Origin of the sequence: Saccharomonospora amisosensis (genome assembly GCF_011761185.1) — a bacterium.
Lineage (GTDB): Bacteria > Actinomycetota > Actinomycetes > Mycobacteriales > Pseudonocardiaceae > Saccharomonospora_A > Saccharomonospora_A amisosensis.
The window spans coordinates 1,582,349-2,034,307 of the sequence record NZ_JAAOYM010000001.1; the positions used below are offsets into that span (position 1 = coordinate 1,582,349).

Sequence of the window (451,959 nt, forward strand, 5' to 3'; positions counted from 1 at the left end):
TGTAGGCGGTGAGGCCGATGACCAGGTACCACAGCGTGGGCAAATCGACACCGAACTGGGGTAGCACCCTGGCGGCGAAGAAGATCGCTATCACGACCGGGATACCGCGCAGCAGTTCGATCACTCCGACGATCGCCCAGCGATACCAGGCGGCGGCGGTGATCCGGCTCAGTGCCAGCAGCGTGCCGATCACCAGGGAGAACGCCATGGACAGTGCCGCGGCGAGCACCGTGTTGGCCGCGGCCTCACCGATCAGGTTCCAGACCGCGGTGAAGTTGTCGTCGGTCGGGTCGAGCCAGGGTGACCACAGCTCCGCGTCGAACTGACCCTGCTCCGCGAGTCGAAGCACGACCAGCGCCACCACAGCGAGAATCGCGATGCCGGCGACGACACTGCCGATCGCCGTGCGCCGCCTGCTGCGCGGGCCGGGTGCGTCGTAGAGGACGCTGCTCACCGGGCGATCGCCACCTTCCGCTCCAACCAGCCGAGCAGCAGTCCGCCCGGGATCGTTATCACCAGATAGCCGAGTGCCACACCCGCCAGTACCGGCAGCGCGGCCTTGCCCTGCGCGGACGACAGTTGCTGCCCGACCGCGAACAGGTCACCACCGACACCGAAGGCGCCGACGATGGCGGAGTTCTTGATCATCGCGATGATCACGCTGCCCAGTGGTGGCACGACGCTGCGCACGGCCTGCGGCATGATCACGTAGGACAGCGACTGGCCGAAGTTCAACCCGACCGCCCTGGCCGCCTCCGCCTGGCCGGGCGAGACCGAGTTGATTCCGCTTCGGACGGCCTCGCAGACGAAGGCCGAGGTGTAGAGCACGAGTCCGGTGACGCCGAACCAGAAGTACGCACCGTTGATGCCGACCTCGGGCAACCCGAACGCGCAGAAGAACAACACGATGGTCAGCGGGGTGTTGCGGAACACCGTGACCCAGGAGGTGCCCACCCAGCGCAGCGGTGCCACAGGCGACACCCGGAATCCGCCGAGGATCGTGCCGAGTACCAGCGACCCGACGAGGCCGTAGGCGCAGATCTGCAGGGTCTTCAGCAGGCCTTCCGCGTACAGCGGAAGGTTGTCGATGATGACGTCCACGTGGTCTCCCAACCCGAAGCCGGGGCGCCCGCCATCCGGCGAGCGCCCCGACGTGAGCTACTCGCCTCAGGCGCAGGTGCCCAGCTCAGGCAGTTCGGGAGTGGTTTCGGCCACCGTTCCGGCGGTTTCCTCCCATGCCTTCTTGTAGCTGCCGTCCTCGGCGGACTTGCGCAGCGTGTCGTGGATGAACTCGCAGAACTTGGTGTCGCCCTTCTTGACGCCGATGCCGTAGGGCTCCTCGGTGAAGGGCTTGCCCACCAGCTTGAACTGGTCCTTGTTCTCCGAGACCAGGCCGAGCAGGATCACGTTGTCCGTGGTGACGGCGTCGACCTGGCCGTTGCGCAGCGCGTCGGCGCACTTGGAGTACACGTCGAACAGCACGAGCTGTTCCTTGTCGACGTACTTCAGGATCTCCTCGGACGGGGTCGAGCCGGTCACCGAGCACACCTTGGCGTTGGCGGACTTCAGCGACTCCGGACCGGTGATCGCGTTGTTGTCCTTCTTGACCATAAGGTCCTGGCCGGCCTGGTAGTACGGACCGGCGAAGGTGACGCGCTTGGCCCGCTCGTCGTTGATCGTGTAGGTGGCGATGACGAAGTCCACCTTGCCCTGCTCGATGACCTCCTCACGGGTCGCCGAGGGCGTCTCCACCCAGTTGATTTTGTCGGCGGAGATGCCGAGTTCGGCCGCGATGATCTTGGCGACCTCCACGTCGAAGCCCTGCATCGAGCCGTCGAGGCCCTTGAGGCCGAACAGCGGCTGGTCGAACTTCGTGCCGACCGTCACCGTCCCGGCCTGGTTCAGCTTGGCCATGGTCGTGCCGGACTCGAACTTGGCCTCCTGGTTCACCGACGGGCTGGACTCGCCGGAGTTGTTGTCGGAGCCGCCACCGCATGCGGCGAGCGCGAGGCTAGCCGCGGCCATGACTGCGCCTGCGCGCAGGACTTTGCTCAACCGCATCTGTTGTGCATCCCTTCCAACTGCTCCACTTGTTAGTGGGTCAGGATCTTGCCAAGGAAGTCCTTGGCTCGCTCGGATTTCGGGTCGGTGAAGAAAACCTCGGGTGTGGAATCCTCCACGATCTCCCCGTCCGACATGAAGAGCACCCGGTGGGCGGCTCTGCGGGCGAAGCCCATCTCGTGGGTGACGACCAGCATGGTCATGCCCTCGTCGGCCAACGCCGTCATGGTGTCGAGAACCTCCTGGACCATCTCAGGGTCCAGCGCCGAGGTGGGCTCGTCGAACAGCATGACCTTGGGCCGCATCGCCAGCGCTCGCGCGATGGCGGCCCGCTGCTGCTGGCCTCCCGACAACTGGGCGGGGTACTTCTCGGCCTGGTTGGCGATGCCGACCCGGTCGAGCAGTTCCATGGCGGTCTCGCGGGCCTGCGCCGAGGAAACCTTGCGTACCTTCGTCGGCCCGAGTGTCACGTTCTCGAGGATGGTCTTGTGCGCGAAGAGGTTGAACTGCTGGAACACCATGCCGACGTCCGCGCGCAGCGCCGCGAGCGCCTTGCCCTCCTCCGGCAGCGGCTTGCCGTCGACGGCGATCTCACCGGAGTCGATCGGCTCGAGCCGGTTGATCGCCCGGCACAGTGTGGACTTGCCCGATCCCGACGGCCCGAGTACCACCACGACCTGGCCCTTCGGTACCTCGATCGTGATGTCCTTCAGCACGTGCAGATCGCCGAAGTGCTTGTTCACCGCCTTCGCGCTGATCATTGGTGGCGCGGTCGGCGTGGTGCTCATCTGACCTCCATCACGGCGAGCTGCTCGGCGTTCGGGGTACTGCGGCGGCAGTAACCCCGGATTTAACACCCTGGAGCCGACCGCGTGCGGCAGTTGCACCAAAACGCAACCTTTGTGACCGCTCGGCGGGCCACACCACACCCTCCTCGGGCCGTGCTGCCTGGTGTGCCCGGCGACTTTAGCCCACCCGACCCCAAAGCGGCCACGGTGAGGGCAGGCGAGCGGTTGACCTACCCTGGTAACCGATGAGCGGCGCAGGCGTTGGCAGGACCTTCGAGATTCGCACCTTCGGGTGCCAGATGAACGTGCACGACTCCGAGCGGCTGGCGGGCCAGCTGGAGAGCGCGGGGTACGTGCCCGCCGCCGACGGCGACGACCCGGACGTGATCGTGCTGAACACCTGCGCCGTTCGGGAGAACGCCGACAACAAGCTGTACGGCCATCTCGGTCACCTTCGGCCTCGCAAGAGCGCCAAGCCCGACCTGCAGATCGCGGTCGGTGGCTGCCTGGCGCAGAAGGATCGTGGGGAGATCGTGAAGCGGGCACCCTGGGTGGACGTGGTCTTCGGCACCCACAACATCGGCGCGCTGCCCGCACTGCTGGACCGTGCTCGGCACAACGCGCAAGCCCAGGTGGAGATCCTGGAGTCGCTGGAGACCTTTCCTTCCACGCTGCCCGCCCGACGGGAGTCGGCCTACTCGGGCTGGGTCTCGATCTCCGTCGGCTGTAACAACACCTGCACGTTCTGCATCGTCCCCTCGCTGCGGGGCAAGGAGCGTGACCGGCGGCCGGGTGAGGTGCTCGCCGAGGTGGAGGCGCTCGTCGCCGAGGGGGTGCTGGAGGTGACCCTGCTGGGGCAGAACGTCAACTCCTACGGCGTGGAGTTCGGCGACCGGTTCGCCTTCGGCAAGCTGTTGCGCTCCTGCGGTTCGGTGGCAGGCCTGGAGCGGGTCCGGTTCACCTCGCCACACCCGGCGGCGTTCACCGACGACGTGATCGACGCGATGGCGCAGACACCCAACGTTTGCCACCAGCTGCACATGCCGCTGCAGTCGGGCTCGGACCGGGTGCTGAAGCTGATGCGCCGCTCCTACCGGGCTTCGCGGTTTCTGTCCATCTTGGACAAGGTGCGCGCCGCGATGCCGGACGCCGCGATCACCACGGACATCATCGTGGGCTTTCCGGGCGAGACCGAGGAGGACTTCGAGGAAACGCTGGAGGTGGTCAGGCAGGCTCGCTTCTCGAGCGCGTTCACCTTCCAGTACTCCAAGCGGCCCGGCACGCCCGCGGCCGAGCTGGACGGCCAGGTGCCGAAGGAGGTCGTGCGCAGGCGCTACGACCGCCTGGTCGCGCTGCAGGAGGAGATCTCCTGGGAGGAGAACCGCAAGCTCGTCGGAAGCACGGTCGAGCTGCTGGTGGCGGCAGGCGAGGGCCGAAAGGACGCGCGGACTCACCGGATGAGCGGCAGGGCACGGGACGGCAGGCTGGTGCACTTCACTCCGACCGGTCCGGCTGTCGAGGGGAACGTGCGTCCCGGTGACGTCGTCGAGACGACAGTGACTTACGCGGCTCCGCACCACCTGGTGGCGGACGGTGAGCTGCTGTCCCACCGCAGGACGAGGGCGGGCGACAACGCCGAGGAAGGTGTGCGGCCCAAGACCGGCGGCGTGGGCCTCGGCCTTCCGTCGTTCGGGGTGCCGCGACCGGTTCAGGCCGCGCCGGAAGGATGTGGGTTGTGAACGAGTCCAGGTACGGCGACGGCAGCGGCAACGGCAACGGCACCGACGAGAACATCGACCGGCTGGCCGCCGACGTGAACGCCGCCGTCGGCAAGGCGGTCAGGACCGTGGAGTTGGGCCGCCGCGGCTTCGGCATCTCGGTGGCGGTGTTCGCGCTCATCGTCGGCCTGCTGCTGCCTTGGGTGGACGGCCACGTGGGCTGGCAGGTCCTGGCGGGGGAGGCGGGCGCGGTTCCGCGGCTGTTCGCGGCCACCGCGACGGCGTTCGGCGTACTCGCCTCCGCGCTCGCGCTGATCACGCGCCGCTGGTGGTTGACGTGGGTGTGCGCGGTCGGCGGCTGGTTCGCCGTCGTGGACGGGTTGCTCGCGATCTGGTCGCAGCAGTCGTCCTCGGCCACCGGGGCAGCGGGCGAGGGTCCTGGTGCGGGACTAATCATCGCGGCGATCGCGATGGTTGTGGTCGCGGCGCAGTGGATGCGCGTGGCCTGGTCACGCCACTGATGCCGGCTGCTGATTCCGGGTCGCCGAGTCGAGCCCGCCGCGAGTAGCAGGGGTAGACCGGCGAAGTCGAAAGATGTTATCGACATCACAGTGCCCACGAGGCATACTGGCTACGACATACAGTATGCAAAATGGGGTGGATCAATGTCGCGATCGGCTGGTACTTCCCCGGTCAAAGAGATCCGTGATTTCTACGGTCGCCGGTACCGGGTCGGCGAGACGGATCGTGAACTGCTCGGTCGGTCCAGGGCGTGGATGCTCTGGGCCGCCTGGGCCGCGATGCTGGTGGCCAGCGCGGGCCAGTACGGCTACGGAGCGCTGATGCCCGTGCTGGGCAACACCCACGGCTGGAGCCTGCAGCAGAGCGCGTGGGTGCTGGCCGTGTGGATCCTGTGCCAGAGCGGCAGCGTCTATCCGGCCGCCAGGGCGCGGGGCAGGCTGGGGCTTCCCCCCGCCGCCACGATGTTGACCGGTGCGGCGCTGTGCGCCACCGGGCTCATCACGCTCGGCGGGTCAAGCAGCGTAGTCGTGGTGCTGCTCAACCACGGCGTGCTCGGCGGCATCGGCGCGGGACTCATCTACGGCACCTGCCTCGGCGTGGTCGCCAAGTGGTACCCGGAGCGCCCGGCACGCACGGCGTTCGTCAGCGGCGCCTTCGCCTACGGCTCGATTCCGTTCGTGCTGTTGGCGGGGCGGTTCGCCGGGACCGGTTCGACGCGGACCTTCCTCTGGCTGGCGGGCGTCGCGGTGATCGTGCTGGTCGGTGCCGCTGCCATGATCCTGCGTGACCCGCCGAAGCGCTGGTGGCCCGCACACGTCGACCCGCGTGCCTGGGCGCTGGACAAGACGGTCAACCCGGGACTTCGGCGCAACCGGCCCGCGATCCGGTTCTACTCGGCCCGGGAGATCGTCCGTTGCAGGGAGTCCGGTCTGCTCTACCTGGCGGTGACGTGCGCGGCGGCGGTGATCCTGTTCGACATCGCCTACGTCTCGGTGTTCGCGACAGCGAGTGGCTGGAGTCCCGCCTTCGGTGCGGCCGCGCTGGCCGTGCTCGCGGCGGCCAGCGGAGTGACGAGGACGGCCGAGGGCTGGGCCGGTGACCGGTTCGGACGGCGCAACGTGGTGCGCGCCGCGCTCTACACGGGCGCCGCCGCCCAGGTACTGCTGCTGACCGGTGGTTCGCACGGCCTAGCCACGCTGTTCCTCGCAGGGGCGGCGGCCTCGGGTGCGGCGGCCGGCGCCTGCTACGGGTTGCTGCCCGGGCTGGTGGAGGGCCACTTCGGGGAGCGGCCGGGGCTGCCGAACTTCGGCTTGTTCTACGGGGCCAAGGCGGTCGGCGGGCTGATCGGGGTGGCGCTGGCCGGGCATGTCGTCGCTGCCGACGGCTATCAGGGCGTCTTCCTCGGTGCCGCTGTGCTCGGCCTCGCCGGTGCCGGGCTGGTGCGGGTGTTGCGCCAGCCCGGGCGGCCAAGGCTGCTGCTGCCGGGAGTCGCGCGACCGTTGCTGTCTCGCTGACTCGCTCGTGGCTCACCGATTGACGAAGTTCTGGCCGGTCGATCCGCTGGATCGACCGGCCAGAACTGTTTCGTGCTCGCTCGCACCGAGGGGGCCGGATGTTCATGGTCCGAAATGGACCATGAACAACACCGGACCGGACCGCCGCCGTGTTCAGAGTGTCTTGTAGAGCTCGCGTGCGTGTTCGGCGGTTTCGGTGGGTGTTTTGCCGACTTTGACGCCTGCGGTTTCGAGGGCTTGTTGTTTGGCGTGGGCGGTGCCTGCGGAGCCGGAGATGATGGCGCCTGCGTGGCCCATGGTTTTGCCTTCGGGGGCGGTGAAGCCTGCGACGTAGCCGACGACGGGTTTGGTGATGTGGTCGCGGATGTAGTCGGCGGCGCGTTCTTCGGCGTCGCCGCCGATTTCGCCGATCATGACGATGAGGTCGGTGTCGGGGTCGTCCTGGAAGGCTTGCAGGGCGTCGATGTGGGTGGTGCCGATGATGGGGTCGCCGCCGATGCCGATGCAGGTGGAGAACCCGATGTCGCGTAGTTCGTACATCATCTGGTAGGTGAGGGTGCCGGATTTGGACACCAGTCCGATGCGGCCGGGCCCGGTGATGTCGGCGGGGATGATGCCGGCGTTGGACTGGCCGGGGGAGATGATGCCGGGGCAGTTGGGTCCGATGATGCGGGTTTTGTTGCCGCTGGCGCAGGCGTGGGCCCACATCACGGCGGTGTCGTGCACGGGGATGCCCTCGGTGATGACCACGACCAGGCCGATCCCGGCGTCGATGGCCTCGATGACGGCGTCCTTGGCGAAGCGGGGCGGCACGAACACCACCGACACGGTCGCCCCGGTCTCGGCCATCGCCTCGGCGACCGTGCCGTACACGCTCAACTCGCTGCCGCCGATGGCGACCCGCTGCCCGGCCTTGCGGGCGTTGACCCCGCCCACGATCCGCGACCCGGCCGCCACCATCTTCGTGGCGTGCTTGGTGCCCTCCGACCCGGTCAAACCCTGCACGATGATCCGGGAATCACTGTTCAAAAAGATCGCCATGATGCCTGCTCACACCCTCGCCGCGGCCAGTCGCGCGGCCTCATCAGCCGCGGAATCCATCGTGTCCACCACCGTCACCAACGGGTGCGCCGCCTGCGCCAGAATGCGCCGCCCCTGCTCCACATTGTTGCCGTCCAACCGCACCACCAACGGCTTGGACGCCTCATCACCCAGCATCGCCAACGCCTCCACAATCCCCGACGCCACCGCATCACACGCGGTGATCCCCCCGAACACATTCACAAACACACTGGCCACATCCGGATCCCCCAACACCACATCCAAACCCGCGGCCATCACCTCCGCCGACGCACCCCCACCAATATCCAAAAAGTTCGCCGGAGCCACCCCACCATGCCGCTGCCCCGCATACGCCACCACATCCAACGTCGACATCACCAACCCCGCACCATTACCGATGATGCCCACCTGCCCATCCAACTTCACATAATTCAACCCCTTGGCCTTCGCCTTGGCCTCCAACGGATCCTCCGCGGCCACATCCACCAACCCCGCATGCTCCGGATGCCGAAACGCCGCATTGTCATCCACACTCACCTTGCCGTCCAACGCCACAATCCCATCACCGGGATCACGCACCAACGGATTGACCTCCACCAACAACGCATCCTCAGCCACAAACGTCTCCCACAACGCCACCACCACCTCCGCGGCACGCTCCACCACCGCCCCCGGAAAACCCGCCGCCACCACAATCTCGCGAGCCCGATCCACATCCACCCCCACCAACGGATCCACCGGCACCCGCACCAACGCCTCCGGACGCTCCACCGCCAACTGCTCGATCTCCACCCCACCCTCAGCCGACGCCATCGCCAAAAACGTCCGATTCGCCCGATCCACCAAAAACGAAAAGTAATACTCCTCCGCAATCTCCGACGCCTCAGCCACCAACACCCGACGCGTCACATGCCCCTTAATCTCCAACCCCAAAATCGCCCGAGCACACTCCACCGCCTCACCCGGACCCCCAGCCAACCGCACCCCACCAGCCTTACCCCGACCCCCCACCTTCACCTGAGCCTTCACCACAACACGACCACCCAACCCCTCAGCAACCCCAAACGCATCCTCCGCCACATCCACCACAGCCCCAGCCAACACCGGAACACCATGCGCAGCGAAAAGATCCCTCGCCTGATACTCATACAAATCCACGACTTCACCCCTTCCTGGTCCGGGAATGTCGGCTCTGAGAATACAGTATTCTGTATGCACGACACCAGGTTTGCCGGGTGCGCGGATCGTCAACCCGAGGGCAGCCGGGACAACTGGAGACTGGGATCTACGTCACTCCCTGTAGTGACAGGTATCACCAGGCCGGGTTCTTCTGTTCATTGTATGCTGTAGGCAGTCGACCAATTAGCCGACAACACGTGGCTGTAAGCGACATGCCATACCGGCCACGATGGCCGTCCGACTTTTGGAGTAAACCATGCCGTCGACCGAGTTGCCGCAGCAGCTGACTGCTCGCCGGATCGACCGGCCCGTGCCGCTGCGCGAGCGGGTCTATCAGGCGATGCAGGAGCTCATCATCTCCCGGCAGCTCGCACCCGGCCAGCACCTGGTGGAAAGCGAGCTCGCCGAGATGCTAGGGGTGTCACGGCAGCCCATCCGCGAGGCGCTGCAGCTGTTGAACTCCGAGGGATGGGTCGACCTGCGGCCTGGTTACGGAGCGTTCGTACACGCGCCGACCGAGGCGGAAGTGGACCAGCTGCTCGTCGTACGGGCGGCCCTGGAATCGGAATCGGCCAGGCTGGCCGCGCTGCACGCCGAACCGGAAGGGGTCGCCGCGCTGCGCAAGATCTGCGAGCAGGGCGAGACCGCCGTGAAGGCCGACGACATCGACGCGATGGTGGCGGCCAACGCCGAGCTGCATCGCCGCGTCACGGAACTGTCCGGCAACCAGGTGCTGCTGGACTTCGTGGCGCAGGTGGACCGGCGGGTGCGGTGGTACTACACGCCGATCGCGAGGCACAGGGGCAGCCAGTCCTGGCAGGAGCACGCCAGGCTGATCGACGCGATCGAGAACAAGGACGCCGAACTCGCCGCCCGCGTCATGCGCGAGCACACCGAGCGCACCCGGCAGTCCTACCTCGAGCAGCGTGAGAGCAACCCCGAGCCCGAGGTGCGGCCTGCGCAGGTGCGCTCGCGCCGACGCCGCTCGGCGCCCCGCGTCTGACGGCGGGCGCTTACCACAACGGACCAGCGGTACCGCGATCTCGCGGTGACCGGGTGATTGACGACGCCCAATGAAGGAGGTGATGAGTGATGCGTACCTGGAACAAGTTCGTGCGGGCGCTGACGCGTGAGCCGGTCGGGCTCAACGCCGACGGCCGCAGGCTGGGTCTTGGCCTGGCCACCGCGCAGGACAAGTCCCGGCAGCAGGCCACCGCGGAGGTCGAGAACTTCCTGCGGCGGCGTGCCACCGAGCACGACCACAGCACGACACTGTCCTGACTGCTGGGAAGCTGCCAACGGTGTCAGCTTCTCAGTCAGCCTGGGCCGCGGCCGTGTCCGAGGTGTCCGGCTCGTCGAGTTTCGCCTTGAGCTCGCGGGATCGATCCCTGCGGACCTTGACGAGGCTGGCGACCGTGGTGATCGCGAGGGTGCCGAGGATGACCCCGAGAGAGACCAGAATGGGAACCTCCGGCGCCCACGACACCCCGTGGTGATGCAGTGTCTCCGAAATCAGCTTCAGTCCGATGAAGCCGAGCACGACGGCCAGTCCGGTGCTGAGATACACCAGCCGGTCGAGCAGGCCACCGATCAGGAAGAACAGCTGGCGCAAACCCATCAGCGCGAACGCGTTCGCGGTGAACACCAGGTACGGCTCCTTGGTGAGGCCGAAGATCGCGGGAATGGAGTCGAGCGCGAACAGCAGGTCGGTCGTACCGATCGCGATCATCACGATCAGCATGGGTGTGACCAGCCTGCGGCCGTTGACCCGGGTGGTCATCGCGGCGCCGTCGTAGGTGTCGGTCGCGGGCAGGAACCGCTTGGCCAGCCGCAGGACGGCGTTCTCCTTGAACTCGTCGTCCTCGTCCTCGGAATGCGCCAGCAGCTTCCATGCCGTGTAGAGCAGGAACGCGCCGAAGACGTAGAACAGCCAGTCGAACCGGGCGATCGCCTCGGCACCGACGGCGATGAAGGCGCCTCGCATCAGCAGCGCGATCACGATGCCGATCAGCAGTACCTTCTGCCGGTACTCCCTGGGCACCGCGAAGCTGGTCATGATGATGACGAACACGAACAGGTTGTCAACCGAGAGCGAGTACTCGGTGATCCAGCCCGCGAAGAACTCACCACCGTACTGAGGACCTGCCACCGCGAGCACCCCGACGCCGAACAGCGCGGCGAGCGAGACGTAGCAGCAGACCCAGATCGTGCACTCGCGCAGCGACGGGTGCCGAGGATTGCGCGAGACCAGGTAGAAGTCGAAGCAGATCATCGCGGTCAGGCCGGCGATGGTTACCAGCCAGACCCATGCGGGAAGGTTCAACGTCGCCCCAATCTGAGCAGGAGTCAGCGACCCTTCGGTGGCCACTCATGCGCCGTCGCATCGAGTGGCCACCGAACGGCCACCGATGGCCGAGGGTGGCGATGGTCAGCGTTGCGTGGCTCGGCTGCGGTCGCGGTTGGCCCTCCGTGCCTCGCGGGCCTGGTAGACCTGCTTGGCGTGTTCGGCATAGGCACGGTAGACCAGCGCGGCGTCGGTGTTGTGGTCGGCCACCTTTCGCCACCAGCGCGGCGCGAGCCGCTCGTGCAGCCACAGGAAGCCGATCGCGAAACCGGCGCTCACCAGTGCCTGGTAAGCGAGGAATCCGAGCGGGTCCTCCGGCAACCTGGCGTTGCCCGTCAGCAGCAACCAGGTGAGCATCTCGTGCACCAGCCTGGCGATCGGGAACGCGATGAGCCAGTACAGCGCCATCGGCGCGAACGCCCCGATCCGGACCTTGCGGTACGCGGCGAGCAGTCCGTACCCGGCACCCAGCAGGCCGAGCGGGATACCGAGCGAGATGGTGCTCACCAGTGCCCAGCCGGCGGGCTGGCCGACGATGCCGGCCAGCCCGCCGGCGACCACGCCGGCGATGAAACCCACGACGAACCCGGGGAAGGCGAGCTCGCCGATCCGAAGCAGGCGGGTCGTGTCCATGTCAGCTCACGACCACGCCGAACCGCAGCAGGCTGTAGAACAGCATGCCGAGGTAGAACACCGCACCGAACCCGATGATGGCGTTGGTCCACCACTTGGGCCGGATCGGTTTCGGCAGCATCCTGTTGTTCACCAGCAGCAACACCACGCAGTAGGCGCCCATCGCGAAGGTGGACAGGAACGCGAGGATGTCGAGCACGCCGCTGGGACCGTCGGCAGGCCCGAACAGCAGGATGAGGATGCCGAAGATGATCACGCCCCAGAGGAACGCGGCATACAGGTGGGCCATCTTGAACTTCCGGGCACCGGGCACGAAGAAGTACGTCATGTCCGCCTGCCCGCGGGAGAACGAGTCGAACAGGCCGAGCGTGGCGTTCAACCCGATCAGCGCGATGAAGCCGAAGAACAACCCGCCGAGGATCGGCCCGCCCGCCGCGCTGAACGCATCCGACATCGCGCTCAGTGCCGCGTCGCGGTCCCCGCCCTCGATCAGGCCCTTCACGTCCGGGTTCTCCCTTGCCGCGGCCTGGGCGAGCACGGTGAACGAGATCGTCACCAGCATCGTGATGCCCCAGAAGAGCAGCAGGGCGTCGAAGGTCACCCAGCGGCGCCAGCCCTTCCACTTCTTCAGCTCGTCTGGGTCGCTGGTGTCGAACATGTACCCGTGCGCGGGGATCTTCTCCTCCTCGCCCGCGTGCCGCAGCCCGCGGATCTGGGGGATGTGCGAACCCATGCCGGCCCCGCTGTCGCGAAGGTGCAGCGTGTACCACATCTGCTGCATGCCGGAAGGACCCGCGAAGGCGATCGAGCCGACCACGATCGGGAACCACGAGCTCGACAACGCCTCGGTGGGGAAGTAGCCGAACGCGAACATCCCGGTGATCGTGCTCGCCAGGTCGTCCCAGCTGCCCACGATCGACGCGATGATCGCGGTGCCGATCACCAGAACGCCGATGAGGAACGAAAGCACGTTCTCCAGCAGGTTGTAGATGACCCGTGCCAGCGTGAAGATGACTCCGACGAGCACCAGTGCCACGCACGCCGTCACGATCCAGGGTATTCCTGTGATCTCCTCGAAAGCGGCCGCACCCGCCGAAAGGTGGCCAGGCCAGATATATACGAGTATCGCCACCGCGAAGAAGAACCACATCAGTGGTTTGAACACCCTCGCGGCGCCGGTGAAGATGCTCTCGCCGGTGGCCATGGCATACCGGGCCATCTCCAGCATGACTACGGCCTGGAGCGTGACGCCGATCAGGAACAGCCACCTGATCTCCGGGCCGAAGACCAGTACCAGCCTCGGCCACATATAGGACTCGCCCATGCCGACGCCCAGCGCGACGAGGAAGACCGTCGGGCCGAGCAGATGGATGGCTGGCGGGGCGTCGGGCAGCTTGCGAATCGGCATGGGATCGAGCCGACCGGCTCGCCACACCCGTTCATCTCCGCCCGCCTCGATACCGGTATCTCCGGTGCCGGAGGCGGGTACTTTCGAAGAATCCACCATTGGACCTCCAGTTTTTTGCGATGTGGCTGCCCCCTGCTGACTTGCGGTGTGGTCGGCTGTGGGTGTCCGGCGGGAGAGGACGTCGCCGGACACCCACAGCCCGTTACGGGGAGCCGAGCAGGCCGGCTGCCCTCGCCCACCGGTACTTCGCACCGAGCACCGCGACAGGTCGCTCGGTGGTGTACGGGTAGGCGACGATGCGGTGATCGAACAGGTAGTCGCTGGCTTTCTCGACCTCGGTGTCGCCTGCCAGCGACGCCACTACCGGCTTGTCGATGCCCTTTGCCCTCGCCTCCTCCACGACGCGTGCGGTCAGTTCGGCGAACACCATCGGCGGCGTCACGATCGTGTGCCAGTAGCCGAGGATCAGGGCGTGGATGCGCGGATCCTCCAAACCGAGCCGGATCGTCGCCTCGTAGGTCGACGGCGGCTCACCGCCGGTGATGTCGATCGGGTTCCCCGCCGCGCCGAACGGTGGAATGTAGCGGCGGAAAGCCTCGTCCAGATCCGGCGGGATGTCCATCAGTGAGAGACCCGCCTCGACGCAGGCGTCGGAGAGCAGCACACCGGAGCCACCGGCGCCGGTGATGATGACGACGTTCTCGCCCTGCGGAGTGGGCAGTAGCGGAAGGCCCCTCGCGTAGTCGAGCATCTCGTTCAGCCCGGGCGCGCGCACCACCCCCGCCTGCCGCAGGATGTCGTCGTAGACCTTGTCGTCGCCCGCAAGCGCGCCGGTGTGCGAGCTCGCCGCGCGGGCACCCAGCGCGGTGCGACCTGCCTTGAGCACGACCACCGGCTTCTTCTTGGTCATCCGCTTGGCGGTCTCGACGAACGCGCGGCCGTCCTTGAGGTCCTCCAGGTGCATCGCGACGGCCTGGGTGTTGTCGTCCTGCTCGAAGTAGGTGAGCAGGTCGTCCTCGTCGACGTCGGACTTGTTGCCGAGCCCGACGATCGCGGACACGCCCATCTTCGTGGTGCGCGCGAAGCCCAGGATCGCCATGCCGATGCCGCCGCTCTGCGAGGTGAGCGCGACACCGCCCTTGACGTCGTACGGGGTGCAGAACGTGGCGCACAGGTTGTTCGGCGTGTAGTAGTAGCCGTAGATGTTCGGGCCGAGCATGCGGATGTTGTAGCGGTGGGCGATCTCCACGATCTCGTCCTGCAGTTCGTGGTTGCCGGTCTCGGCGAACCCGGAGGGGATCATCACCGCGGCCGGGACACCCTTCTCACCGCAGTCGGTAAGCGAGCCGGGCACGAACTTCGCCGGGATGGCGAACACGGCGACGTCCACCTCACCGGGGATGTCGCCGACCGAGGCGTAGGCCTTGTGGCCGAGGATCTCCTCCGCCTTCGGGTTGATCGGGTATATCTCGCCCGCGTAGCCGCCGTTGACCAGGTTCTTCATCACCGAGTTGCCGATCTTGCCCTCCTGGTCGGAGGCACCGACGACGGCGATGGAGCGCGGGTTCATCAGCCGGTTCATCGCGCCGAGGATCTCCTCCTGCGACGGGCGGAACGGCTCGGTCACCTCGCCGGTCTCAACGAGGATGCGGATGTCGGCAGCGCAGGCCCCGTCCGCGGCGGCGAACACCGGGTTGAGGTCGAACTCGCGGATCTCCGGGAAGTCGGTGACCAGCGCGGACACCCGCTGGATCACCTCGGCCAGCGCGTCGATGTCCACCGGCTCGGCTCCGCGTGCCCCGCGCAGTACCTCGGCGGCCTTGATGCCGGTCACCATGGAGCGGGCCTCGTCGGCGTCGAGTGGGGCGAGCCGGAACGTCACGTCCTTGAGCACCTCGACCAGCACGCCGCCGAGGCCGAACGCGACGATCTTGCCGAACGTGGGATCGGTCGTGGCGCCGACGATGACCTCGTGCCCGCCGCCGACCAACTGCTGTACCTGCACGCCGGTGATGGTGGCCGAGGAGTTGTACGCCTTGGCGTTGGCGACGATCTTGTCGAAGGCCTCCCTTGCCGCGGCGGGGCCCTCGACGCCGACGATGACGCCGCCCGCCTCCGTCTTGTGCAGGATGTCCGGTGAGACGATCTTGCACACGACGGCCGCACCGATCTCCTCGGCGAGCGCGGCGGCCTCGTCGGCCGTGGTGGCGAGCCCTTCACGTGGGGTGGGAATGCCGTAGGCGTCGGCGACCCGCTTGCCCTCCGGTGCGGTCAGGGAATCCCTGCCCTGTGCCCGCACCTTGTCGAGGACCTCGCGGACGGCGGCCTTGTCCGGGGTCTGCATTCCTCAGATCACTCCATTCGCCTTGAGCTCGGCGAACCGGGTCTCGTCCAGACCCAGCTCGGTCATGTAGATCTCCTGGTTGTGCTCGCCGAGCAGTGGGGATCGCTCGACGTCGACGGCGGAGTCCGACAGCTTGATGGGGCAGCCGACCGTCTTGAACTGCCCGCGTTCGGGATGGTCCACCGGCACGACCATGTCGTTGTCGGCCAGCGAGGGGTCCTCGATGATTTCCTTTGTGGACAGTACGGGGCCGCAGGGAATGTTGTGCTCGTTGAGTTTGGCGAGCACATCCCACTTACCGTGGTTGACGGTCCACTCCTCGATGAGTTGGAACATCTTGTCGAGCTTGTCGAGCCTCGCCTCCGGGGTGGCCCACTCGGGGTCATCGGCGAGCTCCGGCCTGCCGATCAGCTGCGTGATCGGTTTCCAGCCGACCGGCTGCACGATCACGTAGATGTAGTCGTTGGGCCCGCCGGGGGCGCACTTCACGGCCCACCCGGGTTGCCCGCCCCCTGAGGCGTTGCCGGAACGGGGAACGGTGTCGCCGAACTCCTCGTTGGGGTACTCGGCCAGCGGGCCGTGGGTCAGCCGTTGCTGGTCGCGCAGCTTCACGCGGCACAGGTTCAGCACCGCGTGCTGCATCGCCACGGTGACGCGCTGCCCCCTGCCGGTGTGCTCACGCTGGTACAGGGCGGCGAGGATGCCCGCGACGGTGTGGATGCCCGTGCCCGAGTCCCCGATCTGCGCCCCGGTCGCCAACGGCGGGCCGTCCTCGAAGCCGGTGGTGCTCATCGAGCCGCCCATGGCCTGCGCGACCACCTCGTACGCCTTGTAGTGGGTGTAGGGACCCTCGCCGAAGCCCTTGATCGAGGCGTAGATCAGCCGGGGGTTGATCTCCTGCAGCCGTTGCCAGTCGAAGCCCATCCTGTCGATGGCCCCGGGGCCGAAGTTCTCGGCGAGGATGTCGAACCGTGGCAGCATCTCGGTGAAGATCCGCTTGCCCTCATCAGACTTCATGTTGAGCGTGATGCTGCGCTTGTTGCAGTTCAGCATCGTGAAGTAAAGACTGTCCACATCGGGCAGATCTCGGAGCTGCCTGCGGGTGATGTCACCGGTGGGTGCCTCGAGCTTGACCACGTCCGCACCCAGCCACGCGAGAATCTGGGTGGCTGATGGTCCGGATTGGACGTGTGTCATGTCGAGAACGCGAACACCCTCGAGTGCTTTCGCCATGGTGCAAGCCCTTTCACTTGTACATGGTCTGGTTCATCGTCCCCGGCGCGTATACCTCGGGGTCGACCCACACGTTGATCAGCGAGGGCTTGCCCGATTCGCGCGCCCGCTCCAGCGCGGGCCGGATCTGGCTCGGCTCGGTGACCTCCTCGCCGTAGCCGCCGAGCATCCGGGCGAACTCGCCGTAGCGGACGTCGCCGAGGGTGTTGCCCACCCTGCCGCGGCCCTCGCCGTACTTCTGGATCTGCCCGTAGCGGATCTGGTTCATCGACGAGTTGTTGCCCACGATTCCGATGAACGGCAGGTTGAACCGCACGAGCGTCTCGAAATCCCAGCCGGTGAGGCTGAAGGCGCCGTCACCGAACAGGGCCACGACCTCGGCGTCGGGCCGTGCGTACTTGGCCGCGAGAACGAACGGCACGCCGACGCCGAGCGTGCCGAGCGGCCCGGGGTCCATCCAGTTGCCTGGTGACTTCGGCTGCACCACCTGGCCGGAGAAGGTGACGATGTCGCCGCCGTCGCCGATGTAGATGGAGTTCGGGGTCAGGAACTCGTTGATCTCGTGCACCAGCCGGTAGGGGTCGATGGGGCTGGCCTCGGACAGTTGCCTTGGCAGCCGCTTCTCATACGACTGGGTCTCGACGGCGCGCAGCTCTTCCAGCCACGCCTTGCGGTTGGCGGCACCGCTGTCGACCCGGCCGGAGGCCGCCTGCGTCACCGCGGAGAGCACCAGCCCCGCGTCGCCGACGATGCCAAGGTCGATGTCGCGGTTCTTGCCGACGGTGCGGTAGTCGAGGTCGATCTGCACCACGGTGGCTTCGGAGGAGAGTCGCTTGCCGTAGCCCATCCGGAAGTCGAACGGGGTGCCGACGATGATGATGAGGTCGGCGTTGGAGAAGGCGTAGCGCCGTGCCAGTTGCAGGTGGTGCGGGTCCTTGGGTGGCAGGGTGCCGCGGCCGGAGCCGTTCATGAACGCGGGTACGTTGAGGGTGCGGACGAAATCGATGGCGGAGTCGGTGGCCCTGCACGTCCATACCTGGCTGCCGAGCAGCACGCAGGGCTTCTCCGAGTGCGTGATCAGGTCGGCCAGTTGCTCGATGGCATCGGGGTCGCCCGCGCTGCGGGTCGATGCGCGGTAACCGCCGGGTCGTGGGATGCGGGCCCGCTCAAGCGGCACTTTGGCGTCGAGTACGTCGCGCGGTATCTCCAGAAACGACGGCCCCGGCGCGCCGTGGTAGCACTCGCGAAACGCCATGGAAACCAGATCGGCCGCGCGCTCGGTGGCGGGGACGGTGGCCGCGAACTTGGTGATCGGGGTCATCATGTCGACGTGCGGCAGGTCTTGCAGCGAGCCCATCTTGTGCTGGCTGAGCGCGCCCTGCCCGCCGATGAGCAGCATCGGGCTCTCCGCCCGTAGCGCGTTGGCGACACCGGTGACGGCGTCGGTGGTTCCCGGTCCCGCGGTGACCACGGCGCAGCCGGGTTTGCCGGTGATCCGGGCGTAACCGTCCGCCGCGTGCGCGGCGACCTGCTCGTGGCGTACGTCGATCACGTCGATGCCCTCGTCGACGCAGCCGTCGTAGATGTCGATGATGTGACCTCCACAGAGGGTGAAGATCACGTCGACACCTTCGGCCTTGAGCGCCTTCGCGACCAAATGTCCCCCGGAGATGAGCTCAGGGTCGCCGCCCGCGGCCCGCTGCTCGTTCGGCTGGGTGGCGCTTTCCGGCTCAGTTTTGGCCATCTGCCCCATGTGCGTCGTCATCTCCTTCAAGAACTGCTGGCTACCGCATACTGCATACCATATGGAGTTATCGTGGACCTCGAACAACTCGTTGTCCAGACTCGGTCCCGGGTTCAGTCGCGCCAGTCGATCCGGGGCCAGTTCAAGGTCAACTCGTCGAGCCGCGCGGCCGCCTCGGCAGGGGTGAGGCCCCGCCCGACCGCGATACCGACGAGGTAGGCCGCTATCGGGCCGGCTTGCGCGGCGACAGTCCTTGCCGCGCACCTCGTCAGGTCGACGATGAGTTCGCGGTCGGCGGTGTCGATGTTGGTCATGTCCGCCGTGCCCGCTGAGTCGTGGCTCGCACTGACGCCATCCGCCCTATTGACTCCGCTCGCGTCAAGGCCGAGATTCGAGCACAGCGCGGAAGTCCATTCCCGCAGCTCGTTCATGTGCCGCACCTCCCGGCGTCCAACCGTTGACCCGAGCGCCACATACCGTATACTGCATACAACTCGGCTGGCAAGTCGAGTTTTTACGCAGACGAGATCCGTCTCCCCAGTTCTCCGCGGGCAACTCCTGCTTTCCCTATGCCAGATCGAGCTGACGCAAGATAAGGCCAAGAACGGAGTCGACTTTGAAGGTTGCAGTTCTCGGTGCCGGCGCCATCGGCGCATATGTCGGCGCCAGCCTCCACCGTGCCGGAGCCGAGGTCCACCTGATCGCTCGCGGCGACCACCTGCGCGCGATGCGTGAGTCCGGAGTCCGCGTGAACAGCCCACGCGGCGACTTCACCGCCCACCCGCACGCCACGGACGATCCCACCGAGGTGGGGCCCGTCGATCACGTCTTCCTCGGGCTGAAGGCCAACCAGTACGCGGGTGCCGGGCCGCTGCTCGAGCCGATGCTCGCCGATCACACCTCCGTGATCGCGGCTCAGAACGGCATCCCGTGGTGGTACTTCCACGGGATGCCTGGCCCGCACCAGGGCAAGCGCATCGAAAGTGTCGACCCCGCCGGGTCGGTCAGTGCCGTGCTGCCACCGAGGCGTGCCATCGGATGCGTCGTCTACGCGGCCACCGAGATCGAGGCTCCCGGCGTGATCAGACACCTGGAGGGCACCCGGCTGTCCATCGGTGAACCCGACGGAACCCTGTCCGGCCGCTGCCGGGAGTTCTCCGAGGCCATGATCGCGGGCGGGTTGAAGTGCCCCGTCGAGCCGGACCTGCGCAAGGACATCTGGATCAAGCTGATGGGCAACGTCGCGTTCAACCCCATCAGCGCGCTGACCAGGGCCACGATGGCAGGCATCTGCAGGCACGGCGGGACGCGGCAACTGGTGGTGGAGATGATGAAGGAGACGCTCGAGGTGGCCGCCGCGCTCGGGGTGCACCCCGACGTGTCGATCGAGCGCAGGCTCGCCGGAGCCGAGCGCACCGGCGAACACAAGACCTCCACGCTGCAGGACCTGGAGAAGGGCAAGCCGCTGGAGCTGGACGCGATCCTCACCGCCGTCGTCGAACTCGCCGACCTCGCCGGTGTGGCTGTGCCGACGCTTCGGGTGGTGAACGCGCTCGCGGACCTGCTCAACACGTCCACGACGGCGGCCCCCGCGCCCCCGGGTTCGAACCAGTCCGCGGGCGTCGCCGCCCGGACATGACTGGCGGTTGCGACGCGCTGGCCAGGGCAGTCGACGACGTGGTCGCCCCCGCGGCGCGAGAGGTCGACAAGCGAGCGAGGTTTCCCCGCGCCGGCCTGGCAGGCCTGGCCGGCGCGGGGGTCCTCGGCTGCACCGTTCCGCGTGCCCTCGGCGGCGGAGGTCGCACGCTGCGCGAGGCGGCCGACATCGTGGTCAGGGTCGCCGCCTCGTGCGCGTCGACGGCGACGGTGCTGCAGACTCACCTCACCGCGGTGGCCGTGCTGGCCGAGCACGGCCCCGCGCGGCTGCTGCGGGAGGTGGCAGGCGGAGGACACCTGCTCAGTTGTGTCATGGACCCGCTGGGCACGCTGCCAGGCGAGGCAGTCGGGCGCGGGCATGTCGTCGACCTCTACGGCCAGGCGCCGTGGGTGGTCGGGGCGGGGGAGGCCGACAGCCTCGTGTGGTCGGTGGCCGAACGGCTGTACCTGGTGCCTTCGACCGCCCCCGGCCTGTTCGTCCCCGAACGAGGCGAGCTCCTCGGCCTGCGTGGCACGTCGGCCACAGCGCTGCTCGCCGACCCCGTCACCGTGCCACGCGACAACCTGCTCACCACGCGAGCGACCGACACCGTGCACGGCATCGCGTTCCCCTGGTTCACCGTGCTCGGCGCGGCCGTGAGCCTTGGCATCATGGACAGCGCGATCGCCGCCACGGCGCGAGCGGTGAGAGGTGCGGGTCCGGCGCCCGCGGTGCTGTCGGAACTGGCGCGGATGACGGTGCGGGCGGATTCGGTCCGGGGCATGTTCCTCGAGGCGGCCTACGCCGAGCGGGACAGCGCGCGGGACAGGCAGAGACTGCTTGCCCTGCGGGCGGCCGCCACGCAAACCGCGGTCGGGGTGACCGACTCGGCCATGAAGGTGTGCCAGTCGGCCGCACCCCGCGGCATGGCGGAGGTCGAGCGTCAGTTCCGCGACGCGAGGGCCGCCTACGCCGTGCCGCCGACGCCGGACACGGCGCTGGAGCATCTCGGGTCTGTGCTTTACGGGGACTGACGCTCGCGTGTGGTCACCGGTCGGCGACAGCCCGCTCAGCGGCCTCCAGCCACTCGCGCCACTGCGCCGCCTGCTCCTCCGCCCGCTTCGCGCGGCGCTCGTCACCGGCGGCGCGGGCCTTGGCCGCCTGCGCCTCGAACTGCTCGACGCGCTCGCGGAACTGCGCCGCCCGTGCTTGCGCCTCCGGGTCGGTGCGCCGCCACCGGCTGTCCTCCGCCGCCCGCACCCGGTCCTGCACGGCCTTGAGCCGCCCGTCGAGGTCGCGGATGCGGTCCCGTGGCACCTTGCCGATCTCGTCCCAGCGTTCCTGAACCCTGCGTAGCTGCGACTTGGCCGCGTCCAGATTGGTCGAGGGGTCGATCTTCTCCGCCTCGGCGAGCAACTCCTCCTTACGTGCCGCGTTCTCGGCGAACTCGGCGTCCCGTTCGGAGAAGGCCGCGGACCTGCGCGCGAAGAAGGCGTCCTGGGCCGCGCGAAACCGCTGCCACAGCGCGTCGTCGGCCTCCTTCGGCGCGCGACCCGCGGCCTTCCACTCGGCCATCAGTTCCTTGTACCTGGCGGCGGTGGGGCCCCAGTCCGTGGAGTCGGTCATCGACTCCGCCTCGGCGATCAGTTCCTCCTTGCGCCGTTTCGCGGCGGTGCGCTGCTTGTCCAGCTCGGCGAAGTGCGAGCCACGTCGCCGGTTGAACGACTCACGTGCCTTGGAGAACCGCTTCCACAGCTCGTCGTCGGTCTTGCGGTCGACCCCCTTGACGGTCTTCCATTCGTCGAGGATCGACCGCAGCCGGTCGCCCGCGGCCTTCCACTGTGTCGACTCGGTCGCGATCCGCTCGGCCTCCTCCGCCAGCGCCTGCTTGCGGGCGACGGCCGCCGCCCTCGCCTGCTCGCGTTCCTGTTTGACCTCGGCCAGTGCCCGCTCGGCGTGACCGATGACGTATTCGATGCGCTCGCGAAGCGCCTCGATGTCGCCCACCACGGCGGCATCGGAGAGGCGCTCCCGCAGCTGCGTCGCGCTCGACATGGCCTGCTTGGGGTCGCCCGTCCCGGAGGTCAGCCGGGTCTGCAGTAGCTCCACCTCGGTGCGCAGATCGTCGAACCGGCGGGCGAAGTGCAGCAGGCCCTCCTCGGCTGGCCCGGCCTGCCACACGCCGACCGCCCGCTCACCGTCGGCCGTGCGTACGTAGACGGTGCCGTCGTCGTCGATGCGTCCCCAGCGCGACGGGTTGGCCTCCGCGACCGGCACGCCAGGTGCCTGCTGCCCGCCTGTGGTGGTGCGCACCTGGTGCGGCGCCGGGACGTCGGTGCCGTTCGGGGTGTTCTGCTCGGCCATGGCCGGCTCCTTCTCGACTGTCGGCCCGCTCGCGTCGCGGGCGCCCCACCGTGGCGGGGCCGGGTGGTGCGTGTTCGGGGTCAAGGCCGCATTCAAACAGGTCAGCGCGCTTGTGGGTACTCGGTGCCTTACTGTGCCTCACTACGTACCTCCTTCGGCGCGCCGGGTAACCTCGGAACGCGTGATCACGCGTGTCGCCGTGGTACCCCATCCTCCCCTCCTGGTGCCGGAACTGGTACCCGGAGCGGTCGAATCGACCGCGCCTGTTCGCGATGCCTGTCTGGCCGCCGCGCGCGATCTGGCGCGGCAGGCACGGACGTGGATCGCGGTCGGCGTGGCGGACAGATTCTCGACCATCGGACCCGCTTCGTGTGGCACCTTCGCCGGTTTCGGGGTCGACGTGCCGGTCGCGCTGTCCTCCGGCCGGCAAGCCTGCGCGGACACCGAGACCGAACTCCCGCTTCCCGCGCTGGTGGCGGGTTGGCTGCGGGAGCGGGCGGGCGCGGAGTCGGTGCGGGTCGAGCTGGTTCCCGTCGACGCCGCGGTGGCCGACTGCGTGGCGGCGGGGAAGGGCATCGCGGCGAGCGCCGAGGCGGCAACTGACCGTGAGGTCGGGCTGCTCGTGCTCGGCGACGGCTCCTCCCGGCATTCCTCGGCCCCACCCGGCTGGCCCGACGAGCGCGCGGCCGCCTTCGACGCGACGGTGGGCACCGCACTGGCCGCCGCCGACGTCGACGCGTTGCTCGAACTCGACCCCGCACTGGCGACCGAGTTGCAGGCGCAGGGCCGCGCCGCCTGGCAGGTGCTGGCGGGGTTCGCCAAGGCAGCCAACTGCCTGCCCGGCTGGCGGGCGCGGCTGCTCTACTCCGAAGCCCCGTTCGGGGTTGCCTACCACGTCGCGACGTGGGAGCGCGCGTGAGCGGGGCCGCCTGCCCGGTCGCCGTGGTGGGGCCCACCGCCACCGGCAAGACCGCACTCGGGGTGGAGCTCGCCCTCGCGCTCGGCGGCGAGGTCGTCAACGCCGACGCCATGCAGCTGTACCGGGGTATGGACATCGGCACCGCGAAGGCGACGCTCGAGGAACGCAGAGGCGTGCCGCATCATCTGCTCGATGTGCTGGAGGTGAGGCAGGCTGCGTCCGTGGCGGCCTACCAGCGCGACGCCCGCGCCCGCGTCGAGGAGTTGCTCGCGAGGGGCGTCGTACCCGTGCTGGTCGGCGGCTCGGGGCTGTACGTCCAGGCCGTGGTCGACGACCTACGTTTCCCCGGCACCGATCCGGCGGTGCGTGCCGAACTGGAGGAGCAGGCACGACGGTACGGCACGGCGCCGTTGTACCGGCGGCTCGCCGAGGCCGACCCCGCCGCTGCCGAGGCGATCCTGCCGTCCAACACCCGCCGCATCGTGCGGGCGCTGGAGGTTATCGAACTCACCGGACAGCCGTTCTCGGCCAACCTGCCCAGACCTGGAGCGCCCCGCTACGGCACGGTGCTGATCGGTGTCGACCGCGACGTCACCGAACTCGACGAGAGGGTGGAGCGGCGGGTGTCGCACATGTTCCGCGCCGGGTTGGTCGACGAGGTGCGGGAGTTGGAGGCCATGGGGTTGCGTGAGGGCAGGACGGCCTCGCGTGCACTCGGCTACCAGCAGGTGCTCCACGCGCTCGACACCGACGGCGATTTCGAGGAGGCCGCGGCGCGGACCGTGGTGGCGACCCGGCGGTTCGTTCGCAGGCAACGGTCCTGGTTTCGCAGGGACGACCGCATCAGATGGTTCGACGGTGCCGACCCCGCGCTGGCCGACCGCGTGCTCTCGGTGCTCGACCCGTAATCTTGTTCGCATGGGTGGAATCGAGTTCCTGAAGGGCCACGGCACGCAGAACGACTTCGTGCTGCTGCCCGACGCGGCAGGCATGTTGGACCTGACCCGCGAGCGGGTGGCGGCCCTGTGCGACCGGCAGCGTGGTATCGGCGCGGACGGTGTGCTGCGGGTCGTGCGCTGCGCCGCGCTGGGAATCGACTCCGCCGCCGAGTGGTTCATGGACTACCGCAACGCCGACGGCTCGCTCGCCGAGATGTGTGGCAACGGGGTGCGGGTGTTCGCCAGGTACCTGGTGGAGAACGGACTGGAGCGAGGGCCGGAGTTCGTGATCGGTAGCCGTGCCGGTGACCGCGCCGTGCGGGTGAATCCCGACCGCACCGTCACGGTCCACATGGGAGCGGCCAGGATCACGGGGACATCGGTCGCGATCGTGGGGGACCGGGAACTGTCCGGCGTCGCGGTGGATGTCGGCAACCCGCACCTGGTGTCCACGATGGACGACGACGTGGCCGGGCTGGAACTGCGGGACCAGCCGCGCTACGACCGCGACCTGTTCCCGGAGGGGGTGAACCTGGAGTTCGTCAACGTCGTCGGCGACAACGCGCTGCGGATGCGGGTGCACGAACGCGGTGTCGGTGAGACCAGGTCGTGCGGCACCGGCACGGTTGCCGCCGTCGCCGCGACCCTGCATCTCGCGGGTACCGACACCGGGGCATCCAGTGTGGAGGTTCCAGGCGGCACGGTGCACGTAACCGTCGATCGCGGCGACTCCACGCTGACCGGCCCCGCGGTGTTCGTCGCCAGAGGCGAACTCGACGAGTCGTGGTGGAACAGCCTGCCCTGAAGCCCCGCGAGTCCCCCGCTCACGACCGCGAGTCCCCCGCTCACGACCGCGAGTCCCCCGCTCACGACCGCGAGTTCTGCGTAGCGGTCGGCAGCTGGCCGGCCGGGATGTCCCGCAACCGCCGCAGCGGCGAGCACAGCACCCACAGCACCGCGGCCGCGAGCGCCACCGAGGTGATCCAGACGGTGGCGCGCACCCCAAGCCACTCGCCAAGCACCCCGCCGAGCAGACCGCCGAGTGGAAGCACACCCCAGACGACGAACCGCACGCTCGCGTTCATCCGGCCCAGCAGCCCGTCGGGGCAGATCGCCTGCCGGTAGCTCACCTGCGCGACGTTGTACACCACCACGCCGTATCCGAACACAGCCAGGCCGAGCGCGGCGAAGGTTACTCGCCAACCCGGCTCGGCCAGCGGAACGAGTAGGTGCGCCGGCCAGGTCAGCAGCGGCACGAGCCACACTGCCCGAGCCTGCCCGATCCAGCGCAGCCACCGGCTCGCCGTGAGCGCACCGAGCAAGCCACCCACACCCGCGACGGCGAGCACCGCGCCGACCCCCGCAGCGGGTAGTCGCAACTCGCGGCTGAGGAACAGCACCTCCACGCCGGTGAACGCGCCCGCCGCGAAGTTGCCCGATGCCGTGCACGCCGTGATGGCCCGCAGGTGCCGGTTGCCGAACACGAACCGCAGCCCCTCGGCCACCTCGGCCCGCAGCCCGATCCCGGTACGGGGACTCGGGGGCGGCTCGCTCGTCCTGATGCGCCCCAGCAGTGCCGCCGAACCCAGGTAGCTCAATCCGACGGTGGCGACGGCGTTGGCCGCGCCGAGTAGCTGGGCCAGCGCACCGGCAAGCCCCGGACCACTCACCTGGGCGACCGACTGGCTCACCTGGAGCTTGCTGTTGCCCTCCACGAGCCTGCTCCTGCCCACCAGCGACGGCAGGTAGGACTGGTAGGCGACGTCGAAGAACAGCGTGCAGACGCTCACCAGCAGCGCCACCACGATCAGTTGCGGCAGCGAGAGCAGGTCGGCCCACCACGCCAGCGGTACCGAAAGCAGCAGCACGCCGCGGACGAGGTCGGCGCGCAGCATGAGGGGCCTGCGCCGCATCCGGTCCACCCACACTCCCGCGGGCAGCCCCAGCAGCAGGAAGGCGGCGTTTTCCGAGGCGGTAAGCAGCCCCATCTGCAGCGGGGTCGCTGCCAGCGTCGTCGCGGCGAGCAGCGGCAGTGCTGTGCGCCCCACGAAAGTGCCGAACTGGCTGGCGGTGTCGCCCGCCCATAACAGGCGGAAGTCGCGGTGGAACCACAGCGAGTCACGAGGCATCGCACCAGTGTCCGGCAAGTGATTGGAAAGTGTCAATCACTTATGCTGGGGTGGTGACGACACGGCGGAGGAAGGCGACAGAAGTCGAGGCGAGCGCGCTCGCGTCCGGAATACGGCTGCGGATCATCCGGTTGACCTACTCGAAGGCGCTGACCAACAAGGAACTCGCCCAACGGCTGGACCGTGACCCCGCGACGACGCTGCACCACGTGCGCAAACTCGTCGACGCCGGGTTCCTGCGGCCGCAACCACCGCGAAGCGGCAACCGGGGAGCGCGGGAGATCCCGTACCTGTCCACCGGGCTGTCCTGGCAGTTGGACAACGCCGGCAACGAAGGTGTGCGCGAGGCGATGCTTGAGGCGTTCCTCGCCGAGGTGGCGCAGACCCCGGAGGGCGAGCTGGACCAGTCGCGCATGGTCGTGCAACTCGACGACGACGAGCGTGAGGAGTTCCGGCAGCGCGTACGGGAACTGCTGGACGAGTTCGCCGCCCGCCCCCGGCGGCAGGGAGCGCAGCGGCTGGCGGTGTACCTGGCGCTGTATCCGGGCGGCTAAAAGACTCGTTCGAATCCACGCTGGCGTGGGACGATAGGGAGACGATGACAGAACCGACACACAACAGCCTCGGCACCTTCGAAGAGTTCGACGTCCTCGACGCCCCGGACACGGTCGACACGGTCGCCGACGTCTCGACGGGCGAGCTGGAGCTGGAGGAACGCGCCTCTCTGCGGCGCGTCGCGGGCCTTTCCACCGAACTGGCCGACATCACCGAGGTCGAGTACCGCAAGCTACGCCTCGAGCGAGTCGTCCTCGTCGGTGTGTGGACCGAGGGAACCGCGGCGCAGTCGGAAGCCTCGCTCGCGGAACTGGCCAGGCTCGCCGAGACCGCGGGCTCGCAGGTGCTCGAAGGCCTCGTGCAGCGCAGGTCCAGGCCGGACCCCGCCACCTACATCGGGTCGGGCAAGGTGCGCGAACTCGCCGACGTGGTGGTCGCCACCGGAGCCGACACCGTGATCTGCGACGGCGAGCTCTCGCCCGGCCAGCTGCGGCAGTTGGAGGCGAAGCTCAAGGTCAAGGTCATCGACCGGACGGCGCTGATCCTGGACATCTTCGCCCAGCACGCCCGCTCAAGGGAGGGCAAGGCGCAGGTCGAGCTGGCGCAGTTGCAGTACCTGATCCCCCGGTTGAGGGGCTGGGGTGAGTCGCTTTCCAGGCAGGCCGGTGGGCGTGCCGGTGGGGCCAACGGCGGCGTCGGGCTGCGTGGCCCCGGTGAGACCAAGCTGGAGACCGATCGCAGGCGGATCAGCAAGCGCGTGGCCAAGCTGCGTCGCGAGATCGCCGCGATGGACACCATCCGGGCCACCAAGCGTGGGCGCAGGCTCGCCAACGAGGTCCCCGGCGTCGCGCTGGTCGGCTACACCAACGCGGGCAAGTCGAGCCTGCTCAACGCCATCACCGGCGCGGGGGTGCTGGTGGAGGACGCGCTGTTCGCGACGCTGGACCCCACCACGCGGCGTGCGATGACGCCGGACGGCAAGGCGTACACGATCACCGACACCGTCGGGTTCGTGCGACACCTGCCGCACCAGCTCGTCGACGCGTTCCGCTCCACACTCGAGGAGGCGGCCGACGCCGACGTGCTGCTGCACGTCGTGGACGGGTCGGCGCCCGCACCGGAGGAACAGGTCGGCGCGGTTCGTGAGGTGCTGGGGGAGATCGCCCGGCACCGCGGCGAGCCGCTCCCGCCCGAGTTGTTGGTGATCAACAAGGCGGACGCCGCCGACCAGGTGACGCTGACCCGGCTACGGCACCTGATGCCGGACGCCGTGGTGGTGTCGGCGAACACCGGCCAGGGAATCGACGTGCTGGTCGAGGAGATCGCCGGGCGGCTGCCGAGGCCGGAGACCGTCGTCGAGGTGGTCGTGCCCTATACCCGTGGCGAACTCGTGGCACGGGCACACGCCGACGGAGAGGTACTGGCCGAGGAGCACACACCCGAGGGAACCCGCCTGCGTGCCAGGGTGCGCCCCGACCTCGCCGCCGCGCTGGAGGACTACGTTACGGACGGTTCAGCGGTCTGACGGATACCGTAGCGGGCGTGAGTGTGCGTGGTCTCATGCTGCTGCTGGGAGCGACGGTTCTCGGGCTGGTCGCGTCCGGGTCCACTGTGGCCAGGGCGGACGAGCCGGTCACGGTGTGCGCTATTGACGACCCCCGGCTCGCCGAGTTGTCCGGCCTCGTGGCACACGAGGGCCGCTGGTACGCCGTCAACGACGGCGGCACCCGGATCGAGGTATTCGTGCTCGACCGCGAGTGCGAGGTGCGCGACGTCATCGTGAGCCCCACGGATCCCTACGACATCGAGGACCTCGCGGTCGCCCCGGACGGCACACTGTGGCTGGGCGACACCGGGGACAACCGCAAGCAACGCCGGACCGTGGCGCTGCACGCGGTGTCACCGCAGGGTGGCTCCGTGCTGTACCGGCTGACGTATCCGGACGGGCCGCACGACGCCGAGGCCTTGCTGCTGGACCGGGCGGGGACGCCGTACATCGTCACGAAGAGCAGCATGGGGCAGTCGGCCGTGTACACCCCACGTGGGGAACTGACCAGCCCGGGCCCCACACCGCTGGTTCAGGTCGGCACACTCAACTTCTCCACCACCGACACTCCGGGTGGGCCGGTCGGCACCATCGGCACGATGGCGGTCACCGGTGCCGCGTCCACGGCGGACGGCAGCGTGCTGGCCCTTCGCACCTACACCGACGCCTACCTCTATCCGGCTCCGGACGGGGATGTCGTGGCCGCTTTGCGGCGACCGCCGATCCGGATACCGCTGCCGGGGGAGCAACAGGGAGAGGCGATCGCGTTCGCGGACGACGGCACGCTGCTGTCCGCGAGCGAGGGCATCGGCAGTCCGGTGCGAGCCGTGGCCGGTGCGACGGCTCGCGTCGGCGACGTGTCCGCGTCGGTGACGCCGAACCCGCCGCCGGAGAATGGCGAGGACGGCGCGGGCGCTACAACGCGGTTCGAGGCCGAGGCCGGAGCAGACGGCGCGTCCGTCGGCTCCGAGCAGGATGGCGAGCGAGAGCAGGACGGCAAAGGCATGCAGACACTGCCGGGCATCCTGCTGGCGATGACGATCGCCGGCCTCGCCATGCTCGGTATCAGCAGGGCACGCCGCTGAACCTTCGGCTACCTCACAGCCGCCGCAACACTGCCACGACCTTGCCGAGAATCGTGGCCTCGTCGCCGGGAATGGGTTCGTATGCCTCGTTGTGCGGCATCAGCCAGACGTGTCCGTCCTTGCGCTTGAACGTCTTGACCGTTGCCTCGCTCTCGATCATCGCGGCGACGATGTCGCCGTTGTCGGCGGTCGGCTGCTGCCGAACCACCACCCAGTCGCCGTCGGTGATGGCCGCGTCGATCATCGAGTCACCCGCGACCCGGAGCAGGAAGACGTCGCCCTCGCCGACGATGTCCTTCGGCAGCGGGAAGACGTCCTCGATGGCTTCCTCCGCGAGCACCGGCCCGCCCGCGGCGATGCGGCCGACCAGTGGCACGAAGGCGGGCTTGGGCAGCCGGTCGGCGTCGACGTTCTGCTGGTCGGCGTCTGCGGCGAGCACCCCCACCGCCCTCGGACGGTTGGCGTCGCGGCGTAGGTATCCCTTGCGTTGCAGCGCGCGTAGTTGGTGTGACACCGAGGACGTGGAGGTCAACCCGACCGCCTCACCGATCTCCCTGACGCTCGGCGGGTAGCCGTACCTGTCCACCCAGGTTCTGATGACCTCCAGCACCTTCTGCTGGCGTGGGGTCAACGTGTCGTCGGGGTCCTCGATGTCGGGCAGGGCATGTACCTTGCCACCTTCCTCCTTCGTCGTGCGTGCCACCGCGTCGCCTCCCAGTCAAGGGGCGCGGCTCGCAGGCACGGCGCCCCTGTGGTGCCCCTTGTAGTGCTTGTCCACTGTCGACGCTAGCCCGCCGTGCCGGTGATTTCAAACGTCTGTTCGATCGACACGCCGACAGGTCTCGATTTTGTCGGCTCCCGGTGGTACACATTCGCACGGACGTTCGATAGAACGCGTGTTCGAGGAGGTTGCCATGTCAGTTCTGGTCGGCGGGCGGGCCCGCGAGATCTGGCACGTCCGTTGCGGCACCGCCCCGAGGGCGCGAAGGGTAGAGCCGGTGCGTCCACCCAGCAGGCCGCCACTGGTGACGGTACGCGGCCGGGTCAGGGTGCTCGGCCGTTGCGAGGTCCGACCCTCGGCTCCGCCGCGCTGGTTGTGGCTGGTGGCGCTGGCGGTCGCGGTGGCCGCCGTCGTCGCCGGACTCGGCCTCCTCGCGGGTGCGCTGACCCGGGGTGTCGTGGAGGTTGGAACGGAGAACGCACCACCGCGCACCACCGTGGTGGCCGTGGCGCCGGGCGACACGCTGACCGGTGTCGCGGCCAGGTACACCTCCGGCGGTGAACTCTCCGCGGTGGTGGAACACATCAAGCGCCTCAACGGGCTGTCCGGTGCCGAGGTGTCGGCGGGAATGCCGCTGGTGGTGCCGGTTTGGGAATGAGTGACGAACTCGCCGGGTCCGCTTGTCCCGCGTCGCCACGGCCCGGATATGTTCGCCGTCACCTCACCCGCCGCGGGGGTGCGGCTTGCGTACGCCTTCGCAGCCTCTTAAGGTCAACCCCAACATGTAGTAGTTACATGGCTGTAGTTGCTCCACAAGTTGGGGTAGAATCGTAGAAGTTATCCACAGCTCGTCGGTGGTTCACCCGCCGCGTGTCCACAAGACGATCACCAGGCACCGTGGCCTCGTGGTCCGAGCCCGGCCGGGGCGTCAGCGAACAGGGAGGTGGTCGGCGGTGCGCTGCCCGTTCTGTCGGCATGCCGATTCCCGGGTTGTCGACTCCCGTGAGGTCGACGAGGGGCAGGCGATCCGGCGTCGCCGCTCCTGCTCCGCGTGCGGCCGCCGGTTCACCACCTCGGAAACGATGGTGCTCGCCGTGGTCAAGCGGTCAGGGGTCACCGAACAGTTCAGCCGGGAAAAGGTGGTCAACGGGGTCCGGCGCGCCTGCCAGGGCCGCCCTGTCGACGACGACGCATTGCAGCAGCTCGCGCAACGTGTCGAGGAGTCGATCAGGGCCGCGGGCGTCGCGGAGATACCCAGTCACGAGGTCGGCCTCGCCATCCTCGGCCCGCTACGCGAGCTCGACGCTGTGGCCTATCTGCGATTCGCGAGTGTCTATCGCTCCTTCTCGTCGATCGAGGATTTCGAGAAGGAGATAAGGGACCTGCGGGAGGCCATCGCGGCCGCCGAGGCCCAGCCGGACCAGAGTTGAGGAAGCGCGGCGGGCGTATGCCGTCGCCGCCACTGCGATCGCGGGAGTGGGAGTCATGACAGAGACCGTGGGGTCCGACACCGGGGCGGCCGGTAAGTCGGTGAAGAAGCGCCAGTCCGGCGCGGGTACGCGTAAAGGTCTGCGCATCAAGCGTGTCTTCACCACGGAGGGGGTGCACCCCTACGACGAGGTGCGGTGGGAGAAGCGCGACGTCGTCATGACCAACTGGCGCGACGGCACGGTGAACTTCGAGCAACGCGGTGTCGAGTTTCCCGAGTTCTGGTCCGTCAACGCCACCAACATCGTTGCCAGCAAGTATTTCCGGGGTGCCGTCAACAGCCCGCAGCGCGAGCACAGCCTGCGCCAGCTCATCGACAGGGTGGTCAAGTCCTACGTCAAGGCGGGCACAGAGCACGGGTACTTCGCGGGCTCCGCCGACGCCGAGATCTTCGAGCACGAACTGACGTGGATGCTGCTGCACCAGGTGTTCAGCTTCAACTCACCGGTCTGGTTCAACGTCGGAACCTCGTCCAAGCAACAGGTGTCGGCGTGCTTCATCCTCGCCGTCGACGACACAATGGAGTCGATCCTCAACTGGTACAAGGAAGAGGGCCTGATCTTCAAGGGAGGTTCGGGCGCCGGACTGAACCTGTCGCGCATCCGCTCCTCCCGGGAGCTGCTGTCGTCCGGCGGTACGGCTTCGGGGCCGGTGTCGTTCATGCGTGGTGCGGACGCCTCGGCGGGCACGATCAAGTCGGGTGGCGCCACGCGTAGGGCCGCCAAGATGGTCGTGCTCGACGTCGACCACCCCGACGTCGAGGAGTTCATCGAGACCAAGGCCAAGGAAGAACACAAGATCCGGGTGCTGCGCGACGCGGGGTTCGACATGGACCTCGGCGGGGCTGACATCGCCTCGGTGCAGTACCAGAACGCCAACAACTCCGTCCGGGTGTCCGACGAGTTCATGCAGGCCGTGGAGACGGGCGGACAGTTCGGCCTGCGCGCGCGGATGACCGGTGAGGTGATCGACCATGTCGACGCCAAGGCGCTGTTCCGCAAGATGGCCAAGGCCGCCTGGGAATGTGCCGACCCCGGACTGCAGTACGACGACACCATCAACGACTGGCACACCTGCCCGGAATCCGGCCGGATCACCGCATCCAACCCGTGCTCGGAGTACATGCACCTTGACAACTCCAGCTGCAACCTCGCCTCGCTCAACCTGCTGAAGTTCCTCGCCGACGACGGCAGCTTCGACGCGCCGAAATTCGCCAAGGCGGTGGAGCTGGTGATCACCGCCATGGACATCTCCATCTGCTTCGCGGACTTCCCGACCGAGGCGATCGCGGAGACCACCCGCAAGTTCCGCCAACTCGGCATCGGCTACGCCAACCTCGGCGCCCTGCTGATGGCCACCGGACACGCCTACGACTCCGAGGGTGGGCGGGCACTTGCCGCCGCGATCACCTCGTTGATGACGGCCGTGTCGTACCGGCGCTCCGCCGAACTGGCGGGCGTCGTGGGCGCCTACGAGGGCTACGCCCGAAACGCCGAGGCGCATCAGCGGGTGATGCGCAAGCACGCCGCGGCGAACGAACTCATTCGCACCTACCACACCAACGACGTGAATGTGCGCGCGCTGGCGACCCAGGAGTGGCAGCGCGGGATCGAGGTCGGCACGGCCAACGGCTGGCGCAACGCGCAGGCCAGCGTGCTGGCCCCGACCGGAACCATCGGGTTCATGATGGACTGCGACACCACCGGTATCGAGCCGGACTTCTCACTGGTGAAGTTCAAGAAGCTCGTCGGTGGCGGTTCGATGCAGATCGTCAACCAGGCGGTGCCGCGCGCCCTGCGCTCGCTGGGATATCAGGAGGAGCAGGTCGAGGCCGTCGTCGACTACATCGCCGAGCACGGGCACGTCATCGACGCGCCGGGACTGCGTCCGGAGCACTACGACGTGTTCGACTGCGCGGTCGGTGAGCGGTCCATCGCGGCGATGGGTCACGTTCGGATGATGGCGGCTGTGCAGCCGTTCCTGTCCGGCGCGATCTCCAAGACGGTGAACATGCCGGAGTCGGCCACCGTCGAGGACGTCGAGGAGATCTACTTCCAGGGCTGGAAACTCGGGCTGAAGGCGCTTGCCATCTACCGGGACAACTGCAAGGTCGGCCAGCCGCTGTCCACGGGTAAGCAGGAACAGTCCGACAGCGAGCCCGAGCGGGTGGTTGAGTACCGGCCGGTCCGCAAGCGGTTGCCGAAGAAGCGGCCGAGCCAGACGGTGTCGTTCACCGTCGGGGGCGCCGAGGGATACCTGACCGCCGGTTCGTACCCCGACGACGGTTTGGGGGAGATCTTCGTCAAGCTCGGCAAACAGGGTTCCACCCTGGCCGGCGTGATGGACGCGTTCTCGATGTCGATCTCGGTCGGCCTGCAGTACGGCATTCCGCTGGAGTTCTACGTCTCCAAGTTCGCGAACCTGCGATTCGAGCCCGCGGGCATGACCGACGACCCGGACGTGCGGATGGCCACCAGCGTGCTGGACTACCTGTTCCGCAGGCTCGCGCTGGACTACCTGCCCTACGAGAAGCGTGCGCAACTAGGGATCTTCACGGCGGACGAGCGTTCGGCGCAGGTGGAGGCCGACTACGCGGGCTCGGCGGAGAACGTGGACCTGGAGGCATTGCGTAGCAGTGTGGACGCGAGCGGTTCCCGGCCGGTGGACGAACCCACCGCCACCGTGCGAGAGGAGAACAGCCGAGAGGCGCACACCACCACCGAGTTGGTCGAGCTGCAGCTCGGCAAGGCAGCGGACGCGCCGTTGTGCATGACGTGCGGGACGAAGATGCGGCCTGCCGGTTCCTGTTACGCCTGCGAGGGCTGCGGCGCGACTTCCGGCTGCAGCTGACGGCTGGCGTCGGCTGAGAGCGAACCAGCCGTTCAGGCGGGGTGCCGGTGCGGAATCGGCACCCCGCCTGTCGTGTTCGTGGGCGTGCCCGACTCCCCGGTGTGGCCAAGTCACCGGGCGCGGATCGTGTCAGTACCAGCGGGCTCGGGTCCGCGGTCTCGCCAGCCGAGTCGGTGACCCCGTACCCGGGCCAGCACGACGAAGGCGAGCGCGGTCAGCAGCAGGTACGCGGGCACAAGCAACACCGCGTCCGGCGTGTTCAGCTGTGCCGACCAGCCTGCATTACGGGCATCTCCGAGCAGCGTCATCCGATTGACCGTGAGAAACGTCAGGTGTAATGCGACGCAGGTCCACAGCGACCCGGTGGCGATCCTCGCGACGAGCAGGGTGAACCCGAACACCGCGAGCAAGATCGCGTAGGAAACCGGGTCCTCGCCGGGCGGAGCGAACGTCAGCGGCCGTACGGGCCCGCCGAGCAGGGAGTTGACCAGTGCCTGCACCGCACTCGCCGCGGCAGGGGTGAGCAGGAACAGGCCGGTGGTGGCCAGTGAGGCCGTCCACTTGCGCAACCGGGCATTGAGCGTTCGGTAACCGTAGCCACGGAAGGCGAGTTCCTCCGGCACGGCCTCCAGCAGCAATGCGACGAGCGTGTTGGCGAGCAGGAACGTCACCAGCGTCGGCCACTCGACGGCTCCCCAGTGCAACCAGCCGAGGCCGGTTCCCACGGCGAACGTCGTGGCGGCCGCGGCAACGGTGATCAGCACTCCGGACGCGAACGCGCGCACGGCATGCCGGGTGCCAAGACCCAGCCCGGCCAGTGAGCGCCGATCGACGCGGGTGCGCAGTAGCACGACCAGCGGCACAGTGATCACGAAGCAGGTGAGTGCGACCGACAGTCGCAGCGCGAAGCCGTCGATCCCGAGCCTGGTGTGCACGACATCCCCGACAGCGCCCGCCGTTCCCAGCCCGACCGCCATCGCTACCGCCGCGAATGTCGCGCGGGTGAACACGCTGACCCGGCTCGCGGTGGTAAGCCCGACATCGGTTGTCGGCATCCGAATTCGCCCCCAAATCGTTTTCGGTCAATCGTATGAAAAAGATGGTGGGAGCATAGACCCAACTGCCGCCCCAGGGAGAGCCGGTGCCCAAAGTCGTCGATCACGAGCAACGTCGCCGCGAACTCGCCCGCGCCGTGTGGCAGGTGATTCGGGAGCGCGGTGTCGAGGCGGCGTCGGTGCGGGCTGTCGCCGCCAGGGCAGGCTGGTCGCACGGGTCGGTGCAGTACTACTTCTCGACCCAGGCCGAACTGCTCAACTTCGCCATGCGCGTAATCACCGACGAGGCCGAGCAGCGCGTCGATCGAATGCGGTTGCCCGCCGACCCGATTCAGGCCGCGCTGGCTGTACTGGAACGGCTGCTCCCTCTCGACCCGGATGCCCGTACGGCGAACGAGCTGTGGGTGGCCTTCCTTTCCCGGGTTCTGGTCGATCCGGCCGCCCGCGAACTCAACACCGAAGGCAACGAACGGCTCGCCAGGCTGTTGTGGGACCAGCTGTGGCAACTCGACAACGCCGGGCTGCTGCCAGCAGGCTTCGACCTCGAGTTGGAGGCCGACAGGCTGCACGCGCTGTTCGACGGGATCGCGTTGCAGGCGGTCACCGACCCTGCTCGGATGACACCGGCGCTGGCCAGGAAGGTGATCGGGTATCACCTCGACACGTTGCTACGGCGCGGGGGAACATGATGAGTTCGATCCTGGTCACCGGCGGCACCGGAACGCTCGGCAGGCACGTGGCGCGACAGTTGCTCGACCGTGGCCACGAGGTCACGGTGGCGAGCAGAAGCCAGTCGGGCACCACCGGTCCGGCGCGGACGGTCCGCGTCGACTACGCCGGCGGGGCCGGTCTCGACGAGGCCATGGCGGGCAGCGACGCGGTCGTGCACTGTGCCAGCGACCTGCGTTGCGAGCAGCGGCTGGCCGGTTCCGTGGTCTCGGCCGCGCGCCGCGGTGGCTGTGGTCACGTCGTGTACATCTCGATCGTCGGGGTGGACGCGCTGCCCATCGGCTACTACCGCGGCAAGCTCGCCGCGGAGCGACTGCTGGCCGCCTCCGGTGTCGGCTGGACGGTGCTGCGCTCGACGCAGTTCCATGATCTGGTGGTGCGTCTGCTGTCGGCGCTGGGCCGTTCGCCGCTGCTCCCGGTGCCGGCCGGGGTGTCGGTGCAACCCGTTCACGCTCCTGAAGTGGCCTCCCGGCTGGCCGAACTCGCCTGCGGGGAGCCGGCCGGCCGCGTACGCGACATGGGCGGGCCCGAGATACGCTCGTTCGCCGACCTGGCCCGCGCCTACCTGCGGGCCACCGGACACCGCCGGGCGCTACTGCCGTTCCGGCTGCCGGGCGCGGCGTTTCGCGGCTACCGCGACGGGCTGCATCTCGCGCCTGCCGACGCTGTCGGCACGGTGACCTTCGAGCGGTTCCTCAGCGCGCGCTGAGATCGCTCAGCCGTCGCCACAGGAACTCGAAGACCAGCGCCCACTTGAACGCGAGCTGTGCGTTGTCGGCCGCGGCGCCGTGCCCACCCTCGATGTTCTCGTAGTAGTTCACGTCGTGGCCGTACTGCCGCATCCTGGCGACCATCTTCCTGGCGTGCGCTGGATGCACCCGGTCGTCCCGGGTGGACGTCACGAACAACACCGGCGGATAGCTCTGTCCATTCTCGACGTTGTGGTAAGGGGAGTAGGCGCTGAGGTATGCCCAGTCCTCGGGTTCGTCCGGGTTGCCGTACTCCGCCAGCCACGAGGCACCCGCGAGCAGCAGGTGGTAGCGCCGCATGTCGAGCAACGGAACCTGGCTGACCACGGTCCCGAACAACTCGGGATGCCGGGTGAGCATCACACCGGTCAGCAGGCCGCCGTTGCTGCCGCCCTGGATACCGAGCCTTCCGGGCGTGGTGATGCCACGGGCGACGAGGTCGGTGGCGACCGCCGCGAAATCCTCGTACACGCGCTCCCGGTTGGCCTTGACAGCCTGGGAGTGCCAGTCAGGCCCGTACTCGCCGCCGCCGCGCAGGTTCGCCACGACATACGTGCCGCCCTTGGCCAGCCAGCCCCTGCCGGTGACGCCACTGTAGGACGGGGTCAGCGAGACCTCGAAGCCGCCGTAGCCGGTGAGCAGGGTCGGGCCTTCACTCCCGTCGGCCGGTCGCACGACGAAGTACGGGACTCGAGTGCCGTCGCGTGAGGTCGCGAACAGCTGTTCGGTGCGCATCCCCTCGGAGCTGAAGAAGTCGGGCGCCCGCTTCAGGGTCTCCAGCTCGGTGTTCGCATCCCCCGACCGCTCGCCGCCGAGCACGCCTCGTACCAGCGCTGCCGGTTCGGTGAACCCGGATGTCTGTAGCAGGAACTCGTTGTCGCGGTAGGGCTCGGTGTCGACCAGCGCGACCGTCCCCACTTCGGGCACGCCCGCCAGCGGTCGGTCCCGCCAGCCGCCGGCACCTGGCGTGAGCACCCGCAACCGGGTGGTCACGTCGCTGAGCGCGCCGATGATGAGGTGATCGCGGGTCCAGGCGTGGTAGTCGAGGCAGGTGTGGGCGTCGGGCTCGAACAGCACGGTCATGGTGCGCTCGCCCGCCATGAAGTCGGCCAACCTCACCGCCAGCAATGCCCCCGGCGGGTGCTCGCTGCCACCGACGCGCCAGCTGGAGCGGGTACGCACCAGCAGCCACTCGCGGTACACCGATGTGGTGGCGTCGTCGGGCACGTCGATCCGGGTGAGTTCCTCGCCGGTACGCAGGTAGAGCTCGCTGCGGTAGAAGTCGATGCTGCGGCGCACGAGATCGCGCTCCCAGCCCGGGGTGGCGTCGCGGAACCCGTGCACGGCGACGTCTTCGGGTTTGCCCTCGAACACCAGGTTCGCCTGTGACAGCGGTGTGCCCCTGCGCCACTCCTTCACCAGGCGCGGGTAGCCCGACGTCGTGAGCGAGCCTTCGCCGAAGTCGGTGCCCACGTAGACGCGGTCCTCGTCGATCCATGCCACGGAACTCTTGGCCTCGGGCAGTTCGAAACCGCCTTCGACGAACTCGGCGCGTTCCAGGTCGAACTCGCGCACCACCGTGGCGTCCGCTCCGCCTCTTGACAACTCGACCAGGCAGCGACGCAGGCTGGGCCGCAAAACCGTGGCGCCCTGCCACACCCAGTTCTCACCCTCGGCGGCGGCGAGGGCGTCCACGTCGATGAGCACCTCCCAGCCGGGTTCGGGCTTGCGGTACTCCTCCAGCGTCGTGCGTCGCCACAGACCACGCGGGTGGTCCGCGTCCTGCCAGAAGTTGTAGAGGTGGTCGCCACGCCTTCGCACGTAGGGAATCCGGTCGTCGGCGTCGAGCACCTGCCGCAACTCTTCCCGCAGCGACTCGAACCGCCGCCCCCTGGTCAGCAGCCCCACGGTTTCCTCGTTGCGAGCCCTCACCCAGTCCAGCGCGCGTTCGGAGGTCACCTCCTCCAGCCACAGATACGGATCGTCGTCGACGGGGGTGGTCACCTCGGCCATGTCTCCCAGTCTGCCAGCTGTTCGCGCGCCGCTGTCCGGCTCCGCGCACCGCACCGGGTCGTGGCTAAGCTGTCGTGCACTGTGCGAAGGAATGACGACACCGGCCAGCCACGCAACTCACCGCTCGCGATAGTGGGTGTGCTGCTGCTTGTGCTCGGCTCGGTGGGCGTCATCGGCCTGGTCGGCAGGGCCACGCAGCCGGTGGCCGGGGTCGCGATCGCGGTCGCGCGGCCAAGTGGGGCGGTGGTGGCCGCGCCGCTCGACGCGGTACCGGCGAGTGATACGGGTGCGCTCGCCGATCCGTTGCTCGCCGGCGGGGTAAGGCTCTCGCCCGGTGCCTGCGAGCTGCCCGCGTTGGGCCGAGCCGAGGCCCGAATGCGGGCCTTCTACGGCGCGATGCTCGACTGCCTGGACAGCGGCTGGCGCCCCGCGCTACAGCAGGCGGGTGTGCGGTTCCACGCCGCGGGTCTGGACGTGTCCTCTGAGGCGAGTAGTGACTGTGGCCAGATGCCGGACGAGGAGCAGGCCACGGCGTTCTACTGCGGTGCCGACAGGATCATCTACCTGCCCCGCGACCGGCTGCTGCGCTACGTCGGTCTGTACGAGCCCGCCCACCTGGCCGTGCTCGCGCACGAGTACGGCCACCACGTGCAGAATCTCAGCGGCACTTTGGGTGCGGTGGAGGAACTACTCGCCGGTGTGCGTGCCGGTTCGCCGCGCGAACTCGAGCTGACCCGGCGGATCGAGTTGCAGGCGAACTGCTTCGCGGGGTTGTTCCTGGCGAGCGTGTCCGGCCGGGGCGGCGTCACCTCGCAGCAGGCGGAGCGGGCGGTGGACGACTTCGGCAACAGTCTCGACAGCGAGACGCACGGCACGGTGCGCAACCAACTGCGCTGGGCGCGGGCCGGGTTCGAGGGACGCACCGCGACGGCGTGCGACACCTGGAGCGCGGCGCCCGAAGCGGTTACCTGAGTCCCGTGGCGGGTGTTCGTGACTTTCCCGGCGAGGTGAGTGCCCACTAGCCTGGTGTGAGGCAGTTCACTCCGGTGGGAGGAGAGTTCATGCGGATCGCTGATTTGCTCCGGCGCAAGGGCTCGATGGTCGCCACCGTCACGCCGCGCACCGGTGTGACCGAGCTGCTGGCCAGGCTCGCCGAGCACAACGTGGGCGCGCTCGTCGTCATCGACGGAACGGGTGCCGTCGCGGGCATCGTTTCCGAGCGGGACGTGGTGCGCCGACTGCACCAGCACGGCCCCGACCTGCTGTCTCGTGAGGTCGGCGACATCATGACCACGGTCGTGGCGACGTGCTGCCCGCAGGATTCGGTGGACGAGCTCAGCGCGTTGATGACGCAACGCCGCATCCGGCACGTTCCGGTGCTGGTGGACGGCACTCTCGCGGGCATCGTCAGTATCGGTGACGTCGTGAAGTCACGCATGGACGAGTTGGAGCAGAACCAGGAGCAGCTCGAGGCCTACATCGCGGGCGGACAGTTCCACACCTGAGCGGCGTTCACACAGCCGGTTCCCTCCCGGCCGGTCGGGCACGGGGCCCGCGGAAAGAGGCACTCCCTGCGGCACGCCCCGCGGGGGCCTACTGGCTCGTGTCGGTGGTGCAGCGCTCAGCGCGTGCACTCAGGGAGTTGGTCGAGGATGTCCACGATTCGGCCGAACTGTTCGGCGTTGGGGGCGTGCGGCGCGTCCACGGTGCGCACGTCGAAGCGGTTGTGCGGGGTGAGCCGGTCGGCCTCGCTGATCATTCGGTCCTGTAGTTCGATCGGGATGATGCGGTCGCGGGTGTGCCTGATGTAGGTACGTGGAATGCGGCCCCACGTGTGTGCCCGTACCCGCGAGTTTTCGCTGCTTGCGGTCAGCGACTCGTCGGGGTGCAGGGAGGCGAGCATGGCGTGGAACTCGGCGTCGGTGGCGCCGGCCATCAGTGCCTCCTTCAGCCCGGCCAGCGCGTCCTGGTCCGCGGTTCGGTAGTTGGACCGCACGGCGCCGATCGTCGCCGGGTCGGCGACGATCACGGCCGCCAGGTTGCCCGCCAGACTGGTCGCGCCTTCCGGCGTGGCGAGGTAGTCGTCAGCGGACGCGAGGTCAACGCAGCAGAACGCGGTGTCGTAGACGATGCGATCAATGAGGTGCGGCACCGTGTTGCCGACCCGATTCAGCGTCGCGCCACCCATGCTGCCGCCGTAGAGGATGACCGGACCGAACGCGGCGACTCTGCGGACCACCTCGACCGCCGCGGCGGTGAACTGGTCGAGGCCTACGCCGGCCATCGGGGAAGGCCGCCTCGCCAGTGACTCCGGCTGCTGTGGGCATTGGTAGTCGAGGGCGAACTGTGCATCGGTAGCGCTGTGACCGGGCAGGGTGACCCCGACCGTCCGATGTCCTCGCAACGAAAGCGCGTCGATACCGCCGGGCGTGCCGCCTGCGCCGGTGACGGTCACGAACGTCGGCGGGGACTGCCCGGCTGCGCTGGCCGCCGCGCTGCTGTCGGCGGCAAGGGTAAGCCCTCCTGCTGCGGCTGCCGTCGCGGCGGCACGCAGCGCGCCGCGCCTGGGGTGGGTCGACTTCAGCTTCGACTTCAGCTTCGACATGGCCCCAAGTAGAGTGCACCGGCACCGTTGGTGCCAGCACGAGGTCCAGACCTCACCCTGACGCATGCCGCGCAGTCAGCCTGCCTCCTCGGTGAGTGCGGGGGCGAGCGCGGCGACACCGGCGGTGACGGCTGCCCTCGCCGTGGCGAAGCTGGTGCTCGGTGGTTGCAGGGTCAGCAGCACCACGTGGTACCGACCCCGCAGGCCCACGGTTCCCGTCGTGTTGAGCACGATCCCGTTGTCGACGCGCATCCAGCCCTGTTTGATCGCCCACTCGCTGTCAGGCAGGGCTGCCGGGATACCGAAGAACTGGTCGAAGCCGTCGGCTGCCACGCGGGTCGCTTCGCTGAGCGCGTTCAGTACGAACTCTCCGGCCGCCTCGGGCATGCCTGTCGAGAGGTAGTCGTAGACGGCGAGCACGTCCAGCGGCGTTGTCCTGGTCATCTCCCACTGCCGCGCGATCCTCGGCGGGGTGGTGGCCTCGAGGCCGATCAACTCGGCCGTCTCGGTGACGATCACCGGACCTCCACCCGCGGCCCACAGCGATGAGGCGACCCAGTCCGCGCTGCGGGACAGCAACGCGACAAGGTTGTCCCGGCGCTGCCCGTGCGGCAGGGCCCAGCCCGCGTCGCGCAGGCTGTCGGTCACGATCAGTAGCTTGGCCACCGACGCGGTGTAGAACTGCTCGTCGGCGTTGACCTCGGCGACGATGGACTGCGCGAGCCGGTCGTAGACGGCAAGGCCCACCTTGCTACCGGGTGCGTGCCTCGAGACCGCCGTCGAGACCGACTCGGCCAGGGCGGCGCGCTCGTCCCCACTCAGCGGCGACGGTGGGTTGTCGGGCGTTTGTGTCGTGCTGGGTGCCGAGCCGTGCGAGCTGGGCTCCGGTCGTGCCGGCGCGGTCGGTGTGACGGCGTCGTCACGGTCGGAGGCCGCCATCGGCAGTGACACGGCGGCCACCGCGGCGATGAGGACCGCCACCAGCAGCCCGACAATCACCGTGCGTCGGCTCATACCCTCATGAAATCACCCAAATGGGTCAAGGCGCGTCACCTTCTGGTAAAGCCTCTTTTCGGACCGGATACAGCTCCGTGCCGGGCTTCTCGACGGCGCCCGCCTTTCGTCGGGTACGAGCCGGTTTTCCTTGACACGACACGGTGACGATCGCAATGGTCGTACCACTTCGCTCGCTGTCCTGCTGGGGGTCGCGTGAGAGCCTCGCGCCTGCCGATGTTGTTCGTCGCCGCGATCGTCACCTCGATGGTCTCCGCCGTCGCCGTCACCCTGCCACTCGCCCCGGTGAGCGCGGGGGCACAGCGGCTACCGACCCCGGTGTTTCTCGACGGCGAGGCGCAACCCGTCTTCGCCACCGGTGACGTCGTGCGAGAGAGCCTGCGGGTCGAGGCCGAGGTGGACAGCGACCGCGACGGCGCAAACGACCAGGTCCACGTCGAGATCGCCCGGCCCCGTGAGACGCAGGACGGCCTGCGGGTCCCGGTCGTCTACCAGATCAGCCCCTACTATGCGGGCGGCAACGACATCACCAATCACGACGTCGACGTCGAGTTGTACGTCCCGGGAAAGCCCCAGCCCCGGATCACCTGGCGCTACGAGGACTACTTCCTCTCGCGAGGGTTCGCGGTCGTCTACGCCGAGTCGCTCGGCAGCGGGCTTTCCACGGGCTGCCCGACCACCGGAGGCTCGGCCGAGACGCTCGGAGCGAAAGCGGTCGTCGACTGGCTCAACGGCCGCGCGCGGGCACGCGACGCTTCCGGACGGCAGGTGGCGGCCGACTGGACTACCGGACGGACGGCCATGATGGGCGTGTCCTACAACGGCACGCTGGCGAACGCCGTCGCGAGCACCGGGGTGGAGGGGCTGGAGACGATAGTCCCGATCGCGGCGATCTCGAACTGGTACGACTACTACCGCGAGAACGGTGCCGTCGTGGCTCCCGGCGGCTACCAGGGTGAGGACGCGGACGTGTTGGCCGAGTACGTCTACACCCGAGCGGACCGGGAGGTGTGCAGGCCGGTCATCGATGAACTGGCCGCCGGGCAGGACAGGCTCACCGGCGATTACAGCGACTTCTGGGACGAGCGAAACTACCTCAACGACGTGGACAGGGTGCGCGCTTCCGTGCTCGCCGTGCACGGCCTGTCCGACTGGAACGTCACCGTGAGCCAGGTCGCCAAGTGGTACACGGAACTGAAGCGGCACGGCGTCGAGCGCAAACTCTGGCTGCACCAGTCAGGGCACACCGATCCGTACCTGCTGCGCCGCCAGGAATGGCTGTCCACACTGAACCGTTGGTTTTCCCACTACCTGTACGGCCTTGACAACGGTGTAACCGAGGAACCGAAGGTGACCATCCAGCGCGAAGACGGGTCGTGGGCCCAGGAGCGGGACTGGCCTGCCCCTTCGGTCGGTCAGGTCACCCTGCGTCCCGGCCAGGGCGGCAGCGGCCGTGGCGAGCTGGGGGTGAGCCGACCCGGCCGCCCGGTGTTCGAACGCCTCACCGACGACGCCACCAAGACCGTGGAGGAACTGGTCGACGCGCCGTCGTCGCCGAACCGGCTGTCGTACGCGACCGCGCAGGCTCGCCAACCCGTTCGACTGAGCGGGACCCCGGTCGTGGACCTGCGGATCGCTTTCGACCGTCCCGCCGCCAACGTCACCGCCGTCCTTGTGGACAGGGCACCGGACGGTACGTCGCACGTGATCACTCGCGGATGGACGGACCCGCAGAACCGATCGGACATCGGACGGACCAACCCCTCCGACCGGGTTCGCCGTATCGGGTGTCGTTCGAACTGCAGCCGCAGGACTATGTGTTGGCCGCGGGGCACGCGCTCGAGTTCGTGCTGCTGTCCAGCGATCACGACTTCACACTGCGGCCGGAGCCGGGCACCGGGCTGGCGGTCGACCTGGCGCACACGTCGGTCACCGTCGGGGTGGTCGGCGGTCCGGCGCGACTGCGGGCCGCGTTGTAGGCGGGCGTCCGTGTTCGCACCGCAGGCCGCCGGCGAAGCCGCGAAGCCTAGCCCACCGCACCGACACTCTCCAGCCACGCCATGGCCTTCTCGGCCCACTTGTTCAACCCCACCCACTCTGTCCACAGATTTCCCCCTCCGCCCCCTCACCCCGCCAACCCCCGCGCATGGTGGAACCATGACCACTCCCTCCACAGCGGGCACCGTGAAGGTGGACCTGCGCAACCCAGGACAACTACTCGCCGCGATCCCGCACCTGCTCGGGTTCCGACCGGCCGACTCCGTGCTCGTCATCGGCCACCGAGGCGGAACCGGAAACCGCATCGGCAACGTGTTGCGGGCCGATCTGCCGAACCCCGACGAGGAGGTCGCGCTCGCCGTGCGGCTGAGAACACCGTTGCTGTACGACGATTCCGTCGGCGTCACGATCGCGATCGTGGGCGGCGGGCACGACGGTGAGAAGGCCACCGGACCGCCCCGCCGGCAGCTCGTCGACGCGATCACCGACGCACTCGCGGAGGCCAACCTGTGCGTGATGCACGCGTTGTGGGTCCCCGAAATTCAGGTGCGGGCCCGCTGGCAGTGCTACGACGACTCCACCTGTACCGGAAAACTGCCCGATCCGAACTCGACTGTGATCGCCGCGGTTTCGGCGCATGCAGGCCTCATCACCTACGGCAGTCGCGAAGCGATGGAACGCCAGCTCGCCCCCGTGGACGCGGCCGCACTGGCGCGCAGATCGGCGCTCCTCGACGAGGTCGCCGACGGCTGGCCAGCCGGACCAGGGCAGGACGACTGTCCCGGGCCCGTGGACGGCGTCGAGCACGGCCGCTCGGTGGTGCGCGCCGCGCTGGCGCGGGCGCACCGGGGCGACTTCGAGTTCTCCGATCGCGAGGTGGTCGAGCTGGCGCTGGCACTGGAACACACCGAGATCCGAGACGCCTGCCTGGCCACCGCGCTGCCACCGGCCAGCCCGCGCGCGGTCACGGCTGAGCGGCTGTGGCTGGCGTTGACCCGGGAAGTGCCCGCGCCGGAACGCGCACAGGCGGCGACGCTGCTCGGCTACTCCGCGTACGTGCGCGGCGAGGGTGCGCTCGCGGGCATGGCCGTGGCCAATGCCAGGGAAGCCGATCCCGGCCATATCCTGGCGCAGTTGCTCGCACAGGCGCTCGATCACGCGCTGCCACCGGAGACCCTGGCGAGGCTCGGTGCGAGCGCCGAAACCGACGACCCGCTGTGGGAACCGGGAGGGCCCTAGCCGGGCCGATCCAGACGAGGTCGCTTATGCGCGCTTGGTCGACTGCCGTTCCTTGGCGAACCGCCACGCGTCAGCGACGATATCGACCAGTTCTGTGCGCTGCGGCTTCCAGCCCAGCTGCTCGCGCGCCTGCTCGCTGGAAGCCACGAGCACCGCGGGGTCCCCGGCACGGCGTTGTGCCACGACGGCCGGGATCGGGTGCCCGGTAACCTCCCGGCAGGCGTCGATCACCTCTCGTACCGAGAACCCGGTGCCGTTGCCCAGGTTGAAGATCTGGTGTTCACCCGGCCGCGCGTGCGCCAGCGCCAGCAGGTGCGCGTCGGCCAGGTCCGCGACGTGGATGTAGTCCCGGACCGCCGTGCCGTCGCCGGTCGGGTAGTCGTCGCCGTAGATCTGCACCTGGTCCCGCTCACCGGCGGCGACCTGCAACACCAGCGGGATCAGGTGCGTTTCGATGGTGTGGCGTTCACCGAAACGCCCGTATGCACCCGCCACGTTGAAGTACCGCAGGCTCATGGCCGCGAGCCCGTGCGCGCGGGCGTAGCTGGTGATCGCGTGGTCGATGGCCAGCTTGGTCGCGCCGTAGGTGTTCGTGGGCGCTGTCGTGGCGCTTTCCGGGATGGGACTCGACTCGGGCTCACCATAGGTGGCGGCGGTGGAGGAGAACACCAGGCGAGGCGTGCCATGGGTGCGCATCGCATCCAGTAGGCGAAGGGAGTTGAGCACGTTGCCCCGCCAGTAACTGCCAGGGTCCTGCATGGATTCCCCGACCAGCGACTTCGCGGCGAAGTGCAGGACGCCGTCGAAGCCGTCGGCGAGCAGGGTCCCCGCGACCTCCGCGGCGTCTCCCTGAACGAAACGCGCGCCGTCCGGGACGGCGTCGGCGTGGCCGGTCGACAGGTCGTCGACGACGGTGACCTCGTGTCCCGCCTCGAGCAACCGCGCCGCGCACACACTGCCGACATAGCCTGCGCCACCGGTGACGACCAGTTTCATCGGGGTGCTCGGCGTCGTGATGTCGGTGGGCATTGGCTCAAGGCCCTTTCTCGGAGGAGGTGATGGCTGCGATCGATTGCTGTGATTGTCAGAGTAGGGCGACAGTGTGCCCGCACGTCGGCCCGGTACGACCGTGGGGGTGGTCGGCTCAGTCGCGACCTGCGCCGTCCGAGGGCACGGCGGTGAAAAGGCGGGGTCTGCGTAGCCCCGCGCGCCCGAACCCTGCGGTGACGGCATGCTCCACATCGCGAAGGTCGCGGTCGCGTACCAGAGCGATCGCCGACCCGCCGAACCCGCCGCCGGTCATGCGTGCCCCCAACGCACCCGCCTGCCCTGCCAACTCCACGGCGAGGTCCAGTTCGGCGCAGGAAACCCGGTAGTCGTCACGCAAGCTGTTGTGCGAGGAGTTCAGCAGGGGACCGATCTCGTCGGCCCGCCCCGCGCGCAGTCGCGCGACGACGTCGAGCACCCTGGTGTTCTCGGTCACCACGTGCCGCACCAGCGGGCGAAGGCCTTCGGGCAGCGACCGCAGCGCGTCCGGCAACCGGTCGACGTCGACGTCGCGCAACGAGGCCAGTCCCAGCGACTCGGCGGCGCGCCGGGTATCGCGCCTGCGGTCGCCGTACTCGGACTCACCGAGAGTGTGCTTGACGCGGGTGTCGATCACGAGCACGCGAAGCCCGCTGCCGTCGGTGTCGAACGGCACGTGCTCGGTCTCGCCGGAGCGCACGTCGAGGAACAACGCGTGACCAGCCACGCAGCACATCGAAGCGGTCTGGTCGAGCACACCGGTCGGCACGCCGACGAACTCGTTCTCGGCACGCTGTGCCCACCTGGCGATCTCGGCCCGGCGGGCTCGGTCCGGATCGTCCCGGCCCGCGATACCGAGCAGCGCCAGGGCGACCGCGCACTCGAGCGCGGCCGAGGATGACAACCCGGCTCCGGTGGGGACATCCCCGGCGATGACGAGGTCGGCGCCGCCGGTGACCCCGTGCTCGCGCAGTACCCATGCGACACCGGCAAGGTATGCCGACCAACCTGAGGGGCGGCCGGGTCGAAGATCACCGACCCGTACCGGCTCCGCGCGCTGGATGCGTCCGTCGGCGCCCAGTGTGGCGAAGGTGAGCAGCTGGTCGTCGCGCGGTGCCGCGGCCGCGGCGATGCGGTTCGGCAGCGCGAACGGCAGCACGAACCCGTCGTTGTAGTCGGTGTGCTCTCCGATGAGATTCACGCGCCCGGGGGCGGACCACACACCTCGCGGCTCGCGGCCGTGCACCGACCGGAAGGCGTCCTCGGCCAGCCGTGGGGGTGGCGTCGCGCCCTGCGGCCTCGTGCTCACCGAGCCTGCGCGAGCACCGCGTGCAGCACCGACGCGGCGACCTGGGCTGAGTGCTTGTCGTCGGAGACCTCGACGGTGGTGCCCGCGCCGTTGATCCGGCCGACACTCACCGTCCGGCCCGGCACGATCCCGACCGACTTCAGCTCGGTCATCAGTTCCTCGTCGAGCTGTACGTGCTCGGCGATCCGGCGGATTTCCACCTTGCCGCCGCCCGAGCGAGCGACGTCGTCGAGCCGCACGAGGTCGGCCTCCGCGGGCGGCGCTGGTTCGCCCGCGCCGAGCTTGTCCAAGCCAGGGATCGGGTTGCCGTACGGCGAGGTCTTGGGCTGGCCGAGCAGCTTGACGAGCTTTCGCTCCACAGCTTCGCTCATCACGTGCTCCCAGCGGCACGCCTCGTTGTGCACGTGCTCCCACTCAAGGCCGATGACGTCCACGAGCAGGCGCTCGGCGAGCCGGTGCTTGCGCATGACCGCGACCGCGAGTTCCCGGCCGTGGTCGGTGAGTTGCAGGTGCCGGTCGTCGGCAACCACCACCAGACCGTCTCGCTCCATCCGTGCCACCGTCTGGCTCACGGTAGGGCCGCTCTGCTGCAAGCGCTCAGCGATGCGGGCCCGCAGCGGTACGACGCCCTCCTCCTCGAGCTCGTAGATGGTGCGCAGGTACATCTCCGTGGTATCGATGAGATCGTTCACGCCTGTCCCCTTTGCTCGCCATGCTCATGGTAGTGGCTGGGTGTGACGGTGGCCGCAGCCGATCAGGCAATGAGCAGGCGGTGAGCAGCCGCCCGGACCTGAGCGACTCGGGTGCGAGGGTCGCGCCCGCGCGGGCAGGATGGGCGTATGCAGCCCGTCATCACCACAGCCGAACTGGCCGCGTCGCTCGAAGCCGATCCTTCGCAGCGGCCCGTCCTGCTCGACGTGCGGTGGCGCCTTACCGGACCACCCGGCATCGAGTCCTATCGTTCCGGGCATCTACCGGGCGCGGTGTTCGTCGATCTGGACACCGAGCTGGCCGGCCCGCCCGGCGCGGCGGGCAGGCACCCGCTGCCCGAACCGGCCGCGCTGCAGCGCAGCCTGCGAGCGGCGGGCGTGCGCACGGCACACCCTGTCGTGGCATACGACGACGGTGATTCGTCGGTGGCCGCGCGAGCCTGGTGGCTGCTGCGGTGGGCCGGGCACGACGAGGTGGCGGTGCTCGACGGCGGCTTCGCCGCGTGGCAGGCGGAGGGCAGGCCGGTCACCACCGCGCGACCACGGCCGGAGCCGGGCGACATCGAGGTCCACCCCGGCGGCATGCCGGTCCTCGACGCCGACGCCGCCGCGGCGATCGCGGTCGACGGGGTACTGCTCGACGCGCGAGCGCCCCGGCGCTACACCGGGGAGACGGAGCCCGTGGACCCCCGGCCCGGCCACATCCCTGGCGCGCTGAACGCCCCGTCGACGTCGCACGTGGACTCCGGCGGTCGCTGGCGCGACCGTGCCGAACTCGCCGAGCACTTCGCCACGCTCGGCGTCACGGCGGGCACCCCGGTCGGCGCCTACTGTGGTTCGGGCGTCACCGCCAGTTCCGTCGTGCTCGCCCTCGAACTCGCAGGCCATGACCGGCCGGCCGCGCTGTACGCCGGATCGTGGTCGCAATGGTCGGCCGATCCCGCGCGGCCCGCTGTCACAGGGCCCCAGCCCGGCTAGGCTCGCTTCCCATGTCACGTTCGGCCGTCGTCTGGGACCCCGCACTGCTCGCCTACGACCTCGGCGGCGAGCATCCTTTCAACCCGATCCGACTCGACCTCGCCATCCGGCTCGCGACCGCGCTCGGCGTGCTCGACGATGTTCCCGTGCTGGCGCCGGAGGCCGCCGACGAGGAACAGCTGTACCGGGCGCACGCGGCCGAGTACGTGGCAGCGGTCAAGCAGGCGCCGATGGCGAGCTGGGAGGTGGGGCACGGCCTCGGCACCGAGGACAATCCGATCTTTTCCGGCATGCACGAGGCGGGCGCGCTGGTCGTCGGCTCCACGCTGCTCGGCGCGCGGCGCATCGCCGAGGGCAGGGCCGACCGGGCGGTGAACATCGCGGGCGGGCTTCACCACGCGATGTCCGACCACGCGTCCGGTTTCTGTGTGTACAACGACTGCTCGGTGGCGATCTCGTGGTTGCTGGACAACGGCTTCGACCGCATCGCGTACATCGACACCGATGTGCACCACGGAGACGGTGTGCAGGCCGCCTTCTACGGTGACCGCAGGGTGCTCACCATCTCGTTGCACCAGCACCCCTTCACGCTGTTCCCCGGCACCGGGTACTCCGGCGAGATCGGTGTGGAGGGGGCGGAGGGCTACGCCGTGAACGTCCCGCTGCCGCCCCGCACGAAGGACGCGGGTTGGCTGCGAGCCTTCAACGCCGTCGTTCCGTCACTGTTGGCCGAGTTCCGCCCGCAACTGCTCCTCACCCAGTGCGGCGTCGACTCCCACGACGAGGACCCGCTCGCCGACCTGTCGCTGACGGTGGACGGCCACCGCACGATCTATGCGACGTTGCGCGAGTTGGCCGAGACCTACGCCGACGGCAAGTGGCTGGCGGTGGGCGGGGGCGGATACCAGCTCATCAGGGTTGTGCCCAGGTCGTGGACCCACCTGCTGGCCACGGTGCTGGACCGCGACATCGATCCCGCCACGCCGCTTCCGGCATCGTGGACCGACCACGTCCGCGGGCTGGCGCCCCACGCCGAGCTACCGCTGGCGATGACCGATGGCGGTGACACCGGCTTCTCCGGCTGGGGTGACGGGCTCGACGACGCCGTGGACACCGCCATCCGCGACACCCGCAGTGCGGTGTTCCCGCTGCACGGCCTCGATCCTGATGACCCGAGAGACTGACCCGAGAAACTGAGGAGCGATGACGGCAGGCACCGAGCACACCGCTCGTGACCCGTTCGACTTTCCCCGGCATTGGGAAGCCGACGTGGTGCTCGCCGACGGCGGCACCGTGCACCTGCGTCCGATCGTGCCTTCCGACGCCGACGGGCTTGTCGCATTGCACGGGCGGTTGTCGGAACGGACCCGGTACCTGCGCTACTTCGGCGCCTACCCGCGCATCCCGCCGCGCGATCTGGAGCGGTTCTCCACGGTCGACCACCACGACCGGGTCGCGTTCGTGGCGCTGCTCGGCGACGACATCGTCGCCGTCGGCCGCTACGAGCGGCTGGACCCCGATTCGGCCGAGGTGGCCTTCGTGGTGGACGACGCCCACCAGGGTCGCGGTCTCGGCTCGATCCTGCTGGAACACCTCGCGGCGGCGGCTTCGGAGAGCGGGCTGGGCCGCTTCGTCGCCGAGGTACTCGCCGAGAACACCGCGATGATCCGGGTGTTTCGCGACGCCGGTTACCAGGTGAGCCGTGCCTTCGAGGAAGGCGTAGTGCACCTGGAGTTCGACATCGACCCCACCGAGGAATCGCTGGCCGTGGCGAGGGCAAGGGAGCAGGCCGCCGAGGCGCGCAGCGTGCACAACCTGCTGCATCCACGCTCGGTCGCGGTCATCGGCGCATCCACCGACCCCACCAAGATCGGCTACGCGGTGCTGTCCAATGTGCTGGCCGCCGACTTCGCGGGCACCGTGTACCCGGTCAACCCGGAGCACTCGTCGGTTCGGGGGGTGCGGTCCTATCCCTCCGTTGTGGATATTCCCGACCCTGTCGATCTCGCGGTCGTGGCGGTGCCTGCCGACCAGGTGGAGGCCGTGCTCGACGGTGCGCTCGCCAAGGGGGTCAAGACACTGGTCATCGTGTCGGCGGGGTTCGCCGAGGCGGGCCCCCATGGACTGCACGCCGAGCTGCGGTTGGTCGGAGAGGCCAGAGCGCACGGAATGCGCGTCGTCGGGCCGAACGCCCTCGGCGTACTCGACACCGACCCCGCCGTGCGGCTCAACGCCACCCTCGCGCCGCGCCTGCCCAAGCGAGGGCGTACCGGGTTCTTCTGCCAGTCCGGCGCGCTGGGTATCGCGATCCTCGCCGACGCGGAGGCGCGGGGCCTCGGCCTTTCGACCTTCGTTTCCGCGGGCAACCGTGCCGACGTCTCCGGCAACGACCTGCTGCAGTACTGGGAGACCGACCCGGCGACCGATCTGGTGTTGCTGTATCTGGAGTCTTTCGGCAACCCACGCAAGTTCGCGCGGCTGGCACGCAGGCTCGGCCGCAGCAAACCGATCGTGGCGGTGAAGTCGGGACGGCACGCGGTGCGGCCACAGCTGGCCGCAACCTCCACCGAGATCGACGAGTCCAGCGTGCAGGCCCTGTTCGAGCAGGCCGGGGTGGTACGGGTGGACACGCTGGCGCAACTGTTCGACACCGCACTGGTGTTCGCACACCAACCGCTGCCCGCGGGCTCTCGCGTCGGGATCGTCGGCAACTCCAGCGCCATCGGACTGCTCGCCGCCGACACGGCGCGGGCGCAGGGGCTGCGGCTGGGAGTCGATCCGGTGGATGTCGGCCCGCAGGCGGGCCCTGAGGAGTTCGCCGCCGCGGTCGGTGAGGCGCTGGACTCACCGGAGGTGGACGCGCTCGTGGTGGTGTTCGTCCCGCCGGTGGCGATTCCGGGCACGGCCTATGCGCGGGCGCTTCGCGACACCGTGGTGGCTCGGAATGGCGGCCAGGGCAAACCGATCGTGTCCACCTTCCTGGCCGCGGAGGGGGTTCCCGACGAGCTGGCCGTGCTTTCGGACGATGGGGCGCCGTCGTTTGGGTCGATTCCCTCCTATCCCAGCCCCGAACGCGCGGTGAACGCGCTCGCCAGGGTGGTGCGGTACGCGGCGTGGCGGGAACGGCCACAGGGCACGGTGGTGCGGCCCGGGGGCCTGCATCCGGAGCGAGCGGGCGGACTGGTGCGGCGGCTGCTGGGTGAGCACGACGTCGAGTTGGCCGTCGACGACGTGGTGGGGCTGCTGGACTGCTACGGCATCCAGGTTGTGCCGTTCCAGGTGGTGGCCACGGAGGCAGAGGCAGTAGTGGCGGCCGCCGAGCTGGGTTACCCGGTGACACTGAAGTCGATCGACGACACCCTGCGAGGCAGGGCCGATCTCGCCGGGGTGAGGCTCGACCTGATCTCGGAGGAGTCGGTACGCGCGGGCTACCGGGACATCCGAGAGGTTTCCGGAACCGAGCGGATGTACGTGCAGCGGATGGCACCGAAGGGTGTTTCCTGCGCGGTCGGACTGCAGGACGACCCGTCCTTCGGAACGCTCGTCTCCTTCGGGCTTTCCGGGGTGGTGAGTGCGCTGCTGGGTGACCAGGCGTTCCGCGCCGTGCCGCTCACCGATGTGGACGCGGCGACGCTCGTGCGTGAGCCGAGGACAGCGCCGCTGCTGACCGGTTACCGGGGAGACGAGCCTGCCGACCTGGACGCGTTGGAGGACCTCGTGTTGCGGGTGGCCGCGCTCGCGGAGGACAACCCGGAGGTGCGTTCGCTGGTCCTCGACCCGGTGCTGGCCTCTCCGGAAGGCGTGTTCGTGACCAACGCCCGAGTCGTTCTGGGTCACCCGCCGTCGCGGCCCGACACCGGCCCCCGCAGGCTGCGGCAGATCAACGCCCCTGACTAGCCTCCGGCCGCGGCGACCGGCCGAACGTGCCGGGTTATCACCCGTTCAGACCAGGCACGTTCAGCCGGGCCGGATCGCTCCAGCCGGGCACGGTCCGCTCGGCGAGGTGCGGCCGGGCCCACCCGGTGGTGCGAGGTTGCCACAGGTACAGCCGGGCGGGCTCCCGGGTGAGTTCACCCCGCAGGTACACCGGGACCCGCTGCTGTCGTGACAGCAACCGCGCCGCGGCGAACGGCCCGCCGTGCACGGGGGAGTAGGCCACCTCGCCGGCGTCGTTGCCCGGCTCGGTGGTCAACCGCCAGCCGGGAAGGTCGGTGCCTCCATCGGCCATGGCCGCGTGCCGGACACAGGGGAAGAAGAAGGCGACCGGCCAGTCCACCACCGCGCTGCTGCCCGGTGGCAGTAGCGAGTTCATCGGCGACAGTTCGGGGCTGCGTGGCACGCTAACCGCCAGCGGCTCGCCGCCCGCGGCGACGCTGAGTCGCATCCTGGTGGCGCCGCTGGGCGCCATGACCCGGACGTCGGCGGTGTCACCACGTCTGGTGCTCACGGGTGCGGCGACCTCGGTCTCGGTGCTCGTGCCTGGTCCGGCGAACCGCGCGGTGAGTCGTCCCTCTCGCCCGTTGGTGGTGACCACCACCGGCAGGTCGCCGTCGCGTTGGGCTTGGCTGAGCCGGAACCACCCCGTACGAAACGCCGGACCCGCTGCGTCCCCGGCCGGTTCCGCCGGTGCGGCCAGCCACCCCGGCAGCACGGCGCCGCCGACGGCGAGTTCGGGTCGGTCCGTGGCGGTCGGGCCCGCGCCCGCGGTGGGTAGCGCGCCTGCCCGCGGGTCGGCCTCCACCCGGAGCGCGTCGGCAAGCCCGCAGCTGCTGCCCTGTAGCGCGGCGAGGTTGTCGGAGGCCATGGTGTAGCTGCCGGCACGCGCGACGCCGGCCTTGCCGAAGGAGTAGAAGCTCAGCACGACCGTGGCCACCATCAGCAGGGTGGCGAGCAGCGCGGGACTCGGCAGCCTTGACGCTCCCGGAAGTGCCCGCCTGCCGCCACTTCGCCGCCACGCCGCGACGATCGCGAGTGCCACGGTGAGGGTGCCGCCCACGATGAGTGCCAGCGTGGCCAGTTCGACGCCACCGAGTTGCGGGGTGATGGTGCCCCATGTCGCGCCGTCATTGGACAGGTAGGGCCACTCGTTGCGGCCCGCGAGTACGAGCGAGCCGACGACCGTGGTGACCGCCAACCCGGCGAGCAACTCCGCGGTGTGCCAGTTCCTCGACCGTGACCAGGTGTGGCAGGCCACGACCAGTACCGCCGCGCCGATGCCCGCCAGCGCGCCGAAGTGTTGTGTCCACTTCGTCGGGGTGAACGTCATCGTCGCCAGCGCGACGGTGAAGGTGGCCGTCAGCCGGATCGCGACCGGGCGGGACAGCCCGGGGACGTGCCTTGCCCTCCGCCGCGACCGTGTCAGCATCAGGGTCCGCACCAACGTCCACACCAACCCCGCTACCCCGGCCAGCGTGAGCAGCACCGCCGCCCTGCGCGGCAGCGAGCCCTCGAAGGAGTCGAATCCGAGTAGGTTCGCGTAGCGTTCCGGTTCCTGGTACCAGGGCAGGTCACCGCCGATGAGGGTGCGGACCCGGACCGCCTCGAGAACGGTGGCCAGTCCCTGATCGGCGAACATCGGCAGCGCCGCCACCCCGAGCGCGGCGAGCGGCACCACCACCCGCGCCGTCGCGCTCAGGTCGGTGCGGGTCCTGAGCAGCCGAAACAGTGGCACCGCGGCGCAGCCGAGCGGGGCGAGCGCCATGATCCCGCCGGGCGTGACCGCCGCGGTGACCGCGGCGACCGCGACGGCCAGCGCGAGCGGTCGCACGGTCCACGTCGCGACTGCCCGTTCAACGAGGTAGAAGACGGTCAGTGTCCCCACTGCCACCCACGGCTCGGGCCGAAGCCCCAGGTTGAACGGCAGCCACCACACCAGCAGCGCCGTGGCCGCCAGCCACGGTACCCACCGTTGCCCGCCGAACCGGCCGAGCCGGGGCAGCAGCAGTCGCGACAGCAGCCACCAACTCAACAGCAGCAGCACCGTGGACGGCACCCGTAGCCACAGGGCTTCCACCGACACCTGCGACCACAGCCGGTAGGGCTCGTAGATCCAGCTGAACGGGGCTTCCGGCGCGTTCAACCAGCGGTAGGCGTTGCCGAGGAAGCCGCTGTGCTCACTGCCACGCACGATCCCGGCGATGTAGCCGTCGTCGACGGTGATGGGCCCGATGAACTGCCAGACAACGGCCAGCGCCGCCACCACACCGTCCACCGGGCGAGGACGCCACCAGCCTCGGGGCAGCGCCGCGCGGGAGCCGCCTCGGTGGGAACGGTCGAGTCTGCCAACGGCGGCGAGCATCCCACCGAGCGCCAACAGACAGACCGCGCCGAGCGCCAGCTTCGTAGTGCTCGGCGCGGTCTGGAACCGGGTGTCCGCGACCAGGTCCAGCCGCAGTCCATCCACTGTGGAGGAGTCGGTGAAGACTCCGGCCACAGCGGGACGAACGTCGGCGTCGACGCGGGCGACGGTGCTGTCGTCCCTGCGTAGTTCGGTGCCCCGGTGGTCCGAAAGCAACCGCCACGTGCACTCACCGTCCCCGGAAACGGCCGTCTCGGCGATTCGGGTGCCGTAGCTGCTCACCCGTAGCCTGCCGTCGTCCGTGACCACCCGAAGCCCGGGTAGCGGCGCGGCCGCGGGGTCTACCCGGGATGGAGTGGTGGACAGCACCACGTGCGGTCCCGGACCGGACGCGCTCGCCGCCGCCACGGCAGCGCACGAGAACGTGGCGTCCAGCGCCAGCGGCTGGTAGGGCAGCAGCGGCATGGCCGTCGCGGTGCCCGCCGCCCCCGGTTCCGGCCAGTGGTAGCGCGCTGTCTGCTGTTCCACGGGCGCGAGCGGGAACGCGAGCGCGCACAATCCCGCCAGCAGACCGAGCAGTGTCGCGAGCCGACTCCAGCGGCGTGCGCTCGCCGAACGCGGGACCGAACCGGTTTCCACCCGAACGGGCGTGGAATGCAGGGAGAGCACCGGCGCAGGCTAGTGCTTGGCCGGCGGCAATTCAGCCGAGCCACGGGCGCTCGCGACAACTCCTCTTGCCTACGAGGCAAATTCACTCGAGTTCGTTACACGCCTCTCACTCGAAAGAGTAGAGCTTGCCGGATCGCCGCTTCGCAAGTAGCAGCCGCTTCAGTGTTGTGGTCGACTTCGTTCTCGTCGGTGCCGCGCTCGCCGAACCGTTCGAGCCGACCGTTTCGAGAACGACCACCGCAGCAACGAATTACGGGGACCAAGCCGCATGCTCGAAGAGAAGGAAACCGCGCTCGCCACCACGGAGATCACGCAGATCACGGAGGGCGAGACGACGCGAGCCGACATCGTGCAGCGCACCTTCTTCGCCGGTCCCTCCGCCGAAACACCGGAGGACATGTACTGCTGTGTGGAGCGTGGGTCCGCCACCCGGGAACGGGACTTGCTCACGATCGCCGCCTACTCGGTGGTGTCGACCAATACCTACTTCGGCCGCTTCGCGGCCAGCTACTGGCAGCGCTGGACCACGGTCAACGAGGTCGTGGTGACGGCGCTGGTGCAGGGCAGCGGCACCATCTCGATCTGCGCGGGGGACGCCGAGGGTGACACCCGCATCGTGTCCACGACGCGGGTCTGCTCCGCGACCTGGGAGCTGGTGCGGCTGCGTGCCGACGTCGACAAGTTCCTCGACGGCGGAGCGTTGTGGCTGCGAGCGCAGACCAACGACGACCGGCTGGCGATCTCGCACGTTCGCTGGTCAACCCGCAGCGTGCCGTGCCGCGACCGGCGCAGCACGGTGGTGATCTGCACGCACAACCGAGCCGACTACTGCGTCGAGACACTGCGCGCGCTGTCCGCCGACGCGGAGACACTCGACCACATCGACGCGGTCTACGTCGTCGACCAGGGCGACGACCCGGTGGAGGAGCACGCCCGGTTTCCCGTTGTGAGGGGCGAACTCGGCAGCAAACTGCGGTACCTGCGGCAGGGCAACCTCGGCGGAGCGGGTGGGTTCACCAGGGGGATCTACGAGACCATCGCGGTCGAGCGGGCCCGTGAGACGCACCTGCTGTTCATGGACGACGACATCCGGTTGGAGCCGGACACGCTGATCCGGGTCACCAAGTTCGCCAACCACACCGTCGAACCGATGATCGTCGGTGGGCAGATGTTGTGCGCCTTGCATCCCGATCAGCTGTACGCCGACGCCGAGGGAATCGAGCCGAAGTCCATCAGGGCCGGGGTACCGGCTACCGAGGAACTCGTGCGAGCGAGCATGATCGGTAACAACCAGGACAGGTATGTCGACCCGACCTACAACGCGTGGTGGTGCTGCCTGGTGCCGCCCGAGGTCGTCGATTCCGTCGGGTTGCCGCTGCCGCTGTTCTTCCAGTGGGACGACGTCGAGTACGGTTTGCGTGCCCGTGCGGCAGGCCACCGCACTGTGACGCTTCCCGGCGCCGCCGTGTGGCACAGCGATTTCCACTGGCGCGCATGGGACGACTGGAGTCGCTATTTCCATTTCCGCAACGGGCTGATCGTCACCTCGTTGCACACCGACTTCGACGTACCCGCCGTCACCAGGTTCTTGTTCAAGGAACTGCTGCACTACCTGATCTCGATGCGCTACGGCCTGGCCGCCACGATGATCAAGGCGATCGAGGACTTCCTGCGGGGGCCGCAGGCGCTTTCCGACGGCGGGGTCGAGGTCGCCGCCGAGATCCGCAAGCTGCGTGCCGAGTATCCCGAGACGGTGAGCCACCCGATTCCGCAGACCTCCGGCCTGCCGTCGAGCACCATTCCGGTGATCAAGGCGGCCGGTACACCGTCGAAGCCCTACGCGGTGGCTGCCAAGCGGTTGGCGGGTCAACTGGCGAACCGGCCCAAGGCCGCCGGGTTCGTCTCCGCGGAGGACGGCAAGTGGTGGCACGTATCGCTGTTGCGCACCGCGATCGTCACCGACCCCTCGCAGGAGGGCGTGCGGGTGTACCGGCTGGACCGAGAGCTGATGCTGCGGCTGGCACGGCGGGGCATGCGCGTGTTGTGGCGGTTTCGCACCCAAGCCAGGCGGGCGCAGCGGCAGTACCGCATCGCCGCGGCCGACCTCTCCAGCTTCCAGACCTGGAGGCGGCTCTTCAAAGCCCGTTGACACCCGACCTCACCCGTTCGTCCCCATCAGGTGAAACAAGGAGCGATCGTGCTCGAACAGATCCGGCACTCTCTACGCGGGAAACTGGTCCGCGTCGTCGAGGACGCATTCGGACCACGGTACGAGGCCTCGCTGAACCACGCGGTGGACCGCGTCGTTTCCGCGATACAGGAGGCCGAGCACCGCTCGCGCCGTGACCTGGAGGTTGCCGCCGACAGCGAAGCCGTGGCCAGCAGCGCAAGATTCGCCCTGGAACAGATGCCGACCGCCCCGGTGTTCCACCATCCACAAGCGACGCTGGAACACGCGCTGGAACTCGCACCGACCTCGGGGATGGCACTCGAGTTCGGCGTCCACACCGGACATACGCTCGAGGTCATCAGCAAGGCGAGGGAGGGACAGCTCGTTTTCGGGTTCGACTCCTTCCGCGGGCTGCCACAGGACTGGCGGACGCACTTTCCCGCTGGCACCTTTCACCTGGACTCGATCCCGGACGTGCCGGGTGCCCGGCTGGTCGCGGGCTGGTTCGAGGAGACGCTGCCGGAGTTTCTCGCGCAGCATGACGAGCCGGTGGACTTCGTGCATGTCGACAGCGACCTGTACTCGTCGGCGCGCACGGTGCTCGAACACGTCGGGCCCCGGCTGTACCCGGGTAGCGTGCTGGTTTTCGACGAGTACTTCAACTACCCGGGCTGGCAGCGCCACGAGCACAAGGCGTGGCTGGAGTTCGTCGCGGCCTCCGGCGTTGGGTTCCGTTACGAGGCCTACACGGCGAACAACGAACAGGTCGTGGTCAGCATCACCGACGTGCCGGGTCAGAAGCCGGACGGGTCCAGCGCGTAGACATAGCGGGTACCGGGGTACTCGGTGAGGCTCCACAGTTGTCCTCGGGGCCCTCGGTAGGACAGGTCCTCGGGCCCGGCTGGCTGCGCACCAAAGTATTCGACCGGGCCTTCGTTCCCGGTGAACGTGTACAACGAGCCGCGGCTGCTCGAACCCGCGCTCGCCGACACGAAGAACTCGTCATCGATCGCGGTCGCGCCCTGCATGCTCTTGATGTCGACCCGGTAGGCCTCGGTGCCGTGCGTGTAGCCGTCCGGCGATTCCTTGAACTTGCGGTCGGTGTAGTCGATGGGAAAGCGGACGACCCGGGTAGCGGTGCCGTCGGCGTCGTACTCGCAGACTATGACGCTGTCCGGGGCGCTGGTGCGGTCAAGCGAGGCCGCCGAGAACCGTAGCCGCGACGCGCCACCCTCTGTGGAGGCGGTGAATCGCTGTGCCTGCGGCAACACGTAGCGGTAGTTGAACGCGTGGTACGTGCCGTCGGCCTGCCTGCCGACCTTGCTCTTGTCGCCCGTCGAGACCCGCCAGATGTGCCGGAGGTCGAAAGCGCGGAACCCGCCCCAGGTGTCGGCCACGTACAGGTAGTGGCCGTAGCCGAAGATCCCGCCCGCGTGCACGGTGACCGGGCGGAAGTCCGGGCGTCCAGCGGAGTCGGTGTGCGGCTGGACCAGCAGGACGTGCCGGTACCTGGGTGCCGCCGGGTTCTCGTAGTCCACGAAGGACATCCGAACACCCTTGTTGGTGCCGGTCCCGTTGTAGTACCAGCTGACGAACAGCGCGGTACGGCCTTCGTAGGTGCCGCTGCCGTATGCGTCGGCGGTGGAACTGATGCCCTGCGGGTACCAGTCCTTCGTGGTGTTGTCTCCCACTTCCCAGCAGAAGGCCGCCACCTGGTGGTCCGCTGCCGGGTCGCAGCCGCTCGTGGTGGCAGAACGGTTGGCGCTGTCGAGCACGGCGGGCACCGACGCGGCAGGCAATACCCCGTCCAGCGCCGAGATCACCGGATTGTACGGCCCTTCCTCCAGCCGGAAGTCGCTCGCCGTGATCACCGTCGGGTCGGCCCGCGCGGTGGATGCCACGAGCGCGGTTCCCGCGACGGTGGTGGACGCGATCAGTGCGAGCGCGAGCAGGGCGAGCCGGAGTCCTCGGCTTGGCATGCGTCCACGTTAGGATGCGGAGATGTCAGAAACAATCGACCGTTGAGCGTATCTGGTCGGCAATTGACGATCAAGTCAGCAGTGAGCCCAGTTCGCGCAGGTGGGCGGTGGCGCCGCCGAGCAGGAACTCGTTGCGCTTCGCGGCCACGAAGTAGCGGTGCACCGAATGGTCGACGTCGATACCGACTCCGCCGTGGACGTGCACCGCGGTGTGAGCGACACGGTGGCCCGCCTCCGCCGCCCAGTACTTGGCCGTGGCGACCTCCTGCTTGGCCGTGACAGTCTCCGCTGCGTTCCCGGTTTCCGTGCCCGGTGCGCTTTCGGACAGTCGCCATGCCGCCTGCCACAGCGTGAGCCGTACCGCCTCGAGGTCGATGTGCGCGTCAGCCAGCCGGTGCCGCACGGCCTGGAACGAGCCGATCGGCTTGCCGAACTGGACTCGCTCGCCCGCGTAGGCGGCGGTGAACTCCAGCGCACGCTCCAGTACGCCCAACTGCAGCGCGCACACGCCGATGGTGCCACGCAGCCGGAGCCGTTCCGCCGCTCGAGCGTCGAGCACCGCGCTCACCGGAGTGTGGTTCGCCTCGACCAGTGCGGCGTCGGCATGGTCCACCAGCCGCTGCGGCGAAACCGTCAGGCCGTCCGCGCCGGTCTCGACGAGCGCGACCAGATCACCGTCGCCGCAGCTGGCCTGGACGAGCAGCCCGTCGGCGAAGGCGGCGTAGGGCACCGCGGTTTGTGCTCCGGACAGCCGCCAGGTCGTCCCGTCGCGTTGCGCTGTGAAGCCCGTGGGCGACCCGGCGTCGGGCAGCGCGACGGCGAGCACCCGCTCGCCTCGCAGCACCGGCACCAGCCACCGCTCCAGCACCTCGCCCTGGCCGAACTCGGCGAGAGCGGAGGCCGCCATGGTGATGGTCGGCAGATAGGGGACGGGCGCGACCGCCCTGCCCAGTTCGATGAGGACGGAGCACTGTTCTAGTAGGCCGAAACCGCCGCCGCCGACCGAGGAAGGCAGCGCGGCGTCGAGGATTCCCGCCCTGGCCAGCTTCGTCCACAGTTCGGCGTCGAAACCGCCTTCGCCGTGCGGTCCGAGCGATTCGGGGGTGACGCTGTCGGTGACGATGCGCCGGGTGAGGCCCGCGAGATCGCGCTGTGCCTCGGTGAGGGAGAAGTCCATTGCGAACCCCTTGCCGGTGGTTGTGACGAGTGGGCTGGTCAGCGGCTGACGGGCAGGCCGAGGCTGGTCGCGGCGACGATGTCGCGCTGCACCTCGTTGGTGCCGCCGCCGAAGGTCAGGATGAGCGCGGAACGGTGGGCACGTTCGATCCGGCCGCGCAGTACCGCGCCCGGCGAGCCCTCACGCACCACGGCGGCGGCGCCGAGTACCTCCATGAGCAGCCGGTAGGCCTCCGTGGCCAGTTCGGTACCGAACACCTTGGTGCCGGAGGCGTCGCCGGGGGACAGCTCGCTCTCCTCGGCGGCCCACGCGATCTTGAGGTTGCGCAGCTTCAGGTACTCCGCGTGCGCGTGCACCCTCGCCAGGTGGATGCGCACCCACTCGGCGTCCAGTACCCGGCTGCCGTCGGGCTGCTCGGTCTCGCGTGCCCAGTCGGCGACCTCACGCAGGGCGGCGCGCAGCGGCGCGGCCGACGTGAGCGCCACCCGCTCGTGGTTGAGCTGGTTGGTGATCAGCGGCCAGCCCGCGTTCTCCTCCGCGATCCGCGCGGAAACCGGTATCCGCACGTCGGAGTAGTAGGTCGCGCTGGTGCCTGGGCCTGCGACGGTGTTCACCTTCGTCCAGGAGAAGCCCTCCGCGGTCGTGGGGACCACGAGGATGCTCAGTCCGTTGTGCCTGGGGGCGTCCGGGTCGGTGCGCGCGGCCAGCCACACGTAGTCGGCGTACTCGATCAGGCTGGTCCACATCTTCTGCCCGTTGATGACGTAGGAGTCACCGTCGCGCGCCGCGCGGGTACGCAGTGACGCGAGGTCGGTACCGGCTTCCGGCTCGGAGTAGCCGATCGAGAAGTGCAATTCCCCGGCTGCGATCCTGGGCAGGTAGAACGCCTTCTGTGCTTCGGTGCCGAACCGCATGATCGTGGGACCGATGGTGTTGATCGTCAGGAACGGCACGGGTACCCCGGCGACGGCGGCCTCGTCGGTGAACACGAGCTGGTCCAGCATCGAGCGGTCCTGCCCGCCGTACTCCTTCGGCCAGCCGAGCGCCAGCCAACCCGCCCGGCCGAGCTCGCGCACGATCTCCTTGTACGCCGTGCCGTCGCCGTACTCGCCGCCCGGTCCCGCAAGCGCTTCCCTGCGGGTTTCGGTCATCAGCTCGGCGAAGTACTCGCGTAGCTCCTCCCGGAGCCGCCGTTGTCCCGGTGCGTCACTGATCCGCATCTGACCCTCCCGCTCGCGCGTTGGACGTGGTGCCGGGCTTGCCGCCGGGTGCCGCCGCGATAGTGTAGAACAAGTTCTATTTCATGAGGAGGCCGATATGCGGATCGAGGTCAACAGGGACCTGTGTGAGGCCAATGAGGTGTGCGTCGGCATCGCCCCCGCCGTCTTCGAGCTCGATGACGACGAGGAGCTGCGAATCATCCAGCCGGACGTGCCCGCGGCGGAGGTTGAAAGCGTGTCGAGGGCGGTGGCTTCGTGCCCGAAGAACGCCCTCGTCGTCCGTGACTGATCTCGCTTCGGAGAGTATTGCTCGGCGGCGATAACGAGTTCTATCGTCCGGCACCATGGTGCGGGCCAGCGAGGTGGCCCGCCACGAATCTCGGACGGCGGTCGCGGTGGCCCGGCGGCATTCGGCGTGCCCGGTGACCGCGACCCCGCGTGTGGAAGGCGGTTGAGGCGGCGCATGAGCACCAGTCTTGAAGGAACCTGCGCGATCGTGACCGGAGCGGGCGCGGGCCTCGGTCGCGCGGAGGCACTGGCACTGGCCGCGAAGGGAGCGTCGGTGGTGGTCAACGACGTCTCCGCCGACGCGGGCGGCGTCGTCGACGAGATCGAGGCCGCCGGCGGCAAGGCCGTGCTGGTCACCGGGGACGTGTCGGAGCGTGCCACCGCTGATGCGCTGCTGAGCTCGGCCGTCGAACACTTCGGCGGCCCGCAGATCCTGGTCAACAACGCGGGCATCGTTCGCGACCGCATGCTGTTCTCGATGTCCGACGAGGAGTGGGACAACGTCGTACGGGTGCACCTGCGCGGGCACTTCCTGCTGTGCCGTGGCGTGGCGGCGTACTGGAGGCAACAGTCGAAGGCCGAGGGCGCGCAGGTGTACGGCCGCATCATCAACACCGCCTCGGAGGCCTTCCTCGTCGGACCGCCCGGCCAGCCCAATTACGCGGCGGCCAAGGCGGGCATCGCCGCGCTGACCGTCTCGGCGGCGCGCGGACTGGCGCGCTACGGGGTGCGGGCGAACGCCATCTGTCCCCGCGCGCGCACGGCGATGACCGAATCGGTGTTCGGTGCCGCACCCACCGAGGGCGTGGACCCGCTGTCGGTGGACCACGTCGCTCCGCTCGTGGCGTTCCTCGCCTCCCCCTCTGCCGCCGAGGTCAACGGCCAGGTGTTCGTGGTGCACGGTGGCATGGTCGCGTTGCTGAAACCGCCGGAGGTGGAGCGCCGGTTCGACACCGAGAACGCCACCTTCACCCCCGAGGAACTGGCGCGCACCGTGGGCGCCTACTTCACCGACCGCGACCCCGAGCGCATGTTCGCGGCGAACGAGATCCTGTCGCTGCCGTGACGCGCCGAGGTTCCCGCACCGCCTCAGGTGGGCGGGAACCTCGCCGGTAACCTTCCCGCGTGTCTGTCAACAACGACGAGCCCGCTACGCGAGGGGGGCCCGTTCCGGACAGCCCGGCCAAGGCGGTCGTCGTGCCGCCGCGACCGGACCTGATCGAACCGGTCCCGCTGACGACGCTGGTCGCGCGCGCCGACGCTCGCCTCATCGCCGACCAGGGTGTCGACGACGTCACTCTCACCGGTGCCACGCTGCGTGCCCAGCACGTGCTGCCGGGCGACCTGTTCGCCGCCCTTCCCGGTGCGAGGGCGCACGGCGCCGACTTCGCGGCCGCGGCGATCGCGGCGGGCGCCGCGGCCGTGCTCACCGACCCCGACGGCGCGGAACGGCCCGCGCTGCGTGACGCCGGTGTGCCGGTTGTCGTGCACACCGACCCCAGGGGCGTGCTCGGCTCGGTCGCGGCCTGGATCTACGGCGAGCCCTCTCTGCGGCTGTCGGTACTTGGCATCACCGGCACCTCCGGCAAGACCACCACGACCTACCTGGTCGAGTCGGGCCTGCGTGCCGCGGGCCTGCACACCGGGCTCATCGGTACGGTCGAGACCCGCATCGGTGGCGAACGAATGCCCAGCGCGTTCACCACCCCGGAGGCCCCGGACCTGCAGGCGTTGCTGGCCGTCATGGTTGAACGTGGGGTCACCCACGTCCCGATGGAGGTCTCCAGCCACGCGCTGGCGCTTGGCAGGGTGAACGGCACGCGGTTCACCGTCGGCGCCTTCACCAACCTCTCGCAGGACCACCTCGACTTCCACCGCGACATGGACGACTACTTCTCGGCCAAGTCGCTGCTGTTCGACGGCCGCTCCACCAGCGAGGTCGTCGTCGTCGACAGCGCGTGGGGGCAGGCACTGGTCACACCGTGGACGGTCACCGTGTCGACCGAACCCGGCACCGACGCGAGCTGGCGCGCGAGCGACATCGCGATGACCGACACCGGCGAGCAGTCCTTCGTCCTGTGCGGCCCGGACGGCCGCACGGCCACCGCGACCCTGCCGCTGCCCGGCGAGTTCAACGTGGCCAACGCGGTGCTCGCCGCCGCGATCCTTGACACCGTGGGCGTCTCGCTTGACGACATCGTGGCAGGACTGGCCACGGTGGAGGTTCCTGGCCGGATGGAGCGGGTGTATCTCGGGCAGCCGTTCACCGCGGTGGTCGACTACGCGCACAAACCGGCCGCTGTCACCCAGGCGCTGCAGGCGCTGCGCGCCCGCACCCGGGGACGCATCATCACCGTGTTGGGCTGCGGAGGTGACCGCGACACGGCCAAACGGCCGATGATGGGAGAGGCGGCGGTCCGAGGCAGTGACCTGGTGATCGTCACCGACGACAACCCGCGCAGCGAGGAACCGGCCGCGATCCGGGACGCGATGCTCGCGGGCGCGCGCACAGTCAGCCCGGCACAGGGCGGGGAGGTGCTCGAGATCGCCGACCGGCGGGAGGCCATCGCCGCCGCGGTCGCGCGCGCGGGCGAGGGCGACGTGGTGCTCGTCGCGGGCAAGGGACACGAGACAGGCCAGGAGATCGGGGGTGTCGTGCACCCGTTCTCCGACCGGGACGAGCTGGAGGCGGCCATCCGAGACAGACTCGAGGTGGGTGTGTGATCGCGCTGACCCTCGCCGAGATCGCCGAGATCGTCGGCGGCAGGCTGCACCGTACCGACGGCGGCGAGCGGGTCACCGGCTCGGTGGAGTTCGACTCGCGCAGGCTCACCCCTGGCGGGCTGTTCGTCGCGCTGCCCGGTGAACGGGTGGACGGTCACGACTTCGCCGCGAAGGCCGTTGCCTGCGGCGCTGCTGGCGTGCTGGCGGCCAGGGAGGTGGACGCCGCGGCCGTGATCGTGCCGCCGCTGCCACCGGGACAGGCGCACGAGCGCTCCGTGGCACTGGTGGCCGACAGCGACGGTTCGGGGGCCGCCGTGCTCGCGGCGCTGGCCAAGCTGGCGCGACACGTGGTCGACACCCTGTCACGCGACGGCCTGACCGTCGTCGGCGTCACCGGATCGTCGGGCAAGACGTCCACGAAGGACCTCATCGCACAGGTGCTCGAACCGCTCGGACCCACCGTCGCGCCACCGGGGTCGTTCAACAACGAACTCGGTCACCCGTGGACGGCGTTGCGCGCCGACACCGACACCCGGCACCTGGTACTTGAACTGTCCGCCCGCGGCCCCGGCCACATCGCCGAGCTGGCGGCGGTGGCACCGCCCCGCATCGGCGTCGTGCTCAACGTCGGTAGCGCCCACGTCGGCGAGTTCGGCTCGCGGGAGGGCATCGCCCGCACCAAGGGCGAACTCGTCGAGGCACTTCCGCAACACGGGATGGCGGTGCTGAACCTGGACGACCCGCTGGTCGCGGCCATGGCCGAGCGCACGAAGGCGCGGATCGTCGGCGTCGGTGAGAGCGAGGCGGCGACCGTGCGCGCCGAGGACGTTCGCCTCGACGAGCACGCCCGCGCCTCGTTCCGGCTGGTGGCGCCGCAGGGCGAGGCCGACGTGACACTGTCACTGGTTGGCGAGCACCACGTCGGCAACGCGCTCGCCGCCGCGGCCGTCGCGCTTGAGCTGGGTTCCCCGGTCGCCGACGTCGCCGCACACCTGTCCGGCGCGCAGCGGCGCTCGCAGCGCCGAATGGAGGTCAGCACCCGCGCCGACGGGCTGACCGTGCTCAACGACTCCTACAACGCCAATCCCGAGTCCATGCGTGCCGCGTTGAAGACGCTCGCCTCGATGACGTCGGGAGCGGCACGGAGACGATCATGGGCGGTCCTCGGTGTGATGGGCGAACTGGGTGCCGATAGCGTGTCCGCGCACGACGAGATCGGTCGGCTCGCCGTCCGGCTCAACATCAGCAGGCTTGTCGTGGTCGGTGAGCAGGCAGCCGCCATGCACCACGGAGCGAGCCACGAGGGTTCTTGGGGAGAGGAGTCGGTCCTGGTGCCCGACACCGACGCCGCTATCGCGTTGCTGCGCGAGCAGTTGCGGCCCGACGACGTCGTCCTGGTCAAGGCCTCCAAGGTCGCCGAGCTGTGGCGAGTGGCCGACGCGCTGCTCGGGGAGGGCACGGCGTGATCAGCATCATGATCGCGGCCTCCGTGGGGCTGCTCGTCTCGATCCTGCTCACCCCGTACCTGATCCGGTTCTTCTCCAGGCAGGGTTTCGGCCAGGAGATCAGGGAGGAGGGGCCTGAGGGGCACAGGTCCAAGCGCGGCACCCCAACCATGGGCGGTGTCGCGATCATCGTCGCGATGGTGCTGGCCTACTTCACCGCTCACTTCGCCGACTGGCTGCGCGACTCGACCAACGACGGCCCGACGGCCTCCGGGCTGCTCGTGCTGTTCCTGGCCGTCGGGCTGGGCATCGTCGGGTTCCTCGACGACTTCATCAAGATCCGCAAGCAGCGCAACCTCGGGCTCAACAAGACCGCGAAGCTCGTCGGCCAGTTGCTGGTCGCCGTGGCCTTCGCGGTGCTGGCGCTGCAGTTCGCCGACGCCAACGGGCTGACCCCGGCCTCACAGAACCTGTCCTACGTGCGCGATCTCGCGCTCATCTTCTTCCCGGTCCCGGTGTTCATCCTGTTCACCTACCTGTTGATCTCGGCGTGGTCGAACGCGGTGAACTTCACCGACGGCCTCGACGGGCTCGCCGGCGGAGCGGGCGCGATGGTGCTGGCGACCTACGTGGTCATCTCCTTCTGGCAGGCGCGGCTGAGCTGCGTTGAGGCCTACCAGCCCGCCTGCTACAACGTGCGCGACCCGCTCGACCTCGCCGTGGTGGCGGCCGCGGCCACCGGTGCCTGCGTCGGGTTCCTGTGGTGGAACGCCGCACCCGCGAAGATCTTCATGGGCGACACCGGTTCGCTGGCGCTGGGCGGGCTCGTCGCGGGACTGTCCATGACCACCCGCACCGAGCTGCTCGCCATCGTGATCGGTGGCCTCTTCGTCGTCGAGATGATCTCGGTGGTGCTGCAGATCGCGGTGTTTCGCACGACGCGGCGCAGGCTGTTCCGCATGGCACCGTTCCACCATCACTTCGAGTTGGCGGGGTGGGCCGAGACCACGGTGATCATCCGGTTCTGGCTGCTGGCCGCGATCTGCTGCATGTTCGGGATCGGTCTGTTCTACAGCGAGCAACTCGGACTCGGGGGCGGGTGAGCCGCGCCATGGACCTCGCCGGGACGCCCATCCTCGTCGCCGGTGCCGGGGTGACCGGCAGGTCGGTAGCCCGCGCGCTCGCCGAGGCAGGCGCCGACGTCACGGTGACCGACGGCGACGCGGCCCGGCTGGCCGAGCTCGACGGCATCGGCGTCACCCTCGCCGAGGGACTCACCTCGCCGCCCGAAGGCACCCGGCTCGTGGTGACCAGCCCCGGCTGGCGACCGGCAGCTCCGTTGCTCACGGCGGCCGCGGCCGAGGGCATCGAGGTGATCGGCGACGTGGAGCTGGCCTGGCGCGTAGGGCAGGGGCTTTCGCGCCCACCCACCTGGCTGACCGTGACCGGCACCAACGGCAAGACCACGACCGTCGGCATGCTGGAGGCCATGCTGCTCGAGGCGGGTGCCAACGCGGTGGCGTGCGGCAACGTCGGCTTCGCCGTGCTCGACGCCGTGCTCGCCGGACACGAGGTGCTGGCCGTGGAGCTGTCCAGTTTCCAGCTGCACTGGTCGGCCACGCTGGCGCCGCTGGCGTCGGTGGTGCTCAACGTCGCCGAGGACCACATCGACTGGCACGGCTCGCTTGCCGAGTACGCCGCGGCCAAGGGAAAGATCCATCGCCGTTCCGGCACGGTCGTGCACAACCTCGCCGACCCGTGGTCGCGCAGGCTCGCCGACGAGTACGCCCCCGAGTCCGCGAGCCGGGTCGGGTTCGGCCAGGGCGCACCCCGGGCAGGGGAGCTCGGCGTGGTGGAGGGCCTGCTCGTCGACCGCGCCTTCGGCACCGATGCCGAGCACGCTGCGCAGGAGCTGGCACACCTCGCCGACGTGCGTCCCGCTGGTCCGCACAACGTGGCCAACGCGTTGGCGGCGGCCGCGCTCGCCCGCGCCTACGGTGTCGAGCCTGCCGCGGTGGGGCGCGGGCTGCGGCGGTTCCGGCCCGGCGCGCACCGGGCCGTCGAGGTGGCCGAGCTCGACGGTGTGCGCTACGTCGACGACTCCAAGGCCACCAACCCGCACGCGGCGGCGGGATCGCTGCTCGCGCACCCGCATGTGGTGTGGATCGCGGGTGGTCAGCTCAAGGGCGCGTCGGTGGACGAACTCGTCGGCACCGTGGCGGGCCGGCTTCGTGGCGTGGTCCTCATGGGGGTCGATTCCGAGGTGATCGCCGCCGCCCTGGCGCGACACGCCCCGGATGTCCCGGTGCGGCGGGTCGGTTCGGGTGACGATGAGCCCATGGCCGTCGCGGTGAACGAGGCCCGTGCCCTGGCGCTTCCCGGCGATACCGTGCTGCTCGCACCCGCCGCCGCGTCGCTGGACATGTTCCGTGACTACGCCGAGCGCGGGGACGCGTTCGCGGCGGCGGTGCGAACGCTGAGCAGGCAGACACCGCGGGTGGCGGGCAGGAGTGACCGCTGAGGCGCCCGCACAGCGAAGGGGCGGACAGGTGACGTCGGTGAGCGGGGGCGCGGCGACCCGGCGCGGCACGCCCGCGCACCGGCGGGGAAGGTGGCGTAGGCGGTGACGGGCGTCGACGCGCGTGAAGGGGGGCGCCGTTCACCCCGGCGCACGCGGCAGCGCGCCGAGCGGGGGTTCGCGGCGGTGCGCACCGCGCTCACCGCATGGCTTTCCCGGCCGCTCGCCGACTTCCACCTGATCCTGGCCATCTGCGGGACGCTCGGCGTGATCGGCGTCGTGATGGTGCTCTCGGCGTCGTCGGTGACGTCCTACAGCCCCGACAGCGATGGCAGCGTTTACGCGCTGTTCCAGAAGCACCTGATGTTCGTAGGGCTCGGTGGGGTGGCGTTCTGGCTGGGCGTGCGGGTGCCGCTTCGGCGTATCCGCGGTCTTTCCTCGACAGCCATGGTGCTGTGCCTGGCGCTGCTGGCGCTGGTGCTGACCCCGCTGGGTACCAACCTCAACGGCTCGCAGGGCTGGTTCCTGCTCGGGCCGCTCTCGCTGCAGCCGGTCGAGGTGGCCAAGGTGGCGCTGGCGCTGTGGGGTGCGCACATCCTCGTGGTCAAGTACGACCTGCTGCACCAGTGGCGGCACCTGCTGGTGCCGGTGGTACCCGCGGCCCTGCTGATGTTCGCGCTCGTCATGGCGCAGCCCGACCTCGGCGGCACGATCACCCTTGGCGTGGTGCTCATCGCGCTGCTGTGGTTCGCCGGCGCGCCCAAACGGCTGTTCGCCGTGGTGTTGCTCGGTGCCGTCGGCGGCGCCGTCGCGCTGGCGCTGGTGGCCGAGTACCGCTTCGACCGCATCATGTCGTTTCTCAACCCCGACGCCGATCCGCTGGGCAAGGGCCTGCAGGCGAACCAGGCGCTCTACGCACTCGCCGACGGCGGTCTCTTCGGCAAGGGGCTCGGGCAGGGCCAGTCGAAGTGGATGTACCTGCCCAACGTGCAGCACGACTTCATTTTCGCGCTGATCGGCGAGGAACTGGGTTTCCTCGGTTGCCTTGTGGTGATCAGCCTGTTCGGCCTGCTTGCCTATGTCGGGCTGCGGATCGCTATGCGAAACCTGGACCCGTGGATCCGCATCGTGGCGAGCACGCTCACCACGTGGCTGGTCGCGCAGGCCGCGGTCAACATCGGCTACGTCGTCGGCCTGCTCCCGGTCACCGGCGTGACCCTGCCGATGATCTCCTACGGAGGCACCTCGCTCATCGTGACGATGCTGCTGTTCGGCATACTCGCCAACTGCGCGCGGCACGAGCCGGAAGCGGTGGTGGCGTTGCGGACGCAGGGGCCGGGTAAGTTCGGACGCCTGATGCGGCTGCCCGCGCCTGACCCGTACCGGCCGCCGCCCAAACGCCGAAGCCCTGGCCGCGGCGCCAGGAGCGGGCGCCCAGCCGGGCGCGGCGCGCGCTCGGCGGCACCCGACCGCAGGCGAGCGGGCCGGGAGTACGGTCGACGGGGTACGCCGCGCGGTGGCACGAGGACGAAGGCGCCGACGCGGAGGGGTCGCAGATGATGAGCCTGACGAGCCGCTGGGATGGACGGACGTGACCGAGGAGAAGTCGGGCGACGCGACGGCGTCGCGGGAAGCAGCAGGCACCGCGGCCGGGCACACGCGCGGTAGCGGGCCGACCGTCGTGGTGGCGGGCGGCGGGACGGCCGGGCACATCGAGCCCGCACTCGCGCTCGCCGACGCGGTGAAGCGGTTGCGGCCCGACGCGAACGTGGTCGCGCTAGGCACGCCACGCGGTCTGGAGAACCAGTTGATACCCGCGCGCGGCTACGAGCTGGAACTGGTGCCGCCGGTGCCGCTGCCGCGCAAGCCCACGATGGAGTTGCTGCGGCTCCCGCTGAAGGTGCGCGACTCGGTCAAGCGCACCAGGGAGGTGCTCGACCGCGTGGGAGCTGACGTCGTCGTCGGCTTCGGCGGCTACGTCGCGCTGCCCGCCTACCTCGCGGCCAGGGGGCGGGTACCGATCGTGGTGCACGAGGCCAACAAGCACGCCGGACTGGCGAACAAGGTGGGCGCCCGGTTCGCGGCGAAGGTCGCTGTGGGGGTGAGGGGAACCCCGCTGCCGGGCGCGGAGGTGGTCGGGATACCGCTGCGCCGCGCCATCACCACCCTCGACCGGGCGGCATTGCGAGCACGCGCCAGGAAGCACTTCGGGCTTGACCCGCAGGCGCCGGTGTTGCTGGTCTTCGGCGGCTCGCAGGGGGCGCGCTCGCTGAACGCAGCCGTGTCCGGCGCGGCACACGAACTCGCCGACGCCGGTGTCGGCGTGCTGCATGCCCACGGCCCCAAGAACACGCTCGCGGTGCGGGAGTTCGAGGGCAGACCCGCCTACGTGCCCGTGCCGTATCTGGAGCGCATGGACCTCGCCTACGCCGCCGCGGACCTCGTGCTGTGCCGCTCCGGAGCGATGACCGTGGCCGAGGTGTCCGCCGTGGGGCTGCCGGCAGTGTTCGTGCCGCTGCCGCACGGCAACGGCGAGCAGGAGCTCAACGCTCGCCCCGCCGTCGAGGCGGGCGCGGCGCTGCTGGTCGAGGACGCGCAGCTCAGCCCGGCGAAGGTGGCCGAGCTTGTGGTACCGCTGGTTACCGACGCCGAACGGCTGGGCAAGATGAGCGCGGCCGCCGTGGGGCTCGGCCATCGCGAGGCCGACGAGGTGCTGGCCAGGATGGTGCTCGAGCAGGCAGGCTCGCACGCGAACGCGGGGGGAAACGAGGCCGGGGGACCATGACACGACTGACACCGGGAACACCAGGAACACCACAGACACCAAAGACACCACAGACACCGGGAACGGCGGCGCGGACCGACCTGCCGCGGCTTCCCGATCCGCTGCGGCGAGCGCACCTGATCGGCATCGGCGGTGCGGGCATGAGCGGCATCGCGCGCATTCTGCTGGCGCGCGGCGCGCAGGTTTCCGGCTCCGACGCCAAGGACTCGCGGGCGTTCCTGACTCTGCGCGCGCAGGGCGCCAGGATCGAGGTGGGTCAGCGGGCGGACAATCTCGACGCGTTCGAGGGCGGTCCCACCGCCGTGGTCGTCTCCACGGCCATCAAGGAGACCAACCCAGAGCTGCTGGCGGCCAGGGAGCGTGGCATCACGGTGCTGCACAGGGCGCAGGCACTCGCCGAGCTCATGCGCGGTCACCGGGTGGCCTGTATCGCGGGAACCCACGGCAAGACGTCGACCACGTCGATGCTGACGGTGGCGCTGCAGCACTGCAGGCTCGACCCGTCCTTCGCCATCGGCGGCGACCTCAACGAGTCCGGCGCCAACGCCCACCACGGTGAGGGTGGCCTGTTCGTCGCGGAGGCCGACGAGAGCGACGGGTCGTTCCTGGCGTACGAGCCTTCGGTGGCCGTCGTGACCAACATCGAGCCCGATCACCTTGACCACCACGGCACCGAGGCAGCGTATGTGGCCGTGTTCGGCGAGTTCGTGAGCCGAATCGAACCACACGGCGCGCTCGTGGTCTGCGCCGACGACCCGGCGGCGGCGGCTCTGGCGGCACGCGCGGAGGCGGACGGGTTGCGCGTGCTGCGCTACGGCCGCGAGGCAGGCGGCGAGCAGGACGCCCGCGTGCTGGAGTACACGCCCGGCGAGGACGGCGGCAAGGTCCGCGTCGCGCTGCGAGGCGAGGAGCTGGAGATGGCGGTCGCGGTGCCGGGCGAGCACATGGCGTTCAATGCGGTCGCCGCTCTGCTCGCGGGTATCGAACTGGGTGCGCCGACCGACGGGCTGATCGAGGGGCTCGCCGCCTTCGGTGGGGTGCGCAGGAGGTTCGAGTTCAAGGGCCGCGCAGCCGACGTTCGGGTCTACGACGACTACGCGCATCACCCCACGGAGGTGGCGGCGCAGCTGAGGGCGGTGCGGCAGGCCGCCGGACTCGGCAGGGTCGTCGTGGTGTTCCAGCCGCACCTGTACTCGCGGACGGCGGCCTTCGCCTCGGAGTTCGCCGAGGCGCTCGGTCTCGCCGACGAAGTCGTGCTGGTGGACGTCTACGGCGCGAGGGAGGAGCCGGTGCCAGGGGTTACCGGTGAACTCATCGCCGAACGGATCACCGGCACGGCCGTGCACTACGAGCCCGCCTTCGACCGGGCCGCGGCGCTGGTCGCCGACCTGGTGAAACCGGGAGACCTGTTGTTGACCATGGGCGCGGGCGACATCACCCAGCTCGGCCCCGAGATCCTCGCCGAACTCGACCGGCGCGCGGGCTGAGGAGCGGCACACCGTGGCCACGACCGGGCGACGCTCGCCGGGGCAGCGGCGACGGCGGACGGTGCCCTCACGCGACGCCGGTGCACGAAGCAACGCGAACGCCGGCGATACTGGATATGAAGAGGCGTCGGCGCGGGCCGAGCCGACCACACGAGCGCGACGTGCCGGATCGAGCCGACGTTCCCGGTCGGGCAAGCCCGGCCGGAGTGGTTCGAACCCCGGAGATCGGCTTTCCCGGCAACTGGTTCGGCAACGCCGGCAGGTGCTCGCGCTGAGCGTGCTCACCGTGCTCACCATCGGCTACCTGCTGTACTTCACCGAACTGGCTGGGGTGCGCTCTGTGGAGGTGGTCGGCGCGAGCCAGGTTCCCTCGGAGCGTATTCGCGAGCTCGCGGCCGTCCCCGCAGGCCAACCCATGTTGCGGGTGGACACCGACGAGATCGCCATGCGGGTCGGAGCGCTGCCCTCGGTGGCGTCGGTGGAGGTCTCGCGGTCCTGGCCCTCGACGATCAAGATAGCCGTCACCGAGCGAAGGCCGATCGGGTTCTATGACACCGGCCGCAAGCTGTACCTGGTAGACCGTGATGGCTTCGTCTACAAGGAGATCGGCGAGCCGGTGGCGGGGCTGCCGAAGCTGGAGCTGTCGAAGGTCGGGCCCCACGACGCCGCCACCCGCTCCGTCGCCTCGGTGTTGGCCGACCTGCCGCCGCAACTGCGCGAGCAGGTCCGTGTCGGCAGGGCCGAAACGCCCGGCAGCATCGAGCTGGCCCTCGCCGACGGCCGGATCGTGCGCTGGGGAGATGCCGAGCAGACCCAGCGCAAGGCGAAGGTGCTCGCCGTGTTGCTGACCAGAGAGGGCGAGGTGTACGACGTGTCCAGCCCCGAACTGCCCACGGTGTCGTGAAGGCGGCGGCCAGACATCCTGAAGACCGGGGCCCGCGTCGTGGCGATCGAGCACCGCGACACACATGTGGCGAATGACGTTCGCGACACTCGGCGTGGCTGCTGGATTCGTGGCCGCGCGATGCCTACCGTCCTGCAGCAACGTTGGTAGTTGACATAACTCTAACCCTCAACTTGAGGTCGAGGTTATCCGGGTGCTTCCGGTGAAGGTGCCGCCCGAGACGTCGACATCCAGCGCGAGGCAAGAACAGCACCACCACGATCAGGAAGGCGAGTCCGATGACGCCCCCGCACAATTACCTCGCGGTGATCAAGGTCGTCGGTATCGGCGGCGGCGGCGTGAACGCCGTGAACCGCATGATCGAGGTCGGCCTGAAGGGTGTCGAGTTCATCGCGGTGAACACCGACGCCCAAGCCCTGCTGATGTCCGACGCCGACGTGAAGCTCGACATCGGCAGGGAACTCACCCGAGGTCTCGGCGCGGGTGCCTCCCCCGAGGTGGGGCAGAAGGCCGCCGAGGACCACCGGGAGGAGATCGAGGAGGTCCTCAAGGGCGCCGACATGGTCTTCGTGACCGCTGGAGAGGGTGGCGGCACCGGCACCGGTGGCGCGCCCGTCGTCGGGCAGATCGCCCGCAAGCTGGGCGCGCTGACGATAGGTGTGGTCACCCGGCCGTTCTCCTTCGAGGGCAAGCGCAGGGCACGGCAGGCCGAGGACGGCATCCAGGCGTTGCGCAACGAATGCGACACGCTGATCGTGATCCCCAACGACCGACTGCTGCAGCTCGGCGACATCGGTGTCTCGCTGATGGACGCCTTCCGCTCCGCGGACGAGGTGCTGCTCTCCGGTGTGCAGGGCATCACCGATCTGATCACCACTCCCGGCCTGATCAACCTCGACTTCGCCGACGTGAAGAGCGTCATGTCGGGAGCGGGCAGCGCGCTGATGGGCATCGGCTCCGCTCGCGGTGAGGGCCGCGCCGTGCAGGCCGCGGAGAAGGCCATCAACTCACCGCTGCTGGAAGCCTCGATGGACGGTGCGCACGGCGCCCTGCTGTCGATCGCGGGCGGCTCCGACCTGGGCCTGTTCGAGATCAACGAAGCGGCATCGCTGGTGCAGGAGTCCGCGCACCCCGAGGCGAACATCATCTTCGGCACCATCATCGACGACTCCCTCGGCGACGAGGTTCGCGTGACGGTCATCGCGGCCGGCTTCGACGCCGGTGCGCCCACGCACAAGAAGCTCGATCCTGGCACCTTCGGCAGCCGTGGCTCCACCACCGCCACCGCCGAAGCGGGCCAGGTCGGTGGCACGCAGTCCGCGTCGGCGGGGCAGTACCGGGTCGGCGCCACGGCAGGTGATGCGGACCCGGGTGCGCCGACCTCACCGATGCCCCGCACACAACACACCGGAACAGGTGGCGCGCCGCAGTCCGGGTCGCTGCCGCCCCAGCAGGGCACGAGCGGTCGCGGCTACCAGCAACCCTCGACGCAGCGTGGGCAGGGCAGCCTGCCGGGCAGGGCGTTCCCGGTGAGCGACGACCCCTCCGACGACGACGTGGACGTCCCACCCTTCATGCGCCGCTGAACCGGCCGAGTCCAGCCGAGAGCCAGGGAGGGCCCTCGGCGTGGTACTAGTGGGTCAGCACGATGAAGGGGTTCTCGGTTGCGCATCAGGCGGATCGTCACGACCAGGGAAGGCGGCGTCTCCAAGCCGCCGTTCGACTCGTTCAACCTCGGCGACCACGTCGGTGACGATCCCGGCGCCGTCGCCGCGAACCGGCGACGCCTCGCAGCCGAACTCGGGCTGTCCCAGCGGAATCTCGCCTGGATGGAGCAGGTCCACGGCCGCAAGGCGACGATCGTCGACGGTAGCGAGCAGGCCCCGGCCGAGGCGACCGACGCGCTCGTGACCGACCGTCCTGGCGTCGCCTTGGTAGCGCTGGTCGCCGACTGCGTGCCGGTGCTGCTCGGTGACCCGGTGGCCGGTGTGGTGGCCGCCGTGCACGCGGGCAGGGTGGGCGCCAGGGTCGGGGTGGTCCCGTCGGCGATCGAGGCGATGCGTTCGGTCGGCGCAGAGCCGCACCGGATGGAGGCGCTGCTCGGCCCCGCCGTCTGCGGTGCGTGCTACGAAGTGCCACAGGAAATGGTCGACGACGTGGAGGCGCACCTGCCCGGTAGCGCCTGCCGCAGCCGTAGCGGGACACCCGCACTTGACCTGCGTGCCGGCCTGTGGCGGCAGCTCGCCGACCTCGGGGTCGGCAGGATCGGCGTTGACCCGAGGTGCACTGTCGAGGACCCGACCCTGTTCAGCCACCGCAGGCAGCAGCCGACGGGCAGGCTGGCCGCGATCACGTGGTTCGAGGAGTGACGGTGCGGCGCGAGGCTGAACTCGCCGATGCGCTGGCCGCCGTCCGTGACCGCATCGCCAGGGCCTGCGCGGCGGCGAACCGGTCACCCGATGAGGTGCGATTGCTGGCCGTCACCAAGACCTTTCCCGCGTCCGACGCCGCGCTGCTCGCCGACCTCGGCGTCACCGACCTCGCAGAGAACCGCGACCAGGAGGCGGCCGCGAAGGCGCGTGAGGTGGCGCGGCTGCGCCCCGGCGCCGCGATCCGCTGGCACATGGTCGGGCGGTTGCAGCGCAACAAGGCTCGCTCCGTCGCGCGGTGGGCCCAGGAGGTGCAGTCGGTGGACTCACCGCGCCTGGTGGACGCGCTCGCGCGCGCGGTGAGGGCGGCACTGGACGCAGGCGAGGCGGACCAGCCCCTCGATGTGTTGCTCCAAGCCAGCCTTGACGACGATCCTGCGCGCGGTGGATGCCCGCTCGAAGAGCTTGATGAGCTCGCCGACCGCGTCACCCACAACAGTGAGATTCTGCACTTGCGCGGTCTCATGGCCGTCGCGCCGCTCGGCGCCGATCCGGCGCCCGCGTTCGAGCGGCTCGCGCATGCCGCTGAGCGTCTCCGTACCGACCACCCACAGGCCACGGAGCTGTCCGCGGGAATGAGCGCGGATCTCGAGGCCGCGATCGCGCATGGCTCGACCTGTGTGCGTGTCGGAACCGCGCTGCTCGGGCGTCGCGGTCTAGCCTCGCCGTAGAAAGGTTCACCACGAGGACTTTCGTCGGTGAGACCGAGCGTCAACGGTGGGGACCGCTATCGCGGAGGGCGAGGGAGTGGCATGAGCGCGCTGCAGAAGCTGAAGGCCTACTTCGGAATGGTCCCTGCCGACTACGACTACGACTACGACTACGACGACCGGCGCGGCTACTCCGACGACGACTACGACGGCTACGGCGAGCGGCCCTACAAGGAGACGCCGCCACGCAGGCCACGCCCGCGCTACCACGTCATGGACGAGTTCGACGACCCGGAGCCGCCGCCCGCGCGCACCCGTCGCCGGGTGGAGGCCTCCGAACCGCCCGTGCACGGCTCGCTGGCGGTCGATCGTCAGCCCGATCCGGTGGCCAGGCTGCGGCCGGCAGCCGAGCCCGCCCGGCAACCGGCGCGCGACCCGCTGAGCCGCATCATCACGCTGCACCCGACCAGCTACGTCGAGGCGCGGGAGATCGGCGAGGCCTACCGGGACGGCACCCCGGTGATCATCAATCTGACGGAGATGGCGAACGCCGACGCCAAGCGGCTCGTCGACTTCGCAGCGGGCCTGGCCTTCGCGCTGCGCGGATCGATGGACAAGGTCACCAACAAGGTGTTCTTGCTCTCACCCCCCGACGTGGATGTGACCGCGGAGGACCGCAGACGCATCGCCGAGGGCGGCTTGTTCCTACGGCACTGATCCCCCGTCCGGACGTGTGGCAGAGTGGAGCTGTGGAAGCGGTCCGCTTGATCCTGTATTGGCTGCTCTTCGCCTTCTGGCTGCTGCTGATGGCGCGCATCGTGGTGGAGCTCGTCAGAGCGTTCGCCCGCGACTGGCGTCCGGCGGGTGGAGTTGCGGTGACGCTCGAGACCATCTACACAGTGACCGACCCACCCGTTCGACTCGTCCGTCGGATTATTCCGATCATGCGGATCGGCGGCGTCGGGCTGGACCTATCGATTATGGTGCTGCTGTTGGTTGTGTTCATACTGATGCAACTGGCGTATCCCGGGTAACGGGGAATCGGGGATACGTCCGGCAGGCCATGGAGTGCGTGAGGTGATCTGATGTCGTTGACCCCTGCTGACGTGCATAACGTCGCGTTCAGCAAGCCTCCAATCGGCAAGCGGGGCTATAACGAGGACGAGGTGGACGCCTTCCTCGACCTGGTGGAGACCGAGCTTGCGCGGTTGATAGAGGACAATAACGAGCTGCGGCAGCAGGTCGAACAGCTCGATGCCGAGTTGGAATCGACTCGTAGCGAGCTGGAGTCCGCCAAGGCCGCGGGCGGTGCGCAGCAGCACATCCCTCGCGACGAGACGCCGTCGCGCAGGCTGGCGCCCGTGCCCCCGCCGACCTCGGCCATGGAGCAGACCCAGACCCACGGGTTCATGGGCGACAGTGGCGAGCCCAACGTGCAGGCCGCGAAGGTGCTGGGCCTGGCACAGGAGATGGCCGACCGGCTCACCGCCGAGGCCAAGACCGAGTCGGACAGCATGCTGGCCGAGGCGAGGACCAAGTCCGAGCAGTTGCTCTCCGATGCCAGGTCGAAGGCCGACTCCATGGTCAACGAGGCGCGCACCCGCGCGGAGACCATGCTCAACGACGCACGCACCAGGGCCGAGACGCTGGAGCGGCAGGCGCGCGAAAAGGCGACCAACATGGATCGCGAGGCGCAGCGCAAGTACACCGAGACGATGAACAACCTGAACACCGAGAAGAGCGCGCTCAACAAGAAGATCGAGGAGCTGCGCACGATCGAGCGCGAGTACCGCACCCGCCTGCGTGGGTTCCTCGAGTCACAGCTGCGCGAACTCGACGACAGGGGTTCCGCCGCGCCTGCCTCCGCCTCCTCCGGCTCCGGCCAGTCGAGCACGAGCGGCGGGAGCAGCACTGGCCAGGGCTACTCGTTCGGCCCCAGGGCCGAGGCAGGCTGAGGTCGGGCGCAGGCTGAGGCCGGTTGAGCCCTGTGTCCTCGGGTGGGCCGGTTGTCCGGTTGGTGTCACGCATCGATACGGTTCCGACACTCGCTGGAGGGTCGGAGCCGTTCCTGCTCGGTTTCGTGTTGTAATTCACCGTGCTCTACATCGTCCTCATCCTGGTACTGGCCGCGCTCGGCCTGGTGGTCACGGCACTCGTGACGGCCAACTCCCTCTGGGCGTGGATCTCGATCGGGTTGTCCGTGTTGGCGGGTGCGTTGCTGGTCTTCGACTGGTGGCGCAGGAGGTCGGCGGCAGGCACCAAACCAGGCTCGTCGGAGGCCACCGAAGCCGACGGTGAAGGCGGCGGCGAGCCCACCGCCTCGGAGACGGGTAGGGCGGAACCGGCCGCCGAATCGGCGGTGGCGTCGGGCCAGAACTCCGCGACCGATCCGAGCGCCACAACGACCGGCACGGCGCGGGCCCCACGCGCGGGCGCCGTGGAGGAGCGCGACGGCGATCCCGCCGAGGAGGAGACCGACGCCGCCGACCTGCTGGTGGTCTCCGAGCTGGACGCCGAGGTACTCGTCGTGGACGAACACCCGCGCTACCACCTCTCCGGATGCGACTGGTTGGAGGCAAGGGCCACCATCCCGATCGCCGTCAAGGAGGCCCGCGAGTTGGGCTTCACCCCGTGCGCGCTGTGCGGGCCGGACGCCACGCTCGCGTCCCGGCGCCGAGGCAAGCGCACCTTTCGCAAGTAGGACGGGTCCGGTCACGAACGGTTGCCCGCTACCCGTTAATCTGGACAGCACAAGGCGATGATCCGGCCATCACCGGGGAGCCTCCGGAAGAACGGGTGGAAACCTCAGTAGAACCGGACGGGAGCGGCCCGTCACAGCCGTCGAACGAGAGGTCCGCGCCTTGGGTGTGGGCAAGCGGGGTGGTACCGCGGAACGCGCGCGGAAGAGGCGCCGTGTCGTCCCCGTGTGGGCTCGCGCACGTGAGCCCGTGCGAGACAGCCGAACCGCGAGGAGCACACCGGATGTACCCCAAGGCTTCCTTCGGCGCGCAGCCCGCCGACCAGGTGCCCGCCCAGCCTTCGTTCCCGGCACTTGAGAAGGACGTGCTCGCCTACTGGGAGACCGACGGGACCTTCGCCGCCACCGTGGAGGCCCGCGAGCCGGGCACCAACGGAAGCAACGAGTACGTCTTCTACGACGGCCCACCCTTCGCCAACGGCCTGCCGCACTACGGGCACCTGCTGACCGGTTACGTCAAGGACATCGTGCCCCGCTACCAGACCATGCGCGGCAGGCGGGTCGAGCGTCGCTTCGGCTGGGACACCCATGGGCTTCCCGCCGAACTGGAGGCCGAGCGCCAGCTGGGGATCACCGACAAGTCGCAGATCGACGACATGGGTATCGCCGAGTTCAACCAGGCGTGCCGCGAATCGGTGCTGCGCTACACCGGCGAGTGGCGGGAGTACGTCACCCGGCAGGCCCGCTGGGTCGACTTCGACCACGACTACAAGACGCTCGACGTCACCTACATGGAGTCGGTGATCTGGGCGTTCAAGCAGCTGTGGGACAAGGGTCTGGTCTATGAGGGCTACCGGGTGCTGCCGTACTGCTGGCGCGACGAGACTCCGCTGTCCAACCACGAACTACGCATGGACGAGGACGTCTACGCGAGCAGGCAGGACCCCGCTGTCACCATCGGTTACCGCGTCGAGGGCAACGACAACGAACTCGACGGCGCCTACCTGCTGATCTGGACGACGACGCCGTGGACGGTGCCGTCGAACCTCGCCACCGCCGTGCACCCCGACGTCGACTACGTGCTGGTGGAGCGGGAGGGCTCACCGGGCGAACGGTTCCTGCTCGCTCAGGCCCGCCTGGCCGCCTACGCCAAGGAACTCGGCGAGCAACCCCGCGTGTTGCGCGACTACAAGGGAACCGACCTGCTCGGCACCCGGTACGCCCCGCCGTTCCCGTACTTCGTGGGCCACGAGAACGCCCACCGGGTCCTCGCCGCCGACTACGTCACCACCGACGACGGCACCGGCATCGTCCACATCGCGCCCGCCTACGGTGAGGAGGACAAGGCCGTCACCGACGCGGCAGGCATCACCCCGGTTACGCCGGTGGACTCCAAGGGCCGGTTCGACGCGCAGGTGCCCGACTACCAGGGCCAGAACGTCTTCGAAGCCAACGCCAACATCATCAGGGATCTGAAGAACGGCACCGGCTCGGCCGCGCGGCAGGGTGCGGTTCTGCTGCGTCACGAGACCTACGAGCACTCCTACCCGCACTGTTGGCGTTGCCGGAACCCGCTCATCTACCGGGCGGTGTCGTCGTGGTTCGTGGCGGTGACCGAGTTCAAGGACCGCATGGTCGAGCTGAACCAGCAGATCACCTGGTATCCCGAGCACGTCAAGGACGGCCAGTTCGGCAGGTGGTTGGAGAACGCGAGGGACTGGTCGATCTCGCGCAACCGCTACTGGGGCACGCCGATCCCGGTGTGGGTCAGCGACGACCCGAACTATCCGCGCGTCGACGTGTACGGGTCGCTGGACGAGTTGGAGCGCGACTTCGGGGTGCGGCCCACCGACCTGCACCGTCCGCACATCGACGAACTCACCCGACCCAACCCCGACGACCCGACGGGGAACTCGACCATGCGTCGCGTGCCCGACGTGCTGGACGTGTGGTTCGACTCCGGTTCGATGCCGTTCGCCCAGGTGCACTACCCGTTCTCCAACGCCGACTGGTTCGAGCACCACTACCCGGGTGACTTCATCGTCGAGTACATCGGTCAGACCCGCGGCTGGTTCTACACGCTGCACGTGCTGGCGACCGCGCTGTTCGACCGCCCGGCGTTTCGCACCTGCGTCTCACACGGCATCGTGCTTGGCTCCGACGGTCAGAAGATGTCGAAGTCGCTGCGCAACTACCCCGACGTCACGGAGGTGTTCGACCGTGACGGTTCCGACGCGATGCGCTGGTATCTCATGGCCAGCCCCATCCTGCGCGGTGGCAACCTGATCGTCACGGAGAAGGGCATCAGGGACGCGGTACGGCAAGCCGTACTCCCGTTGTGGAACTCTTACTACTTCCTGGCCCTTTACGCACGGGCGGAGGGCGTGGAGGGCCGGATACGCACCGACTCGGCGCACGTACTCGACCGCTACATCCTCGCCAAGACCCACGAGCTGGTCACCGATGTTGGAGCGGCCCTCGACAGCTACGACATCGCGGAGAGCTGCGCGCTGGTTCGCAACTTCCTCGAAGTGCTCACCAACTGGTACGTGCGCCGCTCGCGCGACCGGTTCTGGCAGGGTGAGCGGGACGCCATCGACACGCTGCACACGGTGCTGGAGGTCGTGTGCCGGACGGCGGCGCCGCTGCTGCCACTCACCACGGAAGCCGTGTGGCGCGGACTGACCGGAGGGCGTTCGGTGCACCTGACCGACTGGCCGCTGGTCGACGAGTTGCCCGCGGACGCCGCGCTCGTGACGGCCATGGACCGGGTGCGGCAGGTGTGCTCCTCGGCGCTGTCGCTGCGCAAGGCCAACAAGCTGCGGGTGCGCTTGCCGCTGGCCAAGCTGTTGGTGGCGGCCGAGGACGCGGAGACACTGCGTCCGTTCACCGACATCATCCGCGACGAGGTGAACGTCAAGTCGGTGGAGCTGACCACCGACGTCGCCGCACACGGGGGGTTCGAGGTCGCGGTGAACGCCAGGGCTGCCGGTCCCCGGCTCGGCAAGGACGTGCAGCGCGTGATCAAGGCCGTCAAGGCAGGCGAGTGGACAACGAGCGCGGAGGGCGCCGTCGTGGCCGCCGGTGTCGAGCTGCTGGAGGGCGAGTACGAGCGCAGGCTCGTGGCCAAGGACCACGGCGCGGCCGCCGAGTTGTCCGGCGGTTCGGGGCTCGTGCTGCTCGAAACCGAGGTGACAGCCGAGCTCGCGCGGGAGGGCCTTGCGCGTGACATGGTGCGGGTGGTGCAGCAGGCACGCAGGGATGCCTCGCTCGACATCGCCGATCGCATCGTGCTCACAGTGGACGCCCCTGACGACGTCGCCGAGGCCGTGCGCGCCCACGAGGCGTTCGTCGCGGGCGAGACCCTCGCCTCGGACGTCTCGTACGCCCCGGTCACGGACGGGTTCTCCGGCGCTGTCGGCGACGGCGTCAAGGTCACCGTCGCCGTGGCGAAACTGTAACGCCTGGCACCTCGGACACGGTTACCGCGTATGGACAGTCTGCGGTTCGCGGTGCGGGTCAAGCCCGGCGCCAAGCGGGACGCCGTCGGCGGCGTGTGGGACGGCGCACTCGGCGAGGCGCTCGTGGTGTCGGTGCGGGCTCGCGCCGTCGACGGGGCGGCCAACGATGCCTTGTGCCGGGTGCTCGCGGCCGTCCTCGCCGTGCGTCCCCGCGACGTGGTCGTGGTGAAGGGGCAGCGTTCGAGGGACAAGGTGGTCGAGGTGCGTGGCGCGCCGGAGGGGTCGCAAGCCCGGGTCGACACGCTCAGACACTCTATTGTGGATAGCTGAACGAGGCTGAGGCACGGGAGGTGACATGGGCGACCTGCCCGTGATCCTCGGTTCCGGCGCGCTCGTACTACTCGCCTCCGTCGTCGCGGTTCGGCTTTCGATCCGGCTGGGCCTGCCGTCGCTGCTGCTGTACCTCGGCATCGGCGTCCTCATCGGAGAGGCCGGTTTCGGCATCGAGTTCGACAACCCGGCGCTGACCCAGAGTCTCGGCCTGGCGGCACTGGTGATGATCCTCACCGAAGGTGGGATCACCACCCGGTGGTCCGATATCAAACCAGTGCTGGGGCCAGGAATCGCACTGTCCACAGTAGCTGTGGGGATCACCATAGGCGTCACCGGAGCGGCCCTGCATCTGCTGTTTCAACTGGAGTGGCGGACGGCGCTGCTGTGGGGTGCCGTGCTCGCCTCCACCGACGCGGCCGCGGTGTTCTCCGTGTTGCGCACAGCGGGCATCGGTAAGCGACTGTCCGGAATCCTCGAACTGGAGTCCGGCCTCAACGACGCACCCACCTACATCGCGGTGGTGCTGTTGGCCACCGGCAGCACCGTCGACTGGACAGTGCCGCTGCGGGTGCTCTACCAGCTACTGGCCGGAGCGCTGATCGGGCTGGCACTCGGCTGGCTCGGCGCGTGGGCGTTGCGCAGAGCCGCGCTGCCCGCCACGGGGCTCTATCCGCTGGCGGCCGTGGCGGTGTGCGTGGCAGCCTTCTCCTCCGCGCAGCTCGCGCTGGCTTCGGGTCTGCTCGCCACCTACGTCGCGGGCGTCGTGCTCGGCAACGCCCGGCTGCCACACCGTTCCGACACGCTTTCGTTCGCCGAAGGGCTGGGCTGGCTGGCCCAGATCGGCCTGTTCGTGCTGCTCGGGTTGTTCGCCTCACCCACCCGGCTGCTCGACGCCGTGGTGCCGGGCCTTGTCGCGGGAGCGCTGGTGCTGCTCGTGGCCAGGCCGGTTTCGGTGGTGCTTTCGGTGGCGGCGTTCCGAGTGCCCTGGCGGGAGCAGGTGTTCTTGTCGTGGGCCGGGCTGCGCGGTGCCGTGCCCATCGTGCTGGCCACCATTCCGCTGGCGGAGGGGATCGCGGGCGCGCAGCGGCTCGTCGACGCCGTTTTCGTGCTGGTGATCGTGTTCACCCTCGTGCAGGGCGCGTTGCTGACCCCGCTGGCGAAGCTGCTGCGGGTCGCCAAACCCTCCGAACCCAGGGAGATCGAGGTTGACGCCGCGCCGCTGGACGAACTGGAAGCGGTGCTGCTGCAGGTTCGCATCCAGCAGGGCTCGCGGCTGCACGGCGTGTACCTGGCCGAGTTGCGGTTGCCCACCGGTGCCGGGGTGAGCCTGGTGGTGCGAAGGGGCGCCGGATTCACCCCGCAGGACACCACCAGGTTGCAGGAGGGAGACCAACTGCTGGTGGTCACCACCGAACAGGCAAGGGCGGCCACCGAACGCAGGCTGCGGGCGGTCTCCCGTGCGGGCCCTATCGCGAAGTGGCGAGGCGAGTCGGGAGACTGACCCACCGCCAGGTGCTGCCTGCGGGGCCGGTGGCGCAGCAGTGGACAATGGAGCGGTGAGCACAGAGCAGCAGCCGGAACCCACTGCCGCGGCCGAACAGTCGCAGTCCGACCCGCCGAAACGGCGCGTCGTGCTGCTGGCCGTGGTGGCCGTGCTCGCCTACGCCGTCGACCTGATCACCAAGATCGTCGCGACGGCGACGCTGGAGGGTGAGCTGCCCGTTCGCATCCTCGGCGGCGCGGTCTACCTGCAACTCGTGCGCAATCCCTACGCAGCGTTCGGCATGGATTTCGGGGGCACCTGGATTCTCGCGGTCGTCGCCATCGCGGTTGCGGTGGCGATCATCTGGTTCGCCAGGCGACTGCGCTCGCCGGGCTGGGCAGTCGGGCTCGGTCTGATCCTTGCGGGTGCACTGGGCAACCTCACCGACCGCGTGTTCCGCGCGCCCGCGCTGTTGCAGGGGCACGTGGTCGACTTCATCTCCGTGTTCGCGCCCAACGGCGAACTCTTCCCGGTGTTCAACGCGGCGGACTCGGCCATTACCGTCGGTGCGGCCATTGTCGTGCTGCTCGCGGTGCTCGGCAGGGACTACGACGGCACGCGGGTGCGTAAGGCGCGGCACCCGGAGGAGCGTTCGTGAGCACACGGATGCTGCCCATACCGGAGGGGCTCGACGGTATGCGGGTGGACGCCGGGTTGGCCAGGCTGCTCGGGTTGTCCCGCACCGTGGTCGCCGACCTGGCCGAGTCGGGTGAGGTGCTGCTCGACGGCCGACCCGCCGCGAAGTCCGATCGGCTTGCCGCGGGTGGGTTGCTGGAGGTCCGGCTGCCGGAGCCGGAGCAGCCGGTGCGGGTGGTCGCCGAGCCCGTCGAAGGCATGCGTGTGCTCTACGACGACGAGGACATCGTGGTGGTGGACAAGCCTGTCGGGGTCGCGGTGCATCCCAGCCCCGGCTGGACCGGCCCGACAGTGGTGGGCGGGCTGGCCGCCGCGGGACTGCGTATCTCCACGTCGGGCGCCGCAGAGCGGCAGGGCGTCGTGCACCGCCTGGACGCGGGCACCACGGGCGTGATGGTGGTGGCCAAGAGCGAGCACGCCTACACGGTGCTGAAACGGGCGTTCAAGGAACGCACGGTGCTCAAGGGCTACCACGCGCTGGTGCAGGGGCATCCGGACCCGACCAAGGGCACCATCGACGCGCCCATCGACCGGCACCCGCGCCACGACTACAAGTTTGCCGTCGTGGCGGGTGGTAGGCCGTCGGTGACGCATTACGAGGTGATCGAGGCGTTCCGGGCAGCTTCGCTGGTGGACATCAAGTTGGAAACCGGGCGGACCCACCAGATCCGCGTGCATTTCGCGGCGCTGCGGCACCCGTGTGTCGGCGACCTGACCTACGGCGCCGACCCGGTGCTGGCCCGCAAGCTGGGGCTGACCCGGCAGTGGCTGCACGCCCGCACGCTGGGTTTCGCGCACCCCGCCGACGGCCGGTGGGTGGAGTTCACCAGCGAGTATCCCGCCGACCTCGCGGCCGCGCTCGACAAGTTGCGGGCGCAGACCTGACGCTAGGCCTCGATCGACCAGGTCAGCGAGCGTTCGTCGGGTTCGGGTCGGGGACTCCACCGCACCGACGTGATACGCAGACCCTCCGGCACCACGTACACGGTGTGGCCGCCGCTGGTCTCGCCGGGCCCTACGCCGATCTTGTGCGGCGGGCGCGACGTCAGCGACACCGGTGCCTTGGTGATCGCCTTGCCGTCCGCGGTGATCAGTTCGAGGTAGTTGTCCGGCAGCGACGCGAACGCGATCTTTCCCTCGTTGGTCACCTCGGTATGCACGACGATCGCCCGCTCGCCCTGCTCGAGCCGGTAGCCCGCGGCGCCGAACAGGAAGTCGGCGGGGTCTTGCACCTCCAACAGCTGGATCGCGAGTTGCTCACCTTCGAGACCCTGGGTGTGCAGCAGCTCGCCCGCGCGGCCGGCGCGAGTGGGTGGTGTCCCGCCGGGCGGGGCCGGTCGCTGGTCGCCGCGTGCCCACAGCGCACTCTGCGGTGGCCCCCATGTGCTCATGGCCGGATCCGGTGGCTGTGGGGACTGCTGCTGTGGGGACTGCTGCTGTGAGGGCTGCTGCTGTGGGAACTGCTGTTGCTGTGGCGGTGGGTGCTGTGGCGGCTGTGGGTGTGCCGGTTGCCCGGCCGGGTGGCCAGCGGAGACCCCAGGAGGTGCGTAAGGACCGCTCGGTGCCCCGTGCACCGGGTAGGCGCCACTGGGCATTCCTCGCACTTGGTAGGCGCCACTCGGTGTGCCGTGGACCGGATAGGCCCCGCTGTGGGTGCCATGGACCTGCCTGGGCTGGGCGTGGCTACCGGGGGCGGGCGAACTCGCCAGCGCCGCACGCAGCCCGTTGGGATCGCTTTCGACCCCAACCAGCAGCGGAAGCCCGGTAGCGGAGAGGTTCACCAGCCGGTAGGCGACTTCCCTGGGATCCATGCCCAGCCTCGCCGCGAGTTCGTGCACCGCGGCCTTGCCCACCTCGGCGAGCGCGGCGAGCAGGCGTGCGTCGACGGGATCAGTCACGGCCACGGCTCGAAGCGTAGTCGGACAGTAGGCTGTCGCCATGACCGCAGTCACCGCGTTGGCCGACGAGTTCATCGAGTTCTTGTTCGACGTCGATCCGCTGTGGCCTTCGGTGCTCGGTATGCGGCCCGCACGTACCGGCCTGGGTGACGTGAGCGAGGAAGCCGAGCGGGAACAGCGTGCCACGCTGGAGCGGTTCCTGGAGCGCGCGCGGGCGGTCGACCCGCGAGGGCAGCAGGAGCGCACCACGGTGGATGTGCTCGTGAGCCATGCGAAGGCGCGCCTCGACGAGATCGACACGCGACTCGTCGAGTTCACCGTCAGCGACCTCTTCATCGCCCCCGCGGCAGGCCTGCTCACCATGCTGCCCATGATCGGGATCAGCGACTCCGAACAGGGCAGGGCCCACCTTGAGCGGCTGGCCGCGATTCCGGAGTACCTCGACCGGATCGCCGACCGGCATCGGGCCGGAGTGGCGGCGGGGCGGTTGCCCGTCGAGCACCTCGTGCGGGCCGCGAGCGCCCATCTCGGCCGTTACCTCGCCGAACCGGCCGACGACCCGCTGCTGCGTCAACAACCGCCTGACGAGGAGTTCGCTCAGCGGCGCGCAGAGCTACTGCGCGAGGTGGTGCGTCCCGCCTTCGCGCGCTACCGCGACGTGCTCGACAACGAGATCGTGCAACACGGCAGGCCGCAGGAGCGGCCGGGGATGTGTCACCTGCCGGACGGCGATCGCGGCTACGCCGCGCTGGTTCGCGTCCATACCACCACGCAGCGCTCCCCGGAGGAGTTGCACGCCACCGGGCTGGAACTCATCGAGGCACTGGCGCAGGAGTACGCCGAGATCGGTGAACGGGTGTTCGGCACAAGTGAGCTGTCCGAGGTCTTCACCCGGCTGCGCACCGATCGCGCCCTGCGGTGGAACAGCGCGGAGGAGTTGCTGGAGACGGCGCGCTCGGCGATCGCGCGCGCCGAACAAGCCGCGCCACGTTGGTTCGGGCACATCCCGCCGCAACCGTGTGTCGTCGAGCCCGTCCCCGCCGCCGAGGCGCCCGGCGCGCCTGCCGCCTACTACCTGTGGCCGTCGGCGGACGGGTCGCGACCGGGGACCTACTTCGCGAACACCCACGAGGTCACGCAGCGGTTCCGGCACACGGCCGAGGTGACCGCCTTCCACGAGGCCGTGCCGGGCCACCATCTCCAGCTCAGCACCGCGCTGGGGCTGGCGGACCTGCCGTTGCTGCGCAGGGTCGGCAACTTCAACGCCTACGCCGAGGGCTGGGGGCTGTACTCCGAACGCCTTGCGCAGGAGATGGGCCTGTACTCCGACGACGTGGCGCTGCTCGGGATGCTGAGCATGGACTCGATGCGGGCGGGCAGGCTCGTGGTGGACACCGGACTGCACGCCAAAGGCTGGAGTCGACAGCAGGCCATCGACTTCCTCGACCGCAACACCCCCATGCCCAGTGTCGAGATCGTCGCGGAGGTGGACCGCTATATCGGCTACCCAGGGCAGGCCCTTTCCTACATGGTGGGCAGGTTGGAGATCCAACGGCTTCGGGCCGAAGCGGAGCGGGCGCTGGAGGAGCGGTTCGACATCCGCGCGTTCCACGACCTGGTGCTGGGTGGCGGCGCGTTGCCGCTGTCGGTGCTGGCCGACGTGGTGAGCGCCTGGGTCGGGGCTACCGCGCCGCGGTGAGCCGGGCCGACACCAGGATCGCCTCCGTGCTTCGGGCGCCTGGCCCCGCGTAGCCGGTCGCGGTGAGTAGTCGCAGGTCGGGGTGTTCGGTGTGGGCGCTTGCCCTCGCGAGTGCGGATTCGGTGGGCAGCCGCTCGACGCCGTAGACGGTGAAAACGGCGGTGCTGCCGTCTGCTCGTCCCACCGCGACCTCGTCGCCGGGGCGAAGTTCCACGAGCCGGAGAAACGCGGCGCGCTCGTAGGCGAAACGCACATGCCCGGTCAGCACGGACGCCCCCCGCTCTCCGGGTTCTGGTTTCCTCGAGCCAGCCGACGGCACCGGCGTGGCCGGGCACCTCGGTGACGCCGGAAGGGGTGCGGCCGAGTTCGATCACCGAGTCGGTGTCGAGTTCGATGGCGGGGATGCGCAGCCGCACCGGGGCCCCGGGCGGGAGCGGATCGTGTGCCGGTGGCGGTACTGCCGATGCCAGTGTCTCGGTGCCTGTGCCCGCTGCCCCGGAGCCGGGCTCGATGTCGGAAGGTTCGCCCATCGCGCCGGACCGTGCGAGTGTGACACCGGTGAGCACCGCAGCGAGGGTGATCGCGACTGCTGCCGCGGCCGCGCTGAGTCTTCCCACGTCGTCGGCGCGTCTGCCCGCGGTCATCGCCACCGGCCACCGCCCGGGTGGCACGTGGCGCGATCGGACGCCATGGCTTCCCCCTCCGAAACGGTCCCTCGATGCCTTCAGATCGCCTTCACCCGACCGTGCCGTTACCTCGAACCGGCTGACAAGGTTAAATGTCACCCAATTGGGTTATCCAGTCGTTATCGGGCACGGTCGACTGGGTATGGCCATTTCCGACCGATGCGAAAGGTACGAGGCGGTGAACGAAGCGGCGACGACTGGGGTTCTCGACGTGGGCTGCTTCAGTGCCCGCCTTACCGTGGTGCAGCATGGGGACACGCGACTGCGACCGGTACTGAGTCACAAGACCCGGCTACACCTCGACCGGGCTCTTGACCTGGCGGGACGCCTGCGCCCCGAAGGCATCGAGGCGATCGTCGCAGCCGTGCGTACGGCCAACCGGGTCGCCGCACGCCACGGCGTATCCGACATCTTCCCACTGGCCACCTCCTCGGTGCGCGACGCGCGCAACGCCGACGAAGTGGTCGAACGAGTGCACTCCGAGACCGGAACCCGCCTGGGATTCCTCAGCGGCACGCGGGAGGCGCAGCTTTCCTACGTGGCGGCCCGGCGCTGGTTCGGAGCGTCGGCCGGGCCGCTGGCCGTGGTCGACATCGGGGGAGGAACCGTCGAACTCGCCGCGGGACACGGCAGCGATGCCCAGTTCGCGCTGTCGCTCGGGTTGGGAGCTCGCGAGGTCACCAGGGCCTGGTTCGGCGCCGACACCGCGTCAGCGGCTGCGGTCGCACGACTGCGGGCACACGCGCTCAAGCGTGTCCGTGACGCGCTGGACGGCACCGAACACCAGTTGCGCGGCTACCGGACCGTCGGCAGCTCCAAGGTGCTGCGCCAGCTCGCGCGGCTGGCGGGTACGGCTCGCCGCGGCAGTCCCGAAGGCGAGTTGTGTGTCGAGGATCTCCGCGAATGGATTCCACGGTTGGCCGCCATGCCCGCCACCCGCCGCAGCGAGTTGCCGGGAATCTCGCGGCCGCGGGCCCGGCAGGCGCTCGCAGGCGCTGTTGTCGCAGAGGCGCTGCTCACGGTGTTCGGCGGTCGCGCCACGATCTGTCCCTGGTCGACAACTCAGGGACTGTTGCTGACCATGGTCGAGCAGCGCCAGCCCGAGCAACCCGGGCGAAGCCAATCCGTCGCGTGAGGCGGGCATGCCGGAGCTTCCCGATGTTGAGGGTTTCGGCCGCGTGCTCGCCGAGCACGCGTTGAGCGCCCCAGTTCGTGATGTCGAGGTGCTCGACGAGCAGGTGCTGCGCGATGTCCAGCCGCGACGGCTGCGCGACAGCGTGCGCGGGCACCGCTTCGGCAGGCCGTGGCGGCATGGCAAGTGGCTCGTCGTTCCCGTCCGTGACGAACAACCCTCGCTGTTGTTGCACTTCGGCATGACTGGGTCACTCGAGTGGGCACAGCCGCAGCAGCCCCGTCATCGCCACGACCGTGTGGTGTTCACCTTCCCGGACGGCGAACTGCGCTACCGCGACATGCGCAAGCTGACCGGCATGCGGCTGGCACGCGATGACACCGAGCGCAGGGCCGCACTGGCGGACCTTGGCCCTGACGCGGCGCAGGTGTCGCGAGCCGAACTCGCCGACGCGCTGAGCGGGGTGCGACGCAGGCTCAAACCGGCGCTTGTCGACCAATCCGTCGTCGCCGGACTGGGCAACCTGCTCGTGGACGAAATCCTGTGGCGGGCAAAGCTCAACCCGCGCAGGTCCACCGCGACCCTACGGCCCGCTGATGTGGCGCGGCTGCACGAGCGGATGACGACCGTGTTGAAGCAGTCGGTGCGGGAAGGCCGCGTGCCGCCACATCCTTCGTGGCTGACCGGCAGCAGGGACGAGCCCTCGGGTAGTTGCCCGCGGTGCGGCGCACCGTTGCGGCATGCCCGCATCGACGGCAGAAGCACGGTCTGGTGCCCCAACTGCCAGCCGGAATGAAGAGCAAACCACCACAATGTGGCGTGGAGGCCGGATATGCCAGCTGAGAGCGTGAATCCCCGAGAGCCCGATCCGGGCGGCCCGCCGGACTTTCCCCACCCCGGCGACCGCGATCTCGGATTCGACACCGACGAGGTACCCGAACCACCGAACAAGGACGAGGTGAGGCCCGACGACGATGTGAACCCCGAGGCAGGCACCGTCGAACCCCCGGACTGACCGCGGCGGCACTCGCCGAGACGCCCCCTCTTAGGCAGTGGTGTGTCGCAACGGGGTGGGTGGTGTCAGCGCCGTGCACGTCCCCTGCGGCGGGTGGGCCCGCGACCCGCAGGCTGGGCCGGCCGTTCCATCGGTTCCAGCTCCGGCAGCGGCAGCGTGGTCGGCTCCTCGCACACCGTCACGGGATTCCCGTAGTGCTTGATCGTGAACGGCTTACCACTCAGCAGCCGGTAGGTCGTCAGCTCGGGACGGATCTCCACGACGAAGCGGGAGTCGCGAAAGCACATCCGGAAGGCGATGCGGTCCAGTGCGGCGGGCAGTCGGGGTTGGAACGCCAGTTCACCGTCGTGGTCGCGCATCCCGCCGAACCCGGCGACCGTCGCCAGCCACGAGCCCGCCAGCGCCGCGATGTGCAGCCCGTTGCGGACGTTGTTGTGTAGATCGGCCAGGTCGGTTAGCGCGGCCTCGGCCAGGTAGTCGTAGGCGAGGTCGAGATGTCCGCATTCCGCCGCCAGCACGGCCTGCGTTCCCGCCGACAGCGATGAGTCACGCACGGTCAACCGCTCGTAGTAGCTGAAGTTGCGCTTCTTCTGTTCCAACGAGAACACGTCACCGCGCAGGTGCATGGCCAGCACGAGATCCGCCTGCTTGACCACCTGCTTGCGGTACAGGTCGAAGTACGGGTAGTGCAGCAGCAGCGGGTAATTGCGTGCGGGCGTGGCTGCGAAGTCCCACTTGGCGTGCTCGGTGAACCGCTCCGACTGCGGATGTACCTCCAGCATCTGGTCGTACGGAACGCGCATCTTGCGCGCGGCTTCACGCCAGCCGGCTGTCTCGATGTGGTCCACCCCGAACAACTCGGCGATGTCGGGATGCCGATCGCAGGAGTCGGCTGCCGCGCGCAGATTCCGTTGCGCCATCAGGTTCGTGTACACGTTGTTGTCGACGACGGCCGTGTACTCGTCCGGTCCCGTCACTCCGTCGATTCGGAAGCCGCCGTGCGGGTCGTGGTGCCCGAGCGAGATCCACAGGCGGGCCGTTTCCAGCAGCAGTTCAGTGCCGTACTGGCGCTCGAACTCGGTGTCATTGGTGGCGTTGAGGTACCGCACGAGTGCGTCGGCGATGTCGGCGTTGACGTGGAACGCGGCCGTACCCGCAGGCCAGTACGCCGAGCACTCCGCGCCGTCGATGGTTCGCCACGGGAACGCCGCGCCCCTGCGGCCGAGCTGGCGAGCCCTGTCCCTGGCCTTGTCCAGGGTGGAATGTCGCCAGCGCAGCGCGTCTCTGGCCGTGTCCGGCAGCGTGTAGGTGAGCACCTGGAGGACGAAACTCTCGGTGTCCCAGAAGGCATGCCCGTCGTAACCGGGACCGGTGAGGCCCTTGCTGGGGATCGCGCGACTTTCGCCGCGCGCCCCGGCCTGCAACACGTGGAACAGCGCGAACCGGATGGCCTGCTGCAACCCGGGATCACCGTCGAGTTCGATGTCAGCGGTGTCCCAGAACCGGTCCAGGAACTCCCGCTGCTCGGCGAGCATGCCGTCCCAGCCGGTCTGCAGCGCGCCGGCCAGCGCCGCGTCCACCTGGGCACGAAGCGCCGGGATGGAGCGCTGTGCCGACCAGCCGTACGCCAGGTACTTGGTGATCCGCAGCTTTCCGTTCGTGGGGACGTCGACGGCGATGGTCAGCCGTGCCAGGTTCTCCTCCACCTCGATGTCGGTGCGCAGGCCGTCGGTTGTCTCGATCTGGTGGTCCATCGCGGCGGCCATTCGCAACCCGGAACGCTTCGTGCGATGCACCAGCACCGCCCGGTAGTCCTCGGCCTTCGCGTACTCGCCCGCCAACGGTGACTCTAGCGCGGCGGCCACCCTCGGGTCCGCGGCGTCGGACTCGATCGGCTCGTTGGTGAGCATGTCCGATTGCGCGACCAACTGCACGTCTCCGTCGAGCGGCTCCACCTCGTATCTGATCGCGGCCACGGCCCGCTGGGTGAACGACACCAGCCGCTCTGTGCGCACTCGCACGCGTCGTCCTGTCGGTGAAGTCCAGTCCGTTTCGCGTCGTAGCGTGCCCGACCGGAAGTCCAGCACCCGATGGTGTGCGGTGGCGTGGCCGTAACGCATGTCCAGCGGCTCGTCCTCCACCAGCAATCGGATGATCTTGCCGTCGCTGACGTTCACGACGGTCTGCCCGGCCTCCGGGTAGCCGTACCCGGCTTCGGCGTAGGGCAGTTCGTGCTCCTCGTAGAAGCCGTTCAGGTAGGTGCCGGGAAGGCCGCGCGGTTCCGCCTCCTCCAACGTCCCCCGCATACCGATGTGTCCGTTGGACAGCGCGAAGGTCGACTCGGTCCGCTGGAGCTGCTCGACGGACAACCCCTGCCAGCGCAGCTCCCACGGTGCACACACATAGCCGCGCTCCACCTCGGTCAAGCGGGCACCTCCAGCAGTTCGGCGAGGTCGTCCACCACAATGTCGGCGCCGTCAGCGCGTAGCGCCTTGGCTTGGTCGGCGCGGTTGACACCGACCACGTAGCCGAACCCGCCGACCTTGCCCGCCCGCACACCTGCCCGTGCGTCCTCGAACACGGCGGCGTGTGCGGGCTCCACACCCAGCAGTTCGGCGCATGCCAGGAACGAATCCGGCGCGGGTTTGCCGCGTAGCTCCTGCTCCTTGATGGTGACACCATCAACGCGAGCCCGCACGAACCGGCTCAGTTTCGCCGCGTCGAGTACCGCGGCCGCGTTCGCCGACGACGTGACGACTCCGATGGCCACACCCGCGTCGTTGGCGGCCTCCAGATAGCGCACAGATCCCGGAAAGGGAGCGACGCCGTCGTCCCGCATCACCGCGAGGACACGTTGGTTCTTCCGGTTGCCGATGCCGTGCACTGTCGCAGCGTCGACCGAGTCATCCGGCCTGCCTTCCGGTAGCTCGATCCCGCGTGACGCCAGGAACGTCCGAACCCCGTCCAGCCGGGGCCTGCCGTCCACGTAGTTCGCATAGTCACGTTCGGTGAACGGATCATACGTTTCGTCATCGCGCTCCCTCAGAAACGTGTCGAAGGTGTCCTTCCACGCGCGCATGTGCAGCTCCGCGGTACTGGTCAGCACACCGTCGAGGTCGAAGAGGCAGGCGGTGATCGTGTCCGGCAACCCGATCATGCCTTTCACGCTAGTAGCGGTATCGGGGCACCGCCAGGTAGGAAAACTATATAGTTGAACAGATGATGAGGTAATACTCCGTGACGTCTGGAGGGTCGATGACCACCCTCGCGATGCATGCCAGCGACGGCCTGCTCAACGCGCCCGCGTCGTTGTTGTTCGGCGCCGTGGCCGTGCTCGGTCTCGCGGTCGCGACCGCAGGCGCGAGGCGGGACCTCGACGATCGGGTCGCCCCCATGGCCGGCCTCGTCGCGGCCTTCGTCTTCGCGACGCAGATGATCAACTTTCCGGTGCTTCCTGGTGTGAGCGGTCACCTGCTCGGTGGCGCGCTGGCGGCGATTCTCGTCGGTCCTTGGGTCGGCGCGCTGACGGTCAGCGTCGTCGTTGTGCTGCAGGCTCTGCTCTTCGCCGACGGCGGGTTGACCGCGCTCGGTGCCAACCTCACCAACATGGCGCTGCTTGCCACGATCGCGGGCTATCTGGTCGCGCTGGCTTCGCGCAGGCTGGTGCTGCGCTCGCGGTCCTGGCTGGTGGCCACGGCCTTTGTGGCGGCGATCGTCAGCACCGTGGCGGCTGCGGGCGGGTTCGTCATGGAATACGCCATCGGTGGGCAGGGTGCGGTGTCGATGACCGGATTCGCCACGGCGTTGCTCGGCGTGCACCTGCTCATCGGAATTGGTGAAGGCGTCATCACCGCGTTGACCGTAGGCGCGGTCGCGGCCGTGCGGCCCGACCTGGTGTACGCGTTCCGTACCCGCACCGCAGGGGCGGAGGTGGCCGCGTGAGGCCTGTCAGCAGGCGCGCCAGCATATGGTTCTTCGCCGGCTTTGCGGTGGTGGCATTGGTGCTCGCCGGGATCGCGTCGTATTTCGCCGATACCGACCCCGACGGCCTGGAGTCGGTTACCCAGCAGGGCTGCACACAGGTCGGTGACCGCCTCGAAGGCTCATGCCCGGCACAAGACGCCGCCGGTCACGCGCTCGCCGACTCGCCGCTGGCTGACTACACCGTCGGCGGTGATTCCGGGCTGGTCGGTGTCGCGGGTGTCGCAGGCGTGCTACTGACCCTTGCGGTAGCCAGTGCGTTGTTCTGGCTGCTTCGCCGCGGGCGCCGCCGTGGCGCCGCCGACGGGAAGCGAGGCCGGTGGTGACCTCTACCGCGTTGCACCGGCCAGGAACCTCGCCCGTGCACCGGCTGCCCGCACAGGTGAAGGTGGTGGCCGCCTTCACGGCAGTGCTGGCCGTCGTCGCGACGCCACGGGAAGCGTTCTGGGTCTTCGGTGCCGACCTGGCTGTATTGGTCGGGGTATGGGCGGTGGCCGGTGTGCCGGTGGGCTGGTTCGCACGCAGAGCGCTGATCGAGGTGCCGTTCGTCCTGCTCGCCGTTGTGCTTCCTTTCACGGGAAGCGGCCCGCGGACCGAGTTGCTCGGGCTGTCGGTTTCGGTGGATGGCGCCCTCGCGGGCTGGAACATACTGGCAAAGGGCACACTCGGGGTACTGGTATCACTCACCCTGGCCGCAACTACCCACCCCCACGACATCGTCGTGGGAATGCAGCGCCTACGTATGCCTCAGGTGGTGACCACCATCGCCAGCCTGATGTTGCGCTACATCGACGTCATCGTGGCTGAGGCGCGGAGAATGCACACCGCCCGCGTCTGTCGTGGTCACGACCCGCGGTTTCTGTGGCAGGTGGGCGCCGTGGCACGCGGCATCGGAGTGTTGTTCCTGCGTAGCTACGAGCGCGGCGAACGGGTCCATCTGGCGATGCTGGCTCGAGGCTGGACCGGTGCCATGCCTGCGCCCACTGCCACACCGGCAGGGACCGCCGGCTGGTTCACCGGGCTGAGCCCCGCTCTCCTCGTTGCCGTCTTGGCTGGGGTGGGACTGTGGACAACATGACGCCCGCTCTCGCCGTCAAGGACCTGGAATACCGCTATCCGGATGGCCACCGCGCATTGGCAGGTGTGAACTTGCGTGTCGAGGCGGGCGAGCGCGTTGCCGTACTCGGCCCGAACGGAGCAGGCAAGACGACCCTGGTCCTCCATCTGAACGGTGTACTTACCGGGAACCGCGGGCACGTGGAGGTGGCCGGGCTGCCCGTCGTGAAGCGCACCCTGAAGGAGATCCGTCGCCGCGTCGGCGTGGTGTTCCAGGATCCCGACGACCAGTTGTTCATGCAGACCGTTGCCGACGATGTAGCTTTCGGGCCACGCAACTTCGGCGTCGTGGAACCGGAGCTTTCCGGGCGTGTGCGTGCCGCGCTTGAATCGGTCGGTATGGCGGAGCAGGCTGGTCGCTCGCCGATGCACCTATCGGTTGGTCAACGCCGACGCGTCGCGCTTGCCACAGTGCTGGCAAGTGACCCGGACATCCTCGTACTCGACGAGCCGTCGGCCAATCTCGAACCGGTCGCGCGAAAGGAACTGGCCGAACTACTCATCACGCTGGGCCGCACGACACTCATGGTCACCCATGATCTGGCCTACGCCCTGCAGTTGTGCCCCCGGAGCGTGCTCATCGACAATGGCGCGGTGGTCGCCGACGGGCCCACCCGTGAATTGCTGGCCGACCGAGACCTACTCGCCGCCCATCGGCTCGAGTTGCCGTGGGGGTTCCGCCTGGACTGACCGAACGGAGCCGGGTGGTTCGGTCCCCCACACCAGGTCGGTAACGATGCGCACTGCCTCTGTCACCGCCTCGGCGACAGCAGGGCTCAGCCCGATGCCCACTGTCTTCGCCGGTTCACACCCGACGACGACCACCCGGCCGGCGTCGCTGCCGAGAAGATGCAGCAGCCTGATCGCAGCCTTCGGCTGGATACCGTGCGCGTCGAGCAGTGCGGGAAGCGCAGAGGACTGCTCATCCACCTCAGCCTCGATGACACAGAGCTGCCCCGGACTGCCGCCGCGCGGTGTCGCGTCGAGCAAGATCGTGGTGTCGTATCCACCTAGCATGTCGCAGTCCAGGCGGCCGCAACCGAGGCCGTGGTCGGCAAGCTGTACCCAACTCGGCAACGCAACGCCCGCGAGGCGCTGGACCACTTCCACGCCGAAGCCGTCGTCACCGAGCAGTACGTTGCCGACGCCAGCGACCAGAACTCGTGGCCTCATACCTCCCACGGTAAGACCGCTGCTGGTGGCGCACAACGCGCGACTCCCAAACTGTCATCTCGCTGTTCGCCGCTGGCGTCGCAACCGTGTCCGGCACCACGCCTGCGACCTACTTTACGGGTGAGTGCGGTCGGACGTGATGGATGAGTTCGTGCATCGTGTCGTCGGCCAGCCTGTAGTACACGACACGCCCTCTGCGGTGTGCGGTCACCAACCCGTGCGCGCGCAGCAACCGCAAAGCCTGCGACACCGCGGTGTCGGACATCCCGGCGGCCACGGCCAGGTCCGATACGCAGATCTCGCGTGCATAGTGAATGCAGACCAGCAGAGCCAGCCGGGAAGGATCGGCGATAACGGAGAACCGGTCAGCCCATTCGTGCACGGTCTCCCGGTCGCCGAGCCCCTTCAGGGCCGCTTCTACACGCTGGGGATCGATCAGGCGTCGTTGCGGGTCGGTGGACACACCGCCATGATCCCATCGGTCCATCCCATAGGCTCCACACCGGTCCGGTGACGGCTCGACGGGCCAGACGTCGCGCACCCCATCGACACTGGTCGGCCGCTTCCGGCCCGACTCCTGCCCAGCCGGGAGATCGAGCTGCCGGCGGGGAATCCGCCTAGGGTTGGCATGGCCATTGTCCCGCCGAATCGTATCTACGCTTTCCTCGAGCCTCGAGGAAACGGGCCCGGGCCTGACGTAGATCAACAATAGGGTCCGGATAGTCGAGTCGTGCGCGTTCACGGTCTCGGAGCTCCCATGGCATGTGCACCGCTGCACCGGGGACATCGGCGAGTTCGGGTACGTAACGCCTCACGTAGTCGCCATCCGGGTCATAACGTCGTGCTTGCAGCAGCGGGTTCAATACCCGGTTGGGTCTGCTGTCGGTGCCTGTACCAGCTACCCACTGCCAGTTGAGTTGATTGTTGGCCATATCCGCGTCCACGAGTAGGTCACGGAAATGCCGAGCTCCCCACCGCCAGTCCAGGTACAGCGTCTTCGTCAGGAAGCTCGCCACGATCAGCCGCGCACGGTTGTGCATCCATCCCTCCACGGACAGCTGGCGCATTCCCGCGTCGACGATCGGGAAACCCGTGCGCCCGTCGCGCCATGCCGCCATCTCGCGGTCGCAGGTGCGCCAGTGGCCACCGCGCGGGCGATAATCCTGGCTTGTCGCGCTGGGCCGAGCCGCGAGAACTTGATGGAAGAAGTCGCGCCAGGCCAATTGGCGGACGAACGCGTGTGCCCCCGCGGAGCTCCGTCCTGTTCGAGCAACCAGTTCCGTCGCGGACAACGAGCCGAAGTGTAGATGCGGGGACAAACGAGATGTCGCATCGTCGGCAACGGAGTCGTAGACGCGGTGATACACGCGCAGGGGACCGCTCAGCCAGGCATCCAGCTTCGCCCGCGCCGCCTGTTCACCGCCCGGAGGCAGGTTTGAAGAGGGCTGCCCTGTGCAGATCTCACTCGCCGAGGGAACGGTGCCAGGCTCGATGCGTGGCATTCGTAGGCGAGGTGGAGTGGAGGCCAGTGAGCGCATCGGCGCCTCGGACCACCGCCGGAAGTAAGGGGTGAACATCGCATAGTGATCGCGGGCGGCAGGAACCAGCAAGCCAGGGCTGACCACGTTGATCACTCCATCGTGGATCACCAAGGTTCGACCGTTGTCTCGGAGGCTGTTGCGCAGTGCGGTTTCCCTGCCTTTCGCGTAACTACTGACATCAGAGGAGATGTGCACCTCTTTTGCGGCATGCTCCTCGGCGAGTTGGGCGACTACTTCGGGGACATGGCCTCGCCGGATGACCAACCGGGCACCGAGCTCACGTAATCGGGCGTCCAGGTCGCGAAGGCAGTCGGCGAGAAAGCAGGCTCTATTAGGGCGGTTATAGTCGCTGCGGAGGATTGACTCATCCAACACGAAGAGCGGTATGACGCGCTGCGCCGATCTTGCGGCCGCACACAACATCGGATTGTCATGGACCCGCAGGTCACGGGTGAAGAGGCGATCGAAACACCCATGGCTCACAGCCCGGCCAGCAAATCGGTCTCGGTGACTCCAGGCCCCTGCCCTTCCCGGATGAACCACTCCGTACCGAAGGCGAATGCGAAAGCCTCGTCAGGCAGCGTCAGGAAGAAGGACTGCTCACCGATCTGGCTGGCGTGTGCACGCATCGCCTGCCGTTTCAATGCAAGGTAGGGCGTCACGTCAACAGCCGTCGTGATGACGGACTCGGGCTTCCCGAATTCCCGGTTCGGCTCCGGCACCTCGATGCCCGACGTAGCGGAACCCTCGGCGAACAAGCGCATGCCGCGCATCAGGTGATCTCGATTGATGGTGTTCTGGTAGACGCGCGGCGTGCCGGCCAGTGCCCCGGCTCGCAGACCGACGCGATGGACCTGGATATGGTCCGGATGCCCGTATCCACCGTTGTCGTCATAACAGGTCAGGGCGTCAGCCTGCTCCTCACGCAAAATAGCGGCGAGTCGCTCAGCTGCTGCCTCTACGGATGCGGTCCAGAACGAACCCGGCTCGTCGTTGTTCGGCTCGCCCATCATTCCCGAGTCGACATAGTCGAGGAACTCAACACGATCGGCTCCGAGGATTTCCGCTGATGCGTACGTTTCGGCAACACGTCGTTGTGACAGGGGTTCCCCTTCCAAGAGCAACCCGTCCGGAACCTCGCCATGCTCGCCGCGAGTCGCGACGACCAGGACAACACGATGCCCCTGTTCATGGGCCTTGCGCATGGTTCCGCCGCAGCCGATGCATTCGTCGTCCGGATGGGCGTGGAAGGTTACGAGAGTCGCCATGGCCACGAGAGTACGGGAGGAGGACCTCGGGCGAGGGCTTCGGTGACATGAACGGCCCGTTCGCGACATCGATTTTCGAAGTTCACTGGAGTTCGGTGACGGAAGTGGACTAGCTTCGCTGCCATGCATGAAACCACCCAGAACCCCAAGCGCGACTCAGTCGCTGACCTCGGCTTGAGTGTTGTTCGCGAGATTCGAGGAATCGAGCGAGAAATTGCACGATTACAGGCCGTTCAATGCCAGAAGATCGTTGCGTTCGCGGCTCGACGAGATAGTGCTTCCGAAGCGGCCACGGAGCTTTCGTTAGTGCTTTCCATTGGCGAATCGGAGGCGCGAAAGAGAGTCGAACTCGCAAATGCCTTGGCCAGCCGGTTGCCGAATACCCACCGAGCCATGGCGAAGGGGAAGATCGATGTCCACAAGGCTTCGAAGATCGCCGTACCCACTGCCTGCCTTTCGGATGAACAGGCGCGCGAGGTCGACACCGTCATGTCCACACGGCTGGCCGACAAGACCGCCACACAATTGCGTCGTGCCACCAGCTACGTCGTACACAAGATCGATCCGGCTGGTGCGGCGGCCCGTGCCATGCTCAGGCGAGGTGACCGAAAAGTGGTGTTGAGCCACCGAGATGACGGAATGTCCCGACTCCTGATTGATCTACCGGCCGAAGTGGCAACTGCCGCTTACGCGCGCGCCGATCGAATGGCCCGGCAGTTGCGGGGCAAGCGTGAACCTCGGACATTGAGCCAGTTGCGTGCGGATGTGCTGGCTGACGTGCTGCTGGGTCGTGATTCCGGTGGGACCGGAAGTCCGAGAGCGGAGATATTCGTCTATGTAGACCTGCGGACTCTTGCCGGTCTGAACAATGACCCAGCGCAGCTTGCCGGGCACGGCGCCATTCCTGCTTGGGTGGCACGTGAGCTAGCCTCCAACCCGTCAAGTGTCTGGCGGAGAGTAGTCACGGACTCGCTGACCGGAACGCCGGTCGAGGTCGGGACGAAACGCTACCGCCCGCCGAAGGTGACTGACGAGTTTGTTCGGATACGGGACCGGGAATGCCGATTTCCTGGTTGCCACAGGCCCAGCCAGTTCGGCGACTCGGACCAGGCGACGGAGTGGAACCAGAGTGGAGAGACTAACGCCGAGAATCTTGTTGGGTACTGTCGACGTCACCACAGGCTTCGCCAGTCACCTGGGTGGCTCTATCGGCTGAACCGGGAGACACAACACCTCACGGTCCAGACCCCGTCGGGGGCAACGTTCAGCGGCCGGCCTGAACCTCTGCACGAACCCGAACCGGCGTAGGCTGTCCTCAGACTCCAGAGGCATTCTCAGCGAGTTGCGGGCTTGAGTGGGTCATGTCCGATCGACATGAGTCGGTGCCGCCACTGTGCTTGCCCAGGCGTCGGTTCCAGATCCCCTCGACGTTCCTCGTGTACGCGGTCGACTACTCGGCGCATCACATCGACATCGTCGCTACGCATGTCGGTCTTACGCTTGCCGAGTATCTCCAACACACGTCGCCCCAGACCCGACTTGGCTCACGTTCAAGATCATCTAGTGTTTGTGGGGCTGTGACCTGGTGGTTTGTGTGGTTGTGTGGTTGGATTTGCGCACTGATTTGGGGTCGTAGGGTGGGTGGGTGGCGTATGTGCGCACGGTGAAGACGGCCTCGGGTGCGAGGGCGGTGCAGATCGTGCACTCCTCGCGGCGTGGGTCGCGTGATATCGAGCATGTCGGGTCGGCGCATGATGATGCTGAGCTGGAACGGTTGAGGGCGGTGGCGCGGCAGCGGATGCTCGCGGGACAAGGCGAACTCGGTCTGGGCCTCGATGCGGGCGGGGCCGGTGGGCCGTTGCCGATCAGGTCGTCGCGGATGGGGCATCTTTGGGATGCCATGGCGCATGTCTATGGCGTGCTCGGGTTCGACACCGCAGCCGGCGGCGACGAGGTGTTCCGGTGTCTGGTGCTGGCGCGGATCATCGAGGCGACCAGCAAGCTCGACGCACTGCGGGTCCTGGACGAGGCTGGGATTGAGCCGCCCTCGTATGCGACGGTGAAACGGCACCTGCCCGCGTATGCCAAGGACTCGTGGCGGGAGCGCCTGTCGGCAGCATGCGCGGCGCAGGCTGATCTGGGGCCGGCGAGTTTGGTGCTGTACGACGTGTCGACGTTGTACTTCGAAACCGACACCGCTGACGGGTTTCGTGAGCCTGGTTTTTCCAAGGAGCGGCGGTTGGAGCCGCAGATCACCCTCGGTCTGCTCACCGACGCGACGGGGTTTCCGTTGATGGTCAACGCTTTCGAGGGCAACATCGCCGAGACCACCACGATGCTGCCGGTGATCGAGTCCTTCAGGGCCGCGCACCCGCTCAAGGACGTGACTGTGGTGGCCGACGCGGGCATGATCTCCGCGGCCAACCAGAAGGCGATCGAGGCAGCGGGATTGTCGTTCATCCTCGGCATGCGCATCCCCGACGTGCCCTACGTGGTCGCCGAGTGGCGCCGGCAGCATCCCGACACCGACATCCCCGACGGGCACATCTTCACCCAGCCGTGGCCTGCCGGGCACACCGACAACCGGCGTGACCAGGTCATGTACTACCAGTACAAAGCCGACCGGGCCCGACGTACCCTGCGCGGCATCGATGAGCAGGTCGCCAAAGCTGAGAAAGCGGTCAAGGGCGAGGTGGCGGTCAAACGCAACCGGTTCGTGCAGCTCTCCGGCGCCACCAAGACCGTCAACCGCACCCTGGAGGCCAAAGCGCGGGCGCTGGCTGGGATCAAGGGCTATGTCACCAACCTCGACGACCCAACACCCGAGTTCGTCATCGGGGCCTACCACCGGCTGTTCCAGATCGAGAAGTCGTTCCGAATGTCCAAACACGACCTCCAATCCAGGCCGATCTACCACCACAAAAAGGAATCCATCGAAGCGCACCTCACCATCGTGTTCGCCGCGCTGGCCGTCAGCCGTTGGCTCGAAGACCACACCGGCTGGTCGATCAAGAAGTTCGTCCAGACCGCCCGGCGCTACCGCACCATCGAAATCCAAGCCGGCGAACACACCATCACCGCCGCCGACCCCATACCCGACGACCTCCACCGCGTGCTCGACGCCATCCACCGCAACGAAAGTGCGCACTAACTTGAGCCAAGTCGGGTCTTACGCTTGCCGAGTATCTCCAACACACGTCGCCCCAGAGGTGGGCCGGCTTGGTCAGGCAGCGGCTCGTCTTCCATGGTCGAGGACTGTGTGCGCAACCATTCGCTCAGCTCACGAGAAGTCATGTTTACGACCGGTGAAACTCGTTCCAGAGATCCTCGGTTTCCTGATCCACAGCGCTTCCTCCTCGGTGGACTTTTCACAACGAGCACCTGGTCAGCCTGGCGTGGTTTCGCCGCCTAGCGCCGCGATAACCTCCCCCGTGTAGTAGGAGGAGAGTTGGTTGGCGGCCAGAAAGACGAACGATGGAGCCAGTTCATCAGGTTCCGCTGCTCGCTGCATGGGAACTTGTTGCCCAAACTTCTCGACGTGCTCCTCCCGTAGTGTTGCCGGGATGAGCGGTGTCCACACAGGTCCTGGAGCCACGCAGTTGATGCGGATGCCTCGAGGTGCCAGCGACTGGGCCATTGCATACGTCCATGCGTGCACAGCGCCTTTGGTAGCGGAATAGTCGATGAGCTTCTTGTTTCCACGCAGACCGTTCACCGACCCGGTGTTGACGATGGCACTGCCCTCAGGCATGTGTCTAATCGCCGCCGCGGTGACGCGGAAATAGGAGTGTATGTTGACATCAAAGGTGTGGATCCATTGTTCGTCGGTCAATTCGTCGAACGAGCCGAGCTCCTGCTGCGTCGCGACGTTGTTCACCAGTAGGTCAAGGCCGTCGAATTCGCGAACAGTATCATCGACTACCTTGCGACAATGCTCGAGACTCGCCAGGTCTCCGGCGATCAGTACACATCTGCGCCCTTGCTCCTTCACAAGCTTCGCAGTGTGTTCGGCATCGGAGTGCTCGCTTAGGTATGCGATCGATACGTCGGCTCCCTCCTTGGCAAATGCGACGGCGACGGCACGGCCGATACCTGAGTCGCCACCGGTGATAAGCGCGCGCTTGTCGCGAAGCAGGTCCCGGCCGACGTAGTCTCGCATTTCGTCGCGCGGCCGCGGCGCCATCTCTTCCGTACGGCCGGGAGGCTGCTGTGTTTGTGGCGGTTGGTTCACAGGTGGGCTCCTTGCTGCGTCATATGCTCTGCAGGAACTTGTCGACAGTGATCGGCAGGTCTCGAACCCGGACGCCGGTCGCGTGGTGGGCCGCGTTTGCGATGGCAGCGGCAGTCCCCACGATGCCGATCTCGCCAATGCCCTTTGTTCCCATGGGATTCACGTAGGGATCGTGCTCGTCGAGCCAGTACGCTTCGACGGATCCCACGTCCGCGTACCCGCTCACGTGGTACTCGGCGAGGTCGTGGTTCACAGTGAAGCCGAAACGGTCGTCCAGGATGCTTTGCTCGTGCAGCGCCATGGAGAGCCCCATGGTCATGCCCCCGATGAACTGGGAGCGCGCAGTGCGGGGGTTAACGATCCGACCTGCGGCGAACACACCGAGTAGACGTGGTACCCGAACCTCGCCGGTATCGATGTTCACGTGAACCTCGGCGAACTGAGCGCCAAACGCATGCATGGCGAACTGATCCACGAACGGGTTTACCGAACTCTCTGCCGTCAGTTCGTCCTGTGGATCGGGATCTGGACCGTACTTCTTACGAAACGAGCGCGCTGCCTCGACGACGGCGGTACCCCAATTGGTGGTGCCTGACGACCCGCCTGCGACCGAAGCGGTAGGAAGGTCGGTGTCCCCGATGCGCACATCCACGTCTTCCAGTGCAACTCCCAAGGCGTCGGCAGCGATCTGCGTGAGGACGGTCCATGCTCCGGTGCCGATGTCGACCGCGCCGATGGATACCTCATACCGGCCGGTGTCGAGTATGCGGACTCTGGCGGTGGAACCGGCCTGAAAATGCACCGGGTAGGTTGAGCTGGCAACACCGGTGCCAACCCACCAGCCATTCTTCATCGTCGAGCCTGGGGTGGCCACGCGGTTGTCCCAGCCGAACCGCCTGGCGCCTTCACGCAGGCAGCCGACTAGGTTGCGAGTCGAGAAAGGCAGACCGGTCTCCGGGTCGACTTCCGGCTCGTTCCGGACGCGTAACTCTATCGGGTCCACGCCACATGCTTCGGCGAGTTCGTCCATCGCGACCTCGGGCGCGAACATGCCGGGACATTCGCCTGGAGCGCGCATCCAAGAAGGAACAGGCAGGTCCAGAGCGGCCAGCCGGTGCGTGGTCCGCCGGTTCGGCGCCGCGTACATGTTGCGAGTCGGGACGCCGGTCTGCTCGGCGAACTCTTTGATCCGCGACGTCAACTCGACCACGTCATTGCTGATCCCCAGCAGTCTCCCGTCTTGGTCAGCGCACAACCGGACCTGCTGCATTGTCGGTGTGCGATAGCCAACGAGAGTGAACATCTGTTGCCGAGTCAGGGCGAGCTTCACTGGCCGCCCGGCTGTGCGCTTGGCGGCGAGTACCGTGAGGATGATGTGCGCGTGCGCGGTGCCCTTCGAACCGAACCCGCCTCCCACGTAGCGAGCGATGACGCGGATTCGCTGCTCCTCCAGGCCTAGAACGGACCGTAGGACCTGCCGCATCGCGTGAACGCCTTGGGTGGGGTCGTAAACGGTCAGCCCGTCGTTGTCCCACCACGCCACCGTGGCGTGTGGCTCCATGGGGTTGTTGTAGTACATGGCGGTGGTGTAGGTGGCGTCGACAGTTCGTGGCGCGGCCGCGAACGCGGCGTCGATGTCGCCGGTTTCGGTGTCGGTCTCATAGGTGGGGTTCACCACCTCCGGCTTGTACAGCTCATGTTCCGTCGAGAACGTGACGTCGTGGGCTTCACGTTCGTAGGACACGCGGACCAGGTCGGCGGCCTGGCTGGCGGCCTCCGGGGTGTCGGCGACAACGGCACTGATCAGTTGACCGCGGAAGGAGACCCTGTCGGATTGCAGGATCTCTAGCTCCGCGTCGTGTCCCGTCTCCAACCGGGGTGCGTTGAAGGGGGTGAGGACGGTGATGACGCCGTCGATGGCAGTGGCGGCGCGGGCGTCGATATCAGTGACGCACCCACGAGCGATTGTGGCCTGCACGGGATGCAGGTACCCGGGTTGCTGCACCGGGTTCTCGTAAGCGTACGGCGCACACCCGGTGACCTTCATGACCGCATCGACCCGCTCGTGGTCGGCTCCGATGGAGTGAGGTTGGAGCAGGTCCGTCACGGTGCATCGTCTCCCGACAGTTCCCGTAGCGTCGCCACCAGCATGTTGCGGGCCATCGGCAGCTTGAACTCGTTACCGGGCAGCGGCTGGGCATCCGCCAACTCTGCTTCCGCTGAAGCGCGGAACTCATCGTCAGTGGCGGGCCTTCCCAACAAGGCCTGCTCGGCGAGCCGGGCTCGCCACGGCTTGTGTGCGAGCCCGCCGAAGGCGATCCGGGCACCTCGCACGATCCCGTCCGTTACGTCCAGCGCGGCGGCGACCGACACGAGTGCGAACGCAAAGGATGCCCGGTCACGCGCTTTTCGATACCTGGATCGCGTGGCGAAGGGTAGCGGCGGCAGCTCGACTGCGGTGATGAGCTCGCCGTGACGCAGCACCGTGTCCCACTCGGGGTGTTCACCGGGGAGGCGGTGCAGTTCGGTGGCGGGTATCGCACGCCCGCCGTCCGGTCCTTGGACGTGCACGAGGGCATCGAGCGCGGCCAGGGCCACCGCCATGTCGGACGGATGTACGGCTACGCAGTGTTTCGACGCGCCGAGGACGGCGTGGTAGCGCGTATGGCCTTCCAATGCTGAACAGCCCTGCCCTGGCTCACGCTTGTTACACGGTGTGGTGGTGTCCTGGAAGTACACGCATCGGGTTCGTTGCAGCAGGTTCCCACCCGTGGTCGCCAGGTTTCGTAACTGGCCGGAGGCTCCCGCCAACAGTGCCTGGGTAAGCACGGGGTAGCGTTCGCGCACAGCCGAGTCGGCTGCGAGATCACTGTTGCGGACTGCGGCACCGACTCGGAGGCCGCCATCCGGCAGGCATTCGATGCGATCCAGCGGGAGTCGTGTGACATCGACGAGCAACTCGGGTGCCGCGATGCCCAGCTTCATGTGGTCGACCAGGTTCGTTCCTCCGCCGAGGAACGCCGCGCGACTGTTGCCGGTGACCGTCGCCACGGCAGTATGCTCGTCCTCGGCCTGCTTGTACTCGAACGGAATCACGACCAGCGCTCCTGGCGAGGTTCCGCTGCCGAGGGGAACGCGGCGAGTCGCCTGCCCGTAGCGACTTCGCTGATCGCGGCGACGATGTTGACACAAGCACCGCAGCGGCAGAGGTTGCCGCTCATTCGCTCGCGTATCTCGGCGGTATCGAGCGGCGGAGCGGACGTGACCTCGGCTGTCACGGCGCTCGGCCAGCCTTGCCGTGCCTCGTCGAGCATGCCGACGGCCGAGCAGATCTGTCCCGGCGTGCAGTAGCCGCACTGGAAGGCGTCGTGGTCGATGAAAGCCCGGTGGAGTGGGTGTAGGTCACCGTCCTGCGCGAGCCCCGCACTGGTGGTGATGTCGGCTTCGTCGTGTGCCACGGCGAAGGCGAGACAGGTCGTCGCTCGCCTACCGTTGAGCAACACGGTGCACGAACCGCATTGACCGTGGTCGCAGCCCTTCTTCGCGCTGGTCACGCCGAGGTTGTCACGGAGGGCGTCGAGCAGTGTCACGCGGTTGTCCACGGTGAGCGCGTATCGCTGTCCGTCCACCGTCAAGGTGATGTCGGATTTCATGTCACCCCACGCCAGACATCGGGGAGTTCGACGGCAGCGGCTTACCCGGGTGGCGCTGCTGCCAAACGGGGCTACTCGGTGAGCCGGGCACGCAAGAACTCCAGCGTCCTGGCGAGCAAGCGGGAGACGTGCATTTGCGAAATGCCCACCTTCTCCGCGATCTGAGTTTGTGTCATGTTTCCGAAGAATCGCAGGATCAGCACGCGCCGTTCGCGCTCGGGCAGGCTTGCCAGCAGCGGCTGGAGCGATTCGTGGTACTCGACATTCTCCAGTTCCGCGTCTTCCTCGCCGACGGTCTCGGCGAGCGGCAGCGTTCCCTCATCGTCATAGGCGGCATCCATGGATACCGACTGGTAGGCGTTGCCGGCGAGCAACCCGTCCCAGACGTCTTCGTTGGCAAGTCCCAGTTCAGCGGCGAGTTCACTCGGGGTTGGCGCCCTGCCGAGCCGTTGCGCGAGCTTGCCGCTGGCTTGGCTGAGCGAAAGGTGAAGTTCCTTCAATCGCCGGGGGACGCGCACGGCCCAGCTCGAGTCTCGGAAATGGCGACGGACCTCGCCCATGATGGTCGGAACCGCGAACGCGACGAACTCGGTGCCTCGATCGGTATCGAACCGGTCGATCGCGTTGAGTAGTCCCAGTCGGGCGACCTGCACCAGATCATCACGCGGTTCGCCGCGGCCGATGAAACGCCGTGCGATGTGTTCGGCCAGCGGCAGACAACGTGTGATGATTTCCTCGCGCACGGCAGCCCGCCTCGGGTCGTTGGGCGCGAGTTCGGCGAGGTGGTCGAACAGTGCCGCGACATCCTCGTAGCCGGCAGGATGCTCGCGCCCCTCCGTGCGGGGTTGCTCGTGGGGCGTCACGGCAGCGGGGCTACCCCATGCCCGCGTTCGTCACACCCTTGCCTGCCAGGAGCGTTGCGTCGTCAGGGAGTTGTAAGGCGATGGAATATCGGGTCCCGAACGGGTCGGTACGCCAGCGGATCTTGGCCCTGTCCTCCCGGTGCGGACGGCCATTACTCCGGTTTCGGCTCCCGACAGCTGTCTCACTCTTCCGAGTGTTTCGTCAAGTTTGGTGTCACACATTCAGGTCGGCAGTACGACTCCAAGGCGTGACTTCGGTGCGGTTTGGGTCAAATGCGAACAGAATTCGCCGTTGCTGTAGCGGCGTAGCTCGAAGGTTGGGCCGATCGCGCTTTCTCCGTCACACAACGGGAATCGATGCGCAGGCCCACCCGCAGTCTCGGGCTCGGATTCTTCGATCGAAGACTGCTCGAACCCCGCACATACTGTCTACATTGGACGTGTGTGACGTCGTTTGTTGGTGGCTTTTCACCCGAACGTTGTGCTTGCGGCACAGGGATAACGGCGCGTACGGTCGGATCCGGTGGTTGAGAAACCAGCCGCGCCGAGAATCCGCAAGGCCGGAAGGCGGCGACGAAGTGGAACACCTCACGAAGCCGGAAATCGGCATACGGCTCGAACAGCTACGGTCAGGGCTCGTGGTTATTCACGTGTCCGGAGAAGTAGACATCGTGGCCGCGCCTACGTTGCGTCACTGTATCGACGAGCAACTGGGCAAGGTCCGCTCGCTGGTGCTGGACCTCACGGGGACCAGTTTCTTCGGGGCGGCCGGGCTGTCCGTGCTTGTGCACACCGCGGACCGAGCCCGCCAACACGAGGTGAGTTGGGCGTTGATCTGCCCGCACGCCGTTCTGCGGCCACTCACGGTCACCGGCCTGAGCGAAGGCCTGCCCGTCTGTGTGGACCTGCCGGAGGCGATCGCGGCGGTGACGACGGAACAGGCCGCGCTGTCCGGCTCCTGAGCTGTAGACGCGCGCTGAATCGATCTAGTCTCAGGTGTCAGTTGGTTGCCGCACGCGGTGGAGGCTGGCCGCGTTACTGAAGGCGTGGCTGGGGGCTGTGCCTGCTACGGGACGCGCGGCCACGGTTTCCACCGCGCGGAAGGGATCGCCGTCGGCCGCGGCATGACGGCCGGGGCGAGCCGCCGCACCGCTTTGGCCCAGCTCATCAGCTGATCCCCAGTCTTCCCGCAGGCTTGCGGCGCGAGCGCGTTTTCCGGCAGAAGGAAACGGTGCTGCGACAGGCAGCCGCCGCGGGTAGATCTCTTCCGTGTGAACGCAGCCGGTTTCGCACGCGACGCCGAACACGGCGAAGTGCGGGCGTCCGTTCGGCGCCGGTACGGCGGTGCGTGCGTGCGCCCGGTCATCGAAGGTTGGCGGGCGGCTTTCCCAGATGCGCGCGAACCGGAAACGAGCGATCCCGGTTCGCGGTGCGGTGGTGGCTTCCGGTGCGCGGCGTGTTCCGGTGGCGGGCATACGGCCACGTCACGGGGGCCGTTCCGGCAGCTCAGGATCAGCCGATCCGGTCACCGGCCGCTACCGGTCGCGGGAGGCCAAACGACCATGACTGCTCGCGGGCGACGACATCCGTGGCGTGCTCATTTCAGGGAGATCCGATGGTGAACACGATTCTCGACCCGACCGGCGGCACCACACGCACCGCGCAGGAGGCTGTGCTCGCCTCACCCCGCGTCGCGCTACGCGGTGCGACCGTGGGCCTGTTGGAGAACACCAAGCAGAACGCGGCCCTCTTCCTCGACGAGTTGGGCAACCTGCTGTCCGAGCGGCACGGTGTCGCGAACTTCGTGCGGCGCACGAAGTCGGCCTTCGCGCTTCCCATCCCCGACGAGGAGTTGGAGGAACTGGCCGGGCTCTGCGACGTGCTCATCACGGGTGTGGGCGACTGCGGTTCGTGCAGCGCGTCCGCTGTCGCCGACGGCATCGCGTTCGAGCGGCACGGCATCCCGGCCGCCGTCGTGTGCAGCGACGCGTTCGCCGTCACCGCCGACGCGATGGCCGAACTCAAGGGTGCCAGCGGGTATCGCTACACCACCACGGCTCACCCCGTTGCCGTACTCACCGCCGACGAGGTTCGCAAGCGCGCGGAGGAGGCGCTGCCGGACGTCGTCGCCATTCTCACCGGAGAGGCCTTGTGAATCCCGACCCCGATGTGGCACAGGAAGCCATCGAGTACTGCTACGACAAGGGCTGGTCGGACGGGCTGCCCGTGGTGCCCGTCTCCCAGCCCCTTCTCGACGCGTTTCTCGCCACGACCGCTCGTGCGCCGGAACAGGTGATCGGGCGCAGCGAGCAGTTCGATCGGGAGGTCACCGTCGAGCTCGCGGCGATCAACGCCGCGATGGCGGGTTGCCGACCCGAGTACTTCCCGGTCGTGCTTGCCGCGTGGGAGGCGCTCACGCGCGACCGCGCGGCGAGCGGCGGTGGCTGGCAGAGCACAAGCGGCCCCGCGCCGATGATCGTGGTCAACGGCCCGATTCGCTCCGAACTCGGGTTCAACAGCGGGGGAGGCGTGTTCGGGCCGGGCTTTCGCCCGAACGCGACCGTCGCGAGGGCTATCGGGTTGATCGTGCGCAACTGCTACGGGATCCAGCCCGGCGTGCTCGAACAGGCGACGCAGGGGCTCCCGGGCAGGTGGTCGATCTGCCTCGCAGAGAACGAGGAGGAAAGCCCGTGGGAACCGTTGGCGGTCACAGCCGGGCTGCCGGCTGACACGAGCGCGGTCTCGGCGATGCTGCTGCGCACCTGCGAGTTCGTGGACAACCGTCACACGCAAGATCCCGAGCAGATCCTGTGGGACTTCGCCGACACGATCTCGCGGACCGGCTCGCTGATCTTCGCGGACACCTCGGCAGGCGTGGTGTTCGGGCCCGAACACGCCCAGCTGCTGGCGAAGGCGGGCTACAGCAGGACAGACGTCCAGGACTGGTTCGTCGAGCACTGCGGGCGCAGCAGAGCGGACCTGCGGCGGGCGGGCAAAAACGGGACCGGCGACAACGGTGTCCGGCACGCGGACGACTCGGCTGAGGACGATGCGGTGTTCGACCGGATCCTGCCGTCGCGGCGGCAGGTGCCCGTACTGGTCGCAGGCTCGCGTAACGCGGCGATGTCGATGGTGGTGCGGGTGTTCGGGGTGTGGTCCGGCGAGGCGATTGTCGTGGAAAGGCAGCGGTGATGATTGACCCGAGTGGGCTGAAGGCCATGCAGGACATGCTTGCGACCGACGGGTACCGGCTGGAGGCGACCGAGCACGGCGACCGGGTGGATGTGCGAATCTCGGTGGCCGACCCGCAGGCGTGCGCCGACTGCCTCGCACCTGAGCCCGTGCTGCGGGGAATCCTGCACAAGCAGCTCAAGGTTCCCGAGTCCGCGATCGACCTGGTCTACCCGGAGCACGAGGGATGACCGGCATCGACGCGGACCTGCTGACCGATCCACATTCCGATGCCGGTCCGCTGTGGATGCGAGACCGAACCGCCATCGTGACGGGCGGTGGGCTGTCCGGGCAGGCGGGAGGTGTCGGCTACGCGACCGGTCTCGTACTGGCCCGCCACGGCGCCCGCGTGGCCGTCGTGGACCGTGACCCGGAGGCGGCCAAACGCACCGTTTCGGCGATCGAGGACGCCGGTGGTGAGGGGCTGGTGGTCGAGGCCGACCTGACACGCGATGAAGACTGTGAACGAGCGGTCGCGGCGGTCGTCGAGGCGTTCGGCGAGGTGGACACGTTGGTCAACAACGCGGCCGTCGGCGACCGCGCCGGCCTTTTCGATGTGTCGCCGCGGCGTTGGGACGAGTTGATGGACCTCAACCTGAAAACAGCCTGGTTGATGACCAGGCACGTGGTGCCCGCGATGTCGGGCGGCGCGATCGTCAACGTGTCCTCGGCCGCGGTGACCTCGCCGGGGCCGGGCAGCGTGTACGGCGTGGGCAAGGCGGGCGTGGAGTACTTCACCCATGGCGCGGCCTCGACGCTCGGGCCGAGCGGTATTCGCGTCAACTGCGTGCGGGTGGGCGCGATCTGGACGTCGATGGCAGCCAGGGACATGCCGCCGGAGGCGCGCGAGATGCGCAGAAAGGGTGTGGCTTTGCAGACGGAGGGAACGAGCTGGGACATCGCCTACGCGGTGTTGTTCCTCGCCAGCGACCGTGCGAGGTGGGTGTCGGGCAGCATTCTCGACGTCAACGGTGGTGGGCCGCACCGGGCGGGTATGCCGAGCCGGTCCGCAGAGGCGGCCCGCTCGTGACCGGCAGGGTGGCGTTGGTGACTGGGTGCGGCAAGCGGAACGGCATGGGGCAGGCGATCGCACGCATGCTCGCGGGCCAGGGGGTGGCGGTGGTTGTCGCCGACCGGTTGCCCGCCGGGGTGCCGAACCTGCGGCAGGAGCTGATGGGAACCGATTCGGGTGACTGGCGCGGGGTGGACAGCCTGGTGGAACTCATCGGGCGGGAAGGTGGTGTCGCGTCCAGCGTGGTCGGCGACATCGGTGAGGAAGCCGACGCCTCCCGGATGGTCGGCGAGGCCGTCGAGCGACACGGCAGGCTCGACATCCTCGTCAACAACGCCGCCGCGCCGCAGGGCAAGGACCGCGACGACATCGAGGAGATCCCCATCGAGGTATGGGATCAGGTGCTGCGGATCAATCTGCGTGGCACGTACCTGATGTCGCGGTTCGCCGTACCCCACATGCGGCGGCAGCGATGGGGCCGGATCGTGAACATCTCCTCGATGGCGGGCATGGTTGCCGCTCCCCGCTCGACCGCGTATTCGGCGTCCAAGGCAGGCGTGATCGGGTTCACCAGGGCGTTGGCGATGGACGTGGCCGCATGGGGCGTGACCGTGAACGCGGTGTGCCCCGGTCTGGTGGGCACGAGCAGGGCTATTCTCAACCCGGACCCGGACCTGGACGAACAGGCGGAGCTGGACAAGCGCGGACGCGCCATCCCGGTTGGCCGCGCGGGCAGGCCGGAGGATATCGCGGCGGCGGTGCGGTACCTGGCTTCGGAGGATGCCGGCTATGTGACCGGGCAGACCCTTTCGCTGGACGGTGGGGGTATGCAGCCGTTCCCGCTGCCCAGACCCGCGTAGCGGATGGCAGATCCGGTGACCGTGATCCGCGCGGAGTCGGCGCACCACTCGCGGGCGGGAGCGGGGGACTCGCGATGGTGAGCGGGCCCGCGCACTTGGCGAACCTGGACCTGAACCTGCTCGTGATGTTGCGCGAGCTGATCCGTGAGCGCAACGTGACGCGCGCGGCGGAGCGGGTCGGCGTCACCCAGCCCGCCGCCAGCGCCGCGCTGTCGCGCCTTCGCAGGCACTTCGGCGACGAGTTGCTGGTGCGTGGCAAGGGTGGCTACACGCTCTCACCGCTGGCAGCGCAACTCGCCGAGCAGGTGGAGATCGTGTGCTCCAAGGCGGAACGGCTGTTCGCCACCGGCACCCATTTCGATCCGCTCAGCTCGCAGCGGGAATTCACCCTGCTGGTCGCCGACTACACGATCGCGGTGATGGGCACCGAACTCGTGCGCCTGGTCGCCCGGGAGGCACCTGGCGTGCGGCTGCACCTGCGGATGGCGCGGGAGTCGCTGGCCTCCGACGTCGCCGACACGATCCATCTCATCGATGGCATGGTGGCCCCGCCCGCGAGCCGTTTCCGGCTGTCCGGCCTGAGGTCGGTGGAACTGTTCCGTGACCGGTGGGTGTGCGTGGTGTCGGAGGGCAACAGGCTGCTGCGCGCGAACAGGCCGACGCTGGAGCAGCTGGCCTCCTTGCCGTGGGTGGCGCCGTTCCACGACAGTGACGGCTACCCGCCTGCCGCGCCGCTGAGCAGGCAGTTGACCCTGTTCGGCATCCGGCCACACGTCGCGGTGCGGGTGGAGAGTTATCAGGCGGTGCCATCCCTTGTGGCGGGCACCGACCGGGTGGCGCTGATCCAGGAGCGGCTCGCCGCGACCGTGGCGCCACGACTGGGCCTTCGGATTCTGGAGTGTCCCGGTGATCCCGAGCCCATCGTCGAGAAACTGTGGTGGCACAGCAACTACGAGGCCGACCCTGCTCACCGGTGGCTGCGGGACACCGTGTCGCGGGCGGCCGAGCGGCTGCCCGCACCATAACCCGCGTTGATACCACGCAGCCGAAAGCTTTATTTCCGTGCCCGGCGGCTGCTTGCCTAGTGTCGACAGGATGAGACTCACCGACGACGAGCGGGCGATGCTGGGCGGCGCGGAAGGGCCCGCCGTCGCGGCGGCGATGGATCTGCTCGTGCGCTACGGCGAGGCGCTGGACGCCGATCGGCTGTGCGACGTCCGCAACGTCGCGGGGACGATGACCCAGCCCTCTCCCGCGAAGGCCAGGCTGGTGGCCGAGGGAGGCTGGGACAAGGCGTTCGCGGTGATCAACCTCGACTGCGACGACGACATCGAGATACCGCCGATGCGAGTACCGACCTGTCAGCTGCAGCAGGGCTTTGGCGAGGACTCGGTGGGGGTCGCACCGTACCCGAAGACCTTTGTGGAGTTGCAGGGCGACGCCGAGTCGTTCTACGGCCGCAGAGGGGTCAACATCCTGGCGACCTGCACGCCGTACCAGGTGGGCAACCTGCCGGTGCGCGGGGAGCACGTCGCATGGATGGAGTCCTCGGCGGTCGTCTACGCCAACTCGGTGTTCGGCGCGCGCACCAACTGCGAAGGCACCGCCTCCACCGGTGCGGCCTCGCTGACCGGCAAGGTTCCGTGCTGGGGCAACCACCTCGACCACAACCGGTACGGCAGCCATCTTGTCGACGTGCGGTTGCCGGTGCGGGACTTCCTTGACTGGGGCATGCTGGGCTACTTCGTCGGGGACCTCGTCCAGGAGGAACGCCCAGTGGTGGTCGGGGACATCGGTGTGCCCGAGCTGGCAGATCTGAAGCACTTCGGCGCCGCCGCGGCGTCGTCGGGCGGTGTCGAGCTGTTCCACCTCCCCGGCATCACACCGGAGGCGCCCACGACCGAGGCGGCGTTCGGTTCCCGGCCGGTACCGGAGGCCGTCGGCTACGGCCATCGCGAACGCCGCCACGTGTACGAGGCGCTGAACTCCCAGGGCGACAGCGCCGACGTGGATTTCGTGCTGCTCGGCTGCCCGCACGCTTCGATCGATCAGGTGCGCGCGGTGGCGAGAGCGCTCGAGGGCCGCAGGCTGCACTCGGCGACCCAGCTGTGGATCATGGTTCCGAGGGCGTTGCGGGCGATCGCCGACCGAAGCGGCTACACCGAGGTCATCGAGCGGGCGGGCGGCCGCGTCCTCACCGATTCCTGTCCGGCGATGTCCAGGTCGGCACCACCGGGAACGAGGGTGTTCGCCACCGACTCCGCGAAGCAGGCGCACTACCTGCCCGCCATCCTTGGTATCGAGGCGTGGTTCGGCACGTTGGAGGACTGCGTCGAGGCGGCTTTCACCGGGCGCTGGGCTGGTGAGCTGCGATGACGCTCGTGTTGCATGGCAGAAGAGTTGTCGGGGGCGTGGTCGAAGGCGAGGCGCTGGTCTCCCACGAGACCATCTCCGGCTGGGGCGGCATCGACCCGGCCAAGGGCACGATCATCGAGCGAAGGCACGAACTGCACGGCGTGTGCTTCACCGGCAAGATCCTGGTGTTCCCCGGCGCGAAGGGCTCTTCCGGTTGGTCGGGGTTCTTCCAGACGACGCGGCTGCTCGGCACCGCGCCGGTCGGCATGATCTTCACGGTCACCACGACGAAGGCCGCCCTGGGTGCGGTCGTCACCCGGGTGCCAACGGTCACCGACCTGGACCGCGACCCGGTCGAGGCCATCAACACCGGTGACTGGGTACGCATCGACGCCGACAACGGCATCGTCGAGATCAAGCGAGCTGCCGAACCGGTCGACTCAGCGGGCCAGCCGTGAGCGGTAGGTGCGCATCTTGTGCCGGGCGCCGCAGATGTCCATGCTGCACCAGACGCTGTTGCGGGCGGGGGAGCGGTCGTAGAACACCCAGCGGCAGTCGGGATTTCGGCAGGTCTTGAGGCGCTCGAGCTCGCCGGTGAGGCCCGCCGCGAACACCAGCGCCAGCAGCGAACCCAGGTAGGTGTCGAGGGCGCCCGCGCGCTTGGCTGGCAGCACCGGTTCCCCGTCGGGCGCCCATCGCGGGCCTGCGAGCATGGTCTTGGCGAGCCGGTTCAGTTCGGCGACGCGGTCCTCGCCGCCGAGATGGTCGCGGATCGTCTCCCGCAGGCCGACGACCTGCTCGTGTTCCTTGCGGCTGAGCTCGCCCACTTCGATGCCTTGTGCTCGCAACCACTCGCCAGCACTCGCCGGCGTGATCAACGCGTCCTCGGTGGACAGAAGGCGCGCGGAGTTGCAGAACCGTTCCAGTGCACGCAGCTCCCCCGGCGCATCGGTCCTTGAGAAAGACATATTCACTACGTTACCGATTGATATCTTTAGGTGGTAACGGGGAGGGGTGCTGTGCACGACGACTGGACATTGTCGCGGACACACGAAACGCCCTCGGGGTGTGGTCCGGTGGGACCGTGTCGGCGCGGGACCACCCGTGGTTCTGCTGCACGGCACCTTCTCGTCGTTCGCCTGGCGCGACTTGCTGCGAGCACTGTCCCACCGGTACCAGGTGTATGTCTGGGACATGCCCGGATACGGCCGGCCGCAGCAGCAGGCGGCGCAGGATGTGTGGTGGCGCGGCACACGGACACCTTTGAGGAGCTGCCGTCCGACCTGCAGGCCGCGCTAGTGCGCGAGTACGTGAGCACGGTCAGCTCCCACGGAACACCGACGGTGCTGGACGCGCTGGCGCGGCCGTGGCTTGGCAGCGAGGGGCAGGCCGCCTGCTACCGGTAGATCGCTCAGGCCGACCAGCGGCACACCGAGGAGATCGAGCCGCAGCTGCCCCCGGGCTGAACCTCCCGGTGCTGGTGCGCTGGGCAGCGAGGACACGCTCCTGCCCGCGCAGCGTGGCCGCGAACTCGCCGCGCGCATCCCCGGTGCCGTTCCGCGCCCGCTGCGGGGCGCGGGCCACCTCGTGCAGTACGGCGCGCCGGCCCAGCTCGCCGTTGCGGCTGACGTGCGCTGCCGGGCTCAGGTCGCCGGTGCCGACTCCGATGCCACCCGGCGAGCCCACCGCAGGTCGATCTTGCCGCTGGGGCTGCGCTGGATCGAAGGTACGAACACCACCTCGCGTGGGCGCTTGTAGCCCGCCAGCGTCGCCCCCACATGGTCCATCAGTTCCTGATCGGTCACCTCGGCCCCCGGCAGGCGTTCCACCACGGCCACGATGCGGTGACCCCAGCGCGGGTCCGGGACACCGAGCACGTTGACGTCGGCCACCGCGGGATGGTCCGCGAGTACCTGCTCGACCTCCTCGGCGAACACCTTCTCGCCACCAGTGTTGATCACTCGGCTGTCCCGGCCGAGGAGCACGAGGGAGCCGTCGGCGTCGAGTGTGGCGAGGTCGCCCGCGACGACGTAGCGCTGCCCCTTGACCATCCGGAACGTTTGCGCCGTCTTCTCCGGGTCGTCGAGGTAGCGGGTGGTCTCGGGAGTGGGTGCCGCCAGGTGACCGACCTGGCCGGAGCCGGGCACGATGTCGTCGCCGTTGTCGTCGAGTACCCGCGTGCCTGGAAGCAGCTCGAAGCGCGCCGTCACCGTCTGCTTTTGCCGGGTGGTCACCGAGCGCGCGAACGGCCCACCCTCCGACGCGGCCAGCAGGTCCTCCATCCGGGCGTCGCAGTGGGCGAGCAGCCGCCGCTTCACCTCGGCGCTCCACAGCACTCCGACGCTCACGACGCGCTCCAGGCTGCTGAGGTCGTAGGGCCGCCCGCGCTCGGCCGCCCGGTCGAGCGCGTCGGCCAGCGGTACCGCGAATACGTCTCCGACGATGCACAGGTGACCCACCCGATGCGCCTGGACCTGCTCGGCCAGCTCGTCCGGGTCGTAGTTGCGTGAAGGCAGGTACACCACCGTGCCGCCGGTCAGCATGGTGCCGAAACTCATGTACATCCCGGTGCCGTGCATCAGCGGCGGCGCGACGAGCGTGCGCAGGCTCCGGCCGTCCCGCAGCAGGTCGCGCACCGTGGCCCGTACCCCGTCGAGATCGCCGGGCGTAGGTACCCCCACCACGGCGTAGCCGTTGTTGGCCGCCACGCCTATCAGCCACCGTTGATCGCAGGCAACGCCCTTCGGGCTGCCTGTGGTGCCACCGGTGAACATCAGCCAGCCGTCGTCGCCGGAGCGTTCGGTGCGCGGCATCGGGGGGTTGTCGGCGATGGCGCGCTCGTAGTCGTCGGCCTGGAGCTGGCCCTCCTGCTGCCCCAGCCGCAGCAGCGAGGTCAGCTTCGGCAGGTCGTCCCGCACGGCGGCGACGATGTCGGTGAGCGCGGCGTCGAACACGATCGCCACCGCCGAGGCGTCGGTGAGCAGTTCCTGCAGCTCGCGTTCGCGGTAGCGATAGTTCACGTTCACCGGCAGCGCGCGCAGCTTCAGCAGTGCGAACACCGTCTCCAGGTACTCGGGTCCGTTGAACAGGGCGATTGCGACGCGGTCACCCTGGCCGACCCCGTGGTCGGCCAGCCAACTGGCCAACCTGCTCGCCCGCTCGTCCAGCTCCCGCCAACCGCGCCGGGTGTCACCGTGCACAACCACTGGCCGATCACCGGCCTCGTCGGCCACTACTTCCAGCAGGGTCGCGAGGTTGGTGTCCATCGGGTGCGCTCCTCGTGGCGTCGATGTGGTGGAGGTCGGTCGAGGTGGGTAGAGGCTGGTCGCGGCAGGCCAAGGCAGGCCAAGGCAGGCCGAGGGCAGACCGAGGGCACAGCCTCGCGGGTCGAGTCTCGCCGTGCCAGGGTGCGCGGGCAACAGCGTTACCGTCAGCCGGAAGCCGGGCGCCGCAGCGCGCGGCTCAGTTTCGAAGGCCAGCGTGCCGGTCGCGCGCCGAAGCGGCGCAGTGCGCCGGAGAACGTCCGCAACAGCTCGTCGCCGCTCGTTTCGGCCAGCTCCACCTCCAGCTCCCGCCAGGAGTCGGGGCCGGGCGGGTCACCGCCGCCCTCCGAGGTGACGTGATCGTCCATCAGGGTCGCTACGACGTGGTCGTCGGCGTCGAGCAGGGCGTAGGAGTACCGGGTGGTGCGGATCCGGACGACGGGGACGAGGTCGGCGCCCCGGCCGTGCTCGCGTACCCGGTCGGCGAGGTTTCGCGGCAGGGCGTCACCGGTGTCCCCCAGCGGTTCGGCGAGCTCCTCGCGGTGGCCGCTCGCGTGGGGCAGCTTCAGGTGCCACCCCGCGTCGGCGCCACCGGTACGTCGGCGCAGCGTGATGCCCGCGCCAAGCAGCCGGTGGTCGTGGGTGTCGAAGTAGGTGGCCTCCAGTACCGATCTGACCGGGTCGGCCTGCCTGGCTACCGGACCGATCCCGTCCAGGCGGGGGACCGGGCGATCCAACTCCAGCTCGAACTTGATCTCCCGCTCGATCATCGCGCCTCTCCTCCGCGCCGCATGTCCCCCTGCGCGCCAGGGTAGGGCAACGGGCGCGCCGCCAGCGCGCGACGACGGCCCGGGCGCGGACCCGGCGGGTCGCCTACTCGGGACCTGCCTGCTTCTGCTTCGTGCCCGCTGTGGCGACGGGGCTCGGTGGCCGTGCGGTGATGAGCACGTTGATCCACCTGTTGTCCGGGTCGACATCGATCAGCAGCGCCTTGGCCATCAGCGTCAGGGGGATCGCCAACAGTGCGCCGAGCGGACCGATGACCCACGCCCAGAACACCAGTGCCAGAAACGACAGTGTCACGCTGATGCCGACAGCATCGCCGACGATCTTGGGCTGGACGACCGACTCGACCACGAAGTTGATCCCGATGTAGAGCACGATAACCAGCAGCATCGGGCCCGGCCCGCCTTCCAGCAGTGCCAGTAGCGCTGGCGGCAGCAATCCGATCACGAACCCGATGTTGGGAATGTAGTTGGTGATGAAGGCCAGCAGGCCCCACACGAACGCCAGCGGGATGCCGAGCACCAGCAGCACCACGACGTCCAGCGCGGCCACCACGAAGCCGAACACCGTCGTCACCCACAGGAAGCGGCGGGTGCCCGAGGCGAACGATGCCAGCGCGGTGACGACGTCCGGCCGCTCGGCCGCCACCGCGCCGAGCCTGCCGTGGAACTGCACCGCGTCCATCCCCATGAACAGCACGACGAGCACGATCAGCAGCAGGTCCGACGCGATACCGGCCAGCTGCCCCAGCACGTCCTGCAGCACACCGACGACGCTGCCGACGTCGAGTTGGCGTAGCGCGTCCTCCACCTGCGCCTGCCCGACGCCGAGCTGCTCCAGCAGCCCGGTCGCCTGCCGCAGCAGCGTGTCGAACTGGCCGCTGTAGTCAGGAAGGCGCGTGGCCAGCTCGGCCACGGCCAGTGCCAGCGAACCGGCGAGTACGGCGAGCACAAGGAAGGCCGCGACGATCCCGGCGATGGTGGCCAGCAGTACCGGCGCTCCACGCCGTCGCAGCCACGCGGCCAGCGGGCTCACCGCGATCGTGAGGATCAGCGCGAGCAGCACGGGCCCCAGCAGGTCACCCATGGCGCGCAGGCCCGCCACGACGACGACGAGCGCGGCCATCCCGACCAACACCACGAGCCCCCGTGGCAGCGGGAGCCGTGGCCTCGCGACGTTCACAGCAAACCGCTGGGATCCGCCGGAACGTCCACCGCGTGTTCGCGCAGCGCCTCCAGCGGTACCACCTCGGTCGCCCGCTCGTGCGTGGCGGCGAGCACGACGGGTGGCGCCACGCCCGCCTCGTACGCCTCCAGCCAGCGGGAGGCACACACGCACCAGCGGTCACCGGGGCGCAGTCCCGCGAAGCCGTACTCCGGCCTCGCGGTGACCAGATCGTTGCCGGTCGTCTGCTGGTGAGCGAGGAACTCGGCCGACACGACCGCGCACACGGTGTGGTTACCGAGGTCCTCCGGCCCGGTGTTGCAGCAGCCATCGCGGTAGAAACCGGTCAGGGGGTCGGTGCCGCACGGGTCGAGCCTCCCGCCGAGTACGTTGCGATCGGATGTCATGTGCCCAGCGTGGCACGGGCCGGGCCGTTCCGGCAGTGGAGTCGCGACGACACGTCAACGTCGAGCCGCCCTGCCGGTTTCGCCCGCCGTCTCGTTCGGCGCGCCGCCGGTCGGCGGGTGGGGCAACTGGTCAAGGTGAGGTCGCAACGTGGCGGGGCCGAGGTCGGGACGACCTCCCACGCGCTCCACGGTGGCGCCCGCCGCCGCCACCGCGAGCCGTGCCGCTTCGGCCAGCTCCCCGCCGCTGGTCAGTGTCGCCGTGAGGCCGGCGACCAGCGCGTCGCCCCCGCCGGTGGTGTCGCCGGTGCCCGCACCGCTTCGCCGGGTGTGTGGCAGGAAGAGTTCCCGTTCCGCGTCGACGAACACGTTGCCCGAGCCTGCCACCTCCAGCACCACGAGTTCCGGTCCCCGCTCGCGGATGGCGTGCGCGCCGAGTATCGCGTCACGAACGGTAGCGATGGACCGCCCTGCGAGCAGTTCACCCTCCCGCGCGTCGGCTCTGAGCACGTCCGCGGCGGCGAGCAGCGGTTCCCGCGAATACTCGTCGCCGCTGGGTGCTCCGTCGAGTACCACCCGGGTGCCGCCGGCACGCGCCAGCCTCGCCGCTTCCAGCGCCACGTCCGCGGGCTGCCGCAGCTGCACCACCAGTGACTCGGCCGCGGCGATGGCGGCGCCCGCCGCGACGACGTCGGGGCCGGTCACCAGCGTGGCTTCCGGGATGTGTTCGAGGTAGTGCCAGTGGCCCCGCGAGTCGACGACATTGACGATGAGCGCCGTCTCGGTGCCTTCCCGCCGTACCACGCTGGCGGTGTCGACGCCGTCGAGCCCTGCCTGTTCCATCAGGTCGGTGCCGACCCGGTCCGCGCCCACCACGCCGACGAGCGTGACGGACATCCCCAGCTGTGCCAGTCCGACCGCCTGGTTGGCGCCCTTGCCGCCGAGCAGCTCGTACCGTCGCCGTACCGCCGCCTGTTCGCCCGCGCCGGGCACGTCGGCGACCGTCAGCACGAGATCTCGGGCCACCTGGCCCACCACCACCACATCGACCGGCATGGCCCTAGCGATACCCGGCACCGCGGGCGGTCAACCACGGCCGGTTTCCGCCGAACACCCGACGGCCACACCGGTGCTGCTCTACGGTGTGTCTGGTGAGCGGACTGCTGATCGTGACCGGTGGGAGCAGGGGTATCGGAGCGGCGACGGCGCTGCTGGCGGCCGAGCGCGGCTGGGACGTGTGCGTGAACTACCACCGAGACCGTGATGCCGCCGAGGGCGTTGTCGCGGCCTGCCGTCAGCGTGGGGCCTCCGCCGATGCGGTCAGGGCCGACGTGCGTGTGGAAGCCGATGTCGTGGCGTTGTTCGACACCGCGGTTCAGCGGCTGGGGCCGTTGCGTGGTCTGGTCAACAACGCGGGAATCGTGGCGCCGAAGGCTTCCGTCGCCGACATCGACGCGGAACGCCTGCGGCGGGTGTTCGAGGTCGATGTGGTGGGGGCATTCCTGTGCGCGCGGGAGGCAGCGCGAAGGATGGGCGAGGGCGGGGCCGTGGTGAACGTGTCATCGCGGGCGGCCGTGCTCGGCTCGCCCGGCGAGTACGTCGACTACGCGGCGGCCAAGGCCGCGGTGGACACGCTGACCATCGGCCTGGCCAAGGAGGTCGCCGGGTCCGGTATCCGCGTGAACGCGGTGCGGCCGGGCCTGATCGAGACCGACATACACGCCAGCGGGGGAGAGCCCGACCGGGTCAGGCGGCTGGCGCCGACGGTGCCGATGGGCCGCGGCGGCACCGCGGAGGAGGTCGCGGAGGCGATCCTGTGGCTGCTGTCCCCGGCCGCCTCCTACGTCACCGGGTCCTTTGTGGACGTCTCGGGCGGTCGCTGACGCGGCGCTGCTGGCTCGCTCATGAGACCACCTGGTCCTCACCACTGGCGTGGTGGCCTCGCAACAGCGCGGCGACCAGCGCGGCCGCCGCGAGCGCCAGCACCGCAACGCCCCACAGCGCGGCGGTGTAGCCGCGCAGGCCGAACCCCAGGTGGACCGCCGCCAGTGAGGAGAACACCGCCAGCCACAGCCCGCTGCCGAGCTGGGAGGCGGTCCCGATCAAACCGGACGCCAGCCCTGCCTCGGTCTCGGGAAGCTTCGAGGTGGCAAGCATGATCAACGTCACCATCGCGCAGCTGCAGCCGAGGAAGATCGTCGCGGTGGCTGGCAGCACGCCCGTGACGTAGCCGGTGTCGCGGCCTGTCGAGGTGAGCAGCATCGACCCGGCGGCGACCAGCATGGTCGCTCCCATCAGTACCGTGCGCGGGCTCAGCCGTGGCAACAACCGGTTGGCGACCAGCGAGCCCATCGCGACGGTCAGCGAGGCGGGCAGCAGCGCGAGCGCCGTCTGCAGCGCCGAGTAGTGCAGTATCCGCTGGAAGTACAGCGTCATCAGATAGAACACCGTCACCGGTGCGCCCGCCAGCAGGAACATCGTCGCGTTCGCGGCGGTGAGGGTGCGCAGCCGGAACACGCTCAGCCGCACCAGCGGCGCGCGGCGGTGGCGCTGGATGGTCACGAACGTGCTCAGCAGCGCCACGGCGGCCAGCCCGGAGGCGACGGTCAGTGAATTGGTCCAGCCACGCTGGCCGCCGTGAAGCACGAAGTAGACCAATGCCACTACCCCCGTGGTCACCGTGACCGCACCGGGCAGATCGAAGCCCTGGGTTCCCGCGAGGCGGGACTCGGGCACCGTTCGGGCGGCGAGCACGACGACGCCCGCGGCGATGGTTCCGTTGACGAGAAACAGCACCGGCCAGGACAGCAGCGCGGTGAGCACGCCGCCGAGGAGCAGCCCGAATGCGGCCGAACCCGCGTTGATCGCGCTCCAGATGGCCAACGCCCTGCGCCGCCCAGGCCCCTCCGGGAAGGTGGTGGTCAGGATGGACAGCGCCGTCGAGCTGAGCAGCGCCGCACCGAGTCCCTGTGCCGCGCGAAAGACCAGCAGCAGCAGTTTGGTCGTGGCCAGCCCGCACAGCAACGATGCGGCGGCGAACAGTGTGAGCCCGGTACAGAAGACCCGCCTGCGGCCGAACAGATCGGCGCCCCTGCCACCGATCAGCAGGAAGCCGCCGAAGGTGAGGGTGTAGGCGTTCACCACCCACGACAGCCCTCCTGGGCCGAAGCCGAGGTCCTCCTGGATCGTCGGGAGCGCGACGAACAGATTCATCACGCTCACCATCACGACGAACTGGGCGAGGCAGACGGTGAACAGCACCAGCCTCGGCCGAGCCGCCGTCAGTCCGGGATGACCGGGATGACCGGTACAGTCGTGACGGCCGGGTTGGGTGGGTTCGCTTGGATCGGTGGGGACGGGGCGATCCATCAGCGGCAGGCCGGGCGGTGAGCGCAGGCCGATCTGTGATCCCGCACGTGGTGAGGCGCGGTTACGGGCACGGGCAAAGCGATCCCCCTGTTCACTTCGGTCCCGCTCGGTACTCGCGGCTCCGAGCGCGCGGCACGTGGACGACATTGGTGTGCACCGCGCGACGGGGGCTACCCCGATTACCGAGATTCCATGCACGCGGGTTCGCTCACGCCGGGCCGCGTGGCTTTCCGCCAGGGGGCCGTGAAGGCTGCCGGCCACGTTGCGGCCGTCGGCAGGCCAACGCGAGCGCTCGTCGCTCGTCGCGCCCGGGATGGCGCCGACGTTTCCACGCACGTCCGCCACGACCACCCGCGTGGGCTGGCGCGGTCGGTCGCGACGATCTTCGGTCAGCGGACCTGGCGAACCCCTGGTCGAAATGCGTGCTGTGAGAGCAGGAACGGAGGGGGCGAGCTCGCGCTTTTTTCCGGTCCGATTCGGCGCGATCTCACTTCGGTTCGGACACGAACGTTCCCTTCGACTTCAACGTGGTGACCAGGCCGCGTTCCCGCAGAATCTGAGTTGCCTTGCGAATGGTGTCGAGCGCGACTCCGTACTCCTCCGACAGCGCCCGCTCGCCCGGCAACCTGCTGCCCGGACGCCACTCGCCGCGCTCGATGAACCCCGCCAGGTGGTCCGCCAGCAGCACGTATTCGTAGCCCGTCTTGTTGTCCGGGTTGTACTTCTTGCGTTCAGGACCGTTCATGAGGTGCAAAGATAGAACTGTCCTGTGCTGTGCCTGGCCCTGGACCGCGGTGTAGCGCGCTGTTATTCTCGTCATCCCCTGGGTGGGCGGCCGCCGAGGGGGCCTGGTGTGGCGCGCGGCGACAGCGACGACGGTAGTGACGGTGGCGGCCCGCCGGGCGCGGTGGCTCAGCCCAGTTCGGCGGGGCCGCGCTGCTCCGGCACGGGGTCGGCGCTGACCTGCCTGCTGACCTCCTTCAACCGCGCCGCGATGCGTTCGACGTCACCGGGGCCCAACCGCGTCGACGGCGCGCCGATGCCCAAAGCGGCGGGCAGCCGGGTGCCTGGCAGAGCGGCGGCAACACACCGCGCGCCGCATTCGTTCTCCTCGTCGTCGACGGCGTACCCGCTGGCGCGTACCCGTGCCAGCTCATCGAGGAAGGCCTCGACGGAGGTGATGGTCCGGTCGGTGAGCGCCCCCATGCCGGTACGGCCGAGCAACTCGCGTACCCGGGTGTCGCTGAGCCGGGACGCGACAGCCTTGCCGAGGGCGGTGGAATGCAGCGGATCTCGCTCTCCGCGCGCGCTCGCCAGCCGTATCCGGTTTCGGCTGTGCACGATGTCGACGTAGATCACGCGATCGCCGTCGAGGATTCCCAGGTGAGTACTCTCGTCGAACTCGTCGCGCAGCCGTTCCAGCCAGGGGCGCGCCCGCTCGCGCAGCACCTCGAGATGCCGTGACTGCATACCGACGAATCCGAGGCCGAGTCGGTACAGGCCGGTGTCCTCGGTACGTTCGACGTAGCGGTGTGCCTCAAGCGTCCACAGATAGCGAAAGGCTGACGATTTCGGCAGTTCGGTCGCCTGACCGACCTCGATCAGGGACACGCCGTCGATGGATTCCTGTAACAGGTTGAGAATCGAACAAACGCGTTCGACGGCGCGAACGGTGTAATCCGGTTCGTCGCCCGAGTCGCCCTCGACGGTGTCACTCCTGCCCAGTTCCCGTCGCCGTGGCACCGTTGACATCCCTTCGATTCCGGATCGTGAGTTTCAGAATCCTAGCCCTCCGGTGGTTTGTGAGCAGGGGGCCAGAAATGCGAGCGGAGCGGAGTTCGGAGTGAGTATCGACACCTCGTCGCGAGGTATGTCCACAGTGGTCCAGTGTTCGATGGTGTAACGAAGTCGGCGTGGCAACGATAGGCATCGTACGGCGCGCTGTGTCGGGCTATTCGAGGATAGGTATGCAATTTGCGAATTGCAGCATACACCCGTTTGGTGGTGTCGATGCTCGGCTCGGTGCACGAGGCTAGGGCGCATGCAGCTGAATGGGAGGAGCGGAGGCCGCTGGGTCCGGCAAGAGTCACGGGCGTGACCGTCTCGGGGCCCGGCTCTCCCCAGTGCCGCGGAGACAATGACCAGGTATTTCGAAAACTATCTAGACGGCCACTTCGATGACCGCCTCGGCGATCAACTCGGCGATCTCGATCCCACCGAGGGCGGTGGCCGTGGCGGTGCCGCGCGCCCGGCGATCCCGGCACCCAACGCGGTGATCACGGGGCACCGGCAACCCGTGCTGAGGCAGCAGCAGGAGCCGGGGCGGCGCCAGCAGCCGGAGCGGCGTCCAGGAGAGGAACCTGTCTGGGAACTGGTCCGGCGGGTCCGCAAGCAGCGGGGGCTGACGCAGTACCAGCTCGCGGACCTGCTCGCCGAGCTGTCGCGCAACGCGAGCGTGAGCCGTGACGAGGTCGCTCGCTGGGAGCGCGGCAAGCGGGTGCCGGGGCCGTACTGGAGGCGCTGGCTCAGCGCGGCACTGGGCGTACCTGTCGACGAACTCGCCGCCGCCGTCCGTTGTGGACGGCGTATCCGCTGACTGTGCACGGGGTGCGCTCGCCTGGGTACACACGCCGGACCGCGGTGTAGCGCGCTAGTCAACTAGCCTGCTACAGTGTGCACGGCTGCTGTTGCAGGACCGTTCATCCGCCCGACAGGTAGCCACCGGCGGCGCGACCCAGCCCCTTTCTCGCCGAGTCGCGCCGCCGAGCCAGCCAGAACGAACGCGAGGGGATCGGTTCGACGAGGGGGTACTACTGCGATACCGAGGCGAGTTCGCGAGCGGTGCGTTCCAGCATCGTCCGCGTTAGCTCCGGTGTGACCGCGTGCCGCAGCAGGGCGGCCCACCGGGAGCGATAGCGATCGACCTTCTGTTCCGTGCGGAAGTGGATCCAGTCGGCCGCGGTCTTGACGAACACCGCGCCGGGATCGCGCTCGAGTTCGGGAGAAAGGTCCAACAGTGCGAAGTTGCCCTCGGCGGCGAACCCGGCGCCGGCGGGCACCACCTGGACAGTGACATGGGGGAGTTCGGTGAGATCGAGTAGCGCGACCAACTGCTCGCGCAGCACGTCCCCGCCGCCGACAGCCCGGTACAGCACCGGTTCGTCGAGCAGCACGTGCAGCGTCGGTGGCTCGTCCTGGTGCAGCACCGCCTGCCGTCCCGGCCGCAGTCTGCGGTGCAACTCGCCGAGCAGTGGCTCGGCCACCTCGTCGAGCGCGTCCGCGTATCGCGAGGTCTGGACCAGGTCGGGAACGGTCTGCGGGGCGTAGAGGTGGATGTGCTCCGCCGACGACTCGAAGTTCACGAGCAACTCGAGCTGGTGCAGCTCCGAGGGTCGCTGCGACTTCTTCACCCGCGGCAGCATTCCCTTCCACCACAGGGGTTTGCGCTTGGCGCGCTCGATCACCCGCCAGTACGGGTCGATGAGCTGGCTGTGCCCGAGCTGGGCGAGCACGATCTCGATGTAATCCTTGTTCGCCAGCCGCGTCGAGGACTCGAAGTGCCGGATGCCGGACGCATTGCGGCCGAGCGCCCCGGCGAGCTCACGGGGCGTGAGACCGCGTTCCTTGCGGAGTGCGGCGATCCGTGTGGCGAACCAGTCGGCCGTCACGACGGGCGTCGGAGCGACCACGACCTGGGCGTCCCTCCCGGGTTTGGTGTCACAGAACCGTTCGAAGGTCACTCTATCGCCGGGGCGGGGGTGCTCGCGCCCGGCTCGCCGGTGAGTTCTTTCGCCAGTTCCTCGACAAAGGCCACCGAGTCGTGCCCGGGTAGCGCCTCCTTCCACAGTCGCGCCCAGCTCGCCTGGAAGGTCGTCAGGTGCTCCGCGCTTTCGTAATGGATGCGGTCCACGGGGGTGCTGACGTATACCACGTCGTGCAGGTCCTCGATGACGTCGTTGGGCAGCACCAGTTCGGTGAAGCCGCCGGTTGTGGCGGCGGCCGCCCCGCAGGATTGGGTCAGCACCCGAAGCTCGACGTTGGGCCTGCCAGCCAGCTGTGCCAGCTGGTCGAGTTGAGCATGCAGCACTGCGGCGCCACCCACCCGCCTGCGCAGTGCGGCCTCGTCGACGAGCCAGCGGAGCCGTGGCGGGTCGGTTCGGTCCAGCACGGCCTGCCGTCCCCGCAGCAGCCGCAGCCACACCTCGATGTCGTGCTCGCTCGCGGCAGGCTGCCGTGCCCTCAGTACCGCCTCGGCGTAGGCCTGGGTCTGGGCGAGTTCGGGCACGCACTGGGTGTCGTAGGCGAGGATGTGCACTGCGGAGGACTCGAAGCCGACGAACAGCGCCAGCCAGTGGGGTGGGAAACCGTCAGGGAACTCGCCGTCCCACCAGTTCGGCGAGCGGCTCTCGACCCGGTCGCGCAGCCCGCGGTAGTAGGCAGCCCGTTCACTGTGCCCGTAGGCCTCCAGCATGATGTCGATACTGCGGTGACTGGGCAGGTACCGGCCCATCTCGTAGTGCCCGATGGTCGCCCTGCTCTTGCCGATGCGCCTGGCGATCTCGCTCTGGTTCGGATTCGGGCTCGTCTCTCGCAGCTTCTTCAGGCCCTGGGTGAAAGCCCACTCCGCGACAACATGACTCACCTCGACCAAGGGCGTCACCTTTCACTCCGGATGAGCGGCCACGCGTCACCCGAACAGGCCACACCAATGATGTAGCGCGCTAGGTTGTAGCGCGCTACATTGGTCGTGGCTACGTACGGTTGGACGCCTGTCACGTTAGCCCCCGGTGACGCCGGTCGTGGCAACACCCTCGCACCGCGACGGCGTCGCCGGTCCAACCATCCGACGTCGACTGTGGGGAGAGCTATGTCCGGACGGACCCGGTGGCGACCGGGGCACCGCGTCGTCACGAGCGGCGGGAGGTGCGGGTCGTGGCGGTGAGCGGTTCGAGTGACTGGACACCGTTGGCCTGCGCCGTGTCGGACACCCGGGAGCGGGCGGGCCGCTACGCGGCGAGTGACCGCCGCGCCGAGGCGGAGGCCGCTCGGAGGGAGGCGGGGTACGTGGAGGCATGGGAGGCCCGGCGCAACGGCCGGTTCGTGCGACTGTGGGTCGTCAAGGTGCAGGTCGAGGTGGCGGCACTGGACTGGACCGACGCTCGCTGGCGGCTGTGCGGCTACCTTCGCCGCCCCTACCATCGCGTCGGCGACGCGCCGGTGCTGTATGCACTGGGCAGGCCGACGTTACGGGAGGGGTGTGTCGCCGGGGCGGATGTCGATTACCCGTTCGAGGCCTTGGATCACCGGCACGACCGCGCGCCTTTCGGTGCGTTCGAGCGCGTTCACGTCGACCAGTACGTGCGGGCGTTGCGGGCGGCGAGGGCGCGGGTGCTCACCCCGCCGGACCGACCGGACTGGCCGGAGTGCGCACCTCCTGGTGAAGGTGACTGGCCCGCCAGGTCGCCGGTGTCCAGCCAGGTGCGGTTGGGGCTGTGGCGTTCCTGTCATCAGGTGCTGTTGCTCGCCGGTCCCGGCGAGGCCGAGTCCAGGGCGCGCGAGCTGGCCGCCACGATCGTCAGCCATGCCGGCTGCCCACTGGGTGCCGTGGTCGGGTTGGAACCGGACGACGGCCATGCGGCCCCCGACGGGCGTTGGATCCACCCGGCGTGCACGCTGGGGCCCGCGAGGGTGGCGGCGTTGTGGGACGACTACGACCTCGCCGAGCGTGACGTCGGCGAAGCCGCCGCACTCGCTGACGTCTACGCGCACGCGGCCGAGCGCGTGCGGATGAGCTTCGAGCGCGACGCGCGGCGCCACTCCGTCAACTGGAATGCGGTGGAATGCAAACCTATGCAACGGCAATGACATGACGTATGCTCAAACGTGAGCCGAACCGGCGCGTGTTTCATGTTCTGCCGTGGCTCGCCCGGGCATCTCTGACCCTCCCCAAGGTGCCCGGCTGCATGGGCGCCCCGGTGCTGAACCCCCAGCGGCACCGGGGCGCTTGCCGTCCGGGCGGCCTAGCGCCCTGCATCGTTCAGGCGAAGTCTGACTGAACAGTTACCGACGGGTAGTGACATGGTGTACCGCTTGGTGCAAGGTGCGCTGTCGTGAAGTCGGTGACTCGAAGAGATGTACTGCGCGCCGGTGGCGCGCTCGCCGCGGTGACAGGCGCCGGGGTGCTGGGTGGTCAGGCGTACGCGGCGCAGGGCGGGCGGGAAGGAGCTCTTCCGTTCGCGCACGGTGTGGCGTCGGGAGACCCACTGCCGGACGGTGTGCTGCTGTGGACGAGGGTGACCCCGACACCCGAGTCCGTCCCCGGTTCCGGGGTGGGCCCGGACGTGACGGTGTCCTGGGAGATGGCGCTTGACGAGCGGTTCACGGAGATCGTCGCCGGCGGCGCGGCTCGAACCGGACCGGGCAGGGACCACACCGTCAAGATCGACGTCGCCGGGCTGCACCCGGCGACGTCCTACTGGTACCGCTTCCGGTACGGCTCGGCCGTCTCCACGGTGGGCCGCACCCGAACGGCACCCGCCGACGGCAGCGCGGTGGACCGGCTGCGGCTCGGCGTGGTGTCGTGCGCCAACTGGCAGGCCGGGTACTTCGCCGCGTACCGGCATCTGGCACAGCGCGACGACCTGGACCTGGTTGTCCACCTCGGCGACTACCTCTACGAGTACGGACCGGGCGACGATGCCGCAGCCGACGCCGTGCTTCGCCCGCACGACCCACCGCTTGAGATCATCACGCTCGAGCACTACCGCCGCAGGCACGCCCAGTACAAGACCGATCCGGACCTGCAGGCGCTGCACGCCCGGGTGCCGTTCGCGGTGACCTGGGACGACCACGAATCCGCCAACAACGCCTGGTCCGGTGGAGCCGAGAACCACACCGAGCAGGAAGAGGGCACGTGGGCCAGCCGCCGCGCCGCCTCACAGCAGGCATACGCGGAATGGATGCCGGTGCGCTACGAGCCTGGCGGCAGGCTGTACCGCAGGCTGACGTTCGGCACGCTGGCCGAACTGTCCATGTTGGATCTTCGAAGCTATCGCAGCGAGCAGCCCGCGCATCCGTTCGATCCCGGTATCGCCGACCCGGACCGCACGATCACCGGTGCGGAGCAGCTCGACTGGCTGACCTCCGGGCTCGCGACGGCGCGGGTGCAGTGGAAGCTTGTCGGAAACTCGGTGATGATCTCGCCGGTGCGGTTCCCCTCAACTCTGTCCACAGAGGAGCTTCGCGCGCTCTCGCGGCTCACCGGGCCGGTGACGGGCGTACCGATCAATGTGGACCAGTGGGACGGCTACACGGCTGACCGGCTGGAACTGTTCGCCGCGCTGCGAGACAACGGTGTGCGGGACACGGTGTTCCTCACCGGCGACATCCACACCTGCTGGGCAGCGGAGTTGCCCTCGGACCCACTCACCTACCCACTGAACCGGGCCTCGGTGGGAACCGAGCTTGTCTGCACGTCGGTGACCAGCGACAACATCGACGACATCCTCGGCGTCCCGCCAAGGACCGCGTCGCTGGCCCTTGAGGCCGCCATCCGGGTGGCCAACCCGCACATCAAGCACGTCGAGCTGGACTCGCACGGCTATTCCGTGGTCGAGGTGACGCCCGGCGCGGTGCGGATGGACTCGTTCGTCCTCACCGACAGAAAGGACCCCGGCAGCGGAGTGCGGCGGGCCGCGTCGTTTCGGGTGGACGCCGGAACGCAGCATGTCGTACGGGTGTGGGAGGACAGGTGACCGCGGGATCGACGAGCGGCACGAACCCGCTCAGCAGGCGCCGTTTCCTCACCGTGGCCGCGGGTACCTCGGCGGCCGTGGTGCTGTCCACCGCCGCGGCCAGGGCCGCCCGCCCGCCCCTCGGCCCGAGGGTGTACGTGCTCGTGGTCGACGGGCTGCGCCCCGACGAGGTCGACCCGGTGCTGACTCCCAACCTGCGTGCGCTGCGCGACTCGGGCACCCACTTCACCGCCGCCCGTTCGCTGCCGGTGATGGAGACCATCCCCAACCACGTCATGATGATGACCGGGTTGCGTCCCGACCGTTCCGGTGTGCCCGCCAACTCCGTCTACGATCGCACGCTCGGCGCGGTCCGCACCCTGGATCGGGCGAGTGACCTGCGCGCGCCGACACTGCTGGATCGGCTGGCCGCGCAGGGTCGGGTAACCGGCAGCGTGCTCAGCAAGGAGTACCTGTACGGCATCTTCGGTGAGCGGGCCAGCGTGCGATGGGAACCGTCCCCGGTGGTGCCGGTCAGCGGGCACGCGCCGGACGTGGCGACGACCGACGCGCTGATCGCCACGGTGGAGGAGTCGGACCCGGACCTGGTGTTCGCCAACTTCGGCGACGTCGACCGGGTCGGCCACGTCGATCTCACCGGCACGACGCTGCGGGCGGCGCGCACGGCCGCGTTGTGGTCCACCGACCTGCTGATCGGCCGGTTCGTGGACCACTTGCGACGGTCCGGGCGCTGGGAGTCCGCTGTGCTCGTCGTGCTCGCCGACCACTCGATGGACTGGTCGCTGCCGCACCGGGTGGTGTCGCTCGCGCCGAGGCTGGAGGCCGACCCGTTGCTGGCGGGCAGGGTGGCGATCGCGCAGAACGGTGGCGCCGATCTGCTGACCTTCACCGGACCCGCCGAACAGCGTGCCGACGCCGTGGCACGGATGCGGGAGGTGGCGCTGGCCACCGACGGGGTGCTGTCGGCACACGAACCCGCCCGGTTGCGGCTGGGGCCAGAAGCGGGCGACCTGGTGGTGTACTGCCGCGCGGGTTGGCGGTTCACCGACCCGCGGGTGTGGTCGAACCCGATTCCCGGCAACCACGGGCACCCGGCGACGGAGCCGATTCCCTTCTTCGTCGCGGGTGGACACCCCGCCGTGCGTGCGGGCAACGCCTCCTCGGCTGGTGTCCGGACAGTCGATGTGGCACCCACGGTGGGTGCGCTGTTCGGCCTTGCCGAGCCCGAGGGTGGCTACGACGGAACGGCACGGCTGGAGGCTTTCGAGTCCGCCGCGCTCGCCGGTCGCTGATCGGCAGGGCCGGGCCGGGGCGGAGGACCGCTCCGGCCCGGACCCGCTGCCCGCGACGTCACCGGGACGGGGTAGCTCGTGCGGCTCCACTTGTGCACCCATCAGGACGGTCGCATGCTTGGTCGCATCGAGATCGGCTCGGTGTGAAGGGCGGCCCGGTGACTGCGACCCCAACCCTGATCGGGTCGGTTCGGCGTGCGCTGCACCTGCTCGACGCCGTGGGTGCCAGCGAGCGGCCGGTCACCGCGAAGAACCTCGCCCGCGTGCTCGACCTTCCGCTGCCGACGACCTACCACCTGCTGCGCACCCTGGTTCACGAGGGTTACCTGCTCAAGCTGCACGACGGGTACGTGCTCGGCGACCGGGTGGACGCGCTCGGCAAGCGCAGTCCCGTTCAGACGGCGCTGGCCAGGACCCGTCCCGCGCTGGCGGCGCTGCGTGACGAGTTACGCAGCGCCACCTACCTGTCGCTGTACCAGGACGGCGAGATCGAACTGGTCGACGTGGCGGACGGCCCCCGGATGCAGCGCGTGGACCTGTGGGTGGGTGTGCACGAGGCAGGACACGCCACCGCCTTCGGCAAGTGCATCTTGTCCTGTCTGGACACCGCGGCCCGCGCCGACTACCTGTCCCGGCACCGGCTCGTCGACCTGACTCCGCACACGGTCACCGACCGCAGGGCGCTGGAGCAGCGGCTGAGTCTCGGCTCGGAGATCAGCGGCGAACGGGAGGAGTACCTGCTCGGCACGGCGTGTGTCGCGGTACCGGTACGCGCGCCTGGGGTGCTCGGCGCGGTGGCGATCTCGATGCCCGCCCGCCGCTACACGTCGGCGATCAGCGGCGCGGCGGCCATGCGCCGGGCGGCGAACCGCCTGTCGAGAGCACTCGCGATCGCGCCGAACCAGGCGGCGCTCACCGGCCCAGAAGCTTGCTGAGCGGGGCACCCCGACTCGTTATCACCATCTGAAATCCGCGCCGTTGCCGTCCGCTCGCACCGGGCGGACAGTGAGTATCCCGACGTCAGGGAGGTTTCATGGAACCACAGGTCAGAGCCGATCTGTACGACATGATGGTGCTCATCCGCACCTTCGAGGAAGCGATCCTGCGGGAGTACCACGCTGACAAGAAGCCGGTGTTCGACATCGGCGCGGGCGCGATCCCCGGCGAGATGCATCTGTCGGCCGGGCAGGAGCCGGTCGCCGCGGGCGTGTGCGCCCATCTCACCGGCGACGACGCGGTGACCGCGACCCACCGGCCGCACCACTTCGCCATCGCCCACGGCGTCGACCTGCGCCGCATGACCGCCGAGATCTTCGGCCGCGTCGACGGCCTCGGCAAGGGGCGAGGCGGGCACATGCACCTGTTCGACCCGAACGTGCACTTCTCGTGCTCGGGGATCATCGCGGAGGGCTACCCGCCCGCGGTGGGGCAGGCGCTGGCCTTCCAGCGCAAGAGCACCGACCGGATCGCCGTCGCGGTGACCGGTGAGGGCGCCGCCAACCAGGGTGGTTTCCATGAGGCGTTGAACCTGGCGTCGCTGTGGAAGCTGCCGGTGGTGTTCGTGATCGAGGACAACGACTGGGGCATCTCGGTGCCCCGCAGCGCCTCGACGTGCGTCACCTCCAACGCCGTGCGCGCGGCGGGCTACGACATGCCGGGGGAACGCGTCGAGGACAACTCGGTCGAGGCGGTGCACGAGGCCGCGGGCAAGGCGATCGCCCGGGCGAGGGCAGGGGAGGGGCCCAGCCTGCTCGAGGTGCACACCCTGCGGCTGTGGGGTCACTTCGAGGGTGACGCGCAGGCCTACCGCACCGATCTGGAAGGCGTGCCCGGCCGTGACCCCATCCCGACCTTCGAGGCGAGCCTGCGCGCCGACGGTCTGCTCGACGACGACGGTATGAGGGCGGCGCGGGAACGCGCTCAGCAGCGCGTGGAGGACGCCATCGCGTTCGCCAAGAACAGCCCGCAACCGGAGCCGGCATCGGCACTCGAGTACGTGTTCGCGTGAGGGCAGGGAGCAGCAAATGACCGTTACCGAGGCGCCTTCGCGCCGCAAGCTCAGCACAGCCAAGGCGATGGTCGAGGGCATCGCACAGGAGATGGAGCGCGACCCCAGCGTCTTCCTGCTCGGGGAGGACGTGGGCTCCTACGGTGGCATCTTCAGCTCCACGACCGGCTTGTTGGACCGCTTCGGGCCGCAGCGGGTGATGGACACGCCGATCTCGGAGACCGGGTTCATCGGTGCCGCCATCGGCGCGGCCGTGGAGGGCATGCGGCCCATCGCCGAACTGATGTTCGCGGACTTCTTCGGCGTCTGCATGGACCAGATCTACAACCACATGGCCAAGATCCACTTCGAGTCCGGTGGCAACGTCAAGGTGCCGATGGTTATCACCACGGCGGTCGGTGGCGGCTACTCCGACGGCGCGCAGCACTCGCAGTGCCTGTGGGGCACGTTCGCGCACCTGCCTGGGATGAAGGTCGTGGTTCCGAGCACGCCCGCTGACGCCAAGGGCCTGATGATCTCGGCGATCCGCGACGACAACCCGGTGGTGTACATGTTCCACAAGGGGGTCATGGGGCTGCCGTGGATGGCGAAGAACCCCCGTTCGGTGGCGCCGGTGCCGGAGGAGGAGTACGAGGTACCTATCGGCAAGGCGAGTGTGGTGCGGCAGGGTCGCGACGTCAGCATCGTCACGCTGTCGCTGTCGGTACACCACGCGCTCGACGTGGCCGACGAACTCGCCGGTGACGGGATCGAGTGTGAGGTCGTGGACCTGCGCAGCCTCGTGCCGATGGACACCGACACGATCCTCGAGTCGGTGGCTCGCACCGGGCGGCTGGTCGTCGTCGACGAGGACTACCTGTCGTTCGGGTTGTCCGGCGAGGTGGTGGCAAGGGTCGCCGAGCGTGACCCGTCGGTGCTGAAGGCGCCGCCCGCGCGGGTAGCGGTTCCGGACGTGCCCATTCCGTACGCACGCTCGTTGGAATACGCTGTGCTGCCCACGCATGCCCGAATTCGGGCGGCTGTCGAAGAAATGGTCGGCGCATGACCGATGTGGTTTTTCCGCAGGTTTCCACGGAGGATCCGAATGCGGAGGGGGCTGTGGCGACATGGTTCGTCGCCGACGGTGAATCCGTTTCCGAGGGGGAGCTGATCGCCGAGGTGGCGGTGGACAAAGTTGATATGGAGATCCCCGCGCCGTCCTCTGGGGTGCTGCGGCTGGTGGTGCAGGAGGGCGATGTGGTCCGGCAGGGCGCTGTGATTGCAAAGATCGAGTAACAGTCTCCGATCCGCGCGCGAGCACCGCCGGTGTGCAACAGTGCACCGGCGGTGTTCGACTGTGCAATTGTTGTCCTATGCGCAACATGTTGCTGGATACGCTACGAACTCAAGTGGCCGACGAGATGTCAGGCTGGCGGACTAAGGGAACCGGCGAATAGCGACCCAGAGTAGAGTTTTGCCAGCAGCACTGCGCCAAACGGGTGACCTTGTTGTCTGGCACACAATCGCTTGGTGTTGCTGTCAAGAGGCCAACGACTTTTGGGCCGAAACAGCGCGACGACCACGCAGTATGTCTGTCCCGGGAGTCGGTCGGCGGTGTGCGCGTTGCGCCCAGCGGTACGGATGGTGCCCACGCAAGTTATACGTGGGGTGAAACCGCACGTCACGCAATTGACCCATTGATACTTTCCTGCCGGGATCAATAGATTGAGTGACGGCGGTATGCGGAGATCATCAACGCGGATGCACCGCAATCCCGCCGAGTCGGGGTGAGGGATCGAGTCCGTCGGACTCGGGCACCAGGCTGCGCTCGACGCATGTTGCAGGCCGCAATTACACCGACCGCGAATGAGTCAGTCGCGGGCCTGCCTTTTCGCGCGCCCTTTTCCGGCTTGCCAAAAGGCGCGCGCCGACAGCGAGGAGGAATGCCGACCGTGTGAAAGCGGATTCGTCGAGAATCGTCGAAAAGGAGCTGTGTGTCCGGCCGAACGTGGAAGGAAGCGCAATGAATGATTCGAGGTCCGGCCCAACAGAGGTGACATCGGCCGGCACCGTGGACAACGACCAGGCTGAGATCACGGCCCATCCCGCGCAGGCGTTCGGCTCGGACCCGCTGACTGTGCGGGACACCGACCACTACACGAACGAGTACGTCAAGGGCTTCGTCGAGAAGTGGGACGACCTGATCGACTGGAAGAAGCGCTACGAGAGTGAGGGCAGCTTCTTCGTCGACCTGCTCAAGTCGCGCGGCGTGAAGTCCGTGCTCGACGTCGCGACCGGCACCGGGTTCCACTCGGTTCGCCTGATCGAGGAAGGCTTCGACACCGTCAGTGTCGACGGCAGCGCCGAGATGCTGGCCAAGGCCTTCGAGAACGGCCTCAACTACGGCGGCCACATCCTGCGCGTCGTGCACGCCGACTGGCGATGGCTCAACCGTGACGTTCACGGCGAGTTCGACGCCGTGGTGTGCCTTGGCAACTCCTTCACCCACCTGTTCTCCGAACGGGACAGGCGCAAGGCGCTGGCAGAGTTCTACGCGGTGCTCAAGCACGACGGGATCCTGATCCTGGATCAGCGCAACTACGACTCGATCCTGGACAACGGGTTCTCCAGCAAGCACACCTACTACTACTGCGGTGAGGAGGTCACCGCGGAGCCGGAGTACGTCGACGACGGCCTCGCGAGGTTCCGGTACCGGTTCCCCGACGACTCGCAGTACCACCTGAACATGTTCCCGCTTCGCAAGGACTACGTGCGCAGGCTGCTGCGCGAGGTCGGGTTCCAGCGGGTGGAGACCTACGGCGACTTCCAGGAGACGTTCACCGCCGAGGACCCGGACTTCCTCATCCACGTCGCGGAGAAGAGTTACGTGAAATCCGGTGAAGAGTCAGCCAACTACTCCGCGGTCGTCAACGTAGCGCGCGACTACTACAACTCCGACGACGCGGACAACTTCTACTACACCATCTGGGGTGGCGAGGACATCCACGTCGGCCTCTACCAGACCCCCGACGAGCCCATCGCGCCCGCCAGCGTTCGCACGGTCGAGCGGATGGCGAGCAAGCTCGCGCTGAGCGCATCCGACCGCGTGCTCGACATCGGCGCGGGCTACGGCGGAGCCGCCCGCTACCTGGCCAAAACCTATGGCTGCAGGGTCACCTGCCTCAACCTCAGCGAGGTGGAGAACGAGCGCAACCGCGCCTACAACGCCGAGCAGGGACTCGCCGACCTCATCGACGTGGTCGACGGCTCTTTCGAGGACCTGCCCTTCGAGGACAACGAGTTCGACGTCGTGTGGTCGCAGGACGCCATGCTGCACAGCGGCGACCGGGTCCGGGTGTTGCAGGAGGTCACCAGGGTCCTCAAGCCAAGGGGCCAGTTCGTCTTCACCGACCCGATGGCCGCCGACAACTGCGACAAGGCCGCGCTGCGGCCGATCCTCGAGCGGCTGCATCTCGACAGCATGGGCTCGCCGGGCTTCTACGAGCGGGAGCTGCACCGGCTCGGGATGAGCTCGATCGAGTTCGAGGATCACACTCCCCAACTGGCGACCCACTATGGTCGGGTGCTTGAGGAGACACAGCGGCGCCACGGCGAGCTCTCCGGCAGCGTGAGTAGCGAGTACCTGACGCGGATGAAGACGGGGCTGAAGAACTGGGTCGAGGGAGGCCGCGCGGGCAACCTCGCGTGGGGCATCTTCCACGTCCGTGCCTGAGTTCGAAATTTCCTCGCCGACAACAGACAAGGATGCATTGTGACTGCTAATCGAAGGCTGTTCACCAGCGAGTCCGTGACTGAGGGTCACCCGGACAAGATGTGCGACGCGATCAGCGACACGATCCTGGACGCGATGCTGGCCGCCGACCCGCGCAGCCGCGTCGCCGTGGAGTCGCTGATCACCACCGGCCAGGTACACGTCGCCGGTGAGGTCACCACCGACGCCTACGTTGACGTACCCAGCCTGGTTCGCGAGACCGTGCTGGAGATCGGCTACGACTCCTCGGCGAAGGGCTTCGACGGCGCGTCGTGCGGCGTGAACGTGGCGATCGGGTCGCAGTCGCCCGACATCGCGCAGGGTGTGGACACCGCCTACGAGACGCGGTTGGAGAACGCTCTGGACGACCTGGACAAGCAGGGCGCCGGTGACCAGGGGTTGATGTTCGGTTACGCGTGTTCGGACACGCCGGAGTTGATGCCGTTGCCGATCGCGTTGGCGCACCGGTTGTCGCGGCGGTTGACCGAGGTGCGCAAGAACGGGACGGTGCCGTACCTGCGTCCGGACGGTAAGACGCAGGTGACGATCGAGTACGCGGGTGAGCAGCCGGTGCGGTTGGACACGGTGGTGATCTCCAGCCAGCACGCCGAGGGCATCGACCTCGACAAGATGCTCGCTGTCGACCTCACCAAGCACGTCATCACCCCGGAGATCGAGTCGCTCGGCCTCGACGCCGCCGAGCCGAGGGTGCTCATCAACCCCACCGGCCGGTTCGTGGTCGGCGGGCCGATGGGTGACGCTGGGCTGACCGGCCGCAAGATCATTGTGGACACCTATGGGGGGATGGCGCGGCACGGTGGTGGCGCGTTCTCCGGTAAGGACCCCTCGAAGGTGGACCGTTCGGCGGCGTACGCGATGCGGTGGGTGGCCAAGAACATCGTCGCCGCGGGACTGGCCGACCGCGCCGAGATCCAGGTGGCCTACGCGATCGGCAAGGCGGCTCCGGTGGGTCTGTTCGTGGAGACCTTCGGCACCGAGAAGGTCGCGCCTGAGAAGATCCAGAAGGCCATCGACGAGGTGTTCGACCTGCGGCCCGCCGCGATCATCAGGGACCTGGACCTGTTGCGGCCGATCTACGCGCAGACCGCCGCCTACGGGCACTTCGGGCGCGGCGACCTTGACCTGCCCTGGGAGCGCACCGACCGGGCGCCCGCGCTCAAGGACGCCGCCAAGGCGTAGCGTCGCCACGACGCCCGAACCAAGCGGGCGGGTCCGTCGGCGGCCGGTTCACCCTGCCGTATCACCCTGCCGCCGGCGGACCCACCGTCACGCGCACTCACGCGCGATCCCGGCGTCTTCGCGGGCCGCGAGCCACCCGCTGGGTAGGCTGCGGCCACCGGAGAAGCCCCACAGCCACAACAGGAGGAGTGTGCCCGAATGCGCATAGCGGTGACCGGCTCCATCGCGACCGACCACCTGATGTCCTTCTCCGGCAAGTTCAGCGAGCAGTTCGTCGCCGACCAGCTGGAGAATGTGTCGTTGTCGTTCCTGGTGGAAGACCTGGAGATCCGGCGGGGCGGGGTGGCGGCCAACATCTCGTTCGCGCTCGGCCGAATGGGTCTGTCTCCCATCCTGGTCGGCGCCGTCGGCCACGACTTCGACGACTACCGATCCTGGCTGGAGCGCCACGGTGTGGACACCAAGTCCGTGCATGTCTCAGCCGACAAGCACACCGCCCGCTTCCTGTGCACCACCGACCAGGCGCAGAACCAGATCGCCTCGTTCTACGCGGGAGCGATGAGCGAGGCCAGGGAGATCGAACTGCAGGCCGTGGCCGACCGGGTCGGCTCGCTCGACCTCGTGGTCGTGGCGCCGAACGACCCTGCCGCCATGCTGCGCCACACCGAGGAGTGCAGGCAGCGCGGCATCCCGTTCGCCGCCGACATCTCCCAGCAGTTGGCGATCATGCCTGGCGAGGACGTCAAGCAGCTCGTCGAGGGCGCGACCTACCTGTTCACCAACGAGTACGAGAGCTCACTGCTGCTCAAGCACACCGGCTGGTCCACCGACGAGGTGCTGGACCGCGTCGGTACCTGGGTGATGACGCACGGTGGCCGGGGCGTGCGCATCGAGGGCCGTGGTCATGACCCGGTGTCGATCAACGCAGTTCCCGACATCGAGCCGGTCGAGCCGACCGGCGTCGGCGACGCCTTCCGCGCCGGGTTCCTGTGGGGAATCAGTCGTAAGATGTCGATGGAAAGGGCTGCCCAGGTGGGTTGCGTACTGGCGAGCATCGTTCTCGAGACGGTAGGGCCGCAGGAGTATCCGCTGGACCGTGCGGACTTCTCCAACCGCGCGGCCAGGGCGTACGGCAACGACGCCGCGGCCGAGATCGAGTCGAAGTTGCGGGTGTGAGTATGGAGAGCCGCTTTCTCGCCGAACTGCAGCGGCGAGTCCTCGTCGCCGACGGCGGGATGGGGACCGCGCTGCAGGAGCACGACCTGACGCTGGACGACTTCGCCCAGCTCGAAGGCTGCAACGAGATCCTCAACGAGACCCGGCCGGACGTGGTGGCCTCGGTGTACCGGGGTTTCCTCGAGGCGGGCTCGGACGCCATCGAGACCAACACCTTCGGGACGAACCTCGCGAACTTCGCGGAATACGACATCGTCGAGCGCATCAGGGAGCTGGCGGAGAAGGGAACGTCGCTGGCCCGGCAGTGCGCCGACGAGTACTCCACTCCGCAGCGTCCCAGGTTCGTGCTCGGCTCCATCGGGCCGGGCACGAAACTGCCGACGCTGGGGCACATCACCTTCGCCGAGCTTCGTGACGCCTATGTGGACAACGCGCTCGGCCTGCTCGACGGCGGCGCCGACGCGGTGCTCGTCGAGACCTCGCAGGACCTGCTGCAGACCAAGGCCGCGATCATCGGCGCCAAGCGGGCGATGGAGCGGGCTGGCCGCACCGTGCCGATCATCGCCCAGGTGACGGTGGAGCAGACGGGCACCATGCTCGTCGGCTCGGAGATCGCCGCCGCGCTCACCGCGCTCGAACCGCTCGGCATCGACCTCATCGGGATGAACTGCGCCACCGGTCCCGCCGAGATGAGTGAGCACCTGCGCGTGCTCTCCGACCACGCGCGGGTGCCGATCTCGGTGATGCCCAACGCGGGCCTGCCCGAGTTGGGACCCAACGGCGCGGTGTACCCGCTGCGGCCGGAGGAGCTCGCCGAGGCATTGGCGGGCTTCGTCACCGAGTTCGGCGCCAGGCTCGTCGGCGGCTGCTGCGGCACCACAGCCGAGCACGTGCGCGCGGTTCGCGAGGCGGTCGCCGATCTGTCACCAAGGGAGCGGACACCGGAGATCGTGCCCTCGGTGTCGTCGGTGTACCAGTCGGTGCCGTTTCGGCAGGACGCCTCCATCCTCAACGTCGGCGAGCGCACCAACGCCAACGGCTCCAAGGCGTTCCGCGAGGCGATGCTGGAGCAGCGCTGGGACGACTGCGTGGAGATCGCCAAGTCGCAGACCCGCGAGGGTGCGCACATGCTCGACCTGTGCGTCGACTACGTGGGCCGAGACGGCACGGCCGATATGTCCGAACTGGCCTCCCGGCTGGCCACCGCTTCAACGCTGCCGATCATGGTGGACTCCACCGAGGCCGAGGTGGTGCGGGCCGGGCTGGAGCGGTTCGGCGGCCGGTGCGCCATCAACTCGGTGAACTACGAGGACGGCACGGAACCGGGCGGGCGCTACGACGAGGTGATGCGGCTTGCCGTTGAGCACGGTGCCGCCGTCGTAATCACCTGCATCGACGAGGAGGGCCAGGCCCGCACGGCGGAGTGGAAGCTGCGCGTCGCCGAGCGCGCTATCGAGGATCTCACCACCAACTGGGGTCTGGACAAATCGTCGATCATCATCGACGCCCTGGTCTTCCCGATCACCACAGGCCAGGAGGAAGTCCGCAAGGATGCCCTCGAGACCATCAACGCGATCCGCGAGCTGAAGCGCCGCCACCCGGATGTGCAGACCACGCTCGGGCTTTCCAACGTCTCCTTCGGACTGAACCCGGCGGCGCGGCAGGTGCTGAACTCGGTGTTCCTCAACGAGTGCCGGGAGGCCGGGCTGGACTCGGCGATCGTGAACTCGTCGAAGATCCTGCCGATGAACAAGATTGACGACGAGCCGAAGCAGGTCGCGCTCGATCTGGTCTACGACCGCCGCGCGCAGGACTACGACCCGCTGCAGAAGCTGATGTCGCTGTTCGAGGGCAAGACCGCGTCCTCGACACGCGCCTCGCGAGCCGAGGAGCTGGCGAAGCTGCCGCTGCTGGAGCGGCTGGAGAAGCGCATCATCGAGGGTGAGTTGAACGGCCTCGAGGACGACCTCGAAGCGGCGATGCGGGAGAAGGACCCGCTCGCCATCATCAACGAGAACCTGCTCGCGGGCATGAAGGTCGTCGGCGAGTTGTTCGGTTCGGGCCAGATGCAGCTGCCGTTCGTGCTGCAGTCGGCCGAGGTGATGAAGACCGCGGTGGCCTACCTCGAGCCGTACATGGAGAAGGACGACTCCGGCGGCAAGGGCAAGCTGCTGCTGGCCACCGTCAAGGGCGACGTGCACGACATCGGCAAGAACCTGGTGGACATCATCGTGTCCAACAACGGCTACGACGTCGTCAACATCGGCATCAAGCAGCCGATCAACGCCATCCTCGATGCCGCCGACGAGCACAAGGTGGACGCCATCGGGATGTCCGGGCTGCTGGTGAAGTCCACGGTCATCATGAAGGACAACCTCAAGGAGATGAACGCGCGCGGTGTCGCGGACAAGTACCCGGTGCTGCTCGGCGGCGCGGCGCTGACGCGAACCTACGTCGAGAACGACCTGGACGAGGTCTACGACGGCGACGTGCGCTATGCCAAGGACGCCTTCGAGGGCCTTCGGCTGATGGACCACGTGATGGCGGTCAAGCGCGGCGAGGCCGTAGAGGAGGACGCCGAGGAGAAGGCCCGCAGGCAGGAACGCAAGGAGCGCAGGCAGCGGTCGCTGCGCATCGCAGAGAAGCGCAAGGCCGAACAGGGCGAGGAGGCTTCCACAGACGACACCACGCGGTCCGATGTGGACGCCGATGTTCCGGTGCCGACACCGCCGTTCTGGGGTTCCAAGGTGATCAAGGGCGTCGCCACGGCCGACTACCTGGCACTGCTGGACGAGCGTGCCACGTTCTTCGGCCAGTGGGGCCTTCGCGGGGCCAAGAAGGGTGAGGGCCCCTCCTACGAGGAACTCGTCGAGACCGAGGGCAGGCCCCGGTTGCGCGCGTGGATGGACGAGCTGTCCACGGCGGGAATCCTGCGGCACGCCGCGATCGTGTACGGCTACTTCCCCTGCTACTCCGAGGGCAACGACCTGGTTGTGCTGGAGAAGGACGAGCCGGACGCGCTTGAGCGGCTGCGGTTCACCTTCCCGAGGCAGCGCAGGGATCGGCGGCTGTGCCTCGCCGACTTCTTCCGGCCGAAGGAGAAGGCCGAGCAGACCGGGCAGGTCGACGTGCTGCCGCTGCAGCTGGTGACCATGGGGCAGCCGATAGCCGACTACGCCAACGAGTTGTTCGCCAAGGACGCCTACCGCGACTACCTGGAGATCCACGGCCTCGGGGTGCAGCTCACCGAGGCGCTCGCGGAGTACTGGCACCGGCGGGTGCGTCAGGAACTGCTGTTTGCGTCCGGCTCGGCGGTAGCCGAGGAGGACCCCGAGGACGTGCGGGAGTTCTTCAAGCTGGGCTACCGGGGCGCCCGGTTCTCGCTCGGCTACGGCGCCTGCCCGGACCTGGAGGACCGCGCGAAGATCGTGGAACTGCTCGAACCGGGCCGCATCGGGGTGGAGCTGAGTGAGGAGTTCCAGCTGCATCCGGAGCAGTCGACCGACGCGATCGTCGCGCACCATCCCGAGGCCAAGTACTTCAACACCTGAGAATGTGGCGCGAGTCCACGACGAGGAAAGGAAATCATGAGCGCGAAGTTGCAGAAGGTGGACGGTCTCGAGTTCGCCGTCGCCGACCTGAAGCTGGCCGAGGCCGGCCGGCACCAGATCCGGCTGGCCGAGCACGAGATGCCGGGCCTGATGGCGACTCGCAGGGAATTCGCGGCTGCCAAGCCGTTGCAGGGAGCCAGGATCGCGGGCTCGCTGCACATGACCGTGCAGACGGCCGTACTGATCGAGACGCTGGTCGAGCTCGGTGCCGAGGTCAGGTGGGTCTCGTGCAACATCTTCTCCACGCAGGACGAGGCGGCGGCCGCGGTCGTCGTCGGCCCTGACGGCACGCCGGAGCACCCCAAGGGGGTCTCGGTGTTCGCCTGGAAGGGCGAGACGCTGGACGAGTACTGGTGGTGCACCGACCAGCTCTTCCAGTTCGGCGACCAGGGCCCGAACATGATCCTCGACGACGGTGGCGACGCGACGCTGCTGGTGCACAAGGGCGTGGAGTTCGAGACCGCGGGCGCGGTGCCAGAGCCGAGTGAGGACGACCCGGAGGAATACAAGATCGTCCTCGCCACGCTGCGCAAGAGTCTCGCCGCCGACGCCAAGCGGTTCACCCGGATCGCCAAGGACATCAAGGGCGTCACCGAGGAGACCACCACCGGCGTGCACCGGCTGTACGAGTTCGCCAAGACCGGCGAGCTGCTGTTCCCGGCGATCAACGTCAACGATTCCGTCACCAAGTCGAAGTTCGATAACAAGTACGGCTGCCGTCACTCCCTTGTGGACGGGATCAACCGGGCGACCGACACACTCATCGGCGGCAAGGTGGCCGTGGTGTGCGGCTACGGTGACGTCGGCAAGGGCTCCGCGGAGTCTCTGCGCGGCCAGGGAGCGCGTGTGGTGGTCACCGAGATCGACCCGATCTGCGCGTTGCAGGCCGCGATGGACGGCTACCAGGTGACGGCGCTGGAGGACGTGGTGGAGACCGCGGACATCTTCGTCACCACCACCGGCAACTTCAACATCATCACCGCCGAGCACATGGCGCGGATGAAGCACCAGGCCATCGTCGGCAACATCGGGCACTTCGACAACGAGATCGACATGGCGGGCCTGGAGAAGACCCCGGGCATCAAGCGGGTGGAGATCAAGCCGCAGGTCGACGAGTACGTCTTCCCCGACGGCCACTCGATCATCGTGCTCAGCCAGGGCAGGCTGCTTAACCTGGGCAACGCGACCGGCCACCCGAGCTTCGTGATGTCCAACAGCTTCACCAACCAGGTGCTGGCGCAGATCGAGCTGTTCACCAAGCCGGGCGAGTACGACAAGCAGGTCTACGTGCTGCCGAAGAAACTGGACGAGAAGGTGGCCAGGCTGCACCTGGACGCGCTCGGCGTGAAGCTGACCAAGCTGACCAAGGAGCAGGCGGCCTACATCGGCGTCGACGTCGAGGGCCCTTACAAGCCCGACCACTACCGCTACTGAGCGAACCGGTGTTCCCGGGGCCGCCCAACGGCGGCCCCGGGAACACCGCCGCACACTGCCAGAGACGGACGAGACAACGGGGGTTCTTACAGGTGCGCAGGGTCGTCGACCGGCTGAACAGCGCCGCATGCCCGACGTTTTCCGTGGAGTTCTTCCCGCCCAGGGACGAGCCGGACGAGGCGATCTTGTGGCGCTCGATCCGCGAGCTGGAGCCACTGGATCCCGCATACATGTCCATCACCTACGGCGCGGGTGGCTCAAGCAGAGAGGGCACCATCCGCAACATCGCGCGGGTCGCGACCGACACCACCTTGGTGCCGATGGCGCACCTGACCGCGGTGAACCACTCGGTGTCGGAGTTGCGTAACGTCATCGGGCACTTCGCCGCCGTTGGCGTGCACAACATCCTCGCGCTGCGCGGTGACCCGCCCGGCGACGTCATGGGCGAGTGGATACCGCACCCCCAGGGCCTCAACTACGCCGAGGAACTGGTGCGGCTCATTCGTGAGCTGGGCGACTTCTGCGTCGGGGTGTCGGCGTTTCCCTACGGGCACCCCCGCTCCGCCGATCTGGAGACCGACACCCACTACCTGGTGCGCAAGCTGCGCGCGGGCGCCGACTTCGCCATCGCGCAGCTGTTCTTCGAGGCGGAGGACTTCCTGCGGCTGCGTGACCGCGTGTCGGCAGCGGGCTGTGATGCGCTGATGCTGCCCGGCATCATGCCGCTGACCACACCGAGGACCCTGCACAAGACCATCGAGCTTTCCGGCGCCACGCCGCCGCGCTGGCTGCTGGAGCGGCTGGAGCCGCTTTCCGACGACCCGAAGGCCTTCCGCGCCGAAGGGCTGAACGTGATCACCGAACTGTGCGAGCGGTTGCTCGCCGAGGGTGTGCCTGAGCTGCACTTCTACACCTTCAACCGGTCCAAGGCCACCCGTGAGCTGGTGGATCGGCTCGGCCTGCGCTCGCCGGAACCGCAACTCGCCCTCGCGGGGCGTCCCTGAGCAGGTGGTGACCGTTCAACGGTGAGCGGTCACCACCGTCTTTCGTGCGCAGGCCGAGCATCAGTGCTCGTGGACGATGACGCCGCGGATGTTCTTGCCGTCCACCAGATCCGTGAACCCCTGGTTGACCTGCTCCAGGGTGTACTTGGTGGTGACCAGTTCGTCCAGCTTCAGTTGACCCGCCTGGTACAGGTCGAGCGCCTTGCCGATGTCGTACTGCGGGTTCGACGAGCCGAACAGCGCACCCTTGATCGTTTTCTCGAACAGCGTGAGCAGGCTGCCCGAGACCTGCACCGTGATCTTCTCGGGGTTCGCCAGCCCGGTGATCACCACGACGCCGCCCTTGCCGACCGCGTCGAACGCCGCCGCCACCACGGACTCGTCCACCACACCGACGGTCACCAGCGCCTGGTCGGCCAGTTGGCCCCTGGTGAGGTCCACGATCGCGGCCTGCGCCTCCTCCGCCGTGGCGAAGGCATGGGTGGCGCCGAACTTCATGGCGGTGTCGCGCTTGAACGCGATCGGATCGACGACGACGACGTTCTTGGCACCCGCGTGCGCGGCGCCCTGCACGGAGTTGATCCCGATGCCGCCGATGCCGTAGATCACCACGGTGTCACCGGGCCGGACCCCTCCCGCGTTGATGGCCGTGCCCCAGCCGGTGGGCACCCCGCAGCCGACGAGCACCGCCACGTCCAGCGGCAGGCTCTCGTCCACCTTGACCACCGAGGCCTGGTTGACCGTGCCGTACTGGGAGAAGGTGCCGAGCATGCACATGGCGCCGTAGTCGACTCCGCCGGAGTGCAGCCGGAAGGTCCCGTCCGGCATGCAGCCCTCGCTGATCGTGGCGCCGAGGTCGCACAGGTTCTGCCTGCCGGTGGAGCAGTACCGGCAGTGGCCGCAACTGGGGATGAAGCTGCACACCACGTGGTCGCCCGGCTTGACCTTGGTGACGCCCGCGCCGACCTCCTCGATGATGCCCGCGCCCTCGTGGCCGCCGACGATGGGGAACCGGGGCGGGATGTCACCCTCGGACATGTGCAGGTCGGAGTGGCACAGCCCGGCCGCGACGAAACGGATCAGGACCTCGTCGGTCTTCGGCCCTTCCAGGTCCAGTTCCATGATCTCGAACGGGCGGTGGAAGCCAGTGAGAACGGCTGCCTTCGTCTTCACCGTGACCCTCCTTCGGGGATGACTGCACGCCAGTGGCCCTGAGCGCCGGAACCCGACCCTGGCAGCCGGTCACGATGAGAGCAAGAAGGTATCCGCCTCACGGAAGTGCGCTTTCCAGCCGCGCGCGAGACGTTCTCGCATGGAAGGAAGCGTTCCGATGCTGGCGGGTGTGGCGCCGTGCCGGTTGGCTGTGTTGGCATGACCGCCGGACTGCTCTTCGCCGCGACCCTGCTCGCCACCCTGACCTGCGGGCTCGTCGCGGGCGTCTGCTTCGCGTTCTCCTCGTTCGTGCTGCGCGCGCTGGCTCGGCTGCCTGCGGCACGGGGGATCGCGGCGATGCAGTCGGTGAACCGGGCGGTGCTCAACCCGCTGTTTCTCGGGGTGTTCGTCGGCGCGGCGCTGCTCAGCCTCGCGCTCGCGGTGGTGGCGGTGTTGCGGTGGGATCAGGACGGCTCGGTGTGGCCGCTGGCGGGTGGCGTGCTCTACGTGTTCGGCACCTTCGTGCTGACCGGGGTCGTGCACGTGCCACGCAACGAGGCGCTGCTGCGGGTCGGCGCCGAGAGTGAGGAAGGCGCTCGGCTGTGGGCGCGGTTCGTGCCGGTGTGGGGTGCGGCCAACCACGTCCGCACGCTGGCCGCCCTCGCCGCCTCGGCGTGCTTCGCGGTCTCGCTGGCCTCCGTGTGACCGTGTGACCGTGTGGTGGTGTTACGACGTTCAGTGCCGATTCGGCGCGGCGTGGACTAGTTCGGCGATGCCGTCCTCGACACCACGAGCCAACGCGTCGGCGTCGGGCACACTGCGCGCGTCTGTCGTCACCCCGATCGACAGCGTGTCACCGTAACTGAGCACGGCGATACCGGTGCGTAGCCGCAGCCCGATGGGAACGTAGGGCAGCAGCCGCACGATCCGGTCGTCGCCGAACAGCCGAAGCTGTTGCCTCGGGCCGGGTACGTTCGTGACCACGGTGACGATGTTGCGTTGCGGCAGCCGCGCGGCCGCGCGCACGGCCCACGACAGCGGCGGGAACGGGCCCTGCCGGGCGAACCCGAGCAACGACGAGCTCACCTGCGCTTCCTGGCTGTGCTTCAGCCCGGCCAGCCGCTCGTGCACGACGCTCAGCCGCTCGATCGGGTCGGCGATGTCCACCGGCAACAACGGCAGCAGCCACGACAACTGGTTGCCAGGGCCTCGGGGTTGTCTCGCGCCGCGCGCCGAGACCGGCACGAGTGCACGCAGCAGGTGTGGGTGGATCCGTTCGCCCCTGCGCAGCAGCAACTCGCGGAACGCGCCGGTCACCGCGGCGAGCACCACGTCGTTGACCGTGACCCCGTGGTGCCGCGCCACGGTGGTCACGTCGCGAAGCGGCGCCTGCGCGACGCGATACCTACGTTCCCGCCCGATCGGTCCGCTCAGCGACGAGGGTGCTACCGGCACGAGGACACGGGCCAGCGTCCCCAGCCCGCGGGCCGTCGCCGCCGCCCCCTTCGCGGCCCTGCCGGGGTGACGCAGCGCCTCGGCGCAGCGTCGCGCCTGGTGCAGCGGCGCCGTGGTGAGATCGCCGAGCGCGGTAACGGCACGCCGCAGCGCACCGGGGCCGGGCGGCGGCGCGGGTCCGGCGGGTGGCTCTGCTGGTTCCGGCGGCTCAGCTCGTCGCGGTGGTTGCGGTGGTTGCGGCGGTTCGGCGGTGAGAACCGCCGCGAGCAACGCGAAACCGGCCAGCGCGTCGGCGATGCTGTGGTGTGCCCTGACCAACAACGCCCACCGTCCGCCCGCGAGGCCCTCGACGAGCCAGCACTGCCACAGCGGGCGATCGTGATCGAGCCGGTCCGACATCACCATCCCGACCAGGTCCGCCAGTTGCGAGTCGTCGCCGGGAACGGGCAGCGCCGCGCGCTTGACGTGGTAGTCGAAGTCCACCTCGGTGTCCTCCCACCACGGTCTGCCGAGGTCGAACGGCACCCTGCGGACGCGTTGCCGGTGCCTGCTCACAGCGGCCAGCCGGGGCCGAAGCGACTCGACGAACCGCTCCCGCGCCGGCGGCGAGCCCTCCACAACGGCCACCGCAGCGACCTCCAGGGTGGCGTTGCGGTCGGCGATCTCCGCGTCCAGGAAGGCCGCATCCAGCGGGCTCAGCCGCCGACGGCCCTGCTCGACGGCCTGTTCGACGGTGTCCGAGCTACTCATCCGGCGGCTCCGGCTTGGAACAGCACCCTGCGCGCCAGCGAGACGGCGTGGTCGGCGAACCGTTCGTAGTAGCGCCCCAGCAGTGTCAGCTCCAGCACCGCCTCGACATCCAGACCGTGGTCAGCGCACAGCAGATCCCGGTACAGCGAGGAGACCAGCCGGTCCATCTCGTCGTCGTCGCGGTCGAGTTCGTAGGCCGCCTCGGTGTCGTGCCGCGCCATCGCGGCGCGCACCTTCGCCATCAGCCGCTGCGCCGTCTCTCCCATGGCCGCGACGGTCGGCAGCACCACCGGGGGCAGCGCGGGCCGCGGCGCCATTCGAGGTACCAGTTCCGCGACGTGCCTTGCCATCGCCCCCATGCGGGCCAGGTCCGCGCTCATCCGCAGGCCCGCCACGATCGTGCGCAGGTCACCGGCGACCGGCCGCAGTTCGGCCAGCATCTCCACCGCTTCCTCGTCGAGCCGGTGGTGCAGCGCCACGATCGTCCCCTCCTCGGCGACCACCGTCCGCGCCAACTCCGCGTCACCCGCGACGACCGCCGTGGTCGCCCGGTTCATCGCGCCCTCGGCCAGCCGTGCCAGATCGGCCAGCCGGTTCGTGAAGGCCGCGAGTTCGGCGCCGTGGGAGTCGTAGGACTCGCGCATGCCCGCACGGTAGGAGCGGGGAGTGGGCCGTTCACAGGGCCCAACGTCGCACGGCGACGGGACGTGGGGCCCTGCCCGTGCCCGCGCGGGCTGCGCAGGGTGGGGGCCATGACGGTGTGTGTGGGCCGAGGGGGACGGCGCGGTAGTGGGGGCCGCGGGAGGCGAGGGTGAGGATTGTCGCCGCCGTGGGCGGCAACGCGTTGCTGCGCAGGGGACAGCGCGCCGACGACGCCGTGCAGCGGCGGAACCTGCACGGCGCGGTGGCGGCGCTCGCCGACGCCGTGGGCGGTGAGGAACTGGTGGTCGTGCACGGCAACGGTCCGCAGGTGGGGTTGCTGGCGCGGGAGAGCGCGGCGGACCCGGCGCTGCGGCGACCGTATCCGCTGGACTCGCTCGTCGCCGAGACGCAGGGCATGATCGGGTACTGGCTCGCCGCCGAGTTGGGCGCGGCGCTGCCGGACCGCGAGGTGGCCGCGCTGGTGACTCGCGTAGTGGTGCGGCGGTCGGACCCGGCCTTCGCGCTGCCGACGAAGTTCATCGGCCCCGGCTACTCGCTCGCCGACAGCCGGGCGCTGGAACAGCAGCGCGGGTGGAGGTTCCTTCGCGACGGGCGGCGCTGGCGCAGGGTGGTCGCCTCGCCCGATCCCGTGCGGATCGTCGAGCAGTCGATCGTGGAGCGGCTGCTCGAGTCGGGCGCGGTGGTGGTCGCGGCGGGCGGCGGCGGGATACCGGTGGTCGGGGACCCCGGCTCAGAACCGGGTGCGGTGGAGGCGGTTGTCGACAAGGATCTCTCCGCGGCGCTGCTCGCGCGCGAACTGAAGGCGGACGCGCTGCTGCTGCTCACCGACGTGGCCGCGGTGCAGCGCGGGTTCGGCACGCGACAGGCGGAACCGGTCGCGGAGGCGACGGTCGCGGAACTGGTCGCACTCGGGTTGCCGGAGGGCTCGATGGCACCGAAGGTCGAGGCCGCTCGCCGGTTTCTCGCCTCGGGCGGCGCGGTGGCGGCTATCGGAGCGCTGGAGCAGGCGGGCGAGGTGCTGGCGGGTACGGCGGGCACGCGGGTGCGGATGTGATCCTGCCTAACCCCGCCGACGGCACGAACCGCTCAGCGCTGGACAACCCGGCTGCCGGTGAGGCGCGCGATGAGGACGCGGATTCCGTGGTCGAAGGTGTGCCCTCGCGGCAGCGTCGCGCGAGCGAGAACACGATCCTCGTGCCGAAGCGGGCAGGCGAGTCCGACGCCGGTGATGGTGCAGCCCGCCTCGTCGGGGAACTCCACGGTCACGGGTTTGTCGTGGGCAAGTCGTTCCAGTCGCGGGTCGGTGCCGGTGGGCACGATGATGTCCCCGCCAGTGCTCACCACGCACAGCAACGCCAGCGGTGGTGCGCCGGTGATCGTCACCACGACCATGCGGCCGCACCGCGGCCGCGTGATGACGCCGAGACACTGCTGATGGCTCAGGGGCTGCTCGCTCAGTGTCGGCGAATCCATGCTCGCTCCAACGTTTCCACTGCGACCTACGGAAGCGGCGGGCGTTCCTATGTCGATGGTCGGCGAAGGTGTCCGCGCGTCCGCCCGGAGTTGCGGGGATTCCCTTGCTGCGCCGGGTGAAACAATGGGACTAGGGTTGAGCCGGGGCCGACGGCGTGCGAGGTGCAGATGACGATCCCGAAGGGCGCAGGCGGGCCGAGCCCGCCGGGACCCGGATTTAGGCCGGCATTGTGGGGATACGACCGCGAACATGTCGATCACTACGTGCGCGGGATGCTCGAGGAACTGCGGCTGGTGGCGTCCGACCGGGACGCGGCGGCCGACTGCGTGCAGCGACTGGCCGAGCGGTTGGAGGCGCTGCGCTCGGAGAACGACAAGCTTCGCGAACGGCTCGGCAGAGTCTGCCGGGAACCGGTTGAGACCGACGGGCTTTCGGAGCGGATGCTGCACCTGGTGGAGCTCGCCCACGAGGAGGCCGCCGACATCATCGCGGGCGCCGAGGCCGAGGCGGAACGAAAACGAGCGCTGCAACGCAGGCGGGCGCGCCGGTTGCGGGCACGGTACCGGCGGTTGCTCACCGAGCTTCAGCAGCGCCGGATCGAGCAGGAGGCCGAGCATCACGAGCTGATGCGAAGGGTGCAGTCGCAGGCGGAGGCCGCGGCGGAGCAGGCGCAGCGGCAGCGGCGGGAACTGGACGAGCGCGCCACCCGCAGGCGACAGGAACTGGAGCGGGACTTCGCCGCCGCGCTCGCCGCACGCAGGGACGAGGCCAACAAGGCCATCGCGGAGAAGGAGGCCGCGGCGAGAGCGCATGCGCAACGGTTGATCGAGCAGGCCACGCGGCGGGCGGAGCGGATCGTCGCCGAGGCGACGGACCGGGTGCACGCGCTGGAGGGGATGCGCCGACGGCTCGCGAACGAGTTGAACGGCGCCCGTGCCGCCCTTGCCGATGCGCTGCCGCTGACCGAAGCGCTGCCGGAGGAGGACGTGGCCGACGAGGAGGGGTCAGCGACGTTGCCCTCGCCACGTACCCGAGGGCCTGCGGTGTCCAGCGCCCCTTGACGGGAGGTATCTTCGGCCACTGACCGTGGCGCGGAGGAGGTCGAGCCGATGGCACAGCCATGCGTGCTGCTCAAGTACGGGGAACTGATGTTGAAGGGCCGCAACCGGGGCCGCTTCGAGCAGTACCTCCTCGACGGGGTGCGGCAGGTCGTCTGCGGCGAGACCGACAGCGCCGACAGCGCCGACAGTGCCGAGAGCGCACAGAGCGCAGGCAGTGCTGATAGCGCCGCCGACCACGCCGACGTCGCCACCGCGTCGCCTCGCGGTTCGCGCGTGCGGATCTCCCGGCGCGACGGCGTACTCGTGCTCGCGGGCGGGCTGCCGTTGCCGGAACTGGTGGAGCGCGCGCGGCGGGTTTTCGGCGTCAGTGTCGTGCAACCCGCGCTGCGGGCGGGTAAGACCCCGCAGGACGCGGCGGACGCGGCGCTGCAGGCGCTGGCCGAGCGGTTCGGCACACCCGAGCGGAGTGTGCCGCGCCGGTTCGCGGTGAAGGCGCGGCGCAGGAACAAAGGCTTTCCCATGGGCTCGGAGGAACTCGCCGCCTACATGGGGCAGCGGGTGTGCCAGCAGTGGGGGTGGCCGGTCGATCTGAGCGACCCCGAGGTGCGGATCTCGGTGGAGGTGGATCGGCGCGAGGTGTTCGTCTCGCTCGAGCGGCACCGAGGCCAGGGTGGGCTGCCGGTCGGTGCCAGCGGGCGCGCGCTGGTGCTGCTCTCCGGCGGGTTCGACTCCCCGGTCGCGGCGTTTCGCGCGATGCGGCGCGGGCTGCGCTGCGACTTCGTGCACTTCACCGGCGCGCCCTACACCGACCCTTCCTCGGCCTACAAGGCCTACGCGCTGGTCAGGCAACTGGATCGGTATCAGGGTGGTTCGCGGCTGCACGTGGTGCCGATCGGCAACGCGCAGCGCGCCATCGCCACGGCGGGTGCGGCGCAGTTACAGGTGGTGGCCCAGCGCAGACTCATGGTGCGCACCGCGGACGTGCTCGCCGCCGAGTTGGGCGCGCAGGCGCTGGTGACGGGTGACAGCCTGGGGCAGGTGTCCAGCCAGACGCTGAGCAACCTGGCCACGGTGGAAGCCGCGGCTCAGTTGCCGTTGCTGCGGCCGCTGCTGGCGTGGGACAAGGACGAGATCATCGCGGAGGCGCGGCGGATCGGCACCGCGGACATCTCCAAGCTGCCCGACGAGGACTGCTGCAGCCTGCTCGCGCCACCCAGGGTGGCGACCAGAAGCACGGCCGAACAGCTGGCCGGTGTGGAACGCAGGCTGGACCTCGACGAGCTGGTTCCGAAGCTGCTGGCCGATGCTCAGGTGCTGGCCCCTGCGGGCTCGTAGCAGACGCGGCTTCGCGCGTAGTGGCCGGGGGGCACACTGATGAGCCGGGTGAAATGTCGGGTCAGGTGCGGCTGGTCGCAGAAGCCGGACAACGTGGCGGCTTCGGCGGGGGAGTGGCCCGCGAGCAGGTGCCGCCTCGCGAGGTCCACCCTGCGGCCGGTCAGGTAGCCGTGTGGCGGGATGCCGTATTCGCGCCCGAACGCCCGCACCAGATGCGCCCGGCTCGCGTGCAGCCGTGCGGCGGCCTCGTACAGGGTGATGCCCTGCGTGACGTGGGCCTCGAGTAGTTCCCGCAGCCGTACCGCCAGCCTGGGGTCCCTGCCCGTGTTCGCCCCGGTGCTCGTCCTGGTGTTCGCCATTGCGTTTCCGCCCGGATTCGGGCGCGGCGGGGAGGCGGTGTCCGCCTGCCGCAGGTGCCCGCGCAGCCGCTCGATGACCAGCGCCAGCCTGCTCTCCGCCTCAAGGTCCTCGGTGCGCGTCGCGAGCGCTTGGTGAACCTGGTGCACCCGGTGCCGAAGTAGCGGATCGGCCAGTACCGGCCGGTCCACGGCGGCGCCGATCAACCGGTCGGAGTCCTCGCCGAACACGTCGCGTTCGAGGTAGAGCACACGTTTGCGAAACCCGCCCCGCCGTGCCGACCGGCCGTCGTGCGCGACGTCGGGAGGTAGGAGGGTCACCACCGGCCTGCACGCGCCGTGCTCGCGGCGGTGCAGGTCGTAGGCCACAACTCCGGCGTCGACGACGAGCAGCGTCCATGCGTCGTGGGTGTGCGGTGGATAGGTGTGCCGGGGAAAGCTGGCGTGGAAGACTTCCCGCACACCTCGCACGGACGGCCGCCATGCGATGACGGTGCCGGTGGCGACCCGGTCGTGAGCACCCATGCGACGAACGTACAAGACGCACCCGTGGCCGAAACGGCAGATTCGGCGGATGGCAAGCATGGTGACCGAACCCATTCCCGACCGGCCCGACACCAAGATCGCGGTGCTGCTGCGCGACGACCTGTTGACCTGGCAGCGGCTCAACGTGTGCGCGTTCGTCGTCAGTGGACTCGCGACGAGCCGACCACACCTGGTCGGTGAGCCGTACCTGGACGCCGACGGCAACGAGTACCTGCCGATGTTCCGGCAGCCGGTGCTGGTGTTCGAGGGTTCGAAGGAAACCCTCTCGGCCGCGCACGGTCGCGCGCTCTCCAGGGGGTTGCGCCTGTCGGTCTTCACCGCGGACCTGTTCGCCACCGGCAACGACACCGACAACAGGGCCGCGGTGCGGGCGGTGCCCGCCGCCACGCTCGACCTGGTGGGATTGGCGGTGCACGGGCCGAGGAACGCGGTGGACAAGGTCTGTAAAGGCACGCGGATGCACCCCTAGTGTGGGTGCATGGTTGAGCACAGGGTGGTGCTGGTGCGGCAGTGGGACCAGCAACTGGGCGGTTCCGGATGCTGCGGGCGGCTGGACGGGGAGGCGGTGCGAGAACTGCACGGCCACGCCGAGGAGCCCTACGCCCACTGCCGGACGGACATGGAGGCTGTCGGTGCCGTCTACCTAGCGTTGCGGTCCCGGTTCCGCGCCGACGAGGTGGAGCTGACGGTTGTCGACCCGCGCAACACGGCATGGGTGCTGCCCGCCGTGTGGCGCGACGCTCGCCGCAGGGGCTTGCGGTGGCGCGAGGCGTTGCGGCAGCTCAACGCGGCCACCAAGGCGTGCGCCGTGGTCTGTGACGGGCTGGTGCTGGACTGCGGCACGGAACCGGGGCGCGTGGTGGCGGCGGTGGAGGCCGACCTGGCCGGCCGCCGCTGAGGCACCGGCGCGGTCACCGCGCCGTCACGGTGGTTGACCACCCACCTCGTTGCGGAGGAACTTCGTTTCAGGTGCCACGACAACGCCCGGGTGGGGGCGGCGAACCCTTCGCCGCCCCCACCCGGATGCTCAGTCGCGGGGATCGCCGAGCAGCACGGGCAGGCTGCCCGCGGAGTTGGAGAAGAACGACGGAACCGGGCGCAGTTCCTCGGCAGCCACAGCGAGCCGGATGTCGGGGTAGCGGGCGAACAGTTCCGGCAGCGCGATCTGCGCCTCCATCCGCGCCAGGTGCGCGCCAAGGCACAGGTGCGGGCCGCCGCCGAAGGCCAGGTGCTTGGTGGGCTTGCGCGTGATGTCGAACCGGTCGGCGTCGCTGCCGTGCTGTGCCGGGTCCCTGCCGGCGCCGCTGTAGGGGGCGAGAATGGCCTCGCCCGCCGGGATCGTGACCCCGGCGATGGTGATGTCCTCCCTGGGGTAGCGGGCCGGGAAGTTGCCGATCGGTGCGTCCCAGCGCAATGTCTCCTCAACCACCGCCGCCCAGGTGTCGGCTCCTCCTGAGCGGGCGATCGCCAGCTGGTCGGGGTGGGTGAGCAGTGCCCGCACGCCGTTGACGATCAAGCTCAGCGTCGTTTCGTGGCCCGCCGTCAGCAGCAGCCACAGCGTGTCGACGAGTTCCTCGTCGGTCAGCGACTCGGCGTCCTGCTCCTGCGTCGCGATCAGCGCGCTGGTCAGGTCGTCGCCGGGCTCGTCGCGATGCAGTTGCACGAGCTGGTTGAGCATCTCGTGGCGGTCGCGCTGGGTGCGGACCACTTCCTCCGGGGTGGTGTCGGTGCGGAAGATGCTGTCCACCAGCTCGCGCAGCCGGGGCCGCCACTCCCACGGCACTCCCACCAGCTCGCAGATCACCTGCATCGGCACGGGGTAGGCGTAGAACTGCCGGATGTCCACCGAACCGTCCGCCGCCGCGTGCCCGGGCAGCTCGTCGAGCAGAGTGTTGATGATCTCGGTGATGCGCGGCCGCAACTCCTCCACGCGGCCACGGGTGAAGGTGCGCGTGACCGGCCTGCGCAGCCTGAGGTGGTGGGAGTCGTCGGCGGTGACCATGTTGGTCACCTTGATCATCCCCACCAGCGGCCAGTCGTCGGTGATCTCGCCACGCTGGACGGCGCTCCAGTTGCGCCAGTCCTTGCTGACCCTGGGATCGGTGACGAGTTCGGCGAGCAGTGCGTGCTCGGTGACGGCCCAGACGGACACCTCTCCTGGGAGGATGACGCGCACGACCGGGCCCAGCTCGCGCATGCGGGCCGCCTCGCCGTGGTGGTCGGCTCCGGTTGGGTCGAGTCGGATGACGGGGACCTGCGAGGCCACGGCGTCGGTCATCGGGAATGCCTCCTGGTTTCAGGCGTGCGGGATCGGGCCCGTCCTGGTGAACCGGACGGGCAGACTGGCGGGACAACGGGTCCACGGCGAGGGCAGCAGCGTGATGTCCTCGGCCGGTACCGACAGCACAACATCCTGTAGTCGGTGCAGGGCGGTGTCGACCGCAATGCGGGTGATCATCCGGCCCTGTCGCTGCGCGGGGCAGGCGTGCGGTCCCGCGCTCCACGCCAGGTGCGCTCGGTTGCCCACCTCCAGCCACGGGTCGTTGGTGTGCACCCTGGAGTCGGCATTGGCAGCCGCGAACCCGAGGATGAGCGCGTCGCCCCTGCGCACCGGCTGGCCGGCGACCTGGCAGTCGGCGAGCGCGTACCTCGCGGGCATGTTCGACATGGGCGGGTCACGCCACAGCACCTCGTCCAGCGCTTCGTCGATACCCAGCCGACCGCCCCGCAGCCGCCCGGCGAAACGCGGGTCGGTGAGCATCAGCCGCAGTGTCTGCGCGATCCAGGTGGTGGTTGTCTCGTAGCCGGCCGAGATCATCAACACCATGGACTGTTGCAACTCGAAGTCGTTGCGCAGGTTGGGGTGGCGCAGGAAGGCCGTCGCCAGGTCGTCGCTCGGGTTCGCCCTACGCGCCTGGATGGTGTTGGTGAGGATGCGCTCGAGGTTCTGGTTGCCCGCCTGGGAATCCGCGCCGGACCCGAAAAGGGCGATCAGCGCCTGCCGCAACTGGTGGCCGAGGTCGGTGCTGAGGCCGAACATGCCTGCCACGGCCAGCATCGGCACCACGGCCGCGTACTCGGCCACGAGGTCGGCGTTGCCCCGAGGGGCGAACGTCGCGATCAGCTCGGTGCACGCGGCCCGGATCATGCGGCTCATCTTGTGCTCGTCCAGGCTGGCGAGGCCGTCGTCGAGCGGTTCGCGCAACCTGCGGTGCTTGTCGCCGTCGGAGAAGTAGGCGTTGTCACGCGGGAACATCATCGGCCCGAGCCCGGAGTCGGGCGAGACGACCTGCTCGGCGTAGAGCCGCCAGTAGTGCGGATTGCGGGAGAACAACCGCTCGTTGCGCACGATCTGGCAGATCTCCGGATGCCCGAGCACGAGCCAGGCGTTGATGCCCGGCTCCAGTTCGACCGGCGCGATCTGGCCCCACTTGGCACGCAGTTCGCTGTATGCCGCCTGGGGATCGCGGCAGGTGGTTGTGGCCGACAGCGGGGTGAGCCCGGTGAGTTCGGACAGTGTCGGCTGGTGGGTCTGCGACGGTGTCATCATGCATATGCCTTAGAGGAAGCGGGAAACCGGAGGGCGTGCTCCACCAGGGTGATCAGTGCGGCCACTGACGACTCCTTCCGCCTGGCGTCGCAGTACATGATCGGTGTCTGTGGCAACAGGTCCAGCGCATCGCGCAACTGGTCCTCTTCGTACCGTGGCGCATCGGGAAACTGGTTGACCGCGACCGCGAACGGCATCGTGGTCCGCAGTTCCAGCTGGTCGAACACCTCGAAGCTGTCCTCGATGCGGCGGGTGTCGACGAGGACGAGCGCGCCAACGGCCCCTTCCGCCAGTCCCTCCCACAGGTTCCAGAACCTGCGCTGTCCCGGCGTGCCGAACAGGTACAGCACGACGTCGGGGCTGACGGTGATGCGACCGAAGTCCATCGCCACGGTGGTGGTGGTCTTGTCGTCCAGGCCCGCGACCGAGTCGACCCCGATGCTGGCCGTGGTCATCGTTTCCTCGGTGCGCAGCGGCTTGATCTCACTGACCGAGCCGATCAACGTCGTCTTCCCCACCCCGAACGCGCCGACCACGAGGATCTTGACCGACTGCTCGACGGTGTGAGCCACGTACCGGTCAGAGTTTGCGGAGACCATTGAGGACCTTCTCCAGGATTTCTCGGTCGGGCAGGACATGTCGCTGTGGAGCCGATCTGAGCACCAGGTGTCCGGTGTCGACCAGGTCCGACGCGAGCACGACGACCACGCTGACCGGCAGGTCGAGGTGCACGGCGACTTCGGCCAGCGACAGCATTCCCCGGCAGACGTCCAGCATCGCCCGCTGTTCCCGGCTCGCCATGATCGGCAGTTTCGCCTCTGGATTGGCGATCAGCAGCGTCTCCGGCCGGATCGTGTTGCGCGAAGGATGCGCACGGCCGGAGGTGATGACGTAGGGCCGTACCGGCCGATCGCGGTAATCGTCCGAACTGCCCATGGTCAGCTGCCGCGGGTCGGCGTGCTCAGCGTGCGTTCACCGATCTGCAGCACCTGTGCCTGCATCTGCTGTGCGATCAGCGCCGGGTCGATGACCGCCTCGGTGACCACGGCGAGCCGGGAACCGTCGCCCGCACCACGGACGAACAGGAAACCGCCGTCGAACTCCACCATCACCTGTCGTGGGCTGCCGCCCGTACCGAACTCCTCACCGATGCCCTGCCCCAGCGAGGTCAGCCCGGCGCAGGCGGCGGCGAGCTTGTCGGCGATGTCGGGGTGGGTGTGGTCGGTGCGCACCTTCAGCAGGCCGTCGGAGGTGAGCACGACGGCGTGCCGCACCCCCCGCACGCTCCTGATCATGTCCAGCATCCAGCTGTTGTCGGAAGCGGGGACGGCCATTACTCCTCCGGAGTGTTGTCAACGTCGGCTGATGAATCGGTGCGCGCCGCACCCGTCGGCAGGCCGGGCGAGGAGCGCAGGAACGCACCCATCCACTGCCCGGCCTGCTCGGCGGTCTGCGTGCTGTTTGTGCCCGCGCCGCCTCCGGCGGCGCGGGTGTTGCCCGGCCCAGGCCATTCCACATCGGAGTCGAGCGTCTTGGCAGGGGCCTCGCCACGCCGCGAGCGCCGTCTCGGCAGCGAGGACAGGTTCCCTTCGACGGTTCGGGTTGTCCTTGGTTCGGTCTCCTCGTGCCGTTCGGGCTCCCAGTGCCGGGGTGACTCGGCCGGTCGCGGAGGTTGCTTACGGGTCAGGGCATGCTCGCCGACCGTAGCGGAGCCACCGGGCGGTATGGTCTCGACCAGTTCGGAAGGAACCAGCGTGATGGCTCGCACGCCGCCGTACACCGACTCCGTCAGGTCCACCCTGAACCCGTAGCGGCGCACGTACGCGCCGACCACGGGAAGACCGGTCTGCGGGATCTCGCCCAACTCGGCCAGACCGACCGGACGTCTGCCCGAGGCGATCTCGCGGGCCTGCTCCAGCCTCCTGTCGTCGAGCCCGACCCCGCAGTCGTCGATCTCGATCACCGCACCGCGCTGCACGTGTCGCAACGTCACGAGGACGTTGGTGGTGGGCGGCGAGGACTGGGTCGCGTTGGCCAGCAGTTCCGCCACCAGGTGGATCAACGGCTCCACGACGCGCGGTGAGACGGCGACTCCGGGGTCGCCGGAGATCTCGACCCGCTGGAAGGCGGTGATCCGGCCCGCCGCGCCGCGCACGACGTCGGCGATCGGCAGCGGTTCGTGCCACTGCTGTCCCGGCCACTCGCCGCACAGCGCGGCCAGCGTCTGCGCGTGCCGGGCCTGCTGTGCGGCCGCGTGGTCCACCCGCATGCTGGTGTGCAGGATGTCGGGGTCGCTTGGGTGGCGCTGCACCATCCGCGAGGCCTCCTCCTGCAGGCGGTGCGCCGAGGTCTGCGCCTTCCTGGCGAGCGCGACCACCGCGGCGTGCACGGCGTCCTGGCGGCCCTGTTGATCGTCACGGAGCCGGTCGAGTACCGCGGCCGCCCGGTGCAGCAGGGCCGCGGGGCGGCCCGATGGGGACAGCTCGGGCAGCGGCGGCGCGGCGGGCGCGCCCTGTGCGAAGGCCTCCACCTGCTCGGCCATGGATTCCAGTGCCGCGCCCTGTTCACCCGCCGCCGCCTGCTGGTTGCGCAGGGTGGCTTCGTGCGCCCGTAGTGCGCGGTCGGACACCACGGCGTGTACGCCCAGCGCTGCCACGGCCAACACGCCCGCGGCCAGCAGCAGCGCGTTTCGCAGTGCGCTGCCGTCGCCGGCGAGCAGGAAGATCGAGGCGACGACGACGTAACTGACGGCGACGCCGGTGCACAGCCACAGGATCGGCTGTCGGGTGGGGGGCCTTGTCGACGGAAGTGTCATGATCACCCAGTTGTCGAAGAAGCGAAGATGGTTGGTGCGTCTCGTCAGGTGGGACCACGTGCGCGAGGCGAACGGGTCGACTTCGCGAGCATCCGGGATGTCCGGGTCTGCCTCCCAGTACGTCAACCAGCTCGGACCCTACCCACCACGATCGTCGTTCTTGCCGTGAATCCGCACAGTCGTACCGACTCGCCTCACTCCCGAAACGCCGGTGAGGGTCGTGTTGAGGCGGCGACGCGGACCTGCCGCGTGGCACCTGGCCACGGACTGGTTTGACCGCTGGTCACGATGAATGACTCGCTTCCCCAGTAATTGATCATGTGCGATCGGAGCTCGGCAAGCCGGAGTATAGATCAACAGTGGGCGAAGTCAATCGACTACGGAGCGTCTATTGCCGTGGCGACGGCCCAACCGCCGCCGCGTTGTTGGTACCGTCCCATTCGTGGGGAATCTCCGATCAAGGGTGCTGTCGTGGTTCGCGCGCGCCTATCTGGCGCGCGCACGCAGGAAGGGCCTCGACCTGTCGAGGATGTCCCTGCTGCCCGACGCAGCCCTGTTGCCGCTGCGACGGGATGGTCTCGACCCCGTCGCCGAGTTGGGGGCACGAAGGGACAGCGAGCCGGTCTCCAAACTGCCGCTACCGGTTGGGCTCGATGTGTGGCTGGTCACCGGACACGAGGAGGCCAAGGCGGTGCTGGCCGACGCCAAGTCGTTCAGCAACGACTTCGGCAATCTGGTTGGCCAGGCAGGCACAGCCGCCGACGACAATCCGGGTGGGCTCGGCTTCGCCGACCCTCCGGCGCACACCCGGCTGCGCAAGCTGCTGACGCCGGAGTTCACGATGCGAAGGTTGTCGCGGTTGAAGCCGGGCATCGAGGCGATCGTGGCGCAGCGTCTCGACGCGATGGCGGCCGCGGAGGCGCCCGTCGACCTTGTGGAGCAGTTCGCGCTGCCGATCCCGTCGCTGGTGATCTGTGACCTGCTCGGGGTGTCCTACGACGACAGGGAGGAGTTCCAGCGGCACGCCGTCGCTCGCTTCGACCTCTTCGGTGGCGCCGGTGCCTCGCTCGGTGCGATCTCGGAGTCGCTGGAGTACCTGCGGGGGGTGGTGCGCCGCGAGCGGGAACGGCCGGGTGACGGGCTGCTCGGCATGATCATCACCGAGCACGGTGACGAGGTCAGCGACATCGAGTTGGCGGGGCTCGCCGACGGTGTGCTCACCGGTGGGTTCGAAACCACCGCGAGCATGCTTTCACTGGGTGCCCTCGTGCTGCTCAACGATCCGGACACGTTCAAGCTCGTCCGCGACGACGACGACGCGATCAACTCGGTGGTGGAGGAACTGCTGCGGTACCTGACCGTGGTGCAGGTCGCCTTCCCCCGCTTCGCCCGCGAGGACGTCGAGGTGGGTGGCGTGCGGATCGAGAAGGGCGCCATGGTGCTGTGCTCGCTCAGCGGCGCCAACCGCGACCACGTGCTCGGGCCGGGCATGGAGGAGTTCGACCCCGGAAGGGAACCGACCTCGCACCTGGCGTTCGGCTATGGGGTGCACCGCTGCGTCGGCGCGGAACTGGCCAGGATGGAACTGCGGGCCGCCTACCCCGCGCTGGTGCGCAGGTTCCCCGGGATGCGGCTCGCCGTGCCGCCGGAGGAGTTGACCTTCCGCAAGGCGTCGATCGTCTACGGGGTGGAGTCACTGCCCGTCACGCTCGGCTGAGCCAGCCACGCTGGGGTTTCCGCTCCCCGAGCTGGCTGCCAGGAACGAACCTCGGTACCAGCGCGTTGATCCTGTCGCTTCGCACCGACGTACGAGATACCGAGGGCGAGCCCGCCATGCGCATCGGTGAGCACACCTTCCGCGCCGAGGTGGCGAACGGCGCCTTCACCGTCGTGCCCGCCACGGCGACCGAACCGGACGCGGTGCTGGAGGTCGACGAACCGAGGTCGCTCGCCGCGCTCGTCTACGACGCGGCGGAGCTCGAGCCGCCGTTTCCACGGGTCTCGTGCGGCGCCGCGGCGACCGCGACGTGGCGCCGCGCTTTCTGTCGCTCTTCTCGCTGCCCGAGACGTTCTCGCCGCCCGGGACGGCCGTCAACGGCTGAGTTCGAAGACCGCCGCGAGCCCCTGCCCGCCACCGATGCACATGGTTTCCAGCCCGTAGCGGGCATCTCGCCTGCGCATCTCCCGCAGCAGGGTGGCGAGGATACGGACCCCGGTGGCGCCGACCGGATGTCCAAGCGAGATGCCCGAGCCGTTGACGTTGAGCCGCTCGAAGTCGCTTTCGGCGAACTTCCACTCCCGCGTGCACGCCAGCACCTGTGCCGCGAACGCCTCGTTCAGCTCGATCAGATCCATCTCGGCGAGCCTGAGCCCGGCACGAGCCAGCGCCTGCTGAGTCGCGGGCACCGGGCCGATGCCCATCGTGCGCGGTGGCACTCCAGCCACGGCCCACGACACCAGCCGCGCGAACGGCCGCAGCCCCGACGCCTCCGCCTTGGCCCTCGTGGTGACGAGGCAGGCCGCGGCCCCGTCGTTCTGACCGCTGGCGTTGCCCGCGGTGACCGTCGCCTCAGGGTCGTCGCCCGCCATGATCGGGCGCAGCCCGGCCAGCCGCTCCGCCGTGGTGTCGGAGCGCGGATGCTCGTCGCGTAGCGCCGTGGTGTCCGGCCTTCCCCGCTTGCCTGGCACCGTCACCGGCACGATCTCCTCGGCGAACCTGCCGTCCTCGATCGCCGCCACCGCGCGCCGGTGCGAGTGCAACGCGAGTTCGTCCTGTTCCGCGCGCGGGATGCCGTACTCACGGCGCAGGTTCTCGGCTGTCTCCAGCATCCCGCCGGGCACCGGATGGTTCGCTCCGCCCGCTGTCACCCTGGCTCGCGCCAGCCGGTCGTGCAGCCGTACACCGTCGCCGCGCACGCCCCAGCGCAGCTGGTCGGAGTAGAACTCAACGTTGCTCATGCTCTCGGCACCGCCCGCGAGTACGAGCTCCGCCGCGCCCGTGGCCACCCGCATCGCCGCGTCGAGCACGGCCTGCAACCCCGAGCCGCACCGCCGGTCGACCTGCAGGCCCGGCACTTCCACGGGCAACCCGGCGTCCAGCGCCGCGACCCTGCCGATGGCGGGTGCCTCACCGCTGGGGTAGCAGTTGCCGAGGATGACGTCGTCGATGGTCGCCGGGTCGACAGCCGTGCGGCTGACGAGTTCCCCGATCACCCGCGCCGCCAGCGCGGTCACCGGTACGTCGGAGAACATGCCGCCGTAGCGGCCAACCGCGGTACGGATCGGCTCACAGATCACGACGTCGGTCATCCGCTTTTCGTACCACGAGGGGCACGGTCGCGGCGGCGCCGTGGCCCACGTCACCGCGATTGACCGCCCGCCGGGCGGGCCAGGATGATGACTCGGCGATGGCTTTCGCGAAGGAACGGCGTTGACCGCCAGGTTGCCGGGCAGGCTCGCTGCCGTGGCAGCTGGGCCCGCACCGTTGTTCGTCTACGGAACGTTGCGGTTCGCCGCCGTGCTCGAGGTATTGCTCGGCCGGGTGCCGACCGGCGCGCCCTCGGCCGCCGTGGGGTGGCGGGCCGCCGCGCTACGGGGAAGGTGCTACCCCGTGTTGGTGCCCGGGTCCGGCCGGGTGGACGGGCTGCTGCTGACGGACCTGGCGCCGGACGAATGGCGCGTCCTCGACGAGTTCGAGGACGACTTCTACGACCTCATCGCGCTGACGCTGACCGAGGGGCAGCGGGCGTACTGCTACGCCTGCCCGCACGCGCCGGGGCTGGAGCTGGACGGCGACTGGGACGCCGAGTCCTTCGCCCGGCGCGAACTGCCCGGTTTCGTCGCCGGATGCGGGCAGTGGCGCGCCGAACCGGGGTGATACCGCACCCCCTGGCGGTCACCGGCGATCGAATGCGCGGGTGTGCATGGACCGGGTCCGGGCGGGTAGTCGGGGACGGAAGGCACATCGCCGAGCAGGGAGTGCGAAATGAAAGCCGTTGTCTACGAAGGCCCCAACCAGGTCGACATCGAACAGGTCGACGACCCTCGGATCGAGCATCCGACCGACGCGATCGTGAAGATCACCTCCACCGCCATCTGCGGCTCGGACCTGCACATGTACGAGGGGCGCACCGCAGCCGAACCGGGAATCGTGTTCGGCCACGAGAACATGGGCGTGGTAACCGAGGTCGGTTCCGGTGTCGAGAGCGTCCGGGCAGGCGACCGGGTGTCGCTGCCGTTCAACATCGCCTGCGGCTTCTGCCGCAACTGCCTCGCGGGCAGGACCGGGTTCTGCCTTACGGTCAACCCAGGCTTCGCGGGCGGTGCCTACGGCTATGTGGGCATGGGCCCGTACACGGGTGGGCAGGCGGAGTACCTGCGGGTGCCGTTCGCCGACTTCAACTGCCTGCAGCTGCCGCGAGGTGAGCAGCACGAGGACGACTTCGCGATGCTGGCCGACATCTTCCCGACCGGGTATCACTCCACCGAGCTGGCGGGTGTTTCGCCAGGTGACACCGTCGCGGTGTACGGCGCGGGCCCGGTCGGACTGATGGCCGCGTACTCCTCGATCTTGCGCGGCGCCTCGCAGGTCTTCGTCGTCGACAAGGTCCCCGACCGGCTGCGGCTGGCCGAGGAGATCGGGGCGGTCCCGATCGACTTCACCCAGGGCAGCGCGCCGGAGCAGATCCAGGAGCGCACCCTCGGCGGCACCGATCGTGGCATCGACGCTGTCGGCTACCAGGCCACCGTCCCCCAGGGCGAGGAGCAGCCCTCGGTGGTGCTCAACGACCTCATCGAGACGGTGCGCGCCACCGGTTCACTCGGGGTGGTGGGGCTGTACCTGCCGAACGACCCCGGTGGCCCCAGCGAGGACGCCAAGAAGGGCAGGCTGCTGGTGGACGTGGGCCGGTTCTTCGAGAAGGGCCTGCGCATGGGCACCGGCCAGGCCAACGTCAAGGCGTACAACCGCCAGCTGCGCGACCTCATCATCGCGGGCAGGGCACGGCCCAGCTTCGTGGTGTCGCAGCGTCGGCCGCTGGACGAGGCCGCCGATGCCTACGCACGCTTCGACCGTCGTGAGGAGGGCTACACCAAGGTGCTGCTCAAGCCCTGACCATGCCGGTAGCGGTACGGCCACGGGACAATATGGGCCATGACCGCCACCGACCTGTCCACAGGGTCCGCCACCCTCGGCACGGCCGCGCAGCACGCTACCCGCAGCGTTCCGGTGTGCGCGCCCGGCGACACCATCGCCACGGTGCTGAACCGGATGCGGGGACGGCGGTTCGACACCGCCGCGCTGGCGGTCGTGTGCGAGGGTGAGCGACTCGTGGGCCTGACCACCGTCGAGCGGCTGCTCGCCGCCCGGCCGGACGCCGCCGTGTCCGATGTGATGGACCCCGACCCGCCCGTCGTGTCACCGGAAGCCGCGCAGGAACACGCGGCGTGGACTGCCGTGCGGCACGACGAGCCGGGGCTGGCGGTCGTCGACGAAGACCGGCGGTTCCTCGGGCTGATCCCCGCGCAGCGGTTGATGGGGGTGCTGCTCGCCGAGCACGACGAGGACCTGGCCCGCCTCGGTGGGTTTCTCGGCTCCGCCTCCGCCGCGCGGCAGGCCACGGTGGAACGGGTGCCGCGCAGGCTGTGGCTCAGGCTGCCCTGGCTGTTGCTTGGGCTGACCGGCGCCATGCTGTCCGCCGGAGTCGTGGGGGCGTTCGAGAACCTGCTGGACCGGCAGGTGCTGCTGGCGTTCTTCGTGCCCGCCGTGGTGTATCTCGCCGACGCCGTCGGCACGCAGACCGAGACCCTCGTGGTGCGCGGCCTTTCCGTCGGGGTGCCGGTGGGGCGGGTCGCGCTGCGCGAGGCTGTCACCGGTGTGCTGATCGGGCTGCTGCTGGCTGCTGGTGCGCTGGCGTTGACGATCCTGTTCTGGGGCGACCTCGCGGTCGCCGTCGCGGTCGGGTTGGCGCTGCTCGCCGCGTGCGCGGTGGCGACGCTGGTGGCGATGGTGTTGCCGTGGTTGCTGTCCCGGTTGGGCATGGACCCCGTCTACGGGTCCGGTCCGCTTGCCACCGTGGTGCAGGATCTGCTGTCGATCCTGATCTACCTGGCCACGGCTTCCGCCGTGGTGTCCTGACCCCGCGAGTCCCCCGTTCCTGCCCGCGAGTTCCTCGTTCCTGCCCGCGAGTTCCCCGTTCCTGCCCGCGAGTTCCACGCTGCGGTCATGCGGTTGAATGTCACGCGACGAATCCGGGTCACCACACTGGGAGGTTGTCGTGGCGGACGCACCACGAGACATCGAGCGCTTCTACTCCACTCCAGAGGTGGTCGCCAAGTTGCGGCGCCTCGCCGATGCCCTCGAGTCGGGTAAGCCGTTCCGGATCCAGATCGCGGGCGAGCGCATCCACGTTCCGGCGGGCGCGGAGTTCTCCGTCGAACACGAGCGCGGTGCGGTCGAGGAGGAGATCGAGTTCCAGCTCAAATGGAAGCTCACCCAGCAGGAGGACACACAGGACGAGCAGGTGGTGTAGACCTCACATCCGTGGCGGCCGCCGGCCCGGTCCGCTCGCGAGGCCCAGTAGCTCGAACACGTCTCGGCAGCCAACGGCTACGTCCGGATCCCCCCACGAGCAGCGGTTGGTTCAGCAAGTGCGGGGTGAAGACCACACCCGTCATCCTGGCCGCCACCGCGAAGGCCGTAGCTATGGGGAACTCGGGAGGTTCACCGTCCTCCCGCAGGTCCAGGCCGACCTCGCGCAGCAACGGCACGACCCGCTGTGGTTCGCTGCCGTATCGCTGAGTCGGCACATCCGGTAGCAAGCCCGTGATGACGGTGCCGTCCACCGCGTGGAGGAAGTGGTGCTCGGCGTAGTCATGGCGGTTGATCGCCACGACCTCGCCGCACAGCCATACGGCTCGATCGCCACGCTCCATTCGCCGCAGCGGACCACACCCACGTACCCGCTACCGCATGCACCTTGTGTCTGTTCGACGTGCCTGCTGGCTACCTCGATGAGTTTGTCGAAGGTCGTCCGCTCGCCTCGGGTGAGACGGCGCCGAAGCGGCGCAACACCTCGCGTGGAGCAAGCTGGTGGAAGAAGGAGACGCAGAAGATGTCGTCCAGCGGGTTGTCGCCGTCCAGCCAGGTCAGCTGCGCCAGGGGATCGGTCACCGTACCTCCTCGATCGACTCGGGCAACGTTGGCGGACAGCGCCGGCAATCCGTGGGCAGGACGTGATCGGGCTGTGCCTGGCCGGTATGTGGTTGGGCACCGGGACCCGTGCGCGGGAGTGCAGGACTCGCGGGCGGGAGTGCGGGACCCGTGCGCGGGAGTGCAGGACTCGCGGGCGGGAGTGCGGGACTCGCGGGTTGTGGTCAGCGGTGGTGGGCCAGCAGGGCGTGCGCCTCGTCGGCCCCGGCGGCGGGTTGGGTGTGCACGACAGCCTTGGCCAGGCGAGGGATGGCGTGCAGCAGGTCGTGCTCCACCCGGTGCGCTATCAGATGTGCCTGGCGCACCGTCAACTCGGCGGCCACCGTGACCGCGAGTTCGGCATGCAGGCTGTGCCCGATCCAGCGCATCCGCACCTCGCCCGCGTCCAGCACACCCGTGACGTCCAGCGCCGCCCGCTCGGCGCGTTCAACGGCGGCCGGGTCCACCGCGTCCATGAGTCGGCGTAGCACTTCCTTCGCCGCGTCGCGCAGCACGAACAGGATCGCGACGGTGATGGCGAGACCGACCAGCGGGTCGGCCAGCGGGAATCCCACTGCCACCCCGGCCGCGCCGAGCACAACGGCCAGCGACGTGAAGCCGTCCACGCGGGCGTGCATCCCGTCGGCCACCAGCGCGGCCGAACCGATCTGCCGCCCGACCGTGATGCGCCAGCGCGCGACCAGTTCGTTGCCCGCGAACCCGATCACGCCCGCGAACACCACCGCCCACAGGTTCGTGACCGGCTGCGGGTCCAGCAGCCTGCGCACGGACTCGTACCCCGCCAGCGCGGCCGAGGCCGCGATGATCAGCACCACGACCAGTCCTGCCAGGTCCTCCGCCCGCCCGAGGCCGTAGGTGAAGCGACGGGTGGCCACCCGCCTGCCGAGTACGAACGCGATCGCCACCGGCACGGCGGTCAGCGCGTCGGCGACGTTGTGGATGGTGTCGCCCAGCAGCGCCACCGAACCGGTGAACAGCACCACCACCGCCTGTACGGCAGCAGTGACCAGCAACGCGACGAACGACCAGCCCAGCGTGCGCATTCCCCGCCTGCTGGCCTCCAGCGCGGTGTCGACCCGATCGGCGCTGTCGTGGCTGTGCGGGGTCAGCAGGTGCCGCAGCCGGGCCACCACCGACCGCGCGCCATCCCCGTGCCCATGCTCATGGCCGTGCCCATGCTCATGGCCATGCCCGTGCTCGTGTCCGTGTCCTTGCCGCTCGGCCCCTCGACCCATGAAGCGAATCCTCCGTTCCGGCGTTGCCCTTGCCAGCTTGGCGAATGACGCGCAATCATGCAAGCATGCGCGCGCACAACGACGTCTCCGGGGAGCAGCTGGCCGAGGCCGATCGGTTCGCCGAGGCCGCGCAGGTGCTGGCGCTGCTGGCCGACCCCACCCGGCTGCAACTGCTGAGCCTGCTGACCACCGAACAGGACGTCAGCACGCTCAGTGCCAGGGTGCCCGCATCCCGCTCCTCGGTGTCGCAGCACCTCGGCCGGTTACGGCTGGCCGGACTGGTGCACGCGCGCAAGGACGGCAGGCGGGTGCTCTACCGCGTGACAAGCGATCACCTGAGCGCGCTTGTCGCCGAGGCGCTGGACTACGCCGATCACGTCACCCTCGGCATTCCGCACCATCGCCGGGACCGCTGAGTCACGACAGCGGGGAAGGGTCCGCGCTGACCGCCGCGAGCACAAGCCCCGCCAACGGCCCCAGCGCGAGCGATCCAGCCGCGGCGACGTAGGCGGTGACCGAGGGCCACGCCGCCACCGGCGAGTTGAAGCCCCCACCCGTGCCGTCGCCGCGCACGGCGGGAGCGATCCAGCGCAGGTAGTAGAACAGGCTCGCCACCGTGTTCACCACGGCTACCACGACGAGCCAGCCGAGACCGGCCTCGAAGGCGGCGGTGAACACCGCGAGCTTGCCGGCGAAGACCCCGGTCGGCGGGGTGCCGACGAGCCCCAGCAGGCACACCACCAGGCTCAGCGCCAGCAACGGCCTGCTTCGCGCCAGACCCCGGTAGTCGCCCACGGTGCGGGCGGCGGGCACGGCGGCCACCACGGCGAACGCACCGAGATTGGTCACCGCGTACGCGACGAGGTAGAGCAACAGGCTGGGCAGCGCCAGCGCGGTACCCGCCGCCGCCACCGCCATCAGCAGGTAGCCGACCTGGCTGATCGTCGAGTAACCCAGCAGCCTTCGCACGTTGTCCTGGAAGAACGCGGCCAGGTTGGCCAGCGTCATGGTCGCGGTCGCCAGCACCGCCAGCAGCATTCGCCAGTCCACTCCCGTGGCGGCGAGCGGCTCCGCGACGAACCGGTAGACCGCCACGATCGCCCCGAGCTTCGGGATCGTGGTGACCAGCGCCGCCACCGAAGGCTTGGCGCCTTCGGCCACATCAGGCACCCAGAAGTGTGCGGGGACCGCACCCGCCTTGAACAGCGGCCCTGCCAGCAACAGCACGGCACCGGTGGCGAGCGCGGCGGTGGCCGAGCCCGGAAGGGTCCGCGCCAGTAGCGGATACGCCGTGGACCGGCCCAGTCCCAGCAGCACCGTCAGGCCGAACAGCATGGTCACCCCGAGCAGCGCACCCATCAGGTAGTACTTCATCGCCGCCTCGGTGCCGGGTGCGTCCTTGGCGAACGCGGTGAGCGCGTACAGCGGGACGCTGGCGAGGAGGTAGGCCGCGGCGAGCAGCAGCAGGTCGTTCGCGCCCGCGAGTACGACCGCGCCGAGTGCCCCGAGCAGCAACAGCACCACGAACTCGGTCTCGCGCCGGTCACCGCGCACGCCGGGGGTGGCGAGCGCCAGCACCAGCGCCACCGAGCCGAGCACCACCACGCGCACCGTGGCGGTGGCCACGTCGAGCGCGTAGGCGCCCTCGAACACGGTGGCGTGCTCGCCCCAGAACGCCACCGCCGCCACCACGCCCGCCGCGCAGATCGAGAAGGCCAGCGCACGCACCAGCCACTGCCGCCGCCGGGGCAGGTAGGAGCCGAGCAGCAGGCCGAGCACGGCGCCCCCGGTGAGCAGCAGTTCGGGCAGCAGCAGCCACAGTTGCGCCAGCATCGTCGCCCCCATGTCAGCGGCTCAGCAGCGAACCGAGGGTGCGGGCGGCGGGCTCGATCGTGTCCAGCAGGAACCGCGGGAACAACCCGATCACCACGGCCAGCACCATCAGCGGTGCGATAGAGACCGTCTCGGCCGCGGTGAGGTCGGCGACGATGCCGCCGGTGGCCGACCGGGGGGTGCCGAGGAACAGCCGTTGGTAGGCGCGCAGGAACAGCGCGGCCGTGACGAGGATGCCGAGGAAGGCCAGCGCCGTGGCCACGGGTGCGCCCGCGAGCGAGCCGGTGAAGATCTGGAACTCCGCGATGAACCCGGAGAAGCCCGGCAGGCCGAGGGAGGCGAACGCGGCGAGCGCGGTCAGCCACGCGAACCTCGGCGCCCGCGCCGCCAGCCCGCCGTAGGAGCCCATGTCGTAGGTGCGCCCACGTTCGAACAGCACGCCCGCGAGCAGGAACAGCGCGCCGGTGATCAACCCATGGCTCACCATCTGGGTCACGGCTCCGGTGACGGCAAGGTCGTGCGCCTGCGCGTTCGAGCCCGCGAGCAGGCCCGCCGCGCCGACGGCGAGAATGACGTACCCCATGTGGTTCACCGAGGTGTAGGCGATCATCCGTTTGAAGTCCCGCTGGCTGAGCGCCACCAGCGCGCCGTAGAGCACGCTCAACACACCGACCACCACGATCGCGGGCGCGTAGTCGCGCCAGGTAGCCGGCAGCAGCGGCATGGCCACGCGCACGAACCCGTAGGTGCCCAGCTTCAGCAACACCCCGGCCAGGATCGCCGACCCCGCCGCGGGCGCCTCGGTGTGCGCGGGCGGAAGCCAGGTGTGGAACGGCACGGTCGGCGTCTTGATCGCCAGCCCGATCACGATCGCCAGCAGCACCAGCACACCGAAGGTGCCCTGCCCGGCGAGCGGGTTGAGTTCGGACAGGGCCACGATGTCGAACGTGCCAGGTTCTGCCGCGACGTACAGCCCGATGAAACCCAGCAGCAGCGCCAGCGAGCCGACGAAGGTGTAGAGGAAGAACTTCAGCGCCGCGCGTGCCGCGTCACGATGGCCCCAGCCCGAGATGACGAAGTACATGCCCACAATGGACAGATCGAAGAAGACGAAGAACAGGATCAGATCCAGTGCCACGAACACCCCGAGGCATACCGTCTCCAGGAACAGGAACAGCGCCACGAACGCCCTGACCTGATGGGTCTGCCGCAGCGAGTACACCGCGCACGCCAGGAACAGCACCGCGGTGACCGCCACCAGCGGCAGGCTGAGCCCGTCGACGCCGACGTGGTATCCGGAGTCGACGGTGGGAATCCAGCGCCGGTTCACCTCGTATCCGAAGCCGGAGGCGCCGGGGGTGTAACCCGCCCACAGCGCGACCACCAGCGCCACCTCGACGGCGGTGGCCACCACCCACGCCCACCGCACAACGGAATCGCCGAGCCGGGGCACCGCCAGCAGTATCACCGCGACCGCCAGCGGCCAGAACACAACGATACTGAGCACGCTCACCTCACCGCCGTAATCAGGATCAGCAACGCCGCGAGTGCCGCCAGCGCCACGAACGCCTGCGCGTAGTACTGGTGCAACTGTCCCGTCTGCGGGCGCCTCGCCAACCGGCCGAGCACGCGGAACAGCCGGGTCACGGTGCCGATCACCGCATCGAGCGACCACTCCAGCCGGTTGTCGGTGAGCCTGGCCAGCGCCGTGCCGAACCTGCCGACGGCACGCACGCCGCCGTCCACCACGCGGTCGTCGAACCGGGCCAGCGCGCGGGTACCGCTCAGCGCGGGCGCGGCGACGCCGAGGTAGGCCAACCGTTCCAGGCCGAACCAGTCCGCGAGCCGTTGCTGCGACGGCACGTCGCCGAGCCTGTGCACGACACCGGCCGCCGCGGCGGCCGCCACCAGCGCGATCCCGGCGGAAAGCAGGTACTCCCACCACACCGGTGTCGGCAGCGCGGCGCCCGGCACCACATCCGCGTAGGCGGTCCACACACCGTGCACGGCGAGCACGCCGAGCAGCGCGGCACCCGCCGCCAGCGGTGGCAGCGGGTATCGCTGTGCCGCCGCCACCGGCGAGCCGGGCCGCGTTTCCGGCGGCGGGGCCAGCACCAGCACGGCCGCACGCGCGGCGTAACCCGCCGACAGCGCCGACGCCGCGAGTCCTAGCAGGTACAGCGGCGTCGACTCGTGCAGCGCCACCGCCAGCACCTGGTCCTTGGTGGCCCACATGGACAGTGGCGCGAGTCCGGCGAGGCTGGCCGCGCCGACGACGAAAGAGCCACCCACGAGCGGGTAACGTCGAGCGGCGCCGCGCAACCGCCCCAGGTCCCGGGTGCCCAGAGCGGCCAGCCACGCACCCGCGGACAGGAACAGCAGGCTCTTGGTCAGCGCGTGGGTCACCAGATGTGCGCCGCCTGCCGCGACGCCTCCCGCTCCCGCGGCCACCACCATGAAACCCACCTGCGCGCAGGTGGAGGCGGCCAGCAACTGCTTGAGGTCGGACTGCGCGAGCGCCACCGCGCCCAGCGCCAGCGCCGTGACCATGCCGACCCAGGTCACCACCGAGGCTGCCCACCCGGTGGCGGCCAGCAACGGCTGCATACGCAGCAACAGGTACGCCCCCGCGGCCACCATCGTCGCGGAGTGCAGCAGCGCGGACACCGGGCTGGGGCCGTCCATCGCCCTCGACAACCAGAAACTGAACGGCAACTGAGCGGACTTGCCCAGCGCGGCCAGCACCACGCCCGCCGCGACGACGTCGCGCCACCCGTCCGGCAGCGGTGCGAGCTCAGCCAGCGCCAGGCCGTCCGCTCCGCCCGCAACCGCCGCGCCCGCCGCGAGATACAGGCCGAGGTCGGCGGCCCTGGTGGTGAGGAAGGCGATGTTGCCCGACTCGACGTTTCGGTCGCGCCGCCAGTGCAGGCCGATCAGCGCGTAGGACATCGCGCCCATCACCTCCCACGCCATCAGCAGCGACAGCAGCGTGGTGGCGGTGACGGTCACCAGCATCGCGGCGACGAACACCAGCAGCAGCCCGAAGAACCGGGGCCGGGCCTGGCCAGCGCCGAACTCTCCCGCGCCGGACACCAGCACGGCCAGCGCCACCGCCGTCACGGTCACCACCATGACCGAGGAGAGCCCGTCCACCCGCAGCCCGAACGAGATTCCCTCCAAATAGGACATCGAAACCGAGGGCCTGCTGACGGCGGATGCGATCGCCAGTGCCAGCGACAGCACGGCCGCGACGAGTGCCACCGGGGCCGCCGCCCGGTCGGCGCGCCTGCCCCACACCAGCAGGCTCACCCCCGCCGCGAGCGGGACGGTCACCAGCGCCCACAGCATGCGCGGTCACTCCCGCAGGTCCGAGGCCATGTCGGTCATGTCCACGTCGCGGGCGCGAAACAGTGCCGTGGTGACGGCGAAGCCGACGGCCATCTCGATGGCCATGGCCGTCACCGCCAGTACCACCAGTACCTGACCGTCCGGGTGATCGGGGGAGGTGAAGTACCAGAATCCCGCAGCGCCGACGATCACCGCGTTGAGGATCAGTTCCAGCCCCATCATGATCATGACGATCGACTGCTGGGACAGCGCGCCGTACAGCCCGACACTGAACAGTGCGGCCGCCAGCAACAGGTAGTCCTGCAGGTTCACCGCCCGACACCTCCCGGCGTCGGGTCCTCCGGCCTGCGCCGGTCGAGCCGGTCGCCGTACCGCTCGTAGCGGCCACGGTGGGTGGCCAGCACCACGGTGGCGACGATGGTGGCGAAAAGGCCGAGCCCGAGCACCATCATCACCAGCATCTTCGAGCCCATGAGCGCCTCGCCGAGCGCGCGGGTCGGCTCCGGTGGTGGCCCGGCGGGCCACTCAGGCCAGTCGATGAGCAGGATGCCCGTGGCGAGCAGGGCGAAGGTGCCCACCGCGATCGCCATCGCGCCGCCGCGGTTGTGCACCATCGTCATCGGCATCAGCCCGGCCGGGTTCATCATGTACATGACCATGAAGACCGCCATCACCAGCATCTCCATGATCATCATGAGGATGACGAGCACACCGAGGTAAATCAGGTCCACAAGCAGCAGCGTGATTGCGGCCAGCACGAACGACAGCAGCAGCGCGAACGTGGCCCTTGCCATCGAGTCCACCCGGAACACCAGCATGCCCGCGCCGACAGCGCCCGCGGCGCACAACCAGAACGCGAACTCGCTCCACATGACTGCGCTCACCCGCCTTCCACGAGCACGACCACGGCCACGGCGAGCGCCTGCGCCAGGGTCAGCGGTACCAGGACGAGCCAGGACAGTTCCTCGAACCTGTCCATGCGAATCGTCGGCACCCTGCGGCCGACGAACACCAGCACGGCCAGCACGGCGACCGTCTTCACCAGCGTCCACAGCCAACCCGGCAGCACCGGCCCCTGCCCACCGCCGAGGAACAACGGCACCGACATCGCCGCCCCGGACACGAGCAACAGCCAGCGCCCGGACACGAAGACCAGTCGGTCCACTCCGGACAGCTCAGCCAGCACGCCACCCGAGGTGTCGCGGCCGAGCGGATGGTCGAACGGTCGGAAGAACGCCATCGCCAGCACCGAGACGAGGAACACCACGAACGCCACCGGCATCCACACCACGAACCACAGGTTCTGCTGCGCACCCACGATGTCGGCGACGCGAAGCGAACCGGCACCCAGCGCTGCGGTGGTGAGCGCGAACATGTGCGGCAGTTCGTAGGCGAGGCCCTGCGCGAGGAAGCGGTAGCCGCCCACGAGAGCCGGTGCGGAGTTCGCACCCCACCCCGCCAGCCACACCGCGGCCCAGGCGACCACTTCCATCGCGTTGAACCACACGACCCCCACCGACAGGTCGCCGACCGCCCACCGCCCCAGCGGTGTCACCAGTGATGCGAGCACCGCGGCGGACAGCAGTGCGATGCCGGCGGCCCGCCACAGCAGTGTGTCGGCCGCCCGGGTGCGCCTTCGTTGCTGCACGAGCAGCCCCGCGACCGTTCGCGGCACGTCGAGTGCTGCCGATCGGCTCGCCGTGCTGCCCGCCGCACGTGCGGCGAGCACGGCGTCGAACGCCGCCGCGCTGAACGCCAGCGTCGCGAGGATCGGCGGCAGCAGCAGCGCTCCCGCCCAGCCGGTTGCCTCAACCACCGCCTGCCCCCGCTCGGGCCAGCGCTTCGGGGTCTGGGTCCAGGCTCGCGACGATGATCCGGGCCGCGGCCAGTTCGCTGCCTCGCAGCAGCTCGGGCAGGACTCGTAGCGACCATTCGGTCGAGTCGTCCGAGCCGCCCGCCTCCTGGTCGGGTCGCATCGCCTCGTCGACGAGGCGGTGGAGCCTGGCGAGCGCGTCGCCGCGCAGCCTCGCTGGCGCTGTGGTGTCGCCGGTGTCCCCGATGCCAGCCAACAACCAGCGCAGCGTGCGCGAGCGCCGCACCCTGCGCCCCCACCGTGCCAGTGCCGGTTCGTCCGGCTCGCCGCGCAGCAGGTCGTCGCGCAACCGTCGGGCTTGCGCGGCGGCGTCGGCCCAGCCCGCGACGGTCAGCAGCCGCGCGCAGGAGTCCAGTGCCCGTGCGGCGGGCGACCGGCTCGCCCACAACGGTGGGTCCGTGACACCGTCGAGCCCCAGCGCCTCGACAGTGGCCTCCTGCACGATGTCGCCCTGCACCTGCGCACGCACCGCGAGCCCGGCAGGCCAGTGCGGCAGTGCGGGTCCGAGCGGCAGCAGCAGCCGGTCCAGTGTCAGCCCGTCCCGGTCGGGAAACCGGTCGGCCATACCCACCTCGTCCTCCTCCTGCCGGGAGGTGGCACCGGGTTCGGGACTGCCCGCGACACGCAGCGCGTCGGCCGCGGCGGCCAGTTCGGCGGTGGCGGTGGCGTCGAGTCGCACCCGTACCCGGGGCGCGGGCAGTTGCCGCCAGACCGCATCGAGGTAGGGCCGCAGTTGCTCCGTCGACGGGCCCGCGATGACGAACAGGTTCGCCTCGGCCGGGCTGTCGGCCTCCCGCCAGCCGCGTTCACGCACCACCCGCTCGGCGGCAAGCCGCGCCCGTGTACCGCCCGGGGTGGTCACGACCAGCGGCCGCGGCGGGGTTCGCCGCGCAAGCCACGATGCCAGGCCCTTCCGGGGTTTCGGGTTCGGCAGGTCCGACTGGGTCAGGTGCAACGGGGTCAGGTCCAACGCAGCGCCCCCTCCCGCCAGGCGTAGACCACTCCCGCGACGAGGATGGCGAGGAAGACGAACATCTCCACCACCGCCGAGGTGCCCTTTTCGGCGACGACCAGCGTCCACGGGAACATGAACACCATCTCCATGTCGAACGCCAGGAAGATCATCGCGACGGCGTACCAGCGGACGTGGAACCGCGACACCGCGTGCTCGCGGGGGTCGTGACCGGAGAGGAACGGGCGCACGTTCGCCGCCGTGTCCGCGATACGCACCACGAACGCCACGCCGTACAGCGCGGCCGCGAGCGACAACACCAGTGCCAGCAGCGTGACCGCGCCACTGGTGTTCATGCCGGACTCACCCCTCGCGACCGCCTCGCAGTGCTTCGCCAGCCACGGGGCTACCCACGATCGGGCGTGGTATTCCCCGCCGCACGCGAAGGGGCGGCGCGCCCCGGGCTGGCGGACACGGTTGCGGTCACGTTCGCAACGGCCGTGCCCGGTCCACGAAGGAGTGTGAACTCAGGACTTGACGTGCACCGTCGCCATCATCCCCAGGTCCTCGTGGTCCAGGATGTGGCAGTGGTAGACGCTGCGTCCCGGGAAGTCGGCGAATCGCACTCGCAGCCGCACCCAGCCGCCCGCTGGCACGAGCACGACGTCGCGCAACGTGTCCTGGGTCGTGGACCCGGTGCTGGTCTCCACCACCTGGAACGGCCACACGTGCAGGTGGAACGGGTGATCCATCGGGGTGCTGTTGGTCACCAGCCATTCCTCCGTGGCCCCCAGCGCGGGCCGCTGGTCGGTGCGCTGCGGGTCGAACTGCCTGCCGTCGAAGCCGAAGCTCATGCCGGGTCCACGCATTCCCATACCCATGGTGAAGGCGATCTGCCGGCGGTTGTCCACCGGTCCGGGCCGAAGTGAGCTCGGCGGCGTCGGTAGCGGGCCCGGCAGCGGCGCTGCTGCCGACGACTGCCCGGACACCGCCAGCCGGGCCACGGTAATCGGTCCGGTCGCCGTGGCCGTGCCCGGTCCCATACCGCCCATGCCGCCCATACCGGGATGGCCGCGGTCGACGGGATCGGTCAGCAGCCGGTAGCTACCCGGATCACGCGGGCGCACCAGCACGTCGGCGCGGCCACCAGGAGCCAGCACGAGCCGGTCGCGCTCCACCGGCGCGGGAAGGAACATGCCGTCGCTGGACAGCTGCGCGAGGCGGTGGCCCTCCAAGCGCAGCGACAGCACCCTGGAGGTGCAGGTGTTGATGACGCGCCAGCGCTGCGACGTGCCCGCCCGCGCGGACACCACCGGCTGGTGCTGGCCGTTGACCAGCACAAGATCTCCCTGCCTGCCCATCATCCTGCCCGGCGGTCCCGGTGAAACCACGTTGCCGGAACCGTCGAGCGAGATGTCGGAGATGAGCAGTGGCCGGTCGGCGGCCGTGCCGAGGTCGGGCCCGCCCCGGACCACGATCGCACCGGCCAGCCCGCCGAACAGCTGGTCGGCCACGTAACCGTGCCGGTGAGGGTGGTACCAGAAGGTGCCGGGCGGGTGGTCCTCGGGCAGCCGGATCTCGTAGTCGAAGGTCTGACCCGGCTCGATGCTCAGGAACGGGTTGTCCCCGTTGCCCTCCGGCGAGACGTGCAGCCCGTGCGTGTGCAGGTTGGTGGGCTGATCCAGCTCGTTGACCAGCCGAACTCGCAGCACCTCACCCGGCCGCAGCCGCAGGGTCGGGCCGGGGGAGCTGCCGTTGAAACCCAGCGCCGAGGTGGACCTGCCCGCCAGCGACACTCCGGGCGCCGCGGTAAGCGTCAGTGCCAGCACGCCGTCGCTGCTGGAAACCTGCTCCGGATCGGTGAGCGGATCACCGCTGGCGGCGGGTTCGGAGCGGTCGGTGGAGGTTCCGATGCCGGTCACCCAGCCGGTCACCCCGGCCGCGACGCCCGCCGTTCCCGCGGCGGCCAACACGAGCGCGCTCCTGCGGCCGAACCGGTTCGCGCTCACTCCAGTTGTGCCCGTCGCCTGCGGTACTCTTCCTCGTCGATCTCGCCGCGGGCGTAGCGCTCGTCCAGTATCCGGCGGGCCGATGAGCCCTCCTGCCGGGAGGAGTCCCTTGGTGGCGCCGGGCGGCCCCGCGACCACAGCACCGCCGCCGCCACGAGGGCGAGCAGGCCCAACACGACCAGCGTGGGCCAGATCCACATCCAGCCCATACCCCAACCGCCCATCATCGCGACGTCACCTCCACCGGTGCGCGCCTCATTGGGCGGCTAGCGCCCGCAACGCGTCGCGCAGCCTGCGACCCGCCTCGTCGGCGATCGGCTGCAACCGCGGCTCATCCGGCACGCTCACCATGACCTGCGGGTCGAGTGCCTCCACCACGGTCGCTTCCCCTTCGGAGCGCAACACCACGTTGCACGGCAGCAGCAGGCCGATGCGGTTGTCGACGCCGAGCGCGCGGTGAGCGAGCTGGGGGTTGCACGCGCCCAGTATCCGGTAGGGTTCGGTCTCCTCGCCGAGCTTGTCGCGCAAGGTCGCCTGCACGTCGATCTCGGTGAGAACGCCGAAGCCCTGTTCGGCCAGCGCGGCACGGACGCGGTCCTCGGCCTGCTCGATCGGCCCGTCAAGCCGCACAGCCATCCCGTATTCCACCGGGCACCACCTCTCCTGCTGGTCGGTCCACCTCCACCATTTCACAGACGGGTACCCGCCCGCATTCGTGACCACACGCGGGCGCGGCGCACACCGACCCGCGTCGCCGGCTCACCCGGCCGTGGCCCGCCGCACGGTGACGTGAAAACGGACCACGCGAAAAAGTCTGTGGAGGGTGTCGATCCGCCACGGGGTCCGTTCGACGCGGTAGTGAGCGGGTTCCACCGGGCCCGGACAACCCAGGGAGGTACATCGATGAAATACATGCTCATCATGCGAGCCACCGACGAGGCCTTCGCCGCGATGGCCAACACCGACTTCAACGAGATGCTCGAGACAGTGGGCAGGTACAACGACGAACTGATCCAGGCGGGCGTGCTGGTCGCGGCCGAGGGGCTGGACTCGGCAGCCGACGGCGTGGTCGTGGACCACTCCAGCCGACCGCCAGCCGTCACCGACGGCCCGTACGGACGGACCACGGAGCTGTTCAACGGGTTCTACATCCTGGACGTGGCATCCAAGGAGGAGGCAGTGGAGTGGGCGCGGCGCTCGCCCATCGCCGGTCCCGGCATCAAGACCGAGATCCGCCGGGTCACCCAGATCGACGAGTTCCCGCAGGACAACGAGTGGGTTCAGAAGGAACGGGCGTGGCGCGAGGCCAACGGTCAGCTCTGAGGCTTCCTGGCAGCGCCGATCCCACCGGCCGTGACGGTCGGTGGGATCGGTCGGCCAGCCGGTCGGCACCGGTGGCTGGGTGCCCAGCCGGGAACGGGACACGGGAGCGCCGTCCGGGCGCCCCGGTTACTCCTGCAGCTGCTTTGCCTCACCGCCGTGCACCGCGAGCGCGTAGACCACGACGACGTCGAGCGCGATGATGATCGTCGCCCATACCGGGTAGGCGGGCAGGAAGGCCAGGTTCACGATCGCGCTGAGCACGGCCAGCACGATGCCGACGATGCGCGCCCACAGCTGTCCGGCCAGCACGCCGAACCCGGCGAGGATCACCAGGGCGGCCACACCGACGTGGACCCAGCCCCACGCGTTGTAGTTGACGCTGACGACGAGTCCGTCCTGGCCGACCACGTAGAAACCCGGGTCGAGAAGCGCGACGATCCCGGTGATGGCGTGGAACGCGCCCATCAGAATCATGATGATGCCCGCGAAGACCACCCAGCCCAGCCATCCGAACGACTGCGGCTCCGGCCGTCCGTGCGTCGTTCGGCCGTGGGCGGTCGAGGCGTCTCCCATCGCGTTCATGACGTGCTCCTTTCGGGCAGATCCGCGGCGGGCGCGGACCCGGTCTCCGGGCAGGCCAGTACGGCCCCTGGCGAAGTCTTCCCTCCCGCAGCGGTCCGAAACGCGAGCGAAGTACATCTCGGCGCCACGAAACGGTGAACGCGGCCGTGGGGGCCCGGCGGGAGTGCAGAACTCGGAGGCGGGAAGGGGGGACTCGCGGGCGGGAGCGGGGGACTCGCGGAAGGGGGCTGAAGACGATCGAATCGTTCCACACGCACGGTCGACCAACCACACTGAGTTCTGGCCGCGTTCTGGCCGCGAACACCCGAGGTGCACAGGAAGTGGGGCGTGTCATGACAACCACACCACCGTTTCGAGCCGACCACGTCGGAAGCCTGCTGCGCCCGCCCGAGCTGTTGCGGGCGAGGCAGGACTACGCCGCCGGTGACATCGACCGCGCGCGGCTGCGCGAGGTGGAGGACGAGGCCATCCGCGAGGTGGTCAGCGCGCAGGAGTCGGTCGGGCTTTCCTCGGCGACCGACGGCGAGTTTCGCCGCACCTACTGGCACATGGACTTCATCGAGCGACTCGGCGGCATCGAGATCGACCGCGAACACGTCCGTGACGCGGCGGCAGATCGGTGGTCGATCCGGAGATCTACCCGGACATGGAGGAGTTCTGGACCGACCTTTCCGCGGCCTATGCCGACGAGGTGCGGGCGCTGGCCGAGCGTGGCTGCCGCTACCTGCAACTGGACGACACCAGCCTGGCCTACCTCAACGACCCGAGGCAGCGCGCGGCCATCGCAGAGCAGGGCATGGACCCCGACACCCAACACCTGCGCTACATCAGGCAGATCAACGCCGCGATCGCCGACCGGCCCTCGGAGCTGTCGGTCACCACGCACCTGTGCCGGGGCAACTTCCGCTCGTCCTGGGTCGCCGAGGGCGGCTATGACCATGTGGCCGAAGCGCTGTTCGGGGAACTGGCCGTTGACGGCTTCTTCCTCGAGTTCGACGACGCACGTTCCGGAGGCTTCGCCCCGCTGCGGTTCGTGCCCGCGGGCAAGCGCGTGGTGCTGGGGCTGGTGACCACCAAGCGCGGCGAGCTGGAGTCGAAGGACGAACTCAAGCGGCGCATCGAAGAGGCGGCCAGGTACGTGCCGCTGGAGCAGCTCTGCCTCTCACCGCAATGCGGATTCTCCTCGACAGTAGACGGAAACGCGCTGACGGCCGACGAGCAGTTCGCCAAGCTCGCGCTCGTGGTGGAGGTGGCCGACGAGGTGTGGGGTCGGCGCTGATCCGCGACGGATGACCCGCCCGAGTGGGTGACAGTTGGCCACCCCGGCTCGGTCATAGGCAAGTTTCGCCCGCGATCGCCAGCACACTAGTTTCGCCTTCTTCGGCAGTCCCAGTGCACGGCAGGCGGCGAAGGAGCTGATCGACGTGGTGCCGACCGTGGAGGTCGTCGTGGTGTCGCGCCACACCGAGGCCGAGGGAGTCGTATCGCTCGAACTCGGCTCCGCCACCGGCGAACCGCTGCCGTCGTGGACCCCCGGCGCCCACCTCGACCTGTGGCTGCCGACCGGGCTGATCCGGCAGTACTCGCTGTGCGGTGACTGCGGCGACACCGACAGCGACACCTGGCGCGTGGCGGTGCTGGCCGAACCGAGAAGCCGGGGCGGCTCGGCATGGCTGCACGCCAACGCCACCGAGGGCACCCGGCTGAAGGTGGTGGGCCCGCGCAACCACTTCGAACCCTTGCCCGCGCGGGAGTACGTGTTCATCGCGGGCGGGATCGGCATCACCCCGCTGCTGCCGATGATCGCAAGGGCGCAGCGCGACGGTGCGGGGTGGCGATTGTGGTACGGCGGCCGGTCCCGCCGGTCGATGGCGTTCCTTGGCGAGCTGGACGGCCACGGCGAGCGGGTTCGGGTGTGGCCACAGGACGAGTGCGGCCTGCTGGACCTGCCCGCGATTCTCGGTGAGCTCGAGCCGGGGACGCTGGTGTACTGCTGCGGTCCGGTGGGCCTGCTCGACGCCGTGCAGGAACACTGTCGCGAGCTGCCACCGAAAACCCTGCACGTCGAGCGGTTCACCGCGAGCGAGCGGCAGGGCGGCGGCGGGGACGACCGGCCGTTCGAAGTGGAGTGCGCGGCCTCCGGGCTCACCGTCACCGTCCCGGCCGGTGTGTCCATTCTGGACTCCCTGGCGCGGGCGGGCGTCGAGGTGCCGTCCTCGTGCACCGAGGGCGTGTGCGCCACCTGCGAGACGGTGGTGCTGGACGGTGAGCCCGACCATCGCGACTCCGTGCTTTCGGAGGAGGAGCGCGAGGAGGGCGAGGTGATGATGATCTGTGTTTCGCGCGCCAAGGGCGACCGGCTCGTTCTGGACGTGTGAGCCGCACCGGCCGCGTCGTGCTCAGCCGCCGCTCTGCGGCGGGGGTACGAGTCCCCGCTGAACCGCGACCACGGCGGCCTGGGTGCGCGAGGTGAGCCCCAGCTTGCGCAGCACGTTGCTGACGTGGGTGCGCGCGGTGCGCTCACTGATGTACAGCTCGTCGGCGATCTCCTGGTTCGACTGTCCCTTGGCGACCAGCGCCAGCACTTCCAGCTCCCGCCTTGTGAGCGAGGCCGCCTCGCCGGCCGGTGAGACCAGCGTGTTGGTCAGCTGCCTTGCCACTGCGGGGTCGAGGAACATCTCGCCACCCGCCGCCGCACGGATGGCGGCCACGACCTCTCCCGGCTCCGCGTCCTTGAGCAGGTAGCCGCACGCGCCGCTGGCCAGCGCGGCCCGCACCCGCTCGATCTCCCCGAAACTGGTGAGCACCACCACACCGACGCCGGGGTGGCGGTCGTTGATGCGGCTGATGGTGGCGATGCCGTCGAGCTTCGGCATGAGCAGGTCCAGCAGCACCACATCGGGCGCCTCACCGAACGCGGCCATGGCGTCGATCTCCCGCAGCGCCTGCTCCCCGTCCGCGGCCTCACCGACGACCTCGACGTCGACGATGACGTCGAGATAGGCGCGCAGCCCTCGCCGAACCACCGCGTGGTCGTCCACGATCAGCACCCGGATCGGCCGTGCACCCTCTCGGCGCCCCGAGTCGAGCAGCGCGTCGTGCGTGGCACCAGACATCGCACATCCTCCTTGTCGCTGTGCAACCGGCGCGGGACACCGTGTAGCGGACAATCGTCCGGATACCGGCCATGGTACAGCGTCGCCCGCGCCGCGTTCCCGGGTCAAGGCGGTCGCCCGCGCAGGTGGCTGGCCGGAACCCGCAGGTGAGACAGATGTCTCTGCCGGACCCGGTTGTCGCGTCCGTACCCGGCTAGGCCTGCCGCCGTAGTCACCGCTCGCGGTCTCACTGCATCTTCCGCGACGCGGAAGCGGTGTCGATGTCGGGTGCATGGGCTGGGCATCGTTGGGAGTCGCCTGAGGGAAACGGGGTGCTCATGAGTCAGACCACGCGTGCGGCCATCTGCCGGGAACCCGGCAGGCCGTGGGAGATCGCCGAACTCGACCTGGACGAGCCAGGGCCCAACGAGGTCCGCATCAAGTTCCACGCAGCGGGCCTTTGCCATTCCGACGACCACATCCAGAAGGGCGACGCGCAGATGCGCTTCCCCGTCGTCGGCGGTCACGAGGGCGCGGGCGTCGTCGACGCGGTCGGTGCCGACGTCACCAGGGTCGCCGTCGGCGACCACGTCGTGTGCTCGTTCATCCCCGCCTGCGGCGCCTGCCGGTACTGCTCCACCGGCAGGCAGAACCTGTGCGACGAGGGCAAGAACGCCGCCACCGGCATGTTCGCCGACGGCACCTTCCGCTTCCACCACGAAGGAGAGGATCTGGGCGGGCTGTGCGTGCTCGGCACGTTCTCCCAGTACGCGGTGGTTTCGGAGTGGTCGTGCATCACCATCGGACAGGACATCCCGTTCGAGGTCGCGGCGCTGGTCGGCTGCGGCGTGCCTACGGGCTGGGGTTCGGCGGTGTACGCGGCGGGCGTGCGGGCGGGGCAGACCGTGGTGATCTACGGCGCGGGTGGTGTCGGCAGCAACGCCGTGCAGGGCGCGCGGTTCGCGGGCGCCAAGAACGTGGTCGTTGTGGACCCGGTGGAGTTCAAACGGGACATGGCGGGGGTGTTTGGCGCCACCCACACCTTCGCCGACGCCAAGGAAGCACACGACTTCGTGGTGGAGACGACCTGGGGCGAGCTCGCCGACCACGCGATCATCACGGTGGGAATCCTGCACGACGAGGTCATCGCCAACGCCATCGACATCGTCGGCAAGAGCGGGCAGGTCACCATCACCGCCGTCGGCAACGGGTCCGTCAACACCCATCCCGGACCGCTGATCGGATACCAGCGTCGGGTGCAGGGCGCCATCTTCGGCGGCTGCAACCCGCTCTACGACGTGCCCAGGCTGCTGGGCCTTTACCGCTCAGGAGATCTCAAGCTCGACGAGTTGATCACCCGGCGCTACCGGCTCGAAGAAGTCAACCAGGGCTACGAGGACATGCTCTCCGGCAAGAACATCCGCGGCGTGATCCTGCACGAACACTGAGCCAGGGCGGCGCAGGGCCGCTCCTCGTGCCTGCTCCACCGCCTTCAGCAACGACGCTCAAGCCCAAGGAGACACCAACATGACGCTCGCTCCTCCCCGACCCCCCGCAGTGCTGCCGAAGGACAACGCCCACCTGATCGGTGGGGAGTGGGTCGCGGCGGCGAGCGGCGAGGTCATCGAGGTGCTCAACCCGGCGACCGGCGAGGTGCTCGCCAGGGTTCCCCGTGGCGGAGCGGCCGATGTGGACGCCGCTGTTTCCGCGGCGGCGCAGGCCTTCCCCGCCTGGCGCGACACCAGTCCCAGCGTGCGGGCCTCGCTGCTCAACCGGTGGGCCGCGCTCATCGACGAACGGGAGTCCGAACTGGACCAGCTGGAGTCGCAGGAGGTCGGCCGCCCGCACTGGGGGCCGACGCCGATGGCCGGGATGGTGCGGTTCATCGCGGGCCAGGCGGACAAGATCAGCGGGCTCAGCCTGCCCTCCCACACTCCCGACGTGCTCGGGCTGACGCTGCGCGAGCCCTACGGCGTGGTCGGCAGCATCATCCCGTGGAACGCGCCGGGCCCGATGTTCGCCAACGACGTCGCCGCCGCCATCGCGGCGGGCAACTGCGTCGTCGTCAAGCCCGCCGAGGACGCGCCGCTGACACCGCTCGCGCTGGCCAGGCTGGCGCTGGAGGCAGGCATCCCGCCGGGAGTGGTCAACGTCGTGACCGGATACGGAGTCGAGGCAGGCGCCGCGCTGCCCGCACACCCCGGCATTTCCAGGATGAGCTTCACCGGCTCACCAGCCACCGGCTCGGCCGTCATGGAGGCGTGCTCGAAGCGGATCATCCCGCTGCACCTCGAACTCGGTGGCAAGTCACCGCAGGTGGTGCTCGCCGACGCCGATCTCGACGCGGCGATTCCCGCCATCGTCCGCAGCATCACGCTGAACACCGGCCAGGTCTGTGCGGCGGGCTCCCGTGTCGTCGTCGACCGCTCCATCCACTCCGAGGTGGTGCGCAGGCTCGCGGACGGCATGGCCTCGGTGCGGGTCGGACCGTGGTACGAGAACGTGCAGATGGGCCCGCTGATCAACGCCAAGCAGCGGGAGCGGGTGCTCGGCTACCTCGAAAGCGGCCGCGAGGAGGGCGCCGAGATCGTCACCGGCGGCGGCGTACCGTCGGGTAAGGCGTTCGAGCGCGGCTTCTTCGTCGAGGCCACCCTGTTCGACAAGGTGGAGCCGGGAATGCGGATCGCGCAGGAGGAGATCTTCGGCCCGGTGCTGTCGGTGATCCCCGTCGACGGTGCCGAGGAGGCGCTGCAGGTCGCCAACGGCACCGACTACGGCCTGGTGGCTTCGGTATGGACCAGGGACGTCGGCAGCGCCGTCGCGATGGCGCGCGGCCTGCAGGCGGGCCAGGTGGCGGTCAACGCCGCGCTCGGCGCGGGACTGATCGGTGGCCCGTTCGGCGGCTACAAGCGCAGCGGTTTCGGTCGCACCATGGGCGCCGACGCGGTGCTGGAGTACACCCAGGTGAAGACGGTGTCGATCCGTGGCACGGCCTGAGCGCGGGGGGCTGCGGCTGCGGGTGCTGATGGAGCCCCGGCACGGAGCCACTTACACCGACATCCTGGCGCTGGCGAGGGCCACCGAGGCGGCGGGCTTCGACGCGTTCTTCCGCTCAGACCACCTGATGGGCGTTGACCCCGAGGACTCGACCTACCGGCCCACCGACTGCTGGACCACCCTTGGTGGGCTGGCCCGCGACACCCACCGCGTGCGGCTCGGCGCGCTGGTGGGCGCCGCGACGTTCCGCAGCCCCGGCCTGCTGGCGACCATCGTGGCCTCGGCGGACGAGATGAGCGGTGGCCGGGTGGAACTCGGCCTCGGCACCGGCTGGTACGAGCGCGAGCACGCCGCCTTCGGCCTGCCGTTCCCGCCGACGGGGGAGCGGTTCGACCGGCTGGAGGAGCAGTTGGAGATCATCACCGGGCTGTGGCGCTCGGCCGGTGATGCTTCGCCGTTCTCCTTCCAGGGCAAGCACTTCAGCATCGACGACAACCGGACGCCACCGAGGCCCGCGCAGCGGCCGTACCCGCCGATCATCATCGGCGGCACGGGCCCGCGCCGGACACCCGCGATCGCCGCGCGGTTCGCCGACGAGTTCAACGGGGCGCTCGGCGGCGACCTGCGGGAGCGTTTCGAGGTGTTCGCCCGCGCCTGCGAGGCCATCGGGCGCGACCCCGAGCAGGCACGCCGCTCCGTTGTGCTGCCCGTCGCGTGCGGCGCCGACGAGGCCGAGGTCCGTCGCAGAGCCGAGGTGATCGGCTCGGAATTCATGCGCAACAACGCCGCCATCGGATCGCCGCGACTGGTGACCGACCGCATCGCGAGCCTGGCGCAGGCCGGCGCCGACACCGTCTACCTGCACATCTACGACATCCATGACCTCGAGCACATCGCGCTGCTCGGCACCGAGGTGCTGCCGCACGTCACCGAGCCGGTGCCGGCCGCGGCCGGCACCGTGACGCCGCAACGGAGGCCCGAATGAGCATAACGACGCGCTCCGCCATCGCCCGCGAGGCCGGTACGCCGTGGGAGATCGCCGAGCTGACTCTCGACGAACCGAGGGCACACGAGGTGAGGGTGCGCTTTCACGCCTCCGGCCTTTGCCACTCCGACCACCACATCACGCAGGGCGACGCGCACGTGCGGTTCCCCATCGTCGGCGGGCACGAGGGCGCTGGGATCGTGGAGTCCGTCGGCCCGCACGTGCGCAGGGTCAAGCCCGGCGACCGCATCGTCTGCTCCTACATCCCCGCCTGCGGCGCGTGCCGCCCGTGCTCGACCGGGCACCAGAACATGTGTGTGGAAGGCAAGAACGCCGCCACCGGCATGTTCGCCGACGGCACCTTCCGATTCCATCTCGGAGAGGAGGACCTCGGCGGTTTCTGCACGCTGGGCACCTTCTCCGAGTACGCGGTGGTGTCGGAGTGGGCCTGCATCCCACTGCCGGACGACATCCCGTTCGAGATCGGCGCGCTGGTCGGCTGCGGCGTGCCTACGGGCTGGGGTTCGGCGGTGTACGCGGCGGAGGTTCGGGCGGGGCAGACCGTGGTGATCTTCGGCGCGGGTGGTGTCGGCAGCAACGCCGTGCAGGGCGCGCGGTTCGCGGGCGCCAAGCACGTCGTCGCGGTGGACCCGGTGGAGTTCAAACGCGAGATGGCGATGACCTTCGGCGCCACCCATACCTTCGCCGACGCCGAGCAGGCGCGCGAGTTCGTGGTCGACGCCACGCGTGGTCAGCTCGCCGACCACGCGATCTGCACGCCGGGCGTGGTCACCGAGGAGATCGTCAACGCCGCGGTGCAGCTCGTCGGCAAGGCGGGCAAGGTGACCGTCACCGCCGTCGGCAAGAGCGGCGAGCACGCGGTACACGTGCACGCGGGCTTTCTGATCAGTTACCAGCGCCAGATCCGGGGCGCGCTGTTCGGTGACTGCAACCCGCTGTACGACGTGCCGAGATTGCTGGGCCTTTACCGCTCCGGCGATCTCAAGCTCGACGAACTCATCACAAGGAAGTACCGGCTGGACGAGGTCAACGAGGCCTACCGGGACCTCGTGGAAGGCAAGAACATCCGCGGCGTGCTCGTCCACGAGCACTGACCGCCGACCGAGAAGTGCCGTTGCCGGCAAACCGACACCGAGCGCGAGAGGACCCCCGACGCGTGGCCACATCGAGTTTCGTCCCGCCCTCGGAGGCGGAAGCCGTCGAGGCGCTGCTGCGCGAGCAGTTGAGCGGCCTGCCCGCCAGATCCCCGTTCTACGCGCAGCTGTTCGCCGAACACGGAGTGACTCCCACCGCCTTCACCTCGCTGGACGACCTGCGCAAGCTGCCGTTCACCACCAAGCAGATGCTGCGCGACTCGCAGGCGCAGTCGCCGCCGCTGGGCAGGCACGCGGGCGCCGACATGGCCGACGTCATCCGGCTGCACGCCTCCACCGGCACCACCGGCACCCCGAGCTGGGTCGGCGTCACAAGGCGGGATGCCGACTCGTGGACCGAGATGGTGGCGCGCGCCTTCTCCACCATGGGCGCCACCCGTGAGGACGTCGTACTGCACGGTGCGGGGCTGACGCTGTTCGTGGGCGGACTGCCGATCCGGGACGCGTTGGAGCACATCGGTTGCACGGTGGTGCCGATCGGCACCGGTGCCTCGGAGAAGGCGCTGCTGGCGCTGCAGACGCTGGGGGTGACGGCACTGCACTCCACCCCCTCCTATGCCCGCTACCTCGCCGAGTACCTGCGCGAGCGCGGTTACGACCCGAAGCAGTTCGGGGTGCGCAAGATCCTCGTCGGCGGCGAACCCGGTGGTGGGGAACCGGCGTTTCGCGAACACGTCGAGCGGGAATGGGGCGCACCCGTCACCGAGGGACTCGGCAACGCCGACATGGCACCGGTGATCTTCGCTGAGGCGCCCGGCGACGACGGGATGCGTTTCACCGGAGGCAGGCACGTGGTGGTCGAGCTGATCGACCCCGAGAGCGGGGAACCGATCGACGTCGAGCCGGGCGCCTCGGGCGAACTGGTCTACACCGCGGTCGACCGCGAGTGCTGCCCGCTGGTTCGGTTCCGCACCAGGGACCGGGTACGGGTCACCGGAAGGGCAGCCGACGGCGCGCCGCTGATCCGTTGCGTCGGCCGCACCGACGACATGCTCATCGTGCTCGGCGTCAACGTGTTCCCCTCGGCTGTGCGCGACATCGTGCAGACCCTGCACCCGCGCACGACCGGCGCGGTTCAGGTGGTGCTGCCCAAACCGGGACCGAAGGTGGAGCCGCCGCTGCGCGTGGAGGCGGAGTGGGGCGAACAGCCAGGCGACCACGAGGAGTTGCGGCGCAGCCTGGAGTCGCTGCTGCGGTCGCGGCTGTCGGTTCGTACCGACGTGACGCTCGTGCCGCCAGGAACGATCGCTCGCTCGGAGATGAAGACCAAGCTGACGCGGGTCGTCGGCGAGAACGGAAAGGGCTGAGCCCGATGGCCGACATGGTTCGCGCGGCGGTGCAGGTGGGGCCGCGCAAGATCGAGATTCGCGAACTGCCACGCCCGAAGATCGGCCCGGACGACGGCCTGCTGCGGGTGGAGGCCAACGGGATCTGCGGCAGCGACGTAGAGATCTACAAAGGACACATGCGTGGCGACGGTGGTCCGTTCGTTCCCGGCCACGAACCGCTCGGGATCGTTGAGGAGGTCGGCGAGCGCGCGGCGCAGCGCTGGAATGTGCAACCCGGCGACCGGGTGGCGCTGGAGGTCATCGTGCCGTGCCGCTCCTGCCACAACTGCCTGACCGGGCGCTACCAGTCATGCCCCAACCGCAAGTACGGGCACGGTGTGACCCCGCTGGACGTGGAACCGGGCCTGTGGGGTGGCCTGGCCGAGTACCTTTACCTCACTCCGGGGGCCGTGCTGCACAAGGTGGACGCGAGCCTGCCCGCGGAGCTGGCCGCGATGTTCAACCCGCTCGGCGCGGGGGTGCGCTGGGCGGTCCACCTCGGAGGGGCCGGGCTGGGCGACACGGTGCTGGTGCTGGGCGCGGGCCAGCGTGGCATCGCGTCGGTGATCGCGGCCAAGGCCGCGGGCGCGGGCACGGTGATCGTCACCGGGTTGGAGTCCGATGCGCACAAGCTGGCGCTGGCCAAGGAGTTCGGCGCCGACCACACCGTCGTCGTCGACGGTGACGGCGGTGTCGATGTCGTCGAGCGGGTGCGGGAAATCACCGACGGAGCCATGGCCGATGTGGTGCTGGAACTGACCCCGATGGCGACCCAGCCGGTGACCGACGCGCTGCTGGCCGCGCGGCACGGCGGGCGCGTGGTGCTCGCCGGGCTCAAGGGTAACCGGGACGTGCCGCTGAAGACCGACCTGATCATCAACAGGGCGCTCTCGGTCGCTGGCGCGTTCGGCGTGGACGCCCGCGCCTACGCCGAAGCCATCGCGATCATCGAGTCGCGGCGCTTCCCGTTGGAGAAGCTGCACACCCACACCTTCGGCCTCGAAGACACGGCACTGGCGATCCAGACCCTCGCGGGCGAGGTCCCCGGTTCGCAGGCCGTGCACGTGTCCGTTCACCCGAACTCCTGAGCGAAACCACCGGAGGCTCCCCCGTGCTCGTCGACACCCATGCCCACCTGCTGCCGAAGGACTACCCGGCCGACGCGCCGGAGTGTTTCCCGAAGATGGAACCCATCGACGGTGACACCGCGAGGACCCTGCTGTTCGGCAACACCAGGTTCAAGGCCCGCGACGTGTTCTTCGAGGGCGAGCGGCGCGTCGAGGCGATGGCGGAGTCCGGCGTCGACGCCGAGGCGGTCTCACCGATGCCGCCGCTGCTGCGCTACGACCTGCCCGCCGCCGACGGGCTGTCGCTGGCAAGGCACGTCAACGAGTTCACCGCCACGCTGTGCTCCCACGACCCGGCGAAGCTGCTGGGCTTGGGCATGGTGCCGATGCAGGACGTGGACGCCGCGACCAAGGAATTGTCCGCCGTCAAGGACGCGGGGTTGAAGGGCGTGGAGATCGCGTCCAACGTGCTCGGCGTCTCCGTCGGCGACGAGCGTTTCCTGCCGTTCTTCCAGGAGGTGCAGCGACTGGACCTGGCGGTCTTCGTGCACGCGATGCCCGCCCCGATCGACCGGCTGCCAGCCTCCGGCATCGGCACCTACGTGGTCGGCATCGAGGGCGCGCTGGCCGCGGCGTCGATGATCCTGGGTGGCACCGCGGCGAAGTGCCCCGACCTGCGGATCTCGTTCAGCCACGCCGCCGGTGGGTTCCCGCTGATGCTGCCGAGAGCGCAGTACTTCTGGTCGGGGGTGTGGAACGAGGAGCCGCCGGTACCCGAGCGCGCGTTCGCCTACGAGGAGGGCCCTTCACCGCTGGACTACGCGCGCCGCTTCTACTACGACTCCATGGTGTTCGACCGCAGGGCGCTGCGCTACGTGATCGACCTGCTCGGCCACGACCGCATCCTCGTCGGCTCGGACTTCCCTGCGATGCCACGGGAGGACCCGGCCGCGCGGACGCTGAACTCGCTGGGGCTGCCCGCCGACGCGCTGGCCGACATCACCCACCGCAACGCCTACCGGTTTCTCGGCATCGGTGAGGGCTGAGTCCGATCCGGCACCGCATCGGGGAGCACCGGATCGAGCAGTTGGCCGGCGCACCGGGCCGGAGCACCCGGATCAGCGCACCCGGATCAGCGCACCGGATCAGCGCACCGGATCAGGCATTGTGCAGGAAGGGGGCGGTGCTGCCGCCGACCGGCATGGCGGGCAGGCCGAGCTTGCGGTGGTCCCAGGAGCGGACCCGCTTGGGTTCCACGCGCACGATCACCCGCTTGTTCAGCATCATCTCCAGCATCGGCCGCGCCTGTTCGGTGTAGGGACCGTGGTAGCGCTCGAACACGTTGACCCCGGCCGCCCAGTACTCCTCGTCGGCAGGGTCGTCGATCAGCTGCGCGGTGCCCTCGACGGAGACGCCGCGTAGCTGGTCGTAGGTGTCCCCGGACTCCACCATGCAGACCACGGTGGGGTCGCGGCGCAGGTTCACGGCCTTCTGCGACTTGGCCTTGGTCTCGAAGTAGATGCGGCCGTCCAGGTAGCCGTACCACATGGCCACCAGGTGCGGCGTGCCGCCGGGGCCGTTTGTCGCCAGCGTGGCCACGCGGCCGCGGCTGAGGAACTCCGCGATCTCGTCGTCGGTCATGCGCACTTCGGCCCGCTGATTCACACCCACGCCGCCGACCGTACCGCCTGGTCCGAGCACGCCGGTGGTGGCCCGGGTCACTCGAGGGGTACCGCGCCGTCCACGCCGACGAGGCCGACCTCGGCGCGGACCGTGCTGCCGTGCTGCGAGCCCTCGAGGCGAAGGCTGCCGCCCCAGCGGTGCGCCCGGTCTCGCATCGAGATCAGGCCGAACCCGCCCGGCCTGCCCACCTCGGCGCCAACCCCGACGCCGTCGTCACTGACCTCCAGCACCACGCGCCGCCGGGAGCCGTCGCCGGTGGTGGTCAGCGTGACGTCGGCGGCTCGCGCCCCGGCATGCTTCACCACGTTGTGCAGGGCTTCCTGCGCGATGCGGTACAGGTCCTCCTGCAGGTCGGTGGGCAGGTCGGGTAACTCGTCGGCATGGAAGCTCACCCGCAGTCCCGACGCCGACGCCACGGATTCAGTGTGCGTGCGAAGCGCGGCGACGAGTCCACGACCCACCAGTTCGGCCGGGTGTAGTTGCAGCACGAGGCTGCGCAGGTCGGTGAGGGCGTTGTGGGCGAGGTCGAGTAGTTCGTCGGCCACCACGCGAACGCCGTCCGGCCCGCCGGGCAGCCCGGAGTCGACCTGCGCGCGCAACGCCTTGGCCTGCATCCGCATCGAGAAGACCTGCTGCACCACCGAGTCGTGCAGTTCCCGTGCCAGCCTGGCGCGCTCCTCCACCTGCGCGTCGTGGCGGGAGCGGGCCAGCAGGTCCGCCGAGTCCACAGCCATGGCCGCCTGGTCGGCCATCGCGTCGAGGAACTCCAGCGTCTCGTCGCCGGGGTCCTCGTCCGGTGAGTAGTAGGCGTTGAGCACGCCGACCGTTCTGCCGCGCACCACCAGCGGCACCGCGACGAAGGTGTCCCAGTCGGGGCCCCCCATGATGCCGTGCAACGGCGCCCATGCCGGGTCCGCGAGCACGGCCTGCTTGCGGTGTGGCACGACGATGCGCTTCTGGGCCTGGTATGCCTCCACGAACAGCATCCGCGCGCCCAGTTGCCTGCACTGTTCCAGCCGCTGCGCGAAGTCCTCCGCGTCGGTGAAGCCCGCCTTGCCCACCACCCGCATCATTCCGCCCTCGACCCGGAGGATCTGCGCGGCGGCGATGTGGGTGGCCTGCACGACCTCGCGCGCCACGACGTCGAGGGTGACCGAAAGCGAACCCGCGTCGGCCACGCTGGAGGCGGCTCTGGCGATGGCGGCGAGCCTGCGCTGGCCACGCCTGGCGTCGTCGAAGGAACCCGCGTCGCCCGCGGGGCGCCCGCACTCGGGGCAGCGCCCGTCCTCACCGCTCACCTCTCCAGTGTTGCCACCGCGGGGGACGCGCGGCAAGCGTTCGGCGCAGCCGCACAGCCGGGGCCGAGACGAATGGCGTAGGTATCGCCGCGAACACCGAGCTTGCTTCCGTCACGCGAAATGAGGGGTGCCCGCGCCCGGTCGAATCAGGACGCTGTCGAGTTGCCGGTGACCCGTGTCACATTACGGGCGCCGCCCGGACCTGACCACAAGGGAGTGGACACGTGAGACTCGAAGCGCGATGCAAGCCCTGGCAGGCGTTGTTACTGGCGCCGGTGCTCGTCCTCGCCGCGTGCGCGGGGGGCGGTGACAACGCGGGTGGGGAGGAAGCGGCTGGCCCACCGCAACGCGGCGGCGAGCTCACCGTTCTCGAGGACAGCGCCTTCACCGGTGGCTGGCCCTCCGGGCTCGACCCTGCGACGAACACCACCGGCGGGGCGAACATCTCCCAGATGAGCGCCATCTACGGTGGCCTGTTCCAGCTGCGCGCCGACGACGGCGACTCCGACGGCTCGAACGCGGAAGTGAAGCCGCACCAGGCCGAAGGCTACGAACTGCTCGACGGCGGCAAGACGGTGAAGATCACCATCAGGGACGGGATCACGTTCACCGACGGCACCCCGTTCGACGCCGAGGCGGTGGCGTTCAACTTCCGGCGTGACATCGAATCGCCGTGTACCTGCTCGCCGACCTGGCCGCTTGCGGAGCAGGACGGCATCACCGTCGAGGGCGACCGCACCGTGGTGCTGCGGTTCACCCGGCCCTACGCCGGCGTGATCAACTCCTTCCCGGTGTCCAACGTCAACTGGATCGCCTCACCGGCCGCGCTTGAGAAGGCGGGCGAGGAGAAGTTCAAGATCAACCCGGTCGGTGCGGGGCCGTTCAAGGTGGTGTCCAACAAGCTCAGCTCCGAGCTGGTGCTGCAACGCAACCCCGACTACTTCAAGGAGGGCCTGCCCTACCTCGACAAGCTGACCTTCAAGTCCGTCGGCGGTGACCAGCCCGCATACCAGGCGCTGCTCGCCGGACAGGGCGACGCCTACGAGGGCTTGAGCACCACGCCGCTGCTGGAGCAGGCACGTTCCAACGGCCAGCTCACGGTCACCGTGCAGCCCGCCACCTCGCCCTACGTCATCCAGCTCAACACCAAGGCGAAGCCGTTCGACGACAAGCGTGCGCGGGAAGCCATCTACTACGCCACGAACTTCGAGGCGATCTCCGAGGGGTTGTTCAAGGGCCTGTACCCGGTCAGCCAGATGTTCACCGGGCCGGGAGGGCTGTTCCACCACGAGACCGTCCCCGGTTACCGCACCCACGATCCGGCCAAGGCCAAGCAGCTCGTCGACGAGTTGGGCGGGCTCAGCGTCGAACTCGGTACGCTCGGCAGCTACGTGGCTCAGCAGGTGATGACCGCGCTGCAGACCCAGTGGCAGGAAGCGGGCATCAAGGTCAAGGTCGACACCTACCAGCTGTCCACACTGGTCCAGCAGTTCAACTCCGGCAAGTGGCAGGCGATGCTGCAGACCGCGGGCGCATGGGACCCGGCGGCGGGCGTCGGTGTCGGGTTCCGGTTCTCCTCGCAGTCGCCGTTCAGCGGTGTGGCCGACCAGAAGCTGGAGGACCTGCTCAACCAGGCGGCAGCCAGCGTCGACCCGCGCGACCGTGACCGGCTCTACCAGCAGGCGGGCAAGTACATCAGCGACAACGCCTATGCCCCGTTCGGCCTGGCCTTCGCCCCCGCCAACCTCGCGGTCAAGGGAGTGCACGCTCCCGGCCTCACCACCAAGATCCCGCCGATCGTGGTGAATCCCGGTGTCATCTGGGAGGAGGCATGGAAGAGCAGCGGCGGCTGATCGTTACGCCTCGTGCGACACACGTCGTAGTCGGTATGCGACACCTCGCCGGGCGAAAGGGGGCATCGCGGCGATGTCTCCTCGCCCGGCGAGGTTCTACCGTGTGCGGCGTTGGCGGCACAGTGAGGGAGTGGGAAGTGGAATTCCTGGTGCGGGCGGACAACAACCTGCCACCGGACATGCCGGAGCAGCGCAGGAACGAGTTGCGTGCGGCGGAGCGGGAGCGCGCCGTGCGGCTGCGTGAGGACGGCACGCTGAAGCGGCTGTGGCGGGTGCCGGGCAGGACGGGCTGGATCGGGTTGTTCGAGGCACCCGACGCCACGGTGCTGCACGACGCGCTGGCGTCGCTGCCGCTGTGGCCGTGGCTGGACGTCACCGTCGAGCCGCTGGCGACCCACCCGCAGGAGCGCTGAGACATGCCTGGCGGGCTGTCCGGCCGCGTCGCCGTGGTCACCGGGGCCGCGGGCGGGCTCGGTGTCGCGATCGTGCGCAGGCTCTCCGCGGAGGGCGCCGCCGTCGCCGCGCTGGACATCGCCGATCCCGACCACACCCTCGCCGAGGTGGGCTCCACCGGCCCAGGGCCGGTGCGCGCGTGGCGATGCGACGTTGCCGACGCCGACCGGGTCGCCGCGGTGATCGCCGAGGTCCGTGCCGAACTGGGCGCGGTGGACGTGCTGGTGAACAACGCAGGCCTGCTGTCCGGCCGTGCCGGTTTCGAACACACCACCGCGCAGGACATGCACCGCTTCTTCGGGGTCAACGCGGTGGGGGCGCTGCACCTGACGCAGGCGTGCCTGGCCGACTTGTCGGCGTCCCGGCACCGGGGCAGGGTGGTCAACGTCGCCTCGCGCACCGCGTTCACGGGTGCGCCGGGCCAGCTCGCCTACGTGGCGAGCAAGGGTGCGCTGGTGTCGATGACGCGCGTGCTGGCCCGCGAACTCGGCGAGCACGGCATCACGGTCAACGCGGTGATGCCCGCGCAGGTGCCCACGCCGGGTACCCGCGCTCACTCCACCGACGAGGTGTTCGAAAGAACCAGGCAGCAGCAGGCCATCCGCGAGGAGGTCACCCCGCAACACTTCGCCGGGCTCATCGCCTACCTCGCCGGTGACGACGGCGAGCTCATGACGGGCCAGAGCCTCGTCTACGACGGGGGAGGGCTGCTGCGCTGAGCGCCTCGCCTGCGGGTCAGCCCGCGGGCACCGGCACCGTGGCGATGGGCCGCGACTCCCACGCGGTCCAGTCGGCGCTGATCGAGCTGGCGGCGCGCAGCAGCAGCGGCAGGTGGGCCTCCACGAGGTGTTCCACGGACGTCTCCGCGGCGTGCGCGTTGACGTTGACGGCGGCCACCGTGCGGCCCTGCCCGTTGCGCACCGGCGCGGCCACTGACCGGATGCCCAGCGCGAGGTCCTGGTCGGTCACCGCCCAGCCCCTGGCGCGCACCTCCCGCAGCGTCTCCTCCAGTTCGTCCCTTGACGGGTTCCACCTCGGCTCGATACCGGACCGGCTGGGCGTTGCGAGCACCCGGTCCAGTTCGGACTCCTCAAGCGCGGCGAGCAACACCTTGCCAAGCGAGGTCTGCGCCGCCGGGAACCGGGTGCCGATCGTGACCGCGAGCGTCACGAGTTTGGGTACCGCCACCCTGGCGACGTAGACGATGTCGGAGCCGTCCAGTTGCGCCATCGAGCAGGACTCGCCGGTGCGGTCCACCAGGTCACGCAGGTGCGGCTGCGCCAGCTCCCACACGTTGGTCGAGCCGATGTAGGCCATGCCCAGCTCCAGCACGCGCGGGGTGAGGCTGAACCCGGTGTCGCCGCCGCGCACGTACCCCAGCTCCTCCAGCGTGATCAGGATGCGGCGGGCGGTGGGCCGGGCCAGGCCCGCCTGCGCGGCCACCTCGCTCAGCGTCATGTGCGGCTTGCCCGGCTGGAAGCCGCGGAGCACGTCGAGGCCGCGTGCGAGCGCCTCGATGAAGTCCGGGCGGGCTTCCCGGCGCATCGGTCGTCCTTCCGGGGGGTGCGGGACGGGGAGCGGGCGGCCGGGGGGCCGCCCGCCCACCGGATGGTCACCGGACACTGTATCCGGCCCGGTCATGCCCGCTCGCGGCGCACGGCGACACCCTCGCCCCGGTACTCGCTGTAGGTGTAGGGGTTGGGGATCAACTCGGTCTCCGGAATCTCCGGCCGCATGCACTCGGTCCAGGTGTCCTCGCCCAGTTCCGCGCGGGTGAACTCCACGGTGCGCTCCACCTCGGCGCGCGCGGCGGCGAGGTCGATGCCGAGCAGTTGGTGCTCGTGCTTGACCACCCGGCCGTTGACGAGCACCGTGTGCACGTCGCCCCTGCCCGCCTGGAACACCACGTGCCCGTAGGGGTGCAGGATCGGGAACATCACCGGCGAGCGGTCGTTCTTGACGAGCACGACGTCGGCCTTCTTGCCGGGGGTGAGCGAGCCGATCACGTCCTGCAGGCCGAGTGTCCTCGCCCCGCCCATGGTGGCCCACTCCACGACGTGCTCGGCGCGCAACCTGTTGTGTACCACGGTCTCGTTGGCGGCCTGCGCCTCGAGGTGCTCGCGGGAACGGTCGGCCGACAGCGTCGCCCGCATGGCCGAGAACAGGTCGGCGCTCCACCACACGCTGGTGTCCATCGACAGCGAAACCGGGATGCCGTGCCTGCGCAGCCGCCAGCTCGGCGGGTAGCCCTGCCCCGCGCTCTGCTCGCTCTCGGTCGCCACGGAAGCCGCGCCGCCGGAGGCCGCGATGCGCTGGTAGGAGTCCTCACTGAGGCAGCAGGAGTGCACGTAGGTGACGCGCGGGTTCATGAAGCCGTGTTCCCACATCAGCTCGATGCCGCTGTCGCCGGTGGCGCCCCACACTCCCGCGTGCGTGGTCACCGGCAGGTCCAGCTCGGCGGCGGCTTCGAACGCCTTCTTCTCCGGGAATGCGGCGTCGCCGGTGACGTCGAAGGCCAGTTGCAGGCCGAGCATGTCGTCGCGGGAGGTGAAGTTGCGGTCGACGAAGGCCCGGAAGTCGGGGGAGTTCGTCCACTCCCACGGGGCGCCGAGCAGGTTGCCGTAGGCCAGCACGAACCGGCCGGGCACCGCGCGCAGCGCCTCCACCGCGGCGTCGCCGTGCTCGGGGGTCCACAGCCCGTGCGACCAGTCCAGCGTGGTGGTGACTCCGGCGTCGACGGCCTCGATCGCGGAAAGCAGGTTGCCCGCGTGGATGTCCTCGGGGCGGAAGATCTTGCCCCAGTTCAGGTAGTAGAACACGAAGTACTGCGACAGCGTCCAGTCCGCGCCGAAGCCACGCAACGCGGTCTGCCACATGTGCCGGTGGGTGTCCACCATGCCGGGCATGAGGATGCCGCCGGAGCAGTCGATCACCTCGGCGTCGTCCGGTGCGGGCAACTCGCGCCCGACCGATTCGATCCGCTCACCCCTGACGAGCACGTCGCCGCCGTCGAGGACACCGATCGCCGGGTCCATCGACAGCACTGTGGCGTTGCGGAACAGGATGGGGCGGCCGTGCGCGAACCGCTCCGGCAGCGGTGTGGTGGTCATGTCTTCACCTCGTTGTGATCGGTTCCGCGCGACCGCACGACGCGGGCGCGCATGGTCAGCGGCACGGTGGCGGCGGCAAGGCCGACCAGCAGCGCGGCCAGGCCCCACACGTAGGAGGGCAGCTCCCACGGCCGCGACAGCCCGAGTGCGGCGTCCAGCGAAAGTGCACCGGGCCCCGAGAACGCCAGCACAGCGGCGAGTGCGCCGTAGGTGAACGGCACCTCGCAGCCACCCTGCTGTGCCCAGAACCCGTTGGGAGCCGTGGCCGCGGCGGCGACGGCCATGGTGCCGATCACCACGGCACTGCCCGCGGGGGTGAGCAGCCCGGCCGCGATCGAACCCGCGCCCGCGAGTTCGGCGACCGCGGCCACCAGCACCATGCGCCTGCCCGGCACGAAGCCCCACTTCTCGAACACGGCGGCGGTGCCCTCGCGACCCGCGCCGCCGAACCAGCCGAACAGTTTCTGCGTGCTGTGCCCGAACAGCAGCGCGGCGAGCAGCAGCCGAAGCAGCAACAGCGCCAGGTCCATCAGGTGCTCACCTCGCCATCGAGGACGAAGTCGAACTCGGCGTGCAGGTAGGGCACGTCGATGCTGCCGCCGTCGGGTGTTTCGCCGGGCTGCTTCTCCACGAACGGCACCACCAGCGCGTCCTTGGTGCCGAACACGACATCGGTGTCGAGGTAGTCGGCGCCCTGCTGGAACAGGTGGGTGATGAGCCTGGCGTAGCCGGGTTCGTCGATGAGGAAGTGCACGTGGGCGGGGCGGAAGTGGCTGATCTCGGTCGTGCCGATCAGTTCGCCGACCGGGCCGTCCATGGGGATCGAGTAGCCCAGCGGGGCGATGGTGCGCACGCAGTAGCTGCCGTCGTCGCGGGCGCGGTACTTCGCGCGCAACCTCGCCTCGTCGACCTCGGGCAGCTGGGCCTCGTAGGTGCCCTCGGCGTCGGCCTGCCACACGTCGAGCACGGCGCCGGGTACGGGCTTGCCGTCGGTGCCGGTGACGGTGCCGGTGATGAACAGCGGGGTTCCCGGCAGGCCGTCGGACATGTCCTGGCCGAACTCCGCCTCCGGTGAGCCTTCGATGTGGAACGGGCCGAGCACGGTGGCGGGCGTCGCCTGCTCGGAGAAGCGGTTGTTGAGCTGCACCACCAGTGTGCTCAGCCCGAGCACGTCGGAGCAGAGGATGAACTCCTGCCGCTTGTCGTCGCTGATCCGTCCGGTGGCGGCCAGCCATTCCATCGCCGCGGCCCATTCCTGTTCGGTGAGTCCCACCTCCCGCGCGAACTCGTGCACGTGCCGCACCAGCGCGGTCATCAGTTCGGCGAGGCGATCGGGGTGCGCGGTGGCCCAGCGCCGCACCGCGAGGTCGGTGATGTTGTCCTCGTTGACGAAAGCCATCGGTCTTCCTCTGTCCCAGATGTGTCGGACACTAGTCCGTGTGACGGACATTGTTGCCACAGTCCCGGGGCGCGGGCAACCCCCCGCCGGTTGACACACCCTCATCTCGCCGCGCACCATGATGCGGACAGAGGTCCGGCATACGGACATGCGTTGGACCAGTCGGAATCAGTCGACAGCGAGAGGCTCAGCTTTCAGATGACCGCCACACCCGGTGCGCCAAGCCCGCTACAAGGACTGCTGATCGCCGACTTCTCCCGGGTGCTCGCCGGGCCCTACGCCACCATGCTGCTCGGTGACCTCGGCGCGGAGGTGATCAAGGTGGAGTCGCCGGGCGGTGACGACACCCGCACCTGGGTGCCTCCGGAGCGCGACGGCGTCTCGACCTACTACCTCGGCATCAACCGCAACAAGCGCTCGATCGCGCTCGACTTCACCGACGAGGGCGACCTCGCGACGGCTCGGCGACTCGCGGCCCGCGCCGACATCGTGATCGAGAACTTCAAACCGGGCGGGCTGGCCCGCTTCGGGCTGGACTACGACACCGTCAGCGCCGACAACCCCGGGGTGATCTACGCGTCCATCAGCGGCTTCGGCACCGCGGGTGGAGCGTCGCTGCCCGGCTACGACCTGCTCGTGCAGGCCGCGTCGGGCCTGATGAGCCTCACCGGCGACCCCGAAGGGCCGCCCTACCGTGCTGGGATCTCGGTGTTCGACGTGATGACGGGCATGCACGCCGCCATCGGCATCCTCACCGCGCTGCACCACCGCGCCGCCACCGGCGCGGGCCAGCACGTGGAGGTCAACCTGCTGTCCTCGGCGCTGTCCGGACTGGTGAACCACACCTCCGCCTACGTGGCGGGCGATGTGGTCCCACACCGGATGGGCAACGCGCACCCCAGCCTGTTCCCGTACGAGCCGCTGCCCACCGCGGACAAGGACCTCATCGTCATCGCGGGCAACAACGGGCAGTTCCGCAGGCTGTGCGCCGAACTCGGACTGGACGGGCTGCCCGAGGACGCGCGGTTCGCCACCAACGAGGACCGCACCCGTAACCGTGATGAGCTTCGCCCGTTGCTGGTGGAGAAGCTGCGGCAGTGCGGCGCCGACGAGTGGTTCAAGCGGCTGTCGGCCGCTGGTGTGCCGTGCGGGCCCATCAACCATGTCGACGGCGGCGTCGCCCTCGCGCGGGAGCTGGGGCTCGACCCGGTGGTCGAGGTGGGCGACGGTGAGCGTGCCGTGCCGGTGATCCGCAACCCCATCACGTTCAGCGCTCTGGCGACCAGACACCAGCTCGCGCCGCCCGCGCTGAACGAACACGGCGACGAGATCCGTGCCTGGCTGAGTGAGCCGGTCGCGGGCGAGGAGGAGACAGGCAGATGAGCACACCGGACGAGGGCTATCCCACCTCGCTGGGCACTTCCGACGCCGACACGATCACCCTGCTTGGCCACGACCTCGCGGGCGAGTTGATGGGCAAGGTCGGCTTCGGTGAGCTGGCGTTCTGGCTCGTCGCGGGGCGCAGGCCGGGGCCGGGCGAGGTGCGGGTGTTCGAGACGGTGCTGGTGGCGCTGGCCGACCACGGCTTCACCCCCACAGCCATCGCCGCCAGGTTGACGCTGCTGTCGGCGCCGGAGTCCATCCAGGGTGCGCTCGCGGCAGGCCTGCTCGGCGGCGGCTCGCGGTTCCTCGGCGTCACCGAGGACACCGGCAAGTTCCTCGCCGAGGTACTGCAGCAGGCGGGCGAGCCGCTGCCCGACACCGACGCCGGATGGGACGACCTCGCGCGGCAGGCGGTGCGGCAGCGCAGGCAGGATCGTCAGCTCGTTCCAGGGCTGGGGCACCCGGTGCACAAGCGGGCCGACCCCCGCACGCCGGTCATCATGAGCATCGCGAGGCAGGAGGGCTGCTACGGCCCGCACCTGGCACTGTTCGAGGCCGTCGGCCGCGTGGCTCCCGACATCCTCGGCAGGGACCTGCCGCTCAACGGGGCCGGTGTTTGCGGTGCCGCGCTGGCCGACCTGGGTCTGCCGGCGGAACTGCTGCGCGGCTTCGCCCTGCTGGCCCGCGCGGCAGGGCTGCTCGGTCAACTGGCCGAGGAACGGCGCAACCCGATAGCGAACGACATCTACCTCGCCGTGGACCGCAACGCCCGCTACGAACCCTGATCGCCGCTCAGCACGAGGGCTGCACCGCGTTCTCCGGGTCCAGCGCGTTCAGCGTCAGTCGCATCGCCGCCTCGTTGTAGGAGATGCCGACGTGCTCGGTGAAGTCGGCCGGGCAGAAGTCCTGCAGCAGCAGGTTGTCCACGTTCGGCGCCTGCTCGAGGAACGAGGACGTGTAAGGCGTCACCACCTCGTCGTAGCGGGTGGCGATCACCGTGTAGTCGACGGCCGGGTCGGTTTCGCCGCCGGAGTTCAGTTCGGTGACGAAGTCCGAGCCCGCGACCTGCTGCCTGCACGCGGCGCAGAAGAGGTCCACCAGGTCCGGCGGGAACAGTGCCAGCAGGTTCGCCAGCCCGAACAGCGTCGTTCCGTGGTTGGAAGGGGTGAGCGCGATCAGTTTGTCCACTCGCGACGAACCGTCGAGGTGCTTGAGGTAGTACCTCGGCATCATCCCGCCCTGTGAGTGCCCGACGAGATCGACCCGCCCCGCTCCGGTGGCCGCCAGCACCTCGGAGACGAACGCGGCCAGTTCTTGGGCCGACGTGGCGATGTCGCCGGTGCCCTGGATGGGGTTACCTTCCGCGCCGCCGTAGTTGAGCGCGAACACGCAGTACCCCTGCTCGGCCAGCAGCGGTGACAGCGCGGCCCAGTTGTCGTAGCGGTTCTCGAACGTGCCGTGCACCAGCACCACCGGGTTGGGGTGCTGCTGGCTCGGTTCGCACGAGAAGTCGTTGGCACCCGGCGGGATCGCGTCCGGATGCGCCAGCGAGTAGGCCAGCGCCGCGGCGAAGTAGCGCTGCGGTGGCCCGGTCTCCGCTGCCGCCGCCGGTGCGGTGGTCGGGACCAGTGCCGTGGCAGTGGCAAGCAGCAGCACCAGCAGTCTCCGCATCGAGCAGCCCCAATCCTCGGCGAGCGTTCGTATGAGGCTGGCCCGGCCGCAGAAGGTGATCAATACTCCATGCGGGTGGGCTGGTGTCGCCGAACTGCGCCGTGACTACGCGTTCACCTCGGTCAGCTTTCCGGTCGCCACGTCGAACACGAAGCCGCGCACGGACTCCTTCCTCGGGATGAAGGGACTGTTCTTGATGCGGGCCATCGACTGGCGCATGTCGGTCTCCACGTCGTCGAACGCCTCGGCCGCCCACGACGGTTTGATGCCGACCTCGTCCTGGATCGACCGCTTGAACTCGTCGTCGGTGAAGGTCAGCATGCCGCAGTCGGTGTGGTGGATGAGGATGATCTCCTCGGTGCCCAGCAGCCGCTGGCTGATGGCCAGCGACCGGATCTCGTCCTCGGTGACGACCCCACCGGCGTTGCGGATCACGTGGGCCTCACCCTCGGCGAGGCCGAGTGCACCGTAGACGTTGAGGCGGGCATCCATGCACGCCACGATCGCGACGCGCTTGCTAGGCGGCAGCGGAAGCGGGCCGGAGAACGTCCGCGCGTAGTCGGAGTTGTTGGCGAGCAGTTCATCGGTGACGGACATCGCAGGGACCTCCCTGTGCTGAAGTGTTAGGCACGCCCAAACCAACACGTGGGTGCCACCCCGGCAACTCGGTCCAGATGGCGGGAGATGCTGTCGTGGATGTCCGTCGTTTTCCGGTCGCGAATGCGCTCGGCGGGGCTCGTACCAGCCCTGGAGCAGGCGAAAGGAGGTCGCGGCCTTGACCGCACCAGACGCGCCCACGGATGAAGAACTCGACAACTCGTGAAGGCAGCGACCCGGGTCCGGTGGTTCGTTCGCCATCGGACGACGACCGTGCCATGGACCTTGGTGCCATGAGTACCGCCCGCTTCATCGCCGCTGCTCGGGACGACGTCCCTCGCCTCGTCGCCGAAGTAGGGCGGCTAAGCTGCCAGTCGGAAGCGACCACTCCGATGGACGAGCGAGAAGCGAACTGCGCCACGACTACTGACAATCGCTCCTTGCGACGGCATTGGCGGATGCTCCATCTCGTCTTGTCGGCGCCGGTCAGCCGCGCCGCCGAGGTACGGTGGCCGGGACAGGCGCGAAGCAGCTACCTCATCCGTGTCAGTCGCGCATGAGGTAGGCGAGCACTTCTTTCTCCCTGTCCACGAAGCGCTCACCGGAGACATCCACGGCCACGGCTTCGATGCGCCCGCCGGTGAAGGCGAACGGCGGCCTGTAGTCGGGGGAGACCGGGGAGCCACTGTCGCGGCCGACGCTGAGCCCCTCGCTGAGCGAGAACGGGCCCGGCTGGGTCCTCAGTTCGATGCCGCCGACGCGGTCGGTGTCGAGGTACAGCGTGAGGGTACCGAGTGCGCTGCCGGTGGGGTCGCCGCCCGTGCGTTCGAATCCGGCGGTGAACAGGTGCCTGCCGGTGCCGAACTCGACCTCCGAGGACACCCGCTGGATGTCCTCGCCCAGCCAGTTGTAGACGAAATGGAACCGCCGGTCGCGCAGGAAGAGTGCGAGCCCACCACCGACACCGCCGAACGCGAACAGCACGCCCTCGGCGTCGGGCGTGTCTACCACCACCCCGGCGGCGATGCCGAACGAGCGGCGAATGATGTCAACGGCGGAGCCCTGCGGCACCTCCGAGGTGTCCGGGTAGTAGACGTAGCGGTCGCGGGGCGCGGAAGGTCGCGGGCGAGGGGACAGCCCGATCTCCAGCGCCGTTCGGTCGTCCAGCGGCAGTCCCTTGTAGAGCCCGGCCTGGTAGAACCACAGCCCCTTCAGCCGTTCCAGCACGTCAGGGTGCTCGGCGGCGAGGTCCCGGGTCTGCGTTCGATCGGACGGCAGGTGGTACAACTCCCAGACGTCCTGGTCGAACTTGCCCCAGCCCGACATCGGCGGGTGCAGCGTGTTGGCCAGCCAGCCGTCGTGGTACACCGCCCGCATGCCCAGCATCGAGTAGAACTGGGTGGTGCGGCCAGGGGCGGTGGGGTCGGTGATGGTGTCGGCGAAGCTGCGGCCCTCGATCGGTGCCTGCGGGAACCCCTTCAGTACTTCCGGTGCCTGCACACCGGTGAGCTCGTACAGCGTCGGCACGATGTCGATGGCATGGACGTACTGGTCACGCACCCTGCCGCGGGCGGAGATCCCGCGCGGCCATGAGATGACACAGGTGTCGCAGACCCCGCCCTCGTAGCCGGAGAACCGCTTCCAGTAGGGAAACGGTGTGTCGAACGCCCACGCCCAGCCGGTGTTGTAGTGGTTGTAGGTCGTCGGGCTGCCGAGCTCGTCGATGCGTTTGAGGTTGTCCTCCATGGTGTCGGGGACACCGTTGAGGAACTTGTCCTCGTTCACCGAGCCGTTCGGGCCGCCCTCGGCGCTCGCGCCGTTGTCCGACACCGCGACGATGATCGTGTTGTCCAGTTGTCCGGACTCTTCCAGGTAGTCCAGCACCCGGCCGAGTTGATGATCGGTGTAGGAGACGTAGCCCGCGTACACCTCAGCCATGCGGGCGAACAGCCGTTTCTCGTCGTCACGAAGCGAGTCCCACGGCCGGACGAAATCCATCAGCGGCCAGCGCTGCCCGTCCGGTCCGGTGACGTCCGGCTCGCCGTGCGGGTTGATGGGGGAGAGCTCCACGTCGTCGGGCAGCAGCCCGAGTTCTTTCTGCCTGGCGAGGATCGCGGGCCGGATCGCCTCGTAGCCCTCGTCGAAGTGGCCCCGGTACTTGTCGGCCCAGTCCTTGAAGACGTGGTGCGGGGCGTGGCTGCACCCGGGAGCGAAGTAGGTGAACCACGGCTTGTCGGGGGCCACCATCCTGGAGTCGCGGATGAAGCGGATGCACTTGTCGGCGAGATCCTTGGACAGGTGGTAGCCGTCCTCGGGTTGCGCCGGCTGGTCGACCTGGTGGTTGTCCTCCACCAGGTTCGGATACCACTGGTTGGTCTCCGCGCCGAGGAACCCGTAGAAGCGTTCGAACCCGCGTCCCAACGGCCAGCGCGCCTTCCACGACGAGGCGTCCATCTCGTCGCCCGGGGTGAGGTGCCACTTGCCGAGCGCGTAGGTGTTCCAGCCGCGTTCGCCGAGCACTTCGGCGATGGTGCCGTTCTCGAACGGCAGCCGGGCGGAGGAGCCGGGGAACCCGGTGGAGGCCTCCACGATGCAGGCCATGTTGTTGCTGGTGGCGTTGCGACCGGTGAGCAGGCTCGCCCGGGTGGGTGAACACAGTGCGGTGGTGTGGAAGTTGGAGTACCGGATACCCGCGTCGGCGATCCTGCGCATGGTTGGCGTCTCGATCGGACCACCGTTGACGTCCATCGCGCCGTAGCCGACGTCATCCCACACGACCATCAGCACGTTCGGCGCTTCCGCGGGCGCCTGCGGCTGGAGGAACGGTTTCCAGTCCGGGGCGGAGTCGCGGATGTCGACCTCGACCCTGCCCCGAAACCCCTCGCCAATGGGGTTGCCCATGATGCCTCCTTGCCGCCACGCGACCGCGCCGTTCTGCCCGCTAGAGCGAGTGCCCCGGAGACAGGTTCCTGCCACCACCACTGGCGGCGTTTTCACCCCATCGGGGTCGTGCCAGCCGGTGAATGACCCTCGCCAAATCTCAGGCCAGTTGCCGTGGACCAGGTATGAGGACGGTCATGCAAGTCGCTGCGGCCGGACGATCAACAGCGATCGGATCACCCAACCGCCTGGCGCCCCCAAAGTTATCGACCGCGCCCTCGAAGCAAGGGCGCGTGCGCTTTACTCCTGCGCGGTGGACTCAACTTGTCACGCCCGACTTGACCAGATTGGGACGCTAGCCAACTCATTTGGAAGTCGGTGAGGTCCACCTCGCTACCTGTTTTTGCTCAACTGGTAGACTCGCTGCACACAATGCGGCACAGAAAATTACGATAGTCGTTGCACCGAAGAATGCCCCCAATTCTACTGTTGATTGGCAGAGGAATACGATGACAATGGAAGCCGGCAGCTGATCTTCCGGTGCCTTATGTCTGCCTCTGAATACGATTGTGAGCGCTGAGGCGAGGATCGCCGCTGCCGCGACCGCGGGTAGTATGCCACCGTAAAACATGAGCGCGAGAATGGCATTATGAGGACTGAATCCCATGGTTGGACTCTCCGCGCCAACTGTGCTCGAAAAGCCACTGCCGAATACCGGATCCGCAGTTATCCGTTCGACCGTGTCTTTGTAGATGTCGTACCGGCCAGCAGTGTAATCCACGTTTGTCGCACCGTATGCTGTCTCCGTCATCCCGAGCAGACGTAGTGCGGTTGGTGGCGGTCCGTTCATGGCAGTCCAAATGCCGAAGGCGACAAGTCCGGCAACTACTACCACTAACGCGCGACGTCTGTGGCCGACTAGTAACTGCGCCAGCAAGACTAGGACTACGGCGACAAATCCGGTTCGACCTCCGCTGACCAGTAAAGCTGATAAGAGCGTGAGTCCCTCCGCGGTAAGGAGAATCGACCGCGCGCCCCTCGCATTTCGGTACGCAAAGAACCAGATAGCTAAACCGACTGCGAGTTCGCTTGCGAGCGCAGGTCCACGGTACGATAATCCCTCGTTGCCGTATGGCAGGTCTACTGGCGTTAGGTCGACAACTCCCCAGGAGGCGAGTAGGGCTGCTACGGCGCTCAAGATGATGCCGATGCGATACCCTAACAGCATTGCTTGCAGCCGACCGCGTAAGGCTAGCCCGTAGCCAAGAAGTACGGCTGGAATGGTGGTTAATAGATAGGACAGGGCATCAGTATCCAGGTTGGCAATACTCGCTACGAGTACGCCGTAACCGAGCAGGTACCACGCAGGGTGTATGTAGCGTTGATCCTGCCGAGAAATTGGGAGGACCCGCAATATCAGCAAGCCGGCAAGGAGTGCGCGAGCGCTTGACAAAAAAATTGGTGGGACAATGTCGCTAATTGCGTAAATCGGAATCAAAAGCCCGAAAAGGACCGTAAGCCGGTCAAGCCACCGATCGGTAGAGGGCGAGTTGTTATTCCGGACATCGAAGTTCCTGCCGTTTGAGGCAAGGGAAACATCTTTCGGTCGGAGGCCGGTTTCATGTTTGATGATACCCTGACTCATTCATCCTTCGCCGATCAACCTCGCCTATTGTTTCGAGTCGTTCCGGTCGGCAGTCAATGGGTGCCAGTCAGATTTTCCCTGTCGACCAAGACGTTGAACACACGCGCAACGATCTGTGCAATGACGATCGGTTTTAGCCTAGCTCGCCGTGGTAAGACTTGCTGGTCCATTGTGCCTGATCGCATGTCGCACGTGGTGGTGAACCTGAAGCAACTCGACAGCCTGTCCGGTCGGTAGGGCGGGCGTAGTCGTCACCGGATCGGTAGGTATTGAGCCCTTTCCAGCGTGGTATGTAAGGTCGATGGGTGATGTCGAGGTGGGTGAAGCCTCGTAGATGGGCGAACTTCCTAGATCAACTCGCCCCACCAAGAGCTTCGGGTGTTTGTTCACCCGATCTCGGTACCGGTTTCCAACTGTCCCTTGCAGGTGATGGCTGGCCCGCTGCTACTTCGACGGATGGTGGTGGGGAGCCGGTGGCGACGACCTGCGGTCGGTGAGCAGGCGTTGCTGGTACTGGTGCCCACTAACACGGGTGAGACCTACACCGCCCTGGCCGGCGGATTCGGCTTCAGCACGACGACGGTGGTTCGCGATTCCGGATACCAGGGTGGTGGCATCTGACATCGGCTGCTGCCCACGCTCGGGCAGATCGACAATGGCCAGCCGGTCGTGACCGAGTACACCGGTCGCCGTCGTCGCGTCCCAACTGACCGATCGCCCGCCGTCCGGGCCACGGTGGGCGAGCACCTGCGCGCTGTTGGGCAGGTCTCGCCGGTCTCCGGTGTGGGCGACCCCGGCTATTCCACACACGCGTGGCTCCTCCTTCCGCCTTGCGGTAGCGGTCTCATCAATGCGCGTCCTGAATGGAGCGGAACGCGGCGAGGGTGGCGCTGGTGGACAGCAGCAGCTGCTCGGTGACGGCCGGGGTGTTGCTTCCTTGCACGGCCGCGTGGAACGTGCTTACCGCAGCGTTGTGCCCCTTGTCCTGCGTGCTCCACGAACGCCTGCGCCCGTCGAGGACAATCCTGCGGTAGTCCTCGATGACGGCGTGCCGATCGCCTGCCAGCACCTCCACCCGTTCCTTGCCCGCACCGGCGGGGGAGGAGGCGCAGTAGGTGACAGTGGACACCGAGCCGTTCCGGTGCCGGATCAGCAGCCCGACGTCATCGGCCAGGCCGAGTTCCCCGGTGCTCCCGGCGACCGCGGACACGACCTCCGGCGCGGAGCCGGTGAGGGCGCAGCAGCTGTCCACGAAATGGCACATCTCGCCGCGAAGCCGGCCACCCTGGCGGCGGTCGTGGTACCAGTGCTCGCCGGGAAGCTCACCGGCCGCGACACGGTAGACCACCGTGCGGGGAGAGGCCTCGCCGAGGTGATCCGTGACCGCCGTCAGCGCGGGGGACCAGCGCCGGTTGTATCCGATGAAGAGGACGCCCGGCGACTGCCCGGCCAGCCTTGTCAGTTCCTCGGCTTCGTCCACGGTCAGCGCCGGTGGCTTCTCACACCACACGTGCTTGCCCGCTCGCAGCGCGCGCAGCACCAGCTCCGCGTGAGTGTCGTGCGGCGTGGCGATCACCACGACATCGACGGCCGGGTCGTCGATCACCTCGCCCGGTTCCGAAACGGCCTGCTCGAATCCGAACCGTTCGGCCACCTTGCGTGCCGAAAGGCCCTGTGCGGAGGCCACGGACACGAACCGCTGGAAGCCGGCCTGCCGGAAAGCGGGCAGCAACACACTCGTGGAGAACGAGCCCGCACCCAGCCAACCGACACCGGAGCAGGAGCGGGTGCTCGGCTTTCGCAACCGCACCGGCCCCTGCTCGACCCGGTCTTCAGGGTACCGAAGCTGCACGGCCAGGTATGGCTCGCTGCCGCTGTCGATGAGCTCGTAGGCCTTGCCCGCCTGCCCGATGTCGAATCGGTGTGTCACCAGATCGTCCACTGTGATCCGCCGGGAGGCGAGCAGATCCAGCACGGCCTCGAGGTTACGGCCCTCGGTCCAGCGAACGTGCCCCGCCGGGAAGTCGACGCCGTACTCCTCGTAGGAGCGCTCGTAGCGGCCGGGACCGTAGGAACGCGCGAACCGCACGGACAGCTCGCGCTCGTAGAACGGCTTTCGTGCGATGTCGAGGCCGACGTCCCCGACGACGACCACGGCAGCACGGTCACGGCACAGCGCGGGTGTGCGGTTGACGGCTTCGGACGACGCGCCCGAGGCGCACAGCAGCACCGCGTCCGCGCCCCTGCCCCGGGTCCAGGTGAGCACCGCGTCTGTCGTTTCCTCACCCTCCTCGCGCAGACCGTACACACCGGACGCTCGTGCCGTGGCGAGCGGCCGCTCGGCGACGTCGATGCCCGCGACCTCACATCCGCTGGCGAACAGCAGCCGCGCCGCCAGCTGGCCCACCAGCCCGAGCCCGACCACGACGACCTTCGATCCCGGGCCGACGTCGGCCAGCCGCACACCGTGCAGCGCGATGGAGCCCAGCGTCGCGAAGGCCGCGTCCTGCGCCGAAACGCCTTCCGGAACCGGCGTGCACAGCAAACCAGGCACAGCCTGGAACTCCGCGTGGTTGGCCCGGCCCGCACCGCCGGTGGCCACCAGCATCCCCGGTCGGATACCGCTGACGGCCTCACCGACCTCAAGCGCGATCCCGGCCGCCGAGTAGCCGAGCGGGGTGTCGGAGTCGAGCCTGCTGACCACGGCCTTGGCCGCGCTGGAGACGCCGTTGCTGCGTGCCTTGGCGACCACCTGCCGCACCAGGTCTGGGCGCGCCTTGGCCTTGCCGAGCAGTGATGAGCGCGCCAGTGATGTCACGGCCTTCTCAGTGCCGGGGCTTATGACACTGGAAAGTGTCCTCACCAGCACCTCCGTGGCGCCGATCGTCGGCCGGGGCACGTCGAGGACGCGGACCGGTCCTCCCCGCAGGGGTTGCACGACCTGCTTCACTGCGCACCTTTCCTCTCGCTCGTCGAATACCGGAACTCCTCACCCCAGGGCAGCTGCGCGGTCGTTTCCCGGATCAGCACCTTGCCCTGTTCGATTCGTTCCCAGCCGGTGGCGAGGCCGGCGGGTTCGATGCGCCAGCCGCCGCCGAAGCGATCCGCCTGCTCGGGGGGCACCTCGGGGGACAGGAACACGCGAGAAACCAGGCGGTGCCTTCCGTGACCACGCGCCTCGTCGCAGACCCGCAACTCGCTGTCCGAAAGGCGCCAGGTTCGCCGGTGCACCGGCGAACCTGCAAGGTGGCGGTAGCCGTCGTGCTCGGCCGTCAGTACCAGCTCGCCGCCCCGGTCGGCGCCGCCGGTGCTGTCGACGACGTGTACGCCTGCGCGGCGGCCCGCGCGGAACGCTCCCCACACCTCCGTGGAATCCGTGCCGTCGATCTCCACGGTGCTGTGGCCACCGGTCGACCGTTCGAAGTGCCGCCGCGCACATGCGTCATATGTGGACGTTCCCGCCTCCGTCACCACCCGCCGAGTCCCGTCGTAGAACAGGAAGGACAGCGTGTCGGCGTGTGCGTGTGCGGGCAGTCCACGGGGACATGGTTCACCGACGTCGGCTGTGACGAACAGTTCACCCGTTCTGAGCACCGCGAGGCCGCTGTCGGGCAACAGGGTGATCCCGTCAGCGGCGGGTGGTCCCGGTCGCAGCTCGCCGACGAGCTCGTCGGGAACCGGGTATCCGTCGTTGAACAGCGGCACGGTGCCGTCCGGCAGCATCACCAGGCCCAGGAAGCGACGCATGCGGGTGATCGCCGTGGTGAGCCATTCCGGCGAGTGGCCGCGTACCGCCTCGAGCAGCTCCGCGATGTCGATCAGGTCGGTGAGCACCTGGCAGTGGTATGCGGGCGCTCGCTCGAAATGCCCGCCGTCAGGCAGGATCTGGCGGCTCGTCTCCCGCGCCAGCGCGCGCAGTGTCCGGTCCAGCAATCGCTGCTGCCCGAAGAAGATGGCGAGGCCGAGCAACGCCTTGAGATTCTTCACCAGGTGGTTGCCGCCGACATCGCGCTCGATGTGCGGTCGCAGGAAACGCAGATGCAACCACAGCGCGTCCAGGAACCTGCCTTCGTGAGACTCTCCGGCGATGAGGTGGCGGTAGAGACCGCACCACGACCACGCGCGCAGCGAAGCCACGTACGGAGCCCACTCGTCGTACCGGCCGAACACAGTTGCCTGCTGCCACGAGCGCCACCACCCTGCGAACACCGCACGTGCCGTGTCCTGATCTTCTTGCAGCGCAAGCGTCCACGCCCAGTCCCAGTAGTGCAGGTGGTATCGCCACAGCTGGGGCTCGTGCAACTGCCTCCAGTCGGCGGGGTCGCCGAGCTTGCCGGTGTGGCCGAGCAAGGTGATCACCCCGTCGTGGAGCTCATCGAAGGAGGGCCACCGCGTCGGCGTGCGCGCGTCCACGGGGGTGAAGCACGATGGCCAGCCGACGACGGCTGGACGGGGTGTTTCAAGCAGCCGGCGACCGGCATCCGGCCATCGCCGCAGGGCCGCCCGTTGTGTCCGCAGCCGAACCCGGTGTGCCACCTGCTCCGGCCGCAGCCGGAACACGGTGCGGGCCAACCTTCCCATCGCGTGCGGGTTCACCTGCGGTTCGCCTGTTCGGTCACGCCCGTGCGGAAGCTGCGGGGGCAGAAGCCGAGGTCACGCGCGGCCGCCTCGATCGAGAACGCCTTGTCCTCGGCGAGTCGCCGTAGCTGTTCGGCTTTCAGCTTCGGCCGCCGCGCGAGCCGCTCGTACAGCGACAGCATCCGGATCGCGGGCCGGAGCGGGACCGGCACCAGGCGGGCCCGACTTCCGGTGGCGCGTATCGCCTCAGCCAGCAACTCGGCGAGCGGCATCGGTTCAGGACCGGCCACATCGTAGGTGCGCCCCGAAGCGGCGGGGGACTCCACCGCGGTCAGCACGGCCGCCGCCAGGTCGTCCACATGCACCGGTTGCAGTAGCCGGTTACCGCCGCCGGGAACCGGCAGGATCGGCGTTCGACGCAACGCCGAAAGCAACCGGGCGATGTTCCGGTCGCCGGGTGCACCGTAGATCATCGTCGGCCGGATGATCGTCCAGTCCAGAGCGCTCGCCCGCACCGTCTCCTCCGCCTCGAGTCGCACCCGCTTCGAGGCTGCCGCGATGGTGGTGGTCACGGCGGTCGTCGAGACAAACACCGCCCGTTTGAGGCCGGCCTCCTCGGCGGCGGAGACGATCACGGGCGCGTGCCCGAAGCCCAGTGATGCCAGGTTGACGAGTGCGTCAGCGCCCGCGTCGGTGAAGGCCGCGTCCGTGGCGGCGGGATCGTCGAGGTCACCGGCGATGGGTGTCGCCCCGAGTTCGGCGACCACTCGCGCCGCCCTGGAACTTCGCGCGATGGCGACGACCTGGTGGCCGCGCTCGATCGCCTGCGGCAGCAGGTGGCGGCCAAGGAACCCACTACCTCCGGTGACGAGGACTTTCAACGGGACCTCCTGGTGAATCGAATACGGTTCGGCAGCGCCGCGCCAGCTCCGTCCTGTCGAAGTTCTGCTCCACGAAGCGGCGGCCTTCCTTGCCCATGTCGGCGCGACGCACCGGGTCCCTTGCCAGCGCGGCGATCTCCTCTGCCAGCCGCCGCGAGTCCTCCGGTGGGACGACGACGGCGCCCGCGGCACGCAGGATCTCGGCGGGCTCCCCCCGCACCGCGCCGACTACGGCCTTCTCCGCGGCGAGATACTCGAAGATCTTCGAGGGGATGAAGGTGGAGAACAGCGGAACGTCACGCAGCGAGACCACGCAGATGTCGGCCGCGGCCAGCACCTGCGGAACCTGGTCCCTTGCCACACCGCCCGGCACGCGGACGTTCGGCAGCCCGAGGTCACGTACCTGCTCGGTGATCTGCCGCTTCTGGGCGCCTTCACCGACGAGCGCGAAGCGCACCGGCTGGTCGGTGAGCAGCGCGGCGGCGTCGACCACCTTGTCCAGCGCATGGGAGATGCCGAGCGCACCGGCATAGACCACGAGACATTCGCCAGGGTCGGCCCCGAGCCGCTGCCGGACCGCCGGGTTGGGAGTGGTGTCGCCACCGAAGCGATCGGTGTCGACCCCGTTGCGAATCGTGTGCACCTTCGCGGGGGGAACGCCGCGCTCGACGAGGTTGTGCCGGAATCCCTCGGTCACGACGACGACAGCGCCCGCCGCGTGGTAGGCGGCCAGTTCCAGCCGTTCCAGCGCCTTGATGATCCAGCGATTGGTGAGCACGCCCAGCTCGACGAAGATGGCAGGCCACAGGTCCCGCACCTCGACCACCAGTCGGGCTCGCTTCAACTTGGCCAGCACCCAGGCCGAGCCGATCGCGAAGAACGTCGGTGAGGAGACCATCACAACGTCCGCCTTGCCGCTCGCTCGTGCGCCCAGCAGCACACTGCTCACCATGAAGCTCAAGTGGCCCAGTGTCTTGCGGAGGAATCCCTCGTTGGGAGTTGCGTAGAGCCAGGTGCGCAGTACGGAGTAGCCGTCGCGTTGTTCACGCGCGCGGACGCGGCCCCGATACTCGGGTGGCACCACCCCGGTCGGATGGTTCGGCATCCCGGTGAGGACGGTCACCGTGTCGCCGTCGGCCGCCCAGGTTCGGGCGAACTCCGACAGCCGCGCCTGCGGCGCACCGATCTCCGGTGGGAAGTACTGCGTGACGAGAAGTATCCGCATCACGTGGCTCCTTCGGTCGCTCGTCGTGGCGCAAGCCAGCGCGGTGAGGTCAGGTAGCCGGCGACCACGCCGACGGCGAGCATGTCGGCGAGCAGTCGCAACTGCCAGCTTCCGACCAGGCTGACCGCTCCGAGCAGGCAGAGCACCACGCCGAGTGCGGCGGTGAAGACGGTGACCTGTACGTGAGTCCAGCCGAGATCGCCAAGGCGCTGGTAGACGTGGCTGCGGTGAGGCCGCGTCCACTCCTCCCCGGCTCTGATCCGCCGCTGCAGCGTCCACGTGGTGTCGGCCAGGTACAGCGCCAGCGGCGCGACCGAGGCCTCGACGGGAACGCCGAGCAGCACGGCATAGGCGGCGGACACGGCGAGCCCCGCGCCGATGGCGTAGCTGCCGACATCACCGAGGAAGACCTTGGCACGCACTGCGTTCCACGGCAGGAACGCCAGCCCTCCCGCGGCCAGCGTCGCACCAGCGCCTTGCAGGGACAGGTCCGCGTACCAGAAGCCGACGAACGCGAACGTTGCTCCACCGACGACGGCGTGCGCGCCGGAAATGCCGTTGATGCCGTCCATGAAGTTGAACGCGTTCACGTAGCCGGTGATCCACAGCGCGATCAGCACGACGGCCGCCAGCGGGACGGCCGGTGTGTCGGCGAGGAACAGCAGCGTCGCCACACCCAGGGCGGCGAGCGACTGCAGCAACAGACGCGAGCGCACGGACAGACCTTTGAGGTCCTCGGCGAGTCCGATCGCGGAGAAGCTCGCGACGGCGAACACGAGCGGCAACCAGATGCCATGTGGGATAAGGCTGATTCCGAGCAGCACCCCAAGCACCACGGCGATGCCGCCGCCCCGCAACGTCGGGATGTGATGTGACGAGCGAGTGCCCGGCACGTCGACCGATCCGGCGCGGCGCAGCAGCCGCAGCACCACCGGTTGCGCCAGCGTCGCGGACACCAGGCACAGCAGCGGCCCTAGCACCGCGACGTCCATACCGAGCACGGTGTTCACGCGAACCACCAGCTCGGTCGCCGGATGCGGAGGCGTCTCATGCCCACATGCCCCTTGTGTCATAGACGATCTTGCCGGACAGCCGGGGCTTCTTAATCTTTCGGAAGCACTGGTGGTCGACAAGCAGGGCCACGATGTCGGCGCGGTCGAGTGCCTCGTCCACACCCGACAGCCGCACGTTGTCCAAAGCACGAAGGCTCTGCGGCAGCTCGGCCACGTGTGGCTCGACGGCGTCGACGACGGCGTCCTCCGCAGCGGTCGCGACCTCGCGCACGATGCGAAGAGCGGGGCTCTCCCGCAGATCACCAACGTCGGCCTTGAAGGCCAGACCCAGGCAGGCGATCCGCGGCTCACGCAGCCTGCCGGCCGCCGCGACCAGCTGCTCCGCCACGTGTAACGGCTTGCCGTCGTTGATCTCGCGCGCCAGCCGCATCATCCGGGCCTGTTGCGGAGCGGCCTGGATCACGAACCACGGATCGACCGCGATGCAGTGTCCACCCACTCCCGGCCCCGGCTGCAGGATGTTCACCCTCGGATGGCGGTTCGCCATACGGATGATCTCCCAGACGTCCAGTCCGAGCCGGTCGCAGATGAGTGATAGCTCGTTGGCGAACGCGATTTCCACGTCACGTGAGGCGTTCTCGACGAGCTTGGCCATCTCGGCGCTCTCGGCGTCTGTCACCAGGATGCCACCACGGCAGAAGATCCGGTAGATGGCCGCGGCTCGCTCCGCGCACTGGCTGGTGAGCCCGCCGATGACGCGGTCGTTGGTGACGATCTCGGTCATGATCCGACCGGGAAGTACCCGCTCGGGACAGTGCGCCACGTGCACGCCCGGCGAGCTGTCCATCCGGTGTGGCAGGTCGAGGTCGGGTCGAAGCCGCTCGAGCCACTCGCTGACCAGCCGGGTGGTCCCCGGGGGAACCGTCGACTCGAGGATCACCACCTCGCCATCGCGAAGCCGTGGTGCGATGGCCTCGGTCGCGGAGCGCACATGGGCGAGGTCGACGTGGCTGTCCTCTTTGATGGGTGTGGGGACGGCCACGATGTAGGCGTCGGCCTGGGGCATCTCGGTGCTCGCGCTGAGCATTCCCGCGGAAACGGCCTCGTTGAGGGTGGACGTGAGATCTGGTTCGTCGAAGGGGGCAGTCCCTTCGCTGACGCAGTCGACAACTCGCTGGTCGACGTCCACTCCGACCACCTCGACACCCTGTCCGGCCAGCGCGGCGGCGGTCGGCAGGCCGACGTATCCGAGGCCGATGACGGCGACCCGATTCACCTCGGTCACCTGCCCACTCCCTCCACGTCGAGTTCGGCCACGGCTGTCGCCTCGTCGTCGGCCGTTGCGGGTTCGAAGTCGGTCGCCCGCTTCCCGATGCCGAGCAGTTCCTCGATGGCGCGCGCGGCGCGGTGGGCCGCGAAGCCGTCGCCGTACGGGTTCACGGCCCTGGCCATGGCCTGGTAGGCATCCCGGTCGTGCAGCAGTTCGCCGACCGCTTCGACGATGTCGGATTCACCGGTGCCCACCAGCCGCGCCGTGCCCGCGCGCAACGCTTCTGGCCGTTCGGAGGTGTCACGTAGTACCAGCACCGGTTTGCCGAGGCTGGGGGCTTCCTCCTGGATGCCGCCGCTGTCGGTGAGCACCAGGTCACATTCGTCGAGGATTCTGGCGAACTCCGCATAGCTCATCGGCTCGCGAACCAGCACGTTCGGCAGACCGTTCAAAGAGGACAGCAGTGCTCGCCGCACGTCAGGGTTACGGTGAGCGGGTAGCACGAACGCCGTGTCGGGCTCGGCGGCGGCGAGCCTGGCGATCGCCTTCCCGATCCGAGTCATGGGCTCACCCCACGACTCCCTGCGGTGGGCCGTCACGAGCACCAACCGGCGGCCCGCGGTGACCGCCGCGATGATCGGGTCGCTGTACGGGACCGGTCGCGCGACCGTGTGCCGCAACGCGTCGATCACCGTGTTGCCGGTCACGGCCACGTCAGCGGCGTGCACTCCCTCGGCGAGGAGGTTCAGCCGCGCCTGCGGGGTCGGCGCGAGATGGAGCGTCGTCAGTTGGGTGATGAGCCTGCGGTTGATCTCCTCGGGGAACGGCGAGTAGCGGTTACTGGTCCGCAGGCCTGCTTCCAGGTGCACCACCGGCCGGTGGGCGTAGAACCCGGCGAGAGCCGCGGTGAACGCGCTGGTGGTGTCGCCCTGTACGACGACGGCCGCGGGTTGCTCCTCCTCGACGATGTCGCGTAGGCCGGTGAGCGTCCTGGTGGTGATATCGGTCAGTGACTGTCCCGGTTGGATGACGTCAAGGTCGTGGCGGGGGACGATGCCGAACAGCCCGTTCACCTGGTCGAGCATCTCCCGGTGTTGCCCGGTGACCGCCACCACCACGTCGAGTCGGGAGATCGAGCGAAGCTCGGCGATGAGCGGGGCGAGTTTCACCGCTTCAGGTCGGGTGCCGTAGGCGACCAGCAGCCGTGGCCGGGTGCGCTGATCGGGAACGGTGGTGACGGGGGCGGTCGACGTCGCCGAATCGGTGGAGTCAGGCTTCATCTGCGGAGTTCTCCGTGCTTTCCACGGCCACGGCGCGGGTCGCCGATTCGCCTCGCTGGGTAGCTTTTCGGCTTTCCGTTCTCCGCATCGACATTTGACCTCGAGACGTTTTTCCGGGGTTCGGCAGTGGTGCCGCATGCCAAGAACAGCCTGGCAGCACAACGGAGATCGTGCGCTCCGGGCGCAGCCGATCAGGTGTTGTCGATACCGCTTCCGAGTGTTACCGGTGGATTGGCGAGCTGGAAATCGAGGAATCGGACTGCTTTCACCGAGAACGGGTGAATTCGAGTTCGGACGGCTATTTCTTCGGTCGATGTTGGTGCTTCCTGCCTGCGCCGATGGCTCGTAGGTCGACGACGGGACGGGCCGGACGCGCAAAGTGAGACATAGGTGTATCGTTTCTGGTGGCGGCCAGTGTCGGGCTGGTCGTGTGCCGAGAAGATCGAGAGGACCTTTCGTGGCTGGCCTGCTCTACCGGTTGGGGCGGTTCTCGTTCCGCCACCGCCGGATCGTGCTCGTGCTGTGGATCGCGTTACTCGCGGTGTTCGGTGTGGGCGCCGCGACGCTGTCGCAGTCGACGACCGACACCTTCTCGCTGCCGGGGACCGAAGCTCAGCAGGGCTTCGACCTGCTGGACGAGCGGTTCCCGAAGCTGTCCGCCGACGGGGCGACCGCTCAGGTCGTGTTCGCCGCGCCGGACGGTAAGGTCACCGATCCGGAATACCGTTCGGCGATCAGTTCCAGCGTCGCCGAGCTCGGTCGAGCACCCGACGTGGCTTCGGTGCGAGACCCGTTCCAGGGTGGCGGTGTGTCACCGGACGGCACGATCGCGTACGCGGAGGTGCGCTACGACCTGCAGCCGGACGAACTCGGCGACCCTGCCCGGGAGGCGCTGACGACCGTTGCCGAGAACGGCGAGCGGGCAGGCCTGCAGGTCGAGGTGGGTGGCACGGCCGTGCAACCGCATCCGGAGCCGCCTACGACTGAGGTCATCGGGTTGGCCGTCGCTGTGGTGGTGCTCACGGCGGCGCTGGGTTCGCTGCTGGCGGCGGGATTGCCGTTGCTGACGGCACTTATCGGGGTCGGCATCGGCATCAGCGGGGTGGCGATCTCCACCGCGTTCTTCGAACTGAGCTCGACCACCTCTATCCTCGCGCTGATGCTGGGGCTGGCGGTGGCCATCGACTACGCGCTGTTCATCGTCACCCGCTATCAACACGAACTCACGGTCACCGACGATCCCGAACGCGCCGCCGGGCGCGCTGTGGGAACAGCGGGTAACGCCGTCGTCTTCGCGGGTGCCACAGTGATCGTCGCCCTGGTGGCGTTGAGCATGGCGGGCATTCCGATGCTCACCGCTATGGGGCTCGCAGCGGCGGGCACTGTCGCTGTCGCCGTGCTCATCGCGCTCACCCTGCTACCCGCGATGCTCGGGTTCGCCGGGCGTAAGGCTGCTGCTCGGCGACCGCGCCGATCGCGCGGCAAAGGCCTGGGCGGGCGGTGGGTCGCCTTCGTCACCCGGCGGCCGGTGCCCGTGCTGCTGATCGCGGTACTCGCCCTGGGGGTCGCGGCCGTGCCCGCCACGGATTTGCGGCTCGGTATGCCCGACGGCAGCACCGCCCCACCGGAGTCCACCGAGCGCAAGGCCTACGACCTGCTGTCGGAGGGCTTCGGGCCGGGGTTCAACGGCCCGCTGCTCGTCGTCGCCGACCTCGAACAGGGCCAGGACGCGCAACGGACCGCGCAGGCACTGCGTGGCGACATTGCCGACCTCGGGGGCGTCGCACGGGTCGGTCCGCCGATGGTCGACCCGGCGGGGGAAACCGTTGTGCTGAACGTGATTCCGGCGAGCTCACCGAGCAGCCCGGAAACCGAGCAACTGGTGAGGGACATCCGTGCGCACGGCCAGGACTTCGGGGGCGAGACCGGTGCCGAGGTGTTCGTTACAGGGCAGACCGCGATGGACATCGACACCTCCGACCGGCTGAGCGACGCTCTGCTGCCCTATCTGGCCGTCGTGGTGGGGCTGGCGATCCTGCTGTTGATGGTGGTGTTCCGTTCGGTTGTCGTGCCGATCAAGGCGGCGGCCGGGTTCCTGCTGACCATCGGCGCGACCTTCGGAGCGGTGGTCGCGGTGTTCCAATGGGGCTGGCTGGACTGGCTGTTCGGGGTGGAGCAGACGGCGCCGATCATGAGCCTGCTTCCGATCTTCATGATCGGGGTACTGTTCGGCCTGGCCATGGACTACCAGGTGTTCCTGGTCACCCGGATGCGGGAGGCCCATGTGCACGGTGCCGAACCCAAGGAGGCCGTTGTGGGCGGGTTCCGGCACGGGTCGCGAGTGATCACCGCGGCGGCCCTGATCATGATCAGTGTGTTCGCCGGCTTCATCGCCTCCGAGGAGGACACCGTCAAGTCTGTCGGTCTCGCGCTGGCCTTCGGTGTGCTCGTGGACGCGTTCGTTGTGCGTATGACGATCGTGCCCGCCGTGATGAGCCTTCTCGGCAGGGCGTCCTGGTGGCTGCCCCGCTGGCTGGGCAAGCTGCTACCTCGTGTCGACGTGGAGGGTGCCTCCCTGCCGGACGACTCCGCCGAGCGAGAAGCCAAGGTTACGGCGGTGGCACGCTGACCTCCGGCGGTGCCGGGTCCGGCTCACTCGCCGGACCCGGCACCGCCGTGGAAAGTGTCGGATGGCATTGCCGCCCAGGCGCGCTCGACGGTGGCGGCCGATGTGGCGATGTAGCGATCCGGGCGGACCAGGGCCACCGGCGGTACAGCCGAGTCCGGCAGTTCCTCGGCGGGCAGCTGCAGCACCGGAAAGCCACGCCAGCCCGGTGCGTCCGAGGCGGGCACGGCTGATATCGGTAGCCCCGTGACCACCCACGTCGGGCGCAGCGGGTCCAGTCGCTCGTGCAGCCGTCCGCCCGTGCTCAGCACCGGATTCGGCATGCGGCGGCCAGACCACGAGCCTTCACCGAGCGCGGGACCGCGCTGGTAGGCGACCTCCAGCATCCCCACGTTCCGCCCCAGCCTGGCCCGGACCTTGGGTCGCGCCAGCACCAGCGGCGCCAGCGTTCCAAGCACCCGGCGAAGCGTGCCGCTGCGGCGGGTGAGCAAACCGGTCGCCCTGGCGGTGGCCGACACCATCTGTTCGGCGACCGGCCTTCGTTCCGCGTCGTAGCTGTCGAGCAGCGCCTCCACCGTTTCCCGCGGTGCGTCACGCGCCGCGGCGAGTTTCCACAGCAGGTTGTGGGCGTCTTGCACGCCGGTGTTGAGTCCCTGGCCACCGACCGGGCTGTGCACGTGCGCGGCGTCCCCGGCGAGGAACACCCTGCCACTGCGGTACCGATCGGCGACCCCGTTGCTCAGATCGAACCGGGATGTCCAGGTGACCGCGTGACTGCCGAACTCGAGCCCGCAGCGCTGGCGGATCAGGGTGTCGAGAAACTCCGCGTCGATCGTGGTGGACGCCGGTTCCGGTTCGTGGGCGATGATGCGCCAGCGGCCTGGCTCGGGCATCGGCACGATCAGGAGCAAACCCTGCGGTGAGAGGAAGACATGTCCCTCGTCCTCCGGAAGTTCCGTGGTGGTCTTGACATCGGCCAGCACGAACGTCACTCCGGTGGCCTCGCGGCGCAGCCGCAGCCCGGCCTGTTCCCGCACGCTGCTGCGAGCGCCGTCGCATCCCAGCAACCAGCGGGAGCGCACCAGTTCCGATGTTCCGTCGTCGCGTTCCAGCCATGCCTCGACATGCCCCTCGTGCTCGCGCACCCCGTGCAGACCGACCCGCCAATCCACGCGCGCGCCGAGCAACTCCAGGTGCTCCTCCAGCACACGTTCCGTCGCGTACTGCGGGATCGACAGCCAGTAGGGGTAGGCGGTGTCGCCCCATGGCAACTCGAGCAGGTCGATGCGTCTGGCTCGGCCCCGCGCGCCCGCGCAGGGGTTCAGCGCGGCGAACGGAACTCCCTGCGCCACCACGGCCTTGGCCACGCCCATCGCCTCGAAAACCTCGAGTGTGCGCGCATGCGCCACCAGCGCCTTGGAGTAGGTGGAGCGGTGTGGTTTGCGGTCGACGATCCGTACGGTCAGCCCGTGGCGAATCGCCTCGCACGCCGCGGTGAGCCCGGTGGGCCCGGCCCCCACGACGAGCACGTCGACGTCCAGCTCCCGCGCGCTCATCGGGACGCCTCGCTCGTCCACACCGACTCGGCACCGCTGTGTCCGATCCGGACGATATGGACGGTGGTGCCGATGCCGCTGGCCAGGGCGAGTGCCGCGAGTCCGAGTGCGGCGAGCCGCTGTCGCTTTCCAGCGTGCTCGGTGGGTGGACGAGCTTCCCGAGCACGCAGCCACAGCAGTCCGGCCGCGGCGAGAACGACGGCACCGACCCAGGGCAGCAGGCCCTCTCCCAGTTCCTGATGGGACTCGATGAGCGGGCTGGGATCGCTGCGCTGCGCGAGACTCTGCCCGGATTCCACCGACACCGGGACCAGTACCAGTGCCATCACGCTGAGCGCAAGCGGCAAGAACGCGCTCGCCCCGCGAAATCGTGGCCACACCGCCGCCAGTATCACCACCACCGCCGCCAGCGGAACGACGACGACGGTGGCGTGTACGACGAGTGGATGCACGGGCAGGCCGAAGACCGTCTCGAACATGTTCCTCCAACCGAGGCTCAGGAGCGTAGGCCGGACAGCCTAGCCAAAATGAGACACGAAAGTCTAGTTTTCTCGGATGGAGATCACCGGGCGCGGCATCGCATGATGGCTTTCCCGTCGTCGCAGGATGCGGCTGCGCTGGTCGGCTGTGCCCGTGCTGGTTCTGAGCGCAGGACTCGCGGGCAGGAGCGCAGGACTCGCGGGCGAGAGCGGGGGACTCGCGGGCAGGGGTAGGGCGGGTCAGCGGCGCGGCGTGATGCCTTCGGTGAGGGTGGTGAAGGTCAACTCGGTGAGGGAGTGGTCGCCGCCGCCGCGATGCCATGGTGCCGCCGACACCCGCACGGCTGTGGTGAGCAGGGACATCAACACGCTGAGCACCCACTCGGCCGGGAGGTCGGTCCGGAGCTGGCCATCCTGCTGACCCCGCCTGACAACCTCCAGCAGCGGCGCGAACACCCGCTGCCGCTGCTGCAGGAACGAGGTGCTCTGCTCGAACCCCTCCTCCAGCAGTGGCCGGAACCGGGCGCCCTGAGCCAGCACTGCCTCCACGGCGCGGCGAAGGGCGTCCAGCGCGCTGCCCTCCTCGAGCCGTGACCCCTTGATCGCCGCGGCCGCGCGGGCGAGTGCGTCCTCGCGCATCGCTTCCAGCAGCTTCTCCCGGGTGCCGAAGTGGCGGTAGAGCGTGGCGCGGGTGAGGTTGGCCGCCCTGGCGACGTCGGCCATGGACCAGTCCGGGTCGTGAGTCATCGCCTCGACGGCTGCGTCGAGCAGGTTCGCGCGGTTGCGCTCGACGTCGATCCTCGTGGACCTGCGGGCCTGCTGCTGCGATGGCACGCAACCCTTACTACCAGACGAGACGGGGCCGCACTGGTCCGGTTCAGGTGCCATGATCGCGTGAAGCGTCGCGTCTACCCGTGGGCGGTCCGTCCGAGTTAGCCGGTATGCCCGCGAACGACTGTCCTGTTCTGCTAGCGTCTCGCCAATGATCAACAAATTGGCGCGGCGGCCCATGCTGGCCGTCGCGGTGGTAGTGCTCGGACTCGCCGCGGGATGCGCTGGGGGCGCCTCCAACGACGACCGGACGGCTGGCGCGGCCGAGTCGAGCAGCAGCAAGCCCGCGATCAACGACCCCGCCGTCGAGGCGGCCGCACTGCGCACCGTGGATCCCTGCGGACTCCTGTCGGAGGAGAACCTGGCCGAGGTCGGCACCATCGTGCCGGACAGCCTGCACGAAGTGGACTGGGCCGAATGTGCCGTCGAGGTCAACAGCTCCAGCGGCGGCGTGGTCGAGATGACCATGCGCGTCGGTGACAACGTGGTGATCGTCGACGACCCGACCGAGAAGGTGGACGGACTGCCGCTCATCGTGGACAAGTCGGACGAGGAGACGTGCTACGTCACCGCGGTCACGTCGTTCGAGGCGGAACTGGGCATCAGCTTCCAGGTGAACCACGCCGGCGGGGATGCCTGCGCGGCGGGCCGCAGCGCGCTGGAAAAGGTGGTACGCACGTTGCACTCCGACCCACCGCAGTACAAGCAGCCCCCTGGCTCGGTGCTGACCGTCGATCCCTGCGAGGTCGTCGATCAGCAGGTGCTGGGCGAGTTGCTGGGCGGTGCCGCCGAGCGCGATGTGATGAACCTGCACACCTGCTACCTCTCCCCCGAGGGGGAGTCGTATCCGATGATCGGTGTGAGCCTCACGGATTCGGTGCCCGCCGACTCGGGTGACCCGCTTGAACTGCCTGGTGGCGTGACGGCCATCCAGGAGCAGGAGACGGGCAGCGACGAGGTGTCGTGCGAGACCTCGTGGCGGCACATCAAGACACCGCGAGAGGACCAGAGCGACGCCTTCGGCGAGATCGTCTCGATCACCTACAACGCCGAGACGGGCGGTGGCGTGGACGCCGCGGGCGCGTGCGAGAAGTCGGCCACGATCGCCAAGGCCGTCGTCACGAAGCTACCCGCAGCCTGAATGAATCCGAGTAAACCCGAGTAAGTTTAGTGGCCCACGGTGTCCGATCGGACACATTGGACGCCGTGGGCCACCCGGCGAGGATCGGTTTGCCGCCTTCGGGTTCAGCCCGACCGGCGCCCGCTCATCGCGTCGCGCAGCTTGTCGAACATCGCCGCCACCGGGCCCGCGCTCTTCTGCGCACCGGGGGTGGAAGGCGTGGCAGGATGTGGCCGCGTCGGCGCGCCACGCTTCGCCTTCGCCATCTTGTCGCCGAGTTCTTCGAGCTGATCCTCGCTCAACGTCTGCCGCACCCTCGGCCACACCCGATCCTGCTCGAACTCGATGTGCTCGCGCCCGTCGCGGATGACCTGCTCGATCAGCTCTTCGAACCGCGGGTCCGTCGGCGGCGTCTTCTCCAGCGCGTCGAGCACTCCCTTGGCCGAGGATTCCTGCTCAAGCGCCTGCGAGGCCAGCTCGTCGCCTCCAGGAACGGAGTCGCGAACCATCGGCCAGAAGAATTGCTCCTCCACCGCCTCATGTTGCGACTCGGCCACGACCAACTCGGTTACCAGGTGGTCCCGGGCCTGGAGCGCCTCGTCGCTCGCACCCGTGTCGGCGGTGGGCGTCTCCTCGAGCCGTCGCAGCATGGCCAGCACGTTCTCGTGGTCTTCGCGGAGTAGTTCGATCGCGTCCATCGGTTCGGTCTCTCATTCGGCGGATTGCGGTGTCACCGAGTGATACCCCCCGATCGGCCGCACTACACGACTGTCGTGGTCAGTGGCGTTGATCGCGGCGCAGCGAAGCCATGCGCCACATCCTGACCTCGCGGATCAGTCCGGGAAACTCACGCAGCGCCAGCGCCGCGACACCCGCCGCGAGCAGAGCGGCTTGCGCGAGCAGTACTCGCTTGGCCATACCCGATTCCTTCCCCTGTTCCTTCCTGCTGTGCTTGCGCGACTCGTTCACCCTGGCGGCAGGTTCGGCATGATCTTCAGGATCGCGTTGTGTCGCTTCGGGTTGATCCCGGTCGAGCGCCGCGCGTCCGCGGTGCCGTCACGGTGATGGCCCGGCTGCTTGTCGTAGGGCCCTTCGTTGCCCTGGTTGATGCCACCGACATGGCTCGACGAGTCCGGTTGGACGTCGGGTTTGCCGACCCGGATGCTGCCCATCTGTCCTCCTCTACGATCGTTCGGTCAACTCGCTGAAGAACTGGTCGATTCGCGGCCACACCGTGTCGCCACCGGACAGTCCCTTCCACTCGCTTCGGATGACCGCAGTGAGCCGGTAGCAGTCGTCGACGGGCACGAGCCAGCGCTCGTCGTGCCCTCGAGCGGTGTTCACCAGCACGGCTTCCACGTCGGTTCGCAGGTCGCGCAGCCGCGGACAGTCCGCGACCACCTCCAGCCACGCTTCGCGGTCGACCTCCCAGCGGGTCGGGCCCGCCGGGCTGGGGTAGTGCGCCAGCGCGGACCCGTCGTCGCGGGTGATCACGAACGCCAGTCCGACCGGCACGCCCAGCTTGTCCACCGGCAGCGTGGGCAGTCGCAGTCGCCGCCTCGGTATCTGGCGGTAGTGGCCCTGCGCTGCCTGCTCCCGGTCGAACAGCAACCAGCAGGCCTGGCAGGCACAGATCAGCTCGCCTGCGCCCCGGGTGTCGAGCAGGTGACGGTGGGTGTGCTCGACAGGTGCTCCGCACAGGTCGCAGTGTTGGTCGGTCCGGGTGGGCGCGCGAAGCGGCATGCGGATGATCCGTTCCAACGCCGTCGCCTTCATGTGCTGCTCCCGGTCGTCGTGGCGGTGCGGGCCAGCAACGCGTTGACGGGGATCAACGACGGCGATCGTTCGCTGGCCGAGTCGGTCACGACGCGCACTTGCGTGAGTTCCGGAGCCAGTGAGAGTACGGAATCCCTCACCGCCTGCTCCAGTTCAGGAGACACCTCCGGCGAGGAACAGCTCCCGCAGCCTGCGGCCCGCAGGCGTACGTGCGCGACCCCGGAGTCGATCGACGAGAGCTCCACCCTGCCCCCCTTGCGTTCGAGGTGGGGCCTGACGTAGGCGAGCGCTCGCTCGGCGCGGTCGGCGAGCGAACCCGGATGGATGTCGTGCAGCACGAACAGGTGGCTGAGCAGTTCGTCGGCGCACAGCGCCTCCGCCTGTGCCGCACCTGCCGTGTCCAGCACCCGCGCCAGTGCCTCGCCGTACACTTCGGTCAGCGTCCGCACGGCCTCCACAGCCGATTCCGCGGTCGGCCCCGGCATCCGCTCGACGTGGTCGAGCACCTCGTCGAGCCGGGCAAGCCGTCGCTGGACCTCCGCGTCGTCGAGCCGCTGCGACTCACCCATTGATTCCTCCGAGAGTGGGGGAGTGCAACTTCTTCAGTTCCCGGCCGCCGCCGAGATACATGTGGACCCCGCAGGGCAGGCACGGGTCGAAGCTGCGCACCGACCGCATGATGTCGACACCCTTGAAGTTCTTCGCGCCGTTCTCCTCGAAGATCGGCGTGTCCTGCACGGCGTCCTCGTAGGGCCCCGGCGTGCCGTAGCTGTCCCTGGGGCTGGCGTTCCACGGTGTCGGCGGGTAGGGGTGGTAGTTGGCGATCTTCTTGTCCCTGATGACCATGTGGTGCGACAGCACACCCCGCACCGCCTCGTGGAAGCCACAGCCGACCGCCTCGTCAGGTACTTCGAAGTCGGTGAACACGCGGGTGTCGCCCGCACGGACGAGTCCCATCGCCTGGTCCAGGAAGTGCAGCGACATGGCGGCGGCGTAGGCGACGAAGTAGGAGCGGGCACGGTCGCGCTCGATCGCGTTGGAAAGCGGCTTGCCTTCCCTGTCCTTCGGGATCGTCCACTCCAGTGTCATCTCCGGCAGTTGATCGCTCCTCGGCAAGGTGATCCGCACGCCGGAGCCGGTGGACTTGACGTAGGGGGTGTCCACCAGCCGTGACAGCGCGGTCGACCACAGCCGCGCCAGCGGTCCGCCGCCGGTGTCCAGCGGCAGGTGGTCCTTGCCGTCGAACCACCTCGGGCTCATCACCCAGCTGTAGTTGTTGTCGAAGTCGCGCTTCTGCGGCACCGGGACGGTGGTCTGGTTCCACGGGTGTCGCATGTCGACGGGGTTTCCGAGCGGGTCGTGGGTGACGAACGGCTCCTCGTTGACCCAGTCCTCGTAGTAGGAGCTGCCGAGCAGGATCCGCATACCGAGGTTGATGTCGATGAGGTTGTTGGTGACCAGTTCCCCGTCGACGATGATGCCCGGCGTGACGTACATCGCCTTGCCCCAGGTGTTCATCGACTCGTAGCGGTAGTCGCACACGTCGAAGTTGTTCCAGGCGCCCCAGCAGCCGAGCAGCACCCGCCTCCTGCCGACCTCCTCGTAGCCGGGCAGCGCCTCGTAGAAGAAGTCGAACACGTCGTCGTTCATCGCGACGGCCTTCTTCACGAAGTCGAGGATGCCGATCAGCCGGGAGAGGTAGTCGGTGAACGTGGCCGGATCGGGCATCGTGCCGACCCCGCCGGGATACAGTGTGGAGGGATGGACGTGGCGGCCCTCCATCTTGCAGAACATCTCCCTGGTGACGCGGCTGACCTGGAGCGCCTCCTTGTACACCGCGCCCTCGAACGGGTTGAAGGCGCGCATGATGTCGGCGATGGTGCGGTAGCCGTGGATCTCGGCGCCCGGCGCCTGGGTGTTCTCCGCCTGGCGCAGCACGCCGGGGTTGGTCTCCTTCAGCATGGCCTCGCAGAAGTCCACGAACACCATGTTGTCCTGGAAGATGGTGTGGTCGAACATGTACTCGGCGGCCTCGCCGAGGTTCACTATCGTCTCGGCCAGCGGGGGAGGCTTGATCCCGTAGGCCATCTGCTGCGCGTAGTGCGAGCAGGTGGTGTGGTTGTCGCCGCAGATACCGCAGATCCGGGTGGTGATGAACCCGGCGTCCCTTGGGTCCTTACCCTTCATGAACACCGAGTAGCCGCGAAACAGCGACGACGTGCTGTGACACTCGGCGACTCTGCGGTTGGTGAAGTCGATTTTGGTGTAGACACCGAGATTGCCGATGATCCGGGTGATCGGATCCCACGACATCTCGACCAGCTGGCTCTCCTCCTGCGTGGCGCTGGTCCTTGGCTCCGTGGCCGTCATCGATGCTGTCCTCCTGCTCGGGCTGGGCTGCGGTTGTCCGATTTGCGCCCCGGTCGCCAGTACGGGTCGTAGCCGCTGGTCAGCTCGGGTCCGTTGTGGTGCCACTTGGCTTCTTGGTTGGCCGGGTAGTTGGTGATGGCACGCATCCGCCGGATGAACGCCCCGTACGGCTTGTTGAGGATCGACGAAAGGCCCGCGCCTGTTGGTTCGTCCATGAACGGCATGAACATGTCGGGGAACCCGGGCATGGTGCACGCGATGCAGATCCCGCCGACGTTGGGACAACCACCCACTCCCGACATCCAGCCGCGCTTGGGAACGTTGCAGTTGACAACCGGGCCCCAGCAGCCGACCTTCACCTGGCACTTGGGTGAGTTGTAGTCCTTGGCGAAGTCGGACTGCTCGTAGTAGGCGGCCCGGTCACAACCCTCGTGCACGGTCTTGCCGAACAGCCACTGCGGGCGCAGCTTCTCGTCCAGCGGGGGAGGCGGTGCGCTGCCCGCCGCGTGGTAGAGCACCCAGGTGAGCGTCTCCATGAAGTTCTCCGGCTGGATCGGGCAGCCGGGCACGTTGACGATCGGTAGGGCACCGGCCGACTTGAAGTCCCAACCGAGGTAGTCGGCCAATCCCATGGAGCCGGTCGGGTTTCCCGCCATCGCATGGATGCCGCCGTAGGTGGCGCAGGTACCCGCCGCGACCACCGCCCACGCCTTGGGGGCGAGCTGGTCGATCCACCAGTTCAGCGTCAGCGGCTCCCCGGTCTCGAGGTCGTTGCCGAAGGAGGTCCAGAAGCCGTCGCCGGAGATGATGTTCTGGTTGGGGATGGACCCTTCGATCACGAGAATGAAGGGCTCCAGTTCGCCTCTCGCGGCGGCGCGGAACGGGCGCAGGAAGTCCTCGCCGCCCTCGCTCGGCGAGAGCACCTTGTTGTGCAGGTTCACCTTTGGCAGCCCAGGGATGAGCCCCAGTACGACATCCTCGATCGCGGGCTGTCCGGACGCGGTCATGGACACCGTGTCGCCGTCGCAGCTCATGCCCTCGGAGATCCACAGGATGGTGATCTCGTCGAACCCTTCTCGACGCCCTGCGGCGCTGGGTTCCTGCTGCCAGGTGCGGGTACCGCTCTCGATGCTCATGTCTGGGGCCTCCCTTGCAGGCGGTCGCGGAGCCGGTCGTAGATGGCCGCCACCGGCGCGGCCAGTGCCAGCGCCGGTGGCTCGTTGGGTGCGTGCGGGTGTGGCCTTGTGGGAGCGTTGTGCTTCGCCTGTTCCAGCGCCTCCCCCAGTTCGTCGAGTGCCTGCCGGTCGAGGCTGTCGCGCAGCTTCGACAGCAGCTCGCCCTCCTCTTCCCGCACGTGTTCGCTGACCTCGCGTTCCAGTTCGGCCATCAGCTCGTCGGTGCGCTCGTCGCCCTGACCCAGCCGGTCGAGCTCGGCGAGTGTTCGCTTCACGTCGAGGTGTTCGGCGAGGTGGTCGTCGATCTCGGCGCGCTCGGCAGGCAGTACCGCCTTGGCCAGTGGATAGACCATGAGTTCCTCAAGGGCGGCGTGTTTGGAGAGCTCCTGGATCATGAGTTCGACGACTCCCCGGCGTTGCTGGTCCGACGCGGCTGCCCGGTAGTCGCGGAAGAGTTGCTCCACCATTCGGTGGTCATGTTTCAGGAGTTCGACGGCGTCCAGCAGAGCCATCTCGGCCTCCTTCGAGGGTTCCGGATCGGGTCTGGTGCGGGCGCAACGAGCGCACCGCCCCGTGCAACCGCGCCAACACCTCCTGTGGCATGCCTTCCACGCGATCGACGATGGCCGCGGCCCTGGGGTCGGTGGCTCGTGCTTCGCGCTTTTCGGCTTCGGTCAGCGTGAGTGTCCGAAGTGACAGGATCTCGTCGATCTCGGTGGCGTCGTGCAGATCGCCAGGGCTTTCCGGAGCGATGTCCGGGTAGTCGTAGAGCAGGATCGGTGACGACAGCATGCCATCGTGACCACCCGCTTCGCCGATGAGCACCGGGAAGGTGTGAATGTTTTGGCACGCCCGGGTGTAGGGCGCTGCCCAGTCCGGTGGGTCGGTCAGCGAATGCCACGTCACGCCGTCACCACCTAGCAGGGCGTGCGTCGCGATGAGTGAGTGACGTAGCGCCTCCGTTCGCGTGACGCCAGGGCCCACTTCACGGTTGATGCTTCTATGTCAAGCGGCGTGGTCGTGGCGGGTGATGTGGTGTTGCCAGGAGGCTTGATCGGTGGTCATGGCCCGGTGGATGACGTCGATGAGGTGACGTTGGAGGATGCGTCGGGCGCCGCGGCTGCCCTTGGTGGGTTCGTGGCGGGCCAGTAACGCCTGCGCGGCGGGATAGCGCCGTTTCTGCACGATGGCTGCGGTGTAGAGGACGCTGTTCAGGCGGCGGTTGCCGCCCCGATGCAGGCGGTGGCGTTCTTTGTCGGCGGAGTAGACAGGGATCGGTGCGCAGCCGGTGTAGCGGGCAAGTTTGGCAGAGCTGGAAAAGCGGGTGATGTCACCGATTTCAGCGATCAAAATCGCTGCGGAGATGTGGCTGATCCCGGTGATTTCCAGCAGTGTGGGGGCCAGCGGGGTCACGAGCTCCCTGATGGCGTCGTCGAGCTGGCGGACACGTCGGTTGAGCTCAGCAATCTCCATGCTCATCTCGGTGAGCGCCTGGCGGACGTGCGCGCCCAGCGAGGCCGCGTCCAGCAATGCGGTCACCGCGTCCATGCCCTTGGGACGGGCGAGATCGCCCGGAGTGTGGTCGAGCCAGACATGCAGTTGCGCCTTGAGCTGATTGATCATCATGGTGCGCCGCTTGATGAGATCCGCGCGATAGTCGACCAGGACACGCAGCTCACGCACTCGCTCGTCGATGCGGTGCCGGTCAAGGCCGGGAGTAGCGAGGGCGGCGTGAGCGGCTGCGGCGGCGTCGACCGGGTCAGACTTGGTGCCGGTGGCGGCGTGCAGCTTGCGGTGGGCCGCGGTCAACCGGGCCGGAACCCAGACCACCTCCTGGCTGGCGAGCAACAGACCGTCAGCCAGGCGGCGGGCGAACCCACGGCCGTCCTCGATCGCCCAGGTTACGGGCATGTCACCCGCGATCGACCGAACCCAGGTGAGCAGCACAGTGATCATGAACGCGTCGTTCTTCACGGTCAGCGGCTTGCCGAGCCGCCTGCCCTGAGCGTTGACGGCCACCGCGACGTGGACGTGCTTGTGCGGGTCGATCCCTACTGTCACCATCGAAATGTCCTCTCCTCCGCTGCCGTGGATGACGGGGCAGAGGCAAGAGCCCTGGCCAGGGGACAGACCTATTGCGAGTTGACGGCTCAGCAGGCTTCTATCAAGTCACCCCGGTCAGGGCTCTCGCCCTGTGGACCACCGTGGACACATCAACGGAAAGCCTTGCGGCACGTGTTCTCCGAGTCACCCAGCGGCCCGACCGGAGCGTCTCCCGTCGAAGAAGCCCGGCCTTGATCACCCTGCACCAATAGGTGTTCTCGATGCGCAGCCGCAGCCGGTAGGCGGCGAAGGGCGTGTCCAACCGCTGCGCACGCAGGGTGGCAAGCGCCGAAACCGGCAAGCGTCGGCGAACCACCCGTCCCGCTTCGCCGAGCCACTGCACGCTCTCCTCCGCGGGCGCGCCGATCGGCACGGTGATGCCGTCCCCGAGCAGATCCGACAGCGCCGCCACGACGTCACACTCGTGAGGCATCGCCTCGTCGAAGCTCAGCTGAGGTGTTCCCGCGTCGTCGTCGAGCGACTCCACCGGCACGAACCCGCCGCCGGGCTCACGTCGCTCCACCGTCTTGCTGAGCCACTGCAGGAAACGCACGCGCACGTGCACGCTCGGGTTTTCGGCACCGGGCACGGCCTCCAGCAGGGTTTCGGTCTGTTGCTGCCACGACTCGACGGAGCCTGCCACGGTCTCGGGCACGGGGCCTTCGCGCTCGGCCCAGTCTCGCGGCGCCACGATGCCGAACTGCCAGCGCACCCGATTCTTGGGGGAGGATTTTCGGTAGGGGTAGAGCAGATAGCCCTCGTACAGGATCGCGTCGGCGAGTGCGCGCGCCCGCTCGAAGCCGGTTCGGGTGTCCTGCGTGTCACCGGACGCGTCCTCCGCTGTGCCTGTCACCGGTTCGACCCCTCCCGCCTCGCGTTCGCGCCGTTGCCGTCGCCGAGTGCTCCGGCGCCGGCGGACCGGGGCATCCGCACCCACAACCGTCGCACTCGACGTTGCGAGCGTCCAATGTGTCCGCCAAGTCGGTGACGACCGTGCGTGCGAGCGGCGGGTGGTGGATTCGGCGATGGCGCTGGTGTTCATACCCGTGGCCGCCGCGCACAAACGGCGCCCGAACGAGTGGTGCTCGCGTCCGATGGAAACGGACTAGAACACTGGAGCGTGGAGTGAATGTACCGGCATGGCTACCCCCTGCGGTGAGCTCTTCTCGTCCGCCCAGCAGAACAGACGTGTCGCCGTGACGTAGTGGTGTTCATGCTGTTGGGAAGCTCGTCGTCGCCTGCTGGTGGAAGTCCGGCCCGGGTAGCGGCCAGGAGCCCCGGTGGCAGGCTGGCGGCGTCGGAGGGAAACGAAAGTCTGGCGTAGAAGCCCAGTTTCAATGGCCCTGTAAGAGCCTGTTCCTGAACTGATCTTGGTCGGCTGGGCCGCTGCGGAGATTGGAAGGGACTCCTGGTAGATCGCATGGTGTCTAGGTCAACCGTTCTTCCGAGGAGTCCCGGGTGCCATCGTGCCCGAGTTCGTCGGCCTCGTTCGCGCGGGGTCGACAGTGCTGTCTGTTGGCCACCACGCACCGCCCATCGTGCAGGTCGCCGCGTTATCCGTCGGATATGACCGACGCTCAGTGGGCTGGAACGAACCGGCAGGCCAAATCGGATTCGTCGTGTTCACCGCAGATGGGTCGTGGAACGCAGCCTGGCCTGGATCAATCAACACCGCCGCTGCGTCCGCGACTACGAACGCCTCCCCGAACACCACGAAGCCATCGTCCGCTGGGCCATGATCCACACCATCAGCAAACGGCTCACCTGAGTTCAGGAACAGCTTCTAACAGCGGGCGACGATACGGTCCGTAGCATCACGCGAAGCCTGCGGCGTCGTTACTCAGCCATCCTTGCGGGCGGGCCGAGGGGAGTGCCGAGCCCTCCGAAATCGGGTGAAGGCGACGGAAGCGGTGAATATCTTGGACGGGCAGCCCTGAAGGAATCCCCGGCTATGGGGCCGCGGAATGTATTGAAGGTGGCAACGGGTACTGGGGAGGCCCTCCCCGGTCCGATGACCTGCGGATAGGTGTCATCGGCAGCGTCGCGTCCTGTAACCGGTGATCCCGGGAAGTGGGCGCGGGCCGGTTGGCGTCGGAGGTGGCCGTAGTACCGCTTGCAGCCGGGAGACAACGCAACTCCCGGTGAGGGATTGGGCCACTGCTTCGTCGGTGCGTCACGAAGTGGAAGAGGGGCCCGGTCAGCGCCCGTGTGGCTAGCCCTGCCGTCCGGGGGACTTCTCCGGCGTGCGTGGGCTCCGGTGCGTGCCAACGACGGCGCACCGGGCATCGACCCGCACCACCCTGGCCAAGTCGAGCAGTACGGGAGACCGTCTTCTCGGCGAACTGGCCGACGAGTTGAGGTAGAGGCTGTATCGGCCCTCGTCTGCCCGCCGGGTGTTCATCTCCAGCCGGAGATGAAGGACAAGCGCCGGCCGCTGCCCATCCCGACGGTTCGTGACTGCGTCGCGCAGGCCGCGATGAAGATCGTGCTTCCAGCCGGTCTTCGAGGCCGACATGCTGGCGTGCAGCTTCGGTTCCGGCCCAGACGCTCGGCGCATGACGCCCTGCAAGTGCTCATCGATGAGCACCATCGGGGCAGGCGGGGGGTGGTGGAGACGGACATCGGCGAGTGCTTCTCGGCGATCCCGCATGGGGAGTTGATGGACGCGGCCGAAGAGCGCGTCTGTGACCAGGCCGTCCTCAAGCTCCTGGGCAGATCCTGCGCGTCGGAGTGATGGAGGGTGCGTCGGTGCGGCGGCCGGCGACCGGGACCCGCAGGGCGGCGTACTCTCACCGCTGCAGTGCAACGTCTATCTGCACCGGCTCGACCGGGCATGGGACGAGCACGACGGGGGACTGGTCCGCTATGCCGACGACCTGGTCGTGAGGTGCTTCTCCGCAGCCAGGCCGAGCGGGCAGTTGCCCAACTGGGCCCCGCTGCTGGGTGAACTCCGGCTGAAGCCGAAGGCAGCCAAGAGGGCGATCGTGCACCTGGAGGTGGGCGGAGAAGACTTCGATTTCCCCGGCTTCCATCATCGCCAGGTCCGTTCCCGCGGACTCCACGGACGCAGACGCGTCGAGATCCTCGCCCGCTGGCCCTCCAATCGGGCGATGCAAGCACGCCCGCGACGGGATCCGGGAAATCACCGCCCGGCGTAGGCCACTGCTGTCGCCGCAAGCGCTGTGTGGAGGACCTCAACTTGTTCGTCAGAGGCTGGATGCCGCACTTCCGGTACAGTCATTCCGCCGACGCTTCAGCAAGATCTGCAGATTTGCATGGGAACGCCTTGCCCACTTTCGTCAGCAAGAAGCACCGGCGAGGGCTTTCAGCTGGTGCTCACCATTGCGTCCCCGAACGAACTCGGACTGACAGCCCGTACGGAACCGTCGTGGCACCCAGGGCCGGAACGCCCTGGCGGGAGAGGCCGGATGCCGTCGGTGAACGGCGTCGGTGAGTCGTGTGCGGCAGAACCGCACGCACGGTTCGAAGCGGCGGGGGTTGGAAACGGACCGGACGTACTCCGCCACCGTGGTAGCCCCGCCCCTACAACTTGATCTCTCGGTTGGTCTGGATCAGCACCATTACGGTCATGACCAGATTAGTTGCCCGCCTGGGAAGCTGCGGATCCGGCCGGATCTTGCAGGACCGGAGTTGCGCCTCCGTTCGTTCTGTTGGGCCGCGCAGGCACGCGTGAGCAGTGTGAGAGACCGGCTGCGGTAAGGTTGTCGATCAGGCCGTGTTGCCGGGCGGCACCCATGTTGTGCCGCCGGTTGGCGGGGCTTATACCAGCCTGCTGACCGGGTCAGCCTGGGTCTGCAAGTTGACACCGTGGCGCTTGTGTTCGCCGGGGTGGTTTGGTCCGACCGCCGCCGGATGCCATCCGGACTCGGTGGACCGGGACCAGTTGGGCCTTGCGGCGAACCGCACAAGCGGCTCGGCCATAGTGGGTGCCGTGGCTCCGACTACGTCTCGTTCTTGTTCGGAAAGGCGAGCAGCAGCAATGCGGACCCATCCGATTACCGCTGCTTCTGCCGAAGGTGTGAACGTACGCCGTTAACAATCCTTTCGGCCTGCTCTTCGCCAGTCCAATTAGAAATAGTTGCCGCGATCTCATGACGATGTAAATCGTGCTGGAGCCACTTCAATATGGCTTTGGACAACGAATCAGCATCACCGTGCGAGAAAAAATCACCATTGAGGCCAGGTGTGATCGCCGCCCACTCCGGGCCGTGAACGGCGACTTGGTCACCGACGAGTACGGGAACGCCGTGCGAGATGCTTTGTATCACCGCCAGGCCAGCTGCTGATGGAACGACGGAAACAGCGGCATCCGAATAGAGGGCCGCGAGCTCCTTTCGATCGTAGCACGGGCCCCAGAAATAAACACCAACTCCCTTCACGTTGGCGTAGTGCTCGAGGTTCCTGCGATTCGGCCCGTCGCCAACTATTGTCAAGTTGCACAGGTGTCCGTCGGCGCGTAACCGCGCGATCGCGTCTATAGCGAGCTCGAAATTTTTCTGGCGTGTGAGTCTCCCACAGCATAAGACGGTGGGTGTCTGTGGTTGGGTGTCGCACTTTGTGCGGACGTTAGAGTATCCTTTCCGGTTGATAGTGAACCGTGGATAACTGGAATCTCCAACACTGTTGTAAACGACATGCATCCGCCTAGAACGAAATCGATAGGATAGACCGATATCACGCGCTATGTCGCTGTAGAGTAGTAGGCCGTCAGCGATTCGATAGAAGGCGATTCGTATCCATTTTTTCAACCCGAACTCCGGAGTTCTCCAGCCGTGAGTCCAGAAAAGCACGGTTCTCCCACGCAGACGGATCAGAATGGCAGCGACCCAAGTACTGAGCCAGTAACAGTCACCAGGTATTATCCAAGCGTCAAAATCGCGGCTGAGTGCCAGCCCTATGATTCCACGTTGCCAAACAACTCGGCCGATTCTTATGTTCCTGACTCGAAGGAAGCGCTGCGGATCGGGCGGCGGCGACGATGCCACATTTGGGTCGAGTCCAGAGCGATCGGAACAAAACCAAAATTGGATCCGGTCATCACGGGAAAGCATCGAAAAGAGCGCTGAACGGTAGTGTGCACAATGATCGTTAATAATGACGACACGAGGTCGCTGACACGTCGTTCCGGATTTCCTGGGCAAACGTGACGTCATCATGTAGATTCTTCCTTCTGTTGGGAAGCGTGGACGACTCCAGCATGCCTTTGTTGAAGTTTTAGTACTGACGAAATGAACAGCGAAGCGGCGTAAAGAACGTAAGCACCAACGGATGTCCATGCCGCACCTTCAATACCGTACTTTGGTACCAGGAATAGTAAGCCAAGAACGGTGATTATAAGACCGAAGAATTGCCAGCGTGCGCTTGTTCCAGGATAGCCCATCGCATTCAAAGCTGCTATCGTTGTCTGAGCCCCGAAGAAAAACGCGGCGCCGAGACAGAGTAACTGTACGAGCGATGATTCACTTGCGTAATCTCGACCAAATGCAAGCGTGAGGAGCTCAGGCGAGTACAAGATCAATGGCAGGTAGATTGCGGCTGTTAGGAGGAAGCCAATTCTCATGTGTGTCCTGGCGACCGCCCGCCGTCGCAGTGGATCGTGTTGTCGCGAACAGTTCCCGAATGCATAGGCGCTGTACCCGAGCATCAGCACCCCCGGGGAGAGCGAAAGCGTAGCCGCCACGGCGTACTTGCCTAGTTCGGCTGGTGTAACCAAGAAGGCAAGCACGGTCTGATCAATTCTCTGGTTCAGCTGTGAGCTGATTTTTCCGATGTTGACCTTCCATCCGAACTTCAATAGTTCGCGCAAGCGAGGCGTTGAGACGGTGCGAGTAGTTTCCGAACGCGCCAGCGTTGGCTGCGGGTCTGCGGACGATGTGGCGGAATACATCAACCAGGTAGCCGTAAGTGCGGAGATCAGATAACACATGATCCAGCAGACAACTGCGGCGCGTAGTGTAAGCGCTCCGAGCACGTACAAGCCAACTATGAGGAGCGAATAGCTCGAATTGGCGGCGATCCGCGCCAGGTTCCATGCAGTCGTTTTACCGAACCCGTTGAGTATTCCGCTGATGAATCGTGTAACCAAAAAAAAGGGAGCAAGTAACGCGATTGCTATTGCTTCCGGATGCAAATCTGGAGATACAACGAAGTTGACCTGTATCATTGAGATCAGTACGGCGACAGCGAGGCCATACGGAATGCTCCACCTAAACGCTAATCCGCGCACCATTGCGGGGCTCGTCCTGTCCACTGCAACACTACGGGTCAAGGCATCGTCGAGCCCGACACCCGCAACCGCCATCATAAGAAACGCGGGCTCAGTCAATGCGGCAAGTGATCCGCGTCCGGACGGTGTCAAACTCCTCGCCACGAGGATTCCCGACACGACGCCAGCAGCCCCAAGAACTGTGGAGAAGAGGATCGTACGAACGCCCGGGTCGTGCAGCAACCTCACGTATCGGTCTCTGAATGTGCGACCATGCTGCGGCCTCTTCCTTCGATATGCCCGGTGCGCACGGATCGAAAAAATCAATGACGCCTCCGCGCTGGGTTTGAGGCCGAGGAGTACTGCATTGCTAGCCCACAGTGAGCATACATCGATACCCGGGTTCTCCCAGGTTCGGCTTGATTTCGACCGACCTGGATCGACCTGCCTTGTCGCAGGTGAAGAAAGCAGACGCTGCTGCCTTTTCGCAGAACTCGTGGTTGCTTAGACATGCTGCCCGGGCGGTAATCGGAAAGCGTAGAGTGTCCCGATGAAGAGGGCGAGAGCTGTGGCCCGGACGAATGATTCGAATTCGACCGCTGATTGGCACACGATAACGATAATGGTGCCAGCCTGTTGCTTACCGGAATGCGGTTTCCGTAAACAGCGGAGATCAACAGGGAGTACGACCAAGGAGATTGCCGTCCTGCGATCGCTGGAATCGTCTTTGTGTATGGTGCGGGTGAAATAATGGCTTTCTTTGGGCAACTTGCGTGGTCAACACTTTCGGGGTTTACGGTGCTCGAGGGTCCACTTCCGAAAAGTGGACCCTCATTGCCTTTGAGCGAGTTTGGCTTGAATATAAGGAAGCGGCCGGGTAAGTATTCGGCAGTGCGAGCGCCGGGTGATACTTCCGCATTTGCGAACACTCGTTTCCATGTCAGGGGGACGCTGGCCACAGCGATCCGGACGGCAAGTTTGGCCCGACCGGTTGGGACGATCGCGAACGTATGGTGGCGAGGGCCGGACAGGTGGGAGGCCAGAACGATGAAGAGTGCCGCCACAAGTCCTCCCATGACTGCGCTGGCAAGCAATGTGAGTACGAAAATGAGTCCTTCGGTCGGCCAGAACGCTGGCTTGTGTCGGCTGTTCTTCGGATGGGGGAAGGACCAACTGAAACGGCCGATGGCAAGTTTGTAGGGGAGCGCCGTGGAGCGGTCCGACCAGACTCCCGGTGGAATGTCTCCTACCGTACAAATCGGCAGCGACATGCCGATTACGGTTGCGATCGGGCCGATGCGTGTGCACTTAGCACGCTGGTCGAATTTTCTGTCGACTTTGTTGAACGCGTCCCGGATCGCCGCCGTGCACACGGTTCCGCGTGATGCGGCAGCAGCGCCGTGGTCGGTGATACTCTGATTCACTGACTCATCACCGATGTACCTCACTCGTTTCGTCAATTGTCCGGCGCCAGAATGGGTATAGCTTGTTTTTGTGCAGTTCGCTCCGGTTGCGATGTATTACTTATGACGGCGGTATGCCAGCGTCCACCCTAGCCCCAATCTGTTGGGGTCGCCGTACGATGATTGACCCGACTGAATGTCGCACGTGCGGGTGAACTACTACCTGGGTTGGGATGCTCGCTGGCTTGGTGAGTGAGACGATCGCATGGTGACGGCGGGAGTTGGCGATGTGCCTCCACCTCGTCTTAGAGCGTGTCTCACTTGGATGTGGGCTGAGGTGCGGGCATGATCATGGCCTGTGACGGACGAGTTGTCGCGGCGGCTGGTGCCCGACGAGTTGTGGGTGCTGGTCGAGCCGTTGATCCCGCCGGGAAAGACGCGCCCGCAGGGTGGCGGCATGCCGCGAGTGGACGATCGCGCGGTGTTCACCGCGATCGTGTTCGTGCTGACCAGTGGCTGCGCCTGGCGGCATCTGCCGCCGAGCTTCGGGGTCACCGTGCCGACGGCACATCGCCGGTTCACCGAATGGACCGAGGCGGGACTGTGGCGGCAGTTACACCAGGCGGTGCTCGACGAACTGGGTGGCCAAGGCATGATCGACTGGTCCCGAGCGGTCCTGGACGGAGCATCCGTCAGGGCCAAAAGGGGGGCGGTCTGACCGGCCCCAGCCCGGTCGATCGCGGCAAGCCCGGCTCGAAGATCCACGTGCTGTCCGACCGGGACGGCCTGCCCCTGACGGTCGGGATCTCCGCGGCCAACACCCATGACAGCCACGCACTCAAACCTCTGGTCAACGCGCTTCGGGCGACCCGGTCCCACCGTGGACCCCGGCGCCGGAAGCCGGTCAAGCTGCACGCCGACAAGGCTTACGACATCCCAGCACTACGCCACTGGCTGCGCCGGCGCGGGATCATTCCCCGCATCGCACGCAAGGGCATCGAATCCGCAGAGAAGCTCGGCAAACACCGGTGGGTCATCGAACGGTCCATCGCCTGGCTGACCGGCTACCGGCGCCTGACCACCCGCTACGAACGCAAACCCAACCACTACCTCGCCTTCCTCACCCTCGCCGCCACTATCACCTGCTACAAGAAACTCCCCAAATGAGACACGCTCTTAGGGCTCGGTCGTGCACTTCACATTCTGCGGTGTCCGAGTGCTTCGTGGTACACACCATTTTGTATGAGAAAGCGGCGTGAAGGGTGAGAACATGGACACGGTGGTCACCATCCTCGTCAACTTCAACTCGCGGCCGCAGATCGATCGGGCCATTGAGTCGGTACTCGAACAGAACCTGGCAAGCGAACACCATGTCGTGGTGTGGGAGAACGGTGATGACGCTGAACTGCGCGGCCTAGAGCTCGGCAGTTCGGCTGTAATTAGTCGGAAGTGGCTCCATTACATTGGATCGGGACAAAACTTTGGTTATGCACCAGCGGTTCAGAAGGCCTGGAATTGGGTGCAGTCGTGTGGCTGGGCGGACGAAGTTTCCTTTGTGCACATGGCAGGCCCCGACACCTATTCGACGTCGAGTTCGGCGCTTGATTATCTCTGTTCCAGAGCTCGTTGCATGAACGCAGTAGTCGGCCCGGCCATGCGAGACAAGCAAGGTAGAATACGACTTTCTTCTTATCCGTTGCTCCGTCCGTATAACGTCGTGGTATCCCAACTGACAAATGGTTGGATCTCACGACTCGGAAAGATCCGGTCTACGCAGCCTGCGAGCCGTAATGTTGGGACCCTCGACGGATCCTATGTTGTTTTTCCTCGGGTGTTCTGGGACAGGCTCGGAGGTCTTGACAACAATTATTTTCTGTATACGGACGATCATGATGTTTGCCGGCGAGCGGAACGGATGGGAATGCAGCGGTGGTGCGACAGCAGTGTGGAGGTTGTACACGAAGGCGGCACCTCACGTGTGTCCCGACGTCTGCTCTGCCGCCTGGAACGTGTCAGGTGTCATTTGAGGTATGTCGACCAGCATTTCGGTGGAAGCAATTCCACCGCTCTTCGCCGGATTCTGAGCCTGGAGCATTCCGGTGTGGTTGGGGATCGCGATATGGCTTGGTGGGCGCTCAATGCCCCAACTTCCTTCGAGGCGAACGGGTGCGAGAGTGTGTCGATCGAGGAGGCTTATCTCTCGTGGCTGAGCTATCGAAATGAGAACGAGGCGGGCAGGCTGTACGAGTCTGTCGAGGCAGAAATTAGAGGTAGGAATGCGTATTCTTGAGGTTGGTAGCGGACACAATCCGCATCCACGCTCGTCGGTGCTCGTCGACAAGTATATCGAGCCTTTCGAGCGCGAAGGGCCGTTACGGGTAGATCGACCGATTGTTATTGCTGAGGCGGAACGGCTGCCCTTTCGTGACAAATTGTTCGACGTGGCGATAGCACGTCAGGTATTGGAACACGCGGAAGACCCGTTCTTGTTCGTGGCGGAGATGTCTCGAGTCGCTACCAGTTGTCGAGTGGAGACTCCCAGCCCTCTGATGGAGACGATGTTTCGTGTGCGAGCGGGACATAGATGGACGGTCGATCAGATCGCTGGGGAAATCGTTGTATGGCCGATTTCGCAGGTGGCCAAGTCGCATTACATTGGCCACCTGATCGAGACGTTGTACGAGCGTAACGCCTTCGTCTATCTCCTTGTGCGTGGTCGGCCGGATATTTTCCTAACGATTTATGAAGGTGTGGAACCATCGGTGCGTCTGGGAACCGAAAGTGAATTGCGGGAAAGTATAGAAAGCAGGATGGAGGCTTTGACGGGAAGTCCTCGGGCCAAGCAACTCGCGTGGGCCGCGACGGCGGTTAGAGGGATCTTGAGGTCGAAGTGGGAAGAGAGCAGGTTGGCGCGCTGGGCTGCGGGCGGCTTCCAATGGCCAGTTCTTCCTGCGGAAGGCTCGATGAAAGCCACGACAACGTCGTCGTTGCGCGCTCTGATCAGCGCTCGCTGACTGTGGCGCCATCTTGACGGCGGCACCGGCCGCCTGCGTCACCGTTCGAGGGCTTCCGGTGGCGAGTCAACAACCCTTTGCCGTTGGTGCAGGCGTGCAGGGTGTGAACGCCGAAGCTCTGAGCCAGGCTCGCCTCCCGGCCTCGGAATGCACCGTCAGACCCTGACCACCCTCGGTACCGCCTTCTAGATCTCCTCCGCCGCTGTGCTGTCCACGCCGTCGTCGGTGATGAAGGGGTCGATGTCCTTCAGTTCGGCGAACCGGGTGAAGTAGTCGTTGCCCACCTTAAAGCGTGTCTTACGTGGCTTGATTGGTGTGTTGGTGCATGATCGTCTGCTGTGGGTGATCGGTTCGCGAAGCGGTTGGTGCCGGACGAGCTGTGGGTGTTGGTGGAGCCGTTGATTCCGCGGTTCAAGCGTCGTCCGCAGGGTGGGGGCACGGCGCCTGTGGATGGTCGGGCGGTGTTCACCGCGATCGTGTACGTGCTGACCAGCGGGTGTGCCTGGCGAGATCTCCCGCCCAGCTTCGGGGTGTCCTTCCAGACCGCGCACCGCCGCTTCACGCAGTTGACCGAGGCTGGGCTGTGGTGCAGACTTCACCAGGCAGTGCTCGACGAACTCGGCAGCCAGGGGTTGCTGGACTGGTCCCGCGCCATTCTCGATGGAGCGACGGTGCGGGCGAAAAGGGGGGATCCATGACCAGGCCCAGCCTGCGCTGGGTCATGGAGACCTCCATGCTCAAGACCCTGGCAGGCAAGCACCGCTCGACAGTGTCGAAGATGGCGGCCAAGCACAAAGCCAAGATCCTGACACCGCACCGGCCGCGCACCTGCTTCGAAGCACGCATCGAACGCAAGAACAGGCAGCCACTGGTCGCACGGTTCGGTGAGACACCACTCCACCGGCAGAAAACGGCGACGGTCATCGACCGCCAACCGATCCGGGTCGACTATCCGCACAAGGAACTCGTGTCCCGACTTCTCAAGGACACCTGGGAGATCTGCCAGCAAGCGGGCGACGTTCAGGTCCACCACGTCCGCAAACTCGCTGATCTCGGTCAACCCGGGCCGCTTCAACCCCTGTGGGCCAAGGCCATGACCAACCGGCGGCGCAAGACCCTCGTGGTCTGCACCTCCTGCCACGACCAGGCCCACAGACAGCCAGTCACACGGCACTCACGCAGTAGTCACCGGAGAGCCGGATGATCGGGAAACCATCACGTCCGGTTTGGCGGGAGGCCGCGCGGAAAAGGACCAGCCCGAAGGCTGGCACCTCGCCGCGCGGCCGACCCATCCGCCTGGCTCACCGGCTACCGCCGCCTGACCCTCTGCTACGAACGCAAAGCCAGCAACTTCCTCGCCTTCCTCACACTGGGCGCCGCCATGACCTGCTTCAAGAAACTCCGACGACTCACCACATGAGACAAGCTCTTAGTGAGATCGGCAAGCAGCACGCATCGCCTCGCGCTGGCCGTGGTGCTGGTGCAGGACCTCGACGCGGAAGGCACCGGGGGCTCGAAGGGCAAGGCCGCTGATGCCGGACACTGAGCCTTTGCCAACCCGCCGGATGGCCAGGTCAGGGCGTGTGTGGCGTGGGTCGTGGCACGGGAGGCGTTCGTGATCCTCGACGGTACTCTGCTGCGCATCGACCGTGTCGGGATGGCGTCGGGCTACGACCGCGCCTTCTACTCTGGCAAGTACAAGACCCACGGGCTGAACGTGCAGGTCATCGCCGACCCGAGCGGCCGCTTGGTGTGGATCTCACCGCCGCTTCCCGGCGCCCGCCACGCTATTGGGGGCCGCCCGCGAGCACGGCATCATCGACGCTCTCACCGCGCACGAGATCCCCGCCGCCGACACCGCCTACCAGGGCGCCGGTCCCACGGTCGCGGTCCCGCAGCGGCGCCGACGTAAGGACCCCGACACCGGCCGCTACCGCAAACTGTCGCAGAACCAGAAGGACGTCAACACCGCCCACGCCCGCCGCCGCGGGCCCGGCGAGCGGGCCAACGCCGAACTCAAGAACTGGCCGATCCTGCGCAAGATCCGGTCCAGCCCGAACACCGCCGACAAGCTCATCGCCGCATTTCAGACGCTCATGATCGTCAGCTCTTGATCAGGTTGGCAAAGGCTCACTGCACCTGAACCCGGCACGTTGTCGGGGCAGGAGCGCGACACCGCAGCCGGGCCACTGGGCGGACTGGGGGTCAGCCCGGGCCGCACGGCGGGGCCGGTATTCCGGATGGCTCTGCCGCCCGGGTTGCCGCCGGAGGTCCCGGTCACCGAGCCGGATCGCGAGATCGCCGTGGCGGCCGAGGCCCTGCGGGCGGTGTCCGATGAACTGCGTCGGATCGCCGACGAGGGCTCGACCGCCGATGTGCTCGAGACGGCGGCGCCGACCTGGCCGACATCCGTGACCGCGCCGTCGCCGGGGTGCTCGGCCTGCCAATGCCACGAGTGCCGAGACCGGGCGTGCCCATTGTGCTCGTGGCCGAGGACCTCTCACCCGCCGACACCGCCCGACTGGACCCTGCCAAGGTGCTCGCGCTCGTCACTAGCCGTGGTGCGGCGCCACAGGACACACCGCGATCCTCGTCAGATCGCGTGGCCCGCCCGCCGTGGTGAGCTGCCAATTAATCCTCGACCTCGCGGAAGACACCGTGGTGTCGGTCGACGGCACGACCGGGATCGTGGCCACCGCTGACGACAAGGAAGCCGTTGCTATCAGGCAGGCCGCGCAGCGGGAGCGGGACCGGCAGCACGCGGTTACCGGGCCCGGCCGCACCGCCGACGGCCACCCGATACCGCTGCTTCGCAACATCGGTGGCGCCACCGACCTCGCAGGGGACACCGCCCGGCATCGAGGGCGTCGGCCTGCTGCGCACCGAGTTCCTCTTCCTGCACCGGACTGACCCGCCGACGACGGACCAACAGCAGCGGGCCAACACCGAGGTGTCCGCCGCCCTGCCTGGCCGCAAGATTGTGGTACGTAGCCTCGACGCGGGCGCCGACAAGCCGCTGCCCTTCCTCGGTTTCGCACCAGAGGACAACCCGGCACTCGGCGTTCGCGGCCTTCGGACCGCCCGCGAGCGCCCCGACGTGCTCACCGACCAGCTACGATCCGTCGCGAACGCCGCCGCGCGACCACCGGCGCCGACGTGTGGGTGATGGCGCCTCTGGTCCCCACGGCGGCCGAGGCGGGCAGCTTCGCCGAACAGGCTCGGGCGGCGGGCCTATCCACAGCGGGCGCGATGATCGAGGTGCCCGCGGCCGCGCCGCGGGCACGCCAGCTGCTGGAGGTCGTCGACTTCGTCAGTATCGGCAGCCACGACCTCGGCCAGTACACGCTCGCGGCCGACCGCACCAACGGCGCGCTCGCGGACCTGCTCGACCCCTGGCAGCCCGCACTCCTGGAACTCATCGCCACCTGCGCCGAGGCGGGCAAGGTCGAGGACAAACCCGTCGGAGTGTGCTGCGAGGCCGCGGGCGACCCGCTGCTGGCGCTGGTCCTCACGGGCATGGGGGTGACCAGCCTTTCGGTGTCGGGCCCGAACGTGGCGCCGGTGCGCGCGGCACTGGCCGCGCGCACCAGGAGCGAGGCCGAGCACCCTTGCCCGGCTGGCGCTCGCGGCCCCTGACGCGGCGACGGCCCGCAACGCCGTCGCCGCACAGGTGCGTTCGGGGTGAAGGCCGTGGTCAGTCCGCGCGCGCCGCGTCACCGAGCGCGCTGCGGGCGATGATGACCTGCTGGATCTGGCTGGTTCCCTCGTAGATGCGAAACAGCCGGGCGTCGCGGTAGAAGCGCTCGACCGCCACCCCCGCCATGTAGCCCGCGCCACCGTGGACCTGCACCGCGCGGTCGGCGACGCGCCCGACCATCTCGGAGCAGAAGTACTTCACGGCGGCTGGACCGGCGATCTTGTCCCTGCCCGCGTCGTAGTCACGCGCCGTCTCCAGCACCATGGCCCTTCCTGCGCGGTAGTCGGTCATCGAGTCGGCGATCAGGCCCTGCACCAGCTGGAATCGAGCGATCGGCTTGCCACCCGCCTGCCGCGTCCTCGCGAACGCCACCGACTCGTCCACCAGCCGGTTGGCCATCCCGACGCACATCGCCGCGATGTGGACCCGGCCGTGTGCGAGGCATTTCGCCGCGATCCGGAAACCGTTGTCGATCCCGGCCTCACCACCGACGACGGCGTCGGCGGGAACGCGCACGTCGTCGAGGTGGACGTCGGCGGTCCACGCGCCTCGCTGGCCCATCTTGCTGTCCTTCGGGCCGACGGAAAGTCCTGCGGCGTCGGCCGGTACGAGGAAGGCGGAGATGCCACGGCTGCCCGGCGCGTCGGGGTTGGTGCGGGCGAAGACCATGATGACGTCGGCGACGGGGGAGTTGGTGATGTAGCGCTTGGCGCCGTTGATCACCCAGTCCGACCCGTCCCGGCGTGCCGTGGTGGTCAGGGTGGCGGGATCGGAGCCGGCGTCCGCCTCCGTCAGCCCGAACGAGGCGGTGACCTCGCCAGAGGCCAGCCATGGCAACCACGCCTTCTTCTGCTCCTCGGTGGCACCCTCCAGCAGGACGTGCCCCGCGATGCCGTTGTTGGTACCGAACAGCGAGCGAAGCGCGGGCGTGGTGTAGCCGAGTTCGAACACCAGTTGGACTTCCTCGGTGACATCGAGGCCGAGCCCGCCGTACTGCTCGGGGATCGTGAAGCCGTACAGCCCCATGGACTTGCACTGCCGCACCAGGTCGGCGGGGATCTCGTCCCGTTCCTCGATCCGCTCCTCCAGCGGGACCACCTCGTTGCGTACGAACTCGCGCACCGAGGCGATCACATCAGCGAGGTCAGCCGGGTCCATGTCAGGTCTCGCTCTCGTTCGGTTCGGGTCTCGCGCAGCTGAGTATGCGAGACGGATGCACCGGTTGTCGTGTGGCCGTGCGACAACAACGTGCTGTTTTCGCGGCGATCGGGCCGCCACGGCGGGGCTGATCCGATACATTGGTCTCGATCATCGCCGACCGGAGGGGCTATGAGCGGGGACGCAGCACCCGACCCGGGCTCAATGCCGGGGGAGAAGTCCGATCGGCAACTCGCCCGGAAGTGGCTGCGGCAGCAGGTCTCGGCCAGGCCCGCCGTCCACGGCCGGATCGAGGACCTGCACCGCAAGGCACGCACGGCCGCTGTCACCGCCCGTGCCGCGCGGAAGCGACGCAGCAGGCAGGACCGGTTGCGCGCCACCCCGGTGACCGACCTGTCTCGCAAGAGCGCCGATGCCAACCCGATGTACCTGACCCGCGTCGGTGTGCTCACCGCCGAGCACATCCTCGAACTGGGGGCGGGCAAGCTCCGCGCACGCGCAGGCATCGACGCCAACATGGCGACGAAATGGGTGTCCGCCGCCGAGTCCGTCAAGGCCCCGCGAGACGGCGACGGCCTTCCCGCCACCCACCCCCGGGACTGGGCCGAGGAGGACGTGAATCTCGTACGCGCCCTGCTGGTGCTCGACTCCGTCGAGACGTTGCGGTACGCACCACACACCCAGGGTCTTTCCTACGCCAGCGACCGGGCGAAGGCGCTGTTGCGCGCGACAGGCTGGCCGAGGTGGAAACTCAACCCGGCGGCCCGCGAAGGCACGATGCGAAGCATCGCCGAACTGGCCGAGTGGGTCGCGTCGGGGCAGGCCGAAGCGCACCTGCCGCAGGTGGACAGCCACCTCGCCAGGCATCTTGGTGCCGTGGAACAGCTTGGCGCCCCCGAGCAGGTCGCGCGGCTGTGGGAGTACAAACGCGAGGACCTGCTGGCGTTGCTGGACAAGGAAGTCCCGTAGCCACCCGGTGGACGCATCGCAGCCGACCTGGTGGAAGGAGAATTCGGTGGAGGAGTCGGTCAGTCTGTCGCTCGACGTTGAGGACGCGACGGGCGGCCTGGCCGATCTGGGGCAGTGGCTGCGGCAGGAACCCGAACTGCGCGGTCTGGTCCAGCGGGTCCGCAAGCCGCCGGAACCCGGCCACATGGGCTCGCTGGCGGAGGTCCTCGTCGCGGTCGGTGGCGGTGGTGGCGTACTGGTAGTGCTCGCCGAGTCGCTGAAGGCGTGGCTGAACCGGCCCAGGCACGAGGGTGTCAAGCTGCGTGTCCGCGACAGCCGACGTGGTCGGACCATCAGCATCACCGCGCGCGACGCCGACGAGGTCGAGGTGATCCTTCGTCGGCTGCTCGAACCCGGCGGGGACGGGCAGTGAGGCTGCCGGACCCGCAGCGGTCCAGCGCGGTGTTGCTCGGCGTCGGGGCCTACCGCCACCTGCCTTCGCTGCCGGGGGCTCACGACGGCGCGGTGGCGCTGCGGGAAGCGCTCACCGACCCGGTCTCCGGCTCGCTGGAACCGGAAAGGTGCGTGCTCCTTCCCGAGCACATCGGCAGGCAGGAGGCGGGCCGGGCGGTCGTGGCGGCGGCGAGCCAGGCGGAGGATCTGCTGCTGCTGTACTTCGCCGGTCACGGTGAGCTGGGCCGTCGCTCGGACCTGTACCTGCTGCTCAGCGACACCACCGCCGACGACATGGCGTTCAGCGGTCTCAGCTACGACAACATCCGGGATGTCGTGCTCGACAGCGACGCCAGAGCCAAGATCGTGATCCTGGACTGCTGCTACTCGGGAAGCGCGCTTGGCACCGCCATGTCCGCGGCCACCGCGCTGGTCGACGAGATCGACATCGAGGGGACGGCCGTGCTGACGTCGGCGCCACCACAGGCCACGTCCAGAATCCTCGACGGCGAGAGCTACCCGGCCTACACCGGCAGGCTGCTGGCGTTGCTTCGCGACGGCATCGTGGGCGGGCCCGAACTGCTCACCCTGCCGGTGCTGCACAGGCAGCTGCGCCGATCGCTGCTAGCCGCGGGGCTTCGACCGCCGCAGGCCAAGTTGAACCCGTTGCTCGACCAACTCGGACTGGTCCGCAACCGAGCGGGGACACGTCAGGCGCCGCCGGCAGCGGGAACCACCGTTGCCGACGAGCCGCCGCCGCGGCCCGTGCAGCCACCGCGCCCGACACGGGCGCCGCGGGCTCCGGTGAGCGACGAGCCGATCCCCGACGACGAGCTGCAGCGGTTGGCTCAGAGCCCGAACCCGCGTGACCGGGCCGGCGCGTACCAGGCGTTGCTGCGCGACCCGGGCAGCCTGATGAACGCATTCGGGCCCACCGCGGCTCCTCGGACACCGCCGCGCCCCGCCGCCAGCGCCAGTCCGGAATCCTCCGCCACGCTCCGCCGCGTTCTGTCCTTCCTCGGCCGCCCCGGTTACGGCGCGTTTCTCGCGTTCATCGGAGTCGCGGTGATTCACGATGTCGTGTCGGACTCCGTGGTGGAGCACGAGTTCGGCGCGAACCCGGGTTATGTCACCTCGGGCATCGTCATCGTCTGCCTCGCTGCCGTATTCGTCGCGCTCGCCGAGTGGCGGGGCCGGTGGCGTCGTGGAGTGCTCGGCTCCGCCGGCATGGGCAGCTTTCTCGCTGCCCTCGGTGCGACGCTCACCTTCGGTGACGGGGTGTGGCCGATCGTGCTCGGCGCGCTCCTCGTCCTGGGCTGTACCGGTGCCATCAGGCTGCTGCGGGTACGAGCGACCCGTGGTGGCGAAGCACCGGGTCAGCCGCCGACATAGTCCGCGAGGTGATCGCCGGTGAGGGTGGAGCGCGCGGCGACCAGGTCGGCGGGGGTGCCTTCGAAGACGACCCGGCCACCGTCGTGGCCCGCGCCGGGCCCGAGGTCGATGATCCAGTCGGCGTGCGCCATGACCGCCTGGTGGTGCTCGATCACGATGACCGACTTGCCGGAGTCGACCAGCCGGTCGAGCAGGCCGAGCAGTTGCTCGACGTCGGCCAGGTGCAGCCCGGTGGTCGGCTCGTCGAGTACGTAGACGCCGCCCTTCTCGCCCATGTGCGTCGCCAGCTTCAGCCGCTGCCGCTCGCCTCCGGACAGGGTGGTGAGCGGCTGGCCGAGCGTGAGGTAGCCGAGCCCGACGTCGGCGAGCCGGTCGAGGATCTTGTGCGCCGCCGGGGTGCGCGCCTCGCCCGCGCCGAAGAACTCCTCCGCCTGCGCCACCGACATCGCCAGCACCTCGCTGATGTCGCGGCCGCCGAGGCGGTACTCCAGCACCGACGCCTGGAACCGCTTGCCTTCGCATTCCTCGCAGGTGGTAGCCACTCCCGCCATCATCGCCAGGTCGGTGTAGATCACGCCCGCGCCGTTGCAGTTGGGGCAGGCACCTTCGGAGTTGGCGCTGAACAGCGCGGGCTTGACTCCGTTGGCCTTCGCGAACGCCTTGCGGATCGGGTCGAGCAAGCCCGTGTACGTCGCCGGGTTGCTCCTGCGAGAGCCACGGATCGCGGTCTGGTCGATCGCCACAACCCCGTCCCGGCGGGCCACCGAGCCGTGGACCAGCGAGCTCTTGCCCGAGCCCGCCACTCCGGTGACCACGCACAGCACGCCGAGCGGGATGTCCACGTCGACGTCTCGCAGGTTGTGGGTGCGGGCACCTCGCACCTCCAGCACGTCCGACGGTTTCCGCACCGACGGCTTCAGTGCCGCGCGGTCGTCCAGATGCCGACCGGTGATCGTGTCACTGGCCCGCAGCTTTTCGACGGTGCCCTCGAAGACCACCTCGCCGCCGTCGGTGCCCGCACCCGGTCCGAGGTCGACGACGTGGTCGGCGATGGCGATGACTTCCGGCTTGTGCTCCACGACCAGCACCGTGTTGCCCTTGTCGCGCAGCCGCAGCAGCAGGTTGTTCATCCGCTGGATGTCGTGCGGGTGCAGCCCGATGCTGGGTTCGTCGAAGACGTAGGTGACGTCGGTCAGCGACGAGCCGAGGTGGCGGATCATCTTGGTGCGCTGCGCCTCGCCGCCGGACAGCGTGCCCGCGGGGCGGTCGAGGGAGAGGTAGCCCAGCCCGATCTCGACGAACGAGTCGAGGGTGTCGCCCAGCGCGCCCAGCAGCGGCGCCACGGAAGGCTCGTCCAGCCCCCGAACCCACCGCGCCAGGTCACGGATCTCCATGGCGCAGGCATCCGCGATGCTGATGCCGTTGATCTTGGACGACCGGGCCTCCTCGGACAGCCGGGTGCCGTCGCACTCGGGGCAGGTGGTGAAGGTGACGGCTCGCTCCACGAACGCGCGGATGTGCGGCTGCATCGCCTCCTTGTCCTTGGAGAGCATCGACTTCTGGATCTTGGGGATCAGGCCCTCGTAGGTGACGTTGATGCCCTCGACCTTGACCTTGGTCGGTTCCTTGTGGAGCAGGTCGCGCAGTTCCTTCTTGGTGTACTCGCGGATCGGCTTGTCCGGGTCGAAGAAGCCGCAGCCCCGGAAGATGCGCCCGTACCAGCCGTCCATGCTGTAGCCGGGGATGGTGAGCGCGCCCTCGTTCAGGGAAAGGCTGTCGTCGTACAGTGCCGAGGTGTCGAAGTCGGTGACCGAACCGTAGCCCTCGCAGCGCGGGCACATGCCGCCGGTGATGCTGAAACTGCGACGCTCCTTCACCGTCTGCCCGCCGCGCTCCAAGGTCACCGCGCCCGCCCCGCTGATCGAGGCGACGTTGAACGAGAAGGCCTGCGGTGACCCGATGTGTGGCTTCCCGAGCCTGCTGAACAGGATGCGCAGCATCGCGTTGGCGTCGGTGGCGGTGCCGACCGTGGAGCGGGCGTTGGCGCCCATCCGTTCCTGGTCGACGACGATCGCGGTGGTCAACCCGTCGAGCACGTCGACGTCGGGCCGCCCGAGGTTGGGCATGAACCCCTGCAGGAACGCGCTGTAGGTCTCGTTGATGAGCCGCTGCGATTCCGCGGCGATCGTGGCGAAGACCAGCGAGCTCTTGCCCGAACCGGAGACACCGGTGAAAACCGTCAACCTGCGTTTCGGAAGCTCGACGTGGACGTCTTTGAGGTTGTTCTCACGAGCGCCGTAGACCCGGATCAGGTCGTGGCTGTCGGCGGCGTGCGGCGCGGGCGTTTCGGTACTGGTGGCCGTGCTCATCGTGGTCTCCGGTTGTCGAATGCGGACCGTCGCCGGCGCGGTCGCGCCGACGACTGCCACCCGCGGGGCTCAGCTCAGTTCGTTGATACGGACCAGGTTGCCCGAGGGGTCGCGGAAGGCGCAGTCGCGCACCCCGTACGGCTGGTCGGTCGGCTCCTGCACGACCTCGGCGCCGCTGGCTTGGAGCCGGTCGAACACCGCGTCGAGGTCCTTGGTGGCCAGCGTGACGGCGCCGTAGGTGCCCTTGGCCATCATCTCCGTGATGACGCGTCGCTCGTCGTCGGTGACGCCGGGGTCAGCGGCGGGCGGGTGCAGCACGATGGCATTCGCCTGGCCGGGGGGACCCACCGTGATCCAGCGCATCCCCTGGTATCCAACGTCGTTGCGCACCTCGAAGCCGAGGGTGTCGCGGTAGAACCCCAGGGTGGCGTCCGGGTCGTCGTGTGGCAGGAAGGTGTAGTGAATGCTGATGTCCATGCCGGTCACGCTAGTTGTGGCCGTTTGACCGACGCTTCTTGATTCCTGACCGGTCGCGTGACCTGTTTGGTGACGCACGACGGCACGCCCGCCATGTCGTTGGCCGCGTCGCGCCGGTAGGTGCTGGGCGGCACGCCCACCAGTTCGGTGAAACGGGTGCTGAAGGTGCCCAGCGAGGAGCAGCCGACCTCGAAGCACACCTCTGTGACGCTGAGGTCGCCCCGGCGCAGCAGCGCCATCGCCCGCTCGATACGCCGGGTCATCAGGTAGGAGTAGGGCGACTCGCCGTAGGCCTGCCGGAACTGGCGGCTGAGGTGTCCCGCCGACATGTTGACGCCGCGGGCGAGCGCCTCGACGTCGAGCGGCTGCGCGTACTCCCTGTCGATGCGGTCGCGGACCCTGCGCAGCCGCGCCAGGTCGCGCAGCTGCTGCGCTGAGGGGGAGGGTCTGCTGCTCACAACCGAGATGCTACGTCGCGGGGGCGACACAGCGGCGCACATCCGGCCGATCTGCCCGGCACGCGGCGCGGTCGTACCGGCACGAACCGCCGGTGACGCACGCCTTCAGTCGCTGACGTTGGCACGCAGCCGGTCGAGCAGGTGCTCCAGGTGCGAGACGTCGTCGCGGCCGAGCCCGTCGCGTAGCCGGCGGTCGAACATGACCGCTGCTTCGCGCATCCGGTGGAACGCCATTTCTCCCTGTTCGGTGAGTTCGACCAGGTGGACCCTGCGGTTGCCAGGGTCGCGCCGCCGGGTCACGAGCCCGTCGTTCTCCATGCTGTTGAGGTGCTGGGTCAGGGTGGCGCCCTGGATGCCGACGGCGGCGGCGAGCTCGCGTTGACTGGCCAGTGGCCGGGTTTTCAGTGACATCAGCACCAGCCAGCTGGGGCGTGAACCGCCCGTTGCGGCGAGCGCTTCGTCGAAGGCCTGACTGACTGCCTTGGCAGTGTTGGCGAGCCTGAGCCCGAGCGGTGGCCCGGCCGGTGGTGACGGCATGCCGTGAGCCTATCACCAGATCATTCGGCGGCTAACTAATTGACGACGAATCGTTCGTAACCTAATGTTTGGGTCAGAACCTGGGCTCGCCGGTATCGCAGGCCCGCGCGTCAGCTGGTTGCCGGTGGCACCGGAGTTTCCGCGGTTGACCGTGGGCCACGGCGAACGTTCGGTTCTCGTTCCGGTGAGCGGCAACAGGGGAGGAGCGGGCAAGTGCGCAGCAGTGTCAACATCACCAACTACTCGGGGGCGGCAGGCCCAGCCGTGCTCGGCGCCCACCTCGGACGCGTGACTCGCGCCGCTGACCGGGTCGGCCAGCACGTGGTGGCCGTCAGTGCCGGGCCATGGGCGGAGGACACCGTCGACGCGCTGGGCATCGCCGCGACCGCGTTGGGCGGGCAACCATGAACGTCCGAGGCGACCCGCGCGAGCGCGACGCCGTGTCACCAGGTCGGCGCGATACCGGGTGGCGGCTGGGACGTCGGTCCCGTAAAGGTGTGCTGGTCGTGCACATCGTCTCGGCGGGAGCATGGCTCGGCATCGACGTGGTCCTGGCGATCCTGGTCTTCACCGCGCTGGTCACCGACGACGTCGACACCGCCGCGTCGTCCTACCGGGTGCTGACGTTCACCCTCTGGCCGCTGTTCCTCACCGGTCTGACCTGTCTCGCCAGCGGCGTGACGTTGGGGCTGGGTACCAAGTACGGTCTGGTCCGATACTGGTGGGTGGCCGTGAAGCTGGTCCTCAACGTCGTTTTCGTAGCGCTGGTGCCACTGGCGTTGCGGCGGCCCGTGCTGGAAGCGGCGGAGTACGGTCGCGACCTCACGGCGGGAGAGCCGACCTTCCCTGTCACCGAGCTGCTGTTTCCACCGATCGTTTCACTGTCGGGCTTGCTTGTCGCCGTCATTCTGGCCGTATACAAGCCGTCGGGCAGGCTTCGCGAACGCGGCCGGCCCTGAGCCGGCTCTCGTCGTGGAGGAACCGGGTTGAGGCGCGGAGCCGGTTGTTCCGCGAAGTACGCGGTCGGCCGGTCGGGTTCGGTGAGGTAGCGGCCGAGGGCCTGCTGGTCGTTGGCACGGGTGGGCAGGTAGCCGCGAACCGCCGAGGTGTACGCCGGGTGTTGAACGTGGCGAGGAACTCCGCGATCGCCGCCGGGCCGTGGTACTCCTGTGGTGCCGTGGCATGGCCAGCCGCGCGTCATCGGTCAGCAGGTTGACGAGGCCGTCGATGTCGCCGGTGGTGAACGTTTCGGCGAAGCGTTTTGGTCAGCTTCCGTTCCTCGGCCGAGTCGGGCGGCGGCGCCTCGCTGCCAGCTCGCCGACGTCCCGCCGATGCCGCGCCACTCGACCGGCTCGTCACCTCCCCGGACGGCAACCCAACCCTCGCGGTGAACCCTGACCAGCTCACGCCGGGGCGGACCCGTCGCCATTCGATCGGTTCAACCGGTCGAGCACGCGTTCGCTGATCGCGGCCAGCGTCGCGACCTCGGCTTTCGTGAGGTGGTCGAAGACCAGGTCGCGGACGGTCTCGACGTGGGCGGGTGCGGCTTGCTCGATGGCCTGCCTGCCCCTTTCGGTGAGGAGGACGAACGCCCCTCGCGCGTCCTCGGGGCAGTCCTGCCTGTCGACGAGCCCGCGCTTGTGCATCCGGGCCAGATGGTGGGACAGGCGGCTCCTTTCCCACTGCAGTGCCTCGGCCAGCTCGCCGACGCGCATGCGTGGCACCGCACGGTCGGTGAGCTGGACGAGTACGTCGAAGTCGGCCAGCGAGAGGCCGGAATCGGTCTGCAGCCGACGGTGCAGGCGGGCGGTGAGTTTGGCGTTCATATCCAGGTAGCGCCGCCAGGCACGTTGTTCCTCGTCGGTGAGCCATCTCGTCACGGCAGCAGTCTAACGGAATAGTTGACGCGTCATGCATGTTGCGCACACTATAAGCGTGATACGTCAACTATCTGGAGGCAGTCAGATGACCACTGCGACCGACTACCGGACCCTGACCGGCGACTACGTGATCGACCCGGCCCACAGCCGCTTCGGCTTCGTGGCCCGGCACGCCATGGTCACCAAGGTGCGCGGCGCGTTCAACGAGTTCGAGGGCAGTGCCCGGGTGGACGGCGAGAACCCCGCCAACTCCTCCGCCGAACTCACCATCAAGGCGGCCAGCATCGACACGCGCAACGCCGACCGGGACGAACACCTGCGCAGCAACGACTTCCTGGCCATGGCCGAGCACCCGGAGATCACCTTCCGGTCCACCGAGATCACTCACACCGGCGAGGACACCTTCGACGTCACCGGCGAGCTGACCGTCAGGGGTGTGACCCGTTCGGTGACCATCCCGCTCAGCTTCGAGGGACAGGCCGTCGACCCGTTCGGCAACAGCCGCATCGGTTTCGAAGGCTCCACGACGATCAACCGCAGGGATTTCGGCGTGACCTGGAACGCGGCACTGGAGACCGGCGGCGTACTCGTCAGCGACAAGGTCGTGCTCGAGTTCGAGATCTCGGCCGTCAAGCAGAACTGACCCCGCCCGTCGCTCTTTCAGGAGGAACTCATGACGCTGGCGACAAGTGGTCTGCACCATGTCACGGCGATCGCGGGCGACCCACAGGCGAACGCGGACTTCTACCTGCGCACGCTGGGGCTTCGGCTGGTCAAGACCACCGTGAACTTCGACGCTCCCGACATCTACCACCTCTACTACGGTGACGAGCAGGGACGGCCCGGCACGCTGCTGACGTTCTTCCCGTTCGGCACCGTGGCACCGGGCAGGCGCGGAGTTGGCCAGGCCACCACCACGGCGTTCTCCGTGCCCGCGACGTCGATCGGTTGGTGGCGGCAACACCTGCGCGAACTCGGTGTCGACGTCAGCGATGTCGCCGAGCGCGACGGTGAAGCGGCGCTGACCTTCCACGACCCCGACGGGCTCGAACTGGCGCTGGTGGCTCACCCGCAGGGTGACCCGCGCGCGCCGTGGGACAACGGGATCGTTCCCGCCGAACACGGCGTCCGCGGCCTGCATTCGGTGACGCTGTCCACCGCGGACGAGGACGGCACCGTCGCGATGATGGCGGAGCTTGGGTTGCACTCCGAGAGCCGCCACGGCAACCGGCTGCGGTTCGCCGCGGGCTCGGGCGGGCCGGGCGCGCTCGTGGACGTGCTGGTGGACCGCAAAGCGCGGCAAGGGTTGGTTGCCGGTGGCACCGTCCACCACGTCGCATGGCGGGCCCCCGACGAACGGACCCAGCTTCGGTGGCGTGAAGAGCTCGTCGAGCGTGGCGCGAAGGTCACCTCCGTGCTGGACCGGCAGTACTTCCGGTCCATCTACTTCCGCGAGCCTGGCGGCACGCTGCTGGAGATCGCCACCGACCAGCCCGGGTTCGCCGTCGACGAGCCACTGCTGGAGCTGGGCAGGGCGCTGAAACTACCGCCGTGGCTGGAACCCGACCGGGAACAACTCGAGGCGACCCTTCCCAAGCTGTCGCTACCCAGCGAGAACAACCTGCTCGCCCGCTACCGTTGACATGCGGGAACGCCCGCCTCCACCGGCAGCGGGCAGGGAGGGAGGTCACGCGTGAACGATCCGACCACCCGTTCCCCTCGGGAGGTTTTCGAGGACCGGCTGCGGCTCGCGCAACAGCGGGACTTCGAGGAGGGCATCGCGCGAAACTTCGCCCCTGACTGCGTGGCGCTGACCGGGAGCGGGGTGTTCCACGGTCACGAGGGGCTGCGTCGACTGGCGGAGATGCTGGCCGACGAACTACCCACCGGCCGATGGAACTACCGTGTCCAACTCGTAGAAGGCAACGTCGCCTACCTGGAGTGGTCCGAGTGGTCCGCCGATTCCGGTGACGCGGTGGTGGACGACGGCGCCGACTCCTTCGTCATCGCCGACGGGCGCGTGGTGGCCCAGACGATCCACTACACCGTTCGGTCGCCGACCGGCGATGTGCTGATCGGCCCGGACGGCGCCCCCCTGCGATGAGCTGCGGTGACCGTCGCCGCCGACCCGGCAGGACGTGAGATCCCTGCGGTTCGGCTGCCGAGTGGTTGTCGGCGCCGGGTTCTATCGTCTCGACCATGAGTCCAGAACTGTCCGCGCAGCGGTTGCGGGCGTCGCGGCTGGTGGCCCAACTGCTCACCGGCAAGGCACCAGGCGATCCGGTGACCGCGGTGACCAGAGTCGTTGCCCTGCAGGCACAAGCGCCGGGACCTGCCAGGCTCGCGGTCCGGCCGAGGACGCACCGAGTGACCGCCGCCGTGGTGGACCACGCCTGCGCGGACGGCAGGCTCGTGCGCACCTGGGCGATGCGCGGCACCCTTCACCTGCTCGCCGCACAGGACGTGCGCTGGGTGGTCGGGCTGCTTGGTCCCGTGTTCGCGAAGGCGGGGCGGCGCAGGCGCGAGCAGCTCGGCCTCGACGACGCGACCTGCGAGCGGGCGTTGGCCGCGCTGCAGCGGGTCCTGCACGGCAGCGAGCCGCTGGTGCGGGCCGACATCGTGGCCCGGCTGCGCGACCACGGTGTGGACATCGACCCGAAAACACAGCAGCCGCCGCACCTGCTCTCCTACGCCGCGAACACCGGACTGATCTGCCGCGGCCCTGACACGCAGCGTGAAGAGCCCAGCTACGTGCTCATGGACGACCACGTGCCGCCGGTGCGGCCGATGGCGAGGGAGGACGCGCTCGCCGAGCTGGCGCGCCGCTACCTCGCCGGCCACGGCCCCGCCGGTGTCACCGACTTTCGTGCGTGGTCGGGCCTGCCGTCGGGTGAGGCGAAGCAGGCGTTCGCGGCCATCGCCGACGAGACGGCAACCGTGACCGCGGCGGGAGAGCCGATGGTGGCCCTGGCCGACACCGACCTGGACCCGCACGGAGACCAGGACAAGCCGGTCCGGCTGCTCGGGCACTTCGACCCGTTCCTGCTCGGCTACCGGGACCGCGCGCTGGTCCTCGACGCCGCGCACGCGAAGGACGTCCAGGCCGGTGGCGGATTCGTCCGGCCGACCGTGCTGGCGGCCGGACGGGTGGTGGGTACCTGGTCGCTGAAGCGGACGGGAAAGAAGGCACAGGCGGTGGTCACCCCGTTTTCCAGGCTGCCCCGAGGTGGCCGCGAAGGTCTGGAGGCGGAGGCGGCGGATCTGGCTCGCTATCTGGGCCACCCCGTCGAGCTGGCGGTCGCGAGCTGATCGGCGGGGTGGCCGGGCTCCGCACACGGTCGAACACCGGTGACCCCGATACCCGAACGGATCGCCATGTCCTCGCACTTCAGCGACGTATTCCAGGCATCTATACACGCGATACATACTCGCTGTGTATAGTTCGGTTCCACAGGCACTGACCGAAGGGGAACGGATGTCGGTATCACGAACACTGCTGGCTCTGCTCGAGCCGGGACCACGCCACGGATACGACCTGAAACGGGCATACGACGGGCACTTCGCGCACGGCAGGCAGCTCGCTTACGGCCAGGTGTACTCGACGCTTTCCCGGCTGCTGCGCAACGGCCTCGTCGAGGAGGCGGGGGTCGAACACGGCGCGGGTCCCGACCGCAAGCGCTACACGATCACCGACGCCGGGGTCACCGACGTCGCGCAGTGGTTGGCCACACCGGAGGATCCGGAGCCGTACCTGCAGAACACGCTTTACACCAAGGTCGTACTCGCGCTGCTGTCCGGCCGCAGCGCGCAGGACATTCTGGACACACAGCGCGCCGCCCACCTCAAGGAAATGCGCGAGCTGACCAGACGCAAGAAGGACGGCGACCTCGCCGACCAGCTCATCTGCGACCATGCCCTGTTTCACCTCGAGGCCGACCTGCGGTGGCTCGAACTGACCGCCGCGCGCCTCGACCAGCTCGCCAAGGAGGTGCGCTCATGAGTGACGTGCTGCTGGCAGCGTCGGAGCTGCACAAGACGTTCGGCCGTACAGCGGCATTGCGGGGAGCGGGCGTTCGCGTGCACGCGGGCGAGGTGTTGGCCGTGATGGGGCCGTCCGGCTCGGGCAAGTCCACGCTGTTGCACTGCCTCGCGGGCATCATCGCGCCCGACAGCGGCACGATCACCTACGGCGGCAAGGACATGGTCGCCATGAGCGATGCCGAACGCAGTGCGCTGCGGCGTACGGAGTTCGGCTTCGTATTCCAGTTCGGACAGCTGGTTCCCGAGCTGACCTGCCTTGAGAACGTGGCTTTGCCGCTGCGGCTTTCCGGCATGAAACGTAAAGCCGCCGAGGCCAGAGCGCGCCAGTGGCTGGAACGCCTTGAGGTCGGCGACCTCGGCCAGCGCAGGCCCGGTGATGTTTCCGGCGGGCAGGGGCAGCGCGTCGCCGTGGCCAGGGCGCTGGTGACCACGCCGAAGGTGGTGTTCGCCGACGAGCCGACCGGCGCGCTCGACTCGCTCAACGGCGAGCTGGTGATGGGTCTGCTCACCGATGCGGCTCGCGAGACCAGCGCGGCCGTCGTGCTGGTCACTCACGAGCCGAGGGTCGCCGCTCACTCCGACAGGGAGATCGTGGTTCGCGACGGCGTGGTCAAAGACCGGGAACTGGTCGCATGATCCGCGATCTCCTGCTGGGGCTTCGGCTGGCCGTCGGGGGCGGCCGGATGTCAGGTCAGGCCCTACTCCGACTCGCGATGACCACGTTCGGCGTCGCCCTCGTGGTGGCGATCCTGCTGCCCGCCGCGTCGGCGAACAGCCTCGCCGACGCGCGAGATGCCCGCGAGGCCGCCCGCGCTCCGATAACGGAACCTCAGCCCGGCGTCGATCCGCTCTACGAGCGCGGTTGGTACGTCAACGCGGGTGAGCAGCAGCTGAGCGCTACCATCCTCGCACCGGCAGGGCCGCGCGCACCGGTGCCGCCAGGTCTGGACCGGCTGCCTCGACCGGGGGAGGTGATGGCATCGCCCTCGGCAGCCGACTTCCTGAACAGCGAGGAGGGCGCGGCGGTCAAGGCGCACCTCGGCGGCGGGATCGTAGGCGAGGTCGGCAAGGCCGGGCTCAACATGGCCAACGACAAGGTCGTCTTCGTCGGTGCGAAGGCGAGCGAGTTGGCGGACGACCCTGATATGTACCGGGTCTACGGCTTCGGCGTCGCGCCGACCTCGGGAGAGCTGGACCTGGCGGTCGCGGTGCTGATCGCGCCGCTTGCGGTGGTACTCCTGCTGCCGCTGCTGGTGTTCGTCACCACGGCCTCGCGCATGGGTGCGGCGGAACGGGAACGCAGGCTCGCCGCGTTGCGGTTGGTGGGCCTGAGCAGCAAGCAGGTCAGGCGGGTCGCCGCGGGCGAGGCGCTGGTCGGCGCGGTCGCGGGGCTGGCGCTGGGGGCGGGGTTGTTCGTCGCGCTGCGCCCGCTCGTGGGTGACATCGAACTGTTCGGCGCGCAGTTCTTCGCCGAGGACTTCGTGCCGCCGTGGCAGCTGGTCGTCCTGATCGCGTTGCTCGTTCCGGGACTGGCCGTGGGCGCGGCGATCTTCGGGCTGCGTCACACCGTGGTGGAACCACTCGGTGTGGTCCGGCGGGGCAAGCAGCGGCAACGCCGAACGTGGTGGCGTTGGACGATCACCGGCGTCGGGGCGCTTACCATGGCCCTGACGTTCCTGTTCGCGCCACACGACAACCCCGAGTTCGTCAGCACCGCGCTGGCGGTCGGCAGCGGTCTGGTGCTGATCGGTGTGGCGGCACTGCTGCCGTGGGCGGTGGAACGGTTGGTGTCGCGGCTGCGCGGTGGCCCGGCATCGTGGCAGCTCGCGGTGCGCAGGCTGCAGCTTGAGGGCGGCACAGCGAGCCGCGTCGTGTCGGGACTGGTCGTCGTGCTGGCGGGCTCGATCCTGATCCAGACCGTGGTCGGTTCCGTGAGCACGAACGAAGGCGGGTACTGGGAACCCCGGCAGCCGCCCGCGGCGCAGCTCATGCTCGAGCAATCCGAGACCGTCAAGGTGTCGGGGCTGATGCGCGACGATCCGGCGATCAGCGACGTGCGCGCGGTGAGTCGGACCTCGGTTGCCCCCGAAGGCGCACCGGACAGTGCGATCGGCGCCACGATCGGTGACTGCAAATCGTTGGCGACCTTGGCCAAGTTGGGGTCCTGCGCGGACGGCGACGTGTTCGTCGTCAGTGCCAGGGCCGAATACGGAATGTCGAGCCCACAGCCAGGTCCGGTGCGATTCGTGCAGTACCCGGAAGGTTCCGACGAGCCCGTATACGGCGACCGCTGGTCCATCCCGGACACCGCGAAGTACATTCCGGTGGAGCAGGCGACGCTGGTCAACTCCGGGACCGTCCTGGCCACGCCCGGTGCGCTCGGTCAAGCCCGAGTTCCGGTTCCGGACCGCGATCGGTTCCTGCTCGTGTGGGGATCCGGTGACGACAGAGCGGCCCTGACGGCAGCGACCGAGATCACCGTGGGCGTGGTGAGCCAGCCGAGATGGACGGTTTACATCTCGCCCGACCCGTCACGGCTGACGTGGATGTCGGACGCGGACAGTGCGCTGCGGACCATGCGCAGCATCCTGCTCATGATGTCGCTGTTCGTACTGGCGGTCGCGGCGCTGTCGCTGCTGCTGCTGTCGATCGAGCAGATCGCGGAGCGCAGGCGACCGCTGGCGGCGCTGTCGGCATCCGGTGTTCCACTGTCGGTACTGGCGCGGGGATCGCTGTGGCAGAACGCGATCCCGGTTGCCATTGGCGTCGGGCTGGCGGTCGTCGCCGGGCTCGGGATCACGTGGCCCACGCTGCGCTATGCCGGTCTGGAGTTCAGCCTGGACGCCGGCCTGATCGGCATCGTCTGTGGTGGCGCTGTGATCGCGGTGCTGGCGGCGACGGCGTTGAGCCTGCCGATGCTGCGCCAGGTGACCAAACTGGACGGTCTTCGCTCGGAATGAGGATGGGGTGGTGCGGTGGCGTCGGGGGCTGCCGCACCACCGGAGTTGCCGACCGCATGGCACGGCCGGGCACCGATCGCGGCGCCGTACCCGGCGAGACTCGGGGATGTCATCACCGTGGTGGGTGTGGCAGTGGATCCGCGAAGCTTGCGACTGCTCGTGTCTCGTCAGTCGCCCGACGATGCCGGGCGGCGCAGCGTGTCTCCGAGGCCGCGCTCCAGCCAGCGGAAGGCGTGCCTGGTCACGGTCACGGCGTCGGGGTACACGTCGTCGGGTTTCTCGCCCGCACTGACCCGCCGTCCGATCTCGGCGATCACCACCTGCTGGGCGCCGAGGATCTGGGTCGCCATGAGCTCGGCGGAAAGTGCGGATGCGCCTTCCTCCACCAGCGCGGTGGCGAGGAGTTGCCGGCTTTGCTCCCGGTACTGCATCTGCCGTACCGCCAGAGCCGGGGTAGTCCGCACGAGCCGTTGGATACGTGGGATGTCGGGATGATCGGTCAGCCCGGTCATGGGTTGGCGCTCGGCCAGTGCCGTGAGCAGGTACTCGCGAATCGCAGCATGTGGTGTTTGCCCTGGTGGCCGTTCGCGGACGACCGTGGCGGGCTCGGTGATGTGGTGTTTGCCTGACCCCAGGACCAGATCTTCCTTGACTTCGAAGTAGTTGAAGACCGTCTTCTTGGAGACCTGCGCGGCCGCGGCGATCTCCGCGACCTGCACGTTGTCGAAGCCACGCTCCTCGAACAGGTCGAGCGCGACGGTCGCCAGCAGGCGGCGGGTGGTGACCTTCTTGCGCTCGCGCAGGCCCCGCTGCTCAACCATGGGCGAAGCCTACCAGGTAGAAAAATATATCAAGAGAAAATTTACACCCAGTATAAAACCCTGCTACGTTCGCTCGTATGAGTTCGCCGAGCGGCTCCGCGCCGTCGTTAGCCCTCCTGCCCTGGCTTCGTTCGAGGCTGCGCCCTCACCACGTGACCATCATTGGCACGGCCGCTCTCCAGCTGGTGCAGGCGTTGGGCATGCTGTATCTGCCAACGCTCAATGCCGACATCGTCGACCACGGTGTGGTCACCGGCGACATCGGCCACGTGCTCGGCCGCGGCGGTCTGATGCTTGCCGCGACCCTGGCGCAGGTGGCGTGTGCAGCGGGCGCGACGTATCTGGGAGCGCGGGTGGCGATGGGGCTGGGCGGTGATCTACGCGCGGCACTGTTCGCCAAGGCGGAGACCTTCTCCGTCCGGGAGGTGCACCACTTCGGCGCGGCATCGCTGCTGACCCGCTCCACCAACGACGTGCAGCAGGTGCAGCTGCTGGTGTTCACGACGCTGGCCATGCTGCTGCCCGCCCCGTTCATGGCGGCGGGTGGGATCGCGCTGGCCGCGCAGCAGGACGTGCCGCTGTCCGTAGTTGTCGTCGTCGCGATCCCGGTCGCGGTGGCGGTGATCGGGTTGTTGATCCGCCGGATTGTTCCGCTGTCGCGGATCATGCAGGGCTACCTCGACGCCGTCAACCGGGTGATGCGTGAGCAGATCATCGGTATCAGGGTGATCCGGGCGTTCGTGCGCGACGTCCACGAGCAGCGCCGGTTCGCGGCCGCCAGCACCGATCTGATGGAGGTCGGTATCCGGATGGGGCGGCTGCAGGCGTACTTCGGCGCTACGTCGATGCTCATCGCCAACCTCGCCGCCGTCGCCGTGGTGGCGGTCGGCGGTCCCCGCATCGTCGATGGTGGGCTGCGGGTCGGGTCGCTGATCGCGTTCCTGAACTACCTGAGCCTGATCCTGGGCGCCGTCATGATGGGCATGAGTGTGTTCATGATGGTGCCGCGCGCGAAGGTCAGCGCCGGGCGGATCGATGAGGTGCTCGGCACCGGCCCGAGCCTGGCCGAGCCCACAGTGCCGGTCTCGCCGGCCGCGCTACGTGGCAACCTGGACCTCGCGGAGGTCACGTTCGGCTACCCCGGGGCTGAGGAGCCCGTCGTGCGTGGCGTTGACCTGATCGCCCGGCCCGGCCAGACCACAGCGATCATCGGGCTTACCGGTAGCGGCAAGACCACGCTGATCAATCTGGCCGCCCGGTTGCTGGACGTAGACAGTGGCGCGGTGACTGTCGATGGAGTTGATGTCCGGAGGATGGATCGCCGCACCTTGACGGCTACGGTCGGCCTGGTTTCGCAGCGGGCTTACTTGTTCTCCGGGACGATCGCGGACAATCTCCGTTACGGCGACCCCGGCGCGAGTGACGACGAGTTGTGGCACGCGCTGGATGTCGCGCAGGCCGCCGAATTCGTGCGCGCCATGCCCCAGGGGCTCGGTACGAGGGTCGGCCAGGGCGGCAGCACGGTCTCCGGCGGCCAACGGCAGCGCCTGGCGATTGCCAGGGTGCTGCTCGCCAGGCCGCGGATCTACCTGTTCGACGACGCGTTCGCCGCGCTCGACAACGCTACCGACGCGGCGTTGCGTGCCGCTCTGGACCGTGAGGTCGGCGACGCCAGCAGGGTGGTCGTGGCCCAACGGGTGTCCACCATCCGTAATGCCGAACGCATCGTGGTGCTCGATGCCGGCCGGATCGAAGCCGTAGGCACACACGAGGAACTGCTCACCAGCAGCGGCACCTACGCCCAGATCGTCCGATCGCAACTCGCCGCCAGGGAGGCCATCGCATGACGTCCCCTCAGCCGACCCTCGATCGGCCGGCCAGCGTGTCCCGGACCGCGTCGCGGTTGGTACGCCAGATGCGTCCGGACCGGGTCCGGCTAGGACTGATCGTGGCGCTCGCCGTGGTCGGCATGGGCGCGATGGTCACCACGCCGGCACTGCTCGGTGCCGCTACGGATACGGTCATCACCGGAATCCGTCGCGGGAAGGTCGACTTTGGTGCGGTGGCGACGCTTCTGGTGTTCACCGGAGCGCTGGCCGCGCTGTCCTGGCTGTGCACGGTGACGCAGGGGCGGCTGATCGCCACAGTGGTGCAGCGCTTGGCTTTCCGGCTCCGTGAACGTACCGACACGATTCTCGCGCGACTTCCGCTGAGCTACTTCGATACCAGGCCCCGCGGTGACATACTGTCGCGGGCCACCAACGACATCGACAACCTCGCACAAACCGTCCAGCAGCTGGCCAACCGCCTGCTGTCCTCGTTGTTCCTGTTCGTCGGGTCGCTGGTGATGATGCTGCGGATCTCGTGGCTGCTGGCCGCGATCGCGGTGGCGACGCTCCCGGTGGTCCTGTGGACGACCCGGGCCATCGCGCGACGCAGCCGGCCTCAGTTCGCGCGGCAGTGGGCGGCAACCGGAGCGTTGAACGGTCACCTCGAAGAGGTCTATTCCGGACACTCGCTTGTCACCGCGTTCGGCCGGTGGCCACAAGCCAAGACCACCTTCAACGCCCACAACGACGACCTACGCGCGACCAGCATCAGGGCGCAGTTCTACTCCGGGCTCATCGCGCCCGCCATGACCTTCCTCGGAAATCTCAACTACGTACTCGTAGCTGTCGTTGGTGGGCTGCGAGTTGCCACCAGTTCGCTGTCCATCGGGGACATGCAGGCGTTCATCCAGTACGTCATGCAACTCAATCAGCCGATCACGACAATCGCCTCGCTGGCAGGCCAGATCCAGTCCGCGTTCGCCTCCGCCGAACGGGTCTTCGACCTGCACGATGCCGAGCCGCAACGGCCGGATCCGGTTCGCTCGCAGCGGCCCGCCACCGTCACCGGTGCGGTGGAGTTCAGCGGGGTGTCCTTTCGCTACCGCAAGGACACCCCGCTGATCGAGAACCTGTCCTTGAGCGTGCGTCCAGGACGGACGGTCGCGATCGTCGGCCCCACCGGGGCAGGCAAGACTACGCTGGTGAACCTGCTGTTGCGGTTCTACGAACTTGACGCCGGGACCATCACCGTCGACGGCGTGGACATCACCGCCATGTCCCGCGACGATCTCCGGACACGCATCGGGATGGTGCTGCAGGACACGTGGCTTTGCGGCGGCACCATCGCCGACAACATCGCCTACGGGCGGCCGGGCGCTAGCCGCGAGGAGATCGTCGCGGCCGCGAGCGCCGTGCACGCGGACCATCTGATTCGCACCATGCCCGACGGTTACGACACGGTGATCGACGACGAAGGTGACAGCCTGTCAGCCGGCGAGCGCCAGCTGATCACGATCGCCCGCGCATTTCTCATCGATCCCGCGATCCTCGTACTCGACGAAGCGACAAGCTCGGTGGACACCCGCACCGAAATGCTCGTCCAGCAGGGCATGACCGCCCTGCGTCGCGGCCGCACAAGCTTCGTGATCGCCCACCGCCTTTCCACCATCAGCGATGCCGACGTCATCCTCGTTATGCACGACGGTCGCATCGTCGAGCAAGGTGATCATCATGAGCTGCTCGCCGCCGACGGTGCCTACACACGGCTCTACCGTGCCCAGTCCGCGGTGAGCCCTGCCGGCTGAAGGCGAGGAGTCGTGGCCGGCCACCGGTGCGGGGTTTGCGCCGATCCAACCCCACGTCCGCCGGCCCGTGCACCGCAGCTCACGTACGCGGGGTGGGGGACCGTGGGCAACGCGGCGGCCGGTGGTCGTAGCGAACCCGCGCTCCCGGCTGACGCATGTGCGCCCGCGCCGCTGGCCTGGCATGAAGCACCGGCTACGCGAGCGGCCAGCGAGCCTTCCGAGTGGCTGTCGGAGACGAGTGGTCGGGGGCAGCGAGGTGGGCGCGGACGTCGGCGGTGTTGATCTCCTCGATCTGACTGATGTCGTGGTCGGTGAGGATGGTCAGGGCGAGTCGCCAGTGGTGGAGTGCTTCTTCGGGGCGGTCGAGGGTGCGGTGTGTGGCGGCGATCGCGGCGTGTGCGCGGGCCAGGTCCGTGGGTTGGTCCAGGGCGGTGGCCTGTTCGTGATGGGTGAGTGCATCGAGGTGGTCGCCGGTGGCTTGGCGGGTGAGGCCGAGCCCGAGCACGGCTTCGAGTTGGCCGTTGCGGTCGCCGCTGGTACGCGTGCGGTCGAGGACGCTTGCCGAGCACCGAGGCGTACCCGGCCTCGGTCAGCGCACTCGGTTGCCGTCCTGCACCAGATCTTCGCCAAGGTCATCGCGGGCCAAGAGGACGCCGCTCGCGACCGGATCGGCCGAGCCCTCGGTCTCCAGTCAGGCGAGGGCCGGTCCACACATGGTCCACAGACACCGGGCGACGACGGCCACAGCGAGACACCACAAGATCGGCCCCTCACCGTGTTGTTCCTGGTGCGGGGCCGTTTCTGCGTGGTGTGGGAGGGTGCCCCCGGTGCGACTCGAACGCACACTGGACGGATTTTGAGTCCGCTGCCTCTGCCGATTGGGCTACGGGGGCCGTAGATCGACACTTTACTCGGCGTGCACCAGCCTCTAACATTCGGGGCGTCGCGGGCGGGCTGCCCGGCTGGGTTTCTGTGTGCTTACCTTACGTGGCGAACGCCATCCTCTACGATGCCGCGTTTACCGGTAGCCTCTCGGTAGCGGCATGCCGCGTCCCCAACCCGCCGAATCGCCTTCAGGAGGACCCCGGTGACCGAAACGGCTACCGAGGCCAACGGTGTCGTCACCGAACCGCAGCGTCGCGTACTCGTCGCAGAGGACGAGGCCCTGATCCGGCTCGATCTCGTGGAGATGCTTCGCGAGGAGGGCTACGAGGTGGTCGGCGAGGCCGGTGACGGTGAGGAAGCCATCAAGCTCGCGGGTGACCTCAAGCCCGACCTCGTCATTCTCGACGTCAAGATGCCCAAGCTCGACGGGATCGAGGCCGCGGCCAAGATCACCGGCGACCGCATCGCCCCCGTCGTGATCCTTACCGCCTTCAGCCAGCGTGACCTCATCGAGCGCGCCCGCGAGGCAGGGACCATGGCTTACCTGGTGAAGCCGTTCGCCAAGCGCGACCTGGTGCCCGCCATCGAGCTCGCGGTGAGCCGGTTCGCCGAGTTGCAGGCGCTGGAGTCCGAGGTCGCCGGCCTCACCGACCGCCTGGAGACCCGCAAGCTCATCGACCGCGCCAAAGGCCTGCTGATGACCAATCAGGGCCTGACCGAGCCCGACGCGTTCCGCTGGATCCAGCGCGCCGCCATGGACCGCAGGACCACGATGAAGGCGGTTGCCGAGGCCGTGATCGACAACATCGGCAAGTAGGTCCCGGTCCGGCGGTTCAGCGATCGACCACCTTGAACGCCGCCTTCCTCGCGGCCTTGGCCACCTTCTTGTCCGGGTGGTGGCGGCCGATGAGCGTCAACGTCTCGTGCACGCCGGGATGCTCCAGCCGCCACAGCCGCTCGAAGACCTCCTCGGCGTCCGGCGGCACGGATTCGGCAAGGTACTCGGCCAACTCCTCTGGCCGATAGGCCTCGTCGACACCGGTGAGCGAGTCGGCGAGCAGCCACGCGACGTCGTCCGGCTGCAACTCCAGTTCCGGGGCGGCCCCGACCAGCTCTGCCAGTTCCTGCTTGGAGTAGGGCCGTAGCGTGGGGTCGACGAGCGCCGCGCGCCAGCCGTCGAGCGCCGCTTCGCCAAGGCGCGCGGCCAGCGCCGTCGCAGCGACCCGGGTCGACGGTCGTGTCGCGGCCGAAGCGACCTCCAGCAGCTCGAGGGCCGCGGCTCGTGGCTCGCGCGAGGCCAGCCACGGCTCCCATTCCGCTTCCAGCAGTTCCTCACTGCCTTCCGCTCCCACCGACACCACGTCGGCCGCCGTCATCTCCGATGCTGGAGGCAGCAACGGCACCTCGACACCGGACTGCGACACCTGCTCCCACATGGCGTGCAGCCCCAGCGGTGTCAGCCGCACGAGCTCACCGTCGTCCTCACCGTCGATCTCGACAGCGCCGAGTTCGGCCAGCCGCCCGTACAGCACCGCCGCGGGGTCGCCGTGGTCGCGCACCCACTCCTGCCACACCCCATCGGCCTCGGTCGGCGGCAGGTCGGCCACCGCCGCCTCACGGACCAGCTCGCTCAGCCCTGCCAAGGGAATTCCCGCCTCGCGCGCGAGGAACAAGGCCATGAAGGAAAGCCCGGCGGCAGAGAACTCCAGCCTGCTGTCGTCGGCCCGTTCCTGGTCGGTCAGCAGGCTGCGGCCGAGCAGCGAGGCCAGCGCGAACTGCCACAACCGCAGCGCGTCATCGTCGTCGGTCTCGACCCAGCCGTCGACCTCCTCGGTGGCGGCCACCATATCGACCCCGACCTCGAGGAACCCGATTTCCTCACCGAGGTCCCACAACTGGGCCAGCTCGGCACGGTCCACCCCGAGTTCGCCCGCGACCGCGGCGGCGTCGTCGGCGGTCAGGTCCCCGTCGCCGGACAACTCCCTGCCGTCACCGACCCAGGCGGCGAACCGGCGGGCACGGTCGAGCAGCGGACTGCACCGCGCCGCACGCGCGAGCTCGGGCTCCGGCGGCAGCCGCAGCGGTGGCAGCCGGTCGGGCAGCCCGAACACCTCCCGCAGGTCGAGTTCGTCCTCCACGCCGTCCAGTTCGGCAAGCTCCGCCTCGGTCAGCTCGTCGTCCAGACTGAACAGTTCGGCGTCGTCCGCGCCCGCGGTCAGCACCGTGGGGGCCACCTCGTCCACCTCGCCGCGCAGCCCCAGCGCCTGCTCACTGGTAAGCCTGCCGGTGTCGACCGCGAAGTCCAGCAACCCGTACACCGCCAGCAGCACATCGGGTATCCGCTCGGGTTCGACCTCGTCCGGGCAGATGTCGAGCAGTAGGTCGGCAAGGTCACCTTCCTCGAGCTCGCGAGGGTCGATGACCCCGAACTCGGTCGACAGCAGCTCCAGCACCGTTTCGGCGGCGCCCGGCTCGCGGCCCGCGGCTCGCGCCCAGCGCCGGAACTCGCCTGCGACCATGGTGTCCTCGCTCGCCATCACGCAAGGCTATCGGCCGACTGCGACATGTCGAAGCCGCGGGGCGAACACCAGTCACAACTGTCGGGTGTGACCGCCGCCGTCATAGCTGTTGGACACCGCCACGGCCAGCGGGTCTGCTTGGGGATGACAGCCCGGCGACGACGAAAGGACCTGAAATGCCTGACCGTGGACCGATGCGAGGAACGGCCGCGGGTGTGCCGTTCGTGGCACTGCCGCCCGCCGACGACAGGACTGCCGCGCCACTGGTCGTGGCATGGCACCTGATGTCCCCGCCTCGCAGCGAGCAAGCCATGTCGGCCGCGCTTCCCATGGCGGGCCTGGCCGCCTGGCGGGTGTATCTCGGGTTGCCGATGTCCGGGGAACGCGCACCCGCGGCTGGGGAGGAGGAGTTCTTCAGACTCGCGGCGCAGGACTACGTGCTCAATGTGGCCGAACCCGTCACCGAGCAAGCAGCGGCGGAGTTCCCGGCCGTGGTCGCCGAACTGCGGCAGCGGCTCTCGGCGGCGGACACCCCGGTCGGTGTGCTCGGTGGTTCGGCGGGCGCGACGGTGGCGCTGGAGGTCATGGCTCGCCAGGACGTGCCGGTCGACGCCGCCGCGCTGGTCAGTCCGGTGACACAGCTGGCGCCCGCGGTAGCGGCGAACGAGCGCAACTACGGAGTGACCTATCACTGGAGCGAGCGGTCGCGCGCGGTCGCGCGGCGATACGACTTCGTGCGCAGAGCCGAGGAGTTGACCGGGCACGTGCTGCTCGTGGTCGGCGAGCGCGACGACATCGCGTTTCGCGAACCCGCCTCGGCGCTGCGCGACGCGCTGGGTGAGCGCGCACGGCTGGTGGTGATCCCGGGAATGGAGCACGCGCTGGCCGAGGAGCCGGGCATCGAACAGGCCCCGCAGACCGAGCATGCGGCGCTCGTGGACGCCGAGGTCACCGAATGGTTCCGCGCGCGTCTTGGATGACGTCAGGTAGCCAGCAGCGGGCCGGGTCGTGCTCGCGCCATCCCTCGGCCCGGCTCGTTCGTTCGGCCAGTTCCAACAGCCTGGCCAGCGCCGGGCGGGGCCTGCCCTTGCGCCACACGATCGACCACGGGAACAGCGGTACGGGCCGAAACGGCAGCAGCCGCAGGTTGAGGTCGGGCGACAACTCCATGTCGGCACCGGCCAGGGTCACCCTGAGCTTGCCGTAGCGGGTCTGCTCGAGGGTGTGCCGCAGGTCGTAGCTGATTCCGGATTGGTCCAGCGGGACACCGAAGTGCTCGCTCATGCGATGCAGGAAGCCCAGCCACTCGGGCGGGCCTGCCAGCGACGGCAGCCAGATGCCCTCCTCCCGCAGGTCGGCCATGGTCAACTCGTCGTGCCGCGCCAGCGGGTGCTCGGGCGCGAGCAGCGCGACCAGCGGCTCCAGCCGCACCAGCCGGTGGGTCAACTCCGAGGGCAGTTCCCGGTCCAGGTCGTGCACCCGGCCGAAAGCGGCGTCCACATCGCCGCGCAGCAGCGGCTCGATCGCGTTGCCGAGGCCGCCCCGCCAGCCACGGGTGACCCGAAGTTGACCGTCCCGCTCGGCCATCCTGCGCAGCAGGAACATCGGCGAGAGCCGGTTGTCGAGCAGGTCGAGTCGTACGGGTGCGTCGGTATCGGACAGTGCGGCCACCGCGGCGTCGGCACGTTCCAGCAGGTCACGTGCGTGGGGCAGGAAGCGCCTTCCCTCGTCGGTGAGTTCGACCGCGCGGTTGGTGCGTACGAACAGCGCCACCCCGAGGGCGTTCTCCAGCCTTCCGATTCGTTTGGACATTGCCTGCTGGCTCAGGTGCAGCCGCCGCGCGGCGCCGGTGAAGCTCGTCAACTCGGCCGCGACGGCGAACGCGCGCACCTGTGCCAGGTCGAGGTCCACGATGGCGAACCGGCCCCCGCGCTAGCCGGTCGGCGGCTTGTCCCGCACGATGCAGGTAAGCCGGGCGGTGCAGGTACGCCTGCCGGACTCGTCGGTGATGACGATATCGGCGGTGATGGTGCCGCGCCCTACGTGCAGCGGAGTGGCAACCCCGGTGACGAGGCCCTTCACCGCGGCACGGTGGTGGGTGCAGGACAGTTCCAGCCCCATGGTGGCGCGGCCCGCGCCCGCGTTCAGCGCGGCGACTGTCGAACCGAGGGCCTCGGCCAGCACCGCGTTCGCGCCGCCGTGCAGTAACCCGTACGGCTGAAGGTTGCCCGCGACGGGCATCGTGCCGACCACCCGCTCGGCACTCAGTTCGACGAAGGTGAGCCCCACTTTGTCGTTGAGTTGCTGCTCCGCGACCTCGGGGTTGATCCCCGCGAGCTGCTCGCGGATCTGCTCTTCGGACACGTGCTCGGTCACCCACTGCTCCTTGTTCGACGTGACAGGCGGGACTGTCCGACCCTCACCCTAGACTCACGTTCGTGAGCCCCCAGCAGAACACCTCCGTAGCCAACGACACATCCCGGCTGCTGCTCATCGACGGGCACTCGATGGCGTACCGGGCCTTCTTCGCGGTGCCTGCCGACCGCTTCCGCACCTCCACCGGGCAGGTGACCAACGCGGTGTTCGGGTTCACCTCGATGCTGATCAACCTGCTGCGAGACGAGAGTCCCACACACGTGGCCGTGGCCTTCGACGTCTCACGCAAGACGTTTCGATCCGAGGCCTTCGCGGACTACAAGGCCAACCGGCTGACGACCCCGGACGACTTCAAGGGCCAGGTCGAGCTGATCAAGGAGATCCTGGCGGCGCTGGCGATCCCGGTGCTGGAGAAGGAAGGCTTCGAGGCCGACGACATCATCGCCACGCTGACCACGCAGGCGTCCCCGGATTACGAGGTGCTCATCTGTACCGGGGACCGCGACACCCTGCAGCTGGTCAACGACTCGGTCACGGTGCTGTACCCGCGCAAGGGCGTCTCGGACCTGGTGCGGTTCGACCCCGACGCGGTGCTGGAGAAGTACGGCCTCTCGCCGTCGCAGTATCCAGATTTCGCCGCACTGCGCGGCGACCCTTCCGACAACCTGCCGGGCATACCCGGCGTGGGGGAGAAGACCGCGGCCAAGTGGATCAAGCAGTTCGGCAGCCTCGGTGAGCTGATCGACCGGGTCGACGAGGTCAAGGGCAAGGTCGGCGACGCGCTGCGGGCCCACCTCGACGGGGTACTGCTGAACCGCCAGCTCACCGAGTTGGTGAGGGACGTGCCGCTGGACCCGGCGCCGGGCGACCTCGCGGTGCGACCGTGGGACCGCGACGCGGTGCACCGGCTGTTCGACGAGCTGGAGTTCCGGGTGTTGCGCGACCGGCTGTTCGCTACGCTGTCCAGCGCAGAACCGGAGGCCGACGAGGGTTTCGAGGTCTCCGGTGGCGCGCTCGAACCGGGCACGCTCGGCGACTGGCTTGACCGGCACGCCCGTGCGGGCGGCACGGTGGGATTGTCGTTGCGGACCACGGGCGCGTCGGTGAACTCCGACCTGCTGTCGCTGGCGCTGGCCGCGCCCGACGGCGACGGCGCCTACGTCGACGTATCCGGATTGGACGAACGCGACGAGAAGGCACTGGTGGCATGGCTGGCCGACGGGACCGTTCGCAAGGTCGGCCACGCGCTCAAGGTGCCGTTGCACGCCGTGCTGGCCAGGGGCTGGACTCTGGCGGGGTTGGTGATGGACACCGAGCTGGCCGCCTACCTGGTGCGCCCTGGACAGCGGTCGTTCGAGCTGGAGGATCTGGTGCTGCGCTACCTGCGCCGCGAGCTGCGATCCGAAGGCTCCGGTGACGGCGGCCAGTTGTCCCTGCTCGACACCGACGATGCCGACACCCAACTCGTGCACGGCGAGCTGGTGCGGGCCAGGGCGGTGGCGGAACTGGCGGCGACGCTGTCGGACGAACTGGGCAAGATCGGCGCGGTGAAGCTGCTCGAGGAGATCGAGCTGCCGCTGCTCGAGGTCATCACCGAACTCGAGGCGGCGGGCATCGCGGTGGACGCCGACGCGCTGACCACGCTGGAAGCCCACTACGCGGCCCGCGTCAAGCAGGCGACCGAGCAGGCGTACCAGGTGATCGGCAAGCAGATCAACCTGGGCTCGCCCAAACAGCTGCAGGTGGTGTTGTTCGACGAGCTGGGCATGCCGAAGACCAAGCGGACCAAGACCGGCTACACCACCGACGCCGACGCGCTGCAAACCCTGTACGAGAAGACCGAGCACCCGTTCCTGCGGCACCTGCTGGAACACCGCGACGCCACCAGGCTACGCAGCACGGTGGAGGGTCTGATCAAGTCGATCGCCGACGACGGCCGTATCCACACCACGCTGCACCAGACCATCGCCGCTACCGGGCGGCTGTCGTCGGTCGACCCCAACTTGCAGAACATCCCGATCAGGACCGACGAGGGTCGCCGGATCAGGGAGGCGTTCGTGGTCGGCCCCGGCTACTCGGAGCTGATGACCGCCGACTACAGCCAGATCGAGATGCGGATCATGGCGCACCTGTCGGCCGACACCGCGCTGATCGAGTCCTTCCAGTCCGGATTCGACTTCCACGCCGCCACGGCGGCACGAGTGTTCGGCGTCGAACCCGCCGATGTGACGGGTGAGCAGCGCGCCAAGATCAAGGCGATGAACTACGGGCTCGCCTACGGCCTTTCCGCCTACGGGTTGTCCCAGCAGTTGCGGATCTCCACCGAGGAGGCACGCGGGCTGATGGACGAGTACTTCGCCAGGTTCGGCGGGGTGCGCGACTACCTCCACACCGTGGTGGACAAGGCCGCCAAGGTCGGGTACACGGAAACGATCTTCGGTCGCCGCCGGTACCTGCCGGACCTCACCAGCGACAACCGGCAGCGCCGCGAGATGGCGGAGCGAATGGCGCTCAACGCGCCGATCCAGGGCAGCGCCGCCGACATCATCAAGGTCGCGATGCTCGGGGTGCACCGCGCGCTGGGCGAGTCCGGGTTGCGCAGCCGGATGCTGCTGCAGGTCCACGACGAACTGGTGCTCGAGGTCGCCGACAACGAGCACGCCGACGTCGAGACGCTGGTGCGCAAGGAAATGGGCGCGGCCTGCGAGCTGGCCGTTCCACTGGAGGTCTCGGTCGGTTTCGGCCGGTCGTGGAACGACGCCGCGCACTAGGCACCCACCCGATCCTCACCCTGCCGCGCTGGTTGCCCGAACCAGCGATCACTCGATACGAGCACCGCGGCTTCGGTGCCCGTACGCCGGGCAAACAACTCCGGTACCGACACCCAGGCATTGCGGAACAACGCCGACAACGCCGACAACCGCTGTCTCGGAACGGAGGAATTCATGAAGAAGGTGTGGAGGATCGGGGTTCTCGTCGCGGCCGTGCTGGCCGCGATCTTCGCGCTCACCGCCATGAGCTCGGCGGCGGGCACCGCGGAACAGCCAGCTGCGGCGCAGGCCCAGCGTGACTGCGTGGACCTGGAGGCACTCGAGCAGCCGCTGTTCTCGGAAGTGGACACCAGCTGCATCGAACTGCCCCGCCCGGTCGAGGCGCCCGCCGCCCCGGCCGCGTGTACCCAGCACGATCTCGGCCAGGCGGTGCTCACCCTGTGCGGTGACCGCGCCGCTTCCGGTGGCTTCACCACGGTGCGGTGGGGCGAGTTCTGCACCGACGACTGCCAGCGTCTGCTGGACCGCGTGTGCCAGTCCTCGCCGTGGCCACAGCGTTGTGGCGGCTGGATGAATCCGGTCACCAGGCAGGCCACCGCCTAGGAATGACAAACCACCCGACTGGGTAACCAGCGGGCATGGCGGACCGCAACGCGTTGCTCATGGCGGGGTCCGGCATGCTCAGCGAACCGGCCGCACGACTCGTCGCTCAAGGGTGGCGGGTCGTGCTTCCGTGTCGCCGCTATCACCCGATTCCCGTCACCGAAACCGAAACCACGGGAAAGGCGATCTGGACACGGGCGGACTGGGATCGGCCGGTGGAACTGGCCGCCACCGTGCGGGCAGCGCTCACCGGCCCCGCCGAACTGCTGGTGAGCTGGTTGCACGAGTCGTATCGCCGCTCGGTGCTCACCGCCGTGGAACCGATGCTCGCTCCGGGCGCGCCGGTGGTCGAGGTGCGGCCACTCGCAGAGTTGGCGCACGGCATCGCGGAGCCGGAGCCGCTGCTCGGCGACCACCCCACCCAGCAGGTGCTGTTCGGCGAGGTGTCCGAGCGCGACACCGCCCGCGCACTGGGCAGCCGGGAAGTGATCGACGCGGTGCTCGCCGCGGTCGAACGGGCACTGCTCGGCAAGCCGTCGTCGCTGCATCAGGTTGGCGGGCGCAGACCCGCGCACCGGTACTGACGGCCACCCGAGTGCGCTCGCGCCGAGCAGGCCCTGGTGCGGCTACCGTGTTCACCTGCCGGGTCGGTGCGGCGCGCGGCGAACCCGGTCACGGGCCCAGCACGGTGCTGAAGACGGCGGTGCCGGGGAACAGTCGTCCCCGCAGCGGGCTCCACTGGCCCCACACTCTGGTGTGTCCCTCGGGCCATTCCGGCTCCACCAGGTCGACCAGCCGCAGCCCGGCAAGGTTCAGTGCACGCACGTAGTCACCAAGTGTGCGGTGGTACTCGACGTAGGTGGCATCGCCGGACTCGTTCACCTCGACGTAGGGCGTGCGGTCGAAGTACGGCTGGGCGGCGGTGAGCCCCAACGGGCCCGGATCGTCGGGAAAGATCCACCGGATCGGGTGGGTCACCGCGAACACCCAACGCCCTCCCGGCCGTAGCACGCGTGCGACCTCGGCGAACACCGCGTCGAGGTCGGCGACGAAGGGCACCGCGCCGAATGCCGAGCAGGCGGCGTCGAAGCGGGACGAGCCCAGCGGCAATCGCTCGGCGCTGGCCTGCAGCAACGCGGGGCGTAGACCAGTGCGCCCGTTCGCCTCGGCGGCGTGGCGCAGCATGGCGGAGGACAGGTCGAAGGCGACCACCCGCGCGCCCCGCTCGACCAGCCAGCGGGCGCAGGGAGCGGACCCGCAGCCGATCTCGAGCACGTCCTTGCCGGTGACTTCGCCGAGCAGTCCGGCTTCCGCTTCGCGCAGTCCCTCTGGACACCACACGAAGTCGACCTGCCCGAGGAAGTCCTCGTGCTCGGCGAGGTAGGCCTCGGCATCGGCGTCCCACCAGGCTCGATTCGCCGCGGTGGCCTCCGCCGATCCGACCGGCCGGTGGCTCACCCGCGCGGTGCCGAGCAGGCTCTCGGCGTCCGCGTGCCGGGAGCCTGGTACGGGATCGGACACGACGGTATTCTCCTTCTCGGTTGCCTGACGCCCCCGCGTGGCCCCTCATTGTGTGGCCGCGGTGTGACCGCGTAGGATAGCTGTAAGCGCAGTGGGTTCGCGCTGCCTTCGACCCAGCGGAACGCATGCTGGGACTCCGGGGTCGCGCACTGGTGATGCTCGCGGCCGTTCTTGATCGAACGATTGCACAGCGATCGCCGTTCTGCCCACGACGCGCTACGCAAACCGCAAAGCCTACGAGACCCCAGCCGCTACCGGAGCAACCCACCTAATGACCATCGACACCACCACCGCCCCGACGTCCTCCCCACAGGCGCAGCAGGTCGCCGTGAACGACATCGGGACGGAGGAAGACTTCCTCGCAGCTATCGACAAGACAATCAAATACTTCAACGATGGCGACATCGTCGAAGGCACCATCGTCAAGGTCGATCGCGACGAAGTGCTGCTCGACATCGGCTACAAGACAGAGGGTGTCATCCCCTCCCGCGAGCTGTCCATCAAGCACGATGTCGACCCGGCAGAGGTTGTCGCCGTCGGTGACGCGGTGGAGGCCCTTGTTCTGCAGAAGGAGGACAAGGAAGGCCGCCTGATCCTGTCGAAGAAGCGCGCGCAGTACGAGCGCGCCTGGGGCACCATCGAGGAGCTCAAGGACAAGGACGAGCCGGTCAGCGGAACCGTCATCGAGGTCGTCAAGGGCGGCCTCATCCTGGACATCGGTCTGCGCGGCTTCCTACCCGCGTCGCTGGTGGAGATGCGCCGCGTGCGCGACCTGCAGCCCTACGTCGGCCGCGAACTCGAGGCCAAGATCATCGAGTTGGACAAGAACCGCAACAACGTGGTGCTGTCCCGCCGGGCCTACCTGGAGCAGACCCAGTCCGAGGTGCGCAGCGAGTTCCTCAACGCGCTCGCCAAGGGCCAGGTCCGCAAGGGTGTCGTGTCGTCCATCGTCAACTTCGGTGCGTTCGTCGATCTCGGCGGTGTCGACGGTCTGGTGCACGTGTCCGAGCTGTCCTGGAAGCACATCGACCACCCCAGCGAGGTCGTCGAGGTGGGCCAGGAGGTCACCGTCGAGGTGCTGGACGTCGACATGGACCGCGAGCGCGTTTCGCTGTCGCTGAAGGCCACCCAGGAAGACCCGTGGCGGCAGTTCGCCCGCACCCACGCGATCGGGCAGATCGTGCCGGGCAAGGTCACCAAGCTCGTCCCGTTCGGCGCGTTCGTCCGTGTCGAGGAGGGCATCGAGGGCCTCGTGCACATCTCCGAGCTGGCCGAGCGTCACGTGGAGATCCCCGAGCAGGTCGTGCAGGTCGGTACCGAGGTCATGGTCAAGGTCATCGACATCGACCTGGAACGGCGCCGGATCTCGCTGTCACTGAAGCAGGCCAACGAGGGCTTCACCTCCGACTCGGACTTCGACCCGACTCAGTACGGCATGGCGGCCGAGTACGACGAGCAGGGCAACTACATCTACCCCGAGGGCTTCGACCCCGACACGCAGGAGTGGCAGGAAGGCTACGAGAAGCAGCGTGAGGAGTGGGAGAAGCAGTACGCCGAGGCGCACGCTCGCTACGAGCAGCACATGCGTCAGGTCGCCGAGGCCGCGCAGGCCAACGCGGCCGCGGCTGCCGAGGGTGGCAACGCGGGCGGTGAGCAGAACTACAGCTCCGCGCAGCCCGAACAGGAGCAGCGGGCCAGCGGTGGGACGCTCGCCAGCGACGAGCAGCTCGCGGCTCTGCGGGAGAAGCTCTCCGGCGGTGCGTGAGCGTCACTCGGTCCGCTACTGAGCATCGACTGACGGCGGTGGCCCCGGTTCTTCGGTGAACCGGGGCCACCGCCGTTTTCGTCGGCGCCCGGATCCGGTCGAGCGCGGAACTCGCGGGCGGGAGTGCAGGACTCGCGGGCGGGAGTGGGGGACTCGCGGGCGGTCTCGGTGGTGGCATTGGGGGCTGGTTCAATGCTGGCATGCTGCGAGTGGGTCTGACCGGCGGGATAGGCGCGGGCAAGTCGACAGTCGCCGCACGGCTGGCCGAGCACGGCGCCGTGCTCATCGACGCCGACCGGATCGCCAGGGAGGTGGTCGAGCCGGGTACGGAAGGGCTGGCCGAGTTGGTCGCAGCCTTCGGTCCGGACATCCTTACCTCCGAGGGCGCGCTGGATCGGCAGGCGCTGGCCGCCAAGGCCTTCGCCGACGAGGACTCGCGGCTGCGGCTCAACTCGATCGTGCACCCGCGCATCGGGGCCCGTACCGCCGAACTCATGGCCGCCGCGGCACCGGATGCAATCGTGGTGCACGACGTCCCGCTGCTCGTCGAGGGCAATCTCGCGCCCGCCTACCACCTGGTGATCGTCGTGGACGCCGACGAAGACGTGCGGGTTCGCCGCCTCGTGGAGTCGAGGGGCATGGCCGAGGACGACGCCCGCGCCCGGATCGCGGCACAGGCGGGCACCGAGCAGCGGCGCGCGGTCGCAGACGTATGGCTGGACAACGGTGGCCCGCGCGAGGTCGTACTGGCCGAGGTGGACGCGTTGTGGGCGGACCGGCTCGTTCCGTTCGAGGCGAACCTGCGGTCGCGCAGGCCGCGCGGGCCCGCATCGCCGGTGCTGGTGGAGCCCGACCCCAGCTGGCCGAGGCAGGCCGAGCGGGCGCTGGCCCGGATCAGGCTCGCGGTGGGAGAGCGGGCGCTTCGGGTCGACCACGTCGGTTCCACCGCCGTGCCGGGGCTGCTCGCCAAGGACGTGCTCGACCTCCAACTGACGGTGTCCACACTGGACGATGCTGACGCGCTTACCGACGCGCTCGCCGAAGCCGGGTTTCCGCCCATGGGCGGGCAGTGGTTCGACGAGCCGCACGGAGAGCCCGGCCTGTGGGAGAAGCGGGTGCATGTCGGAGCCGACCCGGGCAGGGCGGTGAACCTGCACGTACGCGCCACGACCAACCCCGCATGGCGGCTGGCGCTGCTGTTTCGCGACTGGTTGAGCGCCAACCCCGAAGAACGCGACGACTATGTCGAGGTGAAGCGGGCACTGGCGGACAAACACGCCGCCGACGGCACGACCGAGCACTACGCGGCCGCGAAGCAGGGCTGGATCGGCGCCGCGTTCGAGCGAGCGGGGCGGTGGGCCGACGACACCGGCTGGACGCCGTAGCGGGCGAGGGGCCTCAGCGGCGACCGGCGTCGGAGTGCAGCAGCTTCCGAAGCCATGCCGAGGCGTGCGGTTCCAGTTCGTCGAAACGTTCCCGGTACAACTCGGCCGAGTCAGGAGCGGGCCAGTCGGCGGGTAGGTGAGAGGCTGGCAATCCCGGGTCGGTACGCAGCAGTTGCAGCCAGTCGGCGCCCAGCAGCGTCAACCGGGGAATCCAGCGACCCTTCCTGCCACGGTCGGGTTTCCACGCGGCGATGAACGACTCGTGCTCGGCGCGGATCATGTCGATGTCCCATGCCTTGCGCAGCAGCGCACCGACGTCGGTGCCGCTCATCGGGGCGGCCAGGAACGCGTCGGCGACACCGGTCACCTCCGCGAACTGCTCCCCGGCGAACACCTTCGCGATGTCCACCCTGCCGGGCGCGATCCACAGCCCGTCGCGCAGGCCTCCGAACCCTGCCCACGCCAGCCGCGCACGGATCTGGTGGCGCAGGTCGCGCCTGCTTTCCGGCATGGAGTAGCTCAGCAGTGTCCACTCCCCGTCGGCGTGAGTGAACGGTCGCGGTGAGTCGACCCGTTCCTTGGCCTGCCGGAGCAACCTTTCGGCGGCGGGGGTGAGGTCGAACCTGGCCGTGCGGCCTTCCTGAGTGCGTTCCAGTAGTCCCTTGCGGGTCATGCGCGCGAGCGTGGCGCGGGCGGCCGCCTCCGCGACGCCGAGGTCGCCGAGCACGTGCAGGAACACGCGCGTGCTGAGCGGAGGGCAGTCGCTGTCGAGCACCAGCGAACCGAGGAAGGACAGCAGCAACTGCTGCGGGCGGCGGTTCCTGCGCACGCCCTCGCCTTCTCGTGGCCCGCTCACTCCGGCAGCCCCCTACGCAAGAGGTGTCGATCACATAAATAGTCGAAGCTGTATTGACGCACGGCAGGAATATATCTAACGTTTCCCTCGCGGTCGAACCCGATTGTTGTTCCCGTCTGCTGGCCCGTCGGACCCCGGACAGGTCGGACCTCACAGCTCCACCCAGCGAGAAACTCAGCAGGAAGGCGGCTATGCCGACGCAACTCAGCGACGAGTGCGATCCCGTAACGGGCGCTGCCCAAGGCAGCCGGCGGGAACCGTTCGGGCCGCCCGAGGACCCGTTGCTGGCCGTGGACGATCTCGAAGTCCGCTACGACGGCGCGGTGCAGGCTTTGCGCGGGGTGTCGCTGTGGGTACCGCGCGGGTCGGTGGTCGCGGTGCTCGGCAGCAACGGCGCAGGGAAGACCACGCTGCTGCGGGCGATCTCGGGGTCACTGGGCAACGTGGGCGGCGCCGTGACCGCGGGTTCCATCCACTTCGACGGTAAGCCGATCACGGGCGGAGCGGCCGCGGAAACCATGCGGTCGGGGCTGGTGCAGGTGCCGGAGGGTCGCCGGCTCTTCCGCGACCTCACGGTCGAGGAGAATCTGCGCGCGGGCGGTTTCGCCGTGCGTGACCGCGCGGCGAAACGGGAAGCGTTGACCCGTGTGTTCGACCTGTTCCCCGTGCTCGCCCGGCGGCGCCGCCAGCGCGGCGGGCTGCTCTCCGGCGGTGAGCAGCAGATGCTTGCCATGGGCAGGGCGCTGATGAGCGCACCTCGGCTGTTGCTGCTCGACGAGCCGTCGCTCGGACTCGCCCCGCAGTTGGTGCACCAGATCGGCGAGCTGATCACCGAGATCAACGAGCAGGGCACCTCGGTGCTGCTGATCGAACAGAACGCGGCGATGGGCCTTCGAGTGTCCGATGTGGCCTTCGTGCTTGAGGTGGGTACGGTCACCGCCGCGGGTCCCGCCGAAGCACTCGCGGCGACGGACGAGGTCAGGCAACGCTACCTGGGTGGCACCGGCCCGGTGCCCGAGGCGGCTCCCGAGGCCGAACAGGCGAAGCCGCAGCGGGTCTCGGCAGCCGACATCGGCGAACTGGCCGCCGTCATGCACGCGGGAGCCAGGCGAGACACCGCGAGCGCGCGGCCGCTTCGGGTGGACAACCTCACCGTCCGGTTCGGCGGCATCACCGCGCTGTCCGGGGTGTCGTTCGACATCACGCCGGGCACGGTGCACGCGCTCATCGGTCCCAACGGAGCCGGCAAGTCGACCTGCATCAACGTGCTCGGCGGCGCCTACCGCGCCACCGAGGGCGCGGTCCACTACGGCGAGCACAAGCTCACCGACCTGCGCCCGCACCGCATCGCGGACCTCGGTGTGGCGCGCACCTTCCAAAACATCTCGCTGTCGCTGGAGCTGACGGTGGAGGACAACCTGCTGACCGGCAGGCACCGGCTGATGCGCGGCGGCGTGCTCGGCGCGGGACTTCGGCTGCCCGGCGCGCGCAGGGAGGAACGTGAGCACCGGGCGCAGGTCGGCAGGGTCGCCGAGTTGCTCGGCATCGAGCACCTGCTCGGGCGCGAGGTGCACACGCTGTCCTACGGCGACCGGAAGCGCGTGGAACTCGGCAGGGCACTGTGCGCGGAGCCGACCCTGCTGTTGCTGGACGAGCCGGTGGCCGGGATGAACCACGGCGAGTCGCAGGACATGGCCGCGATGATCAGCGCGGTGCAACGGGAACTGGGTATCTCGATCCTGCTGGTCGAGCACGACATGCCGTTCGTGATGGGACTGGCGGAGCGGATCACCGTGCTCGACTTCGGCAAGTGCATCGCCGACGGCACGCCGGACGAAGTGCGGCGCGACCCCGAGGTCGTGCGGGCGTATCTGGGGACGGAGGCCGCGTGAGTTACCTGCTGAGCCAACTGGTCAACGGACTGTCGCTGGGCCTGGTGCTCGGGCTGATCGCGGTCGGGTTCGTCGTCGTCTTCAAGGCGACCGGCGTGCTCAACCTCGCGCACGGCTCGGTGCTGCTGCTGGGTGCCTACCTCGTCGCGAAGCTGCACGAACCGCTGGGGTTCTGGCTCGCGGCGGCCGCCGGGGTACTCGGTGCCGCGGTCGTCGCCGCGCTCATCAACACGCTGCTGGTGCGACGCGTCGCCGAGCCCAATCCGGGCACCTTCGCGATCCTCACCATCGGCGTCGACATCCTGCTGCTGACCGAGCTGACCCGCGAGATCGGCAACGACGTGCTCAGCAACGGCGCGCCGTGGGGCGCGGACGTGGTGGAGTTCGCCGGGGTGACGCTGCCCGCCTCAAGGGCCATCGCGGCCGTGCTGGCGATCGTGTTGTTCGGCGTGCTCGGGCTGCTCGCCGCGCGCACCAACTGGGGTATCGGGATGCGCGCCGCCGCGGCGGACGGCGACACCGCGTCGCTGATGGGTATCCGGCTGAGCCGCACGAGCGCGACGGGCTGGGCGCTGGCCGGCGCCTTCGCCGCCATCGCGGGCGTGTTCCTCACCTCCTTCCCCGCCACCGGTGTGACTCCCAGCGTCTCGCTCGTCGCGCTGGCCGCGATCCCGGCCTGGGTGCTCGGTGGCTTCGACTCCATCCCCGGCGCCATCGTCGGTGGGCTGGTGATCGGGGTCGCGCAGGCGTTTGCCGTCGGCTACGAGTCGGAGCTGCACTTCCTCGGCCGAGGGTTCGGCGAGGTCGTCCCGTACGCGGTGATGCTGCTCGTGCTGCTGGTGCGGCCACAGGGACTCTTCGGTGGAAAGGAGGCCATCCGTGTCTGAGCGGATGACCAGGTCGGCGGGAGTCCCGATGCTCGCGCTGGGCGGGCTCGCCCTGCTGGCCGCGCTCGCGCTGCCGCTGTGGCTCGACGACTTCTGGCTGCAGACGGGGCTGTTCGCGATGGCCGCCGTCGTGGGCGCCATCGGGCTGACGCTGCTGGTGGGGGTGGCCGGGCAACTGTCACTGGGGCACGCGTTCTTCATCGGCGTCGGGGCTTACACCTACACGGTGCTGGTCGGCGAGCCGGGCGAACGGGTGCTCGGTCTGGGGCTGCCCCCGCTGCTGGCGCTGGTCGCCGCGGGCGCGGTGGCGGGGATGGCGGGCGCGCTGTTCAGCCCAATCGCGGGCAGGCTGCGTGGCATCTACCTCGGGCTGGCGTCGCTGGGACTGGTGTTCCTCGGCAGGCACCTGTGGATCAACCTCGAGGATCTCACCGGAGGATTCAACGGCCGCTCGGTTGAGCCGTTCGCGGTGCCGGGCTTCAGTTTCAGCAACCACGATCCCGACTACCTCGCCGTGCTTGGCACCGAATTCGACGGCCTGCACCGGCAGTGGTACCTGTTCCTCGCCGTCGCGCTGCTGGCGGCGTGGTTCGCCTACGGCGTCAAGTCCAGCCGGGTGGGCAGGGCGCTGGCGAGCGTACGCGACAGCGAGGTCGCCGCCGCCTCCGTCGGCATCAACGTCACCACGGCGAAGGCCACCGTGTTCACCCTCTCGTCGGTGTACGCGGGCGTGGGCGGCGCACTGATGGCGCTGGCATTCAGCAGGATCGCGCCCGATTCCTTCGGGCTGCTGCTGTCCATCGACTACCTGGTGATGATCGTGCTCGGAGGCGTGGGCTCGGTAGCCGGCGCCTCCGCTGGTGCGGTGTTCGTTTCCGTGTTGCCGCTCGTGCTGGCCGAATACAGCGCGCAACTTCCGTTCCTGTCCGATGTCGGCTCCGGCGGCCTCGACGGGGCCACTCTGAGCCGCCTGATCTACGGCGCCGCGATCGTCGCCGTCCTGCTGTTCCTGCGCGGCGGCCTCGCCGGAGGTCTTGACCGACTGCGCCAGCGCCTTGTAGCACCGACGTCAAAGGAGACCGTCGCATCATGAGAAGGATCCGCACCCTGACAGCCGTGGTCGCCGCGGGCTGCGTGGCCGTGCTGGCCGCCTGCAGCACCACGGACCCCAACGCCTCGGGCGGAGGGGGAAACCCGGACGAGGTCAAGACCGGCAACGGCGTCACCGACACCGAGATCAACATTGGTGTGCTGACCGACCTTTCCGGACCGTTCGCCGCGGGCGCGGCGGTGCAGGTGGAGGAGAAGCGCGCGTACTGGGCAGCCAAGAACGAGGCGGGCGGCATCTGCGGTCGCAAGGTGAACCTGCAGGTGCAGGACCACGGCTACGACCCGCAGAAGGCGGTGTCGCTGTACCGCAGCATGTCCGGCGACGTCGTCGCGTTGCAGCAGGTGCTCGGCTCGCCCGTGGTCGCCGCCGTCCTTCCGCTGGCGCAGGAGGACAACCTCTACGTCGGCGGCATGGGCTGGGCCAGCGTCGCCCTCGACAAGGAGGTCGCGCAGGTCCCCGGCTCCACCTACAGCATCGAGGCCGCCAACGCCGTCGACTACCTCATAGACGACCTCGGTGTCGCCAAGGGCAGCAAGATCGGTCACGTTTACTTCGTCGGTGACTACGGCAGCGACGCGCTGGCGGGTGCGCGACATGCCGCGAAGGAGCGCGGTGTCGAGATCGTGCCCATCGAGATCACCCCGAAGGACACCGACCTCTCGGCGCAGGCGGCTTCGCTGCAACAGCAAGGGGTTTCCGCGGTGCTGCTCTCGGCCGCGCCATCGCAGCTGGCCTCGCTGTCGGCCGTGCTCGACTCCAGGGGGGTTGACGTGCCGATCATCGGCAACACACCCACCTTCAACCCCGCCCTGCTCGACACCCCGTCGCGCAAGGCGCTGGTGGACAACGTCTACAGCATCACCAGCATCGCCCCATACACCGCGGAGGGCGAGAACGTGAAGAAGTCCGTGGAGCTGTACGAGTCCAAGGCGCCCAATGGTGCCAAGGGCTGGGAGGTTCCGCTGGCCTACGCGCAGGCCGAGCTGCTGTCGCGGGCGCTTGAGGGCGCGTGCGAGAGCGGTGACCTCACGCCCGAGGGCGTGGTGGCCGCGATGCGCGAGACGTCCGATCTGGACACCGGCGGGCTGTTCCCCGGCAAGTTGGACTACACCAAGGTCGGTGAGCCGCCGACGCGTGAGGTGTTCGTGTCCAAGGTGGACCCGGATGTCCCGGCCGGGCTGCGGGTCGAGAAGACCCTGGAAGGCCCGAGCGCCAGCAGCTACCAGTTCGAATGAGCCTCGCTCGCTCGCAGTGGCAGGCGGTGCCGCCAGCTGCGCTGGACGAAGCCGTAATCGGCGACGTGCTGCGCAGGGCGGCCCGCCTCGGCCCCGCCGACGTGGTACTGACCACGATCGGTTCCGGTGGTGAGCACAGTTGGACGGCGGCGCGGCTGCTCGCGGACGCGGAGGCGGTCGCCGCCTCGCTGCTGCGCCGCCACCCGGTGGGTTCGCACATCGCGACCTTCCTGTCCAACGGGCCGCACGCGGTGCTGCTGCAACTCGGGGTGGCGCTGGCGGGCATGGTGCTGGTTCCGGTGAATCCCAAGTCGAGGCCACCCGAACTGGAGCACGCGCTCACACTCGCCTCGGCGGTCAGCGTTCAGGTGGACACCGGCGGCGCCGACCTGGTGCGTTCGGTGGTGTCCCGGTTGCCGGACCCGCCCGAAGTGGTGGTACTCGACGAGGACCCGCGCTCGCTGCTCGGCGAAGGCGAACCCGCCGCGCTGCCCGCCGTTGACCCGGATTCGCTCGCGCAGATCCAGTTCACCTCGGGAACGAGTGGTCCGGCGAAGGGCGTGCGAATCCACCATCGCGGCATGGTTGACACCGCGCATGCCTTCGCCCGCCGCATCGGACTGCCGCCGGGCGGGGTGTGGCTCAACCCGATGCCGCTGTTCCACACCGCAGGCAACGTGCTCGGCGTGCTGGGTGCGCTGTGGCAGCGGGCCGAACACGTCGTGCTGCCGTTCGAGCCGGGAGCGGTGCTGCGGGTGCTGCGGGAGCGGGCCGTGACCCTGCTTTCGGCCGCGCCGACACTGCTGCACCTGCTCATGGCCCAGCCGGGCTTCCCCGCAGGGCGTTTCGGATCGTTGCGAGTGGTGTTCACCGGCGGTTCCACGCTGACACCGAGGATGGTTGACACCATCGAGTCCGGCTTCGGTGCGCGGCTTTCGGTGACGTTCGGGATGACCGAGACCTGTGGTTGCGCGCTGCAGACCGCGCCACTGACCGACAGCGACGAGGTGCGAAGGAACACGGTCGGCCTGCCGATCGAGGGCACCGACGTGCGGGTGGCGGGTCCCGACGGGACCGTGCTCGCGACGGGGCAGCGCGGTGAGTTGCTCGTGCGTGGCTCCCGTATCACCAGGGGCTACTACGGCGACCCTGAGGCAACCGCGAGGGCCATCGACGCCGAAGGCTGGCTGCACACCGGTGATCTGGCCGAGATGGACATTCACGGCAGGCTGCGCATCGTCGGCAGACTCAAGGACATGATCAAGACTGGTGGCGAGAACGTGTCCCCTGAGGAGGTAGAGGACGTGCTCGCGGGCCACCCGGACGTCGAAAGGGCGGCGGTGGTGGGCACGCCGGACGAGCGGTGGGGCGAACTGGTGGTGGCGTTCGTGGTGCCGTCGGGCGCCGCGCCACAGCCGGACATCGAGGCGCTGGACGTCTACTGCAGGCAGCGGTTGGCGCCGTTCAAGGTGCCACGGCGCTGGCACGTGGTGACCGAGCTGCCCATGACGGCCTCGGCCAAGGTGCGAAGGGCCGAGCTGCGAGAGCGCGCGGCCCGACCGCACCCCTGACCCGCGAGTCCCCCGCTCCTGCCCGCGAGTTCCCCGCTCCTGCCCGCGAGTTCCCCGCTCAGGTCCGCGAGTTCTGCGTTCCTGGACTCTGCCGGGCGGTCGGCGGCGGTGCCCGGGTGTGATGCCGGCGCTGACCCACCTGGTCGGACCGTACGGAACGTGGCTTCACCCACGCCCCTGCAACGAACGCACCCGCCTGCGTACGGCAGCGGTGGTTCGCTCGCGATCCCCCGTCGCCAGCAGGTCCAGCAGGGTGCTTCGCAGCAACGCGAGCACCTCGGTGCGCACCGCGCGGCCTTCCTCGGTTTCCCGCTCGGCCTCGGGCTGGTGAGCGGCGAGCATCTCTTCGGCCAGCAGCTCGTAGGGCAGTACTGGGCGCTCGACCTCACCGTGCCACCGAGCGCGGGTGACAGCCGGGCACTGGCGTAGCTGGTCTCGCACACCCGGTGTGCCTGCCGCCAAGAGCAGCAGCAACCGCGTATCGCTCGCGCTCAGCGGCCGAGATCCGTCTTGCGGATGAGGCCGTGTATGCCGGTGGTGATGTCGACCACCTGGGACACCTGGAAGTCGGTGGCCGCGCTGAGGTAGGCGTAGGCGAGGGGTTCCGGCATCCCGTGCTCCTCGGTGAGAAACCGCATCGCGCTGCGCACCGCCCGCTTCATGGCGACGTCCAGGCTGGTCTCCTGCCCGCCGACCGGCCCGTCCGGGTCGGAAAGCCCGATCGGTATCCAGTGATCGGGGGTCTCGCCGAACGGCTCGTGGAAGGCGAGCTTCGGTGCGGGTCCTCCTGGCGGGATGGTGGTCAGCCGGAAGGTCGCGCGCAGCGAGCCTTCCATCGCGGTCAGCGCTACCTCGCCGTCGCCCTGAGCCATGTGCGGGTCGCCGGTGAAGAACAGCGCACCCGGCACTCGCACCGGCAGGTACAGCGTGCTGCCGGCGCCGAGGTCGTTGATGTCGATGTTGCCGCCCGCGTCGGTCGGCGGCACCGAGTTCACCAGGTCCGAGGTGTCCCGCGCGACGCCCATGACGCCGAGGAACGGTGCCAGCGGGAACCGGGCCACCTCGCCGGGCAGCACACCGACCAGTTCGCCATCGCGGCTGCCGACCTCGGTGAACACGCTGATGTTGCCACCGGTGTTGAAGTAGGCCGCCAACTCCGGCCTGCCCACCCAGGCATCGGGATACTCGCCGGGCAGCGCGCCCTTGCCGTGCCGGTTGGACACCACGCCGTACGGCACCCGCAGCCGCAGGTCCAGCACCTCGATCTTCAGCGTGTGCCCCGGTTCGGCACCGCGGATCGCGACCGGTCCGGTGATCACGTGCGGGCCGGGGCCGTCGTGGGCCACCCTGGCCGCCACCTCGACGGCGTCGGTGAGAACCCGCGACGGCCTTACGCCGTGGCCGGTGAAGTACTCCAGCGGGTCCTTGCCCTGGTCCTCCAGCACGCCCTCGTGCGAGGCCGTGTCGATGGTGATCACCGCGCCGGAGTCGATCACGGTCGCAGGCGTGCTGTCGCGATTGGGCAGCCTGCCCCAGGTCACGGTGTCCGGTCCCGCGGCGAGGTAATGCCCGCGTCGTGGGCCCGCGTTCGGTTGCAGAACCGAGGGTCCCCGCCGTCGGGTGGTCGCCGCGGCGGTCCCCGCGGGCAGGGCGGCCGCGCCCACCGCCGCGAGCCCGGTCGCCGCTTTCAGCAGCTTCCTGCGTTCCCATGTCGGCATCGTCATGCGGCGCAACCTCTCACCGCCGTATGTCGAGGCTGTTGCGGCCGTGTGAGTGCGGCGTTGCGCTGCCGCGTCGCATGCTCTGCCTGCAAGCCGGTGGGCAGCGTCAGTCGGCTTCCGGGTGGCGCTTCCAGTGCAGCCGGACACCCAACGTCGCCAGCCACGCGGCGAGGTCGTAGCCGTGCCGGGCGAGCGAGTCGACGGTGCCGAAGGCGGTGTCAAGCGCCCAGGTCGCCTGCCGTTGCGACACCAGTCCGGCGGCCGTGGCGGCCAGCAACTCGTCGGTGTCGACCACGCGCACCTCACGGTGGCAGCGCAGCACGAGGTCCAGGTACAGATCCGTGGTGTGCCACGCGCGGTCGTGGGTGTCGACCTCGACCGCCACGATGTCGAGGTAGAAGTCCTGATCGCGCTCGTGGCCGGGGTTGAACCAGAAGTCGGAGACTCGCAGTCCCAGTTCCGGCAGCAGCCACGACTCGAGGTAATGAAACTGCGCCCGCCCAGGCACCGGTCGCGCCAGGTACAGCCCGAACGGCTCCACCCGGTACTCCTGTACCGGGCGGACAGTGCCCTTCGGGTCGGTGTTGGTCATCGCGTCGACGTCGAACCGTTCGTGTTTGGGCGGGTGTACGGCCATGCGGGCCATCTTGCGGGGTTTACAGCCGTGAGGCGAATGTCACGCCTTAGAGTGATGCCGTGCACACCGAGCCGGGGGTCATGCGCGGTCTGGCGAGCATCGCGACAGCTCTCGCGCACAGAGCCGACGAACTGACCGGCGAGCTGGTGACGCTGTACGAGCGGGAGTTGCCACACCTGGTCAACGACGACGAGAACATGGTCAGCCTGCTGTCGGCGAGTGTGTACCAAAACATCGACACGGCGTTTCGGATCTTCCAGCACGGCATCGACCCCGAGCGTGTCGAGGCACCCGCCGCCGCGGTCGAGTACGCCCGCAGGCTGGCCCAGCGCGGCACCCCGGTGGTCGACCTCATCAGGGCCTACTACCTCGGTCAGACCGCGGTGCTGGACCAGGCGCTGGCCGAAGGGGCACGGCAGATCTCCGACCCGGAGGAGCTGGGCCTGACGATGCGGCACGCGCTCACCACGACGTTCGCCTTCATCGACCGGGTCACCCGGCAGGTGGTCTCGGCCTACGAGGGGGAGCGCGACCGCTGGCTGCTCAACCGCAGCGCCGTGCGTGCGGCCAGGGTCCGCGCGCTGCTGGACGAGGACGTGGTGGACGTGGACGCCAGCGAGGTGGCGCTGGGCTACCGGCTGCGCGGCCACCACGTGGGGATGATCTTGTGGTACCCCGCCGACGCGCATCCGCCCGACCCGCTCGTCGGCCTGGAAACGGTGGCCGGTCGTTTCGTCGACGGTGACGAGGCGAGGGCGCTGTTCGTGCCGAGGGACGAGCTGTGCGCATGGGTGTGGTTACCCCTCGACGGTCCCGCACCACCCGAGCGCTCGCGCATCGAGCGGGTGCTGACCGATTCCGACGCCGATGTGCGGCTGGCCATCGGTGACCCCGGCGCGGGCCTCGACGGCTTCCGACGCACCCACCGGCAGGCGCTGCGGGTGCAGGCGCTCGCGCTGGCCGCGGGCAAGGCCTGCGCGAGGGCGCTGACGTTTCGCGAGGTGGGGGCGGTGGCGTTGATGACGTCCGACCTCAATGCCGCACGGCTGTGGGTGGAGGATACGCTCGGCCCGCTCGCCGCCGACGACGAGCAGCACGAGCGACTGCGGGAGACGCTGCGGGTGTTCCTGGCCGCAGGTGGCAGTTATACGGCCGCGGCCTCCAGGTTGACGATGCACAAGAACTCGGTGCAGTACCGGGTGCGCAAGGCCGAGGAACTGGTGGGCAGGCCGGTGTCGGACAACCGGCTGGATCTGGAACTGGCTTTGAACCTGTGCCGCTGGCTGGGTGCGGGGGTACTCGCCCGATCGTAGACAGTTCTTCGGTCTGTCGTACCAGTAATGTGGTCAATTGTTGGTCGATGAACACGAAGCGTTCCCGACAGCCTGCCAATAAGCTCCCCCTATGGGGTCCACAATGCCTGAACCGGGTGAAGCGGTAGCGGTTGTCCGCTTGCGTCGAGGCGTCGTGGGCGAGACCAGACGGGTGTGCCATGTCGTGCCGCTGCCCGGGTCACAACCGGTGCCCGAGGAGCTGACCGCGCTGTGCGGCGAGCGGATCAGGCCCGGGCAGGCCGAGGTGCTGGCCACCTTTACAGGCATGCCCTGCGAGGTGTGCCTGGCGACCGCGGTGCGCGGCAACCCGGCCGGGCTGGTCGGCGCCGCGGGCTGACCGGCCTCGGGCGCGAGGGCCCGCGAAACTGTCGGTGCGGGCGCCTACTCTGAAAGACGTGGCATTCGCAACCGAGCATCCCGTGCTGGCGCACTCCGAGTTCCGTCCCGTTTCCGAGATCCCCCGCTCGGACGGCCGGTTTCAGGTGGTCAGCGACTACGCCCCGGCGGGTGACCAACCCGCGGCCATAGCCGAACTCTCACGCAGGCTCGAGGCGGGCGAGAAGGACGTCGTGCTGCTCGGCGCCACCGGCACGGGCAAGTCGGCCACCACCGCGTGGCTCATCGAGCGCGTGCAGCGGCCCACGCTGGTGATGGCGCCCAACAAGACGCTGGCGGCTCAGCTGGCCAACGAACTGAGGGAGTTGTTCCCGCACAACGCGGTGGAGTACTTCGTCAGCTACTACGACTACTACCAGCCTGAGGCCTACGTCCCGCAGACCGACACCTACATCGAGAAGGACTCCTCGATCAACGACGATGTGGAGCGGTTGCGGCACTCCGCGACGATGAACCTGCTCTCGCGCAGGGACGTCATCGTGGTGGCGAGCGTGTCCTGCATCTACGGCCTCGGCACACCGCAGTCCTACCTCGACCGCTCGACGCGGTTGGCGGTGGGCGACGAGGTGGACCGCGACACCTTCCTGCGCGCGCTGGTCGACGTGCAGTACACCCGCAACGACCTCGCGTTCGCGCGTGGCACGTTCCGGGTGCGCGGCGACACGGTGGAGATCATCCCGGCGTACGAGGAGCTGGCGATCCGTGTGGAGTTCTTCGGCGACGAGATCGACCGGCTGTACTACCTGCACCCGCTCACCGGCGACATCGTCAACGAGGTGGAAGAGGTGCGGATCTTCCCGGCGACCCACTACGTCGCGGGGCCGGAACGGATGGAGAAGGCCATCCAGGGCATCGAGGCCGAACTCGCCGAGCAACTGCAACAACTGGAGAAGCAGGGCAAGTTGCTGGAGGCGCAGCGGCTTCGGATGCGCACCAGCTACGACATCGAGATGATGCGCCAGATCGGGTCCTGTTCTGGCATCGAGAACTACTCCCGGCATGTCGACGGCCGGCCGCCGGGTTCGGCGCCCGCGACGTTGCTCGACTACTTTCCCGACGACTTCCTGCTGGTGATCGACGAGTCGCACGTGACGGTGCCGCAGATCGGCGGCATGTACGAGGGTGACGCCTCGCGTAAACGCACCCTCGTCGAGCACGGGTTCCGGTTGCCGAGCGCACTGGACAACCGCCCGCTGACGTGGGAGGAGTTCTCCGACCGCATCGGGCAGACCGTGTACCTCTCCGCGACGCCGGGGCCGTACGAGCTGGGCCAGACCGGTGGTGAGTTCGTCGAGCAGGTGATCCGCCCCACCGGACTCGTCGACCCCGAGGTGATCGTCAAACCCACCGAGGGACAGATCGACGACCTGGTGCACGAGATCAGGACACGGGCGGACCGCGACGAGCGGGTGCTGGTCACCACGCTGACCAAGAAGATGGCCGAGGACCTCACCGACTACCTGCTCGAGCTGGGCATCCGGGTGCGATACCTGCACTCCGAGGTCGACACCCTGCGCCGGGTGGAGCTGCTGCGGCAACTGCGTTCCGGAGATTTCGACGTGCTGGTCGGCATCAACCTGCTGCGGGAGGGTCTCGACCTGCCGGAGGTGTCGCTGGTGGCGATCCTGGACGCCGATAAGGAAGGGTTCCTGCGCAGCGGCACCTCACTGGTGCAGACGATCGGTCGCGCGGCCCGCAACGTCTCCGGTCAGGTGCACATGTACGCGGACAAGATCACCGACTCGATGCGCTATGCGATCGACGAGACCAACCGGCGGCGTGCCAAGCAGATCGCGTACAACACCGAGCGCGGGATCGACCCGCAGCCGCTGCGCAAGAAGATCGCCGACATCCTCGACCGCGTCTACACCGAGGCGGACGACTCCGAGCAGCAGATCGAGGTGGGCGGTTCCGGGCGCAACTCCTCGCGCGGCAAGAAGCCGGAGCAGGGCGAGAGGGTGCGCAGCTCCGGTGTGCTGGCCGACCGGGACGTGACGACGATGCCGCGTGCGGAGCTGGCCGACCTCATCCAGCAGATGACCGACCAGATGATGCAGGCGGCAAGGGACCTGCAGTTCGAACTGGCCGCCCGGCTGCGCGACGAGATCGCCGAGTTGAAGAAGGAACTACGCGGGATGGACGCGGCCGGAGTCAAGTAGCTGCGCGCCTGCGCTCACCCCGCGTCCGGGTCGGGTTCGAGCATGCCGAACAGGTTGCCCTCGGGGTCGCGGCAGTGCACCAGCCACCCAACGCCCGGTATCGCGCTCTTCTCGCTCGCCACCGTGCCTCCGGCCTGCACCACCTCCCTGGTCAGCAGGTCGATGTCGGGGACCTCCATCGTGATCGGGAAGGCTCCCGGTGAGGAGTCCGGGTCGGGTGGCGGGCCGCTACGGAGCAGCAGGCCGCCGTCGATCCCTGGACCCTCACCTGTCGTCACCGACCAGTAGGGCTCGGGGCCCCACCGTTCGAACGACCAGTCGAACACCGCCGTGTAGAAGGTGATGGCCCGTTCGGGGTCGCTGGCGTGGATCTCGAAATGAACGGGTCGAGACATGATGTGGCCTCCTGGGCGAATCGCCGGTGCGAGCCGGTGACCGGGAAGGCTTGACGTTCGCGATTGTCCCCCGTGCCCGGCAGACTTGTCATCAGCAGGGGAAGGGAGACAGCGCAGATGGCGTTGGGTGTGCAGGTGACCTTCGACGCGGCCGATCCCCGCAGGCTCGCTGAGTTCTGGGCGATCGCGCTGGACTACGAACTGCAGCCGCCACCGCAGGGCTACGGTTCCTGGGCGGACTTCGCGGACGCGGTCGGGTTGCCACGCCAGAGCTGGGACTCGAAGGTGGCCATCGTCGACCCCGCGCAGGCGGGCCCCCTGCTGTTGTTCCAGCGCGTTCCCGAACGCTCGACGGCGAGGAACCGCGTGCACCTCGACATCTTGGCCAGCGCGCCGCACGAGCACACCGAGCGTGGTTGGCAGCAGGTGCTGGCAAGGGCCGATGTGCTGGTCGCGGCCGGCGCGCGGCTGCTACGCGAACTCGACGAGCCCGGCGCACGGTGCCTGGTGATGAGCGACCCGGAGGGCAACGAGTTCCGGGTGTGCTGACGGCGCGGCGGTCGAGAACCCAGCTCGGTCAGCTCGTGATGTCCTTGGTCGCGAAACGGCGAGCCGCAAGCAACCCGAACACGGTCGCGTAGGCAACCGCCGACAGCACTCCCGAGGCCATGTCGGTCCACTCGACGTCGGTGGCGATCAGGTCCATCCAGGCGAACGAGAAATGCGTGGGCAGGAAGTCGCGCAGGTCACCGAGCGCGGTGATCTGGTCCAGGATCTGCGACAGGATCGACACCAGCACCGTGCCGCCCACGGCGCCGAGCGGCGCGTCGGTGGACACGCTCAGCAGCAGCCCCAATGCCGCCACCCAGGAGAGCTGGATCAACACGTACCCGGTGCCCAGCGCGATGGCCACCAGGCTCTGCCCGAACGTGATCGAGTCGCCGGTCGGACTGATCGCCTCACCTGCCCCGTACCAGACCACCCCGACCCCGAGCGCGACCACCGGCAGCACGGCAACCGTGAGCGCCGACAGCAGCGCCGAGGCGACCGCCTTCTGCCGCAGCAGCCGGTGCCGCGGCACCGGAATGGCCAGCAGGTACTTCAGGCTCGACCACGAGGCCTCGCTCGCCACCGTGTCGCCGAAGTAGAGAGCGACGATCATCGGCAGCAGGAAGGAGCCGGACACGAACATCGCCAGAACCACGAAGTTCGGCGCGCTCGCCGTGGCGAGGTCTATGAAGCCGCCGGAACGGCGGTTCGGGCTGGCGTCGCCTAGTTCGAATGCCAGCACGAGCACGAACGGCAGCAGCGCCACCAAGGCCAGCACCAGTTGCGTGCGCCGCCTGCGCAACTGCCTGCGCAACTCCACACCGAGCCGCAGCGTGCGTGCCGCCCGGTAGCCCGCGACGGCGCCGTCCGGCCCCACCCGCACGGTCTCCCCACGGGCGGCTTCGGTCAGCTCGTCCAGCGCCGCCGGATCGGTGTGTACGCCGTGCCGCCCGGTCTCCAGGCCGGTGTCCTCGGGGTTCTTCCCGGCGTCGGTGCTCATCAGCCGCCCTCGCCTTCGCCGACCAACTGTAGGAACGCGTCTTCCAGGCGCCTGCGGGGACCGGCCTGCTCCACCGAGACTCCGGCCCGCACCAGCGCGGCCACCGCCTCGGAGCGTGGCAGGCCGTCGAGGTCGGCATGCACGAGTTGGCCCTCGACGTCCACGTCGGAGACGCCGCCGACCGCGCGCAGCGCCTCCGCGGCCGCCTCGGGGCGGTCCACCCGGAACGTCGCCTCGCCACCGGCGGCGACGATGTCGGTGACCGCGCCGGAGGCCACCAGCCTGCCGCGGTGCATCACCACCACGTGCGTGCAGGTCTGCTCCACCTCGGCGAGCAGGTGGCTGGACACCAGTACCGTGCGGCCGGTGGCCGCGTAGCGGCGCAGCACCTCTCGCATCTGGTGGATCTGCGGTGGGTCGAGGCCGTTGGTCGGCTCGTCGAGCACCAGCAGCTCCGGCAGCCCCAGCATCGCCTGCGCGATCGCCAGCCGTTGCCGCATGCCCTGGCTGTAGGTGCGGACCCTGCGGTGCACGGCGTCGCCGAGCCCGGCGATCTCCAGTGCCTCCCCAAAGTGTGCCCGCTCGGCAGGCCGCCCGGTCGCGGCCCAGTACAGCCGCAGGTTCGCCTCACCGGAAAGGTGCGGCAGGAATCCGGAGCCCTCGACGAACGAGCCGATGCGCGACAGCACCGGCGCGCCGGGCCGCACCGGGTGGCCGAACACCTTGATCTCGCCCTCTGTGGGGTTGATCAGGCCCATCAGCATCCGCAGCGTGGTGGTCTTGCCCGCGCCGTTGGGCCCGAGCAGGCCGAGCACCTGGCCCGGCTCCACCCGCAACGACAACCCGGCCACGGCGGTCAGCCCGCCGGGGTAGGACTTGGTCAGCCCCTCGATGACAAGCGGGGTGTGCTCCAGCGCCGGGTCCGGCCGGTGTGAGCGGCGGCGCCGCAGCGCGGCCACCACCACCGCCGCCGAGGCGACCGCGAGGGTGCCCGCGATGCCGAGCAGTTGTGGCAGCGGCCACCCCGACGTCACGGTGTTGCCACCGACCACTGGCACGGCCAGCCGCGCACCGCCCGCGAGTGACAGCCGGTAGGCAGCGGGTGTGGTGGGGGTGGCGTAGGACTGGTCGGTCGTGCCGATGACGAGTTGCAGCCGGTGCCCGGACTCCACCGGCCGCACCACACCCGGCAGTGTCACGGTCACCTCGACCGGTGTGCCGTCGGCGGGCAGTGAGGGCACGCGGATCGCCGAGACGGCGTTGCCCGGCAGCGTGCGTGTGCCGTCGGGGTTGACGTCGTACAGCTTGGCGAACAGTACCGCCGCGCCCGCCGGTGCCGGTCCACCCGCCGAGGCGATCCGCAGCCGCACGGTCGAGGAGCCCGCGACGAGCAGTTGGGAGTCCAGCGGCCGCGAGACGAACGTCGCCGACTGGCCGGGCGGGTCGACGGTGAACAGGCCTGACAGTCGTGAGGAGTTCGCCACCACGCGGTTCAGGCCGGGGATGCCGCTCACCGCGGCGGGTGCCGCCCCGGGTGGGCGCACGGCCACCTGCTCCGGTCCGTCGAGCGCGACCGGGCGGCGCTGGGTGTCGCCTGAGCCGAGACCGGGGTAGCCGTCGGCCTCCACGCTGCGCACCGACGGTGCACCGGATGCCCGCAGCGAGCCCTGTACGTCGTAGCGGAACGACGCGGGGGTGGAGGTTTCGTCGGTGCGCGCGGTGTCGAGGTGTGCTTGCAGGAAGTCGCCGATGGTCGCCCGCAGCTGCGGGCCGGGCACCCCGCCGTCGTGCCCGCCGGTGTACCAGATGACCGACACGGGCGCTCCGGCCTCGGAGATCTGGCGGGCGTTCGCGTCGGCCTGGTCGAGTCCGAACAGGGTGTCGTTCTCGCCCTGGACGAGCAGCGTCGGCGCCGTGATCTCGCCGGTGACCGAGGCGGGGGACACCCGGCGCAGCAGCGCCAGCGTCGGCTCGCTCGCCCGGCCGTCGACGGCGACGTCGTTGTACGCGGCGCAGACCTGCTCGGTGAAGCGCCCGCAGACCTCGCCCGTCGCCGGCGGCGAGGGCGAGCCCTGGCGTGCGCCGCCGGACGGCCCCGCGGTCCCGAAGCCGCCACCGGCCTGGCCGCCCACGCCTGCGTCGGTTGTCCCGCCGGTGCCGCCGGTACCACTTTCACCGTTGTCCAGTTCGTCGCCCGGCTCCATCGCCTCGGCGCCGGGGCCGCCTGCCGTGGGCGCTCCCAGTCCCGCGGAGAACAGCGTGCCTGCCCATGCCCGCTTGAACACGCCGTCGTCGGCGGCGGCGCCCGCGGCCGGCGTGGCGGCGCGCGGGTCGCCGGTGGTGGCGTTGTTCGGCAGCAGCGCCTGCGCCAGGTCGTTATAGGTCATCACCGGCGCGATCGCGTCGACCCGTTCGTCCGTGCCCGCCAGCAGCAGGGCCAGCGCGCCGCCGTAGGAGGCACCGGTGACGCCGACGAGCGGGTCCCCCTCGCCCTCGGTCAGCACCTCCGGCAGCCCCGCGAGGTGGTCTACGAGCCGAACCGCGTCGGCGACCTCGTAGTCGGGGTCGTTCAGCGCGATGCGTCCCGTGCTGGTGCCGAAGCCGCGCGCCGAGTAGGTCAGCACGACGAAGCCGCGCTCGGCGAGTTCGGCTGCCTCGCGGGAAACGCTGTTCTTGTCCCCGCCGAAGCCGTGCGGCAGCAGTACCGCGGGGGCGGGGGTCACCTCCGGCACGTACAGCGTGGTGTCCAGTTGCACGCGCTGTTCGGAGCCGGGTGCCGCGGCGACGTCGATGGTGGCTTCCCGCGTGCGGTAGGAGGGCGCCTCGTCGTCGTCCCCGACCCAGATCACCGCACCCGCGCCGAGGACAACGACGGCGGCGAGCAACGCGAGCAAGCGCAGCCGGCGGCCGCGTGGACGTGGAGTTCGGCGCACGCCCTCACACTATGCGGCGTTTGCTGAGAACCCGCTGTGGGCATCCTCGCCCCAGGCGGGCTCCAGCGGCCCTGTGACACAGGTTACGGCGGAAGTCGCCTGGTGTGGGCCGCAGCGGCTGGCTTTCCCATTCCGGACCCGCGATGATTGGACACGTTGTGGAGGGGAGTATTCCTTCGCGGCGGCGTCGTCAGCACGGCTGTCCCTGGGGCACCCGGCGCCGTCGGCCGGCACGGCCGGTGGAAGAGACCTCCGGGTAGTGGCCCGCATTTCCGCTAACCGGAGGTTGTCGTCATATGACCGTGCCGTTCTGGCTGTGGCTTGCCACCATCGGGGGCCTGCTCGCGCTGCTGGCGATCGATCTCGTGATCGTCGATCGCAAACCCCACCAGGTCACCACCGGTGAGGCCGCGCGCTGGGTGATCTTCTACATCTCGTGTGCGATCGTGTTCGGCGCAGGCGTGTGGCTGCTCGGGGGTCACGACCCAGGGGTCGAGTTCTTCACCGGTTACCTCACCGAGTACTCGCTGTCGGTCGACAACCTGTTCATCTTCATGGTGATCATGTCGTCGTTCCGGGTGCCCGCGATCCACCAGCACAGGGTGCTGCTCATCGGCATCCTGCTGGCGCTGGTGATGCGGGGCGCGTTCATCGCGATCGGTGCCGCGCTCATAGCCAAGTTCGTGTGGATCTTCTTCATCTTCGGCGCCTTCCTGGTGTGGACGGCGATCAGCATGGTGCGCGGCGACAGCGGCCACGAGGAGTACCACGAGAACCTGGTGACCCGCTGGGTGCGCAAGGTCTTCCCCGTCACCGACGAGTACGTGGGGCACAAGTCGATCGTCAAGCGGGACGGCAGGCGGTACCTGACGCCGATGTTCGTGGTGATCGTCGCCATCGGGAGCGCGGACCTGCTGTTCGCGGTGGACTCCATCCCGGCGATCTTCGGTATCACGCAGGACGCCTACCTGGTGTTCACGGCCAACGCCTTCGCGCTGATGGGGCTGCGGCAGCTCTACTTCCTGCTCGGCGGGCTGGTGACCAAGCTGGTGTACCTGTCCTACGGGTTGGCGTTCATCCTCGCGTTCATCGGCGTGAAGCTCGTGCTGCACGCGCTGCACGAGTACCACGTGACGCCGGCCTGGTTGGAGATCAACAACTGGACCTCGCTCGGCGTGATCATCTCGGTGCTCGTCATCACCACCGTGGCGAGCATCCTGAAGTCCCGCCGTGACCCGGGGGCGGTGAGCAAGCTGGACCTGCGCCCACCCGCCCCGGAGGACGCGTCGAGCACCTCCCGCGACAGGTAAAACCTTTAGGTTCGCTAAGGAATTCGGGTAGGATCGCCGGATGCGACCCGCTGATCTTGAACTGCTCGCCGTGCCGGGCAGGCCCGCGTTGCATGGTGACCTCCTGCTGACCGCGGTGAGCAGGCCGAGTCTGGAGACCGACAGCTACACCGGTGCGCTGCGCCGGATCGACCTCGACGGCGTGGGCGGCACCGGCACGGGGTGGACCCACGGCGAGCGGGACGCCTCGCCCGCCATCTCTCCCGACGGGCGCTGGGTGGCCTTCACCCGGGCACAGGGGCGCGAGCGGCCACAGTTGTACGTGATGCCCTCGGACGGCGGAGAGCCGAGGCGGCTGACCGCGTTGCCGCTCGGTGTGAACCCACCGGTGTGGGCGCCGGACTCGCGCCGCATCGCGTTCACCGCACGCGTGCCCGAACCGGGTCGCTACGGCACACCCGCCGACGGCGAGGTGGAAGAAACCGGACCGGAGCCCGATGCCGAGCGGCCCCGGCTGATCACCCGGTTCGACTACCGGGTCGACGACGTCGGTTTCCTGCGTGACCGGCCCGCACGGCTGTTCGTGCTCGACGCGCTTGCCGTGCTGGAAGTCCAGGACGGGGCAGAGCCGCAGCAGCCGACCCCGCTCACCGACGACCGGGCGAGCGTCAGCGACCCGGCATGGACCCCGGACGGCACGCACGTGTTGGTGGTGGCTCCCCGCGACTGGGACCGCGCCGAGACGCTGCACAGCGACATCTACGCCGTGCCTGCCGCCGGCGGCGCGCCCGCACTGGTGGTGCGCACCAGTGGTAGGGCGGGTAAACCCGCCGTGGCGGCCGACGGCACGGTGCTGTTCTACGCCGACGAGTACGAGGGCTTCTCCGCGGCGGCACGCAACACCGGCCTGTGGGCGGCCACGCTCAGCGACGAGGGCTTCGGGGGTGCGCCCGCGTCGCCACGCAGGCTCACCGACCCCGAGACCGTCGACTGCGTCGGCGAGGCGGGCCCGCCCGCACCCTACGGCGACGGCGTGCTCGTGGTGGTCCGCAACCGGGGGGCGGCCGAGTTGCGCTCGGTGCCACGCTCCGGCGAGCGTATGGAGCTTTTCACGCTGCCCGTATTGGCGGGGGAGCGGGCCGCGGTGCGGGCTTTCGTGGTGGACGGCGAGCGCGTCGCCGTGGTCCGCTGCGGTCAGCGGGACGCGGGCGAGGTGGTGCTGCTGGCCGGCGGCGAGGAGCGCACCCTGACCGACTTCTCCGCGCCGCTTCGGCAGGCGGGAATACGCCCGATCACGGAACTGACCGCCACGGCACCCGACGGCTACCCGGTGCACGGTTGGCTCGTCGCGCCCAAGGGCGAGGGCCCGCACCCGGTGCTGCTGCTGATTCACGGGGGCCCGTTCGCGCAGTACGAGTGGAGCTTCTTCGACGAGGCACAGGTGTACGCCTCGGCAGGCTACGCGGTGGTGCTCGGCAACCCGCGCGGCTCGGCCGGGTACGGCGAGCGGCACGGGCGAGCGGTGGTCGGCGCGCTCGGCACCGTGGACGCCCACGACCTGCTCGCGCTGCTCGACGAGGCGCTGCGCAGGCCGGAACTGGACGCCGAGCGGGTCGGTGTGCAGGGCGGTTCCTACGGTGGCTTCATGACGGGCTGGCTGGCGGCCTGGCACGGTGAGCGGTTCCGCGCCGCGTGGAGCGAGCGGGCCGTCAACGCGTGGGACTCCTTCGTCGGCAGCTCGGACATCGGGTGGTGGTTCGCGGAGAACTATGTCGGCAGCGACCCGGAGCTGCTCAGGAAGGCGAGCCCGCTGACCCATGCCGAGCGCATCACGATCCCGTTCGCCGTCGTGCATTCCGAGCGTGACTGGCGCTGCCCGCTGGAGCAGGCGCAGCGGATGTTCGTCGCGCTGCGGCGCAACGGCACGGACGCCGAGCTGTTGCTGTTCCCCGGCGAGGGGCACGAGCTGACCCGGTCGGGCAGGCCGAGGCACCGCAAGTGGCGATTCGAGGCCGTGCTCGAGTGGTGGCGACGGCACCTTCCGCACGCGGTGACGTGATCAGTGACCTGATCAGTTCAGCATGAGGTAGTTGAGCTCGTCGCACACTCGGCTGAGCGGGACGTCCAGCCCGGGGTGGTCCAGTTGCAGCAGCACGTCGGGCGCGGCGGGCAGCGCGGCCCTTGCGGGCGGGTCCCACAGGCAGATGGCGGGGGCACCGGAGTCCATCGAGGAGCGGTACCACAGCCCGTCGAGGTCGTCGTAGGCGGCGCGGATGGCGCGGGCCCACGCCTGGGTGATCCGCTTGGGCCCGCTGGAGATCTCCTGCGAGGCGCCGACGCGGGTCGGCCACAGCCCGGAGAGGTCGAGCAGTCGAAGTGTCCTCGCCGGGCGGACCACCACCAGATGTGGCCCCCTGGTCTTACGGTCAAGTGTCGAGGTGGTCTGGAACACCTCGGCGACGCTCGTACGGACGGAGAGCCCGAAGTAGAGCACCCCGTTGCCGCGGTCGGTCATCGGTTCACCACGGCGGGGGTGTTGCGGGTCGAAGCGGCCGTGCGGCAGCGGGCCGGTGTAGCGGAAGCTGTCCCAGCGTTGCGGGTGGTTGCCGTGCGCGGTGAAGATCCGGACCAGCCGGGTAGCAGGGTGCACCGCGACGACGTCCTCGGTGCGGCGCAACTCGTTCAGCAGTACGGTGCGCGACGGCGGCAGGGGCAACCTTGCCATGGACAGCGATCGACCTGTTCCTTGCTCGTACCGCCGCCGTTTCAGACCGGTGTACCGAGCGTGGCGGCCAGCCGTGCCACGGGTTCGGGGTCGCCACCCGCGAGCAGCCACTGGCGCGGGGTCGCCTGCTTGCCGTTGATCACCAACTCCGTCTGCGGCGTGCTCATGAACGCGGCGACCACCAGGGCCGGCTGGTCGTCGGGCACCGCGCGCAACACGACGTCGAGTCCCGGCAGCACGCCGCTGCCGGTGAACTGCCAGGCGGGCAGCCGCCAGCCGCCCTGGTCCTTCCACCCGGTCAGTCTGCGTTCCTTGAGCCGGTGGCGGATGCGACTGTCGTCGACGCCAAGCCTTGCCGCCGCGTCCTGCACGGTGAGCGCGGAGTCGGCGAGCACGGCGTGCTCGGCCACGGTCCGCGCCCGGTAGTCGCGCTCACCCTCCCGGCGCGCGGAGAGATCCAGCCCGACATCGGCGAGCGTGCCCCGCTGGTCGGGGGAGAAGTAGTGCGCCGGATCCGGGTTGGGAGGGCTGAGCCGCCGTGCCGCGTCCTCGACCAGTGCCAAGAATTCCGAGGGGTTGACCTTCAGCCCGGCCTTGGCGAGCACGTTCTCCAGCGCGACGGTGGTCATGCGCATAGATTAGCCTGTATGTGCGCCTTCGTGCGCTTCGCTGGGGAAACGGTGCGGAAAATCACCAGAATCGACACACAACGCACAGAATACAACACAAGCTGTAACCGTCCGACTCAGTGTGCCCGTGCCGGACGGGTGTGTCCAGATCCGATTGTCGTGAAGAACGCACTCGCCGTGCTGGCGGTGAGTGTCCGGCACTCACGTGACAGGTGTGCCTGGTCGCTGTATCCGGCTTCGACGGCCAGCGAGGCCAGGTCGGCGGCGGCCGAGGCCGCGGCCATGGCACGACGCAGCCGCGCCACCCGCAGGTAGGTGGCCGGGCCGAAGCCCACCGCCTCGGTGAACCGTCTGCGGAACTGCCGTTGCCCCAGCGGCAGTCCCGCCACCGCGTCCCGCACCCGTGGCACCCCGGCGTCCAGCCGGGAGAGCACGACGTCGAGCATCGGGTCGCGCTCCGTGCCGACGACCCGCTCGGTGACCAGCGCCGTGAGGCTGTGTGGGTGGTGTGACAGCAGGTCGGTGACCGCCCTGCCCGCGCGTCCCCACAGGTCGCCCAACGCCACCCTGCGGTCGGTCAACTCGTCGGCGGCCACGCCGAGAGCTCTGGGGGCATGCCCTGGCCGGAACCGCACGCCGTGCACGGGTGTGCCCGGCGGCAAACCCGCCTGCCAGGCGCCGGTGTCCGGTCCCGCCACGAACGCCGACTCGCCTGCCACCACCAGGTCGACGCACCCGTCCGGGACGATGCGCTCGCCACCCCCGGTGTGGTTCCACCACACGCAGCGCACGGTCTCGCGCAGTGCCGGTGGCGGGTCCGTCTCGCGGTACACGGCCCCATCATCCTCTCGCCGTGCGGCTACCGTGTGCCGGGTGAGCGCCGTTATCGACAGCCTGGCGTGGGTACTGGTTCGCGACCGCGCACTGCTCGGCGTACGTACCAGGGGCAAGGACAAGTTCTACCTGCCGGGTGGCAAGCGCGAGCAGGGCGAGAGCGACGTCGCGGGGCTGTGCCGTGAGATCCGCGAGGAACTCGGCGTCGAACTCGATCCGCTCAGCTTCTCGCTGTTCGCGGTCCTCGACGAGCCCGCCGACGGCTACGCGGACGGTCGCCAGGTGCACATGACCGCCTACACCGCGCGGTTTCGTGGGGAGCTTTCGCCGGGCGGGGAGATCGCCGAGTTCGCGTGGTTGTCGGCCGCCGACGCGCACCGCTGCCCGGCCGCGGGCCGCCGCGTGCTGAACCTGCTCGCGCAAGCCGGCCTCATCGACTGACCCGCCCGCGAGTCCCCCGTTCCCGCCCGCGAGTCCCCCGTTCCCGCCCGCGAGTTCTGCGTACACGTGTCAGCGGTGCGGCCCACTGGCAGTTATATGCCGCAGGGGTTGTATTACTGCGGTGGCAAATACGTTCGAGGTGCTGGGGGAACACCGACGCAGGGAGATCCTGGATCTACTGCGAGGCGGCGAACGGTTGGTCGGCGATCTTGCCGGCCGGCTCAGCCTCACCCAGCCCGCCGTGTCCCAACACCTGCGCGTGCTGCGCGAGGCAGGGCTCGTCGACGTACGCCAGGACGCCCAGCGCCGGTGGTACCGGTTGCGGCCGGAGCCGCTGCTGGAGATCGAGTCGTGGCTTGCTCCGTACCGCAGGTTCTGGGCCGACCGGCTCGACGCCCTCGAACGCCACCTGGACACGATGCCGGGCATGCCTGACGGGAAGGACGCGCCGTGAACGACGAATCGCGCCGAGCGGGTGAGGAGTGGACGCCGCGTTCCGGGTCGGCCGGCGGCGCCGACCCGCTCGGCGCACTCGAGGTCATCGACGGCAGGCCGGTACTGCGCTTCGAGCGTCGCCTGTCGCACCGGCCGGAGAAGGTGTGGCGCGTCCTCACCGAGCCGGGCGAGCTGGCACACTGGTTCCCCGCCGCCATCACCACGGCACCGCGGATCGGCGCCACGCTGCGGTTCTCCTTCGAGGCGGGCGCACCCGAAGGCGAGTACACACGCGGCCGCGTCCTGGAGTTCGATCCGCCGAAGGTCTACGCGTTCGACTGGGCAGGCTCGGTGTTGCGCTTCGAGCTCGTTGCGGACGGCGACGGCTGCCTGTTGCTGTTCAGCCACCCCCTCAGCGGTACGGGCACCGAGGGCGACCTGCCTTCCGCTGCCCGGCAGGCTCCCGGCTGGGACGCCTGCCTCGGCCTGCTCGCGGCCACACTCGAAGGCGAGCCAGCCGAGCCGCCCGGCAGTGACTGGTTCCTTGCCCGCGCCGAAGCCTACGTAGAGAGCTACGGGCTCGGCGAAGGGGTGGCCATTGTGGACGGAGGCGGCTGGATGCTGCGGTTCGAGCGGGATCTGGTCCAGCCGCGGGAGCACGTGTGGGCGGCGCTGACCGAGGGAGAACTCCCGTCGCGGGAGGGCAGGCACCGCTGCGCTTCGCCCATGGCTACCTGGAACCCGCGGCCGTAACGGAACTGCTGGAGGGTCGGACGGTCGAATATGTGTGGCGCCACGCGGGCACCGACGCTGGGACCGTCCGATTCGAACTGCGGGACCAGCAGCCTCTCGGGACCCGACTCGTGCTGACCCAGACGGTGCCCCCAGCTCTCGCCGAGCAACGCGCGACGCAGCTCGCGGCGTGGCAGACCTACCTGGAGCTGCTGTTCGCCGCGCTGCACGGCGATGTGCGCCGCCCATGGCCGCGGGACCGCACCGAGCTGCTGCGGCAGCGCTACGAGCAGCGCCTCGGCGAGGGGCGCGTGATGCGACCGGCCACCGAGTGCGCCGGGTCAGGCGCGGGCCGTCTCGTGCACGTGCCGCCACCGAAGCCCGTTGCGGGCGGTGGAATCACGCCACAGCAGCGCGGTCACCACGCGGCTTGATCGGTTCTCGCCGTCGCGATGGTCCTCGGCGAACCGCACCAGCACGAACTCCGAGGTGTCGGCGAGGATCCGCACATCGTGAACCTCGATGCGCAGCCCGGGACGCGCGTTCCGGGCGCGGGAAAGCCCGTCGAACAGTTCACCGGGCGACACCACGGTGCCGTCGACGCCGACCAACTCGAAGTCGCTCGTGTGCGCGGCGCTGAAGTCGTCGAGCAGGTCGGGTTCGCACTCGCTGCCCAGCCACCTGGCCAGCAGGTCGTGGTGGGCGGCGACCTCGGCATGGACGGCATGGACCTCGCCCGGCAGCGATTCCTCGGTCACCCTGCCCCCATTCGCCGATGCCGGCCGCTGCCGTGTTCAGCCACGCTCGCGCACCTTCGGATCGGTTGCCGGCAGGTAACACCAGCGGTCCCCGCTCGTCCGGTTCGCTGACCTGACCGCAACATGATCGTCATCTTGCCATCAAGCTTCGCGGGTGTACTTCACGGCGACTCACACCGGTGAGGCGCACCTAGGGTTCCGTCGCCACGGCGAGGCTGGTCCGAGAGGTGCAGGCGGGCCGCACCAGGCCCGTTCCACGGCGGGACAAAAGCCCGGGAGGTCAGCCACGCCCGGCTGCCTCGCGGCCGGGCGCCGACCGTGGAGCAGCCAATGGGACAGTTCCATCGCCACTCGTATCACGACAACTACGGTCCTGAGGCCAGGCGGGCTGTCGAGGCCGAGGCCAGCCTTCCGACGGCCAAGCACGAGGAGGAAATCGCCCGCGGGCTGGAACTCGGCCTGCCCGGCGCCGACTCGATAGCCGACCGCACCATCCCGACGTTCTCGCGCGGCGAGTTGCCACACTTCGCCGGGATCAACACGTTTCTCAAGGCGCCTTATGTCGAGGACGTTCGACGCTGCGGAGAGTACGACGTAGCCGTGCTCGGCGCGCCGTTCGACGGCGGAACGACCTACCGCTCCGGCACCCGGTTCGGCCCGCAAGGCATCCGCAAGATCTCCGCGCTGTACGGGCCGTACAGCTTCGAGCTGGGTGTGGACCTGCGCGAGTCGATCAGCATCGCGGACCTCGGCGACGTGTTCACGATCCCCGGCAACATCGAGAAGACCTTCGACCAGATCTCGAAGGCCGTGGGTCATGTCTACGCCTCGGGTGCGTTCCCCGTGGTGCTCGGCGGGGACCATTCGATCGGCTACCCGACGACTCGTGCCGTCGCTGAGCAGCTCGGTGGCGGCAATCTCGGGATCATCCACTTCGACCGCCACGTCGACACTCAGGAGACCGACCTCGACGAGCGGATGCACACCACACCGTGGTTCCACGCCACGGACATCCCCAACGTGCCGCCGAAGAACCTCGTGCAGATCGGCATCGGAGGCTGGCAGGCACCGCGGCCAGGCGTCAAGGTCGGCCGGGAGCGCGGTACCACGGTCATGACGGTCACCGACTGCGTGGAGATGGGCATCGAGGCCGCCGCGCAACGGGCGCTCGATGTGGCGTGGGACGGTGCAGACGCGGTGTGGCTCTCGTTCGACGTCGACTGCCTCGATGCCGCCTTCGTGCCGGGTACGGGCTGGCCGGAGCCTGGTGGGTTCCTGCCGCGCGAGGTGCTCAAATTCATCCAGCTCATCGCGCGGCGCCCGCTCGCGGGCATCGAGGTCGTCGAGTGTTCGCCGCCTTACGACAACGGCGAAATCACCTCGCTCATCGCCACCCGCGTCATCTGCGACACCCTCGGCTGCCTTGTGCGCGCGGGCCACCTCCCCACCTTCAAGGCCTGACGGCCGCTCACTTCAAGGCCTGACGGCCGCTCACACCGGAGACTGTCGTGATCATTATTGGGGTCGGCCTCAGCGTTCTCGCCATCGTCGTCATCGGGTTGGCCGTCGCGCGCAAAGTGGACGGTGACGCCACCAACTTCCTCGTCGCGGGACGCTCTTTGGCGTTGCCGCTGTCGGCTGCCGGTCTCATGGGGCAGGCGGTGGACACCAACGCGACACTCGGCAACACCGATCTGTCGGCGGCGGCCGGCTTCTGGGCCGGGGCGAGCCTGCCCATCGGACTGGCAGGCTGCCTCGTACTGACCGGGCTGTTCTTCGCCAAACGCATGAACCGGATGAAGTTGCTGACGATCGCCGACTTCTACCGGCGTCGCTACGGCCGAGGGGTCGAGATCGTGGCTTCCGTGCTGATGATTTTCAGCTTCTGCATCCTGCTCGCGGGCAACCTGGTGGCGGGCGGCTACCTGTTCGAGCAGTTCCTCGGCACCAGCTACACCGTTGGGGTGCTGCTCATCGTCTTGGTGGTGGTCGGGTACACGGCGGCGGGCGGAATGTTCAGTGACGCGTACACGGCGTTCGCCCAAATGATCATCACGGTGTGTGCGACGCTGGCGTTGTTCGCGTGGGTGGCGGCGCGGTACGGGATCACGATCCCCGAGGGCATGGGCCCGTTCGACCTCGGTCAACTCGGCGATACCGAGCAGGGCGCGCCGATGAACTGGGCGACCCTGTTCGCGCTCGGTGTCGGAGACATCGTCGCGATCGACTTCATGCAGCGGATCTTCGCGGCGCGCTCGCCGAAGGTCGCCCAGCGGGCGTGCTTCGTCGGCGCGCTGGGCACCCTCGCGGTCGGTGTGCCGTTCTCGCTCGTGGCGCTGTCCAGCGGCGAGATCCTCGGGCCCGAGGGCGCGGAAGGGCCGGTCCTGTTCGCGGTACTGGAGCGGGCGGCGCCGCCCGCGCTGACGATCCTGGTGCTGTCCGGCATCGTGGCCGCTTCCTGCTCCACGGCCAACGGCGCGATCCTGGGAACGTCGGCCGTCGCGGCGCGCAACGTGTTCGGCGTGCGGATCGGTGAGACGCCCTCCGGCTCCGACCAGTTGCTTCGCGCCACACGCTTCATGTTGTTGCCGGTGGTCGGTGTCGCGGTGTTGTTCGCGCTGCGGGTGCCCGAGACCGGCATCCTGCTGACGCTCGCGTTCGACGTGATGCTCGCCGCGTTGGCGGTCCCGTTCGTGCTGGGCCACTACTGGCGGCGTAGCTGCACGGCAGCGGCGGTCGCGGCGATCGCGGTCGGCTCAACCGTACGGCTGGTGCTGTTCGTGCTCACCCCCACCATGTACGGGGCCCCGAACACGCTGTGGTACGTGCCGAACGATCTCGTCGGTGCGGGACTGGACGGGTGGGTCACGTTCCTCGCCGCGGCGGCATCGCTCGTGGCCTTCGTCGTTGTGGCGCTGGCGCGGCGGCCGCAGCCGGTGCCGGACGTGTTCACGGAAGGGCAGCAGCGACCACGTCGCGTGGCGAGTCCGGCTTCCTGACGGCCCGTGGCCGTCGCGACCACCGCGGGGCGGCAGCATGCGGCTGCCCGTCAGCTCACCAGCCGCGCTCGCGCCACTGCGCCAAGTTCGGACGCTGCTCGCCGAGCGTGGAGTCGTCGCCGTGCCCGGGGTAGAACCATGTCTCGTCGGGCAGCACAGCGAAGACACGCTGTTCGACGTCGTCGATGAGCGAGCGAAAGTCCTGCTGCGATTTGGTCTTGCCGACCCCACCGGGAAACAGTGAGTCGCCGGTGAACAGGTGCGGGTGCCCCTCGGGGTCGCGGTACAGCAACGCGATGGAGCCAGGGGTGTGCCCGCGCAGGTGGATCACCTCGAGGGTGCACTCGCCGACGGCCACCGTGTCCCCGTGCTCCAGCAGGAAATCGGGCGGCACGGGCAGTGGCTCGGCGTCGGCGGGGTGCGCGGCGGTGTTGGCACCGTAGGCACCGGCCACGGCGCCGAGCGCCTGCCAGTGGTCGGGGTGCTGGTGGGTGGTGACGATCGTTCGCAGCGACGGGCGGTCGTCGTCGTGACCGATGAGGTCGGAGATGCGCTCGGGGTCGTTGGCGGCGTCGATCAGCAACGCCTCGTTGCTGTCCCGGCAAACCAGCAGGTAGGCGTTGTTGTCCATCGGGCCGACCGACAGCTTCGTGATGGTCAGTGCGCCGAGGGTGCGCCGCGCGGCGTCCCCTCCCGGCTCCACATGGCCGGTGTACTCCTCTACGACGTTCACGCGGCACACCGTAGTCGCTTCGCGAGCCCCCATCGAGCGCCGGTCGTGTCGCCCATTAGTGTTCGTGCACCGTCAACCCGAGGAGAGGTGTGACCACTGGCGCCCGACTCGGCGCAGCGTCGGCTGCGTCATCGCAGTCCTCGCAGTCTTCGCAGTCCTCACGATCGTCTCGGAAGCTGAGCTGGGACCTCATCCGCGTTGTCGCGATCGGGTTCGTCGTCATCGGGCACGTAGCCGGGCTTGCGTCGCTGGTACCCGGCATCGCGCCGTATCCGGACGAGCTGCGGGCACTGCGAATCCCGTTCGGGACGGTGACGCTGCTGGTGCTTTCCGGCTACTTCGTGGGACCGACGCTGCGGCGCGGCGACGCGGGTCGCTGGTTCCGTGCGCGGCTGGCGAGACTGTTGCCCGCGTACCTGACGGCCGTGCTGATCACCTACGTCGTCACCCGCCTGGTTGTGGTGGACTTCAACGGCTGGTACCACCACGACGGGCTGTACGGCCTGCTGTTCGCGCCCCCGATCGTTCCGGAACAGCCCGTGCCGGGCGCGCTGCCACCGTGGCACGTGCCCGACCTCAACGACCTGCTGCTCAACCTGCTGTTGCTGCACGAATGGAACCCGGACTTCTATCACCGCATCGACGGCTCGTACTGGACGCTGCCCGTGCAGGTGGCCGCGTTCGCCGCCGCCGCCCTGTTGTGGCGCGCCGGATTGCGGCACAGGTTCCGCCCGCACACCGTGCTGTGGGCGGTGACGCTGGTCTCCGCCGCTTCGCCAGCGCTGAGCCTGCTCTTCAGCACCCTGCCCGCGGGGACCGGCCTGTCCCGAGCCCATCTGTTCGCGGCAGGGCTGGCGATCTGGTTGTGGCAGGAGCGAAGGCTCGGTAGCGGGCACCTAGCCGGCCTGCTGCTGGCCACGTTGGTGCTGCACGCGGTCTGGACGAGCCCGCCGGTGCCCGCCTCGGTGGCCGGTTTCGCGATCATGCTGGTGGCCATGTGCTTCGCTGCCCGGGGGCCGGACTGGGCCGTCGGCCCGCTCGCGCGGCTGCGGCGCCCGATCTCGTGGCTGGCGGGCATCAGCTTCGGCCTGTACCTGGTGCACCAGCAACTCGGCTACGTCGTGGCGAGGCTGCTCACCGAAGCCGGGGTGTCCGCGTGGTGGCTACGCTTGACACTGGTGGTCGGTTTCGCGGTGATGGCGGCGTGGCTGCTCACCGTGCTGGTCGAGCGGCCCGCGTACCGGGCGCTGACCAGGCCGTCCCTGCGGGCCGCGACGGCGGTGGGTCGTCCGCCGTCCGGTTCTGTCGGTGGCTCGCCCTAGCATGGTGTCGGCCGGGCTTCCCGGCCGTCCACAGACCAGTTGAAGGGACCCCGGGTGGCTGATCGCCTTGTAGTCCGTGGCGCCCGCGAGCACAACCTCCGCGGCGTCGACATCGACCTGCCTCGGGACAGCATGATCGTGTTCACCGGGCTGTCCGGCTCGGGCAAGTCCAGCCTGGCGTTCGACACGATCTTCGCGGAGGGGCAGCGCCGCTACGTGGAATCGCTGTCCGCCTACGCCCGCCAGTTCCTCGGGCAGATGGACAAACCCGACGTGGACTTCATCGAGGGTCTTTCGCCCGCGGTGTCGATCGACCAGAAGTCCACCTCCCGCAACCCACGCTCCACCGTCGGCACGATCACCGAGGTACACGACTACCTGCGACTGCTGTACGCGCGGGCGGGCAAGCCACACTGCCCGCAGTGCGGCGAACCGATCAGCAAGCAGACCCCGCAGCAGATCGTGGACCAGGTGCTGGCGATGGAGCCTGGCACGCGATTCCAGGTGCTGGCGCCGATCGTGCGCGGCCGCAAGGGCGAGTACGTCGATCTGTTCGCCAATCTGCAGCAACAGGGTTACGCCCGCGCCCGCGTCGACGGCGCCGTCCACTCCCTCACCGAACCGCCGAAGCTCAAGAAGCAGGAGAAGCACGACATCGGGGTGGTTGTCGACCGGCTCACCGTCAAACCCACCTCCAAGCAACGGCTCACGGACTCGGTCGAGACCGCGCTTCGGCTCGCCGACGGTCTGGTGGAACTGGAGTTCGTGGACCTGCCCGAGCACGACCCGCACCGGGTGCGCGGCTTCTCCGAGAACCTCGCCTGCCCCAATGGTCACGCGCTGGCGATCGAGGACCTGGAGCCGAGGTCGTTCTCGTTCAACTCGCCCTACGGGGCATGCCCGGAGTGCACCGGTATCGGGGTGCGCAAGGAGGTCGACCCGGAGCTGGTCGTGCCCGACGACGAGCTGTCACTCGCCGAGGGCGCCATCGCGCCATGGTCGGGCGGGCAGAGCGCGGAGTACTTCCAGCGGCTGCTGGAGTCGCTCGCGGAGACCATCGGCTTCCGTACGGACGTGCCGTGGCGCAAGTTGCCCGCGAAGGCGCAGAAGGCGGTGCTGCACGGTGTCGACGAACAGGTGCACGTCCGCTACCGCAACCGCTACGGCAGGCAGCGTTCCTACTACGCCACGTTCGAGGGTGTCATCCCGTTCCTGGAGCGGCGGCACGAGCAGACGGAGTCCGACTACGCGCGGGAACGCTATGAGGGCTACATGCGCGAGGTGCCCTGCCCGGCGTGCCAGGGCAGCAGGCTCAAACCGGAGATCCTGGCCGTCACCCTGGAGCACTCCACGCAGGGCAGCCGCTCGATCGCCGAGGTCAGCGCACTGTCCATCGCGGAGGCGTCGCGGTTCCTTGACGGGCTGGTGCTGGGCAAGCGCGAGGCGATGATCGCGGGCGCGGTGCTGAAGGAGATCCAGGCCCGGCTGCGGTTCCTGCTGGACGTCGGACTCGACTACCTGTCGCTGGACCGCGCCGCGGGCACACTCTCCGGCGGTGAGGCACAGCGAATCCGGCTCGCGACCCAGATCGGCTCAGGCCTGGTGGGCGTGCTCTACGTGCTGGACGAGCCGTCCATCGGCCTGCATCAGCGCGACAACCACCGGCTTATCGAGACGCTCACCAGGCTGCGCGACCTCGGGAACACGCTGATCGTGGTGGAGCACGACGAGGACACCATCAGGGCCAGCGACTGGGTGGTCGACATCGGTCCCGGCGCGGGCGAGCACGGCGGAACCATCGTTCACAGCGGCCCGTTCCGAAAGCTGCTGAGCAACAAGCGGTCGCTGACCGGTGACTACCTCGCGCGGCGCAAGGAGATCCCGGTCCCACCGGTGCGCAGGCCCGCCGATCCGAAGCGGCAACTGACGGTCGTCGGGGCACGGGAACACAACTTGCGCGGCATCGACGTGTCCTTCCCGTTGGGCTGCCTGGTCTCGGTCACCGGTGTCTCCGGTTCGGGCAAATCCACGCTGGTCAACGACATCCTTGGCACGGTGCTGGCCAACAAACTGAACAACGCGCGGCAGGTGCCGGGCAGGCACACCCGCGTTCGCGGGCTCAACCATGTCGACAAGCTGGTGCGGGTCGACCAGTCACCGATCGGCCGTACCCCCAGGTCCAACCCCGCCACCTACACCGGTGTGTGGGACCACGTGCGCAAGCTGTTCGCGGCAACCACCGAGGCGAAGGTGCGTGGCTACCAGCCAGGGAGGTTCTCGTTCAACGTCAAGGGCGGGCGCTGCGAAGCGTGCGCGGGTGACGGCACGATCAAGATCGAGATGAACTTCCTGCCCGACGTGTACGTGCCGTGCGAGGTGTGCAAGGGCGCGCGCTACAACCGGGAGACCCTTGAGGTGCACTACAAGGGCAAGACGGTTTCGGACGTGCTCGACATGCCGATCGAGGAAGCCGCCGAGTTCTTCGAACCGATCAGGGCGATCCACCGCCACCTGCAGACGCTGGTGGACGTCGGGCTCGGCTATGTGCGGCTCGGGCAGCCTGCGCCCACCCTGTCAGGTGGGGAGGCGCAGCGTGTGAAGCTCGCCAGTGAACTGCAGAAGCGCTCGACCGGAAAGACCGTCTACATCCTCGACGAACCCACCACCGGCCTGCACTTCGAAGACATTCGCAAGCTGCTCGGCGTGATCAACGGACTGGTGGACAAGGGCAACACCGTGATCGTCATCGAGCACAACCTCGACGTGATCAAGACTTCCGACTGGCTGCTGGACTTGGGCCCCGAGGGTGGCTCCGGCGGCGGCGCGCTTGTCGCCGAGGGCACGCCGGAGCAGGTCGCCGCCGTCGAGGAGAGTTACACGGGGCGGTTCCTGGCTCCCATTCTGCGAAGCTGACCGGCAAGCTGACCGGAAACGCCTCGCCGGGCACAGCCGTCGCGGCGGATACTGACGCAGTGTCGCTGACCAGTTACCTGTTCCGGGCAACCTGGACGATCAACGCTTCGCCCGATGCCGTGTTCGCCGCCGTGGTCGACGTGGCCTCCTATCCGCGGTGGTGGCCCGATGTGCGCTCGGTCCGGCCCTGCGACGACGACAGCGGCGCGAACGACAGCGGCGCGAACGACAACGGCGCGAACGACAGCGGCGGCGCCGACACCGACACGGCACTGCTGGTCTGCCGCTCGACGCTGCCGCTGCCCATCACGGTGCGGATGAGGCGGGTGGAGCAGAACCGGCCCGCAGGCAGGGTCGCGGTCGCGCTCACCGGTGACCTAGAGGGCATCCTGACCGGTCTGGTCCTGGCCGAGGACGGCACCCGGCTGGAGATCACCCAGCGGGTGGTGGTGCGCACAAGACTGCTGCGGTCGCTGTCCCTCGTGGCTCACCCGCTGCTGCGGGTCAACCACGCCATGATGATGCGACGTGGCCTGCGTGGGCTGCGTGCCCACGTCGATAGCGGATGACCGGGCGACACCCGCGATGTCACGCACCGGCAGGCACGGACGACGAAGGAGATCAGCATGACCGCACAGCAGCCCAAGACCGCGATCAGCACGAGCAAGGCACCGCCACCGGTGGCGGCCTACTCGCAGGCTGTCCGCAAGGGCAACGTGCTACAGGTGGCGGGCCAGGTCGCGCTCGACCCCGCTACCGGCAAGCCGGTGTCCGCAGCGGTGGCCGAGCAGACGCGGCAGGTGTTCGCCAACCTCGAAGCGGTGCTGGCCGCCGCGGGCGCGAGCCTTGCCGACGTGCTGATGATGCGGGTGTACCTCACCGACGTCGCGCACTTCGCCGAGTTCAACGCCACCTACAACGAACTGGTCAGCGAGCCCTATCCGGCGCGCACGACGGTCTACGTCGGGCTGCCCGATCCGTTTCTGGTGGAGATCGACGCACTGGCCGTGCTGGATCAGCGCTAGCTGGTGGACGGAGCCCCAGGGTCCTCGGCGACGCCGAACTCGCGGGCGGGAACGCAGAACTCGCGGGCGAGAGCGGGGGACTCGCGGGCGAGAGCGGGGGACTCGCGAGGGAGAAGGTCAGTGGACCGGACCGGTGTACTTCTCCCCGGGGCCCTGCCCCGGCGGGTCCGGCACGGCGGAGGCCTCCCGGAACGCCCGCTGCAGGGACTGCAACCCGTCGCGCAGCGGCGCGGCGTGCAGGCCGAGATACTCGGCGGAGGAGGTGACCAGACCCGCGAGCGCGGTGATCAGCCTCCTTGCCTCGTCGAGGTCACGATGCGGGCTGGATTCCGGCTCCGCGTCGGCCAGGCCAAGCCGCTCGGCGGCGGCCGACAACAGCATCACGGCCGCCCTGCTGATCACCTCGACACTGGGAATCTCCCGCAGTTCGCGCACGTCGGGGGAATTTTCTCCGAGTTCGCCCGCGTTGACTGTGTCGTCTTGCACTTCTGGTACCCTTCCATGAGCGACCAGCCTCCGAGCGATCGGGGGCCGCAAGTGGAGCCCCGCTCCCACCCGCGTCGCCGCCGAGGCGGCCGGGTCCGGTCACGCGGCATCCCGGCGGTGGTCCCGTCGGGTGGCCGTGCAAGCGTCCGGCGAGCACTGGATGCGGATCGGATTGAGGGCCCCGCACACGGGTACGACACTACCTGTGCCGGGGCCCGTGGCATGTGGGCGCCAGGGTCGGGACACGAGAACAACGACACTTGGACCAAGGAGGCCCCATCAGCTCCGATACGCGCATCAACGAGCGCATCCGCGTCCCCGAGGTACGACTCGTGGGACCGAACGGTGAGCAGGTCGGCATCGTCCGGATCGAGGACGCGCTCCGGCTTGCCCAGGAGGCCGATCTCGATCTGGTCGAGGTCGCTCCGCAGGCGCGCCCGCCAGTGGCCAAACTCATGGACTTCGGCAAGTTCAAGTACGAGAGTGCGCAGAAGGCCCGTGAGTCGCGCCGCAACCAGCAGCTCACCGTCATCAAGGAACAGAAGCTGCGTCCCAAGATCGACCCGCACGACTACGAGACGAAGAAGGGCCACGTGTCCCGCTTCCTCTCCGCGGGCAACAAGGTCAAGGTGACGATCATGTTCCGCGGGCGTGAGCAGTCCAGGCCGGAGCTCGGTTTCCGGCTACTGCAGCGGCTCGCCGACGATGTGTCCGAGCTGGGCTTCGTCGAGTCGTCGCCGAAGCAGGACGGCCGCAACATGATCATGGTGCTGGCTCCCCACAAGAACGCGAAGGCCAAGTCGAAGGCGGCCAAGGACGCAGGCGGCGACGAGGCCTGACCGCCGACATCGGCGTCGGCGCAGGTGACATCCGCTTCGCGCGGTGTCGCCGAAACCCAGCAGCACACCGCTCGCCGGTGTGCTGCCGTCTGAAAGAGGGAAGAATGCCGAAGAACAAGTCCCACAGCGGGATGTCGAAGCGTGTGAAGGTCACGGGCAGCGGCAAGATCCGTCGCCAGCAGGCCGGTCGGCGCCACCTGATGGAGAAGAAGTCCAGCCGCGTCACGCGCAGGCTCGAGGGCACGACCGAGGTCGCCGCTGCCGACGTTCGCCGCGTCAAGCGACTGCTCGGTCGCTGAGTCCGAGCGAGAACCCGCTCCCAACCCATCGGGGCGCCGCAGGTGCCCCCCCGAGACTGACAGGATGGACCCGTGGCACGCGTCAAGCGGGCGGTGAACGCCCAGAAGAAGCGTCGCGCAACTCTCGAGCTGGCCAGTGGTTATCGTGGCCAGCGTTCGCGGCTGTACCGCAAGGCGAAGGAGCAGACACTCCACTCGCTGAACTACGCCTACCGGGACCGCCGTGCCCGCAAGGGTGACTTCCGCCAGCTGTGGATTACCCGCATCAACGCGGCGGCCCGCGCCAACGGCGTCACCTACAACCGGTTCATCCAAGGCCTCAAGGCCGCCGGTGTCGAGGTCGACCGCAAGATCCTGGCCGAACTCGCGGTGAACGACGCGGCGGCATTCACCGCGCTCGTCGAGGTGGCCAGGAACAGCCTCCCGGCCGGCGAGCAGAAGTCGGCCTGATCAGCGACAGCTCACCCGGGCACGTCCTGTATACCCACAGGACGCCCCGGGTCGTCGCGGCAAGGCGCCTGACCACCCGCTCCGGCAGGGCCGAGGCCGGTCGCTTCCTCGCCGAGGGCGCGCAGGCGGTACGGGAGGCCCTGACGCACGGCCGGGTGCGCGAGGTGTTCGTCACCGAGCCCGCGTTCTGCCGCCACGAGGAGCTGCTGCGGCGCGCACCCAAGGTCTCGCTCGTCACGCAGCGGGCCGCCGAGCTGCTGTCGGAAACCGTGTCGCCACAGGGCATCGTGGCGGTGTGCGAGGAGATCACCGTTCCGCTCGCGACAGCGCTGGCGGGCGTCCCCCGTCAGGTTGCCGTGCTCGTCGGAGTCACCGACCCCGGTAACGCCGGAACGGTGCTGAGGGTGGCCGACGCCGCGGGTGCCGATGCGGTGGTGTTCGCGGGAGAGGCCGTCGACGTGCACAACGGCAAGTGCGTGCGTGCCTCCACAGGAAGCCTGTTCCACCTTCCCGTCGCAACGGAACGCGATGTGGCCACGGTGCTGGCGCAGTGTCGGCGTGCCGGGTTGCGCACCGTCGCCGCGCACGGCTACGCCGAGCACGATCTCACCGCGGCGCCGTGGCTTCGGGAGCCGACGGCGTGGCTGTTCGGAAGTGAGGCCCACGGGCTGCCACCCGAGGTGCTCGAAGCGGCCGAGACGGCCGTGCGCGTTCCCATTCTCGGCAGGGCGGAGAGCCTCAACCTCGCCACGGCCGCCGCCGTATGCCTGTACGCGCGGGTACTGACCCACGGCCAGGCCGAAGGGTGATCCGCGCGTGTCAGCACCGATCACATAGAATCCGCTCGTCAACCGCTCACCGTGCGCTCGCGCCGCGTGCGGCCGCAACCGTCAGCGGACGTTCGAGGAGTCATGTCCGAAACCTTCGACGAACAAGAGTCGAGTCAGGCCGAGCCGCTCGCGCCCGAAACCCTGCAAGCGGCGATCAAGTCGGCTGAGGAGGAGTTCGCGGCCGCCGCCGACCTGGACGAGCTGGCCGCGGTGAAACCCGCCCACCTCGGTGACAACTCTCCGCTGCTGCTCGCCCGCAGGGCGATCGGATCACTGCCCAAGGACGGCAAGGCCGAGGCCGGCAAGCGGGTCAACGAGGCGAGGCAGGCGATCCAGACCGCGTTCGACACCCGGCGTGCGGCACTGCAGGCCGAGCGGGACGAGCGGGTACTGCGCGAGGAGGCCGTCGACGTCACGCTGCCGTGGGACCGGGTTCCCCGTGGCGCGCGGCACCCGATCACCACCATCGCCGAGCGCATCGCCGACGTCTTCGTGGGCATGGGCTACGAGGTCGCAGAGGGCCCGGAACTGGAGGCAGAGTGGTTCAACTTCGACGCGCTCAACTTCGGTAAGGACCACCCGGCCCGGCAGTTGCAGGACACCTTCTACGTCGCACCCGAGGGCTCCAACCTGGTGCTGCGCACGCACACCTCCCCGGTACAGGCGAGGGCGCTGCTGCACAGGGAGCTGCCGGTGTACGTGGTGTGCCCTGGACGGACCTTCCGTACCGACGAACTCGACGCCACGCACACTCCTGTCTTCCACCAGGTCGAGGGGCTGGCGGTGGACAAGGGCCTCACCATGGCACACCTCAAGGGCACCCTCGACGCGTTCGCCAGGGCGATGTTCGGCGAGGAGTCGGGCACCAGGTTCCGGCCGCACTTCTTCCCGTTCACCGAACCTTCCGCCGAGGTGGACGTCTGGTTCCCGGAGAAGAAGGGCGGTCCAGGCTGGGTCGAGTGGGGCGGCTGCGGCATGGTGAACCCGAACGTGTTGCGGGCCTGCGGTGTCGACCCCGACAGCTACTCCGGGTTCGCCTTCGGAATGGGGCTGGAGCGCACGCTGCAGTTCCGCAACGGCATTCCCGACATGCGTGACATGGTGGAGGGTGACGTCCGGTTCACCCTGCCCTTCGGAACGGAGGCGTAGTGCGGGTCCCCGTCAGCTGGCTGAAAGAACACCTCGAGCTCAGCGACGACGTCACGGCGGAGCAGCTTGCGGACGCCTTCGTGCGCGTCGGCATCGAGGTCGACGGCGTGCACGAACTCGAACCGGTACAGGGGCCGCTCGTCATCGGCCGGGTCGTCGAGATCACCGAGCTCACCGAGTTCAAGAAGCCGATCAGGTACTGCCGGGTGGACGTGGGCGCGGTCGCAGGCGACGCCGACCGCGACGAAGACAGTGCCGACCGTGACGCTGTCGAGTCCGTGTTGCCACCCACCAACGGCATCATCTGCGGTGCCACCAACTTCGCGGAGGGCGACCTGGTCGTGGTCGCACTGCCGGGTGCCGTGCTGCCAGGCGGGTTCGCCATCTCGGCGCGCAAGACGTACGGGCACGTCAGCGAGGGCATGATCTGCTCGGCGCGCGAACTCGGCCTCGGCGACGACCACACGGGCATCCTCGTGCTGCCCTCCGGCACGGCCGGTCCCGGCGACGACGCTCACGAGGTACTGGACTTCGACGACGCCGTGCTGGAGCTGGAACCAACCCCGGACCTCGGCCACACGCTGTCGGTCCGCGGCCTGGTGCGGGAACTGGGGTGCGCGCTGGACGCGCCGTTCGGCGACCCGGGCGCACAGGACGTGCCCGACGCCGAGACCGACGCGTGGCCGGTGCACATCGAGGACACCGAAGGCTGCCGCAGATTCGTGCTGCGCAGGGTGACCGGGCTCGACGCGGGTGTGCCTACTCCGTGGTGGATGCGGCGCAGGCTGCTGCTGGCGGGGATGCGTCCCATCTCGCTGGCCGTGGACGTCACCAACTACGTGATGCTCGAACTCGGCCACCCGCTGCACGCCTTCGACACCGGGTCCATCAAGGGTGACCTGGTGGTGCGCAGGGCCAAGGCGGGGGAGAAGCTCACCACGCTCGACGACGTCGAGCGGGAGCTGGACCCCGACGACGTGGTGATCGCCGACGACACCGGGGCGATCTCGCTTGCGGGCACCATGGGCGGGGCGAGCACCGAGATCAGCTCCAGCAGCACCGACGTGCTGCTGGAGGCGGCGCACTGGGACCCGGCGTCGATCAGCAGGACCGCCCGAAGGCACCGGCTGTTCTCCGAGGCCGCCAAGCGTTTCGAGCGCTTCACCGACCCGGAGTTGTGCGCCGTGGCCGTCGAGCGCGCGGCCCGGCTGCTGCGGCAGTACGGCGACGGTGGCATCCAGCCTGGCCGCACCGACGAGGGGCAGGTCGATCCGCCCGCCGCCATCACGATGCCGATCAGCCTGCCCGACCAGGTGGCGGGGGTGCGCTACGAGCGCGGTGTCACCGTGCGCAGGCTGACCCAGATCGGTTGCCGGGTCGCGATCGGCACCGGCGACGACGGCACCGCCGTGGTCACAGCCGTACCGCCGAGCTGGCGCGCTGACCTCGTACAGCCCATGGACCTCGTGGAGGAGGTGCTGCGGCTGGAGGGCTACGACAGCATCCCGTCTGTGCTGCCCGCCGCGCCGGCGGGCCGTGGGCTCACCGAGGCGCAACGCCGCAGGCGCGCCGTCTCAAGGGCACTGGCGGAGGCGGGCTACGTCGAGGTGCTGCCGTTCCCGTTCGTCTCGGCGTCGGTGTGGGACGCGTTCTCGCTGCCCGACGACGACGCACGCAGGCGCACCATGACCGTGCTCAACCCGCTGGAGTCGGACAAGAACCAGCTCGCGACCACGCTGCTGCCGGGGTTGCTGGAGACGTTGCAGCGCAACATCTCGCGCGGCTTGCGTGATCTGGCGCTGTACCACATCGGGCAGGTCGTGCGGCCGGGGGCGGAGCAGGGCGCGGCGCCCGACCCGAGGGTGGACCGCAGGCCGGACGAGCGGGAACTGGCCGCGCTCGAGGCGGCCGTGCCCGCCCAGCCGTTGCACGTCGCGGCGGTACTTACCGGGCAGCGCAGGCGCGCGGGCTGGTGGGGCGCCGGTGAGGACGCCAACTGGGCCGACGCGGTCCAGGCCGCGCGGCTCATCGGCGAGGCCGCGGGCGTGAAGGTTCGCACCGAGTCGGCGGACATGCTGCCGTGGCACCCGGGTCGCTGTGCGCGCCTGCTCGTGGACGGCGTTCCGGTCGGCCACGCGGGTGAGCTGCACCCGAAGGTGGTCGAGGCGCTTGAGCTGCCGAGGCGGACGGTGGCGATGGAACTCGACCTGGACGCCGTGCCGCTGGTGCGGCGCAGGCCCGCACCGTCGATCTCGCCGTTCCCTCCGGTGCTGCTCGACGTCGCGCTCGTGGTGGACGCCCAGGTCCCCTCGGCCGAGTTGGCCGACGCGCTGCGCGGCGGTGCGGGCGACTTGATCGAGGACGTCACGCTGTTCGACAGCTACACCGGTGAGCAGATCGGCGAGGGCAACCGGTCGCTGGCGTACAAGCTGCGGTTCCGCGCGCCTGACCGCACGCTCACGGTGGAGGAGGCGACGCGGGCGCGGGACGCGGCGGTGGAGGCCGCGAAGGAGCGCTTCGGGGCGGTTCTGCGCGGCTGAGACTGACTGCCCGCGAGTCCCCCGCTCCTGCCCGCGAGTCCCCCGCTCCTGTCCGCGAGTTCTGCGCTCGTGCCTACCATCGAGAGCCGTGAACGAGTGCCGCGACGAATCCCGTTTGATTGATCTTGCGGCATGATGCATAATCATTCACATGACGGTAAAGGTAGCGGTGGCCGGAGCGAGCGGCTACGCGGGCGGCGAGGTGCTTCGCCTGCTGCTCACCCACCCCGAGGTGGAGATCGGGGCGGTGACGGCGGCCAGTAGCGCCGGAACTCCGCTCGGCCAGCATCACCCGCACCTGGCTCCGCTGGCGGACCGTGTGGTCGGCGAGACCACCACCGAGGCACTGGCGGGGCATGATGTGGTGTTCCTCGCGCTGCCGCACGGGCATTCCGCTGAGATCGCCGCGCGGCTGGGACCCGACGTCGTCGTGATCGACCTCGGCGCCGACCACCGGCTGGCGAGTGCGCAGGACTGGCAACGGTGGTACGGCGGCGAGCACACGGGTCACTGGCCGTACGGGCTGCCGGAGCTACCAGGAGCGCGAGAGCGGTTGCGCGGCGCGAGGCGCATCGCCGTTCCCGGCTGCTTTCCCACGGGCGGCACGCTGGCGCTGGCACCGGCGTTCGCGGCGGGTCTCGCCAAGCCCGAGGCCACGATCGTGGCCGTCACCGGCACCTCCGGCGCGGGCCGCAGCCTCAAGCCGCACCTGCTCGGCTCCGAGGTGATGGGCTCGGCCAGCGCCTACGGTGTCGGCGGCGCTCACCGGCACACGCCGGAGTTCATCCAGAACCTCAGCGCCGTCGCGGGCCGCCCGGTCGCGGTGTCGTTCACGCCGGTGCTCGCGCCGATGCCTCGTGGCATCCTCACCACCGCTTCCACTCCGCTCGCCACCGACGCCGACGCCGAGGCGGTTCGCGTGGCGTACGAGAAGGCGTACGCGGCCGAGCCGTTCGTACAGTTGCTGCCGACCGGCGCGTGGCCGACCACGGCCGCCACACTGGGATCGAACAACGTGCAACTGCAGGTCACCGTAGACGCCGACGCCGGTCGGCTGGTGGCGGTCGCGGCCATCGACAACCTCACCAAGGGCACCGCCGGCGGCGGAGTCCAGTCCATGAACATCGCCCTCGGCCTGCAAGAGACCGCGGGGCTGTCCACCGTTGGAGTCGCGCCGTGACGATCACAGCCCCGAAGGGTTTTCGCGCCGCCGGTGTCACAGCGGGACTCAAGCCAAGTGGCAAGCCTGATGTGGCACTCGTGGTCAACGACGGGCCCGGTGACGCCGCCGCCGCCGTGTTCACGACCAACCGCTGCAAGGCCAACCCGGTGCTGTGGAGCGAGCAGGTGATGACCGACCGCAGGGCGAAGGCCGTCGTGCTCAACTCCGGCGGTGCCAACTGCTACACCGGCCCGCAGGGTTTCCAGAACACCCACGCCTCCGCCGAGCAGGTAGCGGAAGGGCTCGGGATCGGCCCGATCGACGTCGTGGTGTGCTCCACCGGCCTGATCGGTGACCAACTCGATGCCGAGAAGCTGTCCACCGGCATCGCGGGTGCCCTCGCCGACTTGTCCGACGGCGGCGGCGCCGCGGCCGCGGAGGCGATCATGACCACCGACACCCGCAGCAAGCAGGCGGTGCGGGAAGGCTCGGGCTACCGCGTCGCGGGCATGGCCAAGGGCGCGGGCATGCTCGCCCCCGCGCTGGCGACGATGCTGGTCGTACTGACCACCGACGCCGACGTGGACGGCTCGACCGCCGACCGCGCGCTGCGGGAGGCCACCAGGGTTACCTTCGACCGGCTCGACTCCGACGGCTGCATGTCCACAAACGACACCGTGCTGCTGATGTGCAGCGCGGCGTCCGGGGTGCGGCCCGACGAGGCTGAGTTCTTCGAGTTGGTGCGGCAGGTGTGCCACGACCTGGCCATGCAGTTGCTTGCCGACGCCGAGGGCGCCGAGCACGAGATCGCGATCGAGGTGGTGGGCGCCGCCAGCGAGTCCGACGCGGTGGAGGTGGGCAGGGCGATCGCCCGCAGCAACCTGTTCAAGTGCGCGGTGTACGGCAAGGACCCGAACTGGGGACGCATTCTCGCCTCGGTGGGAACGACCAGCGCGGCGTTCGAACCGGACGAGCTCGACGTGGCGTTCAACGGAGTGTGGGTGTGCCGGGGCGGCGGGCCAGGAGAGCCAAGGGGCAAGGTGGATCTCACCGACCGCGCCGTTACCGTCACCGTCGACCTCAAGGCGGGCACGGAATCGGCCACCGTGTGGACCAACGACCTCACGCACGCCTACGTGCACGAGAACTCGGCGTACTCGACATGACCGACTCGCAGTCCCTGATCGGTGCCGACGAGCGCCTGGTGAGCGCGTCGCAGAAGGCGGAGGTGCTCATCGAGGCGCTGCCGTGGTTGCGGCGTTTCCACGGCGCCACCGTTGTCGTCAAGTACGGCGGCAACGCGATGACCGACGACGCCCTCAAGCGTGCCTTCGCCCAGGACATGGTGTTCCTGCGGATAGCGGGGCTGCGCCCGGTCGTTGTGCACGGCGGCGGGCCGCAGATCTCGGCGATGCTGGACCGGCTCGGGCTCGCCGGCGAGTTCAAGGGCGGCCTGCGGGTCACCACGCCGGAGGCCATGGACGTGGTGCGGATGGTGCTCGTCGGGCAGGTGAGCAGGGAACTGGTCGGCCTGATCAACGCGCACGGGCCCTACGCCGTCGGCATCTCCGGTGAGGACGCGCACCTGTTCACCGCGGAACGCAAACAGGCCACTGTGGATGGTGAACCGGTCGACGTCGGGCTGGTCGGGGAGGTCGCCGACGTCAACCCCGACGCGGTGCTCGACATCGTCAACGCGGGCAGGATACCCGTGGTGTCCACAGTGGCTCCGGACGTCGACGGCGTGGTGCACAACGTCAACGCCGACACGGCGGCTGGCGCGCTGGCCGCCGCGCTCGGCGCGGAGAAGCTGGTGGTGCTCACCGACGTGGAGGGCCTGTACGCCGACTGGCCCGACCGGTCCTCACTGGTGGACCGGATCACCGCGGACCGGCTCGAGCGGATGCTGCCCGACCTGGCCAGCGGCATGATCCCGAAGATGGAGGCGTGCCTTCGGGCGGTCAACGGTGGCGTGCGCAGGGCACACGTGATCGACGGCAGGATCGCGCATTCGGTGCTGCTGGAAGTGTTCACCTCGCGGGGCATCGGCACGATGGTCCTGCCGAAGGACGGGGGCGAGTAGTGTCCAACCAGGACAACCAGTCGCGGTGGCAGTCCACGATGATGAACAACTACGGCACGCCGCAGTTGACGCTGACCCGAGGTGAGGGCGCGGTGGTGACCGACGCCGACGGCAACCGCTACCTCGACCTGGTCACCGGAATCGCGGTGAACGCGCTCGGCCACGCGCACCCCGCGATCGTGGCAGCCGTGACCGAGCAGGTCGCGACGCTGGGCCACACGTCCAACCTCTACATCAACGAGCCCGCCCTGACACTCGCGGAACGCCTGCTCGAACTGTCCGGCGTGGCCGGTGGGAAGGTGCTGTTCTGCAACTCCGGCGCGGAGGCGGTCGAGACGGCCTTCAAGCTCACCCGGCGCACCGGCAGGACCAAGGTGATCGCCACCGACGGCGGGTTCCACGGCCGCACCATGGGCGCGCTGTCGCTGACCGGCCAGCCGGGCAAGCGCACGCCGTTCGAGCCACTGGTGCCAGGAGTCCGGCACATCCGCTACGGCGACGTCGCCGCGCTGGAGGCCGAGATCGACGACGAGACCGCCGCGTTCGTGGTCGAGCCGGTGCAGGGCGAGAACGGTGTGGTCGTCCCGCCCCACGACTACCTGCGGGCGGCACGGGAGCTCACCAGCAGGCACGGTGCGCTGCTGGTGGTGGACGAGGTGCAGACCGGCATCGGCAGGCTCGGCAGCTGGTTCGCCTTCCAGCAGGCGGGCATCACTCCCGACGTGTTCACCCTCGCCAAGGGCCTCGGTGGCGGGTTGCCGCTCGGCGCCTGCGTCGCGGTCGGTGAAACGGCCTCACTGTTCGAGCCGGGACAGCACGGCACGACCTTCGGCGGCAACCCGGTGTGCTGCGCCGCGGCGCTGGCCGTGCTCGACACGATCGAGACCGAGGGCCTGCTTGAGCAGGTGAGTACGGTCGGCAAGGAGCTTCGCGACGGCATCGAACGGCTGGAGCACCCGCTGGTGCTGGGTGTGCGTGGCCGGGGACTGTTGCTCGCCGTGCTGCTGCGTGAGGCGGTCTCGGCCAAGGTCGCCGCCGCCGCGCAGCGAGCGGGCTTTCTGACCAACCCGGTGCAGCCGGACGTGCTCCGGCTCGCCCCGCCGCTGGTGTTCAGCCGGGAGCAGGCGGCCGAGTTCCTCGCGGCCCTGCCCGGCGTGCTGGACGCCACCACCGAGAAGGGCTGACGATCATGCCTCGCCACTTCCTCCGCGACGACGACCTCACTCCCGAGGAGCAGGCCGCCGTTCTCGATCTCGCCGACGAGTTGAAGAAGCAGCCCCACGGCGACGCGCTCGCGGGCCCGAAAGCGATCGCGGTGATCTTCGAGAAGAACTCCACGCGCACCCGGTTCTCCTTCGAGGTCGGCATCGCGCAGTTGGGCGGCCACCCGGTGATCGTCGACGGCAGGAGCATGCAGCTCGGTCGCGAGGAGACCATCGGCGACACGGCACGGGTGCTCTCCCGCTACGTCGACCTCGTTGTGTGGCGTACGTTCGCGCAGAGCAGGATCGAGGAGTTCGCGCGCACCGCCACCGTGCCCGTCGTCAACGCGCTGACCGACGAGTTCCACCCCTGCCAGATCCTCGCCGACCTGCAGACCGTACGTGAACGCAAGGGCACGCTGTCCGGTCTGACGCTCACCTACCTCGGCGACGCGGCCAACAACATGGCGCACTCGCTGTTGCTCGGTGGGGTGACGGCGGGCTTGCACGTCAGGGTGGCCGCGCCGGAGGGCTTCCACCCACTGCCGTGGGTGCTGGAAGCGGTCCGCGCCCGCGCCGCGCTCACCGGCGGTAGCGCGGAGGTCTTCACCGACCCGCACGCGGCCGTCGACGGCGCCGACGTGGTGACCACCGACTCGTGGACCTCGATGGGGCAGGAGGGTGACGGCAAGGATCGCGTCACCCCGTTCCAGCCGTACCAGGTCAACGCCGACCTGCTGGCCAAGACGGGTAAGGACACGATCGTGCTGCACGACCTGCCCGCCCACCGGGGCGCGGAGATCACCGACGAGGTGATCGACGGGCCCGCCAGCGCGGTGTGGGACGAGGCGGAGAACCGGCTGCACGCACAGAAGGCGCTGCTGGTGTGGCTGCTGGAGCAGCGACGATGAGCAGAGCGGGTCGCCAGGCCAGGATCGTGGAACTGGTGTCGAGCAGGGCCATCCACAGCCAGACCGAACTGGCGAAGCTGCTGGCGGGCGAGGGCATCGATGTCACGCAGGCCACCCTGTCCCGAGACCTCGACGAACTGGGCGCGGTGAAGCTGCGCGGAGCGGACTCCGGTGCGCCGGTGTACGTGATCCCGGAGGACGGCAGCCCGGTCCGCGGCGTGCAGGGCGGCACGGCGCGGCTGTCCCGACTGCTCGGCGAGCTGATGGTGTCGGTGGAGCCGTCGGGCAACCTGATGGTGCTGCGCACCCCGCCCGGGGCCGCGCAGTTCATGGCAAGCGCGATCGACAGGGCCGCGCTGGAGGAGGTCGTCGGTTCCATCGCGGGCGACGACACGGTGGCGGTGATCGCACGGGAACCGCTCACCGGCAAGGACCTGGCCGAACGATTCGCGGCATTGGCGCGGCGATCGACCCCGGACGTGACGAACGGAGACAACGAAAGTGAACAGCAAGACTGACCGGGTGGTGCTCGCGTACTCGGGCGGGCTCGACACCTCGGTGGCGATCGGCTGGATCGCAGAGGAGACCGGTGCCGAGGTGGTGGCCGTGGCCGTCGACCTCGGGCAGGGTGGCGAGGACCTGGAGACCATCCGCAAGCGGGCGCTGGAGTGCGGTGCCGTCGAGGCGGTGGTCGCCGACGCTCGCGAGGAGTTCGCCGACGAGTACTGCCTGCCAGCGCTGCAGGCCAACGCGCTCTACATGGACCGCTACCCGCTGGTGTCGGCGCTGTCCCGGCCGCTGATCGTCAAGCATCTCGTGGAGGCGGCGAAGTACCACGGTGCGGGCACCGTCGCGCACGGCTGCACCGGCAAGGGCAACGACCAGGTGCGCTTCGAGGTCGGCATCGGCGCGCTGGCCCCCGACCTGGACGTGCTCGCACCTGTGCGGGACTTCGCGTGGACAAGGGAGAAGGCGATCGCCTACGCCGAGGACCGCAGCCTGCCCATCGACGTCACCAAGAAGTCGCCGTTCTCGATCGATCAGAACGTGTGGGGCAGGGCAGTGGAGACCGGCATCCTCGAGGACCTGTGGAACGCCCCGCCCAAGGAGGTCTACTCCTACACCCAGGAGCCGACGGTGCACTTCCAGGCACCCGACGAACTGGTCATCACCTTCGACAAGGGTGTGCCCGTGGCCATCGACGGCCAGCGGGTAACGGTGCTCGAGGCCATCCAGCAGCTCAACCGGCGCGCGGGCGCGCACGGTATCGGCAGGCTCGACATGGTGGAGGACCGGCTCGTCGGCATCAAGAGCCGCGAGGTGTACGAGGCGCCCGGCGCCATCGCGTTGATCACCGCGCACCAGGAGCTGGAGAACGTCACCATCGAGCGCGACCTTGCCAGGTTCAAGCGGCAGGTCGAACAGCGCTGGGGTGAGCTGGTCTACGACGGCCTGTGGTTCTCGCCGCTTAAGGAGGCGCTCGACGGGTTCGTCGGCAAGGCGCAGGAGCACGTCACCGGCGACATCCGGATGGTGCTGCACGGCGGCACGGCGACCGTAACGGGCAGGCGCAGCCAGGAGTCGCTCTACGACTTCAACCTGGCCACCTACGACGAGGGCGACACCTTCGACCAGTCGCTGGCGAAGGGGTTCGTGCAGTTGTGGGGCCTGCCGAGCAAGATCGCCGCGAAGCGGCAGCAGAGCAAGGGCTGAGAGGCGAGCGTGAACGACTCCGGACAGCCCGCCCGCTTGTGGGGCGGCAGGTTCGAAGCCGGGCCCGCGGCCGCGATGGCCGCACTCAGCGCGTCGACGCACTTCGACTGGCGGCTCGCGCCCTACGACATCGCGGGTTCGCGGGCACACGCTCGCGTGCTGCACAAGGCCGGCCTGCTCAGCGACGACGAGCTGGCCGCCATGCTGGCGGCGCTGGACCTGCTCGCCGAGGACGTGGCCTCCGGCGCGTTCGTCCCGACCGTCGCCGACGAGGACGTGCACACCGCGCTGGAGCGGGGCCTGCTGGAGCGGGCGGGCGCCGAACTGGGCGGCAAGCTCAGGGCGGGTCGTTCCCGCAACGACCAGGTGGCGACGCTGTTTCGGATGTGGCTGCGCGACGCGGCACGCCGGATCGTGTCCGGGACGCTGGACGTGCTCGACGCGCTTGTCGAGCAGGCGCGGCGGCACCCGGACGCGGTCCTGCCGGGGCGCACGCACCTGCAGCACGCGCAACCGGTGCTACTCGCCCACCACCTGCTGGCGCACGCGCAGTCGCTGCTGCGTGACATCGGCAGGCTGCGCGACTGGGACGCCCGAGCGGCCGAGTCCGCGTACGGCTCCGGCGCGCTGGCCGGGTCGTCGCTGGGGCTGGACCCCGAGGCTGTCGCCGAGGAACTGGGCTTTCCGCGTTCGGTGGAGAACTCGATCGACGGCACCGCCTCGCGCGACTTCGTCGCCGAGTTCGCGTTCGCGCTGGCGATGCTCGGGGTGAACCTGTCCCGCATCGCCGAGGAAGTCATCATCTGGAACACCGCCGAGTTCGGTTACGTGACCCTCGACGACGCATGGGCCACCGGCAGCTCGATCATGCCGCAGAAGAAGAATCCCGACGTCGCCGAGCTGACCCGTGGCAAGTCGGGACGGCTCATCGGCAACCTCACCGGCCTGCTCGCGACGCTGAAGGCGCAACCGCTGGCCTACAACCGGGACCTGCAGGAGGACAAGGAACCGGTGTTCGACTCCGTGGCGCAACTGGAACTGCTGTTCCCGGCGATCGCGGGCATGGTGTCGACACTGACCTTCCACACCGAACGGCTGGCCGAGCTGGCTCCCGCGGGGTTCACGCTCGCCACCGACATCGCGGAGTGGCTGGTGCGTCAGGGCGTGCCGTTCCGGGTGGCGCACGAAGCCGCGGGTGAGTGCGTCCGGGTGGCCGAGGGCAGGGGTGTGGGTCTGCCCGAGCTGACCGACGACGAACTGGCCCGGATCAACCCCGCACTGACCCCGAAGGTGCGCGAGGTGTTGACGGTGGCGGGGTCGGTGGCCTCCCGTGACGCCAAGGGCGGCACCGCTCCGGTGCGCGTCGCCGAGCAGCGCGACCGGCTGCTCGCCCGGGTGGCCGAGCACCGTGCGTGGGTGGCGGCCGAACGCTCCTGAAGTGCCACCCGGTCCTTTGGACGGCCCGGGCGAAGCGGGATTCAGCGGCACCGGTGAGGAACGTGAGCCGCCGACAAGAACGTCACCGTGACACCACTTCCCCGGTCCTTGTGTGCGTGCCGAAGGTTCGCCGGTGGTAGGTCAGCGGCGCGCCGCCGCTGGACTCGGCGTGGCACACGTCGCCGAGCACGAGATCGGCCACCGTGCGGCCGAGGAAGACACCGGCTCCCGGGATGCGTGGCACGCCCGCGTGTGTTCGCCACGGCGTGCCCGCGAACTTGGCGGCACCGCCCTTGCGCGCGAATCGCGAGGCCAGTGCCGCCTGCCCGTTGCCGAGCACGTTGACGCCGAACCGGCGGGTCCTGCGCAGCACGGCCAGCAGCGCCGAGTGCCGGTCGAGCGCCACGAGCACCATGGGCGGATCCATCGACAGCGAGGCGAAGGCGCTGACGGTGGTGCCGTGCGGCAGCACGGAGTCCATGCCTGTCACGACCGCTACCGGCGTGCACACCTGTGCCATCGCCGCGCGAAAGGCCGGGTTCATGCGGCCGCGCCCGCTGGCTCGCCGCGCGACCGACAAGCCAGCGGCGGCGCCTCACGGGCGTTGCCGCTGGGTGGTGTCGCTGTCATCGGTGGTCCCTTCGCTTCGCCGGTTTGCCATGGGTTCTGTCAGGGAGGCTACGGGCGCGCGGCGCCCGCGCCGTCTCAGTTGTGAGACCTGACGCGATCGCGCTTTTCGCGCGTCTTGACCTGGAGTGCGCTCCAGCGGCTAGCGTGCGGGAGCACGGATCTGCCATCCGAAACAGGGGAGCGCTTCATGGAGCTCGGCTTTCACATCCCGATCTTCGACATCGACGGTGGCACAGGCTCGATCGCAGGCGAGCTGGCCAGGGTGGGCGCCTCGGCGGAGGCCAGCGGCGCCACCTGGCTGTCCTTCATGGACCACTTCTTCCAGATCGAGCCGACCGGGCTCCCGGCCGAGGCGCACATGCTGGAGGGCTACACCACGCTCGGCTACCTGGCCGCGCACACCTCCACGATCGAGCTCGGCCTGCTCGTCACGGGGGTGACCTACCGGCACCCCGGACTGCTCGCCAAGATCGTCACCACGCTGGACGTGCTCTCCGGCGGCCGCGCCGCGCTGGGCATCGGCGCCGCCTGGTTCGAACGTGAACACCGAGGTCTGGGGGTGCCGTTCCCGCCGGTGGCCGAGCGGTTCGAGCGGCTGGAGGAGACGCTGCGCATCTGCGGCCAGATGTGGGACCCGGACAACAACGGGCCGTTCGAGGGTAAGCACTACCAGCTGGCCGAGACGCTGTGCTCGCCACAGCCGATCCACCGGCCGAAGGTGCTCATCGGGGGCGGCGGGGAACGCAAGACGCTGCGCCTGGTGGCGCGGTACGGCGACGCCTGCAACCTGTTCGCCTCCTCACCTGCCGACGTCGAACACAAGCTCGACGTCCTGCGACGGCACTGTGACGACGTCGGCAGGGACTACGACGACATCCACAAGACGGTGCTGGCCAACAATCCACGGCCGAGCCCCGACACCCGCGACCAGTTCGTGCGTGCGATGGCCGACTACGCCAAGCTCGGCGTACGAACCGTCGTCGTCACGCCGACCACCGGTTCGCCGGCGGCATGGATCGACGGCATGGCACCCGCCGTCGCGCAGCTCGCCGAACTCGGCTGACGGTGCGGCCTCGGGTGCGGCCGCCACGAACTTGTCGGTACCCGGTGCCATCCTGCCGGTGTGATCACCGAGTTCGATGCGCGACTGTGGGTGTGGGACCCCGAACGTCGCGACAGCTGGATGTTCGCGACCCTGCCCGAGGACCTGGCCGAGGACATCCGTGCGCTGGCGGGCCCCCGCAGGGGGTTCGGGTCGTCGCGGGTACGGGTCGGTATCGGCGCCACCAGGTGGTCGACCTCCGTCTTTCCCGACCGCACGCGCGGATACCTGCTGCCGGTCAAGCGAGCCGTCCGCCGTGCCGAGGGACTCCGCCCCGGTGATGTCGCGACGGTGAGCCTGGAACTGCTCGAGCTGTGACCCGTGCGTATGCCGCACGGTCCTGCTACTAGCCTTGATCGGCGAAATGTGCGGCGAGCGGGGGTTGCGGGTGACCGATGGGGACGTCGGAGAGCGGGTCATGGGACGCGAGGAACTGGCCGTTGACCCGGTGCCGCTCGCACGCAGGCTGCTCGGTTGTGTGTTGGAGGCGCGCGGGGACGACGGCGTCGTGCGGGTGCGGCTCGCCGAGGTGGAGGCATACCGGGGGCTGGACGACCCGGCGTCGCACTGTTACCGCGGCCGCACGGCTCGCAACGAAGTGATGTGGGGTCCGGCCGGGCACCTCTACGTCTATTTCGTGTACGGCATGCATTTCTGCGCCAACATCGTCGGCCTCAGTGACGGCGAGCCGGGTGCGGTGCTGCTGCGCGCCGGAGAGGTCGTCGAGGGCAGGGAGCTGGCCGCCTCCCGCCGCCCCACGGCGCGCGGCGGCGGCGCGGTAGCCAAGGGCCCCGCCGTGTTGACGTCGGTGCTGGGCATCGACAGGTCCCACAACGGCGTCGACCTCACCGACGCGGGTTCGCCGGTGCGGCTGCTGGCGGGCAGGCCGGTGCCGAGCGACCGGATTCACGCCGGACCGAGGGTGGGGGTCGCCGCGGCGATGGACGTGCCGTGGCGGTTCTGGATCGCTGGTTCGCCCGCGGTCAGCACCTACCGGCGGGGAGGGCGGGCGCGTACGCGCGTGAGGCGGCCGTGAGGGATGATGCGGGACGTGAGCGAGCACATCCTTGACGAGCTGACCTGGCGCGGTTTGATCGCGCATTCCACCGATCTCGACGCGTTGCGCCGGGACCTGGACGGCGGCCCGATCTCGGTCTACGCGGGCTTCGACCCCACGGCCCCGAGCCTGCACGCCGGACACCTGGTACAGATGCTGATGCTGCGCCGCTTCCAGAACGCGGGCCACCGGCCGGTACTGCTCGCCGGTGGGGGCACCGGGCTCATCGGTGACCCCAGGGAGGTGGGCGAGCGGGTGCTGCACTCCGAGGAGCAGGTGCGCGAGTGGGCGGGCAGGTTGCGTGGCCAGCTGGCGAAGTTCGTCGACTTCGATCATCCGGATGTGGCGCCCGTCGAGGTCAACAATCTCGACTGGCTCGGCTCCATGACCGTGCCCGTTTTCCTGCGCGATATCGGTAAGCACTTCTCGATCAACACGATGCTGGCGAGGGAGACCGTGCGCCGCAGGCTCGAGGGCGACGGGATGTCCTACACCGAGTTCAGCTACCTGCTGTTGCAGGCGACCGACTACCGGGAGCTGTTCGAGCGCTACGGGGTGCGGCTACAGGTCGGCGGTTCCGATCAGTGGGGCAACATCCTGGCGGGTGTGGACCTGGTTCGTCGGGTGCACGGCGAACAGGTCCACGCGCTGACCACACCGCTCATCACCGACTCCGAGGGGCGAAAGCTCGGCAAGTCCACCGGCGGCGGCAACGTCTGGCTGGATCCGGAGCTGACCTCGCCGTACGCCTGGTACCAGTACTTCGTGAACCTGCCCGACGCGGACGTGGTGGAATGCCTGAAGTTGCTGACCTTCCTCGATGCCGACGAGATCGCCGAGCTGGAGCGGGAAACCTCCCAGCGTCCCTCGGCGCGGCTGGCGCAGCGCAGGTTGGCACAGGAGTTGACCGACCTGGTGCACGGTGAGGACCAGACGCGGCAGGTGGTCGCGGCCAGCCAGGCCCTGTTCGGCCGGGGACAGCTCGCAGAACTGGAGCCCGCCACGCTCGACGCGGCGATGGCCGAGGTGCCGACAGGTGAGGTGAAGCTGACCGACGAGCCGACGATCGTCGACGTGCTGCTGGCGGGCGGGCTCGTGGACAGCAAGGGTGCCGCGCGGCGCACCGTCAAGGAGGGCGGTGCGTACGTGAACAACACCAAGATCACCGACGCGGAGTGGCGTCCCTCGCCGGGCGATGCGTTGCACGGGCGGTGGCTTGTGGTGCGCAGGGGCAAGCGCACCCTGGCGGGGGTTCGGCTGCTCGCCTGAAATAGCTCGCTGACCAGGGGTTTCGCTGGAAGTGACCCCCCTGTGCACGGCGGGGGACAAGGGGTGTAATCTTTTCCTTGTCGCCGGGGAGACCGGGCCGGGCAAGATCCTGGCGCGGGTTACCAGGCAGGGGAATGCGAGCCAAGCTCTCACCGTTGAAGGTGATAGAGTGGGTGTTCCCAAAAGGGCGAGTCCTCCCACACAGGCCGAGTCGGGCAGGTGGGGATGACGGCGCCCTCAACAACCACGTGTTGTTTGAGAACTCAACAGTGTGCTAGCAGATTTTGTGTTTGTGGTGTTTGTTTTTGCCCCTTTTTTGTGGGTTTTTTTGAGTTTGAGTTCAGGGTTTTTGTTGGAGAGTTTGATCCTGGCTCAGGACGAACGCTGGCGGCGTGCTTAACACATGCAAGTCGGACGCTGAAGCTCAGCTTGCTGGGTGGATGAGTGGCGAACGGGTGAGTAACACGTGGGTAATCTGCCCTGTACTTCGGGATAAGCCTTGGAAACGGGGTCTAATACCGGATAGGACACATCGTCGCATGGTGGTGTGTGGAAAGCCTTTGGGTGGTATGGGATGAGCCCGCGGCCTATCAGCTTGTTGGTGGGGTGATGGCCTACCAAGGCGGTGACGGGTAGCCGGCCTGAGAGGGTGACCGGCCACACTGGGACTGAGACACGGCCCAGACTCCTACGGGAGGCAGCAGTGGGGAATATTGCACAATGGGCGCAAGCCTGATGCAGCGACGCCGCGTGAGGGATGACGGCCTTCGGGTTGTAAACCTCTTTCGCCCAGGACGAAGGGTTTCGGCTTGACGGTACTGGGAGAAGAAGCACCGGCTAACTACGTGCCAGCAGCCGCGGTAATACGTAGGGTGCGAGCGTTGTCCGGAATTATTGGGCGTAAAGAGCTCGTAGGCGGTGTGTCACGTCTGCCGTGAAAACCTACGGCTTAACCGTGGGCGTGCGGTGGATACGGGCATCACTTGAGTTCGGTAGGGGAGACTGGAATTCCTGGTGTAGCGGTGGAATGCGCAGATATCAGGAGGAACACCGGTGGCGAAGGCGGGTCTCTGGGCCGATACTGACGCTGAGGAGCGAAAGCGTGGGGAGCGAACAGGATTAGATACCCTGGTAGTCCACGCTGTAAACGTTGGGCGCTAGGTGTGGGGTGCTGTTCACGTGTCCCGTGCCGTAGCTAACGCATTAAGCGCCCCGCCTGGGGAGTACGGCCGCAAGGCTAAAACTCAAAGGAATTGACGGGGGCCCGCACAAGCGGCGGAGCATGTGGATTAATTCGATGCAACGCGAAGAACCTTACCTGGGCTTGACATGCATCAGACGCATCCAGAGATGGGTGTTCCCTTGTGGTTGGTGTACAGGTGGTGCATGGCTGTCGTCAGCTCGTGTCGTGAGATGTTGGGTTAAGTCCCGCAACGAGCGCAACCCTTGTCCTATGTTGCCAGCGGGTTATGCCGGGGACTCGTGGGAGACTGCCGGGGTCAACTCGGAGGAAGGTGGGGATGACGTCAAGTCATCATGCCCCTTATGTCCAGGGCTTCACACATGCTACAATGGCTGGTACAGAGGGTGGCGATACCGTGAGGTGGAGCGAATCCCTTAAAGCCGGTCTCAGTTCGGATCGTAGTCTGCAACTCGACTGCGTGAAGTCGGAGTCGCTAGTAATCGCAGATCAGCAGTGCTGCGGTGAATACGTTCCCGGGCCTTGTACACACCGCCCGTCACGTCACGAAAGTCGGTAACACCCGAAGCCCATGGCCTAACCCACGTTGGTGGGGGGGAGTGGTCGAAGGTGGGACTGGCGATTGGGACGAAGTCGTAACAAGGTAGCCGTACCGGAAGGTGCGGCTGGATCACCTCCTTTCTAAGGAGCAACTGTTCCACGGTTGTTCGTGGTTTTGGTGGACCGCCACAAACGCGTCCTGTGCTGTGTTCTGCCCTGTTGTGGGGTGGTGGTGCGGGGTCTGTTGGTGCGCTGTTGGGTTTTGAGGCAACACGTGGTGTTGTTTCGGTGTGGTGTTTGAGAATTGCAGAGTGGGTGCGAGCATCTTTGTGGTCAAGTTGTGTAGGGCACATGGTGGATGTCTGGGCATCAGGGGCCGATGAAGGACGTGGGAGGCTGCGATAAGCCTCGGGGAGCTGTCAACCGAGCTGTGATCCGAGGGTGTCCGAATGGGGTAACCCGGCACCCGTGATGGGGTGTCACCCGCACCTGAATGTATAGGGTGTGTGGAGGGAACGCGGGGAAGTGAAACATCTCAGTACCCGTAGGAAGAGAAAACAAGTGTGATTCCGTGAGTAGTGGCGAGCGAAAGCGGAGGAGGCTAAACCGTGCGCATGTCAAGCTGTCAGGTGTTGTGTGTGCGGGGTTGTGGGGTGCCACTGTTCAGGAGCTGACACTTCTGGTGATGCCGTGTGTGGTTAGTGGAACAGCCTGGGATGGTTGACCGGAGTGGGTGAGAGTCCCGTACGCGAAAACTGCATGGCGGTGTTGTGGTGGTGTTTCCCCGAGTAGCAGCGAGCTCGTGGAATTTGCTGTGAATCTGCCGGGACCACCCGGTAAGCCTAAATACTTCCTGGTGACCGATAGCGGACGAGTACCGTGAGGGAAAGATGAAAAGTACCCCGGGAGGGGAGTGAAAGAGTACCTGAAACCGTGTGCCTGCAAGCCGTCAGAGCTGCTGCCTTGTGTGGTGGTGATGGCGTGCCTTTTGAAGAATGAGCCTGCGAGTTAGTGCTGCGTGGCGAGGTTAACCCGGGTGGGGTAGCCGGAGCGAAAGCGAGTCCGAAGAGGGCGTGTGGAGTCGCGTGGTCTAGACCCGAAGCGGAGTGATCTACCCATGGCCAGGGTGAAGCGCCGGTAAGACGGTGTGGAGGCCCGAACCCACCAGGGTTGAAAACCTGGGGGATGAGCTGTGGGTAGGGGTGAAAGGCCAATCAAACTCCGTGATAGCTGGTTCTCCCCGAAATGCATTTAGGTGCAGCGTCACGTGTTTCACGCCTGGGGTAGAGCTACTGGATGGCCTAGGGGGCTTACCGGCTTACCGAAGTCAACCAAACTCCGAATACGGGTGTGTGAGAGCGTGGCAGTGAGACGGCGGGGGATAAGCTTCGTCGTCGAGAGGGAAACAGCCCAGAACACCGGCTAAGGCCCCTAAGTGTGTGCTCAGTGGGAAAGGATGTGGAGTCGCTGAGACAACCAGGAGGTTGGCTTAGAAGCAGCCATCCTTGAAAGAGTGCGTAATAGCTCACTGGTCAAGTGGTTTTGCGCCGATAATGTAGCGGGGCTTAAGCACACCGCCGAAGCCGTGTCACCTGCACATGAGATCCGCCGATTGTCCCTGCGGGGTTGTTGGTGTAGTCGTGTGGGTGGGTAGGGGAGCGTCCTGCATCCAGGGAAGCCATCGTGGAAACGAGTGGTGGAGGGTGTGGGAGTGAGAATGCAGGCATGAGTAGCGAATGCAGAGTGAGAATCTCTGCCGCCGGATGACCAAGGGTTCCTGGGCCAGGTTGTTCCGCCCAGGGTAAGTCGGGACCTAAGGCGAGGCCGACAGGCGTAGTCGATGGACAACGGGTTGATATTCCCGTACCCGCGTGTGCGCGTCCCTGGCGAGGCAGGTGAGACTAACCACCCGCCCCGCGCTTGTTTCTTCGGAGATGGGTGTGGGTGTGCGTGGGACCTGAGCTTGTAGTAGCCAAGCGATGGGGTGACGCAGGAAGGTAGCCCCGCCAGTCAGTGGTGATACTGGTGTAAGCGTGTGGCCCGCCCGGCAGGTAAATCCGTCGGGCTGTCTTCGATGACGAGGGTGAGGCGTGATGCATAGCCGTTGTGGCGAAGTAGGGTGATCCTCTGCTGCCGAGAAAAGCCTCTAGCGAGTGTGCGCGTGGCCCGTACCCCAAACCGACACAGGTGGTCAGGTAGAGAATACCAAGGCGATCGGGTGAACTGTGGTTAAGGAACTCGGCAAATTGCCCCCGTAACTTCGGGAGAAGGGGGGCCGAAACACCTGAAGCCCCGCGCGGGCTAGGGTGGGTCGGCCGCAGAGACCAGCGGAAAGCGACTGTTTACTAAAAACACAGGTCCATGCGAAGACGTAAGTCGATGTATATGGACTGACGCCTGCCCGGTGCTGGAACGTTAAGAGGACCGGTTAGCCCCTTTCGGGGGGTGAAGCTGAGAATTTAAGCGCCAGTAAACGGCGGTGGTAACTATAACCATCCTAAGGTAGCGAAATTCCTTGTCGGGTAAGTTCCGACCTGCACGAATGGCGTAACGACTTTCCGGCTGTCTCAACCACAGGCCCGGCGAAATTGCACTACGAGTAAAGATGCTCGTTTCGCGCGGCAGGACGGAAAGACCCCGGGACCTTTACTACAGCTTGGTATTGGTTTTCGGTTCGGCTTGTGTAGGATAGGTGGGAGACTGGGAAACCCGCACGCCAGTGCGGGTGGAGTCATTGTTGAAATACCACTCTGGCCGGATGGGGAACCTCAACCCGCGCCCCTGATCGGGGTGGGGGACAGTGCCTGGTGGGTAGTTTAACTGGGGCGGTTGCCTCCCAAAAGGTAACGGAGGCGCCCAAAGGTTCCCTCAGCCTGGTTGGCAATCAGGTGTTGAGTGTAAGTGCACAAGGGAGCTTGACTGTGAGACTGACGGGTCGAGCAGGTGCGAAAGCAGGGACTAGTGATCCGGCACCTCCTGGTGGAAGGGGTGTCGCTCAACGGATAAAAGGTACCCCGGGGATAACAGGCTGATCTTGCCCAAGAGTCCATATCGACGGCATGGTTTGGCACCTCGATGTCGGCTCGTCGCATCCTGGGGCCGGAGTAGGTCCCAAGGGTTGGGCTGTTCGCCCATTAAAGCGGCACGCGAGCTGGGTTTAGAACGTCGTGAGACAGTTCGGTCCCTATCCGCCGCGCGCGTAGGAGACTTGCGGAAGGCTGTCCCTAGTACGAGAGGACCGGGACGGACGAACCTCTGGTATGCCAGTTGTCCCACCAGGGGCACGGCTGGTTAGCTACGTTCGGAAGGGATAACCGCTGAAGGCATCTAAGCGGGAAACCCGTTCCAAGATGAGGTCTCCCACCCCCCGTGGGGTAAGGCCCCCAGCAGACCACTGGGTAGATAGGCCAGACATGGAAGCACAGCAATGCGCTCTGGAGTGGACTGGTACTAATCGGCCGAGGACTTCACCACAAAACCCCCATGCACCCGCACCCACTCTGCAACTCTGAAACACCACACCACACCGTGGTTGTTTCACCACCGTTTCGGTGGCCACAGCGACAGGGACACGCCCGGACCCATCCCGAACCCGGAAGCTAAGCCTGCCAGCGCCGATGGTACTGCACCCCCACGGGTGTGGGAGAGTAGGACACCGCCGAACACCAACAACCAAAGGCCCGTTAGGATAGGTCGGCTGACCGTCCTAACGGGCCTTCGGTATGTCTACGTTCATAGTGCGCACTAGGAGGACACGTGTCCGAGTTCGGCCGGCGCGACTCAGAGAACGACGGCGAGTCCGCTCGACCGCGGCGACGCGACGAGGATCGCCGGAACAAGCCGGCTGGCGAGGGTGCTCGGGCGTACCGCGACGATCGCAGGCGGCGCGACGACAGGGCCCGTGGCCAGGACCCGCGCAGGCAGGATGGCAGCCAGGATCGCGGCCGTGGCGGGCACGGCAGACCCGGACAGGACGAACGGATCGGGGACGAACGGGGCCGGGACGGTTCGGGTAGGTTCGGCCACGGAGAGCGGTCACAGCGAGACCGTGGGTCCGGCCGCGACGAGCGGGACCGCTCCTACCGGCCGCGCCGCGATCGAGAGGATTCCGGTCGGCCCGACGGCGACCGCCGCACGGGGCGCGGCGGTCACGGAGAGCACGGAGGTCATGGTGGGCACGGACGGCAGAGCGGTCACGGAAGTCATGGTGGCGGACGGCCGCGCCATGGCGACGGAGCGCGTGGCCACGACGGGCCTCGCCGGGACAACCGCGCCGCCGGCGAGGACAGGCCGCACCGGGGTGGTGCCGAGTATCGGCAGCGTCGAGAAGGCGGGCCACGCCGGGAGTACAGGCAACGGCAGGACTCCGGTGCACGCCGTGAGCAGCCGCGTCGCGAGGGTGGGCCGCACCGCGCTGCCCGGGCGCCACGCGAGCGCGGGCAGCGCGACGAGGTGGTGGCGCGTGAGCTGCTGGAGGCTCCGGAACTGCCTGAGGACATCGACTTCGCCGACCTCGACTTCGAAGCGCGCCGGGAGTTGCGTTCCCTGCCCAAGGACCTCGCCGAGCGCGTGGGTCGCCATCTCGTCGCGGCGGGTTCACTGGTGGACGAGGACCCCGAGGCCGCACTCACCCATGCCAGGTACGCCAAGTCGAAGGCGTCGAGAATCCCCGTCGTGCGGGAAGCCGTCGGGCTCGCCGCGTACCACGCGGGAAACTGGTCGGAGGCATTGTCGGAGCTGCGTGCGGTGCGCCGTATGACCCGCACCGACGCGCACGTCGCCGTGATCGCCGACGCGGAGCGGGCACTGGGCAGGCCGGAACGCGCGCTGGACATCGCCAAGGAGACCGATCTGAAGACATTGCCGAAGGAGGTCCAGGTCGAACTGCGTATCGTCGCCGCCGGTGCGCGCCGCGACCTTGGGCAACTCGACGCGGCCGTGGTGGCTTTGCAGGGTGACGACCTGGACCCGAAGCGAAGCGAGCCGTGGAGCGCGCGACTGTTCTACGCCTATGCGGACAACCTCGCCGCCGCTGGGCGCACCGACGAGGCGGTGCGCTGGTTCCTGCACGCGGCCGACGCGGATCTGGAGGAAGAGACCGATGCCGCCGAGCGTGCCGGGGAGTTGGCTGGTGGCTGAGTCGATGCTGCTACTGGACAGGCACGATGCCGTGCTGCTCGACCTGGATGGCACGGTTTACCGCGGGGCGCGCCCCATCACGGGGGTCCCCGAGACGATCACCAGCGTGCGAAGGCGCGGCGTCGCCGTCCGGTTCGTCACCAACAACGCGGCGAAAGCCCCCTCGGCCGTCGCTGAGCACCTGACCGCGCTCGGTGTCGCCGCGGACGCGGGCGAGGTGAGCACGAGCGCACAGGCGGCCGCGCAGGTGCTGCGGCAGCGGTTGCCGGAGGGCGCGGCGGTGCTCGTGGTCGGCACCGCGTCGCTGGCCGCTGAGGTGGATGGTGTGGGACTGCGGGCGGTGCCCGCGGCCGGGGCGACCGATGAACAGGCCGAGCGGGTCGACGCCGTGGTGCAGGGACACTCACCCGACACCTGCTGGGCGGACCTGGCGCGGGCTTGCCTGGCCGTGCGAGCTGGTGCGTACTGGGTCGCCTGCAACGGTGACGTCACCCTGCCCACCGAACGTGGCGAACTTCCCGGCAACGGTTCCATGGTGGCCGCGCTGAGGGCCGCGACCGGCGCCGAGCCGGAGATCGCGGGCAAGCCGCGCCCGCCGGTGCTGCGCACTGCGGCCGAGTCGGCCGCGGCGGGCGATCCGCTCGTGGTCGGTGACCGGCTCGACACCGATATCGCGGGCGCTACCGCGACCGGGTTCGCCTCGCTGGCCGTGCTCAGCGGTGTCGCGACCCCGGCCGAGCTGCTCGCGGCGGGGCCCGCCGAACGCCCCCGGTACCTGGCAACCGATCTGACAGCGCTGCAAGGCAAGGCCGATGAGCTGGAGGTCGCCCCCCGGCCAGGCTGGCGCGTCTGCGCCGAGGACGGCGTGCTGGTCGCGTCGAGCAACGGAGAGCGCGACGCCGTGGATCTGCTGAGGGCGCTGTGTGCCGCCGCATGGCGGCACGGCACATCGGCGGTGCGGGCGGGTGAGGAGATCGCCGAGGCCGCGCTGGCGGAGCTGGGCCTGGTGTGAGCGAGTGCGCGCCCGGATCGGTTAGCGTTGGGTCGTGCGAGAACAGACAGACCCAGCCGAAAGGCCCGTGCCGGGGCCCCCTCCCGGGCACGCGGCGCACGACGCCGACCCGCGCGCCGGGATCGAGGAGGCCGTCGCCGCGCTCGACGAACTCGGTGACCTGCCGGTGGCGGAGCATGTCGAGCGCTTCGACGCGGTGCACACCGAACTGGCCGTCGCGCTTTCCAGCATCGACAAGGTCTGACGATGCCGCGCAAAGCGCGCCTTGACGCCGAATTGGTGCGCAGGGGCCTCGCGCGTTCGAGGGAACACGCCAGCAGGCTGATCGGCGAGGGCAGGGTGAGCGTGCGGGGACTTCGCGCGAGCAAGCCGGCAAGCGGGGTGGAGGCGGACGCGGCGATCGTCGTGCGAACTGAGGACGACCCCGGCTGGGCCTCGCGGGGCGCGCACAAGCTGCTCGGTGCGCTGCGGGCGTTCGGCCCACGCGGACTGACCGTCGAGGGCAAGCGCTGCCTGGACGCTGGCGCCTCGACCGGGGGATTCACCGACGTGCTGCTCCGCGAGGGCGCTGCCGCCGTTGTCGCCGTGGACGTGGGTAGGGGACTGCTGGACTGGCGGTTGCGCAGCGACGAGCGTGTCCTGGTGCTCGACCGGACCAACGTCCGCAACCTGACCCCCGAGCTGATCGGCGGCACCGTCGACCTGGTGGTCGCCGACCTGTCGTTCATTTCACTGAAGCTCGTGTTGCCAGCGCTGGCGGCCTGTGCGGGCGAGGGCGCCGACCTGTTGCCGATGGTGAAACCCCAGTTCGAGGTCGGCAGGCAGCGGCTCGGCAGCGGTGGTGTGGTGCGCGACCCCGAGCTGCGGGCCTGCGCCGTGCTGGACGTACTCGGTAGTGCCTCGGCGCTGGGGCTGCACCCACGCGGCGTGGTGGCCAGCCCGCTGCCAGGGCCGTCGGGCAATGTCGAGTACTTCGTCTGGCTTCGGCGGGAAGCCGAGGGTGAGACCGACCCTGCCACCGTGACGCGACTGGTGCGGGCAGCTGTCGAGGAGGGCCCGTCGTGAACCGCTACGACACCGGCGCTCGCGAGGTACTACTCGTGGTACATCCGGACCGCGATGCCACCCGGGGCGCGGCCAGAGATGTCGCCGTGCGGCTCGCCGCGGCCGGTATCCGGCTGCGGGTGGTGGACGAGGAGGTGCGCAGGCTCATCGGGCTACACGGCGAGGGCCCACCGTGCGCGGTGGTGGCGCCGGACGAGCGGCCCGCGGAGGGAGCGGAGCTGGTGCTCGTGCTCGGTGGCGACGGCACCTTGCTGCGCGCGGCGGAGCTGGCCCGTCCCGAGGGAGTTGCGGTGCTTGGGGTGAACCTCGGGCGGATGGGATTCCTGACCGAGGCCGACTTCGACGCGCTCGCCGACACGGTGGAGCGGGTGGTTGAGCGCCGGTACCGCATCGAGGAGCGGATGACCGTCGACGTCACCGTGACTCTCGGCGACGAGGTGATCGCGCGAACCTGGGCGCTGAACGAGGCCAGCGTGGAGAAGAGTTCCCGCGAGCGCATCCTGGACGCCCTCATCGAGGTCGACGGCAGGCCTGTGTCGTCGTTCGGTTGTGACGGCGTGCTGTGTTCGACGCCGACGGGTTCCACGGCCTACGCGTTCTCCGCGGGCGGGCCGGTGGTCTGGCCGGATGTCGAGGCATTACTGGTGGTGCCGAGCAACGCGCACGCGATGTTCTCCCGGCCGCTGGTGGTGTCGCGGTCGTCGGTGATCACCGTGCAGATGGACCCCGACGGTTCGCCCGCTGTGCTGACCTGCGACGGGCTGCGCCATTTCGACCTGGATCGGGGTAGCCGGGTTCGAGTGGTGGCGGGCGGTGTGCCGGTGCGGCTGGCGCGGCTGTGGGAAGGGCCGTTCACCGACCGGCTGGTGCACAAGTTCTCGCTGCCGGTGAAGAGCTGGCGGGAGCGGCACGGCAGCACGCGGCACCAGCGCGACCAACGGCTCTGATCGCGCCTCCTCGCGCCCGGATGTCGGCCGGTGCCGCTACGGTATGGGCGTGCTGGCCGAGATGCGCATCCAGGGCCTCGGGGTTATCGAGGACGCCCTGCTCGAACTGCACCCGGGGCTCACCGTGGTCACCGGGGAGACGGGTGCGGGCAAGACGATGGTGGTCACCGGCCTTCACCTGCTGTCGGGTGGCCGGTCGGAGGCGTCCAAGGTGCGTGCGGGCGCGGGCAGGGCCACGGTCGAGGGCAGGTTCGAGGACGTTACCGCCGAGCAGGTCAGGCGGATCGTGGCCGATGCGGGCGCCGACGTCGACGAGGACGGCAGTGTGCTGGCGGTGCGTTCGGTGGGAGGGGACGGCCGTTCCCGTGCCCACCTCGGTGGGAGGTCGGTGCCGGTGGGTGTGCTCGCCGACCTGGCCGAGCACGTGTTGGCCGTGCACGGTCAGAACGACCAGTTGCGCCTGCTGCGACCCGCCGAGCAGCGGGCGGTCCTCGACCGCTTCGCCGGTGAGGCGGTCGCCGGACCGCTGGCGGACTACCGCCGGGTGCGCGAGACCTGGCTGGCCGTCTCCGCCGAACTCCAGGAGCGCTCGACCCGGTCCAGGGAGCTGGCACAGCAGGCCGACCTGCTGCGGCACGGTCTCGGTGAGATCGAGGCGGTGGCCCCCGCGCCGGGAGAGGACGCCGACCTCACCGAGCAGATCAAGCGGCTCACCGCCGTCGAGGAACTGCGGGAGGCCGCCACGGCCGCGCACACCGCGATCGCCGGGGCCGCGGAGGGTGACCCGGATCTGCCGGGGGCGTTGGGACTGCTCGCCGAGGCGCAGCGAAGGCTCGGCGGCACGGAGGACGCCGTGCTGCGCGACCTGTGCCCGCGGCTGGCCGAGGCGGCGGTGCTTGTCGGTGACGTCGGGGCCGAGCTGGCCGGGTACCTGGAGTCGCTGGAGGCCGACCCGGAACGGCTGGAGTCCATCCTGGCCAGGCAGGCGCAGCTCAAGCAACTGACCCGCAAGTACGCCGCCGACGTCGACGGCGTGCTGGCCTGGGCCGAGGACGCCAGGAAGCGCCTCGAAGGAATGGACACCTCGCAGGAGGCGCTCGCGGAGCTCGCCGCCCGGCGCGACGAGCTGGCGACGGAACTGGCGGGACACGCCACGCGGGTGTCTGCCGCCCGCGTCGCCGCGGCGGAGAAGCTGGGCAAGCGGATCACCGAGGAGCTCTCCGGGCTGGCGATGGGCCAGGCCGAGCTGGAGGTCACCGTGCGCTCCCGGCACACCGACAAGGACGACCCGTACGCGCTCGTCGTGGACGGTCACTGTGTCCACGCGGCCGCCGAGGGGGTGGACGAGGTGGAGCTGCTGTTGCGGGCGCATCCGGCGGCACCCGCGCTGGCCGTCCACAAGGCCGCCTCCGGGGGCGAGCTTTCCAGGGTGATGCTGGCGATCGAGGTGGTGCTCGCCCACGCCGACACCGTGCAGACGCTGGTGTTCGACGAGGTCGACGCAGGCGTGGGCGGCAGGGCCGCCGTCGAGGTCGGCAGAAGGCTGGCCAAGCTGGCCCGCAGCCACCAGGTGCTGGTGGTCACCCACCTGCCGCAGGTCGCGGCGTTCGCCGACCGCCATCTCGTCGTCGACAAGGGCACCGACGCCGGTGTCACGCGCAGCGATGTGCGGGTGCTGCGGCAGCAGGACCGGGTGACCGAACTGGCACGCATGCTCGCGGGCCTCGCCGAGACGGAGACCGGTCGTGCGCACGCCGAGGAACTGCTGAGCGCCGCCGAGCACTACAAGAACGAGGCGGCGCGGCCATCCGGTGCGGGTGCCGGCCGGAAGAAGCGCGGCTGACCGGCACACATCTGACATTCCGCTGTGGAGGATTGAGTCAGGCGAACGGGTGAGTTCGATCCCGTGTCGCGGCGTGGCGGGAAGCAGGTGGCCGTCGCGGTTGTGACGATCGGATTATGAAACTCACCGGCCTGCTGTCGCGGTCCAAGGAGACGCTGCCCGGCACGGCGGGCACGGCCAGGGTCGACCGAAACACCCGTGAACTACTTCGCAGGGTCGGTCGAGGGGACATCGCGGTGCTCGACGAGGTGGACCTCGATCGCACGACCGCGAACGCGCTGGTGCGCGCAGGTGTCGCGGCCGTTGTCAACGCCGCACCGTCCATTTCGGGCAGATATCCCAACCTCGGCCCTGAACTGATCGTGGGCGCCGGAATCCCGCTGGTCGATCGGGTCGGAGGTGAGGCACTGCGGCGAATCAAGGACGGCAGCAAACTCCGCGTGCACGAGGCGGACGTGTATTCGGGCGATACGCTCGTCGCGGCGGGAACCGTGCAGACGGCCGAGACGATCGCCGACCAGATGATCGAGGCCAAGGCCGGGATGTCGACGCAACTGGAGGCGTTCTCGGCCAACACCATCGAGTTTCTCCGGCGGGAACGCGCGCTGATTCTCGACGGAGTCGGCGTGCCGCAAGTGGGGGTGCGGTTGCGGGACCGGCACGTGCTGGTGGTCGCGCCGGGCACCGACCACGCCGAGGACCTGCGGGCGCTGCGCAAGTACGTCGCCGAGCACCGGCCCGTGCTGGTGGGAATCGACGCCGGGGCCGACACGTTGCGCGGCCAGGGCCACACCGCCGACATCGTGGTCGGCGACCCGAACAACGTGCGCGCCGAGACCCTGAAGGAGTGCGCGGAGGTGATCGTGCCCGCCCAGCCCGACGGGCATGCTCCTGGACTGGAGCGAATCCAGGACCTCGGCATCAGCGCGGCCACGTTTCCCGCTTCGGGCAATCCCGAGGACCTCGCGTTGCTGCTCGCCGAGGCGGGCGGCGCCTCGCTCGTCGTCACCGTGGGATTCCAGGCGACACTGCGCGAGTTCCTGGACAACGGGCGGTCCGGATCGAACCCCTCGACCTTCCTCACGCGACTGAAGCTGGGCACCAGGTTGGTTGACGGCAAGGCGGTGGCCGCGCTGCACCGTAGTCGGGTTTCCGTTGGTGCGGTGGTGTTGCTGGTGGTCGCCGCGCTGCTGGCCATGCTCACCGCGCTGCTGGCTTCCAAGGTCGGCGACGTCTATCTCGACTGGGCGGGTGATACCTGGGGTTCGTTCACGAGCTGGGTGAAGGGGTTGGCCGGATGATCTCGCTGCGCTATCACGTCGTGTCGATCGCGGCGGCGTTTCTCGCGCTCGCCGTGGGGGTGGTGTTGGGCTCGACGGCACTCAGCGGCGCGCTGCTGTCGGGGCTTTCTGACCAGAAGGGCGAACTCGCCCAGCGTGTCACGGATCTCGAGGCCGAACGCAACGGGCTCAAGGCGAGGTTGGCCGACGCCGACGCGTTCGCCGGGTCCGTCGGTCCCTCGGCGGTGGACGGCATGCTCGACCAGCGTTCGGTGGTGCTGGTGACAACGAGTGACGCCCGTGAGGCCGACCGTTCGGCGCTCACCGAGCTGATCAAGGAGGCCGGCGGCAGCGTCGCCGGGGAGGTGCGGCTCACCGGGTCGTTCACCGATTCCGCCAGGGCCGACCAGGTGCGTGACATCGTGACGAGACTGCAACCCGCCGGGGTGCGGCTACCGACCGAGACCGACCCGGGCTCGCTCGCAGGCGCTTTGCTGGGCTCGGTGCTGCTGCTGGACAAGGACAACGCGCTGCCACAGTCAACGCCGGAGGAGCGTGCGGCGGTGTTGGCAGGCCTGGCCGACGGCGGGTTCGTCAAGCCGGGCGCGCAGGTGCGGCCCGCGCAGCTCGCTGTGGTGCTGACGGGTGGAGTCGCGCGGGGGGAGGCCGCTGGTGACAGGGCGGCGACCCTGGCACGGTTCGCCACGCAGTTCGACCGCGCGGGCGCGGGGACGGTACTCGCGGGGGACGCCCCGTCGGCGAGTGGCTCCGGTGCGATCGGCGTGGCCAGGGCGGACACCTCCGCGGGCTCGATCCTTTCCACGGTGGACAACGTGGACACCTCGGCGGGCCGGGTGGTCACCGTGCTGGCGCTTCGGGAACAGCTGGAGGGGCGCGCGGGCAACTACGGCGTCGCGGGCAACGCCCAGGCTCCCGCGCCCGGTGCCGCGACACGGGGGCCGTAGCCGGCCACCGGGCCGGTTGTGTCGACGGCTGCCGAGTCCGGCAGGACCGGAGTGCAGAACCCGCGGGCGGGAACGGGGGACTCGCGGGCAGGAGCGGGGGACTCGCGGTTCAGGTGGCTGTGGACAGCAGCCGTTGCCAGTCCTCGACGAACCTGGGGTAGGTCTTGCCGACCGTGTTCGGGTTCTCCACGAGCACACCCGGCACGCGCAGGCCGAGCAGGGCGCCCGCCATCACCAGCCGGTGGTCGTCGTAGGTGTGGAAGGTGCCGCCGCGCAGCGGTGCCGGGTTGATCCGCAGGCCGTCCTCGGTCTCGGTGACATCGCCACCCAGCGCGGAAAGCTCGGTGGCCAGCGCGGCCAGCCGATCGGTCTCGTGCCCCCGCAGGTGCGCGACCCCGGAGATGACCGACGAGCCGTCGGCGAAGCACAGCACGGCCGCGACCACGGGGGTCAGTTCGCCCACCTCGTGCAGGTCGAGCGTCGCGCCGCGCACCGTCGCGGTCCCGGTCACGGTGAGGCCGTCCGCGTCGAGCGTGACCTCGGCACCCAGTTCCCGCAGCAGGCTGCGCAGCCAGTCGCCCGGCTGCGTCGTCTCGGCGGGCCAGCCCGCGATCCGGACGCTGCCACCGGCCACCAGCGCGGCGGCGGCGAACGGTGCGGCGCTGGACAGGTCCGGCTCCACCGTGTATTCGTTCAGCGACAGCTCGGTGTGCGGCACATGGAACTCGTCGCCGTCGCGCTGCGGTCGCGCGCCGAAGCGGCGCAACATGTCCAGCGTCATCGCGATGTGTGGTTCGCTCGGCGGCCTGCCCACCAGCCGCACCGTGACGCCGGTGTCGAAGGCGGGGCCCGACAGCAGTAGCGCGGAGAGGAACTGGCTGGAGGCCGAGGAGTCCAGTTCCACCGCCCCGCCGCGCAACCCGCCGTGGCCGCGCACGGTGAACGGTGGCGCCCCAGTGCCGCCGTCGTCGAGGTCGGCGCCCAGTTCGGTGAGCGCGCGCAGCAGCGGCGCCAGTGGCCTGCGGCGGATGGCGGGGTCGCCGTCGAAGCGCACCGTGCGGGAGCCGAGCGTGGCCAGCGGCGGTGTGAACCGCGCGACCGTGCCCGCGTTGCCGAGCTCGACCGACACCTCCTCGCGGTCGCCCTGAGTGAGGAGGCCGACACGCACGCCCTCCGGCGAGTGTTGCCAGCTCGCGCCGAGCCGGTCGAGCGCGGCGAGCATCAGGCGGGCATCGCGGGAGTCAAGCGGCTCGCGCACGAGCGTCGTGCCGCGTGAGATCGCGGCCAGCACGTAGGCACGGTTGGTGATCGACTTGGAGCCGGGCACCCTTACCGTGGCGTCGAGCTCGCCCTCGGCAACCGGCGCCCGCCAGGTGGCTTGCTGCGGCACGCCCTCACTGTCGCACAGCCGCGCGGCCCACCTGCGGCGAGCCGCGCGGCACGGCCAGCGGTATGTGCGATAAGGTGGAAGCCCGTGGGACTTCAGCCGCGGACAACCAAGTATGTTTTCGTCACCGGAGGCGTCGCCTCCTCGCTGGGCAAGGGCTTGACGGCATCGAGTCTCGGCCAGCTGCTCACGGCCCGCGGGCTCCGGGTCACGATGCAGAAGCTCGACCCCTATCTCAACGTCGATCCCGGCACGATGAACCCCTTCCAGCACGGTGAGGTCTTCGTCACCGAGGACGGCGCCGAGACCGATCTCGACATCGGTCACTACGAGCGCTTCCTCGATCGCAATCTTTCCGGATCGGCCAATGTCACCACGGGACAGATCTACTCATCGGTGATCGCCAAGGAACGCAGGGGCGAGTACCTCGGTGACACGGTGCAGGTGATCCCGCACATCACCGACGAGATCAAGTCGCGGATCATGGCGGTGGCAGCCGACGACGGCAGCGGGATGCGACCGGATGTCGTCATCACCGAGGTGGGCGGGACGGTCGGCGACATCGAGTCGCTGCCGTTCCTGGAGGCGTGCAGGCAGGTCCGGCACGACGTCGGCAGGGACAACTGCTTCTTCCTGCACGTCTCGCTGGTGCCCTACCTCGCCCCTTCCGGCGAGTTGAAGACGAAGCCGACCCAGCACTCGGTCGCCGCGCTGCGCAACATCGGTATCCAGCCGGACGCGCTGGTCTGCCGTGCCGACCGCGACCTGCCTGAGGACCTCAAGCGAAAGATCGGCTTGATGTGCGATGTGGACAACGAGGCCGTGATCGCCTGCCCCGACGCTCGTTCGATCTACGACATTCCCAAGGTGTTGCACAGCGAGGCGCTGGACGCGTACGTGGTGCGCAGGCTGGGGCTGCCGTTCCGGGACGTCGACTGGGCGGTGTGGGGCGACCTGCTCGACAGGGTGCACAACCCGGCGGAGACCGTGCGTGTCGCGCTCGTCGGCAAGTACATCGACCTGCCGGACGCCTACCTGTCCGTCACCGAGGCACTGCGCGCGGGCGGCTTCGCCCACCGCGCGAAGGTGCAGATCGTCTGGGTGCCCTCGGACGAGGCGACCACTCCGGCGGGCGCGGCCGCGGCACTGTCCGGTGTGGACGGAGTGCTGGTGCCGGGCGGGTTCGGCGTTCGCGGCATCGAAGGCAAGATCGGCGCGATCAACTACGCTCGCACGCACAAGATTCCCGTGCTCGGGCTGTGCCTGGGTCTGCAGTGCATGGTGATCGAGGTGGCGCGCCACCTCGCGGGGTTGCGGGACGCGAACTCCGCGGAGTTCGACGAGACCACCAGCCATGCCGTGATCTCGACGATGGCGGACCAGAAGGACGTGGTGGCTGGCGAACGGGACATGGGCGGCACCATGCGACTCGGGGCATACCCGGCGAAGCTGGTGCCCGGTTCGCAGGTCGCGCGCGCGTACGGCAGCGTGGAGGTGTCCGAACGGCACCGCCACCGCTACGAGGTGAACAACGCCTACCGCGAGCTGCTGGCCGATGCCGGACTGGTGTTCTCCGGCACCTCGCCCGACGGCAGGCTGGTGGAGTTCATCGAGCTGCCGCAGGCGGACCACCCGTTCTTCGTCGGGACTCAGGCGCACCCCGAGCTGAAGAGCAGGCCGACCCGGCCGCACCCGCTGTTCGACGCCTTCATCAGTGCTGTCGTCGCCTACCGCACCGCCGACCGGCTTCCCGTGGAGCTGCCGGAGACTCCGGTGGCCGCCCGATGACAGTGCCGGGAAGCCACGAGTTCAGCGTGGTGTCCTCTCGCGACGTCCACATCGGACGCGTGGTGGGGTTGCGGGTCGACGAGGTGGTGATGCCCGGCGGTGGCACCGCCTCTCGCGAGGTGGTCGAGCACCTGGGCGCGGTAGCGGTGTGCGCGCTCGACTCCGACGGCGCGGTGACGCTGGTCCACCAGTACCGCCACCCGATGCGTGACCGGCTGTGGGAGCTGCCCGCCGGGCTGCTCGACGCCGACGGCGAGGACCCGGTCACCACCGCGCGCAGGGAACTGGTGGAGGAGGTGGGCCTGCGGGCGGATCGGTGGGAAACCCTCGTCGACGTCGCCGCGTCCCCCGGCTTCACCGACGAGGTGGTGCGGATTTTCCTCGCCCGTGACCTGACCGAGGTGGACCGGCAGGCACACGGCGAGGAGGAAGCGGATCTGGTCGTCAAGAAGTTCCCGCTGGCAGAGGCCGTGCGCATGGCGCTTTCCGGTGAGATCGTCAACGGTGCGACGGTGAGCGGCGTGCTCGCCGCCCATACCGTGCTGTCGGGGGCGGTCGCGACCCGGCCGCCGGACGCGCCGTGGCGTAGCAGGCCGACCCGGTTCGCCTCCCGCGCACGCTGACATCCGCGCGGCGTCGCCCGGTCGGCCGGTAGTGTCGGCCTGTTTCGGTCGGCCGGTTCAGTCGGCCAGCGGCCTGCCCTGGCCGTCCACGCCGCCGTTCACCAGCAGCAGGATGCCGTCGATGATCGACCAGATCGCCCCGACCCCGAACGTCAGCAGCGTGCACAGCAACTGGGCGACGGCGAGCCCGGTCTGGCCGGTGTAGAACCGGCCGACGCCGAACGGCAGCACGATCTGCAACAGCCCCGCGGCCAGCTGGGAACGATCCGATCGCACGACCTCGCCGGGCGCCCTCGGAACCGGTTCGGCCGTCCCCTGCGGCGTGGCCTCGGTGAGCAGGAACGCCGGGTGCGGCTCGGGTAGGTCGGCGAAGAGCGGACGCACCTGCGCCCTGGTCCTGGCCTGCAATGCCCGCGCGACCCGCTGCTCGTACTCCTGCGAGGTGAGCCTGCCCTCGCTGAGATGCTCGCCGAGCACCCGTGCCGACTCGTCACGTTCGGCGGTGCCGATCCGCAACTCCTCCGGCTCCGGCTGGCTGGACATGCCCTCACTGTAGGTTGGTTTGCCGCGCGACCGCCGCGGCGACGCTGAAAGGCATGAACCGCACCAGCAGCGGGCGGGCAAGCCGCCGCCGCCCGGAAGGCCGTGGCAAGGGAGCCTGGTCGGCCGCACTGGGACAGGGCTCCAACGTGTTGCAGGGCACCGCGCCACTGAACGGTTTCGACGTCTACGCCGTCGGTTTTCACCGCGCGAGGAACGAACCGGAAACGCAGTTGGAGGCACACCACTACTGCCGCGTGGTCAACGACGATCTGCTGGAGTGCGTGCTGTTCGACGGCAACACCCGGCAGGCCGATCTGGTCGGTATCGAGTACATCGTCTCCGAGCGGCTGTTCGAAACGCTGCCGCGGCAGGAGCAGGGCCGCAGGCACCCGCACAACTATGAGATCCTCTCCGGCCAGCTGGCCGCGCCGCGGGGTTGCCGGACGTGGCCGAGCGGGCCTTCCTGAAGCGGTTGCTGAACAGCTACGGCAAGACGTGGCACACCTGGCACACCGGCCGGCACGACGGCGAACCCGGCGACGGCCTGCCGCTGGGCGAGCCGAGGCTGATGTGGTCGTTGAACCGGGACGGTGAGTGCGACGAGTCGCTGCGCCGCGACCGCGACGAGGCGATGGGAGTGGACACCGCCCGCGACCGGCAGCGGCGGCGGGAGCTTGGCGCCGCTGGCGCACCCGCAGCGAGGCGAGGACGCGATGCTGGGCCAGTTCGACGGCCGGGTGTGAGCGCCCGCCACCACTCCACCGCGCCGGACAGCGTGCCGGGTGCCGCACCGGCACCCGGGGTGGCCGCCCGTCGCTAGAGTGTGCGCGTGGCACGGGCCGACGGCACCTGCGTGACCGCGGTCGTCTCCGCTTACCTTGACCACCTGACAGTGGAGCGGGGGACGGCCCGCAACACCCTGGAAAGCTACGCGCGCGACCTGCGCCGCTACGCCGCCCACCTGAGGCGTGTTGGCGTGGCCGACATCCGCGACGTGGTGCCGCGCCACATCACCGAGTTCGGTGTGGCACTGCGGGAGGGCGACGGCGAACGCAAACCGCTCGCCGCCTCGTCCGCGGCCAGGGCGCTGGTGGCGGTGCGCGGCCTGCACCGCTTCGCGATGGCCGACGGCATCACCGAGCACGACCCCGCCCGCGATGTCCGCCCGCCCGCGGCGGCGAGGCGACTACCGAAGGCGCTGCCGGTGGACGACGTGCTGCGGCTGCTGCAGGTGCCCTCCTCCGGCGACGTGCGCGGGTTACGGGACCGCGCGCTGCTGGAGCTGCTGTACTCGACCGGTGCGCGGATCTCCGAGGCCGTGGGGCTCGACCTCGACGACATCGACGAGGTCGAGCGGACCGTGCTGCTCGACGGCAAGGGCGGCAGGCAGCGACTCGTGCCCATCGGTCGCCCCGCGCTGGAGGCACTGAACGCCTACCTGGTGCGTGCCCGCCCTGCGCTGGCGGGCAAGGGAAGGGGCACGCCCGCGGTGTTCCTCAACGCCAGGGGCGGCAGGCTGTCCCGGCAGGGTGCGTGGCAGGTGCTGAAGTCGAGCGCGCAGCGCGCCGGTATCACGGCCACCGTCTCGCCGCACACGCTGCGTCATTCGTTCGCGACACATCTGCTGGAGGGTGGCGCCGATGTCCGCGTGGTGCAGGAGCTGCTCGGACATGCGTCGGTGACCACCACACAGGTCTACACGCTGGTGACCGTGAACACGCTGCGTGAGGTTTACGCGACCGCGCACCCGCGTGCACTCGGCTGAGCGGCCGCAAAGTACTCCGCTCGTGCCCGGCGAGCCGCTTTGCCGCTGCTCTTCGTGCCGGAATAGGCTGGCGCGGACCATGCCGAACAAGGAGCTTTCGCCCCATGTCGACTTCCCAACAACCGGCGCGGCCGACACCGGATCGCTTGAGCGGGCTGAGCATCGCAACCGAGACCCGCGGTGACGAAGGGGAGTACGACGGGCACATGGGCTCAGGCAACGGCGACAAGGAGTGCGACGGAAGGCTCGGCCCTACCGGACGCCCCCGCCGCGAGATTCCCGAACCGCCGCCGCTGGACCGGCACGGGCCCGCCCACGTGGTAGCGATGTGCAACCAGAAGGGAGGCGTCGGCAAGACCACCTCGACCATCAACCTCGGTGCCGCGCTGGCCGAATACGGCCGCAAGGTACTGCTGGTGGACTTCGACCCGCAGGGAGCGCTGTCGGTCGGGCTCGGCATCCAGCCCCACGAACTCGACCAGACCGTCTACAACGTGATCATGGAACGGTCGGTTGACATCGAAGACGTCATCCGCAAGACGTCGGTGCACAACGTCGAGCTGCTGCCGAGCAACATCGACCTCTCCGCCGCCGAGGTGCAGCTCGTCGCCGAGGTGGGGCGGGAGCACACCTTGCTGAGGGTGCTGAGACCGGTGATGGACCGCTACGACTATGTTCTAGTGGACTGCCAGCCGTCGCTGGGGTTGCTCACCGTCAATGCGCTCACCGCGGCCGACGGCGTGATCATCCCACTGGAGTGCGAGTTCTTCAGTCTGCGTGGCGTGGCGTTGCTGATCGACACCATCGAGAAGGTGCGCGAGCGGCTGAACCCCAAACTGGATATCACCGGGATTCTCGCCACCATGTTCGATCCGAGAACCCTGCATTCGAAGGAGGTCATGGCGCGCGTGGTGGAGGCTTTTGGTGACACCGTGTTCGACACGGTGATCAACCGGACGGTGCGGTTCCCCGAGACCACCGTGGCAGGCGAACCGATCACTCGCTGGGCTCCCCGTTCGGCCGGCGCGACGGCCTATCGCGCGCTGGCTCGCGAGGTGATCGCCCGGTGAGCAGGCGAGCGCCCCTGCCCGGTGCGTCTGAGCTCTTCCGCCGAACGACCAGACCGATGTTCGAGGAATCCCTCGAAGAGCACCCCAAGGAAGCCGAGGACGCTCCGGCGAGCGCGACCGTCGCCGAGAACGGCGGTGCCGACGACGGCAATGGCGTGGTGGCCGGGTCTTCGTCGGATGAGCGCAGGTTGGCGCGCGCGGGTAACGGCCGCCGTGGCTCGGGCAGGCAGAAGCACGACGCCAAGATCACCGTTTACATGTCGGGGGAGGAACTGCTGGCGATGGAGCACGCCCGCCTCACCCTGCGTGGCACGCACGGCCTGGTCGTGGACAGGGGCCGGATCGTGCGGGAGGCGGTGGCGGTGCTGCTGGCCGACTTCGACCAGCACGGGGAGGACTCGGTGCTGGTGGGCAGGCTGCGCGACGTCGACCTCGGTACCGAGGAAGCCGCGAACTGATGGATGACGGGGCGGCGCCCCAGCCTGTCGAGCAGGAGGACGGCGAGCACGGCGGTTCGGCTTCCCGGTTCAAGGTGCGGCTGGACAACTTCGAGGGCCCGTTCGACCTGCTGCTGCAACTGATCTCGCAGCACCAGCTCGACGTCACCGAGGTGGCCCTGCACCAGGTCACCGACGACTTCATCGCCTACACCCGTGCGCTGGGCGCCGAGTGGGACCTTGACGAGACCACCGAGTTCCTGGTGATCGCGGCGACGCTGCTCGACCTGAAGGCGGCTCGGTTGCTGCCTTCGGCCGAGGTGGAGGACCCCGACGATCTGGCGCTGCTGGAGGCGCGGGACCTGCTGTTCGCTCGCGTGCTTCAGTACCGGGCGTACAAGCAGGTGGCCGCCCTGTTCGCGGAGCTGGAGGCGGGCGCGTTGCGGCGCTATCCGCGATCGGTGGCGTTGGAGGAGCGCTACGTCGGCCTGCTGCCCGAGGTGATGCTCGGCGTGACCCCACAGCGCTTCGCCGAGGTGGCACTCGGGGTGTTCCGGCCCAAGCCGCCGCCCACGGTGTCGCTGGACCACCTGCACGTGGGCAAGGTGTCGGTACGTGAGCACGCGGCGATCCTGCGGGTTCGGCTGGCGGCGTCGGGCAGGGCGAACTTCTCCGAACTGGTGACCGACTGCGAGCACACCATCGAGGTGGTGGCACGGTTCCTGGCGTTGCTGGAGCTGTACCGCGAGTCGACGGTCACCTTCGAACAGGCCGAGGCGCTGGCCGAACTGCACGTGCGGTGGACGGGTGGCTCCGTGGCCGACGCCGAGGCCGAGGCCGAACGTGACCGCGCCGACGGCGACGACGAGGAGTACGGGTGAACGAGTCATACGGCTGGACCGAGGGTGCGCCCGATCCGGAGGTGGCCGCGGAACCGAGCGGGGCAGGCGAGCACGGTCGCGTCGATGCACCCGACACGGCGGTGACGGCCACCAACGGCACCGACGGCACCAACGGCACCGACCGTGGCGACGGTACCGACGGTACCGACGGTACCGACGGTGCCGGGCCCGAGGGCGCGGGCGATGCCGCCGACACCAGCGGTGAGCCCGAGGACCGCATCGGCGGTGAGCCCGAGGATCGCATCGGCGGTGAGCCCGAGGACCGCATCGGCGGCGAACCGGTGGCGGTCTCCGCCGACCGGGAGCTGCCGGAGCTGACCAGCGACGCCGACCTCGCCTGCGCGCTGGAGGCACTGCTGCTCGTGGTGGACTCACCCGCGGCCGAGGAGTCCCTCGCGGGCGCGCTGGAACAGCCGGTGGACCGGGTCACCGAGATGCTGCGCACCATGGCCGAGGACCTGCGCGACCGGGGCAGCGGAATCGACCTGCGCCGGGTCGGCGAAGGCTGGCGGTTCTTCACCCGCGACACCTACGCGCCGTTCGTGGAGAAACTGCTGCTCGACGGTCAGCGTTCGAAGCTGACCAGGGCGGCGCTGGAAACCCTCGCCGTGATCGCCTACCGGCAGCCGGTCACGCGTTCCCGTGTCGCCGCGGTGCGTGGCGTCAACGTCGACGGCGTGATCCGCACCCTGCTGGCGCGCGGGTTGATCGAGGAGAGCGGCACCGACCCCGAGACCGGTGGCACGCTGTACGTGACGACGGAACTGTTCCTCGAGCGGCTGGGGCTGTCCTCGCTCAACGACCTGCCGCCGATCGCTCCGTTGCTGCCGGAGGTGGACTCGATCGATGACATCTGAGCGAGCCGAAGGGGTACGCCTGCAGAAGGTGCTCGCCAAGGCGGGTGTCGCGTCACGACGCGCGGCCGAGGAGCTCATCGCTCGCGGCAGGGTCAAGGTCGACGGCGACGTGGTGCGCGAGCTGGGCAGGCGGGTGGATCCCGAGCACGCGGTGATCCACGTCGACGGGATGCGGGTGGTGGTGCGCGAGGACCTCGTCTACCTGGCGCTGAACAAGCCACGCGGCGTGCACAGCACCATGACCGACGAGCAGGGCAGGCCGTGCGTCGGTGACTACGTTCGCGACAGGGCCGAGCGGCTGTTCCACGTCGGCAGGCTGGACGCCGACACCGAGGGCCTGCTGCTGCTCACCAACGACGGCGACCTGGCCCACCGCCTCATGCACCCCTCTTTCCACGTGGCCAAGACCTACCTCGCGGAGGTCGAGGGCCGCGTGCAGCGCGGGCTCGGCAAGCGGCTGCGCGCCGGGGTGGAGCTGGAAGACGGCCCCGTGAGCACCGACGCCTTCACGATCAAGGACGTGGGTGCCGACCGCAGTCTCGTGGAGATCGTGCTGCACGAGGGTCGCAAGCACATCGTGCGCAGGCTGCTCGCAGAGGTAGGACACCCGGTCCGCAAGCTGGTCCGAACCGCCGTCGACGGCGTGCGGCTCGGCGACACGAAGCCGGGCACGCTGCGGGCACTGTCCAGGCAGGAGATCGGGGCACTGCACAAGACGGTCGGGCTCTGAGCGCCCTCAGCCCGCCGGGGCCGCCGCGCTGCCCGAGCGCTTGCGCTGGGCCGCCCGCACCACCGGCTCCACCACGCGTGCCGCGATCGGCCCGATGATCGCCATCAGCAGCACGTAGGTTGTCGCCAGTGCCGCGATCTCGCCGTCGACGACCCCTGCGGCGACGGCGAAACCGGCGATGATGATCGAGAACTCTCCGCGTGCGATGAGCGCCGCGCCCGCCCTGGCCTGGCCCAGTTTCCCGATGCCCGCCTTGCGGGCGGCCCACCAGCCCGTCGCGAGCTTCGTCAGCGTGGTCGACGCGGCGAGTACCACCGCCCACACCAGCACCGGCGGGATCTGCCTCGGGTCGGTGTTGAGTCCGAACACGACGAAGAACACCGCGGCGAACAGGTCGCGCAGCGGTTCCAGCACCTTGGTGGCGTTCTCGGCGGTGGAGCCGGAGATCGCGATGCCGAGCAGGAACGCGCCCACCGCGGCCGACACCTGCATGGCCGAGGCGAACCCCGCCACCAGCAAAGCGGCGCCGAACACCTTCAGCAGGAAGACTTCGCGGTCCTCGCTGTCCACGATCGCGGACACGTAGCGGCCGTACTTCAACGCGACCACCAGCACCACGGTGACCACGCTCAGCGAGATTCCCACCGCACGCAGCCCGCCGAGGAAGCTGATCCCGCCGAGCACACCGGTGAGGATCGGCAGGTACAGCGCCATCACCAGGTCCTCGAACACCAGGATCGACAGCACCACGGGTGTCTCGCGGTTACCGAGCCTGCCCAGGTCCCCGAGCACCTTCGCGATGATCCCGGAGGAGGAGATGTAGGTGACCCCGCCCATGACGAACGCCCCGATGACCCCCCAGCCCAGCAGCAGCGCCACCGCGATCCCCGGGGCCGCGTTGAGGACGGCGTCGAGCAGACCCGCCATCCACGACCGGCGCAACCCGGTGAACAGCTCGCTCGCCGAGTACTCCAGCCCCAGCGTGAGCAGCAGCAGCACCACGCCGATCTCGCTGGCGAGCTGAGTGAAGTCCCCGATGTCGCCCAGCGGAACCAGCCCGCCCTGTCCGAAGGCAAGGCCGCCGAGCAGGTACAGCGGGATCGGTGAAAGACCCACCCTGCCCGCCAGCCGGCCGAGCGCGCCGAGTACGAAGAACATCGCACCCAACTGGACCAACGACAGTGCGGTGTGCTCCACAGGCGACCTCAGCCGCCGTGCAGAATCTTCGCCGCGGCGTCGAGGCCTTCGGAGGTCCCCACCACCACCAGCACGTCACCGACGGTGAACAGGAAGTCCGGCGTGGGCGAGGGGTTGATCTGACCCGCCCGCATCACCGCGACGATCGAGACCCCGGTGCGGGTGCGCAGTGCGGTGTCACCGAGGGTGCGGCCGTCGTATGGCGACCCCGACTTGATGGTGAGCTGCCGGGTGCTGATGCCCGGCAGCTCCCTGTGCTCCTCGGTGAGCTGCGCGACCAGTTGCGGCGCGCCGAGCAGGTTCGCCAGCGCACCGGCCTCCTCGGGTGTCAGCGGCAGCGATGCCAGGCAGGCGTCCGGGTCGTCGGATTTGGACACGATTAGTTCGATCTTGCCGTCGCGGTGGGTCACCACACCGACCCTGCGGCCGCTGCCCAGTGCGAAGTCCTTACGCACGCCGATTCCCGGCAAAGGGGTCACTTCGACGTTCACGCCGACCACGGTAGCTCACCGGCGCTCTCGTTTGCGCCCAGCATCGACCGGGTACGCGGGCACGGTGCTGGTCGCGATCGGTGTGCACTTCGCGGCGGCCCTCGCCCTTCCCGCCGTCGCCCGCCGCTGGGACCGCGCGGCGTTCGCGATCGGGGCGCTGGTGCCTGCCTCGGCGTTCGTGCTGGCGCTGACCCACCTCGGCGGGCTGCCCGCCACCGAGTCGGCGTCCTGGGCACCGGTGGTGGGGCTTGAGTTCACGGTGCGGCTGGACTCGCTGGCGATGCTGCTGGCCGTGCTGGTCACCGGTATCGGGGCGATCGTGGGCGGCTACTTCGCCCGCTACGCCGAGCCGGGAAACCCCGGCAACGGCAGGGACGCCGCCGTGCTCGTCGCGTTCGCCGGGGCGATGCTCGGCCTCGTCCTTTCCGACGACGTGCTGTCGCTGTACCTGTTCTGGGAGATCACCACGGTGTGCTCGTTCCTGCTCGTCGGCGGGAGCGGGCTCACCGCGGCGGAACGGCGCTCCGCGCGGCAGGCGCTGCTGGTGACGACGCTCGGCGGGCTCTCGCTGCTGCTCGGGCTGATCCTGTTGAGCACCGCCGCGGGGACACTGCGGATCTCGGAGATCATCGCCGAGGCGCCGTCGGGTCCCGCTGTGACGGCGGGTATCGCGCTGCTGCTGGTCGGTGTGTTCACCAAGTCGGCGCAGTTGCCGTTCCATCCCTGGCTGCCCGCGGCGATGGTCGCGCCCACACCGGTGAGTGCCTACCTGCACGCGGCGGCGATGGTGAAGGCCGGTGTCTACCTGGTCGCGCGCTTCGATCCCGCGTTCGCAGACCGGCCGCAGTGGTGGGTGCCGCTGGTGGTGGTCGGGCTGTGGACGATGGTGCTCGGTGGGGTGCTCGCGATGCGCCAGCACGACCTGAAGTTGTTGCTGGCCTACGGCACGGTGAGCCAACTGGGGTTCCTGCTGGTGCTGCTGGCCGTCGGCACCCGCGTGTCGGCGCTGGCGGGCGCGACGATGTTGCTGGCGCACGGCCTGTTCAAGTCCGCGCTGTTCTTGACGGTCGGGGCGATCGACAAGCAGGCGGGCACCCGTGACCTGCGGGAGCTGTCCGGGCTGGGCAGAAGGTGGCCGGTGCTGGCGGTGTCGGCGGGGCTGGCGGCGGCCTCCATGGCCGGTCTGCCGCCACTGCTCGGTTTCGTCGGCAAGGAGACCGCGCTGGAGGCATTCACCCACGGCTCGGTGAAGGACCTGCTGATCCTGACCGGTATCGTGGCGGGTTCGCTGCTGACCACGGCCTACACCGTGCGGTTCTTCGTGGGCGCGTTCGGCACGCGAGGTGACGTCGAGCCGATCACGGCCCGTGCACCCGGCACGGTGTTCACCACCGCTGTGGCGCTGCCCGCCGCCGCGAGCCTGCTGCTCGGCGTGTGGCCCTCGCTCACCGACTCGCTCGCGGGCGGCTACGCCGACCGCTTCGCGGGTGAGGACTACCACCTGGCGCTGTGGCACGGCGTCTCGTTGCCGCTGCTGCTTTCGGCGATCATCCTGCTCGGCGGCTACCTGCTCTACCGAGCCGCCCAGCGTTACGAGGCGCCGTCGGGCTGGGTGCCTGCGCCGCTGCGGGCCCAGCAGGGTTACCGCGCGGCCGTGCGAGGCCTCGACGAGGTGGCCCAGTGGGTCACGGCGCGGCTGCAGACCGGTTCGCTGCCCACCTACCTCGGCATCATCCTGACCACGGTGGTTGTGGTGCCGACGGTCGGGTTGCTAGGCGGCGTCGAGTCGCCACTGGCCACGCGGGCATGGAGCACGCAGCTGCAGTTGCCGCTGGCGCTGTTCGTCGTCGCCGCCGCGCTGACCCTGCCCGCGGCGCGGCGAAGGCTCACCGCGGTGCTGCTCACCGGCGTGGTCGGCTACGGCGTCGGCGGACTGTTCCTCGTCTACGGTGCCGTCGATCTGGCGCTGGCGCAGTTCCTGGTGGAGACGCTCACGCTGGTGGTGTTCGTGCTGGTGCTGCGCAGGTTCGACGCGCCGTTCCTCACCGAGCGGTCGGCACGGCGTTGGGCGAGCTGGCGCAAAGCCACGATCGCCGCGCTCGGTGGGCTGTTCGTGGCGATGTTCGCCGTCGTCTTCTCCAGCACCCGCGAGGGCATTTCGCGGGCCGGCGCCGAGTACATCGCCAGGGCTGAGTCGGAAGCGGGCGCCACCAATGTGGTGACCGCGATCCTCATCGACTTCCGCGCGCTGGACACCGTCGGAGAGATCACCGTGCTGCTCGTGGCAGCCACCGGCGCGGCGAGCCTCGGCCTGCTGGCGCGCACCGCCCGCGGTCACCGAATGCCCACCGCCGACGCTCGGCCCGCCGATGACGAGGAGGCGCACCGGTGACCGAGCGAACCGACTGGGAGAGCTGGGACTTGCCGAGGCAGCGCTGGCTGCTGACCGAGCGCAGCCCGGCGGGCTGGCCACGCTCGCTGCAACTGGAAGTGGCCGTGCGCGTCGTGTTCCCCACGGTGCTGACGCTGTCGGTGTACCTGCTGTTCGCCGGTCACAGCAGCATGGGTGGCGGGTTCACCGGCGGGCTCGTCGCGGGCCTCGCCTTCGTGCTGCGCTACGTGGCGGGCGGCAGTATCGAACTCGCCGCGGCCGTACCCATCCGGCCACCCGCCGTGATCGGTGCGGGGCTGACCCTCTCCGTGGTCACGGCGCTGGTCCCGCTGGCGTTCGGTGAGCCCGCGCTGACCAGTGCGGTGTGGCAGTGGCAGGTCCCCGTGCTGGGCAAGGTGAAGATCGCCAGCAGTCTCGCCCTCGACATCGGGGTGTACCTGCTGGTGCTAGGGGTCGTGCTGGACCTGCTGCGCACGCTCGGTTCCGGCATAGAGACCAGGGAACTGGAACTCGCCCGGCCCGACGATGGGCGGGGCCGATGAACATCGACGCGGTGACGCTGCTGGTGCTGGCCGTCGTGTACGGCGTCGGCTTCTACCTGCTGCTGCAGCGGTCGCTGATGCAAGTGATCCTGGGTTTCGTCGTGTTGGGACACGGCGCCAACCTGTTCCTGCAGGCCGCGGGCGGGCCGCCCGCGGCGCCGGCGTTCATCGGGCTGGTCGCCGCTGAGGCGATGGCCGACCCGCTGCCGCAGGCGCTGGCGCTGACGGCCGTGGTCATCACCTTCGGCCTCACCACCTTCCTGCTGGCGCTGGCCTACCGGGCGTGGGTGCTGCTGGGCCACGACGAGGTGCAGGACGACCTCGAGGACCGCAGGTTGCGGGTGGCCGAGCTGGCTCGCGAACGCCGCCGCCACGCCGAAGACGCCAATGCGGCCGATATCGCCGATATGGCCGATGACACCGACGACACCGACGACACCGACGACACCGACGACACCGACGACACCGACGACACCGACGACACCGACGACACCGACGGCACCGACGGCGAGGGCGGCGGAGCCACCGGCGGGCCGGGGCGGGAGCGGGTCGAATGAGCGTGCTCGTGTCGCTGCCGGTGCTGCTGCCGTTGCTGGCCGCCGCCGTGTCGCTGCTGCTCGGTCAGGTCGGGGCGGTGCAGCGGGTGTTGAGCCTGCTGGTGCTGACCGCGAGTGCCGTGATCGCCGCCGTGCTGCTGTTCGGCTCCGACAGCGACGGCCCGGTCACGCTGCGCCTCGGCGGTTACGCGCCCCCGTTCGGGATCACGCTGGTGGCCGACCGGATCTCCGCGCTGCTGCTGCTGGTGTCGATGGTGGTGATGCTCGGCGTGCTGGTGTTCGCCATCGGCCAGCGCGTCACCGACCTCGGCAGGGCGTCCACCACCACGGCGTTCCACCCGATGTACCTGGTGCTGTGCGCGGGGGTGTCGCTGGCCTTCCTCACCGGTGACCTGTTCAACCTGTTCGTGGCGTTCGAGATCATGCTTTCGGCGTCCTACGTGCTGCTGACCAGGCAGTCCACCGCGGCCAGGGTGCGCGCCGGGATGACCTACGTCATCGTGAGCCTGACGTCGTCGCTGCTGTTCCTGACCATGGTGGCCGGGATCTACGCCGCCACCGGCACGGTCAACCTCGCCGACCTGTCGCAGCGCGTGCCCGACCTGCCGCCCGGCGTGCGGGGCATGCTCGGCCTGCTGCTGGTGGTGGTGTTCGGCATCAAGTCGGCCGTGGTGCCGCTGCACTTCTGGCTGCCCGACAGCTACCCGACCGCACCCGCCCCGATCACCGCGCTGTTCGCGGCGCTGCTCACGAAGGTCGGCGTCTACGCCATCATCCGCACCCAGACACTGCTGTTCGACCGCTCGCAGGACTGGAACTTCCTCCTCGCCGCCGCGCTGCTGACCATGCTCGTCGGCGCGCTCGGTGCGATCGCGCAGAACGACCTGAACCGGATGCTGTCCTTCCTGCTCGTCAGCCATATCGGCTACATGCTGTTCGGGCTCGCGTTGTTCTCGGTGACCGGGCTGACCGGCGTGATCCTCTACGTGGTGCACCACATCGCGGTGCAGGCCGGGCTGTTCCTGGTGAGCGGACTGATCACCAGGCACACCGGCACCGCTTCGCTGCGGGACATGTGCGGGGTGGCCAGCGGACACCCGGCGGTGGCGCTGCTGTTCGCCGTCCCCGCGCTGAGCCTGGCGGGAATTCCGCCGCTTTCCGGGTTCGTCGCCAAGGTGGTGCTGCTGCGGGCGGGTGCAGAGACGGCGACACCGATGGCTTACACCGTGACCGGGGTCGCGGTGCTGACCAGCTTCCTGTCGCTGTACGCCGTGAGCAAGGTGTGGATCCGTGTCTTCTGGGGCAGGCCGAGGCCACCGGTGCCGGACGTGGACCCGGCCGACGAGGTGACCGTGGGAACGGGCGTGACGTCGAAGCCGATGCTGGTGTCGGCGGCGAGCGTGGTGGCCGTCGGGATGGTGATCGCCGCCGCCGCGGGGCCACTGTCGTCGCTCAGCGAGCGAGCCGCCACGGACCTGCTCGATCGTGGACCGTACCGGGCGGCCGTGCTTGGCGGTGGTGACCGATGAGGCGCCTGCGCGGGCCGTTGTCGCTGGCGTTGTTCGGCTGGCTGTTCGCGGTCTGGCTGCTGCTGTGGGGCTCGGTCGCGCCCGGCACGGTGCTGACCGGGTTGCTGGTGGCCGCCTCGGTGCTGCTGCTGTTCCCGCTGCCGGCCCGGGCCCGGCCGGTGTTGCGGCCGGTGCGGCTGCTGATTCTGGTGATCTTCGTGGTCGTCGACGTCACCGAGTCGGCGGTGCGGCTGGCGATGGAGATCCTGCGATCCGGGCCCGGGGTGCGTTCCGCCGTCGTCGCGGTCCCTTCGCTGTCCGACGTGGACCACGTGGTCGCCGCCTGCGCCGGGGTGATCTCACTGACTCCCAACACGTTCGTGCTGCAGATCGACCGCGAGGGCCGGTTGCTCTACGTGTACTCGCTCGGCGTGCGCACGAAGCGACAGGCCGACCGGGCACACGACCAGGCCATCCAGTTGCAGGTGCGGGTGGTGCTCGCCATCGCGCCCGTAGAGGAGGCGCGGGACGTGCGTGAGCGCGCCGCCGCAGCGCGCAGGGTCGGCCCCGTCTCGCCGGAGAGAACCCCGGAGGAGGACTCGTGAGCTGGGTGTATTTCGCGACGTTCGCCATGCTGGCCGTGGGCGGCGTGCTCACGCTGTGGCGGTTGCTGCGCGGGCCACGATCGCTGGACCGCGTGCTGGCGCTTGACATGCTGCTGGTGCTGATCATCGCGGGTGTCGCGGTGGGTATGGCGATGACGGGGCGGGGCCTCAGCCTCGCTCTGCTGCTTTCGGTGTCGCTGCTGAGCTTCATCGGCTCGATCAGCGCCGTGAGACTCGTGGAACGCTGGGAGAGTCACCGATGACCGCGCTCGACATAGCCTCCGCCGCGCTGCTGCTGGCAGGTGGGCTGTTCTCCATGCTGGGCGGCATCGGGGTGGTGCGGTTTCCCGACGTGCTCACCAGGCTGCAGGCCGCCACCAAACCGCAGGTGTTCGGGCTGTTGCTGATCCTGCTTGGCACGTCGCTGCGGCTGGAACCCGCCGACGCGGTCGGGCTCGGCCTGGTCGCGCTTTTCCAGGTGCTCACCGCTCCCGTGCTGGCGCAACTGTTCGGCGGGGTCGCCTACCGCACCGGTGCCTACGAGGAGCGGGTGTTCGTCAGCGACGAGCTGGACGAGCGCCTGCGTGCGAAGCGCCGCTGACCGGCAGGCAGAATGGTGGCCGCAGGCGGTGAGGACGTGGCGTCAGGCGGCGCACGAAACTGGAGGAGAACGGTCGGTGGTGACGGTGTTGCGCGGCGTTGTGGCATTGGACGGTCCTTCGGGAACCGGGAAGACCACGGTGGCGCGGAAGCTGGCCGCCGAACTCGGCGCCCGGTATCTGGACACCGGGGCGATGTACCGGCTGGTGACGCTCGCGGTGCTGCGGGAGGGCATCGACCCCAGAGACACCGACGCGGTGGCCGCGCTCGCACGCGACGTCGCGATCAGCGTCGGGACCAGCCCCGAGGAGCCCAGCGTGCTGCTGAACGGCGAGGACGTCGCGGAGGAGATCCGTACCGAGCCGGTGAACCGGGCGGTGTCCGTGGTCTCCGCCGTGCCACGGGTGCGCAAGATCCTTGTCGTGGGCCAGCGCGCGATCATCGACCAGGTGCTCGCGGCCGACGGTGGGATCGTCGTCGAGGGCAGGGACATCGGCACCGTCGTGGTGCCGGACGCGCCGCTGAAGGTGTTCCTCACCGCCTCGGCAGAGGTGCGCGCCGCGCGGCGCAGCGCGCAGGACTCGGCGGCGGGCAGGGCGGTCAGCGCCGCCGACACGCGCGCTTCGGTTGAGCGCAGGGACCGGCTCGACTCCACCCGCGCCGCCTCGCCGCTGCGGGTCGCCGACGACGCGGTGGAGTTCGACACCTCCGAACTGACCGTCGAGGAGGTCATCGCGGCGCTGAGCGAGCTCGCGGGCCGGCGCGGCATGCTCAATGGCGAGGTGGCGGAGGCCCGCGGATGACCGGACTGCCGCCCGGCGCGACGCCGTGGCTGCACGACCTCGGCAGGACGATCGCCAGGCACCTGTACCGGCCCGCCTACCGCATCAGGACAGCAGGGCTCGCCCGCGTGCCGCGCAGCGGTCCGGTGGTGCTCGTCGCCAACCATAGCTCCATGATCGAGCCGCAACTGATCTTCGGAATGTTGCCGAGGCGGTCGGTGTTCCTGGTCAAGGAGGAGCTGTTCACCTCGGTGGCGGGCTGGGGACTGCGCCGTATCGGGCAGGTACCGGTCAGGCGGTCTGCGCCCGACAGGGCCGCGCTGCTGACCGCCGTGGGTGTGCTGCGCGAGGGCGGCCTGGTGGCCGTTTTCCCGGAAGGCTCGCGAGGAGCGGGCGACGTCAGCCAGGCGCAGCGCGGCGCCGCCTGGCTGGTGCGCACCTGCGGTGCCGTCGTGCTGCCGGTGGCGGTGCGAGGCACGCTGCGCCCGCCAGACACCCGGCGCAGGCTGCGGCCCGCCGTCGACCTGCTCGTCGGCGAGCCGTTCGCGCCCGCCGTCGGGCCGGGCAGCGCGGGGCTCGCGCACGGCACCGAGGAAATCAGAAGCAGGCTCGCCGCGCTCGTGCGGACCCTGGACGAGCGTCGACAGCTACGGGAAGAGAAGGCATGACGGAAGAAGACGGCACCTGGTTCGACGAGTCGGAGTTCGCGCGGCTCGACGAGTTGGGCGCCGAGGAGTCCACCGGCGAGGCAACCGAACCCGCGCAGCCGGTGCTGGCCGTCGTGGGCAGGCCCAACGTTGGCAAGTCCACTCTGGTCAACCGCATCCTGGGGCGCAGGGAGGCGGTTGTGCAGGACGTGCCGGGCGTCACCAGGGACAGGATCGCCTACGACGCGATGTGGCGCGGTCGTCGGTTCACCCTCGTGGACACCGGCGGCTGGGAGCCGGACGCCACCGGCATGCGCGCTTCGGTGGCGGCGCAGGCGGAGCTGGCGATGGCCACGGCGGACGCGGTGCTGCTCGTCGTGGACGCCGCCGTGGGGGCAACGGCGACCGACGAGGCCGTGGCGAAGGTGCTGCGCCGCTCCGACCGCCCGGTGTTGCTCGCCGCCAACAAGGTGGACGACGAGCGGCTGCTCGCCGAGGCGGCGTCGCTGTGGTCGCTCGGCCTCGGGGAACCGCACCCGGTGAGCGCGCTGCACGGCCGCAGTTCCGGCGACCTGCTCGACGCGGTCGTCGACGTGCTGCCCGAGGCGCCACGCGACACCGGTCAGGAGGTCACCGGCCCGCGCCGCGTCGCCCTCGTGGGCAAACCCAACGTCGGCAAGTCCAGTTTGCTCAACAAGCTGACCGGCGAGGAGCGGGCGGTGGTCGACGCCGTCGCGGGCACCACTGTGGACCCGGTGGATTCGCTTGTGGAACTCGACGGGCAGGCGTGGCGGTTCGTGGACACCGCGGGTCTGCGCAAGCGGGTGCAGACGGCCAGCGGCACCGAGTACTACGCCAGCCTGCGCACCAAGACCGCGATCGACGCCGCCGAGGTGGTGATCGTGCTGCTCGACGCGAGCGAGCCGCTTTCGGAGCAGGACCTGCGGGTCGTGACGATGGTCGCCGATGCCGGTCGCGCGCTGGTGCTCGCGTTCAACAAGTGGGACCTGGTCGACGAGGAACGCAGGCGGCAACTGGATCGCGAGATCGACAGGGGACTGGTCCGGGTGCCGTGGGCCGAGCGGGTGAACGTCTCGGCGCTGACCGGGCGGGCGGTGCGCAAGCTGGCGCCGGCACTGCGCACCGCGCTGGCCTCCTGGGACCAGCGGGTGCCGACCGGCCAGCTCAACAGCTGGCTTTCCGACCTCATCGCCGCCACGCCGCCGCCGGTGCGCGGTGGCAAGCAGCCGAAGGTGCTGTTCGCCACCCAGGCCGGAATCCGGCCGCCCACGCTGGTGCTGTTCACAACCGGGTTCCTCGAGGCGGGCTACCGCCGCTTCATCGAGCGCAAGTTCCGCGAACGGTTCGGCTTCCGGGGCACCCCGGTGCGGATCAACGTGCGGGTGCGGGAGAAGAAGCCGCGCAAGTCACGCTGAGTCGGCCAGCGCGGCGGTCGCGGTCCGCACGAGCTCGGCGACGACGTCGTCGAGCTCGATGTGCTGCTCACCTACCGCCCAGTGGCGCAGCAGTTCGTCGGCGGCGTCGGCCGATCTGCGGGGTGGCGGACCTGTCCGTGTCCTGGTGTGGGTGCGGTCGTTCGAGCCTGTTCGGCGGGTCGGTCACCGGTCCGGCTGTCGTGCTCGGTGCGGACGACACCGAATGTCAGGCCAGGTGGTTGGCCGCGGCGCCCGTCTGGCCGTGCTTGACCCTCGGGATCACCTACGCTACAAATGTAGTAACGCTACAGTTGTAGCGAACTGGGGGTGGCATGGCTCCGGCGGCGGTAGCGGACAGGACCGCGAACGGCGTCCTGGTCGCTCGCAAATGGACGGACGCGTCTTTTCCGTTGAAGTCGAGCAAGTTGGGTCGCGTAAGCAGAGCTCTTTCACGCGGGCGGAGAAAAGGCTGCAAGGCAACGCCGTCGGTGAGCTACCGCGGGGTGTCAAGGTGCCCGGCGCGTCCTTCGCGATGCGTTCGTTTCGCGGCGGCTGACCGATCCGTCCGCGGTTGCGCCAACCCACCACGCCCTGAACAAGCCACCACGCCACTGAACAAGGAGAACTGGCCGTGCAGCACAGACCCTCCGAAACGCTCAGCGCCGACAACACCGTCGTGCTGCTGGTGGATCACCAGATCGGGCTGTTCACCGGCGTCCGGGACATCACGGTCGGCGAACTCACCCACAACGTCACCTGCCTGACCAAGGCCGCACTGCGGTTGAACCTGCCCGTGGTCGTGACCACCACCGCGGCCGACAGCATGTGGGGGCCGCTGATACCGGAGTTGCGCGCGGCACTGCCCTCGGAGCACGAGGTGATCGACCGCAGCATGGTCAACGCGTGGCACGACGACCGCGTGCGGCAGGCCGTCGAGGCGACCGGACGGTCAGCGGTCGTCGTCGCAGGCATCTCGCTCGAGGTCTGCGCCACGTTCCCCGCGATCGCGGCGAAGCGGGCAGGCTATGACGCGTATGTCGCCGTCGATGCCTGCGGCACCTTCTCCGCTACGAAACGGGAAACCGGCCTACTCCGGATGCACCAGGCCGGAGTAGTCCCGAGCGACTACGCGAGCCTCATGGTGGAGGTTCTCGCCGACAACGCCGACCCCGTCGCGGGTGAGGTATACGCCGATCTCGACATGGGCTTCGCCGCTCTCGTCGGCCAACTGGCCGCGGCTCACACCCGGTAACCACGATCTCGATAAGGCAGGTACGAGAAGATGACAGCGCGGTCAGCCACGACCGACGATGAGGCCGCCCTCGAACAACTCGAACAACGGCAGGCGCGAGCATGGGCGGACGGTGACGGTCCCGCGTGGGCGGCCACGTTCACCGACGATACCGATTTCGTCGACTGGATGGGTGGCCGGCTTCACGGCAAACCGGCCATCGAGGAGAGCTTTCAGCAGGGATTCGACACGTTCATGGCCGGAACCCGCATGTCCCCGGCCGCGGAGCGCATCGTCCGCTTCGTGACCCCCGACGTCGCGCTCGTCATCACCAGCGGCAACTGCGTGCTGCGGCCGGGGGAAACCCGGTGCCGCCCGGAGGATCTGTCCGTCCAGACCAAGGTGGCGGTGAGGCGGGCGGGGAACTGGTTGTTCACGTCGTTCCACAACAGCCGAATGCGGCGGGCCGACCCGGCCTGACTCCGTGTCGAGACGTCGGGTCCGCAAGCGGAAGCCGCACGAGTCACGCTGAGTCGGCAAGCGCGGCGGTCGCGATCCGCACGAGCTCGGCGACGACGTCGTCGAGCTCGACCTGCCGTTCGCCCGCGGCCCAGTGGCGGAGCAGTTCGTCGACGGCGCCGGTCAGCGCCACGGCGGTCAGGTCGAAGTCACGGTCTCGGGTCCGGCCTCGGGCCGCGTCCCGACGTGCCTCCGCGGCGAGGAACTCCGCCCAGCGGCTTCGCCATGCCAGCCGGTGCCGCTCCACGGTGGCGCTGACGCCGACGACCTCCACGGCCGACAGTCGAGCCCAGCGTGGGTCCGTCGCCGTCGCGGTGAGGTAGGCGCTGACGGCCAGCTCGATCCGGCGTGCCAGCGGTTCCTCGCCCGCCCGCGCCAGCGCTGCCGACACCGCGCTCATCGCCCGCTGCTGCGCGCCGTCGTGCAGTGCGAGCAGCAGTTCCTCGCGGCCTGTGAACTCCTCGTAGAAGTTGCGAGTGGACACACCCGCCGCCGCGCACAGCTTCTCGATCGAGGTGGCGGCGTATCCCCGGGTGCCGAACAACGCCAAGCCCGCCCGAAGCAGGCGCCGCCTGCGCTCGGCGCGGCGATCGGCCGCCGAGCGTCCCGCGTAGACGCGGTCGGGCATGGCGTCAGACGACCGGCGTTCGCAGCGGGATGTCGACGAGACCGGGTGCGCCCGCGGGGGAGCCGCTGCCGACCCAGTGGGCCAGCCGCTCGGCGGCGAACAACTCGTCGATCACCATGAACGCTGCGCCGACCAGACCGGCCCGGTCGCTCAGCGTGGACCGGGTGATGCGTAGCTCGCGGGTGGCCAGCGGCAGCGAGCGGCGGTACACCGACTCCCGCACGGCGGCGAGCAACAGGTCACCGGCACCGGCGACGCCACCGCCGATGATCACCAGGGCCGGGTTGTAGAAGCTGACCAGCGTGGCCAGCAGGCTGCCGATGAGCCTGCCCGCCCGCATGAGCAACTCCACGGCGGCGCGGTCACCCCGCTGCGCCGCGTGGGAGACGTCGGCCGCGGTGATGGTGCCCGCCCTGGTGAGTACGTCGGCGAGAATCTTGCTGTGCCCTTCCCGTGCCGCTTCGGTCCCGTCCCTGGCCAGCGCCGCCCCGCCCGCGTAGGCCTCGAGGCATCCGGTGTTGCCGCATCGGCACACCACCTCGGCCTCGTCGGCGACGGCGGCGTGACCGATGTCGCCCGCACAACCCTGGCTTCCCCGGTGCAGCCTGCCGCCGGAAACCAGGCCCGCGCCGATGCCCGTGCCGATCTTGACGTAGAGAATGTCGCGCTGCCCGCGCGCCGATCCGGCACGCAATTCGCCCAGCGCCATCGTGTTGACCTCGTTGTCCACCCACACCGGCGCGTCGAACCGTGCGGCCAGCCGGTCGCGCACGGGGTAGCCGTCCCATCCCGGCATGATCGGTGGTGCGCTGGGCCGTCCCGCGGCGAACTCCACCGGCCCGGGCAGCCCGATGCCCACGCCCCAAACGGCCAGGCGCTCGTCGTGCTCGGCACGCACCCGGGCGAGCAGTTCGTCGAACAACTCCTCCACCCGGGACAGCACCTGTTCGGGGCCCACACCGATGTCGGCGGGCTCCTCGTGCTCGGCGAGGACGTAGCCTGCCAGGTCGGTGACCCCGACGCCGATGCTCGTCGCACCGAGTTCCGCGGCCAGCACCACCCCGGCGCGAGCACGAAACCGCAGCTCACGGGGTGCCCGCCCGCCGCTGGACGGCCCGAGCGCCCCCTCCTCGACCAGGCCGAGTTCGGTGAGCTGGTTGACGCGCTGCGTCACGACGGTGCGGCCGAGGCCGGACAGCCTGCCGATCTCCGGCCTCGTCCTGGCGGTACCCGTGCGCACCAGGTCGAGCACCGCGGCGAGGCTGCCGATGTGCTCAGGGGTCAACGCCTGGCTCGGAGGAGTCTGTGACGCGTGCACGCGAACATCTTCCATCATGCGGTGTGCTTCGCGCGCGACCGCCGCGATGTGATGGGATGACGGCGCCCGCGTGGGCGAGGGGTTCGGGTGAGTGTCAGGAGGTGCGTGGTGGGAGCAGATCCGGAGCTGCTGTACGAAGTGGATTCCGACGTGCCCGAGCTCGCGGGATCGGTACTGCTGTACCACTTCGACGGTTTCATCGACGCCGGGTCGGCGGGCAGCGTACTCGCCGACCACCTGTGCGAGGAACTGTCCTGGCGCGTGGTGGCCCGCTTCGACGCCGACCGGCTGGTCGACTACCGCTCGCGGCGCCCGCCCATGACCTACTCGGTCGACCGCTGGGCCGAGTACCAGGCACCCGAGCTGACGGTGCGGCTGGCGCACGATCTCGACGGCAACCCGCTGCTGTTGCTGCGAGGGCCCGAACCCGATCACGAGTGGGAGCGCTTCGCCGACGCGGTGGGTTCGCTCGTCGAGCGGTGGGGCGTGCGGCTCGGTGTCAACTTCCACGGCATCCCGATGGGTGTGCCGCACACCCGGCCGCTGGGCGTCACCGCGCACGGCACCCGCGACGAACTACTCGCCGGTCACCGCTCGACGTTCGGCCAGGTGCGCATCCCCGGCAGCGCGGCCGCGCTGGTGGAGCTGCGGCTCGGGCAGCGGGGACAAGACGTGCTCGGGTTCGCCGCCCACGTGCCGCACTACCTGGCGCAGACGCGCTACCCGGCGGCGGCGGTGAAGCTGCTGGACGCCGTCACGAGCGCCACCGGGTTGCGCCTTCCCGGCGAGGCGCTGCGCGAGGCAGCGGCCCGCATCGACGCCGAGGTCGACCGCCAGGTCGCCGAGTCCACCGAGGCGGCGGACGTGGTGGCCGCGCTGGAGCGGCAGTACGACACCTTCGCCGCCGCCAGCGCCGAAGGCGGCAACCTGCTCGCCGACGAGACCGACATGCCCACCGGGGAGGAGCTGGCCAGCCAGTTCGAGCGGTTCCTCGCCGAGCAGCGGCGCGGGGACGACCAAGGGGATTCCTGAGCGGTCAGCAGGCGCGCCCGCTTCGCGGCTTCCACGGTCCGGCGTGGACGCTGGGTTGTGGTGGCGCCGCCTCAGCCAGCGGCGGCCACCCGCCTGGTGAGGATGTCCAGCCCCGGGCCCTTGAGGTCGGCGAGCGCGGCCGGACGTCCGGAAATCGCGAGCAGGACCGCTTCCGCCGGGCCGGTCACCTCGGGGCCGGTTCCGTGCGACCATTCGATGTCGCCTGCGACGAGCCGCAGCCCGCGAACGTTGCGGCGAGCGGGCAGCCTCGGTGACCGCAACGCCATGCGCAGCGCCGCCACCAGCCGGTCCGCCGGGATCTGCCTCGGCGCGTCCAGCGGGCGGCGAATGTCCTGGTGGTGGATCAGCCCGTCGGTCAGCGCGATGGCGCCCCCGAATCCCGCGGTGAGCCCGCGCGGCCTGGCGTACCGCCGGATCAGCGCCACCAGTTCCTCGGGAGTGCGGGTGGCGTATTCGCGAACACCCACGGCGTTGACGTCGCCCGGCCCGAGCCACCCCTTCCCGAATCGGGCGAGCAGCCCCAGCCGGCCGAGCTCGTCGTAGCTGATCAGGTGGGCCACGACCTGGTGGACACTCCATTCCGGGCACAGCGAGCGGGTCTGCCACTGGTCCGGGTTCAGGCTCTCCAGGAAGTCGGCCAGGTCCCGCCGTTCCGCCTCGGCCAACCGCATGACGTCCATGGTGATCACCCTCCGGAGATCAGTTCGGCGAACCGGTTCAGGTACAGCGGCCAGCCGCTTTCGTCGGCGACACCGGCGCGCACGCCGTGCCAGCCGTCACCGTGGCGGTCCAGGTGCCGATGCACCAGCTCGACCCGGGTTCTGTCCGGCCCGACCGCCACGAAGCGCACCTCGACCTCGCTGCACCGGTCCGGGTCGGTCTCGATCGCCCACTGCGGTGTGATGTCCCAGCTGATCACGAACCGGTGCGGTGGCTCGAAGGCCAGCACCCGTGCCCAGCGGCAGGTCGACCCGTCCTCGCCACGGTCGTAGACCGCGCCGCCCACGCGGGTCTCGAAGACTGTTTCGGCGATCGGCACCGACAGCATGTTGTGTTCTCGTGGCTTGATCTGGTCGAACCGTTCGGTGAAGACGGCGAAGGCTCGCTCGGCCGGAACGGCTACCTCGATGTCGCGCCGTACGGATGTCTCGGTGGATGTGGTCGCCATGGTGTTACTCCGTTTCCTCTTCCGCGATCTGCTTGAAGTTCTCCAGTGCCTTTCCCCAGAACCTGTCCAGGTCCTCACGCAGGATCGCCAGGCCCTCCGGGTCGACCTGGTAGATGCGCCGCGTGCCCTCCGACCGGGCCCGCACCAGGCGTGCCTGCCTCAGCACCCGCAGATGCTGGGAGACCGCGGGCCTGCTGATCGGCAGATCTTGTGCGATCTCGGTCACCGATCGGGGCCGCTCGGCGAGGAGCGCGAAGATGTGCTGCCGACTCGGGTCGCCGAGCGCGGTCCACGCGGCAAAAGCGTAAGTGCCCACGAACGTAAGTGTGCGCTTACCAAATCTCGGGGTCAAGGGCGGCGACGGTGTGCGGAGGCCACCGTCCCGGGCCGGGCTCTCACCGATGGGCGGTGCTCCGTGGAACCCGTCCGTAGCCAGGTGGATCGGCCGCAGAGCGACGGTGATTCGCTGCCGCGGGCGCGAACCAGGAAACGGCATCGGCTCGCGTGGCGGGCGCGGCGTTGACCTGTCTCTACTAGGTGGTGTGGTGGCGGCTGGCGGCGAGCGCGGGAAACAGCTGGTGCGCGATACCGGGACTTGGCGCCGCCTCGGAAGTCGAGAGCACCGGACTGGTTGGCGCTGGCCAAGCCATTCCTTGACCTCCACCTAAGTCAAGGTTGGATGCTGCGGGGATGGTTCGGACAAAGGAGCTGGATTTCCCGGAACTTGCCGGGCTTTTCCAGCGCATGACAGGAGATGAGAAGCACACCTGGGCGGCGGCGTCGACCCTGCACGTGTTGTGGGTGCTCTACGACCGGGTGCTCAACGTCTCGCCGGAGCGAGTGGACGACCCGGACCGGGATCGTTTCCTGCTGTCCAAAGGGCACGGCCCGATGGCGTTCTACGCGGTACTGGTCGCCAAGGGATTCCTGGAACCCGAGGTCCTGGATACTTGGACGGAGTTCGGCTCGCCGCTCGGCCAGCATCCCGACCGCGTGCTCGTGCCCGGCGTGGAGATCAGCAGCGGCTCGCTCGGGCACGGGCTGGCCCTCGGCGTCGGTATTGCCTTGGGGCTGCGGGCCATGGGGCGCGCCAGGCCGCGTGTGGTCGTGCTGGTCGGGGACGGTGAGCTGGACGAGGGCAGCAATCACGAGGCGATAGCACTCGCCGGCCGGTTGGGGCTGGGGCAATTGACCGTTGCCGTGATCGACAACGGCTCGGCCACCCACGGCTGGCCAGGCGGGATCGCCGAGCGGTTCGCCGTCGAAGGGTGGCAGACAGCCACTGTGGACGGCCGTGATGACGAGGCGCTGCATCGGGCGTTCATCACCGAGCATGCCGGCCGCCCGCTCGCGGTGGTGGCCGCGATCAGGCAGGAGACGACGTGAGCCGCATGGAACAGGCCATGGCGCGGGTCGCGAATCCGATGCGGCAGGTATTCGTCGAGACCGTCAGCGCGGCAATGGACACCCACCCAAGGCTGGTGGTGGTGCTGGCCGACATCACCGCGGATGCCTTCACGCCGGCGAGCGAGCGGCACCCAGATCGGGTCGTCAATGTCGGCATCCGGGAACAATGCATGATCGGGGTGGCAGGCGGTCTGGCCCTGACCGGTCTCAGGCCGGTGGTGCACAGCTACGCGCCGTTCCTCATCGAGCGGCCTTTCGAACAGATCAAGCTCGACCTCGGGCACCAGGATGTGGGCGCGGTGCTGGTCGGCATCGGCGGCCCCTACGACGATCCGGTGTGGGGGCGCACTCACCAGGCGCCGGGTGACGTGGCGCTGCTGGACACGCTGCCGGGGTGGACCGTGCACGTGCCGGGACACCCGGCCGAAGTCGAGCCGCTGCTGCGATCCGCGCTGACCGGCGACGGCCGGGTGTACCTGCGGCTGTCCACCCAGACCAACACCTCCCCGCAGCCGGCGCTGTTCGGCTTCCGGACGCTCAAGCACGGCCGCCGTGGTGTCGTTCTCGCGGTCGGCCCCGTGCTGGAGCGCGTCCTGCACGCGACCAGGCACGTCGACGTGACCGTGCTGTACGCCGCGACCGTCCGGCCCTTCGACGAGGCTGCTCTGCGGTCCGCGGTGCTCGCAGCCGACCACGCGGACGTGGCATTGGTGGAACCGTACCTGGCGGGCACATCCGCGCACCTGGTCAACGCAGCGCTCGGGCACATCCCACACCGAATCCGATCAATCGGTGTGCGCAGAGACCTCGAGCTGCACGCCTACGGCCGACCTGCCGACCACGACGCGGTACACGGCCTCGACCAAGCGAGCATCACCGCCGAGATACACACCATGTTCACCCAGTCAACCAGCTAACTGAATCGTCACGGGTGGGGCGTCGCTTCCAGTCCTCGAGGGGACATGGTCACCATCATGTCGAAGCGTTACCCGCCTGAGGTCCGCGAGAAGGCCATTCCGATGTGCCCCGGGCCTGGGGCTGATGCGCCCCGGGCCTGGGCCACCAGAGCCGGCACAGAAAGGGCGGATCACGCGGACCTCACAGTGGCCGCGGCGGGCGGCGGAACCACAGCGGCAGTGGGAAGGCTTGCGCGACGCGGGGTCGCTGGGAGGTCGTCATCGCCGACGGTGAACACAGCTGGCGCGTATACAGTAAGGCAAGATCAACTGCTGCCGACCGTGCTCCCAGTGACGACGAAACCCCCACCGGTGATGCTCGCCGCGGGGGTTTGACCTGGGTAAACAGCTGGTGCGCGATACTGGGATCGAACCAGTGACCTCTACCGTGTCAAGGAACTTCCGGCCCTGTTTGTGCAGGTCAATGGCATTCAGGTCGAGGATCTGAGTATCCGCTGACGTCCGTGTTTGTCCGAGGCTGTGCGGCGCGATTGCTACTCAGTTGGGTACTCGGGTGCACCTGAGTCATCTAGTTCGCCAGCCACCGCGCACGATCGGTGACAGGCCCGGCGGTTGCCTCTGATCAGGGAATGTCTGCCTCTGTAGCGTGGGTGTAGCGTCGGAGGGCGTGGGCCTACTCGACCATGCAGCTGAGCTTGCCGAAGAGCACGTCGCGCCCTTGGGTAGGCGTTGGAATCACGTGCGGGCCGTCGTTGGCCGTGCCGAAGAGGCTGCAGTGGCGGTTTCCGAACCCGATCGGGACACGCTTGTGGCGGCCGCCTGGCTGCATGACATCGGCTATGCGGCAGAGATCGGTCATACGCGCTTCCACCCGCTTGACGGTGCGCGTTACCTGCGTGAGCAGGGTTGGCCGGAGCGGATCGTGAACCTTGTCGCGCACCATTCTGGGGCTCGGTTCGAGGCCGAGGAGCGAGGACTGTCTGCGGAGCTGAGCGAGTTTCCGCTCGAAGACACTCCGGTGATGGATGCCCTGGTTACGGCTGATCTGACTACCGGTCCGGGTGGGGAGCGGTTGACGTATGACGAGCGGATCGCGGAGATCCTGAGCCGTTACCCTGCGGAGGATCCTGTGCACCGGACTTGGGTGAGGGCTGCGCCGATCTTGAAGGAGTGCGTGCGGCGGACTGAGGAGCGCTTGGCGCTTGTTCAGCCGAGGTAGGGCTGCGTCCGGGTGTTGTCGAGGGCGTGGTCGATGCGCATGCGCATTGATGGGTGGATGTTGAGGTTGTCCAGCTCGGCAGGCTCGATCCAGCGGGCGGCTTTTGTCTCGGTGTTGTCCTGAAGAGGTTGGCCACCGGTCCAGCGGCCGTGGAAGCACAGGGAGAACTGCTGGCGGACTTCGCCGTCGTCGTAAGCCATGCGGTGGTTGGGGTTGGTGTAGGTACCGACGAGGCCGGTGATCTCGATGTCGAGTCCGGTCTCCTCCTTGACCTCGCGTATGGCCGTGTCGGTGATGCTTTCGCCGGGATCGTGTCCGCCGCCGGGTAGGGCCCAGAGGTCGTTGTCGACCTTGTGAACGAGCAGGATGCGCCCCCGCTCGTCGCGGATGGCGACGGTGACGGAGGGAACGACGTTGTTGATGGCAGGTGCGTTCGGATCGTCGATGTAGTCGATGCGTGCCACGGGAAGTGCTCCTATCCGGGCTCGGGGGTGGCCTGCTGCCAGATCCGTTCGAATGAGCGCATGTAGTGCTGCCAGATCTGGCCGGTTGGAAGCCGTTTGAGGTGCAGGACGGGGTTTTGTCCGGCGAGGGCCCCGTGGGCGTGGCCGTTGACGAGTAGGTCGTCGTCGAAGCGGTAGAGCGAGTTGTAGAGGATCGTGCCGTGCGTGCGGACGTCGACACCGTCGATGCCCGTGACTTCGGCGAGGTAGCGGCGCATGAGCTGCACGCGACCTTCCAGCCCGCCGGGGGTCCCCTCGTCAATGGCACGTTGGATGACTGCGGGCGCGTTCTCGTCGCCGATGAGCAGCCGGAACCGCACGCCTTGCGCGGCCTTGCGCTGGATGACTGGCACGAGGTCGTACTGCTCGACCAGGAACGCGCCGGAGAACACGAGCACGTCCATCTGCTGACGTACGCCGTTGATGAATCGCTCCCAGGTGGGGCCTGTGATCGATGAGCGGGACGGGTACAGGTGCACGAGCTCGTGCTCGCCGGTGCTCGCGGGTATGCCATCGCTGCCGGTCGGCCATAGTTCGGTATCGCGAGTGCGCAGGATCTTGGCGACCTGCTGTCGTGTCGTCCGGTGCGGCTTGCGGGATTCGTTGCCAATCCAACGTTCGACCGTTTTCGGGTCCACACCGACCTTGGTCGCGAGCGCTTCCACGGTGTATCCGGCTGCGATCATGGCGGTGCGGAGTCGATCATTCGCCATGGTCGCGACCTCGGGACGTTTCGGGGACGTTTTCGGGACGTTGTCGCTGGTCTGGACGTCTGCTTCCGTGCTGCTGAACGTGGTGTAAGCGTCCGCCGATTCGCGGTCTCCTTGTGTTGTGACAGCGGCAGCGAGTGCCAAAGGAAGCCACCAAGGAGGTAGGAATGTCCCGCAAGACCACGATTCCCACGCCCGTTTCGACCGGGTCGAAGTTGATGCCGAAGGTCGTCAGCACGGTCGGACTGCTCGTCGTGCTGGTCTTGGTAGTCAAGCACCCGAGCGAGGCGGCAGGGTGGGCGAAGGCTGCGTTCGGCGTGGTCGAGTCCATGGCGGAAGGTATCGCGAGCTTCATCCGTCAGTTCTCGTAGTGCGCGTTCGCTCGATGTCAGCCACCCGCTTTTCCAAGGCCGACAAGGCGGTTTGGATCTGCGTGAACTCGCGACGTAGGTCGTCAACGGTCTCCGGTGACGGTGGGGTCGGCTGCGTGTCTGCCACGTACACGCCCACTGACGCTCGTGAGACGAGCCAGCCCTCGTCTTGCAGGACGCTGAGAGCCTTCTGGGCCGTGACTAGGGAGACCTCCTCCTGCTTGGCCAGCTCGCGGTTGCTGGGGAGTCTTTCGCTCGGCTTCAGCTTCCCAGCTCGGATTGCCTGGCGAATCGTTTCGGCGACGCGTTCGAACGGTGCCATGCCCGTAGTGCTGCTTCCCACGCGACGAGCTTAGCGCTCCTGACCGACCCTGACCTAGTTCACACGGATGGAGTAACGACAAGAAGACACATGCTGACATATGTTGACAAAGGTCAACGCATAGACGCACGAGAGGACACAGCAACACATGAGCACCGCACGGATCAGGGGGCGTCGGGCCCGGCAGGCGCTGGATTTGGCGTCTGACCCGGACATCTACGCAGTTCAGGAGGTGGAAGTGATGTACGCGGAACGAGAGGAGATCGAGCGGTTGATTGAGGAGGTGGATCGGGAGTTGGCGGCGGAGGCCGGTGCGGCTGGGTCGCGTGCGTTGCGTCCGTTCACGGATGTGGGGCGGGTGCGTCGGTCGCAGCGGCGGGCGGTGCGGGTGGCGCTGTCGCGCCTGGATGGTGGCGCGCTCGCAGCCGGTACCAGGTCGGAGGGGGAAGCAGCGTGAAGAAGTTCGACCAGGCCGTTTCCTACAACGCGGCGGATGAGGCGTCCACGGCGTCCGCGTTGCGGGACCGGGCCAATGAGCTGGAGGGCTCCGGCGATTACCGGCAGGCCAGCGTCTATCACAACGCTGCAGCCAAGGCCGAGGACCGGGCCGACCTGTGGCGCGGCCTGCTGGGGAGGGGGTCGCGATGACTGACACCCGTGACGAGGTGGCCCGGCTGACCGCCGATGTCGTGCTGTTCGCCCGAACCCCCGACACGGGGCCGCGGGTGTTGCTGATTCGGCGGGGCTGGCCACCGTTTGAGGGCCGGTGGGCGTTGCCGGGTGGGCACGTCGACCTCGGCGAAACCACCGAGGCCGCTGCGGTGCGGGAGTTGGCCGAGGAAACCGGTATCCGGATCGGCACACCCCTGGCCCTGTCCGGGGTGTACGCCGACCCGGGCCGCGACCCCAGGGGCCGGTACGTCACCGTCGCCTACACCTGCCAGGTCGGGCGTGTGATCCCTGCTGTGGCGGCGGATGACGCCACCGCGGCCCGCTGGTTCCCCGTGACCGACGTCCTCGCCGAGCCGGGCCTGCTGGCGTTCGATCACCACGCGATCGTCACCGACGCCCTGCAGCGGGGGGTGTGGTGATGGCCAAGAAGGAGTTGGTGCACATCACCGCGAAGAAGTCGTGGTGGTCGGGCCGGATTTGGGCGCTGTGCGGGGCGACGCAGGAGGCGGGCCGCTACCAGACCGACACCTGGCGCCTGTTCGCCCTGCCAGGCCCCGCATGCCCCGCCTGTGAGCGGATCGAGCGGGACCGCAAGAGCGGGGGCCGGTCATGACCGTACGACTGAGCGATGTCCCCGGCCCGGCGCACTCCGCCAAGACTGCCGCCGGGCCGGGACTCCCCCACCAGCCGAATCAGCATTCGATGGGAAGGGTTTGGATGGTAGGCGAGGAGATGCCGGAGTGTGCTGCGGTGGTGCTGGCGCGGCGGCAGGTGGCCGGTTTGCGTGCGCTGGCCGATCTGCTTCAGCGGCGGCCGGAGCTGGCCGAGCACCTGCGATTCGGTCTGTGTCACATCGGTGAGCCGTTGGTCAACCCAGATGGTGACGCCCGTGGCGTGCTGGAGGCGTTCCGGGTGGCGGCCGAGGACAGCCCGGCCGCGGTGACGGTGGTCAACGATCCGGATCGCTGCCGGGTGGTGGCCGACTTCGACGGTGGCGTGGTGGTCGCGATGTGGGCCGATGCCGACGTGATGGCCCCTCGCCCACAGTTCCCGACCTACGTGCCGCTGGGCGGGGGTGAGGACCGGTGAACCCGCGCCGCCGCCCCCGGCAGGTCGTGGCCGTGTTCGACGGTCGCACGCACCACGTCGCCTGGTGCCGGGGCTTTCAGGACGGGTTGCCGGTGTTCGGCTGGGGCGAGGCCCCCTCGACGCTGCTGACCCGTTCCCAGCTTCGCGAGGCCGGGTTACGGCCTGCGGGGCAGGATCCGGTGGCGCTGCTGGTGTTCCGGCACCACCGCCCCTATGCGCGGGAGACCGTGGCGGAGCTGTTCTCAACGGTGCGTGCCGCACTCAAGCGGATACCTACCCCGGCTCAGCAGGCCGCGCTAGGGCGGGCTCTGGCAGCACGGCGGGTCTGCCGCGAGTGCGGGCGGGATGTGGGCTACTGCGTGCCGACCTCCACCCGGCAGTGCTGGGACTGCTTCGACCTCGACCATCGCACAGCGTTGGGGGAGGTGGCCTGACATGTCGGTGTTCGACGTGGTGCAGCAGCACGGTCCCTGGCGTGTGGCTGGGTTCGTGGCCGCGCTGGCAGTGTTTTTGCTGCTGCACCTGCTGCGCTGGCCCCTGGCGCTGGGCGCACGGGTGTTGCTGGCCGCTCAGTCCGGTTTGGACCAGCGCATCACCAACGCCATCACCCCCGACACGAACGAGCGTGTGAGGAGGACCGCCCATGTCTGAGCTGAACCGCCCCGAACCCGCCTCGGCCGAGTTGGCTGCCCGCGCCGGGCACGGTAACCGCGCCGACGTGCTCGCCTCGACGGTGGGCTACTGGACCCCGGAGATCGCCGTTACGGCCGCGGTCGGTGGTGGCGGGGCGTGGCTACTGCACCCCGCCGTGCTGCCTGTGGCGGGTGCGCTGCTGGCCGCGCGGATCGTCGCCGCCCGCGTGGCCCGCCGCCGGGCGGAGCGGCAGCAGGCCGAGCGGGCTGCCCGCCACACCAACGAGATGACCGTCGAGGACAGCAACACCGGGGCCGAGGCCGGGACCGGTACCGGTACCGGCACGCGTGGTGGTGCCGGTGTGTGGGGAGGGATCGCGTGATGACCACAACCACGAACACAACCACGAACACAACCACGGGCACGGGCACGGGCACGGGCAGGAACAACGCCGACGGCGCGGGTGGGGGCGTGAATGGCCATCCGGTGCGGTGGGTGCGCAGCGAGGATGCCTCGTCGCGGTGGGGGCAGGCGTGGGTGCCTGAGCCCGGGCAGGGTGCGGATGACGCCAGCATTTGGGGTGGAGAGGTGCCGGACCCGGCGGGGTTGGCCGCGGCGGTGGGTCGGGCGCACCGCACGGTGGAGCTGCAAACCGATCCGGCGTTGCGGCAGGCGAAGAGCCCGGGTGATCTGGCGGCGGATCTGGCGCAGGAACGCACGCATCGGGAGTTGCAGCGCGGCTATGAGGACGCCGTGTTCCGGGTGGAGTTGGAGGAACAACGTCGGGGTTTGGAGCATCACAAGCGGTTGTCGCAGCGGGCGCGGGAAGCGCGGGAGGCCGCGGCGGACGCCGCGCAGCGCCGGGATCATTTGTTGGATCCCACCACGGCGTTGGTGCGGTTGGACCGGGCCCGGCGGTGGGCGCCGATCGTGGCGCTGCTGCCCGCGGTGTTCGCGATGATCGCCGGGGCGGTGAACGTCGGGGTGGAACTGACCCGACTCAATCCCCACACCGTGGTCATCAACTGGGTGATTGAGCCGTTGTTGACGGTGCCGATCGTGGCCATCCTCATCGCCCAGATCGCCGGGGCGGTCCCGGCCGTGGCCGAGGCCAAGACCGCGCTGACCAACCCGTATGTGCGGCTGGAAGTCGCCCTGTTCACCGCCGCCGCCGGGCTCAACGTGGGGCTGCACTACATCCCCACCCGCGACGGCAACACCAGTGGCGGTGGTGTGGGGTCGGTGGTGTGGTTGATCGTCCCCGTCGGGCTGGCGGTGTCGATGCACCTTGTTCCGGCCCTGTTGAACGATCTCACCGCCCGCTTCGTCGCGGCGAAGAACACCCTCGCCCACCCCTGGCCCGACCCGGTTCTTCCCACCCCCGATGACCTGCATGGGAAGAACCCCGACGAGGCGGCCGGGAAGAGCCCTGGCGAGGACGCTGCGGACAACGTTCGGGAGAACCCCTCTGGGGACGGGAGGAAGGCCAACGTCCTGGCTGGGCCGAGGAAGACGTCGTTGGCGGAGCATCGGGCGAGGCTGGCCGACCTCGTCGCGGCTGGGGAGATCGACCCCGCGACGGCGGCGGTGAACGCGGTCGCCAAACGGCTGGGCTGCCGTTGGGACCGCGCCCGCGCCCTACTCGCCGAAATCACCACCAACAGCCACCGCGAGGGGCAGCGATGACCCACCACAACCACGAACACAACAACCAGACCCACCCGGGTATGGGAGGGAACGTGGTGCCGTTCCGCCCCGACACACGCCCCCTACCGGAGTCGGAGGTGGTGGTGGACGCGGAGCTCGTGCAGGAGCCGCGGGAGACGTTCAACACCCGTCGCTTGCCGGTGCCGCATATCAGTGAGCAGGCCCGGCAGCGGATGGCGCAGACCGCGGTGGAGTTGCGGCGGGTGTCGGCGCCGTATGTGGTGACCGGCAGCCGGGCGGTGGTGCGGCATGGGTTGTATGTGGGTGCGGGGGCGGCGGTGGTGGCGCGTCGGGTGCGGGATGCGCGGTCGAACTCGCCGTATCTGCGGGCGTTGCGGGCGGCGGAGGCCGCTGGGGAGTGGGATCGGGCTGATCAGTGGGCCGAGCGGATCGAGCGGGCGAAGCGGGATCGGCATGAGCGGCGCATGGATTGGATCGCTGCCCCGGTCAAGCTGGCGAAGGCGGTGGCCGTGAGCGCCGCGGCGGGGATCGGGTTGCTGTTGGCGCTGGGGGTTGTGTTGGCGGTGGCTGACGGGAGTGTGGGGATGGTGTTGGAGCCGATCGGCGCGGCGATCGACACGATCCGGTTCCTGTGGTGGTTCGGCACCGCCTACGGCGCGTTCCTGCTCACCGGTGGGATGGGTGTGGGGCTGCTGTACCTGTGGGATCAGGGCCGCCGGCACGGGGGGTGGCAGCCCCGCTGGGCCGTGCCCGAGCAGCCGGTGCCGGGGCGGGATGTGGTGCCCGATGAGGGGGCGATCCTGTCCGCGTTGCGGGAGTTGGGGTATGGGCCGTTGACGCGGGCGTTCAAGGACGGCTGGCAGCCCCGCTGGGTGTCGCCCACCACGCGGGTCGGTAAGGGCTGGCACACCCAGTTGTTGCTGCCGCGGCAGGTGCCGGTGGAAGAGATCGCCAAACGCAAGGGCGTGCTGGCGCACAACCTGCTGCGCAAACCGATCGAGGTGTGGCCCACCGAACCCAAGGACCAGCCCGGTGTGCTGGATCTGTGGGTGGCCGATCAGGGCATCCTGACCGGGCCGGTGGATCCCTGGCCGCTGCTGCACGAAGGTGCCACGGACTACTTCAAGGGTGTGCCCGTGGCGGTGGACGCCCGCGGCGAGCTGATCACCGCCAAGCTCATGGCCTGCAACTACCTCACCGCCGGGATCATGGGCTCAGGCAAATCGAGCTTCGTGATCTGCCTGCTGCTGGGGGCGATGCTGGACCCGTTGGTCGACATCGACGTGCACGTGCTGGCCTACAACGTCGACTACGACCCCATGAAACCCCGCCTGCGCACCCTGGTGAAGGGCGACGAGGAAGAGCACATCGAAGCCGCCATGACCACCCTGCGCACCCTCGTGGGCGAGGTGTCCGAACGCGGCCGCATCCTGGAAGAACTCGGTGGCGAGGAAGCGAAACTGACCCGCGACATCGCCGAAGCCGACCCCCGCATGCGGCCCCGCGTCGTGGTGTTCGACGAGGTGCACGAACTGTTCACCCACAAACGCCACGGCGAGGAAGCCAAGGAACTGGCGTTGAAGGTGACCAAAAAGGCCCGCAAGACCGGGATCACGCTGCTGTGGGTCACCCCCGACGCCGACGCCAACAGCCTGCCCCGCGGGATCTCCAAAACCGCCTCCCACCGGGTCGCGTTCGCCATCAACGACCACCAAGGCAACGACGCCATCCTCGGCACCGGCATGCACAAACGCGGCTACTCCGCCACCACCCTCGTGGCCGGGGAAGACGTCGGCACCGCCATGGCCGCCGGGTTCGCCAAAGTCCCCGGCCTGATCCGCTCCTTCTACATCCGCAAGGAGAAAGGCACCGACGAAATCACCCCCATCGTGCAGCGCGCCCTGGCCCTGCGCGAGGAACACGGCATCACCCCCACACACGACCACGACAACCCCACCGCGGTGGCGGATCCGTTGGCCGACATCGCCGCCGTCCTCGGCAAGCGGCCCCGGATGAAGACCCGCGAGGTGCTGCAACACCTCGCCGAACGCAACCCGGCCGCCTACCGCGACTGGAGCGCGCAACGGCTCACCGCCTACCTCGCGCAGTACCACGCCGAGCCCTACAAAACCGAAGGCGCCATGCAGGTCTCCACCGCCCGCATCCACGAAGCACTCACCGAACGCAACCACCACGACCCCGACAACAGCGACGACAGCGGCGGCGGATGGTGAGGGAGGCACCCGAATCCGAGGGAGTTTTCCCTCACCGCCTCCCTCACCCGCCTCCCTCACCCTGACCAGCCACAACAACCACCGAGGGAGGCCAGGGACCCACCCGGCCACCCCCACCAAAACCCCCACAAGCCACACCCACACCACCGGCAGGCGGCTCCCTCCCCGGGACACCGCCCCGGCACCCCCTACCCACAAGCCACTACACACCGTAACCAACGCGAGTCGAGTAGAGGTGATCGCCATGACCACTCACGCCCACACCACACCCCCCGCTGGACGTGAAAGGAACCCCATGCACACCCCCACCACCCGCAGGCGCCACACCCCGCGCCGCCTCCTCGCCCGGTTCATCGCCACCTGCGCCACCTGCGGCGCACCCATCCCCGACGACCAGGTCATGTGCACCGTCTGCGCCGCCAAGTAACCGAGCTGCTGCCGGGCCGGTGACCGGACCCCACGTGCCTCACCGGCCCGGCAGCCACCACAGCAACAGCCACACCCTCGTCTCGTCCGGAAAGGACACCCGCCACCATGCACACCCACACCACCACCCCAACACCCACCATCGCATCGGCTGCCGTGTTGGCCTGCCGCGCGGGGGGTGAGCGTTGATGGGCCTGTTCGGACCCCGCCGCGACCCCGGCGACCCCCGCCAACTCCAGATCGCCGTCCACGAACTTGGCCACGCCTGGGTGTGGAAGGCACACGGGCTGATCATTCGCGGGATCGAGCACACCGGCAGCGACGGCACCTGCCACGTACGCCACTACAGCGACACCGACTCCCTACGCGCCTACGCCATCGGCCTGTGGGCCGGATTCGAAGCCGAAGACCACTGGCTCCGCGCCAACGGTCTCGGGCGAGCCAGCCGAAGCACCAGCTCCTACGACATCCGCCAATTCCGCCGCACCAACCGCGAACTCGGCCCCAACAGCCTCTCCGAAGCCAAAGCCCGATCCCTGGCCCGCAAAACCGTGCACCGCCACTGGAACGCGATCGAGGCTGCCGCCCCACGCCTGATCACCAAGGGACGCCTGTCCCTGTGACCCGCTACCGGCAGGAAGGACCACACGATATGTGCCGCTCATCCGCTGACGGGGGCCGCCGCTGCCCAGGCAGCAGCGCCGCCCGCACCCGCGCCCTCGGGACCGCCCGCAAGCAGGTCGAACGTGCCCGCAAACACCTCGACACGGCCCGCGCCCACGGCGATACGGCCGCGATCGAACAGGCGCAACACCGGCTGCAGCAGGCAAAGCAGCACCTCGCCCACACCCACGCTGCCCACCCCCGCGAGAACACCGCAGGTCAACAAGAGGGACACGACACCATCCACGAAAGCCAGGCCACGCCCATGACACCCGGGCAGTGGGCCGACGAGCAGATGCGCCGGATCGAGAACCGCGCCCGCGCCTCCCTGAACCTGCCACCACTACCCCCACTGCACCCCGACAAGACCAGCCCCAACACGGCAGGTCAGCCGGGGGGACACGACACCACCGCGAACGACACCCCGTGCGAGCCCGATACGAGCAGCATGGTCGGGGGCACCGCGACGGTGGGCGTGCGGGCCGCTGGCGACGTCTCCCGCGCCACCGTGGTCATGACCAACGGCCACACCACGGTCACCGGCGGCACCGGCACCGCAGGGCAGGCCGAGGAGGTCATGCGCCGGGCTCGTGAGAACGCCCGGCAGGCACGAGCACGGGCCCGGCAGGCGCGACAGCAGGCCCGCACCGAAGCCGAGACCACACTCGAGAGCGGTAGCCACGCCAGCACTGTTCACCACCCAGGCGGCTCGATCACCAACGTCACGGCCGGGACGGTCGGCATCCAAGCCGCCCGCCAACACGGCAACACCGTCCACACCGACTAAACCCCTGCACACACCAGGGACACGACAACCCCGGAAGGTTCACAATGGACACCACGGCCATGACCGTGAACGACAACCCGCTCATGGAGTGGGCGCTGTATCTGGCCGCGATGGGCTGGCCGGTGTTCCCGCTACGGCCGGGCACCAAGCGCCAGCCCGCGGTGAAGGACTGGGAAAACCGCGCCACCCGCGACCCCGACCGTATCCGCCGATGCTGGAGTGCTGACCGCTACAACATCGGCGTGGCGACCGGCCCGGCCGGGCTCGTGGTCGTCGACCTGGACGCCCCCAAGGACGGCGAGGACGGGCCGGACGGGGCGAGCGCGCTGGCCGAGTTGGCCGCCGAGCGTGGCGGGCCGCTGCCCGCGACGTTCACCGTGGCCACGCCCTCGGGTGGACGGCACTGGTACTACCGCTGCCCACCCGGTGTGCGGCTGCGCAACACCCAAGGCCACATCCGCGCCCGCGTGGACACCCGCGCCGGAGGCGGATACGTGGTCGGGCCGGGCTCGACCACCCCCGAGGGCGGCTACGAACTCCTCGACGAGCGCGACCCGATCGACCTCCCCGCCTGGCTGGTCCAAGCCTGCGCCGAAAGGCCCGTGACGGCCCTGTCAACGCCCGTTCAGATCCGCTCTCACAACACCAGCGCCTACGCGACGGCCGCGCTGCGGGGCGAGTGCCAACGGGTGCGACAGGCGCAACCAGGCCGCCACAACGAGGTGCTGTCCTCGGCCGCTTACACCATCGGCCGCAAAGTCGGAGCCGGGCTCATCGACCACCACACCGCCCGCGCCGACCTCATCACCGCCGGAAACACCCTCATCGGCCCCGACCACTGGCCGCCGAATGCCCGCGAGGTCGCCCGCGTCGTGGACGCCGGGCTCACCAAAGGCGCCACCAACCCCATCCACAGCAAGGAGATCGCCTGATGAGCGCCACAACCGGTATCGAGTGGACCGACGCCACCTGGAACCCCGTCACCGGCTGCACCACAGTCAGCTCCGGGTGCGACCACTGCTACGCCAAGACGTTCGCCGAACGCTGGCGCGGCACCAAGGGACATCACTTCGAGCGCGGATTCGACGTTCAACTGCGCCCGGACAAGCTCGACTTGCCGCTTCGCTGGCGCAAGCCGCGCAGGGTGTTCGTCAACTCCATGTCCGACCTGTTCCACGATGCCGTCTCCGACGAGTTCATCCTCGGCGTGTGGAAGGTGATGGCGCGGACTCCGCAGCACACCTACCAGATCCTCACGAAGCGCCACGCCCGGATGCGCTCGTTCGTGCGGCGACTCGCGTTCGCGGGGCCAACACGCGAGGAGCGGGCGGGCGGCATCACTGGCAGCGTTCCCTACCTGTTCGCCGACGGCGACGAGAACCAGCGCATCGGTGAAGTCCATCCCCTTGCGAACGTGTGGCTGGGCGTGTCCGTCGAGAACCAGCGGTGGGCCGACATCCGCATCCCCGCCCTGCTCGACACCCCCGCCGCCGTGCGGTTCCTCTCGTGCGAACCGTTGTTGGGGCCGGTGGACCTGACGACGTGGCTGAAGCATCCACAGCACGCGTGCGACCGCTGCGACCCCGACGGGCCGATGGACTGGCACAGCGGACACCTGTGGGGCCTGTGTCGCTGCCCCTGCCACCCACCCAGGCCCGCCCGGCCGAACTGGGTGATCGCCGGAGGCGAGTCCGGGCACGGCACCCGCCCCATGCACCCCGACTGGGCACGCACCCTGCGCGACCAATGCCACGCCGCCGGTGTGCCGTTCCTGTTCAAACAGTGGGGCGAATGGGCGCCAGACGAGCTGCGGTTTGCCGCCGGCAATGGGCCGGGGCCTGCTCGGCACTACTTCCCCGACGGCTCGTTCATGCGCCGTGTCGGCAAGCGCCGCGCCGGACGCGTGCTGGACGGCCGCACCTGGGACGAGTTCCCGCGGCGGGGGGTGGCGTGATGGCCGTGCCGCGCCCGTGGAGCCAGCCACACACCCTGCAGGGCGCCACCCCCGGAGGGCGTGTGCCGGTGGCGTGGTCCACCTACCACCCCACGGCACGCGAGGAGGGGTGGCGGGCCCGCGCCGCCTGCGCGACACCGGAGGTCGATCCGGAGGTGTTCTTTCCCGAACCTGGCCCCGGCATGGCCGAGCAGATCGCGGCGGCCCAGCGGGTGTGCGCCGGGTGCCCGGTGCGGGAGCAGTGCCGCGACTACGCCCAGCGGCAGGGGGAGCGGCACGGGATCTGGGGCGGGCACAGCACCCGACACCTACCCCGTTCCCGTGGGGTGCACACGACCACCCGCCGCCGGACGGCCGCGGTGGCCCGGTTGAGCCGCGCGGGACTGACCGTGGACCAGATCGCCGACCGACTGCAGGTGACCGCCCGCACGGTGGGTCGCTACCGCGCCCGACCCGAACTGCTCGACCACACGGAGGCCGCTTGATGAGCACGACACCCAACACCGCCCCCGAGCACACGCCCGACACTGGTGAGGCCGCCGCGACCGGGCGGGGCCGGTCGCGGTTGTGGTCGATCGGGGCGAGTGGCCGGGCCAGGCTGCGGGTGGGGGCGGCTCCGGAGACGATCCGGGTGCTGACCGCCGCGCTGGATTCCCGCATCATTCCCGACACCTACGTGGCCGACGGCGCCCCCGTGGTGGTGGAGGGCGTGTCCGGGGCGGCGGACCCCACCGCGGGCGATGAGGACGTGGCGCTGCCGCTGACGGCGTCGGTGCTCAAACCCCCATTGCTGGCCAGCCTGCTGGCCCAACACGCCGACGTGGTCCGCCCCCGCGTCGACGACAAGGGCGGCACGGTGGATGCGGAGGTCTCCCCACCGGGGCCGGTGCTGGCCGCCGTGCTGGCCCGCCGCTCCTGGCCCGGCCTGCCGGTGCTGCGCCGGATCATCTCCACCCCGGTGCTGCGCCCGGACGGCACCCTGCTGCAAACCCCCGGCTACGACGCCGCCACCGGCTACTACCTGACCGACAACACCCACCTACCCCAAGTGCCCGAACAACCCGGCCCCGAGCAAGTCGAGGCCGCCCGCGCGTTCCTGCTGGAACGGTTCCTGCGCGATTTCCCCTGGCGCAGCGCCGCCGACCGCGCCAACTACCTCGCGCTGCTGGTCACCCCGATCATCCGCCCGTTCACCCGCTCACTGTCCCCGTTCGGAGTCATCGACGCCTCCATGCCCGGCAGCGGCAAAACCATCCTCGCCGGGTGCGTGGGGCTGCTGGTGGGGCAGCGGGTGCTGACCTGGACCGACAGCGAGGACGAACTGCGCAAGGCCATCACCACCGTGCTCGCCGACGAATGCGGGGCGGTGGTGTTCGACAACCTCACCGAAGGCACCGTCATCGACTCCGCTGTCCTGGCCCGACTGGTCACCGAACGCACCTGGACCGACCGCCGATTGGGCACCAACGCCGCCGCCACCTTCCCCAACGATCGGCTATGGCTGGCCACCGGCAACAACCTGCGCACCGGCGGAGACATGGCCTCGCGCACCGTGTGGGTGCGCCTGGACCCCGACTGCCCCCGCCCCGAAGCCCGCACCGGATTCACCATCCCCAACCTCGACACCTGGATCCTCGACCCCATCAACCAGGCCACCGTGCTGTGGCACCTACTCGTGCTCATCCTGGACTGGACCAACGCAGGCGCCCCCACCGCGCACTCGGTGCCCTCCATGCGGCAGTTCACCCGCTGGGCCCAACACCTCGGCGGATTCCTGCAGCACCACCACATCCCCGGATTCCTCGCCAACAACGAACACGCCCGCGACCTCGACGACGACGCCGCCGAATGGCGCGCGTTCCTGCTCACCTGGCACCAACTCCACCGCGACCAACCCCTCACCGCCCAACAACTACGCGCCAGCGCCGAAACCTACGCCGGGGCCGACCCCTGGGCCGGGACCTTCCCCACCACCGCCACCGGCAAACCCCTCACCGCCAAAGCCCTCGGCCGCCGCCTCACCGGACAACTCGACCGCTGGCGCGGCGACACCGTACTACGCAGCGTGATCGACCCCGCCCACAACTGCCGCGCCTACTGGGTCCAGCACAACCCCCACCACACCCAACCCCCCGAAACAAACCCGGAAACCCGGAAACCCGGCACCACCCCACCTGAACAGCAACAACACCCCTAAACGATCACCGGGTTTCAACCACAACACCCGGCTCCAAACCCGGAAACCTCCGGGTTTCCGGGTTTGGCACACCCGACCACCACACCAAACCCGGCAGCAAAACCCCAGCACAACCCCCACACACCGGGTTTCCGGGTTCCTGGAAGCCACCCCCGGCCCCTACAACATTTCGCCCCCAACACCCCCTCCGTACCCGCCACCCAGCAACCCAGCAACCCACCAGGCGAATACGGAGAGCAACCACCCACCCACCAACGAAAGGACACCCCCATGCCCACTCCCGCCACCAACAAGCCCCACCACACCAAGGAGAACTCAGTACATGGCGACCCCATCGGTGACGTGCGAGGACGTGCCGCATCGCCACCTATACCGAATTCCCGAAGCAATGACGCTGCTGTCGATGAGCCGTTCAGTGATCTACGAGCAGATACGGGCCGGGCGCTTGCGGACGGTCAAGCAGGGACGCGCCCGCCTTGTTCCCATGCAAGCCATTGAAGAGTACGTGCAACTGCTGATCCAGGAATCGGAGGGATGCGTTGGCAAAGCGGCGTAGCCGAGGTGACGGCGGCCTGTCGTGGGACAAATCCCGGCAACGGTGGGTCGCTTCGATCACGGTCGGATACACCCCCGCCGGAAAACGGATCGTCCGCCGAGCACGCGGACGAACGAAGACCGAGGCAAAGAACAAGCTTGATGCCCTGATTCGCGATCACGCCGATGGCTTCCTTACGGAGGCGAGCAATTTCACCGTCGCTGAGGCGGTAGACGACTGGCTCGCTTACGGCCTGGCGGGCCGTGCGGAGAGCACAAAGGAGAATCGGCGGATCATGATGGAAACGCATGTCAAGCCACTTCTCGGCGCGCGAAAACTGCGGGAGCTGACGGCCGAAGACGTCGACAAGTGGTTGGCAGACAGGGCGACCGTGCTCAGCACGTCGACGTTGCAGCGCGTGCGTTCGTTGCTCGCGCAGGTTGTCGCTCGCGCGCAAGCAAGGGACAAAGTCAAGCGCAACGTGGTGCTACTGTGCGCCTGTCCGACTGGGCTTTCCGGCCGGCCGTCGAAGGCCCTGACGATGCCTCAAGCGGAGGCGTTGCTGGAGGCATCGACGAGGTTCCGTACGCCAGCGATTCGTGCCTACGTGGTGGTGTCGCTACTCACTGGTGGGAGAACGGAGGAAATGCGCGCGTTGACGTGGGATCACGTCGATCTCGTGGGTGTACCGGAGGCGGACCCGCCGGTTCCACCAAGCATCCGCGTGTGGCGGTCTGTGCGCGTGTCGGGCGACACAAAGACACGTCTGTCGAGGCGGACGCTCGCAATGCCTCAGCGCTGCGTTGATGTATTGAAGGTACAACGAGACGCGCAAGCGGTGGCGCGCCAGAGGGCGGGGGAGAAGTGGGAAGACATGGACCTCGTGTTCAGCACCCGCACGGGCGGCAAGCTGGCAGCCGGGAACGTACGTCGTGCGTTCCGACTGATAGCAAAGGAGGCTGGGCTGGAGCCGGGTGAGTGGACCCCGCGCGAGCTTCGGCACAGTTTCGTCTCGCTGCTGTCAGACAGCGGGGTGCCGCTCGAACAGATCTCTCGCCTCGTCGGTCACAAGGGGACGGCGGTCACCGAGATGATCTACCGGCATCAGATCACACCGGTGATGGTTGAGGGGGCGGCGGCTATGGACCAACTGTTCCCCACCGATGGCGAAGCGTAGTTACTCAGTTAGGTACTCACCAGCAAAACAGCCCCCGTCCCGCTTATTCGGGATGGGGGCTGACCTGGTGCGCGATACTGGGATCGAACCAGTGACCTCTACCGTGTCAAGGTAGCGCTCTCCCGCTGAGCTAATCGCGCGAGGCGGAGACGGGAATCGAACCCGTGTACAGGGCTTTGCAGGCCCTTGCCTGAACCACTCGGCCACTCCGCCGTGTTCTGTGGATCGGGCAGCTGCCTGATCCAACTGCGGAATGCCGCCGCAGTCGAGCGGACGACGGGATTCGAACCCGCGACCCTCACCTTGGCAAGGTGATGCGCTACCAGCTGCGCTACGTCCGCGTTCCCGGTTCCGGGCCGGTCGGCCCTTCGCCGTGGCGTGTGCGCAAACTGTATCGGATCACCCCTCGGCCGGGTGCACCGGGGGTGCTCATCGCGGGCGGGTGCCGCTCTTCAGGTCAGATCGTTCGGGATGAGATGCGTCAGCGCATCGTCGACGTCGACCCAGAGGTGCTCGTTGCCCGGCAGCACCACGTCGTAGGTGCGGTCGAGGAAGTCCGCGAGCTCCTGGGCGGAGGCCTCGAACATGGCGTGGCCGGACGGCGAGTTCAACTCGATGAGCACGGACTCCGGGTCTTCGATGGAGGGCCGGATTCGCACATCCCCGTCGCCGGCGTCGCCGAGCAGGCCGTCGGCGAGCAGGTCGCGGGCGTACACCCATTCGACCCAGCCCGCCCTGCCGGTGCGGAATGCCGCCACGACCGCGTAGGGGTCGCGCGTGTCGTAGCGCAACTCGACTTTCACCGGAACGGGAGGCGTCCGCGGCGCCAGTAGATCGAAGACCGCCGTTGACCGCAGCGTCACGTGATCGTTTCGCATGGTCGTACCCTTCTGCTCCCTCCCCGGCCTGTCGGCCGAGTCCTGCCTGTGAGACGCGCCCCGGCGCAGGCTCGCTCACCAATTCTCCGAAGACCACACGTACGTGTGTATCGGGCCTGGTGATCGCGCTCCACGTACATACTGCTTGGTTTGGCGTCGTCGCGATAGAACCGTCGCGCGAATGTCGCAGGTGACCTCTGTCCTCTCGGCCGCTCATCCCCGGTCGGAATCCCGGCTCAGCAGGAGGTTGTGCGTTCCGTGGTGGGGGATGTGCGCACCGTGCTGACCTTGATCCCACCCGGCCGCGTGGCCCGAATCGGCGTCCGGTAAAGTCTGTGCCACACCGCGAGGGGGCGATTAGCTCAGCGGGAGAGCGCTTCGTTCACACCGAAGAGGTCACTGGTTCGATCCCAGTATCGCCCACCACAAGCTTCTGTTGTCAGACCCGGCGGCCGCCTGGTCTTCTTCGTGTTCCCGTCACAGCTTCGTCCAACCCACCGCGCTGTCCCACGATTTCCTGTCGTGAGTCACGACACGTCGTCTGTTACTCAGCATGCCCGACCCGACACTTTCGGTGATCTTACCTGGTCTCCACAATGGATCGACTCACTCTCCAGCAGGCACGCCGAGGTGGCCTGTTCCGACACCGCGGTGCCGTTGACCACCTGATGTCACCCCTCCGCTGAATACAGTGGGTACTCGGCAGCTCCGCGGCATGGTCACGTGTCGTGATCGTCAGGTGACCTCACCGTCGCCTTTGGTCGCTTTCAGAAGCCCGCTCTGCCAGGGAATCCGATGTAACAGGGGACCAGCCCAGTACGGGACCTCGTCATGAGATCCGTATCCCGCTACCGAGCGTGTGTTCGCTCTGGTCACTCTCCGCGTTTGTCTGCGGCGGGATGACGTGACATCGCGGCGCGCGACGCCCGGTCGCGGAACCGATTGACGCGGGGAGGCTCCATGGACGAGTCGGCATGGCCGTCGTCGCCGTCCGACCACGGGCTGCCCGGGGAAGCGCGCACTCGGCGTTTCGGGCCATCACGGCGGTTTCCAGGGCCGCGCGGTCGGCTCCGGCCGCCATGGCATGGGAACGCCGGTACCGCAACTGGGTCATCGGCAGCGACATCGTGGTGACCGTCGTGGTCGTGACCGCGAGCGGCGTGCTGATCGGCGGCGTGGGGCGGTTCGACGAGCCGCATGCCGCGGCAACCGCGGCCGCCGTCCTGCTCGCCCTTTCCACGTGCAGGGCGTGGAGCCAGCAGGGGTCGGTGAGGGCACCGAGGAGTTCCGCAGGGGTCGGAGCGGCGTTGATCGTCGCCTTCGGTGGGTTGCTCGCGGGCGCGCTGGAAGTCAAGCCGTGGGTGTTCTCCGTAGTGCCCGCGGTGGCCGCCGCGATCTTCCCGGCGCGCTACGCGCTGCGCAGGTTGTTGCACCGGGCCAGGCGCCATGGCCAGTGCCTGCTTCCGGTGATGGCGGCGGGTAACCCGACACCGTGCGGGAACTGGTGGTCGCCCCCGTGCTCATGGAGGTCGCCGGTCCGCCTGGTGCTGGCCGCCCCCGCGCTGTTGCTGATCGCGCTGGCGATCAAGGTGGGCGACCCCGGTCCGGTCGTCTACCGGCAGCGACGCGTCGGCACGGACGGCGACACCTTCACCATGCTCAAGTTCCGCACGATGGTGGTCGACGCCGACGCCGTGCGAAAGGACCTGCTCGCCCACAACGAGGGCTCGGGTCCGTTGTTCAAGATCCGTGACGATCCCCGGGTAACGGCTGTCGGCGGGCTGCTGCGGCGCTACTCGGTGGACGAGTTTCCGCAGCTGGTCAACGTGCTGGCCGGGCAGACGTCGCTCGTGGGGCCCCGCCCGCCCCTGCCTGAGGAGACCGAGCGCTACGAGCCGGAGGCGCGGCGCAGACTCCTCGTGAAGCCGGGCCTGACGGGTCTGTGGCAGGTGAGCGGTCGCAGCGAGCTGTCGTGGGAGGGACGGCGTTCGACTCGACCTTCGCTATGTGGAGGACTGGTCGCTCGCGCTGGACCTGGTGATCCGGTGGAAGACGCTGCGGGCCGTCGTTTACGGTCGCGGCGCGTACTGAGCGGGGAACTCGCGGGCAGGAACGGGGAACTCGCGGGCGGGAGCGGGGGACTCGCGGGCGGGAGCGGGGGACTCGCGGGCGGGAGCGGGGGACTCGCGGGCGGCGGCTAGCATCGACATGTCAAGTAGGTCACGTGTCAGGAGTTCGCCGTGTCACAGTCGTCGCCCGTCGCAGCCGTGCCAGCCCCACGTGTGGTGGTGCGCGCGGGCACTACGGCGGGCTCGGCGGTACGCGAGGCCGGCCTGCCGAGCAAGGGCGCCGACGCCGTCGTGGTCGTGCGTGACGCCGACGGCGGGCTGCGTGACCTCGCGTGGGTTCCGGAGCACGACACCGAGGTGGAGCCGGTCCCGGCGAACACCGAGGACGGCCGCGCCGTCATCAGGCATTCGGCCGCGCACGTGCTGGCGCAGGCCGTGCAGCAGCAGTTCCCGGAGGCCAAGCTGGGTATCGGGCCGCCGGTGAAGGACGGCTTCTACTACGACTTCGCCGTCGACCGGCCGTTCACACCGGAGGATCTGCAGGCGCTGGAAAAGCGCATGAAGCAGATCATCAAGGCCTCGCAGCAGTTCTCCCGCCGGGTCGTGGAACCCGCCGCCGCGGAGTCCGAACTCGCCGACGAGCCGTTCAAGCTGGAACTGATCGGGCTGAAGTCGGACCAGGGCGTTCAGGACACTGTGGACACTTCCGAGGTGATGGAGGTCGGCGAGGGTGAGCTGACCATCTACGACAACCTCGACCCGCGCACCAAGGAGCGCGTGTGGAGCGACCTGTGCCGGGGCCCGCACGTGCCCACCACCAAGTACATCCCCGCCTTCAAACTGACGCGGGTGGCGGCGGCGTACTGGCGCGGCAACGAGAACAACCCGCAGCTGCAACGCATCTACGGCACGGCTTGGGAGTCGCAGCAGGCGCAGGACCACTACCTGGAGCTGCTGGCCGAGGCCGAACGGCGCGATCACCGCAGGTTGGGCGCGGAGCTGGACCTGTTCTCCTTCCCCGAGGAGATCGGGTCCGGGCTGCCGGTCTTCCACCCCAAGGGCGGGATCATCAGGCGGGAGCTGGAGAACTACTCACGAAGGCGGCACGAGGAGTCCGGCTACGAGTTCGTGAACACCCCGCACATCAGCAAGAGCGGGCTGTTCCACACCTCCGGCCACCTGCCGTACTACGCGGACACGATGTTCCCGCCGATCCCGTTCGAGGGCGAGGACTACTACCTCAAGGCCATGAACTGCCCGATGCACCACCTGATCTACCGCTCGCGCGGGCGGTCATACCGGGAGCTGCCGCTTCGGCTGTTCGAGTTCGGCACCGTATACCGCTACGAGAAGTCCGGCGTGGTGCACGGGCTGACCCGGGTGCGCGGGCTGACCATGGACGACTCGCACATCTACTGCACCAAGGAGCAGATGCCCGGCGAGTTGCGCTCGCTGCTGCGGTTCGTACTCGACCTGCTCGCCGACTACGGGCTTTCGGACTTCTATCTCGAACTGTCCACCCGAGGGGAGTCGGGCAAGTTCATCGGTGAGGACCGGGAGTGGGAGGAGGCGACAGAGACGCTGCGGCAGGCTGCCCTGGAGTCCGGGCTGGAACTGGTGCCCGACCCCGGTGGCGCGGCGTACTACGGGCCGAAGATCTCCGTGCAGGCCAGGGACGCCATCGGCCGCAACTGGCAGATGTCGACGATCCAGCTCGACTTCAACCACCCCAGGCGGTTCGAGCTGGAGTACACCGCGGCGGACGGTTCGCGGCGGACGCCGGTGGTGATCCACCGCGCGCTGTTCGGGTCGATCGAGCGGTTCTTCGGCGTGCTGACCGAGCACTACGCGGGCGCGTTCCCTGCGTGGCTGGCACCGGTGCAGGTGGTGGGCATCCCGATCGCCGACGAGCACGTCGAGCACCTTCGTGGCGTGGAGAAGGCGTTGCGTGCCAAGGGAATTCGGGCCGAAGTGGACACCAGCGACGACAGGATGCAGAAGAAGATCCGTACCCACACCACGCAGAAGGTGCCGTTCCTGCTGCTGGCAGGCGGCAAGGACGTCGAGGCGGGCGCGGTGTCGTTCCGGTTCCGCGACGGCGGGCAGGTCAACGGGGTGCCGGTGGCGGCGGCGGTGGAGGCCATCGCGGACTGGGTCGCCCGCAGGGAGAACTCCTCGCCGACCGCTGGTGCTCTGGAGGCGATCGTTGCGCGGTAGCGGCGAGGGGCGCGAGTACGTCGAGCAGGACGGGGTCGGGGTCGTCGACCAGTTGCAGCGGTTGTGGACGCCGCACCGGCTCGCCTACATCAAGGGAGAGAACAAGCCGGACGGTGACGAGGCGGGTGGCTGCCCGTTCTGCAGGCTGATCGGGATGGCCGACACCGATGCGCTCATCGTCGGCCGCGGTCGCCTGGTCTACGCCGTGCTCAATCTGTACCCGTACAACCCGGGGCATCTCATGGTGCTGCCCTACCGGCACGTCGCCGACTACACCGAACTCACCGGCGAGGAAACCATGGAGCTGGCCGAGTTCACCCAGCACGCGATGACGGTGATCCGGTCGGTCTCGGCCGCGCACGGCTTCAACATCGGGATGAACCAGGGCGTCATCGCCGGCGCCGGAATCGCCGCCCACCTGCACCAGCACGTGGTGCCGAGGTGGGGCGGCGATTCCAACTTCATGCCGGTGATCGGCCATACGAAGGTGCTACCGCAACTACTCGGCGAGACCAGGCAGTTGCTGGCCGACGCCTGGTGACCTCGCTCAGGGCAGCATCAGGCCTTCGAGGTTCAACTCGACCTTGATCTTGTCGGAGACCACGGCGTTGGGTAGGCCCGTGCCGACCTCGAAGTCGCCTCGGTTGAGTTCCGTGGTCGCCGAGACACCGATGACCTTGCTGCCCTCGATGAGGCCGTCTCCGAAGCCGCCCAGTTCGGCCGTCAAGGTGACCGGCCTGGTCACGCCGTGCAGCGTCAGCTCGCCGTCGATGAGGTAGTCAGCACCGTCGGCACGGATGCCCGTCGAGCGAAAGCTCAGGGTGGGATGGTTCTCCACGTCCAGGAACTCGGCGTCGCGGACGTGGTTGTCGCGTTGCTCGTTGTTGGTGTCGATGCTGGCGGCGTCGATGGTGGCCGTCACGCTGGAGTCGAGGATGTTCTCAGCGGTGACGATCGTGCCCTCGATCCCGGTGAAGCGGCCGCGCACCTTGGAAACCCCGAGGTGGCGCACGACGAATGTGACGTCGGAGTGCACCTCGTCGATGGTCCAGGTTCCGGTGAGGTAGCCGGGGATCTCGGTGGTAGCTGTCATGTGGCGTTCTCCTGTGCTTGGTCGGTCGCGGGCCGCTCATGATTGAGGCCTCAACTACTGAGCATAGCCGGTTATGATTGAGAGCTCAATCAAGGTGGCGTGCGCGTGCGGATGCCTTGCCGGGCGGCGCCGTGCGATCGTGGGAGTCCCCGGGTCTTCGGGCGCGTTGTCTCGTTGCACCCTGGTGTCGCCCGACCGGTACCCGAAGATTTAATTGAGTATTCAATCAGGGGTAGAATGAGTGCTATGTCCGAAGCTCGCTGGCTCACCGATGCTGAGCAGCGTGTCTGGCGGGATTTCTCGGCCGCGGTCGACATGCTCAGGGCGCACCTGGAGGCGCAGCTGCAGCGGGATGCCGGCATGCCCGTCACCTACTACCAGGTTCTGGTGGCGCTCTCCGAGGCTCCGGGCAGGGTGCTTCGCATGAGTGACCTGGCACTGGCGACGCGGTCGTCCCGCAGCAGGCTCTCCCACGCGGTCGCTCGGATGGAGGACAGCGGCTGGATCAGACGCGAGGCCTGTCCCACCGACAAGCGGGGCGCGTTCGCGCACCTCACCGACGCGGGTATGGCGGCGATCGAGGCGGCGGCGCCCGGTCACGTCGAGGCCGTGCGCACGAGCTTGTTCGATCCGCTGACACCGGAGCAGGTCGAGCAGTTGGGCAAGATCAGTGCCGCGGTGCTGGCGCGGTTGCGCCCGGTGTGCGCAGCGGCTGCCGCCGAGCAGGAGGAGTCCGAGCAGGCCAAGGCCGGGCAGCCCGCGCGCGGCGAGCGGCTGGCGGCCGGGCAGGAGTGATCCGGCGCGCGGGAACGGGACATCCCGCAGGCGGTGCCGGCCCGGGTCGATAGGGTGCGATTCGTAGGAATCGACCAGCAGGCAGCCGCACCTCCTAGGATGAGATGCTCAACATCTTCGCGCGCGCGTCCGTCTCCCGCGTCACCGACCCGATCGGTGCGGCGCTGGTGCGGGCCGGTCTCACCCCCAACGCGATGACACTGATCGGCACCGCTGGTGCCATCGCTTGCTCGCTGGCCTTCTTCCCCAACGGGATGCTGCTCGCGGGCACGTTCACGGTGTGGGGATTCGTGATGCTGGACCTGCTCGACGGCGCGATGGCGCGCGCCAAGGGCAGCACCCCGTTCGGTGCCGTGCTCGATGCCACCTGCGACCGGCTGGTGGACGGCGCGCTGTTCGCAGCCATCGCCTGGTGGGCGTTCACGATCGACGCCAACCCGCGCACGGCGGCTGCCGCGTTGCTGTGCCTGGTGTTCGCCCAGGTAATCTCCTACGTCAAGGCCAGGGCGGAGGCGTCGGGGTTCGGCGACGCCGCCAACGGCGGTCTCATCGAGCGCGCAGAACGGCTGATCATCGCGCTGGTCGGCACCGGACTGCAGGGACTGGGGGTGCCCTTCGCCGTCGAGGCCTCGCAGTGGCTGCTCGCGGTGCTTTCGGCGATCACGCTGTTGCAGCGCGTCGTGGCGGTGGCCAGAGCGGCCAAGGGGGCGAGTTTGTGACCGCGATCGGGCACCGGCTCAGCGCTCTCGGCTACGCCGCGGGATGGCGGCTCGTACCAAGGCTTCCGTCGCGGCTGGTGACCTCGGCGTTCGCGCTCGGCGCCGATCTGGCCGCTCGCCAGGACGGCGCGGGAGTACGCAGGCTTCGCCGCAACCTCGCCAGGGTGGTTCCGCAGGCCGGGCCGACCGAGTTGACGGACCTGACGAGGCGTGCGTTGCGCTCCTACGCCAGGTACTGGCAGGAAGCGTTCCGGCTGCCCGCGATGGAACCCGAGGACGTGCGCGCTCGGATCGACCTGAGCGGCGCTGACTACCTCGACGCGGCACTGGCCGAAGGCAACGGAGCCGTGCTCGCGCTGCCACACACCGGCAACTGGGACGTCGCGGGCGTTTGGCTCGTCGGACACTCGGGCAGTTTCACCACGGTGGTCGAGCGGCTGCGGCCGGAGTCGCTGTTCCAGCGGTTCGTCGCCTACCGGGAGTCGTTGGGATTCGAGATCGTGCCCGCCGACGGCAGCGCGTCCTACCGCACGCTGCTGCGCAGGCTGCGGGAGAACAAAGTGGTGTGCCTGGTCGGAGACCGCGACATCACCGGATCAGGGCTTCCGGTGTCGTTCTTCGGCGAGCGCGCCCGGTTTCCCGGCGGGCCCGCCCGGCTCGCCGTGAGCACCGGTGCCGCGTTGCTGCCCGCGGGGTGCTGGTTCACCGACGGTGGCTGGGGGGTGCGAATACATCCCCGCATCCGCGTGAACGCCAGGAGCGAGGTCCCAGCGGCCACGCAGGCGCTGGCTGACATCTTCGCGGGTGACATCGCCGCCCACCCGACGGACTGGCACATGCTGCAGGCGTTCTGGGAGGGTGACGGCGCCGACGGCACCGCGAGCGGCGGCGAACCCTGGGACAGTGTGGACAGTGCGGCCGGCGTGGCGGGTGCCGAGACCGGCGAGCGCACCGAACCCGGCGAGATTGCCGAGCCGACCCGGGCCGAGGGCAGCGAGCAGGGAGCGCAGCGATGAAGGTCGGCATCGTGTGTCCCTACTCCTTCGACGTACCCGGCGGTGTGCAGGGGCACGTGGTGGACCTCTCGCGCGCGCTGCTGGCGCTCGGCCACACGGTGTCGGTGCTGGCGCCCTCGGACGAGGGTGCCGACCTGCCCGCCTTCGTACACCCCGCCGGCCGCTCACTCGGTGTGCGCTACAACGGCTCGGTCGCCCGACTGCAGTTCGGGCCGGTGTCCTACGCTCGCGTACGGCGCTGGATCCGGGACAACGACTTCGACGTGTTGCATCTGCACGAACCGGCCGCCCCCAGCCTCTCGCTGCTGGCGCTGAAGGTCGCCGACGGCCCGATCGTGGCCACCTTCCACACCTCGACCCCCCGCTCGCGGACCCTGTCGGCGTTCCAGCCGGTGCTGCGACCGCTGCTGGAGAAGATCACCGCACGTATCGCGGTGTCCGTGCTCGCCAGGCGGGTTCAGGTCGAACACCTCGGCGGGGACGCCGTGGAGATCCCCAATGGGGTGGATGTGGCGACCTTCGCCGACGCCGAGCCGTTGGACGGCTATCCGAGGCAGGGCGGCACCATCGGTTTCGTCGGCCGGTTCGGCGAACCCCGCAAGGGCATGGCCGTGCTGCTGGAAGCCATGCGGCTGCTCTCGGCCGACCTGCCCCGGCTTCGACTGCTCGTCGTCGGCAGGGGCGAGCCGGAGGCGTTGCGCAGGCTCGCCGGAGCCGACCTCTTCGAGCGCATCGACCTGCTCGGCCAGGTCGACGACACCACCAAGGCCCGCGCGCTGCGCAGCGTCGACGTCTACTGCGCCCCCAACACCGGCGGCGAGAGTTTCGGCATGATCCTCACCGAGGCGATGGCGGCGGGTACCCCGGTGGTGGCCAGCGCGCTGGACTCGTTCCGGCGCGTGCTCGACGACGGCCGCTGCGGGGTGCTCACCCCAACCGGGGACGCACCCGCGCTGGCCGGGGCGCTGCGCGAGCTGCTCGCCGACCCGCCGCGCAGAGCGCGGTTGTCGGCCGAGGCGACGGATCGGGTCGCCGCCTACGACTGGCGAACCGTGGTCAAGCAGGTGCTGCGGGTCTACGAGACCGCGATCGCGGCCGACCCCCGCAAGGTCGGCACCGACCAGGACGCGCCGCGATGAACTCGCTGTTCACGCTGCTGGCCGTGCTGTCCGCCGTCGTGGTGGCCGTGGGATTGTGGCTGGTGGCGACGGCGAACCGGCTGGATCGGCTGCACGTGCGCATGGACGCCGGTTGGGCGGCGCTGGACGCGGCACTGGCCAGGCGCGCCGTGGTCGCGCGCACCGTCGCTGCCGGTTCGCTGCCGCGGCGGCAGGCGCAGGTGGTGCGCGCCGCCGCCAAGGAAGCGGAGTCGGCACGCCGCCCCGAGCGTGAACTCGCCGAGAACGAACTCACCCGGCTGCTGTCCGAGGTGGACCGGCGACGGTTGCCCGCTCCGCTGGCCGAGGAGCTGTCCGACGCCGAGCAGCGCGTCGTGATCGCCCGGCGGGTCTACAACGACGCCGTGCGCGACACACTCGAACTGCGCGGGCGGCGGCACGTGCGTTACTTCCGGCTGGCGGGCAAGGCAGCCAGACCCGAGTACTTCGAGATCGCCGAACCGGAGCCGGACACCGCCGGTCTGTCAGGCGGCGCGGCGGAGAAGACGATAGTGCGGGTGGTTGTGGCTGACGCCGACGGCCGGGTGCTGCTGTGCCACGAACCCGGCCCCGGCGGCGAGGCCGGGGCCGGCTTCTGGGCCGCCGCGGGCTGCGAGGTGGGGGAGGGGGAGGACCTGCGCGCCGCCGCGGTGCGCGGGCTGCGCGTCGCCTCCGGAATCGAGGCCGACGTCGAGTCCCTTGTCGGTCCCGTGTGGCGGCGTTCGCTGCGGTTCAGCGCGGGAGGTCGGCGGCACCAGGGCACCGAATGGTTCTTCCTCGTTCACCATGCCGGCGAAACCGGCGACGGTGCGGACGGGCCGTCCCGCGGCGTGTGGTGGAGCCAGGCGCGACTGCGCGAAACCGACGAGACGGTGTACCCGACGCGGCTGGCCGAGCTGCTGCCACCGCTGCTGGAGTCGGGCTGGGACGGGCGGCCTCGCTCCATCCCGTGACCACCCCAGGGCGTGGCAGACTGGCTGTCATGGCCGCTTCCGACCACGATCCCGCCTGCGACGTCGCCCACGGATTCACCGAGGCGCCGCCCACCGAACGCACGCTGGTGGCCGTGTTCGCCTCTCCTGTCGCCGCCCACCTGCTGTCCTACGGTGCGGATCTGCGGTTTCGCACCGTGCTGGTCGAGCCCGACCCGAGGCGGGCGGCCGAAGCCGAACTCGGTCCGGCGGTGGAGGTGGTCACGTCGATGCCGAAGCTGGACACCGACACCGACGTCGTCGTCACCGACCACCACCGCGACGAACTCGGCGAGGTGCTGCGCGACGCACTGCTGCACCCGGCCCGCTGGATCGGCGTGATGGGAAACCCGCGCCACCCCGGGCCGCACATCGAAGCGCTGGCCGCGCTCGGCGTGCCCGGCGCGGAGATCGACCGGGTACACCGGCCGGTGGGCCTCAACATCGGTTCCCGCACCCCACCGGAGATCGCCATCGCGACACTGGCGGGGCTGCTGGCCGACCGCAACGGCAGGCCCGGCGGCTTCGAGTTCTGACGGCTGCCCGTAGCTTCCTAGGGCAGTCGGCTGCTTCCCACGGCTTCCGGGGCGCGATCAGTGTGCAGTGGCCGCCTGTGGCATCGGGTCGTAGCGCACGTGCCGCCGGCTGAACGTGGCCGTACCCGAGGTCAGCGAACGCAGGTCGATGGCATAGCGCAGCAGTTCCGTCGCGGGGACCTCCGCGCGCACGACGCTGCACCCGCCCGCGACCGACTCCGTGCCGAGTACCCTGCCCCGGCGCGCGGACAGATCGCCCAGCACCGTGCCGAGGTACTCGTCCGGTGCCCGCACGGTGACCTCGTCCAGCGGCTCCAGCAGCACGATCCGCGTGTTGCTGGCGGCGTCCTTCAGCGCGAGCGCGCCCGCGGTCTGGAACGCGGCGTCGGAGGAGTCGACGCTGTGCGCCTTGCCGTCGAACAACGTCACCCGGACATCCACGACGGGGTGGTCGTCGACCAGCCCCTTGCTCAGTTGCGCCCGCACGCCCTTCTCGACACTGGGGATGAACTGGTGCGGAACCGCACCGCCGACCACCTTGTCGACGAACTCGAAACCCGCGCCGCGCTCCAGCGGCTCCACCTCGATGTCGCACACCGCGTACTGGCCGTGGCCGCCGGACTGCTTGACGTGCCTGCCGTGTCCGGTCGCCTTGCCCGCGAAGGTGGAGCGCAGACTGGTCCGCACCGGCTCGGTGTCCACATCGGCCCCGCCCGCCCGCAGCCGCGACAGCACCACATCCGCGTGCGCCTCACCCATGCACCACAGCACCAGCTGCCCGGTCTCGGCGTTGCGTTCCAGCCGCAGGGTCGGATCACCCGCCACCAGCCGGGAGAGGTTCCTGGCGAGCGCGTCCTCGTCGCTTCGGGTCTTGGCGACCACGGCGACGGGCAGCAGCGGCTCCGGCATCGCCCACGGTTCGATGAGCAGCGGGTCGTCGGGATACGACACGGTGTCGCCGGTCTCGGCCGAACCGATCTTCGTGAGCGCGCACACATCGCCCGCGACGCAGTACGGCACCTCGCGCAGGTTCGCGCCAAGCGGGGAGTAGAGGTGCGCGACGCGCTCGTCGGCGTCGTGGTCGGGGTGACCTCGGTCGGCGAGGCCTTGCCCGCAGATGTGCACGGGACGCTCAGGGCGCAGCGTGCCGGAGAAGACCCGCACCAGCGAAACCCTGCCGACGTAGGAGTCCACCGCGGTGCGCACCACCTCGGCCGCGAGCGGACCGCCGGGGTCCGGTTCCAGCCGCGGGTGCGGGATACCGTTCGGTGACGTCGCCCTCGGTACCTCGTGCTCCAGCGGCGAGGGGCACGCGCGTGCGATTCCGTCCAGCAGCTCGGCCAGCCCCGCCCCGGTCTCCGCGCACACCGGGATCACCGGGTGGAAGGTGCCGCGCGCGACGGCGGTCTCCAGGTCCGCGATCAAGGTGTCCTCGGGGATCTCGTCGCCGCCGAGGTAGCGGTCCATGAGGGTCTCGTCCTCGCTTTCGGCGATCACGCCCTCGATGAGCTCGTCGCGCGCGCGGGCCAGCCGGTCCCGCTCGGCCGCGCCGGGCTCGCCGACGGTTGGCGGGTAGCCGCCGGAGTAGTCGAACAGCCGCTGCGTGATAAGGCCGATCAGCCCACGTCCGTCGTCGGTGGGCAGGTACAGCGGCAGCACACCCGCCCCGAATGCCTGCCTGCACGCGGTGATCTCCCCCTCGACGTCGGCGCGCGGGTGGTCCAGCCTCGAAACGACCACGGCACGCGGCATGCCGACCGAAGCGCACTCCTCCCACAGCGACACCGTCGCGGAGTCCACCCCTTCGCCCGCGCTGACAACGAACAGTGCCGCGTCCGCCGCGCGCAGCCCCGCACGCACCTCACCGACGAAGTCGGCGTACCCGGGCGTGTCGATCAGGTTGATCTTGAGGTCGCCGTACCGAACCGGGGCGACGGACAGGCCGACGGATCGTTGCTGGCGGACGGCGGCGGGATCGTGGTCGAAGACGGTTGTGCCGTCCACCACGGACCCGGCCCTGCTCAGCGTTCCCGATGCGACGAGCAGTGCCTCGGCGAGCGTGGTCTTACCCGACCCGGAGGGCCCGACCAGCGCCACGTTGCGCACCTTGCTCGGATCGTCGACAGCGACCGCGGCCCCAGCGTCGCTGTTCCTGGTGTGCTTCTCGGCCATCGCGGGCCTCCTTGCGGCGACGTCATTGTCGAGAGGTGTGCCCTCGATCACACACCCGATTCGGCTGTGCGGCAAGGGCGCACAAGTGGACTCCCGAAATCGTCGCGCACTGGCCCGGGGCGGCGGTCCACGTGGGACGTACTCTGGACTTTGGAAATCCCAGTTCGTGAAAGGCCACAGCAGTGTCAGACGCCCAGCCCAGCAACTCCAGCCAGCCCGAGACCGGTACCGCGCGAGTGAAGCGTGGGATGGCGGAGATGCTCAAGGGTGGCGTGATCATGGATGTCGTCACCCCGGAGCAAGCCAAGATCGCCGAGGACGCCGGCGCCGTCGCGGTGATGGCGCTGGAACGCGTGCCCGCCGACATCCGCGCCCAGGGTGGCGTGGCGAGGATGAGCGACCCCGATCTAATCGAGGGCATCATCTCGGCGGTGTCCATCCCGGTGATGGCCAAGGCCCGCATCGGCCACTTCGTCGAGGCCAGGGTGCTGCAGGCGCTCGGCGTGGACTATGTCGACGAGTCCGAGGTGCTCACGCCCGCCGACTACGCCAACCACATCGACAAGTGGGCGTTCACCGTGCCGTTCGTGTGCGGTGCCACCAACCTCGGTGAGGCGTTGCGCCGGATCAACGAGGGTGCCGCCATGATCCGTTCCAAGGGCGAGGCAGGCACCGGCGACGTGTCGAACGCGACCATGCACATGCGCCAGATCCGCACGGAGCTGCGCAAGCTCGCCGCGTTGCCGGAAGACGAGCTCTATGTGGCGGCCAAGGAGCTACAGGCGCCGTTCGAGCTGGTCAAGGAGGTGGCGGCCACCGGGAAGCTGCCCGTGGTGCTGTTCACCGCGGGCGGAATCGCCACGCCTGCCGACGCCGCGATGATGATGCAACTCGGCGCGGAGGGTGTCTTCGTCGGCTCCGGCATCTTCAAGTCCGGCGACCCGGCCAAGCGTGCGGAGGCCATCGTGAAGGCGACCACATTCCACGACGACCCGGACATGATCGCGAAGGTGTCGCGCGGCCTCGGTGACGCCATGGTCGGCATCAACGTCGACGACGTGCCACAGCCGCACCGCCTCGCGGAGCGAGGCTGGTAGCAGCCGATACGCCGGGCCGCCGGGGTTGCGTGGCCGGTGGTCCGGCGTCGGCGGGCCTTGCCACGCTCGGCTCCGCGGGCCGGAGCGCAGAACTCGCGGGCGAGAGCGGGGGACTCGCGGGCGAGAGCGGGGGACTCGCGGACTCAGACGTGTTCGGAGACCAGCACCGCGGTCGTGTCGGGCTCGAGTGCCTGGAAGACGTGCGCCACGTCGCCGGGGTAGGCGATGTAGTCGCTGGGGGACAGCTCCACCGGCTCCTCCAAGACCCCGACAAGCGCCCTGCCCGTGCTGAGCACGACGTGCTCCACAACGCCGGGCATGTGCGGGTCGGACTCGCGGGGCGTGCCGGGCTGCACGTTGAGCACGTAGATGTCCCTGCGCGCGTTCGGCGGGCAGGACGCCAGCAGTGTCGCCACGTAGTCGGCCCGTTCGGACGCCACCGCGGGGCCCTCGCCCGCGCGCACCACCTGGACCTTCGGCCTCGGCGGGTCGACCAGCCGCGCGAACGGCACGTCGAGCGCCACGCCGAGTGCCCACAGCGTCTCGACGCTCGGGTTCCCGGTTCCTGCCTCCAGCTGCGACAGCGTCGACTTGGCGATACCCGCTCTGCGGGCCACCTCGGCCAGTGACATGCCGCTGCGCTTGCGTTCCCTTCGCAGCGAGGCGGCGATCACGGCGAGTGGTGCGCCCGCTCCTCGGGACTCTGTCATATCGTTCGCTCCATAAGTCGCATCGTTCGACTTGACGAACGCATCGTCGATGTTCAGTATAAACACCATGCGTTCGATATTTCGAACACTCGATCGGGAGGTGCTGCGCGACATCGCCCTGGTGTGCCTCACCGGTGGCATCGTCGGCGTGTCGTTCGGCACCATCACCGTCAGTTCCGGCCTGCCGTTGTGGCTGCCGATGCTGCTGTCGGTCGTGGTGTTCGCGGGGGCGGCGCAGTTCGTGTTCGTGGGAATCATGGCCTCCGGCGGCAATCCGATCGCCGCCGTGGTCGCGGGCCTGCTGATCAACACCAGGCACGTGCCCTTCGGTTTCGCCGTGGGCGACGTCCTCGGTACCGGGCGCGCGAGGCTGCTCGTCGGCAGTCATCTGATGATCGACGAAACCGTGGCGTTCGCCCTGGCGCAGCGCGACCGGCAGCGGCGCCGCGCGGCGTACTGGACCTGCGGCATCGGCCTGTTCTGCTGCTGGAACCTCGGAGTGGCGCTCGGCGCCTTCGCGGGCACGGTGGTGACCGACACCGACGCGCTCGGGCTCGACGCCGCCTTCCCCGCCGTACTGCTGGCTCTGGTGCTGCCCTCGCTGCGGGAAACCGCCACCCGCCGCGCCGCGCTCACCGGCGCCGCGATAGCGGTCGCGGGCGCGCCGTGGCTGCCCTCGGGGCTGCCGGTGCTGCTCGCGTTGGCGGGGGTGGCCGTATCCCTTCGCGCGATGCCGGCCAACAGCAGCGAAAACAGCGACGGCAGCGACAGCCGGGTGGTGTCATGACCACGGCCACCACCCTGGTGGTGTCGACGCTGGTGCTCGGCGTCGGCACGTTCGCGTTCCGTTTCGCCGGTCCCGTGCTACGCACCAGGATCACCCTCTCGCCCAGGGTGGAGCGGCTGGCCACGATGTCCGCGGTGGTGCTGCTGGCCGCCGTCGTCGCCACCGCCACCCTGGTCGACGGTGGTGAGTTCGCCGGTTACGCCCGGCCCGCGGGGGTGGCCGTGGGTGGGCTGCTGGCGTGGAAGAAAGCGCCGTTCGTGGTCGTTGTGCTGGCAGCGGGGGTGACAGCCGCGGGGCTGCGGCTGCTCGGTGTGCCCTGAACGCGGAGGGCCCGATCCCGCACAGTAGGCTTGACCAGCGCGGAATCGCGGAAAGGTGGAGGTGCGTGACCCAGCGGCAACCGGTCATCGGGGTGCTTGCCCTGCAGGGCGACGTGCGTGAACACATGGCGATGCTCGGTCGTGCCGGTGCGTCACCGCGCCAGGTACGCAGGCCCGCGGAATTGTCCGAAGTGGACGCGATGGTACTGCCGGGCGGCGAGTCCACCACGATGTCGCGGCTGCTGGAGGTCTTCGAGCTGCTCGATCCGCTGCGCGAGCAGATCGGCGCGGGCATGCCGGTGTTCGGTTCGTGTGCCGGGATGATCCTGCTGGCCAGGCAGGTCCTCGACGGCAGGCCGGACCAGCACCAGCTCGACGGCCTCGACATCGTCGTGCGGCGCAACGCCTTCGGCAGGCAGGTCGACTCCTTCGAGGCCGACCTCGAGGTCTCCGAGATCGAGGACGGGCCGGTGCACGCCGTCTTCATCCGCGCGCCGTGGGTGGAGAAGGCTGGAGCCTCGGTAGAGGTGCTGGCCAAGGTGCCCGACACCCCGAAGACGCGGGCGGCGGCCGATAGGATCGTCGCCGTTCGGCAGGGACCGGTGCTGGCCACGGCATTCCATCCCGAACTGACCGGCGACGAGCGGGTGCACCGGCTGTTCGTGCGCATGGTCGGTGCGCAGGTAGACGCGTGAGAGAGTTGGAGGAGAGATGAGCGGCCACTCGAAGTGGGCCACCACCAAGCACAAGAAGGCCGCCCTCGATGCCAAGCGTGGCAAGCTGTTCGCGAGACTGATCAAGAACATCGAGGTCGCCGCGCGCACCGGCGGTGGCGACCCTGAAGGCAACCCCACGCTGTACGACGCCATCCAGAAGGCCAAGAAGAACTCCGTGCCGCAGGACAACATCGAGCGGGCACGCAAGCGTGGCGCCGGCGAGGAAGCTGGCGGGGCCGACTGGCAGAACATTACCTACGAGGGCTACGCGCCCAACGGTGTCGCGGTGCTGATCGAGTGCCTCACCGACAACAAGAACCGGGCGGCGTCCGAGGTCCGCACCGCGCTCACCCGCAACGGCGGCTCGCTCGCCGACCCTGGCTCGGTCGCGTACCTGTTCAACCGCAAGGGCGTGGTCATCATGCCGAAGAACGGGCTTTCCGAGGACGACGTGCTGATGGCCGTGCTGGACGCGGGCGCGGAGGAGGTCAACGACCTCGGGGAAAGCTTCGAGATCATCGCCGAGGCCGGTGACCTGGTGGCTGTTCGCACGGCGCTGCAGGACGCGGGCTACGACTACGAGTCCGCCGAGGCCAACTTCCTGCCCTCGGTGAACGTGCCGCTCGACGCCGAGGGCGCCAGGAAGGTGTTCCGGCTGATCGAAGCGCTGGAGGACTGCGACGACGTGCAAAACGTCTACTCCAACTTCGACGTCTCCGACGACGTCCTCGCGGAGGTCGGCTGACCGGCTCACCGTCCGCCTCCTTGGGTCGGCGGCGGTGATGGTGCAGAATGTCGCCCGTGTCAGCCGAGACCGCCGAAAGCACCCTCGACGGCGAGCAGCAACTGCGTGAGTGGATCGTCGCCCAGGCACAGCAGCGTGGCAACGCCGTGATCACGGTGCCCCCCGACGACGACGGTGCGGGCTACGCGTTCACCGTGTGCGCGTGGGCGATGCACGAGGTCCCCGAGGCTGTCGTGGTGGGGTTGCCCACCGAGCTGGCCACCGTCCTGCTCGACGCCTACGTGGACAGGGCGGCCACCGGCGAGCGATTCCAACCCGGCGCGCTCTACCACGACTTCTTCGAGGGCGTGCCGGTGACCTTCGAGAAGGTCGCACCCGGCCACTACCCGGAGTTCTTCGGCAGTGCGTTCCTCGTCTACCCCGAAGGCGACTTCCCCGCGCTGCAGATCGTCGTGCCCACACCCGATGGCCACTGGCCGTGGGACGAGGCCGCTCCCGAGGGGTTCGGGCAGTGGCAGCCGGTGCTCACGGTCAGCGGCTCGCCGGAGAGCTGGACCCCCGGCATCGACGGGCCCTGAGCGCCCGCCGCCCTTCACACACATCCGGCGCGCCCGCCGGTGGCACGACGCCGCTCGCGCGCCGTCCAACCCGTTGTCGGCGGCTGCGGCGCGCCTGCCGGTGCGAGCCTGGCCTCGGGCGGTAGCCTTCGTGCTCGAACTGGTGTTCGTGAAAGGGAGAGCTGGTGCGCGTGCTCGGTGTCGACCCGGGGCTGACTCGATGTGGCCTCGGCGTCGTGGACGGCGGGCTGGGACGCACCGTCACGTGTGTCGCCGTCGATGTGGTGCGCACCCCGGCCGACTCCGACCTGGCGACCAGGCTGTTGCGCGTATCGGCCACCGTGGAGGAGTGGCTGGACACCTACCAGCCGGATGCCGTCGCGGTGGAGCGGGTGTTCAGCCAGCACAACGTCCGCACCGTGATGGGCACGGCGCAGGCGGGCGGTGTCGTGGCACTGAGCGCCGCACGGCGAGGGTTGCCGGTGGTGTTCCACACCCCCAGCGAGGTGAAGGCCGCCGTCACCGGGTCGGGACGCGCCGACAAGAATCAGGTCACGGTTATGGTGACGCGACTGCTGAAGTTGCCGAAGCGGCCGAGTCCCGCTGATGCCGCCGACGCGCTGGCGCTGGCCATCTGCCACCTGTGGCGGGAGCCGATGCGTGCCCGGCTGGCCGAGGCCGAGGCCAGGGCGGCGGAGCTGGCCCGTGCCCATCGCGCCAAACTGGCGGCGGCGGCAAGGCGGAACCGGGCGGGCGATTCGGCCACGGGAGGGAACCGATGATCTCCTCGGTGCGTGGGCAGGTGCTGTCGATCGGCCTCGATCACGCGGTCGTGGAGGTCGGCGGGGTGGGCCTGACCGTGCAGGCCACCCCGGCCACGTTGGCGACGCTGCGCAGGGACGAACAGGCACGCCTGCACACGAGTCTGGTCGTGCGGGAGGACTCGCTCACCCTGTTCGGCTTCGCCGACGCACAAGCACGCGATTTGTTCACGCTGCTGCAGACGGTGTCCGGTATCGGCCCCCGGCTGGCGCTGGCCGCGCTCGCCGTGCTCGATCCGGACAAGCTGCGCGCCGCGCTCGCCGACGGTGACATCACCGTGCTCACCCAGGTGCCCGGTATCGGGCGCAAGGGCGCTGAGCGGCTCACGCTGGAACTGCGCGACAAGGTGACCGCCACCGAGCCACCTGCCGCCCACACGGCGGCGACGCCCGGCCGGACCGCGGTGCGGGCCGAGGTGGTGGAGGCGCTGGTGGGCCTCGGCTTCGCCGCGCGGCAGGCCGAGCAGGCCGTGGACAAGGTGACCGCGGCCGACGGCGAGCACGGCGACACCGCGGCGGCCGACACGTCCGGCCTGCTGCGGGCCGCGCTGGTGACCCTCGGCAGGAAGCGGTAACCCATGACCGAGGAACCCGCCACGGAATTCGATCGGTTCGGCGCCGAGGCGGCGCCGCTCTCCGCTGTGGCGCAGACCGGCGATCGCGAGGTCGAGACGGCGCTGCGGCCACGCAGGCTCGCCGACTTCGTTGGGCAGCCCCGTGTGCGCGAGCAGCTGCACCTGGTGCTGGAAAGCGCCCGAAAACGCGGTGTTCCGCCCGACCACGTGCTGTTGTCCGGGCCGCCGGGGCTCGGCAAGACCAGCCTTGCCATGATCATCGCAGCGGAGTTGGACGCCGCCATCCGCATCACCTCAGGGCCCGCGCTGGAACGCGCGGGCGACCTGGCCGCGATGCTGTCGAACCTCACCGAGGGTGACGTGCTGTTCATTGACGAGATCCACCGCATCGCCAGGCCCGCCGAGGAGATGCTGTACCTGGCGATGGAGGACTTCCGGGTGGACGTCGTCGTCGGCAAGGGCCCTGGCGCCACCAGCATCCCGCTGGAGATCGCGCCGTTCACCCTGGTCGGAGCCACGACCCGCTCCGGTGCGCTGACCGGCCCGCTGCGAGACCGGTTCGGGTTCACCGGCCAGATGGAGTTCTACAGTCCCGAGGAACTGGAGCAGGTGCTGTCGCGTTCGGCGGCCATCCTCGGTATCGAGGCCGACGGCGACGGTCTGTCCGAGGTGGCGAGGCGGTCACGCGGTACACCCCGCATCGCCAACCGGCTGTTGCGCCGGGTGCGCGACTACGCCGAGGTGCGCGCCGACGGCCGCGCCACCCTTGACGTGGTCAGGTCCGCGCTGCGGGTGTACGACGTCGACGAACTCGGCCTCGACCGGCTGGACCGCGCGGTACTGGGCGCGCTGGTGCGCTCGTTCGGCGGCGGACCGGTAGGTGTCGCCACGCTGGCGGTCGCCGTGGGAGAAGAAGCGGCTACCGTGGAGGAGGTGTGTGAGCCGTATCTCGTGCGGGCGGGTATGCTCGCGCGGACTCCGCGTGGTCGCGTCGCTACCGCGGCCGCGTGGGAGCACCTCGGGCTGCGGCCGCCCGCCGAGGCCGGCGGGGTTGACGCGGCGACGCCGACCCTGTTCGACTGAGCGGATGCCGGGGTGCGCGCCACGGGTGCTGGCGTTGTCGGCCGTACCTGGCACACTCGAAGAGAGACATCCGGACAAACTCGGACGTAACGCCCCACCGGGTCGGCGTCCGCCGAATGGAGAACCATGGAAGGCCTTTTCCTGCCGCTGCTGCTGATGCTCGTCGTCGCCATTCCTTTGGTCATGAGCACGCGTAAGCAGAAGAGGATGATGGCGCAGCAGCAGGAGCTGCAGAACAGCCTGGCCGAAGGCGACCGCGTGATGACCACGTCGGGCCTGTACGCCACCGTCGCCGACGCCAGCGACGAGACCACCATCGACCTCGAGATCGCGGAGGGCGTGGTCACCACCTGGCTGCGGCAGGCGGTGCGCGAGCGCATCAATCCCGTCGTCGACGAGGAGCTCTCCTCCGCCGACGACACCGACACCGACAGCGCCGAGAGCTCCGTCACCGACGACACCTCCGCCGAGGACAAGGGCTCCAGTGGCGCCAAGGTCGCACCGCCGCTGGAGCACGGCAAGAAGTAGGGGCGAACCAACCCGCGCCGGTACGGACACACCGGCGCGGGTGCAACGCTGTATTCACGCGGCAGGCGAGTAGGGTCTCGTGCTGCGTACGCATCCCGTCCCCGTCCGGACGGTCGGCATGCGCGCATGACCTCGTGACCCGCCGTTACACATCCGAGGAGACCGACCGACCGTGGCACCTCCCGCCGGGCAGATCCGCCCGGGACGCTACCTCTCCTTCTTCTTGCTGATCATCGTCGCGCTGTACGCGCTGGTCTTCTTCACCGGCGGCGGAAAGCCGACCCCGAAGCTCGGGATCGACCTGCAGGGCGGCACCAGGGTCACCCTGACCGCGCGCACCCCGGACGGCTCCGAGCCGAGCCGGGAGCAGTTGCAGCAGGCTCGCCAGATCATCGAGACGAGGGTCAACGGCATCGGCGTCAGCGGCGCGGAGGTGATTCTCGACGGCAGCAACGTCGTCATCACCGTCCCCGGTGACGAGGGTGAACAGGCCAAGACGCTGGGCCGCACCGCGAAACTCGGCTTCCGTCAGGTGATCACCGCGCAGCCGGCGGGGGTAGCCGCCGCGCCGCAGCCGCAACCTGAAGGCGGCCAGCAGGGTGGCGAGCAGAGCGACCAGGGGCAAGGCGACCAGGGGCAGCAGGGTAGCGAGCAGGCCAGCCAACCCCCGGCGACGGGGCAGAACGGTGGTGGCGCGGCTGCGGGCGACCCGGCTACCCGGCAGACCCAACCGCCCGGCGACGACGGAACCGACACCGGCGGCGGCAACCTTCAGGAGGAAACCGCCAAGGCCATTCAGGCCGCCAAGAAGGTGCGGCAGGACCCCGCGCTGGTGCCGGCCGATCCCACCGACCAGGCCGCCGCGCTGGCCGCGCAGCAGGCCCAGCAACAGGCGCTCACCAGCCTGGACTGCGGTGCCAAGGACCCACTCGTCGGCAATGACGACCCGAACCGGCCGCTGGTGACCTGCAACGAGGACGGCACCGAGAAGTACGTCCTCGGTCCGGTGTTCCTGCAGGGCACCCAGATCAGCGACGCCACCTCGACCTACGACAGCCAGCGTGGCGGCTGGGTCGTCAACCTTTCCTTCACCGGCGAGGGCGCCAAGATCTGGGGTGACTTCACCGCCGCCAACGTCAACCAGCGCGCGGCTTTCGTGCTGGACACCAAGGTGGTGTCGGCGCCGAACATCACCGAGGCGATCCTCGGGGGCAACACCCAGATCACGGGGCAGTTCAGCCAGGAAGAGGCCAAGAACCTGGCCGACGTACTCAAGTACGGTTCGCTGCCGCTCTCGTTCGAGTCCAGCGACGCCACCACCGTCTCGGCGACACTGGGGCTGGCTTCGCTGCAGGCCGGGCTGATCGCGGGCGCGATCGGCATCGCGCTGGTGTTCGTGTACTCGCTGTTCTACTACCGCATCCTCGGCGTACTGACGGTCCTCTCGCTGATCCTGTCCGGTGCGATCGTCTACGCGGTGCTCGTGCTGCTGGGCAGGTGGATCGGCTTCACCCTGGACCTCGCGGGCGTGGCCGGGTTCATCGTCGCGATCGGTGTCACCGCCGACTCCTTCGTGGTCTACTTCGAGCGGCTCAAGGACGAGATGCGGGAGGGCCGCACGTTCCGCTCGGCCGTGCCGCGCGGGTGGATCAGGGCCCGCCGCACGATCCTGGCCTCCGACGCGATCCTGTTCCTGGCAGCCGCGGTGCTCTACATCCTCGCGGTGGGTGAGGTGAAGGGTTTCGCCTTCACCCTCGGGATGTCCACGGTGCTCGACCTCATCGTGGTGTTCCTGGTGACACACCCGCTGGTGGCCATGGTGGCGAGGTCGAAACGGTTGTCCAGTCCATCGCTTTCCGGGCTGGGCGCCGTGCAGAAGATCGGAGCTGGTCGCCGCTCCACCGCCAAACTCGGCTCAGCCGCGAAGGGGGCATGACGTGGACAACGACAACGCGAAGGCCACGGACGCCACCGGCGGCAGGCCCGCGGCCAAGAGTTCGATGTCGGTGCTGCAGCGGCTGTACACCGGCACCGGGGCGTTCGACATCGTCGGCCACCGCAAGCGCTGGTTCGTCTTCTTCGGCGCGCTCGTGCTCGTCTGCGTCGCCTCGCTGGGATTCAAGGGCTTCAACCTGGGCATCGAGTTCCAGGGCGGCACCCAGATCCAGTTGCCCGCACGGGGCGCGGACGGCCAGATCACCCCTGACGAGGCCAAGCAGGTCTTCGCCGACGCGCTCGGCGAGCCCGCCTCCGAGGCCCAGCAGGTGGGTGTCGGCGACGCCGCCGCGATCCAGGTGCGCTCCAACGCGCTGGACACCGCTGAGGTGGCGAAGGTCAAGCAGGCGTTCTTCGAGCAGTTGCAGCCGCTGGGCGCTAGCGGCCAACCCAGCCAGCAGGTGATCAGCGACAGCGCCGTGAGCGCGTCGTGGGGCGGGGAGATCTCCCGGCAGGCGCTGATCGCGCTCGCGGTGTTTCTCGTTCTCGTGACGGTCTTCTTGGTCATCTACTTCGAGAAGTGGATGGCGGTCGCCGCGTTGGTGGCGTTGCTGCACGACATCCTCGTCACCGCGGGCGTGTACTCGCTGGTCGGCTTCGAGGTCACCCCCGCCACCGTCATCGGCCTGCTGACGATCCTTGGTTTCTCGCTGTACGACACGGTCGTGGTGTTCGACAAGGTCAAGGAGAACACCAGGGGGCTGCTCAACCTGACAAGACGCACCTATCCCGAGGCCGCGAACCTCGCGCTGAACCAGACCCTGATGCGATCGATCAACACCACGATCATCGCGCTGCTGCCGGTGCTGGGCCTGCTGTTGATCGGCTACCTGCTACTGGGGTCCGGCACGTTGCAGGATCTCGGTCTGGTGCTGCTCACCGGCATGCTCGCCGGAGTGCTGTCCTCGGTGCTGCTGGCCACGCCGCTGCTGGTCGGGCTGAAGATGCGTGATCCGAGGTTCCAGCAGCAGGCCGAGCGCGTGTACGCCAGGCGCTCGGCTCAGGCTCGCAAGCTGGCCGCCGCCGAGGGCGAGGACCAGTTCGACGCGGGTGACGACGAGCAACTGGCCACCGAGTTGCGCAAGGAGCAGGCATACGCGGCCGCGGCCAGCGTCCCGGTGCGGCATCAGAAGGCCCAACCAAGGCGAGCCGGCGGCCGCCCGAGCGGGAAGCGCAAGAGCAGAAGGTGACGGCTACCACGCTCGACGCCGCGCTCGACCTGATCGCGGAGATACCCGACTTCCCCGAACCCGGTGTGCTGTTTCGCGACCTCACCCCGCTGTTCGGCGACGCCGAGGCGTTCGCCGCGGTGATCGAAGCCCTCGGTGCGGCCGTCGGCTACGACGTGGACAGGCTGGTCGCCGTCGAGGCGCGCGGGTTCGTGCTCGCCGCGGCGCTCGGATACGCCCGGCGACTCGGGGTGGCGCTGGTGCGCAAGCCGGGCAAGCTGCCGAACGTGGCGGGCCGGGTGGACTACGCGCTGGAGTACGGGCAGGCCACGCTGGAACTGCCCGTCGGCTCCGTGCACGAAGGCCAGCGGGTGGCAATCGTGGACGACGTGCTGGCCACCGGTGGCACCGTGGCGGCCACGGCGGAGCTGGTGCGCAGCGCGGGCGCGGTGGTCACCGGTGTGGCCGTGGTGCTCGAACTCGCCGATCTCGGCGCCAGGGAGCGGCTGCCGGGCTTGCCCGTGCACGCACTGCGCACCGTGTGACCACGGCGAGCGGTCCCGTTCCACCCGTTGGAACCACCGTTCGGGCGCCCGCGGGCATTGATCGGCCCGCCCTCGCGTTACGCTTGGTGTCTAGAACCGCGCGAGGAGCTGGAGGTGCGGGTGAGCCAGGAACTCGATTCCGTGGTCACAGCCCGGGCTGACGCCGACGCGCCCGCGCGAGCCGGCCAACCCGGCGCCATCACCCGGGCGCCGTCGGCTACCCGACGGGTGCGGGCCCGGCTTGCCCGCCGGATCACCGCGCAGCGGCCCGCCTCGGTCAAGCAGGTGCTCGAACCGCTGGCCGCCATCCATCGCGAGCTGCATCCCGGTGCCGACATGGCGCTGCTGCAGCGCGCCTACGACGTGGCGGAGGAGCTGCACCGCCACCAGCGCCGCAAGTCCGGCGACCCCTACATCACCCACCCGCTCGCCGTGGCGACGATCCTCGCCGAGCTGGGCATGGACACCACCACGTTGGTCGCGGCGCTGCTGCACGACACGGTGGAGGACACCGGCTACTCGCTGGATCGGCTTGGCACCGATTTCGGCGAGAAGGTCGCGCAGCTCGTGGACGGTGTCACCAAGCTGGACAAGGTGAAGCTGGGCACCGCGGCGGAGGCCGAGACCATCCGCAAGATGGTCATCGCGATGGCCCGCGACCCGAGGGTGCTGGTCATCAAGCTGGCCGACCGGCTGCACAACATGCGCACCATGCGGTTCCTGCCGCCGGAGAAGCAGGCCCGCAAGGCCAAGGAGACGCTGGAGGTGCTCGCTCCGCTCGCTCATCGTCTCGGCATGGCGACGGTGAAGTGGGAACTGGAGGACCTCGCGTTCGCGATACTGCAGCCGAAAAAGTACGACGAGATCGTGCGCCTCGTCGCCGACCGGGCGCCGTCTCGCGACACCTACCTGCGGTGGGTGATCGGTGAGTTGACCAAGCAGCTGGAGTCCTCACGGATCAACGCGAAGGTGGAGGGCAGGCCCAAGCACTACTACTCGATCCACCAGAAGATGATCGTGCGCGGCCGCGACCTTGACGACATCCACGACCTGGTGGGTGTGCGCATCCTCGTGGAGGACGTCCGCGACTGCTACGCGGCGATGGGAGTCGTGCACGCGCTGTGGCAGCCGATGCCGGGCCGGTTCAAGGACTACATCGCCCAGCCCAGGTTCGGCGTGTACCAGTCGCTGCACACCACGGTCATCGGTCCGGACGGCAAACCGCTCGAGGTGCAGATCCGCACCCACGAGATGCACCGCACCGCCGAGTACGGGATCGCCGCGCACTGGCGGTACAAGGAAAGCCGGGGCACCCACGGGCACAACCCCGCCAACGCCGTCGACATCGACGAGATGGCGTGGATGCGGCAACTGCTCGACTGGCAGCGGGAGGCGGCCGACCCGGGAGAGTTCCTCGAGTCGTTGCGCTACGACCTGGCGACCAGGGAGATCTTCGTCTTCACGCCCAAGGGCGACGTGGTGACGCTACCGGTGGGGTCGACACCGGTGGACTTCGCCTACGCGGTGCACACGGAGGTGGGACACCGCTGTATCGGCGCCCGCGTCAACGGCAGGCTCGTCGCACTGGAGCGCAAGCTGGAGAACGGTGAGGTCGTCGAGATCTTCACCTCCAAGGCGGAGGGCGCTGGTCCCAGCCGCGACTGGTTGTCGTTCGCCGGTTCGCCGAAGGCGCGTGCCAAGATCCGGCAGTGGTTCGCCAAGGAGCGCCGCGACGAGGCGATCGAGGCGGGCAAGGAGGCGATCACCAAGGAGGTTCGCAAGGTCGGGCTGCCGCTGCAGCGGCTGGTGTCCGCCGACTCGATGGGGGCGGTGGCCAAGGAGCTTCGGCACGCCGACATCAGCTCGTTGTACGCGGCGGTCGGTGAGGGCCACGCCGGCGCCAAACACGTCGTGCAGCGGTTGGTGGCGTTGATCGGCGGTGTCGAGGAGGCCGAGGAGGAACTCGCCGAGCGAGCCACTCCCTCCACGGTGACCCGAAGGCGTGGCTCCGGCGATGTCGGCGTCGTCGTCAAGGGGCACAGCGACATCTGGACCAAGCTGGCGCGCTGCTGCACCCCGGTCCCCGGTGACGAGATCCTGGGTTTCGTCACGCGCGGCGGCGGGGTGAGCGTGCACCGCACCGACTGCACCAACGCCGAGGACCTGCACCGGCAGCCGGAGCGCCTGGTGGAGGTGGAGTGGGCGCCATCGGAGTCGTCGGTGTTCCTCGTCGCCATCCAGGTGGAGGCGCTGGACCGGCACCGGCTGCTGTCCGACATCACCAAGGTGCTCGCCGACGAGCGGGTGAACATCCTGTCGGCCTCGGTAACCACCTCGCGCGACCGGGTGGCCGTCAGCCGGTTCAGCTTCGAGATGGGCGACCCCAAGCACCTCGGCCACGTGCTCAAGGTGGTGCGCAACGTCGAGGGCGTCTACGACGTGTACCGGGTCACCTCCGCCGCCTGAGGCTGTCGCCCGCCGCTAGGGTGGGCGATCATGACGGACGGGATCGAGTTCGACCGACACGGCGAGGTCGCCAGGCTCACCCTCGCGCGGCCGGACAAGATGAACGCCGTCAGCTACAGCATGTGGTCGGCGATCCCCGAGATCGTCGCCGAGGTCGAGGCCGACGCGCGTGTGAAGGTGCTGGTGCTGACGGGCGCGGGCGGCGACTTCTCCGCGGGTGCCGATATCGGCGAGTTCGGTGACCTGCGGTCGACGGCCGAAGGCGCGGCGACCTACGACAGGGCCGTCGAGGGCGCGGTCAGGGCACTGTCGGGGATGCGCAAGCCCAGCGTCGCGATGATCAGGGGAAACTGCATCGGTGGTGGCTGCCAGCTCAGCGTGGCCAGCGATTTCCGCTTCGCCGAGCGCGGCGCCCGGTTCGGTATCACCCCGGCCAAGCTCGGCATCGTCTACGACTTCACCTCAACCCGCGCGCTCGTCGCGCTGGTCGGCCCTGCAAACGCGCGGTACTTCCTGCTGTCGGGGCAGCTCGTGGACGCCACCAGGGCCAGGGAGATCGGCCTGGTCAACGACGTGTTCGCCCCCGAGGAACTCGAGACGGCCACCATGGAGTTCGCGCACACGCTGTGTTCGCGTTCGCAGGCCTCGATCAGGGGCATGAACCGCATCATCGAGAAGATCCTCGCCGGGCAGCAGGAAAGCGACGCCGAGGTGGAACACATCCGGCGCGAGGCCATCCACGGGGAGGACTACGCCGAGGGCGTCGCCGCGTTCCTGCAGCGCCGCCCGCCCCGCTTCACCTACCGCTGAGCGGCAGGCGGATCACACCGGTTCGTACGGCGTCGAGTCGTACGCCTGGGCCAGCATCGACATGGCACCGGTGGTGTCGGTGGAAAACGCCATGTCGTCGATGCCCGTGACGGGCACGACCGGGCCGCCCGCGTTGCACACGAACGCCCCGCGCATGCTCGTCACGTCCGCCAGCGGCACCGGCCGGGTCCGGGTGGCCACGCCGAGGCGGGCGAGCGCCTCGGTGAGCAACCGCTGGGTGACCCCGGCCAGCGCGGGCGCTTCCGGCCACACAATGGCGGCGCTCCCGCCGCCAGTGCCGCCAGTGTCGCCAGTGTCGCTGTCGAGGAACCCGATGTTGCGAATCGACGTCTCCGACACCCGACCGTGGGCGGTCACGAACAGCGCGTCGTCGAAACCGGCCAGCCTGGCCTGCCTGGCGTGGTGGTGCAGGTCGAACGTGCCGACGTGCTTCACCTCGGGAAGCGTCCGTTCGTGGCGCACCGACCGCAGCCGCACCGCGGTGGCAGGCGCCGCGCTCGGCGGCCTGACCGTCACGAGCACCTCCGTGGAGCCGCCCGCCGGATCGCCGAGCACCGCGACTCGCGCGGTGACGGCACCGGTCCGAGCCCCCGCCGCCGTGACCGCCCGCCGCAGATAGTCACGGACGACCTCGACGTCGAGGTCGGTACCGAACAGCACCCGGTTGCCGTGCGCGAGCCGGTCCAGGTGCGCGCCGAGGCCGCGCACGCGGCCGTCGCGCACCAGCATCGACGTGAAGTGACCGTAGTTGCCCGCCAGCAGCACCGCGAGCCGTTCCGGCGCCGCGGGTGACCCGTTGAGGTGGGCGAGGCGCACCGACGGTCAGGATTTCACGACGACGTCGGTGAAGGTCACGTCCATGTTGGGTTTGCCGCCACCGGGTTGCGGGTCGAAGCTGCCGTCGTGACCGGCGCGGGCCACCTTGTCGATCACCTTGAGGCCCTCGTCGGTGATGGTGCCGAACACCGTGTAGTCCGGGGAGAGCGCGGCGTCGCCGTACACCATGAAGAACTGGCCGCCCCCGGTGTTCGGGGCGCCCGTGTTGGCCATGGCCAGGATGCCGCGGCCGTAGCTGAGCCCTTCGAACAGTTCGTCGGGGACGGTGTAGCCGGGTCCTCCGCTGCCGGAGCCCGTCGGGTCACCGCACTGCAGCATCTGCAGGCCCTGCGTGCCGATGCGGTGGCAGGTGCTGTCGGTGTAGTAGCCCTGCTGCGCCAGGCTGACAAAGCTGTTGACGGTGCACGGCGCCAGCGACCTGTCCAGTTCGAGCGGGATGTCGCCTGCCGTGCTCTTCAGGGTCACCTTGACCGTGCCCTTGGACGGCACCGCCTCGGCCTTCGGTTTGTCGACCGGCTTGGCCGCCTCGCCGGAGGAGGGGTAATCGCATGTGGTCGGGTTGGGCAGCGGCTGCGGCCGTTTCGGCGCGGCGACGCGCTGGGTCGGGATGTTGATGTCTTGGGTGGCCGGCGAGCTCGACGACGGTGCGTTGGCCTGCGCGTTGTCGTCACCACGCGTCACCAGGATCAGGACCAGGCCTGCGACGACGACCACGGCACCCACGGTGACGCCGACCCCGATGATCCTGCGCCGCCTCGCCCGTTCGGCCCTGCGTGCGAGCTGCCGCTCCAGCTTGCGCTTCGCGGCCTCCCGGCGCTGCTGGTTGGTCGCCACCTGCCCTCCCGCAATTGTCTCGACGGACCCGCTGCCGTGGCGGCAGTCTATGGGCACTGTCTGTGAGAACCCCGTACAGGGGCCGCTAGGCTGATCCGCACCCAGCCGCCAGGAGGAGGTTTCGTGCTCGTCGTCGGGTTCGGTGTCGGCGCGTGGCGATCGGACCGCCGGCTGCTCGCCGCTGGGCGGCAGCTGGCGAACTCGGCCGCGACCGGGGGTCGCGATGACGGGTGAGCCGCGACCGGCGGAACCGTCACCCGCGCCGCGGCCGGAGCGGATCGCGCTCTACGGCGACGATCCGAAGCTGCGCCGTCGCAGGGCGATCTCCGGGCTCGTCGGTGTCGTGATCTTCGGCGCCGCGTTCGGCGGGGTGGCGGGCCTGCTCGGCGGGCAGCTCGTCGGTCTGTCGGTGGCCGCGGTCGTGGCGCTACCACTGCTGTACCTGGTGGCGTACAACTCGCGGCGGCGGCTCTGGCTGGAGGGCAACACCGTGCTGGTGCGCACCTTCCGGACGCGCCGTGTCGATCTCGTCACGGCCTCGGCGATCGACCTGCTGGTCACCGACGTGCGCGGCACCCGCACGGTGAGCCTGCTGGTGAACTCGGGCAGGCGGGGTCGCGCCGTCAAGATCGACGTCGCTGTCTACGCGGGCACCGGGGGGCGAGAACTGGGCATTCTCGCGCTGCGCGGGCTCGCCGACGCCGTGGTGAACAACACCAGCGCCAACGGGATCGTGTTCTCGCAGTTGCTGGTGGCGCAGTTGCGCGCGGAGGCGCGCGGTGACGCCGCCGCGGACCGGCCACTGTACCGGCTGGCTTCCGCCGCACCGGCCGGAAAGCTGGCGCAGCGGTTCAGCATGGACGCGGTCAGCCGGTTCGTCGCGAGTCTGGAGTAGTGGCCGCGGTGACGGCCGCCGCGTCGAGCCGCCGTTCGATGGCGCTCAGTTGCCGCCGCATACCTTCCAACTGGTGGATGATCTCGGGTAGTTCCCCTGCGGCGAACGTGCTGAGGCGTTCCAGTTGCCGTCCGGTCTCGGTGAGTTCGCCGAGCAGCGCGGCGATCCTCGGGAGCGCCGCGACCGCCGAGCGAACGGAACAGCCCGCGCGGCGGGCGGTCGCGAGCGCGGCGCGCGGGTGTGTCAACGCTGAGCCGTGCATGACCCCTCCTGGCTCGATGTCCGGCCAACTTCGTACCCCACGAGCGCCCTCGCCGCCGTCTCGGGGCATGTACCTGGGAAGACTGTGACTACTGCGCACCGATGGGGCTGTTGGGGTCACCTCCGGGGCTCGGTTCCCGCTCCGCGATGAACGTCGCCAACAGTGTCGTCACCGGCACCGAGGCCACGATCCCGATGCTGCCAGCCAGCGTGCGCACGATCTCCTGCGCGATGTCCTGGGAGCCGAGTACGAAGCCCAGCCCGACGCCGGACAACATGGACACCAGCAGCACCGGCAGCGCCGCTCCCGCGTAGGCGAGCACGAGGGTGTTCACCGCAGAGCCGACGTGGTCGCGGCCGATGCGCAGCGCCGAGGCGTACAACTCCCGCCTGCTCTGAGCCGGATTCGCCCTGCGCAGTTCCCACACCGCGCTGGCCTGGGTGACGGTCACGTCGTCCAGTACGCCCAGCGCGCCGATGACCACACCGGCCAGCAGCAGTCCGCGCGTGTCGATGCCGTGGCCCAGTGACGCGATGAGCGTGGTGCTGTCGGAGTCGAGGCCGGTCAGCGAGGTGAATGCCGAGAACGCGGCCGAGATCAGGCCGATAAGGGCGAGGCTGACCAGGGTGCCAAGCACTGCGACCGATGTGCGCGCCGAGAAACCGTGGGTCAGGTACAGCGCGCCGAACATGATGACCCCGGCTCCGGAGACTGCCACCAGCAGCGGGTCCTCACCCGCGAGTATGGCGGGCAGGATGAACAGGGCGAGCACCGCGAAACTCAGTGCCAGTGCGGTGAGTGCCGCCAGCCCCTGCCAGCGGCCCAGCGCCAGCACGGCCAGCGCGAACAGCCCCGCCAGCAGCAACAGCGGTGTGCCCCGCTGGAAGTCCTGGATCTGGTACGAACCGGGGTCGCCTGCCGCGGGCGCCGCGGTGCCGCTGTAGGACAGCACCACCGCATCGCCCACCGCGAAGCGCGGGGTGGTGGGTTCGATCGGCATCGTCTTGCTGATGCGGGCACCCTGCCCTGGGCCGCTGGTGAGTGCGACCTCCACGGTGAGGCACCGCTTGTCGTCCGCGGGTGGTTCGCCGACCTGCACCTGTCCGGGGCTCAGACAGGGACCTGCCTGAGCCGAGACGACGTCACCGGTGACAGGGACACCGACCGAGTGGCCGCCAACCGGCGTCTGCTCACCCCACGGGTAGAGCACGACCACACCGACGAGCGCGGCTAGCGCGAGCGGGGAGAGCAACGCCAGCAGCAGCGTGCGGACCCGCCGGGAGGCGGGGTCCGCGGACCCGTGGCCATGCCCGTGCCCATGCCCGTGCCCGTGGCCCCTCGGGGTGGGGTTTTCGGCGGGCCGTTCGGGTGCCTTGGGCTCCAGTGGTGCCCGTGTGGGGCGGCGGCGTCGTGTGGACGCGGCCGGTTCACCTGGCACGCGCGGGATCGGTCGGGTTTCGTCGTCGGTGCTGTCGCGGGGCACCGGGTCATCTTCTGGCACGGCGGTGCCCGGCGGGCGGCCAGGTGGATTGTGCGCGCCAAGGCCGCGGAACCGGAGCAGTTCGCGTTACGTCGGAGGTCACCGAGGACGTCGCCGCGCACGGCCGCAGCGCCGCTCGAGCGGCGCGGCGGTGGCGGTCGAGGTCGTGGCGGGCGTTGCGGTGGCGGCGTGGTCACGGGTGCTCACGTCCGGCTGGGGGTCGGACGTGAGCACCCGCGGCGTATCCGCACGCCGCCGAGTTCGTTGCCCGCCTCCTGGAGTGGAGCCTGGTCGGCCGGTCGCCGGTTACCCGGTCGGGCAACAGGCTTTCCCGCCCAGTTGACAATGATTCGAACGTGTGTTCGACTCGATATCGTGAGGTGGGACAACCAGCGAGTCGAGGGCAGCGGCGAGCAGTCGCTGTTCGGGGTCTCCGGGCTGATCCGGTCGGTGCGGTCCCCGGAGTTCGCGGGCGTGACCTTCCACGAGGTCCGCGCCCGATCGGTGCTCAACAAAGTGCCCGCGGCGTCCGGGGTGCCGTTTCGATGGACGGTCAACCCCTACCGCGGGTGCTCGCACGCCTGCCGCTACTGCTTCGCTCGCAACACGCACACCTACCTCGACCTCGATGCGGGTGCGGACTTCGACAGCCAGGTGGTGGTGAAGGTCAACGCACCCGATGTGCTCGCCGCCCAGTTGCGCAGGCCCGGGTGGGCCCGCGAGCACGTGGCGATGGGCACCAACACCGATCCCTACCAGCGTGCGGAGGGCAAGTACCGGCTCATGCCGGGGATCATCACGGCGCTGGCACGGTCGGGTACGCCGTTCTCGATCCTGACCAAGGGCACGGTGCTCACCCGCGACCTGCCGCTGCTCGCCGCGGTCAGCGCGGACGTGCCGGTCGGGCTGGGGGTTTCGATCGCGCTGCTGGACAGGGACTTGCAGCGCGCACTGGAACCCGGCACGCCGAGCCCGCAGGCGAGGCTGGAACTGGTGCGCAGGGCACGGGACGCGGGGCTGCCGTGCGGGGTGTTCGTGGCGCCGGTGCTGCCCGGCCTCACCGATTCGCCTGCGGCGCTGGACGGGTTGCTGGCGGCTGTGGCCGACGCGGGCGCCACCGGGGCCACCGTGATCCCGCTGCACCTGCGTCCTGGGGCGCGTGAGTGGTTCGGCCGATGGCTCGCCCACGAGCATCCCGAGCTGGTGTCGCGCTACCGCGAACTGTACGGGCGGGGCAGCTATGTCGGTGCCGGGTACCGGCGCTGGCTCGCAGCCACGGTGACGCCGCTGCTGCGGCGCCACGGGTTGGCACCGCGTTCCGGGGGACAGGAGCGCGGCGTACCCGGCGATGACGAGGCCGATTGGCCCGGCGGCAGCGTGCCGGAGGGGGAGGGCGCGCGAACGGGCGGGGAAGGAGGCCAGTTGAGCTTGCTGTGAGCCTCGCGGTTCCCGGTGCGGTGGGGCGAGTCGGCGTGGTGTGCGCCTCAGGTGATCGTGGTTCCTCGTGCGAGGACGTGTTCACGGTCGGTGAGGAGTCGGGTGGTCGGGACGGGAAACCTGGTGGCGTCGGACCCGGGCAGGTTCGTTAACCTGTGCGGTCGGGGCAATGACCGACCAAACAGACCCGACCACCGCTTTCGAGAGGATCCCGCGAAGTGCTTCGCACCCACGACGCCGGCACCCTGCGTGCCGAGCACGTTGGCCAGACCGTCACCCTCACCGGCTGGGTGGCTCGGCGGCGCGACCACGGCGGGGTGATCTTCGTCGACCTGCGGGACGCCAGCGGTGTGGCACAGGTGGTTTTCCGCGAAGGTGAGATGGCCGAGCGGGCGCACCACCTGCGGGCCGAGTACTGCCTGCGGGTGGTCGGCGAGGTGGCCCGAAGGCCGGAGGGCAACGAGAACCCCGACATCGCGACCGGTGACATCGAGGTGCTCGTCACCGACCTGGCGGTGCTGTCGGAGTCGGCGGTGCTGCCGTTCCCCATCGACGACCGGATCGACGTCGGTGAGGAGACCAGGTTGAAGTACCGCTACCTCGACCTGCGCCGCAGCGGACCGGCGCAGGCCATGCGGCTTCGCAGCGAGGTCAACCGCGTCGCGCGCGAGGTGCTCCACGAACAGGGCTTCGTCGAGGTCGAGACGCCGACGCTGACGCGCTCCACGCCGGAGGGGGCCAGGGACTTCGTGGTGCCCGCCCGGCTGCGCCCTGGTTCGTGGTACGCGCTGCCGCAGTCGCCGCAGCTGTTCAAACAGTTGCTCATGGTCGGCGGCCTCGAGCGGTACTACCAGATCGCCCGCTGCTACCGGGACGAGGACTTCCGCGCGGACCGGCAGCCCGAGTTCACCCAGCTCGACATTGAGATGAGCTTCGTCGAGCAGGACGACGTGATCGCGCTCAGCGAGCGTGTGCTGGCCGCGCTGTGGCGGCTCGTCGGGGTGGAAGTTCCCACGCCCTTTCCGCGCATCACCTACGCCGAGGCCATGGCCAAGTACGGCACCGACAAGCCCGACCTGCGGTTCGGTCTCGAGCTCACCGAGCTGACCGAGTTCTTCGCCGACACCCCGTTCCGGGTCTTCCAAGCCCCCTACGTGGGCGCGGTGGTGATGCCCGGCGGGGGCGACCAGCCGCGGCGCCAACTGGACGCGTGGCAGGACTGGGCGCGGCAACGTGGCCACAAGGGGCTGGCCTACGTCTTGGTCGGCGAGGACGGCACGCTCGGCGGTCCGGTCGCCAAGAACCTCGCCGAGCACGAGCGGGCCCGCCTCGCGGACGCGGTGGGCGCACGGCCGGGCGACTGCGTGTTCTTCGCGGCGGGCAGCGCCAAGGACGCCCGGCACCTGCTCGGCGCGGCGCGCGTGGAGATCGCGCACCGGCTCGGCCTGATCGAAGACGCCGCGTGGTCGTTCGTGTGGGTCGTGGACGCGCCGCTGTTCGAGCCAGCCGAGGAGACCGACGATGTCGCGATCGGCTCCGGCAGATGGACCGCGCTGCACCACGCGTTCACCTCACCCACCCCGGAATGGATCGACAAGTTCGAGACCGACCCCGGCAACGCGCTCGCCTACGCCTACGACGTCGTGTGCAACGGCAATGAGATCGGCGGCGGCTCGATCCGTATCCATCGAGTCGACGTGCAGAAGCGGGTCTTCGAGGTGATGGGCATCTCCGAGGCGGAGGCGGAGGAGAAGTTCGGATTCCTGCTCGACGCCTTCGGGTACGGTGCCCCACCGCACGGCGGCATCGCGTTCGGCTGGGACCGGATCGTGATGCTACTGTCCGGGTCGGAGTCGCTGCGTGACGTGATCGCCTTCCCGAAGACCGGCGGTGGCGACGACCCGCTGACCGGCGCACCCGCGCCTATCACGGCGGAGCAGCGCAAGGAAGCCGGTGTCGACGCCAAGCCGAAGCAGCGCGCGTAGCGCCTCCCGCACGAGCCGCAGCGCGGGCGATCACCTCCTGGTCAGCGTCACTCCTTCACTAGTAGGGTCGTGAACAATGATTGTGGATGCCTCCTCTACCGACGACTCGCCGGTCGGAGCAGGAGAGAAACCGCTACCTGTCGACTCCGCGGTCGCGGCCGCGGAGTCGGTTCTCGCGCAACGCTTCGGTAGTTCGGTCCGCCTTGTCGACGCCGAGGACCTCGCGGGCAGCGGTCCCGCCACCGTGGTCAGGGCGCGGGTGGCCTCGTCCTCGTTCGCGCTGCCCCGCACACTCGTCATCAAGCACTACCCCGGGTCGCCACCTCCCGGCGGGCCGGACCCGTTCGCCAGGGAGGCCGCCAGCTACCAGCTGTTCACGGCGCTGCCGCCGGAGGAACGCATGTGCCCCGAGTTGCTGGCGCACAACGGCGAGCAGCGGATCCTGGTGATCGACGATCTCGGTCGCGCCCCCACCCTGCAGGACAAGCTGCGTAGCGGCGACAGTCGGGCCGCCGAAACCGCACTGTTGTCCTGGGCGCGCTCGCTCGGCAGGATGCATTCGGCCACCGCGAGCCGGGAGGCCGATTTCAACGCGCTGCTGCGTAGGCTGAGCGGCAAGGGCAGGGTCGAAGACGGCTGGCGTGGCGAAGGCGCTGACACCGGCCTCGGCGACGACGCGCTGCCGTTCGAGGCCGTCACCGAGCTGACCGTGTTGCTTCGGGACAACTTCGGCGTGTCCACGCCCGAGCCGGTGCGTGACGCGGTGGAGCGGGCGGGCGAGCACGCCAGGTCGGCGTGCTACCGCGCGTTCAGCCCGGTGGACCTGTGGCCGGACAACAACCTGGTCACCAGCGGCGGAGTCCGGTTCCTCGATTTCGAGCGCGGCAGGGTCCGCAGCGCGCTCGCGGACGCCGCTCACCTGCGGGTGCCGTTCGCTTCCAGCCCGGACCCGCTGGCGCTGCCCGCGGGGATGAGTGAGGCGATGGTCGCCGCATGGCGCGCCGAGGTGGTCCAATTGTGGCCCTCACTGGCTGACGACGAAACCCTGGCCGCCTACCTGCTGGACACGCAACTGGTGCAGGTATGGCTGGCGACCTGGCGGGACCTGCCCGGCCTCACCGGAGTGCGGTCGGCCTCGCCGAGCAGCCGGGCCGCAGCCCTGGTCACCTGGTGGCGCGACCTCGCCCAGTACGCCGAGCGTGGTGGTGCCGATGCCGTGGCCGAGCACGCCGCGACCGTCGCGAGCGCGCTCGATGCGCGCTTCGGCCCGAAGCTCGCGCTCGCGCTGTACCCGGCGTTCCGCTGAACCGCGAGTCCCCCGCTCCGGTCCGCGAGTCCTGCGTTCTCGCCTGTGAGTTCTGCGTTGCGGCCCGTGGGTCCGGCGTTCCGGCTCCCCCGGGGCGGGCTGGTGAGTGGCTCCGCACGGCCGTGCGGGCGGGATGCGTCGGACGAGCGGGCGGACACTGCGGGACGGACACTGCGGGACGGACACTGCGGGGCCTTGGTGGCGAGGCCGTGGCAGGCGAGGGGCGGACCCGCACTGGCACCGATCGTTCGCCGTACCGTCCTGACGGCGTTACCCCGGCATCACCGCCGGTGAGCCCACGTACTCCATCGTCATCCACGTGCCAAGCGACATTCGCCCGGCGCGGCGACTGGTGGTGGTCGGTGATTCGACGGCGGTCGGCCTCGGCGACCCGATGGCCGACGGGACGTGGAGAGGTGTCGGGCCGCTCGTCGCCGGCGCCCTCGGTATCGCGCCCGACGGGTACCTGAACTGCTCCTTCACCGGTGCGCGCGTTCGCTGCGTGCTCCGCGATCAACTACCGGCCGCCCTCGCCCACCGTGCCGATGTCGCCCTCGTGGTAGCGGGCATGAACGACACGTTGCGTTCCGACTTCGACCCGCATGCGGTCGCCAGCGACCTGCACGGTGTGCTCGCCGAGCTCGTCGCCGTGGGCACCGTGCCCGTGGCCGTGCGGTTCCACGACCACGGCAGGGTTTTCCGACTGCCCGCGCCACTGCGCCGGGCGTTGCGCGACCGGATCGCCGAACTCAACATCGCCGTCGATGCCGCGGTGCGGGCGGCGGGCGTCCCGTGTGTCGATCTTGACTCCCTGCCGGGTACCTACGACCTCACGTCGTGGAGCGTGGACCGGCTGCACCCGTCCGAGCTCGGGCACCGGCTGCTGGCGAGGGCGTTCACCGAGCGGCTGCGCACGGTGGGCTTCGCGGTCACCGCGCCGGTCAGCCTTACCTGCTCCGGTGGCGCCACCACCACGACCGTCGACCATCTCGGCTGGCTGATCACCCGTGGTGTGCCTTGGCTGTGGCGGCGGGGTCGTGACCTGGTTCCCCACGCCGCCGGGATCATGCTCAGGTCCGCGGCGAGCCGAACCCGGGCGTCGCTGTCCGCGAGCCGCCTGCCGCGACAGGCCCACGACAGCGCACCGACGGCCACGGGCTCCGCCACGGACGGGGCGGCCCCGGCCGTCGGTGCCCCGGGCTAACGTCGGGGTGTGCACCAAGACGAACTGTTCACGGTGAACCCGGACGTGGCCCCGCCGCCGGAGCAGCCGGACCGGGCCCCACGGCCGCAGCCGCCGCCGCCAGGCGCGCTACTCGCGGTGCGGATGCGGCCCCGCACCCTGGACGAGGTCGTGGGGCAGCGGCATCTGCTCACCGACGGCGCGCCGCTGCGCAGGCTCGTGGAGGGCGCCGCCCCGGCGTCGGTGCTGCTGCACGGCCCTCCCGGCACCGGAAAGACCACCCTGGCCAATCTGGTCTCCACGGCCACCGGCAGACGGTTCGTCGCGCTGTCGGCGCTGTCGGCCGGGGTGAAGGAAGTCCGCGGTGTGATCGAGGAGGCCAAGCGTCGCCGCCGCTACAACGGCGAGGACACCGTGCTGTTCATCGACGAGGTGCACCGCTTCTCCAAGACTCAGCAGGACGCGCTGCTGGGCGCGGTGGAGGACCGCACGGTGCTGCTCGTGGCCGCCACCACCGAGAATCCCTCGTTCTCGGTGGTGGCGCCGTTGCTGTCGCGTTCGCTTGTGCTGCAACTGCGCCCACTGACCGATGACGACATCCGCGACGTGCTCGCCCGCGCGTTGACCGAGCAGCGCGGGTTGGCCTGCCGGTTCCAGGTCACCGACGAGGCACTGGACCACCTGGTTCGGTTGGCCGCGGGGGATGCCCGCAGGGCGCTGACCGCACTGGAGGCCGCCGCCGACGCGGCGTCGGCCACCGACCACGGCACCATCGAGCTGGCCACCGTCGAGTCGTGTGTGGACAAGGCCGCCGTGCGCTACGACCGGGACGGTGACCAGCACTACGACGTGACCAGCGCGTTCATCAAGTCGATCAGGGGCTCCGACGTCGACGCGGCGCTGCACTACCTTGCCCGCATGATCGAAGCGGGGGAGGACCCCCGGTTCATCGCAAGACGCCTCGTCGTGCACGCCAGTGAGGACATCGGTATGGCCGACCCCACCGCGCTGCAGTCCGCGGTCGCCGCCGCCAGCGCCGTGCAGTTCATCGGCATGCCGGAGGGCAGGCTGGCGTTGGCGCAGGCCACCGTGCACCTCGCCACGGCGCCCAAGTCGAACGCCGTCATCACCGCCATCGACGCCGCCCTCGCCGACGTGCGGTCGGGCCGGGTGGGCACGGTGCCGCCGCACCTGCGCGACGGCCACTACGCGGGCGCCACCCGGCTGGGCAATTCCACCGGGTATCGCTACCCACACGATGCCACCGAAGGCGTGCTCGCCCAGCAGTACCCGCCCGACGAACTGGTCGGCACGGACTACTACACCCCGACCCAGCGCGGGGCGGAACGTGCACTGGCCGAGCGGGTGCCCAAGCTGCGCCGAACCGTGCGCGCGCACCAGCCGCGACAGCCGTGACGGGTGTGGCCGTGGTGTCTCGCGAGGTGCGTGAACACCATGTGGTCAACGACCGGCAGGGCGCTCCGGGCTCGGCCGACGACGCGCGGTAGCCTGACGCCCGAATCGGCGTCGTCACCGAACCTTAGGAGGGCACGTGTCGGCAGGGCAGATCGCCGCGTTGATCGCCGCGGGCGCCTTCGTGTTGCTGGTGTTGTTCGCGGCGATCGCGTTGGTCAAGCTCGGCCGCACGCTCGACGAGGCCACGATCGCCATCCGCAAGGCACACGAGAACACCGACCCGTTGCTGCACGGGGCCAACGACACGATCACGCACGTCAACACCCAGTTGGAGCGAGTGGACGGCATCACGGCGAACGCGCAGGCCGTCTCGGGTAACGTGTCGGCGCTGTCGTCGGTGTTCACGGCCACGCTCGGCGGGCCGCTGGTCAAGACGGCCGCGCTGTCGTACGGCATCACCAAGGCCGTGCGGGCGCGCCGCAAGGGCAAGGACGGCGAGGGTAGGCACTCCCGCCGCCGCCGGAAGGGCGGTAGGGGATGAGGAGGCTGTTCTGGCTCGGTGTCGGTGTCGCCACCGGGGTGGCGCTCACCCGCAAGGCCGGTCAGGCGGCTCGTCAAGCCACTCCCGCGGGGTTAGCCTCGAACGTAGGTGACGCCGTGAGTGAGCTCGCGAGCGCCATCGGTGCCTTCGGCGCGGATGTCCGTGCCGGAATGAGCGAGCGGGAGACCGAGCTGAACGACATCGTGGAACAGCGCAGTGGCCTGCCGGTACGGCGGGGCGCCACGCGCCAGGCGGCGATCGAGCGGGGTGGGAGGCACTCCGCCTCGCAGCCGCGCGCGCGGCGAGCGCGCCGGGCGGAGAGCTGAACCGGGAAGCCTTCCGGTACGCCCTCCGCCGCAGCCGTCCCCGATCCCGGCTCGGGCACCGGTGAGCGTGCCGACGAGCCCATTCCCGAGGAAAGCCAGTGGAAACACACGAGATCAACAAGCGGTTTCTTGACTACTTCGAAAAGCACGGTCACACCAGGGTTCCCAGCGCCTCGCTGATCCTGGACGACCCGACCCTGCTGTTCGTCAACGCGGGCATGGTGCAGTTCAAGCCGTACTTCCTCGGCGAGGTGCCGCCGCCCTACCCTCGCGCCACCAGCGTGCAGAAATGCGTGCGCACCGGCGACATCGACGAGGTCGGCAAGACCACCCGGCACAACACGTTCTTCCAGATGGCGGGCAACTTCTCCTTCGGCGACTACTTCAAGGAGGGCGCCATCGAGCGAGCCTGGGAACTGATCACCAGCTCCCAGGACGAGGGCGGGTTCGGGTTCGACCCCGACCGGCTGTGGGCCACCGTCTACGAGCACGACGCCGAGACCGCCGCGCTGTGGCGCGAGGTCGCGGGCCTGCCGTCGGAACGCATCCAGTTCCGTGGCGCCGAGGACAACTACTGGGACATGGGGGTGCCTGGCCCCGGTGGGCCGTGCTCGGAGATCTACTACGACCGCGGTCCCGAGTTCGGCAGGGAGGGCGGCCCCGTCGTGGACGAGGACCGCTACCTCGAGATCTGGAACCTCGTGTTCATGCAGGACATCCGAGGCGAGGGCAGCCCGAAGAAGGGCCACCCGGTCGTCGGTGAGCTGCCGAGGAAGAACATCGACACCGGCATGGGGGTGGAGCGGGTCGCCTACCTGCTGCAAGGTGTCGCCAACGTGTACGAGACCGACCTGGTGCGGCCGGTGATCGCGCGGGCGGAGGAGTTCTCAGGGCGCCGCTACGGGGCCGACCACGCCGACGACGTTCGCTTCCGGGTCATCGCCGACCACGCCCGTTCCGGCGCCATGCTCATCGCCGACGGCGTCACCCCCGGCAACGAGGCGAGAGGGTACGTGCTGCGCAGGCTGCTGCGCCGTATCGTGCGCTCGGTGCGGTTGCTCGGGGTGCACGAGCCCGTACTGCCGGAGTTCGCCGCGGTGGTGCGTGACGCCATGGCACCGTCCTACCCGGAGGTGGCGCGCGACTTCGACCGCATCAGCGACGTGATGCGCGTGGAGGAGGAGACCTTCCTTGCCACTCTCACCAGCGGTTCGCGCATCTTCGACCTGGCCGCCGAGGAGACCCGCCGCTCCGGTGGCACGATGCTGGCGGGCGACAAGGCCTTCCAACTGCACGACACCTACGGTTTCCCCATCGACCTGACGCTGGAGATGGCCGAAGAGCAGGGCCTTTCGGTCGACGAGCAAGGCTTCCGCACGCTGATGGAGCAGCAGCGGCAGCGTGCCAAGGCCGACGCGGCCGCCCGCAAGACCGGCCGGGGCGACCTCTCCGCCTACCGCAAGGTGCTGGAGCAACACGGGGAGACCGAGTTCCTCGGTTACACCGACCTGCAGGCAACAGCCAGGGTCATCGCGCTGCTGGAGGACGGTCGGCCCGCCGCCGTGGTCGGTGAGGGACACACGGCGGAGTTGGTGCTCGACCGCACCCCGTTCTACGCCGAAAGCGGTGGCCAGATCGCCGACACCGGCGTGCTCGTCGGCCACGGTGTCGAGCTGAATGTGCTGGACGTGCAGAAGCTGGTGCCCGGCCTGTTCGTGCACCGGGTCGAGGTGGTCGGCGGCGAGGTCGCGCTGGACACCGAGCTGGTCGCCTCCGTGGACGCCACCCGCAGATCCGCCATCGCGCGCTCGCACTCGGCCACTCACCTGGTGCACGCCGCTGTGCGCGGCGCGTACGACAGGCGCGCGGCGCAGGCAGGTTCGCTCAACTCCCCCGGCCGGATGCGGTTCGACTTCACCACCCCCGGCTCCGTGTCGGCCGACCTGCTGACCTCGGTGGAGGAGGAGGTCAACGACTACCTGCAAAGCGACGTCGAGGTGCAGGCCTACACCACCACCAAGGACAAGGCGCTGGAGCTGGGCGCCATCGCGTTGTTCGGCGAGAAGTACGGCGACAGGGTGCGCGTGGTCGACATGGGCGACTACTCCCGCGAACTGTGCGGCGGGACGCATGTCGGTCGTATCGGCGAGCTGGGACTGGTGAAGCTGGTCAGTGACGCCTCGATCGGTTCGGGAGTGCACCGCGTGGAGGCCCTTGTCGGCACCGACGCGCTGCGGCATGTGCGTAAGGAGCAGCTGCTGGTTTCGCAGCTCGCGGGCACGCTCAAGGTCCCTACCGAACAACTGCCAGGCCGGATCGAGGATGTGCTCACCCGGTTGCGCAACGCGGAGAAGGAGATCGAGCGGCTGCGCACGCAGCAGGTGCTCGGGTCGGCGGGTTCGCTGGCCGAGCGGGCGCGAGACGTCGATGGCATCGCTGTCGTGGCCGAGAAGCTCGACGGCGACGTCGACGCGGGCGCTCTTCGCGCGCTCACCGGAGAGGTCCGCAACCGGCTGGGTTCACGGCCGGGTGTGGTTGCGCTGTTCGCGCCGTCGGGTGAGAAGGTCAGCTTCGTCGTCGCCACCACGGCGGCGGCGCGGGACAAGGGCCTTGCCGCGGGCAAGCTGGTGCCGTCATTCGCCCAGGCTGTCGGCGGTCGCGGTGGCGGCAAGGCGGACATGGCGCAGGGCGGTGGCACCAACCCCGCCGGCGTCGAGCAGGCCATCGGCGCGCTGCGAGGCGCCGTAGCGGCAGGGTGAGCGATATCCGCCCTGACCGCCCGGGTGAGGACGACCCGGGGGTCGGTCGCAGGCTTGCCGTCGACGTGGGTTCCGTGCGGGTCGGTGTCGCGCTGAGCGATCCCGCTCCGATCCTCGCGACACCGCTCGTTACCCTGTCGCGTGATGCGGACGACGACAGCGATCTCGACGAGTTGGCCCGGATTGTCACCGAGAATGAGGTGGTCGAGGTGATCGTGGGACTGCCGAGAACGCTGGCCGACCGGCACGGCGCCGCCGCGGCGACGGCCGCCGACTACGCCGAACGCCTCGCGGGTCGGATCGCGCCGGTCGCGGTCCGGCTGGCCGACGAGCGGCTCACCACCGTCAGCGCCAGCCGGATGCTGTCGCAGCGCGGTGTCAAGGGCCGCAAGCAGCGCGCGGTCGTGGACCAGGCCGCGGCGGTGGAGATCCTGCAGGGCTGGCTGGACGCCAGGAGCGCCGCATTGGCGAGGGGGGAGACCCGACGATGACCTCTCCTCATGACGGTCGCAGGCGCGCCGCGCAGCCGCCGCAGCGGTCGGCGCCGACCGACCGAGGCATGTCACAGGAACCTCCGCAGCGCGGTGGCCCCGGTGACCAGCAGGTTCCGCGCCGCTCCGCGGGAAGGCGAGGACGGCGCAGCCTGTCGGAACCAGCACCGGCTCCTCGGCCGCCCCGGCGTGCCGACGAACGTGTCGTTCCACCGGGCCCACCGCCGGTGGAACGTGCGCCCCGGCCACCCGCCCGCCGTGCCGACCAGCGGCCGCGGCGCAGGCGCTCGCCCAATGACGGCGTGCCCGTGGACGAGAATCCCACCGACGTTCTCGAGCTGGATCTCGACGAGGCCTACGACGACCTCATCGACGCCGATGCCGCAGGTGACGATCCCGATGGCCCCGCCGACGACGAGCGTGAGCTGCCGCGCGGCGACGAGGACGAGCCGGAAACGGGACGGCAGGCCCGGCACGGCAGGCGGTTCCTCGGCTGGCTGGCGGCGTTGACGGTGCTGGTGCTGCTGGCGGGCGGTGCCTACTACGGTGCCCGCGAGCTGCTCGGGTTCGGCTACGCGGACTATGACGGCCCCGGCGAAACGGATGTCCTGCTGCAGGTCGAGGAAGGTGACTCGACCCGGGCGATCGCGACGAAGCTTGCGGAGCTAGACGTGGTGGCCAGCGCGGAGGCGTTCGTCGCGGCCAGCGAGGACGACCAGCGGGTGCTGGGCATCCAGCCCGGCTACTACGTGGTCAAGACGAAGCTGCCAGGCACCGACGCGGTGGCACGCCTGGTGCAGGACGAAGCGCGCGTGGGACAGCTTCAGCTACGCGCGGGCACACAGCTCGACGACATCACCCAGCCCGACGGCTCGGTGACACCGGGCGTGTTCTCGCTGCTGTCCAAGGCCTCGTGCGCGGAACTGAACGGCAAGAGCACCTGTGTGCGGCCGCAGCGGCTGCGCGAGGTCGCCGCCACCACCGACCTCGCCGAGCTCGGGGTGCCTTCGTGGGCGGCGGGCCCGGCGGCCGAGGCCGACCCAAGGCGAAGGCTGGAGGGCCTCATCGCTCCAGGCGTGTACGACGTGCGGCCGGGCTGGGACGCGCGCACCTTGTTGTCGGAGGTGCTGCGGGTGTCCAACGTCCGGATGCAGGCGGCCGGACTTCCCGACGGTGCGGGAAGCACCCCGCACAGCCCCTACCAGGTGTTGATCATCGCGTCGTTGGTGGAACGGGAGGGGGTGGAGCACGACTTCGGCAAGGTCGCGCGCGTGATCTACAACCGGCTGGACATCCGGATGCACCTCGGCCTCGACTCCACCGTGAACTACGTGCTCGACCGGCCGGAAGTGCGCACGACCGGCGAGGACCGCGCGCGAGAAGGGCCCTACAACACCTACCGCAACTACGGCCTGCCGCCGACGCCGATCTCCGCGCCGAGCGCGGAGGCGATCAAGGCGGCACAGGACCCGGCCGACGGTGACTACCTGTACTTCGTGAAGTGCGAGACCAACGGGCTGTCGTGCTTCTCGACCACGCAGGCCGAGCACGACCGCAAGGCCGAAGACGCGAGGAACCGTGGGGTCTACTGACGCCAGGTGCCGGGCGGCGGTGCTCGGCAAGCCGGTGGCGCACTCGCTGTCGCCGGTGTTGCACGAGGCCGCCTACCGCGCGCTCGGCCTGCGCGGCTGGACCTACGAGCGGTTGGAGGTCGACGCCGAGGGGCTGCCCGCGTTCGTGCGTGGCCTCGGTGACCAGTGGGCGGGCCTTTCAGTGACCATGCCGGGCAAACGGGCGGCGCTGGAGTTCGCGGCGACGGCTACACCGCGTGCCTCGACGGTGGGCGCGGCCAACACACTTGTCCACCTGGAATCCGGAGACTGGTTGGCCGACTGCACCGACGTGGACGGCGTGGTGGGCGCGTTGCGGGCGGCGGGAGGGTTTCGGGAAGGCTCCGGCCAGGTCGCCGTCGTGCTCGGCGCGGGCGCGACCGCCGCGGCCGCCGTGGTGGGGCTGGCGCGGCTGGGGCTGGCCGAGGTGCGGCTGGTGGTGCGCGAACCCGCCAGGGCGCACGAGACGGCCGCCGCGGCCAAGCGCGCCGGGCTGGGCGTTGACGTGCGGCGCTGGTCCGAAGTGGACTTCGAAGGCTGCGTGGCGGACGCCTCGGTGCTGGTAAGCACCGTGCCACCGGATGCCGTCGCCGAGCACGCGACACGGCTGTCGGCCGTGGGATGCGTGCTCGACGTGATCTACCACCCGTGGCCGACCCCGCTTGCCGCCGCCGTCACCGCTCGCCGCGGGCACGTCGCTACCGGCCTGGACATGCTGCTGCATCAATCCTTCGGGCAGGTCGAGCAGTTCACCGGGCTGAGCGCGCCGCGCGAGGTGATGCGGGAGGCGCTGCTGGAGGCTACCGGGAGGGTGCTGCCACTGCCGCTGGACTGACAGCGCGGTGACCACACCGGTTGGCGCGAAAGCCGCCCTTCGTTCACCTTCGCGGGCTACGGTCTGCCCGTGATCGGGTTCTCGAGGGTGCCCGCCGCGGTGGCGGCGGTGGTGTTGCTGGTGTTGGCCGTTCCCGCGGCGCAGGCGGCGCCGCAGCGCGACAGCGGGGTGCGGTTCGCCACGTTCAACGCCTCGCTCAACCGCGCACAGCAAGGCCGGCTGCTGGCGGATCTGTCCACCCCGGATGATCCGCAGGCGCGCGAGGTGGCCGAGGTGATCCAGCGGGTTCGCCCGGACGTGCTGCTGCTCAACGAGTTCGATTACGTGCCTGGCGACGCGGCGGTCAACGCGTTCCGCGACAACTACCTCTCGCTGAGCCAGCACGGTGCCCGGCCGATCGACTACCCCTACGCGTTCACCGCGCCGGTGAACACCGGTGTGCCCACCGGCTACGACCTCGACCGCGACGGGCGCGTCGGTGGTGGCAACGACGCGCACGGGTTCGGCCAGTTCGAGGGGCAGTACGGGATGGTGGTGCTGTCGCGCTACCCGATCGACAGCGCGCGAGTCCGCACCTTCCAGCGGTTCCGGTGGAGTGACCTGCCCGGCGCGCTGCTGCCGGACGACCCCGCCACCCCACGACCCGGTGACTGGTACTCGCCACAGATCCTGGACGTGCTCCGGCTTTCGTCCAAGTCGCACTGGGACGTGCCGATCCGCGTCGATGACCGCACCGTGCACCTGTTGGCGGCGCACCCGACCCCGCCCACCTTCGACGGGCCGGAGGACCGCAACGGAACGCGCAACCACGACGAGATCAGGTTCTGGGCCGACTACGTGACGCCGGGGAAGGGTGACTACATCTACGACGACGCGGGCGGGCGTGGCGGGCTGGCTCCAGGGCAGCGGTTCGTGGTCGCGGGCGACTACAACGCCGACCCGGCCGACGGCGACAGCGTGCCCGGCGCGATCCGGCGGTTGCTGCGGGCGCCACGGGTGCACGAC

Annotated in this window: 433 protein-coding genes, 5 tRNA genes, 3 rRNA genes, 10 pseudogenes and 1 riboswitch (2 of these 452 only partly in view); of the genes and pseudogenes, 282 read left to right on the forward strand and 169 right to left on the reverse strand. The window is 68.9% G+C overall.

Annotation, left to right across the window (positions count from 1 at the left end):
- The 4 genes from FHU38_RS07705 to FHU38_RS07720 form a co-directional block, all read right to left on the reverse strand.
- Positions 1 to 454 carry the 5' portion of an amino acid ABC transporter permease gene (locus FHU38_RS07705; protein ID WP_167168214.1) on the reverse strand. 422 nt of this gene lie to the left of the window's left edge, so 454 of the gene's 876 nt are visible here — the first part of the coding sequence; the start codon lies at positions 452 to 454; its stop codon lies off the left edge, out of view.
- Positions 451 to 1,101, reverse strand: a complete 651-nt coding sequence (locus FHU38_RS07710) for an amino acid ABC transporter permease (RefSeq protein WP_167168217.1) — start codon at positions 1,099 to 1,101, stop codon at positions 451 to 453. The genes FHU38_RS07705 and FHU38_RS07710 overlap by 4 nt, the downstream gene beginning before the upstream one ends.
- Positions 1,102 to 1,167: 66 nt before the next feature.
- The gene (locus tag FHU38_RS07715) at positions 1,168 to 2,025 is read right to left on the reverse strand and encodes a glutamate ABC transporter substrate-binding protein (RefSeq protein WP_243852211.1); all 858 of its coding nucleotides are present in this window, start codon (positions 2,023 to 2,025) and stop codon (positions 1,168 to 1,170) included.
- A gap of 68 nt (positions 2,026 to 2,093) precedes the next feature.
- The gene (locus tag FHU38_RS07720; RefSeq protein ID WP_390623245.1) at positions 2,094 to 2,849 is read right to left on the reverse strand and encodes an amino acid ABC transporter ATP-binding protein; all 756 of its coding nucleotides are present in this window, start codon (positions 2,847 to 2,849) and stop codon (positions 2,094 to 2,096) included.
- Between the two features lie 245 nt (positions 2,850 to 3,094).
- Between FHU38_RS07720 and miaB the strand changes: the two genes are divergently transcribed.
- From miaB to FHU38_RS07735, 3 genes are all read left to right on the forward strand, one after another.
- A complete protein-coding gene (miaB, locus tag FHU38_RS07725; RefSeq protein ID WP_167168223.1) occupies positions 3,095 to 4,588 on the forward strand; it encodes a tRNA (N6-isopentenyl adenosine(37)-C2)-methylthiotransferase MiaB in 1,494 nt (497 codons plus the stop codon).
- The gene (locus tag FHU38_RS07730) at positions 4,585 to 5,088 is read left to right on the forward strand and encodes an Rv2732c family membrane protein (RefSeq protein WP_390623246.1); all 504 of its coding nucleotides are present in this window, start codon (positions 4,585 to 4,587) and stop codon (positions 5,086 to 5,088) included. Before miaB ends, FHU38_RS07730 begins: the two co-directional genes overlap by 4 nt.
- Positions 5,089 to 5,232: 144 nt before the next feature.
- On the forward strand, positions 5,233 to 6,603 hold the full coding sequence (locus FHU38_RS07735) for an MFS transporter (protein WP_167168229.1): 1,371 nt from the start codon (positions 5,233 to 5,235) through the stop codon (positions 6,601 to 6,603).
- 153 nt (positions 6,604 to 6,756) lie between these two features.
- On the opposite strand, the gene sucD is transcribed toward FHU38_RS07735, so the two are convergent.
- Positions 6,757 to 7,644, reverse strand: coding sequence for a succinate--CoA ligase subunit alpha (gene sucD, locus FHU38_RS07740; RefSeq protein WP_167168232.1), 888 nt, complete (start codon positions 7,642 to 7,644; stop codon positions 6,757 to 6,759).
- A 9-nt stretch (positions 7,645 to 7,653) separates the two neighbouring features.
- A complete protein-coding gene (sucC, locus tag FHU38_RS07745; RefSeq protein ID WP_167168235.1) occupies positions 7,654 to 8,823 on the reverse strand; it encodes an ADP-forming succinate--CoA ligase subunit beta in 1,170 nt (389 codons plus the stop codon).
- Positions 8,824 to 9,100: 277 nt separating this feature from the next.
- On the opposite strand from sucC, the gene FHU38_RS07750 reads away from it, so the two are divergent.
- Both FHU38_RS07750 and FHU38_RS07755 read left to right on the forward strand, forming a co-directional pair.
- Positions 9,101 to 9,847, forward strand: a complete 747-nt coding sequence (locus tag FHU38_RS07750; RefSeq protein ID WP_167168239.1) for a GntR family transcriptional regulator — start codon at positions 9,101 to 9,103, stop codon at positions 9,845 to 9,847.
- An 89-nt stretch (positions 9,848 to 9,936) separates the two neighbouring features.
- Positions 9,937 to 10,125, forward strand: coding sequence for a hypothetical protein (locus tag FHU38_RS07755; protein WP_167175732.1), 189 nt, complete (start codon positions 9,937 to 9,939; stop codon positions 10,123 to 10,125).
- Between the two features lie 31 nt (positions 10,126 to 10,156).
- On the opposite strand, the gene FHU38_RS07760 is transcribed toward FHU38_RS07755, so the two are convergent.
- The 7 genes from FHU38_RS07760 to FHU38_RS26925 all read right to left on the reverse strand — a co-directional run bounded on the left by FHU38_RS07760 (position 10,157) and on the right by FHU38_RS26925 (position 18,981).
- On the reverse strand, positions 10,157 to 11,212 hold the full coding sequence (locus FHU38_RS07760; RefSeq protein WP_313886689.1) for a TerC family protein: 1,056 nt from the start codon (positions 11,210 to 11,212) through the stop codon (positions 10,157 to 10,159).
- 60 nt (positions 11,213 to 11,272) lie between these two features.
- Complete coding sequence (locus tag FHU38_RS07765; protein WP_167168246.1) at positions 11,273 to 11,821, reverse strand: hypothetical protein; 549 nt, start codon at positions 11,819 to 11,821, stop codon at positions 11,273 to 11,275.
- Position 11,822: 1 nt separating this feature from the next.
- Positions 11,823 to 13,328: an Nramp family divalent metal transporter gene (locus FHU38_RS07770; protein ID WP_208415589.1), complete on the reverse strand. Its 1,506-nt coding sequence runs from the start codon at positions 13,326 to 13,328 to the stop codon at positions 11,823 to 11,825.
- 103 nt (positions 13,329 to 13,431) lie between these two features.
- Positions 13,432 to 15,573: an acetate--CoA ligase family protein gene (locus FHU38_RS07775; RefSeq protein WP_167168249.1), complete on the reverse strand. Its 2,142-nt coding sequence runs from the start codon at positions 15,571 to 15,573 to the stop codon at positions 13,432 to 13,434.
- Between the two features lie 3 nt (positions 15,574 to 15,576).
- A complete protein-coding gene (gene frc / locus FHU38_RS07780) occupies positions 15,577 to 16,806 on the reverse strand; it encodes a formyl-CoA transferase (RefSeq protein ID WP_167168253.1) in 1,230 nt (409 codons plus the stop codon).
- A gap of 13 nt (positions 16,807 to 16,819) precedes the next feature.
- The gene (locus FHU38_RS07785; RefSeq protein WP_208416087.1) at positions 16,820 to 18,559 is read right to left on the reverse strand and encodes a thiamine pyrophosphate-binding protein; all 1,740 of its coding nucleotides are present in this window, start codon (positions 18,557 to 18,559) and stop codon (positions 16,820 to 16,822) included.
- Between the two features lie 104 nt (positions 18,560 to 18,663).
- Positions 18,664 to 18,981, reverse strand: a complete 318-nt coding sequence (locus FHU38_RS26925; protein WP_208415590.1) for a DUF6457 domain-containing protein — start codon at positions 18,979 to 18,981, stop codon at positions 18,664 to 18,666.
- 185 nt (positions 18,982 to 19,166) lie between these two features.
- On the opposite strand from FHU38_RS26925, the gene FHU38_RS07795 reads away from it, so the two are divergent.
- A complete protein-coding gene (locus tag FHU38_RS07795) occupies positions 19,167 to 20,189 on the forward strand; it encodes a 2-dehydropantoate 2-reductase (protein ID WP_167168257.1) in 1,023 nt (340 codons plus the stop codon).
- Positions 20,186 to 21,220: an acyl-CoA dehydrogenase family protein gene (locus tag FHU38_RS07800; protein ID WP_167168260.1), complete on the forward strand. Its 1,035-nt coding sequence runs from the start codon at positions 20,186 to 20,188 to the stop codon at positions 21,218 to 21,220. Before FHU38_RS07795 ends, FHU38_RS07800 begins: the two co-directional genes overlap by 4 nt.
- 13 nt (positions 21,221 to 21,233) lie before the next feature.
- Here FHU38_RS07800 and FHU38_RS07805 read toward each other — a convergent pair whose 3' ends face one another.
- On the reverse strand, positions 21,234 to 22,550 hold the full coding sequence (locus FHU38_RS07805; RefSeq protein ID WP_167168263.1) for a DUF349 domain-containing protein: 1,317 nt from the start codon (positions 22,548 to 22,550) through the stop codon (positions 21,234 to 21,236).
- 181 nt (positions 22,551 to 22,731) lie between these two features.
- On the opposite strand from FHU38_RS07805, the gene FHU38_RS07810 reads away from it, so the two are divergent.
- Genes FHU38_RS07810 through dapF form a run of 3 tightly spaced genes read left to right on the forward strand, consistent with a single transcriptional unit; the run spans position 22,732 to position 25,212 of the window.
- Positions 22,732 to 23,469, forward strand: coding sequence for a hypothetical protein (locus tag FHU38_RS07810; RefSeq protein WP_167168266.1), 738 nt, complete (start codon positions 22,732 to 22,734; stop codon positions 23,467 to 23,469).
- On the forward strand, positions 23,466 to 24,377 hold the full coding sequence (gene miaA, locus FHU38_RS07815; protein ID WP_167168269.1) for a tRNA (adenosine(37)-N6)-dimethylallyltransferase MiaA: 912 nt from the start codon (positions 23,466 to 23,468) through the stop codon (positions 24,375 to 24,377). The genes FHU38_RS07810 and miaA overlap by 4 nt, the downstream gene beginning before the upstream one ends.
- A gap of 10 nt (positions 24,378 to 24,387) precedes the next feature.
- A complete protein-coding gene (gene dapF, locus FHU38_RS07820) occupies positions 24,388 to 25,212 on the forward strand; it encodes a diaminopimelate epimerase (RefSeq protein ID WP_167168272.1) in 825 nt (274 codons plus the stop codon).
- 61 nt (positions 25,213 to 25,273) lie between these two features.
- On the opposite strand, the gene FHU38_RS07825 is transcribed toward dapF, so the two are convergent.
- Positions 25,274 to 26,536 carry an MFS transporter gene (locus FHU38_RS07825; protein WP_167168275.1) on the reverse strand — a complete coding sequence of 421 codons (1,263 nt, stop codon included), beginning with the start codon at positions 26,534 to 26,536 and terminating at the stop codon, positions 25,274 to 25,276.
- Between the two features lie 53 nt (positions 26,537 to 26,589).
- Between FHU38_RS07825 and FHU38_RS07830 the strand changes: the two genes are divergently transcribed.
- From FHU38_RS07830 to FHU38_RS07840, 3 genes are read left to right on the forward strand one after another with little or no spacing between them, the layout of a single operon-like run.
- A complete protein-coding gene (locus tag FHU38_RS07830) occupies positions 26,590 to 27,090 on the forward strand; it encodes an ArsR/SmtB family transcription factor (protein ID WP_167168278.1) in 501 nt (166 codons plus the stop codon).
- A 44-nt stretch (positions 27,091 to 27,134) separates the two neighbouring features.
- Positions 27,135 to 28,616 carry a GTPase HflX gene (gene hflX / locus FHU38_RS07835; protein WP_167168281.1) on the forward strand — a complete coding sequence of 494 codons (1,482 nt, stop codon included), beginning with the start codon at positions 27,135 to 27,137 and terminating at the stop codon, positions 28,614 to 28,616.
- Between the two features lie 17 nt (positions 28,617 to 28,633).
- Positions 28,634 to 29,722, forward strand: coding sequence for a hypothetical protein (locus FHU38_RS07840; RefSeq protein WP_449314275.1), 1,089 nt, complete (start codon positions 28,634 to 28,636; stop codon positions 29,720 to 29,722).
- Between the two features lie 13 nt (positions 29,723 to 29,735).
- On the opposite strand, the gene lexA is transcribed toward FHU38_RS07840, so the two are convergent.
- Positions 29,736 to 30,425 carry a transcriptional repressor LexA gene (gene lexA / locus FHU38_RS07845; protein ID WP_167168284.1) on the reverse strand — a complete coding sequence of 230 codons (690 nt, stop codon included), beginning with the start codon at positions 30,423 to 30,425 and terminating at the stop codon, positions 29,736 to 29,738.
- 211 nt (positions 30,426 to 30,636) lie between these two features.
- Between lexA and FHU38_RS07850 the strand changes: the two genes are divergently transcribed.
- From FHU38_RS07850 to FHU38_RS07860, 3 genes are all read left to right on the forward strand, one after another.
- Positions 30,637 to 31,101, forward strand: coding sequence for a LysM peptidoglycan-binding domain-containing protein (locus tag FHU38_RS07850; RefSeq protein WP_167168287.1), 465 nt, complete (start codon positions 30,637 to 30,639; stop codon positions 31,099 to 31,101).
- A 295-nt stretch (positions 31,102 to 31,396) separates the two neighbouring features.
- A complete protein-coding gene (nrdR, locus tag FHU38_RS07855) occupies positions 31,397 to 31,873 on the forward strand; it encodes a transcriptional regulator NrdR (RefSeq protein ID WP_009155324.1) in 477 nt (158 codons plus the stop codon).
- Positions 31,874 to 31,928: 55 nt separating this feature from the next.
- Entirely contained in the window at positions 31,929 to 34,781 is a 2,853-nt protein-coding gene (locus FHU38_RS07860; protein WP_167168290.1) for a vitamin B12-dependent ribonucleotide reductase, read from the forward strand.
- Between the two features lie 110 nt (positions 34,782 to 34,891).
- Here the strand turns inward: FHU38_RS07860 and FHU38_RS07865 are convergent, their stop codons facing one another.
- On the reverse strand, positions 34,892 to 35,836 hold the full coding sequence (locus FHU38_RS07865) for a CPBP family intramembrane glutamic endopeptidase (protein ID WP_167168293.1): 945 nt from the start codon (positions 35,834 to 35,836) through the stop codon (positions 34,892 to 34,894).
- Between the two features lie 86 nt (positions 35,837 to 35,922).
- On the opposite strand from FHU38_RS07865, the gene FHU38_RS07870 reads away from it, so the two are divergent.
- Positions 35,923 to 36,525, forward strand: coding sequence for a TetR/AcrR family transcriptional regulator (locus FHU38_RS07870; protein ID WP_167168296.1), 603 nt, complete (start codon positions 35,923 to 35,925; stop codon positions 36,523 to 36,525).
- A complete protein-coding gene (locus FHU38_RS07875) occupies positions 36,525 to 37,274 on the forward strand; it encodes an SDR family oxidoreductase (protein ID WP_167175748.1) in 750 nt (249 codons plus the stop codon). The genes FHU38_RS07870 and FHU38_RS07875 overlap by 1 nt, the downstream gene beginning before the upstream one ends.
- Here the strand turns inward: FHU38_RS07875 and FHU38_RS07880 are convergent.
- Entirely contained in the window at positions 37,261 to 39,327 is a 2,067-nt protein-coding gene (locus tag FHU38_RS07880; protein ID WP_167168299.1) for a prolyl oligopeptidase family serine peptidase, read from the reverse strand. The two genes, FHU38_RS07875 and FHU38_RS07880, sit on opposite strands and share 14 nt — an antisense overlap.
- Positions 39,328 to 39,408: 81 nt before the next feature.
- On the opposite strand from FHU38_RS07880, the gene FHU38_RS27215 reads away from it, so the two are divergent.
- Positions 39,409 to 40,299 carry a neutral zinc metallopeptidase gene (locus FHU38_RS27215; protein WP_167168301.1) on the forward strand — a complete coding sequence of 297 codons (891 nt, stop codon included), beginning with the start codon at positions 39,409 to 39,411 and terminating at the stop codon, positions 40,297 to 40,299.
- Between the two features lie 89 nt (positions 40,300 to 40,388).
- On the forward strand, positions 40,389 to 40,832 hold the full coding sequence (locus tag FHU38_RS07890) for a CBS domain-containing protein (RefSeq protein WP_167168304.1): 444 nt from the start codon (positions 40,389 to 40,391) through the stop codon (positions 40,830 to 40,832).
- Positions 40,833 to 40,948: 116 nt separating this feature from the next.
- Here the strand turns inward: FHU38_RS07890 and FHU38_RS07895 are convergent, their stop codons facing one another.
- Positions 40,949 to 41,932 carry an alpha/beta fold hydrolase gene (locus FHU38_RS07895; RefSeq protein WP_208415591.1) on the reverse strand — a complete coding sequence of 328 codons (984 nt, stop codon included), beginning with the start codon at positions 41,930 to 41,932 and terminating at the stop codon, positions 40,949 to 40,951.
- 75 nt (positions 41,933 to 42,007) lie between these two features.
- Entirely contained in the window at positions 42,008 to 42,946 is a 939-nt protein-coding gene (locus FHU38_RS07900) for a hypothetical protein (protein WP_167168307.1), read from the reverse strand.
- A 216-nt stretch (positions 42,947 to 43,162) separates the two neighbouring features.
- On the opposite strand from FHU38_RS07900, the pseudogene FHU38_RS07905 reads away from it, so the two are divergent.
- Positions 43,163 to 44,925, forward strand: a pseudogene (locus FHU38_RS07905) (Xaa-Pro dipeptidyl-peptidase).
- A 238-nt stretch (positions 44,926 to 45,163) separates the two neighbouring features.
- Positions 45,164 to 46,183, forward strand: a pseudogene (locus FHU38_RS07910) (DUF4192 domain-containing protein); the annotation flags it as partial.
- A gap of 24 nt (positions 46,184 to 46,207) precedes the next feature.
- Here the strand turns inward: FHU38_RS07910 and galE are convergent.
- The 3 genes from galE to FHU38_RS07925 all read right to left on the reverse strand — a co-directional run bounded on the left by galE (position 46,208) and on the right by FHU38_RS07925 (position 49,210).
- The gene (gene galE, locus FHU38_RS07915; RefSeq protein ID WP_208415592.1) at positions 46,208 to 47,212 is read right to left on the reverse strand and encodes a UDP-glucose 4-epimerase GalE; all 1,005 of its coding nucleotides are present in this window, start codon (positions 47,210 to 47,212) and stop codon (positions 46,208 to 46,210) included.
- Positions 47,213 to 47,327: 115 nt separating this feature from the next.
- Entirely contained in the window at positions 47,328 to 48,518 is a 1,191-nt protein-coding gene (galK, locus tag FHU38_RS07920) for a galactokinase (RefSeq protein ID WP_313886690.1), read from the reverse strand.
- Entirely contained in the window at positions 48,515 to 49,210 is a 696-nt protein-coding gene (locus FHU38_RS07925) for a metal-dependent transcriptional regulator (protein ID WP_167168313.1), read from the reverse strand. The genes galK and FHU38_RS07925 overlap by 4 nt, the downstream gene beginning before the upstream one ends.
- Before the next feature lie 147 nt (positions 49,211 to 49,357).
- Between FHU38_RS07925 and FHU38_RS07930 the strand changes: the two genes are divergently transcribed.
- Genes FHU38_RS07930 through FHU38_RS07940 form a run of 3 tightly spaced genes read left to right on the forward strand, consistent with a single transcriptional unit; the run spans position 49,358 to position 54,103 of the window.
- Positions 49,358 to 50,206 (forward strand): sulfurtransferase, encoded by an 849-nt coding sequence (locus FHU38_RS07930; protein ID WP_167168316.1) that lies wholly within the window; start codon positions 49,358 to 49,360, stop codon positions 50,204 to 50,206.
- Positions 50,207 to 50,217: 11 nt separating this feature from the next.
- On the forward strand, positions 50,218 to 51,390 hold the full coding sequence (locus FHU38_RS07935; protein ID WP_167168318.1) for an acetoin utilization protein AcuC: 1,173 nt from the start codon (positions 50,218 to 50,220) through the stop codon (positions 51,388 to 51,390).
- Positions 51,391 to 51,409: 19 nt separating this feature from the next.
- The gene (locus FHU38_RS07940) at positions 51,410 to 54,103 is read left to right on the forward strand and encodes a bifunctional acetate--CoA ligase family protein/GNAT family N-acetyltransferase (RefSeq protein WP_167168321.1); all 2,694 of its coding nucleotides are present in this window, start codon (positions 51,410 to 51,412) and stop codon (positions 54,101 to 54,103) included.
- A gap of 37 nt (positions 54,104 to 54,140) precedes the next feature.
- On the opposite strand, the gene FHU38_RS07945 is transcribed toward FHU38_RS07940, so the two are convergent.
- Positions 54,141 to 57,173 (reverse strand): arabinosyltransferase domain-containing protein, encoded by a 3,033-nt coding sequence (locus tag FHU38_RS07945; protein WP_167168324.1) that lies wholly within the window; start codon positions 57,171 to 57,173, stop codon positions 54,141 to 54,143.
- 268 nt (positions 57,174 to 57,441) lie between these two features.
- Between FHU38_RS07945 and FHU38_RS07950 the strand changes: the two genes are divergently transcribed.
- Both FHU38_RS07950 and FHU38_RS07955 read left to right on the forward strand, forming a co-directional pair.
- Positions 57,442 to 59,322 carry a glycosyltransferase gene (locus FHU38_RS07950; protein WP_167168327.1) on the forward strand — a complete coding sequence of 627 codons (1,881 nt, stop codon included), beginning with the start codon at positions 57,442 to 57,444 and terminating at the stop codon, positions 59,320 to 59,322.
- 48 nt (positions 59,323 to 59,370) lie between these two features.
- Positions 59,371 to 60,165 (forward strand): class I SAM-dependent methyltransferase, encoded by a 795-nt coding sequence (locus tag FHU38_RS07955; RefSeq protein ID WP_167168330.1) that lies wholly within the window; start codon positions 59,371 to 59,373, stop codon positions 60,163 to 60,165.
- On the opposite strand, the gene FHU38_RS07960 is transcribed toward FHU38_RS07955, so the two are convergent.
- The 3 genes from FHU38_RS07960 to FHU38_RS07970 all read right to left on the reverse strand — a co-directional run bounded on the left by FHU38_RS07960 (position 60,138) and on the right by FHU38_RS07970 (position 63,719).
- Entirely contained in the window at positions 60,138 to 61,322 is a 1,185-nt protein-coding gene (locus FHU38_RS07960; RefSeq protein WP_167168333.1) for a hypothetical protein, read from the reverse strand. The two genes, FHU38_RS07955 and FHU38_RS07960, sit on opposite strands and share 28 nt — an antisense overlap.
- 70 nt (positions 61,323 to 61,392) lie before the next feature.
- Complete coding sequence (locus FHU38_RS07965; RefSeq protein ID WP_167168336.1) at positions 61,393 to 62,499, reverse strand: acyl-CoA dehydrogenase family protein; 1,107 nt, start codon at positions 62,497 to 62,499, stop codon at positions 61,393 to 61,395.
- 38 nt (positions 62,500 to 62,537) lie between these two features.
- The gene (locus tag FHU38_RS07970) at positions 62,538 to 63,719 is read right to left on the reverse strand and encodes an acyl-CoA dehydrogenase family protein (RefSeq protein ID WP_167168339.1); all 1,182 of its coding nucleotides are present in this window, start codon (positions 63,717 to 63,719) and stop codon (positions 62,538 to 62,540) included.
- Between the two features lie 97 nt (positions 63,720 to 63,816).
- On the opposite strand from FHU38_RS07970, the gene FHU38_RS07975 reads away from it, so the two are divergent.
- The 22 genes from FHU38_RS07975 to FHU38_RS08080 all read left to right on the forward strand — a co-directional run bounded on the left by FHU38_RS07975 (position 63,817) and on the right by FHU38_RS08080 (position 88,505).
- Entirely contained in the window at positions 63,817 to 64,008 is a 192-nt protein-coding gene (locus FHU38_RS07975; RefSeq protein ID WP_167168342.1) for a ferredoxin, read from the forward strand.
- A gap of 174 nt (positions 64,009 to 64,182) precedes the next feature.
- Positions 64,183 to 65,073, forward strand: coding sequence for a 3-oxoacyl-ACP reductase (locus FHU38_RS07980; protein ID WP_167168345.1), 891 nt, complete (start codon positions 64,183 to 64,185; stop codon positions 65,071 to 65,073).
- A gap of 59 nt (positions 65,074 to 65,132) precedes the next feature.
- Positions 65,133 to 66,731, forward strand: coding sequence for a UDP-N-acetylmuramoyl-L-alanyl-D-glutamate--2,6-diaminopimelate ligase (locus tag FHU38_RS07985; RefSeq protein ID WP_313886691.1), 1,599 nt, complete (start codon positions 65,133 to 65,135; stop codon positions 66,729 to 66,731).
- Positions 66,728 to 68,197, forward strand: coding sequence for a UDP-N-acetylmuramoyl-tripeptide--D-alanyl-D-alanine ligase (locus FHU38_RS07990; protein ID WP_167168348.1), 1,470 nt, complete (start codon positions 66,728 to 66,730; stop codon positions 68,195 to 68,197). Before FHU38_RS07985 ends, FHU38_RS07990 begins: the two co-directional genes overlap by 4 nt.
- The gene (gene mraY, locus FHU38_RS07995; RefSeq protein ID WP_167168351.1) at positions 68,194 to 69,279 is read left to right on the forward strand and encodes a phospho-N-acetylmuramoyl-pentapeptide-transferase; all 1,086 of its coding nucleotides are present in this window, start codon (positions 68,194 to 68,196) and stop codon (positions 69,277 to 69,279) included. Before FHU38_RS07990 ends, mraY begins: the two co-directional genes overlap by 4 nt.
- Positions 69,280 to 69,287: 8 nt before the next feature.
- Positions 69,288 to 70,697 carry a UDP-N-acetylmuramoyl-L-alanine--D-glutamate ligase gene (murD, locus tag FHU38_RS08000; protein WP_208415593.1) on the forward strand — a complete coding sequence of 470 codons (1,410 nt, stop codon included), beginning with the start codon at positions 69,288 to 69,290 and terminating at the stop codon, positions 70,695 to 70,697.
- 102 nt (positions 70,698 to 70,799) lie between these two features.
- Positions 70,800 to 72,254: a putative lipid II flippase FtsW gene (gene ftsW, locus FHU38_RS08005; protein ID WP_167168354.1), complete on the forward strand. Its 1,455-nt coding sequence runs from the start codon at positions 70,800 to 70,802 to the stop codon at positions 72,252 to 72,254.
- Positions 72,255 to 72,375: 121 nt separating this feature from the next.
- Positions 72,376 to 73,479 carry an undecaprenyldiphospho-muramoylpentapeptide beta-N-acetylglucosaminyltransferase gene (gene murG, locus FHU38_RS08010; protein WP_167175769.1) on the forward strand — a complete coding sequence of 368 codons (1,104 nt, stop codon included), beginning with the start codon at positions 72,376 to 72,378 and terminating at the stop codon, positions 73,477 to 73,479.
- Complete coding sequence (murC, locus tag FHU38_RS08015) at positions 73,476 to 74,966, forward strand: UDP-N-acetylmuramate--L-alanine ligase (protein WP_390623249.1); 1,491 nt, start codon at positions 73,476 to 73,478, stop codon at positions 74,964 to 74,966. The genes murG and murC overlap by 4 nt, the downstream gene beginning before the upstream one ends.
- Positions 74,967 to 75,228: 262 nt before the next feature.
- On the forward strand, positions 75,229 to 75,870 hold the full coding sequence (locus FHU38_RS08020) for a cell division protein FtsQ/DivIB (protein WP_313886692.1): 642 nt from the start codon (positions 75,229 to 75,231) through the stop codon (positions 75,868 to 75,870).
- Between the two features lie 278 nt (positions 75,871 to 76,148).
- Positions 76,149 to 77,456 (forward strand): cell division protein FtsZ, encoded by a 1,308-nt coding sequence (gene ftsZ / locus FHU38_RS08025; RefSeq protein WP_167168360.1) that lies wholly within the window; start codon positions 76,149 to 76,151, stop codon positions 77,454 to 77,456.
- A gap of 78 nt (positions 77,457 to 77,534) precedes the next feature.
- Positions 77,535 to 78,239 (forward strand): peptidoglycan editing factor PgeF, encoded by a 705-nt coding sequence (gene pgeF / locus FHU38_RS08030; RefSeq protein WP_167168363.1) that lies wholly within the window; start codon positions 77,535 to 77,537, stop codon positions 78,237 to 78,239.
- A gap of 2 nt (positions 78,240 to 78,241) precedes the next feature.
- Positions 78,242 to 78,970, forward strand: a complete 729-nt coding sequence (locus FHU38_RS08035; protein WP_390623250.1) for a YggS family pyridoxal phosphate-dependent enzyme — start codon at positions 78,242 to 78,244, stop codon at positions 78,968 to 78,970.
- Positions 78,971 to 79,051: 81 nt separating this feature from the next.
- Entirely contained in the window at positions 79,052 to 79,666 is a 615-nt protein-coding gene (locus FHU38_RS08040) for a cell division protein SepF (protein ID WP_167168369.1), read from the forward strand.
- Positions 79,667 to 79,698: 32 nt separating this feature from the next.
- Complete coding sequence (locus FHU38_RS08045) at positions 79,699 to 79,983, forward strand: YggT family protein (protein ID WP_009155286.1); 285 nt, start codon at positions 79,699 to 79,701, stop codon at positions 79,981 to 79,983.
- A gap of 51 nt (positions 79,984 to 80,034) precedes the next feature.
- Positions 80,035 to 80,904: a DivIVA-like cell division protein Wag31 gene (wag31, locus tag FHU38_RS08050; RefSeq protein WP_167168372.1), complete on the forward strand. Its 870-nt coding sequence runs from the start codon at positions 80,035 to 80,037 to the stop codon at positions 80,902 to 80,904.
- Positions 80,905 to 81,044: 140 nt separating this feature from the next.
- Positions 81,045 to 81,650: a DUF2207 domain-containing protein gene (locus FHU38_RS08055; protein ID WP_167168374.1), complete on the forward strand. Its 606-nt coding sequence runs from the start codon at positions 81,045 to 81,047 to the stop codon at positions 81,648 to 81,650.
- Between the two features lie 281 nt (positions 81,651 to 81,931).
- Entirely contained in the window at positions 81,932 to 85,108 is a 3,177-nt protein-coding gene (gene ileS / locus FHU38_RS08060) for an isoleucine--tRNA ligase (RefSeq protein ID WP_167168377.1), read from the forward strand.
- A 39-nt stretch (positions 85,109 to 85,147) separates the two neighbouring features.
- Positions 85,148 to 85,438: a DUF167 domain-containing protein gene (locus FHU38_RS08065; protein ID WP_167175772.1), complete on the forward strand. Its 291-nt coding sequence runs from the start codon at positions 85,148 to 85,150 to the stop codon at positions 85,436 to 85,438.
- Positions 85,439 to 85,463: 25 nt separating this feature from the next.
- Entirely contained in the window at positions 85,464 to 86,942 is a 1,479-nt protein-coding gene (locus tag FHU38_RS08070) for a potassium/proton antiporter (protein ID WP_167168380.1), read from the forward strand.
- 55 nt (positions 86,943 to 86,997) lie between these two features.
- On the forward strand, positions 86,998 to 87,582 hold the full coding sequence (lspA, locus tag FHU38_RS08075; RefSeq protein ID WP_167168383.1) for a signal peptidase II: 585 nt from the start codon (positions 86,998 to 87,000) through the stop codon (positions 87,580 to 87,582).
- Positions 87,579 to 88,505, forward strand: a complete 927-nt coding sequence (locus tag FHU38_RS08080) for an RluA family pseudouridine synthase (RefSeq protein WP_313886693.1) — start codon at positions 87,579 to 87,581, stop codon at positions 88,503 to 88,505. Before lspA ends, FHU38_RS08080 begins: the two co-directional genes overlap by 4 nt.
- A 2-nt stretch (positions 88,506 to 88,507) precedes the next feature.
- Here the strand turns inward: FHU38_RS08080 and FHU38_RS08085 are convergent, their stop codons facing one another.
- A complete protein-coding gene (locus FHU38_RS08085) occupies positions 88,508 to 89,524 on the reverse strand; it encodes an AsnC family protein (protein ID WP_167168387.1) in 1,017 nt (338 codons plus the stop codon).
- Between the two features lie 34 nt (positions 89,525 to 89,558).
- Here FHU38_RS08085 and FHU38_RS08090 point away from each other — a divergent pair, with 34 nt between their 5' ends.
- Positions 89,559 to 91,217 carry a DUF885 domain-containing protein gene (locus tag FHU38_RS08090; protein ID WP_167168391.1) on the forward strand — a complete coding sequence of 553 codons (1,659 nt, stop codon included), beginning with the start codon at positions 89,559 to 89,561 and terminating at the stop codon, positions 91,215 to 91,217.
- On the opposite strand, the gene FHU38_RS08095 is transcribed toward FHU38_RS08090, so the two are convergent.
- Complete coding sequence (locus FHU38_RS08095) at positions 91,201 to 91,485, reverse strand: class F sortase (protein WP_167168394.1); 285 nt, start codon at positions 91,483 to 91,485, stop codon at positions 91,201 to 91,203. The genes FHU38_RS08090 and FHU38_RS08095 overlap by 17 nt on opposite strands.
- A gap of 596 nt (positions 91,486 to 92,081) precedes the next feature.
- Here FHU38_RS08095 and FHU38_RS08100 point away from each other — a divergent pair.
- Genes FHU38_RS08100 through FHU38_RS08110 form a run of 3 tightly spaced genes read left to right on the forward strand, consistent with a single transcriptional unit; the run spans position 92,082 to position 94,050 of the window.
- Positions 92,082 to 93,038: a Ppx/GppA phosphatase family protein gene (locus FHU38_RS08100; protein ID WP_313886694.1), complete on the forward strand. Its 957-nt coding sequence runs from the start codon at positions 92,082 to 92,084 to the stop codon at positions 93,036 to 93,038.
- A 7-nt stretch (positions 93,039 to 93,045) separates the two neighbouring features.
- Positions 93,046 to 93,831 (forward strand): Fpg/Nei family DNA glycosylase, encoded by a 786-nt coding sequence (locus tag FHU38_RS08105; protein WP_167168400.1) that lies wholly within the window; start codon positions 93,046 to 93,048, stop codon positions 93,829 to 93,831.
- Between the two features lie 36 nt (positions 93,832 to 93,867).
- The gene (locus tag FHU38_RS08110) at positions 93,868 to 94,050 is read left to right on the forward strand and encodes a hypothetical protein (protein WP_167168403.1); all 183 of its coding nucleotides are present in this window, start codon (positions 93,868 to 93,870) and stop codon (positions 94,048 to 94,050) included.
- Positions 94,051 to 94,115: 65 nt separating this feature from the next.
- Here FHU38_RS08110 and FHU38_RS08115 read toward each other — a convergent pair whose 3' ends face one another.
- Positions 94,116 to 96,476 carry a glycoside hydrolase family 65 protein gene (locus FHU38_RS08115; protein ID WP_167168406.1) on the reverse strand — a complete coding sequence of 787 codons (2,361 nt, stop codon included), beginning with the start codon at positions 96,474 to 96,476 and terminating at the stop codon, positions 94,116 to 94,118.
- Positions 96,473 to 97,207 (reverse strand): beta-phosphoglucomutase family hydrolase, encoded by a 735-nt coding sequence (locus tag FHU38_RS08120; RefSeq protein WP_167168409.1) that lies wholly within the window; start codon positions 97,205 to 97,207, stop codon positions 96,473 to 96,475. Before FHU38_RS08120 ends, FHU38_RS08115 begins: the two co-directional genes overlap by 4 nt.
- A 98-nt stretch (positions 97,208 to 97,305) precedes the next feature.
- Here FHU38_RS08120 and FHU38_RS08125 point away from each other — a divergent pair, with 98 nt between their 5' ends.
- From FHU38_RS08125 to FHU38_RS08140, 4 genes are read left to right on the forward strand one after another with little or no spacing between them, the layout of a single operon-like run.
- Positions 97,306 to 97,992 carry an energy-coupling factor ABC transporter permease gene (locus FHU38_RS08125; protein WP_208415595.1) on the forward strand — a complete coding sequence of 229 codons (687 nt, stop codon included), beginning with the start codon at positions 97,306 to 97,308 and terminating at the stop codon, positions 97,990 to 97,992.
- Complete coding sequence (locus FHU38_RS08130; RefSeq protein ID WP_313886695.1) at positions 97,989 to 98,357, forward strand: PDGLE domain-containing protein; 369 nt, start codon at positions 97,989 to 97,991, stop codon at positions 98,355 to 98,357. The genes FHU38_RS08125 and FHU38_RS08130 overlap by 4 nt, the downstream gene beginning before the upstream one ends.
- Positions 98,354 to 99,109 carry a cobalt ECF transporter T component CbiQ gene (gene cbiQ, locus FHU38_RS08135; protein WP_167175784.1) on the forward strand — a complete coding sequence of 252 codons (756 nt, stop codon included), beginning with the start codon at positions 98,354 to 98,356 and terminating at the stop codon, positions 99,107 to 99,109. Before FHU38_RS08130 ends, cbiQ begins: the two co-directional genes overlap by 4 nt.
- Positions 99,106 to 99,837, forward strand: coding sequence for an energy-coupling factor ABC transporter ATP-binding protein (locus FHU38_RS08140; protein ID WP_167168412.1), 732 nt, complete (start codon positions 99,106 to 99,108; stop codon positions 99,835 to 99,837). The genes cbiQ and FHU38_RS08140 overlap by 4 nt, the downstream gene beginning before the upstream one ends.
- On the opposite strand, the gene FHU38_RS08145 is transcribed toward FHU38_RS08140, so the two are convergent.
- From FHU38_RS08145 to FHU38_RS08160, 4 genes are all read right to left on the reverse strand, one after another.
- The gene (locus FHU38_RS08145; RefSeq protein WP_167168416.1) at positions 99,787 to 100,320 is read right to left on the reverse strand and encodes a hydrogenase maturation protease; all 534 of its coding nucleotides are present in this window, start codon (positions 100,318 to 100,320) and stop codon (positions 99,787 to 99,789) included. The genes FHU38_RS08140 and FHU38_RS08145 overlap by 51 nt on opposite strands.
- 109 nt (positions 100,321 to 100,429) lie before the next feature.
- The gene (locus FHU38_RS08150; protein ID WP_167168420.1) at positions 100,430 to 100,783 is read right to left on the reverse strand and encodes an ArsR/SmtB family transcription factor; all 354 of its coding nucleotides are present in this window, start codon (positions 100,781 to 100,783) and stop codon (positions 100,430 to 100,432) included.
- Between the two features lie 154 nt (positions 100,784 to 100,937).
- Positions 100,938 to 102,344: a cryptochrome/photolyase family protein gene (locus FHU38_RS08155; RefSeq protein WP_313886696.1), complete on the reverse strand. Its 1,407-nt coding sequence runs from the start codon at positions 102,342 to 102,344 to the stop codon at positions 100,938 to 100,940.
- Complete coding sequence (locus tag FHU38_RS08160; protein WP_167168423.1) at positions 102,341 to 103,129, reverse strand: PIG-L family deacetylase; 789 nt, start codon at positions 103,127 to 103,129, stop codon at positions 102,341 to 102,343. Before FHU38_RS08160 ends, FHU38_RS08155 begins: the two co-directional genes overlap by 4 nt.
- A gap of 123 nt (positions 103,130 to 103,252) precedes the next feature.
- On the opposite strand from FHU38_RS08160, the gene FHU38_RS08165 reads away from it, so the two are divergent.
- The gene (locus tag FHU38_RS08165) at positions 103,253 to 104,437 is read left to right on the forward strand and encodes a DUF222 domain-containing protein (protein ID WP_167168426.1); all 1,185 of its coding nucleotides are present in this window, start codon (positions 103,253 to 103,255) and stop codon (positions 104,435 to 104,437) included.
- A 26-nt stretch (positions 104,438 to 104,463) separates the two neighbouring features.
- On the opposite strand, the pseudogene FHU38_RS08170 reads toward FHU38_RS08165, so the two are convergent.
- Positions 104,464 to 104,661 (reverse strand): annotated as a pseudogene (locus FHU38_RS08170) (DUF3140 domain-containing protein); the annotation flags it as partial.
- Positions 104,662 to 104,774: 113 nt separating this feature from the next.
- Here FHU38_RS08170 and FHU38_RS08175 point away from each other — a divergent pair.
- Positions 104,775 to 106,280 (forward strand): IS1634 family transposase, encoded by a 1,506-nt coding sequence (locus tag FHU38_RS08175; RefSeq protein ID WP_449314276.1) that lies wholly within the window; start codon positions 104,775 to 104,777, stop codon positions 106,278 to 106,280.
- 8 nt (positions 106,281 to 106,288) lie between these two features.
- On the opposite strand, the pseudogene FHU38_RS08180 reads toward FHU38_RS08175, so the two are convergent.
- The 6 genes and pseudogenes from FHU38_RS08180 to FHU38_RS08205 all read right to left on the reverse strand — a co-directional run.
- Positions 106,289 to 106,473 (reverse strand): annotated as a pseudogene (locus FHU38_RS08180) (DUF3140 domain-containing protein); the annotation flags it as partial.
- A 41-nt stretch (positions 106,474 to 106,514) separates the two neighbouring features.
- On the reverse strand, positions 106,515 to 107,360 hold the full coding sequence (locus tag FHU38_RS08185; protein WP_167168429.1) for an SDR family oxidoreductase: 846 nt from the start codon (positions 107,358 to 107,360) through the stop codon (positions 106,515 to 106,517).
- 19 nt (positions 107,361 to 107,379) lie between these two features.
- Positions 107,380 to 109,407: a xanthine dehydrogenase family protein molybdopterin-binding subunit gene (locus FHU38_RS08190; protein ID WP_208415598.1), complete on the reverse strand. Its 2,028-nt coding sequence runs from the start codon at positions 109,405 to 109,407 to the stop codon at positions 107,380 to 107,382.
- A gap of 56 nt (positions 109,408 to 109,463) precedes the next feature.
- Positions 109,464 to 110,456: an FAD binding domain-containing protein gene (locus tag FHU38_RS08195; protein WP_167168435.1), complete on the reverse strand. Its 993-nt coding sequence runs from the start codon at positions 110,454 to 110,456 to the stop codon at positions 109,464 to 109,466.
- Positions 110,453 to 111,013: a 2Fe-2S iron-sulfur cluster-binding protein gene (locus FHU38_RS08200; protein ID WP_167168438.1), complete on the reverse strand. Its 561-nt coding sequence runs from the start codon at positions 111,011 to 111,013 to the stop codon at positions 110,453 to 110,455. Before FHU38_RS08200 ends, FHU38_RS08195 begins: the two co-directional genes overlap by 4 nt.
- Before the next feature lie 71 nt (positions 111,014 to 111,084).
- Entirely contained in the window at positions 111,085 to 111,876 is a 792-nt protein-coding gene (locus tag FHU38_RS08205) for a SigB/SigF/SigG family RNA polymerase sigma factor (RefSeq protein WP_167168441.1), read from the reverse strand.
- 638 nt (positions 111,877 to 112,514) lie between these two features.
- Here FHU38_RS08205 and FHU38_RS27690 point away from each other — a divergent pair.
- Positions 112,515 to 112,838, forward strand: coding sequence for an STAS domain-containing protein (locus FHU38_RS27690; protein ID WP_313886697.1), 324 nt, complete (start codon positions 112,515 to 112,517; stop codon positions 112,836 to 112,838).
- Positions 112,839 to 112,868: 30 nt separating this feature from the next.
- On the opposite strand, the gene FHU38_RS08215 is transcribed toward FHU38_RS27690, so the two are convergent.
- Complete coding sequence (locus tag FHU38_RS08215; RefSeq protein ID WP_167168446.1) at positions 112,869 to 113,351, reverse strand: hypothetical protein; 483 nt, start codon at positions 113,349 to 113,351, stop codon at positions 112,869 to 112,871.
- Between the two features lie 140 nt (positions 113,352 to 113,491).
- Between FHU38_RS08215 and FHU38_RS08220 the strand changes: the two genes are divergently transcribed.
- The 8 genes from FHU38_RS08220 to FHU38_RS08255 all read left to right on the forward strand — a co-directional run bounded on the left by FHU38_RS08220 (position 113,492) and on the right by FHU38_RS08255 (position 119,792).
- The gene (locus FHU38_RS08220; protein WP_167168449.1) at positions 113,492 to 114,031 is read left to right on the forward strand and encodes a UGSC family (seleno)protein; all 540 of its coding nucleotides are present in this window, start codon (positions 113,492 to 113,494) and stop codon (positions 114,029 to 114,031) included.
- Positions 114,028 to 115,068, forward strand: coding sequence for a hypothetical protein (locus tag FHU38_RS08225; RefSeq protein WP_167168452.1), 1,041 nt, complete (start codon positions 114,028 to 114,030; stop codon positions 115,066 to 115,068). Before FHU38_RS08220 ends, FHU38_RS08225 begins: the two co-directional genes overlap by 4 nt.
- Positions 115,068 to 115,298: a hypothetical protein gene (locus tag FHU38_RS08230; RefSeq protein WP_167168455.1), complete on the forward strand. Its 231-nt coding sequence runs from the start codon at positions 115,068 to 115,070 to the stop codon at positions 115,296 to 115,298. Before FHU38_RS08225 ends, FHU38_RS08230 begins: the two co-directional genes overlap by 1 nt.
- A complete protein-coding gene (locus FHU38_RS08235) occupies positions 115,295 to 116,137 on the forward strand; it encodes an SDR family NAD(P)-dependent oxidoreductase (RefSeq protein ID WP_243852214.1) in 843 nt (280 codons plus the stop codon). Before FHU38_RS08230 ends, FHU38_RS08235 begins: the two co-directional genes overlap by 4 nt.
- Positions 116,134 to 116,979 (forward strand): SDR family NAD(P)-dependent oxidoreductase, encoded by an 846-nt coding sequence (locus tag FHU38_RS08240; RefSeq protein WP_208415599.1) that lies wholly within the window; start codon positions 116,134 to 116,136, stop codon positions 116,977 to 116,979. Before FHU38_RS08235 ends, FHU38_RS08240 begins: the two co-directional genes overlap by 4 nt.
- Positions 116,980 to 117,053: 74 nt before the next feature.
- A complete protein-coding gene (locus tag FHU38_RS08245; protein WP_167168461.1) occupies positions 117,054 to 118,004 on the forward strand; it encodes a LysR family transcriptional regulator in 951 nt (316 codons plus the stop codon).
- A gap of 70 nt (positions 118,005 to 118,074) precedes the next feature.
- A complete protein-coding gene (locus FHU38_RS08250) occupies positions 118,075 to 119,355 on the forward strand; it encodes an aconitase X (protein ID WP_167168464.1) in 1,281 nt (426 codons plus the stop codon).
- On the forward strand, positions 119,352 to 119,792 hold the full coding sequence (locus tag FHU38_RS08255; RefSeq protein WP_167168468.1) for an aconitase X swivel domain-containing protein: 441 nt from the start codon (positions 119,352 to 119,354) through the stop codon (positions 119,790 to 119,792). The genes FHU38_RS08250 and FHU38_RS08255 overlap by 4 nt, the downstream gene beginning before the upstream one ends.
- Here FHU38_RS08255 and FHU38_RS08260 read toward each other — a convergent pair.
- A complete protein-coding gene (locus FHU38_RS08260; protein WP_167168471.1) occupies positions 119,775 to 120,302 on the reverse strand; it encodes a CGNR zinc finger domain-containing protein in 528 nt (175 codons plus the stop codon). The genes FHU38_RS08255 and FHU38_RS08260 overlap by 18 nt on opposite strands.
- 136 nt (positions 120,303 to 120,438) lie before the next feature.
- Here FHU38_RS08260 and FHU38_RS27225 point away from each other — a divergent pair, with 136 nt between their 5' ends.
- Together FHU38_RS27225 and FHU38_RS27230 are read left to right on the forward strand one after the other, a co-directional pair.
- On the forward strand, positions 120,439 to 120,633 hold the full coding sequence (locus FHU38_RS27225; protein WP_313886698.1) for an alpha/beta fold hydrolase: 195 nt from the start codon (positions 120,439 to 120,441) through the stop codon (positions 120,631 to 120,633).
- Positions 120,576 to 120,740, forward strand: coding sequence for a hypothetical protein (locus FHU38_RS27230; protein ID WP_243852751.1), 165 nt, complete (start codon positions 120,576 to 120,578; stop codon positions 120,738 to 120,740). Before FHU38_RS27225 ends, FHU38_RS27230 begins: the two co-directional genes overlap by 58 nt.
- Positions 120,741 to 120,977: 237 nt before the next feature.
- On the opposite strand, the gene FHU38_RS08270 is transcribed toward FHU38_RS27230, so the two are convergent.
- From FHU38_RS08270 to FHU38_RS08290, 5 genes are all read right to left on the reverse strand, one after another.
- Positions 120,978 to 122,600 carry an AMP-binding protein gene (locus tag FHU38_RS08270; RefSeq protein WP_167168474.1) on the reverse strand — a complete coding sequence of 541 codons (1,623 nt, stop codon included), beginning with the start codon at positions 122,598 to 122,600 and terminating at the stop codon, positions 120,978 to 120,980.
- Between the two features lie 164 nt (positions 122,601 to 122,764).
- On the reverse strand, positions 122,765 to 123,367 hold the full coding sequence (locus FHU38_RS08275) for a CYTH domain-containing protein (protein ID WP_167168478.1): 603 nt from the start codon (positions 123,365 to 123,367) through the stop codon (positions 122,765 to 122,767).
- A 103-nt stretch (positions 123,368 to 123,470) separates the two neighbouring features.
- Entirely contained in the window at positions 123,471 to 124,565 is a 1,095-nt protein-coding gene (locus FHU38_RS08280) for an AI-2E family transporter (RefSeq protein WP_313886699.1), read from the reverse strand.
- Positions 124,562 to 124,954, reverse strand: coding sequence for a DUF2237 family protein (locus FHU38_RS08285; RefSeq protein WP_167168481.1), 393 nt, complete (start codon positions 124,952 to 124,954; stop codon positions 124,562 to 124,564). The genes FHU38_RS08280 and FHU38_RS08285 overlap by 4 nt, the downstream gene beginning before the upstream one ends.
- Positions 124,955 to 125,008: 54 nt before the next feature.
- Complete coding sequence (locus FHU38_RS08290) at positions 125,009 to 126,007, reverse strand: PfkB family carbohydrate kinase (protein ID WP_167168485.1); 999 nt, start codon at positions 126,005 to 126,007, stop codon at positions 125,009 to 125,011.
- A 95-nt stretch (positions 126,008 to 126,102) separates the two neighbouring features.
- Here FHU38_RS08290 and FHU38_RS08295 point away from each other — a divergent pair, with 95 nt between their 5' ends.
- On the forward strand, positions 126,103 to 126,834 hold the full coding sequence (locus tag FHU38_RS08295) for an SDR family oxidoreductase (protein ID WP_313886700.1): 732 nt from the start codon (positions 126,103 to 126,105) through the stop codon (positions 126,832 to 126,834).
- A 19-nt stretch (positions 126,835 to 126,853) separates the two neighbouring features.
- On the opposite strand, the gene FHU38_RS08300 is transcribed toward FHU38_RS08295, so the two are convergent.
- From FHU38_RS08300 to FHU38_RS08310, 3 genes are all read right to left on the reverse strand, one after another.
- Entirely contained in the window at positions 126,854 to 128,320 is a 1,467-nt protein-coding gene (locus FHU38_RS08300; RefSeq protein ID WP_167168488.1) for an MFS transporter, read from the reverse strand.
- 487 nt (positions 128,321 to 128,807) lie between these two features.
- Positions 128,808 to 129,065, reverse strand: a complete 258-nt coding sequence (locus tag FHU38_RS08305; protein ID WP_167168491.1) for a GntR family transcriptional regulator — start codon at positions 129,063 to 129,065, stop codon at positions 128,808 to 128,810.
- A 167-nt stretch (positions 129,066 to 129,232) separates the two neighbouring features.
- Positions 129,233 to 130,063 (reverse strand): IclR family transcriptional regulator, encoded by an 831-nt coding sequence (locus FHU38_RS08310; protein WP_313886701.1) that lies wholly within the window; start codon positions 130,061 to 130,063, stop codon positions 129,233 to 129,235.
- Between the two features lie 394 nt (positions 130,064 to 130,457).
- On the opposite strand from FHU38_RS08310, the gene FHU38_RS27930 reads away from it, so the two are divergent.
- Complete coding sequence (locus FHU38_RS27930; RefSeq protein WP_313886702.1) at positions 130,458 to 130,916, forward strand: helix-turn-helix transcriptional regulator; 459 nt, start codon at positions 130,458 to 130,460, stop codon at positions 130,914 to 130,916.
- A 214-nt stretch (positions 130,917 to 131,130) separates the two neighbouring features.
- On the opposite strand, the gene FHU38_RS08320 is transcribed toward FHU38_RS27930, so the two are convergent.
- Positions 131,131 to 132,009, reverse strand: coding sequence for a helix-turn-helix domain-containing protein (locus tag FHU38_RS08320; RefSeq protein WP_167168525.1), 879 nt, complete (start codon positions 132,007 to 132,009; stop codon positions 131,131 to 131,133).
- A gap of 47 nt (positions 132,010 to 132,056) precedes the next feature.
- Positions 132,057 to 132,980 carry a helix-turn-helix domain-containing protein gene (locus FHU38_RS08325; protein WP_313886703.1) on the reverse strand — a complete coding sequence of 308 codons (924 nt, stop codon included), beginning with the start codon at positions 132,978 to 132,980 and terminating at the stop codon, positions 132,057 to 132,059.
- A gap of 278 nt (positions 132,981 to 133,258) precedes the next feature.
- Here FHU38_RS08325 and FHU38_RS08330 point away from each other — a divergent pair, with 278 nt between their 5' ends.
- The 13 genes from FHU38_RS08330 to FHU38_RS08390 all read left to right on the forward strand — a co-directional run bounded on the left by FHU38_RS08330 (position 133,259) and on the right by FHU38_RS08390 (position 151,550).
- Positions 133,259 to 134,185 (forward strand): hypothetical protein, encoded by a 927-nt coding sequence (locus tag FHU38_RS08330; protein WP_167168528.1) that lies wholly within the window; start codon positions 133,259 to 133,261, stop codon positions 134,183 to 134,185.
- Positions 134,186 to 134,430: 245 nt separating this feature from the next.
- Entirely contained in the window at positions 134,431 to 136,074 is a 1,644-nt protein-coding gene (locus FHU38_RS08335; RefSeq protein WP_167168531.1) for an alkaline phosphatase D family protein, read from the forward strand.
- Positions 136,071 to 137,366 carry an alkaline phosphatase family protein gene (locus FHU38_RS08340; protein WP_167168535.1) on the forward strand — a complete coding sequence of 432 codons (1,296 nt, stop codon included), beginning with the start codon at positions 136,071 to 136,073 and terminating at the stop codon, positions 137,364 to 137,366. Before FHU38_RS08335 ends, FHU38_RS08340 begins: the two co-directional genes overlap by 4 nt.
- A gap of 158 nt (positions 137,367 to 137,524) precedes the next feature.
- Positions 137,525 to 138,301, forward strand: coding sequence for an IclR family transcriptional regulator (locus FHU38_RS08345; protein ID WP_167168538.1), 777 nt, complete (start codon positions 137,525 to 137,527; stop codon positions 138,299 to 138,301).
- A gap of 98 nt (positions 138,302 to 138,399) precedes the next feature.
- A complete protein-coding gene (locus tag FHU38_RS08350) occupies positions 138,400 to 139,374 on the forward strand; it encodes a thiamine pyrophosphate-dependent dehydrogenase E1 component subunit alpha (protein WP_167168542.1) in 975 nt (324 codons plus the stop codon).
- Positions 139,375 to 139,390: 16 nt separating this feature from the next.
- Positions 139,391 to 140,419: an alpha-ketoacid dehydrogenase subunit beta gene (locus tag FHU38_RS08355; RefSeq protein WP_167168545.1), complete on the forward strand. Its 1,029-nt coding sequence runs from the start codon at positions 139,391 to 139,393 to the stop codon at positions 140,417 to 140,419.
- Positions 140,416 to 140,649, forward strand: coding sequence for a biotin/lipoyl-containing protein (locus tag FHU38_RS08360; RefSeq protein ID WP_167168548.1), 234 nt, complete (start codon positions 140,416 to 140,418; stop codon positions 140,647 to 140,649). Before FHU38_RS08355 ends, FHU38_RS08360 begins: the two co-directional genes overlap by 4 nt.
- 727 nt (positions 140,650 to 141,376) lie before the next feature.
- Positions 141,377 to 143,086, forward strand: coding sequence for a glycine/sarcosine N-methyltransferase (locus tag FHU38_RS08365; RefSeq protein ID WP_167168551.1), 1,710 nt, complete (start codon positions 141,377 to 141,379; stop codon positions 143,084 to 143,086).
- 39 nt (positions 143,087 to 143,125) lie between these two features.
- Positions 143,126 to 144,325 (forward strand): methionine adenosyltransferase, encoded by a 1,200-nt coding sequence (gene metK / locus FHU38_RS08370; protein ID WP_167168554.1) that lies wholly within the window; start codon positions 143,126 to 143,128, stop codon positions 144,323 to 144,325.
- A 198-nt stretch (positions 144,326 to 144,523) separates the two neighbouring features.
- Positions 144,524 to 145,501, forward strand: coding sequence for a carbohydrate kinase family protein (locus FHU38_RS08375; RefSeq protein ID WP_167168557.1), 978 nt, complete (start codon positions 144,524 to 144,526; stop codon positions 145,499 to 145,501).
- Between the two features lie 2 nt (positions 145,502 to 145,503).
- The gene (gene metH, locus FHU38_RS08380; protein ID WP_167175808.1) at positions 145,504 to 149,052 is read left to right on the forward strand and encodes a methionine synthase; all 3,549 of its coding nucleotides are present in this window, start codon (positions 145,504 to 145,506) and stop codon (positions 149,050 to 149,052) included.
- 36 nt (positions 149,053 to 149,088) lie between these two features.
- Entirely contained in the window at positions 149,089 to 150,546 is a 1,458-nt protein-coding gene (gene ahcY, locus FHU38_RS08385) for an adenosylhomocysteinase (RefSeq protein ID WP_167168560.1), read from the forward strand.
- 92 nt (positions 150,547 to 150,638) lie between these two features.
- Positions 150,639 to 151,550, forward strand: a complete 912-nt coding sequence (locus FHU38_RS08390) for a methylenetetrahydrofolate reductase (RefSeq protein ID WP_167168563.1) — start codon at positions 150,639 to 150,641, stop codon at positions 151,548 to 151,550.
- Between the two features lie 60 nt (positions 151,551 to 151,610).
- Here FHU38_RS08390 and FHU38_RS08395 read toward each other — a convergent pair whose 3' ends face one another.
- Entirely contained in the window at positions 151,611 to 152,723 is a 1,113-nt protein-coding gene (locus FHU38_RS08395) for an NDMA-dependent alcohol dehydrogenase (protein ID WP_167168566.1), read from the reverse strand.
- A 198-nt stretch (positions 152,724 to 152,921) separates the two neighbouring features.
- Here FHU38_RS08395 and FHU38_RS08400 point away from each other — a divergent pair, with 198 nt between their 5' ends.
- Positions 152,922 to 153,407, forward strand: coding sequence for an anthrone oxygenase family protein (locus tag FHU38_RS08400; protein WP_167168569.1), 486 nt, complete (start codon positions 152,922 to 152,924; stop codon positions 153,405 to 153,407).
- Positions 153,408 to 153,437: 30 nt separating this feature from the next.
- On the opposite strand, the gene FHU38_RS08405 is transcribed toward FHU38_RS08400, so the two are convergent.
- Together FHU38_RS08405 and phoU are read right to left on the reverse strand one after the other, a co-directional pair.
- Positions 153,438 to 154,907 (reverse strand): wax ester/triacylglycerol synthase family O-acyltransferase, encoded by a 1,470-nt coding sequence (locus tag FHU38_RS08405; RefSeq protein WP_167168574.1) that lies wholly within the window; start codon positions 154,905 to 154,907, stop codon positions 153,438 to 153,440.
- A complete protein-coding gene (phoU, locus tag FHU38_RS08410; RefSeq protein ID WP_167168577.1) occupies positions 154,904 to 155,551 on the reverse strand; it encodes a phosphate signaling complex protein PhoU in 648 nt (215 codons plus the stop codon). The genes FHU38_RS08405 and phoU overlap by 4 nt, the downstream gene beginning before the upstream one ends.
- Positions 155,552 to 155,718: 167 nt before the next feature.
- On the opposite strand from phoU, the gene FHU38_RS08415 reads away from it, so the two are divergent.
- The gene (locus tag FHU38_RS08415) at positions 155,719 to 156,624 is read left to right on the forward strand and encodes a carbamate kinase (protein WP_167168580.1); all 906 of its coding nucleotides are present in this window, start codon (positions 155,719 to 155,721) and stop codon (positions 156,622 to 156,624) included.
- Between the two features lie 32 nt (positions 156,625 to 156,656).
- On the opposite strand, the gene FHU38_RS08420 is transcribed toward FHU38_RS08415, so the two are convergent.
- Positions 156,657 to 157,043, reverse strand: coding sequence for a hypothetical protein (locus tag FHU38_RS08420; protein ID WP_167168583.1), 387 nt, complete (start codon positions 157,041 to 157,043; stop codon positions 156,657 to 156,659).
- Positions 157,044 to 157,211: 168 nt separating this feature from the next.
- Here FHU38_RS08420 and FHU38_RS08425 point away from each other — a divergent pair, with 168 nt between their 5' ends.
- Positions 157,212 to 158,105 (forward strand): metallopeptidase, encoded by an 894-nt coding sequence (locus FHU38_RS08425; protein WP_167168586.1) that lies wholly within the window; start codon positions 157,212 to 157,214, stop codon positions 158,103 to 158,105.
- A 48-nt stretch (positions 158,106 to 158,153) separates the two neighbouring features.
- Complete coding sequence (thiI, locus tag FHU38_RS08430; RefSeq protein ID WP_167168589.1) at positions 158,154 to 159,440, forward strand: tRNA uracil 4-sulfurtransferase ThiI; 1,287 nt, start codon at positions 158,154 to 158,156, stop codon at positions 159,438 to 159,440.
- Here the strand turns inward: thiI and FHU38_RS08435 are convergent.
- Positions 159,413 to 160,321, reverse strand: a complete 909-nt coding sequence (locus tag FHU38_RS08435) for a helix-turn-helix transcriptional regulator (RefSeq protein ID WP_167168592.1) — start codon at positions 160,319 to 160,321, stop codon at positions 159,413 to 159,415. The genes thiI and FHU38_RS08435 overlap by 28 nt on opposite strands.
- A gap of 58 nt (positions 160,322 to 160,379) precedes the next feature.
- On the opposite strand from FHU38_RS08435, the gene FHU38_RS08440 reads away from it, so the two are divergent.
- The gene (locus FHU38_RS08440; protein ID WP_167175809.1) at positions 160,380 to 160,811 is read left to right on the forward strand and encodes a DUF2000 domain-containing protein; all 432 of its coding nucleotides are present in this window, start codon (positions 160,380 to 160,382) and stop codon (positions 160,809 to 160,811) included.
- Between the two features lie 9 nt (positions 160,812 to 160,820).
- Positions 160,821 to 161,240: a hypothetical protein gene (locus tag FHU38_RS08445; RefSeq protein ID WP_167168595.1), complete on the forward strand. Its 420-nt coding sequence runs from the start codon at positions 160,821 to 160,823 to the stop codon at positions 161,238 to 161,240.
- Positions 161,241 to 161,369: 129 nt separating this feature from the next.
- Here FHU38_RS08445 and FHU38_RS08450 read toward each other — a convergent pair whose 3' ends face one another.
- Genes FHU38_RS08450 through FHU38_RS08475 form a run of 6 tightly spaced genes read right to left on the reverse strand, consistent with a single transcriptional unit; the run spans position 161,370 to position 166,833 of the window.
- Positions 161,370 to 162,620, reverse strand: a complete 1,251-nt coding sequence (locus tag FHU38_RS08450) for a cytochrome P450 family protein (protein WP_167168598.1) — start codon at positions 162,618 to 162,620, stop codon at positions 161,370 to 161,372.
- A gap of 18 nt (positions 162,621 to 162,638) precedes the next feature.
- On the reverse strand, positions 162,639 to 163,889 hold the full coding sequence (locus FHU38_RS08455) for a cytochrome P450 (RefSeq protein WP_167175811.1): 1,251 nt from the start codon (positions 163,887 to 163,889) through the stop codon (positions 162,639 to 162,641).
- Positions 163,889 to 164,491: a GTP-binding protein gene (locus FHU38_RS08460; protein ID WP_167168602.1), complete on the reverse strand. Its 603-nt coding sequence runs from the start codon at positions 164,489 to 164,491 to the stop codon at positions 163,889 to 163,891. The genes FHU38_RS08455 and FHU38_RS08460 overlap by 1 nt, the downstream gene beginning before the upstream one ends.
- Positions 164,472 to 164,828 carry a DUF742 domain-containing protein gene (locus FHU38_RS08465; RefSeq protein ID WP_167168606.1) on the reverse strand — a complete coding sequence of 119 codons (357 nt, stop codon included), beginning with the start codon at positions 164,826 to 164,828 and terminating at the stop codon, positions 164,472 to 164,474. The genes FHU38_RS08460 and FHU38_RS08465 overlap by 20 nt, the downstream gene beginning before the upstream one ends.
- Positions 164,829 to 164,830: 2 nt before the next feature.
- Positions 164,831 to 165,226, reverse strand: coding sequence for a roadblock/LC7 domain-containing protein (locus FHU38_RS08470; protein WP_167168609.1), 396 nt, complete (start codon positions 165,224 to 165,226; stop codon positions 164,831 to 164,833).
- Positions 165,226 to 166,833 carry an ATP-binding protein gene (locus FHU38_RS08475; protein WP_313886704.1) on the reverse strand — a complete coding sequence of 536 codons (1,608 nt, stop codon included), beginning with the start codon at positions 166,831 to 166,833 and terminating at the stop codon, positions 165,226 to 165,228. Before FHU38_RS08475 ends, FHU38_RS08470 begins: the two co-directional genes overlap by 1 nt.
- 316 nt (positions 166,834 to 167,149) lie before the next feature.
- On the opposite strand from FHU38_RS08475, the gene FHU38_RS08480 reads away from it, so the two are divergent.
- Complete coding sequence (locus FHU38_RS08480; protein WP_313886705.1) at positions 167,150 to 168,424, forward strand: cytochrome P450; 1,275 nt, start codon at positions 167,150 to 167,152, stop codon at positions 168,422 to 168,424.
- A 374-nt stretch (positions 168,425 to 168,798) separates the two neighbouring features.
- Here FHU38_RS08480 and FHU38_RS08485 read toward each other — a convergent pair whose 3' ends face one another.
- Positions 168,799 to 170,016 carry an acetyl-CoA C-acetyltransferase gene (locus FHU38_RS08485; RefSeq protein ID WP_167168612.1) on the reverse strand — a complete coding sequence of 406 codons (1,218 nt, stop codon included), beginning with the start codon at positions 170,014 to 170,016 and terminating at the stop codon, positions 168,799 to 168,801.
- 121 nt (positions 170,017 to 170,137) lie between these two features.
- Here FHU38_RS08485 and FHU38_RS08490 point away from each other — a divergent pair, with 121 nt between their 5' ends.
- From FHU38_RS08490 to FHU38_RS08505, 4 genes are all read left to right on the forward strand, one after another.
- On the forward strand, positions 170,138 to 170,584 hold the full coding sequence (locus FHU38_RS08490; protein WP_167168615.1) for a gamma-glutamylcyclotransferase family protein: 447 nt from the start codon (positions 170,138 to 170,140) through the stop codon (positions 170,582 to 170,584).
- A 108-nt stretch (positions 170,585 to 170,692) separates the two neighbouring features.
- Positions 170,693 to 171,820 carry a glutathione-independent formaldehyde dehydrogenase gene (locus FHU38_RS08495; RefSeq protein ID WP_167168619.1) on the forward strand — a complete coding sequence of 376 codons (1,128 nt, stop codon included), beginning with the start codon at positions 170,693 to 170,695 and terminating at the stop codon, positions 171,818 to 171,820.
- A 39-nt stretch (positions 171,821 to 171,859) separates the two neighbouring features.
- Positions 171,860 to 172,843 (forward strand): magnesium transporter, encoded by a 984-nt coding sequence (locus FHU38_RS08500; RefSeq protein ID WP_167168622.1) that lies wholly within the window; start codon positions 171,860 to 171,862, stop codon positions 172,841 to 172,843.
- Positions 172,844 to 172,982: 139 nt separating this feature from the next.
- The gene (locus FHU38_RS08505; protein ID WP_167168627.1) at positions 172,983 to 173,237 is read left to right on the forward strand and encodes an amphi-Trp domain-containing protein; all 255 of its coding nucleotides are present in this window, start codon (positions 172,983 to 172,985) and stop codon (positions 173,235 to 173,237) included.
- On the opposite strand, the gene FHU38_RS28135 is transcribed toward FHU38_RS08505, so the two are convergent.
- From FHU38_RS28135 to FHU38_RS08515, 3 genes are all read right to left on the reverse strand, one after another.
- Positions 173,197 to 173,640: a DUF6461 domain-containing protein gene (locus FHU38_RS28135; protein ID WP_390623252.1), complete on the reverse strand. Its 444-nt coding sequence runs from the start codon at positions 173,638 to 173,640 to the stop codon at positions 173,197 to 173,199. The genes FHU38_RS08505 and FHU38_RS28135 overlap by 41 nt on opposite strands.
- A gap of 70 nt (positions 173,641 to 173,710) precedes the next feature.
- Entirely contained in the window at positions 173,711 to 173,878 is a 168-nt protein-coding gene (locus FHU38_RS08510) for a hypothetical protein (RefSeq protein WP_167168630.1), read from the reverse strand.
- Between the two features lie 203 nt (positions 173,879 to 174,081).
- Positions 174,082 to 175,152, reverse strand: coding sequence for a cation diffusion facilitator family transporter (locus tag FHU38_RS08515; RefSeq protein ID WP_167168633.1), 1,071 nt, complete (start codon positions 175,150 to 175,152; stop codon positions 174,082 to 174,084).
- 65 nt (positions 175,153 to 175,217) lie between these two features.
- On the opposite strand from FHU38_RS08515, the gene FHU38_RS08520 reads away from it, so the two are divergent.
- Entirely contained in the window at positions 175,218 to 175,568 is a 351-nt protein-coding gene (locus FHU38_RS08520) for an ArsR/SmtB family transcription factor (RefSeq protein WP_167168636.1), read from the forward strand.
- A 1-nt stretch (position 175,569) separates the two neighbouring features.
- Here the strand turns inward: FHU38_RS08520 and FHU38_RS08525 are convergent, their stop codons facing one another.
- From FHU38_RS08525 to FHU38_RS08575, 11 genes are all read right to left on the reverse strand, one after another.
- On the reverse strand, positions 175,570 to 176,997 hold the full coding sequence (locus FHU38_RS08525; protein WP_167168639.1) for an NADH-quinone oxidoreductase subunit N: 1,428 nt from the start codon (positions 176,995 to 176,997) through the stop codon (positions 175,570 to 175,572).
- A 1-nt stretch (position 176,998) separates the two neighbouring features.
- Positions 176,999 to 178,492 carry a complex I subunit 4 family protein gene (locus tag FHU38_RS08530; protein ID WP_167168642.1) on the reverse strand — a complete coding sequence of 498 codons (1,494 nt, stop codon included), beginning with the start codon at positions 178,490 to 178,492 and terminating at the stop codon, positions 176,999 to 177,001.
- 2 nt (positions 178,493 to 178,494) lie between these two features.
- Positions 178,495 to 180,333 carry an NADH-quinone oxidoreductase subunit 5 family protein gene (locus tag FHU38_RS08535; protein WP_167168645.1) on the reverse strand — a complete coding sequence of 613 codons (1,839 nt, stop codon included), beginning with the start codon at positions 180,331 to 180,333 and terminating at the stop codon, positions 178,495 to 178,497.
- Positions 180,334 to 180,339: 6 nt separating this feature from the next.
- Complete coding sequence (gene nuoK / locus FHU38_RS08540) at positions 180,340 to 180,645, reverse strand: NADH-quinone oxidoreductase subunit NuoK (protein WP_167168649.1); 306 nt, start codon at positions 180,643 to 180,645, stop codon at positions 180,340 to 180,342.
- On the reverse strand, positions 180,642 to 181,205 hold the full coding sequence (locus FHU38_RS08545; protein WP_167175818.1) for an NADH-quinone oxidoreductase subunit J: 564 nt from the start codon (positions 181,203 to 181,205) through the stop codon (positions 180,642 to 180,644). Before FHU38_RS08545 ends, nuoK begins: the two co-directional genes overlap by 4 nt.
- Positions 181,206 to 181,213: 8 nt before the next feature.
- On the reverse strand, positions 181,214 to 182,149 hold the full coding sequence (locus FHU38_RS08550; protein WP_167168652.1) for a complex I subunit 1 family protein: 936 nt from the start codon (positions 182,147 to 182,149) through the stop codon (positions 181,214 to 181,216).
- Positions 182,142 to 183,176 (reverse strand): hypothetical protein, encoded by a 1,035-nt coding sequence (locus FHU38_RS08555; protein WP_243852215.1) that lies wholly within the window; start codon positions 183,174 to 183,176, stop codon positions 182,142 to 182,144. Before FHU38_RS08555 ends, FHU38_RS08550 begins: the two co-directional genes overlap by 8 nt.
- Complete coding sequence (locus FHU38_RS08560) at positions 183,167 to 183,514, reverse strand: NADH-quinone oxidoreductase subunit A (RefSeq protein ID WP_167168655.1); 348 nt, start codon at positions 183,512 to 183,514, stop codon at positions 183,167 to 183,169. The genes FHU38_RS08555 and FHU38_RS08560 overlap by 10 nt, the downstream gene beginning before the upstream one ends.
- Before the next feature lie 171 nt (positions 183,515 to 183,685).
- Positions 183,686 to 185,167, reverse strand: coding sequence for a multicopper oxidase family protein (locus FHU38_RS08565; RefSeq protein WP_313886706.1), 1,482 nt, complete (start codon positions 185,165 to 185,167; stop codon positions 183,686 to 183,688).
- Entirely contained in the window at positions 185,164 to 185,394 is a 231-nt protein-coding gene (locus FHU38_RS08570; protein WP_167168658.1) for an SHOCT domain-containing protein, read from the reverse strand. The genes FHU38_RS08565 and FHU38_RS08570 overlap by 4 nt, the downstream gene beginning before the upstream one ends.
- A 28-nt stretch (positions 185,395 to 185,422) precedes the next feature.
- Positions 185,423 to 185,803, reverse strand: coding sequence for a DUF302 domain-containing protein (locus FHU38_RS08575; protein ID WP_208415601.1), 381 nt, complete (start codon positions 185,801 to 185,803; stop codon positions 185,423 to 185,425).
- A gap of 267 nt (positions 185,804 to 186,070) precedes the next feature.
- On the opposite strand from FHU38_RS08575, the gene FHU38_RS08580 reads away from it, so the two are divergent.
- Positions 186,071 to 186,490: a YciI family protein gene (locus FHU38_RS08580; RefSeq protein WP_167168664.1), complete on the forward strand. Its 420-nt coding sequence runs from the start codon at positions 186,071 to 186,073 to the stop codon at positions 186,488 to 186,490.
- A 126-nt stretch (positions 186,491 to 186,616) separates the two neighbouring features.
- On the opposite strand, the gene FHU38_RS08585 is transcribed toward FHU38_RS08580, so the two are convergent.
- Positions 186,617 to 187,072, reverse strand: a complete 456-nt coding sequence (locus tag FHU38_RS08585) for a DUF7144 family membrane protein (protein ID WP_167168667.1) — start codon at positions 187,070 to 187,072, stop codon at positions 186,617 to 186,619.
- A 332-nt stretch (positions 187,073 to 187,404) separates the two neighbouring features.
- Here FHU38_RS08585 and FHU38_RS08590 point away from each other — a divergent pair.
- Positions 187,405 to 188,351 (forward strand): annotated as a pseudogene (locus tag FHU38_RS08590) (5-methyltetrahydropteroyltriglutamate--homocysteine S-methyltransferase).
- Positions 188,352 to 188,487: 136 nt separating this feature from the next.
- Entirely contained in the window at positions 188,488 to 189,450 is a 963-nt protein-coding gene (locus FHU38_RS08595) for a PDR/VanB family oxidoreductase (RefSeq protein ID WP_208416120.1), read from the forward strand.
- Between the two features lie 21 nt (positions 189,451 to 189,471).
- Here FHU38_RS08595 and FHU38_RS08600 read toward each other — a convergent pair whose 3' ends face one another.
- Positions 189,472 to 190,188 carry a response regulator gene (locus FHU38_RS08600; RefSeq protein WP_167168673.1) on the reverse strand — a complete coding sequence of 239 codons (717 nt, stop codon included), beginning with the start codon at positions 190,186 to 190,188 and terminating at the stop codon, positions 189,472 to 189,474.
- A 317-nt stretch (positions 190,189 to 190,505) separates the two neighbouring features.
- Between FHU38_RS08600 and FHU38_RS08605 the strand changes: the two genes are divergently transcribed.
- The 7 genes from FHU38_RS08605 to FHU38_RS08635 all read left to right on the forward strand — a co-directional run bounded on the left by FHU38_RS08605 (position 190,506) and on the right by FHU38_RS08635 (position 198,765).
- Complete coding sequence (locus FHU38_RS08605) at positions 190,506 to 191,615, forward strand: NDMA-dependent alcohol dehydrogenase (RefSeq protein ID WP_167168677.1); 1,110 nt, start codon at positions 190,506 to 190,508, stop codon at positions 191,613 to 191,615.
- Between the two features lie 79 nt (positions 191,616 to 191,694).
- Positions 191,695 to 193,164 (forward strand): aldehyde dehydrogenase family protein, encoded by a 1,470-nt coding sequence (locus FHU38_RS08610; RefSeq protein ID WP_167168680.1) that lies wholly within the window; start codon positions 191,695 to 191,697, stop codon positions 193,162 to 193,164.
- A gap of 28 nt (positions 193,165 to 193,192) precedes the next feature.
- Complete coding sequence (locus FHU38_RS08615; protein ID WP_208416121.1) at positions 193,193 to 194,149, forward strand: LLM class F420-dependent oxidoreductase; 957 nt, start codon at positions 193,193 to 193,195, stop codon at positions 194,147 to 194,149.
- Entirely contained in the window at positions 194,146 to 195,264 is a 1,119-nt protein-coding gene (locus tag FHU38_RS08620; protein WP_167168683.1) for an NDMA-dependent alcohol dehydrogenase, read from the forward strand. The genes FHU38_RS08615 and FHU38_RS08620 overlap by 4 nt, the downstream gene beginning before the upstream one ends.
- Positions 195,265 to 195,326: 62 nt before the next feature.
- On the forward strand, positions 195,327 to 196,631 hold the full coding sequence (locus FHU38_RS08625; RefSeq protein ID WP_167168686.1) for a phenylacetate--CoA ligase family protein: 1,305 nt from the start codon (positions 195,327 to 195,329) through the stop codon (positions 196,629 to 196,631).
- Positions 196,632 to 196,636: 5 nt separating this feature from the next.
- Positions 196,637 to 197,740, forward strand: coding sequence for a zinc-dependent alcohol dehydrogenase (locus FHU38_RS08630; protein WP_167168689.1), 1,104 nt, complete (start codon positions 196,637 to 196,639; stop codon positions 197,738 to 197,740).
- 23 nt (positions 197,741 to 197,763) lie between these two features.
- Positions 197,764 to 198,765: an amidohydrolase family protein gene (locus FHU38_RS08635; protein ID WP_167168692.1), complete on the forward strand. Its 1,002-nt coding sequence runs from the start codon at positions 197,764 to 197,766 to the stop codon at positions 198,763 to 198,765.
- A 112-nt stretch (positions 198,766 to 198,877) separates the two neighbouring features.
- On the opposite strand, the gene FHU38_RS08640 is transcribed toward FHU38_RS08635, so the two are convergent.
- A complete protein-coding gene (locus tag FHU38_RS08640; RefSeq protein ID WP_167168694.1) occupies positions 198,878 to 199,390 on the reverse strand; it encodes a pyridoxamine 5'-phosphate oxidase family protein in 513 nt (170 codons plus the stop codon).
- A 47-nt stretch (positions 199,391 to 199,437) separates the two neighbouring features.
- Entirely contained in the window at positions 199,438 to 200,700 is a 1,263-nt protein-coding gene (locus FHU38_RS08645; protein ID WP_167168697.1) for a GAF domain-containing sensor histidine kinase, read from the reverse strand.
- A 224-nt stretch (positions 200,701 to 200,924) separates the two neighbouring features.
- Here FHU38_RS08645 and FHU38_RS08650 point away from each other — a divergent pair, with 224 nt between their 5' ends.
- From FHU38_RS08650 to FHU38_RS08660, 3 genes are all read left to right on the forward strand, one after another.
- Positions 200,925 to 202,553: an ABC transporter substrate-binding protein gene (locus FHU38_RS08650; RefSeq protein ID WP_313886708.1), complete on the forward strand. Its 1,629-nt coding sequence runs from the start codon at positions 200,925 to 200,927 to the stop codon at positions 202,551 to 202,553.
- Positions 202,554 to 202,690: 137 nt separating this feature from the next.
- Positions 202,691 to 202,966, forward strand: a complete 276-nt coding sequence (locus tag FHU38_RS27235; protein ID WP_167168700.1) for a muconolactone Delta-isomerase family protein — start codon at positions 202,691 to 202,693, stop codon at positions 202,964 to 202,966.
- A 3-nt stretch (positions 202,967 to 202,969) separates the two neighbouring features.
- Positions 202,970 to 203,725 (forward strand): SDR family NAD(P)-dependent oxidoreductase, encoded by a 756-nt coding sequence (locus FHU38_RS08660; protein ID WP_167168703.1) that lies wholly within the window; start codon positions 202,970 to 202,972, stop codon positions 203,723 to 203,725.
- Between the two features lie 16 nt (positions 203,726 to 203,741).
- Here the strand turns inward: FHU38_RS08660 and FHU38_RS08665 are convergent, their stop codons facing one another.
- The 4 genes from FHU38_RS08665 to FHU38_RS08680 form a co-directional block, all read right to left on the reverse strand.
- Positions 203,742 to 204,551 (reverse strand): IclR family transcriptional regulator domain-containing protein, encoded by an 810-nt coding sequence (locus FHU38_RS08665; protein ID WP_009155201.1) that lies wholly within the window; start codon positions 204,549 to 204,551, stop codon positions 203,742 to 203,744.
- Positions 204,552 to 204,643: 92 nt separating this feature from the next.
- Positions 204,644 to 206,116: an amidohydrolase family protein gene (locus FHU38_RS08670; RefSeq protein ID WP_167168706.1), complete on the reverse strand. Its 1,473-nt coding sequence runs from the start codon at positions 206,114 to 206,116 to the stop codon at positions 204,644 to 204,646.
- Positions 206,113 to 206,646 carry a DoxX family protein gene (locus tag FHU38_RS08675; RefSeq protein WP_009155199.1) on the reverse strand — a complete coding sequence of 178 codons (534 nt, stop codon included), beginning with the start codon at positions 206,644 to 206,646 and terminating at the stop codon, positions 206,113 to 206,115. Before FHU38_RS08675 ends, FHU38_RS08670 begins: the two co-directional genes overlap by 4 nt.
- The gene (locus tag FHU38_RS08680; RefSeq protein WP_009155198.1) at positions 206,646 to 207,515 is read right to left on the reverse strand and encodes a dioxygenase family protein; all 870 of its coding nucleotides are present in this window, start codon (positions 207,513 to 207,515) and stop codon (positions 206,646 to 206,648) included. The genes FHU38_RS08675 and FHU38_RS08680 overlap by 1 nt, the downstream gene beginning before the upstream one ends.
- 198 nt (positions 207,516 to 207,713) lie before the next feature.
- Here FHU38_RS08680 and FHU38_RS08685 point away from each other — a divergent pair, with 198 nt between their 5' ends.
- Positions 207,714 to 208,898, forward strand: a complete 1,185-nt coding sequence (locus FHU38_RS08685) for a CaiB/BaiF CoA transferase family protein (RefSeq protein ID WP_167168709.1) — start codon at positions 207,714 to 207,716, stop codon at positions 208,896 to 208,898.
- Positions 208,895 to 209,683, forward strand: coding sequence for a citryl-CoA lyase (locus FHU38_RS08690; RefSeq protein WP_167168712.1), 789 nt, complete (start codon positions 208,895 to 208,897; stop codon positions 209,681 to 209,683). Before FHU38_RS08685 ends, FHU38_RS08690 begins: the two co-directional genes overlap by 4 nt.
- 7 nt (positions 209,684 to 209,690) lie before the next feature.
- Here the strand turns inward: FHU38_RS08690 and FHU38_RS08695 are convergent, their stop codons facing one another.
- The 12 genes from FHU38_RS08695 to wecB form a co-directional block, all read right to left on the reverse strand.
- Positions 209,691 to 210,569, reverse strand: a complete 879-nt coding sequence (locus FHU38_RS08695) for an esterase/lipase family protein (protein ID WP_243852216.1) — start codon at positions 210,567 to 210,569, stop codon at positions 209,691 to 209,693.
- A 105-nt stretch (positions 210,570 to 210,674) separates the two neighbouring features.
- A complete protein-coding gene (locus FHU38_RS08700) occupies positions 210,675 to 211,166 on the reverse strand; it encodes a beta-class carbonic anhydrase (protein ID WP_167168717.1) in 492 nt (163 codons plus the stop codon).
- A gap of 546 nt (positions 211,167 to 211,712) precedes the next feature.
- Positions 211,713 to 214,067, reverse strand: coding sequence for an arylsulfatase (locus FHU38_RS08705; protein ID WP_167168719.1), 2,355 nt, complete (start codon positions 214,065 to 214,067; stop codon positions 211,713 to 211,715).
- A gap of 343 nt (positions 214,068 to 214,410) precedes the next feature.
- Positions 214,411 to 215,691 carry an O-antigen ligase family protein gene (locus FHU38_RS08710; protein ID WP_167168721.1) on the reverse strand — a complete coding sequence of 427 codons (1,281 nt, stop codon included), beginning with the start codon at positions 215,689 to 215,691 and terminating at the stop codon, positions 214,411 to 214,413.
- Positions 215,692 to 216,135: 444 nt separating this feature from the next.
- Positions 216,136 to 216,501, reverse strand: coding sequence for a hypothetical protein (locus FHU38_RS28140; RefSeq protein ID WP_208415604.1), 366 nt, complete (start codon positions 216,499 to 216,501; stop codon positions 216,136 to 216,138).
- A gap of 37 nt (positions 216,502 to 216,538) precedes the next feature.
- A complete protein-coding gene (locus FHU38_RS08720; protein ID WP_167168723.1) occupies positions 216,539 to 218,641 on the reverse strand; it encodes a bi-domain-containing oxidoreductase in 2,103 nt (700 codons plus the stop codon).
- Positions 218,638 to 220,272, reverse strand: coding sequence for a heparinase II/III family protein (locus FHU38_RS08725; RefSeq protein ID WP_167168725.1), 1,635 nt, complete (start codon positions 220,270 to 220,272; stop codon positions 218,638 to 218,640). The genes FHU38_RS08720 and FHU38_RS08725 overlap by 4 nt, the downstream gene beginning before the upstream one ends.
- Before the next feature lie 11 nt (positions 220,273 to 220,283).
- Positions 220,284 to 221,150 (reverse strand): SDR family NAD(P)-dependent oxidoreductase, encoded by an 867-nt coding sequence (locus FHU38_RS08730; protein ID WP_167168727.1) that lies wholly within the window; start codon positions 221,148 to 221,150, stop codon positions 220,284 to 220,286.
- A complete protein-coding gene (locus FHU38_RS08735; RefSeq protein ID WP_167168729.1) occupies positions 221,125 to 222,375 on the reverse strand; it encodes a glycosyltransferase family 4 protein in 1,251 nt (416 codons plus the stop codon). Before FHU38_RS08735 ends, FHU38_RS08730 begins: the two co-directional genes overlap by 26 nt.
- Complete coding sequence (locus FHU38_RS08740; protein WP_167168732.1) at positions 222,375 to 223,385, reverse strand: MraY family glycosyltransferase; 1,011 nt, start codon at positions 223,383 to 223,385, stop codon at positions 222,375 to 222,377. The genes FHU38_RS08735 and FHU38_RS08740 overlap by 1 nt, the downstream gene beginning before the upstream one ends.
- Before the next feature lie 37 nt (positions 223,386 to 223,422).
- Complete coding sequence (wecC, locus tag FHU38_RS08745) at positions 223,423 to 224,673, reverse strand: UDP-N-acetyl-D-mannosamine dehydrogenase (protein WP_167168735.1); 1,251 nt, start codon at positions 224,671 to 224,673, stop codon at positions 223,423 to 223,425.
- Positions 224,670 to 225,938 (reverse strand): non-hydrolyzing UDP-N-acetylglucosamine 2-epimerase, encoded by a 1,269-nt coding sequence (gene wecB, locus FHU38_RS08750; protein WP_208415605.1) that lies wholly within the window; start codon positions 225,936 to 225,938, stop codon positions 224,670 to 224,672. The genes wecC and wecB overlap by 4 nt, the downstream gene beginning before the upstream one ends.
- A 457-nt stretch (positions 225,939 to 226,395) precedes the next feature.
- Here wecB and FHU38_RS08755 point away from each other — a divergent pair, with 457 nt between their 5' ends.
- Positions 226,396 to 228,567: an MMPL family transporter gene (locus tag FHU38_RS08755; RefSeq protein WP_167168739.1), complete on the forward strand. Its 2,172-nt coding sequence runs from the start codon at positions 226,396 to 226,398 to the stop codon at positions 228,565 to 228,567.
- 23 nt (positions 228,568 to 228,590) lie between these two features.
- Here FHU38_RS08755 and FHU38_RS08760 read toward each other — a convergent pair whose 3' ends face one another.
- From FHU38_RS08760 to FHU38_RS08770, 3 genes are all read right to left on the reverse strand, one after another.
- On the reverse strand, positions 228,591 to 230,120 hold the full coding sequence (locus tag FHU38_RS08760) for an FAD-dependent monooxygenase (RefSeq protein WP_167168742.1): 1,530 nt from the start codon (positions 230,118 to 230,120) through the stop codon (positions 228,591 to 228,593).
- Complete coding sequence (locus FHU38_RS08765) at positions 230,117 to 230,599, reverse strand: DUF2231 domain-containing protein (RefSeq protein WP_167168745.1); 483 nt, start codon at positions 230,597 to 230,599, stop codon at positions 230,117 to 230,119. The genes FHU38_RS08760 and FHU38_RS08765 overlap by 4 nt, the downstream gene beginning before the upstream one ends.
- Before the next feature lie 240 nt (positions 230,600 to 230,839).
- Positions 230,840 to 231,433 (reverse strand): TetR/AcrR family transcriptional regulator, encoded by a 594-nt coding sequence (locus tag FHU38_RS08770; RefSeq protein ID WP_167168748.1) that lies wholly within the window; start codon positions 231,431 to 231,433, stop codon positions 230,840 to 230,842.
- Between the two features lie 148 nt (positions 231,434 to 231,581).
- Between FHU38_RS08770 and FHU38_RS08775 the strand changes: the two genes are divergently transcribed.
- Positions 231,582 to 232,571, forward strand: coding sequence for a DUF3558 family protein (locus FHU38_RS08775; RefSeq protein ID WP_167168751.1), 990 nt, complete (start codon positions 231,582 to 231,584; stop codon positions 232,569 to 232,571).
- Between the two features lie 104 nt (positions 232,572 to 232,675).
- Here FHU38_RS08775 and FHU38_RS08780 read toward each other — a convergent pair whose 3' ends face one another.
- The 11 genes from FHU38_RS08780 to FHU38_RS26935 form a co-directional block, all read right to left on the reverse strand.
- Complete coding sequence (locus FHU38_RS08780; protein WP_167168754.1) at positions 232,676 to 233,248, reverse strand: hemerythrin domain-containing protein; 573 nt, start codon at positions 233,246 to 233,248, stop codon at positions 232,676 to 232,678.
- A 79-nt stretch (positions 233,249 to 233,327) separates the two neighbouring features.
- Positions 233,328 to 233,468 carry a hypothetical protein gene (locus FHU38_RS08785; protein ID WP_167168756.1) on the reverse strand — a complete coding sequence of 47 codons (141 nt, stop codon included), beginning with the start codon at positions 233,466 to 233,468 and terminating at the stop codon, positions 233,328 to 233,330.
- A 47-nt stretch (positions 233,469 to 233,515) separates the two neighbouring features.
- Positions 233,516 to 233,722 (reverse strand): hypothetical protein, encoded by a 207-nt coding sequence (locus tag FHU38_RS08790; protein ID WP_167168759.1) that lies wholly within the window; start codon positions 233,720 to 233,722, stop codon positions 233,516 to 233,518.
- Positions 233,723 to 233,732: 10 nt separating this feature from the next.
- Positions 233,733 to 234,326 carry a DUF5947 family protein gene (locus tag FHU38_RS08795; protein WP_167168762.1) on the reverse strand — a complete coding sequence of 198 codons (594 nt, stop codon included), beginning with the start codon at positions 234,324 to 234,326 and terminating at the stop codon, positions 233,733 to 233,735.
- Entirely contained in the window at positions 234,323 to 234,895 is a 573-nt protein-coding gene (locus tag FHU38_RS08800; RefSeq protein ID WP_167168765.1) for a NifU family protein, read from the reverse strand. Before FHU38_RS08800 ends, FHU38_RS08795 begins: the two co-directional genes overlap by 4 nt.
- Positions 234,888 to 236,696, reverse strand: a complete 1,809-nt coding sequence (locus tag FHU38_RS08805) for a nickel-dependent hydrogenase large subunit (protein ID WP_167168768.1) — start codon at positions 236,694 to 236,696, stop codon at positions 234,888 to 234,890. The genes FHU38_RS08800 and FHU38_RS08805 overlap by 8 nt, the downstream gene beginning before the upstream one ends.
- The gene (locus tag FHU38_RS08810; protein ID WP_243852474.1) at positions 236,693 to 237,730 is read right to left on the reverse strand and encodes an NADH-quinone oxidoreductase subunit B family protein; all 1,038 of its coding nucleotides are present in this window, start codon (positions 237,728 to 237,730) and stop codon (positions 236,693 to 236,695) included. The genes FHU38_RS08805 and FHU38_RS08810 overlap by 4 nt, the downstream gene beginning before the upstream one ends.
- A gap of 98 nt (positions 237,731 to 237,828) precedes the next feature.
- Entirely contained in the window at positions 237,829 to 238,383 is a 555-nt protein-coding gene (locus FHU38_RS08815) for a hemerythrin domain-containing protein (protein ID WP_208415606.1), read from the reverse strand.
- Entirely contained in the window at positions 238,346 to 238,777 is a 432-nt protein-coding gene (locus FHU38_RS08820; RefSeq protein ID WP_208415607.1) for a hypothetical protein, read from the reverse strand. The genes FHU38_RS08815 and FHU38_RS08820 overlap by 38 nt, the downstream gene beginning before the upstream one ends.
- 99 nt (positions 238,778 to 238,876) lie before the next feature.
- Positions 238,877 to 239,935: an IS110 family RNA-guided transposase gene (locus tag FHU38_RS08825; RefSeq protein WP_009156928.1), complete on the reverse strand. Its 1,059-nt coding sequence runs from the start codon at positions 239,933 to 239,935 to the stop codon at positions 238,877 to 238,879.
- Between the two features lie 100 nt (positions 239,936 to 240,035).
- Positions 240,036 to 240,827: a hypothetical protein gene (locus FHU38_RS26935; RefSeq protein ID WP_208415608.1), complete on the reverse strand. Its 792-nt coding sequence runs from the start codon at positions 240,825 to 240,827 to the stop codon at positions 240,036 to 240,038.
- Positions 240,828 to 241,601: 774 nt separating this feature from the next.
- On the opposite strand from FHU38_RS26935, the pseudogene FHU38_RS08835 reads away from it, so the two are divergent.
- The 3 genes and pseudogenes from FHU38_RS08835 to FHU38_RS28145 all read left to right on the forward strand — a co-directional run.
- Positions 241,602 to 241,739: pseudogene (locus FHU38_RS08835) on the forward strand (IS5-like element IS4811 family transposase); the annotation flags it as partial.
- A 648-nt stretch (positions 241,740 to 242,387) separates the two neighbouring features.
- Entirely contained in the window at positions 242,388 to 242,708 is a 321-nt protein-coding gene (locus FHU38_RS27695) for a reverse transcriptase domain-containing protein (RefSeq protein WP_167168776.1), read from the forward strand.
- The gene (locus tag FHU38_RS28145; protein ID WP_167168779.1) at positions 242,659 to 243,132 is read left to right on the forward strand and encodes a reverse transcriptase domain-containing protein; all 474 of its coding nucleotides are present in this window, start codon (positions 242,659 to 242,661) and stop codon (positions 243,130 to 243,132) included. The genes FHU38_RS27695 and FHU38_RS28145 overlap by 50 nt, the downstream gene beginning before the upstream one ends.
- An 858-nt stretch (positions 243,133 to 243,990) precedes the next feature.
- Here the strand turns inward: FHU38_RS28145 and FHU38_RS27935 are convergent.
- Positions 243,991 to 245,151: a glycosyltransferase family 4 protein gene (locus FHU38_RS27935; RefSeq protein WP_313886709.1), complete on the reverse strand. Its 1,161-nt coding sequence runs from the start codon at positions 245,149 to 245,151 to the stop codon at positions 243,991 to 243,993.
- Positions 245,148 to 246,449 carry an oligosaccharide flippase family protein gene (locus FHU38_RS08855; protein ID WP_167168785.1) on the reverse strand — a complete coding sequence of 434 codons (1,302 nt, stop codon included), beginning with the start codon at positions 246,447 to 246,449 and terminating at the stop codon, positions 245,148 to 245,150. Before FHU38_RS08855 ends, FHU38_RS27935 begins: the two co-directional genes overlap by 4 nt.
- A 1,524-nt stretch (positions 246,450 to 247,973) precedes the next feature.
- On the opposite strand from FHU38_RS08855, the gene FHU38_RS08860 reads away from it, so the two are divergent.
- From FHU38_RS08860 to FHU38_RS27710, 12 genes and pseudogenes are all read left to right on the forward strand, one after another.
- Positions 247,974 to 248,770 (forward strand): IS5 family transposase gene (locus FHU38_RS08860; protein ID WP_167175274.1). Its coding sequence is split into 2 segments (ribosomal slippage): positions 247,974 to 248,304 and positions 248,304 to 248,770, totalling 798 coding nucleotides; the frame shifts between segments, so codons are not numbered across the junction.
- A 103-nt stretch (positions 248,771 to 248,873) separates the two neighbouring features.
- Positions 248,874 to 249,893 (forward strand): glycosyltransferase family 2 protein, encoded by a 1,020-nt coding sequence (locus FHU38_RS08865; protein ID WP_167168788.1) that lies wholly within the window; start codon positions 248,874 to 248,876, stop codon positions 249,891 to 249,893.
- Complete coding sequence (locus FHU38_RS08870; RefSeq protein ID WP_208415609.1) at positions 249,880 to 250,617, forward strand: methyltransferase domain-containing protein; 738 nt, start codon at positions 249,880 to 249,882, stop codon at positions 250,615 to 250,617. The genes FHU38_RS08865 and FHU38_RS08870 overlap by 14 nt, the downstream gene beginning before the upstream one ends.
- 338 nt (positions 250,618 to 250,955) lie before the next feature.
- Positions 250,956 to 251,326, forward strand: a pseudogene (locus FHU38_RS08880) (transposase); the annotation flags it as partial.
- 69 nt (positions 251,327 to 251,395) lie between these two features.
- Positions 251,396 to 251,821, forward strand: a complete 426-nt coding sequence (locus FHU38_RS08885) for an HNH endonuclease (RefSeq protein WP_390623319.1) — start codon at positions 251,396 to 251,398, stop codon at positions 251,819 to 251,821.
- A gap of 90 nt (positions 251,822 to 251,911) precedes the next feature.
- Positions 251,912 to 252,037 (forward strand): annotated as a pseudogene (locus tag FHU38_RS28250) (IS5/IS1182 family transposase); the annotation flags it as partial.
- Between the two features lie 237 nt (positions 252,038 to 252,274).
- A pseudogene (locus tag FHU38_RS27700) lies at positions 252,275 to 252,343 on the forward strand (hypothetical protein); the annotation flags it as partial.
- A gap of 64 nt (positions 252,344 to 252,407) precedes the next feature.
- On the forward strand, positions 252,408 to 252,731 hold the full coding sequence (locus tag FHU38_RS08890) for a transposase family protein (RefSeq protein ID WP_279590179.1): 324 nt from the start codon (positions 252,408 to 252,410) through the stop codon (positions 252,729 to 252,731).
- A gap of 126 nt (positions 252,732 to 252,857) precedes the next feature.
- Positions 252,858 to 253,319, forward strand: coding sequence for a hypothetical protein (locus FHU38_RS28150; protein WP_390623253.1), 462 nt, complete (start codon positions 252,858 to 252,860; stop codon positions 253,317 to 253,319).
- On the forward strand, positions 253,237 to 253,527 hold the full coding sequence (locus tag FHU38_RS27245; RefSeq protein WP_313886710.1) for a hypothetical protein: 291 nt from the start codon (positions 253,237 to 253,239) through the stop codon (positions 253,525 to 253,527). The genes FHU38_RS28150 and FHU38_RS27245 overlap by 83 nt, the downstream gene beginning before the upstream one ends.
- Positions 253,439 to 253,783: a putative PEP-binding protein gene (locus FHU38_RS27705; protein ID WP_313886711.1), complete on the forward strand. Its 345-nt coding sequence runs from the start codon at positions 253,439 to 253,441 to the stop codon at positions 253,781 to 253,783. The genes FHU38_RS27245 and FHU38_RS27705 overlap by 89 nt, the downstream gene beginning before the upstream one ends.
- Positions 253,783 to 254,253 carry a putative PEP-binding protein gene (locus FHU38_RS27710; protein WP_279590180.1) on the forward strand — a complete coding sequence of 157 codons (471 nt, stop codon included), beginning with the start codon at positions 253,783 to 253,785 and terminating at the stop codon, positions 254,251 to 254,253. The genes FHU38_RS27705 and FHU38_RS27710 overlap by 1 nt, the downstream gene beginning before the upstream one ends.
- A 58-nt stretch (positions 254,254 to 254,311) precedes the next feature.
- Here the strand turns inward: FHU38_RS27710 and FHU38_RS08900 are convergent, their stop codons facing one another.
- Positions 254,312 to 255,472 carry an acyl-CoA dehydrogenase family protein gene (locus FHU38_RS08900; RefSeq protein ID WP_167168794.1) on the reverse strand — a complete coding sequence of 387 codons (1,161 nt, stop codon included), beginning with the start codon at positions 255,470 to 255,472 and terminating at the stop codon, positions 254,312 to 254,314.
- 171 nt (positions 255,473 to 255,643) lie between these two features.
- Between FHU38_RS08900 and FHU38_RS08905 the strand changes: the two genes are divergently transcribed.
- From FHU38_RS08905 to FHU38_RS08915, 3 genes are read left to right on the forward strand one after another with little or no spacing between them, the layout of a single operon-like run.
- Positions 255,644 to 256,441, forward strand: coding sequence for a hypothetical protein (locus FHU38_RS08905; protein ID WP_167168797.1), 798 nt, complete (start codon positions 255,644 to 255,646; stop codon positions 256,439 to 256,441).
- A 46-nt stretch (positions 256,442 to 256,487) separates the two neighbouring features.
- Positions 256,488 to 256,853, forward strand: a complete 366-nt coding sequence (locus tag FHU38_RS08910; RefSeq protein WP_167168799.1) for an effector-associated constant component EACC1 — start codon at positions 256,488 to 256,490, stop codon at positions 256,851 to 256,853.
- Positions 256,850 to 258,265 carry a caspase, EACC1-associated type gene (locus FHU38_RS08915; protein ID WP_167168802.1) on the forward strand — a complete coding sequence of 472 codons (1,416 nt, stop codon included), beginning with the start codon at positions 256,850 to 256,852 and terminating at the stop codon, positions 258,263 to 258,265. Before FHU38_RS08910 ends, FHU38_RS08915 begins: the two co-directional genes overlap by 4 nt.
- Here FHU38_RS08915 and FHU38_RS08920 read toward each other — a convergent pair.
- The 4 genes from FHU38_RS08920 to FHU38_RS08935 form a co-directional block, all read right to left on the reverse strand.
- On the reverse strand, positions 258,250 to 260,634 hold the full coding sequence (locus FHU38_RS08920) for an ATP-binding cassette domain-containing protein (RefSeq protein ID WP_167168805.1): 2,385 nt from the start codon (positions 260,632 to 260,634) through the stop codon (positions 258,250 to 258,252). The two genes, FHU38_RS08915 and FHU38_RS08920, sit on opposite strands and share 16 nt — an antisense overlap.
- Before the next feature lie 69 nt (positions 260,635 to 260,703).
- Positions 260,704 to 261,111 (reverse strand): VOC family protein, encoded by a 408-nt coding sequence (locus FHU38_RS08925; protein ID WP_167168808.1) that lies wholly within the window; start codon positions 261,109 to 261,111, stop codon positions 260,704 to 260,706.
- 5 nt (positions 261,112 to 261,116) lie between these two features.
- Positions 261,117 to 261,569, reverse strand: coding sequence for a helix-turn-helix transcriptional regulator (locus FHU38_RS08930; protein WP_167168811.1), 453 nt, complete (start codon positions 261,567 to 261,569; stop codon positions 261,117 to 261,119).
- Positions 261,570 to 261,674: 105 nt separating this feature from the next.
- Positions 261,675 to 262,106: a MarR family winged helix-turn-helix transcriptional regulator gene (locus FHU38_RS08935; protein WP_167168816.1), complete on the reverse strand. Its 432-nt coding sequence runs from the start codon at positions 262,104 to 262,106 to the stop codon at positions 261,675 to 261,677.
- A gap of 213 nt (positions 262,107 to 262,319) precedes the next feature.
- On the opposite strand from FHU38_RS08935, the gene FHU38_RS08940 reads away from it, so the two are divergent.
- Complete coding sequence (locus FHU38_RS08940) at positions 262,320 to 262,514, forward strand: hypothetical protein (protein WP_167168819.1); 195 nt, start codon at positions 262,320 to 262,322, stop codon at positions 262,512 to 262,514.
- Complete coding sequence (locus FHU38_RS08945; RefSeq protein ID WP_167168822.1) at positions 262,511 to 263,065, forward strand: hypothetical protein; 555 nt, start codon at positions 262,511 to 262,513, stop codon at positions 263,063 to 263,065. Before FHU38_RS08940 ends, FHU38_RS08945 begins: the two co-directional genes overlap by 4 nt.
- Positions 263,066 to 263,509: 444 nt before the next feature.
- On the opposite strand, the gene FHU38_RS08950 is transcribed toward FHU38_RS08945, so the two are convergent.
- Positions 263,510 to 263,986: a MarR family winged helix-turn-helix transcriptional regulator gene (locus FHU38_RS08950; protein ID WP_167168825.1), complete on the reverse strand. Its 477-nt coding sequence runs from the start codon at positions 263,984 to 263,986 to the stop codon at positions 263,510 to 263,512.
- 85 nt (positions 263,987 to 264,071) lie between these two features.
- On the opposite strand from FHU38_RS08950, the gene FHU38_RS08955 reads away from it, so the two are divergent.
- From FHU38_RS08955 to FHU38_RS08985, 7 genes are all read left to right on the forward strand, one after another.
- Entirely contained in the window at positions 264,072 to 264,629 is a 558-nt protein-coding gene (locus tag FHU38_RS08955; protein WP_167168828.1) for a YceI family protein, read from the forward strand.
- A 30-nt stretch (positions 264,630 to 264,659) separates the two neighbouring features.
- A complete protein-coding gene (locus FHU38_RS08960) occupies positions 264,660 to 265,628 on the forward strand; it encodes a ring-cleaving dioxygenase (protein WP_167168832.1) in 969 nt (322 codons plus the stop codon).
- Between the two features lie 51 nt (positions 265,629 to 265,679).
- Complete coding sequence (locus FHU38_RS08965; protein ID WP_167168834.1) at positions 265,680 to 266,090, forward strand: nuclear transport factor 2 family protein; 411 nt, start codon at positions 265,680 to 265,682, stop codon at positions 266,088 to 266,090.
- 95 nt (positions 266,091 to 266,185) lie between these two features.
- Positions 266,186 to 267,295: a winged helix DNA-binding domain-containing protein gene (locus tag FHU38_RS08970; protein ID WP_167168837.1), complete on the forward strand. Its 1,110-nt coding sequence runs from the start codon at positions 266,186 to 266,188 to the stop codon at positions 267,293 to 267,295.
- Positions 267,296 to 267,461: 166 nt separating this feature from the next.
- On the forward strand, positions 267,462 to 267,986 hold the full coding sequence (locus FHU38_RS08975; RefSeq protein ID WP_167168840.1) for a PadR family transcriptional regulator: 525 nt from the start codon (positions 267,462 to 267,464) through the stop codon (positions 267,984 to 267,986).
- Positions 267,983 to 268,663 (forward strand): ABC transporter ATP-binding protein, encoded by a 681-nt coding sequence (locus FHU38_RS08980; protein WP_167168843.1) that lies wholly within the window; start codon positions 267,983 to 267,985, stop codon positions 268,661 to 268,663. The genes FHU38_RS08975 and FHU38_RS08980 overlap by 4 nt, the downstream gene beginning before the upstream one ends.
- A complete protein-coding gene (locus FHU38_RS08985) occupies positions 268,660 to 270,987 on the forward strand; it encodes an FtsX-like permease family protein (protein ID WP_167168847.1) in 2,328 nt (775 codons plus the stop codon). The genes FHU38_RS08980 and FHU38_RS08985 overlap by 4 nt, the downstream gene beginning before the upstream one ends.
- A gap of 167 nt (positions 270,988 to 271,154) precedes the next feature.
- Here the strand turns inward: FHU38_RS08985 and FHU38_RS08990 are convergent, their stop codons facing one another.
- Positions 271,155 to 271,808 (reverse strand): TetR/AcrR family transcriptional regulator, encoded by a 654-nt coding sequence (locus FHU38_RS08990; RefSeq protein ID WP_167168849.1) that lies wholly within the window; start codon positions 271,806 to 271,808, stop codon positions 271,155 to 271,157.
- Positions 271,809 to 271,885: 77 nt separating this feature from the next.
- Between FHU38_RS08990 and FHU38_RS08995 the strand changes: the two genes are divergently transcribed.
- Entirely contained in the window at positions 271,886 to 273,655 is a 1,770-nt protein-coding gene (locus FHU38_RS08995; RefSeq protein WP_167168852.1) for an ABC transporter ATP-binding protein, read from the forward strand.
- Positions 273,652 to 275,442, forward strand: coding sequence for an ABC transporter ATP-binding protein (locus tag FHU38_RS09000; RefSeq protein ID WP_167168856.1), 1,791 nt, complete (start codon positions 273,652 to 273,654; stop codon positions 275,440 to 275,442). Before FHU38_RS08995 ends, FHU38_RS09000 begins: the two co-directional genes overlap by 4 nt.
- Before the next feature lie 193 nt (positions 275,443 to 275,635).
- On the opposite strand, the gene FHU38_RS09005 is transcribed toward FHU38_RS09000, so the two are convergent.
- A complete protein-coding gene (locus tag FHU38_RS09005; protein ID WP_167168860.1) occupies positions 275,636 to 275,947 on the reverse strand; it encodes a hypothetical protein in 312 nt (103 codons plus the stop codon).
- A gap of 314 nt (positions 275,948 to 276,261) precedes the next feature.
- Positions 276,262 to 276,335 (reverse strand) — tRNA-Leu (locus tag FHU38_RS09015).
- A 194-nt stretch (positions 276,336 to 276,529) separates the two neighbouring features.
- Between FHU38_RS09015 and FHU38_RS09020 the strand changes: the two genes are divergently transcribed.
- On the forward strand, positions 276,530 to 277,144 hold the full coding sequence (locus FHU38_RS09020; protein WP_167168863.1) for an ANTAR domain-containing response regulator: 615 nt from the start codon (positions 276,530 to 276,532) through the stop codon (positions 277,142 to 277,144).
- 16 nt (positions 277,145 to 277,160) lie between these two features.
- Here FHU38_RS09020 and FHU38_RS09025 read toward each other — a convergent pair whose 3' ends face one another.
- Positions 277,161 to 278,864: a hypothetical protein gene (locus tag FHU38_RS09025; RefSeq protein WP_167168866.1), complete on the reverse strand. Its 1,704-nt coding sequence runs from the start codon at positions 278,862 to 278,864 to the stop codon at positions 277,161 to 277,163.
- Positions 278,865 to 279,022: 158 nt separating this feature from the next.
- Here FHU38_RS09025 and FHU38_RS09030 point away from each other — a divergent pair, with 158 nt between their 5' ends.
- Positions 279,023 to 279,826, forward strand: coding sequence for an alpha/beta hydrolase family protein (locus tag FHU38_RS09030; RefSeq protein ID WP_167168869.1), 804 nt, complete (start codon positions 279,023 to 279,025; stop codon positions 279,824 to 279,826).
- Here the strand turns inward: FHU38_RS09030 and FHU38_RS09035 are convergent.
- Both FHU38_RS09035 and FHU38_RS09040 read right to left on the reverse strand, forming a co-directional pair.
- Positions 279,795 to 280,757, reverse strand: a complete 963-nt coding sequence (locus FHU38_RS09035; protein WP_167168872.1) for a LysR family transcriptional regulator — start codon at positions 280,755 to 280,757, stop codon at positions 279,795 to 279,797. The genes FHU38_RS09030 and FHU38_RS09035 overlap by 32 nt on opposite strands.
- A gap of 21 nt (positions 280,758 to 280,778) precedes the next feature.
- Positions 280,779 to 281,222: a PaaI family thioesterase gene (locus tag FHU38_RS09040; protein WP_167168875.1), complete on the reverse strand. Its 444-nt coding sequence runs from the start codon at positions 281,220 to 281,222 to the stop codon at positions 280,779 to 280,781.
- Positions 281,223 to 281,284: 62 nt separating this feature from the next.
- Between FHU38_RS09040 and polA the strand changes: the two genes are divergently transcribed.
- On the forward strand, positions 281,285 to 283,993 hold the full coding sequence (gene polA, locus FHU38_RS09045; protein ID WP_167168877.1) for a DNA polymerase I: 2,709 nt from the start codon (positions 281,285 to 281,287) through the stop codon (positions 283,991 to 283,993).
- Here polA and FHU38_RS09050 read toward each other — a convergent pair.
- Complete coding sequence (locus FHU38_RS09050) at positions 283,990 to 284,169, reverse strand: hypothetical protein (protein WP_167168880.1); 180 nt, start codon at positions 284,167 to 284,169, stop codon at positions 283,990 to 283,992. The genes polA and FHU38_RS09050 overlap by 4 nt on opposite strands.
- Between FHU38_RS09050 and FHU38_RS09055 the strand changes: the two genes are divergently transcribed.
- Positions 284,168 to 284,596, forward strand: a complete 429-nt coding sequence (locus tag FHU38_RS09055) for a hypothetical protein (protein ID WP_167168883.1) — start codon at positions 284,168 to 284,170, stop codon at positions 284,594 to 284,596. The two genes, FHU38_RS09050 and FHU38_RS09055, sit on opposite strands and share 2 nt — an antisense overlap.
- Before the next feature lie 35 nt (positions 284,597 to 284,631).
- Positions 284,632 to 285,180: a hypothetical protein gene (locus FHU38_RS09060; RefSeq protein WP_243852218.1), complete on the forward strand. Its 549-nt coding sequence runs from the start codon at positions 284,632 to 284,634 to the stop codon at positions 285,178 to 285,180.
- A gap of 88 nt (positions 285,181 to 285,268) precedes the next feature.
- On the opposite strand, the gene FHU38_RS09065 is transcribed toward FHU38_RS09060, so the two are convergent.
- Positions 285,269 to 286,117, reverse strand: a complete 849-nt coding sequence (locus tag FHU38_RS09065; RefSeq protein ID WP_167168886.1) for a class I SAM-dependent methyltransferase — start codon at positions 286,115 to 286,117, stop codon at positions 285,269 to 285,271.
- Positions 286,118 to 286,388: 271 nt separating this feature from the next.
- Here FHU38_RS09065 and rpsA point away from each other — a divergent pair, with 271 nt between their 5' ends.
- Complete coding sequence (gene rpsA / locus FHU38_RS09070) at positions 286,389 to 287,882, forward strand: 30S ribosomal protein S1 (RefSeq protein WP_167168888.1); 1,494 nt, start codon at positions 286,389 to 286,391, stop codon at positions 287,880 to 287,882.
- Between the two features lie 200 nt (positions 287,883 to 288,082).
- Positions 288,083 to 289,267, forward strand: a complete 1,185-nt coding sequence (gene coaE / locus FHU38_RS09075) for a dephospho-CoA kinase (RefSeq protein WP_167168891.1) — start codon at positions 288,083 to 288,085, stop codon at positions 289,265 to 289,267.
- A 13-nt stretch (positions 289,268 to 289,280) separates the two neighbouring features.
- Here the strand turns inward: coaE and FHU38_RS09080 are convergent, their stop codons facing one another.
- Positions 289,281 to 290,123 carry a PaaX family transcriptional regulator gene (locus FHU38_RS09080; protein WP_167168894.1) on the reverse strand — a complete coding sequence of 281 codons (843 nt, stop codon included), beginning with the start codon at positions 290,121 to 290,123 and terminating at the stop codon, positions 289,281 to 289,283.
- A 191-nt stretch (positions 290,124 to 290,314) separates the two neighbouring features.
- Here FHU38_RS09080 and FHU38_RS27940 point away from each other — a divergent pair, with 191 nt between their 5' ends.
- The 5 genes from FHU38_RS27940 to FHU38_RS09105 are packed head-to-tail and all read left to right on the forward strand — an operon-like array spanning position 290,315 to position 296,819.
- Positions 290,315 to 292,015, forward strand: coding sequence for an ATP-binding cassette domain-containing protein (locus tag FHU38_RS27940; protein WP_167168897.1), 1,701 nt, complete (start codon positions 290,315 to 290,317; stop codon positions 292,013 to 292,015).
- The gene (locus FHU38_RS09090; RefSeq protein ID WP_167168900.1) at positions 292,012 to 292,902 is read left to right on the forward strand and encodes a branched-chain amino acid ABC transporter permease; all 891 of its coding nucleotides are present in this window, start codon (positions 292,012 to 292,014) and stop codon (positions 292,900 to 292,902) included. The genes FHU38_RS27940 and FHU38_RS09090 overlap by 4 nt, the downstream gene beginning before the upstream one ends.
- Entirely contained in the window at positions 292,895 to 293,995 is a 1,101-nt protein-coding gene (locus tag FHU38_RS09095) for a branched-chain amino acid ABC transporter permease (protein WP_167168903.1), read from the forward strand. The genes FHU38_RS09090 and FHU38_RS09095 overlap by 8 nt, the downstream gene beginning before the upstream one ends.
- The gene (locus FHU38_RS09100) at positions 293,992 to 295,248 is read left to right on the forward strand and encodes an ABC transporter substrate-binding protein (RefSeq protein ID WP_167168906.1); all 1,257 of its coding nucleotides are present in this window, start codon (positions 293,992 to 293,994) and stop codon (positions 295,246 to 295,248) included. Before FHU38_RS09095 ends, FHU38_RS09100 begins: the two co-directional genes overlap by 4 nt.
- Positions 295,245 to 296,819 (forward strand): class I adenylate-forming enzyme family protein, encoded by a 1,575-nt coding sequence (locus tag FHU38_RS09105; protein WP_167168910.1) that lies wholly within the window; start codon positions 295,245 to 295,247, stop codon positions 296,817 to 296,819. The genes FHU38_RS09100 and FHU38_RS09105 overlap by 4 nt, the downstream gene beginning before the upstream one ends.
- A gap of 165 nt (positions 296,820 to 296,984) precedes the next feature.
- Here the strand turns inward: FHU38_RS09105 and FHU38_RS27265 are convergent, their stop codons facing one another.
- From FHU38_RS27265 to FHU38_RS09120, 3 genes are all read right to left on the reverse strand, one after another.
- Positions 296,985 to 297,293: a hypothetical protein gene (locus FHU38_RS27265; protein ID WP_243852219.1), complete on the reverse strand. Its 309-nt coding sequence runs from the start codon at positions 297,291 to 297,293 to the stop codon at positions 296,985 to 296,987.
- 17 nt (positions 297,294 to 297,310) lie between these two features.
- The gene (locus tag FHU38_RS09115; protein WP_167168913.1) at positions 297,311 to 298,543 is read right to left on the reverse strand and encodes an acetamidase/formamidase family protein; all 1,233 of its coding nucleotides are present in this window, start codon (positions 298,541 to 298,543) and stop codon (positions 297,311 to 297,313) included.
- A 103-nt stretch (positions 298,544 to 298,646) separates the two neighbouring features.
- A complete protein-coding gene (locus FHU38_RS09120; RefSeq protein ID WP_167168916.1) occupies positions 298,647 to 299,177 on the reverse strand; it encodes a DUF402 domain-containing protein in 531 nt (176 codons plus the stop codon).
- An 80-nt stretch (positions 299,178 to 299,257) separates the two neighbouring features.
- Between FHU38_RS09120 and FHU38_RS09125 the strand changes: the two genes are divergently transcribed.
- The 3 genes from FHU38_RS09125 to uvrB all read left to right on the forward strand — a co-directional run bounded on the left by FHU38_RS09125 (position 299,258) and on the right by uvrB (position 303,066).
- Positions 299,258 to 300,490, forward strand: coding sequence for a PucR family transcriptional regulator (locus FHU38_RS09125; RefSeq protein WP_167175842.1), 1,233 nt, complete (start codon positions 299,258 to 299,260; stop codon positions 300,488 to 300,490).
- 154 nt (positions 300,491 to 300,644) lie between these two features.
- Complete coding sequence (locus FHU38_RS09130) at positions 300,645 to 300,848, forward strand: hypothetical protein (RefSeq protein ID WP_313886713.1); 204 nt, start codon at positions 300,645 to 300,647, stop codon at positions 300,846 to 300,848.
- 58 nt (positions 300,849 to 300,906) lie between these two features.
- On the forward strand, positions 300,907 to 303,066 hold the full coding sequence (gene uvrB / locus FHU38_RS09135; protein WP_167168923.1) for an excinuclease ABC subunit UvrB: 2,160 nt from the start codon (positions 300,907 to 300,909) through the stop codon (positions 303,064 to 303,066).
- Positions 303,067 to 303,080: 14 nt separating this feature from the next.
- On the opposite strand, the gene FHU38_RS09140 is transcribed toward uvrB, so the two are convergent.
- A complete protein-coding gene (locus FHU38_RS09140; RefSeq protein ID WP_167168926.1) occupies positions 303,081 to 303,461 on the reverse strand; it encodes a VOC family protein in 381 nt (126 codons plus the stop codon).
- Between the two features lie 117 nt (positions 303,462 to 303,578).
- Here FHU38_RS09140 and FHU38_RS09145 point away from each other — a divergent pair, with 117 nt between their 5' ends.
- Positions 303,579 to 304,010, forward strand: coding sequence for a VOC family protein (locus FHU38_RS09145; RefSeq protein ID WP_167168928.1), 432 nt, complete (start codon positions 303,579 to 303,581; stop codon positions 304,008 to 304,010).
- A 28-nt stretch (positions 304,011 to 304,038) separates the two neighbouring features.
- Here FHU38_RS09145 and FHU38_RS09150 read toward each other — a convergent pair whose 3' ends face one another.
- Complete coding sequence (locus tag FHU38_RS09150) at positions 304,039 to 305,010, reverse strand: ABC transporter permease (protein ID WP_167168931.1); 972 nt, start codon at positions 305,008 to 305,010, stop codon at positions 304,039 to 304,041.
- The gene (locus tag FHU38_RS09155; RefSeq protein WP_167168934.1) at positions 305,010 to 307,943 is read right to left on the reverse strand and encodes an alpha/beta fold hydrolase; all 2,934 of its coding nucleotides are present in this window, start codon (positions 307,941 to 307,943) and stop codon (positions 305,010 to 305,012) included. Before FHU38_RS09155 ends, FHU38_RS09150 begins: the two co-directional genes overlap by 1 nt.
- 296 nt (positions 307,944 to 308,239) lie before the next feature.
- Between FHU38_RS09155 and FHU38_RS09160 the strand changes: the two genes are divergently transcribed.
- Both FHU38_RS09160 and FHU38_RS09165 read left to right on the forward strand, forming a co-directional pair.
- The gene (locus tag FHU38_RS09160) at positions 308,240 to 309,253 is read left to right on the forward strand and encodes a TerC family protein (RefSeq protein WP_167168937.1); all 1,014 of its coding nucleotides are present in this window, start codon (positions 308,240 to 308,242) and stop codon (positions 309,251 to 309,253) included.
- Positions 309,254 to 309,293: 40 nt separating this feature from the next.
- Complete coding sequence (locus FHU38_RS09165) at positions 309,294 to 311,291, forward strand: S9 family peptidase (protein WP_167168939.1); 1,998 nt, start codon at positions 309,294 to 309,296, stop codon at positions 311,289 to 311,291.
- Between the two features lie 12 nt (positions 311,292 to 311,303).
- Here FHU38_RS09165 and FHU38_RS09170 read toward each other — a convergent pair whose 3' ends face one another.
- The 3 genes from FHU38_RS09170 to FHU38_RS09180 all read right to left on the reverse strand — a co-directional run bounded on the left by FHU38_RS09170 (position 311,304) and on the right by FHU38_RS09180 (position 313,419).
- Positions 311,304 to 311,957, reverse strand: coding sequence for an RES family NAD+ phosphorylase (locus tag FHU38_RS09170; RefSeq protein ID WP_167168942.1), 654 nt, complete (start codon positions 311,955 to 311,957; stop codon positions 311,304 to 311,306).
- Positions 311,958 to 311,998: 41 nt separating this feature from the next.
- Positions 311,999 to 312,586: a DNA-binding protein gene (locus tag FHU38_RS09175; RefSeq protein ID WP_167168945.1), complete on the reverse strand. Its 588-nt coding sequence runs from the start codon at positions 312,584 to 312,586 to the stop codon at positions 311,999 to 312,001.
- Positions 312,587 to 312,702: 116 nt separating this feature from the next.
- On the reverse strand, positions 312,703 to 313,419 hold the full coding sequence (locus tag FHU38_RS09180; RefSeq protein ID WP_167168947.1) for a DUF6597 domain-containing transcriptional factor: 717 nt from the start codon (positions 313,417 to 313,419) through the stop codon (positions 312,703 to 312,705).
- A gap of 40 nt (positions 313,420 to 313,459) precedes the next feature.
- Between FHU38_RS09180 and FHU38_RS09185 the strand changes: the two genes are divergently transcribed.
- From FHU38_RS09185 to FHU38_RS27270, 3 genes are all read left to right on the forward strand, one after another.
- Positions 313,460 to 313,861 carry an NUDIX hydrolase gene (locus FHU38_RS09185; RefSeq protein WP_167168950.1) on the forward strand — a complete coding sequence of 134 codons (402 nt, stop codon included), beginning with the start codon at positions 313,460 to 313,462 and terminating at the stop codon, positions 313,859 to 313,861.
- Between the two features lie 121 nt (positions 313,862 to 313,982).
- Positions 313,983 to 314,315 (forward strand): ArsR/SmtB family transcription factor, encoded by a 333-nt coding sequence (locus tag FHU38_RS09190; protein WP_167168953.1) that lies wholly within the window; start codon positions 313,983 to 313,985, stop codon positions 314,313 to 314,315.
- On the forward strand, positions 314,312 to 315,049 hold the full coding sequence (locus tag FHU38_RS27270; protein ID WP_313886714.1) for an SRPBCC family protein: 738 nt from the start codon (positions 314,312 to 314,314) through the stop codon (positions 315,047 to 315,049). Before FHU38_RS09190 ends, FHU38_RS27270 begins: the two co-directional genes overlap by 4 nt.
- A 320-nt stretch (positions 315,050 to 315,369) precedes the next feature.
- Here the strand turns inward: FHU38_RS27270 and FHU38_RS09200 are convergent, their stop codons facing one another.
- Positions 315,370 to 315,786 (reverse strand): hypothetical protein, encoded by a 417-nt coding sequence (locus FHU38_RS09200; RefSeq protein ID WP_313886715.1) that lies wholly within the window; start codon positions 315,784 to 315,786, stop codon positions 315,370 to 315,372.
- A 179-nt stretch (positions 315,787 to 315,965) separates the two neighbouring features.
- Positions 315,966 to 316,067: riboswitch (guanidine-I (ykkC/yxkD leader) on the forward strand.
- 49 nt (positions 316,068 to 316,116) lie between these two features.
- On the opposite strand from FHU38_RS09200, the gene FHU38_RS09205 reads away from it, so the two are divergent.
- Positions 316,117 to 317,247: an agmatinase family protein gene (locus FHU38_RS09205; protein WP_167168956.1), complete on the forward strand. Its 1,131-nt coding sequence runs from the start codon at positions 316,117 to 316,119 to the stop codon at positions 317,245 to 317,247.
- A gap of 47 nt (positions 317,248 to 317,294) precedes the next feature.
- Positions 317,295 to 318,785, forward strand: a complete 1,491-nt coding sequence (locus tag FHU38_RS09210) for a sodium:solute symporter family protein (RefSeq protein WP_167168959.1) — start codon at positions 317,295 to 317,297, stop codon at positions 318,783 to 318,785.
- A gap of 55 nt (positions 318,786 to 318,840) precedes the next feature.
- Here FHU38_RS09210 and FHU38_RS09215 read toward each other — a convergent pair whose 3' ends face one another.
- Positions 318,841 to 319,518 (reverse strand): MBL fold metallo-hydrolase, encoded by a 678-nt coding sequence (locus FHU38_RS09215; RefSeq protein WP_167168962.1) that lies wholly within the window; start codon positions 319,516 to 319,518, stop codon positions 318,841 to 318,843.
- An 89-nt stretch (positions 319,519 to 319,607) separates the two neighbouring features.
- Between FHU38_RS09215 and FHU38_RS09220 the strand changes: the two genes are divergently transcribed.
- Genes FHU38_RS09220 through FHU38_RS09235 form a run of 4 tightly spaced genes read left to right on the forward strand, consistent with a single transcriptional unit; the run spans position 319,608 to position 324,778 of the window.
- Positions 319,608 to 320,840, forward strand: a complete 1,233-nt coding sequence (locus tag FHU38_RS09220; RefSeq protein ID WP_167168965.1) for an acyltransferase family protein — start codon at positions 319,608 to 319,610, stop codon at positions 320,838 to 320,840.
- A gap of 54 nt (positions 320,841 to 320,894) precedes the next feature.
- Positions 320,895 to 323,753, forward strand: coding sequence for an excinuclease ABC subunit UvrA (uvrA, locus tag FHU38_RS09225; protein ID WP_167168968.1), 2,859 nt, complete (start codon positions 320,895 to 320,897; stop codon positions 323,751 to 323,753).
- 59 nt (positions 323,754 to 323,812) lie between these two features.
- Positions 323,813 to 324,322, forward strand: coding sequence for an SRPBCC family protein (locus FHU38_RS09230; RefSeq protein ID WP_167168971.1), 510 nt, complete (start codon positions 323,813 to 323,815; stop codon positions 324,320 to 324,322).
- Between the two features lie 57 nt (positions 324,323 to 324,379).
- The gene (locus FHU38_RS09235; protein WP_167168974.1) at positions 324,380 to 324,778 is read left to right on the forward strand and encodes a RidA family protein; all 399 of its coding nucleotides are present in this window, start codon (positions 324,380 to 324,382) and stop codon (positions 324,776 to 324,778) included.
- A gap of 117 nt (positions 324,779 to 324,895) precedes the next feature.
- Here the strand turns inward: FHU38_RS09235 and FHU38_RS09240 are convergent, their stop codons facing one another.
- Complete coding sequence (locus FHU38_RS09240; protein WP_167168977.1) at positions 324,896 to 325,264, reverse strand: DUF1844 domain-containing protein; 369 nt, start codon at positions 325,262 to 325,264, stop codon at positions 324,896 to 324,898.
- Between the two features lie 260 nt (positions 325,265 to 325,524).
- On the opposite strand from FHU38_RS09240, the gene infC reads away from it, so the two are divergent.
- The 14 genes from infC (at position 325,525) to argH (ending at position 339,879) form a co-directional block, all read left to right on the forward strand.
- Complete coding sequence (gene infC / locus FHU38_RS09245) at positions 325,525 to 326,103, forward strand: translation initiation factor IF-3 (protein ID WP_040925738.1); 579 nt, start codon at positions 325,525 to 325,527, stop codon at positions 326,101 to 326,103.
- A 104-nt stretch (positions 326,104 to 326,207) separates the two neighbouring features.
- On the forward strand, positions 326,208 to 326,402 hold the full coding sequence (gene rpmI, locus FHU38_RS09250; protein ID WP_167168979.1) for a 50S ribosomal protein L35: 195 nt from the start codon (positions 326,208 to 326,210) through the stop codon (positions 326,400 to 326,402).
- Positions 326,403 to 326,474: 72 nt separating this feature from the next.
- Complete coding sequence (gene rplT / locus FHU38_RS09255; protein ID WP_167168982.1) at positions 326,475 to 326,852, forward strand: 50S ribosomal protein L20; 378 nt, start codon at positions 326,475 to 326,477, stop codon at positions 326,850 to 326,852.
- On the forward strand, positions 326,849 to 327,661 hold the full coding sequence (locus tag FHU38_RS09260) for a TrmH family RNA methyltransferase (protein WP_208416146.1): 813 nt from the start codon (positions 326,849 to 326,851) through the stop codon (positions 327,659 to 327,661). The genes rplT and FHU38_RS09260 overlap by 4 nt, the downstream gene beginning before the upstream one ends.
- Positions 327,662 to 327,763: 102 nt before the next feature.
- A complete protein-coding gene (pheS, locus tag FHU38_RS09265; RefSeq protein WP_167168985.1) occupies positions 327,764 to 328,831 on the forward strand; it encodes a phenylalanine--tRNA ligase subunit alpha in 1,068 nt (355 codons plus the stop codon).
- On the forward strand, positions 328,831 to 331,371 hold the full coding sequence (gene pheT, locus FHU38_RS09270) for a phenylalanine--tRNA ligase subunit beta (RefSeq protein WP_167168988.1): 2,541 nt from the start codon (positions 328,831 to 328,833) through the stop codon (positions 331,369 to 331,371). Before pheS ends, pheT begins: the two co-directional genes overlap by 1 nt.
- Positions 331,372 to 331,522: 151 nt before the next feature.
- Positions 331,523 to 332,551, forward strand: a complete 1,029-nt coding sequence (gene argC, locus FHU38_RS09275; protein ID WP_167168991.1) for an N-acetyl-gamma-glutamyl-phosphate reductase — start codon at positions 331,523 to 331,525, stop codon at positions 332,549 to 332,551.
- The gene (gene argJ / locus FHU38_RS09280; protein ID WP_167168994.1) at positions 332,548 to 333,699 is read left to right on the forward strand and encodes a bifunctional glutamate N-acetyltransferase/amino-acid acetyltransferase ArgJ; all 1,152 of its coding nucleotides are present in this window, start codon (positions 332,548 to 332,550) and stop codon (positions 333,697 to 333,699) included. Before argC ends, argJ begins: the two co-directional genes overlap by 4 nt.
- Complete coding sequence (argB, locus tag FHU38_RS09285; RefSeq protein ID WP_167168996.1) at positions 333,696 to 334,616, forward strand: acetylglutamate kinase; 921 nt, start codon at positions 333,696 to 333,698, stop codon at positions 334,614 to 334,616. Before argJ ends, argB begins: the two co-directional genes overlap by 4 nt.
- Entirely contained in the window at positions 334,616 to 335,800 is a 1,185-nt protein-coding gene (locus FHU38_RS09290; protein WP_167168999.1) for an acetylornithine transaminase, read from the forward strand. The genes argB and FHU38_RS09290 overlap by 1 nt, the downstream gene beginning before the upstream one ends.
- 5 nt (positions 335,801 to 335,805) lie before the next feature.
- Positions 335,806 to 336,729 (forward strand): ornithine carbamoyltransferase, encoded by a 924-nt coding sequence (gene argF / locus FHU38_RS09295; protein WP_167169002.1) that lies wholly within the window; start codon positions 335,806 to 335,808, stop codon positions 336,727 to 336,729.
- Complete coding sequence (locus FHU38_RS09300; protein ID WP_167169005.1) at positions 336,726 to 337,247, forward strand: arginine repressor; 522 nt, start codon at positions 336,726 to 336,728, stop codon at positions 337,245 to 337,247. The genes argF and FHU38_RS09300 overlap by 4 nt, the downstream gene beginning before the upstream one ends.
- The gene (locus FHU38_RS09305) at positions 337,231 to 338,442 is read left to right on the forward strand and encodes an argininosuccinate synthase (protein WP_167169008.1); all 1,212 of its coding nucleotides are present in this window, start codon (positions 337,231 to 337,233) and stop codon (positions 338,440 to 338,442) included. Before FHU38_RS09300 ends, FHU38_RS09305 begins: the two co-directional genes overlap by 17 nt.
- Positions 338,443 to 338,451: 9 nt before the next feature.
- A complete protein-coding gene (argH, locus tag FHU38_RS09310) occupies positions 338,452 to 339,879 on the forward strand; it encodes an argininosuccinate lyase (RefSeq protein ID WP_167169011.1) in 1,428 nt (475 codons plus the stop codon).
- 82 nt (positions 339,880 to 339,961) lie between these two features.
- On the opposite strand, the gene FHU38_RS09315 is transcribed toward argH, so the two are convergent.
- A complete protein-coding gene (locus tag FHU38_RS09315) occupies positions 339,962 to 340,423 on the reverse strand; it encodes a flavin reductase family protein (protein WP_208415614.1) in 462 nt (153 codons plus the stop codon).
- 273 nt (positions 340,424 to 340,696) lie between these two features.
- Between FHU38_RS09315 and FHU38_RS09320 the strand changes: the two genes are divergently transcribed.
- From FHU38_RS09320 to rrf, 7 genes are all read left to right on the forward strand, one after another.
- Positions 340,697 to 341,572 (forward strand): LLM class F420-dependent oxidoreductase, encoded by an 876-nt coding sequence (locus FHU38_RS09320; RefSeq protein ID WP_167169014.1) that lies wholly within the window; start codon positions 340,697 to 340,699, stop codon positions 341,570 to 341,572.
- A gap of 60 nt (positions 341,573 to 341,632) precedes the next feature.
- On the forward strand, positions 341,633 to 341,929 hold the full coding sequence (locus FHU38_RS09325) for a DUF1905 domain-containing protein (protein WP_167169017.1): 297 nt from the start codon (positions 341,633 to 341,635) through the stop codon (positions 341,927 to 341,929).
- Between the two features lie 100 nt (positions 341,930 to 342,029).
- Positions 342,030 to 342,647 carry a DNA-3-methyladenine glycosylase gene (locus FHU38_RS09330; RefSeq protein ID WP_208416151.1) on the forward strand — a complete coding sequence of 206 codons (618 nt, stop codon included), beginning with the start codon at positions 342,030 to 342,032 and terminating at the stop codon, positions 342,645 to 342,647.
- A gap of 15 nt (positions 342,648 to 342,662) precedes the next feature.
- A complete protein-coding gene (gene tyrS, locus FHU38_RS09335; RefSeq protein ID WP_167169022.1) occupies positions 342,663 to 343,937 on the forward strand; it encodes a tyrosine--tRNA ligase in 1,275 nt (424 codons plus the stop codon).
- Between the two features lie 349 nt (positions 343,938 to 344,286).
- Positions 344,287 to 345,819: ribosomal RNA gene (locus FHU38_RS09340) — 16S ribosomal RNA — on the forward strand.
- Positions 345,820 to 346,009: 190 nt separating this feature from the next.
- Positions 346,010 to 349,152: ribosomal RNA gene (locus FHU38_RS09345) — 23S ribosomal RNA — on the forward strand.
- Between the two features lie 73 nt (positions 349,153 to 349,225).
- Positions 349,226 to 349,342 (forward strand): 5S ribosomal RNA (gene rrf / locus FHU38_RS09350).
- Together the 16S, 23S and 5S rRNA genes form the textbook arrangement of a ribosomal RNA operon.
- Positions 349,343 to 349,713: 371 nt before the next feature.
- Here rrf and FHU38_RS09355 read toward each other — a convergent pair.
- Positions 349,714 to 350,088, reverse strand: a complete 375-nt coding sequence (locus tag FHU38_RS09355; RefSeq protein ID WP_167169025.1) for a hypothetical protein — start codon at positions 350,086 to 350,088, stop codon at positions 349,714 to 349,716.
- Positions 350,089 to 350,130: 42 nt separating this feature from the next.
- On the opposite strand from FHU38_RS09355, the gene FHU38_RS09360 reads away from it, so the two are divergent.
- From FHU38_RS09360 to FHU38_RS09395, 8 genes are all read left to right on the forward strand, one after another.
- On the forward strand, positions 350,131 to 350,817 hold the full coding sequence (locus FHU38_RS09360) for a hypothetical protein (RefSeq protein ID WP_313886716.1): 687 nt from the start codon (positions 350,131 to 350,133) through the stop codon (positions 350,815 to 350,817).
- Complete coding sequence (locus tag FHU38_RS09365; RefSeq protein ID WP_167169028.1) at positions 350,780 to 351,829, forward strand: HAD-IIA family hydrolase; 1,050 nt, start codon at positions 350,780 to 350,782, stop codon at positions 351,827 to 351,829. The genes FHU38_RS09360 and FHU38_RS09365 overlap by 38 nt, the downstream gene beginning before the upstream one ends.
- A 34-nt stretch (positions 351,830 to 351,863) precedes the next feature.
- Positions 351,864 to 352,073: a hypothetical protein gene (locus tag FHU38_RS09370; protein WP_167165471.1), complete on the forward strand. Its 210-nt coding sequence runs from the start codon at positions 351,864 to 351,866 to the stop codon at positions 352,071 to 352,073.
- Between the two features lie 2 nt (positions 352,074 to 352,075).
- Positions 352,076 to 352,894, forward strand: a complete 819-nt coding sequence (locus tag FHU38_RS09375; RefSeq protein ID WP_167169031.1) for a TlyA family RNA methyltransferase — start codon at positions 352,076 to 352,078, stop codon at positions 352,892 to 352,894.
- Positions 352,891 to 353,841, forward strand: coding sequence for an NAD kinase (locus tag FHU38_RS09380; RefSeq protein ID WP_167169034.1), 951 nt, complete (start codon positions 352,891 to 352,893; stop codon positions 353,839 to 353,841). Before FHU38_RS09375 ends, FHU38_RS09380 begins: the two co-directional genes overlap by 4 nt.
- 49 nt (positions 353,842 to 353,890) lie before the next feature.
- The gene (recN, locus tag FHU38_RS09385; RefSeq protein ID WP_167169037.1) at positions 353,891 to 355,684 is read left to right on the forward strand and encodes a DNA repair protein RecN; all 1,794 of its coding nucleotides are present in this window, start codon (positions 353,891 to 353,893) and stop codon (positions 355,682 to 355,684) included.
- A 116-nt stretch (positions 355,685 to 355,800) separates the two neighbouring features.
- On the forward strand, positions 355,801 to 356,985 hold the full coding sequence (steA, locus tag FHU38_RS09390; RefSeq protein ID WP_167169040.1) for a putative cytokinetic ring protein SteA: 1,185 nt from the start codon (positions 355,801 to 355,803) through the stop codon (positions 356,983 to 356,985).
- Positions 356,982 to 357,929, forward strand: coding sequence for a copper transporter (locus FHU38_RS09395; protein ID WP_167169043.1), 948 nt, complete (start codon positions 356,982 to 356,984; stop codon positions 357,927 to 357,929). The genes steA and FHU38_RS09395 overlap by 4 nt, the downstream gene beginning before the upstream one ends.
- Positions 357,930 to 358,038: 109 nt before the next feature.
- On the opposite strand, the gene aroA is transcribed toward FHU38_RS09395, so the two are convergent.
- Positions 358,039 to 359,319 (reverse strand): 3-phosphoshikimate 1-carboxyvinyltransferase, encoded by a 1,281-nt coding sequence (aroA, locus tag FHU38_RS09400; RefSeq protein ID WP_167169046.1) that lies wholly within the window; start codon positions 359,317 to 359,319, stop codon positions 358,039 to 358,041.
- A gap of 84 nt (positions 359,320 to 359,403) precedes the next feature.
- Here aroA and FHU38_RS09405 point away from each other — a divergent pair, with 84 nt between their 5' ends.
- A complete protein-coding gene (locus FHU38_RS09405) occupies positions 359,404 to 361,104 on the forward strand; it encodes a CTP synthase (protein ID WP_167169049.1) in 1,701 nt (566 codons plus the stop codon).
- Positions 361,101 to 361,727, forward strand: coding sequence for an NUDIX domain-containing protein (locus FHU38_RS09410; protein WP_167169051.1), 627 nt, complete (start codon positions 361,101 to 361,103; stop codon positions 361,725 to 361,727). The genes FHU38_RS09405 and FHU38_RS09410 overlap by 4 nt, the downstream gene beginning before the upstream one ends.
- Before the next feature lie 57 nt (positions 361,728 to 361,784).
- Here the strand turns inward: FHU38_RS09410 and FHU38_RS09415 are convergent, their stop codons facing one another.
- On the reverse strand, positions 361,785 to 362,270 hold the full coding sequence (locus FHU38_RS09415) for a DUF1707 domain-containing protein (protein ID WP_167169054.1): 486 nt from the start codon (positions 362,268 to 362,270) through the stop codon (positions 361,785 to 361,787).
- 53 nt (positions 362,271 to 362,323) lie between these two features.
- On the opposite strand from FHU38_RS09415, the pseudogene FHU38_RS09420 reads away from it, so the two are divergent.
- The 7 genes and pseudogenes from FHU38_RS09420 (at position 362,324) to FHU38_RS09450 (ending at position 368,031) form a co-directional block, all read left to right on the forward strand.
- A pseudogene (locus FHU38_RS09420) lies at positions 362,324 to 363,090 on the forward strand (OBAP family protein).
- A 9-nt stretch (positions 363,091 to 363,099) separates the two neighbouring features.
- Complete coding sequence (xerD, locus tag FHU38_RS09425; RefSeq protein ID WP_313886717.1) at positions 363,100 to 364,035, forward strand: site-specific tyrosine recombinase XerD; 936 nt, start codon at positions 363,100 to 363,102, stop codon at positions 364,033 to 364,035.
- A gap of 104 nt (positions 364,036 to 364,139) precedes the next feature.
- Positions 364,140 to 365,105, forward strand: a complete 966-nt coding sequence (locus tag FHU38_RS09430) for a ParA family protein (protein WP_167169057.1) — start codon at positions 364,140 to 364,142, stop codon at positions 365,103 to 365,105.
- Positions 365,106 to 365,161: 56 nt separating this feature from the next.
- Positions 365,162 to 365,563, forward strand: a complete 402-nt coding sequence (locus FHU38_RS09435; RefSeq protein ID WP_208415616.1) for a cobyrinic acid ac-diamide synthase — start codon at positions 365,162 to 365,164, stop codon at positions 365,561 to 365,563.
- A complete protein-coding gene (locus FHU38_RS09440; RefSeq protein ID WP_167169064.1) occupies positions 365,563 to 366,423 on the forward strand; it encodes a segregation and condensation protein A in 861 nt (286 codons plus the stop codon). The genes FHU38_RS09435 and FHU38_RS09440 overlap by 1 nt, the downstream gene beginning before the upstream one ends.
- Positions 366,420 to 367,301, forward strand: a complete 882-nt coding sequence (scpB, locus tag FHU38_RS27945) for an SMC-Scp complex subunit ScpB (RefSeq protein WP_167169067.1) — start codon at positions 366,420 to 366,422, stop codon at positions 367,299 to 367,301. Before FHU38_RS09440 ends, scpB begins: the two co-directional genes overlap by 4 nt.
- The gene (locus FHU38_RS09450) at positions 367,291 to 368,031 is read left to right on the forward strand and encodes a pseudouridine synthase (RefSeq protein WP_167169070.1); all 741 of its coding nucleotides are present in this window, start codon (positions 367,291 to 367,293) and stop codon (positions 368,029 to 368,031) included. The genes scpB and FHU38_RS09450 overlap by 11 nt, the downstream gene beginning before the upstream one ends.
- 6 nt (positions 368,032 to 368,037) lie before the next feature.
- Here FHU38_RS09450 and FHU38_RS09455 read toward each other — a convergent pair whose 3' ends face one another.
- Both FHU38_RS09455 and FHU38_RS09460 read right to left on the reverse strand, forming a co-directional pair.
- The gene (locus tag FHU38_RS09455; protein ID WP_167169073.1) at positions 368,038 to 369,228 is read right to left on the reverse strand and encodes a cation:proton antiporter; all 1,191 of its coding nucleotides are present in this window, start codon (positions 369,226 to 369,228) and stop codon (positions 368,038 to 368,040) included.
- An 8-nt stretch (positions 369,229 to 369,236) separates the two neighbouring features.
- Positions 369,237 to 369,719, reverse strand: coding sequence for a cation:proton antiporter regulatory subunit (locus tag FHU38_RS09460; RefSeq protein ID WP_167169076.1), 483 nt, complete (start codon positions 369,717 to 369,719; stop codon positions 369,237 to 369,239).
- A gap of 64 nt (positions 369,720 to 369,783) precedes the next feature.
- Here FHU38_RS09460 and mbhE point away from each other — a divergent pair, with 64 nt between their 5' ends.
- The 12 genes from mbhE (at position 369,784) to FHU38_RS09515 (ending at position 380,499) form a co-directional block, all read left to right on the forward strand.
- Positions 369,784 to 372,111 carry a hydrogen gas-evolving membrane-bound hydrogenase subunit E gene (gene mbhE, locus FHU38_RS09465; RefSeq protein WP_313886718.1) on the forward strand — a complete coding sequence of 776 codons (2,328 nt, stop codon included), beginning with the start codon at positions 369,784 to 369,786 and terminating at the stop codon, positions 372,109 to 372,111.
- Positions 372,108 to 372,653, forward strand: a complete 546-nt coding sequence (locus FHU38_RS27275; RefSeq protein WP_313886719.1) for an MnhB domain-containing protein — start codon at positions 372,108 to 372,110, stop codon at positions 372,651 to 372,653. Before mbhE ends, FHU38_RS27275 begins: the two co-directional genes overlap by 4 nt.
- On the forward strand, positions 372,650 to 373,210 hold the full coding sequence (locus FHU38_RS27280; protein WP_243852220.1) for a sodium:proton antiporter: 561 nt from the start codon (positions 372,650 to 372,652) through the stop codon (positions 373,208 to 373,210). Before FHU38_RS27275 ends, FHU38_RS27280 begins: the two co-directional genes overlap by 4 nt.
- On the forward strand, positions 373,207 to 374,739 hold the full coding sequence (locus FHU38_RS09475; protein ID WP_167169079.1) for a Na+/H+ antiporter subunit D: 1,533 nt from the start codon (positions 373,207 to 373,209) through the stop codon (positions 374,737 to 374,739). The genes FHU38_RS27280 and FHU38_RS09475 overlap by 4 nt, the downstream gene beginning before the upstream one ends.
- Positions 374,736 to 375,323 (forward strand): Na+/H+ antiporter subunit E, encoded by a 588-nt coding sequence (locus FHU38_RS09480; RefSeq protein WP_167169082.1) that lies wholly within the window; start codon positions 374,736 to 374,738, stop codon positions 375,321 to 375,323. Before FHU38_RS09475 ends, FHU38_RS09480 begins: the two co-directional genes overlap by 4 nt.
- Positions 375,320 to 375,586: a monovalent cation/H+ antiporter complex subunit F gene (locus FHU38_RS09485; protein WP_167169085.1), complete on the forward strand. Its 267-nt coding sequence runs from the start codon at positions 375,320 to 375,322 to the stop codon at positions 375,584 to 375,586. The genes FHU38_RS09480 and FHU38_RS09485 overlap by 4 nt, the downstream gene beginning before the upstream one ends.
- On the forward strand, positions 375,583 to 375,924 hold the full coding sequence (mnhG, locus tag FHU38_RS09490; protein WP_167169088.1) for a monovalent cation/H(+) antiporter subunit G: 342 nt from the start codon (positions 375,583 to 375,585) through the stop codon (positions 375,922 to 375,924). The genes FHU38_RS09485 and mnhG overlap by 4 nt, the downstream gene beginning before the upstream one ends.
- A gap of 76 nt (positions 375,925 to 376,000) precedes the next feature.
- The gene (cmk, locus tag FHU38_RS09495; protein WP_167169091.1) at positions 376,001 to 376,726 is read left to right on the forward strand and encodes a (d)CMP kinase; all 726 of its coding nucleotides are present in this window, start codon (positions 376,001 to 376,003) and stop codon (positions 376,724 to 376,726) included.
- Complete coding sequence (locus FHU38_RS09500; RefSeq protein ID WP_167169095.1) at positions 376,723 to 377,373, forward strand: lysophospholipid acyltransferase family protein; 651 nt, start codon at positions 376,723 to 376,725, stop codon at positions 377,371 to 377,373. Before cmk ends, FHU38_RS09500 begins: the two co-directional genes overlap by 4 nt.
- Positions 377,370 to 378,788 (forward strand): ribosome biogenesis GTPase Der, encoded by a 1,419-nt coding sequence (der, locus tag FHU38_RS09505; RefSeq protein WP_167169097.1) that lies wholly within the window; start codon positions 377,370 to 377,372, stop codon positions 378,786 to 378,788. Before FHU38_RS09500 ends, der begins: the two co-directional genes overlap by 4 nt.
- A 631-nt stretch (positions 378,789 to 379,419) precedes the next feature.
- Positions 379,420 to 380,040: an isochorismatase family protein gene (locus FHU38_RS09510; RefSeq protein WP_167169100.1), complete on the forward strand. Its 621-nt coding sequence runs from the start codon at positions 379,420 to 379,422 to the stop codon at positions 380,038 to 380,040.
- A gap of 30 nt (positions 380,041 to 380,070) precedes the next feature.
- Positions 380,071 to 380,499, forward strand: a complete 429-nt coding sequence (locus tag FHU38_RS09515; RefSeq protein ID WP_167169103.1) for an SgcJ/EcaC family oxidoreductase — start codon at positions 380,071 to 380,073, stop codon at positions 380,497 to 380,499.
- Positions 380,500 to 380,542: 43 nt separating this feature from the next.
- On the opposite strand, the gene FHU38_RS09520 is transcribed toward FHU38_RS09515, so the two are convergent.
- On the reverse strand, positions 380,543 to 381,166 hold the full coding sequence (locus FHU38_RS09520; RefSeq protein WP_167169106.1) for a TetR/AcrR family transcriptional regulator: 624 nt from the start codon (positions 381,164 to 381,166) through the stop codon (positions 380,543 to 380,545).
- 4 nt (positions 381,167 to 381,170) lie between these two features.
- A complete protein-coding gene (locus FHU38_RS09525) occupies positions 381,171 to 382,499 on the reverse strand; it encodes an ROK family protein (RefSeq protein ID WP_208416161.1) in 1,329 nt (442 codons plus the stop codon).
- A gap of 93 nt (positions 382,500 to 382,592) precedes the next feature.
- Between FHU38_RS09525 and FHU38_RS09530 the strand changes: the two genes are divergently transcribed.
- On the forward strand, positions 382,593 to 383,516 hold the full coding sequence (locus FHU38_RS09530) for a proteasome assembly chaperone family protein (RefSeq protein WP_167169109.1): 924 nt from the start codon (positions 382,593 to 382,595) through the stop codon (positions 383,514 to 383,516).
- Between the two features lie 71 nt (positions 383,517 to 383,587).
- On the opposite strand, the gene FHU38_RS09535 is transcribed toward FHU38_RS09530, so the two are convergent.
- From FHU38_RS09535 to FHU38_RS09545, 3 genes are read right to left on the reverse strand one after another with little or no spacing between them, the layout of a single operon-like run.
- Positions 383,588 to 384,217, reverse strand: coding sequence for a maleylpyruvate isomerase family mycothiol-dependent enzyme (locus tag FHU38_RS09535; protein WP_167169112.1), 630 nt, complete (start codon positions 384,215 to 384,217; stop codon positions 383,588 to 383,590).
- A gap of 5 nt (positions 384,218 to 384,222) precedes the next feature.
- Positions 384,223 to 384,705, reverse strand: coding sequence for an SRPBCC family protein (locus tag FHU38_RS09540; protein WP_167169114.1), 483 nt, complete (start codon positions 384,703 to 384,705; stop codon positions 384,223 to 384,225).
- A gap of 4 nt (positions 384,706 to 384,709) precedes the next feature.
- Complete coding sequence (locus FHU38_RS09545; RefSeq protein WP_313886720.1) at positions 384,710 to 385,021, reverse strand: ArsR/SmtB family transcription factor; 312 nt, start codon at positions 385,019 to 385,021, stop codon at positions 384,710 to 384,712.
- Between the two features lie 374 nt (positions 385,022 to 385,395).
- Here FHU38_RS09545 and FHU38_RS09550 point away from each other — a divergent pair, with 374 nt between their 5' ends.
- The 3 genes from FHU38_RS09550 (at position 385,396) to FHU38_RS09560 (ending at position 388,248) form a co-directional block, all read left to right on the forward strand.
- Positions 385,396 to 386,091, forward strand: a complete 696-nt coding sequence (locus tag FHU38_RS09550; RefSeq protein WP_243852221.1) for a thiamine pyrophosphate-dependent enzyme — start codon at positions 385,396 to 385,398, stop codon at positions 386,089 to 386,091.
- A 5-nt stretch (positions 386,092 to 386,096) separates the two neighbouring features.
- Positions 386,097 to 387,029 carry a transketolase family protein gene (locus FHU38_RS09555; protein ID WP_243852491.1) on the forward strand — a complete coding sequence of 311 codons (933 nt, stop codon included), beginning with the start codon at positions 386,097 to 386,099 and terminating at the stop codon, positions 387,027 to 387,029.
- A gap of 667 nt (positions 387,030 to 387,696) precedes the next feature.
- Positions 387,697 to 388,248: an HD domain-containing protein gene (locus FHU38_RS09560; RefSeq protein WP_167169120.1), complete on the forward strand. Its 552-nt coding sequence runs from the start codon at positions 387,697 to 387,699 to the stop codon at positions 388,246 to 388,248.
- On the opposite strand, the gene FHU38_RS09565 is transcribed toward FHU38_RS09560, so the two are convergent.
- Both FHU38_RS09565 and FHU38_RS09570 read right to left on the reverse strand, forming a co-directional pair.
- Positions 388,236 to 388,712 carry an NUDIX hydrolase gene (locus FHU38_RS09565; RefSeq protein ID WP_167169123.1) on the reverse strand — a complete coding sequence of 159 codons (477 nt, stop codon included), beginning with the start codon at positions 388,710 to 388,712 and terminating at the stop codon, positions 388,236 to 388,238. The genes FHU38_RS09560 and FHU38_RS09565 overlap by 13 nt on opposite strands.
- An 11-nt stretch (positions 388,713 to 388,723) precedes the next feature.
- The gene (locus FHU38_RS09570; RefSeq protein WP_167169126.1) at positions 388,724 to 389,464 is read right to left on the reverse strand and encodes a helix-turn-helix domain-containing protein; all 741 of its coding nucleotides are present in this window, start codon (positions 389,462 to 389,464) and stop codon (positions 388,724 to 388,726) included.
- 164 nt (positions 389,465 to 389,628) lie between these two features.
- Here FHU38_RS09570 and FHU38_RS09575 point away from each other — a divergent pair, with 164 nt between their 5' ends.
- Positions 389,629 to 389,832 (forward strand): hypothetical protein, encoded by a 204-nt coding sequence (locus FHU38_RS09575; RefSeq protein ID WP_167169129.1) that lies wholly within the window; start codon positions 389,629 to 389,631, stop codon positions 389,830 to 389,832.
- Here the strand turns inward: FHU38_RS09575 and FHU38_RS09580 are convergent.
- The gene (locus FHU38_RS09580; protein ID WP_167169132.1) at positions 389,813 to 390,154 is read right to left on the reverse strand and encodes a GntR family transcriptional regulator; all 342 of its coding nucleotides are present in this window, start codon (positions 390,152 to 390,154) and stop codon (positions 389,813 to 389,815) included. The genes FHU38_RS09575 and FHU38_RS09580 overlap by 20 nt on opposite strands.
- A 148-nt stretch (positions 390,155 to 390,302) precedes the next feature.
- Here FHU38_RS09580 and FHU38_RS09585 point away from each other — a divergent pair, with 148 nt between their 5' ends.
- The 12 genes from FHU38_RS09585 to FHU38_RS09635 all read left to right on the forward strand — a co-directional run bounded on the left by FHU38_RS09585 (position 390,303) and on the right by FHU38_RS09635 (position 397,499).
- Complete coding sequence (locus tag FHU38_RS09585) at positions 390,303 to 390,611, forward strand: hypothetical protein (RefSeq protein WP_167169135.1); 309 nt, start codon at positions 390,303 to 390,305, stop codon at positions 390,609 to 390,611.
- The gene (locus tag FHU38_RS09590; RefSeq protein ID WP_167169138.1) at positions 390,608 to 390,802 is read left to right on the forward strand and encodes a hypothetical protein; all 195 of its coding nucleotides are present in this window, start codon (positions 390,608 to 390,610) and stop codon (positions 390,800 to 390,802) included. Before FHU38_RS09585 ends, FHU38_RS09590 begins: the two co-directional genes overlap by 4 nt.
- Positions 390,799 to 391,245, forward strand: coding sequence for an NUDIX domain-containing protein (locus tag FHU38_RS09595; protein ID WP_167169141.1), 447 nt, complete (start codon positions 390,799 to 390,801; stop codon positions 391,243 to 391,245). Before FHU38_RS09590 ends, FHU38_RS09595 begins: the two co-directional genes overlap by 4 nt.
- The gene (locus tag FHU38_RS09600; RefSeq protein WP_167169144.1) at positions 391,245 to 391,439 is read left to right on the forward strand and encodes a hypothetical protein; all 195 of its coding nucleotides are present in this window, start codon (positions 391,245 to 391,247) and stop codon (positions 391,437 to 391,439) included. The genes FHU38_RS09595 and FHU38_RS09600 overlap by 1 nt, the downstream gene beginning before the upstream one ends.
- Positions 391,440 to 391,543: 104 nt before the next feature.
- Entirely contained in the window at positions 391,544 to 391,915 is a 372-nt protein-coding gene (locus tag FHU38_RS09605) for a hypothetical protein (protein ID WP_167167800.1), read from the forward strand.
- The gene (locus FHU38_RS09610) at positions 391,912 to 392,349 is read left to right on the forward strand and encodes an RRQRL motif-containing zinc-binding protein (protein WP_243852204.1); all 438 of its coding nucleotides are present in this window, start codon (positions 391,912 to 391,914) and stop codon (positions 392,347 to 392,349) included. The genes FHU38_RS09605 and FHU38_RS09610 overlap by 4 nt, the downstream gene beginning before the upstream one ends.
- 1 nt (position 392,350) lies before the next feature.
- Entirely contained in the window at positions 392,351 to 392,566 is a 216-nt protein-coding gene (locus FHU38_RS09615) for a hypothetical protein (RefSeq protein ID WP_167167797.1), read from the forward strand.
- A complete protein-coding gene (locus FHU38_RS09620; protein WP_167169148.1) occupies positions 392,559 to 392,930 on the forward strand; it encodes a hypothetical protein in 372 nt (123 codons plus the stop codon). The genes FHU38_RS09615 and FHU38_RS09620 overlap by 8 nt, the downstream gene beginning before the upstream one ends.
- Positions 392,930 to 394,234, forward strand: coding sequence for a hypothetical protein (locus FHU38_RS09625; protein ID WP_167169151.1), 1,305 nt, complete (start codon positions 392,930 to 392,932; stop codon positions 394,232 to 394,234). Before FHU38_RS09620 ends, FHU38_RS09625 begins: the two co-directional genes overlap by 1 nt.
- Positions 394,231 to 396,450 (forward strand): FtsK/SpoIIIE domain-containing protein, encoded by a 2,220-nt coding sequence (locus FHU38_RS09630; RefSeq protein ID WP_167169154.1) that lies wholly within the window; start codon positions 394,231 to 394,233, stop codon positions 396,448 to 396,450. Before FHU38_RS09625 ends, FHU38_RS09630 begins: the two co-directional genes overlap by 4 nt.
- 295 nt (positions 396,451 to 396,745) lie before the next feature.
- Positions 396,746 to 396,877 carry a hypothetical protein gene (locus FHU38_RS27715; RefSeq protein ID WP_279590174.1) on the forward strand — a complete coding sequence of 44 codons (132 nt, stop codon included), beginning with the start codon at positions 396,746 to 396,748 and terminating at the stop codon, positions 396,875 to 396,877.
- Positions 396,878 to 397,064: 187 nt separating this feature from the next.
- Positions 397,065 to 397,499 carry a hypothetical protein gene (locus FHU38_RS09635; RefSeq protein ID WP_167169157.1) on the forward strand — a complete coding sequence of 145 codons (435 nt, stop codon included), beginning with the start codon at positions 397,065 to 397,067 and terminating at the stop codon, positions 397,497 to 397,499.
- Positions 397,500 to 397,537: 38 nt separating this feature from the next.
- Here the strand turns inward: FHU38_RS09635 and FHU38_RS09640 are convergent, their stop codons facing one another.
- On the reverse strand, positions 397,538 to 397,774 hold the full coding sequence (locus tag FHU38_RS09640; protein ID WP_167169160.1) for a hypothetical protein: 237 nt from the start codon (positions 397,772 to 397,774) through the stop codon (positions 397,538 to 397,540).
- A 30-nt stretch (positions 397,775 to 397,804) separates the two neighbouring features.
- On the opposite strand from FHU38_RS09640, the gene FHU38_RS09645 reads away from it, so the two are divergent.
- The 7 genes from FHU38_RS09645 (at position 397,805) to FHU38_RS09675 (ending at position 404,189) form a co-directional block, all read left to right on the forward strand.
- Positions 397,805 to 398,326: a hypothetical protein gene (locus tag FHU38_RS09645; protein ID WP_167169162.1), complete on the forward strand. Its 522-nt coding sequence runs from the start codon at positions 397,805 to 397,807 to the stop codon at positions 398,324 to 398,326.
- 44 nt (positions 398,327 to 398,370) lie between these two features.
- Positions 398,371 to 399,258: a bifunctional DNA primase/polymerase gene (locus FHU38_RS09650; RefSeq protein WP_243852222.1), complete on the forward strand. Its 888-nt coding sequence runs from the start codon at positions 398,371 to 398,373 to the stop codon at positions 399,256 to 399,258.
- Positions 399,258 to 400,280 (forward strand): DUF5131 family protein, encoded by a 1,023-nt coding sequence (locus tag FHU38_RS09655; RefSeq protein WP_167169165.1) that lies wholly within the window; start codon positions 399,258 to 399,260, stop codon positions 400,278 to 400,280. The genes FHU38_RS09650 and FHU38_RS09655 overlap by 1 nt, the downstream gene beginning before the upstream one ends.
- On the forward strand, positions 400,280 to 400,765 hold the full coding sequence (locus FHU38_RS09660) for a WhiB family transcriptional regulator (RefSeq protein WP_167169168.1): 486 nt from the start codon (positions 400,280 to 400,282) through the stop codon (positions 400,763 to 400,765). Before FHU38_RS09655 ends, FHU38_RS09660 begins: the two co-directional genes overlap by 1 nt.
- Positions 400,765 to 402,477 (forward strand): hypothetical protein, encoded by a 1,713-nt coding sequence (locus FHU38_RS09665; RefSeq protein WP_243852223.1) that lies wholly within the window; start codon positions 400,765 to 400,767, stop codon positions 402,475 to 402,477. The genes FHU38_RS09660 and FHU38_RS09665 overlap by 1 nt, the downstream gene beginning before the upstream one ends.
- A 322-nt stretch (positions 402,478 to 402,799) precedes the next feature.
- A complete protein-coding gene (locus FHU38_RS09670) occupies positions 402,800 to 403,033 on the forward strand; it encodes a helix-turn-helix domain-containing protein (RefSeq protein WP_167169171.1) in 234 nt (77 codons plus the stop codon).
- Positions 403,017 to 404,189, forward strand: coding sequence for a tyrosine-type recombinase/integrase (locus tag FHU38_RS09675; protein WP_167169174.1), 1,173 nt, complete (start codon positions 403,017 to 403,019; stop codon positions 404,187 to 404,189). Before FHU38_RS09670 ends, FHU38_RS09675 begins: the two co-directional genes overlap by 17 nt.
- Positions 404,190 to 404,254: 65 nt before the next feature.
- On the opposite strand, the gene FHU38_RS09680 is transcribed toward FHU38_RS09675, so the two are convergent.
- From FHU38_RS09680 to FHU38_RS09695, 4 genes are all read right to left on the reverse strand, one after another.
- Positions 404,255 to 404,329: transfer RNA gene (locus FHU38_RS09680), tRNA-Val, on the reverse strand.
- 1 nt (position 404,330) lies between these two features.
- Positions 404,331 to 404,402: transfer RNA gene (locus FHU38_RS09685), tRNA-Cys, on the reverse strand.
- A 55-nt stretch (positions 404,403 to 404,457) separates the two neighbouring features.
- Positions 404,458 to 404,530, reverse strand: a tRNA-Gly gene (locus tag FHU38_RS09690).
- A gap of 111 nt (positions 404,531 to 404,641) precedes the next feature.
- The gene (locus FHU38_RS09695) at positions 404,642 to 405,067 is read right to left on the reverse strand and encodes an SsgA family sporulation/cell division regulator (protein WP_009155023.1); all 426 of its coding nucleotides are present in this window, start codon (positions 405,065 to 405,067) and stop codon (positions 404,642 to 404,644) included.
- 351 nt (positions 405,068 to 405,418) lie between these two features.
- On the opposite strand from FHU38_RS09695, the gene FHU38_RS09700 reads away from it, so the two are divergent.
- The 4 genes from FHU38_RS09700 (at position 405,419) to FHU38_RS09715 (ending at position 409,894) form a co-directional block, all read left to right on the forward strand.
- Positions 405,419 to 405,493 (forward strand) — tRNA-Val (locus tag FHU38_RS09700).
- 548 nt (positions 405,494 to 406,041) lie between these two features.
- A complete protein-coding gene (locus tag FHU38_RS09705; protein ID WP_390623255.1) occupies positions 406,042 to 407,268 on the forward strand; it encodes a sugar transferase in 1,227 nt (408 codons plus the stop codon).
- 39 nt (positions 407,269 to 407,307) lie between these two features.
- Positions 407,308 to 409,353 (forward strand): threonine--tRNA ligase, encoded by a 2,046-nt coding sequence (gene thrS, locus FHU38_RS09710; protein WP_167169177.1) that lies wholly within the window; start codon positions 407,308 to 407,310, stop codon positions 409,351 to 409,353.
- On the forward strand, positions 409,343 to 409,894 hold the full coding sequence (locus FHU38_RS09715; protein ID WP_167169180.1) for an HIT family protein: 552 nt from the start codon (positions 409,343 to 409,345) through the stop codon (positions 409,892 to 409,894). Before thrS ends, FHU38_RS09715 begins: the two co-directional genes overlap by 11 nt.
- A gap of 6 nt (positions 409,895 to 409,900) precedes the next feature.
- Here the strand turns inward: FHU38_RS09715 and FHU38_RS09720 are convergent, their stop codons facing one another.
- Positions 409,901 to 410,446, reverse strand: coding sequence for a YceI family protein (locus FHU38_RS09720; RefSeq protein ID WP_167169183.1), 546 nt, complete (start codon positions 410,444 to 410,446; stop codon positions 409,901 to 409,903).
- A gap of 246 nt (positions 410,447 to 410,692) precedes the next feature.
- Between FHU38_RS09720 and FHU38_RS09725 the strand changes: the two genes are divergently transcribed.
- The 6 genes from FHU38_RS09725 to FHU38_RS09750 all read left to right on the forward strand — a co-directional run bounded on the left by FHU38_RS09725 (position 410,693) and on the right by FHU38_RS09750 (position 415,640).
- Entirely contained in the window at positions 410,693 to 411,241 is a 549-nt protein-coding gene (locus FHU38_RS09725) for a MarR family winged helix-turn-helix transcriptional regulator (protein ID WP_167169186.1), read from the forward strand.
- Positions 411,242 to 411,345: 104 nt separating this feature from the next.
- Positions 411,346 to 411,960, forward strand: a complete 615-nt coding sequence (gene pgsA / locus FHU38_RS09730) for a phosphatidylinositol phosphate synthase (protein ID WP_167169188.1) — start codon at positions 411,346 to 411,348, stop codon at positions 411,958 to 411,960.
- On the forward strand, positions 411,957 to 412,976 hold the full coding sequence (locus FHU38_RS09735) for a phosphatidylinositol mannoside acyltransferase (RefSeq protein ID WP_167169191.1): 1,020 nt from the start codon (positions 411,957 to 411,959) through the stop codon (positions 412,974 to 412,976). The genes pgsA and FHU38_RS09735 overlap by 4 nt, the downstream gene beginning before the upstream one ends.
- Positions 412,973 to 414,115 (forward strand): glycosyltransferase family 4 protein, encoded by a 1,143-nt coding sequence (locus FHU38_RS09740; RefSeq protein ID WP_167169194.1) that lies wholly within the window; start codon positions 412,973 to 412,975, stop codon positions 414,113 to 414,115. The genes FHU38_RS09735 and FHU38_RS09740 overlap by 4 nt, the downstream gene beginning before the upstream one ends.
- A complete protein-coding gene (locus FHU38_RS09745; protein WP_167169197.1) occupies positions 414,112 to 415,086 on the forward strand; it encodes an NUDIX domain-containing protein in 975 nt (324 codons plus the stop codon). The genes FHU38_RS09740 and FHU38_RS09745 overlap by 4 nt, the downstream gene beginning before the upstream one ends.
- A gap of 29 nt (positions 415,087 to 415,115) precedes the next feature.
- The gene (locus FHU38_RS09750; protein ID WP_167169200.1) at positions 415,116 to 415,640 is read left to right on the forward strand and encodes an XdhC family protein; all 525 of its coding nucleotides are present in this window, start codon (positions 415,116 to 415,118) and stop codon (positions 415,638 to 415,640) included.
- 57 nt (positions 415,641 to 415,697) lie between these two features.
- On the opposite strand, the gene FHU38_RS09755 is transcribed toward FHU38_RS09750, so the two are convergent.
- Complete coding sequence (locus FHU38_RS09755; RefSeq protein ID WP_167169203.1) at positions 415,698 to 417,812, reverse strand: elongation factor G-like protein EF-G2; 2,115 nt, start codon at positions 417,810 to 417,812, stop codon at positions 415,698 to 415,700.
- Between the two features lie 182 nt (positions 417,813 to 417,994).
- Between FHU38_RS09755 and pdxS the strand changes: the two genes are divergently transcribed.
- The gene (gene pdxS / locus FHU38_RS09760) at positions 417,995 to 418,909 is read left to right on the forward strand and encodes a pyridoxal 5'-phosphate synthase lyase subunit PdxS (RefSeq protein WP_167169207.1); all 915 of its coding nucleotides are present in this window, start codon (positions 417,995 to 417,997) and stop codon (positions 418,907 to 418,909) included.
- A 143-nt stretch (positions 418,910 to 419,052) separates the two neighbouring features.
- On the opposite strand, the gene FHU38_RS09765 is transcribed toward pdxS, so the two are convergent.
- Positions 419,053 to 419,619 (reverse strand): helix-turn-helix domain-containing protein, encoded by a 567-nt coding sequence (locus tag FHU38_RS09765; protein ID WP_167169210.1) that lies wholly within the window; start codon positions 419,617 to 419,619, stop codon positions 419,053 to 419,055.
- A 67-nt stretch (positions 419,620 to 419,686) separates the two neighbouring features.
- Between FHU38_RS09765 and FHU38_RS09770 the strand changes: the two genes are divergently transcribed.
- From FHU38_RS09770 to FHU38_RS09835, 14 genes are all read left to right on the forward strand, one after another.
- Positions 419,687 to 420,406, forward strand: a complete 720-nt coding sequence (locus tag FHU38_RS09770) for an AzlC family ABC transporter permease (protein WP_167169214.1) — start codon at positions 419,687 to 419,689, stop codon at positions 420,404 to 420,406.
- Complete coding sequence (locus tag FHU38_RS09775) at positions 420,403 to 420,726, forward strand: AzlD domain-containing protein (RefSeq protein ID WP_167169217.1); 324 nt, start codon at positions 420,403 to 420,405, stop codon at positions 420,724 to 420,726. Before FHU38_RS09770 ends, FHU38_RS09775 begins: the two co-directional genes overlap by 4 nt.
- Before the next feature lie 125 nt (positions 420,727 to 420,851).
- Complete coding sequence (gene pdxT, locus FHU38_RS09780) at positions 420,852 to 421,421, forward strand: pyridoxal 5'-phosphate synthase glutaminase subunit PdxT (protein WP_243852492.1); 570 nt, start codon at positions 420,852 to 420,854, stop codon at positions 421,419 to 421,421.
- 16 nt (positions 421,422 to 421,437) lie between these two features.
- On the forward strand, positions 421,438 to 422,187 hold the full coding sequence (locus tag FHU38_RS09785) for a YebC/PmpR family DNA-binding transcriptional regulator (protein ID WP_167169220.1): 750 nt from the start codon (positions 421,438 to 421,440) through the stop codon (positions 422,185 to 422,187).
- Between the two features lie 47 nt (positions 422,188 to 422,234).
- Positions 422,235 to 422,765 (forward strand): DUF4262 domain-containing protein, encoded by a 531-nt coding sequence (locus tag FHU38_RS09790; protein WP_167169223.1) that lies wholly within the window; start codon positions 422,235 to 422,237, stop codon positions 422,763 to 422,765.
- A gap of 164 nt (positions 422,766 to 422,929) precedes the next feature.
- Positions 422,930 to 423,526, forward strand: coding sequence for a crossover junction endodeoxyribonuclease RuvC (gene ruvC / locus FHU38_RS09795; protein WP_167169226.1), 597 nt, complete (start codon positions 422,930 to 422,932; stop codon positions 423,524 to 423,526).
- Positions 423,523 to 424,140, forward strand: a complete 618-nt coding sequence (ruvA, locus tag FHU38_RS09800) for a Holliday junction branch migration protein RuvA (RefSeq protein ID WP_167169229.1) — start codon at positions 423,523 to 423,525, stop codon at positions 424,138 to 424,140. The genes ruvC and ruvA overlap by 4 nt, the downstream gene beginning before the upstream one ends.
- A 3-nt stretch (positions 424,141 to 424,143) precedes the next feature.
- Complete coding sequence (ruvB, locus tag FHU38_RS09805; RefSeq protein ID WP_167169231.1) at positions 424,144 to 425,223, forward strand: Holliday junction branch migration DNA helicase RuvB; 1,080 nt, start codon at positions 424,144 to 424,146, stop codon at positions 425,221 to 425,223.
- A gap of 126 nt (positions 425,224 to 425,349) precedes the next feature.
- Positions 425,350 to 425,751, forward strand: a complete 402-nt coding sequence (yajC, locus tag FHU38_RS09810; RefSeq protein ID WP_167169234.1) for a preprotein translocase subunit YajC — start codon at positions 425,350 to 425,352, stop codon at positions 425,749 to 425,751.
- Positions 425,752 to 425,923: 172 nt separating this feature from the next.
- Positions 425,924 to 427,687, forward strand: a complete 1,764-nt coding sequence (gene secD, locus FHU38_RS09815) for a protein translocase subunit SecD (protein ID WP_167169237.1) — start codon at positions 425,924 to 425,926, stop codon at positions 427,685 to 427,687.
- 64 nt (positions 427,688 to 427,751) lie between these two features.
- Positions 427,752 to 428,936 (forward strand): protein translocase subunit SecF, encoded by a 1,185-nt coding sequence (secF, locus tag FHU38_RS09820; protein WP_243852493.1) that lies wholly within the window; start codon positions 427,752 to 427,754, stop codon positions 428,934 to 428,936.
- On the forward strand, positions 428,933 to 429,460 hold the full coding sequence (locus FHU38_RS09825; RefSeq protein WP_167169242.1) for an adenine phosphoribosyltransferase: 528 nt from the start codon (positions 428,933 to 428,935) through the stop codon (positions 429,458 to 429,460). The genes secF and FHU38_RS09825 overlap by 4 nt, the downstream gene beginning before the upstream one ends.
- A gap of 120 nt (positions 429,461 to 429,580) precedes the next feature.
- Positions 429,581 to 431,926, forward strand: coding sequence for a RelA/SpoT family protein (locus tag FHU38_RS09830; protein WP_167175874.1), 2,346 nt, complete (start codon positions 429,581 to 429,583; stop codon positions 431,924 to 431,926).
- Positions 431,927 to 431,956: 30 nt separating this feature from the next.
- The gene (locus tag FHU38_RS09835) at positions 431,957 to 432,736 is read left to right on the forward strand and encodes an enoyl-CoA hydratase/isomerase family protein (RefSeq protein ID WP_167169245.1); all 780 of its coding nucleotides are present in this window, start codon (positions 431,957 to 431,959) and stop codon (positions 432,734 to 432,736) included.
- Between the two features lie 12 nt (positions 432,737 to 432,748).
- Here FHU38_RS09835 and FHU38_RS09840 read toward each other — a convergent pair whose 3' ends face one another.
- Positions 432,749 to 433,573, reverse strand: coding sequence for an aminotransferase class IV (locus FHU38_RS09840; protein ID WP_167169248.1), 825 nt, complete (start codon positions 433,571 to 433,573; stop codon positions 432,749 to 432,751).
- A gap of 6 nt (positions 433,574 to 433,579) precedes the next feature.
- The gene (locus FHU38_RS09845) at positions 433,580 to 434,428 is read right to left on the reverse strand and encodes a peptidylprolyl isomerase (protein WP_167169251.1); all 849 of its coding nucleotides are present in this window, start codon (positions 434,426 to 434,428) and stop codon (positions 433,580 to 433,582) included.
- Positions 434,429 to 434,651: 223 nt separating this feature from the next.
- Between FHU38_RS09845 and FHU38_RS09850 the strand changes: the two genes are divergently transcribed.
- Positions 434,652 to 435,323: a hypothetical protein gene (locus FHU38_RS09850; RefSeq protein WP_167169254.1), complete on the forward strand. Its 672-nt coding sequence runs from the start codon at positions 434,652 to 434,654 to the stop codon at positions 435,321 to 435,323.
- Here the strand turns inward: FHU38_RS09850 and FHU38_RS09855 are convergent.
- Positions 435,295 to 435,585 carry a hypothetical protein gene (locus FHU38_RS09855; RefSeq protein ID WP_167169257.1) on the reverse strand — a complete coding sequence of 97 codons (291 nt, stop codon included), beginning with the start codon at positions 435,583 to 435,585 and terminating at the stop codon, positions 435,295 to 435,297. The two genes, FHU38_RS09850 and FHU38_RS09855, sit on opposite strands and share 29 nt — an antisense overlap.
- 88 nt (positions 435,586 to 435,673) lie before the next feature.
- Positions 435,674 to 437,068 carry a YibE/F family protein gene (locus FHU38_RS09860; RefSeq protein ID WP_167169260.1) on the reverse strand — a complete coding sequence of 465 codons (1,395 nt, stop codon included), beginning with the start codon at positions 437,066 to 437,068 and terminating at the stop codon, positions 435,674 to 435,676.
- 372 nt (positions 437,069 to 437,440) lie between these two features.
- Here FHU38_RS09860 and FHU38_RS09865 point away from each other — a divergent pair, with 372 nt between their 5' ends.
- The 12 genes from FHU38_RS09865 to FHU38_RS09920 form a co-directional block, all read left to right on the forward strand.
- Positions 437,441 to 438,502 (forward strand): Rv2578c family radical SAM protein, encoded by a 1,062-nt coding sequence (locus FHU38_RS09865; RefSeq protein ID WP_167169262.1) that lies wholly within the window; start codon positions 437,441 to 437,443, stop codon positions 438,500 to 438,502.
- A 218-nt stretch (positions 438,503 to 438,720) separates the two neighbouring features.
- Complete coding sequence (gene aspS / locus FHU38_RS09870) at positions 438,721 to 440,487, forward strand: aspartate--tRNA ligase (RefSeq protein WP_167169266.1); 1,767 nt, start codon at positions 438,721 to 438,723, stop codon at positions 440,485 to 440,487.
- A gap of 76 nt (positions 440,488 to 440,563) precedes the next feature.
- A complete protein-coding gene (locus FHU38_RS09875) occupies positions 440,564 to 441,793 on the forward strand; it encodes a phosphotransferase (RefSeq protein ID WP_167169269.1) in 1,230 nt (409 codons plus the stop codon).
- Between the two features lie 319 nt (positions 441,794 to 442,112).
- The gene (locus FHU38_RS09880; protein WP_390623257.1) at positions 442,113 to 442,997 is read left to right on the forward strand and encodes an SGNH/GDSL hydrolase family protein; all 885 of its coding nucleotides are present in this window, start codon (positions 442,113 to 442,115) and stop codon (positions 442,995 to 442,997) included.
- A gap of 9 nt (positions 442,998 to 443,006) precedes the next feature.
- Positions 443,007 to 444,392, forward strand: coding sequence for a replication-associated recombination protein A (locus tag FHU38_RS09885; protein WP_167169272.1), 1,386 nt, complete (start codon positions 443,007 to 443,009; stop codon positions 444,390 to 444,392).
- Between the two features lie 136 nt (positions 444,393 to 444,528).
- Entirely contained in the window at positions 444,529 to 444,933 is a 405-nt protein-coding gene (locus FHU38_RS09890; RefSeq protein WP_009154984.1) for a DUF948 domain-containing protein, read from the forward strand.
- Positions 444,930 to 445,259: a hypothetical protein gene (locus FHU38_RS09895; RefSeq protein ID WP_167169275.1), complete on the forward strand. Its 330-nt coding sequence runs from the start codon at positions 444,930 to 444,932 to the stop codon at positions 445,257 to 445,259. Before FHU38_RS09890 ends, FHU38_RS09895 begins: the two co-directional genes overlap by 4 nt.
- 98 nt (positions 445,260 to 445,357) lie before the next feature.
- Positions 445,358 to 448,018: an alanine--tRNA ligase gene (gene alaS / locus FHU38_RS09900; protein ID WP_167169278.1), complete on the forward strand. Its 2,661-nt coding sequence runs from the start codon at positions 445,358 to 445,360 to the stop codon at positions 448,016 to 448,018.
- A complete protein-coding gene (gene ruvX, locus FHU38_RS09905; protein WP_167169280.1) occupies positions 448,015 to 448,509 on the forward strand; it encodes a Holliday junction resolvase RuvX in 495 nt (164 codons plus the stop codon). Before alaS ends, ruvX begins: the two co-directional genes overlap by 4 nt.
- A complete protein-coding gene (gene mltG / locus FHU38_RS09910; RefSeq protein WP_167169283.1) occupies positions 448,506 to 450,101 on the forward strand; it encodes an endolytic transglycosylase MltG in 1,596 nt (531 codons plus the stop codon). Before ruvX ends, mltG begins: the two co-directional genes overlap by 4 nt.
- A gap of 19 nt (positions 450,102 to 450,120) precedes the next feature.
- The gene (locus FHU38_RS09915; protein ID WP_313886721.1) at positions 450,121 to 450,954 is read left to right on the forward strand and encodes a shikimate dehydrogenase; all 834 of its coding nucleotides are present in this window, start codon (positions 450,121 to 450,123) and stop codon (positions 450,952 to 450,954) included.
- A gap of 69 nt (positions 450,955 to 451,023) precedes the next feature.
- Positions 451,024 to 451,959, forward strand: the 5' portion of a protein-coding gene (locus FHU38_RS09920; RefSeq protein ID WP_167169289.1) for an endonuclease/exonuclease/phosphatase family protein. The gene runs 264 nt beyond the window's last position; the window shows 936 of its 1,200 coding nt (coding positions 1-936); its start codon is at positions 451,024 to 451,026; its stop codon lies off the right edge, out of view.

What these genes read in the sequence shown, in the direction of transcription:
- FHU38_RS08900 (WP_167168794.1), bottom strand. Translation starts at nt 255,472, where the DNA reads ATGGACCCGGCTGACCTCGCTGATGTGATCGCCTCGGTGCGCGAGTTC.
- FHU38_RS08165 (WP_167168426.1), top strand. Translation starts at nt 103,253, where the DNA reads ATGCATGAAACCACCCAGAACCCCAAGCGCGACTCAGTCGCTGACCTC.
- rpmI (WP_167168979.1), top strand. Translation starts at nt 326,208, where the DNA reads ATGCCGAAGAACAAGTCCCACAGCGGGATGTCGAAGCGTGTGAAGGTC.
- FHU38_RS09755 (WP_167169203.1), bottom strand. Translation starts at nt 417,812, where the DNA reads ATGGCCGAGAAGCACACCAGGAACAGCGACGCTGGGGCCGCGGTCGCT.
- FHU38_RS09660 (WP_167169168.1), top strand. Translation starts at nt 400,280, where the DNA reads ATGGCCGTGCCGCGCCCGTGGAGCCAGCCACACACCCTGCAGGGCGCC.
- FHU38_RS07975 (WP_167168342.1), top strand. Translation starts at nt 63,817, where the DNA reads ATGCGGATCGAGGTCAACAGGGACCTGTGTGAGGCCAATGAGGTGTGC.
- FHU38_RS07940 (WP_167168321.1), top strand. Translation starts at nt 51,410, where the DNA reads ATGACGGCAGGCACCGAGCACACCGCTCGTGACCCGTTCGACTTTCCC.
- FHU38_RS27710 (WP_279590180.1), top strand. Translation starts at nt 253,783, where the DNA reads ATGGCGCCTCTGGTCCCCACGGCGGCCGAGGCGGGCAGCTTCGCCGAA.
- FHU38_RS07770 (WP_208415589.1), bottom strand. Translation starts at nt 13,328, where the DNA reads ATGGTGGATTCTTCGAAAGTACCCGCCTCCGGCACCGGAGATACCGGT.
- FHU38_RS09030 (WP_167168869.1), top strand. Translation starts at nt 279,023, where the DNA reads ATGCCTGACCGTGGACCGATGCGAGGAACGGCCGCGGGTGTGCCGTTC.
- FHU38_RS08250 (WP_167168464.1), top strand. Translation starts at nt 118,075, where the DNA reads ATGAGACTCACCGACGACGAGCGGGCGATGCTGGGCGGCGCGGAAGGG.
- FHU38_RS08245 (WP_167168461.1), top strand. Translation starts at nt 117,054, where the DNA reads ATGGTGAGCGGGCCCGCGCACTTGGCGAACCTGGACCTGAACCTGCTC.
- FHU38_RS09300 (WP_167169005.1), top strand. Translation starts at nt 336,726, where the DNA reads ATGAGCAGAGCGGGTCGCCAGGCCAGGATCGTGGAACTGGTGTCGAGC.
- FHU38_RS08685 (WP_167168709.1), top strand. Translation starts at nt 207,714, where the DNA reads ATGACCGCCACACCCGGTGCGCCAAGCCCGCTACAAGGACTGCTGATC.
- FHU38_RS09410 (WP_167169051.1), top strand. Translation starts at nt 361,101, where the DNA reads ATGACAGTGCCGGGAAGCCACGAGTTCAGCGTGGTGTCCTCTCGCGAC.
- FHU38_RS08600 (WP_167168673.1), bottom strand. Translation starts at nt 190,188, where the DNA reads ATGTCTGGTGCCACGCACGACGCGCTGCTCGACTCGGGGCGCCGAGAG.
- FHU38_RS09625 (WP_167169151.1), top strand. Translation starts at nt 392,930, where the DNA reads ATGACCACAACCACGAACACAACCACGAACACAACCACGGGCACGGGC.
- FHU38_RS09140 (WP_167168926.1), bottom strand. Translation starts at nt 303,461, where the DNA reads ATGTCTCGACCCGTTCATTTCGAGATCCACGCCAGCGACCCCGAACGG.
- FHU38_RS08585 (WP_167168667.1), bottom strand. Translation starts at nt 187,072, where the DNA reads ATGAACGCGATGGGAGACGCCTCGACCGCCCACGGCCGAACGACGCAC.
- FHU38_RS07880 (WP_167168299.1), bottom strand. Translation starts at nt 39,327, where the DNA reads ATGGCCGAGGTGACCACCCCCGTCGACGACGATCCGTATCTGTGGCTG.
- FHU38_RS07970 (WP_167168339.1), bottom strand. Translation starts at nt 63,719, where the DNA reads ATGCGGATCAGTGACGCACCGGGACAACGGCGGCTCCGGGAGGAGCTA.
- FHU38_RS08535 (WP_167168645.1), bottom strand. Translation starts at nt 180,333, where the DNA reads ATGCTGTGGGCGCTGGTGACCGTCCCGCTCGCGGCGGGGGTGAGCCTG.
- FHU38_RS09100 (WP_167168906.1), top strand. Translation starts at nt 293,992, where the DNA reads ATGAGAAGGATCCGCACCCTGACAGCCGTGGTCGCCGCGGGCTGCGTG.
- FHU38_RS09600 (WP_167169144.1), top strand. Translation starts at nt 391,245, where the DNA reads ATGGCCAAGAAGGAGTTGGTGCACATCACCGCGAAGAAGTCGTGGTGG.
- FHU38_RS08350 (WP_167168542.1), top strand. Translation starts at nt 138,400, where the DNA reads ATGGAACCACAGGTCAGAGCCGATCTGTACGACATGATGGTGCTCATC.
- FHU38_RS08615 (WP_208416121.1), top strand. Translation starts at nt 193,193, where the DNA reads ATGGAGCCCCGGCACGGAGCCACTTACACCGACATCCTGGCGCTGGCG.
- FHU38_RS08400 (WP_167168569.1), top strand. Translation starts at nt 152,922, where the DNA reads ATGACCGCCGGACTGCTCTTCGCCGCGACCCTGCTCGCCACCCTGACC.
- FHU38_RS09535 (WP_167169112.1), bottom strand. Translation starts at nt 384,217, where the DNA reads ATGGACGTCATGCGGTTGGCCGAGGCGGAACGGCGGGACCTGGCCGAC.
- FHU38_RS08455 (WP_167175811.1), bottom strand. Translation starts at nt 163,889, where the DNA reads ATGACACCGTCGCAGACCCACCAGCCGACACTGTCCGAACTCACCGGG.
- FHU38_RS07950 (WP_167168327.1), top strand. Translation starts at nt 57,442, where the DNA reads ATGCTCGAAGAGAAGGAAACCGCGCTCGCCACCACGGAGATCACGCAG.
- hflX (WP_167168281.1), top strand. Translation starts at nt 27,135, where the DNA reads ATGACAGAACCGACACACAACAGCCTCGGCACCTTCGAAGAGTTCGAC.
- FHU38_RS09570 (WP_167169126.1), bottom strand. Translation starts at nt 389,464, where the DNA reads ATGGCGAATGATCGACTCCGCACCGCCATGATCGCAGCCGGATACACC.
- FHU38_RS09320 (WP_167169014.1), top strand. Translation starts at nt 340,697, where the DNA reads ATGGAGCTCGGCTTTCACATCCCGATCTTCGACATCGACGGTGGCACA.
- FHU38_RS09770 (WP_167169214.1), top strand. Translation starts at nt 419,687, where the DNA reads ATGCGTTCGATATTTCGAACACTCGATCGGGAGGTGCTGCGCGACATC.
- FHU38_RS08800 (WP_167168765.1), bottom strand. Translation starts at nt 234,895, where the DNA reads ATGGGTGAGTCGCAGCGGCTCGACGACGCGGAGGTCCAGCGACGGCTT.
- FHU38_RS28135 (WP_390623252.1), bottom strand. Translation starts at nt 173,640, where the DNA reads ATGGAGCGTGGCGATCGAGCCGTATGGCTGTGCGGCGAGGTCGTGGCG.
- FHU38_RS09580 (WP_167169132.1), bottom strand. Translation starts at nt 390,154, where the DNA reads ATGGCACCGTTCGAACGCGTCGCCGAAACGATTCGCCAGGCAATCCGA.
- FHU38_RS09235 (WP_167168974.1), top strand. Translation starts at nt 324,380, where the DNA reads ATGACCGCACAGCAGCCCAAGACCGCGATCAGCACGAGCAAGGCACCG.
- FHU38_RS09515 (WP_167169103.1), top strand. Translation starts at nt 380,071, where the DNA reads ATGACAGCGCGGTCAGCCACGACCGACGATGAGGCCGCCCTCGAACAA.
- FHU38_RS09630 (WP_167169154.1), top strand. Translation starts at nt 394,231, where the DNA reads ATGACCCACCACAACCACGAACACAACAACCAGACCCACCCGGGTATG.
- FHU38_RS08760 (WP_167168742.1), bottom strand. Translation starts at nt 230,120, where the DNA reads ATGAGCGCGCGGGAGCTGGACGTCGACGTGCTCGTCGTGGGGGCCGGG.
- FHU38_RS08735 (WP_167168729.1), bottom strand. Translation starts at nt 222,375, where the DNA reads ATGCGGATACTTCTCGTCACGCAGTACTTCCCACCGGAGATCGGTGCG.
- FHU38_RS08220 (WP_167168449.1), top strand. Translation starts at nt 113,492, where the DNA reads ATGGTGAACACGATTCTCGACCCGACCGGCGGCACCACACGCACCGCG.
- FHU38_RS08420 (WP_167168583.1), bottom strand. Translation starts at nt 157,043, where the DNA reads ATGGATTCGCCGACACTGAGCGAGCAGCCCCTGAGCCATCAGCAGTGT.
- FHU38_RS08445 (WP_167168595.1), top strand. Translation starts at nt 160,821, where the DNA reads ATGGTTGAGCACAGGGTGGTGCTGGTGCGGCAGTGGGACCAGCAACTG.
- FHU38_RS07860 (WP_167168290.1), top strand. Translation starts at nt 31,929, where the DNA reads ATGACAGAGACCGTGGGGTCCGACACCGGGGCGGCCGGTAAGTCGGTG.
- FHU38_RS07900 (WP_167168307.1), bottom strand. Translation starts at nt 42,946, where the DNA reads ATGAGCCGACGCACGGTGATTGTCGGGCTGCTGGTGGCGGTCCTCATC.
- FHU38_RS09160 (WP_167168937.1), top strand. Translation starts at nt 308,240, where the DNA reads ATGACCGTGCCGTTCTGGCTGTGGCTTGCCACCATCGGGGGCCTGCTC.
- FHU38_RS09050 (WP_167168880.1), bottom strand. Translation starts at nt 284,169, where the DNA reads ATGAATTCCTCCGTTCCGAGACAGCGGTTGTCGGCGTTGTCGGCGTTG.
- argB (WP_167168996.1), top strand. Translation starts at nt 333,696, where the DNA reads ATGACCGACTCGCAGTCCCTGATCGGTGCCGACGAGCGCCTGGTGAGC.
- sucD (WP_167168232.1), bottom strand. Translation starts at nt 7,644, where the DNA reads ATGGCGATCTTTTTGAACAGTGATTCCCGGATCATCGTGCAGGGTTTG.
- FHU38_RS08425 (WP_167168586.1), top strand. Translation starts at nt 157,212, where the DNA reads ATGACGATCCCGAAGGGCGCAGGCGGGCCGAGCCCGCCGGGACCCGGA.
- FHU38_RS08825 (WP_009156928.1), bottom strand. Translation starts at nt 239,935, where the DNA reads ATGGTGACAGTAGGGATCGACCCGCACAAGCACGTCCACGTCGCGGTG.
- FHU38_RS09375 (WP_167169031.1), top strand. Translation starts at nt 352,076, where the DNA reads ATGCCGCGCAAAGCGCGCCTTGACGCCGAATTGGTGCGCAGGGGCCTC.
- FHU38_RS08870 (WP_208415609.1), top strand. Translation starts at nt 249,880, where the DNA reads ATGCGTATTCTTGAGGTTGGTAGCGGACACAATCCGCATCCACGCTCG.
- FHU38_RS09850 (WP_167169254.1), top strand. Translation starts at nt 434,652, where the DNA reads ATGACGGGTGAGCCGCGACCGGCGGAACCGTCACCCGCGCCGCGGCCG.
- FHU38_RS08670 (WP_167168706.1), bottom strand. Translation starts at nt 206,116, where the DNA reads ATGACCACCACACCGCTGCCGGAGCGGTTCGCGCACGGCCGCCCCATC.
- rpsA (WP_167168888.1), top strand. Translation starts at nt 286,389, where the DNA reads ATGACCATCGACACCACCACCGCCCCGACGTCCTCCCCACAGGCGCAG.
- FHU38_RS07875 (WP_167175748.1), top strand. Translation starts at nt 36,525, where the DNA reads ATGAGTTCGATCCTGGTCACCGGCGGCACCGGAACGCTCGGCAGGCAC.
- FHU38_RS09415 (WP_167169054.1), bottom strand. Translation starts at nt 362,270, where the DNA reads ATGTCCAGCCAGCCGGAGCCGGAGGAGTTGCGGATCGGCACCGCCGAA.
- FHU38_RS09645 (WP_167169162.1), top strand. Translation starts at nt 397,805, where the DNA reads ATGACACCCGGGCAGTGGGCCGACGAGCAGATGCGCCGGATCGAGAAC.
- FHU38_RS09475 (WP_167169079.1), top strand. Translation starts at nt 373,207, where the DNA reads ATGAGCGTGCTCGTGTCGCTGCCGGTGCTGCTGCCGTTGCTGGCCGCC.
- FHU38_RS08160 (WP_167168423.1), bottom strand. Translation starts at nt 103,129, where the DNA reads ATGGCGACTCTCGTAACCTTCCACGCCCATCCGGACGACGAATGCATC.
- FHU38_RS09665 (WP_243852223.1), top strand. Translation starts at nt 400,765, where the DNA reads ATGAGCACGACACCCAACACCGCCCCCGAGCACACGCCCGACACTGGT.
- FHU38_RS09695 (WP_009155023.1), bottom strand. Translation starts at nt 405,067, where the DNA reads ATGCGAAACGATCACGTGACGCTGCGGTCAACGGCGGTCTTCGATCTA.
- FHU38_RS09450 (WP_167169070.1), top strand. Translation starts at nt 367,291, where the DNA reads ATGACATCTGAGCGAGCCGAAGGGGTACGCCTGCAGAAGGTGCTCGCC.
- FHU38_RS09655 (WP_167169165.1), top strand. Translation starts at nt 399,258, where the DNA reads ATGAGCGCCACAACCGGTATCGAGTGGACCGACGCCACCTGGAACCCC.
- FHU38_RS09480 (WP_167169082.1), top strand. Translation starts at nt 374,736, where the DNA reads ATGAGGCGCCTGCGCGGGCCGTTGTCGCTGGCGTTGTTCGGCTGGCTG.
- FHU38_RS08985 (WP_167168847.1), top strand. Translation starts at nt 268,660, where the DNA reads ATGATCCGCGATCTCCTGCTGGGGCTTCGGCTGGCCGTCGGGGGCGGC.
- FHU38_RS27935 (WP_313886709.1), bottom strand. Translation starts at nt 245,151, where the DNA reads ATGATGACGTCACGTTTGCCCAGGAAATCCGGAACGACGTGTCAGCGA.
- FHU38_RS08355 (WP_167168545.1), top strand. Translation starts at nt 139,391, where the DNA reads ATGACCGTTACCGAGGCGCCTTCGCGCCGCAAGCTCAGCACAGCCAAG.
- FHU38_RS08470 (WP_167168609.1), bottom strand. Translation starts at nt 165,226, where the DNA reads ATGGCCGTCCCCGCTTCCGACAACAGCTGGATGCTGGACATGATCAGG.
- FHU38_RS08815 (WP_208415606.1), bottom strand. Translation starts at nt 238,383, where the DNA reads ATGGCTCTGCTGGACGCCGTCGAACTCCTGAAACATGACCACCGAATG.
- thiI (WP_167168589.1), top strand. Translation starts at nt 158,154, where the DNA reads ATGGCACAGCCATGCGTGCTGCTCAAGTACGGGGAACTGATGTTGAAG.
- FHU38_RS08775 (WP_167168751.1), top strand. Translation starts at nt 231,582, where the DNA reads ATGATCAACAAATTGGCGCGGCGGCCCATGCTGGCCGTCGCGGTGGTA.
- FHU38_RS09635 (WP_167169157.1), top strand. Translation starts at nt 397,065, where the DNA reads ATGGGCCTGTTCGGACCCCGCCGCGACCCCGGCGACCCCCGCCAACTC.
- der (WP_167169097.1), top strand. Translation starts at nt 377,370, where the DNA reads ATGACGGAAGAAGACGGCACCTGGTTCGACGAGTCGGAGTTCGCGCGG.
- FHU38_RS09550 (WP_243852221.1), top strand. Translation starts at nt 385,396, where the DNA reads ATGGTTCGGACAAAGGAGCTGGATTTCCCGGAACTTGCCGGGCTTTTC.
- FHU38_RS09875 (WP_167169269.1), top strand. Translation starts at nt 440,564, where the DNA reads ATGATTGTGGATGCCTCCTCTACCGACGACTCGCCGGTCGGAGCAGGA.
- FHU38_RS08290 (WP_167168485.1), bottom strand. Translation starts at nt 126,007, where the DNA reads ATGCCGGTCGATGTGGTGGTGGTGGGCCAGGTGGCCCGAGATCTCGTG.
- FHU38_RS07825 (WP_167168275.1), bottom strand. Translation starts at nt 26,536, where the DNA reads ATGCCTCGTGACTCGCTGTGGTTCCACCGCGACTTCCGCCTGTTATGG.
- steA (WP_167169040.1), top strand. Translation starts at nt 355,801, where the DNA reads ATGAAACTCACCGGCCTGCTGTCGCGGTCCAAGGAGACGCTGCCCGGC.
- FHU38_RS08545 (WP_167175818.1), bottom strand. Translation starts at nt 181,205, where the DNA reads ATGTGGAGCGAGTTCGCGTTCTGGTTGTGCGCCGCGGGCGCTGTCGGC.
- FHU38_RS08620 (WP_167168683.1), top strand. Translation starts at nt 194,146, where the DNA reads ATGAGCATAACGACGCGCTCCGCCATCGCCCGCGAGGCCGGTACGCCG.
- FHU38_RS09430 (WP_167169057.1), top strand. Translation starts at nt 364,140, where the DNA reads ATGTCGACTTCCCAACAACCGGCGCGGCCGACACCGGATCGCTTGAGC.
- FHU38_RS09365 (WP_167169028.1), top strand. Translation starts at nt 350,780, where the DNA reads ATGCCGCCGAGCGTGCCGGGGAGTTGGCTGGTGGCTGAGTCGATGCTG.
- FHU38_RS08780 (WP_167168754.1), bottom strand. Translation starts at nt 233,248, where the DNA reads ATGGACGCGATCGAACTACTCCGCGAAGACCACGAGAACGTGCTGGCC.
- pdxT (WP_243852492.1), top strand. Translation starts at nt 420,852, where the DNA reads ATGGCGATGCTCGGTCGTGCCGGTGCGTCACCGCGCCAGGTACGCAGG.
- miaB (WP_167168223.1), top strand. Translation starts at nt 3,095, where the DNA reads ATGAGCGGCGCAGGCGTTGGCAGGACCTTCGAGATTCGCACCTTCGGG.
- FHU38_RS08440 (WP_167175809.1), top strand. Translation starts at nt 160,380, where the DNA reads ATGGTGACCGAACCCATTCCCGACCGGCCCGACACCAAGATCGCGGTG.
- FHU38_RS08460 (WP_167168602.1), bottom strand. Translation starts at nt 164,491, where the DNA reads ATGGTCTCCGCAAACTCTGACCGGTACGTGGCTCACACCGTCGAGCAG.
- FHU38_RS08040 (WP_167168369.1), top strand. Translation starts at nt 79,052, where the DNA reads ATGAGCGCGCTGCAGAAGCTGAAGGCCTACTTCGGAATGGTCCCTGCC.
- FHU38_RS09605 (WP_167167800.1), top strand. Translation starts at nt 391,544, where the DNA reads ATGGTAGGCGAGGAGATGCCGGAGTGTGCTGCGGTGGTGCTGGCGCGG.
- FHU38_RS09105 (WP_167168910.1), top strand. Translation starts at nt 295,245, where the DNA reads ATGAGCCTCGCTCGCTCGCAGTGGCAGGCGGTGCCGCCAGCTGCGCTG.
- FHU38_RS09170 (WP_167168942.1), bottom strand. Translation starts at nt 311,957, where the DNA reads ATGGCAAGGTTGCCCCTGCCGCCGTCGCGCACCGTACTGCTGAACGAG.
- metH (WP_167175808.1), top strand. Translation starts at nt 145,504, where the DNA reads ATGGAGAGCCGCTTTCTCGCCGAACTGCAGCGGCGAGTCCTCGTCGCC.
- FHU38_RS09165 (WP_167168939.1), top strand. Translation starts at nt 309,294, where the DNA reads ATGCGACCCGCTGATCTTGAACTGCTCGCCGTGCCGGGCAGGCCCGCG.
- FHU38_RS08790 (WP_167168759.1), bottom strand. Translation starts at nt 233,722, where the DNA reads ATGGGCAGCATCCGGGTCGGCAAACCCGACGTCCAACCGGACTCGTCG.
- FHU38_RS08105 (WP_167168400.1), top strand. Translation starts at nt 93,046, where the DNA reads ATGCCGGAGCTTCCCGATGTTGAGGGTTTCGGCCGCGTGCTCGCCGAG.
- FHU38_RS08725 (WP_167168725.1), bottom strand. Translation starts at nt 220,272, where the DNA reads ATGGGAAGGTTGGCCCGCACCGTGTTCCGGCTGCGGCCGGAGCAGGTG.
- FHU38_RS08560 (WP_167168655.1), bottom strand. Translation starts at nt 183,514, where the DNA reads ATGAACACCAGTGGCGCGGTCACGCTGCTGGCACTGGTGTTGTCGCTC.
- FHU38_RS07750 (WP_167168239.1), top strand. Translation starts at nt 9,101, where the DNA reads ATGCCGTCGACCGAGTTGCCGCAGCAGCTGACTGCTCGCCGGATCGAC.
- FHU38_RS08465 (WP_167168606.1), bottom strand. Translation starts at nt 164,828, where the DNA reads ATGGGCAGTTCGGACGATTACCGCGATCGGCCGGTACGGCCCTACGTC.
- FHU38_RS08120 (WP_167168409.1), bottom strand. Translation starts at nt 97,207, where the DNA reads ATGATCGGGTTGCCGGACACGATCACCGCCTGCCTCTTCGACCTCGAC.
- FHU38_RS09000 (WP_167168856.1), top strand. Translation starts at nt 273,652, where the DNA reads ATGACGTCCCCTCAGCCGACCCTCGATCGGCCGGCCAGCGTGTCCCGG.
- wag31 (WP_167168372.1), top strand. Translation starts at nt 80,035, where the DNA reads ATGTCGTTGACCCCTGCTGACGTGCATAACGTCGCGTTCAGCAAGCCT.
- FHU38_RS09060 (WP_243852218.1), top strand. Translation starts at nt 284,632, where the DNA reads ATGGCGGACCGCAACGCGTTGCTCATGGCGGGGTCCGGCATGCTCAGC.
- FHU38_RS08970 (WP_167168837.1), top strand. Translation starts at nt 266,186, where the DNA reads ATGAGTCCAGAACTGTCCGCGCAGCGGTTGCGGGCGTCGCGGCTGGTG.
- FHU38_RS09125 (WP_167175842.1), top strand. Translation starts at nt 299,258, where the DNA reads ATGCGCGGTCTGGCGAGCATCGCGACAGCTCTCGCGCACAGAGCCGAC.
- FHU38_RS08675 (WP_009155199.1), bottom strand. Translation starts at nt 206,646, where the DNA reads ATGGACCTGGCGCTGTTGCTGCTTCGGCTGCTGCTCGCCGCGCTGCTG.
- FHU38_RS27280 (WP_243852220.1), top strand. Translation starts at nt 372,650, where the DNA reads ATGAACATCGACGCGGTGACGCTGCTGGTGCTGGCCGTCGTGTACGGC.
- FHU38_RS08580 (WP_167168664.1), top strand. Translation starts at nt 186,071, where the DNA reads ATGAAATACATGCTCATCATGCGAGCCACCGACGAGGCCTTCGCCGCG.
- FHU38_RS08450 (WP_167168598.1), bottom strand. Translation starts at nt 162,620, where the DNA reads ATGACCGACGCCGTGGCCTCGCAGGTCCCCGTCATCCGACTCGACCCA.
- pgsA (WP_167169188.1), top strand. Translation starts at nt 411,346, where the DNA reads ATGCTCAACATCTTCGCGCGCGCGTCCGTCTCCCGCGTCACCGACCCG.
- FHU38_RS09435 (WP_208415616.1), top strand. Translation starts at nt 365,162, where the DNA reads ATGTTCGAGGAATCCCTCGAAGAGCACCCCAAGGAAGCCGAGGACGCT.
- FHU38_RS08365 (WP_167168551.1), top strand. Translation starts at nt 141,377, where the DNA reads ATGAATGATTCGAGGTCCGGCCCAACAGAGGTGACATCGGCCGGCACC.
- pheS (WP_167168985.1), top strand. Translation starts at nt 327,764, where the DNA reads ATGTCCGAAACCTTCGACGAACAAGAGTCGAGTCAGGCCGAGCCGCTC.
- FHU38_RS08710 (WP_167168721.1), bottom strand. Translation starts at nt 215,691, where the DNA reads ATGAGTCAGGGTATCATCAAACATGAAACCGGCCTCCGACCGAAAGAT.
- phoU (WP_167168577.1), bottom strand. Translation starts at nt 155,551, where the DNA reads ATGCGCGAGTCCTACGACTCCCACGGCGCCGAACTCGCGGCCTTCACG.
- dapF (WP_167168272.1), top strand. Translation starts at nt 24,388, where the DNA reads ATGGGTGGAATCGAGTTCCTGAAGGGCCACGGCACGCAGAACGACTTC.
- FHU38_RS08690 (WP_167168712.1), top strand. Translation starts at nt 208,895, where the DNA reads ATGAGCACACCGGACGAGGGCTATCCCACCTCGCTGGGCACTTCCGAC.
- FHU38_RS09395 (WP_167169043.1), top strand. Translation starts at nt 356,982, where the DNA reads ATGATCTCGCTGCGCTATCACGTCGTGTCGATCGCGGCGGCGTTTCTC.
- FHU38_RS08885 (WP_390623319.1), top strand. Translation starts at nt 251,396, where the DNA reads ATGGCGGCCAAGCACAAAGCCAAGATCCTGACACCGCACCGGCCGCGC.
- FHU38_RS08360 (WP_167168548.1), top strand. Translation starts at nt 140,416, where the DNA reads ATGACCGATGTGGTTTTTCCGCAGGTTTCCACGGAGGATCCGAATGCG.
- FHU38_RS08300 (WP_167168488.1), bottom strand. Translation starts at nt 128,320, where the DNA reads ATGGATCGCCCCGTCCCCACCGATCCAAGCGAACCCACCCAACCCGGC.
- FHU38_RS08945 (WP_167168822.1), top strand. Translation starts at nt 262,511, where the DNA reads ATGAACGTCCGAGGCGACCCGCGCGAGCGCGACGCCGTGTCACCAGGT.
- FHU38_RS08140 (WP_167168412.1), top strand. Translation starts at nt 99,106, where the DNA reads ATGACGCCCGCTCTCGCCGTCAAGGACCTGGAATACCGCTATCCGGAT.
- ruvA (WP_167169229.1), top strand. Translation starts at nt 423,523, where the DNA reads ATGATCTCCTCGGTGCGTGGGCAGGTGCTGTCGATCGGCCTCGATCAC.
- FHU38_RS27695 (WP_167168776.1), top strand. Translation starts at nt 242,388, where the DNA reads ATGAAGGACAAGCGCCGGCCGCTGCCCATCCCGACGGTTCGTGACTGC.
- ftsZ (WP_167168360.1), top strand. Translation starts at nt 76,149, where the DNA reads ATGACGCCCCCGCACAATTACCTCGCGGTGATCAAGGTCGTCGGTATC.
- FHU38_RS09750 (WP_167169200.1), top strand. Translation starts at nt 415,116, where the DNA reads ATGGCCGCTTCCGACCACGATCCCGCCTGCGACGTCGCCCACGGATTC.
- FHU38_RS08405 (WP_167168574.1), bottom strand. Translation starts at nt 154,907, where the DNA reads ATGAGTAGCTCGGACACCGTCGAACAGGCCGTCGAGCAGGGCCGTCGG.
- FHU38_RS08070 (WP_167168380.1), top strand. Translation starts at nt 85,464, where the DNA reads ATGGGCGACCTGCCCGTGATCCTCGGTTCCGGCGCGCTCGTACTACTC.
- FHU38_RS09650 (WP_243852222.1), top strand. Translation starts at nt 398,371, where the DNA reads ATGGACACCACGGCCATGACCGTGAACGACAACCCGCTCATGGAGTGG.
- FHU38_RS08920 (WP_167168805.1), bottom strand. Translation starts at nt 260,634, where the DNA reads ATGAGCACGGCCACCAGTACCGAAACGCCCGCGCCGCACGCCGCCGAC.
- FHU38_RS27715 (WP_279590174.1), top strand. Translation starts at nt 396,746, where the DNA reads ATGCACACCCCCACCACCCGCAGGCGCCACACCCCGCGCCGCCTCCTC.
- FHU38_RS08810 (WP_243852474.1), bottom strand. Translation starts at nt 237,730, where the DNA reads ATGAGCTGCGACGGCGACACGGTGTCCATGACCGCGTCCGGACAGCCC.
- FHU38_RS08705 (WP_167168719.1), bottom strand. Translation starts at nt 214,067, where the DNA reads ATGGGCAACCCCATTGGCGAGGGGTTTCGGGGCAGGGTCGAGGTCGAC.
- FHU38_RS08230 (WP_167168455.1), top strand. Translation starts at nt 115,068, where the DNA reads ATGATTGACCCGAGTGGGCTGAAGGCCATGCAGGACATGCTTGCGACC.
- FHU38_RS09025 (WP_167168866.1), bottom strand. Translation starts at nt 278,864, where the DNA reads ATGGCGAGCGAGGACACCATGGTCGCAGGCGAGTTCCGGCGCTGGGCG.
- FHU38_RS09555 (WP_243852491.1), top strand. Translation starts at nt 386,097, where the DNA reads ATGGAACAGGCCATGGCGCGGGTCGCGAATCCGATGCGGCAGGTATTC.
- FHU38_RS08090 (WP_167168391.1), top strand. Translation starts at nt 89,559, where the DNA reads ATGACCGCAGTCACCGCGTTGGCCGACGAGTTCATCGAGTTCTTGTTC.
- FHU38_RS09745 (WP_167169197.1), top strand. Translation starts at nt 414,112, where the DNA reads ATGAACTCGCTGTTCACGCTGCTGGCCGTGCTGTCCGCCGTCGTGGTG.
- FHU38_RS07800 (WP_167168260.1), top strand. Translation starts at nt 20,186, where the DNA reads ATGACTGGCGGTTGCGACGCGCTGGCCAGGGCAGTCGACGACGTGGTC.
- FHU38_RS08665 (WP_009155201.1), bottom strand. Translation starts at nt 204,551, where the DNA reads ATGCGCCGGGAAGCCCGCCCGGACTTCATCGAGGCGCTCGCACGCGGC.
- galE (WP_208415592.1), bottom strand. Translation starts at nt 47,212, where the DNA reads ATGCCCACCGACATCACGACGCCGAGCACCCCGATGAAACTGGTCGTC.
- FHU38_RS08495 (WP_167168619.1), top strand. Translation starts at nt 170,693, where the DNA reads ATGAAAGCCGTTGTCTACGAAGGCCCCAACCAGGTCGACATCGAACAG.
- FHU38_RS08905 (WP_167168797.1), top strand. Translation starts at nt 255,644, where the DNA reads ATGAGCGGGGACGCAGCACCCGACCCGGGCTCAATGCCGGGGGAGAAG.
- murD (WP_208415593.1), top strand. Translation starts at nt 69,288, where the DNA reads ATGGACCTCGCCGGGACGCCCATCCTCGTCGCCGGTGCCGGGGTGACC.
- FHU38_RS09520 (WP_167169106.1), bottom strand. Translation starts at nt 381,166, where the DNA reads ATGCCCGACCGCGTCTACGCGGGACGCTCGGCGGCCGATCGCCGCGCC.
- ileS (WP_167168377.1), top strand. Translation starts at nt 81,932, where the DNA reads ATGTACCCCAAGGCTTCCTTCGGCGCGCAGCCCGCCGACCAGGTGCCC.
- FHU38_RS07850 (WP_167168287.1), top strand. Translation starts at nt 30,637, where the DNA reads ATGTCAGTTCTGGTCGGCGGGCGGGCCCGCGAGATCTGGCACGTCCGT.
- ahcY (WP_167168560.1), top strand. Translation starts at nt 149,089, where the DNA reads ATGAGCGCGAAGTTGCAGAAGGTGGACGGTCTCGAGTTCGCCGTCGCC.
- FHU38_RS08960 (WP_167168832.1), top strand. Translation starts at nt 264,660, where the DNA reads ATGACGCTGGCGACAAGTGGTCTGCACCATGTCACGGCGATCGCGGGC.
- FHU38_RS08660 (WP_167168703.1), top strand. Translation starts at nt 202,970, where the DNA reads ATGCCTGGCGGGCTGTCCGGCCGCGTCGCCGTGGTCACCGGGGCCGCG.
- FHU38_RS07765 (WP_167168246.1), bottom strand. Translation starts at nt 11,821, where the DNA reads ATGGACACGACCCGCCTGCTTCGGATCGGCGAGCTCGCCTTCCCCGGG.
- FHU38_RS09595 (WP_167169141.1), top strand. Translation starts at nt 390,799, where the DNA reads ATGACTGACACCCGTGACGAGGTGGCCCGGCTGACCGCCGATGTCGTG.
- FHU38_RS09440 (WP_167169064.1), top strand. Translation starts at nt 365,563, where the DNA reads ATGGATGACGGGGCGGCGCCCCAGCCTGTCGAGCAGGAGGACGGCGAG.
- FHU38_RS08680 (WP_009155198.1), bottom strand. Translation starts at nt 207,515, where the DNA reads ATGGCTTTCGTCAACGAGGACAACATCACCGACCTCGCGGTGCGGCGC.
- FHU38_RS08805 (WP_167168768.1), bottom strand. Translation starts at nt 236,696, where the DNA reads ATGACGGCCACGGAGCCAAGGACCAGCGCCACGCAGGAGGAGAGCCAG.
- FHU38_RS09775 (WP_167169217.1), top strand. Translation starts at nt 420,403, where the DNA reads ATGACCACGGCCACCACCCTGGTGGTGTCGACGCTGGTGCTCGGCGTC.
- FHU38_RS07930 (WP_167168316.1), top strand. Translation starts at nt 49,358, where the DNA reads ATGCAGCCCGTCATCACCACAGCCGAACTGGCCGCGTCGCTCGAAGCC.
- FHU38_RS26925 (WP_208415590.1), bottom strand. Translation starts at nt 18,981, where the DNA reads ATGAACGAGCTGCGGGAATGGACTTCCGCGCTGTGCTCGAATCTCGGC.
- FHU38_RS08975 (WP_167168840.1), top strand. Translation starts at nt 267,462, where the DNA reads ATGTCGGTATCACGAACACTGCTGGCTCTGCTCGAGCCGGGACCACGC.
- FHU38_RS09615 (WP_167167797.1), top strand. Translation starts at nt 392,351, where the DNA reads ATGTCGGTGTTCGACGTGGTGCAGCAGCACGGTCCCTGGCGTGTGGCT.
- FHU38_RS08700 (WP_167168717.1), bottom strand. Translation starts at nt 211,166, where the DNA reads ATGTCCGTCACCGATGAACTGCTCGCCAACAACTCCGACTACGCGCGG.
- secF (WP_243852493.1), top strand. Translation starts at nt 427,752, where the DNA reads ATGTCGGTGCTGCAGCGGCTGTACACCGGCACCGGGGCGTTCGACATC.
- FHU38_RS08200 (WP_167168438.1), bottom strand. Translation starts at nt 111,013, where the DNA reads ATGAAATCCGACATCACCTTGACGGTGGACGGACAGCGATACGCGCTC.
- FHU38_RS07980 (WP_167168345.1), top strand. Translation starts at nt 64,183, where the DNA reads ATGAGCACCAGTCTTGAAGGAACCTGCGCGATCGTGACCGGAGCGGGC.
- FHU38_RS27930 (WP_313886702.1), top strand. Translation starts at nt 130,458, where the DNA reads ATGACCAGGTATTTCGAAAACTATCTAGACGGCCACTTCGATGACCGC.
- mnhG (WP_167169088.1), top strand. Translation starts at nt 375,583, where the DNA reads ATGACCGCGCTCGACATAGCCTCCGCCGCGCTGCTGCTGGCAGGTGGG.
- FHU38_RS07775 (WP_167168249.1), bottom strand. Translation starts at nt 15,573, where the DNA reads ATGCAGACCCCGGACAAGGCCGCCGTCCGCGAGGTCCTCGACAAGGTG.
- FHU38_RS09175 (WP_167168945.1), bottom strand. Translation starts at nt 312,586, where the DNA reads ATGACCACCGTCGCGCTGGAGAACGTGCTCGCCAAGGCCGGGCTGAAG.
- FHU38_RS09575 (WP_167169129.1), top strand. Translation starts at nt 389,629, where the DNA reads ATGTCCCGCAAGACCACGATTCCCACGCCCGTTTCGACCGGGTCGAAG.
- FHU38_RS07720 (WP_390623245.1), bottom strand. Translation starts at nt 2,849, where the DNA reads ATGAGCACCACGCCGACCGCGCCACCAATGATCAGCGCGAAGGCGGTG.
- FHU38_RS09765 (WP_167169210.1), bottom strand. Translation starts at nt 419,619, where the DNA reads ATGACAGAGTCCCGAGGAGCGGGCGCACCACTCGCCGTGATCGCCGCC.
- FHU38_RS08990 (WP_167168849.1), bottom strand. Translation starts at nt 271,808, where the DNA reads ATGGTTGAGCAGCGGGGCCTGCGCGAGCGCAAGAAGGTCACCACCCGC.
- FHU38_RS08925 (WP_167168808.1), bottom strand. Translation starts at nt 261,111, where the DNA reads ATGGACATCAGCATTCACTACACCTTCCTGCCACACGACGACCCGGAC.
- FHU38_RS08255 (WP_167168468.1), top strand. Translation starts at nt 119,352, where the DNA reads ATGACGCTCGTGTTGCATGGCAGAAGAGTTGTCGGGGGCGTGGTCGAA.
- FHU38_RS07935 (WP_167168318.1), top strand. Translation starts at nt 50,218, where the DNA reads ATGTCACGTTCGGCCGTCGTCTGGGACCCCGCACTGCTCGCCTACGAC.
- FHU38_RS28150 (WP_390623253.1), top strand. Translation starts at nt 252,858, where the DNA reads ATGGCTCTGCCGCCCGGGTTGCCGCCGGAGGTCCCGGTCACCGAGCCG.
- FHU38_RS08865 (WP_167168788.1), top strand. Translation starts at nt 248,874, where the DNA reads ATGGACACGGTGGTCACCATCCTCGTCAACTTCAACTCGCGGCCGCAG.
- argF (WP_167169002.1), top strand. Translation starts at nt 335,806, where the DNA reads ATGCCTCGCCACTTCCTCCGCGACGACGACCTCACTCCCGAGGAGCAG.
- FHU38_RS08795 (WP_167168762.1), bottom strand. Translation starts at nt 234,326, where the DNA reads ATGAAGGCGACGGCGTTGGAACGGATCATCCGCATGCCGCTTCGCGCG.
- FHU38_RS08695 (WP_243852216.1), bottom strand. Translation starts at nt 210,569, where the DNA reads ATGCGGAGACTGCTGGTGCTGCTGCTTGCCACTGCCACGGCACTGGTC.
- FHU38_RS09145 (WP_167168928.1), top strand. Translation starts at nt 303,579, where the DNA reads ATGGCGTTGGGTGTGCAGGTGACCTTCGACGCGGCCGATCCCCGCAGG.
- FHU38_RS09790 (WP_167169223.1), top strand. Translation starts at nt 422,235, where the DNA reads ATGTCGCCCGTGTCAGCCGAGACCGCCGAAAGCACCCTCGACGGCGAG.
- FHU38_RS09315 (WP_208415614.1), bottom strand. Translation starts at nt 340,423, where the DNA reads ATGAACCCGGCCTTTCGCGCGGCGATGGCACAGGTGTGCACGCCGGTA.
- frc (WP_167168253.1), bottom strand. Translation starts at nt 16,806, where the DNA reads ATGGCGAAAGCACTCGAGGGTGTTCGCGTTCTCGACATGACACACGTC.
- FHU38_RS08980 (WP_167168843.1), top strand. Translation starts at nt 267,983, where the DNA reads ATGAGTGACGTGCTGCTGGCAGCGTCGGAGCTGCACAAGACGTTCGGC.
- FHU38_RS08610 (WP_167168680.1), top strand. Translation starts at nt 191,695, where the DNA reads ATGACGCTCGCTCCTCCCCGACCCCCCGCAGTGCTGCCGAAGGACAAC.
- FHU38_RS08375 (WP_167168557.1), top strand. Translation starts at nt 144,524, where the DNA reads ATGCGCATAGCGGTGACCGGCTCCATCGCGACCGACCACCTGATGTCC.
- FHU38_RS08270 (WP_167168474.1), bottom strand. Translation starts at nt 122,600, where the DNA reads ATGGACACCAACCTCGCGACCCTGCTGGAAGTAGTGGCCGACGAGGCC.
- FHU38_RS08955 (WP_167168828.1), top strand. Translation starts at nt 264,072, where the DNA reads ATGACCACTGCGACCGACTACCGGACCCTGACCGGCGACTACGTGATC.
- FHU38_RS08785 (WP_167168756.1), bottom strand. Translation starts at nt 233,468, where the DNA reads ATGGCCAAGCGAGTACTGCTCGCGCAAGCCGCTCTGCTCGCGGCGGGT.
- FHU38_RS09055 (WP_167168883.1), top strand. Translation starts at nt 284,168, where the DNA reads ATGAAGAAGGTGTGGAGGATCGGGGTTCTCGTCGCGGCCGTGCTGGCC.
- FHU38_RS09115 (WP_167168913.1), bottom strand. Translation starts at nt 298,543, where the DNA reads ATGACGATGCCGACATGGGAACGCAGGAAGCTGCTGAAAGCGGCGACC.
- FHU38_RS08110 (WP_167168403.1), top strand. Translation starts at nt 93,868, where the DNA reads ATGCCAGCTGAGAGCGTGAATCCCCGAGAGCCCGATCCGGGCGGCCCG.
- FHU38_RS08260 (WP_167168471.1), bottom strand. Translation starts at nt 120,302, where the DNA reads ATGTCTTTCTCAAGGACCGATGCGCCGGGGGAGCTGCGTGCACTGGAA.
- FHU38_RS09895 (WP_167169275.1), top strand. Translation starts at nt 444,930, where the DNA reads ATGAGGAGGCTGTTCTGGCTCGGTGTCGGTGTCGCCACCGGGGTGGCG.
- FHU38_RS07890 (WP_167168304.1), top strand. Translation starts at nt 40,389, where the DNA reads ATGCGGATCGCTGATTTGCTCCGGCGCAAGGGCTCGATGGTCGCCACC.
- FHU38_RS08275 (WP_167168478.1), bottom strand. Translation starts at nt 123,367, where the DNA reads ATGATCGAGCGGGAGATCAAGTTCGAGCTGGAGTTGGATCGCCCGGTC.
- FHU38_RS09540 (WP_167169114.1), bottom strand. Translation starts at nt 384,705, where the DNA reads ATGGCGACCACATCCACCGAGACATCCGTACGGCGCGACATCGAGGTA.
- wecB (WP_208415605.1), bottom strand. Translation starts at nt 225,938, where the DNA reads ATGAAGCCTGACTCCACCGATTCGGCGACGTCGACCGCCCCCGTCACC.
- FHU38_RS07805 (WP_167168263.1), bottom strand. Translation starts at nt 22,550, where the DNA reads ATGGCCGAGCAGAACACCCCGAACGGCACCGACGTCCCGGCGCCGCAC.
- FHU38_RS08570 (WP_167168658.1), bottom strand. Translation starts at nt 185,394, where the DNA reads ATGATGGGCGGTTGGGGTATGGGCTGGATGTGGATCTGGCCCACGCTG.
- FHU38_RS07785 (WP_208416087.1), bottom strand. Translation starts at nt 18,559, where the DNA reads ATGGGGCAGATGGCCAAAACTGAGCCGGAAAGCGCCACCCAGCCGAAC.
- murC (WP_390623249.1), top strand. Translation starts at nt 73,476, where the DNA reads ATGACACGACTGACACCGGGAACACCAGGAACACCACAGACACCAAAG.
- FHU38_RS08995 (WP_167168852.1), top strand. Translation starts at nt 271,886, where the DNA reads ATGAGTTCGCCGAGCGGCTCCGCGCCGTCGTTAGCCCTCCTGCCCTGG.
- FHU38_RS08500 (WP_167168622.1), top strand. Translation starts at nt 171,860, where the DNA reads ATGACCGCCACCGACCTGTCCACAGGGTCCGCCACCCTCGGCACGGCC.
- FHU38_RS09725 (WP_167169186.1), top strand. Translation starts at nt 410,693, where the DNA reads ATGTCCGAAGCTCGCTGGCTCACCGATGCTGAGCAGCGTGTCTGGCGG.
- FHU38_RS08630 (WP_167168689.1), top strand. Translation starts at nt 196,637, where the DNA reads ATGGCCGACATGGTTCGCGCGGCGGTGCAGGTGGGGCCGCGCAAGATC.
- coaE (WP_167168891.1), top strand. Translation starts at nt 288,083, where the DNA reads ATGCTGCGAGTGGGTCTGACCGGCGGGATAGGCGCGGGCAAGTCGACA.
- FHU38_RS09120 (WP_167168916.1), bottom strand. Translation starts at nt 299,177, where the DNA reads ATGGCCGTACACCCGCCCAAACACGAACGGTTCGACGTCGACGCGATG.
- mltG (WP_167169283.1), top strand. Translation starts at nt 448,506, where the DNA reads ATGACCTCTCCTCATGACGGTCGCAGGCGCGCCGCGCAGCCGCCGCAG.
- FHU38_RS08765 (WP_167168745.1), bottom strand. Translation starts at nt 230,599, where the DNA reads ATGTTCGAGACGGTCTTCGGCCTGCCCGTGCATCCACTCGTCGTACAC.
- FHU38_RS09740 (WP_167169194.1), top strand. Translation starts at nt 412,973, where the DNA reads ATGAAGGTCGGCATCGTGTGTCCCTACTCCTTCGACGTACCCGGCGGT.
- FHU38_RS07865 (WP_167168293.1), bottom strand. Translation starts at nt 35,836, where the DNA reads ATGCCGACAACCGATGTCGGGCTTACCACCGCGAGCCGGGTCAGCGTG.
- FHU38_RS07755 (WP_167175732.1), top strand. Translation starts at nt 9,937, where the DNA reads ATGCGTACCTGGAACAAGTTCGTGCGGGCGCTGACGCGTGAGCCGGTC.
- FHU38_RS08285 (WP_167168481.1), bottom strand. Translation starts at nt 124,954, where the DNA reads ATGACATCCGATCGCAACGTACTCGGCGGGAGGCTCGACCCGTGCGGC.
- FHU38_RS08605 (WP_167168677.1), top strand. Translation starts at nt 190,506, where the DNA reads ATGAGTCAGACCACGCGTGCGGCCATCTGCCGGGAACCCGGCAGGCCG.
- FHU38_RS09525 (WP_208416161.1), bottom strand. Translation starts at nt 382,499, where the DNA reads ATGGAAGATGTTCGCGTGCACGCGTCACAGACTCCTCCGAGCCAGGCG.
- ruvB (WP_167169231.1), top strand. Translation starts at nt 424,144, where the DNA reads ATGACCGAGGAACCCGCCACGGAATTCGATCGGTTCGGCGCCGAGGCG.
- FHU38_RS09720 (WP_167169183.1), bottom strand. Translation starts at nt 410,446, where the DNA reads ATGACAGCTACCACCGAGATCCCCGGCTACCTCACCGGAACCTGGACC.
- FHU38_RS08515 (WP_167168633.1), bottom strand. Translation starts at nt 175,152, where the DNA reads ATGGGTCGAGGGGCCGAGCGGCAAGGACACGGACACGAGCACGGGCAT.
- FHU38_RS08190 (WP_208415598.1), bottom strand. Translation starts at nt 109,407, where the DNA reads ATGAAGGTCACCGGGTGTGCGCCGTACGCTTACGAGAACCCGGTGCAG.
- FHU38_RS08145 (WP_167168416.1), bottom strand. Translation starts at nt 100,320, where the DNA reads ATGAGGCCACGAGTTCTGGTCGCTGGCGTCGGCAACGTACTGCTCGGT.
- FHU38_RS08485 (WP_167168612.1), bottom strand. Translation starts at nt 170,016, where the DNA reads ATGACCGACGTCGTGATCTGTGAGCCGATCCGTACCGCGGTTGGCCGC.
- FHU38_RS07735 (WP_167168229.1), top strand. Translation starts at nt 5,233, where the DNA reads ATGTCGCGATCGGCTGGTACTTCCCCGGTCAAAGAGATCCGTGATTTC.
- FHU38_RS09330 (WP_208416151.1), top strand. Translation starts at nt 342,030, where the DNA reads ATGGGACGCGAGGAACTGGCCGTTGACCCGGTGCCGCTCGCACGCAGG.
- FHU38_RS09205 (WP_167168956.1), top strand. Translation starts at nt 316,117, where the DNA reads ATGGGACAGTTCCATCGCCACTCGTATCACGACAACTACGGTCCTGAG.
- FHU38_RS07960 (WP_167168333.1), bottom strand. Translation starts at nt 61,322, where the DNA reads ATGCCAAGCCGAGGACTCCGGCTCGCCCTGCTCGCGCTCGCACTGATC.
- FHU38_RS09150 (WP_167168931.1), bottom strand. Translation starts at nt 305,010, where the DNA reads ATGAGCACCGACGCCGGGAAGAACCCCGAGGACACCGGCCTGGAGACC.
- FHU38_RS08520 (WP_167168636.1), top strand. Translation starts at nt 175,218, where the DNA reads ATGCGCGCGCACAACGACGTCTCCGGGGAGCAGCTGGCCGAGGCCGAT.
- FHU38_RS07895 (WP_208415591.1), bottom strand. Translation starts at nt 41,932, where the DNA reads ATGTCGAAGCTGAAGTCGAAGCTGAAGTCGACCCACCCCAGGCGCGGC.
- FHU38_RS09585 (WP_167169135.1), top strand. Translation starts at nt 390,303, where the DNA reads ATGAGCACCGCACGGATCAGGGGGCGTCGGGCCCGGCAGGCGCTGGAT.
- FHU38_RS09705 (WP_390623255.1), top strand. Translation starts at nt 406,042, where the DNA reads ATGGCCGTCGTCGCCGTCCGACCACGGGCTGCCCGGGGAAGCGCGCAC.
- FHU38_RS08125 (WP_208415595.1), top strand. Translation starts at nt 97,306, where the DNA reads ATGACCACCCTCGCGATGCATGCCAGCGACGGCCTGCTCAACGCGCCC.
- FHU38_RS09670 (WP_167169171.1), top strand. Translation starts at nt 402,800, where the DNA reads ATGGCGACCCCATCGGTGACGTGCGAGGACGTGCCGCATCGCCACCTA.
- FHU38_RS09500 (WP_167169095.1), top strand. Translation starts at nt 376,723, where the DNA reads ATGACCGGACTGCCGCCCGGCGCGACGCCGTGGCTGCACGACCTCGGC.
- FHU38_RS27940 (WP_167168897.1), top strand. Translation starts at nt 290,315, where the DNA reads ATGCCGACGCAACTCAGCGACGAGTGCGATCCCGTAACGGGCGCTGCC.
- FHU38_RS08435 (WP_167168592.1), bottom strand. Translation starts at nt 160,321, where the DNA reads ATGGGTGCTCACGACCGGGTCGCCACCGGCACCGTCATCGCATGGCGG.
- FHU38_RS09835 (WP_167169245.1), top strand. Translation starts at nt 431,957, where the DNA reads ATGACGGACGGGATCGAGTTCGACCGACACGGCGAGGTCGCCAGGCTC.
- FHU38_RS07965 (WP_167168336.1), bottom strand. Translation starts at nt 62,499, where the DNA reads ATGGACTTCTCCCTCACCGAGGCACAGCGCGATCTCGCGGGCCTCACC.
- FHU38_RS08215 (WP_167168446.1), bottom strand. Translation starts at nt 113,351, where the DNA reads ATGCCCGCCACCGGAACACGCCGCGCACCGGAAGCCACCACCGCACCG.
- FHU38_RS08305 (WP_167168491.1), bottom strand. Translation starts at nt 129,065, where the DNA reads ATGAACGGTCCTGAACGCAAGAAGTACAACCCGGACAACAAGACGGGC.
- FHU38_RS07715 (WP_243852211.1), bottom strand. Translation starts at nt 2,025, where the DNA reads ATGGCCGCGGCTAGCCTCGCGCTCGCCGCATGCGGTGGCGGCTCCGAC.
- FHU38_RS09620 (WP_167169148.1), top strand. Translation starts at nt 392,559, where the DNA reads ATGTCTGAGCTGAACCGCCCCGAACCCGCCTCGGCCGAGTTGGCTGCC.
- argC (WP_167168991.1), top strand. Translation starts at nt 331,523, where the DNA reads ATGACGGTAAAGGTAGCGGTGGCCGGAGCGAGCGGCTACGCGGGCGGC.
- FHU38_RS08235 (WP_243852214.1), top strand. Translation starts at nt 115,295, where the DNA reads ATGACCGGCATCGACGCGGACCTGCTGACCGATCCACATTCCGATGCC.
- FHU38_RS08935 (WP_167168816.1), bottom strand. Translation starts at nt 262,106, where the DNA reads ATGCCGTCACCACCGGCCGGGCCACCGCTCGGGCTCAGGCTCGCCAAC.
- FHU38_RS09785 (WP_167169220.1), top strand. Translation starts at nt 421,438, where the DNA reads ATGAGCGGCCACTCGAAGTGGGCCACCACCAAGCACAAGAAGGCCGCC.
- yajC (WP_167169234.1), top strand. Translation starts at nt 425,350, where the DNA reads ATGGAAGGCCTTTTCCTGCCGCTGCTGCTGATGCTCGTCGTCGCCATT.
- FHU38_RS09855 (WP_167169257.1), bottom strand. Translation starts at nt 435,585, where the DNA reads ATGCACGGCTCAGCGTTGACACACCCGCGCGCCGCGCTCGCGACCGCC.
- FHU38_RS08575 (WP_208415601.1), bottom strand. Translation starts at nt 185,803, where the DNA reads ATGGCTGTGCGGCTTGACGGGCCGATCGAGCAGGCCGAGGACCGCGTC.
- FHU38_RS08525 (WP_167168639.1), bottom strand. Translation starts at nt 176,997, where the DNA reads ATGGGGGCGACGATGCTGGCGCAACTGTGGCTGCTGCTGCCCGAACTG.